At 66.8% G+C, this 441,496-nt stretch carries 450 protein-coding genes, 3 tRNA genes and 1 pseudogene (2 of these 454 only partly in view); 230 read left to right on the forward strand and 224 right to left on the reverse strand.

The window, feature by feature from the left end; translation table 11 throughout:
* The 4 genes from EGD98_RS00585 to EGD98_RS00600 form a co-directional block, all read left to right on the forward strand.
* On the forward strand, window positions 1-317 hold the 3' portion of the coding sequence (locus EGD98_RS00585) for a bacterio-opsin activator domain-containing protein (RefSeq protein ID WP_220586408.1). Its footprint begins 1,261 nt before the window's first position; 317 of the gene's 1,578 nt are visible here — the last part of the coding sequence; its start codon lies off the left edge, out of view; it ends in the stop codon at window positions 315-317.
* A 320-nt stretch (window positions 318-637) separates the two neighbouring features.
* Window positions 638-1,609: a phytoene/squalene synthase family protein gene (locus tag EGD98_RS00590; RefSeq protein ID WP_220586409.1), complete on the forward strand. Its 972-nt coding sequence runs from the start codon at window positions 638-640 to the stop codon at window positions 1,607-1,609.
* Window positions 1,610-1,623: 14 nt separating this feature from the next.
* On the forward strand, window positions 1,624-2,400 hold the full coding sequence (locus EGD98_RS00595) for a lycopene cyclase domain-containing protein (protein WP_220586410.1): 777 nt from the start codon (window positions 1,624-1,626) through the stop codon (window positions 2,398-2,400).
* A gap of 3 nt (window positions 2,401-2,403) precedes the next feature.
* Window positions 2,404-3,423 carry a Brp/Blh family beta-carotene 15,15'-dioxygenase gene (locus tag EGD98_RS00600; RefSeq protein ID WP_220586411.1) on the forward strand — a complete coding sequence of 340 codons (1,020 nt, stop codon included), beginning with the start codon at window positions 2,404-2,406 and terminating at the stop codon, window positions 3,421-3,423.
* 133 nt (window positions 3,424-3,556) lie between these two features.
* Here EGD98_RS00600 and EGD98_RS20960 read toward each other — a convergent pair whose 3' ends face one another.
* A complete protein-coding gene (locus EGD98_RS20960) occupies window positions 3,557-3,688 on the reverse strand; it encodes a hypothetical protein (protein ID WP_268899141.1) in 132 nt (43 codons plus the stop codon).
* A gap of 116 nt (window positions 3,689-3,804) precedes the next feature.
* Entirely contained in the window at window positions 3,805-4,395 is a 591-nt protein-coding gene (locus EGD98_RS00605) for a 50S ribosomal protein L15e (protein ID WP_220586412.1), read from the reverse strand.
* A gap of 250 nt (window positions 4,396-4,645) precedes the next feature.
* Between EGD98_RS00605 and EGD98_RS00610 the strand changes: the two genes are divergently transcribed.
* The 4 genes from EGD98_RS00610 to EGD98_RS00625 all read left to right on the forward strand — a co-directional run bounded on the left by EGD98_RS00610 (window position 4,646) and on the right by EGD98_RS00625 (window position 8,690).
* Window positions 4,646-5,605, forward strand: a complete 960-nt coding sequence (locus EGD98_RS00610; protein WP_220586413.1) for a C-terminal binding protein — start codon at window positions 4,646-4,648, stop codon at window positions 5,603-5,605.
* Between the two features lie 188 nt (window positions 5,606-5,793).
* Window positions 5,794-6,579, forward strand: coding sequence for a helix-turn-helix domain-containing protein (locus EGD98_RS00615; RefSeq protein WP_220586414.1), 786 nt, complete (start codon window positions 5,794-5,796; stop codon window positions 6,577-6,579).
* Between the two features lie 103 nt (window positions 6,580-6,682).
* On the forward strand, window positions 6,683-7,678 hold the full coding sequence (locus tag EGD98_RS00620) for a transcription initiation factor IIB (protein WP_220586415.1): 996 nt from the start codon (window positions 6,683-6,685) through the stop codon (window positions 7,676-7,678).
* Window positions 7,679-7,775: 97 nt separating this feature from the next.
* Window positions 7,776-8,690, forward strand: coding sequence for an NAD-dependent epimerase/dehydratase family protein (locus tag EGD98_RS00625; RefSeq protein ID WP_220586416.1), 915 nt, complete (start codon window positions 7,776-7,778; stop codon window positions 8,688-8,690).
* On the opposite strand, the gene EGD98_RS00630 is transcribed toward EGD98_RS00625, so the two are convergent.
* From EGD98_RS00630 to EGD98_RS00675, 10 genes are all read right to left on the reverse strand, one after another.
* On the reverse strand, window positions 8,691-9,116 hold the full coding sequence (locus tag EGD98_RS00630; protein WP_220586417.1) for a cupredoxin domain-containing protein: 426 nt from the start codon (window positions 9,114-9,116) through the stop codon (window positions 8,691-8,693). It lies immediately after the preceding gene.
* Window positions 9,117-9,314: 198 nt separating this feature from the next.
* On the reverse strand, window positions 9,315-10,223 hold the full coding sequence (locus tag EGD98_RS00635; protein WP_220586418.1) for a serine/threonine-protein kinase RIO2: 909 nt from the start codon (window positions 10,221-10,223) through the stop codon (window positions 9,315-9,317).
* Between the two features lie 154 nt (window positions 10,224-10,377).
* Window positions 10,378-12,738: a DUF2309 domain-containing protein gene (locus EGD98_RS00640; protein ID WP_220586419.1), complete on the reverse strand. Its 2,361-nt coding sequence runs from the start codon at window positions 12,736-12,738 to the stop codon at window positions 10,378-10,380.
* Window positions 12,728-14,206, reverse strand: coding sequence for a proton-conducting transporter transmembrane domain-containing protein (locus EGD98_RS00645; RefSeq protein WP_220586420.1), 1,479 nt, complete (start codon window positions 14,204-14,206; stop codon window positions 12,728-12,730). Before EGD98_RS00645 ends, EGD98_RS00640 begins: the two co-directional genes overlap by 11 nt.
* Window positions 14,207-14,509: 303 nt before the next feature.
* Window positions 14,510-14,974: an Lrp/AsnC family transcriptional regulator gene (locus EGD98_RS00650; RefSeq protein ID WP_220586421.1), complete on the reverse strand. Its 465-nt coding sequence runs from the start codon at window positions 14,972-14,974 to the stop codon at window positions 14,510-14,512.
* Window positions 14,975-15,349: 375 nt separating this feature from the next.
* Window positions 15,350-15,763: an acyl-CoA thioesterase gene (locus EGD98_RS00655; RefSeq protein WP_220586422.1), complete on the reverse strand. Its 414-nt coding sequence runs from the start codon at window positions 15,761-15,763 to the stop codon at window positions 15,350-15,352.
* On the reverse strand, window positions 15,760-16,284 hold the full coding sequence (msrA, locus tag EGD98_RS00660; protein WP_220586423.1) for a peptide-methionine (S)-S-oxide reductase MsrA: 525 nt from the start codon (window positions 16,282-16,284) through the stop codon (window positions 15,760-15,762). Before msrA ends, EGD98_RS00655 begins: the two co-directional genes overlap by 4 nt.
* 424 nt (window positions 16,285-16,708) lie before the next feature.
* Entirely contained in the window at window positions 16,709-19,075 is a 2,367-nt protein-coding gene (locus tag EGD98_RS00665; protein WP_220586424.1) for a heavy metal translocating P-type ATPase, read from the reverse strand.
* A complete protein-coding gene (locus EGD98_RS00670) occupies window positions 19,072-19,842 on the reverse strand; it encodes a sulfite exporter TauE/SafE family protein (RefSeq protein WP_220586425.1) in 771 nt (256 codons plus the stop codon). The genes EGD98_RS00665 and EGD98_RS00670 overlap by 4 nt, the downstream gene beginning before the upstream one ends.
* Before the next feature lies 1 nt (window position 19,843).
* Window positions 19,844-20,020 carry a DUF8131 family protein gene (locus tag EGD98_RS00675; protein ID WP_220586426.1) on the reverse strand — a complete coding sequence of 59 codons (177 nt, stop codon included), beginning with the start codon at window positions 20,018-20,020 and terminating at the stop codon, window positions 19,844-19,846.
* 157 nt (window positions 20,021-20,177) lie between these two features.
* Between EGD98_RS00675 and EGD98_RS00680 the strand changes: the two genes are divergently transcribed.
* The 4 genes from EGD98_RS00680 to EGD98_RS00695 are packed head-to-tail and all read left to right on the forward strand — an operon-like array spanning window position 20,178 to window position 24,124.
* Window positions 20,178-21,362 carry a halocyanin domain-containing protein gene (locus EGD98_RS00680; RefSeq protein WP_220586427.1) on the forward strand — a complete coding sequence of 395 codons (1,185 nt, stop codon included), beginning with the start codon at window positions 20,178-20,180 and terminating at the stop codon, window positions 21,360-21,362.
* Window positions 21,363-21,366: 4 nt separating this feature from the next.
* Window positions 21,367-21,900, forward strand: a complete 534-nt coding sequence (locus tag EGD98_RS00685) for a cytochrome c oxidase subunit II (RefSeq protein WP_220586428.1) — start codon at window positions 21,367-21,369, stop codon at window positions 21,898-21,900.
* Window positions 21,900-23,588 (forward strand): b(o/a)3-type cytochrome-c oxidase subunit 1, encoded by a 1,689-nt coding sequence (locus tag EGD98_RS00690; RefSeq protein ID WP_220586429.1) that lies wholly within the window; start codon window positions 21,900-21,902, stop codon window positions 23,586-23,588. The genes EGD98_RS00685 and EGD98_RS00690 overlap by 1 nt, the downstream gene beginning before the upstream one ends.
* Entirely contained in the window at window positions 23,588-24,124 is a 537-nt protein-coding gene (locus tag EGD98_RS00695; RefSeq protein ID WP_220586430.1) for a hypothetical protein, read from the forward strand. The genes EGD98_RS00690 and EGD98_RS00695 overlap by 1 nt, the downstream gene beginning before the upstream one ends.
* On the opposite strand, the gene EGD98_RS00700 is transcribed toward EGD98_RS00695, so the two are convergent.
* Window positions 24,125-25,765, reverse strand: coding sequence for an NADH-quinone oxidoreductase subunit D (locus EGD98_RS00700; protein ID WP_220586431.1), 1,641 nt, complete (start codon window positions 25,763-25,765; stop codon window positions 24,125-24,127).
* Window positions 25,766-25,847: 82 nt separating this feature from the next.
* Here EGD98_RS00700 and EGD98_RS00705 point away from each other — a divergent pair, with 82 nt between their 5' ends.
* The 3 genes from EGD98_RS00705 (at window position 25,848) to EGD98_RS00715 (ending at window position 28,297) form a co-directional block, all read left to right on the forward strand.
* Window positions 25,848-26,549 (forward strand): helix-turn-helix domain-containing protein, encoded by a 702-nt coding sequence (locus EGD98_RS00705; protein ID WP_220586432.1) that lies wholly within the window; start codon window positions 25,848-25,850, stop codon window positions 26,547-26,549.
* A 25-nt stretch (window positions 26,550-26,574) separates the two neighbouring features.
* Entirely contained in the window at window positions 26,575-27,369 is a 795-nt protein-coding gene (locus tag EGD98_RS00710; RefSeq protein ID WP_220586433.1) for a lipoate--protein ligase family protein, read from the forward strand.
* A gap of 94 nt (window positions 27,370-27,463) precedes the next feature.
* Window positions 27,464-28,297: a deoxyribonuclease IV gene (locus EGD98_RS00715; protein ID WP_220586434.1), complete on the forward strand. Its 834-nt coding sequence runs from the start codon at window positions 27,464-27,466 to the stop codon at window positions 28,295-28,297.
* Here EGD98_RS00715 and EGD98_RS00720 read toward each other — a convergent pair.
* The gene (locus tag EGD98_RS00720) at window positions 28,294-29,751 is read right to left on the reverse strand and encodes an ATP-binding response regulator (protein ID WP_220586435.1); all 1,458 of its coding nucleotides are present in this window, start codon (window positions 29,749-29,751) and stop codon (window positions 28,294-28,296) included. The two genes, EGD98_RS00715 and EGD98_RS00720, sit on opposite strands and share 4 nt — an antisense overlap.
* A 110-nt stretch (window positions 29,752-29,861) precedes the next feature.
* Here EGD98_RS00720 and EGD98_RS00725 point away from each other — a divergent pair, with 110 nt between their 5' ends.
* The 4 genes from EGD98_RS00725 (at window position 29,862) to EGD98_RS00740 (ending at window position 36,542) form a co-directional block, all read left to right on the forward strand.
* Window positions 29,862-30,578 carry a TrmB family transcriptional regulator sugar-binding domain-containing protein gene (locus EGD98_RS00725; RefSeq protein WP_328762445.1) on the forward strand — a complete coding sequence of 239 codons (717 nt, stop codon included), beginning with the start codon at window positions 29,862-29,864 and terminating at the stop codon, window positions 30,576-30,578.
* Between the two features lie 222 nt (window positions 30,579-30,800).
* Window positions 30,801-35,156 (forward strand): PKD domain-containing protein, encoded by a 4,356-nt coding sequence (locus tag EGD98_RS00730; protein WP_220586436.1) that lies wholly within the window; start codon window positions 30,801-30,803, stop codon window positions 35,154-35,156.
* The gene (locus tag EGD98_RS00735; protein WP_220586437.1) at window positions 35,153-35,713 is read left to right on the forward strand and encodes a hypothetical protein; all 561 of its coding nucleotides are present in this window, start codon (window positions 35,153-35,155) and stop codon (window positions 35,711-35,713) included. The genes EGD98_RS00730 and EGD98_RS00735 overlap by 4 nt, the downstream gene beginning before the upstream one ends.
* 85 nt (window positions 35,714-35,798) lie before the next feature.
* Window positions 35,799-36,542, forward strand: coding sequence for a class I SAM-dependent methyltransferase (locus tag EGD98_RS00740; protein WP_220588009.1), 744 nt, complete (start codon window positions 35,799-35,801; stop codon window positions 36,540-36,542).
* A gap of 78 nt (window positions 36,543-36,620) precedes the next feature.
* Here the strand turns inward: EGD98_RS00740 and EGD98_RS00745 are convergent, their stop codons facing one another.
* Entirely contained in the window at window positions 36,621-37,271 is a 651-nt protein-coding gene (locus EGD98_RS00745) for a DUF7095 family protein (RefSeq protein WP_413229583.1), read from the reverse strand.
* 131 nt (window positions 37,272-37,402) lie between these two features.
* Between EGD98_RS00745 and EGD98_RS00750 the strand changes: the two genes are divergently transcribed.
* From EGD98_RS00750 to ncsA, 4 genes are all read left to right on the forward strand, one after another.
* Entirely contained in the window at window positions 37,403-38,158 is a 756-nt protein-coding gene (locus tag EGD98_RS00750; RefSeq protein WP_220586439.1) for an alpha/beta fold hydrolase, read from the forward strand.
* A 60-nt stretch (window positions 38,159-38,218) separates the two neighbouring features.
* On the forward strand, window positions 38,219-40,036 hold the full coding sequence (locus EGD98_RS00755) for a bacterio-opsin activator domain-containing protein (protein WP_220586440.1): 1,818 nt from the start codon (window positions 38,219-38,221) through the stop codon (window positions 40,034-40,036).
* Between the two features lie 65 nt (window positions 40,037-40,101).
* Window positions 40,102-40,701: a DUF7344 domain-containing protein gene (locus EGD98_RS00760; RefSeq protein ID WP_220586441.1), complete on the forward strand. Its 600-nt coding sequence runs from the start codon at window positions 40,102-40,104 to the stop codon at window positions 40,699-40,701.
* Window positions 40,702-40,746: 45 nt separating this feature from the next.
* Window positions 40,747-41,739: a tRNA 2-thiolation protein NcsA gene (ncsA, locus tag EGD98_RS00765; RefSeq protein WP_220586442.1), complete on the forward strand. Its 993-nt coding sequence runs from the start codon at window positions 40,747-40,749 to the stop codon at window positions 41,737-41,739.
* Window positions 41,740-42,220: 481 nt separating this feature from the next.
* Here ncsA and ftsZ read toward each other — a convergent pair whose 3' ends face one another.
* From ftsZ to EGD98_RS00785, 4 genes are all read right to left on the reverse strand, one after another.
* The gene (gene ftsZ / locus EGD98_RS00770) at window positions 42,221-43,432 is read right to left on the reverse strand and encodes a cell division protein FtsZ (RefSeq protein ID WP_220586443.1); all 1,212 of its coding nucleotides are present in this window, start codon (window positions 43,430-43,432) and stop codon (window positions 42,221-42,223) included.
* 2 nt (window positions 43,433-43,434) lie between these two features.
* Window positions 43,435-43,617: a ribbon-helix-helix domain-containing protein gene (locus tag EGD98_RS00775; RefSeq protein ID WP_220586444.1), complete on the reverse strand. Its 183-nt coding sequence runs from the start codon at window positions 43,615-43,617 to the stop codon at window positions 43,435-43,437.
* Window positions 43,618-43,831: 214 nt separating this feature from the next.
* On the reverse strand, window positions 43,832-44,458 hold the full coding sequence (locus tag EGD98_RS00780) for a CopG family transcriptional regulator (RefSeq protein ID WP_220588010.1): 627 nt from the start codon (window positions 44,456-44,458) through the stop codon (window positions 43,832-43,834).
* A 72-nt stretch (window positions 44,459-44,530) separates the two neighbouring features.
* Window positions 44,531-44,746, reverse strand: a complete 216-nt coding sequence (locus EGD98_RS00785; protein ID WP_220586445.1) for a hypothetical protein — start codon at window positions 44,744-44,746, stop codon at window positions 44,531-44,533.
* Window positions 44,747-44,869: 123 nt separating this feature from the next.
* Here EGD98_RS00785 and EGD98_RS00790 point away from each other — a divergent pair.
* Window positions 44,870-44,943, forward strand: a tRNA-Tyr gene (locus EGD98_RS00790).
* A 145-nt stretch (window positions 44,944-45,088) separates the two neighbouring features.
* On the opposite strand, the gene EGD98_RS00795 is transcribed toward EGD98_RS00790, so the two are convergent.
* Window positions 45,089-46,123 carry a carboxylate--amine ligase gene (locus tag EGD98_RS00795; RefSeq protein ID WP_220586446.1) on the reverse strand — a complete coding sequence of 345 codons (1,035 nt, stop codon included), beginning with the start codon at window positions 46,121-46,123 and terminating at the stop codon, window positions 45,089-45,091.
* 1,059 nt (window positions 46,124-47,182) lie between these two features.
* Between EGD98_RS00795 and EGD98_RS00800 the strand changes: the two genes are divergently transcribed.
* From EGD98_RS00800 to EGD98_RS00830, 7 genes are all read left to right on the forward strand, one after another.
* Window positions 47,183-47,806: an HAD family hydrolase gene (locus tag EGD98_RS00800; RefSeq protein WP_220586447.1), complete on the forward strand. Its 624-nt coding sequence runs from the start codon at window positions 47,183-47,185 to the stop codon at window positions 47,804-47,806.
* Window positions 47,803-48,744, forward strand: a complete 942-nt coding sequence (locus EGD98_RS00805) for a CobD/CbiB family cobalamin biosynthesis protein (RefSeq protein WP_220586448.1) — start codon at window positions 47,803-47,805, stop codon at window positions 48,742-48,744. Before EGD98_RS00800 ends, EGD98_RS00805 begins: the two co-directional genes overlap by 4 nt.
* The gene (gene cobS, locus EGD98_RS00810) at window positions 48,735-49,505 is read left to right on the forward strand and encodes an adenosylcobinamide-GDP ribazoletransferase (protein WP_220586449.1); all 771 of its coding nucleotides are present in this window, start codon (window positions 48,735-48,737) and stop codon (window positions 49,503-49,505) included. Before EGD98_RS00805 ends, cobS begins: the two co-directional genes overlap by 10 nt.
* Window positions 49,505-50,044, forward strand: a complete 540-nt coding sequence (locus tag EGD98_RS00815) for an NTP transferase domain-containing protein (protein ID WP_220588011.1) — start codon at window positions 49,505-49,507, stop codon at window positions 50,042-50,044. Before cobS ends, EGD98_RS00815 begins: the two co-directional genes overlap by 1 nt.
* A 266-nt stretch (window positions 50,045-50,310) precedes the next feature.
* Entirely contained in the window at window positions 50,311-51,357 is a 1,047-nt protein-coding gene (gene cobD / locus EGD98_RS00820; protein WP_220586450.1) for a threonine-phosphate decarboxylase CobD, read from the forward strand.
* Window positions 51,350-52,060, forward strand: coding sequence for an adenosylcobinamide amidohydrolase (locus tag EGD98_RS00825; RefSeq protein ID WP_220586451.1), 711 nt, complete (start codon window positions 51,350-51,352; stop codon window positions 52,058-52,060). Before cobD ends, EGD98_RS00825 begins: the two co-directional genes overlap by 8 nt.
* A 9-nt stretch (window positions 52,061-52,069) precedes the next feature.
* Entirely contained in the window at window positions 52,070-52,720 is a 651-nt protein-coding gene (locus EGD98_RS00830) for a cob(I)yrinic acid a,c-diamide adenosyltransferase (protein WP_220586452.1), read from the forward strand.
* A gap of 27 nt (window positions 52,721-52,747) precedes the next feature.
* Here EGD98_RS00830 and EGD98_RS00835 read toward each other — a convergent pair whose 3' ends face one another.
* The gene (locus tag EGD98_RS00835; protein ID WP_220586453.1) at window positions 52,748-53,398 is read right to left on the reverse strand and encodes a SatD family protein; all 651 of its coding nucleotides are present in this window, start codon (window positions 53,396-53,398) and stop codon (window positions 52,748-52,750) included.
* A 122-nt stretch (window positions 53,399-53,520) separates the two neighbouring features.
* Window positions 53,521-53,790 carry a DUF8152 family protein gene (locus tag EGD98_RS00840; protein WP_220586454.1) on the reverse strand — a complete coding sequence of 90 codons (270 nt, stop codon included), beginning with the start codon at window positions 53,788-53,790 and terminating at the stop codon, window positions 53,521-53,523.
* 75 nt (window positions 53,791-53,865) lie between these two features.
* Between EGD98_RS00840 and EGD98_RS00845 the strand changes: the two genes are divergently transcribed.
* Genes EGD98_RS00845 through EGD98_RS00870 form a run of 6 tightly spaced genes read left to right on the forward strand, consistent with a single transcriptional unit; the run spans window position 53,866 to window position 60,586 of the window.
* Window positions 53,866-55,341 (forward strand): cobyric acid synthase, encoded by a 1,476-nt coding sequence (locus EGD98_RS00845; protein WP_220586455.1) that lies wholly within the window; start codon window positions 53,866-53,868, stop codon window positions 55,339-55,341.
* A gap of 58 nt (window positions 55,342-55,399) precedes the next feature.
* Entirely contained in the window at window positions 55,400-56,164 is a 765-nt protein-coding gene (locus tag EGD98_RS00850; RefSeq protein ID WP_220586456.1) for a nucleotide-binding protein, read from the forward strand.
* Window positions 56,161-56,706 (forward strand): DUF8054 family protein, encoded by a 546-nt coding sequence (locus EGD98_RS00855; RefSeq protein ID WP_220586457.1) that lies wholly within the window; start codon window positions 56,161-56,163, stop codon window positions 56,704-56,706. The genes EGD98_RS00850 and EGD98_RS00855 overlap by 4 nt, the downstream gene beginning before the upstream one ends.
* Before the next feature lie 33 nt (window positions 56,707-56,739).
* Window positions 56,740-57,918, forward strand: a complete 1,179-nt coding sequence (locus tag EGD98_RS00860) for a hypothetical protein (protein WP_220586458.1) — start codon at window positions 56,740-56,742, stop codon at window positions 57,916-57,918.
* A gap of 53 nt (window positions 57,919-57,971) precedes the next feature.
* On the forward strand, window positions 57,972-59,753 hold the full coding sequence (locus EGD98_RS00865; protein WP_220586459.1) for an ABC transporter substrate-binding protein: 1,782 nt from the start codon (window positions 57,972-57,974) through the stop codon (window positions 59,751-59,753).
* A gap of 2 nt (window positions 59,754-59,755) precedes the next feature.
* Complete coding sequence (locus EGD98_RS00870; protein WP_220586460.1) at window positions 59,756-60,586, forward strand: phosphatase PAP2 family protein; 831 nt, start codon at window positions 59,756-59,758, stop codon at window positions 60,584-60,586.
* A gap of 55 nt (window positions 60,587-60,641) precedes the next feature.
* Here EGD98_RS00870 and EGD98_RS00875 read toward each other — a convergent pair whose 3' ends face one another.
* From EGD98_RS00875 to EGD98_RS00895, 5 genes are all read right to left on the reverse strand, one after another.
* A complete protein-coding gene (locus tag EGD98_RS00875; protein WP_220586461.1) occupies window positions 60,642-62,267 on the reverse strand; it encodes a hypothetical protein in 1,626 nt (541 codons plus the stop codon).
* A complete protein-coding gene (locus tag EGD98_RS00880) occupies window positions 62,264-63,667 on the reverse strand; it encodes an aryl-sulfate sulfotransferase (protein WP_220586462.1) in 1,404 nt (467 codons plus the stop codon). The genes EGD98_RS00875 and EGD98_RS00880 overlap by 4 nt, the downstream gene beginning before the upstream one ends.
* Window positions 63,668-63,716: 49 nt before the next feature.
* Window positions 63,717-63,950: a helix-turn-helix domain-containing protein gene (locus EGD98_RS00885; RefSeq protein ID WP_220586463.1), complete on the reverse strand. Its 234-nt coding sequence runs from the start codon at window positions 63,948-63,950 to the stop codon at window positions 63,717-63,719.
* Between the two features lie 175 nt (window positions 63,951-64,125).
* Window positions 64,126-65,550, reverse strand: a complete 1,425-nt coding sequence (locus EGD98_RS00890) for a carotenoid oxygenase family protein (protein WP_220586464.1) — start codon at window positions 65,548-65,550, stop codon at window positions 64,126-64,128.
* 207 nt (window positions 65,551-65,757) lie between these two features.
* Entirely contained in the window at window positions 65,758-66,573 is an 816-nt protein-coding gene (locus EGD98_RS00895; RefSeq protein WP_220586465.1) for a helix-turn-helix transcriptional regulator, read from the reverse strand.
* 197 nt (window positions 66,574-66,770) lie between these two features.
* On the opposite strand from EGD98_RS00895, the gene EGD98_RS00900 reads away from it, so the two are divergent.
* Entirely contained in the window at window positions 66,771-68,210 is a 1,440-nt protein-coding gene (locus tag EGD98_RS00900) for an aryl-sulfate sulfotransferase (RefSeq protein WP_328761538.1), read from the forward strand.
* 6 nt (window positions 68,211-68,216) lie between these two features.
* Here EGD98_RS00900 and EGD98_RS00905 read toward each other — a convergent pair whose 3' ends face one another.
* Window positions 68,217-68,402 (reverse strand): hypothetical protein, encoded by a 186-nt coding sequence (locus EGD98_RS00905; RefSeq protein ID WP_220586466.1) that lies wholly within the window; start codon window positions 68,400-68,402, stop codon window positions 68,217-68,219.
* A 206-nt stretch (window positions 68,403-68,608) separates the two neighbouring features.
* On the opposite strand from EGD98_RS00905, the gene EGD98_RS00910 reads away from it, so the two are divergent.
* From EGD98_RS00910 to EGD98_RS00925, 4 genes are all read left to right on the forward strand, one after another.
* The gene (locus EGD98_RS00910; RefSeq protein WP_220586467.1) at window positions 68,609-69,796 is read left to right on the forward strand and encodes an AI-2E family transporter; all 1,188 of its coding nucleotides are present in this window, start codon (window positions 68,609-68,611) and stop codon (window positions 69,794-69,796) included.
* A gap of 75 nt (window positions 69,797-69,871) precedes the next feature.
* Window positions 69,872-70,261, forward strand: coding sequence for a secondary thiamine-phosphate synthase enzyme YjbQ (locus EGD98_RS00915; protein ID WP_220586468.1), 390 nt, complete (start codon window positions 69,872-69,874; stop codon window positions 70,259-70,261).
* A gap of 129 nt (window positions 70,262-70,390) precedes the next feature.
* Complete coding sequence (locus EGD98_RS00920) at window positions 70,391-72,676, forward strand: PAS domain S-box protein (RefSeq protein WP_220586469.1); 2,286 nt, start codon at window positions 70,391-70,393, stop codon at window positions 72,674-72,676.
* A 100-nt stretch (window positions 72,677-72,776) separates the two neighbouring features.
* Window positions 72,777-73,415, forward strand: coding sequence for a DUF7344 domain-containing protein (locus EGD98_RS00925; RefSeq protein ID WP_220586470.1), 639 nt, complete (start codon window positions 72,777-72,779; stop codon window positions 73,413-73,415).
* A gap of 84 nt (window positions 73,416-73,499) precedes the next feature.
* On the opposite strand, the gene EGD98_RS00930 is transcribed toward EGD98_RS00925, so the two are convergent.
* Window positions 73,500-73,775: a HalOD1 output domain-containing protein gene (locus tag EGD98_RS00930; protein ID WP_220586471.1), complete on the reverse strand. Its 276-nt coding sequence runs from the start codon at window positions 73,773-73,775 to the stop codon at window positions 73,500-73,502.
* Between the two features lie 204 nt (window positions 73,776-73,979).
* Between EGD98_RS00930 and EGD98_RS00935 the strand changes: the two genes are divergently transcribed.
* Both EGD98_RS00935 and EGD98_RS00940 read left to right on the forward strand, forming a co-directional pair.
* A complete protein-coding gene (locus tag EGD98_RS00935) occupies window positions 73,980-74,774 on the forward strand; it encodes an HpcH/HpaI aldolase family protein (RefSeq protein WP_220586472.1) in 795 nt (264 codons plus the stop codon).
* A gap of 323 nt (window positions 74,775-75,097) precedes the next feature.
* Window positions 75,098-75,475: a hypothetical protein gene (locus EGD98_RS00940; protein ID WP_220586473.1), complete on the forward strand. Its 378-nt coding sequence runs from the start codon at window positions 75,098-75,100 to the stop codon at window positions 75,473-75,475.
* Between the two features lie 51 nt (window positions 75,476-75,526).
* Here EGD98_RS00940 and EGD98_RS00945 read toward each other — a convergent pair whose 3' ends face one another.
* The 7 genes from EGD98_RS00945 to EGD98_RS00975 form a co-directional block, all read right to left on the reverse strand.
* Window positions 75,527-76,048: a DUF7261 family protein gene (locus EGD98_RS00945; RefSeq protein ID WP_220586474.1), complete on the reverse strand. Its 522-nt coding sequence runs from the start codon at window positions 76,046-76,048 to the stop codon at window positions 75,527-75,529.
* A gap of 79 nt (window positions 76,049-76,127) precedes the next feature.
* Window positions 76,128-76,532, reverse strand: coding sequence for a DUF7262 family protein (locus EGD98_RS00950; protein WP_220586475.1), 405 nt, complete (start codon window positions 76,530-76,532; stop codon window positions 76,128-76,130).
* A complete protein-coding gene (locus EGD98_RS00955; protein WP_220586476.1) occupies window positions 76,525-77,199 on the reverse strand; it encodes a DUF7263 family protein in 675 nt (224 codons plus the stop codon). The genes EGD98_RS00950 and EGD98_RS00955 overlap by 8 nt, the downstream gene beginning before the upstream one ends.
* Window positions 77,196-77,642, reverse strand: coding sequence for a DUF7266 family protein (locus EGD98_RS00960; protein WP_220586477.1), 447 nt, complete (start codon window positions 77,640-77,642; stop codon window positions 77,196-77,198). The genes EGD98_RS00955 and EGD98_RS00960 overlap by 4 nt, the downstream gene beginning before the upstream one ends.
* Entirely contained in the window at window positions 77,635-78,354 is a 720-nt protein-coding gene (locus EGD98_RS00965) for a DUF7289 family protein (protein ID WP_220586478.1), read from the reverse strand. The genes EGD98_RS00960 and EGD98_RS00965 overlap by 8 nt, the downstream gene beginning before the upstream one ends.
* Entirely contained in the window at window positions 78,351-80,240 is a 1,890-nt protein-coding gene (locus EGD98_RS00970) for a type II secretion system F family protein (protein WP_220586479.1), read from the reverse strand. Before EGD98_RS00970 ends, EGD98_RS00965 begins: the two co-directional genes overlap by 4 nt.
* Complete coding sequence (locus EGD98_RS00975; RefSeq protein ID WP_220586480.1) at window positions 80,230-82,449, reverse strand: type II/IV secretion system ATPase subunit; 2,220 nt, start codon at window positions 82,447-82,449, stop codon at window positions 80,230-80,232. Before EGD98_RS00975 ends, EGD98_RS00970 begins: the two co-directional genes overlap by 11 nt.
* A 369-nt stretch (window positions 82,450-82,818) precedes the next feature.
* Here EGD98_RS00975 and EGD98_RS00980 point away from each other — a divergent pair, with 369 nt between their 5' ends.
* Complete coding sequence (locus tag EGD98_RS00980; protein ID WP_220586481.1) at window positions 82,819-83,694, forward strand: hypothetical protein; 876 nt, start codon at window positions 82,819-82,821, stop codon at window positions 83,692-83,694.
* A gap of 60 nt (window positions 83,695-83,754) precedes the next feature.
* On the opposite strand, the gene EGD98_RS00985 is transcribed toward EGD98_RS00980, so the two are convergent.
* Window positions 83,755-84,774 carry an NADP-dependent oxidoreductase gene (locus EGD98_RS00985; protein WP_220586482.1) on the reverse strand — a complete coding sequence of 340 codons (1,020 nt, stop codon included), beginning with the start codon at window positions 84,772-84,774 and terminating at the stop codon, window positions 83,755-83,757.
* On the reverse strand, window positions 84,771-84,983 hold the full coding sequence (locus EGD98_RS00990; RefSeq protein ID WP_220586483.1) for a hypothetical protein: 213 nt from the start codon (window positions 84,981-84,983) through the stop codon (window positions 84,771-84,773). The genes EGD98_RS00985 and EGD98_RS00990 overlap by 4 nt, the downstream gene beginning before the upstream one ends.
* 29 nt (window positions 84,984-85,012) lie before the next feature.
* Between EGD98_RS00990 and EGD98_RS00995 the strand changes: the two genes are divergently transcribed.
* The gene (locus EGD98_RS00995) at window positions 85,013-86,533 is read left to right on the forward strand and encodes a CARDB domain-containing protein (RefSeq protein ID WP_220586484.1); all 1,521 of its coding nucleotides are present in this window, start codon (window positions 85,013-85,015) and stop codon (window positions 86,531-86,533) included.
* A gap of 2 nt (window positions 86,534-86,535) precedes the next feature.
* On the forward strand, window positions 86,536-87,282 hold the full coding sequence (locus EGD98_RS01000; RefSeq protein ID WP_220586485.1) for a PH domain-containing protein: 747 nt from the start codon (window positions 86,536-86,538) through the stop codon (window positions 87,280-87,282).
* A gap of 109 nt (window positions 87,283-87,391) precedes the next feature.
* Here EGD98_RS01000 and EGD98_RS01005 read toward each other — a convergent pair whose 3' ends face one another.
* Window positions 87,392-87,808, reverse strand: a complete 417-nt coding sequence (locus EGD98_RS01005) for a DUF2267 domain-containing protein (RefSeq protein WP_220586486.1) — start codon at window positions 87,806-87,808, stop codon at window positions 87,392-87,394.
* Between the two features lie 220 nt (window positions 87,809-88,028).
* Between EGD98_RS01005 and EGD98_RS01010 the strand changes: the two genes are divergently transcribed.
* Entirely contained in the window at window positions 88,029-88,451 is a 423-nt protein-coding gene (locus EGD98_RS01010; RefSeq protein ID WP_220586487.1) for a universal stress protein, read from the forward strand.
* Window positions 88,452-88,468: 17 nt separating this feature from the next.
* Here EGD98_RS01010 and EGD98_RS01015 read toward each other — a convergent pair whose 3' ends face one another.
* Window positions 88,469-89,704, reverse strand: a complete 1,236-nt coding sequence (locus EGD98_RS01015; protein ID WP_220586488.1) for a PQQ-binding-like beta-propeller repeat protein — start codon at window positions 89,702-89,704, stop codon at window positions 88,469-88,471.
* Between the two features lie 106 nt (window positions 89,705-89,810).
* Here EGD98_RS01015 and EGD98_RS01020 point away from each other — a divergent pair, with 106 nt between their 5' ends.
* The 3 genes from EGD98_RS01020 (at window position 89,811) to EGD98_RS01030 (ending at window position 92,269) form a co-directional block, all read left to right on the forward strand.
* On the forward strand, window positions 89,811-90,437 hold the full coding sequence (locus tag EGD98_RS01020; protein ID WP_220586489.1) for a TMEM175 family protein: 627 nt from the start codon (window positions 89,811-89,813) through the stop codon (window positions 90,435-90,437).
* A 67-nt stretch (window positions 90,438-90,504) separates the two neighbouring features.
* On the forward strand, window positions 90,505-91,668 hold the full coding sequence (locus EGD98_RS01025) for an AI-2E family transporter (protein WP_220586490.1): 1,164 nt from the start codon (window positions 90,505-90,507) through the stop codon (window positions 91,666-91,668).
* Window positions 91,669-91,723: 55 nt separating this feature from the next.
* A complete protein-coding gene (locus EGD98_RS01030) occupies window positions 91,724-92,269 on the forward strand; it encodes a PAS domain-containing protein (protein ID WP_220586491.1) in 546 nt (181 codons plus the stop codon).
* Window positions 92,270-92,271: 2 nt separating this feature from the next.
* Here EGD98_RS01030 and EGD98_RS01035 read toward each other — a convergent pair whose 3' ends face one another.
* The gene (locus tag EGD98_RS01035) at window positions 92,272-93,294 is read right to left on the reverse strand and encodes an AI-2E family transporter (protein WP_220586492.1); all 1,023 of its coding nucleotides are present in this window, start codon (window positions 93,292-93,294) and stop codon (window positions 92,272-92,274) included.
* Between the two features lie 184 nt (window positions 93,295-93,478).
* Between EGD98_RS01035 and EGD98_RS01040 the strand changes: the two genes are divergently transcribed.
* From EGD98_RS01040 to EGD98_RS01070, 7 genes are all read left to right on the forward strand, one after another.
* Window positions 93,479-93,952 carry a ribonuclease H family protein gene (locus EGD98_RS01040; protein ID WP_220586493.1) on the forward strand — a complete coding sequence of 158 codons (474 nt, stop codon included), beginning with the start codon at window positions 93,479-93,481 and terminating at the stop codon, window positions 93,950-93,952.
* Between the two features lie 55 nt (window positions 93,953-94,007).
* Window positions 94,008-94,910: a diacylglycerol/lipid kinase family protein gene (locus tag EGD98_RS01045; protein ID WP_220586494.1), complete on the forward strand. Its 903-nt coding sequence runs from the start codon at window positions 94,008-94,010 to the stop codon at window positions 94,908-94,910.
* 215 nt (window positions 94,911-95,125) lie between these two features.
* Complete coding sequence (locus tag EGD98_RS01050; RefSeq protein ID WP_220586495.1) at window positions 95,126-96,541, forward strand: sulfatase family protein; 1,416 nt, start codon at window positions 95,126-95,128, stop codon at window positions 96,539-96,541.
* Window positions 96,542-96,547: 6 nt separating this feature from the next.
* Window positions 96,548-96,958, forward strand: coding sequence for a GtrA family protein (locus EGD98_RS01055; protein ID WP_220586496.1), 411 nt, complete (start codon window positions 96,548-96,550; stop codon window positions 96,956-96,958).
* A 32-nt stretch (window positions 96,959-96,990) separates the two neighbouring features.
* Window positions 96,991-98,973 carry a hydantoinase/oxoprolinase family protein gene (locus tag EGD98_RS01060; protein ID WP_220586497.1) on the forward strand — a complete coding sequence of 661 codons (1,983 nt, stop codon included), beginning with the start codon at window positions 96,991-96,993 and terminating at the stop codon, window positions 98,971-98,973.
* On the forward strand, window positions 98,970-100,523 hold the full coding sequence (locus tag EGD98_RS01065) for a hydantoinase B/oxoprolinase family protein (protein WP_220586498.1): 1,554 nt from the start codon (window positions 98,970-98,972) through the stop codon (window positions 100,521-100,523). The genes EGD98_RS01060 and EGD98_RS01065 overlap by 4 nt, the downstream gene beginning before the upstream one ends.
* 72 nt (window positions 100,524-100,595) lie before the next feature.
* A tRNA-Ser gene (locus tag EGD98_RS01070) sits at window positions 100,596-100,680 on the forward strand.
* A gap of 194 nt (window positions 100,681-100,874) precedes the next feature.
* Here the strand turns inward: EGD98_RS01070 and EGD98_RS01075 are convergent.
* Window positions 100,875-101,780 carry an HFX_2341 family transcriptional regulator domain-containing protein gene (locus EGD98_RS01075; protein ID WP_220586499.1) on the reverse strand — a complete coding sequence of 302 codons (906 nt, stop codon included), beginning with the start codon at window positions 101,778-101,780 and terminating at the stop codon, window positions 100,875-100,877.
* A 42-nt stretch (window positions 101,781-101,822) separates the two neighbouring features.
* Entirely contained in the window at window positions 101,823-102,668 is an 846-nt protein-coding gene (locus EGD98_RS01080) for an HFX_2341 family transcriptional regulator domain-containing protein (protein ID WP_220586500.1), read from the reverse strand.
* 229 nt (window positions 102,669-102,897) lie between these two features.
* Here EGD98_RS01080 and EGD98_RS01085 point away from each other — a divergent pair, with 229 nt between their 5' ends.
* Window positions 102,898-103,431 (forward strand): hypothetical protein, encoded by a 534-nt coding sequence (locus tag EGD98_RS01085; protein ID WP_220586501.1) that lies wholly within the window; start codon window positions 102,898-102,900, stop codon window positions 103,429-103,431.
* A 210-nt stretch (window positions 103,432-103,641) separates the two neighbouring features.
* Here the strand turns inward: EGD98_RS01085 and EGD98_RS01090 are convergent, their stop codons facing one another.
* The 5 genes from EGD98_RS01090 to EGD98_RS01110 form a co-directional block, all read right to left on the reverse strand.
* Window positions 103,642-105,288, reverse strand: a complete 1,647-nt coding sequence (locus EGD98_RS01090) for a GMC family oxidoreductase (RefSeq protein ID WP_220586502.1) — start codon at window positions 105,286-105,288, stop codon at window positions 103,642-103,644.
* On the reverse strand, window positions 105,285-106,931 hold the full coding sequence (locus EGD98_RS01095; RefSeq protein ID WP_220586503.1) for a GMC family oxidoreductase: 1,647 nt from the start codon (window positions 106,929-106,931) through the stop codon (window positions 105,285-105,287). The genes EGD98_RS01090 and EGD98_RS01095 overlap by 4 nt, the downstream gene beginning before the upstream one ends.
* Window positions 106,932-106,933: 2 nt before the next feature.
* Window positions 106,934-107,482: a gluconate 2-dehydrogenase subunit 3 family protein gene (locus EGD98_RS01100; protein ID WP_220586504.1), complete on the reverse strand. Its 549-nt coding sequence runs from the start codon at window positions 107,480-107,482 to the stop codon at window positions 106,934-106,936.
* Window positions 107,483-107,700: 218 nt separating this feature from the next.
* Window positions 107,701-109,563: a DUF2070 family protein gene (locus EGD98_RS01105; protein WP_220586505.1), complete on the reverse strand. Its 1,863-nt coding sequence runs from the start codon at window positions 109,561-109,563 to the stop codon at window positions 107,701-107,703.
* Between the two features lie 80 nt (window positions 109,564-109,643).
* Entirely contained in the window at window positions 109,644-110,213 is a 570-nt protein-coding gene (locus EGD98_RS01110; protein WP_220586506.1) for a GMP synthase subunit A, read from the reverse strand.
* A gap of 177 nt (window positions 110,214-110,390) precedes the next feature.
* Between EGD98_RS01110 and EGD98_RS01115 the strand changes: the two genes are divergently transcribed.
* The gene (locus tag EGD98_RS01115; protein WP_220586507.1) at window positions 110,391-110,945 is read left to right on the forward strand and encodes a hypothetical protein; all 555 of its coding nucleotides are present in this window, start codon (window positions 110,391-110,393) and stop codon (window positions 110,943-110,945) included.
* A gap of 153 nt (window positions 110,946-111,098) precedes the next feature.
* Here EGD98_RS01115 and EGD98_RS01120 read toward each other — a convergent pair whose 3' ends face one another.
* Both EGD98_RS01120 and EGD98_RS01125 read right to left on the reverse strand, forming a co-directional pair.
* Window positions 111,099-111,710 (reverse strand): DUF7097 family protein, encoded by a 612-nt coding sequence (locus tag EGD98_RS01120; RefSeq protein ID WP_220586508.1) that lies wholly within the window; start codon window positions 111,708-111,710, stop codon window positions 111,099-111,101.
* A 138-nt stretch (window positions 111,711-111,848) separates the two neighbouring features.
* The gene (locus EGD98_RS01125) at window positions 111,849-112,550 is read right to left on the reverse strand and encodes a DUF2270 domain-containing protein (RefSeq protein WP_220586509.1); all 702 of its coding nucleotides are present in this window, start codon (window positions 112,548-112,550) and stop codon (window positions 111,849-111,851) included.
* Window positions 112,551-112,768: 218 nt separating this feature from the next.
* Here EGD98_RS01125 and EGD98_RS01130 point away from each other — a divergent pair, with 218 nt between their 5' ends.
* Window positions 112,769-113,134 carry a DUF192 domain-containing protein gene (locus EGD98_RS01130; protein ID WP_220586510.1) on the forward strand — a complete coding sequence of 122 codons (366 nt, stop codon included), beginning with the start codon at window positions 112,769-112,771 and terminating at the stop codon, window positions 113,132-113,134.
* Between the two features lie 142 nt (window positions 113,135-113,276).
* Complete coding sequence (locus EGD98_RS01135) at window positions 113,277-114,821, forward strand: (R)-citramalate synthase (protein ID WP_425433339.1); 1,545 nt, start codon at window positions 113,277-113,279, stop codon at window positions 114,819-114,821.
* 37 nt (window positions 114,822-114,858) lie between these two features.
* Here EGD98_RS01135 and EGD98_RS01140 read toward each other — a convergent pair whose 3' ends face one another.
* From EGD98_RS01140 to EGD98_RS01150, 3 genes are all read right to left on the reverse strand, one after another.
* Window positions 114,859-115,149, reverse strand: coding sequence for a HalOD1 output domain-containing protein (locus tag EGD98_RS01140; RefSeq protein WP_220586511.1), 291 nt, complete (start codon window positions 115,147-115,149; stop codon window positions 114,859-114,861).
* A 110-nt stretch (window positions 115,150-115,259) separates the two neighbouring features.
* Window positions 115,260-117,323 (reverse strand): bacterio-opsin activator domain-containing protein, encoded by a 2,064-nt coding sequence (locus EGD98_RS01145; RefSeq protein ID WP_220586512.1) that lies wholly within the window; start codon window positions 117,321-117,323, stop codon window positions 115,260-115,262.
* A 101-nt stretch (window positions 117,324-117,424) separates the two neighbouring features.
* Window positions 117,425-117,868 carry a bifunctional nuclease family protein gene (locus EGD98_RS01150; RefSeq protein ID WP_220586513.1) on the reverse strand — a complete coding sequence of 148 codons (444 nt, stop codon included), beginning with the start codon at window positions 117,866-117,868 and terminating at the stop codon, window positions 117,425-117,427.
* Between the two features lie 76 nt (window positions 117,869-117,944).
* On the opposite strand from EGD98_RS01150, the gene EGD98_RS01155 reads away from it, so the two are divergent.
* The gene (locus tag EGD98_RS01155) at window positions 117,945-118,226 is read left to right on the forward strand and encodes a DUF8081 domain-containing protein (protein WP_220586514.1); all 282 of its coding nucleotides are present in this window, start codon (window positions 117,945-117,947) and stop codon (window positions 118,224-118,226) included.
* A gap of 41 nt (window positions 118,227-118,267) precedes the next feature.
* Window positions 118,268-118,546, forward strand: a complete 279-nt coding sequence (locus tag EGD98_RS01160; RefSeq protein WP_220586515.1) for a DUF8142 family protein — start codon at window positions 118,268-118,270, stop codon at window positions 118,544-118,546.
* Between the two features lie 66 nt (window positions 118,547-118,612).
* Here EGD98_RS01160 and EGD98_RS01165 read toward each other — a convergent pair whose 3' ends face one another.
* From EGD98_RS01165 to EGD98_RS01180, 4 genes are all read right to left on the reverse strand, one after another.
* A complete protein-coding gene (locus EGD98_RS01165) occupies window positions 118,613-118,849 on the reverse strand; it encodes a DUF3194 domain-containing protein (protein ID WP_220586516.1) in 237 nt (78 codons plus the stop codon).
* Between the two features lie 4 nt (window positions 118,850-118,853).
* The gene (locus tag EGD98_RS01170) at window positions 118,854-119,228 is read right to left on the reverse strand and encodes a prefoldin subunit beta (RefSeq protein ID WP_220586517.1); all 375 of its coding nucleotides are present in this window, start codon (window positions 119,226-119,228) and stop codon (window positions 118,854-118,856) included.
* A gap of 162 nt (window positions 119,229-119,390) precedes the next feature.
* A complete protein-coding gene (locus EGD98_RS01175; protein ID WP_220586518.1) occupies window positions 119,391-119,903 on the reverse strand; it encodes a PIN domain-containing protein in 513 nt (170 codons plus the stop codon).
* A complete protein-coding gene (locus EGD98_RS01180) occupies window positions 119,900-120,202 on the reverse strand; it encodes a UPF0175 family protein (RefSeq protein WP_220586519.1) in 303 nt (100 codons plus the stop codon). Before EGD98_RS01180 ends, EGD98_RS01175 begins: the two co-directional genes overlap by 4 nt.
* Before the next feature lie 111 nt (window positions 120,203-120,313).
* Here EGD98_RS01180 and EGD98_RS01185 point away from each other — a divergent pair, with 111 nt between their 5' ends.
* The 3 genes from EGD98_RS01185 to EGD98_RS01195 all read left to right on the forward strand — a co-directional run bounded on the left by EGD98_RS01185 (window position 120,314) and on the right by EGD98_RS01195 (window position 124,561).
* A complete protein-coding gene (locus tag EGD98_RS01185) occupies window positions 120,314-121,150 on the forward strand; it encodes a pantoate kinase (RefSeq protein WP_220586520.1) in 837 nt (278 codons plus the stop codon).
* A 95-nt stretch (window positions 121,151-121,245) separates the two neighbouring features.
* The gene (locus EGD98_RS01190; RefSeq protein ID WP_220586521.1) at window positions 121,246-121,989 is read left to right on the forward strand and encodes a 4-phosphopantoate--beta-alanine ligase; all 744 of its coding nucleotides are present in this window, start codon (window positions 121,246-121,248) and stop codon (window positions 121,987-121,989) included.
* 1 nt (window position 121,990) lies between these two features.
* Window positions 121,991-124,561 (forward strand): AAA family ATPase, encoded by a 2,571-nt coding sequence (locus EGD98_RS01195; RefSeq protein ID WP_220586522.1) that lies wholly within the window; start codon window positions 121,991-121,993, stop codon window positions 124,559-124,561.
* Here the strand turns inward: EGD98_RS01195 and EGD98_RS01200 are convergent.
* From EGD98_RS01200 to EGD98_RS01215, 4 genes are read right to left on the reverse strand one after another with little or no spacing between them, the layout of a single operon-like run.
* Window positions 124,544-124,753 carry a hypothetical protein gene (locus tag EGD98_RS01200; RefSeq protein ID WP_220586523.1) on the reverse strand — a complete coding sequence of 70 codons (210 nt, stop codon included), beginning with the start codon at window positions 124,751-124,753 and terminating at the stop codon, window positions 124,544-124,546. The genes EGD98_RS01195 and EGD98_RS01200 overlap by 18 nt on opposite strands.
* A gap of 60 nt (window positions 124,754-124,813) precedes the next feature.
* Complete coding sequence (locus EGD98_RS01205; protein WP_220586524.1) at window positions 124,814-125,644, reverse strand: ABC transporter permease; 831 nt, start codon at window positions 125,642-125,644, stop codon at window positions 124,814-124,816.
* Window positions 125,641-126,690: an ABC transporter ATP-binding protein gene (locus EGD98_RS01210; protein WP_220586525.1), complete on the reverse strand. Its 1,050-nt coding sequence runs from the start codon at window positions 126,688-126,690 to the stop codon at window positions 125,641-125,643. The genes EGD98_RS01205 and EGD98_RS01210 overlap by 4 nt, the downstream gene beginning before the upstream one ends.
* Before the next feature lie 43 nt (window positions 126,691-126,733).
* Window positions 126,734-126,910, reverse strand: coding sequence for a hypothetical protein (locus EGD98_RS01215; RefSeq protein WP_220586526.1), 177 nt, complete (start codon window positions 126,908-126,910; stop codon window positions 126,734-126,736).
* 78 nt (window positions 126,911-126,988) lie between these two features.
* On the opposite strand from EGD98_RS01215, the gene EGD98_RS01220 reads away from it, so the two are divergent.
* Entirely contained in the window at window positions 126,989-127,594 is a 606-nt protein-coding gene (locus EGD98_RS01220; protein WP_220586527.1) for a class I SAM-dependent methyltransferase, read from the forward strand.
* Window positions 127,595-127,602: 8 nt separating this feature from the next.
* On the opposite strand, the gene EGD98_RS01225 is transcribed toward EGD98_RS01220, so the two are convergent.
* Window positions 127,603-127,920, reverse strand: coding sequence for a hypothetical protein (locus tag EGD98_RS01225; protein WP_220586528.1), 318 nt, complete (start codon window positions 127,918-127,920; stop codon window positions 127,603-127,605).
* A 77-nt stretch (window positions 127,921-127,997) separates the two neighbouring features.
* Between EGD98_RS01225 and EGD98_RS01230 the strand changes: the two genes are divergently transcribed.
* A complete protein-coding gene (locus EGD98_RS01230; RefSeq protein ID WP_220586529.1) occupies window positions 127,998-128,792 on the forward strand; it encodes a hypothetical protein in 795 nt (264 codons plus the stop codon).
* 30 nt (window positions 128,793-128,822) lie between these two features.
* On the opposite strand, the gene EGD98_RS01235 is transcribed toward EGD98_RS01230, so the two are convergent.
* Window positions 128,823-129,302 (reverse strand): hypothetical protein, encoded by a 480-nt coding sequence (locus EGD98_RS01235; protein ID WP_220586530.1) that lies wholly within the window; start codon window positions 129,300-129,302, stop codon window positions 128,823-128,825.
* A gap of 179 nt (window positions 129,303-129,481) precedes the next feature.
* Between EGD98_RS01235 and EGD98_RS01240 the strand changes: the two genes are divergently transcribed.
* Window positions 129,482-130,405 carry a sulfide-dependent adenosine diphosphate thiazole synthase gene (locus EGD98_RS01240; RefSeq protein ID WP_220586531.1) on the forward strand — a complete coding sequence of 308 codons (924 nt, stop codon included), beginning with the start codon at window positions 129,482-129,484 and terminating at the stop codon, window positions 130,403-130,405.
* Window positions 130,406-130,887: 482 nt separating this feature from the next.
* Window positions 130,888-131,409, forward strand: a complete 522-nt coding sequence (locus EGD98_RS01245) for an HTH domain-containing protein (RefSeq protein ID WP_236039212.1) — start codon at window positions 130,888-130,890, stop codon at window positions 131,407-131,409.
* Here EGD98_RS01245 and EGD98_RS01250 read toward each other — a convergent pair.
* The 4 genes from EGD98_RS01250 to dcd are packed head-to-tail and all read right to left on the reverse strand — an operon-like array spanning window position 131,406 to window position 134,862.
* Complete coding sequence (locus tag EGD98_RS01250) at window positions 131,406-132,656, reverse strand: hypothetical protein (RefSeq protein ID WP_220586532.1); 1,251 nt, start codon at window positions 132,654-132,656, stop codon at window positions 131,406-131,408. The two genes, EGD98_RS01245 and EGD98_RS01250, sit on opposite strands and share 4 nt — an antisense overlap.
* 35 nt (window positions 132,657-132,691) lie before the next feature.
* Window positions 132,692-133,360 carry a class I SAM-dependent methyltransferase gene (locus tag EGD98_RS01255; RefSeq protein ID WP_220586533.1) on the reverse strand — a complete coding sequence of 223 codons (669 nt, stop codon included), beginning with the start codon at window positions 133,358-133,360 and terminating at the stop codon, window positions 132,692-132,694.
* Complete coding sequence (locus EGD98_RS01260) at window positions 133,357-134,253, reverse strand: thiamine-phosphate synthase family protein (protein WP_220586534.1); 897 nt, start codon at window positions 134,251-134,253, stop codon at window positions 133,357-133,359. The genes EGD98_RS01255 and EGD98_RS01260 overlap by 4 nt, the downstream gene beginning before the upstream one ends.
* A 21-nt stretch (window positions 134,254-134,274) precedes the next feature.
* Entirely contained in the window at window positions 134,275-134,862 is a 588-nt protein-coding gene (gene dcd, locus EGD98_RS01265; RefSeq protein WP_220586535.1) for a dCTP deaminase, read from the reverse strand.
* A gap of 141 nt (window positions 134,863-135,003) precedes the next feature.
* Here dcd and EGD98_RS01270 point away from each other — a divergent pair, with 141 nt between their 5' ends.
* Window positions 135,004-135,564 carry a BGTF surface domain-containing protein gene (locus tag EGD98_RS01270; RefSeq protein WP_220586536.1) on the forward strand — a complete coding sequence of 187 codons (561 nt, stop codon included), beginning with the start codon at window positions 135,004-135,006 and terminating at the stop codon, window positions 135,562-135,564.
* Between the two features lie 46 nt (window positions 135,565-135,610).
* Here EGD98_RS01270 and EGD98_RS01275 read toward each other — a convergent pair.
* Window positions 135,611-135,703: pseudogene (locus EGD98_RS01275) on the reverse strand (dCTP deaminase); the annotation flags it as partial.
* A gap of 143 nt (window positions 135,704-135,846) precedes the next feature.
* Here EGD98_RS01275 and EGD98_RS01280 point away from each other — a divergent pair.
* From EGD98_RS01280 to psmB, 4 genes are all read left to right on the forward strand, one after another.
* Window positions 135,847-136,413 carry a DUF4352 domain-containing protein gene (locus EGD98_RS01280; RefSeq protein ID WP_220586537.1) on the forward strand — a complete coding sequence of 189 codons (567 nt, stop codon included), beginning with the start codon at window positions 135,847-135,849 and terminating at the stop codon, window positions 136,411-136,413.
* 264 nt (window positions 136,414-136,677) lie between these two features.
* Complete coding sequence (pth2, locus tag EGD98_RS01285; RefSeq protein WP_220586538.1) at window positions 136,678-137,016, forward strand: peptidyl-tRNA hydrolase Pth2; 339 nt, start codon at window positions 136,678-136,680, stop codon at window positions 137,014-137,016.
* Window positions 137,017-137,085: 69 nt separating this feature from the next.
* Window positions 137,086-137,820, forward strand: coding sequence for an archaeal proteasome endopeptidase complex subunit alpha (psmA, locus tag EGD98_RS01290; RefSeq protein WP_220586539.1), 735 nt, complete (start codon window positions 137,086-137,088; stop codon window positions 137,818-137,820).
* A complete protein-coding gene (psmB, locus tag EGD98_RS01295; RefSeq protein ID WP_220586540.1) occupies window positions 137,820-138,512 on the forward strand; it encodes an archaeal proteasome endopeptidase complex subunit beta in 693 nt (230 codons plus the stop codon). Before psmA ends, psmB begins: the two co-directional genes overlap by 1 nt.
* Before the next feature lie 26 nt (window positions 138,513-138,538).
* Here the strand turns inward: psmB and EGD98_RS01300 are convergent, their stop codons facing one another.
* Window positions 138,539-138,712, reverse strand: a complete 174-nt coding sequence (locus EGD98_RS01300; RefSeq protein WP_220586541.1) for a hypothetical protein — start codon at window positions 138,710-138,712, stop codon at window positions 138,539-138,541.
* A gap of 157 nt (window positions 138,713-138,869) precedes the next feature.
* Between EGD98_RS01300 and EGD98_RS01305 the strand changes: the two genes are divergently transcribed.
* Window positions 138,870-140,216, forward strand: coding sequence for an MFS transporter (locus EGD98_RS01305; protein WP_220586542.1), 1,347 nt, complete (start codon window positions 138,870-138,872; stop codon window positions 140,214-140,216).
* A gap of 33 nt (window positions 140,217-140,249) precedes the next feature.
* Here the strand turns inward: EGD98_RS01305 and EGD98_RS01310 are convergent, their stop codons facing one another.
* Window positions 140,250-140,825, reverse strand: a complete 576-nt coding sequence (locus EGD98_RS01310) for an Ig-like domain-containing protein (protein WP_220586543.1) — start codon at window positions 140,823-140,825, stop codon at window positions 140,250-140,252.
* A gap of 103 nt (window positions 140,826-140,928) precedes the next feature.
* On the opposite strand from EGD98_RS01310, the gene truD reads away from it, so the two are divergent.
* Together truD and EGD98_RS01320 are read left to right on the forward strand one after the other, a co-directional pair.
* The gene (gene truD, locus EGD98_RS01315) at window positions 140,929-142,356 is read left to right on the forward strand and encodes a tRNA pseudouridine(13) synthase TruD (RefSeq protein ID WP_220586544.1); all 1,428 of its coding nucleotides are present in this window, start codon (window positions 140,929-140,931) and stop codon (window positions 142,354-142,356) included.
* Window positions 142,357-142,796: 440 nt separating this feature from the next.
* Window positions 142,797-143,528 carry a DUF2103 domain-containing protein gene (locus tag EGD98_RS01320; protein WP_220586545.1) on the forward strand — a complete coding sequence of 244 codons (732 nt, stop codon included), beginning with the start codon at window positions 142,797-142,799 and terminating at the stop codon, window positions 143,526-143,528.
* A gap of 1 nt (window position 143,529) precedes the next feature.
* On the opposite strand, the gene EGD98_RS01325 is transcribed toward EGD98_RS01320, so the two are convergent.
* Together EGD98_RS01325 and EGD98_RS01330 are read right to left on the reverse strand one after the other, a co-directional pair.
* Window positions 143,530-144,171, reverse strand: a complete 642-nt coding sequence (locus tag EGD98_RS01325; RefSeq protein ID WP_220586546.1) for a hypothetical protein — start codon at window positions 144,169-144,171, stop codon at window positions 143,530-143,532.
* Between the two features lie 61 nt (window positions 144,172-144,232).
* On the reverse strand, window positions 144,233-144,457 hold the full coding sequence (locus tag EGD98_RS01330; RefSeq protein WP_220586547.1) for a hypothetical protein: 225 nt from the start codon (window positions 144,455-144,457) through the stop codon (window positions 144,233-144,235).
* A 78-nt stretch (window positions 144,458-144,535) separates the two neighbouring features.
* Here EGD98_RS01330 and EGD98_RS01335 point away from each other — a divergent pair, with 78 nt between their 5' ends.
* From EGD98_RS01335 to EGD98_RS01365, 7 genes are all read left to right on the forward strand, one after another.
* A complete protein-coding gene (locus EGD98_RS01335) occupies window positions 144,536-144,844 on the forward strand; it encodes a 50S ribosomal protein L37ae (RefSeq protein WP_220588014.1) in 309 nt (102 codons plus the stop codon).
* 23 nt (window positions 144,845-144,867) lie between these two features.
* Window positions 144,868-145,002, forward strand: coding sequence for a DNA-directed RNA polymerase subunit P (locus tag EGD98_RS01340; RefSeq protein ID WP_166968497.1), 135 nt, complete (start codon window positions 144,868-144,870; stop codon window positions 145,000-145,002).
* Window positions 145,003-145,043: 41 nt separating this feature from the next.
* The gene (locus tag EGD98_RS01345; protein WP_236039277.1) at window positions 145,044-145,259 is read left to right on the forward strand and encodes a KEOPS complex subunit Pcc1; all 216 of its coding nucleotides are present in this window, start codon (window positions 145,044-145,046) and stop codon (window positions 145,257-145,259) included.
* 141 nt (window positions 145,260-145,400) lie between these two features.
* Window positions 145,401-148,901, forward strand: coding sequence for a PAS domain S-box protein (locus EGD98_RS01350; protein WP_220586549.1), 3,501 nt, complete (start codon window positions 145,401-145,403; stop codon window positions 148,899-148,901).
* Window positions 148,902-149,042: 141 nt separating this feature from the next.
* Complete coding sequence (locus EGD98_RS01355) at window positions 149,043-149,402, forward strand: DUF7344 domain-containing protein (RefSeq protein WP_220588015.1); 360 nt, start codon at window positions 149,043-149,045, stop codon at window positions 149,400-149,402.
* Window positions 149,403-149,444: 42 nt separating this feature from the next.
* Window positions 149,445-150,200: an aldo/keto reductase gene (locus EGD98_RS01360; RefSeq protein WP_220586550.1), complete on the forward strand. Its 756-nt coding sequence runs from the start codon at window positions 149,445-149,447 to the stop codon at window positions 150,198-150,200.
* 77 nt (window positions 150,201-150,277) lie between these two features.
* Window positions 150,278-151,117: a bacteriorhodopsin gene (locus tag EGD98_RS01365; protein ID WP_220586551.1), complete on the forward strand. Its 840-nt coding sequence runs from the start codon at window positions 150,278-150,280 to the stop codon at window positions 151,115-151,117.
* A gap of 122 nt (window positions 151,118-151,239) precedes the next feature.
* On the opposite strand, the gene aspS is transcribed toward EGD98_RS01365, so the two are convergent.
* The 4 genes from aspS to EGD98_RS01385 all read right to left on the reverse strand — a co-directional run bounded on the left by aspS (window position 151,240) and on the right by EGD98_RS01385 (window position 154,121).
* Window positions 151,240-152,544, reverse strand: coding sequence for an aspartate--tRNA(Asn) ligase (gene aspS / locus EGD98_RS01370; protein WP_220586552.1), 1,305 nt, complete (start codon window positions 152,542-152,544; stop codon window positions 151,240-151,242).
* A 168-nt stretch (window positions 152,545-152,712) separates the two neighbouring features.
* Window positions 152,713-152,964, reverse strand: a complete 252-nt coding sequence (locus EGD98_RS01375) for a hypothetical protein (RefSeq protein WP_220586553.1) — start codon at window positions 152,962-152,964, stop codon at window positions 152,713-152,715.
* Window positions 152,965-153,047: 83 nt separating this feature from the next.
* On the reverse strand, window positions 153,048-153,377 hold the full coding sequence (locus EGD98_RS01380) for a hypothetical protein (protein WP_220586554.1): 330 nt from the start codon (window positions 153,375-153,377) through the stop codon (window positions 153,048-153,050).
* Window positions 153,378-153,401: 24 nt separating this feature from the next.
* A complete protein-coding gene (locus tag EGD98_RS01385; RefSeq protein WP_220586555.1) occupies window positions 153,402-154,121 on the reverse strand; it encodes a phosphoglycerol geranylgeranyltransferase in 720 nt (239 codons plus the stop codon).
* A 161-nt stretch (window positions 154,122-154,282) separates the two neighbouring features.
* On the opposite strand from EGD98_RS01385, the gene EGD98_RS01390 reads away from it, so the two are divergent.
* Window positions 154,283-154,999, forward strand: coding sequence for a DUF547 domain-containing protein (locus EGD98_RS01390; protein ID WP_220586556.1), 717 nt, complete (start codon window positions 154,283-154,285; stop codon window positions 154,997-154,999).
* 30 nt (window positions 155,000-155,029) lie between these two features.
* Here the strand turns inward: EGD98_RS01390 and EGD98_RS01395 are convergent, their stop codons facing one another.
* The 3 genes from EGD98_RS01395 to EGD98_RS01405 all read right to left on the reverse strand — a co-directional run bounded on the left by EGD98_RS01395 (window position 155,030) and on the right by EGD98_RS01405 (window position 158,115).
* Window positions 155,030-155,371, reverse strand: a complete 342-nt coding sequence (locus EGD98_RS01395; protein ID WP_220586557.1) for a DUF7344 domain-containing protein — start codon at window positions 155,369-155,371, stop codon at window positions 155,030-155,032.
* A complete protein-coding gene (locus EGD98_RS01400; RefSeq protein WP_220586558.1) occupies window positions 155,368-155,535 on the reverse strand; it encodes a hypothetical protein in 168 nt (55 codons plus the stop codon). Before EGD98_RS01400 ends, EGD98_RS01395 begins: the two co-directional genes overlap by 4 nt.
* Before the next feature lie 117 nt (window positions 155,536-155,652).
* Entirely contained in the window at window positions 155,653-158,115 is a 2,463-nt protein-coding gene (locus EGD98_RS01405) for a GAF domain-containing protein (RefSeq protein ID WP_220586559.1), read from the reverse strand.
* An 86-nt stretch (window positions 158,116-158,201) separates the two neighbouring features.
* On the opposite strand from EGD98_RS01405, the gene EGD98_RS01410 reads away from it, so the two are divergent.
* Both EGD98_RS01410 and EGD98_RS01415 read left to right on the forward strand, forming a co-directional pair.
* On the forward strand, window positions 158,202-158,603 hold the full coding sequence (locus EGD98_RS01410; protein WP_220586560.1) for a Rieske (2Fe-2S) protein: 402 nt from the start codon (window positions 158,202-158,204) through the stop codon (window positions 158,601-158,603).
* Between the two features lie 665 nt (window positions 158,604-159,268).
* Entirely contained in the window at window positions 159,269-159,472 is a 204-nt protein-coding gene (locus EGD98_RS01415; RefSeq protein ID WP_220586561.1) for a hypothetical protein, read from the forward strand.
* Here EGD98_RS01415 and EGD98_RS01420 read toward each other — a convergent pair.
* Window positions 159,469-161,952, reverse strand: coding sequence for a DNA topoisomerase I (locus EGD98_RS01420; protein WP_220586562.1), 2,484 nt, complete (start codon window positions 161,950-161,952; stop codon window positions 159,469-159,471). The genes EGD98_RS01415 and EGD98_RS01420 overlap by 4 nt on opposite strands.
* Before the next feature lie 223 nt (window positions 161,953-162,175).
* Between EGD98_RS01420 and EGD98_RS01425 the strand changes: the two genes are divergently transcribed.
* The 3 genes from EGD98_RS01425 to EGD98_RS01435 all read left to right on the forward strand — a co-directional run bounded on the left by EGD98_RS01425 (window position 162,176) and on the right by EGD98_RS01435 (window position 164,541).
* Window positions 162,176-163,246, forward strand: coding sequence for a pyridoxamine 5'-phosphate oxidase family protein (locus EGD98_RS01425; protein ID WP_220586563.1), 1,071 nt, complete (start codon window positions 162,176-162,178; stop codon window positions 163,244-163,246).
* Between the two features lie 70 nt (window positions 163,247-163,316).
* Window positions 163,317-163,853 (forward strand): hypothetical protein, encoded by a 537-nt coding sequence (locus tag EGD98_RS01430; RefSeq protein WP_220586564.1) that lies wholly within the window; start codon window positions 163,317-163,319, stop codon window positions 163,851-163,853.
* Between the two features lie 214 nt (window positions 163,854-164,067).
* Window positions 164,068-164,541, forward strand: a complete 474-nt coding sequence (locus tag EGD98_RS01435; RefSeq protein ID WP_236039282.1) for a cupin domain-containing protein — start codon at window positions 164,068-164,070, stop codon at window positions 164,539-164,541.
* Between the two features lie 23 nt (window positions 164,542-164,564).
* On the opposite strand, the gene EGD98_RS01440 is transcribed toward EGD98_RS01435, so the two are convergent.
* The 4 genes from EGD98_RS01440 to gatB all read right to left on the reverse strand — a co-directional run bounded on the left by EGD98_RS01440 (window position 164,565) and on the right by gatB (window position 169,776).
* Window positions 164,565-165,296: a DICT sensory domain-containing protein gene (locus EGD98_RS01440; RefSeq protein ID WP_220586566.1), complete on the reverse strand. Its 732-nt coding sequence runs from the start codon at window positions 165,294-165,296 to the stop codon at window positions 164,565-164,567.
* Between the two features lie 12 nt (window positions 165,297-165,308).
* Window positions 165,309-165,671: a DUF7344 domain-containing protein gene (locus EGD98_RS01445; RefSeq protein WP_220586567.1), complete on the reverse strand. Its 363-nt coding sequence runs from the start codon at window positions 165,669-165,671 to the stop codon at window positions 165,309-165,311.
* A 101-nt stretch (window positions 165,672-165,772) separates the two neighbouring features.
* Window positions 165,773-167,650: a PAS domain S-box protein gene (locus tag EGD98_RS01450; protein WP_220586568.1), complete on the reverse strand. Its 1,878-nt coding sequence runs from the start codon at window positions 167,648-167,650 to the stop codon at window positions 165,773-165,775.
* Between the two features lie 611 nt (window positions 167,651-168,261).
* Entirely contained in the window at window positions 168,262-169,776 is a 1,515-nt protein-coding gene (gene gatB, locus EGD98_RS01455) for an Asp-tRNA(Asn)/Glu-tRNA(Gln) amidotransferase subunit GatB (RefSeq protein WP_220586569.1), read from the reverse strand.
* A 614-nt stretch (window positions 169,777-170,390) separates the two neighbouring features.
* On the opposite strand from gatB, the gene EGD98_RS01460 reads away from it, so the two are divergent.
* From EGD98_RS01460 to EGD98_RS01475, 4 genes are all read left to right on the forward strand, one after another.
* The gene (locus EGD98_RS01460; RefSeq protein ID WP_220586570.1) at window positions 170,391-170,801 is read left to right on the forward strand and encodes a DUF7518 family protein; all 411 of its coding nucleotides are present in this window, start codon (window positions 170,391-170,393) and stop codon (window positions 170,799-170,801) included.
* Window positions 170,802-170,821: 20 nt separating this feature from the next.
* Window positions 170,822-174,409 carry a chromosome segregation protein SMC gene (gene smc, locus EGD98_RS01465; RefSeq protein WP_220586571.1) on the forward strand — a complete coding sequence of 1,196 codons (3,588 nt, stop codon included), beginning with the start codon at window positions 170,822-170,824 and terminating at the stop codon, window positions 174,407-174,409.
* 6 nt (window positions 174,410-174,415) lie between these two features.
* A complete protein-coding gene (locus EGD98_RS01470; RefSeq protein ID WP_220586572.1) occupies window positions 174,416-175,375 on the forward strand; it encodes a segregation/condensation protein A in 960 nt (319 codons plus the stop codon).
* 116 nt (window positions 175,376-175,491) lie between these two features.
* Complete coding sequence (locus tag EGD98_RS01475; RefSeq protein ID WP_220586573.1) at window positions 175,492-176,592, forward strand: site-2 protease family protein; 1,101 nt, start codon at window positions 175,492-175,494, stop codon at window positions 176,590-176,592.
* Between the two features lie 24 nt (window positions 176,593-176,616).
* On the opposite strand, the gene EGD98_RS01480 is transcribed toward EGD98_RS01475, so the two are convergent.
* Window positions 176,617-177,267: a hypothetical protein gene (locus EGD98_RS01480; protein WP_220586574.1), complete on the reverse strand. Its 651-nt coding sequence runs from the start codon at window positions 177,265-177,267 to the stop codon at window positions 176,617-176,619.
* A gap of 124 nt (window positions 177,268-177,391) precedes the next feature.
* Between EGD98_RS01480 and EGD98_RS01485 the strand changes: the two genes are divergently transcribed.
* From EGD98_RS01485 to EGD98_RS01505, 6 genes are all read left to right on the forward strand, one after another.
* Window positions 177,392-177,664 carry a hypothetical protein gene (locus EGD98_RS01485; RefSeq protein ID WP_220586575.1) on the forward strand — a complete coding sequence of 91 codons (273 nt, stop codon included), beginning with the start codon at window positions 177,392-177,394 and terminating at the stop codon, window positions 177,662-177,664.
* A gap of 82 nt (window positions 177,665-177,746) precedes the next feature.
* Window positions 177,747-177,869, forward strand: coding sequence for a hypothetical protein (locus EGD98_RS20965; protein WP_268899138.1), 123 nt, complete (start codon window positions 177,747-177,749; stop codon window positions 177,867-177,869).
* Window positions 177,870-178,414: 545 nt separating this feature from the next.
* Window positions 178,415-179,320, forward strand: coding sequence for a PhzF family phenazine biosynthesis protein (locus EGD98_RS01490; protein ID WP_220586576.1), 906 nt, complete (start codon window positions 178,415-178,417; stop codon window positions 179,318-179,320).
* Window positions 179,321-179,386: 66 nt separating this feature from the next.
* Complete coding sequence (ppsA, locus tag EGD98_RS01495) at window positions 179,387-181,708, forward strand: phosphoenolpyruvate synthase (protein ID WP_220586577.1); 2,322 nt, start codon at window positions 179,387-179,389, stop codon at window positions 181,706-181,708.
* A gap of 94 nt (window positions 181,709-181,802) precedes the next feature.
* Window positions 181,803-182,282: a redoxin domain-containing protein gene (locus EGD98_RS01500; RefSeq protein WP_220586578.1), complete on the forward strand. Its 480-nt coding sequence runs from the start codon at window positions 181,803-181,805 to the stop codon at window positions 182,280-182,282.
* Between the two features lie 75 nt (window positions 182,283-182,357).
* On the forward strand, window positions 182,358-182,765 hold the full coding sequence (locus tag EGD98_RS01505) for a DUF7522 family protein (protein WP_220586579.1): 408 nt from the start codon (window positions 182,358-182,360) through the stop codon (window positions 182,763-182,765).
* Here the strand turns inward: EGD98_RS01505 and EGD98_RS01510 are convergent.
* A complete protein-coding gene (locus EGD98_RS01510) occupies window positions 182,762-183,424 on the reverse strand; it encodes a DUF7504 family protein (RefSeq protein WP_220586580.1) in 663 nt (220 codons plus the stop codon). The two genes, EGD98_RS01505 and EGD98_RS01510, sit on opposite strands and share 4 nt — an antisense overlap.
* Window positions 183,425-183,549: 125 nt before the next feature.
* On the opposite strand from EGD98_RS01510, the gene mfnA reads away from it, so the two are divergent.
* The 3 genes from mfnA (at window position 183,550) to EGD98_RS01525 (ending at window position 186,740) form a co-directional block, all read left to right on the forward strand.
* Window positions 183,550-184,602 carry a tyrosine decarboxylase MfnA gene (gene mfnA / locus EGD98_RS01515; RefSeq protein WP_220586581.1) on the forward strand — a complete coding sequence of 351 codons (1,053 nt, stop codon included), beginning with the start codon at window positions 183,550-183,552 and terminating at the stop codon, window positions 184,600-184,602.
* A gap of 109 nt (window positions 184,603-184,711) precedes the next feature.
* Window positions 184,712-185,296, forward strand: a complete 585-nt coding sequence (locus EGD98_RS01520; protein ID WP_220586582.1) for a YqaA family protein — start codon at window positions 184,712-184,714, stop codon at window positions 185,294-185,296.
* Window positions 185,297-185,381: 85 nt separating this feature from the next.
* Window positions 185,382-186,740 carry an arylsulfotransferase family protein gene (locus EGD98_RS01525; RefSeq protein ID WP_220586583.1) on the forward strand — a complete coding sequence of 453 codons (1,359 nt, stop codon included), beginning with the start codon at window positions 185,382-185,384 and terminating at the stop codon, window positions 186,738-186,740.
* 72 nt (window positions 186,741-186,812) lie between these two features.
* Here the strand turns inward: EGD98_RS01525 and EGD98_RS01530 are convergent, their stop codons facing one another.
* Window positions 186,813-187,247, reverse strand: a complete 435-nt coding sequence (locus EGD98_RS01530) for a DUF7344 domain-containing protein (protein WP_220586584.1) — start codon at window positions 187,245-187,247, stop codon at window positions 186,813-186,815.
* Window positions 187,248-187,286: 39 nt separating this feature from the next.
* Window positions 187,287-188,012, reverse strand: a complete 726-nt coding sequence (locus tag EGD98_RS01535) for a helix-turn-helix domain-containing protein (protein WP_220586585.1) — start codon at window positions 188,010-188,012, stop codon at window positions 187,287-187,289.
* A 156-nt stretch (window positions 188,013-188,168) separates the two neighbouring features.
* Between EGD98_RS01535 and metG the strand changes: the two genes are divergently transcribed.
* From metG to EGD98_RS01560, 5 genes are all read left to right on the forward strand, one after another.
* On the forward strand, window positions 188,169-190,289 hold the full coding sequence (gene metG, locus EGD98_RS01540) for a methionine--tRNA ligase (protein WP_220586586.1): 2,121 nt from the start codon (window positions 188,169-188,171) through the stop codon (window positions 190,287-190,289).
* Window positions 190,290-190,710: 421 nt separating this feature from the next.
* The gene (locus tag EGD98_RS01545) at window positions 190,711-191,091 is read left to right on the forward strand and encodes a hypothetical protein (RefSeq protein ID WP_220586587.1); all 381 of its coding nucleotides are present in this window, start codon (window positions 190,711-190,713) and stop codon (window positions 191,089-191,091) included.
* A 25-nt stretch (window positions 191,092-191,116) separates the two neighbouring features.
* The gene (locus tag EGD98_RS01550; protein ID WP_220586588.1) at window positions 191,117-191,716 is read left to right on the forward strand and encodes an NfeD family protein; all 600 of its coding nucleotides are present in this window, start codon (window positions 191,117-191,119) and stop codon (window positions 191,714-191,716) included.
* A 157-nt stretch (window positions 191,717-191,873) separates the two neighbouring features.
* A complete protein-coding gene (locus tag EGD98_RS01555; RefSeq protein WP_220586589.1) occupies window positions 191,874-193,076 on the forward strand; it encodes an SPFH domain-containing protein in 1,203 nt (400 codons plus the stop codon).
* 46 nt (window positions 193,077-193,122) lie between these two features.
* Window positions 193,123-193,731, forward strand: a complete 609-nt coding sequence (locus tag EGD98_RS01560; protein ID WP_220586590.1) for a winged helix-turn-helix transcriptional regulator — start codon at window positions 193,123-193,125, stop codon at window positions 193,729-193,731.
* A 94-nt stretch (window positions 193,732-193,825) separates the two neighbouring features.
* On the opposite strand, the gene EGD98_RS01565 is transcribed toward EGD98_RS01560, so the two are convergent.
* Window positions 193,826-194,068, reverse strand: coding sequence for a DUF7123 family protein (locus EGD98_RS01565; protein ID WP_220586591.1), 243 nt, complete (start codon window positions 194,066-194,068; stop codon window positions 193,826-193,828).
* Between the two features lie 232 nt (window positions 194,069-194,300).
* On the opposite strand from EGD98_RS01565, the gene EGD98_RS01570 reads away from it, so the two are divergent.
* Window positions 194,301-194,702 carry a TRAM domain-containing protein gene (locus EGD98_RS01570; protein ID WP_220586592.1) on the forward strand — a complete coding sequence of 134 codons (402 nt, stop codon included), beginning with the start codon at window positions 194,301-194,303 and terminating at the stop codon, window positions 194,700-194,702.
* Here the strand turns inward: EGD98_RS01570 and EGD98_RS01575 are convergent.
* From EGD98_RS01575 to EGD98_RS01590, 4 genes are all read right to left on the reverse strand, one after another.
* Window positions 194,699-195,454: a YkgJ family cysteine cluster protein gene (locus EGD98_RS01575; protein ID WP_220586593.1), complete on the reverse strand. Its 756-nt coding sequence runs from the start codon at window positions 195,452-195,454 to the stop codon at window positions 194,699-194,701. The genes EGD98_RS01570 and EGD98_RS01575 overlap by 4 nt on opposite strands.
* 22 nt (window positions 195,455-195,476) lie before the next feature.
* Window positions 195,477-196,586 carry a hypothetical protein gene (locus tag EGD98_RS01580; protein WP_220586594.1) on the reverse strand — a complete coding sequence of 370 codons (1,110 nt, stop codon included), beginning with the start codon at window positions 196,584-196,586 and terminating at the stop codon, window positions 195,477-195,479.
* A gap of 72 nt (window positions 196,587-196,658) precedes the next feature.
* Window positions 196,659-197,450, reverse strand: coding sequence for an MBL fold metallo-hydrolase (locus EGD98_RS01585; protein ID WP_220586595.1), 792 nt, complete (start codon window positions 197,448-197,450; stop codon window positions 196,659-196,661).
* Window positions 197,451-197,566: 116 nt separating this feature from the next.
* Window positions 197,567-197,836, reverse strand: a complete 270-nt coding sequence (locus EGD98_RS01590) for a MarR family transcriptional regulator (RefSeq protein ID WP_220586596.1) — start codon at window positions 197,834-197,836, stop codon at window positions 197,567-197,569.
* A gap of 201 nt (window positions 197,837-198,037) precedes the next feature.
* Here EGD98_RS01590 and EGD98_RS01595 point away from each other — a divergent pair, with 201 nt between their 5' ends.
* Window positions 198,038-198,751 (forward strand): class I SAM-dependent methyltransferase, encoded by a 714-nt coding sequence (locus EGD98_RS01595; protein ID WP_220586597.1) that lies wholly within the window; start codon window positions 198,038-198,040, stop codon window positions 198,749-198,751.
* A gap of 474 nt (window positions 198,752-199,225) precedes the next feature.
* Window positions 199,226-200,119: a glycosyltransferase family 2 protein gene (locus EGD98_RS01600; RefSeq protein ID WP_220586598.1), complete on the forward strand. Its 894-nt coding sequence runs from the start codon at window positions 199,226-199,228 to the stop codon at window positions 200,117-200,119.
* On the opposite strand, the gene EGD98_RS01605 is transcribed toward EGD98_RS01600, so the two are convergent.
* Window positions 200,116-200,934, reverse strand: a complete 819-nt coding sequence (locus tag EGD98_RS01605) for an amidohydrolase family protein (RefSeq protein ID WP_220586599.1) — start codon at window positions 200,932-200,934, stop codon at window positions 200,116-200,118. The two genes, EGD98_RS01600 and EGD98_RS01605, sit on opposite strands and share 4 nt — an antisense overlap.
* Before the next feature lie 185 nt (window positions 200,935-201,119).
* On the opposite strand from EGD98_RS01605, the gene thsA reads away from it, so the two are divergent.
* The 3 genes from thsA (at window position 201,120) to EGD98_RS01620 (ending at window position 204,101) form a co-directional block, all read left to right on the forward strand.
* Window positions 201,120-202,679: a thermosome subunit alpha gene (thsA, locus tag EGD98_RS01610; RefSeq protein ID WP_220588016.1), complete on the forward strand. Its 1,560-nt coding sequence runs from the start codon at window positions 201,120-201,122 to the stop codon at window positions 202,677-202,679.
* A gap of 659 nt (window positions 202,680-203,338) precedes the next feature.
* On the forward strand, window positions 203,339-203,536 hold the full coding sequence (locus EGD98_RS01615) for a hypothetical protein (protein ID WP_220586600.1): 198 nt from the start codon (window positions 203,339-203,341) through the stop codon (window positions 203,534-203,536).
* Between the two features lie 7 nt (window positions 203,537-203,543).
* Complete coding sequence (locus EGD98_RS01620; protein ID WP_220586601.1) at window positions 203,544-204,101, forward strand: hypothetical protein; 558 nt, start codon at window positions 203,544-203,546, stop codon at window positions 204,099-204,101.
* Between the two features lie 8 nt (window positions 204,102-204,109).
* Here EGD98_RS01620 and EGD98_RS01625 read toward each other — a convergent pair whose 3' ends face one another.
* Entirely contained in the window at window positions 204,110-204,865 is a 756-nt protein-coding gene (locus EGD98_RS01625; RefSeq protein WP_220586602.1) for an SAM hydrolase/SAM-dependent halogenase family protein, read from the reverse strand.
* Window positions 204,865-205,428, reverse strand: a complete 564-nt coding sequence (locus tag EGD98_RS01630; protein ID WP_220586603.1) for a nicotinamide-nucleotide adenylyltransferase — start codon at window positions 205,426-205,428, stop codon at window positions 204,865-204,867. Before EGD98_RS01630 ends, EGD98_RS01625 begins: the two co-directional genes overlap by 1 nt.
* 171 nt (window positions 205,429-205,599) lie before the next feature.
* On the opposite strand from EGD98_RS01630, the gene lonB reads away from it, so the two are divergent.
* On the forward strand, window positions 205,600-207,708 hold the full coding sequence (gene lonB, locus EGD98_RS01635) for an ATP-dependent protease LonB (RefSeq protein WP_220586604.1): 2,109 nt from the start codon (window positions 205,600-205,602) through the stop codon (window positions 207,706-207,708).
* Window positions 207,709-208,551: a CPBP family intramembrane glutamic endopeptidase gene (locus EGD98_RS01640; protein ID WP_220586605.1), complete on the forward strand. Its 843-nt coding sequence runs from the start codon at window positions 207,709-207,711 to the stop codon at window positions 208,549-208,551.
* A gap of 13 nt (window positions 208,552-208,564) precedes the next feature.
* On the opposite strand, the gene EGD98_RS01645 is transcribed toward EGD98_RS01640, so the two are convergent.
* From EGD98_RS01645 to EGD98_RS01655, 3 genes are all read right to left on the reverse strand, one after another.
* On the reverse strand, window positions 208,565-209,035 hold the full coding sequence (locus EGD98_RS01645; protein ID WP_220586606.1) for an MGMT family protein: 471 nt from the start codon (window positions 209,033-209,035) through the stop codon (window positions 208,565-208,567).
* A gap of 59 nt (window positions 209,036-209,094) precedes the next feature.
* The gene (locus EGD98_RS01650) at window positions 209,095-209,559 is read right to left on the reverse strand and encodes a DUF3592 domain-containing protein (protein WP_220586607.1); all 465 of its coding nucleotides are present in this window, start codon (window positions 209,557-209,559) and stop codon (window positions 209,095-209,097) included.
* Between the two features lie 71 nt (window positions 209,560-209,630).
* Window positions 209,631-209,984, reverse strand: a complete 354-nt coding sequence (locus EGD98_RS01655) for a hypothetical protein (protein WP_220586608.1) — start codon at window positions 209,982-209,984, stop codon at window positions 209,631-209,633.
* A gap of 105 nt (window positions 209,985-210,089) precedes the next feature.
* Here EGD98_RS01655 and trpC point away from each other — a divergent pair, with 105 nt between their 5' ends.
* The 5 genes from trpC (at window position 210,090) to EGD98_RS01680 (ending at window position 215,064) form a co-directional block, all read left to right on the forward strand.
* Window positions 210,090-210,890 carry an indole-3-glycerol phosphate synthase gene (trpC, locus tag EGD98_RS01660; RefSeq protein WP_220586609.1) on the forward strand — a complete coding sequence of 267 codons (801 nt, stop codon included), beginning with the start codon at window positions 210,090-210,092 and terminating at the stop codon, window positions 210,888-210,890.
* Window positions 210,887-212,149 (forward strand): tryptophan synthase subunit beta, encoded by a 1,263-nt coding sequence (gene trpB / locus EGD98_RS01665; protein WP_220586610.1) that lies wholly within the window; start codon window positions 210,887-210,889, stop codon window positions 212,147-212,149. The genes trpC and trpB overlap by 4 nt, the downstream gene beginning before the upstream one ends.
* Entirely contained in the window at window positions 212,149-212,979 is an 831-nt protein-coding gene (trpA, locus tag EGD98_RS01670) for a tryptophan synthase subunit alpha (RefSeq protein WP_220586611.1), read from the forward strand. Before trpB ends, trpA begins: the two co-directional genes overlap by 1 nt.
* A 26-nt stretch (window positions 212,980-213,005) precedes the next feature.
* Window positions 213,006-213,809, forward strand: a complete 804-nt coding sequence (locus tag EGD98_RS01675) for a 2-amino-3,7-dideoxy-D-threo-hept-6-ulosonate synthase (protein WP_220586612.1) — start codon at window positions 213,006-213,008, stop codon at window positions 213,807-213,809.
* Between the two features lie 82 nt (window positions 213,810-213,891).
* Window positions 213,892-215,064, forward strand: coding sequence for a 3-dehydroquinate synthase II (locus EGD98_RS01680; protein WP_220586613.1), 1,173 nt, complete (start codon window positions 213,892-213,894; stop codon window positions 215,062-215,064).
* 25 nt (window positions 215,065-215,089) lie between these two features.
* On the opposite strand, the gene EGD98_RS01685 is transcribed toward EGD98_RS01680, so the two are convergent.
* Window positions 215,090-215,509: a zinc ribbon domain-containing protein gene (locus EGD98_RS01685; protein WP_220586614.1), complete on the reverse strand. Its 420-nt coding sequence runs from the start codon at window positions 215,507-215,509 to the stop codon at window positions 215,090-215,092.
* Between the two features lie 170 nt (window positions 215,510-215,679).
* Between EGD98_RS01685 and EGD98_RS01690 the strand changes: the two genes are divergently transcribed.
* The 4 genes from EGD98_RS01690 to EGD98_RS01705 all read left to right on the forward strand — a co-directional run bounded on the left by EGD98_RS01690 (window position 215,680) and on the right by EGD98_RS01705 (window position 219,105).
* Window positions 215,680-215,904, forward strand: a complete 225-nt coding sequence (locus EGD98_RS01690) for a zinc-ribbon domain-containing protein (protein ID WP_220586615.1) — start codon at window positions 215,680-215,682, stop codon at window positions 215,902-215,904.
* A gap of 2 nt (window positions 215,905-215,906) precedes the next feature.
* Window positions 215,907-216,203: a DUF7990 family protein gene (locus EGD98_RS01695; RefSeq protein ID WP_220586616.1), complete on the forward strand. Its 297-nt coding sequence runs from the start codon at window positions 215,907-215,909 to the stop codon at window positions 216,201-216,203.
* A 1-nt stretch (window position 216,204) separates the two neighbouring features.
* Window positions 216,205-217,176 carry an ArsA family ATPase gene (locus EGD98_RS01700; protein ID WP_220586617.1) on the forward strand — a complete coding sequence of 324 codons (972 nt, stop codon included), beginning with the start codon at window positions 216,205-216,207 and terminating at the stop codon, window positions 217,174-217,176.
* Between the two features lie 99 nt (window positions 217,177-217,275).
* On the forward strand, window positions 217,276-219,105 hold the full coding sequence (locus EGD98_RS01705; RefSeq protein ID WP_220586618.1) for a carbon starvation CstA family protein: 1,830 nt from the start codon (window positions 217,276-217,278) through the stop codon (window positions 219,103-219,105).
* Between the two features lie 33 nt (window positions 219,106-219,138).
* On the opposite strand, the gene EGD98_RS01710 is transcribed toward EGD98_RS01705, so the two are convergent.
* Window positions 219,139-219,726 carry a DUF8052 family protein gene (locus EGD98_RS01710; protein ID WP_220586619.1) on the reverse strand — a complete coding sequence of 196 codons (588 nt, stop codon included), beginning with the start codon at window positions 219,724-219,726 and terminating at the stop codon, window positions 219,139-219,141.
* A gap of 97 nt (window positions 219,727-219,823) precedes the next feature.
* Between EGD98_RS01710 and EGD98_RS01715 the strand changes: the two genes are divergently transcribed.
* Entirely contained in the window at window positions 219,824-220,027 is a 204-nt protein-coding gene (locus EGD98_RS01715) for a DUF8007 family protein (protein WP_220586620.1), read from the forward strand.
* 13 nt (window positions 220,028-220,040) lie between these two features.
* On the opposite strand, the gene EGD98_RS01720 is transcribed toward EGD98_RS01715, so the two are convergent.
* Together EGD98_RS01720 and EGD98_RS01725 are read right to left on the reverse strand one after the other, a co-directional pair.
* Entirely contained in the window at window positions 220,041-220,709 is a 669-nt protein-coding gene (locus EGD98_RS01720; protein WP_220586621.1) for a DUF6517 family protein, read from the reverse strand.
* Window positions 220,710-220,761: 52 nt separating this feature from the next.
* Window positions 220,762-221,448: a type I 3-dehydroquinate dehydratase gene (locus EGD98_RS01725; protein ID WP_220586622.1), complete on the reverse strand. Its 687-nt coding sequence runs from the start codon at window positions 221,446-221,448 to the stop codon at window positions 220,762-220,764.
* Window positions 221,449-221,700: 252 nt separating this feature from the next.
* Between EGD98_RS01725 and EGD98_RS01730 the strand changes: the two genes are divergently transcribed.
* Entirely contained in the window at window positions 221,701-225,204 is a 3,504-nt protein-coding gene (locus EGD98_RS01730) for a right-handed parallel beta-helix repeat-containing protein (protein ID WP_220586623.1), read from the forward strand.
* Here the strand turns inward: EGD98_RS01730 and EGD98_RS01735 are convergent, their stop codons facing one another.
* From EGD98_RS01735 to EGD98_RS01745, 3 genes are all read right to left on the reverse strand, one after another.
* Window positions 225,205-226,233 carry a DNA-methyltransferase gene (locus EGD98_RS01735; RefSeq protein ID WP_220586624.1) on the reverse strand — a complete coding sequence of 343 codons (1,029 nt, stop codon included), beginning with the start codon at window positions 226,231-226,233 and terminating at the stop codon, window positions 225,205-225,207.
* 30 nt (window positions 226,234-226,263) lie between these two features.
* Window positions 226,264-227,151 (reverse strand): methyl-accepting chemotaxis protein, encoded by an 888-nt coding sequence (locus EGD98_RS01740; RefSeq protein ID WP_220586625.1) that lies wholly within the window; start codon window positions 227,149-227,151, stop codon window positions 226,264-226,266.
* 86 nt (window positions 227,152-227,237) lie between these two features.
* Window positions 227,238-228,203: a transcription initiation factor IIB gene (locus EGD98_RS01745; RefSeq protein WP_220586626.1), complete on the reverse strand. Its 966-nt coding sequence runs from the start codon at window positions 228,201-228,203 to the stop codon at window positions 227,238-227,240.
* 209 nt (window positions 228,204-228,412) lie between these two features.
* Here EGD98_RS01745 and yjjX point away from each other — a divergent pair, with 209 nt between their 5' ends.
* Window positions 228,413-228,922 carry an inosine/xanthosine triphosphatase gene (yjjX, locus tag EGD98_RS01750; RefSeq protein ID WP_220586627.1) on the forward strand — a complete coding sequence of 170 codons (510 nt, stop codon included), beginning with the start codon at window positions 228,413-228,415 and terminating at the stop codon, window positions 228,920-228,922.
* Window positions 228,923-229,230: 308 nt separating this feature from the next.
* Here the strand turns inward: yjjX and EGD98_RS01755 are convergent, their stop codons facing one another.
* From EGD98_RS01755 to EGD98_RS01790, 8 genes are all read right to left on the reverse strand, one after another.
* Window positions 229,231-231,048: a flippase-like domain-containing protein gene (locus EGD98_RS01755; RefSeq protein ID WP_220586628.1), complete on the reverse strand. Its 1,818-nt coding sequence runs from the start codon at window positions 231,046-231,048 to the stop codon at window positions 229,231-229,233.
* 183 nt (window positions 231,049-231,231) lie between these two features.
* A complete protein-coding gene (locus tag EGD98_RS01760) occupies window positions 231,232-232,947 on the reverse strand; it encodes a radical SAM protein (protein WP_220586629.1) in 1,716 nt (571 codons plus the stop codon).
* The gene (locus EGD98_RS01765) at window positions 232,940-234,352 is read right to left on the reverse strand and encodes a TIGR00341 family protein (protein ID WP_220586630.1); all 1,413 of its coding nucleotides are present in this window, start codon (window positions 234,350-234,352) and stop codon (window positions 232,940-232,942) included. Before EGD98_RS01765 ends, EGD98_RS01760 begins: the two co-directional genes overlap by 8 nt.
* 132 nt (window positions 234,353-234,484) lie before the next feature.
* Window positions 234,485-234,712: a hypothetical protein gene (locus tag EGD98_RS01770; protein WP_220586631.1), complete on the reverse strand. Its 228-nt coding sequence runs from the start codon at window positions 234,710-234,712 to the stop codon at window positions 234,485-234,487.
* A 37-nt stretch (window positions 234,713-234,749) separates the two neighbouring features.
* Window positions 234,750-236,651: an ABC transporter ATP-binding protein gene (locus tag EGD98_RS01775; RefSeq protein ID WP_220586632.1), complete on the reverse strand. Its 1,902-nt coding sequence runs from the start codon at window positions 236,649-236,651 to the stop codon at window positions 234,750-234,752.
* 63 nt (window positions 236,652-236,714) lie between these two features.
* Window positions 236,715-237,515 carry a DUF429 domain-containing protein gene (locus EGD98_RS01780; protein WP_220586633.1) on the reverse strand — a complete coding sequence of 267 codons (801 nt, stop codon included), beginning with the start codon at window positions 237,513-237,515 and terminating at the stop codon, window positions 236,715-236,717.
* 72 nt (window positions 237,516-237,587) lie between these two features.
* Complete coding sequence (locus tag EGD98_RS01785) at window positions 237,588-238,727, reverse strand: S26 family signal peptidase (protein ID WP_220586634.1); 1,140 nt, start codon at window positions 238,725-238,727, stop codon at window positions 237,588-237,590.
* A gap of 60 nt (window positions 238,728-238,787) precedes the next feature.
* Window positions 238,788-239,591 (reverse strand): hypothetical protein, encoded by an 804-nt coding sequence (locus tag EGD98_RS01790; RefSeq protein WP_220586635.1) that lies wholly within the window; start codon window positions 239,589-239,591, stop codon window positions 238,788-238,790.
* Between the two features lie 280 nt (window positions 239,592-239,871).
* On the opposite strand from EGD98_RS01790, the gene EGD98_RS01795 reads away from it, so the two are divergent.
* The 4 genes from EGD98_RS01795 to EGD98_RS01810 are packed head-to-tail and all read left to right on the forward strand — an operon-like array spanning window position 239,872 to window position 241,523.
* On the forward strand, window positions 239,872-240,465 hold the full coding sequence (locus EGD98_RS01795) for a DUF7344 domain-containing protein (protein ID WP_220586636.1): 594 nt from the start codon (window positions 239,872-239,874) through the stop codon (window positions 240,463-240,465).
* A 4-nt stretch (window positions 240,466-240,469) separates the two neighbouring features.
* Window positions 240,470-240,853 (forward strand): hypothetical protein, encoded by a 384-nt coding sequence (locus EGD98_RS01800; RefSeq protein WP_220586637.1) that lies wholly within the window; start codon window positions 240,470-240,472, stop codon window positions 240,851-240,853.
* Between the two features lie 44 nt (window positions 240,854-240,897).
* Window positions 240,898-241,056 carry a DUF7559 family protein gene (locus EGD98_RS01805; protein ID WP_220586638.1) on the forward strand — a complete coding sequence of 53 codons (159 nt, stop codon included), beginning with the start codon at window positions 240,898-240,900 and terminating at the stop codon, window positions 241,054-241,056.
* Window positions 241,053-241,523, forward strand: coding sequence for an Hsp20/alpha crystallin family protein (locus tag EGD98_RS01810; protein WP_220586639.1), 471 nt, complete (start codon window positions 241,053-241,055; stop codon window positions 241,521-241,523). Before EGD98_RS01805 ends, EGD98_RS01810 begins: the two co-directional genes overlap by 4 nt.
* A 33-nt stretch (window positions 241,524-241,556) precedes the next feature.
* Here the strand turns inward: EGD98_RS01810 and EGD98_RS01815 are convergent, their stop codons facing one another.
* From EGD98_RS01815 to EGD98_RS01830, 4 genes are all read right to left on the reverse strand, one after another.
* Window positions 241,557-242,657 (reverse strand): NAD(P)/FAD-dependent oxidoreductase, encoded by a 1,101-nt coding sequence (locus EGD98_RS01815; protein ID WP_220586640.1) that lies wholly within the window; start codon window positions 242,655-242,657, stop codon window positions 241,557-241,559.
* Between the two features lie 44 nt (window positions 242,658-242,701).
* Complete coding sequence (locus EGD98_RS01820) at window positions 242,702-243,322, reverse strand: NUDIX hydrolase (protein ID WP_220586641.1); 621 nt, start codon at window positions 243,320-243,322, stop codon at window positions 242,702-242,704.
* A 25-nt stretch (window positions 243,323-243,347) separates the two neighbouring features.
* The gene (locus EGD98_RS01825; RefSeq protein ID WP_220586642.1) at window positions 243,348-243,878 is read right to left on the reverse strand and encodes a DUF7109 family protein; all 531 of its coding nucleotides are present in this window, start codon (window positions 243,876-243,878) and stop codon (window positions 243,348-243,350) included.
* A gap of 248 nt (window positions 243,879-244,126) precedes the next feature.
* Entirely contained in the window at window positions 244,127-245,263 is a 1,137-nt protein-coding gene (locus EGD98_RS01830) for an MFS transporter (RefSeq protein WP_220588017.1), read from the reverse strand.
* A gap of 115 nt (window positions 245,264-245,378) precedes the next feature.
* Here EGD98_RS01830 and EGD98_RS01835 point away from each other — a divergent pair, with 115 nt between their 5' ends.
* Window positions 245,379-245,549, forward strand: coding sequence for an HVO_0758 family zinc finger protein (locus EGD98_RS01835; protein WP_220586643.1), 171 nt, complete (start codon window positions 245,379-245,381; stop codon window positions 245,547-245,549).
* On the opposite strand, the gene EGD98_RS01840 is transcribed toward EGD98_RS01835, so the two are convergent.
* The 12 genes from EGD98_RS01840 to EGD98_RS01895 all read right to left on the reverse strand — a co-directional run bounded on the left by EGD98_RS01840 (window position 245,546) and on the right by EGD98_RS01895 (window position 258,951).
* Window positions 245,546-246,634: an aldo/keto reductase gene (locus tag EGD98_RS01840; RefSeq protein WP_220586644.1), complete on the reverse strand. Its 1,089-nt coding sequence runs from the start codon at window positions 246,632-246,634 to the stop codon at window positions 245,546-245,548. The two genes, EGD98_RS01835 and EGD98_RS01840, sit on opposite strands and share 4 nt — an antisense overlap.
* Window positions 246,635-247,014: 380 nt before the next feature.
* A complete protein-coding gene (locus tag EGD98_RS01845; RefSeq protein WP_220586645.1) occupies window positions 247,015-248,214 on the reverse strand; it encodes a DHH family phosphoesterase in 1,200 nt (399 codons plus the stop codon).
* 42 nt (window positions 248,215-248,256) lie between these two features.
* Entirely contained in the window at window positions 248,257-249,141 is an 885-nt protein-coding gene (locus tag EGD98_RS01850) for an SDR family oxidoreductase (RefSeq protein WP_220586646.1), read from the reverse strand.
* A complete protein-coding gene (locus tag EGD98_RS01855; RefSeq protein WP_220586647.1) occupies window positions 249,138-249,566 on the reverse strand; it encodes a DUF5791 family protein in 429 nt (142 codons plus the stop codon). The genes EGD98_RS01850 and EGD98_RS01855 overlap by 4 nt, the downstream gene beginning before the upstream one ends.
* Window positions 249,567-249,670: 104 nt before the next feature.
* The gene (locus EGD98_RS01860; RefSeq protein ID WP_220586648.1) at window positions 249,671-252,679 is read right to left on the reverse strand and encodes a DUF7286 family protein; all 3,009 of its coding nucleotides are present in this window, start codon (window positions 252,677-252,679) and stop codon (window positions 249,671-249,673) included.
* Window positions 252,676-253,548, reverse strand: a complete 873-nt coding sequence (locus EGD98_RS01865; RefSeq protein WP_220586649.1) for a DUF7284 family protein — start codon at window positions 253,546-253,548, stop codon at window positions 252,676-252,678. Before EGD98_RS01865 ends, EGD98_RS01860 begins: the two co-directional genes overlap by 4 nt.
* A complete protein-coding gene (locus EGD98_RS01870) occupies window positions 253,545-253,934 on the reverse strand; it encodes a DUF7285 family protein (RefSeq protein WP_220586650.1) in 390 nt (129 codons plus the stop codon). The genes EGD98_RS01865 and EGD98_RS01870 overlap by 4 nt, the downstream gene beginning before the upstream one ends.
* A complete protein-coding gene (locus EGD98_RS01875; protein ID WP_220586651.1) occupies window positions 253,915-254,376 on the reverse strand; it encodes a DUF7283 family protein in 462 nt (153 codons plus the stop codon). The genes EGD98_RS01870 and EGD98_RS01875 overlap by 20 nt, the downstream gene beginning before the upstream one ends.
* Window positions 254,377-254,410: 34 nt before the next feature.
* Entirely contained in the window at window positions 254,411-256,141 is a 1,731-nt protein-coding gene (locus EGD98_RS01880) for a type II secretion system protein (RefSeq protein WP_220586652.1), read from the reverse strand.
* Entirely contained in the window at window positions 256,138-257,973 is a 1,836-nt protein-coding gene (locus tag EGD98_RS01885; protein WP_220586653.1) for an ATPase, T2SS/T4P/T4SS family, read from the reverse strand. The genes EGD98_RS01880 and EGD98_RS01885 overlap by 4 nt, the downstream gene beginning before the upstream one ends.
* A complete protein-coding gene (locus EGD98_RS01890; RefSeq protein WP_220586654.1) occupies window positions 257,966-258,430 on the reverse strand; it encodes a DUF7311 family protein in 465 nt (154 codons plus the stop codon). Before EGD98_RS01890 ends, EGD98_RS01885 begins: the two co-directional genes overlap by 8 nt.
* Entirely contained in the window at window positions 258,427-258,951 is a 525-nt protein-coding gene (locus EGD98_RS01895; protein WP_220586655.1) for a DUF7310 family coiled-coil domain-containing protein, read from the reverse strand. The genes EGD98_RS01890 and EGD98_RS01895 overlap by 4 nt, the downstream gene beginning before the upstream one ends.
* Window positions 258,952-259,026: 75 nt before the next feature.
* Between EGD98_RS01895 and EGD98_RS01900 the strand changes: the two genes are divergently transcribed.
* The 3 genes from EGD98_RS01900 to rad50 all read left to right on the forward strand — a co-directional run bounded on the left by EGD98_RS01900 (window position 259,027) and on the right by rad50 (window position 263,438).
* Complete coding sequence (locus tag EGD98_RS01900) at window positions 259,027-259,410, forward strand: DUF7966 family protein (protein ID WP_220586656.1); 384 nt, start codon at window positions 259,027-259,029, stop codon at window positions 259,408-259,410.
* 61 nt (window positions 259,411-259,471) lie between these two features.
* Window positions 259,472-260,746, forward strand: a complete 1,275-nt coding sequence (gene mre11 / locus EGD98_RS01905) for a DNA double-strand break repair protein Mre11 (protein WP_220586657.1) — start codon at window positions 259,472-259,474, stop codon at window positions 260,744-260,746.
* A 10-nt stretch (window positions 260,747-260,756) separates the two neighbouring features.
* A complete protein-coding gene (gene rad50, locus EGD98_RS01910; RefSeq protein ID WP_220586658.1) occupies window positions 260,757-263,438 on the forward strand; it encodes a DNA double-strand break repair ATPase Rad50 in 2,682 nt (893 codons plus the stop codon).
* Here rad50 and EGD98_RS01915 read toward each other — a convergent pair.
* From EGD98_RS01915 to EGD98_RS01925, 3 genes are read right to left on the reverse strand one after another with little or no spacing between them, the layout of a single operon-like run.
* Window positions 263,435-263,857 carry a DUF7346 family protein gene (locus tag EGD98_RS01915; RefSeq protein ID WP_220586659.1) on the reverse strand — a complete coding sequence of 141 codons (423 nt, stop codon included), beginning with the start codon at window positions 263,855-263,857 and terminating at the stop codon, window positions 263,435-263,437. The genes rad50 and EGD98_RS01915 overlap by 4 nt on opposite strands.
* 24 nt (window positions 263,858-263,881) lie before the next feature.
* Window positions 263,882-264,265 (reverse strand): DUF7322 domain-containing protein, encoded by a 384-nt coding sequence (locus EGD98_RS01920; protein WP_220586660.1) that lies wholly within the window; start codon window positions 264,263-264,265, stop codon window positions 263,882-263,884.
* 32 nt (window positions 264,266-264,297) lie between these two features.
* Complete coding sequence (locus tag EGD98_RS01925) at window positions 264,298-264,489, reverse strand: DUF7331 family protein (RefSeq protein WP_220586661.1); 192 nt, start codon at window positions 264,487-264,489, stop codon at window positions 264,298-264,300.
* 121 nt (window positions 264,490-264,610) lie between these two features.
* Between EGD98_RS01925 and EGD98_RS01930 the strand changes: the two genes are divergently transcribed.
* The 7 genes from EGD98_RS01930 to EGD98_RS01960 all read left to right on the forward strand — a co-directional run bounded on the left by EGD98_RS01930 (window position 264,611) and on the right by EGD98_RS01960 (window position 274,971).
* Window positions 264,611-268,639 carry a DNA polymerase domain-containing protein gene (locus tag EGD98_RS01930; protein WP_220586662.1) on the forward strand — a complete coding sequence of 1,343 codons (4,029 nt, stop codon included), beginning with the start codon at window positions 264,611-264,613 and terminating at the stop codon, window positions 268,637-268,639.
* A gap of 123 nt (window positions 268,640-268,762) precedes the next feature.
* Window positions 268,763-269,695 (forward strand): ABC transporter ATP-binding protein, encoded by a 933-nt coding sequence (locus tag EGD98_RS01935; protein ID WP_220586663.1) that lies wholly within the window; start codon window positions 268,763-268,765, stop codon window positions 269,693-269,695.
* A gap of 35 nt (window positions 269,696-269,730) precedes the next feature.
* Entirely contained in the window at window positions 269,731-271,161 is a 1,431-nt protein-coding gene (gene sufB, locus EGD98_RS01940; RefSeq protein ID WP_220586664.1) for a Fe-S cluster assembly protein SufB, read from the forward strand.
* A 2-nt stretch (window positions 271,162-271,163) separates the two neighbouring features.
* Window positions 271,164-272,375, forward strand: a complete 1,212-nt coding sequence (gene sufD, locus EGD98_RS01945) for a Fe-S cluster assembly protein SufD (RefSeq protein ID WP_220586665.1) — start codon at window positions 271,164-271,166, stop codon at window positions 272,373-272,375.
* Window positions 272,376-272,728: 353 nt separating this feature from the next.
* A complete protein-coding gene (locus EGD98_RS01950) occupies window positions 272,729-273,559 on the forward strand; it encodes a DUF7847 domain-containing protein (RefSeq protein ID WP_220586666.1) in 831 nt (276 codons plus the stop codon).
* A gap of 72 nt (window positions 273,560-273,631) precedes the next feature.
* Entirely contained in the window at window positions 273,632-274,084 is a 453-nt protein-coding gene (locus EGD98_RS01955; protein WP_220586667.1) for an ArsR/SmtB family transcription factor, read from the forward strand.
* Window positions 274,081-274,971: a hypothetical protein gene (locus EGD98_RS01960; RefSeq protein WP_220586668.1), complete on the forward strand. Its 891-nt coding sequence runs from the start codon at window positions 274,081-274,083 to the stop codon at window positions 274,969-274,971. Before EGD98_RS01955 ends, EGD98_RS01960 begins: the two co-directional genes overlap by 4 nt.
* Window positions 274,972-275,001: 30 nt before the next feature.
* Here the strand turns inward: EGD98_RS01960 and EGD98_RS01965 are convergent, their stop codons facing one another.
* Window positions 275,002-275,388 (reverse strand): hypothetical protein, encoded by a 387-nt coding sequence (locus tag EGD98_RS01965; protein WP_220586669.1) that lies wholly within the window; start codon window positions 275,386-275,388, stop codon window positions 275,002-275,004.
* A gap of 216 nt (window positions 275,389-275,604) precedes the next feature.
* Between EGD98_RS01965 and EGD98_RS01970 the strand changes: the two genes are divergently transcribed.
* From EGD98_RS01970 to EGD98_RS01980, 3 genes are all read left to right on the forward strand, one after another.
* Entirely contained in the window at window positions 275,605-276,087 is a 483-nt protein-coding gene (locus EGD98_RS01970; RefSeq protein WP_220586670.1) for a ferritin-like domain-containing protein, read from the forward strand.
* The gene (locus EGD98_RS01975; RefSeq protein WP_220586671.1) at window positions 276,084-276,518 is read left to right on the forward strand and encodes a metal-dependent transcriptional regulator; all 435 of its coding nucleotides are present in this window, start codon (window positions 276,084-276,086) and stop codon (window positions 276,516-276,518) included. The genes EGD98_RS01970 and EGD98_RS01975 overlap by 4 nt, the downstream gene beginning before the upstream one ends.
* 113 nt (window positions 276,519-276,631) lie before the next feature.
* Window positions 276,632-276,704 (forward strand) — tRNA-Gln (locus EGD98_RS01980).
* 86 nt (window positions 276,705-276,790) lie between these two features.
* On the opposite strand, the gene EGD98_RS01985 is transcribed toward EGD98_RS01980, so the two are convergent.
* Window positions 276,791-277,519: a GNAT family N-acetyltransferase gene (locus tag EGD98_RS01985; protein WP_220586672.1), complete on the reverse strand. Its 729-nt coding sequence runs from the start codon at window positions 277,517-277,519 to the stop codon at window positions 276,791-276,793.
* 450 nt (window positions 277,520-277,969) lie between these two features.
* Between EGD98_RS01985 and EGD98_RS01990 the strand changes: the two genes are divergently transcribed.
* Window positions 277,970-278,686: an HD domain-containing protein gene (locus EGD98_RS01990; protein WP_220586673.1), complete on the forward strand. Its 717-nt coding sequence runs from the start codon at window positions 277,970-277,972 to the stop codon at window positions 278,684-278,686.
* Between the two features lie 84 nt (window positions 278,687-278,770).
* Here the strand turns inward: EGD98_RS01990 and EGD98_RS01995 are convergent, their stop codons facing one another.
* From EGD98_RS01995 to EGD98_RS02005, 3 genes are all read right to left on the reverse strand, one after another.
* Window positions 278,771-279,472: a LysE family translocator gene (locus tag EGD98_RS01995; protein WP_220586674.1), complete on the reverse strand. Its 702-nt coding sequence runs from the start codon at window positions 279,470-279,472 to the stop codon at window positions 278,771-278,773.
* A 40-nt stretch (window positions 279,473-279,512) separates the two neighbouring features.
* Complete coding sequence (locus EGD98_RS02000; RefSeq protein ID WP_220586675.1) at window positions 279,513-280,403, reverse strand: coiled-coil protein; 891 nt, start codon at window positions 280,401-280,403, stop codon at window positions 279,513-279,515.
* A 246-nt stretch (window positions 280,404-280,649) separates the two neighbouring features.
* Window positions 280,650-282,485, reverse strand: a complete 1,836-nt coding sequence (locus EGD98_RS02005) for a glycoside hydrolase family 2 protein (protein WP_220586676.1) — start codon at window positions 282,483-282,485, stop codon at window positions 280,650-280,652.
* A 143-nt stretch (window positions 282,486-282,628) separates the two neighbouring features.
* Between EGD98_RS02005 and EGD98_RS02010 the strand changes: the two genes are divergently transcribed.
* Genes EGD98_RS02010 through EGD98_RS02020 form a run of 3 tightly spaced genes read left to right on the forward strand, consistent with a single transcriptional unit; the run spans window position 282,629 to window position 284,115 of the window.
* Complete coding sequence (locus EGD98_RS02010) at window positions 282,629-282,796, forward strand: hypothetical protein (protein ID WP_220586677.1); 168 nt, start codon at window positions 282,629-282,631, stop codon at window positions 282,794-282,796.
* A gap of 39 nt (window positions 282,797-282,835) precedes the next feature.
* Window positions 282,836-283,258 carry a DUF371 domain-containing protein gene (locus EGD98_RS02015; protein ID WP_220586678.1) on the forward strand — a complete coding sequence of 141 codons (423 nt, stop codon included), beginning with the start codon at window positions 282,836-282,838 and terminating at the stop codon, window positions 283,256-283,258.
* A gap of 32 nt (window positions 283,259-283,290) precedes the next feature.
* Entirely contained in the window at window positions 283,291-284,115 is an 825-nt protein-coding gene (locus tag EGD98_RS02020; protein WP_220586679.1) for an endonuclease III domain-containing protein, read from the forward strand.
* Between the two features lies 1 nt (window position 284,116).
* On the opposite strand, the gene EGD98_RS02025 is transcribed toward EGD98_RS02020, so the two are convergent.
* From EGD98_RS02025 to EGD98_RS02040, 4 genes are all read right to left on the reverse strand, one after another.
* Entirely contained in the window at window positions 284,117-285,148 is a 1,032-nt protein-coding gene (locus EGD98_RS02025) for an aldo/keto reductase (RefSeq protein WP_220586680.1), read from the reverse strand.
* Between the two features lie 72 nt (window positions 285,149-285,220).
* Window positions 285,221-285,508, reverse strand: coding sequence for a hypothetical protein (locus EGD98_RS02030; protein ID WP_220586681.1), 288 nt, complete (start codon window positions 285,506-285,508; stop codon window positions 285,221-285,223).
* Window positions 285,463-285,627, reverse strand: a complete 165-nt coding sequence (locus EGD98_RS02035) for a hypothetical protein (RefSeq protein WP_220586682.1) — start codon at window positions 285,625-285,627, stop codon at window positions 285,463-285,465. The genes EGD98_RS02030 and EGD98_RS02035 overlap by 46 nt, the downstream gene beginning before the upstream one ends.
* Window positions 285,624-285,965, reverse strand: coding sequence for a hypothetical protein (locus EGD98_RS02040; RefSeq protein ID WP_220586683.1), 342 nt, complete (start codon window positions 285,963-285,965; stop codon window positions 285,624-285,626). The genes EGD98_RS02035 and EGD98_RS02040 overlap by 4 nt, the downstream gene beginning before the upstream one ends.
* A gap of 587 nt (window positions 285,966-286,552) precedes the next feature.
* Between EGD98_RS02040 and EGD98_RS02045 the strand changes: the two genes are divergently transcribed.
* Entirely contained in the window at window positions 286,553-286,804 is a 252-nt protein-coding gene (locus tag EGD98_RS02045) for a hypothetical protein (RefSeq protein ID WP_220586684.1), read from the forward strand.
* Between the two features lie 7 nt (window positions 286,805-286,811).
* Here EGD98_RS02045 and EGD98_RS02050 read toward each other — a convergent pair whose 3' ends face one another.
* On the reverse strand, window positions 286,812-288,716 hold the full coding sequence (locus EGD98_RS02050) for a beta-CASP ribonuclease aCPSF1 (RefSeq protein WP_220586685.1): 1,905 nt from the start codon (window positions 288,714-288,716) through the stop codon (window positions 286,812-286,814).
* 304 nt (window positions 288,717-289,020) lie between these two features.
* On the opposite strand from EGD98_RS02050, the gene EGD98_RS02055 reads away from it, so the two are divergent.
* Complete coding sequence (locus EGD98_RS02055; RefSeq protein ID WP_220586686.1) at window positions 289,021-289,506, forward strand: DUF7984 family protein; 486 nt, start codon at window positions 289,021-289,023, stop codon at window positions 289,504-289,506.
* Here EGD98_RS02055 and EGD98_RS02060 read toward each other — a convergent pair.
* A complete protein-coding gene (locus EGD98_RS02060) occupies window positions 289,495-290,541 on the reverse strand; it encodes a DUF7350 domain-containing protein (RefSeq protein ID WP_220586687.1) in 1,047 nt (348 codons plus the stop codon). The two genes, EGD98_RS02055 and EGD98_RS02060, sit on opposite strands and share 12 nt — an antisense overlap.
* A gap of 220 nt (window positions 290,542-290,761) precedes the next feature.
* Here EGD98_RS02060 and EGD98_RS02065 point away from each other — a divergent pair, with 220 nt between their 5' ends.
* Complete coding sequence (locus EGD98_RS02065; protein ID WP_220586688.1) at window positions 290,762-291,034, forward strand: HalOD1 output domain-containing protein; 273 nt, start codon at window positions 290,762-290,764, stop codon at window positions 291,032-291,034.
* 65 nt (window positions 291,035-291,099) lie between these two features.
* Here EGD98_RS02065 and EGD98_RS02070 read toward each other — a convergent pair whose 3' ends face one another.
* From EGD98_RS02070 to EGD98_RS02080, 3 genes are all read right to left on the reverse strand, one after another.
* The gene (locus EGD98_RS02070) at window positions 291,100-292,371 is read right to left on the reverse strand and encodes a DUF7405 family protein (protein ID WP_220586689.1); all 1,272 of its coding nucleotides are present in this window, start codon (window positions 292,369-292,371) and stop codon (window positions 291,100-291,102) included.
* Window positions 292,372-292,433: 62 nt separating this feature from the next.
* Window positions 292,434-292,946, reverse strand: coding sequence for a winged helix-turn-helix transcriptional regulator (locus EGD98_RS02075; RefSeq protein WP_220586690.1), 513 nt, complete (start codon window positions 292,944-292,946; stop codon window positions 292,434-292,436).
* Window positions 292,943-293,278 carry a DUF7471 family protein gene (locus EGD98_RS02080; protein WP_220586691.1) on the reverse strand — a complete coding sequence of 112 codons (336 nt, stop codon included), beginning with the start codon at window positions 293,276-293,278 and terminating at the stop codon, window positions 292,943-292,945. Before EGD98_RS02080 ends, EGD98_RS02075 begins: the two co-directional genes overlap by 4 nt.
* Before the next feature lie 78 nt (window positions 293,279-293,356).
* Here EGD98_RS02080 and EGD98_RS02085 point away from each other — a divergent pair, with 78 nt between their 5' ends.
* The 4 genes from EGD98_RS02085 to proS are packed head-to-tail and all read left to right on the forward strand — an operon-like array spanning window position 293,357 to window position 296,598.
* Window positions 293,357-294,082 carry a hypothetical protein gene (locus tag EGD98_RS02085; protein ID WP_220586692.1) on the forward strand — a complete coding sequence of 242 codons (726 nt, stop codon included), beginning with the start codon at window positions 293,357-293,359 and terminating at the stop codon, window positions 294,080-294,082.
* A 50-nt stretch (window positions 294,083-294,132) separates the two neighbouring features.
* Window positions 294,133-294,612 (forward strand): OB-like fold-containing membrane protein, encoded by a 480-nt coding sequence (locus EGD98_RS02090; protein ID WP_220586693.1) that lies wholly within the window; start codon window positions 294,133-294,135, stop codon window positions 294,610-294,612.
* On the forward strand, window positions 294,609-295,097 hold the full coding sequence (locus tag EGD98_RS02095; RefSeq protein WP_220586694.1) for a metal-dependent hydrolase: 489 nt from the start codon (window positions 294,609-294,611) through the stop codon (window positions 295,095-295,097). Before EGD98_RS02090 ends, EGD98_RS02095 begins: the two co-directional genes overlap by 4 nt.
* Window positions 295,098-295,143: 46 nt before the next feature.
* Window positions 295,144-296,598, forward strand: a complete 1,455-nt coding sequence (proS, locus tag EGD98_RS02100) for a proline--tRNA ligase (protein WP_220586695.1) — start codon at window positions 295,144-295,146, stop codon at window positions 296,596-296,598.
* A gap of 419 nt (window positions 296,599-297,017) precedes the next feature.
* Here proS and EGD98_RS02105 read toward each other — a convergent pair whose 3' ends face one another.
* A complete protein-coding gene (locus EGD98_RS02105) occupies window positions 297,018-297,875 on the reverse strand; it encodes a DUF7847 domain-containing protein (protein ID WP_220586696.1) in 858 nt (285 codons plus the stop codon).
* A 548-nt stretch (window positions 297,876-298,423) separates the two neighbouring features.
* Here EGD98_RS02105 and EGD98_RS02110 point away from each other — a divergent pair.
* Complete coding sequence (locus EGD98_RS02110) at window positions 298,424-298,840, forward strand: CBS domain-containing protein (protein WP_220586697.1); 417 nt, start codon at window positions 298,424-298,426, stop codon at window positions 298,838-298,840.
* Window positions 298,841-299,024: 184 nt separating this feature from the next.
* Complete coding sequence (gene gltB / locus EGD98_RS02115) at window positions 299,025-303,575, forward strand: glutamate synthase large subunit (RefSeq protein ID WP_220586698.1); 4,551 nt, start codon at window positions 299,025-299,027, stop codon at window positions 303,573-303,575.
* Between the two features lie 119 nt (window positions 303,576-303,694).
* Here the strand turns inward: gltB and EGD98_RS02120 are convergent, their stop codons facing one another.
* Genes EGD98_RS02120 through EGD98_RS02130 form a run of 3 tightly spaced genes read right to left on the reverse strand, consistent with a single transcriptional unit; the run spans window position 303,695 to window position 306,147 of the window.
* On the reverse strand, window positions 303,695-304,876 hold the full coding sequence (locus EGD98_RS02120) for a Cdc6/Cdc18 family protein (RefSeq protein ID WP_220586699.1): 1,182 nt from the start codon (window positions 304,874-304,876) through the stop codon (window positions 303,695-303,697).
* Between the two features lie 27 nt (window positions 304,877-304,903).
* Window positions 304,904-305,995, reverse strand: a complete 1,092-nt coding sequence (locus tag EGD98_RS02125; RefSeq protein WP_220586700.1) for a DUF7973 family transport facilitator — start codon at window positions 305,993-305,995, stop codon at window positions 304,904-304,906.
* Window positions 305,989-306,147: a hypothetical protein gene (locus tag EGD98_RS02130; protein ID WP_220586701.1), complete on the reverse strand. Its 159-nt coding sequence runs from the start codon at window positions 306,145-306,147 to the stop codon at window positions 305,989-305,991. The genes EGD98_RS02125 and EGD98_RS02130 overlap by 7 nt, the downstream gene beginning before the upstream one ends.
* Before the next feature lie 332 nt (window positions 306,148-306,479).
* Here EGD98_RS02130 and EGD98_RS02135 point away from each other — a divergent pair, with 332 nt between their 5' ends.
* Window positions 306,480-307,538, forward strand: coding sequence for an NAD(P)-dependent glycerol-1-phosphate dehydrogenase (locus tag EGD98_RS02135; protein WP_220586702.1), 1,059 nt, complete (start codon window positions 306,480-306,482; stop codon window positions 307,536-307,538).
* A 212-nt stretch (window positions 307,539-307,750) separates the two neighbouring features.
* Here EGD98_RS02135 and EGD98_RS02140 read toward each other — a convergent pair whose 3' ends face one another.
* The gene (locus EGD98_RS02140) at window positions 307,751-308,236 is read right to left on the reverse strand and encodes an NUDIX hydrolase (protein WP_220586703.1); all 486 of its coding nucleotides are present in this window, start codon (window positions 308,234-308,236) and stop codon (window positions 307,751-307,753) included.
* 106 nt (window positions 308,237-308,342) lie between these two features.
* On the reverse strand, window positions 308,343-310,085 hold the full coding sequence (locus EGD98_RS02145) for a S9 family peptidase (protein ID WP_220588018.1): 1,743 nt from the start codon (window positions 310,083-310,085) through the stop codon (window positions 308,343-308,345).
* A 498-nt stretch (window positions 310,086-310,583) separates the two neighbouring features.
* Between EGD98_RS02145 and EGD98_RS02150 the strand changes: the two genes are divergently transcribed.
* The 4 genes from EGD98_RS02150 to EGD98_RS02165 all read left to right on the forward strand — a co-directional run bounded on the left by EGD98_RS02150 (window position 310,584) and on the right by EGD98_RS02165 (window position 314,333).
* Window positions 310,584-311,633, forward strand: a complete 1,050-nt coding sequence (locus EGD98_RS02150; protein WP_220586704.1) for a glycosyltransferase family 4 protein — start codon at window positions 310,584-310,586, stop codon at window positions 311,631-311,633.
* The gene (locus EGD98_RS02155; protein ID WP_220586705.1) at window positions 311,633-311,947 is read left to right on the forward strand and encodes a hypothetical protein; all 315 of its coding nucleotides are present in this window, start codon (window positions 311,633-311,635) and stop codon (window positions 311,945-311,947) included. The genes EGD98_RS02150 and EGD98_RS02155 overlap by 1 nt, the downstream gene beginning before the upstream one ends.
* 63 nt (window positions 311,948-312,010) lie before the next feature.
* Window positions 312,011-313,858, forward strand: coding sequence for a DEAD/DEAH box helicase (locus EGD98_RS02160; protein ID WP_220586706.1), 1,848 nt, complete (start codon window positions 312,011-312,013; stop codon window positions 313,856-313,858).
* 79 nt (window positions 313,859-313,937) lie between these two features.
* The gene (locus EGD98_RS02165; protein WP_220586707.1) at window positions 313,938-314,333 is read left to right on the forward strand and encodes a DsrE family protein; all 396 of its coding nucleotides are present in this window, start codon (window positions 313,938-313,940) and stop codon (window positions 314,331-314,333) included.
* A gap of 7 nt (window positions 314,334-314,340) precedes the next feature.
* On the opposite strand, the gene folP is transcribed toward EGD98_RS02165, so the two are convergent.
* The 6 genes from folP to purH form a co-directional block, all read right to left on the reverse strand.
* Entirely contained in the window at window positions 314,341-316,815 is a 2,475-nt protein-coding gene (gene folP / locus EGD98_RS02170; RefSeq protein ID WP_220586708.1) for a dihydropteroate synthase, read from the reverse strand.
* A 122-nt stretch (window positions 316,816-316,937) separates the two neighbouring features.
* Window positions 316,938-317,678, reverse strand: coding sequence for a hypothetical protein (locus EGD98_RS02175; RefSeq protein ID WP_220586709.1), 741 nt, complete (start codon window positions 317,676-317,678; stop codon window positions 316,938-316,940).
* Window positions 317,679-317,724: 46 nt separating this feature from the next.
* Window positions 317,725-318,237 (reverse strand): hypothetical protein, encoded by a 513-nt coding sequence (locus tag EGD98_RS02180; protein ID WP_220586710.1) that lies wholly within the window; start codon window positions 318,235-318,237, stop codon window positions 317,725-317,727.
* Window positions 318,238-318,276: 39 nt separating this feature from the next.
* A complete protein-coding gene (locus EGD98_RS02185; RefSeq protein WP_220586711.1) occupies window positions 318,277-319,218 on the reverse strand; it encodes a formate/nitrite transporter family protein in 942 nt (313 codons plus the stop codon).
* 116 nt (window positions 319,219-319,334) lie between these two features.
* Window positions 319,335-319,910 (reverse strand): HdeD family acid-resistance protein, encoded by a 576-nt coding sequence (locus EGD98_RS02190; protein WP_220586712.1) that lies wholly within the window; start codon window positions 319,908-319,910, stop codon window positions 319,335-319,337.
* A gap of 244 nt (window positions 319,911-320,154) precedes the next feature.
* Complete coding sequence (gene purH, locus EGD98_RS02195; protein ID WP_220586713.1) at window positions 320,155-321,735, reverse strand: bifunctional phosphoribosylaminoimidazolecarboxamide formyltransferase/IMP cyclohydrolase; 1,581 nt, start codon at window positions 321,733-321,735, stop codon at window positions 320,155-320,157.
* A gap of 332 nt (window positions 321,736-322,067) precedes the next feature.
* Here purH and EGD98_RS02200 point away from each other — a divergent pair, with 332 nt between their 5' ends.
* The 3 genes from EGD98_RS02200 to purB all read left to right on the forward strand — a co-directional run bounded on the left by EGD98_RS02200 (window position 322,068) and on the right by purB (window position 324,527).
* Window positions 322,068-322,619 carry a hypothetical protein gene (locus EGD98_RS02200; RefSeq protein WP_220586714.1) on the forward strand — a complete coding sequence of 184 codons (552 nt, stop codon included), beginning with the start codon at window positions 322,068-322,070 and terminating at the stop codon, window positions 322,617-322,619.
* Between the two features lie 47 nt (window positions 322,620-322,666).
* Window positions 322,667-323,026 carry a DsrE family protein gene (locus EGD98_RS02205; protein WP_220586715.1) on the forward strand — a complete coding sequence of 120 codons (360 nt, stop codon included), beginning with the start codon at window positions 322,667-322,669 and terminating at the stop codon, window positions 323,024-323,026.
* Window positions 323,027-323,135: 109 nt separating this feature from the next.
* Window positions 323,136-324,527 (forward strand): adenylosuccinate lyase, encoded by a 1,392-nt coding sequence (purB, locus tag EGD98_RS02210; protein WP_220586716.1) that lies wholly within the window; start codon window positions 323,136-323,138, stop codon window positions 324,525-324,527.
* Between the two features lie 10 nt (window positions 324,528-324,537).
* On the opposite strand, the gene EGD98_RS02215 is transcribed toward purB, so the two are convergent.
* Window positions 324,538-324,762, reverse strand: a complete 225-nt coding sequence (locus EGD98_RS02215) for a HalOD1 output domain-containing protein (protein ID WP_220586717.1) — start codon at window positions 324,760-324,762, stop codon at window positions 324,538-324,540.
* Between the two features lie 111 nt (window positions 324,763-324,873).
* Here EGD98_RS02215 and EGD98_RS02220 point away from each other — a divergent pair, with 111 nt between their 5' ends.
* Window positions 324,874-326,184, forward strand: coding sequence for an MFS transporter (locus tag EGD98_RS02220; RefSeq protein WP_220586718.1), 1,311 nt, complete (start codon window positions 324,874-324,876; stop codon window positions 326,182-326,184).
* Window positions 326,185-326,233: 49 nt separating this feature from the next.
* Entirely contained in the window at window positions 326,234-326,854 is a 621-nt protein-coding gene (locus EGD98_RS02225) for a phosphoribosyltransferase (protein WP_220586719.1), read from the forward strand.
* Here EGD98_RS02225 and EGD98_RS02230 read toward each other — a convergent pair.
* A complete protein-coding gene (locus EGD98_RS02230) occupies window positions 326,846-328,000 on the reverse strand; it encodes a M20 family metallopeptidase (RefSeq protein ID WP_220586720.1) in 1,155 nt (384 codons plus the stop codon). The genes EGD98_RS02225 and EGD98_RS02230 overlap by 9 nt on opposite strands.
* Complete coding sequence (gene lysA / locus EGD98_RS02235; RefSeq protein ID WP_220586721.1) at window positions 327,997-329,232, reverse strand: diaminopimelate decarboxylase; 1,236 nt, start codon at window positions 329,230-329,232, stop codon at window positions 327,997-327,999. Before lysA ends, EGD98_RS02230 begins: the two co-directional genes overlap by 4 nt.
* A gap of 130 nt (window positions 329,233-329,362) precedes the next feature.
* On the opposite strand from lysA, the gene EGD98_RS02240 reads away from it, so the two are divergent.
* Window positions 329,363-331,141, forward strand: a complete 1,779-nt coding sequence (locus EGD98_RS02240) for a histidine kinase N-terminal 7TM domain-containing protein (RefSeq protein WP_220586722.1) — start codon at window positions 329,363-329,365, stop codon at window positions 331,139-331,141.
* A 72-nt stretch (window positions 331,142-331,213) separates the two neighbouring features.
* The gene (locus EGD98_RS02245; RefSeq protein WP_220586723.1) at window positions 331,214-332,566 is read left to right on the forward strand and encodes a protein kinase family protein; all 1,353 of its coding nucleotides are present in this window, start codon (window positions 331,214-331,216) and stop codon (window positions 332,564-332,566) included.
* A 401-nt stretch (window positions 332,567-332,967) separates the two neighbouring features.
* On the opposite strand, the gene EGD98_RS02250 is transcribed toward EGD98_RS02245, so the two are convergent.
* From EGD98_RS02250 to dapA, 4 genes are all read right to left on the reverse strand, one after another.
* The gene (locus EGD98_RS02250) at window positions 332,968-333,798 is read right to left on the reverse strand and encodes a 2,3,4,5-tetrahydropyridine-2,6-dicarboxylate N-succinyltransferase (RefSeq protein WP_220586724.1); all 831 of its coding nucleotides are present in this window, start codon (window positions 333,796-333,798) and stop codon (window positions 332,968-332,970) included.
* 102 nt (window positions 333,799-333,900) lie between these two features.
* The gene (locus EGD98_RS20970) at window positions 333,901-334,023 is read right to left on the reverse strand and encodes a hypothetical protein (protein WP_268899591.1); all 123 of its coding nucleotides are present in this window, start codon (window positions 334,021-334,023) and stop codon (window positions 333,901-333,903) included.
* A gap of 78 nt (window positions 334,024-334,101) precedes the next feature.
* Entirely contained in the window at window positions 334,102-334,854 is a 753-nt protein-coding gene (dapB, locus tag EGD98_RS02255; protein ID WP_220586725.1) for a 4-hydroxy-tetrahydrodipicolinate reductase, read from the reverse strand.
* Window positions 334,851-335,777 (reverse strand): 4-hydroxy-tetrahydrodipicolinate synthase, encoded by a 927-nt coding sequence (dapA, locus tag EGD98_RS02260; RefSeq protein WP_220586726.1) that lies wholly within the window; start codon window positions 335,775-335,777, stop codon window positions 334,851-334,853. The genes dapB and dapA overlap by 4 nt, the downstream gene beginning before the upstream one ends.
* Window positions 335,778-336,078: 301 nt before the next feature.
* On the opposite strand from dapA, the gene EGD98_RS02265 reads away from it, so the two are divergent.
* Window positions 336,079-336,576, forward strand: coding sequence for a LabA-like NYN domain-containing protein (locus EGD98_RS02265; RefSeq protein WP_220586727.1), 498 nt, complete (start codon window positions 336,079-336,081; stop codon window positions 336,574-336,576).
* Window positions 336,577-336,612: 36 nt separating this feature from the next.
* Here the strand turns inward: EGD98_RS02265 and EGD98_RS02270 are convergent, their stop codons facing one another.
* Window positions 336,613-336,807 carry a DUF8178 family membrane protein gene (locus tag EGD98_RS02270; protein WP_220586728.1) on the reverse strand — a complete coding sequence of 65 codons (195 nt, stop codon included), beginning with the start codon at window positions 336,805-336,807 and terminating at the stop codon, window positions 336,613-336,615.
* 132 nt (window positions 336,808-336,939) lie between these two features.
* Here EGD98_RS02270 and EGD98_RS02275 point away from each other — a divergent pair, with 132 nt between their 5' ends.
* Both EGD98_RS02275 and EGD98_RS02280 read left to right on the forward strand, forming a co-directional pair.
* A complete protein-coding gene (locus EGD98_RS02275) occupies window positions 336,940-337,401 on the forward strand; it encodes a PUA domain-containing protein (RefSeq protein WP_220586729.1) in 462 nt (153 codons plus the stop codon).
* 8 nt (window positions 337,402-337,409) lie between these two features.
* On the forward strand, window positions 337,410-337,802 hold the full coding sequence (locus EGD98_RS02280) for an Ig-like domain-containing protein (protein WP_220586730.1): 393 nt from the start codon (window positions 337,410-337,412) through the stop codon (window positions 337,800-337,802).
* Window positions 337,803-337,836: 34 nt separating this feature from the next.
* Here the strand turns inward: EGD98_RS02280 and EGD98_RS02285 are convergent, their stop codons facing one another.
* Complete coding sequence (locus EGD98_RS02285; RefSeq protein ID WP_220586731.1) at window positions 337,837-338,229, reverse strand: winged helix-turn-helix domain-containing protein; 393 nt, start codon at window positions 338,227-338,229, stop codon at window positions 337,837-337,839.
* Between the two features lie 122 nt (window positions 338,230-338,351).
* Here EGD98_RS02285 and EGD98_RS02290 point away from each other — a divergent pair, with 122 nt between their 5' ends.
* The 4 genes from EGD98_RS02290 to EGD98_RS02305 all read left to right on the forward strand — a co-directional run bounded on the left by EGD98_RS02290 (window position 338,352) and on the right by EGD98_RS02305 (window position 340,313).
* Window positions 338,352-338,738, forward strand: a complete 387-nt coding sequence (locus EGD98_RS02290) for a nascent polypeptide-associated complex protein (protein WP_220586732.1) — start codon at window positions 338,352-338,354, stop codon at window positions 338,736-338,738.
* A gap of 1 nt (window position 338,739) precedes the next feature.
* On the forward strand, window positions 338,740-339,459 hold the full coding sequence (locus EGD98_RS02295) for a methyltransferase domain-containing protein (RefSeq protein ID WP_220586733.1): 720 nt from the start codon (window positions 338,740-338,742) through the stop codon (window positions 339,457-339,459).
* Between the two features lie 249 nt (window positions 339,460-339,708).
* Complete coding sequence (locus EGD98_RS02300; protein WP_220586734.1) at window positions 339,709-339,912, forward strand: hypothetical protein; 204 nt, start codon at window positions 339,709-339,711, stop codon at window positions 339,910-339,912.
* The gene (locus EGD98_RS02305; protein ID WP_220586735.1) at window positions 339,909-340,313 is read left to right on the forward strand and encodes a hypothetical protein; all 405 of its coding nucleotides are present in this window, start codon (window positions 339,909-339,911) and stop codon (window positions 340,311-340,313) included. The genes EGD98_RS02300 and EGD98_RS02305 overlap by 4 nt, the downstream gene beginning before the upstream one ends.
* On the opposite strand, the gene EGD98_RS02310 is transcribed toward EGD98_RS02305, so the two are convergent.
* From EGD98_RS02310 to EGD98_RS02320, 3 genes are all read right to left on the reverse strand, one after another.
* Entirely contained in the window at window positions 340,294-340,905 is a 612-nt protein-coding gene (locus EGD98_RS02310; protein WP_220586736.1) for a DUF6517 family protein, read from the reverse strand. The two genes, EGD98_RS02305 and EGD98_RS02310, sit on opposite strands and share 20 nt — an antisense overlap.
* Window positions 340,906-340,909: 4 nt before the next feature.
* The gene (locus EGD98_RS02315; RefSeq protein ID WP_220586737.1) at window positions 340,910-341,233 is read right to left on the reverse strand and encodes a transcription factor S; all 324 of its coding nucleotides are present in this window, start codon (window positions 341,231-341,233) and stop codon (window positions 340,910-340,912) included.
* 483 nt (window positions 341,234-341,716) lie between these two features.
* On the reverse strand, window positions 341,717-342,733 hold the full coding sequence (locus EGD98_RS02320) for a cell division protein CdpA domain-containing protein (RefSeq protein ID WP_220586738.1): 1,017 nt from the start codon (window positions 342,731-342,733) through the stop codon (window positions 341,717-341,719).
* Window positions 342,734-342,858: 125 nt separating this feature from the next.
* On the opposite strand from EGD98_RS02320, the gene EGD98_RS02325 reads away from it, so the two are divergent.
* Complete coding sequence (locus EGD98_RS02325; protein ID WP_220586739.1) at window positions 342,859-343,146, forward strand: DUF5789 family protein; 288 nt, start codon at window positions 342,859-342,861, stop codon at window positions 343,144-343,146.
* Here EGD98_RS02325 and EGD98_RS02330 read toward each other — a convergent pair whose 3' ends face one another.
* Together EGD98_RS02330 and nreA are read right to left on the reverse strand one after the other, a co-directional pair.
* A complete protein-coding gene (locus EGD98_RS02330; protein WP_220586740.1) occupies window positions 343,147-343,320 on the reverse strand; it encodes a hypothetical protein in 174 nt (57 codons plus the stop codon).
* Between the two features lie 127 nt (window positions 343,321-343,447).
* Window positions 343,448-344,743 carry a DNA repair protein NreA gene (gene nreA, locus EGD98_RS02335; protein ID WP_220586741.1) on the reverse strand — a complete coding sequence of 432 codons (1,296 nt, stop codon included), beginning with the start codon at window positions 344,741-344,743 and terminating at the stop codon, window positions 343,448-343,450.
* Window positions 344,744-344,839: 96 nt separating this feature from the next.
* Here nreA and EGD98_RS02340 point away from each other — a divergent pair, with 96 nt between their 5' ends.
* The 3 genes from EGD98_RS02340 (at window position 344,840) to EGD98_RS02350 (ending at window position 346,434) form a co-directional block, all read left to right on the forward strand.
* Complete coding sequence (locus EGD98_RS02340; RefSeq protein WP_220586742.1) at window positions 344,840-345,226, forward strand: hypothetical protein; 387 nt, start codon at window positions 344,840-344,842, stop codon at window positions 345,224-345,226.
* Window positions 345,227-345,299: 73 nt separating this feature from the next.
* Window positions 345,300-345,896, forward strand: a complete 597-nt coding sequence (gene rnhA, locus EGD98_RS02345) for a ribonuclease HI (RefSeq protein ID WP_220586743.1) — start codon at window positions 345,300-345,302, stop codon at window positions 345,894-345,896.
* Window positions 345,889-346,434: a DUF7108 family protein gene (locus EGD98_RS02350; protein ID WP_220586744.1), complete on the forward strand. Its 546-nt coding sequence runs from the start codon at window positions 345,889-345,891 to the stop codon at window positions 346,432-346,434. The genes rnhA and EGD98_RS02350 overlap by 8 nt, the downstream gene beginning before the upstream one ends.
* A gap of 7 nt (window positions 346,435-346,441) precedes the next feature.
* Here EGD98_RS02350 and EGD98_RS02355 read toward each other — a convergent pair whose 3' ends face one another.
* Window positions 346,442-346,801 carry a PadR family transcriptional regulator gene (locus tag EGD98_RS02355; protein WP_220586745.1) on the reverse strand — a complete coding sequence of 120 codons (360 nt, stop codon included), beginning with the start codon at window positions 346,799-346,801 and terminating at the stop codon, window positions 346,442-346,444.
* Between the two features lie 289 nt (window positions 346,802-347,090).
* Between EGD98_RS02355 and EGD98_RS02360 the strand changes: the two genes are divergently transcribed.
* From EGD98_RS02360 to EGD98_RS02365, 3 genes are all read left to right on the forward strand, one after another.
* Entirely contained in the window at window positions 347,091-347,624 is a 534-nt protein-coding gene (locus EGD98_RS02360) for an inorganic diphosphatase (protein WP_220586746.1), read from the forward strand.
* Window positions 347,625-347,795: 171 nt separating this feature from the next.
* Window positions 347,796-347,921 carry a hypothetical protein gene (locus tag EGD98_RS20975; protein WP_268899136.1) on the forward strand — a complete coding sequence of 42 codons (126 nt, stop codon included), beginning with the start codon at window positions 347,796-347,798 and terminating at the stop codon, window positions 347,919-347,921.
* A 314-nt stretch (window positions 347,922-348,235) separates the two neighbouring features.
* Window positions 348,236-349,579: an alkaline phosphatase family protein gene (locus EGD98_RS02365; RefSeq protein ID WP_220586747.1), complete on the forward strand. Its 1,344-nt coding sequence runs from the start codon at window positions 348,236-348,238 to the stop codon at window positions 349,577-349,579.
* Window positions 349,580-349,992: 413 nt separating this feature from the next.
* On the opposite strand, the gene EGD98_RS02370 is transcribed toward EGD98_RS02365, so the two are convergent.
* Window positions 349,993-351,066, reverse strand: coding sequence for a tubulin/FtsZ family protein (locus tag EGD98_RS02370; RefSeq protein WP_220586748.1), 1,074 nt, complete (start codon window positions 351,064-351,066; stop codon window positions 349,993-349,995).
* A 110-nt stretch (window positions 351,067-351,176) separates the two neighbouring features.
* Window positions 351,177-351,446, reverse strand: coding sequence for a MarR family transcriptional regulator (locus EGD98_RS02375; protein WP_220586749.1), 270 nt, complete (start codon window positions 351,444-351,446; stop codon window positions 351,177-351,179).
* 129 nt (window positions 351,447-351,575) lie between these two features.
* Between EGD98_RS02375 and EGD98_RS02380 the strand changes: the two genes are divergently transcribed.
* Window positions 351,576-352,088: a type II toxin-antitoxin system RatA family toxin gene (locus EGD98_RS02380; protein ID WP_220586750.1), complete on the forward strand. Its 513-nt coding sequence runs from the start codon at window positions 351,576-351,578 to the stop codon at window positions 352,086-352,088.
* Here the strand turns inward: EGD98_RS02380 and EGD98_RS02385 are convergent, their stop codons facing one another.
* Window positions 352,089-352,817 carry a halocyanin domain-containing protein gene (locus EGD98_RS02385; protein ID WP_220586751.1) on the reverse strand — a complete coding sequence of 243 codons (729 nt, stop codon included), beginning with the start codon at window positions 352,815-352,817 and terminating at the stop codon, window positions 352,089-352,091.
* A 151-nt stretch (window positions 352,818-352,968) separates the two neighbouring features.
* On the opposite strand from EGD98_RS02385, the gene EGD98_RS02390 reads away from it, so the two are divergent.
* The 3 genes from EGD98_RS02390 to EGD98_RS02400 all read left to right on the forward strand — a co-directional run bounded on the left by EGD98_RS02390 (window position 352,969) and on the right by EGD98_RS02400 (window position 354,819).
* Window positions 352,969-353,760, forward strand: coding sequence for an aldo/keto reductase (locus EGD98_RS02390; protein ID WP_220588019.1), 792 nt, complete (start codon window positions 352,969-352,971; stop codon window positions 353,758-353,760).
* A gap of 92 nt (window positions 353,761-353,852) precedes the next feature.
* Complete coding sequence (locus EGD98_RS02395; RefSeq protein ID WP_220586752.1) at window positions 353,853-354,593, forward strand: hypothetical protein; 741 nt, start codon at window positions 353,853-353,855, stop codon at window positions 354,591-354,593.
* 40 nt (window positions 354,594-354,633) lie between these two features.
* Window positions 354,634-354,819: a DUF7333 family protein gene (locus tag EGD98_RS02400; RefSeq protein ID WP_220586753.1), complete on the forward strand. Its 186-nt coding sequence runs from the start codon at window positions 354,634-354,636 to the stop codon at window positions 354,817-354,819.
* 76 nt (window positions 354,820-354,895) lie between these two features.
* Here the strand turns inward: EGD98_RS02400 and EGD98_RS02405 are convergent, their stop codons facing one another.
* Together EGD98_RS02405 and dnaJ are read right to left on the reverse strand one after the other, a co-directional pair.
* Window positions 354,896-355,648: a hypothetical protein gene (locus EGD98_RS02405; RefSeq protein WP_220586754.1), complete on the reverse strand. Its 753-nt coding sequence runs from the start codon at window positions 355,646-355,648 to the stop codon at window positions 354,896-354,898.
* 40 nt (window positions 355,649-355,688) lie between these two features.
* Complete coding sequence (dnaJ, locus tag EGD98_RS02410) at window positions 355,689-356,834, reverse strand: molecular chaperone DnaJ (protein ID WP_220586755.1); 1,146 nt, start codon at window positions 356,832-356,834, stop codon at window positions 355,689-355,691.
* Window positions 356,835-356,982: 148 nt separating this feature from the next.
* On the opposite strand from dnaJ, the gene EGD98_RS02415 reads away from it, so the two are divergent.
* On the forward strand, window positions 356,983-357,486 hold the full coding sequence (locus tag EGD98_RS02415) for a type IV pilin domain-containing protein (RefSeq protein ID WP_220586756.1): 504 nt from the start codon (window positions 356,983-356,985) through the stop codon (window positions 357,484-357,486).
* A gap of 274 nt (window positions 357,487-357,760) precedes the next feature.
* Here EGD98_RS02415 and dnaK read toward each other — a convergent pair whose 3' ends face one another.
* Window positions 357,761-359,680, reverse strand: coding sequence for a molecular chaperone DnaK (dnaK, locus tag EGD98_RS02420; protein WP_220586757.1), 1,920 nt, complete (start codon window positions 359,678-359,680; stop codon window positions 357,761-357,763).
* A gap of 155 nt (window positions 359,681-359,835) precedes the next feature.
* Entirely contained in the window at window positions 359,836-360,510 is a 675-nt protein-coding gene (locus EGD98_RS02425) for a nucleotide exchange factor GrpE (protein ID WP_220586758.1), read from the reverse strand.
* A 152-nt stretch (window positions 360,511-360,662) separates the two neighbouring features.
* Here EGD98_RS02425 and EGD98_RS02430 point away from each other — a divergent pair, with 152 nt between their 5' ends.
* From EGD98_RS02430 to EGD98_RS02445, 4 genes are read left to right on the forward strand one after another with little or no spacing between them, the layout of a single operon-like run.
* Window positions 360,663-361,565, forward strand: a complete 903-nt coding sequence (locus EGD98_RS02430; RefSeq protein ID WP_220586759.1) for a DoxX-like family protein — start codon at window positions 360,663-360,665, stop codon at window positions 361,563-361,565.
* Entirely contained in the window at window positions 361,562-362,224 is a 663-nt protein-coding gene (locus EGD98_RS02435; protein WP_220586760.1) for a DUF4166 domain-containing protein, read from the forward strand. Before EGD98_RS02430 ends, EGD98_RS02435 begins: the two co-directional genes overlap by 4 nt.
* The gene (locus tag EGD98_RS02440) at window positions 362,224-363,765 is read left to right on the forward strand and encodes a YndJ family transporter (protein WP_220586761.1); all 1,542 of its coding nucleotides are present in this window, start codon (window positions 362,224-362,226) and stop codon (window positions 363,763-363,765) included. The genes EGD98_RS02435 and EGD98_RS02440 overlap by 1 nt, the downstream gene beginning before the upstream one ends.
* Before the next feature lie 43 nt (window positions 363,766-363,808).
* Entirely contained in the window at window positions 363,809-365,143 is a 1,335-nt protein-coding gene (locus EGD98_RS02445; RefSeq protein WP_220586762.1) for a DEAD/DEAH box helicase, read from the forward strand.
* 17 nt (window positions 365,144-365,160) lie between these two features.
* On the opposite strand, the gene EGD98_RS02450 is transcribed toward EGD98_RS02445, so the two are convergent.
* Genes EGD98_RS02450 through EGD98_RS02460 form a run of 3 tightly spaced genes read right to left on the reverse strand, consistent with a single transcriptional unit; the run spans window position 365,161 to window position 368,247 of the window.
* Window positions 365,161-367,266, reverse strand: a complete 2,106-nt coding sequence (locus EGD98_RS02450; protein ID WP_220586763.1) for a type B DNA-directed DNA polymerase — start codon at window positions 367,264-367,266, stop codon at window positions 365,161-365,163.
* A 1-nt stretch (window position 367,267) separates the two neighbouring features.
* Entirely contained in the window at window positions 367,268-367,588 is a 321-nt protein-coding gene (locus EGD98_RS02455) for a DUF8156 family protein (protein WP_220586764.1), read from the reverse strand.
* Window positions 367,589-367,590: 2 nt separating this feature from the next.
* Entirely contained in the window at window positions 367,591-368,247 is a 657-nt protein-coding gene (locus EGD98_RS02460) for a hypothetical protein (RefSeq protein ID WP_220586765.1), read from the reverse strand.
* A 153-nt stretch (window positions 368,248-368,400) separates the two neighbouring features.
* Here EGD98_RS02460 and EGD98_RS02465 point away from each other — a divergent pair, with 153 nt between their 5' ends.
* The 3 genes from EGD98_RS02465 to EGD98_RS02475 all read left to right on the forward strand — a co-directional run bounded on the left by EGD98_RS02465 (window position 368,401) and on the right by EGD98_RS02475 (window position 370,757).
* Entirely contained in the window at window positions 368,401-368,847 is a 447-nt protein-coding gene (locus EGD98_RS02465; RefSeq protein WP_425433347.1) for a hypothetical protein, read from the forward strand.
* A gap of 60 nt (window positions 368,848-368,907) precedes the next feature.
* A complete protein-coding gene (locus EGD98_RS02470; RefSeq protein ID WP_220586767.1) occupies window positions 368,908-370,452 on the forward strand; it encodes a DUF790 family protein in 1,545 nt (514 codons plus the stop codon).
* A gap of 95 nt (window positions 370,453-370,547) precedes the next feature.
* A complete protein-coding gene (locus EGD98_RS02475; RefSeq protein ID WP_220586768.1) occupies window positions 370,548-370,757 on the forward strand; it encodes a dodecin family protein in 210 nt (69 codons plus the stop codon).
* Window positions 370,758-370,760: 3 nt separating this feature from the next.
* On the opposite strand, the gene EGD98_RS02480 is transcribed toward EGD98_RS02475, so the two are convergent.
* From EGD98_RS02480 to EGD98_RS02510, 7 genes are all read right to left on the reverse strand, one after another.
* Entirely contained in the window at window positions 370,761-372,161 is a 1,401-nt protein-coding gene (locus tag EGD98_RS02480) for a glycosyltransferase family 2 protein (RefSeq protein WP_220586769.1), read from the reverse strand.
* 55 nt (window positions 372,162-372,216) lie between these two features.
* Window positions 372,217-373,317 (reverse strand): hypothetical protein, encoded by a 1,101-nt coding sequence (locus tag EGD98_RS02485; protein ID WP_220586770.1) that lies wholly within the window; start codon window positions 373,315-373,317, stop codon window positions 372,217-372,219.
* On the reverse strand, window positions 373,314-373,682 hold the full coding sequence (locus EGD98_RS02490; RefSeq protein ID WP_220586771.1) for a response regulator transcription factor: 369 nt from the start codon (window positions 373,680-373,682) through the stop codon (window positions 373,314-373,316). The genes EGD98_RS02485 and EGD98_RS02490 overlap by 4 nt, the downstream gene beginning before the upstream one ends.
* Window positions 373,683-373,719: 37 nt before the next feature.
* A complete protein-coding gene (locus EGD98_RS02495) occupies window positions 373,720-375,741 on the reverse strand; it encodes a GAF domain-containing protein (RefSeq protein WP_220586772.1) in 2,022 nt (673 codons plus the stop codon).
* A 188-nt stretch (window positions 375,742-375,929) separates the two neighbouring features.
* Complete coding sequence (locus EGD98_RS02500; RefSeq protein WP_220586773.1) at window positions 375,930-376,436, reverse strand: DUF7122 family protein; 507 nt, start codon at window positions 376,434-376,436, stop codon at window positions 375,930-375,932.
* Window positions 376,433-377,341, reverse strand: a complete 909-nt coding sequence (locus tag EGD98_RS02505) for an RsmB/NOP family class I SAM-dependent RNA methyltransferase (RefSeq protein WP_220586774.1) — start codon at window positions 377,339-377,341, stop codon at window positions 376,433-376,435. Before EGD98_RS02505 ends, EGD98_RS02500 begins: the two co-directional genes overlap by 4 nt.
* Before the next feature lie 437 nt (window positions 377,342-377,778).
* A complete protein-coding gene (locus tag EGD98_RS02510; protein WP_220586775.1) occupies window positions 377,779-379,035 on the reverse strand; it encodes an RNA-guided endonuclease InsQ/TnpB family protein in 1,257 nt (418 codons plus the stop codon).
* A gap of 156 nt (window positions 379,036-379,191) precedes the next feature.
* Between EGD98_RS02510 and EGD98_RS02515 the strand changes: the two genes are divergently transcribed.
* The 5 genes from EGD98_RS02515 to EGD98_RS02535 all read left to right on the forward strand — a co-directional run bounded on the left by EGD98_RS02515 (window position 379,192) and on the right by EGD98_RS02535 (window position 384,163).
* Window positions 379,192-379,926, forward strand: coding sequence for a proteasome assembly chaperone family protein (locus EGD98_RS02515; protein ID WP_220586776.1), 735 nt, complete (start codon window positions 379,192-379,194; stop codon window positions 379,924-379,926).
* A complete protein-coding gene (sppA, locus tag EGD98_RS02520; RefSeq protein ID WP_220586777.1) occupies window positions 379,926-380,921 on the forward strand; it encodes a signal peptide peptidase SppA in 996 nt (331 codons plus the stop codon). Before EGD98_RS02515 ends, sppA begins: the two co-directional genes overlap by 1 nt.
* Before the next feature lie 184 nt (window positions 380,922-381,105).
* Window positions 381,106-382,227, forward strand: coding sequence for a DUF373 family protein (locus EGD98_RS02525; RefSeq protein WP_220586778.1), 1,122 nt, complete (start codon window positions 381,106-381,108; stop codon window positions 382,225-382,227).
* 35 nt (window positions 382,228-382,262) lie between these two features.
* Window positions 382,263-382,976: a diphthine--ammonia ligase gene (locus EGD98_RS02530; RefSeq protein WP_220586779.1), complete on the forward strand. Its 714-nt coding sequence runs from the start codon at window positions 382,263-382,265 to the stop codon at window positions 382,974-382,976.
* Between the two features lie 131 nt (window positions 382,977-383,107).
* On the forward strand, window positions 383,108-384,163 hold the full coding sequence (locus tag EGD98_RS02535) for a methyltransferase (RefSeq protein ID WP_220586780.1): 1,056 nt from the start codon (window positions 383,108-383,110) through the stop codon (window positions 384,161-384,163).
* A 36-nt stretch (window positions 384,164-384,199) separates the two neighbouring features.
* Here the strand turns inward: EGD98_RS02535 and EGD98_RS02540 are convergent, their stop codons facing one another.
* On the reverse strand, window positions 384,200-384,541 hold the full coding sequence (locus tag EGD98_RS02540; RefSeq protein WP_220586781.1) for a winged helix-turn-helix transcriptional regulator: 342 nt from the start codon (window positions 384,539-384,541) through the stop codon (window positions 384,200-384,202).
* Between the two features lie 77 nt (window positions 384,542-384,618).
* Here EGD98_RS02540 and merB point away from each other — a divergent pair, with 77 nt between their 5' ends.
* Window positions 384,619-385,233 carry an organomercurial lyase gene (gene merB, locus EGD98_RS02545; RefSeq protein WP_220586782.1) on the forward strand — a complete coding sequence of 205 codons (615 nt, stop codon included), beginning with the start codon at window positions 384,619-384,621 and terminating at the stop codon, window positions 385,231-385,233.
* 257 nt (window positions 385,234-385,490) lie between these two features.
* Here the strand turns inward: merB and EGD98_RS02550 are convergent, their stop codons facing one another.
* The 3 genes from EGD98_RS02550 to EGD98_RS02560 all read right to left on the reverse strand — a co-directional run bounded on the left by EGD98_RS02550 (window position 385,491) and on the right by EGD98_RS02560 (window position 389,217).
* The gene (locus EGD98_RS02550; RefSeq protein WP_220586783.1) at window positions 385,491-386,450 is read right to left on the reverse strand and encodes a nucleotidyltransferase family protein; all 960 of its coding nucleotides are present in this window, start codon (window positions 386,448-386,450) and stop codon (window positions 385,491-385,493) included.
* 191 nt (window positions 386,451-386,641) lie between these two features.
* Entirely contained in the window at window positions 386,642-387,031 is a 390-nt protein-coding gene (mce, locus tag EGD98_RS02555; RefSeq protein ID WP_220586784.1) for a methylmalonyl-CoA epimerase, read from the reverse strand.
* 503 nt (window positions 387,032-387,534) lie between these two features.
* The gene (locus EGD98_RS02560) at window positions 387,535-389,217 is read right to left on the reverse strand and encodes an acyl-CoA mutase large subunit family protein (RefSeq protein ID WP_220586785.1); all 1,683 of its coding nucleotides are present in this window, start codon (window positions 389,215-389,217) and stop codon (window positions 387,535-387,537) included.
* A 92-nt stretch (window positions 389,218-389,309) separates the two neighbouring features.
* Here EGD98_RS02560 and EGD98_RS02565 point away from each other — a divergent pair, with 92 nt between their 5' ends.
* Window positions 389,310-390,428 (forward strand): CobW family GTP-binding protein, encoded by a 1,119-nt coding sequence (locus EGD98_RS02565; protein ID WP_220586786.1) that lies wholly within the window; start codon window positions 389,310-389,312, stop codon window positions 390,426-390,428.
* On the opposite strand, the gene EGD98_RS02570 is transcribed toward EGD98_RS02565, so the two are convergent.
* Complete coding sequence (locus tag EGD98_RS02570; protein ID WP_220586787.1) at window positions 390,429-390,587, reverse strand: hypothetical protein; 159 nt, start codon at window positions 390,585-390,587, stop codon at window positions 390,429-390,431.
* A 74-nt stretch (window positions 390,588-390,661) separates the two neighbouring features.
* A complete protein-coding gene (locus EGD98_RS02575; protein WP_220586788.1) occupies window positions 390,662-391,819 on the reverse strand; it encodes a glutathione-independent formaldehyde dehydrogenase in 1,158 nt (385 codons plus the stop codon).
* Window positions 391,820-392,140: 321 nt separating this feature from the next.
* On the opposite strand from EGD98_RS02575, the gene EGD98_RS02580 reads away from it, so the two are divergent.
* Window positions 392,141-392,617 carry an FKBP-type peptidyl-prolyl cis-trans isomerase gene (locus EGD98_RS02580; RefSeq protein ID WP_220586789.1) on the forward strand — a complete coding sequence of 159 codons (477 nt, stop codon included), beginning with the start codon at window positions 392,141-392,143 and terminating at the stop codon, window positions 392,615-392,617.
* 77 nt (window positions 392,618-392,694) lie between these two features.
* Here EGD98_RS02580 and EGD98_RS02585 read toward each other — a convergent pair whose 3' ends face one another.
* Window positions 392,695-393,279, reverse strand: coding sequence for a GNAT family N-acetyltransferase (locus EGD98_RS02585; protein WP_220586790.1), 585 nt, complete (start codon window positions 393,277-393,279; stop codon window positions 392,695-392,697).
* 121 nt (window positions 393,280-393,400) lie between these two features.
* Here EGD98_RS02585 and EGD98_RS02590 point away from each other — a divergent pair, with 121 nt between their 5' ends.
* Window positions 393,401-395,470, forward strand: coding sequence for an AMP-binding protein (locus EGD98_RS02590; protein ID WP_220586791.1), 2,070 nt, complete (start codon window positions 393,401-393,403; stop codon window positions 395,468-395,470).
* A 17-nt stretch (window positions 395,471-395,487) separates the two neighbouring features.
* Here EGD98_RS02590 and EGD98_RS02595 read toward each other — a convergent pair whose 3' ends face one another.
* The 3 genes from EGD98_RS02595 to EGD98_RS02605 form a co-directional block, all read right to left on the reverse strand.
* Window positions 395,488-396,084 (reverse strand): PH domain-containing protein, encoded by a 597-nt coding sequence (locus EGD98_RS02595; RefSeq protein ID WP_220586792.1) that lies wholly within the window; start codon window positions 396,082-396,084, stop codon window positions 395,488-395,490.
* Window positions 396,081-396,692, reverse strand: coding sequence for a PH domain-containing protein (locus EGD98_RS02600; protein ID WP_220586793.1), 612 nt, complete (start codon window positions 396,690-396,692; stop codon window positions 396,081-396,083). The genes EGD98_RS02595 and EGD98_RS02600 overlap by 4 nt, the downstream gene beginning before the upstream one ends.
* A gap of 77 nt (window positions 396,693-396,769) precedes the next feature.
* Window positions 396,770-397,960, reverse strand: a complete 1,191-nt coding sequence (locus EGD98_RS02605) for an MFS transporter (protein WP_220586794.1) — start codon at window positions 397,958-397,960, stop codon at window positions 396,770-396,772.
* An 84-nt stretch (window positions 397,961-398,044) separates the two neighbouring features.
* Between EGD98_RS02605 and EGD98_RS02610 the strand changes: the two genes are divergently transcribed.
* On the forward strand, window positions 398,045-398,254 hold the full coding sequence (locus EGD98_RS02610; RefSeq protein ID WP_220586795.1) for a hypothetical protein: 210 nt from the start codon (window positions 398,045-398,047) through the stop codon (window positions 398,252-398,254).
* On the opposite strand, the gene EGD98_RS02615 is transcribed toward EGD98_RS02610, so the two are convergent.
* On the reverse strand, window positions 398,242-399,150 hold the full coding sequence (locus EGD98_RS02615) for a PH domain-containing protein (protein ID WP_220586796.1): 909 nt from the start codon (window positions 399,148-399,150) through the stop codon (window positions 398,242-398,244). The two genes, EGD98_RS02610 and EGD98_RS02615, sit on opposite strands and share 13 nt — an antisense overlap.
* A gap of 157 nt (window positions 399,151-399,307) precedes the next feature.
* Between EGD98_RS02615 and EGD98_RS02620 the strand changes: the two genes are divergently transcribed.
* Window positions 399,308-399,700 (forward strand): pyridoxamine 5'-phosphate oxidase family protein, encoded by a 393-nt coding sequence (locus EGD98_RS02620; RefSeq protein ID WP_220586797.1) that lies wholly within the window; start codon window positions 399,308-399,310, stop codon window positions 399,698-399,700.
* Between the two features lie 51 nt (window positions 399,701-399,751).
* Here EGD98_RS02620 and EGD98_RS02625 read toward each other — a convergent pair whose 3' ends face one another.
* A complete protein-coding gene (locus EGD98_RS02625; protein WP_220586798.1) occupies window positions 399,752-400,729 on the reverse strand; it encodes a phosphoadenosine phosphosulfate reductase family protein in 978 nt (325 codons plus the stop codon).
* Between the two features lie 129 nt (window positions 400,730-400,858).
* On the opposite strand from EGD98_RS02625, the gene EGD98_RS02630 reads away from it, so the two are divergent.
* Entirely contained in the window at window positions 400,859-401,461 is a 603-nt protein-coding gene (locus EGD98_RS02630; protein ID WP_220586799.1) for a stage II sporulation protein M, read from the forward strand.
* Window positions 401,462-401,491: 30 nt separating this feature from the next.
* Here EGD98_RS02630 and EGD98_RS02635 read toward each other — a convergent pair whose 3' ends face one another.
* Entirely contained in the window at window positions 401,492-402,094 is a 603-nt protein-coding gene (locus EGD98_RS02635; protein ID WP_220586800.1) for a DUF7110 family protein, read from the reverse strand.
* 271 nt (window positions 402,095-402,365) lie between these two features.
* Window positions 402,366-402,683, reverse strand: coding sequence for a 2Fe-2S iron-sulfur cluster-binding protein (locus EGD98_RS02640; protein ID WP_220586801.1), 318 nt, complete (start codon window positions 402,681-402,683; stop codon window positions 402,366-402,368).
* 104 nt (window positions 402,684-402,787) lie between these two features.
* Between EGD98_RS02640 and EGD98_RS02645 the strand changes: the two genes are divergently transcribed.
* The 3 genes from EGD98_RS02645 (at window position 402,788) to EGD98_RS02655 (ending at window position 407,787) form a co-directional block, all read left to right on the forward strand.
* The gene (locus tag EGD98_RS02645) at window positions 402,788-404,161 is read left to right on the forward strand and encodes a geranylgeranyl reductase family protein (RefSeq protein ID WP_220586802.1); all 1,374 of its coding nucleotides are present in this window, start codon (window positions 402,788-402,790) and stop codon (window positions 404,159-404,161) included.
* Window positions 404,162-404,401: 240 nt separating this feature from the next.
* On the forward strand, window positions 404,402-406,702 hold the full coding sequence (locus tag EGD98_RS02650; RefSeq protein WP_220586803.1) for an outer membrane protein assembly factor BamB family protein: 2,301 nt from the start codon (window positions 404,402-404,404) through the stop codon (window positions 406,700-406,702).
* Window positions 406,703-406,773: 71 nt separating this feature from the next.
* Window positions 406,774-407,787: a DUF4352 domain-containing protein gene (locus EGD98_RS02655; protein ID WP_220586804.1), complete on the forward strand. Its 1,014-nt coding sequence runs from the start codon at window positions 406,774-406,776 to the stop codon at window positions 407,785-407,787.
* Window positions 407,788-407,864: 77 nt separating this feature from the next.
* Here the strand turns inward: EGD98_RS02655 and EGD98_RS02660 are convergent, their stop codons facing one another.
* The gene (locus EGD98_RS02660) at window positions 407,865-409,124 is read right to left on the reverse strand and encodes an amidohydrolase (protein WP_220586805.1); all 1,260 of its coding nucleotides are present in this window, start codon (window positions 409,122-409,124) and stop codon (window positions 407,865-407,867) included.
* Window positions 409,125-409,151: 27 nt separating this feature from the next.
* Entirely contained in the window at window positions 409,152-409,481 is a 330-nt protein-coding gene (locus tag EGD98_RS02665) for an uS10/mL48 family ribosomal protein (protein WP_220586806.1), read from the reverse strand.
* A gap of 259 nt (window positions 409,482-409,740) precedes the next feature.
* Here EGD98_RS02665 and EGD98_RS02670 point away from each other — a divergent pair, with 259 nt between their 5' ends.
* A complete protein-coding gene (locus tag EGD98_RS02670; RefSeq protein ID WP_220586807.1) occupies window positions 409,741-410,178 on the forward strand; it encodes a bis(5'-nucleosyl)-tetraphosphatase in 438 nt (145 codons plus the stop codon).
* 85 nt (window positions 410,179-410,263) lie between these two features.
* On the opposite strand, the gene EGD98_RS02675 is transcribed toward EGD98_RS02670, so the two are convergent.
* From EGD98_RS02675 to EGD98_RS02690, 4 genes are all read right to left on the reverse strand, one after another.
* Window positions 410,264-410,710, reverse strand: coding sequence for an RDD family protein (locus EGD98_RS02675; RefSeq protein ID WP_220586808.1), 447 nt, complete (start codon window positions 410,708-410,710; stop codon window positions 410,264-410,266).
* 131 nt (window positions 410,711-410,841) lie between these two features.
* Window positions 410,842-411,291, reverse strand: coding sequence for an RDD family protein (locus EGD98_RS02680; protein WP_220586809.1), 450 nt, complete (start codon window positions 411,289-411,291; stop codon window positions 410,842-410,844).
* A 173-nt stretch (window positions 411,292-411,464) separates the two neighbouring features.
* The gene (locus tag EGD98_RS02685) at window positions 411,465-411,914 is read right to left on the reverse strand and encodes an RDD family protein (RefSeq protein WP_220586810.1); all 450 of its coding nucleotides are present in this window, start codon (window positions 411,912-411,914) and stop codon (window positions 411,465-411,467) included.
* 227 nt (window positions 411,915-412,141) lie between these two features.
* The gene (locus EGD98_RS02690) at window positions 412,142-412,606 is read right to left on the reverse strand and encodes an RDD family protein (RefSeq protein WP_220586811.1); all 465 of its coding nucleotides are present in this window, start codon (window positions 412,604-412,606) and stop codon (window positions 412,142-412,144) included.
* Between the two features lie 293 nt (window positions 412,607-412,899).
* On the opposite strand from EGD98_RS02690, the gene EGD98_RS02695 reads away from it, so the two are divergent.
* On the forward strand, window positions 412,900-413,955 hold the full coding sequence (locus EGD98_RS02695) for a DUF5787 family protein (RefSeq protein ID WP_425433340.1): 1,056 nt from the start codon (window positions 412,900-412,902) through the stop codon (window positions 413,953-413,955).
* On the opposite strand, the gene EGD98_RS02700 is transcribed toward EGD98_RS02695, so the two are convergent.
* Window positions 413,929-414,408 carry a DUF5797 family protein gene (locus EGD98_RS02700; protein ID WP_220586813.1) on the reverse strand — a complete coding sequence of 160 codons (480 nt, stop codon included), beginning with the start codon at window positions 414,406-414,408 and terminating at the stop codon, window positions 413,929-413,931. The two genes, EGD98_RS02695 and EGD98_RS02700, sit on opposite strands and share 27 nt — an antisense overlap.
* 88 nt (window positions 414,409-414,496) lie before the next feature.
* On the opposite strand from EGD98_RS02700, the gene EGD98_RS02705 reads away from it, so the two are divergent.
* From EGD98_RS02705 to EGD98_RS02715, 3 genes are read left to right on the forward strand one after another with little or no spacing between them, the layout of a single operon-like run.
* Window positions 414,497-416,074 carry a CARDB domain-containing protein gene (locus EGD98_RS02705; RefSeq protein ID WP_220586814.1) on the forward strand — a complete coding sequence of 526 codons (1,578 nt, stop codon included), beginning with the start codon at window positions 414,497-414,499 and terminating at the stop codon, window positions 416,072-416,074.
* Window positions 416,071-416,766: an ABC transporter ATP-binding protein gene (locus tag EGD98_RS02710; RefSeq protein ID WP_220586815.1), complete on the forward strand. Its 696-nt coding sequence runs from the start codon at window positions 416,071-416,073 to the stop codon at window positions 416,764-416,766. Before EGD98_RS02705 ends, EGD98_RS02710 begins: the two co-directional genes overlap by 4 nt.
* Window positions 416,759-417,892, forward strand: a complete 1,134-nt coding sequence (locus tag EGD98_RS02715) for an ABC transporter permease (RefSeq protein ID WP_220586816.1) — start codon at window positions 416,759-416,761, stop codon at window positions 417,890-417,892. The genes EGD98_RS02710 and EGD98_RS02715 overlap by 8 nt, the downstream gene beginning before the upstream one ends.
* A 524-nt stretch (window positions 417,893-418,416) precedes the next feature.
* Here EGD98_RS02715 and EGD98_RS02720 read toward each other — a convergent pair.
* Genes EGD98_RS02720 through EGD98_RS02750 form a run of 7 tightly spaced genes read right to left on the reverse strand, consistent with a single transcriptional unit; the run spans window position 418,417 to window position 424,433 of the window.
* On the reverse strand, window positions 418,417-418,662 hold the full coding sequence (locus tag EGD98_RS02720) for a hypothetical protein (RefSeq protein ID WP_220586817.1): 246 nt from the start codon (window positions 418,660-418,662) through the stop codon (window positions 418,417-418,419).
* A gap of 51 nt (window positions 418,663-418,713) precedes the next feature.
* The gene (locus EGD98_RS02725) at window positions 418,714-419,169 is read right to left on the reverse strand and encodes a Mut7-C RNAse domain-containing protein (RefSeq protein ID WP_220586818.1); all 456 of its coding nucleotides are present in this window, start codon (window positions 419,167-419,169) and stop codon (window positions 418,714-418,716) included.
* Entirely contained in the window at window positions 419,162-420,904 is a 1,743-nt protein-coding gene (gene polX / locus EGD98_RS02730) for a DNA polymerase/3'-5' exonuclease PolX (protein ID WP_220586819.1), read from the reverse strand. The genes EGD98_RS02725 and polX overlap by 8 nt, the downstream gene beginning before the upstream one ends.
* Complete coding sequence (locus EGD98_RS02735; protein ID WP_220586820.1) at window positions 420,901-421,356, reverse strand: DUF5788 family protein; 456 nt, start codon at window positions 421,354-421,356, stop codon at window positions 420,901-420,903. Before EGD98_RS02735 ends, polX begins: the two co-directional genes overlap by 4 nt.
* A gap of 4 nt (window positions 421,357-421,360) precedes the next feature.
* Complete coding sequence (locus EGD98_RS02740) at window positions 421,361-422,860, reverse strand: glycosyltransferase family 2 protein (RefSeq protein WP_220586821.1); 1,500 nt, start codon at window positions 422,858-422,860, stop codon at window positions 421,361-421,363.
* Window positions 422,857-424,029: a HEAT repeat domain-containing protein gene (locus EGD98_RS02745; protein WP_220586822.1), complete on the reverse strand. Its 1,173-nt coding sequence runs from the start codon at window positions 424,027-424,029 to the stop codon at window positions 422,857-422,859. Before EGD98_RS02745 ends, EGD98_RS02740 begins: the two co-directional genes overlap by 4 nt.
* Complete coding sequence (locus tag EGD98_RS02750) at window positions 424,026-424,433, reverse strand: response regulator transcription factor (protein ID WP_220586823.1); 408 nt, start codon at window positions 424,431-424,433, stop codon at window positions 424,026-424,028. The genes EGD98_RS02745 and EGD98_RS02750 overlap by 4 nt, the downstream gene beginning before the upstream one ends.
* A 267-nt stretch (window positions 424,434-424,700) precedes the next feature.
* On the opposite strand from EGD98_RS02750, the gene EGD98_RS02755 reads away from it, so the two are divergent.
* Genes EGD98_RS02755 through EGD98_RS02765 form a run of 3 tightly spaced genes read left to right on the forward strand, consistent with a single transcriptional unit; the run spans window position 424,701 to window position 427,342 of the window.
* Complete coding sequence (locus EGD98_RS02755) at window positions 424,701-425,636, forward strand: rhomboid family intramembrane serine protease (RefSeq protein ID WP_220586824.1); 936 nt, start codon at window positions 424,701-424,703, stop codon at window positions 425,634-425,636.
* Window positions 425,636-426,457 (forward strand): endonuclease V, encoded by an 822-nt coding sequence (locus EGD98_RS02760; RefSeq protein ID WP_220586825.1) that lies wholly within the window; start codon window positions 425,636-425,638, stop codon window positions 426,455-426,457. Before EGD98_RS02755 ends, EGD98_RS02760 begins: the two co-directional genes overlap by 1 nt.
* Window positions 426,458-426,517: 60 nt before the next feature.
* Window positions 426,518-427,342, forward strand: coding sequence for an SDR family oxidoreductase (locus tag EGD98_RS02765; RefSeq protein WP_220586826.1), 825 nt, complete (start codon window positions 426,518-426,520; stop codon window positions 427,340-427,342).
* A 120-nt stretch (window positions 427,343-427,462) separates the two neighbouring features.
* Here the strand turns inward: EGD98_RS02765 and EGD98_RS02770 are convergent, their stop codons facing one another.
* From EGD98_RS02770 to EGD98_RS02775, 3 genes are all read right to left on the reverse strand, one after another.
* Window positions 427,463-428,572: an ArsA family ATPase gene (locus tag EGD98_RS02770; RefSeq protein ID WP_220586827.1), complete on the reverse strand. Its 1,110-nt coding sequence runs from the start codon at window positions 428,570-428,572 to the stop codon at window positions 427,463-427,465.
* Window positions 428,573-428,676: 104 nt separating this feature from the next.
* The gene (locus EGD98_RS21225) at window positions 428,677-428,838 is read right to left on the reverse strand and encodes a DUF7563 family protein (protein ID WP_262176004.1); all 162 of its coding nucleotides are present in this window, start codon (window positions 428,836-428,838) and stop codon (window positions 428,677-428,679) included.
* A gap of 90 nt (window positions 428,839-428,928) precedes the next feature.
* Window positions 428,929-431,370 (reverse strand): ATP-dependent DNA helicase, encoded by a 2,442-nt coding sequence (locus tag EGD98_RS02775; RefSeq protein WP_220586828.1) that lies wholly within the window; start codon window positions 431,368-431,370, stop codon window positions 428,929-428,931.
* Between the two features lie 103 nt (window positions 431,371-431,473).
* Here EGD98_RS02775 and EGD98_RS02780 point away from each other — a divergent pair, with 103 nt between their 5' ends.
* Window positions 431,474-433,459, forward strand: coding sequence for an NHL repeat-containing protein (locus EGD98_RS02780; RefSeq protein WP_220586829.1), 1,986 nt, complete (start codon window positions 431,474-431,476; stop codon window positions 433,457-433,459).
* 5 nt (window positions 433,460-433,464) lie between these two features.
* Here EGD98_RS02780 and EGD98_RS02785 read toward each other — a convergent pair whose 3' ends face one another.
* Complete coding sequence (locus EGD98_RS02785) at window positions 433,465-434,796, reverse strand: hemolysin family protein (RefSeq protein ID WP_220586830.1); 1,332 nt, start codon at window positions 434,794-434,796, stop codon at window positions 433,465-433,467.
* Between the two features lie 121 nt (window positions 434,797-434,917).
* Here EGD98_RS02785 and EGD98_RS02790 point away from each other — a divergent pair, with 121 nt between their 5' ends.
* From EGD98_RS02790 to EGD98_RS02800, 3 genes are all read left to right on the forward strand, one after another.
* The gene (locus EGD98_RS02790) at window positions 434,918-435,223 is read left to right on the forward strand and encodes a DUF5789 family protein (RefSeq protein WP_220586831.1); all 306 of its coding nucleotides are present in this window, start codon (window positions 434,918-434,920) and stop codon (window positions 435,221-435,223) included.
* Between the two features lie 102 nt (window positions 435,224-435,325).
* A complete protein-coding gene (locus EGD98_RS02795; protein WP_220586832.1) occupies window positions 435,326-435,556 on the forward strand; it encodes an antitoxin VapB family protein in 231 nt (76 codons plus the stop codon).
* Window positions 435,553-435,945 (forward strand): type II toxin-antitoxin system VapC family toxin, encoded by a 393-nt coding sequence (locus EGD98_RS02800; protein ID WP_220586833.1) that lies wholly within the window; start codon window positions 435,553-435,555, stop codon window positions 435,943-435,945. The genes EGD98_RS02795 and EGD98_RS02800 overlap by 4 nt, the downstream gene beginning before the upstream one ends.
* Window positions 435,946-435,963: 18 nt before the next feature.
* Here EGD98_RS02800 and mct read toward each other — a convergent pair whose 3' ends face one another.
* Window positions 435,964-437,154, reverse strand: a complete 1,191-nt coding sequence (mct, locus tag EGD98_RS02805; RefSeq protein WP_220586834.1) for a succinyl-CoA:mesaconate CoA-transferase — start codon at window positions 437,152-437,154, stop codon at window positions 435,964-435,966.
* A gap of 121 nt (window positions 437,155-437,275) precedes the next feature.
* Here mct and glmS point away from each other — a divergent pair, with 121 nt between their 5' ends.
* The 4 genes in view from glmS to mch are tightly spaced (at most 2 nt apart) and all read left to right on the forward strand, a layout consistent with a single transcriptional unit that may run on beyond the window.
* Window positions 437,276-437,716, forward strand: coding sequence for a methylaspartate mutase subunit S (gene glmS, locus EGD98_RS02810; RefSeq protein WP_220586835.1), 441 nt, complete (start codon window positions 437,276-437,278; stop codon window positions 437,714-437,716).
* Between the two features lie 2 nt (window positions 437,717-437,718).
* Window positions 437,719-439,173, forward strand: a complete 1,455-nt coding sequence (locus tag EGD98_RS02815; protein WP_220586836.1) for a methylaspartate mutase subunit E — start codon at window positions 437,719-437,721, stop codon at window positions 439,171-439,173.
* Complete coding sequence (locus EGD98_RS02820) at window positions 439,163-440,539, forward strand: methylaspartate ammonia-lyase (protein ID WP_236039215.1); 1,377 nt, start codon at window positions 439,163-439,165, stop codon at window positions 440,537-440,539. Before EGD98_RS02815 ends, EGD98_RS02820 begins: the two co-directional genes overlap by 11 nt.
* Window positions 440,532-441,496, forward strand: the 5' portion of a protein-coding gene (gene mch, locus EGD98_RS02825) for a 2-methylfumaryl-CoA hydratase (protein WP_220586837.1). 160 nt of this gene lie beyond the right edge of the window; the window shows 965 of its 1,125 coding nt (coding positions 1-965); it begins with the start codon at window positions 440,532-440,534; its stop codon lies off the right edge, out of view. The genes EGD98_RS02820 and mch overlap by 8 nt, the downstream gene beginning before the upstream one ends.

The raw sequence follows: 441,496 nt of genomic DNA on the forward strand, positions 1-441,496 counted from the left end.
TCCCGTCGACGACCGAAACCAGGAGCATCGTCGAACAGGTGCGGGACCACTACCCAACGACCGACCTGCTCTCTGTCCGGGAGCGCGACGAACCGCCGGTCTCCCGGCAGGCGTTCCTGGGCGACCTCGAGGACCGGCTGACGAACCGACAGCTCACGGCGCTGCGGAAGGGGTATCTCGGCGGCTTTTTCGACTGGCCGCGGGACGTCTCCGGCGAGGAACTGGCCGAGTCGATGGGTATCTGCCCCTCTACGTTCCACCAGCATCTCCGGGCCGGCGAACGGAAGCTCCTCGAAGCCATCTTCGAGACGTGGTGACGCCGTCGTCGGGAACTCGCGAGCCCTACTTCCGGCTGTCCGTTCGGACGGCTACTCGACGGCAGGACGTGTCGAATTGCTTGAGTTCGGTACCGTCGGAAGTAGTAGCCACCACGGCGCTATCCGACCAGTTTGGCAGGTGATTTAAACCTGTCCTGCCCTAATATTGGACATACGATGCGCCACCTGGGTCCCACGAGCGAACCGCAGTCACCCTCTCTGCCGTCGGCCCGCGTTCGTTCGTCTCCACACTCCGTCCACACCTCGGAGCGGCGTGACAGTCACGGAGCGCCGAACAACAAGCCCACCACGTCGAGATAATGCAATCTGACAATATCAAAACGAGCAAGTCGATTCAGCAGCAGACCGGTCGGACGTTCCACCTCGCGACCCGCCTCCTCCCCGAGCGGATTCGCCACCCGACGTACGTGATGTACGCCTTCTTCCGGGTCGCCGACGAGGTCGTCGACCAGCCTGACGGCCCCCCGCCGACCGTCCAGCACGAGCGATTAGAGGAGATTCGGGAAGCCGCGCTGGGCAACCGCGACCCCGACGAGATGCCCGACGGCGAGGTGCTCGCTGCGTTTCAGGACCTCCGTGAGGCCCACGACATCCCCGACGAGGAAGTGAACGTCTTCGTCGACGCGATGGAGATGGACATCGCTCAGGCCCGCTACGAGACCTTCGATGACCTCCGCGAGTATATGCGTGGCTCCGCCGTCGCCGTCGGCAACATGATGACGATGGTGATGGACCCCCCGCAGGCCGACACCGCCCTTCCCCACGCCCAGGCGCTGGCCGAGGCGTTTCAGCTCTCGAATTTCCTCCGTGACGTCCGCGAGGACATCCACGAGTACGGCCGGGTGTATCTCCCACAGGAGACCTTAGAGCGCCACGGCGTCACCGAGGAGCAACTCGCCAGGGCCGAAGTCGACGAGGGGTTCCGAGCGGTGATGCAGGAGGAAATCGCCCGGACCGAAGATCTCTACCGCGAGGGCGTGGCCGGTATCCGATATCTCCCCGAGGACTGTCAGTTCGGTGTTCTGCTGTCGGCGGTGCTGTACGCCGAACACCACCGACTCATCCGCTCGCGTGGGTACGACGTGCTGACGGAGACGCCTGAACTGACCCGCCGCCGTCGCCTCTGGCTGCTCGCCCGGACGTGGTGGCACTGGCGGCGCAACGGCGACCCCGAGGCGACCTTCTACGCCGTCAGTGCCGTCTCCGAACGCGGCCCCGGTGCGACCGCGACAGAGCGGACCAGCCACGGCCAGCCGACCTGGAGAGGGTAACGGAGTCACCGGCGATGACTGCCGGAGTCGGCTATCTCGTCTTTCACGCCGTCGCTATCGTGCCGGTCATCGCCGCCCTGGCCGTTGTCACCCGCTACCGGCTCGGTAGCCGACGCGACGTGCTCACGGGGACGCTGGTGCTTGCCGGACTGGCGCTACTGTACACGACGCCCTGGGACAACTACCTCATCACGCGGGGCGTCTGGTGGTACGGCGACGACGCGGTCGCCATCACCTTCGGCGCCGCGCCGCTGGGCGAGTATCTCTTCTTCGTCCTCCAGCCACTGCTGGTGGGGCTGTGGGCCGCCCGGTTTCGGGTCGAGACGACGCGACCACTGTCGATTTCCCTCCCCGAGCGGGCCCTCGGACTGGCCGGCGCCGGCGTGGTGGCCGCCGCGGGACTCGTGTTGCTCGGCGCGGACAGCGGCCTGTATCTCGGCTCGCTGCTGGTCTGGAGTGCCCCGATTCTGGCCATCCAGTGGGCCTTTGGCTGGCCGTTCCTGGTCGCACAGTGGCGTCCCCTCCTGGCCGGGACGCTCGTCCCGACGCTGTATCTCTGGGTCGTGGACCGAATCGCCATCGGCGTCGGACTCTGGACCATCTCGGAGCGCTACACCACCGGGTTCGCCGTCCCGCTGCTGGGCCTGCCCATCGAGGAGGCCGTGTTCTTCCTGTTGACCTCGCTGTTCGTCGTCCAGGGACTGGTGCTGTACGTCTGGCTCGTCGACCAGTTGCGGGCGGTCGAGCGACCTGACCGGCAGTCGCTTACGGCGCTGTTCGGGGGGCGATGACGCGTGCGAGGGGCCGCTCCCGTCGCCCACGAGACGCTCCGGCCGCTGGTGTTCGTCCCCGGGTGGGTCGCCCTCGCCGTCGTGCCGTTCGTGGCTGGCCTCGAACTCTCGCCCGTCCTCCAGTACGTACCCCTGGTCGCCAGCGCCCTACTGTTGGGACTCCCCCACGGCGCTGTCGACCACCTCGCGGTGGCCCGGACCCGCGGCCGGCGTCCCGACCTGTGGGCTATCGGTCGGGTCGTCGCCCTCTATACCGTCGTCGGCGGGGCCTACGCCGTCGCCTGGTTCCTGGCGCCCGCCGTCGCCTTCGCCCTCTTTATTTTCGTCACGTGGTTCCACTGGGGGCAGGGGGACCTCTACACGCTCGTCGTGCTGGCCGACGCCGACCACCTCCGAACGCCGGTCCAGCGTCTCGCCGTCGTCGTCGTCCGCGGCGGCCTGCCGATGCTCGTCCCACTGCTCGCCTTTCCGGAGTGGTACCGCCGGGTCGCGGTGACGCTCGTGGGTCGGTTCGCCCCCGACGCCGTGGCGGCGCTCTCGCCTGCCTTCCGGCCCGACGTTCGCCTGGGGCTGGCTATCGCCTACAGCGCCGTCGTCGTCGCGACGCTTTCCGTCGGCTACGCTCGGGCGACCGACAGCGCGCCCTGGCGGCTCGACGCCGCCGAGACGTTCGGCCTCGTCGCGTTTTTCGCCCTCGTTCCGCCGGTGCTGGCCATCGGCGTCTACTTCTGCCTGTGGCACTCGCTGCGACACATCGCCCGCCTCCTGCTCGTCGACGACGCGGCGACGGCCGCGCTGGGCGAGGGGGACTCGACCGCTGCGTTCGCCCGGTTCGCTCGCGACGCGGCCCCCCTGACGCTCGTCTCACTCGCGCTGCTGGCAGGTCTCGCACTGCTGGTCCCGAACCCCCCCGAGACCGTCCCCGAGTGGGTGGGGCTCTACCTGGTCTTTATCGCCGTCGTCACACTCCCGCACGTGGTTGTGGTAACGATAATGGACGGGGAGCAACGCATCTGGGCGTAGCGCGAACGCGCCGCACAGGAGCAGGGCGTCTGGGCGTAGCGCGAACGCGCCGCACAGGAGCAGGGCGTCTGGACGTAGCCGGTAGCGACACGGGACAACGGAGAGAAACGGTCAGCTGACTCGGGTGTACGATTCAGATAACTAGCGTCTTCGTCTCCATGTACCGATTACAGATGTCGCAGAAGGCGTTTCCGTCCGCTTGGAGAATCGGCTTCGTCTCACACTCCGGGCAGGTCCGCTTGGCTGCGCGGTTTTCTTTCGTCATAATTCGACTTCAGAAGCTGCGTATATTAAAATTTCTATTAATTTGTCATGTTTGTCCATGTGGCTCACGGGAGTGTTATATACCGAGACTGCGAGAGACCGGAAAAACGGCCGGCGTTACTTGCCCTTGCCGCTGTTCGAGCGAATCGAGGGGCGGGTCTTCTCCGTGCCCTTGCCCTTGTTGCTCAGGCCGCGGTTCCGGCGTCCGGCGCCGGTCAGGCCGCGGAAGACGCGGTCGGCCTGGTCCGGTTCACAGATCCAGTTGAGGTCGTCGTCGTTCTGGATGGCGGGGTGCTCCGGGTCCACGAGGATGATCTCGTGCCACTTCTGGCGGCCGTCCTGGCCGACGGAGTAGCTGTTGAGGACGCGGAGGTTGGGGTAGACCCGCGCAGCGCGCTCTTCGGCGACGCGCTGGAGGTTCTTCCGGCGGGTGATGCGGGTGACACCCTGTCGCTTCGAGCGTCGACCGGCTTTGTGTCGCTGTTTACGCGCACTGCCCTTGCGGACGGAGACGCGGGCGACGACGACGCCCTGCTTTGCCTTGTATCCCTGCGAGCGGGCCTTGTCGAGGCGGGTCGGACGCTCGATACGAACGACCGACCCCTCGTCGCGCCACTCCTGCTGGCGCTGCCACTGCAGTTCCGCGAGTTTCCCCTCTTTGGGGGTCTGCCATGCGTCTCGGATGTACGAGTATGCACTTCGTGCCATTGTGTTTCACCACGGGCGTTGCGTGGTTCAAGTCGCCTCGGCGACTGACTGTCGCGTCGGGGACTCACATCCCGACCTGCACACGCAGGTGCCCGCTGGTGCCCGTCGTCCAGCGAGTTGTCGACAGTTCTGTACTCGGAGGCTTAAACGGTTCGAAGCCGTTCGGCCGTGGGACAGGGACACATCCGCCGTTCCCGACCGCTGAGAACGCTGTCGATGCATTATCTGTCTGGGTTCTCTTCTCTCGCATATGGACCGTGTCGTCGCCAGCGATGACCCGATGATAGACGCCGACTTGCTCCGTGACCGCCTCGACGCCGAGGTCGTCGTCGCCGACGGGGCAGAGACCCTGCTTGACGCCGCCGCCGACGGCGCCGACGCGCTAGTCGTCGACGTGAACACGCCCGTCGACAGTGCCGTGTTCGACGCCCTCGAGGACCTGCGGGTGGTCGCCCGGGCCGGCGTCGGCATCGAGAACATCGACGTGGCCGCGGCCGCCGACCACGCTGTCCCCGTAACGAACGCGCCCGACTACTGCACCCGCGAGGTGGCCACCCACACCGTGACGCTGCTGCTGGACTGCGTGCGTGGGGTCGCCGCCTACGACCGCGACACCCGCGCCGGAAACTGGGGCTGGGAGCGGGGCCGTCGCATCCACCGCCTGCGGGGCGGAATCCTCGGCCTGGTCTCCTTCGGCCCGATTGCCCGCCGGGTCCGCGAACAGCTGCGCGGGTTCGACGTCGACGTGGTGGCCTACGACCCATACGTCGACGCCGAGGCGATGGCCGACGCCGACGTCGAGAAGGTCGGGCTCGACGAGCTGTACGCGCGGGCCGACTACGTCTCCCTGCACGCGCCGGTGACCGAGGAGACCCGCGAGATGGTCGACGCCGACGCGCTGGCACGGATGGGTGAGGAGACTGTCCTGGTCAACACCGGCCGCGGGGCGCTCGTAGACGAGGCGGCGCTGGCCGAGGCACTGCGTGCGGGAACCATCGCCGCCGCCGGTCTCGACGTGCTCCAGCGAGAACCGCCGACCCCGGACAACCCGCTCCTCGAACTCGACAACTGCGTCGTCACGCCCCACGCGGCGTGGTACTCCGAGGAGGCCCGTGAGGACCTGAACGCCACCGTCGCGGCGAACGTCCGGGCCGGCCTCGCGGGGGAGACGCCGCCGAACTACATCGACCCCGAGACTGACTGGCTGTAGTTTGCTATCGCGCTGACTGATTTATTACCGGGCCTCGACGATATCGGCTCGGACGTACAGAACTGCAAAAAATTCGTCTGACGCTCTCCACCGTCTTTTTAGTCGAGTAACGTGACCGCTCTCGCACCCATTTCGGCGTATGCCGAAAACAACCGGAGATATAAACCCCTAGCCTGCGTACCAGCGCTATGCGCGAGTTCATCTTCACTATCGATTACGACCGGGACGTGGACCCGTTGATGGACGTGTTCATCGAACACCCCGAGACCCACTCCCGCTCTATCGCCTGCAACGTCACCGACGACGGGATGTGGCGCCTCGAACGGGTCGCCGGACCCGAGGTGGCGCTTGACCGCTTGGACGACATCTTCGACAGCCCGGTCCAGTGTACCGAGTGTATCGGGACCCGCGACTGCATAACCGACTGGCACTACGAGGTCATCTCGCGCGAAGCGGGCCGACGGACGGTGTACAGCTACCGCTCCGAGGCCGGTGACTGTCACTCCATTCCGCGACTCGCCATCGAACACGTCGGTCAGGGGGTACTCTGTGAGACCGAACGCCGCGGGAGTCGCTGTGAGTGGCGGCTCCTGCTCTGCTCGGACGACGGCGTCGACGACCTCTTCTCGGCCCTCGAAGCGGAGCTTCGCCCCGGGCTCACCGTCGAGTTCCGTCAGCTCGGCGAGCCCGCCTACTGGGCCGACGAGGCCGTTACGCTCGCCGAGTTACCCCCTGAACAGCAGGCCGCCGTTGAGGCTGCCGTCGACTACGGCTACTACCGCACACCGCGGGACGTCTCGCTGACCGAACTCGCCGAACGGCTCGACGTCTCGCGGTCGACGCTGCAGTACCGCCTCCAGCGCGCCGAGGCGTGGATCGTCCGCTCCTTTGTCACCCGCTCGATGGGCCCCGTCGAGGCCGACGAAGCCGTCGCGGAGGGGAGCCGTCTCCGGGTCGGCCGTTCCGGCGTGTGAGGCGCTGACACGCCAGTTCGGCATATGCCAACCGAGCCCTGATACCCGATGCGTGTGTCCATAAGAACACGTACGCGAGTCGCGGTTCCCTCGCACCCCCACCATGACTACACTCAGCACCTACGACGCCCACGAGCGCGATATCGACGAGGAGGAAGCGGTCGCTGACGAACAGCGCTGTCCGGACTGTGGCGGCTCGCTCACCAGCGACGCGTCCCGCGGCGAGACGGTCTGTGGGGACTGTGGACTGGTGGTCGAGGAGGACGAGATCGACCACGGGCCGGAGTGGCGCGCCTTCGACTCTGCCGAGCGCGACCAGAAGTCCCGCGTCGGCGCCCCCACGACCAAGATGATGCACGACGAGGGGCTCTCGACCAACATCGGCTGGCAGGACAGGGACGCCAACGGCAACGCGCTGTCCTCGAGCCAGCGTGAGAAGATGCAACGGCTTCGGACCTGGAACGAGCGCTTCCGCACCCGTGACCACAGCGAGCGCAACCTCAAGCAGGCCTTAGGCGAGATAGACCGTATGGGCTCTGCGCTTGGCGTCCCCGAGAGCGCTCGCGAGACCGCAAGCGTCGTCTACCGTCGCGCCCTTGACGAGGGACTGCTCCCGGGCCGCTCCATCGAGGGCATCGCCACGGCCGCGCTGTACGCCGCCATCCGACAGGCGAACCTCCCACAGACCATCGGGGACATGGTGCTCGTGAGCCGCGTCGACGAGCAGGAGTTCACGCGGGCCTACCGCTACATCAACCGCGAGCTCGCCCTGGAGATCGGCCCGCCGGACCCGGCCGACTACCTCACGAAGTTCGCCTCCCAGCTCGACGCCAGCGACGAGCTGGTGCGCCGGGCCCGCGACCTGCTCGAGACCGGCAAGGCCGCAAACGTCCACAGCGGCAAGAGCCCCGTCGGCCTGGCCGCCGCGGCCATCTACGCCGCCGGCCTGCTGGTCAACGAGGAACTCACCCAGGAGACGGTGAGCGACGCGACCGACGTGAGTACGGTCACCATCCGTGACCGCTACCGCGAACTGCTCGAAGCCGAATCCGCCCGGGATACCACCAGCGCGACGGGCGGCTCGAACGCCAGCGCATAGGGAGTCGCGAGCGGCCGCCGCACCGGCCGCAATACTCGAGGTACTTAATTGTTGGAGCGACCTGACCTATTTAATTCCGCCCCGCCCACTCCCGGGTATGACGGCCACTGTGACCGACAAGACGGTTCTCGTCACTGGCGGTGCTGGCTTCGTTGGGAGTCACATCGCCGACGCCCACCTCCCGGACAACGACGTCCGAATTCTCGACAACTTCTCCAGCGGCAAGCGCGAGAACGTCCCCGACGACGCGACAGTTATCGAGGGGGACGTTCGCGACGACCCAGCACTCGCCGAGGCCATGGACGGCGTCGACCTCGTCTTCCACCAGGCGGCTATCGTCAGCGTCGCCCGTTCCGTCGAGGAGCCGACGACGAGCAACGCGGTCAACGCCAACGGCACCCTTGCGGTTCTGGAAGCGGCCCGCCGGCAGGACGCCCGCGTCGTCTTTGCCTCCAGCGCGGCCATCTACGGCGCGCCCGACGCCCTGCCCGTCACCGAGACCGAATCCAAAGACCCCTCCTCGCCATACGGGCTGGAGAAACTGACCAGCGACCACTACTGCCGGCTGTACGCCGACCTCTACGACCTCCCGACGGTGGCCCTCCGCTATTTCAACATATACGGCCCGCGCCAGTCGGGCGGGGACTACGCCGGCGTCATCAAGGCCTTCAGCGAGCAGGCCCGTGAGGGCGGCCCACTGACGGTCCACGGCGACGGCGAGCAGACGCGGGACTTCGTCAACGTCACCGACGTGGTGCAGGCGAACTGCCTCGCCGCGACCACCGACGCGACCGGGGAGGCGTTCAACGTCGGTACCGGCTCGCGCACCTCGGTCCGCGAGCTCGCCGAGATAATCAGAGACGAAATCGACCCGACCGCCGAGATAGCCCACGTCGACGCCCGAGAGGGAGATATCCGTCACTCGGCCGCCGATATCACGAAGGCCCGCGAGCAGCTGGACTTTGAACCCACGATTTCGCTCGCGGACGGCCTGCACGACTACCTCAACTGACTACTCGACGACGACGGTCCCTTTCATCTGGGATTCGTGGGGGATACAGAAGTACTGGAACTCACCCGCCGTCTCGAAGGTGTGTTCGTAGGTCTCGCCGCCCCCGATGGACCCCTCGTTCGGGTAGGCGTCCCTGGCAGCCGACTCGCTGTCGAACCCGCCCGAGGCGAAGTACGTCGCGCCGTCGGGAATCTTCTCCTCGTAGGCGGTGACGCTGTGTGGGACCGAGCCAGTGTTTTCCCAGGTGACGGTGTCGCCGACGCTCACCGTTATCTCGGCTGGCTCGAACACGAGTTCGTCGGTCATCTCGACCAGATTACCCTGCGCCGTTGCGGTCGGTGTGTCGCCCGACTCCGAGCCGCCACAGCCCGCGAGTCCACCGGCCAGTGCGACGCCGCTCAGACGGAGTACCGTTCGTCGGTCCATAGCGACATTTCGGCTCGGAACGGTTTACGCTCCCCGGTTTCGACCGATAGCGGCGCCAGAAACGCTCGTTTCGCTCGTCGCTTTCTGTGTGCGCTCTCGCCGCAGGAGCTGATTTGATATAGCATTATGAAATTTATCAGTACGTCCGCGAGCGGCGCCGCTCGCGATTGAATTCCCAGAAATATGGCGGTAGCGCCCTCAGACGGTGTATTCGGTGACCGTCTCGAAGCTGCTGTCGGTCAGTGCCGCCGCGACGGCGTCGGTATCGACTTCGTCGACGTGGGTGGGGTATTTGCGCTGGAAGTAGCTCACGATGTTCTCGACGTCCCGGGTCAGCAGCTCCTCGCTGTTCTCGTGGTCGGTCGGTACCGCCTGTGGCCAGTCGAAGACGACGACCCCCTGGGTCGTGACGAAGACGTTGTACTCACTCATGTCCGCGTGGACGAAGCCAGCGTCGTAGGCCGTCTGCATCTCGTCTAGGACCAGATCGAGTACGGGAACGACCTGCTCGGGTTCGAGCCCTGTCCGGGAGAGCTCGACGCCGTCGACTTTCTCCATGACGATGGCGTGGCGGTTCGTATCGATGGGCTGGGGGACAGAGACATCGGGATACAGCGTCTCCAGGGCCTCGTACTCCCGTTCGGCGGCCTTCCGGGCGGTGTAGAGCCAGGAGACGTGGTCGCGGTCCGAAGTGTAGTCCCGGTCGCGCATCACCTCGCGGAAGTTGGTGTACCCCTCGCGGTGGTACTTGAGCGCGAGTGGCTTGTACGACTGGACCTCGTAGACGTCGCTCTCCTTGCCGACGCCCAGGGGCGCGCCAAAGCCCTCCAGGGTGTCCCGTTCGACGAAGGTGTGCAGGGCCAGGGCGTCGTACCCCTCGAAAGTGAGCTTGAACCCCTCGTACTGGATCGTCTTTCGCTCGACCAGCCCGCGGTCCTCACACCGGTCCAGCCGATAGTCCACGTTTTCCTCGCTCAGCCGGGAGAAGTCAGTGAGCTTCTCGCGGTTGACATACTCCGAGAAGCGCATCCCCTGTTCGACCCCCGACAGCAGGTGGAAATCCTCCGGCTCCAGTTCGCCCATTACGGACGCCACGTTCTGGACCATTAGCGGCGCCTAAACGCCCGACTCCTAAAAGTTCGACGCGTCGGCGGTGTGAGGGTGATAAACCAGATAGCGCTATACAGAATTGCCGAATCGGCCGGTCGGCGTGTGGGATTTTGCTCTCACTCTATCGGGAGAAAAAGGGACGCTAAGCCGCTCAGTCGTCGGCCACGGCCGCTGTCGCTTCTGCCAACGGTTCGACGATCGTCGCCTCGTCGGCCGGATACCAGGACAGCTCGCCGGCGTAGTGGAAGGCGGTGTGGTCCTGTGTCGGGTCGACGACAGTCAGGGAGAGCCACCCGTTGTCGAGCAGTCCGACCACGTCTTCGTGGTCGGCGAGGATGTCGGTCACCTGCTCGACCGGCGCGTGGATGACCGTCGAGAGGCGCAGCGGCTGGTGGTAAGGCTCATCGTCGGCCGCCATGAGCGACTGCAGGGGGAGGCCGGTCATCAGGTCACCGCCGTTGCCCTGGTAGACACCGACGTTGCCGACGGGGTTGTGGGTTATCTTCGACCCGCTCCCGTAGGCGGCGGTGTCGACCGTCGAGAAGTAGTACTGGCAGTTTATCCACTGGGTGACGACCATCGGCCCCGCGATGATGGCTTCGAGGGCCGCTCCGTCGGGGTCGGTCGTCCAGTCGTAGGAGTGGAGGAACGAGCGGCCGTCGAAGTCGATGTTGGCGGTCAGCTCCCCTGGCCCGATGACGAAGCCGGCGTTGCCGGCCAGCCCCCACTCGGGGCGGGTCTCGGCCCAGTCGGCGGCCTTGCGCTCGGTCTCGCGGACGGCGTCGCTCCCACCCACGCGCTCGGCGGTCGCTCCCTCGCGGGCGGTTTCCAGGTCGGCGCGTAGCTGCTCGAGCTCGCCGGCGTGGCTCTCGGGGAGGGCGCTGTCGTAGAGGTCGACCTCGTCGGTCGTGGTGTTGTGCTCGCCGGCGAGGAAGACGGTGTCCTCGGGGACGTCGAAGCCACGCTCGCGGAGCTCGGCCTGGACGGCATCGTCGTTGCAGATCTTCGCGAGCACGCGAGCGCTCGGGCCGCCGGGGTTGCCCGCACAGGCCCCACAGTCCAGACTCGAATCGAACGGGTTGTTCGCGGTCTCGCTGGCGTGGCCGGTGAAGACGACGAGGCGGGCAAAGTGGTCCCACCCCATCAGGTCGAAGGCGGTTTCGGCGTAGCCGACCTTCTCTTCCAGGGTGAGGCTATCGATGGACGGGCTACAGAAGTCGTGGTCGTCCGGAATCGTCTCGTCGACGCTGTCGAAGACGTCGTGGACGCGTCCGGGCACCAGCGTGCGACTCGCCAGCGCGAGCCCGTAGCCGCTCCCGGCGCTCTCGACGAAGCCGTAGGCCGTCGCGGCGTTGGCCTCGATGGTCTCGACGATCTCCGCGGCGGCCTCGCGGATACCCGCCAGGTGGTCGTGGTCGGCCTGCGTGTCGGCGTCGGTCGGCTCGTCGGTGATGGTGTGTTGCGCGTCGAGAATCGGGGGGCAGGCCTCGACGGACACCTCGGTGTCGTACCCCTCGTACTCCATGGGAACGCCGAAGAAGCCGGCGTAGCCGTGGGTCTCGTAGTCGCCAGTGTCCTCCAGATGGCGGCGCAGGACTTCCGAGCGCGTGTCGATACAGAAGACGAGCTGGGCGTCCGGGCGGCCAGACGGCTCGGCCTCGGCGTGAGACTCGCTTGCAGCGCTGACGGCGTCGACGAGTTCCTCGCGGTAGCTCCCTTCCCACGCGCTCAGGAACGTCTCTGCGAGTTCGTCGGCCTCGGTCGGCCCGCTAACTGCCGGGGTCTCCGGGGCGATGTCGGCGTCGACGGCGTCGAGCAACGCCAGTCGCGCTGCGAGATACCCCGCGACCGTTATCGGGTACCGGGACTGCCACTCGCTCTCGTCGGCGGCGCGCTGTTTGATGAAGCCGGTCCAGCCCGGGAGCGCGGCCAGTTGCGCCTCGAAGATGGCCGGCCACTCCTCCTCCGGGTAGGACTCGAGCACCGTCTCGATGGTCTCGGCCGGCGTCGCCGGCATGTCCGTGACGACGCCCCCGTCGGGTATCTGGCCGTCGTGGGCGGCCACGTTGCGGAAGACGCCGTAGAAACCCAGGTCGCGGTCCGGCAGCGGCCAGTGGGCACGTCCCTCGTCGAGGAAGGCCGACAGCCACTTGGTCAGCACGTGGTCGACGCGCTCGACGGCCGTGTCGGGGTCGTCGGTGTCGGTTTCGGCTGCGGTCTCCATGCGGTCGAGTAGTGTCTCGGGATCGGCCTCGTAGCCGGCCGCGGCCAGTTCCGATTCGAGGACGTCGCGGTCTATCTGTCCGCGCTCCAGCGCTGCCTCGAACGTCGCCGGGCTGGGGTAGCCCCGGCCGCCCAGCACCTCCGAGGCCTGCGCGACCGCTTCGGCGAACGGTTGGTCTTCGAACCCCGAGAGGGGGTTGGCGGTCACGAACGAGTGGATGGGCCAGACCGAGCCGACGGTCTCGGCCGCGTCGTCGATGCTGTCGTGGATGTCTTGCTCAGTACTCATTGTAATCCTCCGGGGCGGTCACCAGCGTCTCGGTCGGCGGCTGGCTGGCGTTCAACAGCGCCACGTAGAGGCGCTGGCTGTGTTCGTGGATGCCGGTCTCGATGGCGAGGTAGACGCCGACGAAGAAGACGGCGACGGCGCCGTGGAGCAGGGTCAACTCGGTCGTCGCCGTCCCCACATCCAGGAGCCCGGAGATGCCCTCGTAGACCACGGCATAGAGGACGATGGCCGGGAAGAACACGAGCGGGACCGCACCGTAGCGAGCCATCGCCGGCAGCTCGGTGTGCGTGACCGCGTTGCGGGCCGCGTGCAGCGTGGTGAAGACGACGAAGAAGGTAAGCAGGAGGCCGCTGTCGACTTTCGCCCCCTTGCCGGTCAGCGTCGCGAACAGCCACCCGCCCGCCAGGGCGGTCAGGATGGTCACGGCGACGCCGACGAGGCCTTCTCTGGGACCGATTTCCCCGGTCGGGCTGTTGTGTTCGACGCCGTCGCCCGAACTCAGGAACTGGTAGGCCTTGTAGCAGCCGTGCAGGATGAGGTGGGTGATGGCGGCGCCGAAAAAGCCCAGGCCAGCCTGCATTATCATAAAGCCCATCTGGCCGACCGTCGAGCAGCCCAGTTTGCTCTTGACGTCCGTCTGGACCGACTTCAGGAGCTTCCCACCCAGCGCGCTGGCCGCGCCGACGCCGACCACCGCGAGCATGAGCACGGGGTCGACGGTGATGACTGGGGCAAAGCGGGTTAGCAGGATGCCGCCGGCGTTGACGAAGCCGGCGTGCATCAGCGCCGAGGCCGGCGTCGGCGCGGTCATCGAGGAGAGCAGCCAGCCCTGGAAGGGGATGAGGGCGGACTGTATCATCGCCGCGAGTACGAGCGCGGCGGCGGCCACGAGCCACACCGGGCCGCCGAGTGTGCTGGAGGCAGCGTCGATACCGGAAATCGTCGTCGCGCCGGTCGCCGACCACAGCGCCGTCAGGGCGACTGCCAGTAAGGCGCTACTCGCGAGGAAGTACCTCCGGGCGACCGACGCGGCCGCTCGCGCCTGTTTCCACCCGCTGATGACGCCGATGAGCTGTGCCATCACCAGTCCCATCGCCAGCCACAGCACCCCGAACAGGGCGATGTGGTTGGCTGCGACCAGAGCCATCACCACTACAGTAAAGCCGAAGACGGTGGCGAAAAAGCGCGTCTCGTGGGCGCTACCGGCCATATAACGGCGCGAGTAGCTGTGGACGATTCCCGAGAAGAAGGTCACGACCGTCCACATCAGGACTGTCAGCCCGTCGACGGCGATGAGAGGTCCCAGTTCGGGCGACCAGCCAGTCATCGCGTGGCCAACCAGGGCCGCCAGACTCAGTCCCCACAGCAGCCAGACGGCTCGGGTCAGGGCCGCCGGCGTACTCGGTGCTTGCTGCCCTATGCCGCTCGGAAGCGGTCCGACCGTCGTGCGCTGTGTTTCGTCTGCCATCGTTGGTGTCGTCGTCCGCTATCACCAGGGAGATTCCCCGAGCGATGTCGGCCGTCGTTCATCCAATAGACGAACAGACTGGTTATTAAATCCTTCTATCTTACCAGTCCGTTCGTGTATAAGGGAATTAAAGAACATTATGGTCTTCAGACTAGTAATCGGGCAGTCACCGGCGACGGTGGCCGCTACCGGCTCTCTGCTGGCGTTTTCGGCTGTCTCACCGACGACCGGACGGTCCGGCGATCTCTGGGCGTCCGACTGTTCAGTAGCGTCAAGACGTGGTGAGCGGCGTCCGAGCGGGCACTACTCGCTTACGAAATCGCCAAACGGCGTCGTCTCGTGGCTCCGGACCAGCACCTCGTCGACGACGGTCAGCCCCAGGTCCAGTAGCTCCTGTGCGACAGGGGTGATGTCGCTGTCCGTCTCGCCGACGACGGTCACCAGCAGGTTCCGCTCGCCGGTGACCAGCTCCTGGACCGAGACGACGCCGTCGATGTCGAGGATGGCCGGAATCTGCTCGCCACGCTCGGGAATCGGCGCGGTACAGAACAGCAACATTCGGAGGGGGTAGCCGGACTTCTGGTAGTCGATTTCGGCGCTGTATCCCTTGATTACCTCGTCGCTCTCCAGGCGCTGGATTCGTTTCCGGACGGTGCTGCTCGACGTGCCGGTTCGCTCAGCGATGTCGCCCGACGAGATGTTGCGCGCGTCCTCCTGGAGGGCGTGGAGGATGGCCTCGTCCACGTCGTCGATAGCATCGTCTCCCATACCCTCCTTTCACGTGACGCCGCCAAAGGGACTTCGCCTAGCAACGGCTGCAAATGGCGCTTCACTCGTGGCCGACGACAGCCAGCAAGGCACATCTCGGTGCGCTGCTCACAGCCAGAAAGCCCCCGAGCGCTCGACGTCGTCGGTGCTCCGCACCGACTGCTTGAGGGACCTTCGGTCCCTCGTCTTGGCGAGCGGGCCTTGCGCGGCGCTACGCGCCGCGAAACCGAGGCGGTGAAACCGCCTCGCGCGGCCCGCGAGCCAAAGCTGAGAGCAGTGGGGCTTTCTGGCTGTTACCGGTAGTCGCTACGGGGGCTTTCTGGTTGTTCAGTGCTCCAGCGACTCCGCTGATACTGAAACTGTCCCCAGAAACTGTTACTGCCCGAACTCGAACTCGCTGATGGCGTCGCGCCAGCGCTCGGGGATTGGCTGGGGTTCGCCGGCCGCGCGGTCGTAGGTGACGACGGTCGTCTCGCCGGTCGCGGCGACGGCGCCGTCGTCGCGAATCTCGTACTCGAAGGGGAAACTCGTCGTGCCGAGACGTGGCACCCGGACGCTGACGGTGACGCTGTCGGCGCTCCGGACCGGCTGTTCGAACTCGATTTCGAGCGTCTTGATGACGATGCCGTCGTCACTGTCCGCGAGGAAGCCACGGTCGCCGTCGCCGACGACCTCGACGAGGTAGTCGATGCGGGCCTCCTCCAGATAGGTTCCGTAGCGGACGTTGTTGACGTGGCCGTACGTGTCGAGGTCGTCGAACCGCAGCGGGACGTCTGTCTCGAAATTCATGCCAGGAGCTCGGTGTGTTTCTCGCGCAGCTTGTCCAGCTTGGGCGGGATGGTCATCTGGCAGTAGGCCTGGTTGGGGTTCTTCTCGAAGTAGTCCTGGTGGTACTCCTCGGCGCGGTAAAACGTCTCCAGCGGTTCGACCCCGGTGACGATGTCGTCGTCGTAGCCCGGCTGTATCTCCTCGATGAAGGCCTCCACGGCCTCGCGCTGGGTCTCGTCGTGGTAGAACACCGCCGAACGGTACTGGGTGCCCACGTCGTTGCCTTCGCGGTTCAGCGTGGTCGGCGTGTGCGTGGTGAAGTGGACCGAAAGCAGGTCCTCGTAGCTCACCACCTCGGGGTCGTAGGTGAGCTGGACACACTCGGCGTGGCCCGTCTCCTCCCGGCAGACGGCCTTGTAACTGGGGTTCTCGACGTGGCCCCCGGCGTAGCCCGAGACGACGTCCTCGACGCCCTCGACCTGTTTGAAGACGGACTCGGTACACCAGAAACACCCACCCGCGAACGTCGCTTGCTCGGTCATCGACCGCTAGTAGGCGTGGGACGTACAAAAGCGGCCGGTCGGTCGCTAGGGCCGTGTTTAGATAAAAAACTTAGATTTCGAACAGCCAGAAAGCCCCCGCGTTCTCGACTCCCGCGACTCGCTGTCGTCCGAGAGAGCGAAGCTCTCTCGTGATGAACGAAAGGCGCGGTGCGCCTTTCGAACCACGCTCGCGTAGCGTGCTTGCGTCGTCGGGGTTCGTCGAGAACGCGGCCCCTTTCAGCCCCACCCATGCCGGCTGGTCAACCGTCTACGGGTGGGACTGAAAGGGGCGACTGGCTCCGGGAAGGCGGACGACGTAAGCACCGCAGGCCGAAGGCCGAGGAGCGCAGCGAGGCTCCCGACCGGAGCCAGTCGGGGCTTTCTGGCTGTTTGCAGTCGCATTTGCCTAACTCAACACTATCACTCAGTCCCCCGTCGCCGGCACAGCGGGCCCTGAGACTCCCTCTTCGGTCGAGATCGATTCTCCATCACCTAGCGACCGCGCGGAGTTGGCGACCACGAGCAGACTGGAGGCGGTCATCGCCAGCGCGGCAAACAGCGGGTTCAGCAGGCCCAGCAGGGCCAGCGGGAGCGCCACGGCGTTGTAGCAGAACGCCCACGCGAGGTTCTCACGGATGCGCCGCCGGGTCCGGGTCGTCAGCTCGAACACCCGGGGGACCGCACCGAGGTCACCGGTCGTCACGACGGCCTCGGCGGCGTCGGCCGCGAGCGCCGTCCCGGAGGAAAGGGCGATGCCCAGGTCCGCCGTCCCCAGCGCCGGCGCGTCGTTGGTGCCGTCGCCGACCATCGCGACGGTGCCCCGTGACTGGAGCCGCTCGACAACTTCGGCTTTCGCGTCCGGCGGGACGCCGGCGAACACCTCGTCGACCGCGTCGTGGCGCTCGAACGGTGCGGCGGCTTCGGGGCCGTCGCCGGTGATGACCACGACCTCCCGGGGCGACAGCGACTCGACGACGGTCTCCCACTCCTCGCGGTGCTGGTCGCCGCCCACCACGACGTCCCGGGCACGCCCGTCCCAGCCGACGAGTGCGGGAATCTGCCCGTCGGCGCGGGCCCGCCCGCAGCGTTCGACCAGCCGCTCGGGCACCGATAGCCCCTCGTCGGCCAGTAGCGAGGGCGTCCCGACGACGACGCGCTCGCCGTCGATTGTTCCACTCACGCCGCGACCGGGGTGGTGTTCGACGTCTTCGACCGCGGTGTCGGACGGCTGCGCAGCCTCGGTGATGGCCGTCGCCAGCGGATGGTCGGCGAACTGTTCGACGGCGGCAGCCCGCCATAGCGCGTCGTCGTCGGGCCGCTCGACCAGCCACATTGCGCCGGTGGTGAGTGTCCCGGTCTTGTCGAAGGCGACGACGTCGACCTCGCTGGCCGTCTCGAAGGCCGAGCCGTCGGTGACCACGACACCCTCGTCCAGCGCCGCGCGGACGCCGGCGGCCGTCGCCAGCGGCGTCGCCAGCCCCAGTGCACAGGGACAGGAGACCACCAGTACCGCCAGCCCGGTCAGCAGGGCGTCGGTCGGGGCCGCCCCGCCGACCAGGTGGCCGACCCCCGCGAGGACAGCCAGTCCCACGACGAGGGGGACGAAGACGGCCGCGACGCGGTCCACGAGGCGCTGGACGCCGCCGCGCTCGCTCTGGACCCGCCAGAGCAGCTCCGTGAGTCGGTCGACAGTGCTCTCGGCGTCGGGACCGACGCGGACGACCACCTCGCCGTCGGTCACCAGCGCACCGCCGACCGCGTCGTCGCCCGGCATCTTCCTGACTGGCAGGGACTCGCCGGTCACCAGCGATTCGTCGACGCCGGCGGCCCCCTCGGCGACCTGCCCGTCGACCGGGATGCGTTCGCCCTCGCCGACCACCACCTCGTCGCCGGGGGCCAGCGCGTCGACGGCGACCGTCTCGGTTCCGGCGTCGGTCCGTAGCGTCGCCCGCTGGACCCGCTGGCTGGACAGGTCCGTCAGTCGCCCCGCGGCGGCCCGGCGGACCCGGTCGCGGTAGTAGTCGCCCACGGACACCGCGAGTACGATGACCGTCGCCACGTCGAAGTACACCTCCGTCCGGCCCAGGAGGACGGCGACGACGCTGTAGGCGAAGGCCGTCGTCGCGGCCATCGCCACCAGCAGGTCCATGTTCGGCCGGCCGGTTCGCAGACTCACCACCGCGCCCCGAAGCAGGGGCCAGCCGGTGTAGCCGACCACGACGGCGGTCATCACGGCCGTGTTCCAGAGCAGATACGCGCCGGCCGCCCCCTCGAGGTCGACCAGTCCGAAGTCCAGGCCCAGATACGCCGGATACAGAAACAGGAGGTACCACAGCATCGTCATCATCCCGAAGAAGCCGCCGACGAGCAGGCGCCCCTCGCGCTGGTCGTCGGTCGCGGTGTCGGCCCCGCGGTGGGCGACCTCGTAGCCCGTCCCGGAGAGTCGGTCTGGCAGGGCGTCGGCGTCGACCCGGTCGGGGTCGTAGGTCACTCGCAGCGTCCCCGTGGCGTAACTGGCCGACGCCGCCCTGATGCCGTCGTGGGTAGTCGCGCGCCGTTCGAGGAACAGCTCGCAGGTCGCACAGTGCATCCCGGACACCGAGCAGAAGGTGGTCTCGCCCTCGGCGTCGTCGGGGTCGGTCCCCGTCTCGACGGCCTCGGGGTCAGTGTCGGCGGGCTCGTCCAGGGTGCGGGCGACCTCGAGACAGCCCCGACAGCAGAACGAGCCGGCCACGTCGCTGTCGGTCACGGGGTCGTCCGTCGCCAGTCCACAGAGGGTGCAGTCGGTCATGTCCAGGGCATCGGCAGCGGCGGTTTCGGGATGGCGACGCCGAAGGCCGCCAGCCCGTTCGCGAGCGGTACCAGCGCGAGCAGGAGGAAGACGCCGCCCATGACGCGGTGCAAGGCGGCGCGTCGGCGGGTCGGGAGCGTCCCGAAGGCGGTGCCGGCGGCAAAGACCAGCGGGACGGTGCCAAGGCCCAGCGCCGCGAGCGAGAGCGCCCCGGTCACCGCCGAGCCGGTGGTCGCGGCGTAAAGAAAGGCCGGATACAGCAGCGGACACGGGAGCAGTCCGTGCATGGCACCCAGCGCGACCATCCCCGGGCCGTCGACCAGCCGGTCGAGGCGGTCGACCAGCAATGAGGAGACACGGGCGAAGAGATCGCCGACCAGCGGCAGAGACCGACCCACGTCGACGGCCCGGCCCCGGGTCAGGTAGCCCACCCCGACGGCGAGGATGACCAGGCCCACCGCGACGCCGACGCCGCCCCGGACGAGTTCGCCCACGCGGACGAGCGCCGCCAGGTCGAACAGGAGCCCCCCCGCCGCCCCGAACACGCCGCCAAGCAGCGTGTAACTCACCGTGCGGCCGACGTTGAACAGCGCCTGCTGGCGGATTTCGGAGAGCGACAGCGGCCCCCCGTCGTCTAACCGGTCGGCGTAGGTCGTCACGAGCGGGCCACACATCCCGAGACAGTGGACACTCCCGACGAGTCCGAGCCCGACCATCGCGGCGAGCCCGGTCGTCTCGCCCGCCGACAGCCCGCTCACGGGGAGCATCTCAGGTGGCCTGACCCTCGTGGTCGGCGGTCATCAGGTAGAGGCTCGCCGCGATGATGACGACGCTGACCAGCGAGAGTGCGACGATTGTCCGGCCGGTGCCCAGGATGTAGTAGGCGACCGGCGCCAGGCCAAGCAGTGCGAGCAGTGTGACGAGTCGCGGACTGGACGTTGACATGGCCGACGGTAAGCGGGATGTAATATAAAAACGACTGGCGTATTCCAAGCCCGTAGGAACGCCGTCCCCCCTTTTTTTAACGGCAGTTTCTTCGGTCGACCATGGAGACGTCCAGCATCGATAGCGCGTGTGTGGCCGGCGCTCCGGGAGGTGGCCGATGACTGTCGGACGGCGGCAGTTCCTGACGGCGACCGCCGGGGCGGCGGCCCTCGGTGTGGCCGGGACTGCCAGCGCACAGAGCGAACCGGACTACGGTGGCTGGTTCGACAACGTCTCGAACTACGACGAGACCGTCGACAAGCGCGGCCAGGACACGGTCGAGATAACGGTCGGCGCGGAGGGTAACAACGGCGCGTACGCGTTCGGACCGGCCGCTGTACGAGTCAATCCCGGGACCGAGGTCGTCTGGAAGTGGAGCGGGAACGGCGGCGGCCACAACGTGGTCTCGGACGGCGACGGACCACTGGACTCCGGCAGCCCGGTCTCGGAATCGGGGACGACCTACAGCCACACCTTCGAGAACAAGGGGACGTTCAAGTACGTCTGTACCCCCCACAAGAGCCTCGGGATGAAAGGCGCCGTCGTCGTCGAGGAAGGCACGCCCGGCCCGAAGGGGCCGCCCGCCAAGCCCGACTACGGCGGCTGGTTCAGCGGCGTCTCGAACTTCGACGGGAACACGGTCGACAAGACCGGTTCCGACAGCGTCGAGATTACGGTCGGCGCGGAGGGTAACAACGGCGCCTACGCCTTCGACCCGCCGGCGGTCCGGGTCACGCCCGGGACGAAAGTCACCTGGAAGTGGAGCGGGAACGGCGGCGGCCACAACGTCGTCTCGGACGGCGACGGGCCGCTGGATTCGGGCGACCCGGTATCGGACAGCGGGACAACGTACAGCCATACCTTCGAGGAGTACGGCATCAACAAGTACGTCTGTACCCCCCACAAGAGCCTCGGGATGAAAGGCGCCGTCGTCGTCGGCGGCCCGCTGGAGGGCGCGAGCGGCGGCGAGGGCGGTACCGACGTCGAGCTCTCGGGCCCGGGCTGGCTGCTGGCGGGGTCGGTGCTTGCGGCCTTCTTCTCACCGCTGCTCCTGGCTGCGGTGATGCGCCGGCGCTACCGCGAGCGGCCGCCGGAGCCGACAGATTCGGACCTCGAGCGGGCGAGCGGCCCCACGCCGGTCGAGGAGGCGACGGAGCCGGAGCCGGCCGTCGAGGTCGGCCACGACGAGTTCGACCCGTGGGGAACGGCCTCGCTCGTGGCGGCGTACTTCGTCCTCATCGCCCTGCTGTGGGTGTTCATGTACTTCGTGGAGTTCCTCGGTCGCGTCTCGGTCATCGGGTGATACGATGCAGGTTCACAACTTCGAGAAGATATGGCTCGGCGCAGCGCTCCTGCTCATCGTCGGCTTCATCGCCACTGTCGCCTACGGCACCGTCGGTGCCGGGGTGAAGATGGTCGACGACTCGGGCGGCGAGATAGACCCGCAGGCAGTCCAGCAGGGGTCGACCGGGACCGGGTTCGACGACCCCGGTGTCGTCAAGCAAAACGACAGTCACTACGTCGTCTACGTGGTGGCCCAGCAGTTCCAGTTTGACCCCGGCACCGGCGACAACCCCATCCGCGTCCCCGCCGACACGCGGGTCACGTTCCGCGTGACCAGTGCGGACGTGGTCCACGGGTTCTCCATCGTCGAGACCAACGTCAACACGATGGTCATCCCCGGCCAGGTGTCGGAGGTCACGGCACGCTTCGACAACCCCGGCACGTACGGCCTGGTCTGTCACGAGTACTGCGGGGCCGCCCACCACGAGATGGGCGGCTCCATCGAGGTGGTCCCGAAATCCAACTACACGTACAACGCTACGGAGGTGCAAAACTGATGGTCTACGTCGATAACTACCCCAAGACGTCGAAACTCGTTCGAAGCCAGTTCATCGTTTCCTTTGTCGCGCTGGGTATCGGCGCGCTCTTTGGCATCGTCCAGGCGCTGCATCGCACCGGTGTCTTCGACGGGCTCATCAGCGACGCGGACTACTACACCATCCTGACGGGCCACGGCGTCCTGCTGGCGCTGGTGTTTACGACCTTCTTTATCGCCGGACTGTTCAGCTGGGCGGTGAGCAACACCCTGGAACGTGAACTCCCACAGCGCATCGCCTGGGGGGCGTTCTGGCTGATGCTCTTCGGGACGGTGCTGGCGACCGTCGCTATCCTCGGCGGAATCATGGGCGCGCCGTCGATTCTCGGCCAGGAGCTGAGCGCCGACGTGCTCTTTACGTTCTACGCACCGCTGCAGGCCCACCCGCTGTTCTACGTCGGTGCGGCGCTGCTGATCGTCGGCTCGTGGTTCGCCGGCCTCGCCTACTTCAAATCGCTGTGGGCGTGGCGTTCCGAGAACCCCGACGAGCGCATCCCGCTGCAGACGTTCATGGTCGTGACGACGATGTTGATGTGGTATATCTCCACTATCGGCGTCGCCGTCGAGGTGGTCGTCTTCCTCATCCCGTGGTCGCTGGGCCTCATCAGCCAGGTCGACCCACTGCTGACCAGGACGCTGTTCTGGTACTTCGGCCACCCGGTGGTGTACTTCTGGCTGATGCCGGCCTACCTCGTGTGGTACACCATCCTGCCGAAACTGGCCGGCGGGCGGCTGTTCAGCGACCCGCTCGCTCGCGTCGTCTTCGTCCTCTTCCTGCTGCTGTCGACGCCGGTCGGATTCCACCACCAGTACGTCGACCCAGGCATCCCGGAGGGGTTCAAGGCCATCGCGATGACGAACACGATGTTCCTGCTGTTGCCGTCGCTTTTGACCGCGTTCACGGTGGTCGCGAGCGTCGAACACGGGGCCCGACAGCGCGGTGCGACGGGCTATGTCAGCTGGCTGCGTGAGCTGCCGTGGGACAAGCCGGCCTTTACCGGCTGTATGCTCGCCGGCCTGATGTTCGCCGCTGGCGGCTTTTCGGGGATGATAAACGCCGGGATGAACATCAACTACCTCATCCACAACACGCTGTGGGTGCCCGGCCACTTCCACCTGACCGTCGGCACCGCGTTCGCCCTGACGGCGATGGCCATCAGCTACTGGCTGGTGCCCCAGCTCACCGGCAAGCAGCTCCGCCGGCGCAAAGTCGCGGTCGCCCAGCCCTACGTCTGGTTCATCGGCATGGCGCTGATGTCCAACGCGATGCACCGGGCCGGACTGGCGGGCGTCCCGCGTCGGACCGCCGACCCGACGTACGACGAGTTCGCTTTCAGCGGCGTCGCCGGGGGCATCGGCGAGATGCGCCTGCAGATTGCCATCGGCGGAACCTTGCTGTTCGTCGGCGCGGCGATGTTCCTGTTCGTGATGGCCGAGACCTGGCTGGCCCACCGTGGCGGGACGCTCTCGGTCAACGGCCATATCCCGGAGCCGCTGTCGGGGGCGGACCACAGCCCGCGTATCCTCGACAACTACAAACTCTGGACCGCCATCGCGCTGGTGCTCATCGTCATCGCCTACGGGCCGCCGCTCTGGAGCATGGTCGCCGACGGTATCTTCGCCCCGGGCAGCCCGCCCATTCCGGTCTGATGCTCGAAGACGTCGACCCGCCGGAGGTGAGCATGGTCCGGGTGCTCATCGTGCTCGCCATCGCCATCCCCATCGCTATCGAGGTGGTGACCTTCGGCGGTCTCATCGGTCACTACCTGGGCGGTGGCGGAGCCGGGCCGGCGGCGACGCCGACCGCGACGGCCGAGACCGGTGGGGCGACCGTCGACGACGAGATACTCACGGCCACCGCGGCCACCGAGCGTGTCGACGCGGCGACGCTCACCGAGGCGGACAACGGGACGCGGTTCGTCCTCACGGTGACCGTCACCGACCCGGTCGACGGCTACGAACTCCGGCTCGGGGCGGTCACGACGCGGTCGGGCCGGACCATCGAGGGGTCGGGAGCGACGACCGGCCGGCTCGACGCCGGCGAGGACGGCCTGGTCACCGGCACCTGGCAGCTCCCCGACGGCGACCGGCCGGACACACTCGCGGTCACGGTCGTCTCGGCGCCGGGCAACGACACGCCGACGCCTCGCGAGTACACCGTCGACTTTGGCGACCTGGACACCTAGTTACCGGTCGACTTCGCCCATGATGGTGTCTAAGCTGCCAAGGGTCGCCACGAGGTCGGGAATGTATTCGCCTTCGGCCATCTCCGAGAGCGCCTGGACGTGCGAGAACGAGGGGCCACGAATCTTGAACCGGGCGGGCGTCTCGGTCCCGTCGGAACGGATGTAGATGCCCAGTTCCCCCTTGGCGGCCTCGACCGCTCGATAGATCTCCGTGTCGGGCTCGGGCCGGAGCGTCCGGGGGACGTTGGCCTGTATCTCCCGGTCGCTTTCTGGCCACTCTCGGAGCAGGTCGACACACTGCTGGATAATCTTCGCTGATTCCTCGACCTCGCGCAGGCGGACCTGCAGGCGCGCGAAGTTGTCGCCGCCGTCGTCAGTGACGACCGACCAGTCGAGTTCGTCGTAGTAGCCGTATGGGTCGTCCCGCCGGAGGTCGTAGTCCACGCCGGCGGCCCGAGCGACGGGGCCGGTACAGCCGTACGCCTTCGCGGTTTCGGGGTCGAGATGGCCGGTGTCGACCGTGCGCAGCTGGATAATCTCGTTGTTCGTTAGCATATTGTGATACTCCGCGAGCTTGCGCGGGAGTTCGTCCAGAAAGTCCTGAATATTCTCGAAGAAGGTCTCGCGGGGTTTTGGAAGGTCCCACGCGACCCCACCCAGCCGGAGGTAGTTGAACATCAGCCGCTGGCCGGTGAGGTCTTCGAGGATGTCCTGGACGAGCTCCCGGTCTCTGAAGCCCCACATGAAGACGGCGGTGAACTCGCCGACCACGTCCAGCGCGTAGGTGGCGACGGCGAGCATATGCGAGAGGATGCGCGCGAGTTCGCCACACATCGTCCGGATCACTTGGGCGTACTCCGGGACCTCGATGTCGGCCAGGGCCTCTGCGGTCCGCGCGTAGGCCCACTCGTTCAGTAGGCCCGCCCCACCCCAGTCCCAGCGGTCGGGATAGGGCATAATCTGGTGGCGATAGGTGCCCTGCTGGCACATCTGCTCCTCACAGCGGTGGATGTAGCCGATATCGGGGTCGACCGCGGCGACCTGCTCGCCGTCGAGTTCGACGGTCAGGTGGAGCACGCCGTGGGTCGAGGGGTGGTGGGGCCCGACGTTGAGATGCATCGTGTCGGGGCCGACGTGCTCGTCTTCGAGCAGTTTCTGCTGTTCGCGAAACGTCACTATCTGGGGCTGGGACTGGTCGTACTCCCGGCGCAGCGGGTGGCCCTGCCAGGTCTCGGGCAACAGAATCCGGCGGAGGTCGGGGTGGTCGTCGTACTCGATACCCAGCAGGTCGTAGGCCTCCCGTTCGTGCCACTCGGCGGTGCGGTAGACGGGCGCGGCCGACTCGCTTCGGGGGTCGTCGTGGGCCGTCGGTACCACCACGGATAGCTCCCGGGTCGGGTCGTCGTAGCTCCGGAGGTGATAGATGGTCTCGAAGCGGTCGGCGTACTCCTGGGCGGTGACACAGGCGCAGTGGTCCAGGCCCACCTCGGTCTTCAGCGTCGAGAGTACCTGCTGGACCTCGTCGGCGCGTATCACGACCGCCGGCGCGTTCTCGTGGCGCTCCTCGCGGACGACGTGCTCGCGTATCGACTCGATACGGTCGCCGGCCCCAGTGGCCGGCGTGGAGACGGACTGGGACATACCTGCAGTGTCGCCCGCAGCCACCCTCGCTGTGGTGCCCCACTGGCGAGGCGTATTTATATCCGGGAATCCCACGGCCGGTGTGAAGTACGTCAGGCTCTCGCTGTCGCTCCCGCCCGAGACGCGCAATCCGATGCACCAGTTTGTCGTCGACCACGAGGGGTACGAGGCGAGCTATCTCCTTCGAGGGAACGACATCGACGAGGAGGTCCGCACTTTGCTCTTCTACGTCGATGGCCACCCGATTGCGCCCTATCGCGAGGCTCTGGAGGCGACCGAGCACATCCTCGAGTACGCTATCTCGACGTGTCCGGGCGAGTCGTTCTATCTGTACGTTCGGGACCGGCTCTCCGAGACAGGGCGGAGTATCGTCGACGCGGTCACCGCCGCCGAGCTGGTGGGCGTCTCGCCGGTCGCGTTCCGCGCCGACGGGACGATGGCACTCACGCTCGTCGGTCCCGGCGAGACCGTCCAGCGGTCGGTCGAGGCCGTCCCGGACGGTATCGCCGTCGACGTCCGCGAGGTCGGAGAGTACGCGAGCCACCGGTTCGAGCCGGCGGCGGCACTGACCGACCGCCAGTTCGAGGCCGTCGCCGCCGCCGTCGACTGTGGCTACTACGACGAACCGCGCGAGGGGTCGACGGCGGAGGTGGCCGAGGCACTGGACTGTTCACCGGGCACCGCCGCCGAACACCTCCGCAAGGCCGAGGCGCGGGTGATGGGGCGGCTCGTCGAGGGCGACGGGCCGGCCGACCCCGCTCGCGCCGATAGTCGCAATCCCTAACGCAGGCGGCGACCTACCACTCGCAATGACACTCGCGGAGCTCGACTGGCGGGTCATCGGTGAAGCCACCGACGACGGGCCGATGACGATGGCGCTCGAGGAGATAGCCGCCGAGACCGCGGCGGCGGGCGGGCCGGCCACCGTGCGGGTCTACACCTGGCCCGACGTGCTCTCGCTGGGGTACAACCAGGACCCCGACAGTATCGACTGGGACTTTTGCGAACGCGAGGGCATCGGCGTCACCCGCCGGCCGACCGGCGGCGGTGCTATCTACCACGACCACTACGCCGACCTCTCCTACAGCATCGTCGCGCCGGCCGACGCGGTGCCGGGGGACCTCATGGAGTGCTACCGGCTGTTCTGCGAGCCCATCCTCGATACCTTCGAGGGTATCGGCGTCGACGCGGACTACGTGGACCGAAAGTACGAGGCGGTCCACCAGCCGGCCTGTTACCTGCGGGCCCTGCATCCCGCCCACGACATCGTCGGTCCGGACGGCCGGAAGATAGGCGGTAACGCCCAGTATCGCCGGAAGGACGCCGTCGTCCAGCACGGCTCGCTGTCGGTGTCCCTGCGGCCCGAGCGCCACTGTGGCTGTTTCACCGGCGAGCCCGACCCCGAGGCGTTCCGCGAGCGAGTGGGCGCTATCGACGAGTACGTCGACGTCGAGCGGGACGACGTGGTCGAGTCGCTCCGGACGACGCTCGCCGCGTGGGCCGATGCCGACGAGGGAATCTGGACCGACGACGAGCGGTCCCGCGCCCGCGAGCGCGCGGATTCGAAGTATGTGACCGACGAGTGGGTTCGGAAGTCGCCCTGACCTGCGGGGGCGGTATCGGTGCGGTGTGACCGACTCGACACCTGCCCCACGAGATGTCGGAACCCATTTTATCCAACGGCACACACCGCTGTTCATGGTACGAGTCGGTGCACACACCTCCATCGCGGGCGGCGCGTTCAACGCCGTCGACGAGCAAGTCGAGTACGGCGGCAACTGCGGCCAGATATTCTCCCACTCCCCGCAGGTCTGGCAGGACCCCAACATCGAGGACGAGGAAGCCGCGAAGTTCCGCGAGCTGAGCGAGGACAACGGCGTCGGCCCGTGGGTCATCCACTCCTCCTACCTCGTCAACCTCTGTACGCCCAAGGACGACCTCCGCGAGAAGTCACTAGACTCGATGCAGAAGGAGGTCGACGCCGCAGACAAGCTCGGTATCGAGTACGTCAACGTCCACCTGGGTGCCCACACGGGCGCGGGCGTCGACGGCGGCCTCGACAACGCCGCGAGCGTGCTGGACGAGCTGGACGTCCCCGACGGCGTGACGGTGCTCATCGAGTCAGACGCCGGTAGCGGGACGAAGCTGGGCGGGCAGTTCGAACACCTGGCGACGGTCCGTGAACGGACGAGTCTGGACATCGAGTTCTGTCTCGACACCGCCCATATGTTCGCGGCGGGCTATGACCTCTCGACACCCGAAGGGGTCGCGGAGACGTTCGCCGAGTTCGACGACGTGGTCGGCTTCGAGGACCTCGCCTGCATCCATCTCAACGACTCGAAACACGCCTGCGGGACCAACAAGGACGAACACGCCCACATCGGCGAGGGCGAAATCGGCGAAGCCGGAATGCGTGCGTTCGTCAACCACGACGCCGTCGCGGACGTGCCGTTCGTGCTGGAAACGCCAACGGAGGACGGCAAGAGCTTCGCCTGGAACATCGAGCGGGTGCGCGAACTGCGCGAGGACTAGCCCGCAAAGTCGACGCCCGAGAGCTCGAAGCGGGCGCCACCGCGCTCGCTCTCACCGGCCGACACCGACCAGCCGTGGGCCTCGGCGATGCTCTCGACGATGGCCAGCCCGAGGCCCGTTCCTGACGCCGACCCCGTCACGCCCAGCTCGAACACCGACGCCGGGTCGGACTGCGAGAAGCCGGGGCCGTCGTCGCAGACGGCGAATCCCGTCTCGGTTCGCTCGACGGTGACGCTCACGTCGGGGCCGCCGTGCTCTATCGAATTACGAAAGAGGTTCTCGAGGAGGCGCTGGAGCTGGCCCACGTCGGCGGTCAGGACGGCCGTCTCGGGCCCGTCGAGTGTCGCGTCGCCGGTGTCGACCGTGCCCCAGGCCGCTTCGACCGTCGCCGCGAGGTCGACCGGCTCGAGAGTGATGCTCCGCTCGCCGTCCCGGGCTAGCGCGAGCACGTCGTCTATCATCTCCGACATCCGGGTCAGCGCGGACTCGACGGCGTCGAGCCGTTCGGTCTCGCCCGCCATCGCCAGCTCGAGGTTCCCGCTGGCGACCGACAGTGGGTTCCGGAGGTCGTGACCGACGACACTCGCGAACGTCGAGAGGCGCTCGGTCTTCTCCGCCAGCGCCGCCTCGCGCCGTTCGAGCGTCTCGGCGTCCGTGATAGCGTCGAGGCTGTACCGAACCGCGCCACCGAGCTGTGTGAGGACGTCCCGCTCGGTCGCCCCGAACGCCTCCGGGCGGTCGGAGAACAGGACGAGTACTAGCCCGTCGTCGGTGACGGGGACGGCGACGCTGCGGCGGTCTCCCTGGACAGCGGTCACGCCCTCGCCGTCCTCGAGGCTCCGCTCGACTGCCGATGCCGTGACCGTCCCTGCGGTCGCCAGTCGCTCGACGCCCGTCTCGGTCCGCCGCCCGAACAGCGCGCCGTCGTACGCCTCGGTCGCGACGAGCGTGGTCGTGACCTCCTCGTACACCCGCTCGTGGCTCTCGGCCCGGACGAGCACGGTCAGCACCTCGCGGATGACCTCGTTGACCCGCGAGAGCTCGGCCACGCGGCGCTGGGCGCGGCGCTTCTCCGTGGCGTCGACGATCCGCGTCACCAGTCGGTCGAGGCTCTCGTCCGTGTTCGTCGGAATGTAGTCGAACAGCCCCAGTGCCACCGCTTCGCGGGCGATATCCTGGTTGACGATGTCCGTGTACAGTATCCGTGGGGCGTCGGGCTGGAGCGTCGCGACCGTCTCTAAGGCGTGCAGTCCGCCGAGATACTCCAGCCCGTCCCGGCGCGGGACCTGGTAGGTGCTGACGACGCAGTCGACGGTCCTCGCCTCCAGCAGCGCCTCCAGTGATTCGATGTCCGGGACCGTGTGGACCTCGAACGCCTCGCTGGAAAGCGCCGACTCGATGCCAGGCTCACCGGCCCCGTTGTCCACAAGTGCGACCTGGTCCGCCCGCTCCATAGTCACAGTCTGTCACGGAGTGGTTTGTAGCTGTCCCTACTTAGCATGAGAATTAATACCGTCCGTGATAAACGAGCGGCATCGAGTTTCACGACCCCTGCATCGAGGCTATCGACGGCTCGGCCAGTATCCGAACGCGGCTCCGGGCGCTGCTGGCCGAGGCTCGCCGCGAGGTGTTGCTGTCGATACCGGTCGAGGCGGTCCCGGTCGTTCGCGACCGCCTGGGGACGGCCATCGAGAACGACGTGGCGGTGTTGCTGTTGCTGTACGGCGACGGCGAGGTCCCAGACGATCTCGACGAACTGGCGACAGTCGTCAGGCGCCTGCCCGGCCAGGTTCCCCTGACCTGCCTGGTCGACCAGTGGCTGACGCTGCTGGGCTGGCCGTGGGTGCTTTCGGACTCCTCGGACGACACGCTCGCGACGTTCGTCGACAGCAGCCACATCACGCTCGGCCTCTTCGGGGAGTTCGTGGGAAACTACTGGTCGATGGGCCGGGAGATACACGTCGCCGACCCGCCCACGCTCCCCCGGCACTACCCGACGTTCCGCGGCGGCGTCCTCGGCGCGACGCTACATCTCAGGCAGGGGTCGAAGATACAGACCACCTGTAAAATCGCTGCGAGCGGCGAGACGGCGCTGCCGGAAACGGAGATAACCGGGCTCGCACTCGACGTGCGCCAGGGGCTGGTCTACCCCATGACCAATCGCTTCCCCTCGGAGAACGGGATGGTGCTTCGCGTCGACGGCGAGCGGGTCACCGTCGGCGGTGTCGGCGCCTACGTCGAGGACTACGCCGCCGAGTCGGTGACGCTGGAACATGCCTGAGGCCGTGCACTCCTGCTCCGGTCGTAGTGTCTGACGCTGTACTGTTCGGGTCGGTCGCTTCTCGCGGCCCCCTCCTTCCTGCCGCTCGAACCTGTTCCCTGAAGTTAATTTTACGAATATTCACCGGCAATTATTAATATTGTAGCTAATATCTGTAGTTATATCCACGAATGAAACGCTGCGCTTGGGGTCGGTACAGACCGACACGGCAGGGGGAAACCGATGGCTACTGACACTGGGTTCGATACTACTGCGACGGCCGGTCGTATCGGTGGATGGTTGCACGTGGTACTCGTTGTCGGCATGGTCGCCGCGCTGGTCGTGGCGCCGACGATACCCGCGGCCGGCGTCGGAGCAGCCACCGACACCGGGGCCAACGAGACAGCGGGTACCGGCAACGACACCGGAGACAGGAGCGCCAACGCGACCGCGAACGGTACTGGAGACAGGGACGCCAACGCGACTACCAACGACACTGCCGGACCGCCGGTCGAGTTCTGGTCGGCACCGCCGGACCCGGAGCCCGAGACGAAGACACAGCCCGACGGGACGACGTTCGAGGCCCGGCTGTGGGGGAACGCCTTCCGCAACGGCTGGGAGACGACGGACAACTACACTATCCGGCAGAACGAATCGGGCTGGTGGCACTACGTCCGCGCGGAAGACGGGAACCTCGTCGCGACCGACCGACGCGTCGGTATAGACTCGCCGTCGGGACTCGACGAACGCGCCCGGCCGGCAGGGCCGTCCGAGCCGCAACTGGCCGCCGCCACGGATTCGGACGGTACGTCGTCGACCGTCGAGCTGTCCCCGGGTTCGGAGGCCGGACAGACCGATGTCCCGATGCCCGTCGTCTTCGCGAACTTCACGGACAGGAAGCCGACCTACACGAGCGAGTCGTTCGCCGACCTCTACTTCGGGTCGAGCCCCGACGAAGCCTCCGGACCCGGGAGCTTCAGGGAGTACTTCCTCGAAGTCAGCGGCGGGCGTGTGAACTTCACCGCCGGACCGGGCGTCATCGGCTGGCTCGACACCAGTTTCACGCACGACGAGGCGGGTGCGAGCTACGACGCAGCTGGTGAGTACGCCAGAGAGGCGGTCCGGAACGCCGACGACAGGACTGACTTTTCGGCATACGACTACGACGAAGACGGGGAGGTTCGCGTGGCCGTCATCCACCCGGGCCCTGGAGAGGAGGTCACGGGGGACGCCACCGACATCTGGTCACACCGGTCGTGGTTTTACCCCGGCATCGAGACCGACGACGGCGTCACCGTCACGGGGTATAGCCTCCAGCCCGAGACGGTTCCGCCGGGCGACCAGAACACTATCGGCGTGTTCGCTCACGAGACCGGCCACCTCGTCTTCAACTGGCCGGACCTCTACCCGACCGAGACGACTCCGGGCATCGACAACTGGGGGCTGATGGGCGGCGGGAGCTACGGGAGCGTCACCCGCAGCGGCGACTCGCCGGTCCACCCGATTGCCTGGACCAAACGAGAGGCGGGGTGGGCGACGACGACCCGTATCGCGCCGGACGACCAGCCGGGCATCCTCCCGCCGTCTTCTGCGGAAAACGAGTTCTACCGCATCGGCGACGACAGCGCGACCAGCGGCAGGCACTTCGTGCTCTCCTATCGCGCGCTCGATGGGTTCGACCGGGGGCTCGGCCGGTGGTTCAAGAACCCCGGATTGCTGGTCTGGAACACGAGCAACGCCGGGGTCTTCGACGGCGGGGACCTCACCCACACCTACCGCGCAGGCTCCGGCGGCACGTTCAGCGCGGCCGACTGTGCGGACTGTCGTGAGGCCGTCGAACTCACCAACATCACGAGGACCCACGACTCGGTCCTGTTCAACGACCCGCCGCGACGGGCGCTCGATGCCAACGCGTCGGCCGTCTACGCCGTCCCGGTGAACACGACGCTCCCTGACGGTCGGACCGTCGGCGACGAGTGGCGCCTCTCCTCGCGCGTTTCCTGGGCGGACAACGGCAGCGACCTGGACCTCTTGCTGCGGGGCCCCGACGGGAAGCTGACCGACACGAGTGCGGCGACCGAGACGAGCTACGAGGCGGTCCGGACTCCTGGCACGCCCGAGAGCGGCGGCTGGAAGCTGGTCCAGACCGCCGGCGACGCGCCGGTCGACTACTACAGCGCCACGACGTACCCGACGCTCCCGCTTCCGACGAACGTCACCGCCAACGCCACCGACGCCGCCGCGCCGGATACTGTGGCAGTGAACGTCTCAGTCTTCACCGGGAGTCAGCCCTACGAGACCGGCGCATTCGACCAGCTGAACGCCTCTTCGTTCACCGTCACGGTCGGCGGCGAGACGGTGGCGGCCGAGAACGTCAGCGTCGCCAAGCGGTCGAGGGGCGAGTACATGCTGACGATTACGCCCCCCGAGCGGTCGACCGGCGACACCATCGACCTCGCTGTCACCGCCACGGATACCAAGGTCGGCGTCACGCACACGACCAACACCTCGACGACGACAGTGACCGACGACGGGTCGAACACTGCGCCCGAAGCTGCCGTCTCGGCTAACCGGACGAATGTCACGACCGGGGAGACGATAGCGTTCGACGCGAGCAACTCGACCGACGCCGACGGCTCGATAACGAGTTACGAGTGGGCTCTCGGTGACGGCGCGACGGCCAACGGCTCCCAGGTGGCCCACACGTTCGCCTCGAACGGGACCTACACCGTCGAGCTGACCGTCATGGACGACGACGGGGCGACGAACACGACGACCGTCTCCGTCGAGGTTGCCGACCCGAACGAGGCCCCCGAGGCGCTGGCGGTGGCCAACCGGACGACCGTCACGGTCGGTGAGGCTATTGCCTTCGATGCGAGCGACTCGCTCGACCGCGACGGGTCGATAGCGGCCTACGACTGGACCTTCGGCGATGGGAACGGGAGCGCCGTCCAGCAGCCGGTCCACGAGTACGCTTCGGCCGGAACCTACACCGTGACGCTGTGGGTCACGGACGACGACGGCGCGGCCGACAACGCGACCCTCACGGTCGAAGTGACCGACCCGAACGAGGGGCCCGACGCGTACGCGTCTGCCAACCGAACGAACATCACGGTCGGTGAGACGGTCGGGTTCGACGCCCGCCAGTCGGCTGACTCCGACGGCTCGATAGCGAGCTACGAGTGGGAGTTCGGTGACGGCGCGACCGCCACCAGTGACCGAACGGCCCACGCGTTCGACTCGGCCGGGACCTACACTGTGACGCTGACTGTGACGGACGACGACGGCGCGACGGATACGGCGACCGTCACTGTCGAGGTGACCGAGCCCAACGCGGCGCCCGATGCCGACGTCTCGGCGAACCGGACGACCGTCACGGTCGGCGAGACGATAGCCTTCGACGGCAGCAACTCCACCGACCTGGACGGCTCGATAGCCAGCTACGAGTGGGCCTTCGACGACGGCGCGACGTCGACCGGCGAAGGAACGACCCACGCCTTCGCCTCGAACGGCACGTACACGGTCGCGCTCACTGTTACCGACGAGGACGGCGCCACCGACAGCGCGTCGGTCACTGTCGAGGTGAGCGAACCGAACACGGCGCCCGAAGCGGCGGTGTCGGCCAACCGAACCAACGTCACGACCGGCGAGGCAGTCGCGTTCGACGCGAGTAACTCGACCGATTCGGACGGCACGCTCACGAGCTACGCGTGGAACTTCAGTGACGGGGCGACGGCCAACGGGTCTCAGGCAACACACGCATTCGTCGCGAACGGGACCTACACCGTCGAACTGACCGTCACCGACGAGGACGGTGCGACGGACACGACGACCGTCGCCATCGAGGTGAACGAAAGTGACGGCGGGAGCTCGGGCAACTCCAACGGCGGTGACGACGGGAGTTCCGACGACGACGGCAACACCGGCGGAAGCACCGGCGGCAGCACCGGCGGCAGCACCGGCGGCAGCACCGGCGGAAGCACCGGTGGCAGCACCGGCGGAAGCACCGGCGGAAGCACCGGTGGCAGTGCCGGTGGAAGCACCGGCGGTGTCGGCGGCGCAGCGACGGCCGGCAACAGCTCCGAGACCGACGCCGGCAACGCGACGAACACCACTGACACCGCCGGAGAGACGGACGGCAACGTTTCGGTCAGCGTCGACACCGAGAGCCCCGCTACCGGGGAGACGGTCAACGTGACGCTCGACGTCGGTGACATGGCCGCCGAGAACGACTCGATGACGGTCGTTTGGGTCCACGACAACCGAACTGTCGACCGGACCACGGTCGCGATGTCGTCGGCCGACTCGGGGACGGTGGCGGTCTCGCGCTCGTTTAGCAGTCCCGGCGAGTACGAGGTCCGGTACGCGAACCGAACGGCGACGACTATCTCGGTCGCCGCCGCGAACACCAGTGACCCACAGCCCGCGGCCACGTCGCCGGGCGTCCAGTCGACCGCGACGGCCCAGCCGTCACCGACGGCGACACGCTCGTCGACTCCGACGAACGCGACAGGAACCACCTCGGGCGGCAGCGGTCCGGGCTTCGGTGTCCTGGGCGCGCTCGTGGCCGTTCTGGTGGTGGGTTGGCGCCGACGATGACCGACTCACCGACCCGGCGGCGATACCTCGCCGCTGCGAGCGCTGTCCTGGGCCTCGCTGCGGGCTGTCTCGAACGCGATGAGTCGACAGCCGGGACGACGACGGCCACGGGGACGGCGACAGACACCCCGAGCAGCGACCAGTCAGTCACCGTAACGCGGTCGCGGACGAGCGCCCGGGCACCGACAGACTGGGAACGGACGCTGCGGGTCTCGACGGCCGACGGCCGCGTGACCGAGACACTCGTCTGTGGCGACACCACCAGGACGGACTCGGCGACACTGCCCGAGTCGGAACTGGACCCGTTCCGCGACCTGGCGGGGTCGGACGCGGTCACAGAGCTGGACTCCCGATACGACTGCGAGGAGCGGTGTCCGACCGATATCCCGCCGACGACGCTCACCATCACGACGCCCGGCGTCGACCGAACCGTGACGGTCGAGGCCGGAGCGGAGACCCCAGCGTTGCTGGACCGGGTGATGAATGCGCTGGACGACACGAGCCAGCACGTCTCGACGGACGGCTGTGCCCCCACCCCGCCGACCGAGACGCGGTAGGACCGCGAGCTATTTGGGGCCCAATCGAGTTAGTCCGCCCGTGCGACGCTTCTCCGCCGACTATCTCTCGGACACCCGTTCGGGGATGTGGGCCGACTCTCGCGAGGCACTCGTGGATCTCGCACTCGACGACTGCGACCGCGTCCTCGACGTCGGCTGTGGCACCGGGGAACTCACCCGCGTCCTTCGGGAGGAGAGCGACGGCGACGTGGTGGCGCTCGACGCCGACGCGGACCTGCTGGCCTCGGTCCCGGGACCGACCGTCAGGGGTGACGCCACGCGGCTCCCCGTCGAGGACGACAGCTTCGACCTTGTAATCTGTCAGGCCCTGCTCATCAACCTCCCCGACCCCGCCGCTGCGGTCCGGGAGTTCGCCCGCGTGGCGAGCGACCGCGTCGCGGCCGTCGAGCCCAACAACGGCGCGGTCACGGTCCAGTCGACCGTCGACAGCGAGCCGCCGCTCGCTCGGCGCGCCCGCGAGCGCTTCCTCGACGGTGTCGACACCGACGTGGAACTCGGGGCCGACGCCGCCGACGTCTTCGAGGCGGCCGGCCTCGACGTCGTCTCGACCCGCCGATACGACCAGGAACTGACCGTCGAGCCACCGTACGGCGAGCGCGCAGTCAGAGCCGCCCGCCGGAAGGCCACCGGCGAGGGGCTGGCGACCGACCGCGAGACGATTCTCGCGGGCGAGACCACGCCGGAGGAGTACGACGCGCTACGCGAGCAGTGGCGCGAGATGGGACGGGCGGTCGTCGGGCAGATGGGGACCGGCGACTACGAGCGCCGGGAGACGGTCCCCTTCTTCGTCACTGTGGGACGGGTGTGACCGCTCCACGGCTCCCGTCACTCACGGGTCGTTCCTCCCCGTTCGCTTTCGAGGTCGCTCACTGTGTTCGCGACCTCGCTATACGATATCCCCACGGACCGTCGCCCCCTCCTGTCGGTCCCGGTAGGCCCGCACCGCGTCGGCGGCTTCGTCGGCCTCGTCGGCCGCCATCCCGAGCATCTCCAGGGCACCCGACAGCGTCGGCAGGACGAACTCGCCGTCCCGGAGTTTCTGGAAGGCCTCGGGCGACCGCTGTCCTTCCACCCAGAGACACGCGCCCCGTGGGTCCAGAATCTGCTCGTAGTCGTCGCGGGCCATCGCGCCCTTGAGCCGCTGGGTGACGTTGTCGTCGAAGGAAGCGTTACACACTTCCAGATGGATGGGCTCGTCAGTGTCGTCGGGGAGGAGGTGAGCGGCCAGACACTTCTCGGGGGCGGCGTGGCCGCTCGCGTTTGCCCGCAGGTAGTCGGGATGTTCGTCGGCCCACTCGGCCCGGACTGTCTTGCCCACGCCGTCGACGCCGTGACTCTTCTCGAACTCTTCGCTGCGCTCGGGGGCGTCCTTGAACAGGATGTCCTTGGTGACGTAGACGTCCAGGCGCTCGATGGGGTCGAGCCCGAGCGCCACGTCGCCGTACACCCACACCTCCCGGACCGGTACCGGCATGGTCTCGGACTCGACTGTCTCGACGATGTCCTCGACGCGGGCGACGGCGGCCGCGCGGTCCATACTCATTGTCCCCCGTTGTGGGCCGGCGGGCAAAACGCTGACTCTCCGTGGTTGGCACCGTCGCCGACAACACTCCGTGGGTTGACCGGCGTTTGACGGGGTGTTTTCACTCTCTCCGGCGAAGCCGTGGTATGCAGATTCGGATCTACGACGACGGTGCGGGTCGCCGGTCCGCCAGTGGTACCGACGAGGTTCGGGACTGCCTGTTCGTGCTGGGCTGGGGGAACCGCTGTCGTCACGAGAACGTCCAGTGGCTCGTCGACCGGCTCGCCGAGCGCTACCGCGTCCACGTCGCCGAGTTGCCCACCCACATCACCGATGTCGAGCGCGAGTGGGTCACGCCGCTTGCGGAGTACGCGGCCGACCTCGACCGCTTTCACGTCCTGAGCCACAGCGCCGGCGGGCTGGCAGTCGCCCACCTCGAGGCCGATGGGCTGGGCAACTGCGTCTACCTCAGCCCCTGGTGGGGCAGCGACTACCCGCTGCCCGCCTTCGTCTTGGGCGCTCTCACGTCGCTCCCGATATCGAGGCCCGTCGTCCCGTTCAGCGAGCTCGAGGCCGACGCGCTGGGCTCGCTCGCGACCGACCAGCAGGTCGCGGACGCCCCCACGGCCGCGTCGCCGGCCTTCCTCGGGACCATCGACCGCGCACAGCGACGGCTCCCGCCGGCCCGCGAGAACGCCGTGGCATTCTGTACGCTCACGGACGCTATCGTCGACCCGCGGGCGGTCGGCCACCGGCTCCCGGCCGATCGTATCCGGCTGTACGACGGCGGCCACGAGCTGTTCTCCTCGACTGCCAGGGAGGCGCTCACCGAGACGGTCCTCGAGGCGCTCGAACGGGGGCCCGCGGGACTTCGGGCCGCCGACCCTCGTGAGGCTCAGTAGCATTTGGTGGGCCTGTTCCACCGGCGGAACAGTTATCTCTTTCAGTATAGTTGACACCACATGGAGGGCCGTTCGGTGCTCGACGAAATCTACGCCGCGACGCTGCGGGTGTTCACCGACAGCGACGAGCCGACGGCCCCTCGAACCACACCGGAGGTCGCCGCGGAACTGGACTGTGGCCGCCGCGCCACCCACAAGCGGCTGGAACATCTGGTCGACGTGGGGGAGCTCCGTACGAAGAAAGTCGGCGCGGGCGCCCGGGTCTGGTGGTCCCCGTCCGACACCGACTCACGTGACCGCCGCCGACTCAGGGAGCTACTGACCCACGCCGAGCGGCTGGGCGACGTCGGCGCCTGGGAGTACGACATCGACGACGCGGAGCTGTTCTGGACCGACGGGACCTATCGGATACACGGCGTCGACAGGGAGTACGAACCGGAGCTCGAGACAGCACTGGAATTTTTCCATCCCGAGGACAGGTCGACGATTCGTCGGCTGTTCGAGAGCTGCGCCGAGACCGGCACCCCTTACAGCGCGGAGCCGCGCCTGATTACAGCGGACGGTGAGACGCGCTGGGTCAACGTCTCCGGGGAAGCCATCGCCGAGGGCGGCCACGAGAAGGTCCGGGGCTATCTTCAGGATATCACCGCCCAGAAGGAGGAACTCCTCGAGAGCCAGCGCGCGGACCTGGAGGTCTTGAACAGCCTCAACGCCGTCGTCCGACAGCTCACCGACGCCGTCATCGACCAGTCGACGCGGGCCGAGATAGAGGCGACGACCTGCGAACGGCTGGCCAGCGCAGAGCCCTATCGATTCGCGTGGATTGCCACGATAGACCCGGTCACGCTGGATTTCATCCCGCGGGTAGAACACGGCTGTGAGGGGTACGTGACCGAGACCGACCTCACATCGAACCCGACGGAGCCCGGTGGACAGGGCCCCGCTGGCCGAGCTGTCCGTACCCAGGAGATGCAGTTCTCGCGGGACGTCTACGCCGACCCCGATTTCGAGCCCTGGCTGGACCTGGCAGAGCGCTACGGCTACCGCTCGATGGCCGTCATCCCCATCGTCTTCGAGGAGACGCTGTATGGCACTCTCGGTATCTACTCGGAGCGGGCCGGTGCCTTCGGGCAGGCCGAACGCGAGGTACTGGAAGGTATCGGCGAGATAGTCGGGCACGCCATCGCCGCCGTCGAGCGCAAGCAGGCGCTGCTCTCCGACGAGGTCGTCGAGCTCGCCTTCCGCTTCGGTAACGCCGACAGCCGGATGGGTATCCCGCCGTCGTTCGAGGCCTCCCTGGAGTTCGAGAGCACGCTGTCGCTCGGTGACGGCGTCTTTCTGGTCTACTGCACGGCGACAGATGTCGACCCGGAGTCGATGACGGCAGTTGTCGACAGCGACGAAATCCGATACATCGAGGACGTTACGCTGCTCGGGGAGACAAACGGCGACTACGAACTCGAAGTCAAGATGGTCGACCCGCCGGTGCTCTCGACCGTCGCGAGCCTGGGCGGCTACGTCTCTAACGTGACCATCACCGGCGACAGTACCACGATGACCGTCCACCTCGCGGCCGACGGGGACGTCTCCGAAGCCATCGACCGAATCAGGGACGCCGAACACGACGTCGAGATGCTCCGCCGCCGCCAGATGACCCGGCCCGTCCGCTCGTTCGGCGGGCTCCTCAAGCGGCTCCCCGACTCGCTGACCGAGCGCCAGCGAGCGACGCTGGACGCGGCGTACTTCATGGGGTACTTCGACTGGCCGCGTGAAAGCTCCGGGCCGGAAGTGGCAGAGCGGCTCGGCGTGAGCTCCTCTACCTTCCACCAGCACCTCCGGAAAGCCGAAGCGAAGCTACTCGACGCCGTCTTCGAATAGCTATCGTCGGGATGTCACATATTTCCGGCAGGACACGTATCCACCGACCGCCTGTATCTGTGCCAATGAAAACCGCCCAGTGTTCGCGACCCGACCGCCGTCAGCTGTCCGCCGCCCTGGCCGACCAGCGGTCGAGGCACCTCCTGAGCTGTCTCCAGGACAGCCCCGCGACCGTTCGAGACCTGGCCGTCGCCCTCGCGGCGACGGAACTCGGCTGTGCACGCTCGGCCGTGACGCCGTCCGACCGACGGCAGCACCGCCGGCAACTCGACCAACACTACCTGCCCCGGCTGACCGACGCCGGGCTCCTCGACCGGTCCCCCGACGGCTTCGTCCGCTATGTCCCCGCAACGCTGGAGCGCTTCGACGTCCGGTTCCCGTCGCTGGAGGAGCCGGCCAACCCCACGTGGGCGGCCGCCGCGGCGGTGCTCGCGCGTGCGTACCGCTACTCGCTTGTCGCTGTCCTCGCCGAGCGGGAGTCGGTCTCGCTGTCGCGGCTCGCCGACCGACTGGCGACCACCGACGGAGTGACCGCGACGCCGCGCGAACTCGCTATCGCCTGCCATCACATCGACCTCCCGAAACTGGCCTCGGTCGACCTGCTGAGCTACGACGCCGACGCCCGAACTGTCAGGAGTGGGCCCGCCATCGAGACGGTGCTGTAGGCGCGAGACGAAACCCTCAGGGCGACCCGGACGTACCCTGAACTAATGGAGTGTGACAAGTGCGGGTCCGACGCGGTGTTGCACGCGGCCTACTCCGGCCTCTATCTCTGTGAGGACCACCTCTGTCGGGCCGTCGAGAAACGCCTTCGCCGCCGGGTGCGCGAGGACGGGCTCGTCCCCGACGACGCGACGCCCGAAGAGCCCGAGACCTGGGTCATCGGTCTCTCCGGGGGCAAAGACAGCGTCGTCCTCACGCACATCCTCTATGACATCTTCGAACGCGACCCCAGAATCGAACTCGTCGCCCTCTCCATTCACGAGGGCATCGAGGGGTACCGCGACAAGAGCCTCGACGCCTGTGAGGAACTGACCGAGGAGCTTGGCATCCGCCACGAGGTCGTCTCCTACGAGTCCGAATTCGGTGTCCAGATGGACGACGTCGTCGAGGACGACCCCGAGGGGATGGCCGCCTGTGCGTACTGTGGCGTCTTCCGCCGCGATATCCTCTCCCGGTACGCCGAGAAACTGGGCGCGGACAAACTGCTGACGGGCCACAACTTAGACGACGAGGCCGAGACGGCGCTGATGAACTTCCTGGAGGGCGACGTCGACCAGATTGCCAAGCACTTCGACGCCTCGCTGGGGCCGTTCGAGGGCGGCGACGCGTCAGTCGAGGGGACCCGCGCGACACAGGACCACCACGTCCCCAGAGCCAAGCCCCTGCGTGACGTGCCCGAGAAGGAAATCGCGCTGTACGCTCGCTTCCGTGACCTCCCGGCCCACATCACCGAGTGCCCCCACGCCTCGGAGGCCTATCGGGGCGAGATTCAGGAGTTGATGCTCGGTCTGGAGGAGAACCATCCCGGAACCCGTCACTCCATCATGGCCGGCTACGAGAAACTCGCCGCGCTGGCGGCCGACGCCTTCGGCGGCGAGGACAGTGACAGGGACTTCGGCGAGTGTGACAACTGCGGTGCGCCCACCGCTCGCGACATCTGCCGGAAGTGCAATCTGCTCGAGGCGCTAGAGGCGGTCTGACTAGCTGTTTTTGTCTTCGCTGTAGACCGCACAGAGAGCCAGAAAGCCCCGCCAGTAATCCCCGGGGGAGTCACCTCTAACAGCCAGAAAGCCCCCGGACGCTCGACGGCTGCGACTCGCTGTGCCCTTCGCTCACTGCGTTCGCTCCAGTGCTTACTTCGTCTCGCTCGTCGAGCGTCCGGCCCCTTTCAGTCCCGCCCGTAGCCGGTTGGTCAGCCGGCATGGGTGGGACTGAAAGGGGCGGCTGGCTAGGCGAAGGCGGACGACGTAAGCACCGAAACGAACGGAGTGAGTGAGGAGCGCAACGAGTCCACCGAGCCTAGCCAGCCGGGGCTTTCTAGCTGTCAGTAATGGTTATGACGCGTCTCGCTAGCCGTCTTTCTGGCTGTTGTCACTCGCTGGCGTCGCAATCACTCAGGTCTCAGCCTTCACAAAAAGGAGGGGGTCCTGTCCCTCGAAAAACGGAGAACGAGGTCGAACGTTACTCGCTCGTTCGGACGACGTCGAGACCGTTGTTCTTCTCTTTCGTGCTGCGGCCGCCGTCCGTCTCGCCGTAGCCGGCACTGCTGCCGCCGGCGCCGCCGGCGCTCTCGAAGTTCTCGGAGGCGTCGAAGGAGGTGTCGTCGTCGACCTCCTGAATCGCCTCGCGGGACTTGTTGGCCTGCTTCTGGGTGGACGGCCCCAGGACCTGTGCGGACTGGACGCCGGTCATGATAGCCATGACACGGACCTTGCCCTTGTACTCCTCCTGGATGCGGGCGCCCCAGATGACGTTGGCGTTGGCCTCCAGTCGCTCGGTGATGTTCTGTGCGATGCCCTCGGCCTCCTTCAGCGTGAGGTCCGGGCCACCCGTGATGTGGACGAGTCCGCCGCTCGCGCCGCGGTAGTCCACGTCCAGCAGGGGGTGGTTCATCGCGTCCTTGACCACTTCTTCGGTCTTGTTCTTGTCCTGTGTCTCACCCACCAGCATCACCGCGACGCCGCCCTGGTTCATGATGCTAGTCATGTCGGCGTAGTCGAGGTTGATGAGGCTGGGCTGGGTAATCGTCTCCGAGATGCCCTTGACGGTCTCGGCGATGATCTGGTCCATCACCGAGAACGCTTTGCCGATGGGCAGGTTCGGGACGTAGTCGAGCAGACGGTTGTTGTCCAGCACGATGATGGAGTCGGCTTCGTTGCGAAGCTTCTCTAAGCCTTCCTCGGCTTTCACCGTGCGGGCGCGCTCGACGTTGAACGGCGTCGACACCATGCCGACGACGATGGCGCCCTGCTCTTTGGCGATTTTCGAGACGACCGGTGCGGCGCCGGTCCCGGTCCCGCCACCCATACCGGCGGTGACGAAGACCAGGTCCGCATCGCCCAGGACCTCCTTGATGGTCCCCTGTGCCATCTCGGTCGCGCGCTCGCCCATCGAGGGGTCGCCACCCGCGCCCAGGCCGTTGGTGAGGGACTTGCCGACCAGTATCTTCGTGTCGGCCTCGATCATCTTGAGGTGCTGTTTGTCCGTGTTGATGGCCACGGTGTCGGCCCCTTCGACGCCGATGTTGTAGAGGCGGTTGACCGTGTTGTTGCCGGCGCCACCGCAGCCGACGATGACGATGCGGGGGTCACCGAACCCGTCGACGTCCTCGTCGGACAGCTTCTGCTGTTCCTGCTCGTCGCGTTCGAGGGCTTCGTTGACGATGTCCTGCATCGTTACACCCTCGCCCACGTTCGTTTGTCTTTCTCGGAGGCACGTTCCGAGCCCTCTTGCTCGGACAGCATCTCCCGGACGGCCGACCGGATAGCCTCACTCCGGTTGGGGTATTCCCCCGTATCGACCATCTGTTCGACCTCTTCTATCTGCTGCTTCGGAATCCGTAGTGTCACACGCTCCATGGTTATTTCCCTTTGGGTAAGACGATCCAAACGGGCCGTGTTTACGGCCCGCCTGACTGTTTTACACACCGAAATCGACCGACGGCGGCGGGTATGCCACCGCGACCCCGGCTGTGTAAGACGACCGTCTTACGCACGATGTACCACAGACTATGGGATAATAAAAGTTCCGCCGAGTGTATGACAAACTCGTGTTTACGGCGGTAAGGTTCTCCTACTCCCTGTTTGCGCCACTTCTGGACTGTTCGAGCACGTCCGCAGCGGGGGTCCGTCGCCCGCATCCGGGGCAGAATCCCCAGTCCGACCGGAGCTCGTCACCGCAGTCACAGAACACGCGCCGGGAGGCCTTCTCCCCGCAGTTCGGACAGTACACGTGCGAGGAACCCAGGTTCTCGCCACACTGGGCGCAAGAGGACTGCCCGCTGGCCTCCGCGTTTTCACGGCTCTCGGGTGCTGTCTTACGGCCCTCGCGGTCGTGTGATACACCCGCCGTCGCAGTGTCTGCATCCGTGTCTGACGCACGTCTGCTCTCGGCCCGTTCCTCGGTTACAGACCCACTATCGGCGTCGAGCGTGATGTTTACATTCACGTCTTGTGGCTGGTGGGTCGGTGTCGGCGCCTCCAGCCGGTCGGCGATGAGTGCGTCGACGCGGTCGGCGATGAGCGCGTCGATGCTCTCGGTGTCGGTGACTGCCTCGTCCGCGTCCGACGCGCTCTCCGATGACGCCTCGCCATCGAGATACGCACGGAGTGCCTCGCGCATGACCTGGCTCTTCGAGGCGTCGAACTCCTCGAGGCGGTCGACGAGGTCGTCGTCAGCGCGGAACGTTATCTTGCTCATCCGACTCGTCATACAGGTTGTCTCCCGGGTATTTCAATCTTCCCGCTGTGTCTGACGCCCGTCGTCTCGGCGTCAGCGCGGGTCGTAGCCGGCGCTCCAGGAGAGGTCACAGAAGGGGCACTCGATGCGGTAGTTGTCCGAACCGAGGAGTTTCGACTCGACCGTGACCGAGAGCTCGCCCGCCTCGCGGGCGCACTCGACGTGGAACCCCTCCCCACAGTGGTCACAGGTCACCGACTGGAGTTCGTTGGTGAGCGGGTCACCACAGTAGTCACAGTCTCCAAGCACACCCCTCCCTACGCTTACCTCTGATTTACATATTGTGTGCGAATGCGCATATGTTACGGGACCGCGTACGCTTCGCGAATAACAATCCTTAAGTCTTGACCACGGGCTATTTTCGATTGCAGACCGCCCTTAGCTCAGACTGGTAGAGCAGTCGACTGTAGATCGACTTGTCCCCCGTTCAAATCGGGGAGGGCGGATGAACGAAGTGAATCCAGCCGAGCCGATCTGAACACGAGTGTCGCACGCAGTGAAACCAGCTCGTCTCTCAGCTGTTCACATCGAGGGCTCCGTCCCCCGCGGGCGACACTCGGGTGCGCTGGGGGACGTAGTCTTCCGTTGGCGTCACCGGTGCCACGGGAGTTTGTTTCTGATGCCCTGCACGAACGGCCACGGGTCGTCGAGCGACAGGTAGTCGAAGTTGGGCTCGCGCAGACAGGAGGTGAGTATCTCCCGTGCTCGCTGTGTCGCGGGCGGCGTCGCAACGAGCGGCGAATCTGTCCGGAAGATACTCAGCAGATGCCTGAGCTCACCGTGCAGGGAGTGGGTTCCGACACCGAGCTCGTAGTCGCAGTCGATTCGGTCCTGTTGACCGGTGGCGGCGCGCCAGTAGTACAGCGGGAAGTCGGCTCCCGCACGGACGGTCGACGGGAGCGACTGCCACATCCGGGGGTTGATCTCGGTCAGGACGAACTCGCCCGTCTCCTCGTGGCGCATGTACTCGATGCAGGCCAGTCCGTGCCAGTCGAGTTCGTCGAGCAGCGCTCGGGCGACCGACTCCAGTTCGGGAATCGCCGCCGACTCGCGGTAGACGCCGCCACCGCCGGCGTAGGTATCGCCCCGAATCTGGCGGTGCTGGAACAGCGCCAGCGGCTCGCCGTGGTCGTACAGCGCGCCGATCATGTACTCCGCCGTGGACGGGATATACTCTTGGACGATAGGCTCGTGGGCCATCGTCTCGGACAGTGCCGCGCTGTCCGCTGATTCGCCCGCGGGGAGATGCGTCAGGGACTTCTCGACTGCTATCTCGGTGGCGTCCCTGCGGGGGAGGACCCGCTCGGCGAGGACGTTGTATCGTGACTTGACGATCTGTTCGTCCGACCACTCGTCTACGTCACCGAGCGTGGCCGTCGCTGGCACCGGGACACCCGCGTTCTCGGCCGCCTCGACGAGTCGTACTCTGTCGACGACGTCACAGAACTGTTCGAACGGGGGTGTGACCAGGTTCGTCACGGCCTCGAACTGGTCCCGGTAGCGCGAGAGAAGATAGGCCCCTGCCGGCCGGATCGGTATCACGGTCTGTACCGTCGGCCGTCGAGCGATTTCGAGCAGGTCGTCGCGATACGCGAGCAGGTCCGTTCGTGGGTCGCTGACGGACACTGACTCCGTACAGTATCGGGACGTTCCCGCGAGGACCTTCGGTTTCTCCGATGCGATTATCGTATCGATACCCTGCCGAGATAGGGACCGAACACAGGTATACCCATGCGCTTCGTGCCCTGTCGGAATGAGCGCGGCGGTCATACTCCCCTTTCGTAGCAGTTTCCACCCGTTACTATCAGTATGTATAGGATATCGTCAGTAACGCTGTTATACGGCGGCCGCCAGTCCGGCCTGTGCAATGTGCGCCGGTCGGCGTAGCAGGGACAGCCGAGATACTCTCCAATAAATTATGCATATCTGATGTGTCGGCGGTCAACGGCGAGCGCTGCCGTTCACTCGGGGCCCAGCCACTGACTTGACCGCCCGACGACTGGCGGCGGGTCCCGGAGGAGTGGGTCCGGAGAGCGAAACGGAAAAACGCACGACTGCGTCGGCTAAAATAACATGAACTATCAGCGCTCTTTTTGGTAGTATGGGCCGATTACTCGATGTGGTCGTCGATGGGAGTCTTTGACAAAGCACGCAGCGTTTCCCACCTCGGGGAGCCCACGGGATGCCCGTACATCTGTCTAGCATGCGATGCGTCGTTCGACCTCCAGCACCACTCCTGTCCAGACTGTGGCGGGTACGATATCCGCCGCGCCAAATGGGTCGAGTAACCGTCGGCGTCCACACTGGCACGTCCGCTTCGCTATCGGGCTTTCGCCCATTTTTGCATACACTCACACACCGGGCGGTTAGCGCTGCCGGCAGTGTGGAGGGGCGTGGCGACCACGCACTGACCAAATATATCAGTATACAAATTATTATTTTGCGTATTGGATAAGGTTTTGAAGGGGGAGAAGTGTAGAACCACTGAACACTGTTGTATCGTTGCAGTCTGCCAATTAGTATACAAAATCTAACTGTAAACGTTGACGAAAATACAAGGGTTCTAATAGTAAAGGCAGCTATTACTATCAAAATTAGTATCAGTGAAAGACGTGCGTATGACGCCGTCGGCCACGGGCCGTGCTGACCGCACAGTTCAAGTACGATTGCAGTAACCACACGGACGTGGTAGTTTCGTTCGACCTGTTCGGGACCCTCGTCGCGACCGACCGGCCCGACCAGCCCGCCGAGGCCGTCGCTGACAGCCTCGCCGAGCGGGGTGTCTCCGTGCCCGACGACTGGGAGGCTGCCTATCGGTCCGCCCACCGCGAGTACGACCGCGGCCGGGAGGCACCCCTCGACGAACACGTCCGACTCGCCCTGGCCAGCCGCGGCGTCGAGGTCACGGCGGCGACCGCTCGCGAGGCTGTCCTGGTCGCCTTCGACGGGCCGGTATCCCGACGCGAGGGCGCCCGCGAGGCGCTCGCTGCGGCGGCCGACAACGGCCCGGTCGCCATCTGTTCGAACTGCAGCGTTCCCGGTCTCGTCGAGCGAACGCTCGAGCGTACCGACCTAGACCGCGGTCCCGACGCCGTCGTGACGAGTGTAGACTCGGGCTGGCGCAAGCCCCATCCCCGAATCTTCGAGACCACGGCCGACGCGCTCGAGGCCTCGCTCTCCGAGCTGGTCCACGTCGGCGACGACGCTCGCACCGACGGCGGCGCGGAGCGGGCGGGCGCACGGTCGGTGCTGCTGGCCGACACGCCGCTTTCGGCTGTCGCGAGGGGGCTCCGGGAGGGTCGGCTGTGATGCCGGTCGTCGCGATGCTCGTCGCGGGTGGGCTGGAAGCGCTCGTCGGTGAACCGCCGACCCGGTACCACCCCGTCGCCTGGTTCGGTCGGCTGGTCGCGCCGCTGGACCGCGAGTGGCGACACCCGCTGGTTGTTGGCGCCGTCGGTGCATTCGTGCTCCCGCTCGCGGCCGCGGTCGCCGTTGGGCTCGCTGTCGCCACCGTCGGGACCCAGTCGGCGCTGGCCGCGGCCGCCCTCGCCGGGCTGGGCCTGTTCCTCTCGACGAGCCTCCGGCGGCTGCTAGGGGCGGCCGGGTCGGTCATCGGCGACTCGGACACCGATATCGCGGCCGCCCGCGACGGACTGCTCGCGCTCGCCGGACGGGACGCGAGCGCGCTCTCGCCGGGCCAGCTCCGCAGCGCGGCCGTCGAGAGTGCCGCCGAGAACCTGGCCGACGGGCTCGTCGCGCCGCTGTCGGCGTTCGTCCTCGCCGCGGTGGTCGCCGCCGTCGCCGGCGCACCCACGCTCCCGGTCGCGGCCGCGGCGGCGGTGTGGGTCAAGGCCGTCAACACGCTGGACTCGATGCTGGGCTACCGGACCAAGCGGGTCGGGACCCCCCCCGCCGTGCTCGACGACGCGGTGATGTGGCTCCCAGCCCGCCTGAGCGCGCTCGCACTCGCGGTCGCGTTCGTGGACCTGCACTCGCTCTTGCGTACGCGCGAGTGGCTCGACAGCGTCCCCTCGCCGAACTCCGGCTGGCCGATGGGGGTCGCCGCCGCCGGGCTGGACGTACGTCTGGAGAAGCCGGGCGTGTACGTCCTCAACCCCGGGGCAGCCCTGCCGGACGTGGCGGCGTCGCGGCGCGGCGTCCGCGCGGTCGGGGTCGCCGGCGTCTGCAGCTACGCGCTCGCGGGGCTGGCACTGGCCGCGCTCGGGGGGGTGACGGTGTGGTTCTGAGCGCATTGCGTGGCGCGCTGGGCTTTCTCTCCCGGCTCCCCGTCGGCCACGACGAGGACGCGTGGGCGGCCTTCACCGCGACGCCGGCGGCGTTCCCGCTCGCGGGCTACGTCGTCGGCGGGCTGGTGGCGCTCCCGTTTCTGGCCGTCGGCCGGCTTCCAGGCCCGGTCGTCGCCGCGGCGGCGCTCGCAGTCCTGGTCGCGGTCACCGGCGTCAACCACGCCGACGGGCTGGCCGACCTCGGCGACGCCGCGGCGGTCCACGGCACCCCCGAGGAGCGCCGCGAGGTGATGCGCGACACGACGGTCGGCGTCGGCGCGGTGCTCGCGCTGGGAAGCGTCCTCCTCGTGCTCGCGCTCGGTCTGCTGGCGGTGACGACCTTGCCGGCCCGCGTCGCCGTCGCCGCCGTCATAGCGAGCGAGGTCGGCGCGAAAGCCGCGATGGCGACGCTCGCCTGCCTGGGCGCCCCGAGTCACGAGGGCTTTGGCGCGACGATGCTGGACGGCAACGGCCCGGTTGACTTGCTGGTCGCGCTCGCGGTCGCCGTGCCGATAGCCGCCGTCGCCCCGCCAGCTACCGGCGTTGCCCTCCTGACTGCCCTCGTCGTGGCACTGGTGGTCCGCCGGTGGGCAAGGCGTTCACTGGACGGGGTCGGCGGCGACGTCTTCGGCGCGACGAACGAACTCGCCCGCGTCGCCGCGCTCCACGGCGCGGTCGCCGCCTGGCACCTTCTGGGAGGGTCCGCGTGGACGCTCTGGTGATGTGTGGCGGCCGCGGAACCCGGCTCGATACCCACGTCGAGAAGCCGCTGTTCCGGGTCGGCGACGAGCCGATGGTCGACCGCGTGTTCGGGGCGCTCTCCGAGAGCGCTGTCGACACTGCCTACGCGGTCACGTCGCCCGCGACGCCCGAGACGCGCGCCCATCTCGACGCGCCCTGTATCGAGACGCCCGGTGACGGATACGTCGCGGACCTCGACGCGGCGCTTGCCGACGAGCGCGTCTCGACACCTGTGCTCACTGTCGCCGCCGACCTCCCGCTGCTCGACGGCCCGATACTCGACCGCGTGCTCGACGCCCACACCGGGGGGTCGCTGTCGGTGCTGGTCCCTGCCGCCCGCAAGCGCGAACTGGGTGTCAGCGACGACACCACCTTCTGGCGCGAGGGCCGCGAGGTCGCGCCGACCGGCGTGAACGTCGTTGGGGAGACCGGCGACGACGCCTGGCTCACCGAGGACGTCCGGGTCGCGGTCAACGTGAATACGCTCGCCGACGCTCGGGTGGCCGAGGAGTTGTTATAATCGAGATTTCCACCGTTATCGGATTAGAAAGCTAGAACGCCCAAACTGTAGCCGCTTGACCAGCCGATAGGGCGGGACTGAAAGGGGCCGAGCTATCGACGTCGCACGACGACGCAAGCACTGGAGTGAGTGAACGCAGTGAACGAACGAAGCGCACAGCGAGGCACGCGAGTCGATAGCTCGGGGGCTTTCTGGCTGTCCAAAGCCATCTTCCAGGCTACTCCTGCTACGAAACCTTCTCCACGGTAGTGTCCGTCCACTTTCTCATGGACCCCGACACCGTCGCGGCGCTTCGCGCCGTCGGCGAGACGGACCCACATATCGGGACCGACGGGCGCGTCCCACACGGGAGCAGCGACGACCCCGACCTACTGGATTTCAGCGCGAACAAGAACCCGCGGGTCCCGCCGGGCACGCGCGAGGTGTTCGCGGCCGCCTTCGACACGGCACGGTCCTACCCCAACGACGGCTACCCCGATTTTCGCGCGGCGGCGGCCGAGTTCGTCGGGTGTGAGCCCGAGGAGGTCGTCCCCACTGCGGGCGGGCTGGAAGCCATCCGGCTGGCGATGCAGACGAGCGTTCGCACTGGCGAGTCGGTTCTCCTTCCAGCCCCGAGCTTCGGCGAGTACGCCCGCGAAGTGCGCCTGCAAGGGGGCGAGCCGGCGTTCGTCGACCACGACGCGATTCTCGACGCGGACCCGGACGACCACGCCATGGCCGTCGTCTGCAATCCCAACAATCCCACTGGGGAGTGCTACGACGCCGACGCACTCCGGGCCTTTGCCGACCGCTGTCGCGAGGTCGGGACGACGCTGCTGGTCGACGAGGCCTTTCTGGGTTTCACCGACGAGCCGTCGCTTTCGGGCCGTGAGGGTGTGCTCGTCGCGCGCTCGCTCACCAAGCTGTTCGGGCTGCCGGGGGTCCGGATGGGATTCGCCGTCGGCACGGGCGGGGCGCTCGACCGGCTCGCGACCGCCCGCCGGGCCTGGTCGATGAGCGCGGCGGCCGCCGCCGTGGGCACGCACTGCTACCGGGCCGACGAATTCGTCGCCGAGACCCGCGAACGGGTCGCCCGCGAGCGCGAGCGTATGCGCGACCGGCTCGCGACACGGTTCGACGTGTTCCCGTCGGACGCCCCCTTCCTCTCGTTCGACACCGGCGACACCGACGTCGAGGACCTGCTCGCGACGGCTCGCGAGGCGGGCATCGCGCTTCGGGACGCCCGGACCTTCCGGCGGCTCGACAGCCACGTCCGCGTGGCCGTCCGGCGGCCGGACGAAAACGACCGCCTGCTGGAGGCCCTGGATGTTTGAGACGACCTGCCGGGACGGCATCGCGCAGGTCCGCCACGAGGGGGCGAGCTGGCTCTCGACGGCGTGGGACGGGGGCTACTGCGAGTCGGACGCGGTCTACAACGTCTCCGTCCCGACGGGGTTCGCCCGCACCGACCTCGACGCCTATCGGGAGGGACGTCTCGCCGACGCCGGCTTCCCCGTCGGGCCGACGCTGTTGACGGGGGTCGAGATGTGTCACGCCCGCGTCGCCGAGAACGGGCCAGTAACCGTACTCGCGACGGCGGGGCTCTCGAACCCGGCGGTGTTGCCGGTGGACGGCGACGACAAGAGTGCCGGTGGTATCGACGAACGGGGTAGCGACGACACCGAGCCCTGGCGCCCCGGCACGGTCAACCTCGTCGTCGGCGTCGACCGGGCGCTTTCCGACGGCGCGCTCGCGACGCTGCTCGGGACCGTCGTCGAAGCGAAGGCGGCGACACTGCTCGCGGTTGCCGACGTGCCGGGGACCACTTCGGACGCCGTGCTGGTCGGTGCCGACCCGAGCGCTGCCCCGGTCGAGTTCGCGGGCAGCGCGACAGAGGTGGGTGCGGCCGCGCGAGCCTGCGTGCGAGACGCCGTGCTGGCGAGTCTGGACGCCCGCTACGACGACGGGCCGCCCGCCCCGGCCGACGCGGAGTACGGCGTCGTCACCGACCGCCAGAGCGATGTTCGTCCCCCCTGAGTCCCACATATGAACGACAACACGGCCGGCCCGACGGCCGAACCTATCGAGCCCAGCGCGCCAGCGGAGTTCGGCCTGGTCCAGGTCTGGTGGGGCGACGGGAAAGGCAAGACGACGGCGGCCCTGGGGATGGCGACCCGCGCGATTGGCCACGGCTACCGCGTCCACCTGCTCCAGTTCATGAAAGGCGGCACCGGGACGGTGGAGGACGTCCGCGGCGAGTACAACGCCATCGCGGCGCTGCCGGGCTTCTCCTACGAGAACGCCGGCCACTACGGCTGGCACGGCTTCATGGACGGGAGTGACGACGACGAACACGCGGCCCGCGCGAAGGGGGCACTCGAACGTGCCCACGAGATTCTCGCCGCCAGCGGCAATGTGGACCTCTCCCAGCCGCTCGACGCCGACGGGCCGCCCGAGGACGGCGTGAACATGCTCGTCATCGACGAGATACTGTACGCCGCCAACCGGGACCTCATCGACCCGGATGACGTTGTCGAACTTATCGAGGCGAAACCCGACGACGTCGAACTCGTCCTCACCGGCGGCCACGAACCGCCGGAGTACGTCTTCGAGCACGCCGACCTCGTGACGGAGGTCGGCAAGGTGAAACATCCACTCGACGCGGGCCACCCGGCGCGGAAGGGGACCGAGTTCTGAGCGCGCTACTGCGGTCAGCCCGCCGACTCACGGCGACCAGCCCCACACCGCCGACAGCGCGGCGTCGAGGTTCGATTCGACGGTCATTATCTGCGTCGCGTTCGCCCGGGCGAGCGTCTGGGAGACCGTCTGCACCGACACGCCCCGCTCGTCGGCTATCGCCTGCATGTTCTCCTCGCGCCGGTAGGCCCGCACCAGCTCGGCCTGATGTGCCGTCCACGCTCGCTTTATCGTCTGGAGCAGCTGTATCTGGTCCGCGAGCAACGTTCGAATCCACGGCTCGACGTCGGGGTCCGCGAACGCGACCGCCCGCTCCTCGGTGGCGAGCTCCGCAAGGAGTCTGTCGGCTTCCTGAAACGCGGGGCCGTCCATCCGCGAGACTGCCTCGGTCGCCAGCCCCACGTCTATCTGTCCGTGGACGACCGCAAAGCGCATCTCGACCGGGAGGACTGCTTCAGTGATTTCCCGCAGCGCTCGGTAGGACCGCTCGGGGTCGGTGAGGACGCCGCCGATCGCTTCGACCCCTCGCAACACCGAAAACGGCGCGACGAGCTGCTCGCGCAGCGCCTCGTTCGCCCGCGCGATGCCCGCTTCGAGCGACGCTCGCAACGCTTCTCTGTCGTCGACCGACCGGGGTTCTGTCACCTCGCCGAGAACGACGCATCGGCGCCCATTCATGCCTAACGAATAAACCTATTCTAATTTATAAACAGTGGTTAAACCTATGGCGATTTAACGACATCAGCTCCCGAATTGAGTCGTCAGAACGGCGATATCGACGGTCTGTGGCTGTCTGCCGGTCAGCCCTCTGTGAGTAGCTCGCCGAGAATCGCCTCGGCGGCCGCGACGTGGCCGTCGGCATCCTCGTCGCCCGTCTCCTCGACGTTCTCCAGTAGATGCTCGACTTTGCCCAGTCGCTCCCGTTGGGCCGACGCGTCCATCTCGCCGTGGGCGATATCGTCGGCGATGGCCTCGGCCTCGCCGAGCCACCGGCTCGCGGTGCGTTCGACCGGGCGTTCGGCGGTCGCAGCCAGGTGGTCGTGCAGGTCCCGCAGACGCTTCTCGTCCATACGCCAGCCAGCGGTCCCACCGAGAAAAAGCCGCCGTCGAACCACCTATGTCGCCGGCGCTCCCAGCCCCGATAGATGGCCGAGACGATACTGGTCGCTGGCACGGCCTCACACGTTGGCAAGAGCACGGTAGCGGCGGGGCTGTGCCGACTGCTCGCCGACCGCGGCGTCTCGGTCGCCCCGTTCAAGGCCCAGAACATGAGCAACAACGCCCGCGCGACCCCCGGCGGTGAAATCGGCGTCTCCCAGTACGTCCAGGCCCGCGCGGCGAGGGTCTCGCCGTCGACCGACCACAACCCCGTCCTGCTCAAGCCACGCGGCGACGGGGAGTCCCAGCTGGTCGTCGATGGCGACGCCGTCGGCAACTACGCCGCCGGGAGCTACTACGAGGAACACTGGGAAGACGCGCTGGGGGCCGCCGCCGCCGCCCACGACAGACTCGCGGCCGACCACGACGTCGTCGTCGCCGAGGGGGCGGGCTCCATCGCCGAGATCAACCTCCACCACCGCGACCTCGCGAACGTCGAGACGGCTCGCTTTGCCGACGCCGACATCCTGCTGGTGGCGGACATCGAGCGCGGCGGTGTCTTCGCCTCGCTCGTGGGAACGCTCGAACTCGTCCCCGACGACATCCGTGAGCGAATCGGCGGCGTCGTCATCACGAAGTTCCGGGGCGACGAGTCGCTGCTTGCCCCCGGGCTCGAGGCCTTCGAGGAGCGCACCGGAGTTCCGGTGCTGGGCGTCCTCCCGTACGACGACCCCGGCCTCCCCGAGGAGGACAGTGTCGCCCTGCCGTCGGTCGGCGAGGGGGCCGTTCGTGGTGACGACGACGGTGTGCCAGACGAGCACAGTATCACTGTCGCGGTCCCGCGGCTCCCGCGTATCTCGAATTTCACCGACCTCCAGCCGCTGGCCGCCGAACCGGGCGTCCGGGTCGCCTACGTCCCGCCGTCGGCCACCCTGGCCGGTGCCGACGCCGTGGTACTCCCGGGGAGCAAGAACACCGTCGACGACCTGCTGGCGCTGCGGGAGGCCGGCTTCGACGACCGACTTCGCGAGTTCGACGGGCCGGTCGTCGGGCTCTGTGGCGGCTATCAGATGCTCGGCGAGGAGATAACGAACGCTTCCGTCGAGGGTACTGGGTCGACAGCACGTGTCGACGGGTTCGGATTGCTCCCGGTTCGAACGCGGTTCTCGACCGAGAAGACCGTCGAACACGTCGAGCGCCACGTCGACGGCGTCGGCCCGCTCTCGGGGGCCAGCGGTACCGTCTCGGGGTACGAGATACACATGGGCGAATCGGAGCCGACCGCCGACGTGGCCCGTCCGTTCGCCGACAGCGGGGCTGGGGCCGACGATGCCTTCGGGACCTACCTCCACGACCTCTTTACGAACCGCGCCGCGAGAGATGCCTTCGTGAAAAATACGTTCGAAGCGGCCGGTGTGGAACGGCTGTGGGCGGACCAGGACGAACGGACGGACCCCTACGACCGCGCTGGCGCGCTGGTCGGCGACCACGTCGACCCGGGCCCGTTGCCGGTCGACTGGTAGCTTTGTTTCGCGGCTACCGACCGGAACTTTATATGCTATCGGTTGGCCACTACCGGTAATGGTCGAAGTGTTCGCCGTCGCCAGCGGGAAAGGTGGAACGGGCAAGACCACCAGTACAGTCGCCCTGGGGATGGCACTCGCCGAACGCTACGACGTCACCGTGGTCGATGCCGACACGGGGATGGCGAACCTGCTCTTTCACGCCGGCCTCTCCGAGGTGGAGACGACGCTGCACGACGTGCTCGCCGACTCGGCGCCAGTCGCGGACGCGACCTACGACCGGTTCGGGATGACGGTCGTCCCGTGTGGGACGAGCCTCGAGGGCTTTCGCGAGGCCGACCCATCGCGCCTGCGCGAGGTGGTGGCGACGCTGGCCGCCGACACCGACGTCATCCTGCTCGACTCACCGCCGGCGCTGGACAGCCGGGCCGCCGTGCTCCCGGTCGTGATAGCAGACCGGGCCGTCGTGGTGCTCCAGCCGACCATCCCCGCTATCTCGGACGGCCTGAAAGTCCAGGAGTACGCCACCTCCTACGACACCGACGTGGCGGGGCTTCTCTTCAACAAGGTCCGCGAGGACGGTATCGAGCGCGTCGCCGAGAAGACCGAGCGCTACTTCGAGGGGCCGACCCTCGGGGCCGTCCCGGAGAGCGAGCGCGCGCGTGAGGCCCGCCGAGCGGGCCGGCCGCTGCTGGCCCACGCCCCTGACTGTGAGGCCGCGGCGGCCTACCGCCGGGCGGCCGACGCCCTGTCGGTCCGGGACGGGGCCTCGGACGATGTCGCCGACCGGTTCCGCAGTGCGGTCATCCCGGAGCCACCATGAGGCTTCCCCAGGGCAGACTGCTGAAGTCCCGGGTCGTGACGGACCCGCGCGAACCGCTCGCGGAGATGCTGGACCGCTCGGTGACGGGCTATGCCGTGTTCGAGCCACAGGACTCGCTGTTGCTCGATGCCGACGGGCGCGGCGTCGTCACGTTCACCGACGGTGTGCCGGTAGTCGCCTATCACACCGGCACCGACAGGGGCGGGCCGCCGGCACTGGCTGACCTCGCCGTTCCCGGGCCCTATCACGTCTCGGCCTTCGAACTCGACGCGGCGGACCTCGCACCCGTCCACGACGTCGAGGAGCTGTGTGTCCCGCCGGGGATGCCCGCCGAACGGCTCGCCGGTGACCCCGCGCTGGCGGACAGCACCCGTCGCGCCGCGCCCGCCGGACGGCCGACCGCCGCCGGGGCCGAGTCGGCTGACGACCACGGCGCAGTCGAGGCGTTCCTCGAAGACGAGGAGAAGATATCGGCCATCCGTGAGCAAGCTCGACAGGAAGCAAAGCAGCGCGCAGCCGAATGGGGATTGAACGACACGTAGTTAACGCTGTACGCTATAGTAATCGCTACACCAATGGGGCGTTATCTCGCCGTCACGCTCGCCGTGCTTGCACTCGCGCTCGTCCCGGCGCTCTCGGCACCGGTCGCCGGCCACGCGCCGGACCGGGGCCAGCAGGCCGACGGCTCACAGACCATCATCGAGGTCGGTGACACCGGGGACAGGCTGTGGCCATACACCAGCCGCTCGGAGACGTTCGCGGACCGGACGCTCGTCATCAACGCCATCATCACGAAAAATCCGGAGGCGTCACGGGAGATTCTCGGCGAGAACGTCGAGGACGGATGGGACCGGACGAAACCGACCAGACAGCCACTGGGCGCACAGATAAACCTCGCCGAGAGCAACTCGGTGTCGAGTTGGCAACACGCCCACGGGTCGGTGCGGTACACCTACGTCGAAACCGGCTCCGGTGACGGCCAGTGGCTCGAACAGCGGTACCAGCTCCACGTCGGGACCTATCTGGGCTCGCGCCACCACGTCCGTGCCTTTGCCCCCTCCGAGGACTCCTCCTGGACCGCCTTGCAGGCCCACTCAGAGTACTGGGACTGGTTCAGACTGCGCCACACTGTCACCGACATCAAGGGGACCGCCGATATGCTGGAGACTGAGTTCCAGGACAGCGACGTCGAGTCGGTCGAACGGCGACACCAGCAAAACGCCAGAGGGCTCGACCGTGGTATCGTGGTCGTGGTGAGTATGCTCCTCCCGGCCCTCGTCGGCATCACGACCCGACGGGACTGGGCGAGTATCGACGAGGCGCTCTCCAAACCCACAATCCGCGACCAGGCGCTGGTCGTGTTCGGGCTGGCGGCCGGGATTCCGCTGGGCGTTCGGGCCCTCGGTATCGGACTGGAGGACGCTATCCCGCTCGTCACGCCGAAACTGTTCGTCGTCCTGCTGTACCCGATTCTCGCTATCGGACTGCCTGTCGCGGTGGCCTGGTACGCCGCCGACCTGCCCAACTGGCTGGCGGCGCCGGCGGCGGGCCTCGGGCTCGCGGTCGGGTTCACGCTCGAGTTCGCCATGCTGGGACTGGTCCCGCCGGACCCGATCCTCCAGCACCGGCTGCTCATGACGGCCGCCCTCGGGGCACTGGCGGCAGGTGGCGGTGACCGACGCTCGCTGTTTACGCTCGCTGGCGCCGCTGTGTGGGTCTGGGGGCTCGTGGCACCGCTTTTCGGATTTATATAGCTGCCCGTCCGCAAACACAGGGCTGTTATATCATGAGGTAAACACCTACAGTAATGGCGTCCCGTTCCGGTGGTGATGTGGGGGTCACCCGTCGGTCCGCACTGGCAGGTCTCACTGGGGGACTGGCTGCGACGAGCGGCTGTCTCGGCAAGATTCGCGCGCTCGTCGGTCGGAACCAGCCGACGACTGTCTCGCTCTCTATCAAAACGCTCCCGGTGGACCAGGATCCGTACGCGATTGCCACCGCCCGGCAGCTGTCGGACTGGTTCGAAGCCGCCGGTATCCGGTCGAGTATCCAGCCGATAACCGCCGAGGAACTCTACCGACAGACCCTCATCAACCACGAGTTCGACGTGTTCGTCGGGCAGTTCTCGGGCCCGTTCACGGACCCGGACGCGTTGTACCCGCTGTTGCACTCGACGTATTCGGTCGAGTCGGGGATGCAGAACCCGTTTGGCTACACGAACCTCCTGCTGGACGACCTGCTGGAGCGACAGCGCCGGGAGACCGGCCGCCAGCGGACCGAGACGGTCACGCGTATCCAGCGACGGCTCGTGCAGGTGTGTCCCTTCCTGGTGCTTGGCTTTCCCAACGTCATCCGGGCCGCTCGCACCGACCGTTTCACCGGGTGGAACGGGGTGTTCGACCCGTCGCCGGTGAACCTGCTGGGACTGAACCGCAACGACGAGTCGGCGACGCGGCTCCGTGCGACCACGCCTGACGACCGGCCGACTGCGAACCTCAACCCTCTCATGTCGAGCCACCGTGGGCCGTCGGATATCACCGACCTGCTGTACGACACGCTCGCGTATCGCTACCGGGGGACCCTCTACCCGTGGGCGGCCACGAACTGGGAGTGGACCGGCGAGGGCCCCCTCGAACTCGATGTGACGCTGCGCGAGGGGCTGACGTGGCACGACGGCCGTCGTCTGACCGCGTCGGACGCGGCCTTTACCTACCGGCTGTTGCAGGACACCTCGTTGGGGTCGCTCTCCGAATCCGTCCCAACCTTCCGCTTTCGCGGTCGGTCCTCGCTCGTCGAGAGCGCGGAGGCTGTCGACGCCACAACAGTACGGCTCCAGTTCGGCGACTGTAGCCGCCAGACCGCCCGCCGGGTGCTCACTGTGCCGCTGTTGCCCGAGCACGTCTGGGAAGACCGAACGGACAAGGCGACGGTCAGCGGCGTCGACGTCGGTGTCACGACGACTGACGCTCTGGTGACCTCGAACATCGAGCCGGTCGGGAGCGGCCCCCTCGAGTTCAGGTCGGTGACACAGGGCCAGACGCTGGTACTCGAGCGGTTCGACGACCATTTCCTCTCGACCTCGGAGGAGACCGGACTGCCGAGCGCGCTGTCCGGCGGGCCGGCCTTCGAGGAGTTCGAACTCCAGTTCGTCGGCTCCGACTCCTCCGCGGTCAATCTCATCAGGGACGACGAGGCCGACGTGACCGCACTCGGCGTGGGTCCGGACCTCACCTCGACTATCGGCCGCGCGGACGACGTTTCGCTCAACATCGACCGCAGCGGGGCGTTCTACTTCGTCGGGTTCAACACGCGCCGCCCGCCGCTGACGAATCCGCGCTTCCGGAGTACGCTCGCCCGACTGGTCGACCGGGGGACGCTGTCGGAGTCGGTGTTCGACGGCTACGTCGACCCCGCGGTGAGTCCGCTGGCGGGCACCGCGTGGCTCCCCTCGGACCTCGACTGGGAGCCGACGAACCCGGTCACCGAATTCCTCGGTACCGGCGGGACCGTCGACCCGGAACGCGCTCGCGAGGCGTTCCGGGCGGTCGGCTACCGTTACAATGAACAGCAGCGGTTGCTTCGGTCATAGCGATGGGGATAGTCGCCGTCTTTCTGGAAGTCGTCGCGGTCCTCGCGTTCATGCTGACCGTGTCGCTTTCCGTCGTCGTCGGCCCGGGGCGGCTCCGGGCGGCACTGACCGAACTGCCGGAGCGGCTCCGGATGGCAGCCAGACCGATAGGGCTGCTCGTGGTCGTGCTGGCGATAAACAGCCAGGTTCGTACCACCGGCGTCGACCTCTCCTGGCTCATCGGGTTCAATATCACGCAGTTGCTGTTTGCAATCGAGGGGACTGTCGTCGCGACCCTCCAGTCGGCGGTCCCGGGCTGGCTCACGCTGTACTTCGGCTACGTGTACGTCTACGGCTACGCCTTCCTGCTCGTGTTCCCGTTACTGGCCGGGCTGGTCGCGGCCGAGCGACGCTACCTGCGGCATACGGCGTTTGCCTACATCATCAACTACACCATCGGGATGTGCTGTTACCTCCTCTTTGTCTCCTATGGGCCGCGAAACTACGGTATCGTCGAGCCGTTGCTGTTCGATATGCTCCCGAGATTCCAGCTGCTGACGAGCCAGGTCAACGCCAACACGAACGTCTTCCCGTCGCTGCACACGTCGCTGTCGATGACCGTCGCCCTGCTGGCGATACGCGACCACGAGACGTTCCCGAAGTGGACGCCGGTCGCCGTCTTCCTCGCGGTGAGTATCGTCCTCTCGACGATGATACTCGGTATCCACTGGGCGACCGACGTCGTCGCGGGGACCCTGCTGGCGATGTTCAGCGTGTGGGTGGTCTCGTCGGACCGCGTGGCGTCGCTGTACGGCCGCTGTACGTCGCTGTACGGTCGCTGGCGTCAGGGCTAGCTGTCTGACTGCGGGCTGTTCCGAAGAATAGCAACCAACCAATACGGGACCAGTACTAGTCGCTCAGCCGTCGGAAGACGACCACGCCGTCGTTCTCGAACGCTCGTTCGTAGCGTGGGTGCTCGGCGAACGACGCCGCCAGCGTGCCGTTGGCGCGCTCGTAGTCCCCTCGAACCGTGTAGGCTCCGTTCGGCAGGTAGACGTAGTCGGGGTCGGCGTCGACGGTCGCCATCGCGGCCTCGGCACAGCTCCGGTTTGCACACTCAGAGCCGTTGACGAAGGCATCGAGGTGTGCCTCGTAGGTGTCCGGCCCGCGCCACTCGGCGCCCCACGGTGAGACGAGGATGGTCCGGTCGGTGTAGACCGGGAACCACTCGGCGGCGTCGCCGAAGACGACAAACGTCGCACCCGGCTCGGTCTCGTCGGCGGCCCACGCCATCGCCGCGGTGTCGTCGTCGTCGACGAACTCCGGGGTCGTCCCGTCCGCGCCGGCGAACTCGTAGCCGAGCCCGCCCAGACCGACCAGCGAGAGCACGACCAGCGCGGCGACGACGACGCGGGCGGGCGCGGCCGGTCGGGCGACCCCGCCATCCGGTCGGTCGGCCGTCTCGGAGGCGCCGCGGTCGAGCGCGCTATCGACGGCCGTCACGACGCTGTCGGCGTACCCTCGTTCGGCGAGTTCGACGACGGCGGCGACCATCGCGATGGCCCCGACCGTGTACGTGAAGCGGGGCTGGGCAAAGAGGAGCCAGACGGCGGCCGTCCAGGCGCCCAGCACCCGGTGTCGCGTCCCCAGCAGGCCGACGGCGGCGACCATCGGGACGACGGCACCGGTCGGCCCCCACTCGCGGAGCCGGTAGACGACCCCGAACAGGCCACCGTGCGTGCCCGCAGCGCCAGAGAAGACCGCGACGCCGTGGTGGCTCACGACGGTCCCCAGCCACGGCAGGGCGAGCGCCAGCGCACCGAAGCCGACGACAGCGCCCCGGAGGAACCCGGTCGGCGAGCGGTCGTACCCGACCCAGAAGAGGAGGTAGGTGGCCACGGTGAAGATGGTGTAGGTCGGGTGGGTGTGGGCGACCAGTGCCACTGCGGCCAGCCCCGGCAGCACCCACTCCCGGGCCCCGTCGCGGAAGATGCGAAGCCCAGCGTAGCTCCCCCAGAGGGCGAAGACGAACGCCGGTGCCCGGACGAGCCCGCCGGCGCTGATATGCCACTCCAGCACCTGCGGGTTCAGGACGAGCAGCAGTGCCGCGGCGGTCCCGGCCCGGCGGTCGCCCACCACGTCGCGGCCGAGCAGATACGTCGGCACGAGCGCCGCGAGGGTGAAAAGCGGCGGGAGATACAGCGACGTCGCAAAGGCCCCGGCGCCGACGTCCCGCAACAGAGCGAGGACGTAGAACATGAGTGGCGGATACGCGAAGGGGACGCCCTCGGGGCCGTAGTGTGGCACCGTCGCGGGGAGCGCGTAGCCGTTCGCCCGGATGGCGTCGGCCGTCTCCACGTACAGCCCGGCCCCGTAGGCCGGGTAGTCGTTCGTCGCGAGGTAGAGTGCCACGACGGCCAGCCCGACCAGCAGCGGCCAGCCGAGCCACCGGGCGTCGTCGCCGGAAAGCGGTGATGCTGGCAGCCGTGCGCGGACGTCAGCTCGAACCCCGCCGTCGACGTGGGACCCGGTCATCTGTTACGTATCTGAACCGGCCACCGCAAATGTACTTCGAAGGAACGTCGCCGCCACTCGACGACCGCCCAGAGGACGAGCACACCGAGTAACCCGACCGCGGCCAGGGCCTCGACCGGCCCGACCCACCCCGGCAGCAGGTAGGCGACGCTGTTGACGACCGACTTCGGGAGCAGCGTGGTCGCGTCGCCGACGACGCTCCGATTCTCGGCCGTCGGCGTCCGGTCGGGGAGGCCGAGTGCCGCCGCACTCCGCCCACCTGCGCTCTCGTCGCCGGTGCCCAGCCGTTCCGACTCGTAGGGGAAGCCGATAGTACTCGACCAGACGACGCTGCCGTTTCGGTCGATCTCCAGCACGCGGTCGCCGTTGGAGTCGGTTATCAGCGTGTGGCCGCTGGGCAGCCGGTCGGCGTCACGGGGCCACGTCAGGCGCTGGTCGCGCCACTCCCAGGACTGTTTCCAGGACCCGTTCGCTCGCTGGTACTCGACGACGCGGCCGTTCTCCGAGTCGGCGACGAGGACGGCCGGCCCGCCCCGCTCGGCGGGGATGAAGTCGGGGTTGTGCTGCTCGTAGAGGGTGTCGTGGTCGCCGTCGCTGCCCAGCGTCCAGTTCTCCCGCAGCCCGGTCTCCATGTCGACGAAGACGACCTGGTCGTGGTTGCGGACGCTCACCATCACCGTCTCCCGGCCGTCGAGTTCGACGTACTCGACGTCGTTGATGTGGGTCCAGTCCTCGGGGTAGGGGCCGCCGCTGTTCGTCTCGAAGTCGGTCTGGGCGTCCCAGGACCACGTGATCTGCTCGGTGGTGGTGTTGACGACGAACGCGCGGTCCTGGGCGATGTCGGCCACCAGCAGTCGGTCCTCGCCGATGCGGTCGGCGTCGTGCCACCGCGTCGAGTGTTTCCCCGGCGTAATTCGCGAGTAGATGTGGGTCACGTTACCGGTGGTCAGGTTCACCCGCTCGATACCGTTGCGCGTACAGACACTGTCGGAGTTGCAGTCCGCCGGCGAGAGGTGGTCGGCGTAGACGTACTCCACCGTGGCGTTCGTCCCGTCGACCGGGTCCACATCCCAGTAGCGTGTGTGGCTCTCGTTGCGGTAGTAGACGCTCCCGTTGGAGGCGAAGGCGACCAGTTCGGCTCGCTTTCGCGGGCCATCGCCGTCGTCGGTGATAAACGCCGTCGAGTCGGTCCCGACGACGGTGATGTTGTCCCGGGGCGGGACGACCGGGTCGCTCGTCCCGGCCCCCGACTCGACCCCGGTGGCCGATTCGCTCCGGGCCAGTGTCGCGTCGCTCTCGGCGGTCGCGTACCCGCCGACCAGTACCGCCCCAAACAGTAGCGTCGCCAGCGCGAAAGCGACCCTGAGCCTTTGCCCTGCGAGCACTGTCCCGAGATTCATGGCCGTCGCTGTACTGGCAGCGATGGGCGTTTCCGTCGTCCGGCCATCGTCAGTCGGTCCGGACCGGAATCCACCACACCCGCGAGCGTCCACCCACCTTCTTGCTGGTGATGTCCGTCTCGGCCTCGAGGTCGTGGAGCTTGTTCAGCGCCGTCCGCCGCGAACAGCCCAGCCGGTCGGCGATCTCCTTGGCGGTCAGCGGCTCGGCGTAGTCGCCCCGGTCTTTGAACACCTCGATGACGTCCGATTCCGTATACTGGACTTCGCGCCCGGGCGGTGACATATCCGAACCGACGGGAGCCGGGTACTTAGTTTTCGCCCGGCGTTACCGGGTAGCCTCCGGTTAAAATATCGGACGTAGACACAGCAAGAGCGTGTTTTTCCCTCGCGGGAAATCGTCGCTCGCCGATGACAGCAGCCCGCTCCGGCGCTCACAGCCCACCGGCGACACCAGGCCGTCAGGCCATACTGCGGACGGGGTCGTCGGTGGCGTAGAACTGCCCGTGGAACCCGTAGGGGAGCCGGTGGGGCAGGGGCGCCCGCACCAGTTCGTCCATCGTCGTCGCGTCCAGTACCAGCAAGAAGGAGCCGTCGGTCTCGGCGTCCAAGACGACCGAGAGGACGACGCCCTCGGCGTCGGCGTCCTCGGGTGCGCGGACGAAGATTGGCTCGCCCGGGAACGTGCCGGGCTCGTGCCAGGTCACCGCCTCGCCGTCGGGGACACTGACACGGGCCAGCCGGGTCGGGAGCGCCGACGGGCCGTCGGCCTCGGCGACGTAGCACCGGTCGTAGGACTCGCCGAGCCGCGCCGGATAGTCGACGACGGGAAACTCCATGTGGCCCTCCCGGACGGTCTCGCCGGTCGCCCGCCCGCCGTCGAGCGGGAGTCGGTAGCGCTGGAGGTCGCCCCGGGGTATCGTGGGATGCTCGCTCCGGAGGTTCGCGAGCGTGAGGTCGGTCACGGCCCGCTGGTCCCGGTAGCCGACGAGGTCCACCACGAGGTCGTCGTCGTCGGGGAATGCGTTGGCGTGATGATATACGAACAGTGGGTCGACCCGGTTGCGGGCCGCGACCTCGCCCGTCTCGCGGTCGACGACGACGAACTCGCCGGGCCGGTCGAACCGCTCGAAGACGTCGACGAACGTCGTGCCGGTGATGGCCCCGACCAGCAGGGCCGTCGGGTCGAGCCCGAAGGGCATGGCCGGCAGGACGGCGTATCGCTCGGTCAGTGCGAAGGAGTGGACGTAGGGGGCGTCGTCGAAGTCGACCGTCGCTGTCGGAGCGACCGACTCGCCGTCCCGGCGAAAGAGGGTGTAGGTCGTCTCCCGGCCGTAGGAGATACCCAGGTTGACCAGACACTCCCGCCACGGGTCGTAGTGTGGATGCCCCAGCGTGAGGTCGGCATCGAGGCCGGCCGTGAGATCGATTCGCCCCGTCGTCTCGAGGGTCTGGGGGTCGAGCGTCAGCGCGACCGGCGACTCGGTGATGGCGGCCAGCGCCCCGTCGATGCGGGCGACGCCGATGACCGGGTTGTCGGGGAACACGCCGGTCAGGGCCTGTCGAACCCGTGTCCACACCGGCCGGTCCGGCGCAGTCCCGGGGAACTGTGTGCGGACCTGCCCCCGCTCGCGGGCGAACTCGTAGTCCCGGCTGCGGACGAACCGGTTCGTGTAGGTGACGCCGTCGTCGATAGCGAACCCGCGTACCATCGCCAGCGGGTCGAACCAGTGCCCGAGCGTCCGGCTGCCGACCTCGAACTGCCCCGGGCCGTTGCCCACGTAGCGGCCGGTCAGCCACGCCGGCAGGTCGCCCTCGACGGGGAGCCGTTCGCTCGTGACTTCCTCGCGCTGTGTCTCGAAACCACAGCGGTGCGGAACTGTCATAGATGCTATCGGTGGCGACGGCGCAAGAACCTGTGGCTGGGGGGTGTTACATCCCCTGTAACATCTATCAGTGGATAAGTATAGGCAGACCCCACCTGATGTCTCTGCCGGGGAGCCTGACTGGTCCTTACCCCGAACGCTTCGGCCCTCCATGCTGGCAGCGTTCCCACGCTGCCCGTCCCCGCTCGTACGGTCGCGACGACCGTATCAGCGGCCCCCCACTGTGTTCTCCCCCTCGTACACTGAGGCCAGCGGGACCGAGCGCTCGCGGTGGCGCTCGAACACCTCGGTGGTCCAGTCGTACAGGTCACCCTCGCCGGCCTCGAGCATCGCCTTGAGGTTGTTACCGTCGTCGTAGGCCACCACACAGCAGCGTTCGTCGTCGAAGGCCACCCCGATGGAGATGGGAGTCTCGTGGACGTAGATGGTTATTCCGTCGTGGTCCGCGCCGAGCTCCAGGTCGGACTCGTACTGCGCTTTCGACTGTTCCAGCACCGTCGAGTCGATGACGAACTCGATGTCGGTCTCGCCGCTGAGCAGTTCGGCGCCGATCTCGTTAAACGGCCGGGCGACCACCGGCGAGATGGCGTGGAAATCCCCCTCGACCGCCTGTAGCCACTCGGTGAATCGACTGAGGACGGCCAGCGGGCTCCCGTCTTCACTGACCGTGAGTCGCCCCGACTCCAGTGCGCCCACCGGCAGGTCGTCCGCGACTGGCCCGAGATGCGCCGCCAGGGGACCGAAACGCCGGGCCCGCGTGACCTCCTCGTGGAGCGCCTCGTACTGCTCGGAGACGCGCCGTCCGGCCACTGTCGCGCGGTAATCCCCGTCGTGCTTGACGACCCACTGGCGCTCGCGAAAGCCCGCGAGGATGCGTTGAATCGTCGTCCGCGTGGCGTCGATATCCGCACACAGCTCGTGGGGGCGGGCTGGCTCGTCACAGAGCGCAGCGAGGACCGCTCGGCGGTGTGGCGACCCGGTGAGAAACTGGACGTCCCCGTACACCGCCTGGTCCTGTGGCATCGCTGTTGGCACCCCTTCGGGAGCCAGGGTTGTTAGTGGTACGGTTGTGTGGGCTGGTGACATAGGTTATGTCGCCCGCGTGACCAGTTGCAGTGACCGACGCCGATATCCCGGTAAGGGGCGGCTACCGACGCCAGCACATCCTTACTCCGGGACAACACGTTAATACTGATGTCTCCTCGCGCGGGTCGGTCCGTGTGCGCCGTTTCGCCCACGACTGGGTGAGCCGCCGCCGGCTCAGGCTGGCGCTGCTCGCCGTGCTCGCGCTCTCGATGCTCGTCGTCCTCCAGGGCGCGGCGACGGCCCCGCGGAGCGGGACCGCCGCGGACGTGCCCGAGGCGCCCCCGAGCGACGGTATCACCGTCGCGACCGAGTCCGCCCGCTACGGCACCATCATGGCCTGGCACCCCAACGGCAGCCGGCTCTACTACGAGGACGAGCACACGAAGTACTTCGACGTCGACCCCGTCGCGGAGACGGCGGCGACCGTCGAGTACACCGCTACCGACACGATTCATACCGAGGGCCCCGACTGCCGGGCCCCGCCGTGTGCCCGCAATCTGGTCGAGCGGACGAACCTGACCACCGGCGAGACGACGGTGATACGGTCCCGATACGACGACACAGAGACCGCCGCGGAGTGGCACGACCACGTCCGGGTCGGCGAGAGCGAGATTCTTATCGCGGATATGAACGCCGACGAGGTCCTGCTCGTGAACACGACGACGGGGTTGACCGAGTGGCGCTGGGACGCCCAGAACGCTTTCCCGGTCACCGGCGGCGGCCCCTACCCCGGCGACTGGACCCATCTCAACGACGTCGAGCTACTGGACGACGGCCGAATCATGGTCAGTCTTCGCAACCAGGACCAGGTCGTCTTCCTCGAGCGCGAGACCGGTATCCAGACGAACTGGACGCTCGGGGCCGACGACCAGCACGGTATCCTCCACGAGCAGCACAACCCGGACTACATTCCCGAGGCGCGGGGCGGCCCCGCCGTGGTCGTGGCCGACTCGGAGAACAGCCGCCTCGTCGAGTACCAGCGCACCAACGGCAGCTGGGAGCAGTCCTGGACCTGGGCCGACGCGGGGCTCCAGTGGCCCCGGGACGCCGACCGGCTGCCCAGCGGCAACACGCTCGTCACCGACACCCACGGAGACCGCGTACTGGAAGTCGCGCCCAACGGCAGCGTCGTCTGGTCGGTCCCCCTCGCACATCCCTACGACGCTGAGCGGCTGGGGACCGGCGAGGGGAGTTCGAGCGGGGAGAGCGCCCGGCGGGCGAACCTCACCTCGCGGTCGGTCGGGGCGGACGGCGGTGGGGGCGGCCAGGCGGGCGATTCGAGCGCCAAGAGCGACCGCGACGCCGTCGTCGCCGTCGCGAAGCTCCTCCGGCAGGTCGTCCCGTCGCGGTGGCTCAACGCCGTCTACTACGTCGCACCGGTGTGGGTGGGCGTGGCCGAAGCCGTCGCGACGGTGGTGGGTCTGGCGACCCTCCTCTCGTGGTTCCTGCTCGAACTCCGGTGGCGCTTGCCTCCGGCCGGCTTGCGGCTGCCGGTGTACCGGACCGGCCCCACCGACGACGGGTCGGACCAGCCGTCGGAATCAGCCGGTGGCGAGCGCGACCACACCGACTGAGCGGGGTCAGTGGCGCTCGAACCCGAGCGGGCGCTTGCAGCCGCCACAGAGGAACAGGTTGCCCGTCTTATCGCTGTACGGGGAGATGGTCCCCTCCTCCGTTGCTATCTCGGTGAGCTCCTCGCCCTCCTCGAGGTCCTCGGTGGTCTCGATGTCTTTCCCGCAGTCCGGACAGGTCAGTGTGTCTGCCATGTCGGCCAGTATGTCAGCGAAAAAGAAAGTAGTTGGCCTGTCTGGCACGACGGTCCCAGGACCCCGTGGTAGTCCGCGGTTGGCAGGCTTGCACTGGCAGGCACGTCGGATTACTCCGTGGCAGTCACACCTGCGGACACAGTGGTACCGACGGCGTTCCCGTCGCCCGACCAGTTCCCGGACCGCGAGCGCACTCGGAGAGTGCCGTGAACGCGCTGTCTCGGAGTCGACTCGGCTGGTGGGTCTACGTCGCCACCCTCGCGGCTCTCGTCGCCCTCATCGGGCACCGGTTCATCGACCTGCTCACGCTCGGACTCTTTGGCTACTACGCGACCAGACCGATTTCCGACCGCGTCGATAGCGTCGTCGAGTCGGACCGGCTCGCGGCCACCGTGACCGTCCTGACGGTCCTGTTGCCGGTGTTCCTCGTCGCCATCTACGCTGGCTTCCAGATACTCCGGCAGGTCAGGCGCCGGTTCGACGACGGTATCGTCACGCTGCTCACCGACCGCTTTGGTAACTTCGAAGCGATTCCAGGGTCACTGTTTTCCAGTCCCCAGCGACTCCTGGCGAATCCGCCTTCGCTTGCACAACTGACGCAGTTCCTCTCCGGTCCACGTCTCGAACGGGCGCTCGGGTTGCTCGGCACCGCCTTCGATACGCTGTTGCTGCTGGCGCTCGCGACGACGCTCGCCTACGCGCTCCTCCGGTACGACGACGTGCTCGCGGAGATTTTCGCGGCCCTCGTCGGCGGCCGGGAGACGACCGCCTACACCTACGCGCTGGCCGTCGACGACGACCTCGAATCCGTCTTCTACGGGAACCTCCTGTTCGTCCTCGCGATGTCCGTCGTCGCGACGGCGGCCTACGCGGCGACGAACGCCCTGGCCCCGCCGGGGCTCCAGGTCCCGCTGGTCCTCCCGCTGGGCTTTCTGACCGGGCTCGCCAGCCTGATACCCGTCGTCGTCGGCAAGGTCATCTACCTCCCGGTGGTCGCCTATCTCGGCCTCTCCGCGATGGGCGGTGGCGGGCGGGGACTCCCGTTCGTCGCCGGAGTGCTGGTCGGATACTTCGTCCTGCTGGACATCCTCCCGCAGACGTTCCTCCAGCCCTACGTCACCGGCCATCATCTCAACACCCTCATCCTCCTGTTCGCGTACATTCTGGGCCCGATATTCTTCGGCTGGTACGGCTTCTTCCTCATGCCCATCGTCTTCGTCCTGGTCGTCGAGGTGGTCCGCATCGTCCTCCCGGAACTGCTCCACGGTGAGTCGATAGATCCCACAGCGGACGTCGCCGAACAGCTGGGCGCGCCGGCCGGGGACCTCCACGAGGATACCACCGACGGGGAGACAGAGTCGGCGAACGAGGACGGGAGCGCCCCGCAGGACTGACCTCCGCGCCCGGGCGCTGCTCGAAGCGGCGCGCCCAGCGGGGGACTCTTGATGCTGTCTCTCGAACCCGACGGTATGCCATTCCAGGTCGACACCACCGACCGTCTGGACATCGTCGATATCACCGGCGAAGTCGAAGACCGGGTCCCGGCCGACGTCGTTCAGGGCGTCTGTACCGTCTTCGTCCAGCACACCACAGCCGGTGTCGTCGTCAACGAAGCCGAACAGCGCCTGCTCGGCGATATCGAGAGCTATCTGCGCGAACTGGTGTCCGAGGACGACGGCTACGCACACGACGCCCTCGACGGGAACGCGGATTCGCACCTCCGCGCGCTCCTGCTCGACGAGAGCGTCTCGGTGCCGGTCAGGGATGGGTCGCTCGCGCTCGGGACGTGGCAATCGATACTGCTCGTCGACTGTGACGGCCCGCGGACGCGGTCGGTGACGGTGACCTTTACGTCCTAAGCATAAGGCCGTCACAGTTTTCCCAGCGGTCCAGCCGGTCAGCCACACCGGCCCCACAGGAACCGGCGAACGGCTTCGCGTGGTCGGTTCCGTCGATGGAACTTTGTCACATGACAACAATCCATAATTATGGGGGCTGAGCCACTGGACGATATCTACGCGCAGACGCTGGCAGTCTTCACGGACGGTGAACAGTTCGAACCGCTCACCACGCCTGAGGTGGCTGGGGCACTCAACTGCAAGCGTCGGACGGTGTATCAACGACTGGAACGGCTCGTCGAGCGGGGCAAACTCGAGACCAAGAAAACCGGCTCTAACTCCAGAGTCTGGTGGCGCCCGCCTTCCGAGACAGCGTCGTCCGGGGATGGCACCCAGTCTCACCGCGGAACCACGCAGTCTGCTGTCTCTCGCGACGGTCGAACAGCCGGTCCGGAAACGGCCGAACCGACGGACAGTACGGCCCTCGAGGCGGGTGTGAAACGATGGTCGGAGGCGATGCAATCAATCATCGATGGAGTGGCTATCATCGACGCGTCGGGCGCGTACGTGTACGTCAACCAATCGTATGCGGATATCTACGGATACGATGGGCCCGAGGCCTTCCTCGGCGAGAGCTGGGAGATGTGCTACGGCGACGACGAACGCCGCCGGTTCAGGAACGACATACTACCGATGCTCCGGGACGGTGGTGGCTGGCGTGGCGAAGCCACGGGGAAGCGACGGGATGGGTCGACGTTCACACAGGAACTGTCGGTGACTGAGACCGAGGACTGTGGCATCGTCTGTGTCGTCCGTGATATCACCGACCGCAAAAAGAGGGAACGACGGCTTCGCGAGGCTCGACAGTTCAACGAGGAACTGGTCGAGAACGCTCCGTTTGGGATGTTCAGACTGGACGAGCAGCTTCGTATCACGTACGAAAACCCACGGGCCGAGGAGATTATCGGGCTCCCCGAGGACAGGGAGTCGTCGGACGCCATCGGCGCCGATATCAGCGAACTGCCACCCATCGTCGAGACCGGCCAGTCCGAGCTGTTCAAGAGCATCAGGGATGGCTGCGCTATCGAGTTCGACTTTCCCTTCGAATCGATATACGGCAAAGAAGCGTACTTCACCGGCCGCGCTGTCCCGGTGTATCGGGACGACGAGTTCGATGGAGCGATTCTGATGGCGACGGACATCTCCGAGCGGCGACAGTACGAGCGGGAACTGGAACGACAGCGGAAGCAACTGGCCGCACTCGACGAACTGAACGACGTCGTCCGCGGCATCACGGAGGCAGTGATCGACCAGTCGACTCGGGAGGAAATCGAACAGGTCGTCCGCGACCGACTGACGAGCTCCGATTCGTATCGCATCGCCTGGACCGGGGCTGCCGACGGGGACGACCAGTTGGATATGCGCGTCGCGGCCGATATCGACGGCTTTCTGGACGCGTTCCCGCTCTCACCGGCTCCGGAGGCGGCGGCTGCGCGGGGCCCCATCGAGCGAGCGCTCGAGACACAGGCTATCCAGGTGGTCCAGCACGCCCAGCAGGACCCACCGTTCGATGCACTTGGCGACCACGCAACGGCACACGGCTACCGAGCCCTGGCAATTATTCCTATCAGCCACCAGGGAGTGCTCTACGGACTTCTCGGCATCTGTACCGACCGGTCCGATGCCTTTGCCGAGGCCGAGCGGGAAGTCGTCGGTCAACTCGGTGATATCGTCGGGCATGCCATCGCCGCAGTCGACCGAAAGCGGGCCCTGATGAGCGACGAGGTCATCGAACTCGAACTCCGGATTCCGGAGCTGCTCTCGTCGAGTGAGCTGCCAGCGACCGATGGGTCAGTGACCATAGACCGGGTGACACCAGTCGGTGATGAGACGTTTCTGATGTACGGGCAAGCGACCGACGACGCAATCGAGGTCGTTCGCAGGCTCAACGAGCGGCTCCCGGGCTGGGACCAGCTGGACGTCTTCACCGAACAACCCAACGAAACCCGATTCGAACAGCAACTCTCGGATACGCCCGTCGCCACTATCGTCGCCGACTACGGCGGCAACTTCACCGGCGGCGCCATCGAAGCCGGTTCGTTCACCGGGACCGTCCAGCTTCCGGTCGGGACAGATATCCGCTGGCTTCTCGACGTGCTCAAAAACGAGTATCCTGACATTCAGGTGGTCCGGCAGCAACAGGTGCGGCGTGGTACCGCCGAGTCCGGCGATATCACCAGTACCCTCGCGGAGAATCTCACCGACCGACAGCGAGTCGTGACCGAGGCTGCGTACTTCGGAGGATACTTCGACAGCCCCCGGCTCCAGTCAGGGGAAGACATCGCCGAGTCACTCGGTATCAGAGCCGCAACGTTCCATCAACACGTCCGCAAGGCTGAGCGCAAACTCTTCGAGCTTGTCTTCACCGAACTGTGACGGTGGCCAGGGACCCGCGTGGCAGGTGACTGTTATCGGGGTGAGTTGCCCCCTCATATTTGAGCGACCTAAACTATTGTCCCATCGAGCAACAAATTGTATGGCGAGTCAGGGTGGGATACCCGGTGCGGGGGCTAACGGCTACGACGCAGCCTCGATTCTCGGTGAGGTCCGTTACCGCCGGATACTCGCAATTCTTCTCGACCGTTTCCAGCCGGTTCCCAGTCGGGAACTCAGTGTTCAGGTCGCGGCGCGGGAGGCCGATATCCCACCCTCTGAGGTCCCTGAAACCGAGTGTGAATCCGTTCGGATGGAACTCGAACATCGATATCTCTCCAAATTGGAGCGGGTCGGTTGGGTCGACCGAACCCCGGATGGACTGACCGCCACAGCACCCCGGCCCGCACCGAGGGATGTGCTGTCGCTGCCCTCCCTCCGTGAACCAGAACACCCCCACTGGGACCCCGTCAGTACGTTACTGGCGCGTCCCTATCGAATCGCGGTCGCCGCACTCCTTGCCGACCGACAGCAGCCGCTGGCGCTGGCGCAACTCGCCGAGCAACTCCGCGAGCACGAGCAGGAGTACTCGTTGCCACCGAGACAGCGACTTCGTCTGCAGCTCTATCACGTCGACCTGCCGAAACTGGCGGATGCCGACCTGGTCGAGTTCGACAGCGCCGAGCAGACAGTCGCTCGAACCTCACTGACCAGCGATATCATCGCGGATAGTACCAACTGATACAGCAATCGCACCGCCGCCGTGCGATTGGGTATGCATCGAGTTTCATCGGCCACTGTGGCCTGGTTTCGATGCCCGGTCGACTCAGGACTCGATGGCTGATTCGTGTGGTTCCTGTATGCAAACGTACTCCGGTCTGACAGTAATCTCGAATCCCATGTACTGAAACTGCAGTGACCTGAGATTCTTCGAGGACGACAGCAGGGTATCCATCGCATCGACATCGATGGCTGTCTGAAGTGGTGTCAACTCGGCAACTGGCTGCTCGGTAGCGGCCGATACAGCCCGAAGAACGGTCTGGTGAACTGACTCCGTGTGCTCGATCTGTCTGCTTACTACCCCACACCTATCCTGTCCCATGAGAACGGGTCACGCGCTTTATTTTTATAACTTTTGCTAACATATTTCGGCTAGAGTGTTTCATTTATCGTAACTGCGGCCTTTCACAGACGGCCGCGTTGTCAGTGTCGTGACGTCGTTGGCCCGCTCGAACGACGGCGCCGCGTCGGGGCCACTCGGGTAATGTCCACTACACTTATTGATTGACAATCCGACATTTATCTCATGCCATCTTCACGGGCGGCGAACGGACTTCCAGCGACGCTGCAGGAGGGCGACGTGGCCCTGGGGCTGCTCGACAGCACGTACAGTCCGACGGTGATGGAGTTCTGTGGCGAACTCGGGCTCGACTTCGTGTGGCTGGACCTCGAACACGGCGGGCCGGACCCGTGGCACGCGCCCACTCTCGAACACCTGCTGCTGGCGGCCGAACGGACCGGTATCGACCCGCTCGTCCGGCTCCCCGATACGGACCCCACACTCGTCCGGAAGGCCCTGGACCTGGGCGTCAGAAACCTGTTTCTCCCGCGCGTCGAGAGCGCTCAGGAGGTCCACCTGGCGGTCCGCTCCGCACGATACCGCTACGATGGCGGGCCGGGCGACCGCGGCCTCGCGGCCCCACGGGCCAGCCGCTGGGGGCTCACGGAAGAGTACGTCGAGCGGGAAGACGAACAGACGCTCGTCGGCGTGACCATAGAGACCACCGATTCAGTCGACGCTATCGACGAGATTCTCGACGTCCCGGAACTGGGCTTTGTCTTCATCGGCCCCTTCGACCTGTCGGTGTCGCTGGGTCACCCGGGCGAACTCGACCACCCGGAGGTCGAGGAAGCCGTCGAGACGGTCCGCTCGGCCGCTGTCGACGCGGAAGTCCCCGTCGGTGGCCTGGGCTTTGGGATGGACGACGTCAACGAGAAGGCGGAAAACGGCTACCAGATTCTCCACCTGGGCAGCACGACCGGGGCGCTCCAGACGGCAATCGAGGGCTGGCTCGACGCCTTCGAGGGCGAGCGGTCGTGACGTAGGCGCGGTGGTGTTGAGACCCCAAGACGTGACGTATCAGGGGTGGCGCTGTCGACGGGTCCCGGTCACCCACCAACGGCCTGGCGGACCATCGTCTCGGCTCGCGCGAGTCAGAACTGGACAGTGCTTATGCGCGGCTCGTTTCATAGGGCTGTATGGACGGTGCTCTCAGCGTAGACGCTTTTATTCTCGAGTGGAACGAATGGTCGAACGGCTATATCGCACGGTTTCGCCCCCCTGCGTACGATTCCGATTCGACCTGGCAGTACTGTGAACTGCTGCATACACTACTCCCGACCGATGGCCGACATCAGGATGCCATGTATACGATTACTGTGCGGTTGCACGAGGAGCCGACAGGAATACAGCGTAACGTCGGGGCATCGGTTACGACCGCAGAATTCGACGTAGATATCGCTACACGCCACTCGGATTTCACCGAACTCACGGGGTACCACACGACTGGGCAACGCGTGATAGAGCACTCACACGGGAACGCGGCGGTCGCCGGGGTCTTCGGCGACCTGACCAGCTACGACTACATGACCGTGCGACTCGAATATCAGGACGACCTCCTCGATGCACGAACCGACGCCTACGATTCTATCGACGATGCTCGGGACCAGTTCGTCGAGTTCGTCGACCGGAAAAACGAAAATATCGGCTGGGATAAATGTCCTACCGAAACGTTGTTTTGACCACCCGCCCGGTATCACTGTCTGAGCGTCGGCCGGTACGTGGTGTCCCCCTCACCCACCGACGCCCTTGAGGACAACCGTCACCTCCGTCTCGCCCTGGTCGGTCGTCGTGGTCACGTCGACGCCCACCGCCAGCACGTGCGTGCGGCCGACCCGGTCCTGGACGACGACGCCCCGGTCAGTGCGACAGGGGCCAAACTCCCGACCCGATCCGCTGGGGCAGTTCGTCGACTGCCAGGTGCTGGCCGCCGTCGCGTTGTATTCTATCTCGGTGACGGTGCCACGCTCTATCTCCGCGGTCTGGAGCCGCGAACGCACCGGCTCGAGGTCCTCGCGGAACGCTGTCACCGCCGCGCTGCGCTCGGCCCACGGGTAGGTCCCGGGCACGGACTCGCTCTCCCGGGTGACGGCGCGGTCGAGGACGCGCACAGTGTCTCCCGTCGGGTCGTCGACCGCACTCGCCGCGCGGACGTCGTCGTGATAGCCGAGCTGGAGATAGGCGAGTACCACCGGGGCGAGCGCGACGGCCACGAGCACCGCGGCGACGAGGACGAGCTGGCCACGCTCTTTCATAGGCATCCTTCTCCGTCAGTTCCGGACTGCCCCGACGCCCAGGTCGGGCTGTACCGGACACTCGGCACACCGACGCCTATCACGCGTACCACACCTCGATTCGGACCGTTCCCGACCCCGTGAGGACCGTCGCGGTCCCGGTCGTCGTCCGCTTCGGTACCGCCGTCCCGACCGAGCCGTAGGGCGTCCGGACGTTGAACAGTACGTTCGCCGGGAGGATGCGCTCGACGCGACGCTCCAGGTTCCCGCGCTCGCGGTCGAAGGCCCGCTGGCTGGCGACGACCTCGCCCAGCCGCGTCGTCCCGTTGTGTCTGGCCGGGTCAGTCTGGATGATGGTGGCCGTGTCCTCGGCGTACGCGGTCAGCTGTGCCCCCTGCGTGTCCGGGACCGGCGTCGCCAGTGCAAAGCCCAGCGCGACGGCGAGAATTAGCGCCGCGCCCAGGGCCACCTCGACGAGCGACAGCGGGAGCTGTGCCCTAGGCATCGACGGTCACCGAGAGGGTCGTCTTGGTCGTCCGGGGCGTCTCGTAGGCGATACGGACCGTCCCGTTTCGGACGCGACCGGGCGTCTGGAACGTGATTCGCGTCGTCCGGTACGGCGTCAGCTCGACCTCGTAGGGTCCCCGGAGGCCGCTGTCGTTGTGCAGGCGGACCTGGTCGTTGACCCGCATCGTCCGGACCGCCGTCCCGTTGCCCGGCGAGAACCGCACTGTCGCACTTGTGGCCCGGCGCGGGAGCGTGACCTTTCGGCTCTCGGGACTGATGGTCCGCGTATCCGTCCGCTCGACGAGGACGAGTCGGCGAATCGTCGTCCCGCCTGTGGCGTCACCGGTCGTCGCCACGGTGTCGTCCCCGAGTTCGACGTCGACGGCGTAGCCCGCGGCCGCAGGCACCGCCGCACGGAGTGTCGCCCCGTCGAAGCCGTCGACTCGCGACCCGTTCAGGACGTTCGCCCGGTCGGCGACGGGGCCGTCGGCGGCGACGAGTCGCTCTGCCGTGGCCGCGGCGACCCGGCGCTCGTCGGGCGTCCGCTCGGCGCTCGCGATGGCCGAGTCGGCCAGCCCGAGCCCGAGCGCCGTCACCAGCGTCAGCAGGACCAGTGCGACGGCGACGGCGGGCAGCGTCGTCTGCGCCCGGGTCGAGGGCGTCATCCTCGCGCCCCCAGTCTGATAGTCAGGTTTCCGCGCGACCCACTGACAGTGACGACGGTGTCGGCCCCGGAGTACCACGTTCCCGTGACGTTCCCGACCCGGTCGGGCAGCACCGGTCGCGCCTGGCCGCCGACCTCGTCGTCGGGGTGGGAAAGCAGCAGATGGCTGCCGTTGGCCCGGATACTGTACGGGGACCCGTCGATGGTCCCGGGGAGGTCGACCCGCTGGCTGGCGGCTACGTTCCGGCCCCGCGGCGGGACAGCCCGCTCTACCTCGGCAGTCGCTTCCGCTAGTGCCCGCTCGCCCAGCTGTGCTCCTACGGCCCCCTGATAGGCCGGAATCGACCCGCCGTACAGCACCGTCGTCAACAGCGTGATGTACAGCACCACGATAGACAGCGAGAGCAGCTTCTCGACGACCGTGCTGAGCCCGCGGTTATCCACCTGTCACCTCCGTGTTCGTCCGGTGGACGACCAGCTGGAGCTCCTGTTGGCCCGCGACGCCGGCGATAACACTGGGCACGCCGTCGCCGTCGATATCCCGCGTGGACGTCGACAGCCCGCGCTCGCGAAGATATCGGGCCACCGGGTCGGGTGTAGCCGTCTCGATAGCGATGCGGTAGTCCGCCCGCGGGAGCGCCGTCCGGTTGTGGGTGACGTTGGTCCGCAGCCGGGCGGTGACACCGCCGCTTCCGCTGACGGTCGACCCGCGCTCGCCCAGCGTGACGGCTCCGACCACCAGCGTATCGGTGTCCCGCGTGACAGTCACCGGCGACCCCCGAACCAGCCACGCGTTGCCTGGCTTCCCTCGCGTGATGGCGCCGCCGACGAAGCCGACGCGGTTCGCCCCCGAGGTGTAGACCAGCCCGCCGATATCGACCTCTCGCCGGACACCGCTGGTGTTCAGGATGCGGAGCTGGCGGTCCACCGTTGCGAGTTCACCCTCGCTGAACTGCACGTCCACGCGGTTCGGCCCGGTCTGCTCGACCGGGCGGAACTCGCTATCGAGTGCGTTCGCGACACGGCGTTCGTCGGCCGTCGCCGTCTGGCCGTCGATGATGCTTCCGACCACGGTCGTCAGCCCGCCCAGCGCGATGGTCGTGATACCGAGCAGGAGGACGATACCGACGACGTGGGACTGGGCGCGGCCGGTCACAGCAGCCCCACCCCCGCGTAGATGGCGTAGGCCGAAAGCACCAGTGCGCCCGAGTGGAGTAGCGCCTCGTAGAACCCCCGGCTCGCCGTCCCGGCGAACCAGCCCGAGGCCAGCATCGTCGCCTGGGTCACGACGTAGAACCGGTAGCGCTCCCTCGCGGGGTCGATGGCCGACGGGTCGAAGGCAACGGTCCGACTGCTGGCGACCGTCGAGAGCTGGGCGAACTCCGAGAGGACGTAGACGTTCATCGCGACGGTGATACCGACCACCAGTAAGGCGGTGGTCCAGCCGACAGCGACGTACACTAAAAGTGCTGACCGGAGCGATTTCCGCTGGTGGTAGAGCCGACCGATCTCGGTCTGGAGCGTCTCGAAGACGTCTTCGGCGTCGGTACCCGCGTCCAGCGCCCCGACGACCAGCCCGATGGTCTGTTCGGCCATCGGCGTCCCGACGCGGTCGACGAACTGGTCGAGCGCGGCCGCCCGGCGGTCGGCGGCCGCCTCGTTCGGGCTGTCGGCCAGCGAGAGTGTAAAGGAAAGCGCTTCGACATCCTCGGCCAGTGCGCCCAGCTGGACCTCCTCGGCGACCCGTCGCACGGCCTCGGGAAACGGCCGCCCGAGCGCGACGTGGCCGGCCACCGCGTGCACGAAGTCCTGTATCTCCCGGTCTTTCGCGTCGTCGCGGCGAGCGCGGCGGACGGCCACCAGCCCGACGGGGAGACTGGCGCCGACGTACGACAACAAGAGGACGTTCACGGGTCGGTACCCCAGCCACCAGAGCCCGGAAGCGAGTACCAGCCCGAGGGGGAGACAGATCACCAGCGCGCTGGCGGGGTTCGACGTGCCCGTCCGGAGGACACCGACGAGGCTGTCAGGCAACCCGTAGCTCGGTGCGGCAGTGTTCCGTGGCCGCAGGCTCGTGACGATGAACGCGGCGACGATTCCGGTCGACAGCACGAACACAGCGCTGCTGTAGACGACGACCGAGCGGACGGAGGTCGCGCCCAGCGGCGTCGTGATGGGCTGGGACAGCCGCGGCGAGAGCACACCCATCACCGTGACAATGAGGACGACCAGCGCCGGAATCACCAGCAGGACGACGAAAAGCTCCGCCAGGAGCTCCAGATAGCCGGTCGCCCGCTCGTGCCGGCGGCTCTGTTCGTGTGAGAGCAGGCGTCCTTCCATCTCCAGATACCCCTCCAGCGAGTCGGGACTCTGGTTGGCGTGTTCGCGAAATTTCAGCAGGAACGGCGCCAGCAGGTCCCGCGAGGGCGTCTCGCTCGCGACCCGTTCGAGCCCGACGTCGAGGCTTCCGGTGAGCGTCCCGCGGTTGAGCGCACGGCGAAACTCCACGGCCGTCTCCCCGTAGGCCTCCTGCTCGGCGACGGCGCGGAGCATTTCGGTTCTGTCGTGAGTCCCCGACGCGAGCACGCGGAGATATCTGACGGCGCCGGGCAGCGTCGTCGCGATGTCGGCCGCACGGGCCTGGGCGACCCACGAGAGGTAGCGGTTGCCAAGCGCCAGGACGGCCCACCGCGAGCCGACGCCGACCGCGAGTGCGAGCACGAGTGCGACGGCCAGCCGGGAGACGGGGGGTAACGCCAGCCGGTTGAGGACCGGGACGGACTGTCCCAGTGCCGTGGTGAGGCGGTCGAAGGTGCTCGCCGGCAGCGCCAGCGCCAGTGCGCCTGTCGACAGACTCGTGAGGACGAGCACGAGCCACGCCAGTCCGTACACTCGCGCGAGATACAGCCCGAACCCGGTGTCGGGGTGGGCCGCCCGGTAGCGCTCTCTGGTCGTCGTGTGTCGGTCGTCGTCCGTATGGTGGGCAAAGAGCGCGTAGAGCCCGCGGTCTACCAGGCCGAGGCTTTGCCCCTCAGTCGTCATCGGTCTCGACCTCCAGATGCAGCGGGTCCGTCTCGCCGCCCTGTCGGCGGAGGCGCTCGACCGTCGCGGCCTCATTAGTCTCCAGGTCGGCGAGGACGCCGAACAGCTCCTGGAAGTCAGTTATATCCTCCCTGACGAGATACTGCACGTATCTGTGGCGGCGGTGGAAGGTCTCTTCGACGGTCTCGACCGATTCGTCTCGGAGCCGTGCCAGCCGGTCGAAGATACCCGTTTCGACGCGTCTGTGACTGTCGCCCAGCTGCGGGTGGTCGTACGCCAGATCGAACGAGCCGTCGGGGCGGTGCCGACAGAGTGTGTTGTAATGAATCCGTTCGCCGTCTTTCTCGATGGTTCCACCCCGGTCGCCGTCGAGTGGCTCGTCGAGGAACTCGACGACCTCGCCGACGTAGCGCTCGCCGCCGACGTGACGCGGGAAGGCGACGAGGTCGATTTCGCTCAGCAGGTAGGTCGGAACGCCCTTCTCGATGATGCGGTTGACGAGTGTCTCGACGTCGGCCGCGTGGGTGGTGCCCAGCACCCCGTGTCCCGTGTTCAGCGTCTCGGCGAACGTCTCGAAGGAGGCCTGGGTGTTTATCTCGGCGATGACCTCGACGTCAGGGTTGAGGTAGTTGCACTGGGTCATGAGGTCGGCCATCGTCACCCGGCGGTGGTCGCGCTCGTGGTCTCGGGTCGTGAGAGAGACGCCCGTCTCGTGTGGAATCTGGACCTCGCGAGACCCCTCGTCGATGCTGATTGGACGGTCCCGATAGGGGATAAAGGGCATGTGGGCGTTCATCAGCGTCGTCTTGCCGGCCCCGGTCGGCCCCGAGAACAGGACGACGCCGTGGGACTCGTAGAGGAGCCAGAGCAAGGCGACCAGTTCCGTCGGCATCGAGTCCCGTTTGACGAGGTCGACCGGTGTCATGGCGTCGGCGGACTGCTTCCGGATTGAGATGTGCGGGCCATCTTCGCTGATAGTGGGGAGGGCGACCGCACAGCGGATGGTCTCCTCGGCGTCGTGGATGCCATCGCCCTCGGGGTCGATGTTGACCTTCGCGCTGGGGTTCGAGGCGTTGAGTTCGGTGCCGTCGTCGGCCGCTAGTTGTGTCACGACGTTGACGAACGCCGACTCGTCCTCGAAGGTGAGGTTGGTCGGGACGCGGCCGTCGTGGCCCAGGTCCGCCCTCGGCAGCACCTTCACACGCTCGCCGACGCGGTTGGCCTCGATATCCTCCAGCGTGTGGTCGCGGATGGGGACGGTGAGCTTGCCGTAGCCCACCAGGTCACGCAGCACGTAGTACAACAGGTCGTCGCGGCGGTCGTCGGCGAATCGCTGGTCCAGCGGCGGGACCGCGAGGTCGAGTTCCGCCAGCGCCGACCGCGCCCGGTAGGCCACCGCGTCGAGCCACTCGGTCGTGTTACGGACCGTCAGCTGTCGCGCGAGCAGCGACGTGGCCCGCTCGCGGACGAATCCAACGCGGTCCTCGACGACGCCGTCGACGCTGGTCTCCCACACCCGCTCTTTGCAGGCCGCGATGAGCTCTTCGTCGCCCGGGAGCAGGTCCGGTTCCCGGACGGCGTACTTCGTGGTGAAGGGGTCACTGCCCAGCAGGTGTTCCCGGTAGACGATGACGGGTATCTCGAACCCCTGGAAGGTGACGGTGTGGCACTCGACGCGCTCGCTGGCGAAGCGCTCGATGAACTCGGGGTCCTCGAGCTCGGTCGCCGCGGGGGCGTAGTCCTCCGTGTGGACGACGACGCTGTCTTCGGTCACGTCGGCGACGTCGATGCGGTCGTCCAGCGCGTAGGGGGTCAACTCGTCAAGACACGCCAGCGAGCACAGGGCGTGGTAGGCGACGCGCCGACGGCTCGCGGGCGAACGATCGATGAGCCGGTCGATGACCCGCCGGTGTTTCGGCTCGAACCCCTGTTCCATCCGTTCGACGGCACCCTCCCGCGTGCGTGGCCGCTCGATGTTGGCGCCGTCGAAGTGGGACTCGACAGTTTCCAGCGCGTCGCGGTCGCTCGGCGAGAGCACCGGTTCCCGGACCTCGTAGCGGAAGCCGTCGGCCTGGCGGACGGTCACGACGACGCCCGGATGGATCTCGTCCTGTTCGCGCACGTCCGGCGCGTACCACGCGTCGGGGTCGTCTGGCGGGACCGGTGCCGGGACTGTCGGTCGTTGCTCCCCGGCTGCTCGCGAACTCATTTGGCGGGTTTGGCCGAGTGTCGGTATTTAAAATTCCACCCTATCTAGTTTGAATATATAATTCTGGCGCCCGCTCGGTTGTATTTGGTCGGCACACGAGGTACGTCTGATGCCGGATATTGTGCCGTATTTCCCGGGATAGTGCTCCAGTGCGAACCAACCCAGTACAAGGATCACCCATGCCGTCCCAGAACGGCGTGACGAGGAGCTGAGGTGTCGTCACGGCGACGAGTAGCGCCGAAACGATGGGGACGTACTCACCACAGTCGAACCGTCGCCAGCCTCGCCGTACTGGGCTCTGTACCCGTCGGCCCAACTGCGGGACAACTATCCGACAGATTCAGGTCGGTGGTTGCTGCACGTCCCGGTATGTCCTCCGCCGAACCGCCTGCCACGGGGAAGCAGGCACGCGTCGCCGCCCTGCAGTGGGGTCTGGTTCAGACGTTCGTCCTCGACACGCTGGCTCGATTCCTCCGGAACTACTACCGGGCGACGACCACGGCCTTCTTCCCCCCGGACTGGGTGAGTTCGCTGCAGTTCGCCACGCCGCTTGGCCTGGTCGTCGGCGCTGTCGGCGGCTACCGCTGGGTCACGAGTGGGCCCGGGGCGACGACCGCCGCGGCCCACCGCGACCGCGTCGTGTTCGTCGGCGCGCTACTCGTCGGGTGGGCCCTCGCGATAGTGCCGACGCTCGCCGCCCAGTGGCTGCTGGGTGAGGCGTTCTTCACCGTTCCGTACTTCGTCATCCCGACCCTGTCCGCTATCTCGGCGGCGCTGGGCGCCGTCGCGGTCACCTACCGCGTCGACCCGGCGGCGCTGCGACGGCGTCGAGCGCGACTGCTCGGCGCGGTCCAGGGCGCGTTCGTCGGCCTCGCGCTCGGGCTGGTCGGCTTTATCCTGTACAGCAACTACCTCATCGCGACACGGGATAATTTCTCGGTGGACGGCAGTCCCGGCATCGTCCTCGGCGTCGTGGTCGGCGCGCTCGTCGGCTACGCGCTGGCCGACCGACTCCGAAGCGGCGACCGCGCCGCGGAGTTTCTCGTCCTCTTCGTCTGCTCGCTGACCGTTCTCAGCCTGGGGCTCTCGCTCGGACAGACGGCCCTCGCGGCGGTCGGTGTCCCCGTCGGATTCGGCTGGTCTGGCGCGTCGCTGGGCCTGTCGACGGTCGCGTCACTCCTGCTTTCGGGCTATCTGGCCTATGGCGCAGAGACTGCCGTCTATCGGCGCTTCGTCGACGGCTGAACGACCAGTTCGACCAGGCCGGGGACGGGGCGCTCGCGTCTGGCGACGCCCCCACCGGCCTTAGCTCCGCTCGCCGACTTTCACGAGCTGCTTCCCGACGTTCTCGCCCTCGAACAGCCCGAGGAAGGCGTCGGGGGCCGCTTCCAGCCCCTCGGTGACGGTCTCCTCGTACTGTAGCTGGCCGGTCTGGATGAACCCGCCCAGCCGCTCCAGTGCGTGGTCCCAGCGGTCCTGATAGTCGCCGACGAGAAAGCCCTCGACGCTGGCGCGAGTCTGGATGAGCTGAGTGAGCTTGCGCGGGCCGGTCGGCTGTTCGGTCGCGTTGTAGAGGGAAATCTGTCCACAGACCGCGACCCGCGCGTCTCGGTTCAGTTGCCCCCAGACGGCGTCGGTGATGGGGCCGCCGACGTTGTCGAAGTAGCAGTCGACGCCGTCGGGACAGCGCTCTGTGAGCGCAACTGTTAGGTCGTCGGTGGTGTCGTAGTTGACCGCGGCGTCGAAGCCAAGGTCGTCGGTGAGCCAGTCACATTTCTCGTCGCTGCCGGCGACGCCGACGACGCGGGCACCCGCTATCGAGGCGACCTGGCCCGCGACGGAGCCGACGGCGCCCGCGGCCGCCGAGACGACGACGGTGTCGCCGGGGTCGGGGTCGGCGACGTCGGTCATGCCGAAGTAGCCGGTGATGCCGGGCATCCCCAGCACGCCCAGCGCGGTCGAGACCGGCGCAAGCTCCGGGTCTACCTGCCGCAACTCGTCACCGTCGGCGACGGCGTGGTCGGCCCACAGGAGGTTGCCGGTCGCCACGTCGCCGGCTTCGAAGCCGTCGTGGTTCGATTCGACGACCTCGCCGACGACGCCGGCCTCCATCGGCTCGTCGACGCCCCACGGCTCCGCGTAGGACTCCGCGTCGCGCATCCGGCCGCGCATGTAGGGGTCGACAGAGAGGTACAGCGTCCGGACGAGCACCTCGCCGGGGCCGGGTTCGGGGCGGGAAACGGTCACCAGTTCGAAGTTCTCGTCTGTGGGTTCGCCGGTCGGTCGGCTCGCGAGTCGCCACTGTCTGGTCTGGTCGGAGGTCACGTTCGCCGGTCGTGCTCGCGAGGGGTGAAGGTTCGCTTCTGTGTCGCCGACCGTCCCGTCGGGGCGCGGTGAGGGCGTAGAGTTTCTCCGCCGGGATACGTGACACCGTCGACGACGGCGGGCGCGCGGTGGCCAGCGCCGCTGGACTGGTCGGTCTCGTAGCGCCACACGTCGCTACCGTCGGCGGCCGTGATTCCAGTCCGTGACACTTAATTGTAGTTATATATGTAGTAAATATATGTCTGCTCTGTGGAACTCTAGCCTCGTCGGTGGCACGGTGCTGGCCGTCGTACTGGTCGCATGCATCGTCTCCACAGGTGTCGCCGCCACCGGTCTCCTGACCGAACAGGGCCCTCCGGGAGCATCGGCCGAGACGGCTACTGCCCAGGGGACGACGACGCCCACGGCGACACCCGACGGAACGGCGACGCCTGATGGAACGGCGACACCCACGGCGACACCCGACGGAACGGCGACGCCTGATGGAACGGCGACACCCGACGGAACGGCGACGCCTGATGGAACGGCGACACCCGACGGAACGGCGACGCCGACAGCCGGAAACGGAACCGATGCCGAAACCAGTGGGCCACCCCTGGTCGTGGAGAACCTGTCTGCCCCAGCGGACGTCCGCGCGGGTGCGACGATGACGGTAAACGTCACTGTACGCAACTCCGGGACGGAGAACGCGACCGGTCCGGTACGGTACACCTTCGAGGCGGAGGCGGTCGAGTCCCGAACTGTCACCGTCGCCCCCGAATCGTCGAAGACGCTGTCGTTCGAGATCTCGACGGCTGCCCTGGACAACGGCTCGCTGTCACCGGGCAGCTACGTCCACGGCGTGCGGAACGCGTCCGGTGATGGCATCCCGAGACGGATCAGGGTGACTCCGGACGCGGACCTGCGGATGGAGGGATTCGACGCGCCGGTGGAGGTGTCGCGTTCCACTGAGGTCATCGTCCTCGCGACGGCGGTCAACCCGGCGAATACGTCGATAACGCGTCGCGTGACCTACCAGTTCGCCGGCCGGGCGGTCACAACGAAGACGGTCACTGTCCCAGGTCGAGGCGACAGGCAGGTCGCGTTCGCGGTCAACGTCTCTACGATCGAGCGGGCGGGCGTGACAGTGACCAACGGGACGACCTACAACCACGCCGTCGTGGCCGCCGGTGGCGCGTCTACCGGTGACGCTATCCGCGTCCGGCAGGGGCCAAGCGCCGACGCGTCCGTACTGGCCGTCGAGGCGTTCGAGGCACCCAGCGCCGTCCGCCCGGGGGATACCGTCGCGGTGAACGTGACGGTGCGGAACGTCGGGAGCGTCCCGTTCGAGGGACAGCTCGCGTATCGACTGGATGGCACCGTCGTCGCGACCAACTGGGTCGGCATCTCGTCCGACAGACAGCAGACGGTTCGCTTCCGCTTGCCGTACGACCGGGTCGAGCGGGCTGCTATCCCGGTGTCGAGCCGACAGACGACCCACGGTGTCTGGGCCGGGAACACGTCACTCCAGACCCGTCCGGTCACTGTCGACCCGCCGACGTCGACTGCGACGCCGACGCGGACGGTGACACCGACGTTTGAGCCACTGCAGACCGAGACCGCGACGGCTTCGAACGCGACGTCGTCGAATAGCACGACCTGTGAGCGGGGGTTCCTCACCGCCTGTGGCGGCTCCCCCCTCGACCAGTCGACGCTGACCCTGCTCGGGGCCATCTCGTCGATGCTGGGTATCATCTTCGAGCTGGTGCGGGGGAACTAACCATGGCTCGTGGCATGCCCGCCGTCTGGAGTACGGTGTTTGGGCTTCCAATCGTCGTCTTCGGCGTGCTCCTGTTCGGGTTTCAGTCCCTGCTCCCTCTGCCCGCCGAGCCGGGGACGCCGGCCATCGTCGGCGCTGTCATCGCCGCTTTCGGGCTGTTCATCATCGCCACCGGCGTATACGTTCACTACGTCGTCGCTCCGACGGCCCCCCGGATGCGAGATGGGGAACAGGTCGTCGACGAGCGTGACCCGGCCCAGCGGAACGCACTGGGACAGGCGGTCGTGGGACTCCCGGTCCTCGCCACTGGTGGCTATCTGCTGTACTTCACGGCACTGCCGCTCGTGTACCCGACGGTCGCGTTTGCCGTCGGTCTGTACCTGTTTTCGACGGGACTCCACCGCTACTGGCGAAACACGCTGACGACCTACTTCGTGACGACCCAGCGCGTTCTCGAGGAGTACCGCTTCATCTCGTTGCGACGCAACGAGGTGCCCCACAGTAAGGTCCGTGCCGTCGAAGAGCGACGGTCGGCGTGGGACTCCCTGTTCGGGCTGGGCAACGTGGCCGTCCGGTCCGGGTCCGGTGGGCAGTTGACCGTCGCCGTCGAAGAGGTGTACGAATCGGGTGCTCTCGCCGAGACGATTCGCGACCAGGTGGGTCCGGACGCGTCCGCCGCGGCGGAGACAGACACGGGCCCGGCCGGCGCGCCAGCAGAGCGGACCGAGGGCTCGACGAACGACGGCTGAACGGACCGTTCGATTCCAACCACGGGCTGAAAACCGTCCCGACAGCGAGAACAGCTTCTCCGCGAGCACGTAGGCCACACCGTCGACGACGGCGATACCGGAGTCGCGGTCAGCTGTGCTCGTGCCACCCGCCGGCGTCGACGACCTCGAAGAGGTTCCCCCAGTCCTCCTTGCTCTCGGGGAGTTCGTCACGGAGCTGCTGGAAATCCGACTCGGGGACCACCTCGTGAACGAGGTCCACGACGACGCGGGCGTGGTAGGCCGCGTCGGCGCGGTCCGCGCCCGATATATCGCTGACAAGAGTGAGATACTCGGGCCAGTCGAAGCGCTGGCCGTGTTCGTGGACGCCGCCGGTCATGTACCACTTTATCTCCATGGGCAGCGAGGCGGCCAGGTCCTCGGCGTGGCCCGCCGGGAGCCGCTCGCCCAGCGGCAACAGCGCCGCCCGAATCGCCCGGAGGGTCTGGCCGGTCCCGGCCAGTTCCAGTCTGTGCTGTACCGTGCCGGTGAACTCGTCGAAGTCCATACCGGAATAGTTGTTGGAGAATTGTTATATAAGTTCGGCCGGACGGAATCGACGAGTGGTCCGACGCCGAAACCGGTGTGGTTTGCGCCCAATCCGGAGGATATCTGGCGGTTCAGTTCGCCGAAATAGCCGGGCACCCATCCGGCCGACCACCGCTAACCCACCCCTATCTGCCGGAACAGAGACGGTACTTTTGTTGCCTCACTGCCAATTCTATGTCATGTACGACAAAGTTCTCGTGCCGACCGATGGGAGCGACCACGCGGACCGCGGCGTCGACTACGGGATGGACCTCGCGGCCGAAAACGACGCGCAGCTACACGTTCTCTTCGTCGTCGACGAGTCGGTCTACGGTGGGACGCCGGCGCTCAGCAGCTACGAGGCGTTTCTGGAGGAGCTAGAGGAGCAGGCCGAAGCGCTCACCGAAGATATCGTCGAGGACGCGACCGAGCGCGGTATCGACACCACGCTTTCTGTCCGCCGCGGCGTCCCCCACGACACCATCTGTCACTACGCCGACCAGGAGGACATCGACGTCATCGTCATGGGCAAACGCGGCGCTGCGGGGGTCGAATCGCCCCACATCGGCTCGGTGACGAACCGTGTGCTCCGCCAGGCACCCGTCCCGGTCATTCCGGTCTGACCTGCGGACTCGACGCTCTATCCCGCGATGGCGTACAGCCGCTCGGCGGGGAAAAAGGCCACGTTGTCGGCGATGACCGGCGCGGCCCCTTGCGGACTGGTCCGCTGCTCGGTCCCGTAGGTCCACTCGGAGCTCCCGTCACTCGCCGCCCGACAGGTCAGTTGCCCGATGCCGAACAGGTAGATGTAGCCGTCGGCGAGGACAGGCGTGCCGTTGACGCCCATCTCGACGGTGTAGCGTTGCTGGCTCCCGGTGAGGCTCAGCGCCGTCAGCCCCCTGTCGGCGACGGCGTAGATGGTGTCGTCGGTCACCGCAGGCGGGTTGGTGACCGCCGGCGACTCCAGGTTGCCGTACGTCTCGACGTCGTTGCTCCACAGTTCGCTCCCGTCGGCCCGGTCGAACACGCGGACGGTGGTCCCGGAGCCGACGACGACCCGCTCTCCGGTGACCGTCGCCGGCGCTGTGACGCCGTACTCGGCGCGCCAGCGCGTCTCCCCGGTTGTCGCGTCGACCGCCTGCAACGCCTCTCCGCCAGTGTAGACGGTCTCGCCGTCGACGGCGGGGGTCACCGGGTCCGTACCAGCGTCGACCGAGGTCGACCACTCCAGCGAGCCGTCGCCGACCGAGAGGGCATAGAGGGCGCTGCTCCCGTTCTCCCGGCCGACGACGTAGACGGTGTCGCCATCGACGGCGATACCAGACGTGGCCGGGCGGTCGAACGACCACTGCTCGATGCCGGTCGCGGCGTCCAGCCCGACCAGTTCGTCGCCGACTGTCGCCAGGACCAGTTCGTCGGTCACGGCAGTGGGGCCGGCGGCGTTCGTTCCCCGGTACATCGTCGCCCACTGCCTGGTCCCGTCGACGGCGTCGACCGCGTAGACGAACGTCCCGCTGTCACCGGTGCTATCGATACGTCCCTCGGTCAGGTAGAGCCGGCCGTCACGCAGCGACGGCGACCCCATTCGGTGGCCGGGGGTGAAGCTGGACCGTCCGAACTCGAACAGCGACGTGATCGCTCCCGTCGGCCCGGCGATGTCCGGGACGGTCCCCGTGTTCGCGGCGTCGTACTGGTACTGCGGGTACGTGTTCTCGACGGTTTCGGGAACCTTGACCTCAGCCCCTTCGACCCCGGTTCCGGTCGAATTGTTGCCGTTGCCCTCGGTATCGCGGCCGAGCAACCCCGGGCAGCCGGCGAGTGCTCCAGTCACGACGCTACCCACCCCCGCGAGAAACGAGCGTCGTCGACTGTCCATGTTCCGACAGCCACGTCTACAAATAAAAACACTTCGTCCTGTCCACGACTCGACAGGCGCGCGGTAAGGTCCATCTACCAAACCGAGCGCTGCCGCTGGGTCGGCCATGGCGGACCCGATTCGCCGGGAGGCCGACGAGACCGACAGGCTCCTCGCGTTGAGTGACGGCGTCATCGCCATCGTCATCACGCTGCTCGTGCTCGACCTGACCGTCCCGTCGGTCCCGCGTGACGAGCAACTGGCGCTGTTGCCGACCGCGATCGCCCAGCAGTGGCCGGAGTTTCTGGGGTTCGTCCTGAGTTTCCTCGTCGTCGGGTTCTACTGGGTCCTCCACCGTCGGACGTTCGTCCATATCGAGCGCCACGACCGCGGGGTCGTCTACCTGAATCTCTGTTTTCTGTTGCTGGTCGCGTTCGTCCCCTACGCGACGAACGTGTTCACGGCCTATCCCGGGCGCTTTGGCGTGCCGTTCCTCTCGGCCGTGCTGGCGCTCACCGGTTGCTCGCTCGCCGCGCTGTGGATATACGCCGACCGGCGCGAGGTCCTCGACGCCGGCCTCCGCTCTCGGACCGTCCAGATTCAGGCCGCTCGCTTCTTGGCCTCCCCGTCGGTGTTCACGCTCGCCGCCATCGTCGGTCGCTACCGTCCGCTGTTCGGGATGGCGGCCTGGCTGTTCCTGATACCGATAAACGGCGCGTTGCAGTCGCGACTCGTGGCCAGTCTCGACGGTTAATCTCACTCGGCGACCTGCCAGCCGAAAGTGACAATAGTTTAACTATTGTTGCCGGCGTAGTTCTCCCATGGATACCGAACGAACTGCGGTTCGCGAGCGGTTCGGAGCGCCGGGTATCGTGTGGTGGTTACTCGGCCTCGCCGTCTTCGGGGTGCTCGCGTGGGTGGGCCTCAGCTACATCGGGTGGCTCGTCTTCGGCCTCTTTACGTACTACGTTGCCCGACCGATAGCGCGTCGCATCGAGACCCGTGTCGGCTCCCCGACGCTGTCGGCCGGGCTCACGCTCGCGTTCATCATCGTCCCGATCGTCCTCTTTATCGCCGCCTTCCTCTCGATTGCGGTGGGACAGGCGCTCCAGTTACTCGGCGGCCAGCCCGCCCAGCAACTGCTCGCCAGACTCCCGATTCAGACCCAGACGCTCCCGACCGACCCGGTCCAGGTCGCCGTCGTCGTGTTGCAGGACCCGGCGGTCTCGACGGCGCTGGGCCAGTTCGGGGTCGCCGTCGGCGCGGCGGGCGCGACGCTTTTCAACGTCTTCCTGGCGCTCATCTTCGCGTTCTTCCTGCTGACCAGCGACGAGGCGCTGGCCGGCTGGTTCCGGACGAACGTCTTCGGCGCCGACTCGCTGGCCGCCGGCTACCTCCGCCGGGTGGACGCTGGGCTCACCTCCATCTACTTCGGCTACACGCTGACCATCTTCGTCGTCATCGTCCTCGCGGCAGTCATCTACACGGTTTTCAACGCGGTGGCGCCGGGGGACCTGACGATTCCCCAGGCGGTGTTGCTCGCGGTCATCACCGGCATCTTCACGCTCATCCCGCTGCTGGGACGCTCTATCATCTACGCGTTCATCGTCGCGCTGCTGGCGGTACAGGCACTGGCCGTCGACACGGCGCTACTGTGGGTCCCGATCGCCTTCTTCGCCCTGATGGTACTCGTCTTCGACAACGTCATCCGGACCTACGTCCGGCCGTACCTCTCCGGGAAGGCCTACCACATGGCGCTCGTGATGTTCGCGTACCTGCTCGGCCCCGCGCTCTTTGGCTGGTACGGTATCTTCCTGGGGCCGCTGGTGATGGTGGTGACAGTCGAGTTCATCACCGACATCCTCCCCCGGCTGTCCGGCGTCGCACCCGAGGCCCCCGATGGGGCCGACGCAGACGACCTCGCGGAGCCGCCGGTCGAGGAGACCGACACCGCCGACCGCGGCGGTGAGACTCCCTCCGACTGACCCCGTTTCACCGATTCGACACCGATTTTTTCTGACGGGCCATAGCTCCGCGTAGATGTCACCGAGAGACCGGCTCCGGGAGCTACTGACGTGTGACGAGGCGGCGTTTCCGGCGTCGGCTCGGTCGTTCCTCGCGGCACACGACGGCGACCCCGAACGGGTCGCAGAGGCCGAGGCTGACCTGGCCGAACTCGTCGACCTGCCGTCGGGAGCGGTGGCGGCGCTGTCGGCCCACGAACGGGACCTCTGCCGTCGGCTGTGGGTCCTCGACCGCGCCCCGCTCGGTATCACGCTCGCGGGGCCAGTGTATCAGGACAACCCCGTCGTCTACGTCAACGAGACCTTCCGGGCGCTGACGGGCTACTCGCTGTCGGCGGTCCGGGGCGAGAACCTCCGCCTGCTGCAGGGTCCCGACACCGAGTCCGCGGCCGTCGACGCGCTGTCCGAGGCCGTCGAGATATGGGAACCCGTGACCGTCGAGCTGTGGAACTACCGCGCCGACGGCGAGCGGTTTCGCAACCGCGTCTCGCTGGTCCCGCTCCCAGACGACGACGGGATGCTCGCGAACTGGGCCGGGTTGCAGGAACGCGTCGACGGGTAGGGTCAGCGCGAATCGGTCGGTCCGTCGGACACGCCGGCGAGAACGTCGACGAGGGTCTTCGCCAGTCCGAGAACGACGGGGCCGACGAACAGCCCGACGAAGCCAAACAGCGAGACGCCGCCGAAGATGCCCAGGACGAGCACGGCCGCGTTGAGGTCGGTGCCCCGCTGCATCACGAGCGGGCGGACGAGGTTGTCGGAGCCGCTGACGACGACGGCGCCGTACACCAGCAGGGCGATAGCGGCCGGGACTCGACCCACGAGCAGCAGATAGCCGACCGCCGGAACCCAGACGATGGAGGCACCGATTATCGGTAGCAGCGACAGGAGGAACGTCGCCACGCCCCAGAAGACGACGTTCTCGACGCCGATGAAGAGGAAGCCGACGACGGTCAACACCGCCTGGACGCCGGCCACGGCGACGTTGCCGACGACCGCCGCCCACAGCAGTGCGTCCGTGCGAGCGACCAGCCGGTCCATCGTCGCCGGGTCCAGCGGCGTGGCCCCGCGGAGCCACGCGACGAACCGCTCGCCGTCCCGGAGCAGGTAGAAGAGCGCGAACAGGAAGACGACGGTCCCCACGAGAAACCCCGGGATACCGCCGAGCACGCCCAGCGCCCCGCCGAGGAGCCCGAGAACCCCGGTCCGGAGCGCGTCCGTGACCGGCCCGGTGAGCGCGTCCGGCATCGGTACCAGCCCGAGCCAGGGCCGGAGGTCCGCCTGGACAGCCGCGGCGTCGGGAAGCGACGCCGTCCGTGCCACGGCCAGTGCCTGCTCCGCTGCGACGCCCACGACGACGGCAAAGGGCACGACCGCTATCACCACCGTCACGAGTATCGTGGCGGTCGTGCCGACGGTCGGGCCCAGCCGCGCCGCGAGTCGTTCCTTCACCGGCGCGACCAGGTACGCGACCAGGCCGGCAGCGAGCAGCGCCTGGAGGAACGGCACGACGAGGAGGACGGCGAGCGCCCCGACGACCAGCAGTAGCGCTCGGAGGAAGGTCGCGCCCCCGTCGGCACTACTCATCGGCCGACCGCGACCGACGCCGCTCGTTCGACCATCTGTCTGTCGTCCGGTCCCAGTGGACGGGTTTTGTTATCGACCGCTAGCTCGCCGTTGGGCGACCTTACCGCGGGGGAGTCGCGTGTCTGGCCGGGCCAGGCCGAGACGGTAGCGACGGGTCTTTGGCCCGGTCGGCCCACCGCTCCGTATGGCACCGCCCGACGACGGGACCGGAAAGCAGCGGCCACACGCCGACTTCGCCCCGTCGCTGTCGCTGTACTTCGACGCGAGTGTCCACTACGGGCCCGACAACGCGACGCCGACCTCGGCAGCCGTTGGGTTTCTCGTCGAGAGCGGGGCGACGACACACATCGAGCGGTCGGTGCCGGTCGACGCGTTCGTCTCGACGGCCCACCTGGAGTACCGGGCACTGCTGGAGGCCGTGCGAGCGGTCGCCGAGACGGGCGAGCGCGTGGCCTCGCTCCATATCCACGGCGACGCCGACGCCGTGATTCGCGCGGTCGACCCCGACCACCCGGCGACCCCGGGCGACCGGGTCTGTCGGACGAGGGTCGACGCCATCCGCGACGCCGTCGCGGAGATTCCGGTCGTCACCTACCGGGTCGTCGGCCGCGGCGAGAACGAGCGCGCGCACCGACTCGCGCGTGCGGGCCACCGGTGACCCCTGGGCACCACTGAGCAGATAGTATAAGTACGGGTGCCCGTTGCGTGTAGATATGCAAGTTGGCTCGCGCCGCGCCGTCCTCAACCCCGTCAGCGGTGACGGCGGTCACGCCGACGCCGTCGAGCGACTGCTCTCGGCCCGTGGCTTCGCCGTTGCCCGGACCGAAGGCCCGGGCGACGCGCTCGAGCTCGGCCGAGCCGCCGGCGAGGCAGGCGCCACCGAAGTCGCCGTCGCCGGCGGGGACGGGACGGTCAACGAGGTCGTCCGGGGGCTGGCCCGGGCCGACCACCTCGAGGCGGTGACGCTGTCGGTGATTCCGGTCGGGACCGCGAACCTGCTGGCGGGGACTATCGGCGTCGACGACCGCCAGCAGGCCATCGAGGTCGCAGACACCGGCGACGTGCGGAGCATCGACGTGGGCTTTGCGGACGAGGAGCCGTTTCTCGTCTCCTGTATCGCCGGGTTGCCGGCCGAGGCGAGCCTGGCGGCCTCCAGCGACCTGAAGTCACGGTTCGGGACGCTGGCCTTTCTCGTGACCGGCGCCCAGGAGGCCATCGAGTTCGACGGGCTGGACATCACCATCGAGGCCGTGGGCGAAGACGGCCCCGTTAGCTGGTCCGGTTCGGCGACGTGTCTGCTCGTGGGCAACGCCCGGAAGTTCGTCGAACGGGGCGGGCAAGCGGCGATGGAAGACGGACTGCTCGACGTCGCCATCGTCGAACGGATGCCGACCGGCAACCTCGTCGCCGAGGCCATCGGCCACCGGCTGCTGGCGGCCGACACCGAGGGCGTCACGCACGTCCGTGCGACGGCGCTGTCCGTCGACGGCCACGGCGACCCGGTCACCTTCAGCCGGGACGGTGAAGTCGCCGAGCACGAGCGGCTGGATATCCGGGTCCGGAAACGGACACTCGACCTCAGAGTCGGCCCGGACTACGACCCCGACCCGCGGTGACTCATCTCACCCGGAGACTGGTCCAGAAGCTGGCTGCCCCGCGCTACTGGCCACAGGACACTTTGTTTCATCACCGGGCGGCCAGTACAACCAGAAGCTTCAGTATCGCGTGTCCTATGTAGGTCCGTATGAACGCTTCGTGCTGTGCTGTGCGACGACACCCGGCGGTTCGTCGCCTCTACGGTCCTCTTCGACAGCGGTCGGAGGTGCGCTAGATGCCGGCCGCGGTGGACAACGTCGTTCTCGTCACCATCGACTCCCTGCGACAGGACGCACTCGGGGGCGAGGACAGCGCGTCGCCGGTGCTCGACGACCTCGCTGCCCGCGGGGTCGACTTCGAGAACGCCATGGCTCAGGGCAACTGGACGCCGTTCTCCTTTCCCTCTATACATGGCTCCCGCCCGGTGTTCGAGGAAGGGCCCGACATCGGTGTGGCCTCGACGCCGACGCTGGCCGAGCAGCTTTCCGACGCCGGGCTGCGAACCGGCGGGTTCAACGCCGCCAACGGCTTCCTGACCGACCACTGGGGGTACGACCGCGGCTTCGACGAGTTCGAGCCGTTCGTCGACGGGAGCGGTTTCCTCGCCAGGCATCCGACCATCCAGGGGTGGGTACAGCTGGGTACCTCGCCGTTCCGGCGGGCCGCGAGCGTCCTCGGCGGCGGCGACGACGACCGGCCAGTCGCCGACGCGTCCCGGATGGGGGAACTCGAAGACCACGCGACCGACTTTCTGGAGACTTCCCACGACGGCTTCTTCCTGTGGGTCCACTACATGGACACACACACCCCATACGTCCCGGCCCCGCGACACCTCCGGGAAGTGTCGGACACCCACTTTGGCCTGTTCGGGATGCTGTGGTCGCACTTCCGGACGGGGATGGGGTGGGACGTCGACGAGCGCACCCTCGGGACGCTCCGGACGCTGTACGACGGAACCGTCAGGCAGGTCGACGCGAGCGTGGGTCGGCTGCTTGAGACCCTGGAGGCCGAGGGTATCGCCGACGACACCGCAATCGTCGTCGCGGGCGACCACGGCGAGGAGTTCCTGGACCACGGCCACCTCTCGCATTACCCCAAACTCTACCGCGAACTCATCGACGTACCCCTCTTCGTCACCCACCCCGACGGGGAGAGCGGGACCGTCCACGAACCCGTCGGGCTCGACGTGATTCCACCGACGGTGTGTGACCTGCTCGGCGTCGACCCGGCCGACGCGTGGGCGGGCGCCAGTGTGGCCAGCGTCCTCGACGGCGAGGCTATCGACGGACGTGGCCCGATTATCTCCGTCGCAGTCCGGGGCGAGAGCGTGACGACCCAGCCGATTCCCCGCCACCGCGATGACGGCGAACTGCTCGTCAGCGCCCGAGACGCCCGCTGGACGTATATCGAACACACGAAATCGGACCACCGCGAGCTGTACGATCGGCGCAGCGACCCAGACGAACAGGTCGACCTCTGTGCCGACGAGACCGACGGCGAGGCCCCGCCGCCCGTCGTCGACCGCCTGTCCGCGGCCGTCGCCGACCACGTCGACAGGCTGGACTCGGCGCCAGAAGGGGGTCAGCGCGGCGATTCCGGCGGTGAATCCGAGGAAATAACCGCACGGTTAAAGGCACTCGGCTATAAATAGCGCTCCATGTCGTTTGGCGTCGCCACGTCGCCGCGACGGGAGCGACTCGTTCGGTTCTTCCTCGTGGGCTGTACGGCCGCGAGCATTCAGCTCGCGCTCCTGTGGCTGTTCGTGGACCTCGGTGGCGTGAACTACCTCGTCGGTGCCTTCGTCGCCATCGAACTGACCATCCTGTTTCAGTACGTGCTCAACAACGCCTGGACGTTCCACCGGTCGCGTCACTCCTCGATGCGGGAGTATCTCGTCGGGCTGGGCAAGACGAACCTCGTCAGGGGGACGGCCATCCCGCTGCAGCTGGGTATCCTCTACGTGCTGGTGACGCTCGGGACCGCGGAGTATCTCGTCGGCAACGCCGTCGCCATCGGCGTGACGGGGCTGTACCGGTACGCGCTCGACTCCGCCTGGACCTGGAACTAGGCGTTTTTACCGCGGGCGACCGCAGACGGGCCATGGACGATTCGGTACGTGTCGGCGTCGACGTCGGCGGCACCTTCACCGACGTAGTTGTTCTCGGTCCCGACGGGCTGACGACTGCGAAGGTCCCCTCGACGACGCCACAGCACGAGGGTGTCGTCGCGGGTATCGAGGCTGCCTGTGGGACCGCCGATATCGACCCTGATGACGTCGACCGATTTCGCCACGCGATGACCGTCGCGACGAACGCCTTACTCGAAACGGACGGTGCCGAGACGGCGCTGGTGACGACGGCCGGCTTCGGGGACGCCCTCGCCATCGGCCGGCAGGCTCGGCCCGACCTGTACGACCAGTCGGTCGCCCGGCCAGACCCGCTCGTGCCCGACGCGCGGCGGTACGAACTCGACGAGCGAACCACGCCCGACGGTGTCGAGCAGCCGGTCGACCCCGACGCGGTCCGGGACCTCGCAGACGATATCGACGCCGACGCGGTCGCGGTGTCGCTGCTACACGCCTACGCCCACCCCGAGAACGAGCGTCGCGTCGCCGAGATTCTGCGCGGGGAACTCGAGGTGCCCGTCTCGGCGAGCCACGAGGTACTCGGCGCGTTCCGGGAGTACGAACGCACCGCGACGACGGTAGCCGACGCCTTCGTGACGCCGGTGCTCTCGACCTATCTCGGGCAACTCGAAACCGAGGCCCGCGAGCTGGGGCTGCCCGAGCCCCGCGTGATGCAGTCCAACGGCGGTATCGCCGACATCGGGACCGTCAGGGACACCGCCGTGACGACGGCGCTGTCGGGCCCGGCTGCGGGCGTCGTCGGTGCCAGCGCGTTCGAACCCGACGACGCCGACGGTCTCGTGACCTTCGACATGGGCGGGACCTCCAGTGACGTCTCGCTGGTTCGGGACGGCGGGGTCGAGCGGACGACCGACGCCGACGTGGGCGACCGACCAGTTCGCGTGCCGATGGTCGACGTCGAGACCGTCGGCGCCGGTGGGGGCTCTATCGCGTGGGTCGATTCGGGGGGCGCGCTGCGGGTCGGCCCCGAGTCGGCCGGTGCGGAGCCGGGGCCGGCCTGTTACGGACGGGGCGGGTCCGACCCGACCGTGACCGACGCCGCGCTCGCGCTGGGGTATCTCGGTCCCGAGACCACGCTCGGGGGCGACGTCGCGCTCGACGTCGACGCGGCTCGCGATGCGCTGGCCGACCTCGCGGCCGAGGCCGACCTGGACGGGCCACTCGACGCTGCCCGCGGGGTCTACCGGGTCGCCAACGCGACGATGACCCGGACCATCCGCTCCGTGACGGCCGAACGTGGCCACGACCCCCGCGACTTCGCCATCGCGGCCTTCGGTGGCGCGGGGCCGATGCACGCCGCCGCCCTGGCCGACCGGCTGGGCGTCGAGACGGTCGTCGTCCCGCGGGCCAGCGGCGTCCTCTCGGCGCTGGGACTGCTGGCGGCCGACGAACGCCACGACGCCGTCCGAACCTACCGGACGACCCTCGACGCGGCCGACCCCGAAGCCGTCCGCGGGGTGCTCGAGGACCTCGAAGCCCGGGTTCTGGACGAAACAGCTGCCCCCGGAGCCGCCACCGTCTCTTTCGAGGCCGACTGCCGCTACGTCGGCCAGAGCCACGAACTCGGCGTGCGCGTCGAGGGTGTCGACCGCGAGGCGCTGGCCGACCGCTTCCACGCGGCCCACGAGCGGGCCCACGGCTACCGGCTGGACGCGGCCGTCGAACTCGTCACGCTGCGGGCGACCGCGACCGTCGACCACGAGCTACCCGCTCTCAGTCACGAGCGCGGAGTGGACGATGACCGACGAACCCGCGATGTTTCCTTCGGCGGCGAGTTCCGCGAGACGCCGGTGCTGTCGTGGGACGGGCTCTCGCCCGGCGCCACGCTGGCTGGCCCGGCCATCGTCGCCGGCGGCGAGAGCACTGTCGTCGTCCCGCCCGGCTGGTCACTGGCAGTCGACGAGTGGGGGACGCTTCGACTGGAGGCAAGCCAATGACTGCCGACGACACCGACCACGACATCGACGCGATAGAACTGGAGATACTGCGGAACCAGCTCGAGAGTGTCGCCGAGGAGATGGGCGAGGTGCTCGTCAGGGGCGCGTTCTCGCCGAACATCACCGAGCGACGGGACTGTTCGACGGCGCTGTTCGACGCCGACGGCCGACTCGTGGCCCAGGCCGAGCACATCCCGGTCCACCTGGGCGCGATGCCCGAGGCCGTCGACGCCGTGCTGACACACGACCCCGAGCCCGGGGACGTGTTCGTCCTGAACGACCCCTTCGCCGGCGGCACTCACCTCCCGGACGTGACGCTAGTTTCGCCAGTCGTTCCGAACGACCGTATCGTCGGCTACGCCGTCTCTCGGGCCCACCACGCCGACGTGGGCGGGATGGCACCGGGGAGCATGCCCGCGGGTGCCCGGGACATCCAGCAGGAAGGACTCCGTATTCCGCCGACCCGGCTCGTCGCCGGTGGCGAGCGCGTCGACGCCGTCTGGGACCTCATCACGGCCAACGTCCGAAACCCGGCCCAGCGACGGGCCGACCTGCGGGCCCAGCTAGGTGCGAACGAACGGGGTGCCGAGCGCGTCGGCGAACTGCTTGCCGATCACGGCGAGGTGCTCCTTGCGGCGTTTGACGCCGTCCGGACCTACTCCCGCAAACGTGTCGAGGCCGAACTGGCTGCGTTCCCCAATGGGACCTACACAGCGACCGACCAGCTGGAGGGCGACGGCGTCACCGACGCCGACGTCCCCATCGAGGTGACAGTGACCGTCGACGGTCACTCGCTCTCGGTCGACTTCTCGGGCACCGCGCCCCAGGTCGCGGGCAACGTCAACGCGCCGCTGTCGGTCGCCAAGAGCGCGGTGTACTTCGCGGTCCGGTCGGTCACCGACCCCGACGTCCCGCCCAACGCGGGCTGTTACGACCCCATCGAGGTCCACGCGCCCGCGGGGACGGTGCTCAACCCCGAGCCCCCCGCGGCCGTCGTCGGCGGCAACGTCGAGACGAGCCAGCGCGTCGCCGACGTGGTCTTTCGCGCGTTAGCCGAGGCGGTCCCCGAGCGCGTCCCCGCCGCCGGCCAGGGAACGATGAACAACCTCGTCGTCGGCGGAAGCGACTTCAGCTACTACGAGACCATCGGCGGCGGGATGGGTGCCAGCAGCGACGGAGACGGTCCCAGTGGCGTCCAGGTTGGGATGACGAACACGCTGAACACGCCCGTCGAGGCGCTGGAGGTCGCCTACCCGCTCCGGGTCGAGGAGTACTCACTTCGCCGGGGCAGCGGCGGGGCCGGGCAACAGTCTGGCGGCGACGGGCTCGTCCGGGAACTCACCGTCGAGACCGACGCCACCGTCTCCCTGCTGACCGAGCGCCGGCGGACGGCGCCGTGGGGGCTGGCCGGCGGCGAGGACGGTGCGACCGGGCGTAACTTCGTCGACGGCGAGGCCGTCCCTGCGAAGGTGACCCGCGAGGTCGACGCCGGCACGACGGTCCGAATCGAGACGCCGGGCGGTGGCGGCTACGGCGAGCCCGAGGACTGAGACTGCTGTGTGCTACCGAGTCACTCGGCCAATCGAAACGCCTAAAGAGCAGACGGCGGAACGTGCAAGTGAGCCGAGGTAGCCTAGCCTGGCCAAGGCGGTTGCCTCGAAAGCAACTGTCCTCACGGACTCAGGAGTTCAAATCTCCTCCTCGGCGTTTTGCTGGCGCAAACCGACGAGCGAAGCGAGTCGGCAGCGCCAGCAAACAACTTCCTGGAGATTTGAATGAGACCAGTCGCGCACAGCGGAGCGAGCACGTCTGGGCGTAGTTCAAATCTCCTCCTCGGTGTGCAGCACAATCGACGAGCGTAGCGAGTCGCCAGCGCCGGCACTGACGAGCCACACGGACGCTCACTCCTCGCTGTCGTACTGGCTGTCCGCGAAGGGTCGCCACTGGTTCTCTCCGTCCTGTAGATTGACCGAGATGGCCTCGTAGCGGGACTGGCTCTTCCACTTTTCGAGGAACTTCTCCGGAGTGTCGACACCCGATTCGACCGTCTCGACCGTCTCGTCTTCCAGCGGGAAGGCCGCCAGCGCGTCGATACCGCGCTGCTCGAGGTACACCTCCTTCTTGCGGCCGGCCTTCTCCACGCGGACGTACTCGCCCTCGGTGAGCGGGTCGATGATGTGGGACTCCAGCAGCCGGTAGAGCCCCTCGTCGGATTTGGCTTCGGTGCTGGCGATAAAGGGGAGTTCCTCCCGCTGGGCGAAGGTGATGAGCTCCTTCTTCGTGGCCCCGTCCTCGCCGTAGAGGTACGCCAGCATCCGGAGCTGTTCCTCGGTCGGGCCCTGGAGTTCGAACACCGGGAGTTCAGTTATCTCACCCGAGTCCGGGAACACCGGCTCCTCGGGGGTCCAGACCTCCTCGGCGTCCAGGTCGGCCGTGCTAGACCGGACGTAGAACGGGGTCGCGTCGGCGGTCTGGGCGGCCATCATCCCCGCGATGGAGGCTATCTGACTCCCGGTGGAGACGTTGATGTAGACGTCGTCGTCCTCGTGGTCTTTGACGGCCTGGCTGAACGCCTGGACGGCGCTGTCGAGGTCGTAGAGGTCCGCCTCCCGAATCTCCAGTTCGATGCGTTCGGCCGCTTCGAGGTCGTCGAGCATCTCGCGCTCGAACTCGGGGATACCGTCGGGCAACACACCCTCGCCGAACAGCATGACGACCTTGTCCGCTTTCAGGTCGTATATCGGCTCGACCACACGGGCCACTTCCCACCCTTGCGCGACGATGTGGACCCGGTCCGTTACCTCCATTGAGAAGTCGTAGCACGTCGGCTGATTTGTAAGTATCGTGTCCTACTCTTTCTCCGAGTTCCCGGCCCGCTGGTAGGAGGACGTCGTCTCCCTGGTTGGCAGTCTCGGGAAGTTCGGTGGGCCATAGACCGCGTCTTGCTCGACTGTTTCCAGCGTCTCCGCATCGAGTGGGAAGGCCGCCAGCGCGTCGACGCCCCGCTGTTCGATGCAGACCTCTTTCTTGCGACCGACTTTCTCGACGCTGACGTAGTCGCCCTCGGTGAGCGGGTCGATGATATGCGACTCCAGCAGCCGATAGCGACCTTCGTCGGACTTGGCCTCGGTATTGGCGATGAAGGGCAGTTCCTGGTCTTCGGCGAACTGGATGAGCTCCTTCTTGGTCGCGCTGTCTCGCCCGTGGAGGTGGGCGAGCACGCGGAGCTGTTCTGTCGAGGGGCCCTCCAGTTCGAACACCGGTAGCTCGGTCGTTTTGCCGGCTTCCGGTATGACGGGTTCATCGGGGATCGACGCGTCGTCCTCGAATCCCGGCTGCACGTAGAACGGCGTGGCGTCGGCGGTCTGGGCAGCTATCATCCCCGCGATGGCCGCGAGCGAACTCCCGGTGGAGACGTTGATGTAGACGTCGTCGCCCTCGTGGTCCTTGACGGCCTGACTGAACACCTGGACGGCGCTGTCGAAGTCGTAGAGGTTCGCCCGACGCATCTCGAACTCCAGTCGGTCCATCGACTCGAGGTCCGCAATCATCTCCTCTTCGAACTCCGCGAGCCAGGCGTCGTTCAGGGGGCCGATGAGCACTACTTTGTCGGCTTTGAGTTCGAACAGCGGGTCGACGATGCGCGCCACTTCCCAGCCGTGGGCGACGACGTGGACCCGGTCGGTGACCTCCATTACTCGCTTTCAGTGGGTCGGTGGATTTGTAACTGTCGTATATTTCCCCTTGTCAGCGGCCGAACCCGCCGCTCGTGACAGACGAACCGAAACTCCGGCGCTGGTGGCCGATAGGTTTCGAGGTTCCGTTAGCAATCCTCGAATCGGTACTGCCAGAGACAGTAAAATCACTAATGATACTAACTCCTCTACCCCTAGAACTAAGACACTAACACGTCAGCGTTAGCGTATGCGACGCAGAAAACTGTTGACCGCGACCGCAATCGGCATCGCAGGCATCGCTGGCTGTTCGAGTGATTCCGGTGGTGACGGGACCGCGACCGGTAACGGAACCGAGGCGGCGAGCGCGACGCCCGCCGAAACCGCTACGGGGAGTATGGGCGACAGCGGGGCCATGGACCTCTCGACGCCTGAAGCCACAGTCCGGACGTTCTACGACACGCTGTATGGCAACGACGACATCGAGGGTGCAAACGAGCTCTACCACCCCGAGAGCGAAGCGCCGGCGATCAAGGAAGAGGACTTCTCGGATTTCAACGGCGTCTCCGCGATAACCGCGGATGTCCAGTCGACGGAGGTCGTCTCCGAGTCCGAGACGGAGACGGAGGTCCACGCCACAGTCGACTACAACTCGCCGGCGGGGCCGGCCACCCTGACTGACTGGTTCACGCTCGCGCCGTCCGACGGCGAGTGGCTCATCCTGACCTGGTTTCCGGAGACCGTCCGGAACCAGGGCACGCCGACGCCGACTCCGAGCAACTGATACGGACTGTCGTCGCTATTTCCTGTTGTCGGCCGACCGGGGGGTCGGTGGCACCCGGAACGAACCAGCACCACTCCGTGCGAACACCCGAGCGGTCCCCGTTCTGCGATATCCTCCGCATCATTGTCAGCCACCCCCAGCCGAACCGCTCGGTGGCCATCGAGGCTGGGACACGTTGGCCGTGCAGCCCGAAATCTGCAAAAATCGCGATTACAGCGCCGTCTCGTGGATGTGGTCGGCGGCTTTCAGCGAGAGGGCCATAATCGTCAGCGTGGGATTCGACGCACCGCCGGTGACGAAGACGCCGCCACTGGAGATGTAGAGGTTCTCCAGGTCGTGTGTCTGCAGATTGGGGTCGACGACGCTCTCCTGTGGGTCGGTCCCCATTCGCGTCCCGCCCATCGGGTGGTAGCCACCTTTCCCCAGCGGGGTTAGTTCGTCGTGTTCGGTGGTCATCGTCCCGTCGGCGTAGACGACGTTGCCGCCCAGCTCCTCGATGAGCGAGCGCGCGGCTTCGAGTCCCGTCTCCTGGCCTTTCCGGGCGTAGTCGCCGGGTTCCACCTGGACGTCCGGAACCGGGTTCCCGTGGTTGTCCGTCGTGGACCGGTCGAGGGTGATGCGGTTGTCCTCGCGGGGAAGCATCTCGGTGCTCATGTTCACGCCGATGGTACTCCCGTACTGGTTACCGACCGTCTCGAGGAGTTCGTCGCCGATGGCGTCCTGTCTCATCGCGATCGTCGCCGGCGAGGCACTGATGGTGTTCAGCGGGAACATGTTGACACAGCCGTTCTCCGGCGGGTTGTCGTCGTAGAACTGGTGGATGGCCGTCGTGACCTGCGGGCCGAACGCACCCGGAATGGTCTCCTCGCCGGGGAGGAAGCCGATGACGCCGGCGGGCGGGTGGCCCATGAAGTACTTGCCAACGGTTCCACTGGAGTTGGCCAGCCCGTCGGGATACTGCGACGAGTCCGAGAGCAAGAGGAGCCGGGGCGTCTCGTAGGCCCCGGCCGCGGCGACGAACACGTCCGCTGTCTGGCGATGGGTCTCCCCGTCCGGGGTCTTGTAGACGGCCTCGGTTATCTCTTCACCGTCGGGCCCGTGTTCGAGGCGCTGGACCGGCACCCGGTCTATCACTGTGGCACCTTCTGTTTCGGCCTTGTCGACGTGGATGTCGGCGCTGTACTTCCCGCCGGACGGACAGACGAACTGGCAGGTGCCGTACCCCTGACACGCGTTGCGGTCGTACTCGCCCCTGTTTATCGCCGTCGGCATCTCCTGGACTGTGATGTCCAGTGCCTCCCCGGCCTCCTCGAACAGCTCTCTGGGGCGGCTCTTCTGGAACGGGTCCATCGGGAACGGTTCCTCCCTGGGCGGCTGGTAGGGAGCGTCCTCGTCGCCAGTGACGCCGATCTCCTGTTCCGCTCGCGCGTAGTAGGGCCGCAGGTCGTCGTAGCTGATGGGCCAGTCCCGTCCGATACCGTAGCGGCTCTGCATCTCGAAGTCCTTCTCGAACAGCCGCGGGACGAGCGCCCCCCAGTGGAGGCTGGTGCCACCGACACCCTTCACCCGGCGCTGGTTCACCGGCCAGGAGTGGGCCCCCGAGGCGGAGTACGCGTCCCGCTCCCCACCCATGTCCCAGATCTCGTTGTCGCCCGGCTCAGGCCGGAGCTGCGTCTTCATCCGGTCGACTCGTTCCTCCTTGTCGAACCGCGGGCCGGCTTCGAGTATCACCACGTCGTGGCCGCGTTTCGCCAGCGAGTGCGAGAGTATGGCCCCCGCCGGCCCCGCGCCGACCACGCAGACATCGGCGCCGTCGACTGGTGTCCTGTCCGTGTTGTCTGACTGCGTATCGCTCATTGTAGCTCCTCGTGGATGTGGTCGGCGGCTTTCAGCGAGAGCGCCATGATGGTCAGCGTCGGATTCGACGCACCGCCGGTGACGAAGACGCCGCCACCGGAGATGTAGAGGTTGTCCAGATCATGGGTCTTCAGTGTCGGGTCGACGACGCTCTCTTCCGGGTCAGTCCCCATCCGGGTGCCGCCCATCGGATGGTAGCCGGCCTTGGCATCTTCGATATACTCAGCGTCGGGCGTGTGCGAGCCCTGCGAGAGGACGACGTTGCCGCCGAGTTCCTCGACCATGTCTGTCATTGCCTGGACGGCCTTCTCTGTCGCGTCCCGGACGTACTGGCCCGCGGTCATGTTGACCTCGGGCACCGGGTTCCCCCTGTCGTCCGTCTTGGACTCGTCGAGTGTGATGCGGTTGTCCTCGCGGGGGAGCATCTCCGCCGAGATGCTCGTCCCGATGGTGCCACCATACTGGATTTCGAGGTCCGCGAGCAAATCGTCGCCGAGTTTGTCGCTCCGCATCGCGACCTCGGGTAACGATGGTTCAGCGCCGTTGAGCAGCATCATGTTGATACCACCGACCGGGTCCTCGCCGTCGTCGTAGAACTGGAAGATACCCGACGAGACGACTGGTCCGTACGCTCCGGGGTTCGTATCGCGGTCGGACAGGAACCCGATGACGAACCCGCCCCCGTGGTCCATGAAGTACTTGCCCACTGTGCCACTGGAGTTTGCCAGCCCGTCCGGATACTGGTCGGATTCCGAGAGGAGGAGCAGACGGGGCGTCTCGTAGGTGCCGGCCGCCGCGACGAACGTATCGGCTTCCTGTCTGTAGGTCTCGCCGTCTGGGGTCTCGTAGACGGCCGCCGTAATCTCCTCGCCGGCGGGGCCGTGTTCGAGACGCTGGACCGGCACTTCCGTCAGCACTGTCGCACCTTCTTCCTCGGCTTTCCGGACGTGGATATCGGCGCTGTACTTCCCGCCGGAGGGACAGACGTGTTCACACGTGCCGTAGCCCTGACACTGGTCGCGGTCGTACGCGCCGGTGTTGATGGCCATCGGCATCGGCTGGACATCGATGTCCAGCGCCTCGCCAGCTTCTTTGCATAGTTTGTCGGCGGTGCTCTCCGGGAGCGGGTCCATCGGATACCCCTCCTCGCGCGGGGCCTGGTGCGGTGCCTCGTCGGGCCCCGCCACGCCGATTTCCTGTTCCGCTCGCGCGTAGTAGGGCCGCAGGTCCTCGTAGCTGATAGGCCAGTCTTTCCCGACGCCGTGGCGGCTCTGCATCTCGAAGTCCCGTTCCCGGAACCGGGGGACGACAGAGCCCCAGTGGAGGCTCGTGCCACCGACGCCCTTGACGCGGCGCTTGTTGAGCGGCATATCGCGGTCACTGGAATCGGTGTAGGCGTCCCGTTCGCCACCCATATCCCAGATCTCGTTGACGCCACGTTCCGGGTGGATCTGGCGTTTCATCCGCTCGACTCGTTTCTCCATGTCGAAGCGGGGGCCGGCTTCGAGTATCACCACGTCGTGACCGCGTTTCGCCAGCGAGTGCGAGAGCAACGCCCCCGCCGGCCCGGCTCCGACGACGCAGACGTCGGTGCCGTCCACTGGTGTCTTGTCCGCGCCGCCATCGGACTGTGCGTCACTCATCGTCACGTATCTCCCTTGTACCCGTAGCCACCGGGGAACCCTCTGGGGTTGGGGTTACCCACCAGTTCGCCGCCGGTCGGCGAGGCGTAGAACGCAAAGAGCAGCTCGTCGATGAGGTGGTAGTTCACCCGCTCGACGTCCGTGCCGTCCTGGACGGAGTCGCCCGAGCGGAGCTCAGTGTCCTCGATGAGACCCACGCGCTGGTCGGTGCTCAGTTCAGCGAAGCTGCTCCCGTGGGTGTCCTGAGCGAGGCTATCGAGCGTCTCGCTGCCGGTCTGTACCTCGCTTCTGTAGGACTCCTCGTCGACCATCCGACTGTACAGGTAGGTCCCGAGGAACTCCTCGGTCACCTCGGTCTCGGAGGGGTACAGCACCTCTCCGAGGGCCATCATCGCGTCCGATTCGATTGCCAGTTCGCCGCCGCTGGATGTCCCCGTTCCCGTCGATGTCCCCGCGTCCGTCCCGTCGCCGCCGAGTGACTCACAGCCCGCCATCGCCGCGATGCCGGCCGTGCTGAGCGCGCCGAGGGCGTCACGCCGTGTCAACTTCATGTGTACGTCTGTCACGCGAACGCCACCACTATAAATATTTTCACTACTAACTAGGGTCTGTTAGTAACGCAGCTATATTGTAGCGAACGGCGGACCGATGGTTCTCTGGGGTGTCGAACGACCGGCGGAGAATCCGCTCAGACGGTCAGGCGGCAGCTATCTCCGGGATTTCGCGGACACGTACCGGCAAATCACCGGTACATCAGTACAACGGAGTCTCAGACGCCGGCGACGAGGAAGATGAGGACGCTGACGGCCATCACCGCGAGGATGAACGCCGCCGCGAGCGCGCCACCCATCGACACCATCGCGTTGGCCGTCGAGGCCAGTGTCTCGGTGCGGTCGTTGCCAAACACCGTGACTTCGGCCCGTTCGCTCGCCATCCCGGCCTCGACCGGTTCGAGGTCGTCGATGGCCTCGCCGACCAGCGCCGTTATCTGTTCGACCACCTCGTCTTCGGGGATGACCTGGCCGACCTGGTTCTCGGCCTCCATCGTGTTGACGATGTGAGTGTCGCTGGTCATTACCTCCACCGCGTCGACGCCCTCGACGGCGTCGAGGATCCGCTCGCGCAGGCCGGGCTCCATGTTGTTCCCGTCGACGAGGACGTAGGCCGTACGGGTCTCGCCGACCTCGAAGACGGCGACCCGGATGCCCAGCGGGCCGATACCCTCTTCGGGGACCCAGTCCGTCTCCGCCCAGGCGACGCCACAGCTGAGCTGCCCCCGCTCGGCGTCGGCCAGCATCTCGCCGAGCTGGCTGGCCCCGTGTATCATGTCGAAGGAACGCTGGCTCCCGGGGACGACGTGGCCCAGGTCCTCGCCCTCCAGCCCGTCGTTGCAGTTGTGGGCGTCGACGAGCAACACGTCGTCGAGTCCGCCGCTGCGGGCCTCCGCCATCGCCGAGAGGCCGACCGCGTAGTCCACGTCGTCGGCACAGCCCGGCGAGTAGGTGGTCACGACCATGGCGTCCTCGCCGAAGGCCTGCCCGAGCAGGCTCGCCTCACCCTCCTCGTGACGGTGGCCCGCCGTCGCCTCGGCGCTGTAGTCGATGTCCTCGAAGGCGCTCTCGGCGGCGTCGAGAATCGTGTCGACCTCGCTCTCGGTGACGAGGTTGAAGTCGTGGCCGGCGGTGGCATGGGGCGGGAAGGCGACCCCGTCGGCGACCTCGGCGACCCGTTTCGGGAGGTTGCCGCCGCCTATCTCACCCATCGGCCCGGGGTGTATCATCGGCAGGACGAAGCGGGCCTTCTCCTCGCCGTCGGGCCGCCGGACCGCGAGGACGGTGACAGGGACGATGGCCTCCTCGCCGATGTCCTCGAAGAACGTCTCCAGTTCGTCCGACCCCTCCGCGAGGTAGCCGACGAAGCCCCGCAGGAAATCCAGCGCCGAGACGCCAAGCGAGGAGCGCCACGGCCGGTCGATGGCGACCAGGAACACCCACACGGCCCCCGCGTACAACAGGCAGATGACCGCAAGCAGGACGAAATCAGCCGGGATAAACCCCTGCAACGCCGGCGGCGCCTGCTCCGTGCGGGCCAGCAAGTCCTGGAGCTGAGGGTCGTCGAGGATGTAGGTGGTCGCCCCGCCGTACACCGCGAGCATCGCCGCTGCGGCGGCGGTCTGGACGCTGGCCGGCACGACCGCTTGCAGGAAGCTGTACCGGGAGACGGCAAGCAGGATGAGCAGCCGGAACGCGAAGATAGAGGCTAACGCGACCAGCAGGACGTCGAAGACGAAGTTCGCGCCGAGCCGGGCGCTGAGGACCGCGATGACGCCCGCCACCGTCAGGAAGGCGATGGTGATACACTCACAGACGAGCGCGAGCAGCGAGGCCCGGTTCGGGGTGAGCTGGCCGCCCATCCGGCGGTCGACCCACGGCGTCACCGCGCCGGCGATGGCCGTCGGCAGCCCGATGAAGAAGATTCCCTGCCAGGCGTCGTCGAGCACGAACCGCGAGTCGAAGGCCGCGACGCCGGTCAGCGCCGCGATGAACAGGGCAAAGGCGAGGCTAGCGTACCAGTTCGGGGCCCGGAAGATAAAGCGGGAGAGGCTCGCAAGGTTCCCCTGTGTGGCAGTCATTTATTTATCACATCCAGCCGGGCTATATAAATCCAGCCGCTCCAATCGACGTCCTCGAAACCGACCGACAGCGGGCTGCCTTACTGCCGTGGCGCCGACTGCTGGTCACAGACGGCGAGGAAGTTCTCGAAGACGGCTTCGCCCTCTTCGGTGTGGGCGACCTCCGGGTGCCACTGGACGCCGAACAGGTTGCGCTCGGTGTCGCTCATCGCCTCGACGCCACAGACGTCGGAGGTCGCGGTGCGGGCAAAGCCTTCGGGCACCTCCTTCACTTCGTCGGCGTGGCTCGCCCAGACGCGGGTCTCCGGGGCGAGCGAACCGATGAGCGGGTCCTCGTCGTCCAGAATCTCGACGGTCACGTCGGCGTAGCCGCCGTACTCGCCGCCGCCGACACGGCCGCCCAGCTGGTCGGCGATGAGCTGCATCCCCAGACAGATACCCAGTACTGGAACGTCCAGGTCGAGGTAGTCGGGGCAGTTGCCGATGTCGTCCATGTCCGGACCCCCCGAGAGGACGATGCCGTCGGCGTCGATCTCCTCGGGCGGCGTGTCGTTGTCAAGCAGTTCCACGTCCACGCCCATGTCCCGGAGTGCTCGCTGCTCCAGATGGGTGAACTGGCCGTGGTTGTCGATGACGACGATGTGGGTCATTGGTAGCCGACAGGCTAGCTGGGCCTATATATCTCCTGATACACCGATGGGGCATGGTGTCACCCTCTTCGCATCCGGTTAATACGCGGTAACTGGAAAGTTCAGGCTCTGGTGGGCGTGGCTCATATCCGCATTTTCGAGTCGCAATTAATACACGTCGCACTGACATCTACGTGTATGTCAGAAGATACCATACAGCAAACCAGACGCGGTGTCCTACACAGAGCAGGCGCTGTGCTGGCCGGTGGCCTCGCGGTCAGCTCGACTGCTGGCTCGGCCGCAGCGGCCGACGATGGCTTCGAGGTGACCACCCTGGACCCCGGCTGGGCGTCCGAGAGCGCAGCGTATCTGCTCGGTGAGATAACCACGCTCGACGACGGTCACGTGAGCCGCTGGTACTTCGAGTACGGCGTCGCGGGCGAGGGGCTCCCCAACGAGACGCTCGACCGCAACTGTACCGACCGATTCGGCCGGTGCCAGGAGGAGGGCGAGACCCTCGACAAGTACCTCTACAGCCTCCAGGCGGGGACCTCCTACGAGGTACAGATCGTCGCTGAGACGGGCGATGGCCGCCTCGCAAAAGGCGGCGTCGTCGAGTTTACGACCGACGGCGGGGGCGGAGGCGGGGGCGGGGGGAACGACGACTCGACGGACGATTCGTCGGACGACTCGACCGACGACTCCACCGACCCGAGCTGCAAAAACAACGCCGACAAGAAAAAGAAGTGCTGATGTCAGGGTTCACTCGGCCACGCTCGGTCGGCTGAGTATCGGGACGAACCAGGTGGCGTGGGAATCGGGTCGACTCTCGACCGGCCGTGCTGCTAGCTGGGGCCGCTGACGCGCGGTGTCGGCCCGGTCCACGATTCTCGGACGTGACCGCTGCTACTCGTCGTCGCTGTCGTACCGGTCGGCAGCGGATTCGAACCCCATCTCGGAGTGTTCCTGGCTCTTTCGCCCCTCCTGCTCGGCGATGGCCTCCGGGTCGGGGGCGGCGTCGTCGTCGATGCGCGCCCAGGAGTTGTGAACCTTCGCGTGACACCACCGACAGAGGAAGACGGTTATCTCGTGGCTCAGCTCGTCCTCACTGGCCGACTCGCCGTAGGAGAGGTGGTGTTCCTCCAGCAGCGGCCGCGAGTCGTCGAACGCGTTGCGGCGCTCTTCGAGCCCACAGCGGATACACTCGCGGTCCCGATTGCGACAGCGGAAGTGCGGGCAGTCGCTCCAGTCCCACTCGACCTCGTCCGCTCGCGGGTCGCACTGCTCCCCGCTCTCCTGTTCCGAGACGCGTGGCGTCTCGCGAGGCTCGTCATCTGGTCCCACTGCGGCCGGACAGCGAAAGTTCTCGGCGCTGCGGGCGTTCGCAAACTCCGGGTCGTGGTGGCCGTGTTCGCGCGCCCACCGGCACTTCCCTTCGTCGGTGACGAAGTCACATCGGTCGACGTAGTCGTAGGGGTCGGAGACGCCGACGCTCGTCCCGCCCGGTGCCTTCTCCATGCCTGTCGCCTCTGACCGCCAGCTACCTGTATCTGGCTCTCCACCGTTTTCATCGTGGGTTCGTGCTGCTCACCCTCGCCGGCAGCGTCATTTTCCGAGTCGTTGACCACGCAACTGCCACCACCTGTGTCAGCGACATTACTTCCACTCTTCCGGGTCCCCTTCCTCGAACTCGCCTTTCGCCTCCCGGTCGCGCGGCCAGAGCACGATTACGATGGCAGTTATATAGTAGAGCGCGATGAGAGCGACGACGACAACGCCGGGGACGGCGGCGATGGCGGCGGTCGTCAGTGGCTCCTCGTTCGGTGCGAACGCCGTGATTCGGAACAGCCACGCGACGAGCAACACGGCCAGCAACGGGAGGTAAATTCGCCGAAGACGGTTCGCCAGCGCTTCCGATATCGATACCTTCAGCGTCGGTGTCCGGTAATCCCGACTGAGTTTGCCCCGCCAGTCCTCGTGTTTGAGCCCCTCTGACGGTTCGAGTGCGTCCGCCAGCAAGTTCTGCTGGAAGAGGCGCACCCGTGACCGATAGATATCGTAGTCGCGATACCGCCGTGCTTCGATCGACAGGAACAGCGAGACAGCCAGCATCCCGACGATGATGATGTAATGTGGGTTATCGCCACTGGAGAAGGCCCAGGTGAGAATCGCAGCCACGACCGTTACCCCCCAGGTCGTCGTCTGGTCGAGGCGCGATCGCCACGTCGTCTCCCGGTCCAGTTCCCCGCGATAGGCATCGCCCAGTATCGACACCATCTCCGTGCTCTGTCCGGTTATCTCGCTGCCGAGCCTGGGTTCCGATGCCTGGTCTGACTCGTCTGGCGGTTCATCGACCATACAGAGCGGTACGATACCAGCAGTGAAACTAGTTCAACTGCCTGACCTTTCGTGGAGCGACCCAGAGCCGCCCATCGCTGCCCAGGCCGAATTCTCTCTACAAGTTTTCCCGTCTGTCGTCGTGGTCACTCGTCGCGACACTACCGAACTCGCTACCGTTCGAGACACACCGGACGCGCCGACGGAACGCTTACGTGGCGACGTACCCACGCGAGCGTATGCGCGTCGTCCACGACCCTGACGGGGAAAGTCACGTCCTCGCCACCAACGTCCACACGGCCGACTCGATGCTCGAAAAGTCGAAGGGCCTGATGTTCCGCCGGTCGATTCCGGACGACTACGCGCTGATATTTCGATTCGAACCCTCCTGGCCCTTCGGCGCGGTGCGCCGCCGGGTCATCCACATGCTGTTCGTTCGCTTCCCGACAGACGTGGTCTGGCTGGCCGACGACGAGGTCCGCAAAGCCAGGACGATGTATCCGTGGCGTTCCATCGACTACGCGAAGGCCGACACCGTCATCGAACTGCCGGCGGGGAGCGCCGACGACGTCGATGTGGGCGATACGGTGGTCGTGGAGTCCTGACACCGGACCGCATCCGCCAGACTAAAGACCATGAACGTCCCAGTACCCTATACTATGTCGGAACACCCGACGGAGGATAGAGGAAGTCGCCGCGAGGCGACTGGGTGTGAAATTCGCCCCGAGTGATGGAAGTGAATCTTCTGTGAGCCACTACACACTGTTCGGGGACCACCCAGCGACGCGTCCCCTCGACGAGGTAGACGGCGTACAGTTCCTGGACACCACGCTGCGCGACGGCGAGCAAGCGCCCGGGGTCTCCCTGACCCCCGACGACAAGGCAGCCATCGCCCGCTCGCTCGATTCGGCAGACATCGACGTCATCGAGGCCGGCAGCGCCTGTACTGGTCCCGGCGAGCGCGAGACTATCTCGCGGGTCGCACAACTGGACCTGGATGCCACGGTGACGAGCTTCTGTCGGGGCATCCAGAACGACATCGACCTCGCCCTGGAGTGTGGCGTCGACGGCATCGACCTCGTCGTCCCGGCGAGTGACCGCCACGTCGAGGACAAGGTCGGCACCTCCCGCGAGGACAACGTCCAGTCGACGGTCGAACTCGTCGAGTACGCCAAGGACCACGGGCTGTGGGTCGAGGTCATCGGCGAGGACGGCTCCCGGGCAGACCTCGACTATCTCGAAGAGCTGCTCGCGGCGGCGCTCGACGCCGGCGCGGACCGTATCTGCTGGGCCGACACCGTCGGCCACGCGACGCCGGACCGCGCCCTCGAATGCGTCTCCCGGCTCTCAGAGCTGGGCCCGGTGAGCACCCACACCCACGACGACCTTGGGCTGGCTGTGATGAACGCCCTCGTGTCGGTCGCTGCGGGTGCGGACCTGGTTCACGGGACGATAAACGGCATCGGCGAACGGGCCGGCAACGTCGCCCTCGAAGAGGTCGCCATCGCCTTAGACCACGGCTACGGCGTCGAGTCGATGGACCTCACGGAGGTGTACGACCTCGCGAAGCTCATCGCCAACCGCACCGGTATCCAGCTGGCGCCCAACAAGGCCGTCGTCGGTCAGAACGCCTTCACTCACGAGTCGGGCATCCACACCGACGGCACCCTGAAAGACGACGCGATGTACGAGCCCTACCCGCCCGAGAAGGTCGGCCGCGAGCGCCGCCTCGCCCTGGGTAAACACGCCGGTCGCGCCGGCGTCGAGGCCGCACTCGACGAACACGACGTCGAGGCGACCGACGACCAGCTCGACGAGATCGTCGGTCGCGTGAAGGAACTGGGTGACCGCGGCAAGCGGGTCACCGACGCCGACCTGCTGACGATCGCCGACGAGGTCACGGGCCAGTCCCAGGACCGCCGCGTCGAACTGCTCGGGCTGACTGCGGTCTCGGGCTCCGATACGCCGACCGCGAGCGTGCGCCTCTCCGTCGACGGCGAGGAGCGCAAGGCCGCAGCCGTCGGCTCCGGCCCCGTCGACGCCGCGATGAACGCGACCGAAGACGCCCTCTCTCACACCGCCAACGCCACCCTCGAAGACTACCACGTCGACGCCATCACCGGCGGGACGGACGCCATCGTCACCGTCGAGATAGAGATGTCACGCGGGGACGACAGCGTCGCCGTCTCGGCCAGCGATTCCGACATTACACGGGCCTCCGTGCGGGCGATGGTCGACGCGATGGACCGCCTCGTCTCTGACGACAGCGAGACGCTGGTCGCCGACGACTAGCGGACGAATTCAGCAGAAGCTGGGACCGTTTTCCGCGTTACACTCGCGCTTCGGCAGTCGAGGGCTCCTCGTGGAACTGCTCGACAGTCACTCGGCGCTGTGCCGACACTTCCACCTGACAGCCGGCCATGAAGAACTGGACCGTCCCGCAGGCGTCCTGCCCGGCGGCGGTAAACAGCGCGTCTAACGCGTCCGGGTCGATGCAGTCGTAGAGGCGTTCGTTCAGATCGAGCGGGTCGACACCCTTCTGCTCCGCGACGGCGACGACGACGGCGTGGCTCAGCGGCTCCGTTTCTGGGACGATCCGGTCATTGAGATTGCCTGTCATTATTTGAACTCGCTGTCTCTCCCTACCGATGGGACCATGAAGCCGGTTCTGGCTACCCTGATAGCCACGCCCGCGGGGCGACACTACGAGTATAGTTCTGTGACTCGCTGTCACGCTACGTCTTCGAAGACCAGCTCGAGCAGCTTCCGCTGACTGACTCTGAGATGGCGGTTTACCGTCGGCTGTGCGACCCCGAGCATCTCGGCGACTCCCTCACCGGTCGTCTCCCGGGGCCACTCGAAGAAGCCACTACCGTAGGCTGTCTGGAGCGCTTCGAGCTGGCGGTCAGTCAGGACGGCCTCGAGCGAGCGACGTATCCCATCGCGAGACCGGGTCTCTGCCGGCTGCTGGCGCCGCGCCGTCAGCGTGATGTCCGCGTGGCCGTTCGCCAGCCGGTCGAGGAACGCGCGCACGTCGGCGTCGGCGGCGAGCGTGACCGTCAGCGACATCTCCTCATCCGTGACACACGCCGTGTCGAGGTGCCCGCCGTGGCGGACCACCCGACCGACGACGGTCGGCTCGCGGGCGACCAGCTCGTAGCGGTCCCCGTCGGCGACGGCCGCCAGCGAGTCGACGCCACAGACAGCTCTGGCGGCCCCGCCGACGGCGTCGCCGTCGAAGCCCGGAACCGTAAGGAACAGTCGCGTCCGCTCCCCATCGACCGGAATCGCCTCCGTACAGCACACCGTCGCCCCGAGTGTGCCAGCCAGTCGCTCCAGTGTGGCGTCCGGCTCGGTGACGCGCAAGTCCAGTTCGACGACGGTGTCGGCGGCCAGATGGGCCTGGCGCTCCCGGTCGCGGACGGCCGTCGCGACACTGTCGCCGAGTTCGGTGAACACCGACCTGAGCGAGTCGTCCCACTCGACGGGCTGGTCGGCGTAGGCCGTCAGCACGCCGTAGCTGACACTGTCGGTCCGGAGCGGGACGCTGACGGCCGCCTGGAAGTCCCGAGCGATGGCCGCCCTGCACCAGTGGTGCCCCCCGATATCCTCGGCCACGGCGTCGACGGTCGTCGGCTGGTTCGAGGCGACTGTCTGGACGGCCGGCGGGGCCTGTGGGTCGTCGGTCGAGAGCGAGACGGTCTCCAGGTAGTCCGACCCGGCGCCCGACCAGGCCCGGGGCTCGACCCCGCCGTCCCTGACCCGTCCGACCCACGCGAACGACAGCCAGTCCGACGCCGTCAGTGCCGTACAGATTCCCGACTCGATATCGCCGACGGTGTCGGCGTCCACGAGTACCCGGTGGACTCGGCGCACCAGCGACAGTTCCCGTTCCAGCTCGGTGACGCGTTCGGCCTGCTCGCGGTGGGTCGCGTCGCGCTCCCGGAGCGTCGCTTCCCGGTCGACCCGTCCGAGCGCGGCGACTGCTCTCTCGGCGAGCCGGTCGACCCTACCGCGCGTGCGTTCGTCGCCTGGTCCAGGGCGCCGCTCGCAGTCTTGACGGTCGCGCTGGTCCGTACCGCAGACGGTGTGGAGCACGCCGTAGTCCCCCAGCGGCTGGTAGCGGTCGCCGCTCTCGACCGTCGTGGCCGTCCCCTCGAGAAACACCTCGCGGACGATACCGTCGTCGGCGCCACCGACCGGCGCTCGCGCGTCGGCGCCCGGCCGTCCGTCGACGCCCGCCGGCCACAGCACGTTCCGGCAGGCGTCGAACAGATACAGCGTCGCGCCCGACAGCCCGAGTACGTCGGTCGCCGTCTCGACGATGCATTCGGCGACGGCTTCCCTGCTCTCGGCGCCGAGCAGGTCCGGTGTCGCCCGCTGCAGGTCGGTCACCGCTGTCCGGTTCCGCTGTAGTTCGACGCGGCGGTCGACCCCTCGGTCCCGGCCAACACAGAGGATATGTGTGCCATGGCGGTCGAACCCGAACTCGGCCCACCGCTCGGGGGCAGTCCCGATTCGGACCGATACGTACTCGCCGGACTGCTCGATAGTCTCCGCTACTGTCTCGGCGGTCAGTCCCGGGAGGACCGCTGTGAGTGGCTTGCCGACGGGTGTGTCGTCGGCGCCGACGAGCGTCGCGAACGCGTCGTTGGTCGATACGATAGTCAGCGATCCGTCCAGTACGACCGCTGGCTCGGCCAGTCGCGTTATCAGAAGGTCGAGTAACCCTAGCGGTGATGCCGACGCGTCGGTCGCGTGGTCCACCCGTGGCTCCGCACCTGAGTTTTCCATAGACGCTTCAGGAACCTGAGCGTGGAAAGCATAGTCTCAGCTTCGCTCCCGGCTCCGTACCAGACCGGTGCAGGTAGTCACGCCGGCTGTGGCGGTCGCCCCTACAGCTCCTCGTCGGCGTCGAACTCCTCGGGCGAGCGGCCGGCTACGTCGATTACTTCGTCCGAGACTATCAACGGACAGTCCACCCGCAGGGCGATGGCGATACCGTCGGACGGGCGGGCGTCGAACACCATCTCTTTGCGCCGGTCCTCGAGGTACTGTTCGGTGTCTATCTTCGCGTAGAAGGTCCCGTCGGTGAGGTCGTCGATGCGCACACGGTCGATGGCCCCACCGAACTCCGCGACCATCTCGACCAGCAGGTCGTGGGTCAGCGGCCGTTCGAAGGGTTCGCCGTCGATGGCGAGTTGCATCGACTGGGCCTGGTCGGTGCTGACGAATATCGGGACGATCTCCTCGCGCGCACGCAAGAGTACCACCGGCGTCCCCGACCCTTCTTCGCTGACACCGACGCCGACCCCCTCGACCGTGGCCTCGTGTTCCATATAAATCTGCTTCGGCGTGTAGGTATGAAAAACTAGCCCGCTGTCGTTTTACCGGACGAGGGCGTGTGTCTCTTCTGTGACCGACGAGGGGTATCTGGTCGCCGTGAAACCGTCGGCGCGCCGTGTGAGCGCACGCGCCGGCCGGTGGGTCAACCGCGAGGGCCCCACTCGACTGTTCGACTCGAAGCCCCTGGCTCGGGAGTGGGCGCGGGCCTGCTCCAGTGCCGGCGCGACGGTGTGGGTCCAGGACGCCCCCGCCTGGGCCGCCGGCGACGCCGACGGCTACCTGGTCGGCCGCCGCTTTCGCGACGCGGGCGCCGAGCGGTCGGGCCAGCAGGCGACTATCACGGACCGGTAGGGGAACGCGATACTTTTGCCCCTGGCGGCCCCAGAGACGGTATGGACGACACCGCTGAGTCCGGCCTCGACCAGCCCACCGAGCGGACGACGGCGGACCTGCTGGAGGACGACGACGAGGGTCTCGTCGAGGGGATGAGCCGCAAGAAGGCCACGCTGTTCATCGCGCCCTTTGTCGCCATCGGTCTGTTCGACCTCGTCCTCCTGCTCGGGTGGGGGCTGGACCCGCTGTGGGGATTCATGATTTTGCCGCCGATTCTGTTCGTCAGCGTACTGGGCTGGATCGCGTTCAGAACCGGGTTCGCGAGCGATAGAACGTGACGTGACAATCGCACGAGCTGTGACGGTTCGCACGAATCGTGCGAACCGGTCACCTCGATAGCGACGTCAGTCCGTCAGCAGCTCGTCGACGGCGCCGCGCGCGGCCAGTGCCGCGTCGTCGGCGACCCGCTCCTCGTCGGCGCTCGCGTCGGGTGCCTTGACGTATATGTCCACGTCGAGCACCCGCTCTTCGAAGGTGACTGTCACGTCGTAGTCCTCGACCTCGCTCACGCTGAGCCGAGCAAAAATGACGTCTTCGGCCGCGTCGGCGGCCGTCTCTACGACCTCGTCGTCGGTCGCCATTGCCTTATGCGCCGGCGCCGGGGCCGCCTGCCGGGCCGCCACCGAGCATCTGCTGGAGCTCGCTCTGGAGCTCCTCGAACTGCTCCTGGACGCGCTCTTCCTGCTTTTCGAGGGTCTCGACGCGGACTTCGAGGTTGCTGACCTTCTCTTCGAGGTCCTCGCGGGCCTCGTCGAGGTCCGTCTTCACGAGCAGCTCGCCGACCTCTCGGTACATCGTGGTGTCGGCGTCGACGTCGTCGAGCTCGTCTAGTGCGGTCTCGGACTCCTGCAGCTCCGACTCGGCCGTCTGTTTCTGTGTCGCGACCTGCTGTGCGGTCTCCTGAAGGTCCTGCAGCTCCTCGAGCTTCTCCTGTGCTTCCGGCGGAAGGTTACCCTGCATACTCGCCCGGTCGGGGTCCGCACTGTTAAACCCACGCTTTCAGTTTCCCGGCCACGCAAAGCGCCCAGAACCCGATACCGTCACTGTGGCCCCGTTGCGGGCTGGTCAGCGTACTACTCCGCCACTTCGCCTACCGCCCGCTCGCTCACGGCTGTACGGAGTTCACTCCGCAATCTCCCCGACCGCCCGCTCGCGCAGCTCCCCGGTCAGGTGCATCCCATGTTGATCGATGCGCCGGACGATACGCTTTGCCTGGGTCGGGCTCAGGTATTTGTCTTCGATGGCGGCACGAACGACCACGCCGAAGCTGCTCGTGACTTCGGCGCCCAGTCCCTGCGCGGTGCGGCGGACGGTGCGGTCCTCGGAGACGACGGCGACGGCCGAGCGGTCCCGCTGGTCCCGGTGAGCCAGCACGCCCGCGAGTATCGTCTCCGCCGGGCCCACGTCTTTCGCCCCGAGGACGGCCCGCGCGCCGTCGAGGAACGCCTCGTCGACACCCGTCTCGACCCCGCTGTCGAGGTACTCTCCGAGGTTCGTTGCGGCCGGCTCGACGTCCACGGCGTCGGCGACCGGGGCCGGGACGACGACGTCGCCGTCGAACGCCGAAAGCAAGGCGAGTTCGCCCACCTGCCCCAGGCTGTACAGTGACGTTGGGCCGACGTAGATGCGTGTCATAGCTCGGCGGCGGTGTCGGCGTCGAGCTCCAGGTCCGACAGCTGGAGCTGTGTCGTCAGGTTCCGTTCGCGGGCCACGTCCAGCCACTCGGCGATAGAGCAGTCCGCTATCTGTGCGGCCTCGGCCGTGGAGACGTCCCCGGACTGGTACCGTTCGACGGCGACCCGCACGCGCAGCGTCTCCAGACCCTCGCCGAGGGCCTTCCGGATGGTCGTCGACCGGTCCTCCGAGAGCAGGTCGGCCACGTCGTCGAGCTCCGCCTTCTCTTCGTCGCCGAGTCGTGCGCTAATGGTCGGCATCGTATACGTACTAATATATCGTATACATACATCAATGTAGGGGGCGACCCACGACGGCCGCGCTGTGCCGAACCGTCAACGCTTACCCGTCGGGGGCTCCCATGCATCCCAATGAGCGACGACGCACGGGCGTTCGTGCCGGGCCACGTGACCGGCTTCTTCACCGTGGACCGGGGCGACGACCCGACGAAGACGGGCTCCCGCGGTGGCGGCATCGCGCTCTCGGACGGCGTCTCGGTGACGGTCGAACCAGCCACCGAGACGACGGTCGAACTCAATGGCGAGGCGGTCGAGATGGACGCCGTCGAGCGCGTCCTTTCGGCACTGCGGGCAGAGGCACACGTCTCCGCCGAGACGCCGCTCCCGCTGGGCGCCGGCTTCGGCGTCTCCGGAGCGATGGCCCTCGGAACGGCGCTGGCGACCAACGCCGCCCTCGACCGCGGGCTCTCGTACAACGAACTCGTCACCATCGCCCATGGTGCGGACGTACAGGCGGGCACCGGGCTCGGCGACGTGGTCGCGCAGGCGCGGGGCGGGGTCCCGCTGCGGCTGGAACCCGGCGGCCCCCAGTACAACTACGTCGACGCCGTCCCCGAGCGGGCCCGCGTGGAGTACTACACGCTGGGCGAACTGTCGACGCCGGACGTCGTCGGCGGCGACACCGAGGCCCTGACGACCGCCGGCGAGCGCGCGCTCTCGATGGTCGTCAAAGAACCGACGCTGCCGACGGTCATGCGGGCAGCCCGGCAGTTCTCCCGCGAGGCGGAACTGCTGACCGACGACGTGGAGGCGGTCGTCGCGGACGTCATCGAGGCCGACGGCGACGCCGCGATGGCGATGCTGGGCGAGACGGTGTTCGCGCTGGGGTCCGGGCTGACCGACGCCGGCTACGACGCCCGCTCGTGTGCGACCTACCCCGCGGGCGCGACGCTGGACAGCGAGGGGTGACCGACGGACGCCCGGTGAATCGCCACACCGGAACCGTGCTATCTCGTGACGCAGGTACGGAGGACTTTTCTACACGTACCAACAGTAGGAAGCATATGAGCGACGACGTCGACGTGCCAGAGAGTCACCCGCGGTACGAGTCACTGCTGACTCGCCACCGCATCGAGGCGGGAGTCGATATGGGAATCACCTCCCGACAGGGGCTTATCGCACAGGGACGGGGCGAAGCGTACGATTACCTGCTGGGCGAGGAGACCATCGACAGCGCCGACCGGGCCGAGCGGGCGGCCGCCGCGTACCTCCTCTCGGCGGAACACGCGGTCATCTCGGTCAACGGCAACGCCGCGGCGCTCGTTCCGGGTGAACTGGTCGAGCTGAGCGAGGTGACGGGGGCCGACCTCGAAGTGAACCTGTTCAACCGGACCGAGGAGCGCATCGAACGCATCGCCGAGTATCTCAAGCAGCACGGCGCCGAGGCGGTCAGGGGACTGACCGCCGACGGTCGGATTCCGGGGCTGGACCACGAGCGCGCGAAGGTCGACGCCGACGGCATCGGCGACGCCGACGTGGTGCTGGTTCCCCTAGAGGACGGCGACCGCGCCGAGGCGCTGGGCGAGATGGGCAAGACCGAACTCGTCGTCGACCTCAACCCCCTCTCGCGGTCGGCACAGGTCGCGACGGTCCCTATCGTCGACAACATCATCCGGGCTATTCCGGCCATCACCGAGCACGCGCGAGAGCTGCACGAGGACCGGGACGCACAGCGGACGGCCATCGACAGTTTCGACGCCAGTACGGCGCTTACCGACGCCGAAGCGGCGATTCGAGGGGGTGCCTGAGATGGGGCTGGCACCGTACATCTACACCGACCGCCGTCTCCCCGACGAGGAGACGGTCCGGGAGACGCTTTCCGGGCGGTCGCTGACGAAGTTTGGTGACGACGAACAGCTCGAACGCCTCCATCGGGTGTTCTACCCGGTCTTCCGCGTCGAGTACCGCTACGAGACCGACGAAGGGCAGTTGTTCGGGACGGAGGAGAAGACGGCCACGGCGCTACTGGACGGCTTATGGGAGGACAACGACGCCGAGCTGTCCCGGTACGCCGAGGGGACCGACGAGCTGGTCCGGCGGGCGACCAACGACTACGACTTCGGTGCCAACACGCCCAATCTCGGCCGGTCGGTCCTCATGCAGTTCCAGGTGCCGACCGACGAGGCCGAGTCACTGCTCCCGCGACGTATCGAGGAGTACCGCGAGCAGCGGGGCACCACTGCCAACGTCTTCCTGCGGAAGCTTCGGGAGTCGTACGGCCTCCCCGGTGATTTCGACCCCGAGGGGTTCGGCGGGGTCACCGGCATCGAACGCTGTTACCTCCCGTTCTGGCTCGCCGAGTTCCACTCGCCGCATTCGGACGACATCGCGCTGGTCTCCTTCCGCGACCCGGAGTCGTCGGCCGAGGAGATGCGCCAGCACGGCTGGCTCTCGGCCTTCGTCAGCGAGCAGCCCCGGCGGCTGGCCACGTTCGGCTACGAGGCCGACCCAGACCGCGTCGAGCGGGCGATTCGTGAGCGCATCGGGCAGACGGGCGGTGGCGCCGGTGGCAGCGGAGAGAGCACTTCCGGTGGCAGCGGTGGCGAGCCAACCGGCGAGGGCTCCTCGGGTGCCCCGACGGTCAACCGCCAGGGCGCGAGTGACGGCCAGTCCGACGGCGAACCCGAGGTCGTCCAGCCCGACGGCGTCGATATGGAGGCCGAGAGCGTCGTCGACCCGGACCCCGACCGAAGTTTCGCCGACGTCGGCGGGATGAGCGACCTGCTCGATACGCTCAACCACAAGGTCGTCCGCCCGCTGGCGGACCCCGATGCCTTCGAAGAGTACGGCATCGGCGTCGTCAACGGCGTCTTGCTGCACGGCCCGCCGGGCTGTGGGAAGACCCACGTCGCCGGCGCGCTGGCCGGCGAGGTCGACCACGCCTTCATCGAGGTCAGCCCCTCCGACGTGACGAGCAAGTACATGGGCGAACCGGCCCAGAAGGTCGAGGAGCTGTTCGCCATCGCGCGAGCGAACGCCCCCTGTGTGCTGTTCATCGACGAGATAGACGGTATCGCCGGCGACCGCGACGGCGACTCGAACATGAACTCCAGCGAGCAGCAGCTGGTGAACCAGCTCCTGACCGAACTGGAGGGCATCGCCGAGGAGGACGTCGTCGTCCTCGGTGCGACGAACCTCGTCGACGACGTCGACGGGGCCATCCGCCGGTCGGGCCGCTTCGACGAGCGCGTCGAGGTGCCCGAGCCCGACGCCGAGGCCCGCCGGTCGATTCTCAAGCTCCACCTGGCCGGCCGGCCCACCGCCGAGGACCTGGACCTCGAACCCGTCGTCGAGGCGACCGCGGGCTACGCCGCCAGCGATCTCGAACTGCTGGCCGAGAACGCCGCTCGGGCGGCGCTGCGGGAGGACGCCCCGATCGGGACCGACCACCTGCAGGCCGAAGCCGAGGAGTCCTCGACGAGCATCCCGGACTGGATAGACCCGGCCGACGCCGCCGAGGGCGGGGTCGTCCAGCCGGACGGCGTCGACCTGCAGGCGACGAACCTCGTCGAGCCCGAGCCCGGCCGCGATTTCACCTCCGTCGGCGGGATGGAGGAGCTGAAAGAGCGCCTCCAGAACACCGTCATCGAGCCGGTCCAGAACAGCGAGGCCTACGACGAGTACGGCATCGACGTGCTCTCTGGCCTCCTGCTCTACGGCCCGCCGGGCTGTGGGAAGACTCACCTCGCGGGCGCGCTGGCTGGTGAACTCGGCCACAGCTTCATCGAGGTGACGCCAGCGGACCTCTCCAGCAAGTGGATGGGCGAACCGGCCAGCAACGTCGCCGACCTGTTCGAAATCGCGCGGGCGAACGCACCGTGTATCCTCTTCATCGACGAGATAGACGGCGTCGCCGGCTCCCGGCGCGGGTCGACCAGCGACAACCAGCAACAGCTTGTCAACCAGCTCCTGACCGAGGTCGAGGGCGCCGCCGAACACGACGTCGTGACGGTGGGTGCGACCAACTTCGTCGAGGACGTCGACAGCGCGCTGCGCCGCTCGGGCCGCTTCGACGAGCGTGTGGAGGTGCCGCCGCCGGACGCGACAGCCCGCCGGCAGATTCTGGAGATTCACCTCTCGGACCGCCCCATCGCCGACGACATCGATTGGGACGCCGTTATCGAACCGACCGAGGGCTACGCCGCCAGCGACATCGAGCTGCTGGCCGAGGACGCCGCCCGCCACGCGCTGCGGGACGGCTCCGAGATACAGCAGCAACATCTGGAGACGGCGGTGTGGGAGACCCACTCCAGCATCGAGGACTGGGGCGAGGCCGACCGCTACGCGGAGAACGACCTCACGTCAGAACTGGGACGCTAGCCCCGCTTCGACGGCTGGCGACCGCGCGGCGACGCTCGCGACGACACCCGAACAAAACGCCGCGAGACCGGCTGCGCCCGCCACGTCGGTCCGCCCCCATTGCCCGTCGTCATCTGCTACCGTGAGCAGTACCGTGACGCTGATTGCACCCGAGAGAACGCCGTTGATGAGCGACTTCTGCCAGTGGTTCATACGAACACGTATGGGTGCTGACATCTAGTGCCTTGTGCCGGTCCCGCTGGCGACGCCCCGCTAGTAGTCTCCCAGCACACCCAGTTTCCGTGCCCGTCGCGTCGTGTACTGGAAGACCAGATAGCCGCCGCCCAGATAGCCGACCGCAGTGGCAAGCAGTAGCCCGAGGTCGGCGGGGGAAAACTCCCAGAGCCGCGTCCCGTCCAGCATCGCACGCTGGAGCAAGGCGCTGCCGTGGGCCAGCGGCAGCGCCCGCGTCCAGCCCAGTTCGAACACGGGCGCTGAGATGAGCACGATGAACCCGAACTGCAGGAGGTTCAGCCAGTTGCCGACCTGCTTGTACAGCACGGTGATTCCACCCGCGGCAAAGCCAAGCCCCAGCACCGAGACGATACTGAGCCCGGCGATAGTGACCACTGTGAAGACGTTCAGACTGAGTGTGGTGCCGGTGACGAGTATCATCACGAACAGGATGAACGTCGACGTGAGGAAGGTTCGGACGAGCTTCGCGACGCCTTTCAGCAGCGCGACGGGCGCGAAGCCAAAGGGCGTCATCACGTGTCGTTCCAGAGTCCCCCACTGGACCTCGCTCCCGATATCGTTCGAAATCGAGGAGTAGGCGCCGACCGAGAGCGTCCAGAGGAAGTAGCCGACAATGATGCCCTCGATGGAGTCGGTGAGCGCCCGGCCGGCGACCATCCGGCCGCCGTAGAACAGCAGGCCGAAGAAAAACAACGCGATGACGATGCCGCCGACGGCGTTGGCCGGATAGCGAACGAAGACGAGGTACTCACGGTAGAGGACGGCCCGGACGAGGTGATAATAACCCGCTGGGCGGGGCCCGTCGCCGTCGGACGAGCTCGCCGGTCCGTCGCCGCTGTGCGAACTCATCGTCTCCCCCCGGTAATCTCGACGAACACGTCTTCGAGGTCCGGTTCGACGGTCGTCACCTCTTCCAGTGTCACGTCGTGGTTCCGCAGGTGTGCCATCAGCGCGTAGAGGTCGTCGCTGTCGGCCCGCACCTCGAGGCGTGTGTCGGCCCCACGGCGCTCGATAGTCGTGACGGTGAACCGCTCGCGCAACGCCGCCGTCAGTGTCTCGTCGAAGTCACCGCTCGTCAACTGGACGGTGTGGGTGTCGTCGGTCCGGGCGAGCGCGTCGACGCTGTCGTCGGCCACAATCGACCCCTCCGAGACGATGACGACGCGGTCACACACCGTCTCGACGACGTCCATATCGTGGCTGCTGAGCACCACCGTGAGTTCCTCCTCGGTCGCGAGCCGCCGGAGTTCCCGCTGGAGGGTGCGAGAGCTCTCTACGTCCAGACCCAGCGTCGGTTCGTCCAGGAAGACGACGTCCGCGCCGCCGGCCAGCACGCTCGCGAGCGAGACCTTCTGTTTCATCCCCCGCGAGAGGTCACGGACCGCCACGTCGGCCTTCGCCGTGAGGTCCAGCCGCTCCAGCAGCCGGTCGTGGCGCGCCGCGACGGAGTCGGGGTCCACGCCGCTGATGGTCGCGAAGTACCGGAGGTTCTCCCGGACGGTGAGCCGCCAGTAGTCGTTTCGGGCCCCCTCGAGCATCGCGTCGACCTGCGCGTAGGCGGCCCGCGGGTCCGCACGCGTGTCGATGCCGCCGATATGGACGCTGCCTTCGTCGGGCAGTACCATCCCGAGAACGCACTTGATGAGCGTCGTCTTGCCGGCGCCGTTGGGCCCGAGAAGCCCGACGATGGAGCCCCGCTCGATGGCGACGGAGACGCCGTCGACGGCCGTCACCGCGTCCTCGCCCGTCCCGAAGGTCTTCCGGAGCCCGTCTACGGCGACGGCGGGGGGCTCCGTTTCGCCGTTCCCGTGTTCCTCGCGGGTCCCAGTGTCCGACCGTGCGGCCGAGTCGTCCGCAGCACCGTCCCGTACGACCCCGTCCTCTCGGGTTGTCATCGGCACGGCTAGGGCGCCGAGATGGATAAGCTACAGCCGCGCGCTACTTCGCGAAGTAGCTGGTGAACAGCCCGGAGAAAAAGCCCGAGATGCCGGCGGCCAGGGCCATATCGGAGAGGTCCCACGGACCGTCGTCGTCGTCGGCCATCCAGACCGTGATAGCGACGCTGATTACGAGCGAGACGACACCGTTGACGAGATGGTCTTTCCACTGACCCATGCCGACACGGTACGTGGTGGCCCCTATAGTCAGTTGTGCCGTCGAGAGGGTCTTCCGTGACAGTCCCGTACATCTGGTATGCCCCTCTCGGACCGCGAGCGGTCGAAGCTCGACTCGGGCGACGACACTGCGTTCTACGATAGCCCCCGGTTCGTGACCCACGCCGACGACCCCTTCCAGACGCGACTGACCGAGCTGTACGCCGACGTGCTCGAACCGGGCGACCGCGTCCTCGACGCGATGAGTAGCTGGGTGTCCCATCTCCCGACGTATTCCTTCGAGCGCGTCGTCGGCCACGGCCTCAACGAGGCCGAACTCGCCGAGAACGACCGGCTTGACGAGTGGTTCCTGCAGGATTTTAACCGCGACCAGTCGCTCCCGCTTGCCGAGGACAGTTGCGACGCGGTTCTGTGTGCGCTGTCGGTCCAGTATCTCCAGTATCCCGAGGCGGTCTTCTCGGAGTTCGCTCGCGTGCTCGCGCCGGCGGGTGTCCTCGTCGTGACCTTCACCAACCGGATGTTTCCTACGAAGGCGGTCCGGGCGTGGCGCACGGCGTCGATGGACGGCCGGGCCAGCCTCGTCGATTCGTACTGTCGGGCCGCGGGCCTCACCGTGACTGACGTGTACCGCGAACAGCCTGGACAGGACCCCTTCTACGCCGTCCTCGCGCGACAGGAGAGCTAAGGCGCCGGCTACCCGTCACAGCAGACGGTGTAGCGGACCTCGCTGTCGAGTAGCGACCCGATTCGCTCGGTCAGGGCGTCGACGGTCTCGAACGGCCCGAACTTGCTCACGGTGGCGCCGTCGGCCGCGAGTTCGAGCGTCCAGTGGTCGACGCCCGCCGGGCCGTCCCGGCGATGGACGACGAGCCGGCGGTCCGGGAGGGCGACTGTCACCTGGTCCGTCGAGTCCTCACTGAGGGCCCACTCGACGCCGTCACCGAGACGCTCCGCCACCGTCGTTTCGATTCGAGCGGTGAGGTCTCCGTCGGCCGTCGCGCCATCCGTCATACCCCGACTCGGCGCTCGCAGGGGGAAAACGTCACGGTGGGATGCCTTCTTGTCCGCCGGGCCCCTCAGTCCAGCTAATGCCCGTCTATCCCTCGGTCCGCGACCACGCCGTTTCCCTGTGCGAGCGGGCCGGCTACGACGTGACGGTCCGGCCCGAACGGAGCCTCGACGGCCCGCCGGCGCTGGCCGAGCCGACCGCCGACGCCGTGGGGCTCGTCGAGCCCAGCGACCCCCGTCCCGTCGCCATCGAACCGCTGACGGAGGCCGATATCGGCCCCGCGGGGCTGGTCCCGCGCTTTGCCGACGCCCTCCGCGAGGACCGCGACTGCCTCTTCGTCGTCCCCTCCACCGAGGATACCGGGACGACGCTGACCCAGGTCGTCGCCACGGTGCTTGGCGAGCCGGCCTGTGTCGCCGCCGACGAGCCCGACGGTCGGCAGTTCTACAAGGGCCCCGACCGGGTGCCCCTGTCGGACGGCAGCTACGCCTGCGCCCGCGCCCCGGCGTCGGACCTCCAGTGGCGCGAGGTCCGCGTCGACGAGGGGCGGCCGCGGCTGGAGCTCTCCGTCGGCACCGAAATCGTCGCCGTCTTCGAGCACGTCGACGCGCTCGCCGCGCCGGAACGGCACGCCTTCCAGTACGCCTATCGGCGGGCCGACGACGGCCGCTTCGAGGTGACCGAGGGCGACGAGGTCGTCGAGCGGTTCCCCGGCCCGACGGCGATGCGCCGGGGCGGCTACGCGCCGGTCCCGATGCCGCTCGTCCCGGAACACCTCCTGCCCGAGGATGCGGACCGCTCCCGGTGGGCCGTCTGCCAGCCCGACGGCGGCGCGGATATCCTGACCGAAGCCGGGCTGGTCGCCTGGGCATAGGATACTACCGAACGAGCGGAGACCTGCCGACTACGTCGAGTCGGTCGGTGTCCAGCTCTCGACGACGCTGTATATCTCGATGCGGTCTTGCTCGTCGAGATGGCGCGCTTGGACGCGGTCGTAGACCTGTGCCTGATTGAAATCCTCGCGGTCGACGTCATCTTTGATACAGCCGTAGGAACCGCTATCGAGCTGTTCGCTACAAAATCTGGCCAGGTATGCGACTTCGTGGTACTCGCGGTGGAGTGTCTCGTGGAACGACTCCGAGACGGTCGGCGCTTTCGGGTTGTCGACGTACTCCTCCCACCGGTCGGCGACGGAGCCCTGTCTGCCCCCATTTTCGTCGTCACGGGCGGCAACCAGGACATCTTCGAACTCTTCGTTCGGTTCCTGCTGTCCCTGGATATGTTTCAAATAGATATACCCTCGGTGGCCACGGAGCGAGCTACAGCCAGCGAGTCCGATAGCACCCAGAGCAAGGCTGGAGAGGAGTGTTCTTCTGTGGGACATAGGGGTTGTTTTTCCGACACTTCTTATATCCTTTCTGCCTTCGTAATTTAGCGGACAACGAACTGGCCGAACTTCGAATCCTTCGGCTTCACGCCCGCCGTCTCGTGCCGTCGTTCGAGACACCGGCCAGTCCTGACACCAAAACGACTTTCTACCACGCTCGAATACCACTAGGTGATATGGAGGACTTTGACCAGTTCAGCGACGTCGGCGAGGCACAGGTGACCCGCGCAATCGGCCAGGAGTGGACCGAGGAGTTCATGGACTACTCCGATACGGAGGTCATCATCATCGGCGGTGGCCCCTCCGGCCTGATGGCCGCGAAGGAGCTCTCCGAGCGCGGTGTCGAAGTGATGGTCGTCGAGAAGAACAACTACCTCGGGGGCGGCTTCTGGCTCGGCGGCTTCCTGATGAACAAGGTCACCGTGCGCGACCCGGCTCAGGAGATTCTGGCGGACCTCGACGTGGACTACCTCCAGTCCGAGGAGAGCGAGGGCCTCTACGTCGCCAACGGACCCGAGGCCTGTTCGGGTCTCATCAAGGCTGCCTGTGACGCCGGTGCGAAGATGCAGAACATGACCGAGTTCACTGACATCGTCATCCGCGACGACCACCGCGTCGGCGGCATCGTGATGAACTGGACGCCGGTCCACGCGCTGCCCCGGGAAATCACCTGTGTCGACCCCATCGCCGTCGAGTCCGACATCGTCATCGACGCGACGGGCCACGACGCGATGGCGGTCAAGAAGCTCGACGAGCGGGGCGTCCTCGAGGGCGAGGGCCCCGAAGCTGGCGACACCGGGATGGACCAGACCGGTGGCGACACCTACGGCGCACCGGGCCACGACTCGCCGGGCCACGACTCGATGTGGGTCGGCGAGAGCGAGGACGCCGTCGTCGAACACACCGGGAAGGTCCACGACGGCCTCATCGCGACCGGCATGGCGACGGCGACCACCCACGGCCTCCCGCGCATGGGCCCGACCTTCGGCGCCATGCTCGTCTCCGGGAAGAAGGCCGCCCAGGCCGCACTGGACGAGTTGCAGGTCGACGCGCCCGACGTGACGCTGTCGACGAGTGGTCCGGCGCCCGCTGACGACTAGAGAGATGTCGAACGGAGTGAGACATCTCTTACAAGTCGAGCGGGCGTAGCCCGCGAGACGAGCGAGGTTCTGACCGCAGGGAAGAACCTCGACAAAGCGCAGCGGGGAGAGCGATGCGCGATGCGCATCGCCAGCGAGCGGTGAAACCGCGAGCGTAGCGACCCGCGAGCAGCGGGACGTCGACCGAAGGGAGAAATCTCGTTTCAGTCGAACGGCGCTTTGCACCGTGAGACGAGCGAGACCTCTCGGTAACCGCGAACGGCGAGCGTAGCGACCAGCCAGCAGAGAGACTTCTTGCTTCCTTCGAAGCCTCCGACAGTCGAACGGAGTGACCCAGTGAGAACCCTCGTTCGAGTCGACTGCGGTCCCAGCTTTCCGCCGGGCGCTGCCCTGGAAGCCATTATTTCTATTGAAACACTTATATCACGATAATACATACACATTTCCGACTCAGACGGAAATAGATGTATGATTACCACACTATGCCGAACGAAACCGAACAGACGACCGACCATGATTCGGGCGGTGACACCGGCGGCCTCGAAGTCTCACTCTGGGTCAGGCGGCCGGTGTGTGGGCCGCGGACGACGGTCATCGACCGGCTGAGCGCGTTGCGGACGGCCGGTGCGCTCGACGATTTCTCGGTGACGGCCTGGCCGGAAGAGATCGCTCTGACCGGCGACGACACGCAAGACGACCTGCTCGAGACGATTGCAGGCTTCGAGGACTGGGCCGCCGACCGCGGGCTGAGCCTGCGGCCGCCCTTCGAGACGCGGACGACCTCGCTGCTGGTCGGGGACAGCGAGGACGTGCTGCGGACGCCGATGCTGCTCGCGGCCGCCTACGAGGACGGCGACCTCGTGGGTATCTACCCCTGTACGGACGGGACGAAAACCTGGACGATTCCGGCGTTCCTCGACGCGCTGGAGGCCGACGAGAAACGGACCCCGACAGGCGCGGGCACCGACGCGGTGCTGCCGGCGACGGAACGACCGACGAGCTAGTCCTCCGACGCGGAGACGATGACACTCACGGTTCCGTCAGTGGCCCGAAGGTCGGCTGCGTTCGCGAATTCGGCGTCACCGAACACGACTGCGACGGTCGTGTCGTCGAGCGCCCGGTAGTTGAACGCTGCGTCGCTGTTCTGCCTGCGGGTGTACGTGTAGTCCAGGAGCGCATCTTCGAGTTCGTCGGTCTCGGTCTCGTTGTCCCAGCGCATGACCCAGACCCATCCGTAGCGGCTGTCGTTCGTGGCGTGCTGGAAGGCGAGGAGCCGGTCGTTGCCCCAGCCGGCCGCCGCGGCGGCCGCCCGCTCGCGGTCGAGTTCCGTATCCAGCGTGGCGCGCGTGCTCATCTCACCGAGGGTGTCGTTCCGGACGAACTCCCAGCTGCTCCGGTCGGCCGTCTGGTGCCGGACTGTAAGGTTCGCCGGCGGCTCCTCGCTCGGCGTCTCGTTGTGGATGACCTGTTCGGTCGTCCGCGGCGCGTTCTCGTAGGCTGCCGAGAGGTTCGCGGGGTCGTCGATGCGGTACTCGACGTACTGGCTCCCGAAGACGTAGGGCGCCAGCGCCGATCGGTAGGTCGCGGAGCCGTTGCGGTACAGCCCGCGGGCGTAGGCGGTGTTGCTCTGGATGTCCAGATACCGCTCGGTGTAGGCGTCGGCGACGAAGACGGCGCCGCCCTCGACGAGGGTTCGTCGGGTCAGCAGCAGGTCGGTGGTCGGCCGCGGCCCATCCAGGCGCCCCTGCCACGGGAACATGGTGGTCCGTTGCTGGACGAGGTGGGCGTACTCGTGGGCGAGGACCCGCTCGGTCTTGGCCGCTGACCCATCACCCGGATGGACGTAGACGGCGCCCTGCAGCGTGACGCCGGTCGGCTCGCTCCAGTCCGCCGAGACGTTCTCGAAGCCAAGCGCCCGGTTCAGCGGGAGGGCACCGACCTGCTGGACGCTTCCCCGCCACTCGCTGAGGTTCCGCACACGGACTGGCCACGGGTCGACGTCGGTGCCGGTCACTGCTTCGACCCGGTTGAACGTCAGCGTCGCGTTGACCGGCAAGGTTCCGTTCTCGACGGTGACGGCGTCGTCGACTGTCACCGATGCCGGCCCAGTGGGGGTGGGAGACGCCGTCGGGCTCTCGTTCGATGGCGATGCCGTGGTGGTGTCCGACTCGCCAAGCGGGACGCCGGCACATCCTGCGAGGACGAGGAGCGTGACGACCGCCAGGGTCGGGACGAGCTCGCCGGTGGACATACGATAACAGACTGACAGATGATACAAAGCGGTTACTATCCGGTGTCATCGGGCACGGTACCGGACACCAGTCCCAGGTAGCCGCCCCCGAAGGTCTCGTAGCGCCGGTCGACCGTGCGCTCGGTGAGTCGCCGCCGGGCCGCCGCCACGCGAGCCTCGAAGGCGTCGGCGTGGGAGCCGCCGGAGAGCCGCGTGCCTGGACTCGATAGCCGGACGAATCCCTCGAAGGCGAGGTTCAGGGGTGCGCCCAGTACGGCGTCGCTGCGCTGGAAGTTCAGCAGCGCGACCCGTCCGCCCGGAACCACGCAGTCACACCAGGCGTCCACCGCGGCCGCGGGGTCTGGGAAGATGCCGGCCACGAACGCCCCCAGCACGGCGTCGACGCGCCGCACCGGCGGTCGGGTGGCGTCGGCCCGGAGGTAGTCCACGCCGGCGCCGGTCCGCTCGGGATGGCGCCGCGCCGTCCGTAGCATCTCGGCGGTGATGTCGAGCCCGACGACCCGGCCGCCGGGGCCGACCCGCTCGCGTAGCTCGGGGACGTTCGCACCGGTTCCCACCCCCATCTCGACGACAGTGTCGCCCGGCGCGAGGTCGAGAGCGTCGACGGCGCCGCCTCGCCAGGAGCGCAGTCCGGGGAGCCTGGCGACGCGGTCGTAGACGGTCGCCCACCGCTCGTAGAACTCCCCGCTCGTCGGCGCTCTCACAGGACGTCGCGAGCCCACTCGGCGACGGTCACGGCGTCCGGACCGAGCAGGTAGACCACCGGCTCGACGCCCATCCCGCCGGTCTGATAGACGACGTCGGCCTCGGGGTCGTCTGCGAGCGCGTCGGCGATGGCCGGTTCGACGGCTACCTCCGCGTCGAACTCGACGGCGGTGTGGCCCGCCCCGACGAGTGACTCGACGACGGACTCGTCGTAGCGGACGTTCAGGCCCGCCACGGCCGGACTGCCCGCCGCACGCGCCGCCAGGACGACGGACGCGACGTGTTCGCTCACGCCGAACTCCGGCTCGGCCGGGATGGTGGCCCGCCCCTTCACGTCGAGAATCCGGCCCGGCACGGCCGCCACGTCGTCGATGCCGTCGCCGTCGGGCAGGGTCTGCACGAGGTTCGAGCCGACCGCCGGGATGAGCGTCGCGAAGCCGCTCGTGTTCTCGAGCACTCTGAGCCCGCGCCGGACCGCGGACAGGGTCCGCTCTGCGGCCCGAAGCTGGGAGTCGGGGTCGTGGACCGCGAACTCGCCGTCGTAGTCCGCCAGTTCAGGAACGGCCTCCTCGTGGAGGCGGGCGAGCACACCGCCCTGTTCGAGTTCGCGGACGAACACCTCCGTCTCGACGAGCGCCTGGACGGAGCTCATCTCCCCGCTTGCCAGCCCCTCGGCGATGCGTTCGACCAGCTCGGCCAGTCCGCGGTGGTCGAGCAACCGCTCGTTGCGCTCGACCTCGCCGTGGACGTACTTCGAGACCGCGCTCTGGCTGATGCCAAGCAGCTCCGCGACCGCCGACTGGGTGAGCCCCCGCTCGCGAAGCGCCTCGGCCAGCAGCGAGCGGTACGTCGGCAGGAACTCGTCGACGACGACCTCCTCGATGAAGCGCATGCTACCGACCACTCCCGTCGCTCATTGGTCCCCCCCAAACTCTCTATCACCCTGTATCTTGCTCGCCTGCGGCCCGGACTGGTCCTGGTACTTCGAGCCCCGTTCGGCGCCGTACGGGCGGTCGGCGGGCGTCTTCAACTCCGTGAAAGTGAGCTGGGAGATGCGCATCCCGGGTGTGAGCGCGACCGGTGCGGTCCCCAGGTTGGAGAGTTCCAGCGTTATCTGGCCCTTGTACCCGGGGTCACACAGTCCCGCAGTGGCGTGGACGACGATGGCGAGGCGGCCAAGCGAGGAGCGACCCTCGACGTGGGCGATGAGGTCGGCGGGAATCTCGACGCGCTCGTGGGTGGTCCCCAGCACGAAGTCGCCGGGGTGGAGGATATACTCGCCGTCCTCGTCGATTTCGGTCAGTTCGACGTACTCGTCGACCTCGGCCTCGGCGTTGGGGTGGATACAGGGGATGTTGGCGTGCTGGAACTCCAGGAACTCACGGCCCAGCCGCAGGTCGACGCTGGCGGGCTGAATCTGGATGTCGGGGTCGTCGAGGGGCTCGACGACGAGGTCGCCCTCTTCGAGCCGGCGGAGGATGTCCGCATCGGAGAGTATCATTACCCGACGTAGCGGCGTGGGGGACCTAAAGTATCCTGTCTCGAAGTGGACCTGCGGGCCGCCCATTTCGGAGTGACCGAGACACTGCCGAGTTTCATTCACACGACAAAACTTATTATATAAGAGACACGCGGCTCGAATATGGACCGACGAGGCTTCTTTTCGGCGGCCGTAGCACTTATATCGACCGGCACCGCCGGGTGCCTCCGCCTGTCAGCCGAGGAAACGGCGACGGAGACACCCACTGGCGAGACGGACGTGGCGCCGACAGACGCAGCGTCGCCCACGGGCACACCGACGGACACAGAGACGCCGACAGAGACGGAGACGCCGGCGGAAACCGAGACGCCGGCGGAAACCGAGACGCCGACGGACGCGGAGACGCCGACGGAAACCGAGACGCCGACAGGGACCCAGCTACAGTACGAGGGCGACATCCTCACGCTAGACAACGCCCCTTGGCAGGAGATTCAGGGGACCACTGACCGAGAGCCCAGCGCCGAACTCGATGTCGAGATAGACAGTGAGACGCCGAGTGACCCCTTCGTCAAGCGGGCGGCCCCGGTGGTCGCCGTCGACGGGACCTTTTCGGCCCGCGTCGACATGTCGGATACGGAAGAGGGGTCGGAGTTCACCGTTCGCGTCCGGGTAGACCCCGACGACGACGAGACGCTGACCGAGGCCCCCGGTCGCGTCGTCTAGGCTGTCACGTTCTGTTGCAGAGCTTTCTGCTGGGCTTGCCTCGATTACCGTCGTCATCGATTTCGGTCTCTTCGAAGTACTCGTCGACCCCGTTTTCGCTGTTGGGGTGGATACAGGGGATATTGGCGTGTTGGAACTCCTCACCGTGACAGTGGCGCGAGACCGCCCCTCGACTATCCAGTCCGCGGGGTATGTTTCCGTGAAATTAAAAGAAAATAAACGTTTTAATTTAAGAAATATATTAATAGGTGCATTTTTATAATATGTTGATAGTTAGATGGTATGCAACGAAGAACGGTCCTCAGCGGCACGGCGGCCTCAATAACTGCGATACTTGCGGGCTGTTCCGGCGATACCAGCAGCGGTGATGGTAATAGCAACGGTGGTAACGGCGGTTCGACTCCCGAGCCACACGAAATCGGCGATACATTCACCGTCGGCAACGGCGACCAGACGGTGGAGTACATCGTCGAGTCGGCCACGGCGTACAACGAGATTGGCGGCCAGTACTCCAGTGAGGAGGCCAGCGGGGTGTTTGCTGTCCTCGTGTTGAAAATGACCAACCAGACCGACGAGACGGTGGACATCTCGTCGAACCATCTCAAGATGGTCAATGAGGAGGAACAGCAATTCGATGCTGACGCAGGGGCTGGCGTGTACGTTGACTCTGATCCTCGTATCGATGCCGAATCGATATCGTTCGAACAGTTGAATCCAGGCCTCAGTGTTTCAGGTGCCGTCGTTTTCGACCTCAACCCGGGAGCGACGTATCAATTGCTCGTCGAACCAATCGGATACTTCTCGGACGCGTCGAGCCAACGCGTGAATATTGGAACTCTCGAGGAGTAAATTGGCTGAGGCCGGGTAGATAGTGACTTTCACTTCAGCGTGGTACACCCGGAAGACACATTGAGTGGTCGTGTAGAGTTATTTTTCCTCTCGTCGGCACGACGGCAACACCGATAGCAACAGTGTGAACGCCAAGGGATCAGACAGCCCACAAAGTTGATATCGAGCGTCTCAGTCCGTGCCCATCCGGTAAGTGCCCTGTGGTACGTGCAACCGCGGCGGGACTCCGACGGGGGTTTATGTACCGGTCGCTATGGTGGGAGTATGAAGCAGGCCATCGTCGCGCGGGCCGACATCGGTATGGGCGAGGGGAAACTCGCCGCCCAGGTCGCCCACGCATCGCTGTCGGCCTACGAGGACACCGGTCGGCAGGTCCGCAAGTCCTGGAAGGGCTCGGGCCAGAAGAAGGTCGTCCTCAAGGCGAACGGTGAGTCCGAGCTGTTCGAACTCGCCGACGCGGCCGAACGCGCTGGCCTGCCACATGCCGTCGTCAGAGACGCCGGCCACACGCAACTCGAACCCGGCACCGTCACCGCACTCGCGGTGGGACCGGGGAAAGAGGACGTGGTCGACCGAATCACTGGCGACCTCTCGCTGTACTGAGGGCAGCGAGCGCCGAAGTAATTATATACCAGAAACACTAACCTCAGGTGAACAACAGAGTACACCACAATGCAAGGAAACGAACAGCAGGCCTACGACCGCGGGATAACCATCTTCTCCCCGGACGGACGCCTCTACCAGGTCGAGTACGCACGCGAGGCAGTCAAACGCGGTACCGCGAGCGTCGGCGTCCGCACCGCCGACGGCGTGGTGCTGGCAGCCGACCGCCACGCCCGGTCGCCGCTCATCGAGCGCGATAGCATCGAGAAGATCCACGAGATCGACGACCACGTCGGCGTCGCGAGCGCCGGCCACGTCGCCGACGCCCGCCAGCTCATCGACGTGGCGCGCCGACAGGCCCAGGTCAACCGCCTGCGCTACGACGAGCCTGCAAGCGTCGAGTCGCTGACCAAGGAGGTCACCGACTACATCCAGCAGTACACCCAGACGGGCGGCGCGCGCCCGTTCGGCGTCGCGCTGCTGGTCGCCGGTATCGAGGACGGCGAGCCCCGCCTCTTCGAAACCGACCCCTCCGGGACGCCCTACGAGTGGCAGGCCGTCGCCATCGGCGGCTCCCGCGAGGACATCCAGACGTACCTCGAAGACGAGTACACCGAGGAGATGGACCTCGAAGGCGGCGTCGAGCTCGCACTCCGGGCCCTGGCCTCGGTCAACGAGGACGGGCTCGACGCGACCGGCGTCGACATCGCGACTATCGACGTCGAGCACCAGCAGTTCAGCAAGCTCGACGAGGACGACATCGCCGAGCGGCTGAGCGAGTTCGAACTCGGAGGTGACGAATAATGTACGACCCAGAGAACCGTCTCACCGACGCCTACGAGCCCGAAGTCGGCACCATCCCATCCGACGCCGAGGGGCGTGACGAGGAGAACGTAACCAAGACCGGGACGACCACGGTCGGTATCTCGACCGAGGACGGCGTCGTCATCGCGACGGACCGACGCGCCTCGCTGGGCGGCCGGTTCGTCTCGAACAAGTCGGTCACCAAAGTCGAGCAGATTCACCCGACTGCGGCCATGACGCTGGTCGGCAGCGTCGGCGGCGCCCAGTCCTTTATCCGCTCGCTGCGCTCGGAAGCGAACCTCTATGAAGTCCGCCGTGACGAGCCACTCAGCATCCACGCGCTGGCGACGCTCGCGGGCAACTTCGCCCGGGGCGGCCCGTTCTTCGCCATCAACCCCATCATCGGCGGGGTCGACGAGGAGGGCAGCCACGTCTACAGTGTCGACCCGGCCGGCGGCGTCCTGCAGGACGAGTATACGGTTACGGGCTCCGGGACGATGGTCGCGACCGGGACTATCGAGGGCAACTACGACCCCGAGATGAGCATCGAGGAGGCCCGTGGCCTGGCCATCCGCGCCGTCCAGGCTGCGGCCGAACGTGACACCGGTTCCGGCAACGGAATCGTCCTCGCCGAGATCACCGACGAGGGCGTCGACATCGACCGCTTCGACGACTACGAGTCGGCCGAATAGCGGCCTTTTCGTTCGCTTTCCTCGCGCTATCGCGGTACCTCTACCCAGCCGGATATCCACGCGTCGTCGACCTCCGGGAGATGTGCGACTCTGATACCGCTGAACTCCTCTATCTCGACGTCGGAGTCCTCCCACCAGTCGGTCGGTCCGCCCTCGTCGGGTGCTGTTCGGTCGTGCTGTGTTCCGTCGTGGTCGACCACGTGAGGCCACCTGTCGGCAGTCGACGCGGCGCCGTTCTCGTTATCGTCCGCCTACGGGCCGGTTAGGGACCGACTCTATATTCGGCTATACAGCTCCATAGCGACCGGAGCGGTCTATTTGATGGATATAAGTGCCGGGCCCAACTGGTTTCGCACGATGGCAGCCGACCAGGCCGACGAGGCGGTCGACCCCCTCGACTCGTTCCGGCAGTTCTTCGCGCTGGAACGGGACGTGCTGGTCCTCTCACTGTCGATGCTGGCTTTCTCCCTGTCGTTCCAGATGACCAGTCGCTACCTCCCGGAGTATATGCGTGTCCTGGGTGCGAGTGCCGGCGTCATCGGGCTGTACGGCAGCGTCGGCAACCTCATCAGCGCCGTCTACCCCTATCCAGGGGGTGCAGTCTCGGACCGGCTTGGCTCTCGCTTTGCCCTGACCGCCTTCGGCGTCCTCGCGACGGTGGGATTTGCCGTCTGGTATCTCGCCGCCGCCGTCGGCTCGCTCACCGTTGGCCCGGTGACCCTGCCCGCCTGGACGTTCGTCTTCGTCGGGCTCTTTCTGGCACAGGCCTGGAAGTCGTTCGGCCTGGGCGCGACCTTCGCCATCGTCAAGCAGGCCGTCCCACCCGACCGGCTGGCGATGGGTTTCGCGAGTACCGAAGTGTTCCGCCGGCTGGGCTTTCTCTTTGGTCCGCTTATCGCCGCGGCGCTGCTCGCCGCGACGGCGACGTTCGTCGGCGGTTTCCAGGCGGTGCTGCTCGTGGCTATCGCCTTCGGTGCGGTCGCGACGGTCGCCCAGCACTACCTCTACGATGCGAGCGAGGACACGCTCGGCAAGTCCTTCGAGGGCGTCAGCCAGGTACTCACGGACCTGCGGGAGCTTCCGGCCCCCTTGCGACCCCTGCTGGTCGCGGACACCCTCGTGCGCTTCGCCAACGGGATGGTGTACGTCTTCTTCGTCATCGTCGTCACTGAGTTCCTCGCTGTGGGCTTTTCGGGTTTCGGGCTCTCTCTGCGACCCGACGCCTTCTTCGGCATCCTGCTCGGGGTGGAGATGGTCGTCGCCATCCTCTCGATGGCGCCCGTCTCGAAGCTCGCGGAGTACGCCGGGCTCAAACCCGCCGTCACGCTGGGTTTTTCGGTGTATGCGCTCTTTCCCCTCCTCCTCATCTTCGCGCCGGCGAACCAGTGGGTCCTCCTCCTGCTGTTTGCCTACTCCGGGCTTCGGTTCGCTGGGCTGCCAGCACACAAGGCGCTCATCGTCGGGCCCGCCCAGCGTGACGCCGGCGGCCGCGTCACCGGGAGCTACTACCTCGTGCGGAACACGCTCGTGATTCCCAGCGCCGCCCTGGGCGGGTGGCTCTACGGGGCCGAGTGGGCAGTCGAGGTCGGTGGCTCGACGCTGCAGGCCGGCCCGCGACTGGCCTTCGCCACTGCGACCGCTATCGGCGTCCTCGGTGTCGCGTACTTCGTCGTCTTCGGGCAGGAGTTCGAACCGTACGAATGACTGCCCGTATTTTCGGTTGCTCTGGGTCGGCGACTACACCGATGCAGTCGCACAGCCTACCATGGTGCTTATGGTCTGTGTCTCGGCAGTGCCCTCTGGACCGACGAAGATGCTCGTGGTGGCATCGTTGCAGTCGAACCGCGATATCGTGACGGTCGTCTCCACGCCGCTCGCGGTGACGGTGACCTCGTAGCGGGCCGGTTCGGCGAGTTCTAGCTGGCAGATACCACCCGCCGGAAACGACAGCTCCTCCTCGACGGCCGGCCGGTCGGCAGTCCGGTCGCGGACCCGCACGGTCATGGTCTGTGACGCGTCGGCCTGGTTCTCGACGACGACGTACCGCGGTTCGATGTCCGTCGGTCGAGCGACTGGATTGCCGACGACGTAGGTGACGAACGGGCTGGCGTCGGGTTCGAGCCCCTGGACAGCTGTCCACTCCGGCTCCCCACCGTCACGCCGCGTGGCGTCGGTCACCGGCGGGCGCGGCGTCGGTGTGATCTCGGTGTCAGTGGGTGCCGGCTCCGTGTTTGTCGGTGTCGAGTCGCCGGGAGCGCCGACACAGCCGCTGAGTCCGAGCGCGAGGAGGGCCAGGTATCGGCGGCGGTCCATATCGGTCGATTCAGCGGCGCCGGTAAGTGCTTTCCCCCAGTTGACAGCTCCGAGGGCCGACCGGAACGCCAACCCTAAGCGGCGAGCCGCGAACACTCTCCCAATGCGCGAGGCCCACCCCATCGAGCGTGTGGTCGGTATGGAGTACTACGTCAGCGACGCCGACGGCGTGGGCGGCCATCTGCGGGCGAGCCCCGAGGACTTCCGCGTCACCGAGCTGGAGTCGTTCGACACCGCGCCGGTCGACGCCGATACGGGCGGATATCCCCACCTCGTCTTCCGGGCACAACTCCGCGACTGGGACACCAACGACTTCGCCAGCGCGCTGTCGGACAAGCTGGGCATCTCCCGCGAGCGCGTCTCCTGGGCGGGCACGAAGGACAAGCGAGCGGTCACCCGCCAGCTGTTCTCGGTGAAAGGGGTCGACCCGGACGACCTCCCGGAGCTGGACGCGGCAGACATCGACGTCGTCGGCCGCGCCGGCCGCCCCATCCTCTTTGGCGACCTCGCCGGCAACGCCTTCGAAATCGTCGTTCGGGACGCCGACGCGCCCGAGAACGCGGCGTCCGTCGTCACTGACCTGCGGCGGTTCGCCGGTGGCGAGGCACGCGAGTCCCGTCGGGACGAGCGAGCCTCGGAACCGTCGAGCGGTGAGGGTACCGAACCGCGAGAGCCAGATGGCGACGCCCTCCCGGACGACGAGACCACCGTCGCCGTCCCGAACTACTTCGGCCAGCAGCGGTTCGGTTCGCGCCGACCGGTCACCCACGAGGTCGGTCTCGCTATCGTCCGTGAGGCGTGGAAAGACGCGGTGCTTGCCTACGTGGGCAATCCACACGAGCGCGAGCCCGAGGCCACGCAGGCCGCCCGTGAGTACGTGGACGAGACCGAGGACTGGCAGGGGGCGCTGGAGCGGCTTCCACGAGCGCTGGGCTACGAGCGGTCGATGTGTCACACGCTGGTAGACAACGGCGGTGAGACGGCAGCGGACTTCCGCGAGGCCGTCGAGACCCTTCCCACCAATCTCCAGACGCTCTTTGTCAACGCCGCCCAGTCGTACGTCTTCAACAGGATTCTCTCCGAGCGGCTCGAACGGGGCCTGCCGTTCGACCGACCCGTCGAGGGTGACGTGGTATGTTTCAGAGATAGCGAGGCGCCCGCCGACCTCCCGCTGCCCGACACCGACCGCATCCAGCGGGTCACCGGAAAACGGCTGCGGACCGTCGAACGCCACTGCGAGCGCGGCCGGGCGTTCGTCACCGCACCGCTGGTGGGCACCGAGACCGAACTGGCCGACGGCGAAGCGGGCGAGATAGAGCGCGAGGTCCTCGACGACGTGGGGCTGGAACCGAATGACTTCGCGCTTCCGGGGGAGTTCGATAGCTCGGGAACACGACGGGCGGTCCAGGTCCAGACGGAACTCTCCGTCGAGCGAGACGGCGACGACCTGACCTTCGAGTTCTCGTTGCCAAAGGGGAGCTACGCGACCGTCCTGCTCCGGGAGTTCCGCAAGAACGACCCGGCGAAGTAGTTTTTGGGTAGTCGACCTACTGATTCACTGCGACTCCCTCTCAGAGCCAGAAAGCCCCGGCCGTCTGAACTCGGGAGGCTCGTTGCGGTCCTCGCTCACTTCGTTCGCTGTGGTCCTTACTTCGCCTGCCTTCGTTCAGACGGCCGCCCCTTTCAGTCCCACCCAGCGCTGTTTGACCAGCCGGCTACGGGTGGGACTGAAAGGGGCCGTGCGCTCGACGAACCCCGACGAAGCAAGCACTGGAGCGAACGAAGTGAGCGAAGCGCGCAGCGAGTCGCGGGAGTCGAGCGCACGGGGGCTTTCTGGCTGTCCGCAGTGGCGGTCACCTGTACTGCTATCGGGGCTTTCTGGCTGTCTGCACTCGCGGCCCTGTCCCCAACTGCAATGTTGTCGACGAGGAACCGCCTCGCTTATCCGCGCCTGCGACCCTACCAATCGGTATGGACTGCCGGCAGTGTGCCACCGCGTTAGATAGACCGGGCGATTACTGCCTGGTCTGTCGCACTGCCAACGCCGACGCCGTCGTGCTGGAACTCGAACGCGAGCGGGCGACGGTCACCTGTCTGCTGGACGGGGAGGTGGTCGGCGCACGGACGGTGACGACGACCCCCGAGGGGTCGGGCAGCGACCAGAACGCGGTCGTCGAGCTGCGGAACTTCGCCGGCCTCGTCGCCGACGAAGTACAACGGAAACGGCCCGAGGAGGTGTACGTCACCGGCGACCGGGCGGTCATTAGCGCGGTCAGGGGCCAGCTCCACCACGAGTTCTTCCGGGTGGAAGGCGAGGACCCCGTCCAGCGGGTCATCGACCGGCAGGGCGAGCCGGCTCTGGAAGTCGTGGACGCCCCGCCCGAGTCGAAACTGGGCGGGAGCCACTCGACGCTCATCGGCGGCCGAGCGGGCCAGCGGGTCATCTACACCGTCGCCGGCCATCCACACGTCAAGAAGGTGATTCCGGGGCCTATCGACGCCGGCGGGGCGTCCTCGCCGACGGGCGTGCGGGCGAAGGCGACACGGGCCGACGCCAACGGGAACGTCCGGGTCCTGATTCGCGATGGCTCCAGCGTCCAGGAGAACCGCGTGGTGACGACCGCCGGGGACCGCGAACTCGGCGAGCACGTTCGGGCGGACCTGAACGAGGCGCTGGTCGAGGCCGAGCTCCAGGACGAGTAGCTCAGACGACCAGCCCCACGGCGAGGAGCCCACAGACCACGAGCGAGACTGTGCCGCCGCGAGCGACCGCCGAGAGAGTCGTCTTCGCGTCGAGTACCAGCGGGATAGCGTGTAGCGTCGCCAGCAGGAGGAACGCGACCGGTGCGACGGCGTCGAAAGCGACGGTTCCCAGCGCGAGCACTGCGAGCGCGACGGCACCCGCAGCCAGATACCCCCACCCACGACGACCTGCGCCCGCTCGCACGAGTAGCCCGCCGGTCCACAGATAGCCCAGCGTTGCCGCCCCGACCCAGGCGGTCCAGAAGGCCAGGCGAGCGGGGACCACGTCGACCAGGCCGCCGACGGTCAGTGCCATCGCGGTCCCGTTGACGACGCCCCAGCCGAACATCGGGTCGGAGAACCGCACCGCGTCGGGGCCGTGCAGAACCGTCAGCGAGACGAAGCCGCCGACGAGGACGGCCCACAGCGCCGTCGCGAGCAGGGCACTCGCGGGCGGGTCGAGCCACAAAAGCATCTGCGTCCCACCCCAGCCGACCAGCCCGGCCGTCGCGCCGGCGAGCAGGAACCTCGATTCGCCTATGCGGGCGCTGGTGGCCGGTGCGACCCGCTCGAGTCGCGTCCGAAGGCCGTCGGTCACAGCCATCGGCGGCGGTTAGACCGCGGCCGCCTTGTGACTGTCTACAGCCTGCGCAGGCCGAGACCGCTCACGCGAACTCGGCTGCCAGCAGGAGGACACTGGGCGCCACCAGCAACACCAGGCCGGCGAGTATGCACAGTGCCGGGAGCACTAGCAGCCCCATCTCGGTGAACAGCCACAGACCAAGCCCCGCGAGCAGCAGTACGAGCCCGACGAGGCGGAGCAACCACGTGACGATACCCTCGAAGCCCGAATCCGCGACGACGTCGACGACTTCCAGTACTTCGTCCATGGCGTTGCAGGCGTTCATCGTCGAGCCGGTTAATCGCTGTGGATGGCACCCTCGACAACGCCGTATCTCGAAGGGCTTATGTGGCCGCTGGGCCGACCAATGGGTACTATGGCTAGCAAGAGCGGGAAGACCGGCAGCTCCGGCCGATTCGGCGCTCGCTACGGTCGCGTCTCACGGCGTCGCGTCGCGGAGATCGAGGCGGAGATGAACGAGGACCACACCTGTCCGAACTGCGGCGAGGACCAGGTCGACCGGCAGGGCACGGGCATCTGGCAGTGTAGCTACTGCGATTACAAGTACACCGGTGGGAGCTACAAGCCCGAGACCCCCGGCGGCAAGACGGTCCGTCGCTCCATCCGCGCTGCACTCGCCGAAGACGAGGAATAACGCTCGAACCCAATCTGTCAGCTATGAGCTACAAGTGTTCACGCTGTAAGCGCGACGTAACACTCGACGAGTACGGTGGCGTCCGCTGTCCGTACTGCGGCCACCGCGTGCTGCTGAAGGAGCGCTCGCCCGACGTCAAAGAAATCGACGTCAAGTGACGCCCCAGCGTACGGGCCCGCCCCACCGCACTGTTTTTCGGCTGGACTACCCTGACGAGTCGGTGGCTCGCTGCGTCGAGCGGAGCCTCCGGCCCGAAATCGGTGACATCGAGGGGGACCGGACAACCGCCCGCCTGGCCCGCGAGGGTGCGACGCTGTGCGTGACCGTCGCGGCCGACGACCTCGTCGCCCTGCGGGCGGGGTGTAACACGTGGCTGACGCTCTCGTCGGTCGCCGAGGCGGCTTCTCAGGACTGAGACGGTTCTTGTAGCTGTGTCCCGGGAGTCGCCGTCACGGCGACTCCGGTACGAGACTACAAGAATCCATATGGATACGCACCGATACGCTATAGTTCGTCGGCTCTGTCAGTTATGCTATCAACGAGCTGACGCTGTAGTATGACGAACGAATCCACCAGTCGCGAACTGATAGTTGGCGGTGCGGACATGCCCGCGCCGAGCAGCGCCGTCGAGGTACTGTACGTCGACGCGGAGGCGGCGGTCCGCGAGCGGACGCGGGCTGCGATGGCAGACCAGCGGTCCGACCTCTCCGTCGCGAGTGTCGGTACCGTCGAGGCCGCTGTCGAGGTGGCAACGGCGACGCCGCCGGCCTGTCTGGTCGTGGACCCAGTCGGGCTAGGGGACATCGGCCCGCTGCTCGATGTCGTCGACGCGCCGGTCATCGTCTACACGGAGCGAGAGCCGACGGAACTGGCGGACCCGCTCGCGGGCGCGATGCGGACGGTCGTCGAGAAAGGGCCGACGAACCGCGGCGGCTTCCTCGCGGAGAAGGTCATCAGCACGGTCGACACTCCGACCGCACGGAGCGAGTACGCGCTCCAGCAGGCTCTGGCCGGCGTGAGTCGGCAGGCCGAGACCGGCCAGGCGGTGTTCCTCGTCGAGGACGGCGATATCGTCTGGTCAAGTATGTCGCTGGTCGGACTGGTCGGGACGAGCGACCCGCCGGCGACCGACGATATCTACGAGCAGCTGGCCGCCCTCTGTGCGCACCAGAGCGGTGTCATCGCGGTCGAACAGTTCAGTAGGGACCCGCCGGAGTCGACGACTATCCGGACTGGGGCGGCGGCCAACGAGCGCCATCTCCTCCTGCAGCGGTATCCGTTGCCCGACGAGACGACGGCGACGTCGTTCGTTCTGGTCAGGGACGTCACCGAGACGGCCGGGCGGGACGCCCGGCTCTCGATGCTGGAACTGCTGACCGAGCAGGCACAGGACGGGCTCTACACGCTCGACGAACGGGGCATCATCGACTTCTGTAACGAGTCGTTCGCGAAGAACCTGGGCTACGAGCCGGCCGAACTGCGCGGTGAACACGCCGAGCAGACGCTGGCACCGGGCGAACTGGAGAAGGGCCAGCGGACCATCGCGGAGCTGCTTTCCTCCGAGCGAGACAGCACCACGGTCGACCTGACCTTCCAGCGCAAGGACGGCACCGAACGTGAGATATCCATCCACTACACGCTGTTGTACGACCAGGACGGCGGCTACAGCGGCCTGATGGGTGTCACTCGCGACATCACCGAGCGAATCGAGCGCGAGCGGGAACTGGAGCGACGCAAGGAGCTGTTCGACGGTATCGTCGACCACTTCCCCAACGGCGCCGTCTTCCTCTTCGACGACGACCTGCAGTATACGATGGCGGGTGGCGACGAACTGGAACGGGTGGGGCTCGACCAGTCGGACATACTCGGCCAGACGCCGTCTGCGGTGTTCCCGCCGGAGAACGCCGACCGGCTCGAACAGGCCCACCAGGACGCCCTGGTCGGCGAGGAGAGTTCCTTCCACGCCACTGTCTTCGGCCGACACTACGAGATTCAGACGATTCCGATACGGGACAGCGACGGGGCGGTCGTCTCCGGGATGGCGCTCGCACAGAACGTCACCGAACGGGTACAGCGGGAACGCGAGCTCGAACAGTCGAACACGCTGCTGTCGACGCTGTTCGATGCGCTCCCGGTGGGTATCCTCGTCGAGGACAGCGACCGGGAGATCCTCACGGTTAACCAGCGCTTTGTCGACCTGTTCGATATCCCCCAGTCGCCCGACGACCTCGTCGGCACGTACTGTCTGGACAACGCCGAGGCTATCGCCGATGTCGTCGCCGACCGGGAGGCGTTTCTGTCGGCGCTGGAGCGGCTGCCGGACGGGCGCCAACGCCGGCTCAACGAACACCTCGAACTGGCCGACGGGCGCGTCTTCCAGCGCAGTTACCTCCCGGTCGACCTCCCGACCGGACCGGCGAACATCTGGCTCTACCGGGATATCACCGACCGAATCGAACGCGAGCGGGAACTCGAACAGACGACAGAGCGGCTCGAACTCGCACTCGAGGGCGCCGAACTCGGCGTCTGGGACTGGAACGTCGAGACCGGCGAGATTGCCTTCGACGATCGCTGGGCCGGGATGCTCGGCTACTCGGTGTCGGAGCTCGCCCCCCGGCTGGAGACGTGGGAGGAGCTGGTCCACCCGGAGGACTCAGACCGCGTGTGGGAGACGATGGACACGCATCTCGCGGGCGGGAGCCATACCTTCCACTGTGAGTACCGGCTGCGGACGAACTCGGGGGAGTATCGGTGGACACGCGACATCGGCCGTGTCGTCGACCGCGACGACGACGGCAGGCCGCTGCGCGCCGTCGGCATCCACCAGGACATCACCGAGCGCAAGGAGCGCCAGCGCGAACTCGAGACACAGCGCGACGAACTGGCGACGCTCGCGCAGGTCCACGGCCTCATCCACGACGTCATCGGCGCGCTGGGGTCGGCGGCGACCCGGTCGGCTATCGAAGAGACGGTGTGTGACCGCCTCGTAGAGTCGGAGCTCTACCAGTTCGCGTGTATCGGCGAGCGCGAGGGGGCGAGCACGCAGCTCCGGCGCAAGACTGTCGCCGGGGACGACGACGGTTATCTGGACATCGTCTCCGAGCGCTCCGACGCCGGCGACGGCAACCCCGGCACGGAAGCGATTCGAACCGGTGAGGCCCAGGTCGTCCACGATATCGAGACCGACGACCGGGTCGCGTCGTGGCGGGACGCGGCGCTGGCCCGGGAGTTCCGCTCGGCGCTCGTGGTCCCGCTGCGCCACGACGAGGCCATCCACGGCGTCCTCGCCGTCTACGCCAACCGTCCCGAGGCGTTCAGCCAGCGCGCCGTCGAGGCCTTCACGGTGCTGGGCGAGATGGTCGGCTTTGCCTACACGGCCGTCCAGAACCGACAGCTTCTGGCCCACGACCGCGTCGTCGAGATGGAGTTCCAGTCGACGTCACCGGAGGCCTACCCGCTGGACGTGGCCACGAAACACGACTGCGTGCTCCGGGGCTCCGGGAGCGTCGACCTCGGTGACGAGGTGCTGGCGTACATGACCGTCGAGGGCGCACCGCCGGAGGCTGTGTTACCGGATTTCCTCGACCACGACTCCGTTCCGAATGGGCGGGTCATCCGCGCCGACGGGGACAGCGGTGTCATCGAACTCAGGGCGGCCGGGTCCTATCAGTCCGCGCTCCTCGATGTCGGCGTCAGGCCCATCGACTTCGTCGCGGACGGCGAGTCACTCACCATCACCGTCGAGGCCCCGCTCGACGCCGAGCCGCGGACGATACTCGATACGCTATCGGAGCACGCACCCGGGTTCGAGCTGGTCGTCAAACAGGCCCGGGACCGCCAGCCGACGGACGAGGGCGACAGTCTCTCTCTCTGTGACGAACTGACCGACCGGCAACGGGAAGTGCTCCGCTCGGCCTATCTCGCGGGCTACTACGAATGGCCCCGGGATACGACTGCCGAACAACTGGCCGAGACGCTCGATATCGCTTCCTCGACGCTACACCAGCATCTCCGACGGGCCGAGCGTAACCTGTTGGGCAAGATACTTGATATGTGAGGGTCACTTCACCTAGAAGGTTCGGACGGCAAGCAGTTACCTAGACAACTAGGTGGTCAGTTGATGTTCCCATCGGTTCTAGGTATAATACGGGAAATGAGCGAACAGCAACAAGGCCCACGCGGTGAGCAGTGGCAGGGGATGACTCCCCAGGACCGGGGTCTCAGGACACCGGTGATAGACGACGTCTTCGCGGCGCTGTCGGACTGGCGACGGCGCGCGGTCTGTCGGTACCTCGTGACCTGCGACGACACAGGGGTCGAGGCCGGCACACTGGCGACTGCCGTGGCCAGACGGGCGCAGGCGAGCGGGGTAGCCGACTCGGAGGCCACCGTCGAGGCCGTCGAGCAGGCGCTGGTCGAGACCCACCTGCCCGAACTGGACCGTCTCGGCCTGCTCGACTTCGACGAACGGAGCGGTGCCGTCCACTACTGGGGCCACGCCACCGTCGAGAAGTGGGCCGAACACGCCGACGCCGTCACCAAGCGCAACGAGTTCTAATACGACCGACAGTCGTAGGTCCCCGCCGGCCCTCCACCACGCATGGACCTCCCGCCGGTCGGTCTCGGCACGATGGGCGTCGACGACCCGAGTGTCGTCGCTGCCGCCCTCGATGTCGGGTACACTCACATCGACACCGCCCAGATATACGACAACGAAGCCGTCGTCGGGGACGGGCTCGCGGGTGGCGACCTCGAGGACTGCGTCGTCGCGACCAAACTCTGGACCGACAGCCTCGCCGCCGACGCGGTGCGTGCCGGCACCGAACGGAGTCTCGACCGCCTCGGACTCGACGCCGTGGACCTGCTGTACGTCCACCGACCTCGCGGCGACTACGACCCCGCGACGACGCTGCCCGCCCTCGAACGGGTCCGGGCAACTGGACTCACTGACGGTATCGGCCTCTCGAACTTCACGCTCGACCAGGTCCGGACGGCCGACGAGTACGTCGACGACATCGCCGCCCATCAGGTGGAGTTTCACCCCTTCTTCCGGGACGAGGCGCTGCTCGGGCACGCACAGCGCGAGGACTACCCGCTGGTCGCGTACTCGCCGCTCGCCGGCGGGCTGGTGTTCGAGGACCCCACTATCCAGGCTATCGCCCAGCGACACGAGACGACGCCCGCCGCCGTCGCCATCGCCTGGGCCACGAGCTACGACAACGTCGTGACCATCCCGAAGGCGTCCTCCCGGGCGCATCTCGAAGCGAACCTTGAGGCCACCCGGCTGGAACTGGCGGCGGGGGATATCGACGCCATCGAGGCCATCGACCGGGAAGAGGAGCTGTTCCCGGAGTAAGTGAGACGGAAAATCGGCCGTCGTACCTATTGGGTTGGGGTAGCCGACTTTACGTGCTCACCGTCTATATCAAATGTATGTCATCTCCAGCAACGGCAACGGCAGCACTGCTCCAGGCCACGCAGGCGGAGGCCGTAGAGGCAATCCAGAACGACGTGTTACTGTCGTCGTCCCTCTGGGTGAACATCGCGCTCGCCGGCTTTTCGGCGCTGTTGTTCGTGTATATGGGCCGGAACGTGACCGACCCCCGGGCGAAGTTCATCTTCGCAGCGACGTTGATGATTCCGCTGGTCTCCATCTCGAGTTACACCGGCCTCCTCTCGGGGCTGACAGTCGGGTTCATCGAGATGCCGGCCGGCCACGCGCTGGCCGGCGAGGAAGTGATGAGCCAGTGGGGCCGCTACCTGACCTGGGCGCTGTCGACGCCGATGATACTGCTGGCGCTCGGGCTCTTGGCGAAGGTCGACACCCCTAGCCTCTTTACCGTCATCGTCGCCGACATCGGGATGTGTATCACCGGCCTCGCGGCCGCGCTCGTCACCTCGTCGTACGCCCTCCGGTGGGCCTTCTATCTCATCAGCTGTGCGTTCTTCATCGTGGTGTTGTACGCCATCCTCGTCGAGTGGCCCAAATCAGCCGCCGCGGCCGACACCGACGAGATATTCGGCACTCTCCGGGCACTGACCGTCGTGCTGTGGCTGGGCTATCCGATCATCTGGGCGCTGGGCGTCGAGGGACTCGCGCTCGTCCAGAGCGTCGGCCTCACCTCCTGGGGCTACTCGGCGCTCGACATCGGTGCGAAGTACGTCTTCGCGTTCCTGCTCCTGCGCTGGGTCGCGGCCAACGAGGGCGTCGTCTCCGAGTCGGGCGTGACGGCCGGTTCGGAGGCCGGCGGCGCCGCACCGGTCGACGACTGACGCCGGCGCGTCCCCTAATCACTCCCGGACGAGCAGGTACGCGATGAAACCGGGGATGCTGCCGAAGAGGCTGTCACTTCGCTACGCTCGTGACAAGCTCCCGCTCAACGGCCAGCGCCGTCTCAGGGAGACAGGCGCTGGCGGTCTCGCGGGAACAGAACAGCTTCTCGGATGTTCTCCAGCCCGAGCATCGTCATGACCAGGCGTTCGCCACCCAGGCCCCAGCCGGCGTGGGGCGGCATCCCGTACTTGAACATCTTGGTGTAGTACTCGAAGGCTTCCGGGTCCAGGCCCTGCTGTTCGAAGCCGGAGACGAGGTGGTCGTAGCGGTGCTCACGCTGGCCGCCCGAGACCAGTTCCATCGACGGGTGCATCATGTCGAAGCCGGTCGAGATCTCCTCGTCGTCGTCGTGGTCCTTGATGTAGAACGGCTTGATCTCGCTGGGCCAGTCGGTGATGAAGTAGTGCTCGCCGACTTCCTGGCCCAGCACGTGTTCGGCCTCCGTCGAGAGGTCGTCGCCCCAGACCAGCGGCTCGTCCAGCTCGCCCGTGGCGTTTATCTCGTCGAGGGCCTCCTGGTAGGTGAGCCGCGGGAAGTCACCCTCGGGGGCCTCGAATTCGTCTTCGAGCCCGAGCGCTTCCAGTTCGTCCTGGCAGTTCTGTGCGACGCCCTCGTAGGCCGCCTTCACGACGTGTTCGCAGGCGTCCATCGCCTCCGTGTGGTCGTAGAAGGCCGACTCGAAGTCGATGCTGGTGGCCTCGTTGAGGTGCCGCGGCGTGTTGTGCTCCTCGGCACGGAAGATGGGGCCGATCTCGAAGACCCGCTCCAGCCCGGAGCCGACCATCAGCTGCTTGAACAGCTGCGGGCTCTGGTTCATGAACGCTTCCTGGCCGAAGTAGGTGATGGGGAACAGCTCGGTGCCGCCCTCGGTCCCCGTGGCGACGATTTTCGGCGTGTTGATCTCCGTACCACCCAGCTCGCGGAAGGCCTCGCGCACCGACCGCAGCACTTCGGCGCGAATCTCGAAGATGGCCTTGACCTCGTCCTTGCGGAGGTCCAGCGTGCGGTTGTCCAGTCGAGTCGGGAGCTCGGCGTCGACCTTGCCGGAGGGGTCCAGCGGCAGTTCCGGGTCGGCCTCCGAAATCACGTCGACCGACTCGGGCGTGACCTCGACACCGGTCGGGGCACGCGGCTCCTCTTCGACCTCGCCCGTCACGCTGATGACCGACTCGCGCTGGACGCCGAGTCCGGTCTCGACCAGCTCGTCGTCCATCTCGTCTTTCTCGAACTTGACCTGAATCTTCCCGGTGGTGTCCCGGAGGATGAGGAAGGCGATACCACCGAGGTCGCGAATCTCGTGGACCCAGCCGGCGACGGTGACGTGGTCGCCCGGCTCGGCGTCTGCGGTGTAGGTTCGGTCGTCCATGGGGGCAGCTATTGATGGGTGGGACTTAAGGACAGTCTTTCTGTGCGAGGTGACGAACGAAGTGAGTCACCTCGATACGGACACGGCGAACGGAGTGAGCCGTGGAGGAGCGGCGAGACGCCGAACGAAGTGAGGCGTCTCGAAGGCGACGCGGTGACTGTTACCGAGTCACCGCTCGGCCTGCCAGATCATCATGACGGCGCCCAGGACCACTGCTCCGATGACGATGCCTCGCGTCAGATATCCCGCCACCGTCTCACCGAGGCCCAGCGAGACGAGATACTCTGTCCCGTACGTGACGAAGACGATTCCCACGAGGCCGAGTATCATGATGATGATGAATCGCTTCAGTCGTACGATGTACCGTCGAACGGCGGTCTCGACGAGGTCGCGCAACGAGTTGGGAAACAGGTCGAGCATTACTGCAATATAAGAAAGGTAGAATATAAGCGTTTCTGACACGGAATAATGCTAGCGCGTCCGGTCGCAGGCCCGACTCTGGCTCACTCCGTGAACTCCCTCGACCGCCAGTGCGCCCAGCCCGCAAGCGCCAGCGCGAGGACGATGTAGCCGCCCCACAGCAGGCCCCGCTCTGGCGACCCGACCAGTGGGTCCACCAGCCCGACCAGCACAGTGAGGACACCGGTCGCGGTGGTCACCCGCCCGACTAGCGTCGTGAGCGCCGCGGCGTCGGTCACCGTCGCCCCGCGAGCGCCGGCCACGAGCGACAGGTCCTCTGTGCGTCTGATATAGCGACCGAGCCAGACGAGAAATAGGCCCGTCACGGTCATAACGGCGACGAGAAAGAGCGACTCAGCTGTCAGCTGGCCCATCAGACGAGTGGAGAACCAAGTCGCTTACTCGGTCGCTTTCGCGGCCTTGGCGTCCTGTGCACCCTTGACGGTCTCGCGGACCGCCTCGACGCCCTCGTCGTGGACCAGGTCACCGACGACGATGGTGTCGGCGTGTTCGGCCATCGTGCGGGCGGAGTCGTAGTCGTGGATGCCGCCGCCGTAGAAGAGGGTGGCCTCGTCTAAGATGTCGGCCGCGGCGGCGACCTTCTCGGTGTCACCCAGCATCCCGGAGTACTCGACGTAGATTATCTCCTGGCCCAGCAGGTGTTCGGCGGCCTCGGCGTAGGCGGCCACTTCGTCGGCTTCGAGGTCGCAGTTGGCCTGCGTGTAGGTGGCGACGGAGGCGTCGGGGTTCATCACGATGTAGGCCTCCGTGAAGGTGCGCGACCAGTCTATCTCGTCGTCGATGCGAATCCACTCCTTGTGGGCGCCCGTAATCCAGGTGACGTCGCCGGCGTTCATCACGACGGGGATGAGATAGCCGTCGTGGCGGTCGCTGTGGACGACCGACGCGGGGTTCGAGGGCTCGATGTAGACGGGGATGTCGTGTTTGCCACAGGCGTCGACGACCCGTTTCATCTTCTCCTCGGTCATCCCGGTGGTGCCGCCGACTTCGATGGCGTCGGTCCCGGTCGCCGCCACGTCCTCGTATGTCTCGTCGGCGTACAGCGTCTTGTCGGGGTCGATTTTGGTGATGTGGTCCCAGTCCGCCCAGTCGCTCATACGGATGGGACGTTCGTCTGACGGCATAACCGCTTCGGATGGGCGAAACAGGAGTGAGTCGGCACACGTCACCACCAGCGGGTGAGCCGCCACCGCGAGCGCTGACGAGGTTCGAACACACCCGCGGAAGCCTTTTTCACCCTGCGGCCGTCCGATCTGCCATGGCATCGACCGGCGAGCACGCGAGGGCCACGCCGACGGAACTGGCCGCGGAGCTGCTGGTGGCGTTGCGGACCGACGCCGAGCCCGAGCCGTTACTGTCGGCGCTGGCTGACTGTTCGGAGGCCGCACTCGCGCCCGTTCGCGAGGACCACGAGACCGGGCTCGCGTTCTGGCTGAACTGCTACAACGCGGGGACGACGCGGCTCCTCGCCGAGCGGCCCGAACTGTACGACTCTCACTGGCGCTTCTTCCGCGCGCCGGCGCTGACCGTCGCCGGCCACCCGCTCGGGCTTGACGCCATCGAGCACGGCATCCTGCGGGGCTCGCGTTCGAAGTACGGGCTGGGGTATCTGCCCCGATTGCTCCCCGATAGCTTCGAACACCGCTACAAGCTCGCCGCCGTGGACCCGCGCATCCACTTCGCATTGCACTGTGGCGCAGCGAGCTGTCCGGCGATTCGCGCCTACGAGCCGGCCGTCGTCGACGACCAGCTCGACACCGCGACACGGACGTATCTCGACGCCACCGTCGAGTACGACCACGACGCGGGTGTGGTCAGCGTCCCGCGGGTTTTCCGCTGGTTCCCGGGCGATTTCGGCGGCCGGGCCGGGGTTCGGGCGTTCCTTCGCCGGTACGACCAGTTGCCCGAGGCGTCCGTCGACCTCGACTATCTCGACTGGGACTGGTCGCGCGAGACGCCGACGTTCGCCGGCTGACACGAGCCGGTCCGCACGCCCGATACCGGGCTAGAACACGTCACCGGAGAGTTCGTCAGCGTTCTCGACGAGACAATCGAGCAGTGGTCGGAGCTCATCGAAGCGTGGCCCCCGCGCTATCTCGCCGGTGTCTCGGTCCCACTGGATATACCCCTCGTCGGCCAGTTTCGGGAGGTGGACGTGACACATATCTATCTCGAACGATTGGGGCTCTGTCTCGACTCGGTGGAGCTCATGCAGATGCAGGGGTGGTGACGGGCTCTCCGGCCCGGAACCAAACAGCGAGACGAGGACTCGGCGGCGCTTGCGGTCGGCGAGAGCGGTCAGGGCGGCGTCTAGCGATGGTTGGGTTCGTGTCTCCTGTCCGGTCATCGGTCCCCATACCCCCTGTCGGTCGAGGCGGCCGCGTGCCGAACGCGCCCCGCCGGCGTGACCCGCTGGTTGACCGACGCGTTCGCGCTCGTCCGCGTCACTCGCCGGCGAAGGCGGTCTGCCTGCGGAGTGGCCGGCGAGCGGGCGCCGCTGTCAGATGTCATGATATTGTCCATATATGAAACTGCACTGTCAGCATTGAAAGGACAGTGTCTCAATACTGCGACAGCTGACTGATTACAGTCGCAACATTGCGACTACTGGTCGAGACAGACCGCACGTCACTCTTGCCAGTGGTGGTCTGTCTGCGCTGCCCCGGCCGGGTCGAAGACAGCCGCACAGAGCTGCCGCTGGGCACCTCGCAGGTGGTAATTGAACGTCGACTGCGCGATACCGAGGGCGTCCGCGAGCTCGGCACCGGTCTGGACGCGCGGCGACTCGAAGAACCCACAGCGGTACGCGAGCGCGAACACTTCCTGTTGCCGGGGGGTAAGCTGCTCCCGGAAGGCCGTCTGCAGCCGCTGGGTGGTGTCGGGCGACCGCTCCCGGGTGCGGCGTGCGATCAGTTCCAGTTCCAGACCGGTGGCCGTGAGTCCGTCGAGGTACTCCCGAACGGCCGCCGTCTCCGGAAGGGTAACGACAGCCGTCGCGACACCGGCGTCGATTGTCAGTGACTGAACGGTCGCGCTGTCGCTCTGCAATCGTGTGACGAGCGAGTCGTCCGCTATCTCGGCTTTGCACAGCGTACCGCCCTCACCCGCCGCGAGGGCCCTGAGGCTATCGACGGACAGGGACGACTCGGCGGCCGTCATCAGCGCCTCCCGGGTCACGCCACTGGCTGTGAACACGACCGTCGGTTCCGCCCCGTCGCCGACTACCACCCCATCGGACTCGATGACGCACCCGGTCTCCCGCGAGAGACGGCACAGCGGCGTCTTTGCGTCCGTGACCCGGAGTGTGAGTTCGACGACGCTCCCGCCCTGGCGGGTCGCTGCGGCCTCCGCAGCGTGAATCGCGTGGGCGATTGTCCCGCCCAGCTCAGCGAGGACTTGCTCGTCGCGGTCTCCCCGGTGGGGTGTCGCTGCGTAGACGACCAGCACTCCGAAGGCGGATTCCTCGTAGACAAGCGGGATACAGTGACAGGAGCGCGCGCCACGTTCGAGGGCCGCCTCGCGCCACGGTGTGGCCCGCACATCGGTTGCGATATCACCGACGGTCTGCATCTCGCTCGACTGGACGGCCGTCACGAACGGGTCAGTCGCGGGGGTTCCGGGCCCGAGTCTGTCGTCCGCGGTCGGATCGGTGGTGGCGGTGAGCGCCTCGATGGCACTGCTGTCGACCCCGGCCCAGGCCCGCGGGCTCACCGCTGGGGGCTCCGGGTCGTAGCCGCCGACCCAGGCGAACAGGTACCGCTCGGACTCGGCCAGGCGCTCACAGACCGTCTTGTCTATCGCCGAGACGGTGTCGGCCTCCACGAGCGACTGGTCGATTCGCCGGATGAGGGTGTTCAGTTCGTCGAGTTCCTGGAGTTCCCGATTCCGGCGCTGCAATGCCGCTTCACCCGATGCACGGTCCCACGCTGTCTCGATGGTCGCCGCGAGCGTCTCGACGAGGTCGAGCGTCCCGCTGTCGAACCGACCCGGCTCGGTCGAGGCCACCTCGAGGACGCCGTGGCGGCCCAGCGGGACCACGAGACGGCTTCGTATCGGCTCGGCCGACGGGTCCTCGGGGACCCCCGCCGGGGCGTCGAGCTCGCTCTCGACGGCCGGCTCCCCGCTGACGAACGCCGCCCAGGCGCGCTCGCTGCGCTGGTCCGACGGTCGGTCCGGCGTCGCGTGCTCTGGGTCGGTCTCGCTGTCGACTGCCCTGAGTTCCCCCTCGTCCTTGTCGTAGCGCCACAGTGTCGTCGACGGACAGTCGACGACCTCCCGGGCGAGTTCGACGACCCTCTCTCGGAGTGTCGCTACGTCGGCGTCGATGAACACCTGGCTCGCGTCCGTGAGCCGCCGGAGGATACTGTTGGTTTCGGCCAGTTCTCGCTCGGCCCGAGCCCGCTCGACGGCTGCCCAGGTCGACTCGACCGTCTCCCTGGTCAGCTCGACGGCGGTGTCGCTCCACTCGCGAGGGGTGGTCTGTTGGAGCGTGAACAGGCCGACGAGCCGCCCGGATTTCAATAAGGGTACGGTGAGATACGCGTGGATGTCGGCGGCCAGGTACGCCGCCTCCTGCTCGTCGGACTGGTCCTCGATGGCCGTCACGTCGTCGACGACCAGTGGCTCCCCCCGCCGGAGCCTGTCCCCGACGTGGTCCCCGAAGTCCGAGAATCGGTGTTTGGTTTCGACCTCTGTGAGCCCGTCGCGGGCATACCCGTCCCGGACCTGGAGTGTCTCCTCGTCGGGGAACACCTCGAGATACAGCGCCCGGTCGACGTCCAGCCGTTCGGCGAGGAGCTTACCGGCCACGCTCTGGATTTCCTCCGGGTCGGTCAGCGGCCGGAGCCGCTCGGCGAGCTCGGCGCGGAACGTGTCCACGCCCTCTTTGTCGTCCGGTATGCGCCACCACAGGCGACTGCACCCGTCGACGACTCTGGTCTCCACAACGCCCGCATCGACGAGGGCGTCGAGACTGTCCTCGAGTGCCCCGTCCGAACAGTCGACCATCCCGGCGAGTTCGCCCGTTGTCACTGGGCCGAGTCCGTCGAGCGCGCCGATGATGTCCTCGTTCGAACAGGCGAGGTCGCTCATACCGCCAAAATGTAAGCAGGAGATAAAAACGTCTGGCCCGTGTGCGGTGGCCTACGTTTTAGTCCCTCCTCGCAGTCCCTCCGACCATGCACCAGTTGACGACTGTCGAGGCGGTCCACGAGGACGGCTCGTACCTGTTCACCGCCGAGGACCCCTACGGCGACCCCGAAGAGGTCATCCTGGTGCCCTGTAAGGACGGTGTCGCGGCGTGGGTCAACCGCTGTACCCACGAGAACCAGCCGTTCGATACCGGACAGGGCGTCCCGATGCGCGACGGCGAGATTATCTGCCCCCGCCACGGCTCGCTGTTCGACGCCTGCGACGGCGACTGTGACAACGGCGAGGCCGCCGGGACGACGCTGCCAGATATCGATATCGCGGAGCGTCATGGGACGATTTTTCTCATCGACGACGACTACGAGTTCATGCACGAGGGAGGTATCGACGACGACGGGGGACCGAGTTCGACGTCGCATCTGCAGTTGTAGGGTCCGCACGAACGGAGTGAGTGCGGTTCACTGACCACGAGGCGAAGCCGAGTGGTCAGCCTTTTTGGCCACCGAATGACTCGCTGGCTCACGGCGGGGCCGTTCGCCTCCCACGGTTCTTACTCTGCTCGAACCGCGCATTGCTCGTCTTTCGAGCCTTCGTTCGCTGCGCTCACGAAGACCACGTTTTTCGAGTCGAGCGGGACCGGCGGTCCCGCTGTCTGCGCGCGGGTCCATGACCCGCTCGCACGGTCCGAGGGAGCTTTGCTCCCTCGCTAACCTGCGAACGGGCGCGACGCGCCGTGGGCAGAGAGTGGTGACTGTAGCGAGCACCGTGAGCGAAGTCACCCGACGACGAAAAAGGTGGACGACGATGACGGGCCGAGTTCGACCTCGTATCTACATCTGTAGGGCCATAGCCCGATTCTGCGGGCGTTTTGCAACGGTCTCAGTCTGAGCTACACGCCGCTGTATAATTGTGCACAAATACAGCTAGAACTTCCAGTTCCTGTCCCAATCGTGCAGCAAAAACAGTGGAGAAAAAGACTTTAGGTGACACACGTCCAAGTAACTGGTAGAAAGTGGCCGGGACCTAAACTCGTGACTTGTCGACACGAGTCGACGAGGCCGAGCGCAGGCGACCGGTCCGAACAAAGGTACAGCAAATGGCTAGACACGATTACGACCTCCCGGCAGACTACGAGACGCGGATTGCAGAGGGAACGATGAGCGACTGGTACACGCAGGAACGCGCCAAACGACAGGCGCTGCAACAGGACACGAACTTCGAACGGGAGTTCCTGGGCCTGCGCGACAGTATCGAGCGGCTAGTCGCGGCCGCCAGCGAGACAGTGAAGATAGAGCGCTAGGCCTCGAGTTCGGTCTGCCAGTCCCGCACCTGGCTCGCGCTGACGCCCTGGACCTCGGCGGCGACGATGTCGGCGTCCGCTTCCTTTAGAGCGTCCAGGGAGTCTACGCCGGCCGCTTCGAGCTTCTCGGCGGTCGCCCCGCCGATGCCGCTTAAGTCCTCTAGCTCCTCGACGGCGTTTCTGGCGCGGTACTCCTCGAAGTTACAGATGGGACAGCCCAGTTCCCACGGGTCGTCGCTGTCGGGGTCGACGACGAGTTCGGGGAGGTCGTGGTCCTCGCAGAACTCGTCGGTGACCTCGATGTCGCCGTTTCGGGGCAGCGGCAGCGAGTACTCACAGTCGGGGTAGCGCGTACAGCCGACCAGCCGGGAGCCCGAGCGGAGGTGTTTGATGGCGAGTTCGCCGCCGTCCGGTTCGTGGCAGTCCGGACACGGTCCGATAATCTCGTCCTCGCTCTCGTCGGCCTTCTCGGCCTCACAGCGGGGACAGCCGTGGACGAAGGTGTCCCGGCCCGCGAGCATCTTCACGTGGTGCATCTCGTGCTCGTCGCACTCGTCGTCCAGCACGAGCGGCTCGCCGGTCGAGGGCAGCGGGAGCGTGTTCCGACACTCGGGGAAGCCGTCACAGCCGACGAAATAGGAACCCTGGCGAGAGCGGCGGACGAGCATCGCCTCGCCACACTGCGGACACGGGCCCAGCGTCTTGTCGGCCTTCAGGGACTCCTGGAGGTGTTCGCCGATCTCCTCGCGGGAGTCGGCCAGTTCGTCGAACACCTTCTGGAGCATCTCGCGGGACTCGTCGGTCACCTCGTCGAGGGTGGCCTCGCCGTTGGCGATACGAGTCATGTCTTCCTCCAGCTGGGCGGTCATGTCGTCGCTGACGACGCGGTCGGCGAACTCCTCGGCGGCCTCGACGACGGCCATCGCCAGCGTCGTCGGGCGGGGCGGGTCCCCCTCGATGTAGCCGCGGTCGTACAGTTTCTCGATGCTATTGTGTCGCGTGCTCTTTGTTCCCAACCCACGTGACTCCATGGTCTCGATGAGCCGGGACTGCCCGTACCGTCGGGGCGGCTGGGTCTGTTTGTCTTCGAGGGTGACCTCGCTCATCGCCAGCGCCTCGCCCTCCTCGACGTCGGGGACGTGGTTCTCGCTGGCGCTGGAGTACGGATAGACGGCGTGGTAGCCGGGTTCGACCAGGCGCTTGCCGTTGGCCTTCAGCGAGCGACCGGCGGCCTCGGCGACGACGCGCAGGCGCTCCCACGTGGCGGCCTCGGCGACCGTCGCGAAAAAGCGACGGACGACGAGTTCGTACACTTCCCACTCGTCCTCGGAGAGCTCGGACTTCGGGGGCAGCTCACCGGTCGGGTGGATCGGCGGGTGGTCGGTGGTCTCCTCGTCGCCCTCGGTGGCGACGATGTCGTCCTGTTCGAGCAGCGCCTCGGCGTCCTCGCCGAAATCGGGCGAGCTGACGAACGCGTCGAGCAGCTCGTCCTCCTCTAGGTCTTCGGGGTAGACGGTGTTGTCCGTCCGCGGGTAGGTCATGTAACCCGCGGTGTAGAGCTCCTCGGCGATGGACATCGCCCGCTGGGCGGAGTAGCCAAGCGAACTGGCCGCCGAGATAAAGGCCGTCGTGTTAAAGGGCGTCGGCGGGCTGTCGGTGCGGGTACGCCGGCGAACGCTGGTGACCGTCGCGGCCTCGACCCCGCTGAGGTCGGCGTAGGCCGCGTCGGCGGCGTCTTCGTCCCAGACGCGTTCGGCCTCGCTGCCGTCGTCGTCGTAGAAGTACTGGGCCTCGAAGGTCGAATCGTCTTTCGTGAGGTCGGCGAATATCTCCCAGTAGTCCTCGGGGTCGAAGGCCTGGATTTCCCGCTCGCGGTCGACGATGAGCTTCAGCGTCGGTGACTGGACCCGGCCCACGGAGATGAAGTCGTCGCCCAGCTGCCGCGCGGAGAGGGAGAGAAAGCGGGTGAGGGCGGCCCCCCACACGAGGTCGATAATCTGGCGGGCTTCGCCCGCGGCAGCGAGGTCGAAGTCGATGTCGTCCGGTTCGGAAAAGGCCTCCCGGACCTCACGTTCGGTGATAGAGGAGAAGCGAACGCGGGAGACGGGCACGTCGGTCACCTCGCGGATGAGCTCGTAGGCCTCCTTGCCGATGAGTTCGCCCTCGCGGTCGTAGTCAGTCGCGATGATGGCGGACTCGGCTTTCCGTGCGAGTTGCTTGAGCGTCGTGACGATGTTCTCCTGGGTCGCTTCCTTCGTGACTTCGGCGTCGATGAGTTCGACCGGCTCGACGTCGCGCCAGTCGTTGTACTCGGGCGGGAAGTCGACGCCGACGACGTGGCCCGAGAGGCCGACGACGCGCTTGGTCCCCCACCGGTAGACGTTCACCCCGTTGCGCCGCTCGGCCGAAGCGCTCCCCTCCGAGAGGATTTCGGCGATGCGGCGGGCGGCGTTGTCCTTCTCTGTGATTATCAGCTCCATCGGACACCACCTGTCGTGCTCATTAGGGGTCGCTACGCTCGGAGTCGTTCTAAAGACTTTCGGGGGAATCGGCCTACAGCGCGGGTGCGCGAGCGCCTGCGGGCCCGTGGGCCACGCTATAGGCGGCGGTGGAACCGAGCCAGCGAACGATTGCCGAATATCTTTCACCCTTATAGACAAAGTTTTATCTGTTATTTGGACGAACGAACATGATAGACCGGGGATGACTGTAGGAAGCAACACGCCGGGGGCGGAGGAATCGAGCACGGACGAGACGACGGACCCACGAGCTGACCTGCCCGGGAGCCAGGGAGAACACGAACTGCAGGCGGAGCTGGGCACAGCCGACCGGGCCGAGGCGTTCTACGACACGGCCATGCAACACGCCCTGACCAGCCAGATGAAGTCGTTCCTCATGGACCGATGGATGGGCTTTGCCAGCGCACTCGACGGCGACCGACCGGTGACGGAACCGTGCTTCGCCGACGAGGGGTTCATCAGGATACTCGCCGACGACCGAATCGCGTGGCCGGCGGCGGCGATGGTCGACGGCAGCGGGCCGCTGGTCGGCCCCAACGAGGAACGGTTCCTCTCGCTGGTGACTGTCGACTGGTGGGACACGACCGTCGGCCTCCACATCAACGGGTCGGCGCATCGACGAGTGGCCCCGCCGGTCGGCGTCTCCCGGGACGGGCCCGCGACGGACTGGTACGTCCTCGACATCGAGGAGGCGTACATCCACTGTGCGAAACACATCCCCGAACTGGCGGTCGACGACGGGGCGCCCGAGGGCCCCGAGGTCGCGCCGAGTCGGACGACGTACGACCGCCTGGTCCCCGCCGTCGAGAAGTTCATCGGAACGCAGGTGGTCTCCTTCCTCGGCACGGCTGACAGCGAGGGTGAGACCGACCTCTCGCCCCGGATAGGTCCCCCCGGATTCGTCCAGGTGCTCGACGAACACACGCTGGCGTGGCCGGAGTACCGCGGCAACGGCATCCACGCCTCTATGGGTAACATCAGGGAACGCGGGGTCGCGACCCTCACGTTCCTCGACTGGTGGAACACGGAGGCTATCGTCCGGGTCTCCGGCTCGGCGACGCTGCACGACGAGGTCGCCGGCGCCACCGACCTCACCGACGTCGACCGGACGAAAAAGTGGGTCCTGATGGACGTCGAGGAGGCGACGGTCACGACGGACCCGCCGCTGCCGTCGCTCTCGGTCGAGTCGTTCGACCCGCCGTGGGGGACCGACGACGAGGAGGTCAAGAAGAGCGGCTTCTTCACAGAGGCGTGACGGTGGTCCGGGTCGGCTACCTCCGCCGGGAGACCGACGCGCTCTTGTCGCTGACAGTCCGAGTATCGCTATGGACAGACGGACCGCCCGTATCTCCCGTGCGGTCGCCGCCGCGCTCGTCTTCGTGACGGCGGCCTACCACCTCTGGTGGGGATTCCCCCGGAGCCTCGTCTACCTGAACGCGTTCGGGACGGGAATCCCGCCTGACCCGCGACCGTTCCTCTTCGTCGCGCTCGGACTGCTCTTGCTCGCGGGCCCGTATCTCGTCAGCTTCGAGGTCATCTCACTCAGAACTGCCTATGCTGGGGCCGCGCTCCTGCTGGTCGGCTCCATCGCAGCCTGGGTCACCTGGCACGCCACCGGCCACGGGGCCTTCCTCGTCGGTGGCCCGGCCCCCGCGTCGGGCGGCGGCGGACACAGTCACGGCGGTCAGAACACCGTGCTCCTCGTCCTCTCGCACTTCCCCGCCGAACCGGTCGAGGGCGCTATCAAGCTGGTCGAGACCGCTGCGGTCGTCCTCTTTGTGACGCTGCTGCGGCTGGACCCGGCGGTCACGACGCAGGCACAGCAGGCAAACGGTGACCAGACCGAGGCGAGCGAGACCTAGTCGGTCGGACCGGCGAGCCGCTCTCTCGGTGGCGGAGCCAAACGCGATACGATCTCGCGCGTACTGTCGCTGTCCGCTGGGCCGTCTCCCTTCCACCGGACGCCCCCTCCCACGCAATTACTTTGCCTGCGGTGAGTAACGCGCGCTCATTCAGTGAGCAGACGCGGATATGTCTATAAGGCTACAGAAATAGTATGTGTCAATAGTGACAATTATGGAAACCGACAACGCTGACAGTGTCGACGAGCGCACCACACCCGACCTGACGAAGATACGGTTCGACGAATTGGAGACGGTCGAGATGACCCAGGCCGACTCCGAGACGGAGTTCGGTGTCAGTATCCCGTTCGCACCGGAGTTCCCGGCGACGACCGGACTCGAACTGTCCGGTGGCCACACCGTCGTCTACACCGAGATACCGCCGGGAAAGGAGCTGGGCACCCACACCGACAGCCCCGAGGAACTCCTCGTCTGCCTCGAGGGCGACGGGGTCGAGATATGGGCCGGTGACGGCGGCGGCGAACTCGCTGCCGGAGAGATGGCAGTGTTTCCGGCGATGGAACCGCACGGCCTCCGCAACACTGGGTCGGAGACGGCACGGTTCGTAGCGTTCTTCTCTGACAGCACCACCGTCCACGAGTTCGAGGCACCGCTGGACCCGCTCGGCGACAGCATCGTCCGCACCTGACCTGACCGGCGCCGTCTACCGCCCTACTGGACACCGTAGGTGGCTCTGAGATAGTCGATGATTTCGTCGACGATTCCTGGTCTGTACGTCCAGAACCCGTAAAACCGGCCTGGTTCGCGCTCTTCGGCCAGGAGCCCGCATTTCGACTGGTCGGCGCCACCGCCGTCGAACAGCAGGAACCAGAACCGTCCAATCTCCTCGCCCCCGCCCGATACCACGTCGATAGACCCGTCCAGCCGCCCATCGAACTCGTCTTCGATGAACAGCTGCAGCCCGACGGCGCTCCGACGAGCGAACCGATTGTAGACGGCCGCCTGTGCGTCGACTGCGGTCGCGTTCTGGAAGCCGACGTACAGCACTCCCGTGTCGACCCGCCACGCGCGCTCCTCGATTTCGCGTGAGACCGCCAGCATCTGCCGGCGGCTGAACGAGGTAAACAGCGTGCTATCGAGGAAGTCGAACAGGTCGGCGAGGTCCGCCTCCGTTCCGGAGCGCTCCCAGGGCGGATGGATGTCGGGCGCGATGAGCGTCCGGAACTGCTCGACCCCCAGCGCGCCCTGTGGGTCTCCCTCGGCGTTCCGAACGACCATAAACTCCGTGTCGGCACCCACCGCGTACTCGTTCTGGATAACCTGTACGTTCCGCGTCGAGAACTGTGCCGCCAACTCAGCGACCGTCGCCGCCTTATCCGTGTACACGTCGAGCGTCTTGCGTCGACTCTCTATGGCCTCGAGCTGGTCGCTGAGTGCCTCCATCCCGGTCTCAGTTCACTCGTCGATGCCCATCGCTGTGAAGGCGTCCTCCGGAACGTCCGCTCGGGCGACGGTCTGTTCGTCGGGGTCGAAATCGACGTAGTCCCGTTCGTCGAGCTCCGGCAGGACGGTGTTACGAAGCGAGAAGCAGACAGGCTCCCGGTTCGCGGGTGTCGCGACACTGTCGGACTCGGCCACTTCCGCCCCGAAGACGACGTCTACCAGTTCCTCCACCCTGGCGGTCGGGTGCTCGTGCAGGTAGCGGAGTACGTAGCGGTTGTACGGCTCTGAGAGCACCTCGGCGACCGCCGGCGATACCGATTCGTTTCCCTGCCCTACTGCAGCCTCGAGCTCCATCGTCGACCTGTCGTTTGTCATGATAGTACCTGCACTACCACACGTGAAATATGTATTCTTAGTTGACTGGTTGGGGCGGGGTCCGAATAAAAAATGTAGCCCGAACTGCCCGGCTGTGTGGACTACGCTGCCAGTGGGAGATCGACGACGAACACGGCTCCTTCGGCGTCGTTTTCGTCGACCTGGGACTGACTGCCCGAGGGAGTCCAGTCCGCTCTGTCCTCGATACGAATCGTCCCGCCGTAGCTATCGACGAGCGTCTCGACCAGATAGAGCCCGATTCCCGTCCCGTCGCTTGCCAGACCCATCTCGCCTTTCCCGAATATCTCCGTTTTCCGGTCGTCGGAGACGCCCGGACCGTTGTCGGCTATCTGGATGCGGGCCATCTCGTCGCGTTCGGTCGCCGACACGACGACTTCGGCCACCTCTTTGTCGTTGTGCTGGACGGCGTTTTTCAGGAGGTTCCTGAACACCGACGGGAGCAGGTCATCGCCGGTGACGCGGACGTCTGGCACCGGCCCCGCGAGCGTGATGGACGCGTTCCGACTGGTTGCGCGGGCCTCCTCCATCTGGGCGTCGAGGACGGGTCGGAGCCAGAACGCCCCTTCGGCGTCGCTGTCGTGGAGCATCACCTCTGCGAGGTCTCGGGCGGACCGCGTCAGGCCGACGGCCGTCTCGACGTTGTGGAGTATCTTCTCGACCGATTCCCGGCCGCCCTCGTCGACGTGGTCGGCGAGCGCCTCCGCGTGCCCGGAGACGACCTGGAGGTTGTTGCGCAGGTCGTGACGGACCAACCGGTCCAGCAGTTCGAGGGTATCGCGCTGTCTCGTGAGTTCCTGCTCGCGTTCCTTGCGGTCGGTGACGTCCTGGATCGTCCCGCGGACGCGCTGGCAGGTGCCGTCTTCGAACTGCGGATCTGCGCGCGTGCGAACCCATTTTTCGGTGCCGTCGGCGGCGGTGATCCGGACCTCGATATCGTACGGCTCGCCGTACTCTAGGGCCCCTGAGACGGCGTCCCGAACCGTGTCGTGGTCCGCCGGATGGTAGAACCGCTGGATATCCGACTCGGGCTCGGGGTCGTGGTCCGGGCCGACGCCGTAGATATCGTACACCTGGTCCGTGAAGTACGTCTCCCCCGAGTGTGGGTCGTACTCCCACGCACCGACGTCGGCGATGTCCTGTGCCTTCTCGAAGAGGTCGTTCTGGCGCTCCAGTTCCGTCTCGCGCTCCTTTCGCACTGTCACGTCCTGCTGGAACCCGACGAAGTTAGTGACGGTGCCGTCCTCGTCCGTGACCGGTGCGATGGAGACGCGGTTCCAGAACTGCTCGCCGTCTTTCCGGTAGTTTCGGAGTTCGACGGTCACCGGCTCCGCCTCCGAGATTGCCGCACGTATCTTCCTGACCGGCTCCGCGTCAGTGTCCTCGCCCTGCAGGAACCGGCAGTTCCGTCCGACCACCGCCGATTCGTCGTATCCTGTCATCTGCGTGTAACTGGAGTTGACATCGATGAGCGGGTTGTCCTTCTGTGTGGGGTCGGTGATGGTGATTCCGACCGGTGCCGCGTCGATGGCCTGGGTCTTGCGTTCCAGTTCCCGTCGGCGCTGCTTGCGCTCTGCGATATCTCGCGCGGTACCCGCGAACCCGACGATGTCGCCGCCCCGACCGCGTAACGGGGACCCGGAGAACTCGTACGGAATCGAGTCCCCATCGGCCGTCAGGAGGTGCCCCTCGGTTCGGATTCGCTCGCCGTCCTCTACGATGTCGGTCACGCGCTCGGTGATCCGGGCTCGATCGGCCTCGCGGACGAACTCCCACATCTTCATCGACTCGATTTCCTCGGCCGCGTAGCCGCTCACTTCCGGTACCCGTTCGTTGTAGTCGACGACCGTGCCGTCCCTATCGCAGACGTAGAAGATGTCCTGAACCGCATCGAGCAGCCCCGCCGTGAGAGCAGTGCCTTCGCCCTCGGCGAAACAACTCAGGTCTTCACCAATCGTCATCTACGGTGATTGACGGCTACCGGTTTATAAGGGCTGTTGAGGGATTATCACTGCTGATACCGGATGCGAGAATCGGACGGGTCCGGAAGCCGATGCTGTCGGAGTGTTATTCGTCCAGTTCTTCGCGAAGCAGTCCGTTGGCCTGCACCTTTTTCATCGTCCTCAGAAATCGAAGATTTCTGATGGGCTGCACGAGAGCTTCGCTCTCGTGAACGTCGCCCTTCCTCGCGAGCCTTCGGCTCGCTGCGGGGAGAGCGTGGCGGCTACGCCGCCACGTCGTTCGGTTGCGGGCTGACAGCCCGCAACCGGCTCTCTGCTCACGGGCGCATCGCGCCCGTTCGCAGGTTAGCGAGGGAGCAAAGCTCCCTCGGACCGTGCGAGCGGGTCATGGACCCGCGCGCAGACAGCGGGACCGCCGGTCCCGCTCGACTCGAAAAACGTGCGCGAAAAAGGCTCGCCCTCGTGATCCGAGAGAGCAAAGCTCTCTCGTCATCTGCTCACGGGCGGCGAAGCCGCCCGTTCGCAGGCTCGTGGGACTCGCCGAGTCCCACGCTCATCACGAAAGGCGCGAAGCGCCTTTCGGACGACTCCGCTCGGGCGAGTACAGTACCCTACTCGTCCAGTTCCTCGCGCAGCAGTCCGTTGACCTCGCCGGGGTCCGCTGAGCCGCCGGTCTTCTGCATCACCTGCCCGACCAGGAAGTTCAGGGCGTTGTCCTCGCCGTCGTAGTAGTCGGAGACGGTGTCGGGGTTCTCCGCGATGGCTTCCTCGACGGCGCCCTGGACCGCGTCGCCGGAAGTCTTGCCCAGCCCCTCGCGGTCGACAATAGTGTCGGGGTCCTCGCCCTCGTCGAGCATCTCCCTGAGGACGGTCTCGTGGGCGTTCTTGGCCGTAATCTCGTCCTCGTCGACGAGTTCCACGAGCCGGGTCACCTCCTCGAAGCGGTCGTCGATATCGGTGATAGACATATCGCGGTAGTTCAGCTCGCCCAGCAGATTGTCGGCGACCCAGGTCGCGGCGAGGTCGGCGTCGAACGCTTCAGCGACGCTCTCGAAGAAGTCGGCGACCTGTTTGGTGCTGGTGAGTTTCGAGGCGGCCTCGTCGCTCAGCCCGTACTCGGCGACGAACCGCTCGCGGCGGGCGTCCGGGAGCTCCGGAATCGCGATTTCGTCTTTCCAGCCCGACACCTGCAACGGCGGGATGTCGGCCTCGCGGAAGTACCGATAGTCCTTCTCCTCCTCCTTCGAGCGCATCGAGACGGTGTTGCCGTGAGTCTCGTTGAAGTGGCGGGTCTCCTGTTCGACCGCGCGGCCCGACTGGACGAGCTTGCGCTGGCGGGACTCCTCGAAGGCCAGGGCCTTCTCGGCGCCCTTGTGACTGGAGATGTTCTTGACCTCCGTGCGGTTCGCTTCTTCGAGCACCTCGTCGTCGATGTGCCCGTCCTCGCCCACCGCCTCGGCGTCGACCATCGAGAGGTTCGCGTCGATGCGGAGGCTCCCGTCGCGAGTCGCGTCGAAGACGCCCAGATACTCCAGTACCTCCTCCAGCTTCTCGAGGAAGGCCCGAACCTCACCGGGCGCGCGGAAGTCCGGCTCCGTGACGATCTCCATCAGCGGCGTCCCGGCGCGGTTGTAGTCGACGAGCGTGTAGTCGGCCCGCTCGATGCTGGTGGTGCGAGATTCGAGCGGTCCGCTGCCGTCCCGGACGTGCTTGATGGAGCCGGGGTCTTCCTCCAGGTGGGCCCGGCGGATGTCGACCGCACGGCGGTCACCCTCTACAGCAAACTCCAGCTCGCCGTCCGCACAGATGGGCGCGTCGTACTGCGTTATCTGGAAGTTCTTGGGCAGGTCGGGGTAGTAGTAGTTCTTCCGGTGGAAGGTGGTCTCCTCGGGGATGTCGGCGTCGATGGCCTTGCCGACCTTGACGGCGGCCTCGACCGCTCCCTCGTTGACGACCGGCAGCGCCCCTGGCAGCCCCAGACAGACCGGACAGGTGTTGGTGTTTGGCTCCTCGCTGGGCTCGGTCGAACAGCCACAGAATATCTTCGTCTCCGTCTCCAGCTGGACGTGGACCTCCAGCCCGATGACGGCCGCGAGTTCGCGGGACTCGGCGGCTTGTGCAGTCATTACCCGTGGTTCGGGGCCCCCCGGCTAAAGCGTAACGACCCCTAGCTGTGGTGTTTGAATGAGTGGCTGGGATTCTTATCAGCCAGAAAGCCTTGCTAGCTGGTGGGGTCGACAGCGTTGCTGACAGCCAGAAAGTCCCTGGAGACGCTGCGCGTCTCCTGACCCTCGCGGAGCCGTCGGCTCCGCTCAGTCCCACCCGTAGCCGGTTGGTCAAACAGCTCTGGGCGGGACTGAAAGGGGCCGCGCTCTCGACGAAGCACGGCGAAGTAAGCACCGCAGCCAACCGTAGGGAGGCGAGGAGCACAGCGAGCCGCGCGAGAGCACGATAGACGAGCGCAGCGAGTCTATCGGCGGTCGAGAGCGCGGGGGCTTTCTGGCTGTTGGCAGTACAGTTGCCAGGGTAAGCTAGCGAGACGTTCCAGCCGTTGGTAGTCAAGTTCGGACGTTTCGCTCCAACCCCAGGTTTCCACTCCAGATAGCGACAGTATCCGACCACCGAAGCAACGGCCGCGTCTCGCCCGCACATCAGCCAGCGCACGCGAACACGCTATCTATCGGAATCCGTACTGTTGTCTGACGCACGTTTATGTGGCCGGAACGTCACTGTGTGGCATATGTGTGGCAACCGCGTCGAGGAACTGGAAACGCGCGTTCAGGAACTGGAAGCCTCCGTCGAGGGTCTGACCGACGAGCTCGTCGAGTGCAAGGTCCGCATCCGCGAGCTGGAAAACACCGTCGACGAGCAGAACGGGTTCAGCCGGGCGCCGCCCGAACAGGCGGGCGAGCGACCGAGCGAACAGCAGGCCGACGAGTCCGACGCAACGTCGGAAACCGAGAGCGAGGAAACGGAGGAGACCTCGACCGAGAGCGAGATTCTGGTTCCCGAGGCCGGGAGCTCCGAGACCGCGACGGCCGAGGCCGGTACATCTAACACTGAGGCTCCCGAGGAGACTGACAACACCGCCGACCCCGAGGCCGAATCGGAGGCCGACGACGACTCCGGCTCCGACATCATCGTGGCCTAGACGGGCGGCCCCCACACCGTATGCACATCAAAGAGCTCGTCCTCGACAACTTCAAGAGCTTCGGGCGGAAGACCCGAATCCCGTTCTACGAGGACTTTACTACTATTTCGGGCCCGAACGGCTCGGGCAAGTCCAACATCATCGACGCCGTCCTCTTCGCGCTCGGCCTCGCCCGGACCTCCGGCATCCGCGCCGAGAAGCTGACGGACCTCATCTACAATCCGGGCCACGCCGACGAGGACGTCGAGTACAGCGGCGAGCGCGAGGCCAGCGTTGAGGTCATCCTCGCAAACGAGGACCGGACCGTCGACCGAGCCCAGGTGGTCAACGCCGCCGGCACCGAGGACGTCGGCGACGTCGACGAGATATCCATCAAGCGCCGTGTCAAGGAGACCGAGGACAACTACTACTCGTACTACTACATCAACGGCCGCTCGGTCAACCTCTCGGACATCCAGGACCTGCTCGCCCAGGCCGGTGTCACGCCGGAGGGGTACAACGTGGTCATGCAGGGCGACGTCACCGAGATAATCAACATGACCGCCGGGAGCCGGCGTGAGATTATCGACGAGATCGCCGGCGTCGCGCAGTTCGACGCGAAGAAGGAAGACGCCTTCGAGGAACTGGAGGTCGTCCAGGAGCGCATCGACGAGGCCGAACTGCGCATCGAGGAGAAGCAAGAACGCCTCGACCAGCTCGAAGACGAGCGCGAGACCGCGCTCCAGTACCAGGAGCTGCGCGACGAGAAAGAGGAGTTCGAGGGGTATCGCAAGGCCGCCGAACTGGAGGACAAGCGGGCGGAACTCGCCGACACCGAGGCGGCCATCGAGGAACTCGAGAGCGAACTCGCCGAGCTCCAGGAGGAACTCGACAGCCGGCAAGGGAAGGTCGTCCGGCTGGAGGACGAGCTCCACGAGCTCAACAACGAAATCGAGCGCAAGGGCGAGGACGAACAGCTCGCCATCAAGCGGGACATCGAAGAGATAAAAGGCGACATCTCCAGACTGGAGGACAAGATAGCGAACGCCGAGGAGGCCGTCGAGGCCGCCGAGAACGAACGCCGCCAGGCGTTCGTCCAGATAGACCGCAAGCAGGAGACCATCGACGAACTGGAGAGCGACATCCGCGAGACGAAAGTCGAGAAGTCAAACGTCAAAGCGGATATCACGAGCACGGAAAGTGAGCTCGCCGACGTTCAGGGTCGCATCGACGACATCGGCGAGGAGTTCGAGGAGATAAAGGACGAACTCGAGGCCAAACGCGACGAGCTCGAACAGCGGAAGACCGAGCGCAACGACCTCCAGCGAGAGCAGGACCGCCTGTTAGACGAGGCCCGACGGCGCTCCAACGAGGAAGACGAGAAACGCGAGGCTATCGAGGAGGCAGAGGCCGAGATTCCCGACCTCGAGGCCGACATCGAGGACCTCGAATCCGAACTGGAGAAAGCCAGAAAGAACAAGCAGACCATCGGCGAGGTCGTCGACGACCTGCGCGACGAGAAGCGGGAACTCCAGTCCGACCTCGACGCGCTGGAAGACAAAATAAGCGCCAAACAACAGGAGTACGCCGAACTCGAGGCGAAGGCAGGCCAGGACGGCGACTCCTCCTATGGCCGTGCGGTCACCGCAATCCTGAACGCGGGCCGCGAGGGGGTCCACGGTACCGTCGGGCAACTGGGCGGGGTCGACGCCGAGTACGCCACCGCCTGCGAGACCGCCGCCGGCGGCCGACTCGCCCACGTCGTCGTGGACGACGACGGCGTCGGTCAGTCCTGTATCGAGTACCTCAAATCCCGCAACGCGGGGCGGGCGACCTTCCTCCCGATTACGCAGATGCAGAACCGCTCGCTGCCGTCGCTGCCGAGCGAGGAGGGCGTCATCGATTTCGCCTACAACCTGGTCGACTTCGACCGGGAGTACGCGGGCGTCTTCTCGTACGTGCTGGGCGATACGGTCATCGTCGACACGATGGAGACCGCCCGCGACCTGATGGGCGACTACCGGATGGTCACCCTGGAGGGCGACCTCGTCGAGAAGAGCGGCGCGATGACCGGTGGCTCCTCGTCGGGGACTCGATACTCTTTCTCCGGCGGCGCCGGCCAGCTCGAACGGGTCGCGACGCGTATCCAGGAACTGGAGGACGAGCGCGCGGACGTACGCGAGGACCTCCGGGACGTGGAGGAGCGCTTAGACGACGCCCGCGACCGCGAGTCCGACGCGACCGAGCAGCTCCGGGACATCGAGACGAGCATCGAGCGCAAGCAGGCCGAACTCGAACAGGCCAGCGAACGCATCGACGACCTCGAAGCGGCAATCGAGGAGATCGCCAGCGAGCGCGAGGACGTGGCCGACGAGATGGACGAACTGGAGGCCGACATCGAGGCGGCCAACGAGACTATCGCCGCAATCGAGGGCGATATCGAGGAGCTGGAAAGCGAGGTCGCCGACTCCGAGCTGCCGGACCTGACCGACGAACGCGAGGCAATACGCGAGGAGATAGACGCGCTCGAAGACCGGGAGGACGACCTCGACGCGAAGCTCAACGAGTTGCAACTCGAAAAGCAGTACGCCGAGGACGCCATCGAGGAGCTCCACGACGACATCGAGGCCGCGCAGAATCGCAAGGCGGAGAAGGAGGAGACCATCGCGGACCTGGAAGAGGAGGTCGCCGAGAAACGCGAACTGAAAAGCGAGAAAGAACAGGAGGTCGAGGAGCTGGAAAGCGAACTCGCCGAGCTCAAGGGCGAGCGTGAGGACCTTCGTGGTGACCTCCAGGACGCGAAGGAGGCCCGCGACGAGCAGCAGGCGAAAGTCACCGACGTCGAACGCGACCTCGAGGACGAGCGCGACGACCGCGAGCGTCTGGAGTGGGAGATAGACGAACTCGAGGCGCAGGTCGGCGACTACGACCCCGAGGACGTCCCCGACCACGAGACCGTCGAGTCCGAGATAGAGCGCCTGACCGCCGAGATGGAAGCGCTCGAACCGGTCAACATGCGCGCCATCGAGGAGTACGACCGGGTGGCCGACGACCTCGAAGAGCTGGAGGAGCAGATGGCGACGCTCGTCGAGGAGGCCGACGGGATACGGGAGCGCATCGACAGCTACGAACAGAAGAAGAAGGCGACGTTCATGGAGTCGTTCGACGAGATAAACGAGCAGTTCCAGGACATCTTCGAGCGCCTCTCGAACGGTACTGGCCACCTCCACCTGGAAGACGAGGCGGACCCCTTCGAGGGCGGGCTGACGATGAAGGCCCAGCCCGGCGACAAGCCCATCCAGCGACTCGCGGCGATGTCCGGCGGCGAGAAGTCGCTCACTGCGCTGGCCTTTATCTTCGCCATCCAGCGGCACAACCCGGCGCCGTTCTACGCGTTAGACGAGGTCGACGCCTTCCTCGACGCGAAAAACGCCGACCTCGTGGGCGAGCTCGTCGACGAACTCGCCGGCGACGCCCAGTTCGTGGTCGTCTCGCATCGCTCGGCGCTGCTGGAACGCTCCGAGCGGGCCATCGGCGTTATGATGCAGGGCGACAACGTCTCGGCCGTGACCGGTATCGACCTCTCGGAGGAGGGCCCCGACGAGGAGGAAGTAGTCGCAGACGACTGACCACTCATGACAGACGACATCCCGCTCGATATCACCGGACACGAGGACCGCGAACGGCCCAGCGAACAGTCCGACGTGGACCTGCTGACCGGCGACGCGGGTGTCGACGACGGGGCCGAAGTGGAGCCGACGCCAGCGGCTGGCGCCGGCGAAGACGGCCCTGCTCAGGATAGTGGCGAAGACGACGACGCGCCCGAACCCGTCGAAGTGCTGGTCCAGCTCGCCGATGACGGCGAGATAGACCCGTGGGACATCGACGTCGTGACGGTGACCGACAAGTTCTTAGATGCCATCGACGGCACCGACCTGCGCACGTCGGGGCGGGCGCTGTTCTACGCCTCCGTGCTGGTCCGGATGAAAAGCGACGCAATGCTTGGCACCGACGAGCCCGAGGAAGAGCCCGTCGAGCCGTGGGAGCAGGCGATGTCCGGTGACGACCCTATCGACGAGCCCGACCCCTTCGCCGCCCTGGAGTCGGAGATGGACCGCCGACTGGAACGGCGCCGCGCTCGCGGGATGCCCCAGACCCTGGACGAACTCGTCCGGGACCTGCGGGAGGCCGAGCGGGACAACTGGTGGAAGGAGTCCCGGGAGTACGACACCAGCGGCTCGCCGAAGGGGTTCCAGCGGGGCACCCAGGAACTGGACTACCGCGGGGCCGACGACATGCGGCTGGACGACGAGCCCTCCGCCGCCGACGTGACCGGCACCGCCCACGGCGAGCAGATAGACGAGATAATCGAGGACGTCTACGCCGCCGTGCGCGAGCAGTACGACAAGGGCCGCGAGGAGGTGCTCTACCGCGAGGTCGAGTCGGCGGGTGGCTCCCGCGTCGAGACGTTCCTCGGCCTGCTCTTTCTGGCCCATCGAGGCCGGGTCGTCCTCCAGCAGGACGACCTCTTTGGCGACCTCTGGATTCAGGACCCCAGCGCCGCAACCGGGTCCGGGGAAGCCGTCGCGGACTAGTCGACTGTCTTTGCGCCTGTGGCCACAGCCCGGAACAGCCAGTCGTCACCTCTAGCCCAGCCACTGCTACTAGTTAGCAAACAGGTTCAAAACGCTCGCGGCCGTACGTGTCGGTGATGGGTCAGGAGTCGGGTCAGTCGCCGCCGGGTCCCGAGCGCCTCGCCGACGTCTTCAGCGTCCGTGAAATCGACCTCACAGAGGGGGATATCCGGTACTACGGCGAGCCGGTGACCGACGCCGCGCAGGTCATCCAGCAGGTCGGACCGACGTTCCGACAGCACGGCTACCGCGTCCGCCTGCGGACCGAGTCCGACGGGCACGTGCTGGTGGCGAGCGAGCGCTCGCTGGGTGTCGACGGCGTCCCGTGGCTCAACGTCGTCCTCGCGGCGGCGACGCTGCTCTCGACGCTGTACGCGGGGACGCGGTGGTACGGCCTCTCGGTGGTCGAAGAGCCCGCTGCCATCTGGCAGGCGTGGCCCTTCGCCGCCGCCGTCCTGGGTATCCTCGCGGTCCACGAGTTCGGCCACTACGCCCTCTCGCGGTATCACGAGGTCCAGGCCAGCCTGCCCTACTTCCTCCCGTTGCCGTTCAACGTCATCGGCACGCTGGGCGCCGTCATCAGGATGCAGGACAACATCCCCGACCGGCGGGCGCTGTTCGACATCGGCGTCGCCGGGCCGCTGGCGGGGCTGGTCGCGACGGTCGTCGTCACGGCCGTCGGCGTCACGCTGGACCCGATATACGTCGACGGCGGCCTCATCACCAGAATCGAGCTGGGGTATCCGCCGCTGATACAGGGTATCGCCGCTCTGGTCGGCGAGCCACTCAGCTACGACGACCCGAACCTGCTGCCCAACCCCGTGGTCATCGGCGGCTGGGTCGGCGCCTTCGTCACCTTCCTCAACCTCATCCCGGTCGGCCAGCTCGACGGTGCCCACATCAGCCGTTCGCTGGTCGGCGAGCGCATGGACGCGGTACAGTTTATCGTTCCCGTCCTCCTCTTTTGCCTGGCGGGGTACCTGTTCCTGTTCGAGGCCGGCCGGGGCGCCCCGCTGTGGGGGTTCTGGGGTATCATCGCGCTGGTGTTCAGCCGCGCTGGCACCGCCTCGCCGCTCGTGGAGACGCCACTGGGGCCCAGGCGACGGGCTCTCGGTATCCTGACGCTCGTACTCGGCGCGCTCTGTTTCGTGCCGGTGCCGATCGTCGTCTCGGTGTAGCACCTCTCGCTGCGTCGCCACCCGCTAGATGCCGTAGGGGTCGTACGCCGGCCGACTGTCCTCGGCGGGGTCGATGTCGTAGGCCCCGTAGAACTCGTCGCGAAGCGCCTCGCCCGCCGCGCTGAAGAACACGACGGCGCCGAAGGGCCGCGAGTAGCGGTCGGCGTCCGGCGGGTCCGGGTCGACGAAGAGCGCGTCGGTCACCGGCTCGCCGACCGACTGGAGGTCGCCCAGCCGCTCCTCCATGGGGATTAGCCCGGTGAGCACGCTGGGGACGAATGCACCGCCCGGCAGCGGCGCCCTCGGCTGGACCGCGACCTCGGCGACTGGCTCGCCCTCCCACTCCAGGACGGTCGTCGACGGTCGCTCCTGGCCCTCGGTCCACAGCTCCTCGGCGACGGCTGGCGGGTCGGCGTCGACGGCGAAGGCCATCCGCACCCGGTCGACACGCTCGACGGACTGGATAGACCACGCTTCGTCCGGGTCGTCGGGGTCGCCGGCCAGCGTCGCCTCGACGAGGTCGCCGGTCCGGAGCCCGTCGATCTCGGCCTGTCGGTCGCCGTAGCCCGACCGGTAGGCGGTGTAGAGCCGCGTCGCCTCGGTGTCGAAGAGGTTGATGTGTGGCACCGACTCGACGACGCGGTAGACCCGGAACCGACCCGCGTGTGTCTCCATACTCCGCCCGAGGGCCTCGGGCGTGATACGGATTGCTGTCGTCCCGGTATCGTCGTCCCCCGGTACCCAGCGACACCGCGGGTCGGGGGAAACAAAGAGATAGGTGGAGCCGTTATGCGACTGTATGAGCCAGAGCACGGGGATGCCGGAACCGGACATGGACGAACTACAGGCCGCCGTCGAACGGCTCCTCGACGAGACGGTCGACCGGGACGACTCGCTCGACGTCGCCGTCGAGGACCTCGAGGTGGACGTTCCGATATACTTCGGTGAGGAGTCCCCGCGAGCGAAGTGGCGCTTCAACGGCGACGTCACCGTCACGTTCGACGGGATTCGCGGGCCCCTCCGGGAGTGGTTCGACCTCCACGGCGAACAGCCCGGCTCTGATACCGAGTGAGGCGGCGCTGGTGAACAGGTCGCGAGTACGACCTAGCCGTCTCGGAAGAACCGCTATGTGCTCTTCTGTGGTATGTCTAGACATGACACCGACAAAGATTCGCGAACGACTGGCGGAGTCCGGCGACCGCGTCGACGTCGAGCAGTTCGTCGCCGCCCTGGAGTACGTCCGCGACGACGGGCGGTCTCGAACGAAAGAGCGCTAGGAGTGTGCTGCGATTCTGGGATGGTTACTTCCTTAGTGACTGCTGCGTAGAGCCAGAAAGCCCCCGACTGCTCGACTCCCGCGGCTCGCTGCGGTCCTCACTCCGTTGCGGTCCTTACGTCGCCGGGGTTCGTCGAGCAGTCGGCCCCTTTCAGTCCCGCCCATGCCGGCTGACCAATCGGCTACGGGTGGGACTGAGCGGAGCCGAACGGCTCCGCGAGGGTCAGGAGACGCGCAGCGTCTCCAGGGACTGAAAGGGGCGGCTGCGTGGCGGCTACGCCGCCACGTTTAACGAGGTCGGCGGAGCCGACCGCGCTTGCTACACGAAGGCGGGAGACGCAAGCACTGCAGCGAACATAGTGAGCGAAGCGCGCAACGAGCCCCCCGAGTGTAGCTGGCCGGGGCTATCTGGCTGTTGGCAGTGCTACTGACCCGGAGTACTGCCGGGGCTTTCTGGCTGTTCGAACTGTGCCAGTTGCTACTGATACGAGCCGCGACCATTCCTAGCGGGTAACTGTTATCCGGGGGCTGGCACAACAGGGGGCCATGGACACACGGGACGTGTTGCTCGTCGACGCCTTCGCCGCGGAGCCGATGACGGGGAACCCGGCCGGGGTCGTACTGGACGCGAGCGAGTTGACCGACGACCAGATGGCGGCAATCGCGGGGGAACTGGGCGCGAGCGCGACGGCCTTCGTCTGTGAGAGCGAGCGGGCCGACCGGCGGCTGCGCTTTTTCGCGCCCACTGGCGAAGTCGACCGGAGCGACCACGCGACTGTCGCCGCGTTCGCGACGCTGTTCGAACGGGGCGGCCTCGAGGCGGGCGAGTACGAGATGGAGACCATCGGGCGGACCCGGGCGGTTGAGGTCAAAGGGGACGGCACGGTGTGGCTCGAACAGGGCGAGGCCCGTTTCGAGGAGGTGCCCCTGGAACACGACGAGGTAGCGGATGCCCTCGGCATCGACGTGGCGACGTTACAGGACGTGGGCGCGGATATGCCCATGGCCGTCGCCGACACGAGCGAGCCGTGGCTGCTGGTCCCGGTCAACTACTTCGAGCACGTCAGCCGTATCGACCCAGACCTGCCGGCCATCCAGGACCTGTGCGAGCGGGTCGACGCGGTGGGGCTGTACGCCTTCACGTTCGACACTATCGGCGGCGAGGCGACGCTGCACGGCCGGGGTTTCGCACCCTCGCGTGGCGTCGGCGAGGACCCGGTCACCGGCACCGCCGCTGGCGGGTGTGCCGCCTACGTCCGCCGGGAGGGAGCGCTGGACAACACCATCGACCAGGTCGTCGTCGAGCAGGGCCACTTCCTCGACCGGCCCGGCACGGTCAGGGTCGACACCGACGGGCTGGAGGCGTGGGTCGGCGGGCGAGCGGTGACGACCATGGACGGGTCGATGACTGTTCCCGAAGCCACAGAAGACGACGACATCATCGAGATCTAGGCCTCCCCTACCGACCATAAGACCGCAACGAACTTAATGGACGTTCATGAAAGTTAGGACGAGTCCATGCACACACTGTGGCTCGCGGATATCGGTGCCGACGACCTGGCGCGGGTCGGCGGCAAGGCAGCGTCCCTGGGAGAACTGACCGGCGCGGGGCTGCCCGTCCCGTCGGCGTTCGTCGTGAGCGCCGGGACGTATCGGTCGTTTATCGAGGACACGGGCATCGAGACGGCGCTGTTCGAGGCCGTCGACATCGACAGCGACGACTCGGCAGCGCTCGCGGGAGCGGCCGAGCGCGCCCAGGAGCTGATTCTCGAAACGGCGGTGCCGGCCAACGTACGCGAGGACGTGCTCGCGGCGTACGACGAACTCGGTGACGGGGCCGTCGCGGTTCGGTCCTCGGCGACGGCCGAGGACCTCCCCGATGCATCCTTCGCCGGCCAGCAGGACACCTATCTGAACGTCGAGCGCGCGGACCTGCTCGACCGGGTCAAGGAGTGCTGGGCGTCGCTGTTCACCCAGCGGGCCATCTACTATCGCAACGAACAGGGCTTTGCCCACGACGCCGTCGACATCGCCGTCGTCGTCCAGGAGATGGTCGACGCCGAGAAATCGGGCGTGCTCTTTACCAGCCATCCCTCGACCGGGGCGCCGACGGCCATCGTCGAGGCCGCCTGGGGGCTGGGCGAGGCTGTCGTCTCCGGCACCGTCTCGCCGGACAACTACGTCCTCGACCGCGAGAGCGCCGAGGTGACGGACGTGACCGTCGCGGAGAAACGGGTCATGTGCGTCCGCGGCGAGGACGGCCGGACCGTCGAGCGGTCGGTCCCCGACGAGAAACGTGACGCGCAGGTGCTCGAGGAGTCCGAACTCCGTCGGCTCATCGAGCTGGGCGACCGCGTCGAGGCCCACTACGACTGCCCGCAGGACGTCGAGTGGGCCATGCGCGACGGGGAGCTGTACCTGCTGCAGTCCCGACCAATCACCACAATCGACGACGCCGAGCCCGCCGTCGGCACCGGCGCGTCGGCCGACGGCGGCGCCATGCAGAGCCCGCCCGACGAGGTGCGGCTCTCGGGTATCGGCTCCAGCCCCGGCAAGGTGTCGGGCACGGTCCGTATCGTCGACAAGCTGGACAACCTCGACAAGGTAGAGCAGGGCGACATCATCGTCACGGAGATGACCACGCCCGACATGGTGCCGGCGATGAAACGCGCCGCGGGTATCGTCACCGACCAGGGCGGGATGACGAGCCACGCCGCCATCGTCTCCCGCGAACTTGGCGTTCCTGCCGTGGTCGGCACCGACGACGCCACCGAGCGGCTCCGGGACGGCCAGACGGTCACGATCAACGGCGAGATGGGAACCGTCGAGGTCGGCGAGCCCGAGTCGGCGGCGAGCGACGACGCGGGGTCGGGCGACGGAGCCGCGCCGGTAGACGCCTCGGCGTCGGGTTCCACGGCCCCGCCGACGGAGCAAGGACACAGCCCGGTCAAGCCCATGACCGGCACCGAGGTGAAGGTCAACGTCTCCATCCCGGAGGCGGCCGAACGGGCCGCGGCGACCGGTGCCGACGGCGTCGGCCTGCTGCGCATCGAGCACATGATACTCTCGACGGACAAGACGCCCACGCGGTACGTCGAAGACCACGGCGAACGCGCCTACGTCGACGAGATCGTCGAGGGCGTCCGGGGTGTGGCCGAGGCGTTCTACCCCCGGCCGGTGCGGGTCCGCACCCTCGATGCGCCTTCCGACGAGTTTCGCCAGCTCCAGGGCGGCGAAGACGAGCCGGCCGAACACAACCCGATGCTGGGCTACCGTGGCATCCGGCGGTCGCTCGACCGGCCCGACGAGTTCGAACTCGAACTGCGCGCCTTCGCCCGGCTGTACGAACTGGGCTACGACAACGTCGAGCTAATGCTCCCGCTCGTCACCGACGCCGAGGACGTGCTTCGGGCGAAGTCCATGATGCAGGCGGCCGGTATCGACCCCGACAAGCGCGACTGGGGCGTGATGATCGAGACGCCCGCGAGCGCGCTCGGCATCGAGGAGCTGTGCGAGACGGGTATCGACTTCGCCTCCTTCGGGACGAACGACCTCACCCAGTACACGCTGGCCGTGGATCGCAACAACACTAACGTCGCCGACCGATTCTCGGAACTCCACCCCGCCGTGCTGGAGCTGATGGGGCAGGTCATCGGGACCTGCCGCGAGCACGACGTGGCGACGAGCATCTGCGGGCAGGCGGCCTCGAAACCCGAGATGGTGCAGTTCCTCGTCGACGAGGGTGTCAGCTCCATCTCCGCGAACATCGACGCCGTCCGGGACGTCCAGCACGAGGTCAAGCGGGTCGAACAGCGGTTGCTGCTGGAGTCGGTCCGCTGACCGCCGGCGGCGAACGTCCCGAGATTCGCTGTGTGAGGTGCCCCCACCAGTTTGGGGGATACCTTCATTATCGATGCAACGAGAGTATTCCCCGATGGTAGGGACTGGGGACATCGCCCCGGATTTCACGCTTCGGGGGACTGACGGGCAGATGCTCACCCAGTATACGCTCTCGGAGTACACCGACGAGGGGTTCGTCATCCTATCCTTCTACATGAACGATTTCTCGCCCGTCTGCTCGGACCAGATGTGTGACCTGGACGATATCGAGCTGTTCCAGTTCGAAGAAGACGTCACGATGTTCGGTATCTCCCCGGACTACGTCTACTCCCACCGGGAGTACAGCCGCCAGAAGGGCATCACCTTCCCGCTGCTGTCGGATACCCAGTTCGAGGTCTCGAAGGAGTACGGCGTCTACGACCCCGAGTTAGAGTCGGGCGTCCGGCGGGCGCTCTTCTTGCTGGACAGCGAGCGCCGGGTACAGTTCCGCTGGGTCGCCGAGGACAACTGGGAAGCCTGGGACCACGGGACGACCGAGGCGCTGAAAGAGGCCCTCGACGGGCTTCGGGCCTGACTAAGCGTCCGGGCCGACCCCGAACTCGCGGAACGGGCCGCCGGTGCTTAAGTTATCGAAGAGAGACTGTGGGGTATGAGCGACATCGACGACCTGGAGACGATAGACGAGGAGACGCCGTCGATGCCGGCGGAGGCGAGAGACCTCGTCGAGGCGATTCGGGACGACACCGCCGATACGCTACAGCTAGCGGTCCGGTACTCCGGTGAGGGGTACGATATCGTCTATCTCCGTGAGGATATAGACGAACAGTTCAGCGACCCCGAACTCGAAGAGCAGGTCGAGACGCTGATGCTCAAGGGCCACGGCGACCCGCCACAGGAGGGTGCGCTGTTCAACTTCGGGAGCCTGAACGCCACGATGCGGTTCTACGACGAGTCGCTCGTCGTCCACTTCCCGACCGGCGAGTGGACGGGGCTGGTGTTCGTCCTCGACCAGGAGGCCGAGTCGCTGCTGGACATCGTCGAATCACACATCCTCTAACCGAAGTACGTCCACGACGACGGGCCGAAGGCGTCGCCCTTGACGCGGAGCTTCCGCCCGGAGTCGTCGGTCTCGACCTCGACCAGGGCGTCGAAGACGCCCGACAGCGTCTCGACGGCGTCGGCGTTCCGACTGGTCGTATCGAGCGTGACGGCGCCGACCGCGCCGGCCGTGCTGATCCGGCTGTTGATGACGTGGCTGAACCGATAGACTGTCCCGAGGTCGGTGTACATCAGCAGGGTCGAAAGCGAGTGAAAGCCGATGCGGGGGTCGGTCGTCCCGGCGGCGTGCTGGCGCTGGAGGAAGCCGGTGAGCTTGATACCGATACCTGTCATGTCACGGGGGCTCGACACCCTGACGACGTCCGTGCCGGTCGGTTCGCCGAACACGCCGGAGGTTCCCACGCAGTCGACTATCGTCAGCGACCAGTCGTCGGCGTCGGCCACGACCGAGTCGAACCAGCTCCGGACCCGCGAGGCGGACTTCTTGGTCGTGACCAGACAGCCTACCGACTCTTTCGACCCCTGGACGATATCCAGCATCAGGTCCCGTTTCCCGGTCATCGCGGGACCGGCGACGAGCACGCTCGTTCCGGGGTCGATGTCTGCCGCGTCGAGCGGTATCTCGGCGTCGTCCGCGAGTGTGAGCCACTTCGACACATCGGCGGTTTCTGCGTATCGGTACTTATGCGTGGGGGTATGGTATCGGCTCCACGCTCGCTACGACGCCCTGTCACCGAACAACACAACGGCTAAACCGGTCGACCGCCACGTTGCTGACAGGAATGCTACAGCGGGCCGAGCCACAGGATTTCGAACGGGTACTCTCCTCGATGTGTACCGTCCCCCACCCGGTGGCCCGCCAGGCGGCCGAGCGATTTCTGGCGACGAACCCCGGCGACCCCGGTACCTACGAGACCGTCGCCGACCTCGAAGACGCGGCCGTCGACGCACTGGGCGAACTCACGGGGCTCGCCGACCCGGCAGGCTACGTCGCCTCCGGCGGGACGGAGGCCAACATCCAGGCCCTGCGCATCGCCCGCAACCGGGCCGACACCGACGACCCGAACGTCGTCGCGCCGGTCCACGCCCACTTTTCGTTTACCAAAGCGGCGGACGTGCTGGACCTCGAACTCCGGACCGCTCCGGCCACCGACTACCGCGCTAACACCGACGCCGTGGCCGAGCTGATAGACGAGGACACCGTCTGTGTCGTCGGCGTCGCCGGCTCGACGGAGTACGGCTTCGTCGACCCGATTCCCGCTATCGCCGACCTCGCTCACGACGCCGACGCGCTCTGTCACGTCGACGCCGCCTGGGGCGGCTTCTATCTGCCTTTCACCGACCACGACTGGCACTTCGGCCACGCCGCCGTCGACACGATGACTATCGACCCTCACAAGGTCGGCCAGGCCGCGGTGCCGGCCGGCGGCTTGCTCGCCCGGGACGAGTCGCTGCTGGACGAACTGGCCGTCGAGACCCCCTACCTCGAATCGACGAGCCAGCTCACGCTCACTGGCACGCGCTCGGGCGCCGGCGTCGCGAGCGCCGTCGCAGCGATGGACGAACTCTGGCCCGCGGGCTACCGTGAGCAGTACGACCGCTCGATGGCTAACGCGGAGTGGCTGGCCGACCAGCTACGGGCCCGGGGCCACGATGTCGTCGGGCCCGAGCTCCCGCTCGTGGCCGCCGACCTCTCGGTGCCGATGACCGACGAACTCCGCGAGCGGGGCTGGCGCGTCTCCAAGACCGGTGCCGGCGAGATGCGGGTGGTCTGTATGCCCCACGTGACCCGGTCGATGCTGCGGTCCTTTGTCGCAGATCTTGATTGGTACTAAACGGCGGCGCATTTCATTTCACGGCTCGGACACCACTAAACTACCATCTCAGTAGCGTTCCCGAGTGAAAATATCAAGCTTTAGGACCCACTGTTTGCTATCGGAGGGTGTGAGTTCGCCCCTCCCGTTTCCGTTGCCGGTCGCTTTCCTGAGCGACTGTGGAACCGCCAGCGGGTCGCTTGCTGTCCTCGAACAGGCCGTCTGTACCGCGACCGGCCCGACGGGGCTGGCTATCATCGCGGTCTACTCCTTTCTCATCGCCTTTATACTGCCCCTGCCCAGCGAGGTCGTCCTCGTCCCGGCCGGCACGCTCCGGCTGGGGCTGTCGACGAACGGAAATATCGTCGCCATCATCCTCTTCAGCGCCTTCGGCAAGGCGCTGGGCAGTCTCTTCGCGTTCCACATCGGTCAGGAGGCAAAGGAGTACGGCCCGCTGGTCCAGCGTATCAAGGACTCCCGGTTCGATATCATCGAGTGGTCCGAGAAGAAGACGATCAAGATTGCGAAGAAGTACGGCTACGTCGGGCTCGCGCTGGCGCTGTGTGTCCCCTTTTTCCCCGACACGCTCTCCATCTACGCCTTTACCGTGCTGGAGGAGGACTACCTGCGCTTCGGTGCCGCGACCTTCTTCGGCAGCGCGGGCCGCCTGGTCGTGACGCTGGGGCTGGCCGGCGGGACGCTGGCGCTGCTGTAACGGGCCGGGCTGGCAACGTTTAATACGCAGTCGTCGCTCCGGATTGCTATGTATCGCTGTTTCGTCGGTGGGGTGTCGCCCTGAGATGCGTCGACGGACACTGCTTCGCGGGGGACTCGCCGCTATCGTCGTCGTCGCGTCGCTAACGCTGCTCGTGTCCTGGCAGCAGACGCCGCCCGACGCCGTCGCCGCGGCGGCGAACCAGACCGACACGCCGCTTTCCGAGCGCGACCAGGTCGTGCCGGCGCGACCGAACGCCACCGTGGTGACGACTGACCCGCCCGGCGGCAACAGCGGGACCGCCGCCATCGTGGCCTACACCGACGACGGCCGGACGCTGTATCACAACGACACGTACGGGAACTACTTCGACGTGGACCCGGACCCGCCCGGCTCCCGGTCCGTCCTCTACGTCGCCGGAACCCGCTACGACGACTGTCCCGACGGCCTCGCGGCGCTCGGGAACGGGAGCTTTGAGGACGGTTGTGCGAAGGTGGTCATCGAGCGCGCGAACCTCACGACCGGTGAGACAGAGCGACTCCACACGGCGGTGACCGAGTGGGACATCTGGCACGACGTGGACCGCCTGGACGAGGACCGACTGGTCGTCGCGGATATCGCCGACGACCGCGTGTTCACGCTGAACACGACGACCGGCGCCGTCGAGTGGGAGTGGCGCGCCGAGACGGACTTCGACCGAGAGGACAGCGGTGGCCAGCCGGGCGACTGGACCCACGTCAACGACGTGGAGATACTCGAGGACGGTCGCGTGATGGCGAGTCTGCGCAACCACGACAGGGTCGTCTTCATCGAGCCCGGCGAGGGCGTCCAGTCGAACTGGACGCTCGGTGCCGAGGACGCCTACGGTATCCTCTACGAGCAACATAACCCCGACTACATCCCCGCATCACAGGGCGGGCCGGCCGTGCTGGTCGCGGACTCGGAGAACAACCGGGTCGTCGAGTACCAGCGCGACGGCGACGGGTGGCGCCAGACGTGGACGTGGCGGGACGGTCAGCTGCGATGGCCACGGGACGCCGACCGCCTGCCCAACGGGCACACGCTGGTGACGGACTCACAGGGCGACCGGGTCCTCGAAGTCGACGCGGAGGGTGACGTCGTCTGGTCTATCTCCGTGCCGACCCCCTACGAGGCCGAACGGCTGGGGACGGGCGACGAGAGCACGAACGGCACGAGCAGGCAGGCGCTGGCCAACGAGACCGCCGGCGAGTCGGCACAGGCGGAGGAGACGACCGGGCTCGCCTGGGTCGTCGCCTTCGTCACCGGTCCCGCGGTCAACGGGCTGTTGTACGTCGCGCCCGGGTGGATGCGGTTTGGCGACTTGCTGGTGGCGCTGGGACTGGGCGTTACGGCCCTGGTCTGGGTCGGCGCCGAGCTGTACTGGCGCGGCGTTCACCGGCGGCTGGTCGCGGTCGTGCGCTGAAGTGGGTGGTCGCCCGACCGGGCGGCTCCCGTCGGTGGACGACGCGGCCGACCCCGGTGGCCCACTGGACCGTCACGCCGATTCGCTGTCGGTGCAGGTCGGCTCCGGGCTGAGTCTCGTCCCGACCGCCTTCAGTGCTGTCAGGACCGCATCGGCGTTCTCGTCGGGCACTACGATACCGCTGTGGTGGTCGAAGTCGACGACGTCGTGTTCGCGGAGTTTCGGAATGTGGCTGTGGAGCAGGGCGAGACGGATGCGGTCGCGGGTCGAAGTAGATATGTCCGCTCCATCCTCTGTCTCCCACGTGGCGATGGCACTCACGGCTTCGTCTACCCGGAGTTCCGAGCGACCACACAGCAGGCAGCAGAGATATCTGCGGCGCACGTGTGCGAGCGATTCGTAGACAAATTCCCGCTCCAGCACCGACCTTGGGAACTGGGGGCCGCCGTCGTGTACGTTCGACGTATTCTCGTCGCCCGGGCCACCATCATCCGGCTCCTTCGCCATAGATAAAGGGATATCCCACCGACATTTCAACGGGCGTGTTTACCTGTCAACCTCGCCGAACCCCCCGCCGCCTCCGATGAGGGTCTCGAAGACAGTGGCGTGGGCCTTTCGGAGGTGATCGTGGAACGCCTGTTTCGAGATTCCGAGGCGGTCGGCGAGTTCGGCGCCGGTGCGCCGCCGTGGGCGCTCGTAGTAGCCGCTGAAATAGGCGACCTGCAGGACCGTCAGTTGCCGCTCAGTGAGCCGCTCTTTGACCCGCTGTCGGAAATCGCTGACTGTCTCGACGGTGTATCCGTCGACCAGTTCGAGGCTGGGATACACAGACTGTACCGCCTCGACGATGGTGTCCGTATCCACGTCGACTGGTAACTCGGCGACAACCTCGAACCCGTCCGTGTCGTACGTGGCGCTCTTGGCAACCGCACCGAACTCTTCGAGCACGCCGAACAGCGACTCTGACGCCCCGTGTACCTCGAACCGGTGGGTGTCGTCGACCGTACTCAGAAGCTCCGCGTCGAGTTTCGTCGGTAACTGCTCGACGGTCTCGACGAGTCGCTGCGGGTCCCGATGGGTGGTGGTCCAGTATTCGAGGTGGGTCCCGTCGTCGAGCTGGACCACCGAGTCGATGTGGACGGTTACCCCTTCGGCCAGTACCTCGTGGAACAGCTCGCCGAGAGAGTCCGAGTGAAACCGTAGCCGCCGTCGAGGCGTCGCAGCGGTCATCCGTTCGTTTGGCTCGGTATCTGGTCCACCATCGTCTCTCATCAGGAGTGGTAGTCACCCAACTGGCATAACCGTAGTTGCTTGTGGCGAGTACTCCCACCGAACAGCGCTTGCCGGTCGGCCTCGACGCTTCGCGACTCCCCGGGCAAGCCACGGCAAACCGCCCTCCTTTTGACCCGTCGGGAGCACAGAACGGGTATGAGCCACGACGACTTTCCCACGGACCACCCAGCGGTGGTCACCTGTGGGCTCCCCTACGCCAACGGCGACCTCCACGTCGGGCATCTCCGGACGTACGTCGCCGGCGACGCCCTCTCGCGAGGGCTCCGCCGCATCGGCCAGCAGACCGCCTTCGTCTGCGGCTCGGACATGCACGGCACGCCCGTCGCCGTCAACGCCGCCGAGGAAGGCGTCGAGCCCCGCGAGTTCGCACTGGACTACCACGATACCTACGCCGAGACGTTCCCGCAGTTCAACGTCGAGTTCGACAACTACGGCCACACGGACGACGAGACCAACACTGAACTCACCCAGGAGTTCGTCCGCTCGTGGGTCGACGAGGGTCACGTCCACGAGAAGGAGATCGAAGTGGCGTGGGACACCGAGGAAGACCAGCCCCTCCCGGACCGCTTCGTCGAGGGGACCTGTCCGTACTGCGGCGAGCAGGCACGGGGCGACGAGTGCGACGAGGGGTGTCAGCGCCACCTCGAACCCGGTGACATCGAGGACCCCGTGAGCACCATCACGGGCAACCCAGCCGAGTACCGCACTCGCGAACACAAGTTCCTCCGGCTGGCGGACTTCCAGGAGTACCTCCAGGGCTTCCTCGACCGAATCGAGGGCACCGACAACGCGAAGAACCAGCCCAGAGAGTGGGTCGAGGGCGAGCTCCAGGACCTCTGTATCACGCGGGACATGGACTGGGGCATCGACTATCCGGCGGGCGGTGACGAAGGCGAAGACACGGCCGAGGACCTCGTCCTCTACGTCTGGGTCGACGCCCCCATCGAGTACGTCGCCTCGACGAAGCAGTACTCCGAGCGCGTCGGCGCCGACGAGTACGACTGGGAGCAGGTCTGGAAGATAGACGGCGAGACCGAACACGGCACCGAGTGGGACGACGACTGGACCGACGAGAGCGGCGACGTCGTCCACGTCATCGGCCGCGATATCATCCAGCACCACGCCGTCTTCTGGCCCGCGATGTTGCGGGGCGCCGGCTACAACGAGCCCCGCTCGATTCTGGCCACCGGGTTCGTCGGCATCGACGGCAAGGCCCTCTCGACCTCCCGGAACCGGGCGGTGTGGGCCGACGAGTACCTAGACGCCGGCTTCCACCCGGACCTGTTCCGGTACTACATCGCCACCGGCGCCGGCCTGGAGACCGACGTTGACTTCTCCTGGGACCGCTTCGCCGAGCGGGTCAACGGCGAACTCGTGGGTAACGTCGGGAACTTCATCAACCGCGCGCTGCTGTTTGCGGCCCGCAACTACGACGGCACGCCCGACGCCGCCGTCAGCGAGGACGTCCGGGACCGCATCGAAGAGACACTCGAGTCCTTCGAGACAGCGGTGAGGGACTACGACGTCCGCACGCTCGCAGAGCTTGCGACCGGGCTCTCGGACTACGGCAACGAGTACATCCAGCGCACCGAGCCGTGGCACCTTCTCGACGAGGACCCCTCGGAGGCCGCACAGGTCATCCGCGACTGCGTCCAGCTCGCCAAAGCCGTCGCCGTGGTCATGCAGCCGGTGTTGCCGGGCAAGGCCGAGCGGCTGTGGGGCCAGCTGGGCGAGGCCGGCTCGGTCGCTGACGTCTCCCTCGACACCGCGTTAGAGGCACCGCCCGAGACCTTCGACGAGCCCGACCAGCTGTTCGAGCAGGTAGAGGACGACCACATCGCCGAGCTCAACGAGGAACTGCAGGACCGAGTCGAAGAAGCGAGCGATGACGGGGACGACGCTGACGAGGCCGACGTCGACCTCGAACCGCTCGAAACCGACCGCATCGGCTTCGAGGACTTCGAGGGCGTCGACATGCGCGTCGGCGAAATCGTCACCGCCGAGTCCGTCGAGGACGCCGACAAGCTGCTCAAACTCGAGGTCGACATCGGTCACGAGGTCCGCCAGGTCGTCGCCGGCCTGGCCGAACTCCACGACGTCGACGAGCTCCCCGGGACCCGCGTCATCCTGCTTGCCAACATGGAGCAAGCCACCATCTTCGGCGTCGAGTCCAACGGGATGGTGCTGGCCGCCGGCGACGAGGCCGACCTGCTGACCACCCACGAGGACGCCCCGCTCGGGACTCGGGTGCAGTAGCTGCGACTGCAGCGGTCTGTAGTTCGACAGCGTCTCTTTCGGAGAGCCAGAAAGCCCCCGAGCTATCAGCTCCCGCGGCTCGCTGTGCTCCTCGGCCTCCGGTGCTTGCTTCGCCGGGGTTCGCTGATAGCTCGGCCCCTTTCAGTCCACCCGTAGAGGGTTGGCCAGCCGGCTTGGGTGGGACTGAAAGGGGCCGACCGCTCGACGTTCGAGGCGACGCAAGCACCGCAGGGAGCGAAGTGACCGAGGAGCGCAGCGAGCCGCAGTAGTCGAGCGGTCGGGGGATTTCTGGCTGTTGGCAGACTGCTTGACGGCGACTGCTGCCGAGACTATTCGGCTGCGCAAATCTGCACTCACGTCGCGGAATCCGACCACAACTAGTCGCCGTCCCTTTTTGTAGCTCGCTGTCCTAGCGACGGCCATGTCTGCCGACGGGAGCGACGAGGACGAGGTCGTCGCGGAGTCCGAGCCCGCGACAGTGGCCGATATCATCGAGGAGGCCGAGCCGTCGGCGACGGTCGACGGGGAGCGGTCCGAGGCGGGCCACGAGGAGCGCTCTGAGGCGGGCGACGACGAGGGGGCGGTCGCGGGCTCCTTTGCCCCGGATATCGAGGTAACGCCACAGGCGCCCACGCCGGAGAACACCATGTTCGTCGCGCTGGGTGTCTGTCTCACCATACTCGCGCTCGCGGACACGATCGTCGGACTGAGCCTGGTGTTGGTCGCTACGGTCTTTGCTGCCGTCGGACTCACAGCGGCCGTCTGCTACGGTGTGCTCGTCCACACGACCCCAGAGACTTAATCTGTCACCGGGCCCAAGTAGGGGTATGAACGTTCCCGTGGGGTCGCTCGCTCTCGTGCCCGCACAGCTCGAACCGCTGTTTGGGACGACGATATCCGCCGTCCTCTTCCTTGCCGGTGCGGCGCTCATCGTCGCCGAGGCGTTCGCGCCGGGGACTCACTTTTTCGTCCTCGGCGCCGCCTTGCTGGTCGCCGGACTGGTCGGCTTTTTCATCCCGGCCAGTCTGGGGCTGCTCGCGCCGCTCATCCTCGCCGTGGCGGTCCTCCTGACGACGGCCTTCACGCTGTGGGGCTACCGGAAGATAGACTTCTCGGCACCCGGCCGGGGCCAGTCCCTCTCATCGAGTTCGCTCCAGGGACAGTTCGGGACGGTCACCGAACGCGTCACGAAGAGTGCTGGCCAGGTCAAGCTAGAGGACGGCGGGTTCAACCCCTACTACGAGGCCCGTAGCGTGGGCGGCGACATCGAGGAGGGGGCCGAGGTGTTGGTCGTCGACCCCGGCGGCGGCAACGTCCTCAAGGTCGAAGCGACGGCGACCAGCGACGACGACATCGACCGGGCGCTGGAGCGGGACCGCGAGGAGCGGCCGGCGCCGGAGGCCGACGCCGAGTCCGAGCACGCCTGAGGTACTGTTGTGCCGCTTTGTCAGCAGTTGCCTGCCAATCCGTCGAATCTGTCCGGAAATGGTGACCAGAACTACCGCTATCGCTGTGTTGAATATCGGTAGTTTGTGACACAGCCACCGAAGGCTTTTATTTCAGCCGACCGGAGTTCGATGTGCCATGACAATCCCGCTAATACCGCTACAGTTCCTCGCTGGCAGCATCTTCGTGTTCGTCACGATGGTGTTGCTGGTGCTGGCCATCGCTGTAGCGTACTCCAGTGTCGTCATCATCCGGCCGTACCAGAAAGGTGCCTACACCGTGCTGGGGACCTATCGCGGCATCCTCGACCAGGGGATTCACTTCATCTATCCCTTCGTCTCCGACGTCACCCGCTTCGATATGCGGACCCAGACGCTCGACGTGCCCCGACAGGAGGCCATCACGCGTGACAACTCGCCCGTCACCGCCGACGCCGTCGTCTACATCAAGGTGATGGACCCGAAGAAGGCCTTCCTCGAGGTCGACAACTACGAGCGCGCCGTCTCGAACCTCGCCCAGACCACGCTCCGTGCAGTGCTGGGTGACATGGAACTGGACGACACGCTGAACAAGCGCCAGGAGATCAACTCGCGCATCCGACGCGAACTGGACGAACCCACCGACGAGTGGGGTGTCCGTGTCGAGTCCGTCGAGGTCCGTGAGGTCAACCCCTCGAAGGACGTCCAGCAGGCCATGGAGCAACAGACCTCCGCCGAGCGGAAACGCCGTGCCATGATCCTGGAAGCGCAGGGTGAACGGCGCTCCGCCATCGAGACCGCGGAGGGTGACAAGCAGTCCAACATCATCCGCGCCCAGGGTGAGAAGCAGAGCCAGATTCTGGAAGCCCAGGGTGACGCTATCTCGACGGTGCTGCGAGCGAAATCCGCCGAGTCGATGGGCGAACGCGCCGTCATCGACAAGGGGATGGAGACGCTCGGCGAGATGGGCAAATCCGAGTCCACGACCTTCGTGTTGCCCCAGGAGCTCACCTCGCTCGTCGGTCGGTACGGCAAGCACCTCCAGGGCTCCGACGTGAAAGAGAACGGTCACACCTTAGAGGCGCTCGACTTCACCGAGGAGACCCGCGAGATGCTCGGCCTCGACGACATCGAAGAGATTCTCGGCCAGATAGACGAGGAGGCCGAGGTCGACGTCGAGGCGATGGAGGAAGAGGCCCAGAAGATAAAACGCGGCAAGGACGCCGGCGTCGACAACGCCGACGACATGATAGAGCAGATGGACGCCGAGATCGACGACGGCGTCGGCGGCGAGACCGACATCGCCGGCGGCCCCGACGACACCGGCGGCTCCGGGGACGGCGACAGCGAAAGCGGTAAATAACTGGACCCGAAGCCGTTTTATAGTAGAACTACTTCCTGAAAGATATATGAGTGGTGACGAGGGGGTCGACACGGAGAAGCGAGCGACGTTGCGTCGCTTCGCGGCTCTGGGCGCCGCTAGCCCCTTCGTCGGCCTGGCCAGCGGCGACAGCGACAGCGAGACGCCCGACGCAATCGCGGGCTACGTCTCGGCCCGCCCGGGGACCCACTTCTCGAAGCTCCGGGACGACCTCAAACTGGGTACCGGCGAGGCCCAGCACCATCTCCACCGCCTGGAGCAGGAGGGCGCCGTCGACTCCCGGAAAGACGGCGACTATCGCCGGTACTTCCCGGCGGGCCAGTTCTCCGAGTTCGAGCAAGTGACGCTTGGCTACCTGCGGCGGTCGACCCCCCGCGGGATGCTCGTCGCCCTGCTCCGAGACCCCTCGGTGACGGCCTCGGGGCTGGCGACGACGCTGTCGGTGTCACGACCAACGATAAGCAAGCACGCGAAGGACCTCGAGGCGGCTGGTCTGCTCTCACGGGACGAGGGCTACGCCGTCGCCGAACCGGAGACTGTACTGACCTTGCTGATTCGCTACGCAGACTCCTTCGGTGACGGCGCCGCACAGCTGGCCGCCGACGCTGATTCCTTGCTGCGCTACGACCCTGACTGACAGCTGGGACGCCCGCTGGCCGCAGACTGGTGGCTGTACGTTCGTACAGATATTCGCGGTGGCGAATTACTTCAGTTTGCTACAGCCACCAGTCTCAGGCGTCGACCATCCACGTCGTCGAGGAGGAGTACCCCCACTTCTCCACGTCGACGGCGAACTCCCCGTCGGCGATGGTCGTCATGTTCGTTCCGACTTCCTTGGCCGAGAGCCCCAGCTCCTCGCCGATGAGGCGTGATTTGAAGTAGGTCTGCTCGTCGGCGTTGGCTTCCAGGTACTCGAGGATGCGGCGCTGTTTCTCCGAGAGTGGGCTGTCGGTCGCCTGTGCGGTTGCGCTCATGTACTCGGTAGTTCGACCGAACCGCCCTTAGGGGGTTTGGTACGGTGGGTTAACCGACCGCTGTCTTGCGGTTTGCTCGTCTTACCGGTCGCGTCGGGTACCGCTGACCGGGCCGTCACGGCTCGGTTGGTACAGCGGGGCAACGCGGTCGGGACGGGAGACCCATCGGACCACCTGCTCCGGCAGTTCTTTAATCGTGGCCGGATATTACCGCAAGTGGAGGTCTATCACTATGGAAATCTCGGACGAACTGCTGTGTCTGTTCAGTGCTGACGTGACTGCCGAGGACGACCGGTATCTCGTCGAAGTGCCCCGACGCGAGGTCGAGACGGGCGCCGTCGAGGCAGGCGAGACATACCGGGTCGCTCTCATCTCCACGGATATCGAAGCTGGGGCCGAAGAGAGCCCAGAGGCGGAGACACCACCGGACCAGCCACAGCCGCCGGTCGAACCGGGCGAGACCCGCTACGTCGAGATCGAGGATATCGGCAAGCAGGGCGACGGCATCGCCCGCGTCGAACGCGGCTACGTCATCATCGTCCCCGGGGCCGACATCGGTGAACGGGTCAAGATAGAGGTCACCGAGGTCAAGTCCAACTTCGCCGTCGGCGAGATTCTCGACGAGGACGTCTAGAGTTCGCGTCCGTCGGGCCGCTTTTGCCCCTCGGAGTCGTGGACGACGACGCCCTCGACGGCCGTCGGCTCGTAGTTCTCTCTGACGCCGATGGCCTCTTCTAGCTCTCTGATCGCTCGCTCTTTCAGCGCCACAGCCAGTTCCTCGGCGTCTTTCCGGGAGATGTCTCGTCCTAACCCCTCACACTCGTGGGCCCGAACCATCCCCTCCGAATCGACGGCCTCGCCCATCGGCTGGCTCGTCCCGCCAACGGCGACGGAGAAGGGGTACGTCTGACAGATGAGCGGCCGGTCTTCGTGGACGGTGCAGGCGCCGACGCCGTCGGATTCGTCGTAGAACGTACAGTCCCCACAGTCGTCGGTCTGGAGCGCCCACTCGAAGGTCTCGCCCTGCGGACCGTCGGGCGTCTCCTCGATACCGTAAGGCATCGGCCGGGCCACGTCGCGGAAGTCGTAGTCGCCCGCCTGCTGTAACCGGCGGATTTCGTCCGGAAACACCGTCGCAGTGTGCGGCTCGGAATCGCCAGTTCCATCCTCACCGTCGCGTTCCGATGTCGAATCGTCCCCACATCCCCCATCGTCGGCGCTCACGGCTTCGCCGTTCACATTTGACGAGGCCTCCCGTTGGTCGGCTTCGCTCTTACAGCAGGCCCCACAGCGCGTACACTCGAAGCCGATGGTCTCGATGGCGTCCGCGAGCTCGCTCACGTCCAGTTCGCGGGCGCGGTCGAGTTCGGTCTCGAGTGAGTCCATACCGGTCACTGGGCGCCGACGGTCAAAAGGCGTGTGTCGTGGCCAGGGCCCGGTCGTGAACGGAGCCGACGGTGGCCCCCAGGGGAAGCGACAGCCAGCCGAAATAGAGGAGGGCGCTGATGCCGGGCTCGACGCTGGCCGCGACGGTGACCTCCGGCACCCCGTACAGCAGGGGGACGACGCTACCGGCGACCAGCAGGGTGGCGGCCATCACCCCCGTCCCACCGACGGGGCCGCGGTAGGGGAAGTCGTCGGGAAGTAGCGACCACACGAGCGTGCCTGCGGCGGCGGCCACAGGAACGAACACCACCGCGGAGAGGGCTAGCCAGCGACTCTCGGGTGCCTCCAACTGCAGAGCGAGACGTATCAAAGCGAGGGCCAGAACCCCGGCGACAGCGGCGAAGGCATAGCCCGCGCCGATAGCCGGGCGGGTGCCGCCTGGGAGCCAACCGAGGCCGTAGCGCGTCCACCCGTAGACGGCTCGGTCGCTGAGGGGAGCGAGCGCTCTCGCGGCGACCGCTCGCACTCTGTTGCCGAGACGGGACGCGATACCGCGCTGGACCGAGTCGCCCACGGCACGCTGGTGGACGTGACCGACGGCGGCGCCGATCGGTAGCGACAGCCAGGCACTATACGGGAACGCAACGAGGCTGAAGATGGATCCGAAGAACAGAGCCCCGGCGAGGTCCCCGACTTCACCGTACAGCATGAGGGCGACACCGATCGGTAATCCGCCCACGAGGTACGCGCCGGCCATCGTGAGGGTCCCTGTGAGAGCGCCGCGACGGCGCAGTCGCGCCGGCAGGTATCGCGCGAACGTCCCGGCGAGGAACGCCGACGGCACGAAAACCAGGGGGATGAGCCCGGCAACCTCGAGTGGGTTTAACAACCCGTCGAGGTCGTCGGACCAGAGCACTCTCAGCGTGGTCTCCCCGAACCTGTAGGAATCGTAAGAAATGATGAGCATAATCACGCCACCGACGAAAAGCTCCCAGACCACCGTCGAGAGCAGCGCCGCGGTGGCGAACGCGTACCCCGTGGCGACTACGCGGCGGTCTGCGAGCGGGAGCCGGCCGGGACCGTACCGGCGACAGAGCGTCTCGATTGGCGTCGGACCGGCATCGTTGGCCATACTTTCACTTCGACTGGGCCGATAATAAAACACGTACTCACGGAGTCAGAACCCCGGATTATCAGGTGCTCGTCACCGCCGGGACGCTCGTGCCGGGAGCGCCTGGTTGCCATCCCACCGGAGGGCGGCCTCGACGGCGAGTTTTTCGAGGTGCGCGACAACCGTCGCGAGCGCGAGGTCCCGCACGCCGCTCAGGTCCTTCTCGTAGGCCCGGTCGAGGATTTCTTCCGGCGTCGCCGCGCCCGCCGCGACGGCCTCGCGGACACGCTCCTCTCGGCCACGTCGGTGGCGGAGGAGGCGCCGGCAGGAGCTCCGGGGCTCGTCAATCGTGGGTCCGTGGCCGGGATACAGCGCATCCGGATTCCGGCTGTGGAGCCGGCGCAGCGACGAGAGATAGGCCCGCATATCGCCCTCGGGCGCGCCCACCACGACGCTGCCCTCGGCGACGGCCACGTCCCCGCTGACGACGCCACTCTCCGTGGCGAAGCCGACGTGTTCGGGCGCGTGGCCGGGGAGGTCCAGCACTTCCACGCCATCGTCGCCCGCCGGAACTGTCGTCCCCTGGGCGAACGTCCGGTCCGGCGCGATACCGGTCGCCGACTCGAACGACTCGGCCCGACCGCGGCGGGCCCAGACCGTCGTGTCAGTCTCCCGAGCGTAGTCGGCCACGGCGCCGACGTGGTCCGGGTGGTGGTGGGTGACCGCGACGTGCGCGACGTCGGCGGCGCTGACCGCGTCGTCGAGCGCTGGCGTCCGGTCCGCGGGGTCGACCAGCAGCGCGTCGGGGCCCTCGCTCAGATACGCGGCGGTCTCGCCAGTGGGTGCGCGCGATTCGACGGCGACGTTGACCCGGCGCCAGTCCATCGGCTATCCGCTCGCGGGCGCCGCTGAAAACTCCGGCGGCTCGGACTGTGGGCTGGTATCCCCATATCTACGCCCCTCCCCCGGATGGCGACGTCCGTCGCGTGCACTCGACCGTCTCAGGCCGTGAGGAAGTAGACCTGCTTTCGCGCGTCGGTGAAGCTGTATCGGGAGTCGACGAGCTCTGACTCTTCGAGCCGGTTCAGCGCGTAGCGCACGGTGCGGTCGGGCAACAGTGAGGTCTCTGCGAGCTGGCCCTGCGAGAGGGGTGCGTCGTCTTCCAGCACTTTCGCGACGAGCTTCGCGCTCGGTGGTAGTTCTCGGAGCCGCTCCCGGAAGTCCTCTTGCGCGAACGGTGACGCCGACATATCCTCGGTGGTCGTACTCATACTGACCGATAATCCAGTACTACTGGTAAAACTTGGCTATATTCATGACCAAACAATACGGATACTATGGTATGTTTAATGTCTCCTTATACAATACTCGAATCGAGAAATTCGGCTCCGCTGGCAATCGGTTCCAGCACAGTTCGGGGGCGAAACGGCGATTCCAGTATCGTTTTATCCCCCCGGTGGGCACAATCGAGCGTGAAAGGGCAGGAGTGGTACCAGACCGACACCGTGGCCGAAGAGTACGAGGCCAAGCGATTCTCCCGCGGTGGCCGGCTTATCGACCGTCGTGAGAAGGAAGCGGTGCTTGAGGCCATCGGTCCGGTGGCGGACAAGAAAGTGCTAGAGGTCGCCTGCGGTACCGGTCGCTTCACCGTGATGCTCGCCGAGCGTGACGCCGACATCACCGGGCTCGATATCTCGGGCCCGATGCTCCAGCAGGGCCGCGAGAAAGCCAAAAACGCTGGTGTCGACGACCACGTCGAGTTCATGCGCGGCGACGCCGCCAGGCTCCCCTTCCCGGACAACCACTTCGACACAGTGCTGGCGATGCGGTTTTTCCACCTGGCCGATACGCCCGCGGCCTTCCTCGCGGAGATGCGCCGGGTCGCCAAAGACCAGGTCTTCTTCGACACGTTCAACCGCTTCTCGACGCGCTCGCTGTACAACTGGGCGCTCCCGATGGGGTCGCGGTTGTACTCCCGCTGGGAGATCGACCGCCTGCTAGACGGCGCCGACCTCGAACTCGCCAACGAATCCCACGACTGGGTGCTCCCCTACGGCTTCTATCGGAAGATTCCGAACGAACTCGCCTCCTCGTTTCGCTCTATCGATACGGCCATCGGCGGCACGCCACTGGGCGATAAACTCGCGTCGGTCTCCTACTGGAACACGCACGTCTCGCCTAGCTAATCGGTCCACGCTAGTTGCTAGCGGCTCGCGTGCAATCTCGGCTTCCGATAGGTAGAACACCCCACCCAGCGACGGCGATGCCAACAGCCGGAAAGCCCCCGTGCTATGGGCTCCCGCGGCTCGTTGTGCTCCTCGCTCGTTTCACTCGCTGCGGTGCTTACGTCGTCCTCAGAAACCGAAGATTTCTGATGGGTGGTTCGAGAGACGCCGACGGCGTCTCTCGTCATCCCGAAAATCGAAGATTTTCGGACGACTGCGCAAGAGCTCCGCTCTTGCGAACGCCGGGGTTCGCCCATAGCACGGCCCCTTTCAGTCCCACCCATGCTGGTTGATCAAAGAGCGCGGGGTGGACTGAAAGGGCCGTTCACGACGCGACTGCCGGCTGCCGGGGTGTTCCAGCCGTTCACAACAGGGGGTATACCTGCTGGCCCCAGCCCGCGACTTTTAAGCGGTTCCGGCGTCGAATCGTGGAGCATGGAGCTATCGGTAGTGGTCCCGACGCTGAACGGCCGGGAGGAGCTGGCCGGCTGTCTGGACGCACTCGCCGAGCAGGTGCCCGACGCCGAGGTCATCGTCGTCAACGGGCCCTCTGCCGATGGCACGACCGGGATGGTCCGTGACCGGTCGGACGTCGACGTACTGGTCGAAATCGCGGACCGGTCTGTCACCGTCGCCCGCAACGCCGGCCTCGACCGGGCGACGGGTGACGTCGTGGCGCTGGTGAGTCACACCCTCTCCGTCGAGGATGGGTGGGGCGAGGCCGTTCGGGCGGGCATCGAGGCCCACGCGGCGGTGACGGGGCCCACCCACGAGCAACTCACAGCGGGTATGACGACCGAGTCCAAGGAGTCACGGACCATCGCCGGACGAGCGGTCACCTACTTCAACGCCGGGAACGTCGCCTTCCGCCGCGAGGCCCTCGACGCGCTCGATGGCTTCGACGAGTATCTCCAGATAGGGAGTTCCCGCGACGTGGCCCACCGCCTGGCCGAGCGAGAGTACACGGTGGGCTGGGACAGCGGGATGTGCGTGCGCCGGGAGTTCGAGGCCGACGGTGGCATCCGCGAACGGAACTGGCACTGGAAGTACCGGTCGCTTTCCTACCGGCTGGTGAAAAACTACGGCGTCCGGCCGACGGTGGCGCGACGGATACTGAGCCACGCCGGCAGCGACGCCGTCCAGGCACTGAAAGGCGTCGCAAAGGGGAACACGGCCCCGTCGCAGTGGTTCTCGACCGGCCGGGATGTCGTCGGGGGCGCAGGGACCGGCAGCAAGGACGGTCTTCTCGCGCGGTTCCGGGATGGTGTGAATCCAAACGGCCGCTCCGTGCGTGCCGACCGGGCCGTCGCAGTGTACGACTGGCGCTAGAACTGCCGGGGTGCGAGCGGGTCGACGACCCGGCCGGCGTTGTTCGAGAACACCTTCTTCATCGCGTCTTCGGGGACGTCCAGCGTGAGAATCTCCATCACTGCGACGTTCGGGTGGGTGTGTGGCGAGCCGCTGCCAAACAGCACCCGGTCGGGGTGTTCGCGAATCGCCCGCTCCAGCGGGTCCCGGTAGCGGACGACGCTCGTGTCCAGATAGAGCTGGTCGTGGTCGGAAAGCAGGGCGATGGCCTCGTCCATCAGCCCCACGCGCAGCGGGTGGGCACCGAAGTGGGCGAGGATGACGGGGATGTCGTAGCCCAGCAGCTCGTCGGCGATAGCCGACGGGGGAACGTCCTCGCCGCCGTGGACGAGCACCGGCAGGGCGACGTCGGCCAGCTGTTCGAGGACGGCCTCGGTCGGCAGCCCGTCCTTCCCCGGGTGGAGCTTGAAGCCGTAGAAGCGGTCGTCGTAGGCGTACTGCTCGATGTCTTCGGGTGTCGTGTGGTCCCCGCCGCCCCGTCCGGCGAGGTTCCGGAGCCGCGAGCCGGCGCCGCCGCCCGGTTCGCGGGCACCGTCGATACGGGCGAAGGCCACCAGTGGGCGGCCGACCGACATTCGCGCGACGGCGTTGTTGGCCGTCAGATAATCACCCTCGCGGGCGCCCGGATAGACGACGGCACGGACGACCCCGGCCTGGTGCATCTCCCGTTCGAGCTGTTCGGGGTCGCCCAGCCCGGGTCGTGGCCGGCGCTGTTCGTCCGGTTCCACGCGTGCGTGAACGTCCACTACTCGAAAGCCGTGCTCCAGCTCCAGCATCTACATGACATGGGATGAACCCGCTAATAAATCATCGGGCCCTCATGGCGTGGACACCGGCCGCTGGGGGTCGCATCGTACTCTCTTCCGTGGGTCGGCGAGCTCTCCCAACCGAAGTTTTTATATAGAACCGCTTGCGATGAACAAAGTGAGGCTACATCACTATGTCATCTGGCCAGCGACGCATGGGCGGCCAGCCCCTCTTCATTCTCGACGAGGACGCCCAGCGTACACACGGGAAGGACGCACAGTCGTCGAACATCTCTGCCGGCAAGGCCGTTAGCGAGGCCGTACGCACCACCCTCGGTCCCCGAGGCATGGACAAGATGCTCGTCTCCGACAGCGGCGACGTCGTCATCACGAACGACGGCGCGACCATCCTCTCGGAGATGGACATCGAACACCCGGCCGCACAGATGATCGTCGAAGTCGCCCAGACCCAGGAGGACGAGGTCGGCGACGGGACGACCACGGCGTCGGTTCTGGCCGGTGAACTGCTCGCGAAGGCCGAGGACCTGCTCGACGACGACGTCCACCCGACGACCATCGTCGAGGGCTACCACGAGGCCGCGGGTCTGGCCCAGGAGGCTATCGAGGCCGAAGTACTCGACGTCGAACTCGACGACGACACGCTCGTCGAGGTCGCCGAGTCCTCCATGACCGGCAAGGGCACCGGCGACGTCGACGCCGAGCGACTCGCCGAGGTCATCGTCGACGCGGTGCGCCACGCCAAGACCGACAACGGGGTCCTGCGTGACAACATCGAGGTCCACACCCAGACCGGCGCGGCCACCTCCGCGACGGAGCTCGTCGAGGGCGTCATCATCGACGACACGCCCGTCCACGACAACATGCCCCACTCGGTCGAGGACGCAGACATCGCCGTCCTCGACGCCGAACTCGACGTCAAGGAGAGCAACGTCGACGCCCAGTACAACGTCACCAACGTCGACCAGCTCAACGCCGCCTTAGACGCCGAGGAGCAGGAGCTGTCGGGGTACGCGGAAGCGGTCGTCGACTCGGGCGCTGACGTCGTCTTCGTCACCGACGACGTCGCGGACCGCGTCGCCTCCCAGCTGGCGAAAGCCGGCGTGCTGGCCGTCGAGAGTGTCAGCTCCGGCACCGCGAAGGACATCGTCGAGACCACCGGCGCCAAGCGCGTCGGCTCCGTCGAGGACCTCGATTCCGACGCGCTTGGCTTTGCCGAGTCTGTCGGCGTCGAGAAGCACGGCGACGAGGAGGTCACCTTCATCCAGGGCGGCGCCGCCGCGGAGAAGGTCACCGTCTTCGCGCGTGGCTCGACCGAGCACGTCGTCGACGAGATTGAGCGCGCGCTCAACGACGCACTCGACGTGACCATCGCCGCCCTCGACGCCGGCGGCGTCGTTCCCGGCGCCGGCGCGACCGAGATCGCCGCCGCCGACCACATCCGCTCGAAGGCCGCCTCCATCGAGGGCCGCAAACAGCTCGCTGTCGAGGCGTTCGCCGACGCTATCGACGTCCTCCCGCGCACGCTCGCGGAGAACACCGGCCTCGACGCCATCGACGCCCTGGTCGACCTGCGCTCGCGCCACGAGAGCGAGGGCATCGCCGGTGTCATCAGCGAGGGCCAGACGGGCGTCGTCGACAACCCCATCGAGTACGGTATCCTCGACCCCGCCGCGGTCAAGCGCGAAGCGGTCGACTCGGCCACCGAGGCCGCGACGATGATCGTCCGCATCGACGACGTCATCTCGTCGAGCTAAGCGAGGTCGCCCCGCGACCTCGAAACGAACGGCAAAGCCGTGAGTTAACCACCCGAGCGTTTGAGCGCGAGGGCTTCGGTAGACGAGATTCCAGCTCGTCGGAAGCCGTTTAACACGGCCCTATCGCCGATTTTCTGACACTCGCAGTACAGAGTAATTCATAGACAGACCGACACAGCAGGCTATTAGCTGTCGGGTGTGACGAACCGCAAGAAGGGACAGACACGAGTTGGAGCTCGTGGTGCGGCGACAGCGTCGGTGTGACCGACGACCATGCCCACGGTACGTCGCCGCGATAACAGATGGCACCGTTTGCCGGGGACCGTCGCCCGTTGTCACGACCCTCGCCGCCCGGAGGCGGCGGTGGCCGGACACGACGGACAACAGTTCCGCGACGCTGTCGTCAGTTCGTTGTGGTCTCACCTCCCGTGACTCGCTCGGTGACCGCAGTCCGGCGAACAGGCTCGCTCCAGCCCGTCTCACACCCACGACGCGACAGCGGGGGCGCCTGTTCGTCCGGCATACATTGGTTTAGGCACGCCTAAAATACAAAAAGTTGTCGGTTTTCGGCGAGCCTAAAAGCTCGAACAACTATCAAAAATTTAATTAATTCTCCGGCCGGAAATATTATTTGCCCCCCTTTTGAACGGCCTCTCTGTATGTCAACAGAAACTCCAGAAACGAAAGAAGAGTTCGCCGGAGAGATGGCCGTCCTGGTCCTCGGGCTCCTGGTCTGTCTCCCGGTTGGTATCTACTACTACTTCGCCAACAAGGAGGAGCGACAGGTCTGTCCCGAGTGTCGAGAGACGGCCGACATGGCCGCTTCCTCGTGCCCGAACTGCAGCAACGAGCTCTAATCGGGCGATGGTCGACCTCATCGGACGCATCGCTGGGGCACTGGACGACGTCGACCGGTTCGTCCTCGCCCACCATCCAAGCTGTGAGTACTACGACCACCACACGTTCGAGCTGCGCGGTCTCGAACTGTGTATGGGCTGTTTTATCGTCTACCCGGTCGGGCTGGCGTCGCTGCTGGTGCTTTCCCTGCTTCACCTGACCGTCCCGGCGGTCGCGACGCTGCCCGTGCTGGCGTTCTACGCCGTCGGCGTCGGCGCCATCGTCCCGATGGTGGGGTACAAACTGCTGTACCGGCGTGGGAGCCGACTCCTGTACGAGCTCATCTACCGGACGAGCGAGCACACGCTCCGTGTCCTCACGAAGGCCGTCCTCGCCGTGGGGCTTGCCTGTCTGGCGTATCCGGTCGTCTTCCGCCCGGCCGTCCGACTCCCCGCCGTCGGGTTCTTCCTTGTCATGCTGGTCCCCTACGTCGCCTACAAGGGCCTGACCGCGCTCGATGAATGCGAGGAGTGCCCGGAGCAGTCTGAGTTCCCGAACTGCAGCGGTATGGACCTCAACGACTAGGCCGCCCGTCACCAGCGCAACTCGATGTCGTCGCCCGCCGCGACGCCGAAGGCGTCGTCGCCACGGCCCCGATTGACCGCGAGTTCGACGTTACCGTGGCTCCCGACGGTGACCAGCGGTTCGCCGGCCTCGACGCCGGCGTAGGCCCGTCGCACCGGCGCTCGAAGCCCGTTCACCGTGACCGTCTCGCCACCGTGGGCCCGTAGCTCCTCGCCGGAGACGTTGGTGATGGCGTTGCCGAACTCGTCGACGACGAGTACTTCGCCGCGAGCGCCGTCGCGGTCGACCGTCGGGTCCGGGAAGCGGCGGTCGACGTAGCCGTCGGTCCGGGAGGCCCGCGGCAGCTCGTCCAGCCCGGCCACGCCGTGGTTGTGGACGGTCGCCGCGGCGGGGGCAAAGACGTCCCGGCCGTGGAACGTCGCGCTCTCGGGGTCCTCGTAGGCCCAGCGGAACACCTCCACCTCGTCAGCCAGTCTCCGGGCGGCCGGGAGCAGGACCCCGTTGTCGGGGCCGACGAGGGCGTGGTCGCCGGCGCGGAGGGCCAGCGCGGCGCGGTCGGTGCCGACGCCGGGGTCGACGACGACGCAGTGGACCGCCGGGGGGAAATACGGCAGCGTCTGGGTCAGCCAGAACGCCGCCGCCCGCACGTCCTGTCTGGGGAGGTCGTGGGCGATATCCACGAGGCGGGCGTCGCTGTGCTGGCAGATGACGCCTTTCATCGCCGCGGGATAGGGGGAACCGAAGTCGGAGGTGAGCGTTATCATCAGTCTTCGCCGAGGTCCGCTTCCTCGAGGGACTCGTCTTCGGCCACGTAGCGGGCCAGCGAGTCCGTATCGGAAATGTGCCGGAGCCGCTGGATACCGTTTATCTCCTCGATGGTCTCGACGACCGGGTCGGGGACGCGGTCGCGCCACGCCCGGTCAGCGATTATCCGCTCGCGTATCTCGCTGCCCTCCAGCCGGTCACGGTCGAACATGGGCGACTGGCGCACCTCGATGCCGCTCTCCTCGAATAGCCGAACGACGAGGGGGTTGTTCGAGTACGCCACCTCGAACTCCGGGCACATGCTCTCGACGTGGCTCACCCAGACGGCGTTGCGGTTGATGTCCTCGAGTGGAACGACGTAGGTCGGCAGGTCGAACTCGGCGACGGCCTTCGTTATCATCATGATGCGCTCGCCCGCGGTGAACGGGTCGTGTGTCGTGTGCGAATCGTCGGCGCTCCCGATACCCAGTACCAGCTCGTCGACCTCCTCGGCGATGCGTCCGACCATCGCGTGGTGGCCGTCGTGGTAGGGCTGGAACCGACCGATGTAGAACCCGCGCATACGGGGAAGTGCGGTTGGCGGTCTGATAAACCCGACGGGCTTTCGACTGGTGTGAACTCACCCTAGCCCGAACCGCCGCTGTCTGGCGATTACGCGGGTGTGGTAACGGTACACCCGGGGAGAAAGTATATCAGTGGACAGGCCTTCCAAACCGATGTTAACAACGTTTGTATGAGCGACAACACCGACACTGACGCGGCTCCCGACGCCGACCGGGAGGCGACCGAACCCGAGGAGGAAGAGACGCCCGCCGCTGGCCAGCAGGTGGCCAGGGAAGAGGCGTCCGACTCCGAGGGCGAGGCGCCCGACACCGGCGAGGGAGCAACGTCGGACACGACGCTCGGCAGCGACGTCGAGATTGAGGGTGGGTCCGAGTTCGAGGACGCCGAAGAGCAACTGCTGGGCGGCCTCGACATCGACTCGACCGAGGAAATCGAGGTCCCCGACCGCCTCGTCGACCAGGTCATCGGACAGGACCACGCACGGGACGTAATCAAAAAGGCAGCCAAGCAGCGCCGCCACGTGATGATGATCGGCTCGCCCGGGACGGGCAAGTCGATGCTCGCGAAGGCGATGAGCCAGCTGCTCCCGCGCGAGGAACTGCAGGACGTGCTGGTCTATCACAACCCCGACGACGGGAACGAGCCGAAGGTTCGCACCGTTCCCGGCGGAAAGGGCGAACAGATAGTCGAGGCCCACAAGGAGGAGGCCCGCAAGCGCAACCAGATGCGGACCTTCCTGATGTGGATCATCATCGCCATCGTCATCGGCTACTCGCTGATTATCGCCCAGCAGATTCTGCTGGGGATTCTCGCCGCAGGTGTCATCTATCTCGCCTTCCGCTACAGTTCGCGTGGCAGCGACTCGATGATTCCGAACCTGCTGGTCAACAACGCCAGCCAGAAGACCGCGCCCTTCGAGGACGCGACCGGCGCTCACGCGGGTGCCTTGCTGGGCGACGTTCGCCACGACCCCTTCCAGTCCGGTGGGATGGAGACGCCGAGCCACGACCGCGTCGAGCCCGGTGCCATCCACAAGGCCAACAAGGGTGTGCTGTTCGTCGACGAGATCAACACGCTCGACATCCGCTCCCAGCAGAAGCTGATGACCGCCATCCAGGAGGGCGAGTTCGGCATCACGGGCCAGTCCGAGCGCTCCTCCGGGGCGATGGTCCAGACGGAGCCGGTCCCGACGGACTTCATCATGATAGCGGCGGGGAACCTCGACGCCATGGAGAACATGCACCCGGCGCTGCGCTCCCGTATCAAGGGCTATGGCTACGAGGTGTACATGGACGACACCATCGAGGACGACGCAGAGATGCGCCGGAAGTACACCCGCTTTGTCGCCCAGGAAGTCGAGAACGACGGGCGCCTGCCCCACTTCACCGAGGAGGCCGTCGAGGAACTCATCCTCGAAGCCCGCCGCCGTGCGGGTCGGAAGGGCCACCTCACGCTGAAGTTCCGCGACCTCGGTGGGCTGGTCCGCGTCGCGGGCGACATCGCCCGCGCCGAGGACAAGGACCGCACCACCCGCGAGGACGTGCTGCAGGCCAAACGGCGCTCTCGGTCCATCGAGCAACAGCTCGCGGACAACTACATCGAGCGCCGCAAGGACTACGAGCTCACGGTCAACGACGGCGACGTCGTCGGCCGCGTCAACGGGCTCGCCGTCATGGGCGAGGACAGCGGTATCGTCCTCCCGGTGATGGCCGAGGTCACCCCCTCGCAGGGTCCGGGCCAGGTCATCGCGACCGGCCAGCTCAAGGAGATGGCCGAGGAAGCAGTGCAAAACGTCTCCGCCATCATCAAGAAGTTCTCGGACGAGGACATCTCCGAGAAGGACGTCCACATCCAGTTCGTGCAGGCCGGTGAGGGCGGCGTCGACGGCGACTCCGCCTCTATCACGGTCGCGACCGCGGTCATCAGCGCACTGGAGAACGTCCCCATCGAACAGCACATCGCCATGACCGGCTCGCTGTCGGTCCGCGGTGACGTGCTCCCGGTCGGCGGGGTCACCCACAAGATAGAGGCGGCCGCCAAGGCCGGCCTCGACACGGTCATCATCCCCGAGGCCAACACCCAGGACGTGATGATAGAGGAGGAGTACGAGGAGATGATAGAGATCATCCCGGTCTCACACATCTCGGAAGTGCTCGAAGTGGCCCTGGCCGGCGAGCCCGAGAAGGACTCGCTGGTCGACCGCCTCAAGTCCATCACGGGCAAGGCGCTCGAACACGAGGTCGGGCGACAGGGCAGCGGCAGTCCCAGCCCGCAATAGATGCCCCAGTGGGCCGCGTTCGTCGGCCTCACGGGCTTTCTGCTGACTGTGTTACTCGCGCTTTCGAAACTCTCCCAGCGCTCGCTCTCGGCTGAGGGCGGCGGCGTCACCGCCCGCACCGACGGACTGGAACGACTCTCGGCTGCTGGCCCCGCCGACGACACCTATCCGCGGTTCGAGACCGCGAGGGCCGCCAGGGAGCGCCGGCACATCGAGGGGCAGCTCTCCAGCGATACACTGTCGACGGGCGCCGTGCTCGCGAACGTCGCGCTCACACAGGGCCTGTTCGGCCTGCTCCTGCTGGGCGGTGCGTTCTTCTTCGAGATACCTCTCGCTGCCTTTGGCGTCACCGCCGACGCACTATCGACGGGGCTGCCGGCCGTCGGTCTCGGGCTGGCGGCCGGCGTCGGATTCTGGGTGGGCAACGAGTTCGCCGCAGCGGTCGCCGACGGCTTCGGCATCGGGGTCGACGAGTCCCTGCGCGAGCTGCTCGCACCCGACTCGGCCGGCGGGTGGGTCGTCCTGCTGGGCGTCGTCTTGCCGATAATCGCTCTCGTCGAGGAACTGCTCTTTCGGGCCGCCGCTATCGGCGTCCCGGTCACCGGACTGGGTATGCCCGCCCCCGCGATGGTCGTCGTCTCCTCGGTGGCGTTCGCGCTGGGCCACGGCGCCCAGGGGCGGGTCGGTATCGTCGTCACGGGCGCGCTCGGGGCGGCACTGGGCGCCCTCTTCGTGCTCACGAACAGCCTGCTGGCCGTCGTCGTCGCCCACTATCTCGTCAACGCCCTGGAACTCTGTGTCCACGAGGGACTGGGAGTTCGGCGGCTGGGGTCGGCGTCCTGAACCCCGGCGTCGCCTACAGCCCCTCGACGGACCGAAGCTTCTGCTCGACCTCGGGCGGCGCGCCACTGGGGCCGTCGCGCACGCGGTGGTCGGGAATCAACAGCGGTGCGGGATTGGCCGCGAGCGCTTCCCGGACCTGTTGCTGGTCCTCCTGCTCGTCGGCCCCCAGTCCCTGTGTCATCATCACGACCTGCTCGACTGTCCCCTCCTCACCGTAGGGAATCTGCTGGACGGCTTCGAGGACGTTACGCTGGGCGGTCGGCACCGTCAGCCCGACGGTCACGTCCTCGAACTCCTCACCCGCCCCGCCGAGGTACGCCTCGATACGGTCCAGCAGCGGATGGCTGTCGTCGGCGTCGGCATCTGGCTGTGTCGGGAACGACACGGAGAGTATCCGGTCCCCGGCTTCGCCGAACTGGACGTGGCGGTCGAGATACGCGGACTCCCGTGCGTAGATGCCGGCGTCTCCCGATGGTGTCTCCATGGCTGCCAATCGGCCCGCTGGCCCTTGAATATACGGACTGCTGTCGACGACTGTGAGGGCTACGTCAGGGCCCGTACCACGAACAAACCCATGAGAACGAGTCCGAATACGAGGGGAATTATCGCATCGGCGCCAGCCCCTGGCGCATTTGATTCCTTGAGACGTGCTGTCCCCGGGTTCTCTGCGTCGATGTACGCTGTCACGTTCGTTCCCTCAGCGTACGTCTGCTTCGCTTCCTGCAGCTCTGACTCCGAGAGACCCGACATCTCTTCTTGCAGCGGGTAGATGTTGTTCGATTCGTAGGTCTTCCTCTCGTATTCGTACTCGTACGTGACGTGTAGCTCGAAGGCATAGTCGTAATCTGGATCCGGCTCGGAGTTCGTTTCGACGATCGTCGCCTGCACCGGAGTCTGTGCCGCTGACTGGTAGGAGGCTGTGAGTGCGAACAAACCGATGGCAGGGACGAGCGCGAGAACCGCGAGGGCGAGTAGCACTTTTTGCCCGTTCTTGTCGAATATCCCCATACATCGGCTGTTCGGGATTCGAGTATATTATTTCCGGTTTAGTGGGTTGTAATCTAGGGCCACGACTCCTTCTACGCGTTCTCCTCGGGCGGTGGGGTGGCCGCGCGCGAGCGTCTGTACCGGACGGCGAAGAGAAGTCCCGAGCAGACGAAGCCGGCCGTCAGTCCCACGACCAGCGGCGAGCCGTAGCCGAGCAACAGCAGCCCGACGCCGAACAGCCCCAGCATCGCACTCTGGAGGACGTAGTACCACGACGCGACCTCGGCCACTACCTCGCTGGCGCCGACCGCTCCGACGACCGTCGCGGTTCCGAGAAAGACCGCAAGCGGGAGGGGGCCGTTGGTGGCTATCGCCCAGCCCGTCAGTCCGGCCAGTCCCAGCGTGCCGACCAGCATCGGGGCCCGCGATGGTGGGGTGGTACCCATCTCGTCTCATCCGTGGCTCTCCGACCGCAAAAAGCCCGGCACCGACCCGAATTCTGCCAGTAGACGACAACACTTATGTACACTTCTGTACGTTAGTGTTCAGTAATGGAATCTAACGGACGAATGGCCCCGGAAGTACAGTCGATACTCGCGGCGGCCCGCGAGCGCGGGGGCGGCGGTGACCGTGTCGCGGTCGACGCGCGCTCGCTGCCCGCCGCGTTCGAAGCGGCCGAGGCGGACGGTCGCGTACCGGTCATCGCGGAGGTCAAGCCGACGAGCCCGACCGCCGACGGCGAGCGGACCGACGACCCGGTCGAACTCGCCGAGGCGATGGTCGCGGGCGGCGCGGCGGCCCTGTCGGTGCTCACGGAGCCCGACCACTTCGGCGGCTCGGCCGAGACCTTACAGCGGGTCCGCGAGGCCGTCGACGTCCCGGTACTGCGCAAGGATTTCATCCTGCACGAGGAACAGCTGGACGTAGTCGAAGCCGACGTTATCCTCCTCATCGTGCGGTTCCTGGAAGAAGACGGGACGGACTCCCTGGAAGACCTGCTCTCGGCGGCCCGCGAGCGTGGCTTTCAGGTGCTCGTGGAGGCCCACACGGCCGCGGAAGTCGAGCGAGCGGTCGAGGCCGGCGCGGACATCGTCGGCGTGAACAACCGCGACCTCGCGAAACTGGAGGTCGACCTGGCGACGTTCCCCGACGCGGCCACGGCGGCGCCCGAAGCCGTCACGCTCATTGCGGAAAGCGGCATAGGCTCACCGGACGACGTCGTCCGGATGCGCGAGGCCGGGGCCGACGCCCTGCTGGTCGGCTCGGCCATCATGGACCACGGCGGCGATTCGGACGTGACGGCGAACACTCGGCGGCTGACGGCCGCGACAGATACGGACACACAGACATGAGTACAGAGGACGCACACGACCCCAAGTTCGGCGAGTACGGCGGACAGTTCGTACCCGAGGCGTTGATGCCGGCCATCGAGGAGCTGGCCGACGCCTACGAGCGGTACGTACTGAACAACGAAGACGGCTTCATGGACGAGTTCCGTTCCAGACTGGCGGACTTCGGCGGCCGGCCGACCCCGCTGCAGTACGCCGACCAGCTCTCCGAACGGTACGACACCGACGTCTACCTGAAACGCGAGGACCTGCTCCACGGCGGCGCTCACAAGCTCAACAACGCGCTCGGACAGGTCTTGCTCGCCAAATACATGGGCAAAGAGCGCATCATCGCCGAGACCGGCGCCGGGCAACACGGCACCGCGACGGCGATGGCCGCAGCCCACCTGGATATGCCCTGTGAGATTTACATGGGCGAGACCGACATCGCCCGCCAGCGGCCCAACGTCTTCCGGATTAAGATAAACGGCTCGGAGGTCGTGCCGGTGACCGTGGGCCGGGGCACCCTGAAGGAGGCAATCTCGGAGACGATGCGCGAGTGGGCGACCACCGTCGAGAACACCCACTACGTCATCGGGAGTGTCGTCGGACCCCACCCGTTCCCGAAGATGGTGCGGGACTTCCAGTCGGTCATCTCGGAGGAAGCCCGCGAACAGGCCATCGAACAGACCGGCGGGCTCCCGACCGACGTGGTGGCCTGTGCCGGCGGCGGCTCGAACACGATGGGTGCGTTTGCGGAGTTCGTGGATGATGAAGAAGTCGCACTGCACGCCGTCGAGGCCGGCGGCTCCTCGCTCACCGTCGACGAGGACGAGGGGGTCGCCCCCAACTCCGCGACCCTCTCGACCGGCGACGAGGGCGTCCTCCACGGCGCGCGAACCAAACTCCTGCAGGATTCGGACGGACAGATAATGGAGTCACATTCGGTCTCCGCGGGGCTGGACTACGCCGGCGTCGGACCGGAACTCGCCCATCTCGTCGACGAAGGCCGGGTCACTCCGGTCAACGTCGACGACGACCTCGCCCTGGAGGCGTTCCACCGCCTCTCCCAGGACGAAGGTATCATCCCAGCGCTCGAAACCGCTCACGCCTTTGGCTATCTGGAGAAGTACCACGAGGACCTCGGCGACACCGTCGTCGTCAACGTCTCGGGGCGCGGGGACAAGGACTTAGAGACCGTCATCGAGGAGACGACCAAGCGCGACCTAGATATCGCGCCCGATATGTCCATCCTCCAGCGGATGGGCGGGAGTGGGCTCTGATGGGGCTCGAATCGGCCTTCGCGGACGAACCAGCCTTCGTCCCGTATCTCGCCGCGGGCGACCCGAACTACGAGGACTCGCTGGCGTACGTCGAGGCGCTGGCCGAGGGCGGCGCCGACGCCATCGAACTCGGCTTACCTTTCTCCGAGCCCATCGCCGAGGGGACGACCATCCAGAACGCCATCGTCCGCGCACTGGAGTCGGGGATGACCGTCGAGCGGTTCTTCGAGTTCGTCGAAGACCTCGACGTAGACGTGCCGCTGGTCTGTATGACCTACTACAATCTGATTTATCAGTATGGCGCGGACGAGGGACCTCGCCCCTTCGTCGAGAAGGCCGCCGACGTCGGAATCAGCGGCTTCGTCGTGCCCGACCTGCCGGCCGAGGAGGCCGGCCCGCTCCGGGACGCGTGTGACGAGTTCGGCCTCGATCTGGTCTTCATCGTCGCCCCGACCACCACGCCGGAACGACTCGAACGGATGCGCGAGCAGGTCTCTGGCTACGTCTACGTCCAGGCCCGTCTGGGCGTCACCGGCGCGCGCGACGACGTCGACGACGCCACCGAGGAGTCGCTTGCCCGCATCGCCGACTGGGACGTGCCCAAGGCCGTCGGCTTCGGTATCAAGACCGGCGACCACGCCGAGCGTATCGTCGGTGCCGGCGCCGACGGCGTCATCGTCGGCTCCGCGCTGGTCGATATCGTCGCCGAGGGCTACGAGAACGGCGACCCGACAGCGGAGGTGGCCGACCGACTCGAAGCGCTGGCCAGAGAACTCAAGGATGGTGCCCTGCGGGGGGCACAGGAACGGCCGCAACCGGAACGAACTTAATCGTTCTTGCCACAGATTCCCATAACATGAACACAGGGACACGCGCTCGACTCGACCGCATCGGGACAGACGACCGCTACGTCGTCGTCCCCATGGACCACGGTATCACACTCGGAGCGACGCAGGGGCTCAAGGACCTCGAATCGACCGTCGACGCCATCACCCGCGGGGGCGCCGACGCGGTGCTCACCCAGCGCGGCGTCGCGGACCGCGTCCATCCGAACAAGAACGACGCGGGCTACATCGCCCATCTGAACGGCTCGACCGTCATCGGCCCCGACGAGAACGACAAGCGGATGACCGGTACCGTCGAGGACGCGATTCGCGCCGGCGCCGACGCCGTCTCCATGCACATCAACGTCGGGAGCGTCCACGAACGCGAACAGATAGAGGACCTCGCACAGATGACCAGCGAGGCCGAACGCTACGGTCTCCCGGTGCTGGCGATGACCTACGCCCGCGGCCCGGATATCGACCCCGAGGCCGACGACTACAACCAGGCCGTCGGCCACGCCGTCCGCCTGGGCGAGGAGCTCGGTGCTGACGTCGTCAAGACCGGCTACACCGGCGACGCCGAGAGCTTCCAGCACGTCGTCGAATCGACCTCGCTCCCGGTCGTCATCGCCGGCGGCTCGAAGGGCACCGACGAGGAGACCCTCGATATGGTCCGGGGCGCCATGGACGCCGGCGCCTCGGGCGTGTCGATGGGCCGGTCTATCTTCCAGCACGACGAACCGGAGAAGATTGCACGCGCCGTCGCCAGCGTCGTCCACGACGACGCGGAAGCGGACGCCGCGTTGCGCGAGGCCGGGCTGGCCGTCGAGGCCTGAACGCGGCGTCTTTTTCCGACCGCCAGCGCGCCGGGCTGCGGGTTCCGCCACGTTCAAGCCCCATCGTCGCGCAGGTGGGGCCATGACACGAACCGTCTGGCTCAAGGCCGACAGCGACGTCGGCGACTGGGAGACACGCAGACGACGCATCACCGCCGGCCTGGAGGCCGGCGTGGACTGGGTACTGGTCGACGAGAGCGACGTCGAGAAAGTACGGGAACTCGGCGAGGTCAACGTCGCCGCCTTCGCGAACGGCGACGTCCACGTCATGGAGGCAGAGGCCGAGGAGGAGGAGTCCACCGCCGACGCGACTATCGTCGGAAAGGACGGCGAGGGCGACGGCACCGTCGACCTCCCGACCGACTTCTCCGGCTCCGCGGACCTCTCGGCGCTCCGGCGCAACGGGACGGTGACCGACGGCGGCTACGTCCGTATCTTCGACGAGGACTACGAGGCCTTCGCCGAGGCCGTCGCGGCCGAATCAGACTACACCATCGTCATCGGCGACGACTGGCAGATAATCCCGCTGGAAAACCTCATCGCCCGGGTCGGCGAGGAGACCGACCTCATCACCGGCGTCCAGACCGCCGAGGACGCCCGCACCGCCTACGAGACCCTGGAGCTGGGCGTCGACGGCGTGTTGCTGGACACGGACGACGTCGACGAGATTCGCAAGACCGTCGAGGTCAGGGACGAGGCCGGGCGCGAGAGCGTCGAGCTGGAGTACGCTGAGGTCACCGCCATCGAACAGACCGGCTCCGCCGACCGGGTCTGTATCGACACCGGCAGTCTGATGGAACACGACGAGGGGATGCTCGTGGGCTCGATGGCCCGCGGCCTCTTTTTCGTCCACGCCGAGACGGCCGAGTCGCCCTACGTCGCCTCCCGACCCTTCCGGGTCAACGCCGGCGCCGTCCACGCCTACGTCCGCACCCCCGACGGCGGCACGAAGTACCTCTCGGAGCTCCAGTCCGGCGACGAGGTCCAGATAGTCGACGAGCAGGGCCACACCCGCGAGGCAATCGTCGGCCGTGCGAAAATAGAGAAGCGGCCGATGTTCCGGATTCAGGCCGAGACCGCCGAGGGCGACCGCATCGAGACGCTGCTGCAGAACGCCGAGACCATCAAGGTCCACGCTCGCGACGGGCGCAAAGCGGTTACCGACCTCGACGAGGGTGACGAGATTCTGGTCCACTACGAGGACACGGCGACGCACTTCGGCGAACACATCGAAGAGAGCATCATCGAGAAGTAGTCGCTCGGCCCGCGTTCGTTCGGCGCTACTGTTCGGGTTCGGCGGGCCGGTCCAGCTTCGTCGTACACCAGTGACAGAAGTCGAGGTCGTCCTCGAGTTCCTTCCCGCAGTGCGGGCATTTCGCCCCCTCGACGACCTCGGCCTCCGCGTTCCCTCGCGTGGCCATGTAGAAGGCGTCGGCCATCGAGAAGGCCGTGATGACGAACAGCACCACCGATGCTTCTATCGGAATCGATCGGCTGACGGTCAGGAGCGCCTCGAGCGAGACGCCGTCGGAAAGTGGCGCCACCATCGAGTCGTTGATGAGCAGCGTCGTCGTGCTGAAGACGAGCCCGAACCACAGGAGCGCCCGCAGCCACTCCCGGAGATAGAGGTGTCCCAGGCCGGGATAGATGAACGCGAGGAGGGCGGCGAGCCACGGCCGCTTGCGTCCGGTATCGGTCATACTCCCCGAATCTAGTGGGGACACCCCTATATCTTCCGAACACGCGAGCGAACTGGTCGGGCTGGCCGTCGCGACTGCGGCCACGGTACCGCCCTCGCCGTGCCGTTACTGGTCCAGTGACGGCCGAACTCTCACCAACATTTATTGGAGTTTCGGCTGTGCACCCATCTATGGGCGTCCTGTCAACGGTAACGAAGCTCCTCCGGGCATCGACGGAGTCGACTCATCGCGGCGACGGGGCCGGCGACGCGCCGACCGGCGCCTACTGGTGTGAAGATTGCGACCAGCGGATTCCCGACACCGCCGTCGAGGACGATTCGGCGCCGGACTGTCCCGACTGTGGCGAATCGATGGCCTTCGAGCGCTCGCCGGGAACAACCGGCTGTGCCTGCTGACGATGTCCCTCGAGACTCGCATCTCGGCGTATCTCGAGGGCCTAGAGGAGTGGCTCCACGGGCTCTACCACGGGATGGTCGAGCACCCGGCCCACGAGAAAATCCAGAAGGAGGCCGAGGACACGACCGACGTGTTCCTCTTTGCGTGTTTCGCCGACGCCTTCGGCATTCCGAGCCCGGTGTCGTACTACACGGCGGAACTGCTCCCGTACCTGGCCGAGGAGTTCGTTCAGTGGGAACGGCGGCTCTGGGACCGCGAGTCGCTCGTCGAACGCAAGGGCCAGCAGTACCATTTCTAGCATGGACCGGTTCGTCTTCTTCGGTGGGAAAGGCGGTGTCGGCAAGACCACGGTCGCCAGCGCCTACGGCGTCCAGTGCGCTCGCGGGGGCCAGCAGACCCTGCTGGTCTCGACCGACCCGGCCCACAGTACCTCGGACGTGTTCGACCAGGGCTTCGACGACGAGCCGGCGCCGGTCGAGGGGTACGACGGGCTCTCGGCGATGGAACTCGACCCCGACGCGGAGGTCGAGCGGCACATGCGCGAGATAAAGCAGGCGATGTCCGACCAGGTGAGCCCGGCTATCGTCAACGAACTCGACCGCCAGATTGAGCTGGCCCACCGGACGCCGGGCGCCTACGAGGCCGCGCTGTTCGACCGCTTCATCGACGTGATGCGGTCGAGTGACGACTACGACCGCGTCGTCTTCGACACCTCGCCGACCGGGGGGACCCTTCGCCTGCTCGCGCTGCCGGAGCTGCTGGAGTCGTGGGTCGACCGGCTCCGCCAGAAGCGCGCCGAGAGCGTCGACCTCTTCGAGAAAGCCGCTATCGGCGACCGCGAGGCCCGCGCGACGCTCGAGGACGACCCCATTGTCCGGCGACTCGCCGAGCGAGCGGAGACCTTCGACTTTGCCGGCCGGGTGCTTTCCGAGCAGGCAACCTTTTTCCTCGTACTCAACCCCGACGACCTCTCGATTGCGGAGTCCCAGCGGGCCATCGAGGACCTCCGCGAGGCCGACCTCTCGGTCGGTGGCCTCGTGGTGAACAAGGTCGCGCCGGCGCCGGGAGAGAGCGAGACCGGCATCGGGGCCACCTACCTCCGGGAGCGCCGGCGGGCCGAACAGGCCCGGCTCGACCGCATTCACGAGTCGTTCGACCAGCCGGTAGTCGCGGTGCTCGAACAGCGCGCGGGCGTCGACGGGACCGACCTGCTTGCCGACCTCGTCGCGGATCTGGCGCTCGGTACGGCCGTCGAGCCGCCGGCGACCTGACCTGGCAGGCCGACTCTCTCCACGGTCGGGGTGGCACTGCCAAAATGTCCACAATAATTAAATATATATTGGCAGACATATACTGTGAGGTCGATTACCATGGTACAGGTGATCTGGCTCGTCGCCGCCACACTCTTGACGTTCAGTATCGGCTACCTCGGGTACTCACGGTACCTCTCGCAGTTCGTCGAACTCGACGACGACAACGAGACACCGGCCCACAAGTACGAGGACGGACAGGAGTACGTCCCCTCGAAGAAGCCGGTGTTGCTCGGCCACCACTACTCCAGTATCGCCGGCGGGGCGCCAATCGTCGGGCCCATCACTGCCGGCGTCGTCTGGGGATGGGTGCCCGCGTTGCTGTGGATCGCCATCGGCAACCCGCTGATGGGGGCGGTCCACGACTTCGTCTCACTGTCGGGGAGCCTGCGCCACGAGGGCAAGTCCATCGGCTACATCATCGGCGAGTACGTCGGCGAGCGGGGCAAGAATATGCTGCTGTGGTTCGCCTTCCTCACCATCATCCTCGTGGTCGCGGTGTTCGCCCTGGTCGTCGCCATCGTGTTCAACGCCTATCCCGCAGCGGCGACGGCCAGTTTCGTCTACATCGCGCTGGCGCTGATATTCGGCGTCTACCTCTACCAGCTGGACCTGCCCTTTATCCCCGGAACGGCCGTCTTCGTCTCCGCCGTCTTCGCCGGCGTCTGGGTCGGCATCACCTACCCAATCGCGCTGTTCCCGGCCGCCGAAGCCGGGGCCTACCCCGCCGATACCATCGTTCTCTTTGGCTCCGGGCTCGCCTCGCTGGTGCCGGCGGCCGGCACCCTCGGGGCCAACACCGCCGCGTGGATTCCGGTCGTCCTCGTCTACGCTGCCATCGCATCGGTGCTCCCGGTGTGGACGCTGCTGCAACCCCGTGACTTCCTCTCGTCGTTCCTGCTGTACGCCGGCGTCGGCGGGACGCTGCTTGCCATCATCGTCGGCACCGTCTTCGGTACCTCGGCCCAGCCCCTGGACATCGCGCTGGAACCGTACTACGGATTCATGGGCACCGCGAGCCTGCCACTCTTTCCGCTTCTGTTCGTCACTATCGCCTGTGGCACCATCAGCGGCTTCCACTCGCTGGTCTCCTCTGGGACGACGGCCAAACAGCTCAACAAGGAGTCGGACGCCCGCGCCATCGGCTACGGCGGGATGCTCGGGGAGGGGCTGCTGGCGACGGTCGCGCTGGGGACGGTCGCCATCGCCGGCGTCACCGCCGGCGGCGGTATCGGCCGTGCGCTGCCGAACTTCGCCTCCGGCGGCTCGGTCATGCTGACGAGCTTCGGCATCCCGACGGCCGTCGGTGCCCCGTTCATGGCGCTCGTTCTGGTGAGCTTCTTGCTGACCTCGACTGACACCGCAGTCCGGCTGGGCCGGTACATGGCCGAGGAGATAGTCGGCACCCCCGACGCGACGAGCGACGCCGTCCGGACGGCCCAGTCCGTCGGTACCAACCGCTACAGCAACGCCGTCATCCAGTGTCTGGTCGCCTACGCGCTGGTCGCAAGCGGCTCCTGGGCGAGCCTCTGGCCGCTGTTTGGCGGTGCGAACCAGCTGCTGGCCGCGCTCGCCCTGCTGACCGCGACGGTGTGGCTGGCCAACTGGGACTCGGACAAACAGCTCATCAGCACCGGCGTCCCGATGGCGCTGATGACCGTCGTCACCATCTGTGCGCTGCTGTATCTCGCCCTGTACCAGAACCTCTACCAGCAGTTCATCCTGGGCGGGTTCGCCGAGAGCGCGGGGCTGGTCGCCCGGCTCTCCGTCGGCGTCCAGATACTCCTCGCATTGGTGCTGGTCGGCCTGGCGCTGTCACTCGTAGGCATCGGTTACCGGAACATTCGCGACGTACACGAACAGCCGGCCGCGACCCCCGCTGACGACTGATAGGGGTTGTCGTACGGTATTTCGGTCGGTCGGCTACCCCAGCAGCCCTCGGATGCGCTCTATGACACCGGGACCATCGGGGTCGTAGGCCTCCCAGAAGTCGAACGCGGCCGCGCTGTCGGCCTCCTGACTCGCCACGATACGCTCGCGGTCGGGTGCGACGACGACCAGATTCACCTCGTAGTCCCCGTAGTAGCCGAACTTCAGCAGCCTCCGCTCCCGAAAGCCCGTCACGTACTCGCGAACCGGCTCGGGAATCGACGGTACCACCAGACCGAACGTGAACTCGGTCCCGCGGTGTTCCTCGTCGGCGTCTATCCAGTCGTCGGCCAGCTCGTGTCCCAGTTCGACGAGCGCGTCGAGGTCGGCCCGCGAGACGCCGTCGGCCCGGCGGACGAACAGGTATTCAGCCGTTTCGTAGTTGGCCCAGTTGAGCGACTGGTGGAGGAACTGCTTCTGGCTCTCGACGGTCAGGCGGCCATAGAGGTCGAAGCGCTCGCCGCGGACCTCGTAGTCCCGTTCGACGTCGTAGGCGTGGGCGAGCCGGTCACCGACGCGCTGGAGGTAGTCGTCGTCCCACGTCGGGACCGCAGCCTGCGGTGGCTCGTCCACGTCGCTCATACCGGGGCTATCGGCCCGGTCCACCCTAAAAGTCAGGTTGGCTGTCAGCTCTGGACGGCACCAACGTTTTCACGTCAGCACAGCAACAGTATCGGCTATGGGAAGACAGACCGAGACCTGTGGCCGCTGTGGCATGAGCACGGTCGTCGATGCCGCCGACGGCGAAGGTGCGGGCCCCGACACTGACGACGCCATCGAAGTCGCCGAGGCGGACGCCCGTCGGGTATCGCCGGCTGCGTGGCTCGGCGGCCTGAAACGGCGGCTGGACGCGGTCGCGACGCGGCTCACTTACCGTCGGTAGCTCACGGCTCGCGCTACTCGACGGCCCGAACCAGGTCCAGTAGCGCCGAGCGGAAGTCGTTCGGGTCCGTCGCCGGCCGCTCGCTTTCGGGCGTTTCGGCCAGCAGGCCGTCCAGCCCTCCCACGGGGTAGGCGCCGCCGGCGATGCGGAAGCCGCTGCCGTGCCAGACACCGAGCCACCCCTCGATTTCCAGGTGGTCGGCGGTGTCGACCGCCAGTGGATACGAGGCGGTCACCTTCGCGAGCCGGGCACGGTCGCCCGACTCCGTTCGCACCCGCTGGCTCCGGCCCCGCTCTACGTCCCGAAAGCCCCGCGCTTCGAGGTCGCCGGTAAAGGTTCGCCGCGCCTCGGTCACGACGGTCGGGAGCATCGACGCCGGGCCGATACCGGGGGCCAGCGGCGGCCGGAAAGATAGCGCCGTCGCGAAGAAGAAGCGCCAGTAGCCGCCATCGGCGCCCGTCTCGACGAGTCGGCGGCCCCCCGACTCGGCCCGGCCGGCGAGCAGGTCCCCGAACCCGGCCGTCTCGAGGGCGTCCCGCAACGCCCGGTCGTCGTACAGCACGGTCCGGCCCACGATGCGTGCGGTCGGCGTCCGGAACACCGTCGACTCGGTGCGAACGCGTTCCTCCCAGCCGCCCTCGGCGAGTCGTTCCTCGGGCACCGTCGGATAGCCATCTCCCATTACCGACGACTATGGTCGGGGGCGGGTTCGGTGTTGCGGTGGGTTGTAGGTGTCACTCGCTCTCGAGCTGGTCGACGAGCGACCGCAGCGTCGCCAGGTCGTACTGACCCGGTGCGGTCGCCGCTGCCGGGTCGACCGGCGCGTAGCCGATACGCGAGCCATAGAGGGGTGCGACGGCCCGGGAGTGGCGGCCGGCCTCGCCCATGCACATCGTCGCGACGGTCTCGCCGCCAGCGGTCAGTTCGCGTGTCGCACCCAGCATCGCCAGTACGTCGTCGGGCGAGTGTGCAGTCGAGGCCATCTTCCCGACGTCGCCGTAGTCGCAGGCCCGTTCGAGGCGGTCGACGATGGCGTCCCGGTCCGGTGTCGCCTCGAAGTCGTGGGTCGAGACGACCACCGACGCGCCGTGGTCGCGTGCGTGGTCGGCGACACGGTCCGCGTCGTGGTCGCCCTCGCCGGAAAGGGCGGCGAGTTCGAGGTCCACGGCGGTGACGGCATCGAACTCGACGGCGCGTTCGAGCAGGTCGAGTCGCTCGGCGGTGTCGTCGGCCTCGCCGCCCTCCCAGCCGACGCGGTTGGTCACGAGCACCGGCAGGTCGCCGTCGTAGCCGGCCAGCTGGTCGAGCGGGTCGGCGGCGAAGTCCATTCGCAACTCGATACCGTCGGCGTCGGCCCGCGCGTGGGGCTCCATCGCGAGGTCGGCACCGGCCGCGAGCAGCCGGAACGAACTGAAATCCATACCCCGTGTTCGCGGAAACGGGGCAAAGTACCGTCGGTGTCTCCCGGCTCGTCCGTCACTCGCTTACGTACCACTCCGTCCCCCGCTGGGGTCGGATGCGGCCGTTCACCGTCCCTATCGATACCGTAAGGTCGACCGGACCAGGGAACGGTCTGTCGGGTTTATCTACGGCGGTTTGGCAACGTCTGCCATGAACCAGAGCCACGCGTGTCGCGACCTGAATGGCGTGCGGTCCCGCCGGAGGGCCGACCGATGACACAAACCCGGACTATCGTACTCGTCGCCCTGCTGGTCGTGAGCGTCGTCGCGGTGTCGGCCACCCTGCTCGGAGGCGACGGTCCCCAGCAGGTCGGCGGAGAGAACCAGGCGGGTGACTCGGTCGACTACAGCGCCGTGAGCGACCAGCTGGACACAGCCGCGTCGGTCGACGCGACCCAGAGTGACCAGCCAGACAATCTCTCCGCGGACGAGCGGACTGCCGCGACACAGGGCGCACAGGCCGGTATCAACCTGACCCAGCGCCAGGGCGTCACTGTCACGCAGGAACAGCGGCAGGCGGCCATCGACGCCGCGCGCCTCGCTGCGAGTCAGCAGCAAAACGCCTCGGTCGAGCAGATACAGGCCGCCGCGACGGGGGCGAGCCACGGGGCATTGCTCCAGAGCCAGTCGGCGAACGTCACGCAGCTCCAGACAGCCATCTACGGGAGCACCGCCGGCTCGCTCACACAGACCCAGTCGGCGAACGTCACACAGGTCCAGGCGGCGGCCTACGGCGCGGCCCACGGCTCGGTCGCCCAATCCCAGCGGGTCAACGTGACACAGATACAGCGCGCTGCAATCGGGTCGGCCGCGGGCGCCGCTGGGGCCCAGTCACAGACCGTCACCGTCTCACAGGTCCAGGAAGCCGCTCAGGGGGCCGCCTACGGCTCGCTCACGGGGAACCAGTCTGTCTCTGTCACGCAGATACAGGCAGCGGCCTTTGGCGCGGCCGGTGGCGGTGCTACGGGTGCCGGTGACCAGGACCTGAAGAAGGTCCAGGAGGCGTCGCTGGGCGCCGCCTCGGGCGCGCTCGTCCAGAGTCAGTCCGTCTCTGTCACCCAGATACAGGCCGCTGCTCGCGGCGCCTGCCGCGGTGCGCTCACGGCCGGCCAGGAAGCGTCGGTCTCCCAGATTCAGGCCGCGGCCGCTGGCGCGAGCCAGGGGACGGTCATCCAGATACAGCAGGTACAGGTCCTGCAGGTACAGACTGTCGCACAGAGCGCCGCGAGCGGTTCCATCTCGCAGTTCCAGCGCGCAAGCGTCACGCAGATACAGTCGGCCGCCAAGGGCGCCGGTGAGGGTGGGCTCTCGCTCGTACAGCGCCAGCAGGTCACGGTCGAGCAGCTGCAGGTCCAGACCGAACGCGCGGCCTCTGACGCCGCCGGCACGGCCGCGGAGATAAATATCGACAACGAGCAGACAATCGAGGTGTACGCCACGGGTGCCGTCGAATCGGACCGGCCCGACGACGGTGACGAGGACGGCCTCCGGAGCCTGTTCGCCTCGGCCGACGACGACCGTATCTTCCTCGCGAATCCCAACGACGTGGCCGTAACGGTGACCGTGACGGGCGGCGAGAACCCACAGACGGTGACGCTCGCCGCCGGCGAGTCGACCACGGTCGACCTCGACCCCGGCACGTACACGCTGACGGCCGAGAACAGCGAGGGTGACACCGTCCAGATTGCCGGCCGCGACGAACTCACGCTCTCGGTCGGCGCGGCGCTCCAGAGCCTGACCGCGACCGTCGACAATCGGACGCTGACGGTCGGGAACCCGAACGACGACCGCGTGCGGGTCACCGCCAGCGCCGACGGCGAGGCCGTCGCCCGGTTCGAGGTCCCGCGCAACTTCGAGGCGAGCCAGCGGCTAGACCCCGGTACCTACACGCTGACCGCCGAGACGACCGACGGGCGGTCGGTCCCAATCGACGGCTCCGACCAGGCGACTGTCACGGTCGCCGGGCCGCCGACGGAGACGGTGACTGAAACGCCGACGGAGACACCGACCGAGGCAGTCACCGAGACGCCGACGGAGACACCGACGGAGACACCGACCGAGGCAGTCACCGAGACGCCGACGGAGACACCGACGGAGACACCGACGGAGACGGTGACTGAAACGCCGACGGAGACACCGACGGAGACACCGACCGAGACAGTCACCGAGACGCCGAACGAGACTCCAAACGCTGCCAGCCCGGTTATCGACTCGTGTCGGAACATCTCCGAGCCCGGCAGCTACGAACTCGCCGGTGACATCCAGGCCGATGGGACGGCGTCCTGTCTTGTGGTCACCGCCAGTGACGTGACCATCGACGGCAACGGATACTCGGTCGACGGGTCGGCCGGGTCGGCCGATTCGGCGACGGGCATCGCGGTGCCCTCGGAATCGAGAGCCGAGAACGTCACCGTCCGCAACGTCGAAGTCCGCGGCTGGGACATCGGCATCAGTACGCTCCCGGCGTTCGACGCCGGGGTGGGACTCACGGTCGAAGACACCGTCGTCGCCGACAACGGCCAGGGGCTTCGGTTCACCGAAGCGGACGAAACCAGCCTGTCGAATCTGACTATCGAGGCAAACGACGAGGGCGTGTTCGCGCTCGAAGGCGCGACAGAACTGCGGGACTCCGTGGTCCGAGACAACGCGGGCAACGGCGTCAGCGCCTCGCAGGCCAACGACCTGGTCATGACGAACGTCGAGGTGACCGACAACGGTGGCACGGGGGTCCTCGTCTCGAACGAGGGACAGACCGGCCGACTGGCGAACGTCGTCGTCTCGGACAACGCCGGTCCCGGTGTCGCCATCGGGAGCGACACGAGCACGACCATCGTCGACTCCCGTATCGAGAACAACGCCGTCGGCATCAACACCACGCCGGATTCGGGGCCCGCCGCGGACCTCACCATCGACGCCACGGTTGTGCAGGGCAACAACGGCCCAGAGATCGACGTGCCGGGCCAGTCAATCGACGCGACCGGCCTGCGGCTCGCCGAGACGACGACGGTCGGTATCGACGCCCAGGGTGTCACGCTGGACGCCGTCGAGCAGGGCGGGCTGCCGCCGGTCGACAACGGGACACTCGCCGGTCCCGGCCTGAACGCCTCGACCCTCGAGGGGTCCGTTCAGGCGACCATCGGCACCGACACAGCGGCTAACGCGACGCTGTGGCGCTACGACGGCAGCGCGTGGGCGCCGGTCGCGGGGTCGACTGCCACCGACGGCGGCGTCACGGCCCAGCTCACCGAAGCCGGGCTCTACGCGCCGGTGGTCCCAGAGGTCCAGACTCCGACCCCGACGGCAACGCCGAACGAAACTGAGACGCCGACACCAACGGAAACCGAGACGCCGACGGAAACTGAAACCGAGACGCCGACACCGACGGAGACCGAGACGCCGACATCGACGGAGACTGAGACGCCGACACCGACGGAGACCGAGACGCCGACCCCAACGGAGACCGAGACTGAAACACCAGAACCAACCCCGGAGCCGACGCCTGAACCAACTCCGGAGCCGACCCCAGAGCCGACGCCCGAGCCAACGCCTGAACCAACTCCGGAGCCGACCCCAGAGCCGACGCCCGAGCCAACGCCTGAACCAACTCCGGAGCCGACCCCAGAGCCAACCCCGGAACCAGAGCCGGAGCCGACCCCGGAGCCCGAACCGGACGACGAAACCACGCCTCTGGAGACGCTTTCACGACTCCTGCCGTAGTCACTCCACGGGCGTGTGGGTGACGCGGTACCCCTCGTCGGTCCGCTCGACGTCGTCGACGGCGTAGAAACGGATACGGCGCTCCTGTTTCGTGTTGACAGCGAAGTCGTAGTACTCGGCCTCGTAGCCCGGTTCCTTGCCGTCGGCGCGGCGTTTCGTGACCCACTCGTGGTGTGCGTCGAGGCGCTCGCGAGCTATCTCACGGGAGCGGTCGTCGACGCGGTCGACGCGGTCGTCGAGCGCCCCAATCAGCTCCGCGTCGCGCTCGATACCGACGGAGTTGCGGCCGGCGACCATCGCCGCCAGCGTCGTCGTCCCCGTCCCGAGGAACGGGTCCAGGACGGTGTCGCCCCGGACCGAGAACATCGAGACGAGGCGGTGGGGAATCTCGAGCGGGTAGGCGCCCGAGCGGTCCCGCAGGCCGTCGTCGATGTTCTGGGTCTCGCCGGGGAGGTCCCAGAGGTCCGAGAACCACTCGTTGCGCTCCTCCCAGAAGTACGCGCTCTCGTAGCGGCGGTCGGCGCCGGGTTCGAGCGTGCGGCGCTTTCCGTTCCGAAAGACGAGGATATGTTCGTGTTCCAGCGTGGGATAGGCGTTGGGGGGGACCATCCCCGAGCCCATGAACTTCGCGCCGCTGTTGGTGGGTTTCCGCCAGAGGATATCGGGCAGCGCGCGCAGGCCGTGGTCGGTCACCCGATTCGTTATCTCGGTGTGGTTGGGGTACTGTCGGAAGCCGTCAGCGAGCGAGCGGGTCGCGTCCCCGACGTTGATACAGGCGATACCGCCGGGTGCGAGCACGCGAGCCAGTTCGGCCCACACCGTATCGAGGACGTCGTGCATCAGCGAGAAAGCGCGGTCGCCGTCGCCGGCACCGAGCGCGTCGGCGATTGCCGGGTCGAGCGCCCCGAAGATGTCGTCCCACATCTCTATCATCGGATAGGGCGGGGAGGTGACCACGAGTTCGACGCTGTCGTCGGCGAGAGGTAGGTCGCGGGCGTCGCCGGTGATGGCCCGGTGGCGCGTCTCCATACGGGTCGATGCAGGGCCGCTGCCTTGTGGCTACCGTTCGTCGATCAGCGTCTGAATCTCGTTTATCTTCGCGGTCTGCTGTTCGTTGGCCGCGGCGATCTCTTCGATTTCGTTCGCGACTTCCTCCGCGTTCTCGGCGGTCATGTCGACCATGCTCGCGACTTCCTCGGTGGAGGCGGCCTGCTCGTCGGTGGCGGAGGCGACCTCCTCGGCGCCGCGTGCGGCCTCCTTGACCGACTCGTCGATGTCACGCAGGATTTCGACCGTCTCCGAGACCTGGTCGATACCGGACTCGACCTGGTCGTTTGCCTCGTCGATGCTCTCGACGGTGTCCTCGGTGTCGGCCTTGATGTTCGAGACGAGCTGTTCGATTTCGGTGGCGTTCTGCTGGGACTCCTCGGCCAGCGATTTGACTTCGTCGGCGACGACGGCGAAGCCCTCGCCGGCCTCACCGGCCCGCGCGGCCTCGATGGAGGCGTTCAGCGCCAGCATGTTCGTCTGGTCGGCGATGTCGTTGATGACCTCGACGATCTCGTCGATTTCGTCGATGCGCCCGCGGAGCTGTTTCACGTCTTCCGAGACCATCTCGTTGGCCTCGTCGACGGCCTCCATGGCGTCGATGGCGTCGTCGGCCACGTCCCGGCCCCGGTCGGCCAGCTCCCGGGCGCGTTCGCTGACCTGCTGGACCTGGTTCGCACTGGAGGCGACTTCCTCGACGGTCGCCGAGAGGTTCGATACCTCGCCTGCGACCTCACGCATATTGTCCGATTGCTGGTTCGCGAGGTCGCTGATCTCCTGTGAGCTCCGCGAGACGTTCTCGGAGGTGCGCAGTAACTCGTCGATAGCACTCCCGAGTTCCTTGTCGGTGTCATCCGACTCGGCCATATCCTGGCCGCTACTGCCGAAATCCGTAGCCATGTAGCTAAAGCAACTGGCCACTGAATTAAACGTACCTCCGCGGTTATCAGCCCTGATTCTCCCCGACCGAAAACGTGACTGCGAACTTACGCGACGGGGAGGTCCTGCTCGGCTTCGAGCAGCTCGTGGTAGCGGTTGCGGATGGTGACCTCGGAGATGTCCGCGACCTCGCTGACGGCGGCCTGCGTGGTCTTCTCGTTGGTCAGGAGGGCGGCGGCGTAGACGGCGGCCGCTGCCAGTCCGACCGGTGACTTCCCGGAGTGGACGCCCTGTTCCTTGGCGTTCTGGAGGAGCTGTCGGGCGCGGTGTTCGGCCTCGTCGGAGAGTTCGAGCGACGACGCAAAGCGGGGGACGTAGCTCTCGGGGTCGGCCGGCTTCACTTCGAGTCCGAGTTCCCGGACGACGTAGCGGTACGTGCGGGCGATTTCGCTCTTCTCGACGCGCGATACTTCGGTGATCTCGTCGAGGCTCCGCGGGACGCCGGCCTGTCGCGCGGCGGCGTAGACAGAGGCCGTCGAGACGCCCTCGATAGACCGGCCTGGAAGCAGGTCCTCGTCGAGGGCCCGCCGATAGATGACGCTGGCCGTCTCACGGACGTTCTCGGGCAGCCCCAGCGCGGAGGCCATGCGGTCTATCTCGCCCAGGGCCTGCTTGAGGTTGCGCTCCTTGGAGTCACGGGTTCGGAAGCGCTCGTTCCACTTGCGTAGCCGTTGCATCTTCTGGCGCTGCTTGCCCGACAGGGAGTTGCCGTAGGCGTCCTTGTCGCGCCAGTCGATGTTGGTCGACAGCCCCTTGTCGTGCATCATGTTCGTCGTGGGGGCACCGACGCGGGACTTCTGGTCTTTCTCGCTGGAGTCGAACGCGCGCCACTCCGGCCCGCGGTCTATCTCGTCGGACTCGACGACGAGGCCACAGTCCTCACACACGGTTTCGCCGTGTTCGTCGTCGATGACCAGCGAGCCGCTACACTCCGGGCAGGCTGTCGCTTCCGACTCTGTCGATTCAGTCTCTTCTTCTCCGGTTCGCTTTCGCGTTCGTGTTTGCTCGTTCATTGGTTGCGATGGCGGGCGCTCACCGGGTACAGTACACTGCTGAGGAACCCGGAGGCAATCGGTAAAACTGAATCCGTTCGAAAGACATTTAAAAATTGTGGTATCGTCCGGTGGACGACAGTCTCACGTCACCTACCACCGGTTTACAGATGGTTGAGACCACCATTCAAATAATAACTATCATGAACCATCCGGTAGTTTCCCCGTCCATGCACGTCGCCATCGGGAGCGAGAATCCAGTGAAAGTGAACGCGGTCGAGCGCGTCGTCCCCGACGCCGAATCCGTCGCTGTCGCGGTCGAATCGGGTGTCCCCGAACAGCCCTGGGGCCGCGAGGAGACGGTCCGTGGCGCGGGCAACCGCGCGGACGCTGCGCTGGCGGCGACCGACGCCGACTACGGCGTCGGTATCGAGGGCGGCGTCGCCGAGCGCGCGGTCCCCGGCGGCGTGTGGCTCGTGATGTGGGCCGCCGTCACCGACGGTGAACGGACACAGTACGGCGCCGGCCCGTCGATTCTGCTCCCCGACCCTGTCGCCCAGCGGCTCCGTGACGGCGAGGAGCTGGGTCCCGCCCTCGACGACGAGCTGGGCCGGGAAGAACTCGGCAGACAGGAGGGTGCTATCGGCGTCTACACTGCCGGTCGGGTCGGCCGGACGGACGCGCTCGTCGATGCCGTGGCTGGTGCGTTCGGGCCGTTTCTGCGTGAGAGCGGTGACTAGCAGCGACGCAGCGTTGGATTACTACTATCACTGGTCTTGCCGAGAGTCAGAAGGTCCCACCCGTCGCCGGCCGGTCAATCAGTGCGGGATGGGACTGAAAGGGGCGAGTGGCTCCGGGAAGGCGGGCGACGCAAGCACCTGCTGGCGCGCAGCGAGCCCCCCGACCGGAGCCACTCGGGGCTTTCTGGCTGTTCAGAGACGAACTGCATTCACGATTAACAACTAGACCGACTCTATTCCTCGCTGCTCACGGGTCGCGTTGCTCCCCGTTCGCGTTCCCGAGGTTTCGCCCAGCGGGCGAAACCTCGCTAGTCGTCCGCTTCGGGCTGGATATCCTCGACGCTGCGGGACTCCTCGACGGCGGTCGTCAGGGAGACGTTGAGCCAGGCCATCGAGACGACGCCACCCAGGATGGTGACGGCGTTCTTGACGGCGTGGTCGACGATGGCGATGCTGAGCGCGGCCGTGACACCGACGGGTGTCAGCGGCGCGACGATGATGGTGAAGGCGCCCTCGTAGAGGCCCACGCCGCCGGGGGTCAGCGGGAGGACCTTCGCTAAGTTCCCGACACTGACCGCGAAGAAGCCGACGGCGACCAGCGACGGGGTCAGCGAGTAGCCAAAGGCCGCGAAGACGGCCAGCGCGGTCAGCACGTCCAGCGACCAGATAGCGAGGCTGCCGATGCCCACTCGGGCGAAAGCGGGGCCGTCGGCGGTCACGGTCTGGATGTCGGCGACGAACCCCTCGACGATGCCGGCGACGTAGTCGGCGTAGGAGTCGTCGGAGAGGCGCCCGATGGTCGCCCGGACGAAGTTGGCGTCGGTGCGGGCGCTGGCGACGATGGCGACGACGGCGCCGATGGCCGCGAGGCCGACACCTCCTGCCACGTAGACTGCGGTCTGGCCGCTCTGTGCGGTGTCGCCGCCGACCGCGTTGCCGGTGATCGCGGCGAGCAGTTCGCCGGCGCTCCCGGTGGCGGCCAGCCCCAGCATGACAGTGCCGGCAAGCACCGTGATGGTCAGCAGGTCGAAGACGCGCTCGACCGCGAGCGAGGCGAAGCCCGACTGGTAGGGGATAGAGCGACGTGCCTTGACGACGTAGGCGCGCACCCCGTCACCGAGTCTGGCCGGGAAGACGAGGTTCCCGGTCTGGCTGATAAACACCGCCCCGGTGAGAAAGCCCCACTTCTCGTGGAATCCCATCGAGTCCAGTATGTCCCGATAGCGCAGCCCGCGGAGCGGCCACGAGACCGCATAGATGAGAGCGCTGACAGCCACGAGCGCCGGGGAGGCCCCGGCCATCTCGTTCAGCACCGTCTGTGGGTTCAGGTATTGGGTCATCAAGAGCAGGGCGAGGACGACCAGCAAGGTTCCGGCGCCCATCGACACCCGGCGGGTGATACGGGGGCTGACCGACAGCTCCCAGAACGTCCGGAGAATCTGGCTGCCCATACCGAAGACGTCCCGGACGATGTCGACCTTGGAGTCGCCCTTGGGTTCCCAGTCGACGGCGAACTCGTTGACGCGATATCCCTCGCGCTGGGCTTTGACCAGGAGTTCGGTGTCCCAGAACCAGTGTTCGTCCTCGACTTTCGGGCCGAGCTGTTCGAACGCGGTCCGGGAGAGGGCCTTGAACCCACACTGGTGGTCTTTCAGCTCCGACCGGAGGAAAGTCCGCACGAGCGCGTTGAATCCCATGCTCGGGATGCCACGCTTTGCCGGGCGGTCGGCGCGATTCTCGGCCAGCCACCGTGAACCGGTGGCGACGTCGTACTCGCCCGAGCGGACGCTCTCGACCAGCTCTTCGAGGTGGCGCATATCCGTCGCGAGGTCGGTGTCGAAATACACCAGCGTGTCGCCGTGGGCTCGCTCGAAGGCGTATTCGAGCGCGCCGCCCCGCCCGAGCCGCTGGTCGCTGTGGATGTGTCGGATCCGGTCGTCCTCCTCGGCCATCCGGGTCGCGATATCGGGCGTCCGGTCGTCACAGCCGTCTTCGGCGACGATGACCTCGAACGAATCCGCCGGCAGAAATGCTCCGAGGGTATCGAGCGTGACCGTCACCGTCCGCTCGATGGTGTCCTCCTCGTTGTACGCGGGGAGGACGACGCTCACCTCGATATCGTTCATTGACACTCTTTGCGCAGTCGAGACAAAAGTAGCTTCCGTTCGCTTCTGCGGGCATTATACTATGCTTACCACACCTATCACCCGAGAGACCATTCGCCTGACAGGGGCCGGATAGGGCGGGTGCGTAGCGGTCCCAGGCGGGGGCTACCGGAACGCCGGCTCAGTCGGGTGTCCCCGCTTATGTCAGTCCGCGCGCTCTGGCGACCGGGCGGTTATGTACTGCCTGAGGTCCTCGCCGACCTCGCTGGCCGCCTCGTAGGGGCGTCCGACCACGATATCGCCGGCCCGGCTTCTACCGACGCCGGGCACGGTCGCGAGTTCGGCCATCGACGCGCTGTTGACGTCGAGCGGGTAGGGGACGCCGGTCACCGAGCGGTAGCCATGGTCGGTGATGGCCACGTCGATGGTCCGGCCCAGCTCGCGCTCGCCCGGCAGGCCCACCAGCAACGGATAGGTCCCCAGCTGCCGGCCAAAGGTCTTGCCGTCCTGGTGGTACTCCAGATGCACGTCCGGGAGCACGGTGCCCGGCGGCGCGACCCGCTGGAGCATCGGGTTGTCGATGGTCTCGCGGACCTCCTGTTTGTACTGCTTGAACAGCTGCTTGTGGTCCTTGGCGATGTCGGCGCCGGTCTCGGCCATGTCGGTCCCCTCGAAGGCCATCACCTGCCGGATGTTCACGCGCCGGAGCATGAGCCCCTCGTCGTACACCCGCTGGAGGAATCGCTTGTTGTGCTCGAAGGTCTCCCGGCGCTCGCCTTTCAGCCCGTGGACGAGGTTGATTCCGGGCAAGAGTTTGGGAAGCCGCCGGGCGGCGTCGTCGCCGAAGTTCGGCGCGCTGTCCCTGTCGCCCCCCGGCCGGAACCCCGCCACCTCGTTGACTATCTTCACCGCTTCGAAACACTCGTCGGCGGTGACGTTGAGGTTGTTGTCGCTCATCACCTCGGGGTCGGCCGATTCCAGCCCGAACGCGGCCGTGTCGCCGGGCGTGTTGTGCTCGGCGATGATCCGAATCCCCTCGCGGGCCTTTTCGGGCCACTTCACGACGGTGATGGGGTTCATGTTATCCAGATGCAGCGTTTCCAGGTCCGGCGCGACATCCCGGATGCCGCCATAGAGCCGCTGCAGGGCGTCCGGATTGGGCGCCTCGCCGTCACCGCCGTAGGCGAGGATGTCGGCCTGTCGGCCGAGCCGGAAGTGCGCGACGCCGCGGTCCGAGAGGGCGTCCACTTCGTCGACGACGGACTCGGGCGGGCGGAAGTCCGGGTTGCCGTACATCGGCTCCGTACAGAACGAGCACCGATAGGGACAGCCTCGCGAGGTCTCCATCTCGCAGATGAGATAGTCGGGGTGGTTCGGGTGCTGTTCGACGACGAACGCGCCGGCGCGGGCCCAGCGTGTCTCCTCCTCGACGTCCCGGTAGCGGTCGTTGAACCCCTCCAGTCCGGATTCGACGAGGTCGTAGACGGCCGCCTCGACGTCGGCCATCGCGAGAAAGTCGAAGTCGAGGTCGTCGCGCGCGGTCTCGCTGGCCCCTTCGTTGGCCTCGCCGACGCCGAAGCGGACGGGCCCGCCGATTATCGAGGTGCCGTCGGCGGTCCAGGCCAGCTTGCGCACCTCGTCGGGTTCGGCGGGCGTCCCGCCGACGTACTTGCCGGGGACGGTCATCCCGCCGACGTAGACCATCAGGTCGGCGTCTTCGACGTCGCGCCACAGCTGGGTGTCCTCGCGGAGCTCGTCGATAGTGTGGTAGGTTATCTGTGCCTCGGGGATGCCGGCGTCGACCATCGCCCCGGCGGCGTACCGCGGGTACGTCGAGATGTACGGCGGGACCCCGAAGTGGGCGGGCTCGTCGACGTAGCCGTCGACGATGGTCACGTCGAGTTCGGCGGGGTCAGTCATACCCCGGCGTAGCATCTCGACGCCTAAAACCGTGTCTGGTCGCCCTCGTCGGTGGTCGGTCGGCGGTGGGACGCTGGACCGCCATCTGGGCCGTGGTCGGCGGCCCCGCCGGCGACGCCGAGACGTTCGACCGCTGGTAGTCCTGGAACCGGACCTGTACCCGAACCCGCTCGTCGGTCCGGTTGCCGATAGCCTGTGCGAGTTCGTCGGGCAGTCGACTGTACGACTGGTCCCCGGTGCGAGAGAGCGCCACCGTCACCGTCGAGGGCTCCAGAAACGGGCCGATACCGACGTACTCGGCGGTTATCGAGACGACGCCCAGCGCTTCGTAGGCGTCTCGCTGGAGCACCTCCGTCGCCGCTTTGTTGACCGACCGCTCGTAGGTCACTTGCTGGTAGGTCCCCACGGCGACGGCGCCCATCACGGCGACGACGAGGAGGACGGTGACCCCCAGCGTCACAGTGTCCTTGAGCCGGGTGGTTGTGAAGACGCCTCTGTCTACCTCGTCGGGCTCGTAGCCGAGATATTTGAACGTCAGGAAGGCGCCGAGGTTGACGGCGACGATGGTCATCACCAGCAACACGGTGCTCCCAGCGCCGACGACGGGGCGGTCCCAGGCGAAGCCGATGCCGGCGGCAGCCGCCGTCGGAATCAGTGCCGCCGCCACCATCACGCCGACGATAGTGACCTGCCCTTTCGTCGCGAGGCTGAAGGAGCCGGCCGCCCCGGCCGCCAGCCCGACGACGACCGAGAGGATACTGGGCGAGAACCGGATGGCTATCAGCTCGATGTTGGCCACCGCGAGTTCGGCCGGCACGGCGAAGAGGTACTTCAGGAGCAGGCTGAACGCCGTCGCGCCCACGACGGCGAGTCCGAGACCGACCCCCTGCATCCGGATGCTGTCGAAGACCATCCGCTGGTCGTCCCGCACGAGGCCGATACTGGCGGTCAACATCGGGCTGACGATGGGGGCCAGCACCATCGAGCCGACGACGATGGCCGGCGAACCGACGAGCAGCCCGGCCGTCGCGATGACCGTCGAGAGCGTCATCATCCACAGGTACGACCGGGTGTTGAGCCGCATATCCTTGCCCTTCGACCGCAACGTCCGGGGGGCGACCCGGTTGGGCGTCTTCGCCCAGCGGTCCTGCACCTCGTCGACGTTCTCGTAGGAGGCGAACTCCGTCTCGATTGAGACGATGTACCACTCGTCTTCGAAGCCGACCTCGTGCAGTTCCTCGAGGACGGCCTCGACGGCGTCGGCTGGCACGACGAACGAGACCAGTGTCCGGTCGTCCTCGCCGCTGGTCTCCGTGGTCGTCGAGACGCCCAGTTCTCGCTCCCGCAGCGCCGACACGATAGCCTCGCGCTTCTCGTCGGGGACGACGACCTGGACGAGTCGCATGGGCTATGCGGTGGGTTGGCACTCGCAAAAGTAGCCGTCGGGTATCGGGTGTGGCCGCGCCGAGGCGGGCAGAAAGCTCGACGTTTCGACCGTCCGGGTCCGGTAAGTTCGGCGTAGCTCCCCGTATAGTCCTCACTCCTCGGAAATCCACGGCCGGTCGTCGCCTCGTCGCTCGTACAGTTTCAGCCCGCCAGCGGCGGCGAGTGCGACCGCCAGCAGGGCCAGCTCGACGCCGGTCCCGAGCTGTGTCTCTATCACTCCTTCGAGATAGGTCGTCTCTTCGGTGCGGTGCGGTCTCATGAGAACCAGAAAGACCGTCGAGAACAGCACAGCGCCGGCTGTCCAGTCGAGGGTCGACATGTTATCCCTTTTTCAGGGCTCGCGATTTAAAACCCACTCAATCGTCCGCGCTGACCGGCTGCTCGTCGGCCTGGGCCGCCCAGAGGTCGGCGTACTCGCCGCCGGTCGAAAGCAGCTCGTCGTGGCTGCCCCGTTCGACGATTTCGCCCTCGTCCATCACTACGATGGTGTCGGCGTCCTGGATGGTCGAGAGCCGGTGGGCGATGACGAAGGCGGTCCGGTTCTCGACCAGCCGCTCGATGCTTTCCTGTATCGCCCGCTCGGTCTCCGTGTCCACGTCGCTGGTCGCCTCGTCGAAGATGATTATCTCGGGGTCGTTCAGCAGGGCGCGTGCGATGGCGACCCGCTGGCGCTGGCCGCCCGAGAGCTTGATACCGCGTTCGCCTATCTCGGTGTCGTACCCCTCGGGCAGGTCGCGGACGAACTCGTGGGCCTGGGCCGACCGGGCGGCCTCGCGGACCCGCTCGCGGGCGCCCTCGTCGCCGTCGGCTTCCCCGTCCAGCACGTCGCGGTCCCCGTAGGCGATGTTCTCGGCGACGGTGCCCGAGAACAGGTAGGGGTTCTGCTCGACGACGGCGATGTCGGCACGCAGCGCCCGGAGGGCATACTCGCGAACGTCGACCCCATCGACCGACACCGACCCGGCGTTCACGTCGTGGAAGCGCGGAACGAGTTTCAGCAACGTCGACTTGCCGGCGCCGGTCGGACCCGCTAACCCCACTGTCGCACCGCTTGGCACGTCCAGCGAGGCGTTCCGGACCACTGGCTCCCCGTCGCCGTAGCCGAACGTCACGTCGTCGAACTCGACGGTACCGTCGATGCGCTCGGGCGTATAGGGGTCTTCGGGGTCCGTGATGGTCGGGTCCTGTCCCAGCAGGCCGAACACCCGCTCGGCGCTGGATTTCGCGAGCTGGTACTTGTTGGCGGACTTGCCGACGCGTCGCATCGGCGAGTACAGGCGGCGGATGTAGAGGAAGAAGGCGGCGAACCCACCGGCGCTGAGGATGGCCTCGTTCTCGGGACTGGTGATGACATCCATTCCGGCGATGTAGAGGATAGCGACGAAGACGACGCCGGTCAGCAGCCGTAACCCGGCAAAGAAGGCCCGTCGGATTCGCAGCGCGGCGACCTTCTCGTCGTGGTACTGCTGGCTCTGCTGGCTCACTCTGCCGTTCTCGAAGTCGTAGCGGTCGAACGCCTTGATAACTGGGGCCCCGCTCAGGTTGTTCTCCAGTCGGGTGTTGAGCCGGCTGACTGTCTGGCGAATCGAGCGGTAGCGAGGTTCGATGTAGGAGAGAAAGAGATAGCTCGCGAGCCCGATAATCGGAACCGGTGCCAGCGCGACGAGCGCCAGCAGTGGTGAGTACGTATAGAGGATGAACGCGATACCGCCGACAGTCGCGACGACGCGGATTATCTGGCGAAACTCCGTGTTGAGAAAGGACTCCAGTCTGTTGATGTCGCTGTTGAGGATGGACATCATCCCGCCGGTCTGGTGGTTGGCGAAGAAGTCCATCGAGAGGCGCTGGAGGTGGTCGTAGGTGTCGTTGCGCAGGTCCCGCTGGATCTTCTGGGCGGAGGACTGCAACAGATATCTGGAGGCAAAGCGGGTCGCGGACCTGATGAGATACGCTATCGCCGCGATGACGACGAGTCGCTGGAGAAAGGAGACGCGGGCGGCCTCCGTGGTAATCTCGCCGGGCGGGAGCAGGCCGGCCTGCGTGAGGAGGCCGGGGTCACTGCGCTGGCTGATGATGCGGTCGATCGCCGCTGCGACGATGATTGGTGGCACCAGCCGTGCGAACCGCGTCATAAACGACGTGAGAATCCCCGCAATCAGGCGGATTCGGTAGGGCCGTGCGTAGCCGACGAGCTTCAGTATCGGGTTCCCGTCGACGTTCTCGCGGACCCCCTCGAAGCCGCCGTCGTCGTCAGCCATACAGAGTCTTCGGCTACGAACTGAAATACTCGGGGCTTCTGGCCAATATTAAATTCGTCGTGCTTAGACGTAGATACAGCCTTCTTCGCGGGTGCCTGCCGGCGTCGTCCGGGCACCACTGGCGACGCGGGCCGCCGACACTGCGGCGGCCAGCGAGTCCAGGGCGTCGTGGTTCCCCAGATACGTCTCGCGGTGCTCGCCCAGCGCGACGCTGCAGTCTTCGACAGCTGCGAGGTTGTACTCTCGGCGGGCCCGTGCGCCGTCGGTGTTCTTGTACCCCTCGCGGTACGCGCCCAGCCAGCCAAAGGTCGCTGCGGGGTATATCTCACAGACGACTGTCTCGGCGTCGGCGTCGTCCTGCATCGGCACGACCGCGGTGTCCTCGCGGTCCGCGAGCCGTCCGAGGACGTCCCGGGCGCCGTGGTAGGTCATACTTCTGACGCGGTTGGTGTAGGGACAGAGCGCCCCCCGGCGCGCGTCGGTCTCGCGGCGCAGGTCGCGCTTTCCGATAGTCGTCTCCGCGGTGTCGCGACAGGCCGCCGAGAAGGCCGCAGGGTCTGCCGGCCCGTCCTCGCTTCCGACCCACTCCAGAAACCCCCGCCAGGTCCCGTCGCACTCGGCGTCGAGCACTGACTGCGGCAGGCTGAAGGGGAAGTCGAGGCCGACCGTGCGCACATCGTCAGCTGCGATACGTTCGACCAGCCCCGCGTGGGCGCTCTCCCGGTCGCGCCCCCACCGCTCGGTCGCCCGATAGCAGTCGTCGATACGTACCCCTACGTCGGTCTGTGTGGCTTCAGTCACCCAGAGCGCGTCGCCCGCCGCGCTCGCCCCGCTGAAGTCCACACCCAAGACTTCGCCAGTCATGCCCGACCTGTCTGGGGCGAGTGGCATCAATCTTCTGACAGCCTGGCGGCGCTCGCTCGCGCCCCGCTGTCTTCAGTCGAGCAGCCCCCACGAGCCCCCCTGTCGTGAGGTCTCGCGGTTCCGTCGACGGTAGCGACCGGTCCCGACCAGCCGGCGGCCGACGAGATAGAACGGGACGCCTACCATCGCGAGCGCGGTGCCGATGGGAAGCCACGGGTGTGCCCGATGGAGGGCGACGAGCACATCCGGCGGGAGGACGGCGATGTATCGGTGAGTCGTGAGGTAGCGCGTGTACGCGCCGGTCTCCGCCGGCGCTGTCGTGGTCACCGACACCTCTGCCTCGCTGCGAGGGGGGAGCACGACGGTCCGGTCGTCGACCGACACGCCGTCGCCCGGCTCCAGATAGACGACGGTCGGGACCAGTCCGGGGTTCGAGAGCGTCTGGGTCCGTGTCTGGCTCCCGCCGCCCTCGACCACGGTCGGCCGCTCGGACTCGAAGTCGGCGCTCACGATGGTCATCTCGTCCGTCTCTGCCGGCAGCGCCATCGGGAGCCACAGCCCCAGGAGGAGCAGGAGCGTGAACCCACCCACGAGGAGCCGGGGGTCGAGCCCGCGCGACCGCGCCCGACTGCGCTGCCGGTCGCGGTCCCCCTCCGCGCGGTACTCGGTGACCGCCAGATAGGCGAAGGCGGCGACGGCGATGAGCGACAGGAGCCCGCCAGTCCCGAGCAGCAGTCCGGTGCCCAGCAGCGCAGCCAGCGTCCGCTGCCCGCCAGCCACCGCCGTACGGCTCGTCGTGATAGCGGTCCCGAGCCCCGGAATCACGACCACGTGGCCGTCGACACGTACCACCTCCGCGACGATTCTGTGTTCCGGCACCGGCGGCTCACCCGCCGTCTGGTCCGTGACCGCGTTCGCATCCCCCTTCGTGATGTACCCCTCCGACGTCCGGCCGACGACGCGATGGGTCGTCAGTCCACCACCCTGTATCTCCCTGGCCCGGAAGACCACCACATCCCCCTCTTCGACGTCCGTCAGTTCGCTCGGGACGCTGACGTAGCCGTCCTCCGGTTCGAGCGTCGGCGCCATGCTGCCGGTCTCGACGAAGCCAAGCAGCACCGGCTGACCGAGGAAATGTCCGGCGAGCAGCAGCACCGCTATCGCGACCACCGAAAGCTCCGCCGTGCGAACGAGTCGGCTACGGACTGTCATCGACAGATAGCGAGAGCGTCCTCCCTCCGCTCCCGAGTCCCGTGTGTCTTCTGAAGCGTGCTATCCGCCGGTTTCGGGCTTCGCTGCCTTGTTGGCACTGACCACGAGGTCGCCGTCGAGGTCAGAGTGGGTCTGCTTCCCGCGCGTGTCGACGAGCAGCGAGACGTAGATAGCCGCGCCTGGCGGAATCCCCTCGTTGCCGCTGACGTTGCCCGACTGGAAGCTCAGGGCCTGCTCCTTCTCGACCTGTCCGGTGTTCTCGTCGAAGTCGACCGACGTGGTCGCGACGGCGTCGTCCGTGCGGGAGTTGTCGTTGCGCGGCGTGTCGTTCTCGATGAGTTCGCTCGCGTGGGCCTGCAGATACAGCTCCGCGCCGCTGGCCGACTCGTCCAGGCTGTAGCCGATCTGGATGTCGAGGTCCTGGCCGCTGAGGTTCTTCACCACGAACGCCGACTGGTCGACGGCGTCGCCGTTGTATCCGGGCTGGTCCTCCGGGACGTACGGCGTCCCGGCGCCCGCCGCGCTCGGGTTCGTGTCGCTGTCGTAGAGACTCTCGAACTCCGGGACGGTCCCGGTCGCGCCGTCGTCCATCGCACCGACCTGATAGCGGGCCTCCTCGTTGACACCCTCGCCTTCGGCGCCCTTTCCAAAGTCGATGGACAGCTGGCCGCTGTCGTTGTGGACGCGCTTGTCCGCGCCGAGTCCGTCACCCACCTGGAGCGCGACGAACGCGTCCGAGTCGTTCGTCACGCCGATTGTCGACTCCCGATTCGCCCGCGCAGCCGTGAACGCACCAGTACCTGAGACGACTGCCCCGCCGGCAGCCACCGATCCCACTCCGATGAGGAACTTTCTTCGATCCATATGTTGTCACAGCCCGCGGTGTGGCCGCGAGCGTATTTCACCTCATGGCGCGGAGGGGTGTCGTTATACACCAGTACTAGTGAGCGAAACCGACTGGTTGCGAGGCGCATACGGCCGATAGAACGCGCGAAAACACTCCTTGTAGCGGCCGTCTCGAAGACCTCTGTACTTCTGGGAGCGCTTGTATGCGGCGAAAGAGCTGATTTAGCGATAAATTTAGCGAAAACATGTCCGCAATTTTAGTACCAGCGCCCTGTTCGATTCGGCGGGGGACTAACCTGTGGAACTACACACATCTCGTCTGGAGGAGGGGCTGGCCGATGGGACACGGAGTGACGACCTCGACGATCTCTTCGACGTCCTTAGCAACGGCCGGCGGCGGGCGGTGCTGCACTATCTGAAACAACACAGACAAGACTGTCCTATCGAGATCAGCGAGCTCTCCCGCGTCCTCGTCGCGTGGGAAGAGGGCATCCCGCGGGACCAGGTCGGTTACGACGAGCGCCACTCGGTCCACACGTCGTTGCGGCAGTTCCACCTTCCGAAGATGGCCAGCAGCGGGCTGGTACGCTACAACGACCAAGAGACGGAGGTCGAACTGACGCCGATAGCGAACGAACTGGATGTCTACGTCGAGACGGTCGGAGCGGACACCACCCCGTGGTCGAAGTACTTCGTCACGCTCTCGCTGACTATCGGTGCTGCCCTCGTGGCGACCTCGCTCGGTGTCGTCCCATTCACCGTCCTCTCGGGGCTTCAGTGGTCCATCGTGACGGTGGTCGCCTTTATCGTGTCGTCGCTCGCGTTCGCCTACGACCAGCGACAACACCGGCTCGGCGAGGGGGAGAAACCGCCGCTGTTCACTCGGGGGTAAACAGATGGTACGCAAGGTCACGCTGCTCGCGACTGTGCTCGTCGCTGTCCTCCTCGTCGTCGGGACGAGCGGGTTCACCGCCGCGACCGTGACGCGCCCGGGCGACATCGACGTCGCCGACGACGACCGCGCCTACCTCTCCTACGAGACCGGCTGTGACGGTGACGCCCTCGAAACGACGCTGACGAACCGGTACACGGAAACTGAACTCCGGGTGACAGTCACAGCCAACGGGACGGAACGGACCACCGCTCTGGACTCGCTGACCGAGGCGACGCTTCGGTTCGACGCCGTCAGCAGGGGCGATTCGGTCGCCGTCAGCGCGGCGAACCCCGACGGCGGTATCGCCATCCAGTTCACACGCTCGGTTACAGCGTCGTGTCCGTGACACAGGCCGAAAGCGGTTTGACGCTGACGGACCAAGGAATTAGCATGCCAGAGACGCTGGAGGTCGTCTGTACCGACGACGACTGCACGCTCGATATGTTCGAGCTCCACTACACCTACGATATGCCCGACGAGACGGGCGTGACGGACTTCGCCTGCCCGTACTGCGGGGGCGTGGACTGTCTGGAGGCGGTCGAGTTATGATGGGTATCGGCGAGTCCATCGGCTCGGCCATCTTCGAGAACCTGGGTCGGGCCGCGGGCCGGGTCCAGGAGAACAAGCCGCTGCCGGCGGACCTGCTCGAATCCGACGACGCCTACCTCGTCGTCTTCGACGCGCCGGGCGCGACCGCGAGCGACCTGCAGGTCCGCTACGTCGAGGACCGCGTCGAGGTCCGCCTGGACCGGTTCCGGGAGTTCTACGACGACTACGAGATGACCTATCCTGGCCGCGGACTCGCGCTGGACGGCTCGGTCACGCTGCCCGAGGACGCCGTCGTCGACGCCGGAGCTGCCTCGGCGACGCTGAAAGGCGACGGAACCTTGCACGTCGAGATTCCCAAGGTCGAGGCTCACGAAGCCGACGAACCGGTTGGAGAGCAGACGGCCCACGACGCGAGCGAAGACGCCGACACGGCCGCCGACGCCGAGGACGAGTCGACCGAGGAGTAAGGGCCGCTCGGCCGACGCCGTTTTCCGCCCGATTTACCAGTCAGCTGTCGGGTCACCCAGCGGGTGGAACGTCTCGTCGCCGTCGAAGCGGGTCGGGTCGAACTGCTCGGCAGGCGGTGCGTCGATGATGGAGGTTGTCCCACGGAGCTGCTCGGCCAGATACTCGCCGAGAGCCGGCGCGCGCATCAGCCCGTGGCCCTGCCAGCCGGTCGCCACCCAGCAGCCGTCGGCGACCTGTCCCACGAGCGGGTCGCGGTCCGGTGTCGCCGTACAGAGACCGGCCCACGACCGGCCGACGGCCGGGTCGAGCGCTGTCGCGCCCCGAAATCGCTCTCGCGTCGACTGGACGAACTCGGGGTCGGCCGCCGGGTCCCACTCCGCGGGGTCGACCGCGTGGGCACCGTCGCCGACGAGGATTCCTCCCTTCCAGGGACGCCAGTAGAACTCCCGGCTGGCGTCGTACAGCGACGGGAGGGCGGCGGCCACCGGTTCGGTGACCAGTACCTGCGCTCGATACGTTTCGAGTGCGAGCGGGATATCGAGGGCCGCCAGGAGCGGTTTCGTCGCCGGGCCGGCGGCCACGACCACGGCGTCGAACGCGGTCTCGGTGCCGTCGGGCATCGCGACGGTCGTCGGGTCGGCCAGCGACACTGGCGTCCCCGTATAGACGGTCGCGCCCACTGCTCGCGCCCGGTCGGCGAGGCGCTCGACCACAGCGTCCGGGTCCACCGTCCCGGCGTCGTTCGCGACGGCGCAGGCGGCCAGCCCACCCGTCTCGACGGCTGGGTACCGTTCGCCGAGCGCCTCGGGTGTGATTTCCTCGACGTCGAGCCCGAGCGCCCGCATCTCCGCGACCTGCTCGCGGACCGCTCTCGCGTCCTGGGCCTCGCGGGCGACCCAGACGTAGGGACACGGCGACAGCAGGCCCCACTCGCGGTACCGTTCCAGCGCCCGCGTGGCCACGGCGGCGTCGGTCGGGTCGGCGAAGGCGTCGTAACAGATGCCCGCCGCGCGGCCGCTCGCGCCGCTGCCGAGGCGGTCGCGTTCGTACAGCGTGACCGCGCTGCCCCGCTCGGCCAGGTCCCCGGCGACAGTGAGGCCGACCGCCCCGCCGCCGACGATACCCACGTGCATCTATGGGCTCGTCTGTGCCGCAGTCGGCGTGGTCGCCCGCCCCATCACTGCACCTCGTCCCGTACCCGCTCTGGCAGGTCGTCGTCCGGGTCGGCGTAGCGGTCCGGCTCCGGCGGCATCTCCCAGTCGGTCGCCAGTTCGAGCAGCTGGACCAGCATCTTCGCCGTCGCTCCCCAGACGGTGTAGCCGTCGACGTAGAAGAAGTGCAGGCGCACCTCGCCGTAGTGGGGGTGGTCGCGGTGTTCGGATTCGTAGTTGTCCAGGTCCGTCAGCGCCGCCACCGGCAGCGTCACGATTTCGGCCACCTCGGCGTCGTCGGGAAAGTACTCGCGGTCGGGGATGCGGCCGACGAAGGGCCGAACGGAGTAGCTGGTTATCGTGCGGATGTCGTCTATCCGGCCGACGACGTGGACCGCCGCCGGATCCAGTCCGATCTCTTCCTCGGCCTCCCGCAGCGCCGTCGCCAGCAGGTCCTCGTCTTCGGGTTCACGGCCGCCGCCCGGGAACGCCATCTGACCGGGATGGTCGCTCAGGTGGTCGGCCCGCTTCGTGAATAGAATCGCCGCGCCGTCCTCGCGGGTGACGACCGGGACGACGATGGCCGCCTCGCGCTCCTCGCCCGTGACCGTCACGGGGTCGTGGGCACCCACCCGGTCGAAGTCCATGTCGATACGGACGGGGCCGACGCTCTTAATTCGCGTGGGTGGCCTCGTCGAGGAGGCCACGCGCCTCCGCCAGTTCCACCGGCCCCCACGCTTCGAGGTCGTAGCTCACGTCCAGCAGCGCCTGGATTCGCTCGTCGTCGCCGGCCCGGACCGCCTCGGCGGCGTCCTCGCGGAACCGCTGTTCGGCCGCCGCGGCCACCGTCTCCGTCGACGGGTCGCGCGCTGGGACGTCGAGGATGTGCGGGAGGTCCGCGGCACCCTCGACGATTTCGGGGAACGCCGCCGGACCGACCACCACGAGCGGTGCGTCCGCGTCGGCGTCGTGGTCGCGCTCCGCGGTTTCACCGCTTCGCTTCGAGGCCCGCTGGGCCTCGCTATCGACTGCGATGACGTGGTACGTCGAGAGGGCGTCGTCGATGGCCGCTTCGAAGGCATCACTGTCGACGTCCTCGCCCCGCTTGAACGCGAGCTCCCCGCAGGCCTGGACGAGCTCCTCGCGCGTCACCGGCCCGACGACGTCGACGACTCCGGCGAGTTCGTCCGGTGTCAGCTCCATATCCCTATGCCAGGGGCCAGCGGCTTCAGCGTTTCCGAGTACCTTTTTCCGCCTCGGGTGCGCTCGCTTCGCTCGCCCACCGCTCGGCGCAAAAATCTACGCTAAAAAGGCTGAACGCTCGGCTACGCCTCGCGTTCAGTGAACCGCGCTCACTCCGTTCGCGCGAATGCTCACTGTACGCCTGTATCGACCGCACTGGGAAAGGTCGTCTCTGCTTTCGAGGGTTCGACAGCTGTCTCCCCTCGTTCTCACGCCCGCGCCGTCTCGGGCAGACGGCCGTCGGCGTGTAGCAGGAGCAACACGACCAGCAGCGCGACCAGCCCGCCGCCCATCCACTCGAAGATGGTCGGGAACGAAACGCCGGCGTCACGGAGGAGTCCGACCAGCAGGCTCCCGGGGGCCTGGATGAGCATCATCCCGGCGCCGTAGGCCGAGTACGCGCTGGCCCGATGGTAGTCCGGCAGCGAGCCCAGCAGGTAGGTGTCGACGGCGGGGAAGATGCTGTGGATGACATAGCCCATGACTGTGCTGAGCGCCGCCAGCGGCCAGAACCCGCCCACTGCGGGCAGGAGGAGGATACAGCCCGTAAACGAGGCGAGGATAGCCAGCATATACGGAACAGCGGGCAGCCGGTCGGCGAGCCGGCCACTGAGGTAGAACGCCGGGACGCCGGCGGCGAAAAGCACCTGCAGCAGCGTCCGACCGGTGCGCTCCGCGATACCGATGGTCCCCAGATACGTCACATAGAAGTTGAACACGCCGTTCCAGACCATCGTCGTCAGTCCGAGCGTGGCCACGGCCGTCAGGACGATGGGCCACTGGGCGCGGACCGCAGCCAGAAACTCCGTGTCTTGCTGTCCGGCGTCGGGAAAGTCGGTCCGTCGGGCGACGAGCGTGAAGACGACGGTCATCAGCGCTGCGGCGACGGCCAGCGCCTGGAGCGTGGTCCGCCAGTTCCCGACGAGGAGTGCGGCGGTGACGATGCCGGGCGCGGCCACGGCGGCGAGCTGGCTGGCGACGCCGTGTTGTCCGAGCGCCCGCCCGGGGGACTCGGGGAAGAGCTCGCTGATGAGCGGGTTCGCGGCGATGAAGTAGACGCCGCTTGCGGTCCCCATGACGAAGGCGCCGACCAGCAACAGCGTCGGGTCGGTCGTCAGGGCGGTAAAGGCCGTGCCGGCGGTCAGTATCACGCCCGAGGCGAAGATGGCCTGCGCTCTGCTGATTCGGGTCAGCAGGAGCCCGGTCGGGAGCCGGGGCACCGCGCTGCCGGCCCACACCAGTGTCGCCAGCAGCCCCAGCGTGGCGTCGCTCGCCCCGGTGGCCGCTCTGATGGGTTCGATGAGCGGTGCGAAGACGACGCGGGCGAGGTTGATGAAGAATATCAGCCCGAGCAACGAGCCGAAGACGGACCGGCGGGACACAGCCGGCGTTGGGCCGATACCGCAAAGGCGCTTCCGGAACGCCGCGGCCTTTTTAAGGCCGGCTGTCACACTGGGGCACATGGACTCGGTCAGAAAGGCCCTCCGGAGCGGGGACGTCGAGAAGGACAGCTACGGACGGCTCTCGTGTAGCGCCTGCGAGGAGGAGCTGGCGACGGACAACGACCCCGACGAAATCGGGAAACAGCGGGTCTGTCCGGAGTGTGGGAGCACCTGGACGGAGCTGAGCTAGCGCTCGAAGACGGCGTCGAACGCGTCGGCGCCCAGCGGTTCGTACCGACCCGCATCGACGTTCTCTCTTGCGTGTTCGACCGACCCGGTCCCGACCAGCGAGCACGTCACCCCGGGCGCACTGCGTGCGAAGTTGATGGCTCGCTGGGCCCGGCTCTCCCCGGCCAGCTTCGCTTCCACGCTGTCGGGCATCTCCGTCGCCAGGCGACCTTGCATGATGGAGGCGCTCGTAAACACGTCCAGGCCGGCCTCGTGGGCGAACCACAGCGCCGATTGGGGTCCGTCGGGTCCCTCGTGGGCCGCGACGGTGAAGGCGTCGGCCATGAACACGTTGAACGGGAGCTGAATCGCCCGGAAGTGCGTCGCGGTGTTGCCCGCCGACTTGGCCGCGGCACGGGCCCGCTCTACTACCTCGGGGAGTGAGAGGTACTTCTCGTGGTCGGCCGGCACGCGGAAGGCGTCCCACGTCGCCACGCCGTAGTGGTTGATCTCACCGTCGTCGGCGCGCTCTTCCAGCCGTTCGAAGGCGGCTTCGAGCTGGTCGTAGACCTGCTCCCGACTGTTCTCGGCGAGCTGTGTCTCCGGGTTGTGGACGTAGTACAGGTCGAGGGTGTCGAGGGCGAGGTTGGAGAGCGAGCGGTCGAGCTGGTCGTCGAGAAAGGCGGGCGCGATGCAGTGCTGGCCCCCGACGAGGTCCTCGCGGTCGACCAGTCCGGTGTCGACGTACTCGCGCTGGACGAACGCGCCGGGGTCCGGTGGCCGCTCGCCGTCGAAGGGGACGAAGCCGCCTTTCGTCGCGACCACGGCCGCGTCACGGTCGATATCGGCGTCGGCCAGCGCCCGCCCGACCACCCGCTCGGAGCGCTGGTGGCGGTAGTTGATGGCCGTGTCGACTACGTTGACTCCCGAGGATAGCATCGTCCGGATAGCCCCGTAATACTCGTCGTCGCGCTCGTCGGTCGGCTCGCCCAGGTACGTCCCGACGCCGATGCTGGAGGCGACGCCGTCGCCGAAGCGCCGGAAGAAGGTGCGTGCGAAGTCGTCGTGGGCGTCCCGGTACGCCCACGTCCCCTCACGTGTTGCCATACCGGAGGTTGCGGTCGTGTGGGTAAAAGGTGCGAGGTCTGGGAGGTGGTGATTCTTACAGGGTGCTATCTACATCTAACAGCCAGAAAGCCCCGGCTGTCATCGGACGCGAAGCGTCCGATTACCCGCGAGAGCTATGCTCTCGCCCTGGCTCCAGTCGGGGGCTTCGCTGTGCGCTTCCCTCACTACGTTCGGTCCAGTGCTTGCGTCAGCCGCCTTCCCGGAGCCAGCCACCGGGAGACCGGCGGTCTCCCGAGCTCGCGGGCGGCACAGCCGCCCGCGAACGCCCCTTTCAGCCCCACCCGTAGCCGGTTGATCAGCTGGCATAGGTGGGGCTTTCTGGCTCTCAGAGGTCTCTGCTGTTGCGGTTGCAATATCTGCTAGCGCTCGCCGGCCATGGCCTCGAACAGCCGCTCCTGGAGTTCCGCGCGTGTGACGCCCTCGCTGGGACCGAGTCCGTCGAGATAGTCGACGGATATCTTCCCGCCGCCCATGCGGGCGTGGCCGCCGCCCTCGGCCATCGGGATGTCGTCGACGACGGCCTCGATGGCGCGGCCGATGTGGACCCGGTCGTCCCGGGAGCGGCCGGCGATGCGGATAGTCCCCTCTTTCTCGCCGACGACGACGACGGCCGAGACGCCCTCCAGGGTCTCCAGTTCGTCGGCCGCCTGGGGAATCGCGTCCGTGTTCGACACCTCGCCGACGTCGCTGAAGCCGTAGGGAGCCCTGACCTCGCGGTCCCTGATGGCCCGCGATTTCACGTCCAGGACTTCCGCGTCGACCTGCGGGTTGGCGATGCGGTTCAACAGGTCGGTGTCGACGCCCTGGTAGAGGTACGCCGCCGCGGCGAAGTCGGCCGACGAGCAGCCGTTGGTCAGCGACCGCGTGTCCGACTGGATGCCGTAGATGAGTCCCGTCGCGACGTGGCTGGGCATCGCGTCCTCGGGGACGTCGGCCGTGTCGACGCCGCCGTCGGTCAGTGCGATGTCGACCTCGAAGAAGTCCCACTCCAGGTCCTCGAAGTACTCGGCGAAGATAGTCGCACACGCGCCCATATCGGTTCGGACGTCGGTGAACTCGGTGCCGGTCCCGCCGCCGGGGTGGTGGTCGATGACGGCGATGGGTTCTATCTTCTCGGCGCCGGCGAAGCCGCGGGGCTCGTTGTGGTCGACGAGCACGACCGCCTCCGTCTCGATGTCACCGACCGACTCGACGCGGTCGAAATCCAGGTCCAGCACTGTCTCGAAGGCTCTGTTTTCCGGCCGACGGATCTCGCCGGAGTAGCACAGCTTCGTGTCGGTCCCCGCGGCGGTCGCGAGCTGGTCGACGGCCAGCGCCGACGACATCGCGTCCGGGTCGGGGTTGGGATGCATCAGCACCGTCACGGCGTCGTACTCGGTCAGCAGCGACTGGAGCCGGGTGACTGGTGGCCGCGTCAGATACCGATAGAGCGCGAAGCCGCCGCCAAACAGCACGATAAGGCCGACGACGACACCGGCTACCAGCACCGGATTCTCGCTCACGTAGCCCGGGAGCCCCTCGGCCAGACTGACGAGGTTCCCCTGGGCCAGCGGATTCATATTCCGTATCTGCTTCGGGAAACAATAAGAAGGTTCCCCCGATTACCCCACGTACGATTCAATTGCAGCCCGATACCCCTCCCTGAACGTCGGGTAGGCGAACTCGTAACCCAGATTTCGAAGCCTGTCGTTCGAACAGCGCTTGCTCGTCTGGATGCGGCGCCTGGCCGTCTCGGAGAGGTCGGGGTCGTCGAGACGCTCCGCAGTGGTCTGTTTCGGCGGGAACGCGACATCGCAGGCCTCGGCCAGCCAGTCCGCAAAGGCCCACTTCTCGACCGGCTCGTCGTCCACTACGAGGACGACCTCGTTGCGGTGGTCTTCTTCCAGCAGGAAGCAGACGGCTCCAGCCGCGTCGTCCCGGTGGACCATGTTCAGATAGCCAGCCGTCACCGGTCCCTCCAGATACCGCTCCAGTCGGTAGCGCTCCGGTCCGTACAGGCCCGCATAGCGCGCGACCGCCCCGTGGCCGCCGTACTCGGCCGGCCGCTCGCGAGCCACGCGTTCGGCCTCCGCAAGCACTTCGGTCTTCTCGGTCTGGGGGTCCAGTGGCGTCGCCTCGTCGACCCACGCGCCGTCGTGGTCGCCGTAGACGCCGGTGCTGGAGGTGTACACCAGCCGCTCGGGGGCGTCGGCCCGCGCCCAGAAGTGGTCGATTGCAGTTTTGAGCCCCTCGACGTACACCTCGCGGGCGACGTCGGCCCCCCGACCGCCCGAACTCGCCGCGAAGACGACCCAGTCGGCGTCGGGAACCGCCGACAGCGAGTCGTCGTCGGTGACGTCCGCCTGGACCGCCTCGAAGCCGGCGTCCTCGATAGCCTCGAGGCCGCGCTCGGAGCGTCGCACCCCGACGACGTCGTGGTCGTCCCGGAGCTGTCGACCCAGCTCCAGCCCGACGTAGCCACAGCCCAGGATGGCGACCCGACTCATCGTTTCTGACTCTCGATGTAGCTGTGCAAGAGCGCGTACTCCTCGAGTGTCATCGGGTAGCGCCCCTCTATCTTCTGCTGTATCTCCTTGGGTTCGAGCTGGCTGTCGATGCCGGAGGCCAGGGCCTCGACGTCCATCACGGCCGTCGTCATCCCCATCAGGAGGATGTCCTGGGCCTCGGCCTGCAGGGTGTCGGCGTCGGGCTGGTCGGGATCGGTCGCGAGGACGGCCATCGCGTCGGAGAGCGAGAGCTGTGCGACTTCGCCGTCTGCGACCGCCTCGACTGTCTCGCGGTCCAGTTCAGTCTCGTCGACGACGGTGTCGGCGCCGACGGACGCGACCGTCTCGGCGAGCACCGACCCGTAGGCCGAACGCAGCGCCTCGGGCGACTGCTCGCCCGCATCCGGAAATTCGGCTCTGAGCATGGCCGTGGCTACGGGGCGGGGGTGTAATAGGAATTGGCTTCGCCGCTGATACTATCGGTTTCGAAAGGTACCGGTGGCCCGCATTCGAGGGGTCCGGGACAGCGCTACCCCGGCTCGGGCCACCCCGCTGACGTCTCAACGGAGTTACCGTCCTTGTCGCCGACCCCGCGTGGCTTCGGTGGCACCGCGACGACGACGCCGGTGTCGGCCCGGAAGGAGATGCGTGTGTTCTGTCCCAGCCGCTCGCTGTTCCCGTCACCGTCGACGTCGAGCTGGACTGCTCGGTCCTCGCGGACGTACCGCACCGCTGCGCCGGGGGCCCCGGGCGGGCCGTGGTTGGCCGTCACGCTGAAGCGGGCGTAGGTCCCCTCGACTGTCACCCACCAGATGTTCAGCGTCAGATACCACGGGAGGTAGGGCGGTGCGAGCGGCAAGCCGGCGGGCAACACCTGCGCCCCGAGCTTTTTCTTCGCGACTCGTTCGACCTCCTCACGGGTCCGGTCGGCGAGTGCGCTCTGGACCCGGCTGCGCGAGCGGTCGCGGACGATGTTGGCGGTTCGGTTCACCAGCCCCTTCGGCGGTCGCGCCCCGGTGGTCGACAGCGCTTTGGTCGTCGTTCGCAGGAGTCTGAGACGGAGCCAGTCCTGTTTCAGTGTGGAGAGCCCCCGACGGCTGCCGGCCACCTCGGCGACGCGGGTGGCCGCGGACTCGTTTGCGAGGGCCAGCCCACGCGACGCCGTCGTCTCCCATCGGTCCATCGCATCCTCGACGATGCGTTCGCTTTCCCGCTTTCCGGCGTCCGTCCCAGTGCGTACCCGCTCGACGAGCGCAGCGACGACGGCGTCGTTGGCCCGGGCGACCTCGGTCCGGAGTCGCTGTCGGCGCTGGCGGACGGTCGTGTTCGAACCGGCCTCGGTGTCCTCGGCCGCCGCCAGCGTCTTCGCCGCCGTCGCGAGGCCGACCCGGTTCCGGCTGCCGGTGCCGGCCGTTAGCACCTCGGTCGCGGCGTTACCGTAGGGAATAGAGAACACGTTGACGTTCCGGGCGACGAGCGGGTGTTCGGTCCCGTCGACGGCCGGGACCCGCGACTCGCTCACCGACGCCAGCGTCAGGTACTGCGGCTGGGCGTCGACCTGTGTCCGGACCGGCCCTGCCGGACCGGTCGGCGTCGGTCGTGTCCGGGGCACGCGCGTCTCGCGGGCGGTCAGTGCCCGCCTGAGTCCGGCCAGCGACCCGCCCGGAACCGCCGCTAGCTGGTCGGTGATGTCGGATTCGACCGCTGAGTGGTTGCCCGCCGCCCCGCTCAACCGCCGGGAAACGGCGTCGAGGAACGCGACCCGGGCCGCGACACGGGCCCGCTGGGCAACGCTGTCGTAGGTCTCGGGCGCGTCGACCAGCTCTGCCCGTCGTTGCTGGAGCTTTCCCTGGAGCCGCTGGGCGGGGTTGGTCTGGAAGGTCCCAACTGTGCCACGGTCGGTCCGAATAGCGATGTCTCGCACGCGCTCGCGAAGTCCACGCAGGTCCCGGGCTATCCAGGTGTGTATCGAGTCCGGTCGCTCCCCGGTGATACGCACCGTCTCTTGCTCGAACTCCGCCAGTGCGACCTCTTTTGCGAGTGGGTTCCGGCCCCGGTCCAGCAGCCTGTCTTTCGCCGTCTGTTCAACGTCGGCGAGATTCTCTCCCCCGAGCGGACTCCCATCCGCATCGTGGACTGTCTCGATGCCACGGACCGGCACGAGGGAGTCGTTCCGATGGTTGCCGACGAGGGCGAGACTCACGTCGAATCGCTCGGTACGCTTGTTTCTGGTGACCCTGTTGCTGTTGCCGTTCACCCAGGTCACCTTGCGCGTGTGCGTGATTTCGATGGTCCGCCCCCATCGGTCGAACGCGTGCCAGCCATCCGGGCTGTCCACCTCGCTCTCGACCGTTCCGACGATGGTCGCGGTCGATTCGGTGGTATCTCTGGCAACGGTCCAGTTGGGGCCCGGCGACGCTGGCCGGTCGGGTCGGCCGCCCCAGCGGTGCTCACGTTCGGTCACGACCGTCGCCTCGACAGTGTAGGCGTCCCTGGCGGTGGCGTTGAGCGCGCCGGGCAGCCCGACCTCCCGGTAGGCCGCGTCGGCGGTCCCGTTGACGCCGATATGGAGCGGGTCGCCTGGTCCCGTCGCAGCTTCGGCGCCCGTGGTGATGTTCTGACTCGCCGGCCGGTAGCTGGTCTGGCTGAGGATGTCCTTGGCGAGCTGGCTGTTGGAGCCGGCGACGATATCGGTGATTCCGACGGCGGCCGTCGCTTCCTTGAGTGCCTGTCGCCCCTCGGGGTCACTCCGGCCGAACACTGACCGCTGCACCCCGAGCAGGGCGCCGTTGGTGGCCAGGCTCGCGTGTCTGTTCGCGATGACGTTCTCGATTGGCGCCCCGCCGAACTGCGCGTATCCACGCGCCCACGCGATGGGATACAGTCGGGCGGTCATGCGCTGGCTCAGCCCGGGTTTCGTCAGCCCGTTCGTCACTCTGGTCTCGTAGGTGTCGATCTGGTCGTGGACGTGTAACACCGGCGTCGGGACGACGACGGTCCGGTCGACGGTCCGCCGGGTGAGGACCTCGCCGTCACGACGGGCGGTCAGCGTGACGTTCTCGACGGTGGCGCGGACGGCGGTGTCGTTGTCGCCGGCGCGCTCGACGTGGACGCGCCCGATAGCCCGCTCGTACTCGCCCGTCGAATCTACTGCTGGCAGGGACGCCGTCGCCGTCACCCCGTCGCTGCGGGCCGAGAGCCGTTCCAGGTTCGCACGCACCTGCAGATACACCCGGAGTCGCAGGCTGTCACGGAACGGCCGGTCGTCGCTCAGTGCCCGGCCGACGGGTGTGTCGGCCGGTTCGACGACCGGCGAGGTGGCGGCCCGGCGACTGGCCGTCGCGACGCCATCCCGGACGGCGGTCGCGCTGGCAGCGCTCACCTGAGACAGCGAGCGTTCGACCGCCGTCTCGTCGGGCGCCGACTCGGTCGACAGCGTCGGTGCGAGCGAGAGACTGGCCACCACCAGGACGACGCCGACCACGGCAAAGGGCACGCGGCCCCGCCGGTCCGACGCGAGCGAGACGCCCCGGTTCATGGCTCCCACGTCCTGACGGTGATACTGACGTTGCCGGTCCGAACGGCGTCTGCGGCGGCCTCGGGGGAGTCGAAGCGCCGTTGCATATCCGTCGCGAAGCGTTCCGTAAGTGCCGCCGACAGCTCCGCGTTCAGGTCACTCGCCGACGTGGATTCGACCGAGAGCTCTCCGGCGCGGGTGAGCGCTCTCATCCGGCGGTATCGACGTTCCATCAGCCGTTCGTCGGGGTAGTCACCGTCGAGGGCGAGTTGAGCCTGCTGTGGCGGGAACAGTCCATCCACGACGGCGCCGGCAACCACCCCCGCTACGCCCCGGTACCCCGAGGTCTTCGCGACTCGCTGGAGTTGGTCGTTCCTGACCGACGCCGGACTCGCGACGGTCGTCGTCGCCGCGTCCACGTCTGCCGAGGGCGGCGGGCGCTCGCCAACGCGCATCGTGCCGTCGAGCGGCGAGCCGCGATACGGCTCCCAGTGGGCCCACACGGCGGTCCGGCGGCCCCGTTCGTGGAGGCGGTTCCGTATCGTCGTCGCCACTTGCCGCTCGAATCCGGCTCCGGCCCGCGAGAGCCGGTTCCCCTCGAAGCTGACGTGGCTCATCGCCGCCTCGGCCAGCAGCTGCGCGAGCGTGCCGTGGGCGGTGCGCGTGTGGGTCGCCGTCGCGTTGGTCGTCCCGTTTGGCGGCCTTCCCGGCACGGCGAGTGTGTACTCGATACTGGCCGTGCTCGTCGCGAGCAGTTCCGTCCGCTCGGCGGCCGGATTCTCTGTCGTCACCGGCTCGACTGCGGCACCGTTGACGACGACTGCAACGGCGGCGCCGACGAGCAGGAGGAACGCGGTCACGTCGACCACGGTGCTGGTCGCGCGACTCATCGCCAGACCGCCACCCTGAGTCGGCCCCGCCGGACCGTCGCCGGACCGAGCGCGACGCTGACAGTTCGGTTGTCGGTGTCGGCCGTCGCCGGCGGCGTCGGCCCGGCGGACCACTGTCGCTCCGCCCGCAGTGTGACGTTGCCTTCGTAGCCCGACGGCACGGCCGCCAGCGCGTCCGGCACCCGTTCCGGGTCGACGACGCCGCCGGAGGTCACCCGTCGTTCGACCGCGTCCGCGGTGGGACCTGCCAGGTCCCGCTCACCACCGACGCCGGCGAGCGTGTCGTCGAGGGTGCCGGCGTACAGCGCGAGCCCGGCGGTGACGGCGAAGACAGCGACGAGCGCCGCCAGCGGCTCGGTGGCCGCTCTAGCCGACGAGCGTGACATCGACCCCTCCCCAGGCGACGTGTCTGGCCGTCAGGCGGTCCGGAGCCGCTCGCCACTGTTCCCGCTCGGTGGTGGCCCGCTCGTTCGCTCGTCTGAACGCGTCGGGCGAATCGAACACGCTCGACGGCCGTTCCCCGTCGAGGACGGCGGCGAGACTCGGGTTCACTGCCGGAACGACCTGGTGTAACAACGTCTCGTGGACGGTACCACCAGCGGACCGAAGACCGAGCTGGCGGCCCGCCAGCGACCACTCGGTCGCGTGCAGTTCACGGGTGGCGACCGACCCCGGTGGGCCAGTCGCCACCTCGTCTATCGTCGTCGCCGCGGCGGCTGCGTCAGGTGGTGCCGACGTGGGCAACTGGGTGATCACGCCGAGGACGGCGACGCTCACCGCCCCGACGGCCACCCAGACGGACACCGTGTCGACGTTGGTGTCGAACATGGCGCGGGCTGGCCCCGGCTTCGGATATAAACGCTCACACGACGAGCCCCGTCGCCACCACGGCCACGCAGTACACCGTCGTCGCGGACCAGAGCGCCAGCCCGGCCCGGTAGCCCACCAGCGCACGGTCGAGCCCGCGGTGCAGGCCGGTCGAGAGCGCCGTCAGCACGACCGCCAGCACGAGACAGTACCAGCCGATGACCGGGCCGAGCGACGCGGTCGACACCGACTCGATGGGGCCGCTGGTACCCATCGCGGCCGACATCGCGACGGTCGTGCCGCCGACGAGCGGGCCGAAGAACGCGGCGGTGTTCGACAGCGTGCCGGTGACCTGCGAGAGCTGCCGGCGGGTCTCCTGTTCGACCTCGGCCAGTTCGTCCAGGTGGTCGCCCATGGTCGCGATGGTCTCGCCGGCCGGCGGGCCGATATCGGCAGCCGCACCCAGCAACACGGCGCCACGCCGGAGTCGGGGACTGGGGAGCGTCGACAGCGTGCCGTGGTCGCCGCGAAACGCCGTCTCGATGTCGACGCCGAGCGTCCCCTGGCGTTCGACGGTCCGCTGTAGCACGGTCGCCAGTGGCTCCGGTGTGGCGTCGACCGCGGCGTCGAACGCCGACTCGACGGACTCGCCGCGCTCGACGCGGCGCCCGATGGCCGACAGTGCGGCGGGCAGCCCGTCCTCGACCGCACCGACGTGGTCCCGAACCTCCTTTACCGGTCGGTAGTAGACGAGCAGTGTCGACCCGGCACCCAGGCCGAGGGCCGCAATCGGTGGGGCCCACGCCGGGAGGAAGAGACCTCCGGCGAGCCAGCCGCCGACGGCGGCGGCCGCCCCGGCGCCGAGCGCGTCCAGCGACCCGGTCGAGACGTCCGGGTGGCGCCGCGGGACCGGCGCCGGTGGGAAGGCGACGGGCCGCTGGGCCAGCAGCCACGCACTCGCGGCGACGAGCCCGCTCGGGAGGACGATGCCATATGTCACGACCAGCAACGGGAGGGAGACAGGCACTCCGGCCGCACCGACGGCGGGCAGCAGTGCGACCATCGCGAGCGGGAGCAGGACGCCGAAGGCGTACAGCGCCGTCGCCGGCGCCCGGAGGTCGGCGGCGAAGGCCGCCATCTCGTCGCGGGTCCCGTGGAGGATTCCTCGGCGGGCCGCGTCCAGCAGCTCGGCGCGCTCTTCGGCCGTCACCACTGCTGCCCGCTCGATACGGGTAAGCGCAATCTCGAGTGCCGGGAACTCGTCGGCCCACCCCTGGCCGAACGCGTCCAGCCCGCTTCGGGGAGTTCGAGACGCTCGCCGCCGATAGCTATCGAGACTCTCCGCCAGGAGGCCGTCGCCGGCGCTGGCGGCGAAGGCAGCCGCCCGTTCGGCGCTGGGCCACAGCGCCATCCCCAGCACGAGTGTCGCCACGAGCGACGGTGCGGCGCCCAGCGCACGGATACGACGGGCCTGTGCCGCCAGGCCGACACCGTAGCGACCGCCGAGTGCGAGCCCGACGGCGGCGACCGCGCTCCCGGCCCCGACGACGACTGCGAGGGGCCCGGAGCCGACGGCGAGGGCGGCGACACCGACCAGCCAGACGGCGACGGCCAGCGCGTAGCTCCCCGCGAGCACCGTCTCGGGTGGCATCGACAGGCCCAGCAACCGACAGGCGCGCCCGTACCCCTCGGGCACAGTGACCAGTCGCCCGAGCGGTTCGGCCGCGCCGCCGTCCGCCCCCTCGGCTGCTCCACCGTTCGCCGCTTCGGCCGCTGATTCACTCATGAGCCGGGCTCGACGCTCCCTGCCGTCCGGTCCGGGCCGAGTGCCGCCGTGCGGTCACGGATGGTCTCGCGGACGCTGGCGTAGGACTCCCCGGCGTGGGCCAGCGACTCGACCAGACGACTGGCGCCCCGGTCGATGTGCCCGGTCGCCGTCGCCGTGGGGCCCTCACGCACGAACAGCGGTTCGAAGGCGACACCGTCCTCGTGCCCGCGGACCTCCTCGACCGCCGCGATACCGCGCCCGCCGTCGGCTGTCGGCGGGTCGAGGGTCACGACCAGGTCCGTCGCGGCGAAGGCGCTCTCGGGCACGTCGAGGTCCGAGACGAGTCGCTCTCGCACACTGTCGCCGCCGGTGCCGTGGATGGTTCCAAGCACCGCGCTGTCGCCGCCGCCGACACGCATCGCCTCGTAGAGGACGCCGGCCTCTTCGCCCCGGACTTCGCCGACGACGAGAGCGCCGTCGCCGAGCCGGAGCGCGGTCCGTAGCGCGGCCGTCGCGTCCACTGACGGGCCGTCGCCGCGTTCGGTTCGCAGCGGCTGAACGTCTCGGCCGGCCGACTGCAGCGCCGAGACGGGCAGTTCCGGGGTATCCTCGATGACGACCGTGCGGACGGTCCGTGGCAGCTCCCACAGCAACGCCCCAAGCGTCGTCGTCTTCCCGGCGCCACGGGGCCCGGCGACGAGACACGCCGCGCCGCGCTCGACGGCGACCGAGAGGAGACCGGCCACCCTCGGCGGAACGCTGCCGTTCTCGACGAGGTCGACGAGCCGAAAGGACTCCTCGTCGTGGCCCCGGAAGGCGAAGCCGACCCCGTCGCTGACCGGCTCCGTCACGCCGGCCACCCGGACCTGCCTGTCCGCGACGGTCGTCGTCGCGGAAAGCGTCGGGCTCGCCCGGGAGAACGCCCGCCCGCTAGTCCGGCGGAAGGTAGAGGCCAGCGTCCGGGCGCCCCGCTCGGTCAGCCGGATGTTGGTCCGGTAGGTCTCGCCGTCGGCGCGCACACGCAGTCGGGTCTCCGCGACGGGGGCCGTCGCGAACACGTCCGAGACACGCGGGTCGGCGAAGACGTCCTCGAGGATGCCGAGCCCCTCGGTGTGTTTCCGGAGGACGCTCGCCAGACGGGTCGCCGTCCCGCCGTCGTCGACGACCCGCTCGGCGGCCGCCTCGGGGGCGATCGGCTCGTCGGTCGCCGCCGCCAGCAGGGAGACAGCCTCGGCCAGTGCCGCCGTCGTCGCCGCGTCGAACTCGTGTTCCTGCGGGCGGACGTGGTAGCTGTCCAGTCGCTCCGAGGGCGTCTCGTACCGGCGGACGGTCGCCCCGGTCTCGACGGTTCGGCGGTCCCTGAGCTCCGCCCTGGCGGGGGGACTGGCGGCGATACGAGCGTCGCTGACCGACGGACCGACGTACGGGTCGAGCGCGCGCTCTGGCGAGACTCCCTCGGCGGCAACCGCGAACCCGGTCTCGGCAGCCAGGTCGGCGATGTGGCCAGCCCGCCCGGTCGCTTCGGTCGCGGCGGCAAGCGGGTCCCGTCGAGCGCGCTCGGCCAGGCGCTCGTCCGTGGCCGCCACCCGCGTCGCGAACCGCCCGGCAGCCACCAGTAATGCTGCGTCGGCGTCGAGATACGCGCGTTCGAGACCATTGCTCGTGGTGACGACGCTCTCGACGTCCGCCTGACCCAGCGCCGCGACGACAGTCGCCCGGCAGTCCGGTGACTCGCCCAGGCGCCCGTCGCCAGGGCAGTCGGTGGCGTCGACGGTCAGTGTCGCCCGCTCGAGCTCGGTCGTACAGCGGCAGTCGGGCTCGGGCTCCTCGTCGGTGAACCACTCACGCATCGGTCTCACCCCCAAGTCGCTTCACCGTCAGGACGGGCTTCCCGGCCCGGGACCGCAGTTCGAAGACGAGCCGGTGGGTTCCCGGCTCGCGGACAGTCACCGGTCCGCCGCCAGCGCCCCGGACAGGGACGCCGGCGAGGCGCGTCCGGCTCGTCGCGCTGTCACCGACCCGCCACGAGGCCACGGCGACCTCCTCGCGGCTGAGAAAGCGGAGGCGGGTGACGGCCGCGCTCGTCAGCGACCGGTCGGGCAATCGGAGTTTAGCGACGTGGCGGGCGCCACGGCCCACCGTGGGGTCGTCCGTCTCGACCATCGTCTCCAGCTCCTCGCCGAGGGTCCCGAGCTGGCGGTCCATGGTGCTTTCTGCCCTGTTCGCACCGACATCGGCCATCGCCGGGAGTGCGACCGCAAGCAGCGCGGCGGTCAGTACCGCCGCCAGAACGACGCGCAGTATCACAGCAGGGACCGTATCTGTTCGAGCACGCCGGGGTCGCGCCCCGACGACTCCGACTCGTCGTTCCCGGCCCGTCCCGGCCCGTCGGTGTCGACCCCGGACAGACCCCGTGTCGTCCCGCCGTCGTGGCCTTCGGGGTGGCCGTCGCGCAGTCCCCGGCCGCCACCCGGTTCGGTATCCCCGGCGTCGGTCGATTCGGCGTCCGCGGCGCCGGCCGATCGGCGTTCCTCGGTGACCGCGTCGAGGCGCCGCTCCAGCCGCTCGGTCGCCGCCAGCGCCGCGTCGGCCCGCCCCTCGACTCGCTCGTTGACCGAGCGGACGTTGCCGACGTACCCCCTGAGCGCCTGTGTGGCGGCCTCGAGCTCGTCGGCGTGGTCGTTCAGCGCGGCCACCTCGGCTTCGAGCGTCTCGACCCGTTCGGAAAGTTCCGCGAGGTCGTCGACGGCCGGGAAGCCGTGGTCGCCGTCCGTGACAGCCCGTTCGACCGTGTCGACCCGTTCTTCGAGTGTCTCCACGTCGGTCATAGCCGGGCGTGCTCCCGGCACCGTACTTCAACTCTCGGCCGAAGGTTCATATGCGAAACCGGGGCCACCGACCCTGTGACCGAGAGCGAACAGGCGAAGGCGGCGCTGGCCGCGCTCGCGGAGGGGGAGTGTGAACAGACGGAGGGACCGCCGAACGAGCGAACTGGTGGCGGACCCACCCGTACGCAAAGCACAGCGTTCGAGTGGGGAGCAGACGAGACGGCTGCGCAGGCGGTTCCTGAGCGAGGCGACCCGGGGGACTACCGGGCTGTCATCGAGCGGGCCGTCGATGCGACCGAAGACATCGAGGCGGCCGCCGCGTTCGTCGAGTCGGTCGGTCTCGACGGGCTGGAGCGGGCAGTCGAGCGGGCCGAACACGAGGTCAGCGGGCTGGCTGCCGACGGTCGCGAGGCGCTCGCGACCTTCGAGCGGTTCCGGGCCGCGGCGGACGAGGCGTGACCCACTACTTTCACCGCGGTGGCGACACGGCTTTAGGAGCGGCTGGCATACGCCCGCACAGATGACACGGGTGATACACACCGGCGATACCCACATCGGGTACCAGCAGTACCACGTACCCGAGCGCCGGCAGGACTTCCTCGCGGCGTTTCGGGCTGTCGTCCGGGACGCCATCGACGCCGACGTGGCTGCGGTGGTCCACACCGGGGACCTGTTCCACGACCGCCGGCCGACTCTCTCGGACATCATGGGAACGCTGGATATTCTCGAAGAGCTCGCCGCGGCCGACATCCCGTTTCTCGCCGTCGTGGGCAACCACGAGGCCAAGCGGGACGCCCAGTGGCTCGACCTCTATGCATCGCTCGGGCTGGCGACCCGTCTGGACGGCGAACCGACCGTCGTGGGCGAGACGGCCTTCTACGGGCTCGACTTCGTCCCGCGCTCGAAGCGCGACGACCTCGACTACGACTTTGCCCCCCACGACGCCGACTACGCCGCGCTCGTGACCCACGGTCTGTTCCAGCCCTTCGACTACGGCGACTGGGACGCAAGCGAAGTGCTGACCGAATCGTCGGTCGACTTCGACGCCTTGCTGCTGGGGGACAACCACAAGCCGGGCAAACAGGAAGTCGAAGACGCGTGGGTCACGTACTGCGGTTCGACCGAGCGCGCAAGCGCCAGCGAGCGGGAGGACCGGGGCTACAACATCGTCAGCTTCGACGACGGGGTCCGAATCACCCGACGCGGCCTCGAGACCCGCGATTTCGTCTTCGTCGACGTAGAGCTCGACGCCGAGGAAGGCATCGAGCGGGTCCGCAGTCAGGTCGGCCAGTACGACCTGGACGACGCCGTCGTCATCGTCAGTATCGACGGCGACGGCGAGCCCATCGCACCCGCGAGCATCGAGGAGTACGCCCTCGACCACGGGGCGCTCGTCGCCCGCGTCACCGACCACCGCGAACTCGCCGCCGACGAACGGGAGACGAGCGTGAGCTTCGCCGACCCCGACGACGCCGTCGCCGAACGCGTGCGGGAACTCGGCCTGAGCGGGGCCGCCCGCGACATCGACGAGACGGTGCGGGCTTCGAAGGTTGCGGACTCGAACGTTCAGGATGTCGTCAAGGACCGCGTCAGCAATCTGGTCGAAGAAAACCCAGAAGCGCTGGATGCCGCCGCCGGGGCGGCGGGTGACGGCGACACCGCGACGGGCGACGACGACTCTGCCGCCACCGCCGAGACTGACGGCGGCGACGCAGACGAGGAATCGACCGCCGCCGAGCCGGAACCGGATGCGGCCGGGGGCGGCGAGGACCAGTCTCTGGAGGAGTTCCTGTGAGGTGTCGATAATGCGGTTCCAGCGCGTTTCGATGGAGTCGTTCAAGTGTTACGACGACGCCGACCTTACCCTCGACCCCGGCGTGACCGTCATCCACGGGCTCAACGGGAGCGGGAAGTCTTCGCTGCTGGAGGCCTGCTTCTTCGCCCTCTATGGCTCGAAAGCCCTCGACGAGAACCTGGGCGACGTGATTACTATCGGGGCCGACGACTGTACCGTCGAACTGTGGTTCACCCACGCCGGTGGGGAGTATCATATCACACGGCGCGTGCGAAACACCGGTGAGCGACCGACGACTGCCAAATGCGTACTCGAATCTCCCGACGGCACCTTCGAGGGGGCGCGGGCAGTCCGCCGTCGGGTCACCGAACTGCTGCGGATGGACAGCGAGGCGTTCGTCAACTGCGCCTACGTCCGCCAGGGCGAGGTGAACAAGCTCATCAACGCCTCGGCGAGCGACCGCCAGGATATGCTCGACGACCTCCTGCAGCTCGGCAAGCTAGAGGAGTACCGCGAGCGGGCAAGCGATGCGCGCCGCGGTGTGAAAAACGTCCGCGACGAGAAACGGAGCCAGCTCGACCAGCTGGACGACCAGATCGAGGCGAAAGAGGAGAAGGGACTCCACGAGCGCCTGAACAGCCTGGAGAGCGACCTCTCGGAGACGACCGCCGAAATCGACCGCATCGAGGGCCAGCGCGAGACGGCCGCCGAGACGCTGGAGCGGGCGACGACAGTCCTCGAAGAGCACGAGGAGCGCCGCGAACAGCTCACCGAGCTGACCGGCGATATCGAGAAGCTGGAGGGCGAGATTACGGAGACAGAACGCGAGCGCGAGCAGCTCAAGGAGCGCATCTCGGGACTGAAGACCGAGCGGACGGAGCTGGAGACGGACCTCGACGAGACAATTGCGGCGACCGACCTCGCTGAGCCCGACCCGGACCGTGTCGAGGACCGTCTGGACGAACTGGAGGAACGCGCCGATGACCTCCGCTCGCGCATCGAGAGCCAGAAGCTCAAGGCCCAGAAACACAATAGCGAGGCCGAGTCGCGACAGTCGGAGGCCGAGGACCTCGACTCGCGGGCAGAAGCCAAGCGCGAGGAGGCCGACGATCTCGAATCGGCGCTCGAAGCTGCCCGGGAGACGGTCGCCGAGCGCCGCGAGAAGCTCGACGACATCGACTCGGAGATCGAGACGCTCGAAGCGCGCTTTGCGGACAGTGATATCGACCGCGAGTCCGCCGGTGACCACCGCGACTCGGTCGCTGGGGACCTCGAGGAAGCCCGAAAACGGGTGACGGAACTGGGGACGAAAGTCGAGAGCGAACGCGAGTCGCTCCGGGAGGCCGAGGCGCTGCTGGAGGAGGGGAAATGTCCCGAGTGCGGCCAGGACGTCGCCGAGTCCCCCCACGTCGAATCCATCGAGGACGACCGCGAAGGGGTCGCCGAGCTGGAGAGCGACCTGGAGGCGGCACGCGAGCGGGTCGAGAGTCTCGAAGACGACTTGGAACGGGCCGAGTCGCTGGCCGAGGCCGCCGACCGGCTCGATTCGCTCGAGTCGAACCGCACGAACGTCGTCCAGCTCATCGAGGAGAAGGAATCCGGCCTCGAAGCAGACGAGGAGCGGATCGCGGAGCTCCGTGAGTCGGCCGACGAACTCGAATCGGAGGCCGAGGAGAAACGCGAGGCCGCCAGCGAGGCCGAGGACGAGGCCGCCGAGGCCCGCTCGGTCATCGGCGAGTGCAACCAGGAACACCAGCAGGTGAAACAGGCTATCCAGCGACTGGAACGGGTGACGGAGCTACTCGAAGCCGTCGACGACCGCGAGAACGACATCGAGCAGTTACGCGAGAAACGAAGCCAGCAGGCCGAGATGAACGAGCAGCGCCGCGAGCGACTCGCCGAGAAACGCGAGCGAAAGCAGGAACTCGCAGAGAAGGTCGACGAGAACCGTATCGAGGAGGCCAGAAACGAGCGAGAGCGTGCCGAAGCGTACATCGAGAAAGCCGACGGGAAACTCGAGGAACTGCGCGAGGAGCGCGACGACCTGCAGACGGCTATCGGCGGCGTAACGAACGAACTCGAGGAGCTTGCGGAGTTGCGCGACCGCCGCGAGGAACTCGCCGATACCGTCTCGAAGCTCGACGCGCTGTACGACGAGAGCGAACAGCTCCAGGGGATGTACGGGACCCTTCGAGCGGAACTCCGCCAGCGAAACGTCGAGACGCTCGAACGGATGTTGAACGAGACGTTCTCGCTGGTGTACCAGAACGACTCGTACTCGCATATCGAACTCGACGGGGAGTACCAGCTGACGGTGTACCAGAAGGACGGCGACCCGCTGGAGCCCGAACAGCTCTCGGGCGGTGAGCGGGCGCTGTTCAACCTCAGTCTGCGCTGTGCCATCTACCGGCTGCTGGCGGAGGGTATCGAGGGAGCCGCGCCGATGCCGCCGCTCATCCTCGACGAGCCGACGGTGTTCCTGGACTCGGGCCACGTCACGCAGCTGCTCGACCTCGTGGCGTACATGCGCGACGAGGTCGGCGTCGCCCAGATTCTGGTCGTCAGCCACGACGAGGAGCTCGTCGGTGCGGCCGACGACCTCGTCCGGGTCGAGAAGTCCGCGACGACGAACCGTTCGCACGTCTCCCGCGTCGAGCGCATCGAGGAGACGGTCGCCGAGCTGGCCGACTAATCGGTGAGGAACTCGACGGCGTCGCTCGCTGTTTCTGTGGTATCGTAGCCGCGCTGGCCGAACACGTCCGCTTCGTCCACCAGTCCCGCGGCGCGAAACTCCCCGAGCAGGCCGTGGAGGTCGCTCTCACAGAGGTCGTAGCTATCCAGCAGGTCGTGGACCGATAGCGGGCCCCGGCGGTCGAGTTCGACCAGCAGCCCCAGCGCCCGGTCGTCGTGGGCGGCGGTGAGGGCCGTCCGGACGGCCTCGGGGACGGCGCTCGCGGCGGTCACGAGCGGGGACTCGCCGTCGACCGGTTCGATGGCCTCGTTGGCGACGTGTTTCTCGGTCCCCGTCTCCGGGTCCCGTACCAGGCTCGACTCGCCCGACTGCTTCAGCAGGACGTAGTGGGTGCCCGACTCGTCGCGGACGGTGCGCATACCCGCAGTTGCCGACGGGGCTGGTTAGCCGTTGTGGTCCGCGGGGTCGCCGTCGGCGTCGGTCGCGTCGCTCTCCTCGTCGCTGTCGCGCTCGGTCACGAACTGGCGGTACCGGAACAGTCCGTACGCGGCCATAATCGCGCCGACGACTGTCACGCGGATACCGAGGTCGACCTGCCCCTCGAAGTAGGCCAGCATTGGCCCGACAGAGAGCGCCAGTAGGGCGATATTGAACACGACGACGAGCTTCCAGAACAGTGCGGTCACCTCGGTGTTTGCGGCGCCCTCCGGTGGGTCCGGGGCCTCCGGGACGTCGGGGCCGAGGCTCGACGGGTCGAACTCGTCCGGTTCGTAGGGGCTCTTCTCGGAGAGGACGCCTTCGCCGTCCTCGTCTGGACCGTCAAGCACGACCGGACAGTCGGCCGCGGTAGATAAAAGTCTCAGGCCTGGTCACTGAGTGCGACAGTCGTGTCGGTCTGCACCCACGCGAGCGGATTCTGGGCGTCGTAGAACACTGTCCCCTCCTCGGTCTCGTAGGTCTCGGTCGTCTGCACTGCCTCGGGGAGCGCAGGGTCCGACCGGAGCTCGTTTGCCCTATCCGACTCGCCGTCCGGAGATGCGCGGTGCGACATTGGGGTCGTCTCTGGGTATGACACTCTTTAGCATATACTTTGTGCCTGTGACAAAGATGTACGCTACCGGGGGAGACCGCCGACCGCCGACGTTTTTATGTATCGTCTCGAAGGACGGGCAATGAGTGAGGAGAGTCAAAGCGCCCTCGGGGACTTCGGATCGGACGGGGGCGACGACCGGCCGGCGGCGGAGGCCGCGGCCATCGCGGGCAACGGCGACGGGGACGCGAGCGTCGTCGACATCGACGAGCGCCAGTTTCCCGACGTCGAGGAGACCGTCGAGTTCGTGGTCACGCAGGTCGACTACACGGTCGAGGGACGGGGCGACGACGAGTTTCCGGTCGTCCACGTCTTCGGCCGGACCGAGGACAACGAGGCGGTCCACGCGCGTGTCTACGAGTTCAAGCCGTACTTCTACGCGCCGACCAGCAGCGTCAGCGAGGACCGACTCCGCCAGTACGACAGCATTACCGGCTGGGAAGAGACAGACAGGGCGGGCGAGCTCTTCGAGTCGATTCGGGGCGAGCGCCTGACCAAGATATTCGGCCAGACCCCCCGCGATGTCGGGCAGATGCGGGACGACTTCGACCACTACGAGGCCGACATTCTCTTCCCAAACCGGCTACTCATCGACAAAGACATCACCTCCGGGGTCAGGGTGCCGGCCCGCGAGCTCGACGACGGCAGCCTGAAAGTCCACCACGAGGAAATCGCACCGGTCGACGCAAGTGCCGCTCCACGGGTCAACACCTTCGACATCGAGGTCGACGACCGCCACGGCTTCCCGGAGGACGGCGAACAGACTATCGTCTGTCTCACCTCGCACGACTCCTACACCGACGAGTACGTCGTCTGGCTCTACGAGTCACCCGACGGCATCGAGGGGCCCGAGGCGCTGGCTGGCTACGACCCCATCCGCGAGGACGCCGACTTCGAGGCCGACGTCCGCATCTTCGAGGAAGAGGCGGCGATGCTCGACGCCTTCATCGAGTACATCGAACAGACCGACCCGGACGTGCTGACGGGCTGGAACTTCGACGACTTCGACGCCCCGTACTTGCTCGACCGCATCGAGGAACTCCAGAGCTACGACCACGACTACGACCTGAACATCGACCGCTTATCGAGAGTCGACGAGGTGTGGCGCAGCGACTGGCAGGGCCCCGACATCAAAGGCCGCGTCGTCTTCGACCTGCTGTACGCCTACAAGCGCACGCAGTTCACCGAACTGGAGTCCTACCGGCTCGACGCCGTCGGTGAACAGGAACTGGGCGTCGGGAAGGAACGTTACACCGGTGACATCGGCGATCTCTGGGAGCAAGAGCCCGAGCGCCTGCTGGAGTACAACCTCCGGGACGTGGAACTGTGTGTCGAACTCGACCGCGAGCAGGACATCATCGACTTCTGGGACGAGGTCCGCACCTTCGTGGGCTGTAAACTGGAGGACGCGACCACGCCGGGCGACGCCGTCGACATGTACGTCCTGCACAAGCTCTACGGCGAATACGCGCTTCCCTCCAAGGGCCAACAGGAGAGTGAGGACTACGAGGGCGGGGCCGTCTTCGACCCCATCACGGGTGTGCGCGAGAACGTCACCGTGCTGGACCTGAAGTCGCTCTATCCGATGTGCATGGTGACGACCAACGCCTCACCGGAGACGAAGGTCGACCCCGATACCTACGACGGCGAGACGTTCCGCGCCCCCAACGGGACCCACTTCCGGAAGGAACCGGACGGCGTCATCAGGGAGATGGTCGACGAGCTGTTGACCGAGCGCGAGGAGAAGAAGGAACTGCGCAACAGCCACAGCCCCGACGACCCCGACTACGAGCGGTTCGACCGCCAGCAAGCGGCGGTGAAGGTGATAATGAACTGCTTCACGCCTGACACCGACGTGTTGACGCCCGGCGGCGTGCGGAACATCCGTGACCTTGAGGTCGGTGACGAGGTGTATTCGCTCGACCCGGAGACGGAGACGATGGAAGTCAAGCCGGTCGTCGAGACACAGGCGTACCCCGAGTATCGAGGTGAGCTCGTCGACATCGAGACGAGCAAGATGGACTTCCGGGTGACGCCGAACCACCGGATGCTCGTCCGGAAGAACGAGACGAACGGCATCACCGAAGACGAGTATTCCTTTGTCGAAGCCGGCGATCTCGACGATGCGACGAACTACGAACTGCCTCACGACTGGGAGGGCCCCGATGGCGACCCAGTCGAGACGGTCGACCTGACCGAGCACGTCGACGAGTACGAGGTCTGGGTCAGGCCGTCGGTCCACGGCCACACGTTCGCCGCCGAACTCGGCTACTACCCCGACAAAGTCTTGAAAAACGACATCGGACAGGAGGGGTACGTGTTCGGTCCCGAGGAGTTCGAAGAGCACCGGGAGTACATTGAGGAAGTCGCGGAAACGACGTTCGTCCACGCCGAGTCCGGCCGGAAGTGGATTCCGCGAACGTACGACGGCGACGACTTCCTCGACCTGTTGGCGTGGTACGTCACCGAGGGCAACGTCTACACATCCGAGACCAAGCAGTTCGGCGAGAAGACTCGCGGGTCGGCGACGATGATACAGATTGCACAGGATGCCGTTGCAGATGGTGGTGTGGGCCACCACGAGGGTATCGGCGAGCTCCTCGACCGGATGGGCTTCGACTACTACGTCGACGACCGAAGCTACCAGTTCACATCGAAACTGCTCGGTGACCTGCTGGAGAGCTTGGCCGGTGCCGGTAGTTTCAGCAAGCGGATTCCACAGTTCGTCTTCGAGGCAAGCGAGCGGCAGAAACGACGGTTCCTCGACACGCTCGTCGACGGTGACGGCGACCGTCAGAAGGGGTCGTGGCGGTACTCCACCGCAAGCGACCGATTGCGTGACGATGTGCTTCGACTGTGTACGCACCTTGGGCTGACGGCGAACTACAAGCAGGACAGTGGTGCATGGCGTATCTACGTCACCGAGGATAGCAAGAACACGCTTCGGATGCATCGCAGCGGGTCAACCAGTTCCGCCGAGGACGGCGTCTACTGTGTCACCGTCGAGGACAATCACACGCTCATGGCCGGACGGAACGGCAAATTCCAGTTCGTCGGTCAGTCACTCTACGGCGTTCTTGGGTGGGACCGGTTCCGTCTCTACGACAAGGAGATGGGCGCGGCGGTCACGGCCACCGGCCGAGAGGTCATCGACTACACCGACGAAGTCGTCGAAAACGAAGGGTACGAGGTCGTGTACGGAGATACAGACTCCGTCATGCTCCAGCTCGGCGACGTCGGCCCCGACGACCTCGAGGGCGAGGCCGAAGTCACCGACGAGATGCGCGAGAAACATCCCGAGATGGGGGACGACGAACTCGAACTCGTCGCGGCGACCATCCAGAAGGGGTTCGAACTCGAAGACACCATCAACGACTCCTACGACGAGTTCGCGCTCGAAGAGTTGAACGCGCAGTTCCACCGTTTCGAAATCGAGTTCGAGAAGCTCTACCGGCGGTTCTTCCAGGCGGGCAAGAAGAAACGCTACGCGGGCCACATCGTCTGGAAGGAGGGCAAACACGTCGACAGTATCGACATCACCGGCTTCGAGTACCAGCGCTCGGATATCGCGCCCATCACGAAGCGGGTCCAGAAGGAAGTCATCGACCGCATCGTCCACGGGGAGGACGCCGACAGCATCAAGAGCTACGTCGGCGATGTCATCGAGGACTACCAGGCGGGCAACGTCGACTACGACGACGTGGGTATCCCGGGCGGTATCGGCAAGAAGCTGGACAACTACGACACCGATACGGCACAGGTCCGGGGCGCGAAGTACGCGAACCTGCTGCTGGGAACGAACTTCAAGAGCGGGTCGAAACCCAAGCGGCTCTATCTCGACCGCGTCCACGCCGACTTCTGGGACCGGGTCGAGGCCGAGGAGGGCCTTGACGCCTCGACCGACCCGCTGTACGGCGAGTTCAGGCGGGACCCCGACGTCATCTGCTTCGAGTACGCCGACCAGATTCCCGAGGAGTTCGAGGTCGACTGGGACAAGATGCTCGACAAGACGCTCAAAGGACCCATCGCGCGGATTCTGGAGGCGCTGGACATCTCCTGGGACGAGGTCAAATCCGGCCAGGAACAGACCGGGCTCGGCAGTTTCATGTAACCCCCGTTCCGCGGCCGGTTTTTCGCCAGAGAAATATTGTTTCCGAATCCCGAAATCGAGTTCGCAGCAATGCGAAAGCTTGATGGGGCAAAACAACCTTGTTTCGGTTGACCTAAGACTACTATGGCAGTACTCGAAATCAACAATCTACACGCGGAAGTTGCAGAGGAAGGCGGTGAGACAATCCTTCGCGGTGTCAATCTCGAAGTGGAGTCCGGCGAAATCCACGCCCTGATGGGCCCGAACGGCTCGGGCAAGTCCACGACGGCGAAGGTCATCGCGGGCCACCCGGCCTACGAGGTCACCGACGGTGAGGTCCTCATCCACCTCGAAGACGACGAGTTCGGCGAGGACTTCGAGATTCCCGAGGACCTGCGGACGTGGGACCTGCTTGACCTCGAACCCAACGAGCGCGCCGCCCTTGGCGTGTTCCTCGGGTTCCAGTACCCCGCCGAAATCGAAGGCGTGACCATGGTCAACTTCCTCCGGACGGCGCTCAACGCCAAGCTCGAAGAGCGCGAGGAGCTGTTCGAGGACGACGAAGAGGAAGAAGCCGAAGCCGAGAGCGAGGACACCAAAGAAGACGCCGCCGGCTACGACACCTCCCCGATGGAGGGCCCCGCCGACGAGGGCGAAGTCGGTGTCGCCGAGTTCCAGGAGATACTCCAGGAGAAGATGGAGCAGCTGGACATGGACGAGAAGTTCGCCTCCCGATATCTCAACGCCGGCTTCTCCGGCGGCGAGAAGAAACAGAACGAGGTCCTCCAGGCCGCCATCCTCGAGCCCTCCGTCGCCGTGCTCGACGAGATCGACTCCGGGCTGGACATCGACCGCCTGCAGGACGTCTCGAACGGCATCAACGCGCTGCGCGACGAGCAGGGTGCCGGCATCCTCCAGATCACCCACTACCAGCGCATCCTCGACTACGTCGAACCCGACCACGTCCACGTGATGCTCGACGGCCAGATCGCCCAGAGCGGCGGTCCGGAACTCGCCGAGAAGCTCGAAGACGAGGGGTACGACTGGGTCCGCGAGGAAGCCTACGAGGCCGCATAACACCCATACGTCCACACCACTAACCCATACATATCATGAGCTCAGACCAAGACCACCTCAAAGAGACCGACACCGAAGCCCGCTTCGAGTTCAAGAAGGAGGAGAACTCCGCCTTCGAGACCGAGAAGGGCCTCACCGAGGAGACTGTGCGAGTCATCTCGGAAGACAAAGACGAGCCCGAATGGATGCTCGAGCGCCGCCTGCGCGCGCTCAAGCAGTTCCAGGAGATGCCGATGCCGACTGGCTGGCCCGGAGCGCCGGACCTCTCGGAAGTCGACATCGCCGACATCGTCCCCTACATCCGCCCCGACATCGAGACGCGTGGCGGCGCCGAAAACTGGGAAGACCTCCCCGAAGAGATTCAGGACACCTTCGACAAGCTGGGCATCCCGGAAGCCGAGAAGAACGCCCTCTCGGGCGTGGGCGCCCAGTACGAATCGGAGATCGTCTACCAGAACATGCAGGAGCGCTGGGAGGAGAAAGGCGTCATCTTCTGTGACATGGACAAGGCCGTCCAGGAGCACGAAGAACTCGTCAAGGAACACTTCATGACGAAGTGTGTCCCCCCGAGCGACAACAAGTTCGCCGCCCTCCACGGGGCCGTCTGGTCCGGTGGCTCCTTCGTCTACATCCCGGAGGACACCACGGTCAACATGCCCGTGCAGGCGTACTTCCGCATGAACTCCGAGGGGATGGGCCAGTTCGAGCACACGCTCATCATCGCCGAGGAGAACTCCGAGGTCCACTACATCGAGGGCTGTTCCGCGCCGAAATACTCCGCCTTCAACCTCCACAGCGGTGGGGTCGAAGTCTTCGTCGGCGAGAACGCCCACGTCCAGTACTCGACCGTGCAGAACTGGTCGAAGAACACGTACAACCTCAACACCAAGCGCGCAATCTGTGAGAAAGAGGGGACCATGGAGTGGGTCTCGGGCAGCATGGGCTCGAAAGCCACGATGCTGTACCCCTCCACCGTCCTCAAGGGCCCCGGCGCGACGGACAACCACATCACCATCGCCATGGCCGGCGAGGGCCAGGACATCGACACCGGTGCGAAGGTCTACCACAACGCACCCGACACGAAGTCCACCATCGAATCGAAGTCCATCGCGAAAGACGGCGGCCGCACGAACTACCGCGGCCTGGTCCACATCGCCGACGGCGCCGAGGACTCCTCGACGTCCGTCGAGTGTGACGCCCTGATGTTCGACAACGACTCCACGTCGGACACGATGCCGTACATGGAGATTCAGGAGTCGAAAGTCGACGTCGCCCACGAGGCGACCGTCGGCAAGATCGGCGACGAGGACGTCTTCTACCTCCAGTCCCGCGGGCTGGACGACGACGACGCAAAGCAGATGATCGTCGCCGGCTTCATCGAGCCGATTACGGAGGAGCTGCCGATCGAGTACGCCGTCGAACTGAACCGTCTCATCGAGCTGGAGATGGAGGGGTCGCTCGGATAATCATGAGCACGCAGGTACACGCTACACTCAGCGAAGACGCAGTCGAACAGATATCCGAAGACCTCGGGGAGCCCGAGTGGCTGCTGGAGACGCGCAAGGACGCGCTCGCGGCCCTGGACGACCTCGAGATGCCCGACGTCATCCAGACGCCGGGCCGGAAGTGGACCAACCTCGACGCGCTCGACTACGAGACGCTCGTCGACCCGCTCGACTACGCCCAGGACAAGGACCGCATCGACGCCGAGGGCGTCGACGTCCTCTCCTGGAGCGACGCGCTCGACGAGCACGGCGAGCTCATCGAGGACCACTTCGGGAGCGTCGTGGACACCGAGCGGGACTACCTGACTGCGCTGTCGACGGCGCTGTTCTCCGCCGGGACGGTCGTCTACGTCCCCGAGGGCGTCGACGCCGAGGACGTGAAGATCCGGACGACGATGAACAGCCGGTCGCTGTTCAACTACACGCTCGTCATCGCCGAGGAGTCCGCTTCCGTCACCATCCTGGAGCGCCAGACCACCGGCGAAGACACCGAGGGCGACCAGTACTACTCGGGCGTCGTCGAAGCCGTCGCAGGCGAGAACGCCTACGTCCAGTACGGCACGCTCCAGAACCTCTCGGAGGAGAGCTACAACTACCAGGTCAAGCGCGGCCACGCCGACACCTACGCCTCTATCGACTGGATCGAGGGCAACATCGGCTCCCGCCTGACCAAGTCCAGTGTGGAGACGCGCCTGCTCGGTGACTCCTCGGAGTCCCAGATCGTCGGCGCGTTCTTCGGCCACGACGACCAGCACGTCGACATCGCGGCGCGTGTCTGGCACGAGGCCGAACACACCGTCGCCGACCTCGTGACCCGCGGCGTCCTCGACGACGAGGCCCGCTCGGTGTACGAGGGCGTCCAGGACGTCGGCACCGAGGCGTGGGACACCAGCTCCTACCAGCGTGAGAACACCCTCATGCTTAGCGACGACTCCGAGGCCGACGCGTCCCCGAAGCTCATCATCAACAACCACGACACCGAGGCCTCCCACTCCGCGACGGTGGGCCAGGTCGACGCCGAGGACATGTTCTACATGACCTCCCGCGGTGTCCACCCCGAGAAGGCGAAGAACATGCTCGTCGAGGGCTTCTTCGTCCCTGTGCTGGAAGAGGTCGCGGTCGACGAACTCCGCGAGGACCTCGACCAGCTGATTTACGAGCGTCTCCGCGAGTGACGCGTTAGTGTCACGAGGGGAGGCTCGCGGGAGCTTTGCTCCCGCGGCGTCTTCGTGAGTAACCCGTAGGGTTACGAACGAAGGCTCGAAAGAACTCGTTCTTTCGGCGTCTGCGAGAGTAATCGTCCGATTACTCTCGCAGGCTCGTCGGAGCTTGTCTCCGACGGCGTCTGTGCGAGTAGCGAGGTCGCGCAGCGACCTCGATTATCGAGCGGGGAGCGAAGCGACCCGCGAGTGAGCCGGTAGCCTCACGAGCGCAGGCTCGTCGAAATGCGTCGCCGACTTCTTCGAAGTATCAAAACGCGTTTTGATTCTCCGGCCGCCTCAATAGGGAGTCACTCGAAGCCTGTCGTATGGCCGTCTTCGAATCATTCCGCGACGGTTGGACTGCCCTCCGAACGACCCCGAGCCTGTTGCTCGCCGGCGGACTGCTGGTGGCGCTCCCGCTCGTCGGCGCGCTCGACCTGGGGACCGCCGAGCCGGTCGCGGAACTGGCGACGGTGCTCGCGCTTCCGTTCGTCCTCGGTGGTTTCCTCGCGATGGCGACTACGGCGCTCCGGGACGGCGACCCCTCGCTGCGCTCGTTCGTCCATGCAGGTGGGACGAACTACCTTCGGCTCGTCGGTGGCCTCGTGCTGTTCGTTTTCGGTCTCGGGGCGGTGCTGACCGTCGTCATGACGCTCAGTTTCGCGCCGATCGTCCTGGTCGCTCTCGCCGGCGGCGCCGATTTCGCAGCGATGGGTGCGAGCCTCGGAGCAGTGGTGGCCATCGTAGGCTCGGTCGCCGCACTCGCCGCTGGGTTTCTCTTTCTCCAGTTTTTCGCACCTGCCATCGTCGTCGAGGACCGCAGCGTGGCAGACAGCTTCCGCCGGAGCGTCGGGCTCGTCCGCCGGAAGCTCGCCAGCGCTGTCGGCTTCACACTGCTGTGGGCGATTGCCGTCGACGCCGTTCCCACGCCGCGGCCGCTGCTGGAGTCAGGCGGTGCCGAGACGCTCCAGGCTGTCGGTGTCCCCGGTGAAGCGCTCCCGGTGGCCGTCGCAGTCGTTGGCGTCGTCTCGGTGGTGGGACTCACGTACTGCTACATCGTCTACGTGGCCTATTTCCTCCGGCTCACCGGGGCGGTGCCGACGCGACACCGCGACACGGAGCCAGCCGACTCCGGCTCCGTTGTCGGCACGCAGTAACGTTTTGTCGGTGGGCAGACACAACAGTCACACTGGCCGCCCCACGACGGACATCGAGGGACCTTACCACACATGGGACGACTCCTGCCAACGGAGACGGACGCATCGGTCGAACGGAGCGAGGAGCCGTCGGTGCTGTGTATCGACGACGAGGAGACCAGCGAGGTTTTCTCGGCACTGGGCTCGGAGACGGCCCAGGCGATCTTTCGGCTGTTGAACGAGGAGCCGGCCACACCGGCGACCATCGCCCAGCGACAGGACATGTCGGTCCAGAACGTCCACTACCATCTCGACAACCTGGCTGCCGCCGGGCTCATCGAAGTCGTCGACACTTGCTACTCCGAGAAGGGCCGCGAGATGGACGTATTCGTCGTCGCCGAGGACCCGACGCTCCTCTTTCTCGGCACCAGCGACGACACGCCGGCGATGAAGCGCGCGTTCGATTCGTTCGCGTCGTTCGTCGGCGTCTCCCCGCTGCTGGTGACACTCGGGGAGGCGGCATCGTGGGTATTCGGTGACGAATGACCGGCGAGCGCGCGGCGGGGACCGACACCGCCGACGGACTCCCGATTCGGCGAAGGGCGGAGACCGACGGCTGTAGCTGTCTCGACTGCCGGAACGTGGACGCGGCGACGACACGCCGGAGCGTGCTCGACACCGTCCAGTGGAGCCTGGGGCTCTGTCGCGCGTATCCGTCGATTCTCCTCTTCGGCGTCTGCCTCGTCACGGCGGGTGTGGGCGTGGACGCCCTCGGCGCTCGATACCTCCCCTCTCCGGTCGTGCGTCTGCTCGATATCCTGATGGCGGCTGGCTTCGTCCTGGGGCTCAGAGCGTACGTGGCGACACTCACAGCCCGGGAACTCACCGGGAGCAGCCTCGCCCCGTGGCCGTGGTGTCGCCGGGCTATCGTCCGGACGCTCCTGCTGGCCGTCGTGGTTCTCGCCCTCGTATTCGTCATCGCGGCAGCTTCGACGGCACTCACTTTCGCCCTGTTCGGAGCGCTGGTGGTCGGTGGGATGCTGCCGCCGGGCGGTCCCCTGCACCAGCCCGGCTTCCTCGCGGCCGTCGCGGTGAGTGTCGGCCTGCTGCTGGTGCCGGTGTTTTACGTTCTGTTCAAGTGCTGGTTCGCGCTGGAAGCGTGTATCATCGGGCGGTACGGCCCCGTCGACGCCATCCGCGTGAGCTGGGGGCTGACGACCACCTACCGCGGTAAGGTCCTCCGACTCACCGCTGTCGTGATCCTCTCGCTCGGAGCGAGCTACGTCGCCGCTCTCACGCCGTCGGTCTCGGGTCCGCTGGGTACGCTGCTGTCGTCGCTTGGCCCCCTGGTCGGCGCCCTCGGCGAACTCACCGCGGTGCTGTGGTACGCCGTCTCCGCGCATCTGTACGTGCAGGGCGTCCTCGACGCGTGACCGGAACCGGGCTTGGTAGTGAAACCGCTGCTACTCGGCCCCGTCACGGCGGACGATGACGACGAGAACAGCGACGAGCGCTATCTGGGTGCCCTTGTCAGCGAGCTGTACAGACGTGTACTCCAGGGCTGCTGGGGTGAGAAAACCGTGGCCGATGCCGTATAGCAGTATCTGGACGGCAGTAAAGGGGATGCCGAGCTGCACCACCATCTGCCGGCGGACGTTCAGCACCACCGCGACGATACCGACGAGAAAGCCGACTCCGGCGGCTAGCAGTGGTGGCTTGGCGTCTACCGCACCCAGCCAGAGGTGGATACCGCCACTGACCATCGCGAGGGCGATTCCGACCCAGAACAGCGGTGATAGCGACCGCGGGGACCGTCCCGCGGCGCGTTCTGTCGCGGTTTCGGGGACCATATGACCACAGAAGAAAGCCCTTGAATTAAGATTTCACTCGATGTCCCGGTCGACTGTCCGGTGAGCAACCGACGTGCTGTGCGGGTGGTGGCCAAAGTGCGGGCGCTGGCCGGGGACCAGCCGTTACTCCACCCTCGGACGGAACAGGGAACCGCTTAAGTTCCGCCCTCCCCGACAGTTGCCTATGACTGTATCGTCCCGCCGGGAGGTGTCGACGTGAGCCTGACCCAGCCTATCGCGTCGGACCACCAGCTGGCCCGCCTCCTGCAGATTGGCATCGTCCTCGAAGAGGTCGTCGAGGCCCGGGCCGGCAAACACGCGGCAGAGACCGACGACACTGCCGACGCCGACCTCGCCAGGCTGCTGGAAGACGCGTCTGCGGAGTCGGCACAGCACCGCCGTCAGCTAGAGGAACTCCTCGCCGCCCTCGAGGCCGACACCGTTCCCTTCGAGGAGATTCAGACGCTCGTCGAGGCCCAGTACGAGGCCGACGAGGACTTCGACGGCGTGCTGTACGACCAGCTCTGTAACGAGGAGACGGCCTACAAGTTCTACGACGACCTCATCGAATCTATCGAGGCGTCCGAGACGTCGTTCAGCGTAGACCGCACCCGACTGCTGGAGACGCTGCGACTAATCCGCGAGGAGGAGGCCGAGGGCGTCGAGGACGTGACCGAACTCATGGAGGCACGATTATGAACACGCAGGCTCAGTATCTGAAAGCGATTTATCTCACCCAGCAGCAGGCCGACGGCCCCGCATCGACCGGCAACGTGGCTGACTTGCTCGATGTCAGCCCCGCCAGCGCCAACGAGATGATCGGCAAACTCGAGGACCGGGGGCTGCTCGACCACGAGAAGTACAAGGGCGTCGACCTCACCGACGAGGGCATCCAGCAGGCCCGCGACGCCTTACAGAACTACTGTATCATCGAGCGCTTTCTCATCGAAGTCCTGGAGGTCGAGGACTTTCGGACAGAGGCCAAGACCCTGGAGGGCGTCATCGACGAGACCGTCGCCGAACGCCTCGATACCATCATCGACCGCGAACCGCAGTGTCCCGACTGCTTCAACGCCGAGGACGACGTCTGCGGACTCATCGACGTAGAGGCGGAAGTGAGCAGCGACTAACTCTCGAAGCGTTCAAGTGCGTTCCGGCGGTCTGTTGATTTGCAGCAAATCGGAGTCCCGTGGTGGTGAGCAATCTCGACGAGATTGCGATGCTCACTGGTCGAACGAAGTGAAGTCCCGTGGTGTAGTGGCCAATCATATGGGCCTTTGGAGCCCATGACGGCGGTTCGAATCCGCCCGGGACTATTATCAAATATCTGTCATAACTAAACAGGGCAGGAGAGTCTGGAAAGCTGAAAATTTCCGGTTCCCAGAAATAGTTATAATAAAATCTATAAATACGCAGCGTCCCACCGAACCGGCTTCCGGACGTTCCCACAGCTATCACACTCGATGCGGCCCATCGAGTCCATGACGAGCGCGAGGGTGTTGCAGTTGCTACAGAAGTAGCCGTACCTGTCGTCGGCCTCGCGTTCGCTGAAGACGACGTGGAAGGGTGCTTTCGAGCCGCGTTCGTGGTTGTCGTGGTCGACGTAGACGGTGCGGCTGTCGGGGGTTTCGACGGCTTCGCGGCCCCACTGTTCGGACTCGGCGTAGATGTTCTCGACGTAGCTCTCCCCGTCTATCTCTACGGTGTCGGTGCCGACCTGGCGGAACTCCCGGTGGTCGTAGAACTCGTTGCCTTCGGTGTTCTCGGCCAGCACCCGGCCACGGAGGTTCATCACGTCGAGTCGCCCCAGTTCCTCGCGGGTGGCCGCGAACAGGTCGCTGGCGATACCCTCGCCGCGGTGGGCGGGGTCGACGTGGAGCCACAGCAGCGTGGCGGTGTTGGCCGCGGCGACGACGCTCTCGGAGAAGCCGACGACCTGGCCCGCGTCGTCCGCGACCAGTATCACGTGGTCGGGGTCGTCCAGCTTTGTCGCCAGCTCGTCTTCGTTGTACCACTCCTCGATGGCGTTCGATATCGCGTGTGGTCCCAGCGAGTACGATGCTCCCAGCGACCGCCGCGCGACGTCACGAATGGCGGGACTGTCGGCCGGCCTGGCGCGTCGGAATTCCATACGTCTATCCTCACCCCGGACGGGCATAAACGTACAGTCCCACTGAGAGGTTTGTCGGGGCGGTCACTATCCAGAACTCCTCACATCTGTAGAGCTTATTTCAAAGAAAAGCTTATGCTCTTGGACGCATGAGCTACAATCATCCATGGAGGTTGATTATCGAGCATAGATGGAGAGGATAACTGTCTGAAACAGAGAGACGTGTCTTGCCGGCCGATGCCTACCGGCTGCCCGCCGAGATGGCCACTCAGCGTCCCACGCGACGCCGGACCGGACTCTGGTCCCCGCTCGCGATGGGCGCTCGCTCAACCATGCAGCCACTCTCGGCTTCGCTGTTTTCCGTACATCCGTTCGGATTCGTGACCGCTAAGGGTGTCGTAACGCTAAAGAGTCGAACGAACCTTCTTGTCTGTAAGATGATTACCGGAACCTATCGCCGGAGGTGTCGCTGTGGGCGTCGAGATTAGGGAGTCACCAGTCTCGGACGAGGCCTTCGACGCGATGCAGGAGTTCGTCCACGACTACCTGGCTGCCAGTGTCGAGAACGAGGACGAGGGCGGCCGGATGCGCTGGTACCCCTGGCACTCGGCGGAGTACCGGTTCAACCATATCCTGAACGTCGTCGACATCTCGACGACCATCGCCGAGCGGGAGGGCGCAAACGTCGACGTGACGCGGGTGGCGGCCCTGTTCCACGATATCGCGAAACTGGAGGCCGAACAGGACGTCCACGCCGAAGCCGGCGCTCGCATCGCTCGGGAGTATCTCAAGACCCACGGTGACTACCCGGAGTCGTTCGTCGAGCAGGTGTGTCGGTCCGTTGAGGACCACTCCTACCAGGGTGACCTCTCCGATCTCCCCCTGGAGACGCAGTGTCTCATCGAGGCGGATATCCTCGACAAGGTCGGGGCCAACGGGACGGCGCTGATGCTGTTGCGGATGGGATACGAATCGCGAACGCACATGGACGCCGCCGAGATGGTCGACCGCGTCATCGAACGCGGCGAAGACGCCAGCGAGCGCGTCGAGAGTGACACCGCCGAGTCGCTGGTCCACCAGCGGCTCAAGCGAACCCGCTGGTTCCAGGAGTGGCTGGAGATGGAAGTCGCCGAGATGGAGGCCGAAGACAGTCTCGACGACGTGGCGACCGGTATGGGCGATTCCTGATACTGGTGGCTGTAAGAACGTGGAGATAATCGGCACCGGGAGGTGCCGAGTTCTCCCGAAATGTTACAGCCACCGGTGTGAGCCTCAGACCGCCTGCCAGAGGAAGACCACTCCGAAGCCGGCCAGGAGTGCCCCACTCAGCCACGCGACGACTGGCGCGAGGCGCTCGACGCGACTCCGGGCGGCGACGATAGTCGCCGGGAACCCCGTTATCCAGATGAGAACACCACCGAACAGCCCCGCGAGCAGCCCCGGGTGGCCGGTTCGGACGACGAAGAGGCCGGTGAGCGCGGGGCCAACCGCCGGCAGCGGCGCGAGGACGTCGACCTGTCCCGGGTCGAGCAGCCCGACCCCGACGGTCAGCCAGAACAGCACCTGATACGGGTTGGAAAGCGCCAGCACGAACGCCTTCCGAAAGCCACGACTCTCGTCGGCAGCGGTCGCATCGACCGACGAGAGCGCGGTGGCATCCTGGACCGCTCCGTAGGCGAAATAGAGCATCAGGAGGCCGCCGCCGGCGACCATCGCCCGCCGGACGGTCGGGGCGTCCTGGACGACGGTGACGACGCCGGCCAGCGCGAGCAGGAAGAACGAGAGGTCCGCGACCATCGCGCCTAGCCCGGCCGTGAAACCGGCTCGCCACCCCCGGACAGCGCTCTCCTCGGCGATGATGGCGTTCATCGGGCCGGGTGGAGCCGCCAGGGCCAGCCCGAAGACGACGCCGCCCAGCATCGTCGTGAGCAGGGCGGGCGCTGGGAGCGACTGGAGGAGCGGACAGGGATGCATCTACTGGGTGTGAAAAACGGAGAGAGAAAGACGCCGGAACTTACAGCTTGCCGGCCTTCTGCAGCTTCATCAGGTCCTCGGTGTCGAGGGTCTCGCCTTCCTTGAACTTCTGGTAGATCTCCTCGGCCTCCTCGCGGGCGGCCTCCTGTTTCTCCTCGCGCTGGCTGCGCTCTTCTTTCTCCTCTTTCTTGTCGAGTTCGCGCAGGCGCTTCTGGACGCGGACGAAGTCCTCGTGGTGCTGGTCGGCCGCTTCCTGGGCCTCGACGAACTCCTCGTGTTTCTCGTCGGCGTCGTCACGGATTTCGTCGGCCTCGCGGTAGGCCTCGATCATCTCGTTGTGGTGTTTCTGGGCCTCGTCGGCCAGCTCCGTGACCTTCTGGTGGTGCTTCGAGGCCTCGGAACGGACCTCTTCGGCCTCCTCCTTGAGCCCCTCGAGGTCACCGCTCTGGTCGAGTTTCTCCTTCTTGCTCTGGAGCTTCTCGCGCTTGTCCTCGATTTTCTCGATGAGCTCTTTCTCGTCCTCGGAGGAGAGCACCTCGGTCTGCTGCTTGAACTCGAGGTCTTCAATCTCCTCTTTGAGCTCGTCGACGGACTTGCCCTCGTCGAGCTCGAGGTCGTTTTTGACCTTGTCGACCTTGTCGAACAGCTCGTTGGCCTCGGCGTTGAGCTCGTTGCGCTTGTCCTTGTGCTCCTGGACCTGCTCGTTGAGCTCGTCGCGCTTCTCGCGGTGTTCCTGGGCCTCGTCGACCTTCTCGCGAGTCTTCGCGTTCAGGTCGTCACGGGCGCTGGCCCGCTCGGAGGCCATCTGGTTGAGCTCGTTTCGCCGGTCTCGCAGCTGACCGGCGAGCTTGATGAGCTCGCCCTTCGATTTGTTCTCAAGATCCTCTTCTGTTACTGCAACGTTTTTTGATTCGTCTATCGAGTCTGCCATTGTTGAAACCTCTATGCCATCACCGCTCTCGGACAGGCAGGGATATCGCTATGGAGGGGCTGGCACCAATAACAAGGGTTCCCTCTCATGTTGGGCGCGGTGCGATACTGCCTGAACGCGAAAGCGTTCTGGTACCAACAACTACCGGCGGACGGGGTTTAACTATTGTGGTGCAACGAATACCGTGGCGACCTCTCACACACCCGTCTACGGGCGCGTGAAGGCTTCACACGGATTCGAGTACGTTCATCTATCGCCCTCGATACGGTACTCGTTTTTGACAGCTCGCCCCTCGACGGCGGCGGCCAGCGTCAGCTCGTCGCCGGCTTCGAGTGTCAGCGAGCCGACCGTCACACGGCCAAAGGCGCCGATGACGCGCTCTTGTTGCTGGCGCTCGCCGTTGTGGTCCCACTCGACGGTGACCGTCCCCCCCGACGGGCGGTCGTGACAGGCGACGATGTCGCTCTCGCCGGGCGTCGGGTCAGAGAGGAACACCTGCGTGGGCTGGTAGCTGTCCGAGAGCGTCGCGTAGGCTCGTTTCTCGGTGCCGTCGGCGGCGAGGACGCCCATCCCGGCGTCGGCCACGTCACGGAGGCTGTCGAGGACGACGACGTCGCTTTCGCGTTGCCGTAACTGCTCGGCGACGGTCTGGACGATGCGGGCCTGATACGCCTGTGAGTCGGCGGCGTCACCGCTGACGCGACTGTTGTCGAACCCGGTCTCGTCGGTCGGGTCGTCGGTGCCCAGCGAGCCGGCGCCGAACCCGGCGACCACGTCGCCGACACCGTAGTGGTCACAGAGCCACGCCAGGTCCTCGACCGAGCCGTAGCGCCAGCCGGGGTAGAGCGTGACGGCGTCGGGGTCGATACCCGGCGGCCCGACGACCGGGACGGTTGGGACACCTTCGACCCGCTCGGCCACCGCCTCGGCGGGCGCCTCGTTGTAGCTGGCCCGCCAGGCCCGGAACCGATAGCGGAGCCGGTCTAACGTGGTCGACCCCAGGCCGTCGGCGTACGGCTCGACCGGTTCGTCGTGGACCGAGACGCAGGCCAGGCTCGGATGGTTGCCGATGTGCTCGGTGAACGATTCGGCCAGCTCGCGACCGCGGTCCATGTCGAAGCTGCCGGGGCCCGTAAGCGGCAGGTCCTGCCAGAGGAGGACGCCGTGCTCGTCACAGGCCTCTGCGACTGCCGGCGGGACCCCTTGCGCGCGGACTCGTACGAGGTTCGCGTTCGCCGCGACGGCCCGTTCGACGTCCTCGACTGTCGGGTCCAGCAACGTCACGCCGCGGGCGCGGACCCGCTCACCGTTGCATTCGAGGCCCTCGCCCTGGTCGTATGTGACCGACCGGAGCCCGGTCGTCAGCGAGTGTTCGGTGTCGCCGAGCTTCGCCCGGACCACGTAGCGGGGCTGGTTCCCGAGGTCGTGGGGCCACCACAGCGACGGGTCGCGCACGTCGATGGTGCGGGTGACGGTGGTGCCCCCGGCATCGGTCTCGACGCGTTCCCGGTCCATCATGCCGCCGCCCCTGACCTCGCCGGTCGGACGGATAGAGAACGTGAGTCGGTCGTCTAGCGGTTCCTTCGTCACTACCTCGGCCTCGACGTCGACGGCGGCCCCGCCCTCGGTGAGCCGCGGACGCCCACGCATTGCGTGCACGTAGGGGTCCGGATACGTCTCCAGCGAGGCGTCCCACCAGATACCGGGGACGCACCGCTCGGGGGGTAGCTGGTCGGTGTCGTGGAGGCCGCCAAAGCGGTCCTCGGGGGCCCGACACTCGACTACGAGGCGGTACTCCTCGGCCTCGGGCAGTCGGACCCGAAGCGGCGTGACGTAGCTGTCGGACTCGGCGACGTGGTCGCCGTTACACCAGACGCGGGTGTGGGCGTAGGCTCCCCTGAGGACCAGTACCACGTGTTCGTCCGCGCCCGTCCGTGGGTCCGCGACAGTTGTCTCGTAGGCGACGGCGTCGGCGCCGGCAAACGCCGCCGGCCGGCCCGGCACCGAGACCGGCTCCCACGTCTCCGGCGACGGCATCTCGTCGTCCGGCGCTACCGCCGCGCCGCGCCACGAAAGCGACATATCATGTGGCCCGTCCCCCGGGGGCATATCCTTTACCCCCGCCCTGCCGGCCCCCGACCGGACCACCGGGCCGTTGGCTGTCACTTTCACTTTCACTCCGGGGACGGCTCGGATTAAGGTAGCCCCCGTCCCAAGGAAAGCGTATGATACAGGACCTCTGCGGTGAGAACACGTGCGACGCCGACGGCTGCGAGCGGGGACTGACCGAGCCACAGCTGGTGTTCGACACCGACGCTGGCCGCCGGGCGGCCTACGAGTGTGCGTGTGGCGCGGTGACGGTCACCGTCGTCCGGTCCGAGTCGACTCGCTGATATCCGTCCGGCTAAGTACGGCCGTCGGAAACGACGGGTATGAGCCACGAGGTCGTCATCAGTGCGGAAGGCCACGAGCACGTCACAGCCGAACACGCGAGCACGCTCGAAGTCACGAGCGACGATTTCCTCACTCCGGCCGGCGACTGCATCCTGGGTATCGAGGCCGACACCGTCCCCGCCGACTTCGACGACGCGTTCGTGACCGCCTGCCAGTCCGCCGACGCGACCATCACGGCCACCCTCGAAGCCGACGGGCACCGCGTCGTCGTCGAAGGGTCGGGCCATCCGGACCTCTCCTTCGAGAACGACCGCAGCCACGTCCTCCGGACCAGCGACTACGTCGACGACCGGACGGTGATGGTCGGGGCCGACGCCGCCGCCGGCGACGTCGACCGCGACCTCGTGGCCGCACTGGCCGACGGCGCCGACCTGACGCTGACCCTTTCCGTCGAGTCCTGACTGTTTTGCCCGTCGCGTCCCTCTCCTCGCACATGACCGACCCTGAGCCGACGAAGAACATCAGCGGCGGCGAGTCGGGCGGGGGGAGCGAGGCACGGTTCGACCCGGCCACCGCGGGCACGCGGGCCGAGGCCGTCGTCGACCGGCTCGGCGAGCTGTACTGGACGAAGACCTACGGCGGTCAGGACGCCTTCGAGTGTCTCGTGCGGACTATCCTCAGCCAGAACACCTCCGATACGGCCAGCCAGCCCGCCCACGACGCGCTGATGGAGCGATACGGCCCTGGCGATGGGGCCGGTGATGTGGACACGGACCTCGTCGACGCGCTCGCCGACGCGGACCAGCAGACGCTGGCCGAGACGATTCAGCCAGCTGGGCTGTACAACCAGAAGTCGGCGCGAATCGTCGCGCTGGCCGACGAGATTCGCGAGGAGTTCGGCGGCGAGGCGGGCTTTGACGCCTTCGTCAGGGACGACGACCCCGACGCCGTCCGGGACCGACTGCTGGAAATGAACGGGGTCGGTCCCAAAACCGCCGACTGTGTCCTCCTCTTTGCCGGCGGCCGTGGCGGTGTCTTTCCCGTCGACACGCACGTCCATCGCATCGCCCGGCGGATGGGGCTGGCACCGCCCGACGCCGACCACGAGACGGTCAGGGAGTACATCGAGCGGGACGTGCCCGCCGAGAAGTGTGGCTTCGGGCACACGGCGATGATACAGTTCGGCCGGGAGTACTGCAAAGCGAGAAAGCCGGCGTGTCTGGACGACCCCGAGGCCTGTCCCCTTGCCGACCGCTGTGACCAGGTCGGCGTCTACCCAGCGAGTGGGGAGGTCGTCGACCCGTCGGACGCGGCGTGATTTAGCCCCGGTGGCCCCACCGCTCGCCGTCCTCGGCGTAGCGCGCCGAGACGATGCGGTTGAACTGTTCGTCCGACAGCGAGATGTCGGCCGCCCCGACGTTCTCGTCTAGTTGGTCGACGGTGCGGGCGCCGACGATGGGCACACAGGTGATGTCGGGCTGCTCGATGAGCCAGCGCAGCGCGACCTGTGGCGGGGTCGCGTCGAGTTCGTCGGCGACGGCGCGCAGTTCGTCCAGCACGTGCCAGCCCCGCTCGGAGAGATAGAAGTCCTCGAAGCGGTCCGACAGCGAGCCCCGGGCGCCCTCGGGCCCCTCGAACTTGGTCGGGTCGTCGTCGTCCGTGCGCTCGTACTTCCCGGTGAGGAAGCCGCCCGCCAGCGGCGAGTACGGACAGACCGCCATGTCCTGGTCGGCGGCGACGTCCAGATAGTCCTTGATGTCGTCGCGGTAGCCGGCGTGAAAGAGTGGCTGGGTCACCTCGAAGCGTTCGAGCCCCTCGACGTCGCTCTTCCACAGGGCCTTCGTCAGCTGCCAGGCGGCCATCGTCGACGCGCCGAGATAGTGGACCTTCCCCTCGCGGACGAGGTCGTTCAGCGTCCGCAGCGTCTCGACGATGTCGCTTTCTTCGTCCCAGCGGTGGATGTAGTAGAGGTCGAGATAGTCCGTATCGAGGCGGTCGAGTGTCCCCTCGATCTGGGCGCGGATGTGCTTGCGACCCAGCCCGGAGTCGTTCGGACCGGGCTCGCCCCAGCCGTCGAAGGGGAAGTACACCTTCGAGGCGATGACGACGTCCTCGCGGTCGCGCTCCTCGAGCCACTCGCCGATGTAGCGCTCCGATTTCCCGTTCGGCGTCCCGTAGACGTTCGCCGTGTCGAAGAAGTTGATGCCGCGCTCCCACGCCGCGTCCAGCAACTCGTGGGCCTGCTCCTTGTCGGTCTCGACGACGCCGCCGGTCTCCCGGCCAAAGCGCCAGGTCCCGTAACAGAGCTGTGACACCGTCGTCCCGGTCGAACCGAGTCGTGTGTACTCCATAGCCACCGCAGACGGTCGACGGCAAAAAGCGCTCGCTTGCCTGCAAACCGGGCGGCGGGTGAGTGCGTGCCCTCAGCCGCAATCGACGCCCGGCCAGTCGTAGCCGGCCTCGCTGAGCCCCGTCGCGACCTGTTCGCGGTGGGCGTCCTCGACCGGGCCTTTCGGTTCGACCGCTGCCGTCTCCTCGCTGTAGTCGAACTGGTAGGATAGCACCACGAAATCGTCGTCCTCGTCGACCCCGGTCAGTTCGACGATGAGTTCGTTGGCGTACGGATACACGGACGTGCCCGTAATTCGGGCGGTGCCGGAGTCTGTCACGTGTTGGAGGGGGATGCCAACCCGCAGTCGTTCGAGAGGCATTCGGTTACGCAGTCGAACTCGCGAGCGCAGTCGAGACAGCGCCAGCGTGTCACGGAGTGGTCCTCGACAGCGGCGGCGACGATGCGATGGTCGTGGATGCCGAGACCGGTTTCGGTCATCGGCTGGCCCTCCCCGGGGCGTCGAGTGGCCCGTCGGCGATTTGATGGATGTGTTCGTCACACAGCGTCGGCGTCCGGTCTGTGACCTCGTACGTGACTCGTGAGACAAGCTTCGACGCGCTACGTTCGACCGACGGCTGCCAGGCGGCCAGCGCGATGTGGCCGTCCCGGTTACAGACCGTACACTGTGACCCGGTCCCGGTGAACCGCTCCAGCGTTCGCCCGAACTCGTCGAGCTCGCAGTTGCGACAGAAGCCAGCGAGTTCACGGCCCGACAGCACGTCTACGACGGCCCGGTTGTATCCTGCTGGTCGCCCACAACAGATGCAATCCATCATCTTCGACCCTGGACTATCAGGATTAGTACCGACTGATAAAAACGTGCTGACCGGACTGAAAATGATGGAACCCTCGGATAGCCGATATCGGAAAACGTATCGACGTGTTCTGGTTTCAGAATAACTTTCGGATATCTTGAACTACTACACCATAAAGCAACCCCGCCTGTTCGGTTCACAATCTGTGTAACGAACGAACAGCATCCATAGTTTCCTCGACGTCGCGAACTGAAAGAAGCGCGCTCCCTGGGCCACATCGCCGGCTGCTCGCCAGTGCTCCTCGTCGCGTCACGTCCGATGCTCTGTCTCCAGAATATATCAGAATTCGTGCCACTCGACAGCGGAGTTTCGCATGGAAACGGACGGCCGGCTCGCTATCGACGGTCGATACCAACCTGGTTTCGACTGGAGAGTCGGGGATGTGACCGGGTTCCAAACGCGGCGGAGCGGCCTTTCGGCTGGAACCCCGCCCGCATCACCGGGTTTCACACGACAGCGACCACTGGTTCCTGTGGAACCTATCAAAGTCACCCAATGTCGGCCGATAAGGTCTTGCCTATCTGTTCAGATGATACATCTGAATCGGGATGGTACGGCACACCAAGCGGGACCACATCTGGACCGCGACGCTGGAGCTTGCTGGCCGGGGCGAGGCGTTCTCCCACGCCGAGGTCGTCGCAGCCTGTTCGTCCGAACCACCCTCCGGCCGCACTGTCCGGGACGTACTGCAGACGATGGTCGACGACGGGTGGCTCAGCACGGAGATAGACCCGTCCGACGGCAGTCGGCGCTACGTTCCCAGCGACCGGCTCACGTCGCTCTCGACGGCCGCCCAGTAGGACGGGGTCAGATGAACCGGAAGGTCTCCAGGTTCTCCGGCGTGAACGTCCGGAGGTTGTAGTCGTGGTACAGCGACGATGAGAGGTCCTGGGTCGCCGACTGGTCGCCGTCCACACAGAGGACTTTCTCCGGCCGCGGATGCATCGTCTTCACGAAGTTCTCCAGGCCCTGCCGGTCGGCGTGGCCCGAGAAGCCGTCGATGGTCTCGACGCGCATTTCTATCGGCACCGTTTCGCCGTCGATGGTAATCGAGTCGGCGCCGCCCTGGATTTGCTTGCCCAGCGTCCCGCGGGCCTGTTTGTCGACGAACACGAGCGTGTTGTCGGGGTCGTCGGAAAGCGCCGAAAGCCACGTCCGGACCGGGCCGGGCGTACACATACCCGGCGTCGAGAGGACGACGCTCGCCTCGTCACGCTGGGCCAGTTCGCGGCGCTCCTCGTCGTCCCCGACGGGTGTGAACTGCGCAGCTAAAAACGGGTTCTCGTCGTCGGACTGGAGCCGGCTCTCGATGTCGTTCCGGAGGAACTCGGGGTAGCTGGTGTGGACCGCCGTGGCCTCCCATATCATCTCGTCGAGGTAGACCGGCATCTCCGGCACTGTGCCCGAGTCCATGAGCTCCTCGAGGACCACCAGCAGCTCCTGTGGTCGGCCGACGGCGTCGGTCGGAATCAGGAGCGTCCCGTCGGTCTCGGCGACGTCCTGGAGCCGCTCTCTGAGCTTGCGCTCGGAGTCGTCCTGGTCGGTCTGGTAGTCGTTGCGACCGCCGTAGGTCGACTCCAGGACGAGCGTCTCGACGCGGGGGAACTCGTTGACCGCGCCGTCGAGCAGGCGGCTGCTGTCGTAGTCGATGTCCCCGGAGAAAGCGACGTTGTAGAGGCCGTCGCCGATGTGGAAGTGGACGACCGAGCTACCCAGCACGTGACCGGCGTTGTGCAGCGTCAGCTTCACGTCCGGGGCGATGTCGGTCACGTCGCCGTACTCCAGCGGGATGCAGTGTTTGACTGCCTCGCGGACCATCTCGGTGCCGTACGGTCGCTGCTGGCCCGTCATCGCTGCCGAGTCGATGTAACCGAGCGTCATGAGCCCGAGCAGGTCCCGGGTGGGTTCGGTACAGTAGATAGGGCCGTCGTAGCCGTTCTCGTACAGCAGGGGGACCAGCGCGGCGTGGTCGAGATGGGCGTGGGTCAGCACCACGGCGTCGAGCGAGGTCGCGCCCGACCCGATGGCTTCGGGGATATCCAGATACGGCTGCTCGGTCCGCTCGCCGGGCTTGTCGCCACAGTCGACGAGGATTCGGGTGTCGGCCGTCGAGATGATGTAGGCCGCGCGACCGACCTCCTTGCACCCGCCCAGCGTGGTCACGCGGACCCACTCCTCGCTGGACATCGGGTCGCGGTGAATCTGGCGGCCGACACGTTCCAGGATGTCGCGGCGGTCGTCCCGTTCCTGTGTCAGGAAGGTCCGGACGTTTTTGACGGTCGGCGAGTCGATGGCCGGCGTCCGCTCCACTTCGGGCGTCCAGCCCGTCGTTTTGGTTATCTCCCGCAGCGTCTCGCCGCGCCGGCCGATGACCTGCCCCGGTTTCTTCGCGCGGATGACGACCTCGCCCGTGTCGGCGAGAAACTGGATGTCGCTGACCGCGGCGTCGTCGGGAACCAGCTCGCGAATCTCCGATTCGGCCTCGTCCGGGTGCGTGAGGACGTCCGGGTCCGGTCGGACGGTGATGCGCTTTCGCAGCTTGGAGGCCAGCCGGCGAACCAGGTCGCCGTCGGTGGCGAACTCTCTGGGGTCGCGGGTGTAGATAACCAGCTCCGGCCCCTCGTAGGTCACGTCGGTGACGGTAATCTGTCTGGGAACCTCTTCGTCTATCGTTTCGCGGACTTCTTCGAGTTGCTTGTCTACCGTGCTCATAGTGTAGAATCGACGGGGGCCTGTTTCGGCCGCCGCCGTCGCGGGTCGGCCCGGACCGAAGCTACCGCCAGAGGTGTCCGTCGGGCGTTTCACCGACGGTACTGCCCGGAAAACCGAACGTGACAGTAGTTTCCACACTCGAATTATTAAAGACTTCGCACTTCTCGTGGTCGCGTTCAGGTAGGGAAACGGGACTGCGAACAGCCAGAAAGCCCCGGCTGAAGGTAAACACCTCCTTTCGTAGGGCGTCGTCCATGAGATGTGCGGTCGGCACACCAAAGGTCGCGGCCCACGACGACGACCCATGCGCGTGACACCAGCCGTGGTGGCCGAGGAGTACGAGTGGGTCTGCGGGCGGGCCGACGTGGTCGTCCCGCTCGTCAACGAGACCCGAGCACATCTGGGCGAGCAGTTCGGCGTCGACGTGGCCAGTATCGACACGGCAGCCTACCACGGCGCGGTCGATGCGGTCTTCGAGGACGGCGACCGAGCGGTGAACGTCGCGGCACTGGTCGGACTCCTGCGTGACCTCGACGTCGAGGACGACTATCCGGGTTTCGTCGTCGACGAACTGCTGGGTCGGGAACTGGCCGCGATGCTCGCCGGCGACCAGCCCCTGCGCCTGCTCGCGGAGGCGACCTTCCACGTCGCGGACGTGCGCACCCACGGCGACGCCGACGAGAGGGCCGGTGCGGACGACCTCGACGCGGCGCTGGCGGCGGGTATCCAGACCCGGTTGCCGGGGTGGCCCTGGACGGAGGGGCCGAGTCCGTTCTCCCTAGAACGATAGGGTCGGGGTGTCGAGGAACGCCGTCTCGTACCCCTCGTGACGGGAGACCTGTGGGGGGCCGATGGTCTCGACAGTGACCGACGGGTCACCGGTCGCCTCGACCACGGCACCGTAGTGGTAGCCAACGGCTGGGTCGACGGTCGGCGAGAGGGCGTCGTCGTAGACGCTCTCGCCGTCGATTTCGACGGTACCGTCGAGGCTCATCATCGGTAGCGGCACCCGGTTGTACGGCGTCCGGACCGAGACGGCCAGATAGGACTGGCCCGACTCTAGAACGTCGGCCTCCGAGACCCACGTCGCCGCGTACACCTCGTCGCTGCCCTTCGCTGTGCCCAGCAGTTCGCCGGGGAGGTCCTCGGGCGCGGGGACCTGCGAGGTGGGCATCATCTCCATGCTCATGAGGTCGAGCGCGGCACGGCTGCCCTGCTGGTCGGGGTACTCGTCGTAGGAGATGGCGTCGCGTGCGTCCCGGGAGAACTCGAAGTTGGTGGTCATCTCGCCTGCGTCACCGAACCTGTCGGCGAACCCGCCAAGTCGACGTTCGGTCATCCCGTCGACCCGGACGGTTATCTCGTAGACGCCCTCGCCGTCTAGCTGGTAGTTGTCGCCGTAGTGAAAGCCCATGTTCTGGGAGACCATGGGCCAGGGCTGTTTGTCCGCGACGGTCTCGCCGTCGGCGTCGATGGTGATCGAGACGCCGGATTCGATGGGGAGGACCGTCATGGTCTCGGGGTCCCACACCGACGCCATCAGGTGGACGCTGTCGGCGTCCCGGATGGTGACCTGCTCGGCGTTCGTGCCGGTCACCGTCCAGAAGCGGTGGGGGTAGGAGTAGGTCAGCCCGACCATGTAGTCGCCGGCCTGCTTGTGCCCTATCATCTCCATCCCCTCGGAGTGAGTCGGGTAGTAGGTCGCGTCGGGACGGTTCTCGACAAGCGGTGGCGACCGGGTCGACTGGTTCTCGACCGAGCCACAGCCAGCGAGTATCGATGCCCCTGCCAGGCCAGCGGATGCGAGGAAACGACGGCGGTCCATACCGCTGCTTACGGTTCTCGCTCAAAGACGGTTCTGGTACGGCTGGCGAACGCTCTGTCGGCTGTTTGGATTCGCTCGCCGGCAGGGCTGGACACCAGCCCGTTAGTAACAACAACCGCCTGACGAGTTACCCGCCCGTCATCGTGAAAAAACAGTCAGAAATAGAATACATCGACCGCAACCGGATTGTTTATCGGTACTGAGGGGGGTGAGAGTAGTAATGGAACACACGAGGAATCCAGACACGTCGATGACTGTCGCGGTAGTCGAGGCGGTGAGTTCCTTCGAGAACTGCGAGCCCACCACTCTGGCGCCACTCTATCGCGTCGTCGACACTGACGCGCTGGACGCGCTCTTTGCGACCGGCCCCGGCGCGAGCGGCGACCGTGGCTGTGCCGTCTCGTTCGAATTCAGTGACTCACACGTGACCATCGAGAACAGCGAGCGAATCGTCGTCGAGCCGGCGACGGCGACGCGTGTCCCATCCAACTGAGCGAGCTGACTCGCGGTACCCGCGCCTGCTGAACGCCGGAATCGCTTCAGTCACACCACCAGTTCCTACTGGGCGGGGTCTGCCGGCGGCAGCGCCCGAAGGTCACGGGGCGGCAGGAGATAGTTCCCGCGGCGCTCGACGCGCATGTACTGGAGGATGCCGTTGTTGACGCGCTGGCCGACCGCGGACTCGTCGGCCACGTCGGTGCCGTTCGTCATCGACTTCGTGGCGACGAAATCGGCGATAGAGCGCTGCAGAGAGAGAAAGTGGACCCGCGCCTCGCCGCCGTCGGTCGAGTCGAAGTCCCGCCGCAGGATGATGGGGGTGTCGTTCCCGTCGCGAGCGCGGGCGGCCTTCTCCGCGTGCCCGGCGACGCCCGCACGCCGGCTGTTCTCGACCACGTCGTCCGCACAGTCGCCGACGCCGCTGTCGGTGCCGAGGTTCTCGCCGACGCCCTCGACTTTCTCCTCCTCGGCGTGGGCCGGACAGAACATCTTCGAGACGCGCTGGTCCCGGGAGTCCTGCTCGTACCACTGCTGGAGCTGCAGCCGGATTTGCGAGAGGTGCTGGGTCGTCCCGTCGGCGAAGGGCCCCGACTCGACGGTGACGCGGTCCTCGCTCGCCTGGTTCTCCTTGAAGCCGGACTTGAACCCCATGAACAGGGGGGCGTCCTCGGGCACCGGCTCGGAGTCCGGAATCCCGTCGACGTCCTGGTTCTCCGCTGGGAGACCGGCCCCGACGAAGCCGGTGCGCCGATCGGCCACTGAGAAGACCCCGGAAAACGACCCCGCCATCTCCTGGTCGTTGACTGACTCCTGGTTGCCCTTCAGCGCCTCTTCGGCGGCCAGCACGACCTGCTCGTGGTCGCTCGCGAGGTGGAGGATGGCGTCGGGCGTGTCGAACTCGGGGTCCTCGAAGGGGGCCAGCGCCGACGGCTCGGGCAGGTCGACGCCGGTCGGTGCGGCCTCGAAGCGGTCGAAATAGGCTGGGCTATAGCCGAGCGTGAACTGGAGCCCGTCGGCCTGCCAGGCGTAGGCCCGCTCCAGGGACTGCAGGGCGTCGGTGACCTGCTGTCGGTCACCGCTGGTGGGCGCCCCGTCGCGCGCGTAGTCGAGCAAGAGCAGGATGTGGTGGCGCCCCAGTCGGTGATTCCCGGCATCGTCCGTGGGTAACCCCCCATCCCAGGCGTGCTGTCGGGCCGGCAGGCTCGCCGGGTCGGTCCCCGAGGGAACGTCGGGCGACCCGAACCGGTCGAGACAGGCCGCGAGTGCGGACGCACCGCCGATGGCGACGGCGCTCTTGGCGAAATTGCGTCTGGAGATACCACGGTCACTCATCGGCCCGGGCTAGGGACTCACTGCACTATTCGTTTCTGGTACGCCGGGCGAACGCCGCCTCGCTAGTCTCGCTCCGACGACTCCAGCAGCCCGTCGACCAGCCGCTCGAAACGGTCGGTCAGCCGCTCGGCGAGGCTCGGCTCGACCGTCCCGAGCAGCGCCACCGTCGCCTCGGGACGCGACAGCGAGAGCGTCACCCGGTTCCCGTCGCGTTGCTTCCGGACGACATCGCTCGCCACCAGCCCGTCGAGGTGGTGTTCCAGCGTGCTCCGGGCGATACCGACCCGGTCGGCGACGGCGTCTGGTCGGGGCTCGCCAGCGTCGTAAAGCGTCGCGACGATGTCCCGGGCCGTCTCCCGGCGGAGCAACGCAAGCGATGTCCGCTCCCACGCGTCGTACCCCGGCGGGTAGTAGTGGGTCCGGCCGTTGACCCGCTCGACGCGAACGTCCTCCAGGCGGCCCAGATGGTACTGGACCTGCCCCGTCGCCAGCTCCAGTCCGCGTGTCAGCGCCCGGAAGTGGATGCCTGGTTCGCGCTCGATTTCCCGGCGGATGCGCGCTCGTGTCTCGCTCATCGCCCCACCTCTCGGCGCTCGTCGGTCGCGCGGGCGTCGTACACCGCGCCCAGCACCAGCAGGACGATGAGGGCGTCGGCGGCGTGTTCCAGCGTGTGGTGGGCCGCGGGACTGACGGCGCCGACCATCGCCAGTCCGCCAAGCACCGGCTGTGCGACCAGCCCGGCGAGTGCCAGCGCGACCAGCAGATAGGCACGCGACCCCCGGCGGCGGTAGGCTGTCAGGCCCGCCAGACAGAGCACCGCCGTGGCCAGCGCCGAGGCCGCGAGCACGACGGTGAAGTCGACGTGAACGGCGCCCCAGTGGCCGCCGACGTGACCTGGCCAATTCATGGTCGGGCTAGGGGTCGAAACCACCTGAGTCGTTCGGTTCGTGGGGAGTTTTTTACGGCCGCCCTTCGAGCGATGGGTATGGACAGCATCGGGTTCGTCTGCGACCCGGACCACCCGCTGTTGGGCCCGGTCGCCGAGCGGCTGGCCGCCCGTGGGTTCGAGGTGGCGCTCCACCGCCCGACTGATCCGGTCACCCCGTCCGATGTCGACGCGCTGTCGGCGCTCGTGGCCGGTGAACGGCACCCGACCGCACTCGCTGCGCTGCGCTATGCCGACGCGAACGGCGTCCAGACGTGGAACGGGTTCGGTGCGACGGTGGCGCTATCGGCCCGACTGGTCACGCTTTCGGCGCTCGACGCCGTCGGCAGTCGTGTCCCCGAGGTCAGGTTCGACGGCCCCGCGGACGGCTACGCGCCCGGCCGGCAGTACGCCTGGGAGGGACCGGCCACCCTCGACGCGTCGGCCCCCTTCTACGTCGAGCGGGTGGGTATCGAACCGGTCGACCACCGCTACTACGCGGTCGACGACGGCCGCGAGACGCACATGCGGGCCGTCGAAGTACGGACCGAGCTGGCCGACGACGACGCCGTGCTCCAGCGGACGGACGTCGACGTGTCGCTGGCGGCGTCCGTTCGGGAACTGCTCGACCGGTTCGACGCCCGCGCCGTCGCCGTCGACTTCACCAGGGGCGAGGACGGTGCGTTCTACGCGGTCCGGGCGACGCCGACGCCGACCTTCACCGGCGCCGGGATGGACCGTCGGGTCGCCGACTCCATCGCGTCCCTGACCACCATCGGGGCGTGACCGTCACCGGTATCGAAAACGGTTTCTCCCGGCTCCGTGACTCCCGCACGATGAGCGTACTCCGGCGGCTACTGGTCGCTCTCTTGCTGGTTACCGCGATGGGCGCGCTGACTGTCGACTACGCAGCCAGCGCCGACGCGAACACCGCCTACCCCGCACAGCCCGACGTCGAGGAGTCCCCCTCGGCGTACCACGGCGAGCGGGTGGTCCTGTGGCTCACCGTAACAGCCGTTGGTGACGGGCGGTTTACCGCCGGTCACTGGACTGTCGAAGCGACGCCGGTCCCGGCCTCGCTGGACGTCGGCGACACGGTGGCGGTCGCCGGGACGGCCCGGCCCGGCCATCGGCTCGAAGCTAACAGTATCTCCGTCATCGACGCGACGAACCGGCGATATCTGTACGGCGTCTCCGTGCTCGCACTGCTCGCGAGTGGGCTGTTCGTCCTCGCACGGTGGCGACTCGATGTCCAGGAGCTGGCGCTGGTGCCACGCGGGACCGAGACGGACTCGACCGGTGGTGACTCCCAGTGACCGACCTGCTGACACACGCGCTCGCCGGCTACGTGTTCGCCACGGTTGCGGTGTGGGTCACGCCGCTTTCCCGCCGACACGTCCCGTTCGCCATCGCCGGCGCCGTCCTCCCGGACATGGCGAAGGTGTCCCTCCTCGTCGGTTCGGTCCGGTCGACGGTTTGGGGAGTTGAGGTCGGCTGGCTCGCCCTCCAGACGCTCGGGGCCGCACTGCTCGCAAGTGGTGTCGTCGCGCTCGCGGTGACGCGGTCGGAACGGCGGCCCGTTTTTGCATCGCTTGTCGGTGGCACCGTCGTCCACATCACGCTCGACTACTTTGTCATCCGCGCCGGCGGGGTTTCGCCACCCTATCTATATCCGTTCACATGGGCCCAGTTGCCGTCGGCCGGGCTCTACCTCAGTTCGGACATGTGGCCGGCTGCGGTGGCGCTCGCTGTCGCCGCGGTCGTGTGGGCGCTCGACCGACGCTACCGGCCCACCTTCTAGCGTGCCCTTCGGGGAGTTTATTAGCGCCCTGGGCCACCCTCCGACAATGAGTGGCGAGCAGGAACTCGGTATCACGGAGAGCAAGGAGCATTCACCCGGCGAGTGGTACGCCGAGGTCGTCCAGAAGGCCGGCCTCGCGGACTACGCCCCCATGGGCGGCTTTATCGTCACGAAACCGCGCGGCTACGCGGTCTGGGAGCGCATCCAGAACCACCTGGACGGCTGGTTCAAAGAGACCGGCGTCCAGAACAGCTACTTCCCGATGTTCATCCCCGAGAGCTTCCTCGAACGGGAGAAAGACATCGTGGAAGGGTTCGACCCGGAGGTCGCGTGGGTCACCCACGGCGGCCACGAGGAACTGGAGGAACGGCTCGCCGTGCGACCGACGAGCGAGTCCATCATCGCACCCTTCATGGCCGACTGGACGCGCTCGCACCGTGACCTCCCGCTGCGGCTGAACCAGTGGTGTTCGGTCGTGCGCTGGGAGGCCACCGAGACGAAGCCGTTCTTCCGCACCAAGGAGTTCCTCTGGCAGGAGGGCCATACGGCCCACACCGACGAGGACGGTGCGTGGGACGAGACGATGACCCGTCTCGAACAGTACAAGCGCCTCTACGAGGAAGTCATGGCGATGCCGGTGATGGAGGGGCGCAAGCCCGAGCACGACAAGTTCCCCGGCGCCCACACGACCACGACAGTCGAGGCGCTGATGCCCGACGGGAAGTCCGTCCAGGGCGGGACCTCCCACTATCTGGGCACCTCATTCGCCGAGGCCTTCGACATCACCTACGCCGACGAGAACGAGGAGGACAACGTCGCCCACACGACCTCGTGGGGTCTGTCCTGGCGCGCGATGGGTGCGCTCATCATGACCCACTCCGACGACCAGGGGCTCGTCCTGCCGCCTGCCGTCGCGCCGACCCAGGTCGTCATCGTCCCCATCTGGCAGGAAGACACCAAAGACGAGGTCCAGGAGTACGCCGCCGACCTCGCCGTCGACCTGGAGGACGCGGGCGTGCGGGTCGAACTCGACGACCGCGACCACCGCAACCCCGGATTCAAGTACAACGAACACGAGCTCAACGGCGTTCCCCTGCGTGTCGAGGTCGGTCCCCACGAGGTCGAGGACGACGAGGCGACGCTGGTCCACCGCCCCGACGGCGAGACCGAGACCGTCTCCCGCGAGGGTATCGGCGACACCGCCTCCGAGCATCTCGACACCGTCCACGCCAAACTGTACGCCAGCGCCGAGGAGACCCTCGAAGGGGAGATTCGCGAGGCCGACTCCCGAGAGGAGATTCTGGGCACCATCGGCCAGCACGGCGGCTACGTCAAGTGTGGCTGGTGTGGCGACGAGGACTGCGAAGACCCTATCAAGGACGCCATCGCCGCCGAAATCGTGATGGTCCCGCTGGACCGCGACGAGGAGCCGGTCCACGACGAGTGTGCTATCTGCGGTGACGACGCAGAAGAGACGGCGTACTTCGCGAAGAGCTACTGACAGCAGACGCCGAGCGTCGCGAGGCGTTCGACCGAATCCGAACGTAGTGAGGATTCGGCCTTTTTCATCGCCGGGAGAGCAACGCTCTCCCGTGCTCGCACTCGCTGTGCGAGTGCGACCGACGTTCGCAAGCGCGAAGCGCTTGCGAGGCCAGCAGAAATCGAAGATTTCTGCGGGCGTTTTTCAAGGAGTGATCGCCAGTGGCGACCCGACGTGGTTCGGAAGACCGGAGGTCTTCCGTCATTGCGGGAAATCGGAGATTTCCCGCTTGCAGTCAGAACTCTCCGAGTTCTGACGACATCACCAGAACACACAGTGTTCTGGTTAGCAGCCAGAGATCTTTGATCTCTGGATACATCACGAGAGAGCAAAGCTCTCTCGAACGACAGACAAAGGTCGGCCCAAGAGCTACTGAGCGACTATCGGTTCTCGTCCGGCCAGCTGCCGGCCGGGTCGTCGTCGCTCCCATCGGCGTCGGTCTGGTCGTCTGACTCGGTGGATACATCGCTCGTGTCGGCGGTCGACGGCCCGTCGAGTGCGGCGTCGTCGCCCTGCCAGGGGTCGTCTTCCCGCCAGTCGTCGTCGCCGGGCTGTGTCGTGAGGTTCTCCTCGTCGTCCTCGCCCCGGTTCTCCAGGTAGACACGACTGACGGCCAGGCTAGTTATCGGCCGCAACACTGCACTGAACGGTGCCAGTCCGAGGAAGACCGTGAACAGGGCCTCCCGGTCGTTCACGAGCAAGGCCACAGGACTGGCGAGGGTAAACAGCAAAACCCCGAGGACGGTTCCGCCCACGATACCCGTCACCAGATGGATACCGAACAGCTTCAGGAGGTTCCCCTCGGCGACCTCCCAGCTCGTCGAGAGACTGTCGCTCACGCCGAGGTCGTCGACGACGCAGGCCGCCCCCGAGAGCCCGAGTCGGAGTGCGATGTAGATGCCCGGGATGACGAAGAAGACGAGGCCAACGACCGTCGCGATGGCGGCGACGATACCGATACCGACCAGTGTCGGCGTCCGCCGGACGACGGTCCCGATGTGGTCGGCGACCGCCGGCGACCGCCCGGCGGCCAGGTCGTCCGCCGTCCGGAACGCGACGCCGCTGGCGATCAGCGACAGCAGCGACCCGAGAAGCGAGACGAGGGCGTTCAACTGGCCGGCCGCGCTGACGAGGGCGACAATAAGGAAGAGCCCGGCGAGTGCGGGGGCCTTCGGGAGCCACCCCGCTGCGGTGGTGAGCGTCTCGATGGCGTTCTGGCGGTGGACTCGCTCGTTCATGGTCCAATCTACGCGACCGTTTATATACGCCTTTTTATTATAGAAACAATCGCACTACTCGGGCGACGGGGCCGGCTGACTCGACGGGCCACTCACGACGTGAGGTCGGTCCACGCAGCATCGAGTATCCCGGTGACGTCCCCGTCGGTGAACGGGTCGGCCGCGTCTATCGCATCCGCGTTTCTATCTGTTGTGCTTGCTTTCTCTGGCATCTGAATACGCTTCGATACGCGGTAGTACTACTTTACCACACCTGTAACCGTGCTAGCACTCTCAGACTGTGAAAATGCCCGCTGAAGGATAGGATGGGGCTTAGGGAGCGTGTGACTTTCTCCATGCCCCCATGGATGAGTCTCTCGTCACTCTATATAAATCGGCGTCAGACTCGAGGCTGACAACCGGCAGACAGCGGCGCTTTTTCTCCCACGAGTGACACATCTATGCGACCGTTCATACTCCAGTGAGTTCGGTAGGTATCGGCCGTCTCCGGTAGTGGTGTGGGCACTGCTAACAACAAGTTTATTGAGACGTGTATGTGACTGAAGACCATGGACGATATATTTGTTGGCAGCCTGATGACTTCGCCTGTAACGACCGTCCCGGCGGACACGCCGGCGAAGGACGCAGCCGCACTGATGCTCGAGCAGGGGATTAGCTCCGCTGTCGTCGTGGACGAGGACGACAAGCTGGTCGGCATCCTCACGTCCACCGACTTCGTCGCCATCGCGGCCGCCGACGAGTCCGCCGGGGCCTTCTCGGTGGCCGACCACATGACGACTGAGGTGGTGACCACGACGGCCGGCGCCTCCATCCAGGCCGTCGCGGACCTGCTCATCGAACACGGCATCCACCACGTCCCCGTCGTCGACGAGACGGCGGGCGTCGTGGGGATGGTGACGACGACGGACCTGACGGCGTATCTCGCGGGGGCCGTGGACTCCGAGTCCCCCCGCGCGTGGACCTGAATCGACGGTTCGGGGCGGCAAATTTGACGCCGACCGACAGTCGGGGACCCACTCCGTCAGTCACGTCAATCGCTATACAGCGCGCTTGATTGTGGACAATATATATCCCCTAATGGGGGGATTAGGAACACTAGTCCCTTGATGAACATCCTCTTATGGGAGTCGCCTCTAGACACGCGCACACATGGTTGAGCGACACATCAGTGACCAGTCTGTGGGCGAGGCCGGGCTCGCAGACCCGACTGACGAACGGTCGAACTGCGGCGTCGGGGTCGTCATGGACCTCGACGGCGAGAGCGACCACGGCACCGTCTCCGACGGGCTCGAACTGCTGGAGAATCTCGAACACCGGGGGACCACCGGCGCGGAGAAGGGGACCGGCGACGGCGCGGGTATCATGCTCCAGATTCCCCACGAGTTCTTCACCGAGGAAATCGACGCTGACCTCCCCGAACCGGGCGCGTACGCGGTCGGCACCCTCTTTCTGCCACCCGAAGACGAGGCCCGCGAGGACCTGAAAGCCCTCGTCGAGACGGAACTCGCCGGCGAGGGACTCGACGTGCTCGGCTGGCGTACCGTCCCGACAGACAACAGCGACCTGGGCGCGACGGCGCTGGAATCCGAACCGGAGATCGTCCAGTTCGTCGTCACCGCCGAGGACGGCGCGACCGGCGAGGACCTGGACAACAAGCTCTACGTCGGCCGACGCGTCCTCGAAAACACGGTCGAAGAAGAGCAGCCACCGGGCCACGACCGCTTCTACATCGTCTCGCTGGCCTCTGACGTCGTCGTCTACAAGGGACTGCTCAAGGCCGAGCAACTGCCGGGCTACTATCCGGACCTCTCCGACGAGCGTTTCGAGTCCACCTTCGCGATGGTCCACGCGCGGTTCTCGACGAACACGCTGGGCGCGTGGCACCTCGCACACCCGTACCGCCGGGTCATCCACAACGGCGAGTTCAACACCATTCAGGGGAACATCAACTGGATGCGCGCACGCGAGACCGACATCGCGAGCGACTCCTTTGGTGGCGACATCGAGCGGATCAAACCCATCATCGACGACCCGTCCCAGTCCGACACCGCCAGCGTCGACAACGCGCTGGAACTCCTGCTTCAGGGCGGTCGGGACCTCCCCCACGCGCTCCGGATGCTCATCCCCGAGGCGTGGCGCGGCGAGATGAACAACGTCTCCGGCGACCGCCGTGACTTCTATGACTACCACGCCTCGCTGGTCGAGCCGTGGGACGGCCCCGCGCTCGTGGCCGCTACCGACGGCGAGCGCATCGGCGCGGTGCTGGACCGCAACGGCCTGCGCCCGTGCCGGTACGATATCCTCGAAGACAACACGCTCGTTATGTCCTCCGAGGCCGGCGCCCTGGAGTCAGACCCCAGCGATATCGCCGAGCGCGGCCGACTCCAGCCGGGCCAGTGTTTCCTGGCCGACCCCGAGGAGGGCCGGGTCATCCCCGACGCCGAAGTGTTCGACTCCATCGCCGACGACAAGTACGGGGAGTGGGTCGAGGCCGAACAGCTCCACCTCGACGACGTCGCTGCCCGCGAGGACAACACGCCACAGGACAGCGTCGGCGGCCTCCGCAGCCAGCAGGCGATGTACGGCTACACCTACGACGAGGTCGACCACCTCATCGAGCCGATGGCCGAGAAGGGGAAAGACCCCGTCGGCTCCATGGGCGACGACACGCCGCTGTCGGTACTCTCGCAGTTCAACCGGCCGCTGTTTACCTACTTCAAGCAGCTGTTCGCACAGGTGACCAACCCGCCGCTTGACTACATCCGCGAGGAACTGGTCACCTCGCTCGAATCGCGGCTGGGCCACCAGCGCAACCTGCTCGACGAGAGCCAGGCACACGCCCGCCAGTTAGTGCTCGACTCACCCATCCTCACCGACGAGGAGACGGAGTCCATCAAGAACCTGGACGAGAACGGTATGTCGACGACGGTCGTCGACATCACCTACGAGCGCGGCACCGACCTCCGCGAGGCCGTCGAAGACGTCCGTAGCGAGGCCTCCGCCGCCGCCAAGGAGGACGACATCATCGTCCTCTCGGACCGCGCGGCCGGCGAAGACCGCGTCCCCATCCCCTCCTTGCTCGCGGTCGGTGGCATCCACCACCACCTCGTTCGCAACGGCCTGCGCAACCACGTCGGGCTGGTACTGGAGTCCGGCGACCCGCGTGCCGTACACCACTTCGCGACGCTCATCGGCTACGGCGCGGGCGCGGTCAACCCCTACCTATCGTACCAGACTATCGAGGACCTCGTCGCCGGACCCGACGGCGCGGACCTGGACAAGGCCATCGACGCCTACATCACGGCCGTCGAGGACGGTCTCCTGAAGACGATGGCCAAGATGGGAATCTCCACGGTCGAATCCTACCAGGGGGCCCAGATATTCGAGGCTGTGGGTCTCTCCTCGGACTTCATCGCGGAGTACTTCGAGGGGACCACCTGCCGGACCGAGGGTATCGGCCTGTCGGAAATCGAGGAGGACCTGCTGCAGCGCCACGACGTGGCCTGGAGCGAGGAGGAACCGGAGATTCCCCGCCAGGGCGAGTACGAGTTCCGTTCGAACGGCATCCACCACCAGTGGAACCCCAACACGGTCGGCAAGATTCAACAGGCCGTCCGCATGGGCGACTACTCCATCTACAAGGAGTTCGCCGAGCTCATCAACGACCAGAACGAGCAGCTCCAGACCTTGCGTGGCCTGCTGGAGATGGACTCGGGACGGGAGTCCATCGACATCGAGGACGTCGAGCCTATCGAGGAGATCGTCGAACGCTTCGAGACCGCCGCGATGTCGCTTGGCTCGCTCTCGCCCGAGATGCACGAGAACAACGCCATCGCGATGAACCGCCTGGGCGCCAACGCCAACACCGGCGAGGGCGGCGAACCGCCCGAGCGCTTCGGCACGGAGAAGGAGTGCAAGACCAAGCAGGTCGCCTCCGGTCGCTTTGGCGTCACCTCCGATTATCTCTCGGAGGCCGAGGAGATTCAGATCAAGATGGCCCAGGGCTCGAAACCCGGTGAAGGTGGCCACCTGCCCGGCAAGAAGGTCAACGAGATGATCGCCCACGTCCGGTACGCGACGCCGGGTGTCGGCCTCATCTCGCCGCCGCCGCTGCACGACATCTACTCCATCGAGGACCTGAAACAGCTCATCCACGACCTCAAAGCCGCGAATCCGGAGGCCGACATCAACGTCAAGCTGGTCGCCGAGGACGGTATCGGCACCGTCGCGGCCGGCGTCGCCAAGGCCAACGCCGACGTGGTCCACATCTCGGGCCACGACGGCGGGACCGGGGCCTCGCCAAAGACCTCCATCAAGAACGCCGGCCTCCCCTGGGAGCTCGGCGTGGCGGAGGCAAACCAGATGCTGCGCGCGACCGGCCTGCGCTCGCGCATCGAGGTCCACTCCGACGGCGGCATGAAGACCGGCCGCGACGTGGCCGTCGCCGCCCTGCTTGGCTCCGAGGGCTATGCCTTCGGGACCGCTTCGATGGTTACCTCGGGCTGTGTGATGGCCCGTCAGTGCCACGAGAACACCTGTCCGGTCGGCGTCGCGACCCAGAACGAGAACCTCCGCAGCCGGTTCCCGGGTGAGCCCGAACACGTCATCAACTACATGACGTTCGTCGCTCAGGAGCTGCGCGAGATTATGGCCGATCTGGGCTTCGAGACGGTCGACGAGATGATCGGCAAGGCCAGCGTGCTCGAACAGCGCGACGACGTCACACAGCCAAAGGCCAAGAAGCTCGACCTGTCCTCCGTCATCGCCGAACCCGCGGGCGACGACGGCCGCTACAAGCAGCGCGAACAGGACCACGACGTCGACGAGCAACTCGACTGGGAGCTCATCGACGCGGCCGAAGCCGCTATCGAGGACGGCGAACCGGTCGCCATCGACACCGAAATCAACAACGTCCACCGCGCGGTCGGTGCCACGCTGTCGAACCGCATCTGTCGCGAACACGGCGGCGACGGGCTGCCCGATGACACCATCCGGGTGGACTTCGACGGCACCGCCGGCCAGTCCTTCGGCGCCTTCCTCGCACAGGGCGTCACCATGGAGCTGACCGGCACCGGCAACGACTACGTCGGCAAGGGGCTCTCCGGCGGGAAGCTCATCATCAACACGCCCACCGAGACGCCCTACGACGCCGCCGACAACATCGTCATCGGCAACGTCGCGCTGTACGGCGCGACCCAGGGCGAGGCCTACGTCAACGGCCAGGCCGGCGAGCGCTTCGCGGTGCGCAACTCCGGCGTCAAAGGCGTCGTCGAGGGCGTCGGCGACCACGGCTGTGAGTACATGACCGGCGGCGCCATCGTCGTGCTGGGCGAGACGGGCAAGAACTTCGCGGCCGGGATGTCCGGCGGCGTCGCCTACGTCTACGACCCCGACGGCACGTTCGCCGAGCAAGCGAATACTGGAATGGTCTCCATCCGCGAGAGCTTAGAGGCGAAAGACCGCGGGATGATCACCCGTCTGGTCGAGAACCACGCCGCCTACACCGACTCCGAGCGCGCGAAGGCATTGCTCGAGGACTGGGACGAGGAGCTGTCGAACTTCACGATGGTGATGCCCGACGCCTACGCGGAGGTCATCAGCGACCGTGAACGGGACGACGTACGCAACGAACCGCCCGCGGCGGCTACGCCGACGGCCGACGCGACCGAGGCGGACTTTGCGGCCTCCTCGGACGACTAGTCGGGCCTCGCGGACTGATTTTTTCGGATTCTGGCCGACAGTGTTCGGTGGTTGCAACGCCAGTGGTTCGCATCGTCGGCAGTGCTCTCGACTCGCTCGCGGACACCTCGACTCTCAGTTCAGCGGTCCTTCCCTACCTCTAGGTCGTAGAGCCGACGAAACACGGTCGGTGGGAACTTCGGTTCGAGTCGACTCGGTGGGCGTCCGCTCTCGCCGTTCTCGGGGGCCTGCACCCGGTCGACGATGCCGACCGCGGCCAGCTCGTAGAGATACCGCTTGATGGTGCCCTCGGCCAGGTCGGTCAGGTCGGCGACGGCGGTCGTCGCGACGGTGACGCTCTCGCGGTCGGCCGGGTCGAGGTCGACCAGTGCACGCAGGACGGTCTGTTTGTTCTCCGGGAGGGCAAAGACCCGGCCGAGTGCGACACAGTCCGGGGGGACCGCCTCGAAGGCGGCAGCGATGTCGCGGTCGGTGATGGTTCGGTGGTCCGCTCTGGCGGCCCGGTCGGTCGCGACGAACAGCGCCGTGAGCGCGTCGTGGGCGTCGCCGCTGGCCCAGTCGGCGACGGTGACGGCCGCGTCCTCGTCCAGCGCGCCGCTGTCGAGCGCACTGGTGGCCCGGCGCAGGAGGAGGTCGACCAGGACGTGGTGTCGGTACGGGGCGACGCGTATCGCGGCCGCCGTGTAGTCTGTGAGCATCGTCTCCGCGGGGTCGGTCCGGCCGACGGCGAGCCAGCTGACGCTGCTGGGAAGGGCCGAAAAGCGGTCGACGAGCGCCTCGGCGGCCGTGCTCCCGGGCTCGCCGACGTGGTCGACGGCCAGCAAGAGGCCGGCGCCGGTCGTATTTAGCTGTCGGTGGAGGCGCGACCGGAGGGTCTCGGTACTGATGCCGTGGCGGGGGATGGGCTCGTCGGTGATGGCATCGAGCAGCGTGTGGAAGAAGGCGAACTCGCTGGTGTGGCGTCGCGTGTCCACGTAGACGAAACGAACCAGCCGCGTGGGCCTGACCCGGGTCGTGGTGTAGATCGCGGTGGTCGGGTCGTCTGTCAGGCGTTCGAGCTGGGCGAACAGCGCCGTCACCACGGCTGACTTGCCGGCCCCTTTCGGCCCGTAGAGGTAGCCGTGTGGGGGCAGGTGTCCGTCGAACACCGGGTCGACGTGGTCGAGCAGGCGTTCGAGGAGCCGGCCCCTGTCGGTCGGTTCCTCGACGTGTGTCGCCGGCGAGAGCGGTTCGTACTCCTCGACCAGTCGGGACTCGTCGTCCTGTCGCTGGCGCCGCCGTATCATCGCTTCGATGTCCATGATACCCGTCGGAAACGCCGGGAGAGGTTACACCGGCAGGGGCACCCAGCCGCTGTCCGGGAAGATACCCAGAAGCGCCAGGACAGCGATGGTGAACGTCGTCACGACGATAGAGGCCGCCGGCGGGTCCCAGTGGGTGTCGCTGTGGGCGTAGAAGATGCGCTGGTGTACCTCGCCCGCCAGCGCACCGTAGATACCGAAGATGGCACCGACGAGCAGCGCCACGAGGGCGTCACCGCCGGTCCCGAGTATCAGGGCCGCCGTACTCGACGGGAGTGTAATGTGGTGGGTGACCGGTATCTTCTCGACGCCCAGGTTCAGGAACAGCAGCGAGGCCGCACTGATGCCGAAGCCGAGGAAGAAGCTCTCGGTCACCAGGGCGATGTACGCACCCAGGATACCGACGGCCAGCCCGAGCAGGGCGACACCGGACCACTTGTACTGGTGGGGGAGCCACGGCTCGACGGCGAGTCGGCTCTCCTCGACGCCGCCGTCGGCCGCGACGTCGCCGCCCGTTGCCGAGGTCCGCATATCGCCGCGGGCGAACGGGCTCATGTCGAAGAGGCCGTCACCGCGGGCCTCGCCCACGAGCGGGAAGCCGAAAGCGAGTCGGTGGGCGACGGCCGAGAGCGTGACACCCATCGCGATGGGGTCCCAGGGGAGCAGCAATCCGGCGGATATCTGCCGGATGAACATCCCGAGGATGCCGAAGACGCCGCCGACGAGGAGGATGTCCGGCTCCGTCCCGAACGCGTAGAGGATGTTCTTCCCCTCGTGGTAGTCGAAGCCGGTGTCCATCTTCCCTTTCTTCGCGGCGTAGGCGGTCGCCGCGGCCCCACCGGCGAAGGCGATGTGCGGGCCGAAGACGGGGCCGAAGGCGACCAGCCCGGTGACGTTCGGGGCGACGTCGCCGGTGGGAATCCCCGCGACGGCGCCGAGCTGTGCCGTCAGGATGTTGATGGCCTCCCCGGCGATGACCATGAAGCCGGTGAAGATGAACGCGGGCAGTGCCCCGAGCGCGGCGCCGAACGCACCGCCGGCGAAGGAGGCGATGAGGAGGACGAGAAACTCCACGACACTGATGCCGAGAATCGGAACCTGGAGAACACTCCCTACCATCGTCGGTCACCTCCCGGCTCGGTCAGGCCCGCCCCAGCACGGGGTGGTGCCCGGATTGGCGGCGCTCGGTGGCCCTCCCCGTCTCGGTCGCCGGGGTCGTAGTGGTCGAATGCCGATTCACCAGCGGTCTGTCGCGTGTGTTTGCCAGCCATGGTTTCAGTCTGGTGAGACAGTCGGTTGTACGTCTGTGCCGCCTCGACTGCACGCAGTCGTGCGGTCGGAGCGGCAAATCGTCACAACGGACCGCATGAGCGGTCGTTTATCGACGCTGCCGTTGCGTCAGTAACTAGCACGATAAAATCACATAAAACTTATCAGTATTAGTGAATTTCATGCTTACCAATATGTCTGGCCCCATCGGCTGATACTACCGGCTGTAACAAACTCAAATAATTCGCCACCAGGGGGTGGGGAATATTTTCACGAACGTACAGCCGGCAGTATGAGGACAAACCGTTTTCCCATCACGGCGAGGAGTGGGAGTATGTTCGACAAATCGACGTGGATACGCCTGCCGCGAAACGTCGTGGTGGGCCACGGCGTCCTCTCGGAGACACTGGACGCCGTCGAGGAGCTCCACCTCACCGGGCGGCCGCTGGTGGTCTCCAGCCCGACGCCCCACGAGGTCGCCGGCCAGCGTGTCATCGACCAGTTCGCCGACGCCGGCTACGACCCGGACCACATCATCATCGAGGAGGCCAGCTTCGACGCCGTCCAGGAGGTCATCGCACACGCCGAAGAAGTCGACGCCGGCTTCCTGCTGGGTGTCGGCGGCGGGAAGGCCATCGACATCACGAAGATGGCCGCCGACCACATCGGCAAGGGCTTTGTCTCCGTTCCCACGGCGGCCAGCCACGACGGTATCGTCTCGGGTCGTGGGTCGGTCCCCGAGAAAGACACCCGCCACAGCGTCGCCGCCGAACCGCCGCTGGCGGTCGTCGCGGACACCGAGATTCTCGCACAGGCCCCCTGGCGACTGACGACGGCTGGCTGTGCCGATATCATCTCGAACTACACCGCCGTCCGCGACTGGGAGCTGGCTCACCGGCTGAAGAACGTCCCCTACTCCGAGTACGCTGGCGCACTCTCACAGATGACCGCCGAGATGCTGGTCGAGAACGCCGACTCCATCAAACGCAACTTAGAGGAGTCGTCCTGGATTGTGGTGAAAGCGCTCGTCTCCTCCGGCGTCGCGATGTCTATTGCCGGCTCCTCCCGGCCAGCCAGCGGCGCGGAACACCTCTTTTCCCACCAGCTCGACCGAATCGCGCCGGGCGCGGCGCTACACGGCCACCAGGTCGGCGTCGGCGCCGTCATGACCGAGTACCTCCACACCGGCCCGCAGGGTCGCTGGCGCGACGTTCGCGACGCGCTCGCGGCTATCGGTGCCCCGACGACGGCGGCGGAGCTCGACATCGACCGCGACACCGTCATCGAGGCGCTGACGACGGCCCACGAGATTCGGGACCGCTACACGATACTGGGCGACGGGATGAGCGAAGAAGCGGCCATCGAGGCGGCGACAGTGACGGGCGTGGTATAGCGAGGTCGCGAAGCGACCTCGAGGCGACGCGGGGAACGGAGTGACCCGCGGAGCAGTAGCGAGACCGACCGTAGGGAGGTCTCGAAACGGAACGGGGAGTGAAACGAGCCGTGGAGTAGTAGCGAGGAATCTCGCTGCGCTCGACTCCTCGAAGCGGCGAACGCAGTGAGCCACAGAGCAGTAGCGAGGTCGCGGAGCAGTAGCGACCGCGGCTACACGAGTTCGCTGATAGCCTCGGCCTCGGCGTCCCAGCGCACCGACTCCCCGCTGGGCTCCGACGAGTCGACGATTTCCGCGGTGAACACGACGCTCAGTCGGTACACCGTCGACGCGGACTCGTCGTCCTCGTTGCGGATGCCGTGGATGTTGGCGCTGACGGCGTCGGTCACCCGACAGTCCACGTCGGCGGCATCCCTGACGATGCGCCTGACCGCTTCCCCGAGGCGTTCGTCGGGTCGGGTCTGGCCCCGCGGGACCACCCACTCCCCGTCGCCCTCCCGTACCAGCACAGCGCCGTCGTCGTCTCTGACCACCGCCCGAACGTCGAGCTGTCCGTCGCGTGACCGTTCGAGCGACCGCTGGTACCGCTGTTCCCCCACCTCGAAGGTCGTCTGCGTGACCTCCGGCGTGCCGAACTCCTCCTCGAGTCGAGTCAACCGCTCCTCGACTCGTGACCGAGAACGGCTGGCTACGTCCATGCCAGTTGGTCACCACGCTCCCGTATAAACCCAGCCACTCGTTTTCTTCCTCTGAAAACGCCCTATACGGCTGTTAGCGGCGCTGATTCGGGTTTGGGGCTTCGGTCTATACGTGCTCGTCGAGGAAGTCGACGACGCGAGTGTAGGCCTCGATTCGGTTCTCCAGTTTGCTGATGCCGTGGCCCTCGTCGTCGAAGATTTTCAGCTCGACGGGGACCCCGTGGGACTCGACCTCCGCAGCGATTTGCTCGGCCTCGCCGACCGGGACTCGCGGGTCGTTCGCGCCGTGGAGGACGAACAGCGGCGCCGTGATGCGGTCGGCCCGGTTGATGGGCGAGATGGATTCGAGAAAGTCGCGGTCCTCGGCGAGCGAACCGTACTCGGCCTCCCGCAGTTCGCGGCGCCACTCGCCCGTGTTCTCGAGGAAGGTGACGAAGTTCGCGATACCGACCACGTCGACGCCGGCCGCCCAGAGGTCGGGGTACTCTGTCAGCGCCGCGAGCACCATGAACCCGCCGTAGGAGCCACCCATCGCGACGATGCGCTCGGGGTCGACGGCGGGGTGGTCGTGGAGCCACTCGGCACCTGCTCGCAAGTCCTTCACCGAGTCCATCCGCTTCTCGACGTCGTCGAGATGCGTGTAGGCCTTCCCGTACCCCGTCGAGCCCCGGACGTTGGGCTCCAGTACGGCGTACCCCCGCGAGAGGAAATACTGTGTGAGCCCGGCGAAGGAGGGCCGACGCTGGCTCTCGGGGCCGCCGTGGATGTCGACGATGACCGGTGTCGACTCGTCCTCGCCGGCCTCGGGCGGCAGCGAAAAGAGGGCCGGAATCGACCGCCCGTCGAAGCTCTCGAACCGGACGACCTCGGGCTCGACGAAGGTCTCCCGCGGGATGCCCGCCGTCGCGGCGTTGGTCCACCGGTCGGCGTCGCCCGTCGCCGTCTCCACGACGAAGACGTTCGTGTTGACGGTGCGCCCGGTGACGCTCACAGCGAAGCGGTCGGCGTCGGGACCCCAGGCCACGCCGCCGGCCAGCCCGCCCGGCAGGTCCGGCATCGGGAACTCCGAGACCGTCGTCGGCCCGACGAGCTCGCCGACGTTGAGTTCGTTGTACCCCTCGATGTTCCGGGAGTAGGCGAGCCGGCCGGTCTCCTGGTCGATGGACACGCCGTCGATGTTCCACCCGCCGCCCTCGCGGACGACCTCGAGCTCGCCCGACAGCGAGAGCCGCGCGAGTTCTAAGGTGTCGCTCTCGGCGTCGGTAACGAGATACAGCGCGTCGCCGTCGGGCCCCCACGAGACGCTCGAATAGCGAACCGACCCCTCGTGTGGTGTCAGGTGCGTGCGCTCGCCCGACTCGATATCGAGGACGTAGACGTCCTGGTCGAAACTCGAATGGGCCTCGCTGATGGCCAGCTTCTCGCCGCCGGGAGCGATGCCGTTGACGGTGAACCAGCCGTCGCCCTCGTAGACCAGCTCGGCGTCGTCGCCGGTCCCCTCGCGGGCCTGGACGTACACGTCGAACACCGCCTCGTCCCGGCGGTTCGAGGCGAAGGCAAAGTGGTCCCCCTCTGGCCCCCAGCCGCCCCAGCGGTGTTTCGCGTCGGGCAGCCCCGTCAGTTCGGTGACGGTGCCGTCGTCGTCGAGCCGGTACAGCTGCGTGCGTTCGTTGCCCCCCTCGTCCATGCCGAAGACGAGTTCCGCTCGTGTGGGCGAGTAGTCGACGAAGCCGACCGGTTCGTCGTAGAAGGTTCGCTGTTCGGGCCACCCGCCGGGTTCGTCGAGCGTCCATATCTGTCCCACCCCGGTCGTGTTCAACAGGAACGCCAGCCGGCCGTCGGGCCCCATCGACGCGCCGTAGGCGCTCCGGACGTTGAGATACCGTTCGAGGTCGTACACGCTCGCTAGCAGGACTGGGGGGTGCAAAACGTTTTGCTGAAAATTGGTGGTGTGTCTTCGGGTGAACGGCTGTCGATGTGAACAGCCAGAAAGCCCCGGCGGGCTCCGGTCGGGGGACTCGTTGCGCTCCTCGGCCTTCGGCCTGCGGTGCTTACTTCGTCCGCCTTCCCGGAGCCCGCCGCCCCTTTCAGTCCCGTCCATGCCGGCTGACCAACCGGCTATGGGTGGACTGAAAGGGGCGGCCAGCTACACGAAGGCAGGCGACGTAAGCACTGGAACGAACGGAGTAAGTGAAGGGCGCAGCGAGCCTCCCGAGTGCAGCTGGCCGGGGCTTTCCGGCTGTTTGCGGTCCCAGACGAGTAGTTGCTGGCAGCTACTACCACACCGTTTCCAACTGCGTCACGGATATGGGGTGGGTTTTTCAGCGCCGCCATCATCGGGTCGGATATGCGCGTCGCGGTCGTCGTCATGGAGACGAGTCACCACCGGGACACGGAGGGGCGACACCACCTCGAGCGCCTCGCAGAGACGCTGGCCGCGGCCGGCCACGAGGTGTCGGTCTTCTGTGCCCAGTGGTGGGGCGGCAACGCGACGCAGTTCGAGCCCGACGAGGTGACCTACCGCGGGGTCACCGTCGAGCCCACGGAGACCTCCTTCTGTACGCGACTTCCGGCGCTGCTGGCGAAGTACCGCCCCGACGTGGTCCACGCGTACCCGACACCGTCGTCGGTGTTGCGGGCGGCCAACGCCGGTGCCAAACTCGCCCGGGCGCCAGTGGTCGTCGAGTGGTTCGGCGACCACGACGAGCCGGTGTCGGACCGCGCGATATCGGTCGCCGACCACTTCGTCGCCTCCTCCGAACTCGTCCAGACGCAGCTCTGGGAGGCCGGCGCCGACAGCGACCTGACGACGGTCATCCCCGAGAGCATCGACATGGACCTCGTGCGCGAGGTCGAGCCCGCCGAGGAGGTCGACGTGGTCTACGCCCACCCCTTAGACGACAGCGCCAACGTCGAGTCGCTGTTCTTGGGGCTGGCCGAACTCCGACAGCAGGGGTGGTCGGCGACGATAATCGGCGACGGGCCCGAACGCGAGACCTACGAGCAAGAGGCCGCCGACCTCCGAATCGACGACCGGGTGACCTTCGCCGGGGCCTGTGACCGTGAACAGCGGCTGGCCATCTACAAGGGCGCGCACGTGTTCGTCCAGACGGCGTGGCGCGAGCACTTCGCGACGGAACTGCTGTGGGCGCTGGCCTGTGGCTGTATCGCCGTCGTCGAGTACCAGGCCGAATCGAGCGCCCACGAACTGGTCGAACACCGCGACCGGGACTTCCGCGTGACGACGCCCCAGGAGATCGCCGACGCAATCGTCGAGTCCGCGGGGATGGACCACCGGACCGTCGACGAGTCCCTGGCCGAGTACGACCACGCGGCGGTCGTCGGCCAGTACGCAGAGCTGTACGAACGGCTGGTCGACGAGCGTGGGTTCTTCTGATGTCCCAAGGCCATCAGCGAGTCATGCTCGCGTTCGTACTGGCCGAGTCGTCGCTGCTGGGGGTGCTGGCCGTCGGGCTGGCGCGTGGCTTCGTCGGTCCGGGCGGGACGTTCAGCGAGCTCTCGGACGTCGCCCGCGCGGTCGCCCTGCTCGTCGTCCTCGTCGAACTCGTCATTCCGATGGCGGTGTACGTCGACGTCGTCCGCCGGTCCGACGACCCGGACTGGGTGTGGGTCCACGTCGCGACGATGCCGGCGGTGAACCTCCTCGGACTCGTCGCCTATCTGGACGACCGCAAACGCTCGCGCGAGTAGCCCGCCGCGGACTCCGTCCCCGCAACGAAACCCGTTTTGCGCTGTGGGACCCAGACAGCCGTAGTGACCGCCGAAGACTCCGCCGACGCTGCCGACGAGCCCCTGGTCGAACTCGACGCGGTGTACGACGCCATCGACGCCGTGGGCCGCCCGCATCTGACGGCGACGGAACTCTCCCGCAAGACCGACCTCTCGCCCGAGCAAGCCCGCGAGGCCCTCGAAGCGCTGGCCGACGACGGCGAGATACAGCGCCAGGACGTCTCGGGCGTCGAGTCGGTCTGGTATCCGACCGACGTAGCGGAGGTGACCGACCGCGAGCGAGTGATTCTGTTTCCGGACCGCCGCGAGGTCGTCGTCGAGCACCCCGACCAGTTCACCCGTGCACAGCTCTCGCAGTTCGCCCGGCTGCAGGACTCGAATCGCTCCGGCGGCTACGTCTACGAGCTTCGCGAGGCCGACATCTGGGCCGCGCCACACGAGACCCTCGAGGACCTGCTGTCGACGATGCGGGACGTGCTGGGGGAGCGGTCGACCCACCTCGAAGAGTGGGTGACGAGCCAGTGGGAACGGGCCCGGAAGTTCCGGCTGTACACCCACGAGGACGGCTACGTCGTCCTCGAAGCCGAAAGCGACGACTTGATGGGCAACGTCGCCCGGCCGAAACTCGACGAGGACCTGTTGCGGGCGCCCATCTCCGACTCGGAGTCGTGGGTCGACGCCGACGCCACGGCCGAAATCAAGCGCACGCTGTACGAGGCCGGCTACCCGGTGCGTGACGACCGCGAGCTGGCCACCGGCGAGCCCCTGGAGATGGAACTGCGCCTGCGCCTGCGGGACTACCAGGCCGACTGGGTCGAGCGGTTCACCGAGCAGGGCTCGGGCGTCTTCGTCGGCCCACCGGGGTCGGGCAAGACCGTGGCGGCGATGGGCGCGATGGCCGCCGTCGGCGGGGAGACGCTGATTCTGGTGCCCTCGAGAGAACTCGCGACCCAATGGCGCGACGAACTGGTCAGACACACCACGCTGACCGACGAGGACATCGGCGAGTACCACGGTGGCGAGAAGGAGATTCGCCCCGTCACCATCGCCACCTACCGCACCGCCGGGATGGACCGTCACCGGAAGCTGTTCGACCAGCGCAAGTGGGGGCTCGTCGTCTTCGACGAGGTCCACCACGTACCAGCGCCCATCTACCGCCGCAGTGCGAACCTCCAGACCAAACACCGGCTCGGACTCACGGCGACGCCGACCCGCGAGTCCGACGACGAGGAGGAGATTTTCACGCTCGTCGGGCCGCCTATCGGCACCGACTGGGGGAAGCTCTTCGACGAGGGCTACGTCGCCGAGCCCGAAGTCGAGATTCGCCTGGTCCCCTGGGGGAGCGACGACGAGCGTACGGAGTACGCCGCCACGTCGGGCCACGACCGCCGGCAGGCCGCAGCGGGCAATACCGGAAAGATAGACGAGATACGCTACACGCTCGCCGAACACCCGGCGGCGAAGGCGCTGGTCTTCGTCGAGTATCTCGACGACGGGAAGGCCATCAGCGAGGCCATCGACGCGCCATTCATCAGCGGCGAGACGCGCCACGCCGAGCGCGAGCGCCTCTTCGACGCGTTCCGCCGGGGCGAGCAGGACACGCTGGTCGTCTCCAGAGTGGGCGACGAGGGTATCGACCTGCCAGACGCCGAACTCGCCGTCGTCGCGTCGGGGCTGGGCGGCTCCCGACGCCAGGGCGCCCAGCGGGCCGGCCGGACGATGCGCCCCGCCGGCGACGCCCGGATGGTCGTGCTGGCCACGCGAGGGACGACCGAGGAGGACTTCGTCCGCCGGCAGATGCGCCATCTCGCCTCCAAAGGCATCCAGGTCACCGAACAGGAGGCCCACGCCGTGGAGCCGAGCACGGACTAGCGCGGTCGTGAGCCGGGCGTGCAATACCGGGGGTGGTTGATGTGCTTTCGATATCAGGTTACCATACACGATGGGAGTGATGGATGCCCTCTTTGGGACCGGCGAGGAGACGGAACAGAAGTACGCGATACTGCTCGCCGCCGGACCGGACGACGCACCGGTGGCCAACAACGCGTTCAACTACGCGCTCGAGTTCGCCGACGCCGGCTACGAGGTACAGCTCTTCCTCGACGGCCAGGCCACGAAGTGGCCGGGGGCCTTCGCCGAGAACCCCGACCTGCCCTTCGCCCACGACTGGGAGCGGATTCGCGACCTCGGCCTGCTGGCCGGGGCCTGTGGCTACTGTGCGAACGCGTTCGACGCCACGGAGGCCTGCGAGAACTCCGGTATCGAACTCCTCAGCGACGAGATGTCACACGCACCGGCGGTGGCCCGGCTGGCCGACGATGGCTACGAGCTGCTCACTATCGGGTAACACCCCGCTACTCGTCGAACCCGTCGGGGTCCCGGGCCGCCTGTGCGACGTTGACCGCGGCGACGTTCTCGGCCACGTCGTGGACCCGTATCACGTCGGCGCCCCGCTCCGTGGCGATAGTCGTCCCCGCTATCGTCGCCTCCAGACAGTCGCCGGGTTCCTCGCCAACGAACCCAAAGAGAGACTTGTGGGAGTGGCCGACCAGTATCGGACAGCCAAGCGCACGGAACTCGTCGATGCGGTCGAGCAGCTCGAAGCTCTCGGCGGGCGATTTCCCGAAGCCGATGCCGGGGTCGACCAGAATCTGCTCGCGGTCCAGTCCCGCCTTCTCGGCCAGTAACACGCGCTCGGTCAGTTCGTCGATGATGTCGCCGACCACGTCGTCGTAGTGGATGTCGCTGTCCGGGTCGACGGGCGTGTTGATGGAGTGCATCACGACGACGGGCACGTCGTACTCCGCAGCGACGAGTCGCATCTCCGGGTCTTCGAGTCCCGACACGTCGTTGAGGATGTCCGCCCCGGCATCGAGGGCCGCGCGGGCCACCTCGGCTTTCCGGGTGTCGACGGAGATGGCGACGTCGACGTCAGCGAGCGCCTCGACGACCGGGACGACACGGTCTATCTCCTCGGTGACCGGAACCGGGTCGGCCCCCGGTCTGGTCGACTCGCCGCCGATGTCGAGGATGTCCGCGCCGTCGGCGACCATCTGCTCGGCACGGGCCACGGCGTCCTCGATTGCGTTGTACTCCCCGCCGTCGTGGAACGAGTCGGGCGTGATGTTGAGGATGCCCATCACCGCGGTGCCGTCGCTCCAGGGGTAGTCGGCGCTGCTGGCGGGCTGCTGGATGTCGAGTGCCTCGCGCAGTTCGTCCGAAAAGGTCGAGAGGCCGTATGGCTGGCCGTCGAGCTTGTCCGCGAGGCGCTTGAACTGGGCCATCGTCCCCATCAGCACGCAGTCGACCCGTTCCTCGTCCTGGTCGTTCAGCCCGGAGACGGCACACTCCCCGCCCAGCGACAGCAGCTCCTCCTTGAGATACTGCGCCTGTCGGGGCTGGACGCGTGTCCGGAGAACGCGGTGGACGGCCTTCCCGCGCATCCGCCAGGCGCCGGCTTTCGTGACGTGGGCGGCCTCGATGGTGGCTTTCGCCTCGGGAATCGAATCGACGTCTTTCGGTATCATCGCGCGGGCCCAGCGGGTGCGGGCCTCGCGGACGGCGTAGAGCGACCCCGTCACGAGGACGGCGTCGCCCGGCCCGGCAGCCTCGAGGGCGATTCCCAGCGCGCCGGCCACGTCCGACCGGGTCTCGACCTCGGCGTCGGTCGCCCCGCGTAAGGCCTCGGCCAGCACGTCGGGTGACTCCCCGCGGTCCACGTTGGGTCGGCAGGCGACGACGTGGTCGGCCGCTGTGAGTTCGGTCGCGATGGCGGCGTGGTCCTTATCGACCATCGCGCCCAGGACGACGTGGAGGTCGTGGTACTCGAAGTCGGCAAGGGTCTCCATCGTCCGTTCGAGCCCGCCCGGGTTGTGGGCGCCGTCGAGGACGACGAGCGGCGACTCGCCCATCACCTCGAAGCGACCCGGCCAGTGGGCGTTTCGCAGCCCGCGTTCGACGTGTGTCCGGGAGATATCGGTCCCCACGACATCGGCGACCTGCCCGACGAGCGTCGCGGCGATACCCGCGTTGTGGGCCTGGTGCTCGCCCAGCAGCGGCAGATGGGTGTCGACGGCCCAGTCGGGCCCCTCGATGTCGACGGCGGCCTCCAGCCCTTCGCGACCGCCGTAGCTGACTCGCACGTCGGGGTCGCCGTCACCGCTATCGCCGGCGCTTCCGTCCCCCACAGTAATGACGTCGCCGGCCTGCTCGCGCACCGCGGCGAGTGCGTCGCCCGTCGTACCGGTCACCAGCGGCCGGTCGGCCGGCGCGACGTGGGCCTTGTCCGTCGCTATCTCTTCGACGGTGTCGCCGAGGATGTGCGTGTGTTCGAGCGTGACGCTCGTCACCGCGCTGGCGACCGGGGAAACGACGCTGGTGGCGTCGTACTTCCCGCCGATGCCCACCTCCAGGACGGCCACGTCGACGTCCTGGCGGTCGAACTCCCAGAAGGCGAAGGCGGTCAGCGTCTCGAAGAAGGTGGGTGAGTCGCCGGCCGAACCCTCGCCCGTGATGTACTCGCGAGCGGTCTCGACGAACTCGACGACGGCGGCCTCGGGCACCTTGCGGCCGTTGACCCTGATTCGCTCGCGGACGTCGTCCAGATGTGGCGAGGTGTAGAGGCCGACGTCGAGGCCGGCCTCTCGGAGCGCCCGCTCGACCATCCGGGCGGTCGACCCCTTGCCGTTGGAGCCGGCTATCTGCACGCAGCTGGGCCCCTCCTGTGGGTCGCCCAGCGAAGACAGCAGCGCCCGCGTGGCGTCAGTGCCGGCCCGGGAGTCGAACCGGCGCAACTCGAAGAGGAAGTTCGCGGCCTCGTGGAACTCCATGCCCGCAGTTCCGTAGCCGTCCGCTTTAGGCTGTCGGACTATACGGACTGCTGTACTCGCGTCCCGATATCGTCGACCCCCGGGTCGGGCCGCTCACCGGGACACAGCTACAGCAGTCCGTATTACGCCTCGTCCGCGTCGGCCTGCAGCCACTTGACGACCGCACCGCTCACCGCGAGGAAGGCGGCGCCCAGCAGCGGCGCGACGTCGACCGATTCGGTCGGGCGCGGTTCGTCGTCGGGGGTCTCGGGCTCGGGCTGTTCGTCCGGTTCCCCACCCCTCTCGCGCTCGCTCGCCGGCGTCGTGTCTCTGGTCTCCCACTCCACGTCCGAGCGGTCGCCTTCGGTTCGGCCGGCCGGTTCCTGTTCCGGCTCGGGCGATTCGTCCGGCGTCACTATCGACGGCGAGGGCGTCGATGACTCCGTGTCGGACGTCGAGGAGGTCCCGGACGTCGATAGCTCGGTTTCGCCCGTCGATGGCGTCACGGTCGGTCCGTCTCTGTCCAGGCCCGTCGCCGGCGGCGGCGTCTCGGACTCGCCGTCGCCGCCCTTCCGCCGGCGGTACACCCAGATGCCGACGGTCGCGATGCCGAGCATGACCATCGAGACGCCAAGCCCCAGCAGCCCGTAGGTCTTCACGACCGATTTCGTGTCCCCGATATCGGTGTCCGGGACCGGAACTCTCTCGCGGAGCCCGCCGTCGTCTTCACTCTCGGCCGCCGTGTCCGGCGGCGCCGTCACATCATCGGCCGGCCCCTCGTCGGCCTGCTCCTCGTCCCCGACCGCGATGCCCGGTACTTTGCCGACCAGGCGCGCGAGCCGTGGCGAGTCGATGTCGGCCCGGTACAGCGTGAACTTGCTCATATCTACGATGAGGTGCGGGCGAGATAAAAACCCGCAGGCTAGCCGTTCAGGTCTCCCGCTCTGTCTCACGGTCGCGTTCGCGGTCCCGTTCGACTTCGACCGCCGGGACACGGCGCTCCTCCTCGTCGAGCAGCTCGTGCAACGCCGATTCGAACTGGTGTTCGGAGAGCTCGCCGTCGACGTAGCGCTGCGTGAGCCTGGCCCGTCGGTCCTCGACTGTCGGCTCGAACCGGTCGGCCAGCCCGAGCCGCCGGAGCGGTGGGACGGCGGCTTCCAGGCCGTGGAGGACGTTCGCCACGCGTTGATTCCGCGGAAGCGACGGGGGCGCGGCGCGGCTGGCGAGCGTCGAGAGGAGGGCGGCGCCAAACACCAGCGTCAGCCCACCGAGCAGCAGGGTCCCGAGCAGGAAGGCACCGACGGTCAGGACCAGCGACCCGCCGGTCACCAGCACGGAGACGGTGGCGAGGATGCCAACGAGGGCGACGCCGACAGTCGAGAGCCCCGAAAGCACCGTGGCTGCGAACAGTAACCAGTGGCGGTTGTCGGCCAGGATGCTCACAGTCGACCTAGAAGATGTCACCGCAAATGAGTTTGGACTTCACTCCCGGTCCTCCCGCTTGGGAACGTAGGACCGGTCGTCCCCGGCGACGCCGCCCAGCAGCCACTCCCGCGCCGAGAGCTGCTGGACCTTGCTCACACGGGCAGTCGCGACGCGGCGCTCGGTCGTCTGGAAGTAGTTGACGACGGTCACCAGCAGGACCCCGCCGATAGAGTTGCCCAGCAGGACCGGAACGACGAACTCCCAGACCCCGACCGCGAGCGCGAGCTCGCCCTCGAAGACGAGATACAGCATCTCCGTCCAGGAGACGACGACGTGGTAGAGGTCCCCGATGGGTATCGCGAGGAAGGCGACGTAGACCATGGTGATGCGGGCGATGCCGTCCCGGAGCGAGTAGTCGACCCAGACGACGCCGGCGACGATGAGCCCGGCGACCACCGCTTTCATGAACAGCGTCCACCACGCCGTCTCGATGGCCTCCGTGGCAAAGCCCGCCGCAGCGGTCGCCGAGGCCGAGGAGAGCACGCCCGTCGCGGAGAGGGCCAGCGCACCCAGCGCGCCGCCGACGAAGTTCCCCAGCAGCACCAGCAGCCAGATGCGGCCCAGCGTTGGCAGGCTGGCGATGCGTTCGAGGACGAGCGTCACCGGCGGGAGCGTGTTCTCGGTGTACAGTTCGTAGTCGCCCAGAATGATGAAAACAAATCCCAGCGGATACAGCAGCGCGCTGGCGACCGGGGCCCCGTCCGTTTTCGCCGTCAACGACGCGTAGAGGAGGAACGTGACCGTGATAGCAAAGCCCGCAGCGAGGCCACCGGCGACCAGTTTCCGGGGCCGGGCCGTGATCTCGTCGTCGGCCGCCACCACGATGCGCTGGAATATCTCGTTCGAGGAGAACCGGTCCCGAATCGTGTGTCCGCCGGTCGGAGCGCCGCTCTCGGAGCGGTCGCTGTGGGGCCGCTCCTGGCGGCCGGAGTCACTCATGCAGATTAGTTTACACACTGACAGGAAGGCTCTTTCGCCCGCGACCGGCCGCCGTCGCCCGTCCTGTTGGCTATCCGGAAAAATAGTCGGGGGATACGGAAGTTCGGTCGGAGGGGTTAGCCCATCGTCTCGGCGGGTGCTTCGGCGGTGGTCGCCGACTCCTGCGTCCGGCCGTGCATGGCCATCGAGATGCCGGTGACCAGCAGGTCCACGCCGAAGAGGACGCCGACGGCCCACAGCGCGGTGGCCGGGAACCCGACCAGCAACATCCCGGCCAGCAGCAGCGAGATGGCGCCGCTGAGGCCGAGCCAGAGCGGGCTCCCCGCGCCGGAGACCGCCCAGACGAGCTGGACGATGCCCTCGACCGCGAAGAAGGCGATGACCAGGACGGTCAGCGTCGTCAGCCCGAGCAGGGGGTTGGCCAGTATCGAGATGCCGACGAGGCCGTAGGCGATACCGAGGATAACCTGCCAGACGACACCGCGTGCCGACCCGGCAGAAAAGGCCGCGGCGACGTGGACGAGCGCCCCCACGACCAGCGCTGCCCCGAGCAGGATGGAGAGGGCGAGTCCCGTGATAAAGGGCGTCACCAGCGCGAGGAGACCCAGTATCGCCAGCAGGACGCCGCCCACGACGCCGCCTTGCTGTAGCTGCGCTTGCATCGAATCGGAGGATGATGCTTCTGTTGCCATTGTAAGAGAACTGAGGGGTTCCTGGCTGGATAAGCGTACTCTCGGGCTGTGTGTAGGTTGGTACCAACCTACAACCGACGTAGAACCTGAACGTCGCCGATTGTGGCCGTCTGAGTGCCAGCGCGGCGTCGCCGGCCGACGGCTTCGTTCGCTCGTCTCCCGAGCTTCCGGCTCTCCCTCGCTAGCGCTTAGTCGTGCCGGAAACACCGTCAGAGCAAGCTCTGACGAGCTTCAGACACTCCTTTCAGTCGTGTCTGAAAGACCGCTGGCCGGTCATGACCATCGTCATGTCGTGTTCGTCGGCGGCCTCGATGACGCTCTCGTCGTTCTTCGAGCCGCCGGGCTGGATGACGGCCTCGATGCCCGCCTTCGCGGCCTCCTCGATGCCGTCCGGGAACGGGAAGAATGCGTCGGAGGCCATCACGGCACCCTCGGCGTCTTTGCCCTCGGCGTGTTCGTCGGCCTTCATCGCCGCGAGTCGGACGGCGTCCACGCGGGAGACCTGGCCCATACCGATGCCGACCGTCTCGGTCCCCTTCGCGAAGAGGATGCCGTTCGACTTGACGTGTTTGAGCGTGTGCCACGCGAACAGCATCGAGTCGAGCTGTTCCTCGGTGGGCTGGCGCTCGGTGACGACCTCCAGGTCCTCGGGCGTGAGATGCTGGGTGTCCCGTTCCTGAACCAGGCGGCCCCCGACGAGGGGCTTCTCGGTCAATGTGTCGGTGACCTCGAAGTTGTCGTTGACCTCCAGCACGCGCAGATTCTCCTTCTGGAAGAGGACATCGAGCGCGGCGTCGGTGTAGCTCGGCGCGACGACGACCTCCTTGAACGAGTCGATGATCTGCTCGGCGGTCGCGGTGTCACACTCGCGGTTGAGCGCGACGATACCACCGAAGGCGCTCATCGGGTCCGTCGAGAGGGCCTTGCCGTAGGCCTCCGCGACGGAGTCGGCGGTCGCACAGCCGGCGGGGTTGGTGTGCTTGATGACCGCGGCGGCGGGCTCGTCGAACTCCTTGATGAGGTTCAGGGCGCCGTCGGCGTCGTTGTAGTTGTTGTAGCTCAGGGCCTTCGCGCCCTCGTTGAGCTGGTCGGCGTGGACGACGCTGGCTTCCGAGACCGTGGTGTCGGCGTACAGCGCGGCGTCCTGATGGGGGTTCTCACCGTAGCGCAGGTCCGCGGCGCGGTCGTCCGAGACCAGCCGGCGGGCCGGGAAGTCCCCACCCTCGTCGCCTTCGACGTCGACCGTGCCATCGTCCCAGTCGACCTCGACGCGGTCCTGTGCGAACCACTTGACGACTCTGGGGTAGGCCGTGAACTCGCCCTCGTAGAGGACGCGCTCTTTCAGGTCCTCCGTGTCGTCGCCCTCGAAGACCGGGATGGGCTCTTGCGTGACGATGGGGCCGCCGTCGACCGTCTCGTCGACGACGTGGACAGTACAGCCGGTGACTTTGACGCCCGCCTCGAGCACCTGCTCGTGGGTGTCCATCCCCGGGAAGTTCGGGAGCAAGGAGGGGTGGACGTTCAGGGTGGTCGGTGTGCCCTCGATGAACGTCTCGCTCAGGATGCGCATGTAGCCGTCCAGCGTCACCAGGTCGAAGTCGTAGTCGGCGAGCGCGTCGAGGACCCGTTCCTCGTGGGCCTCGCGGGACTCGTCGTCACCGCGCTCGACGACCTCGGTCGGGATGCCACGCTCGGCCGCCGCCTCCAGGACTGGCGCGTCGGCGTCGTTCGTCAGGACGACGGCGAACTCCGCGCCACCCGGCGCACGGTCGGCGATGTTCAGAAGGTTCCGGCCACGGTTGCTGGCCATACCGGCGAGTTTCATACCTCCATCCGGGCGGTCGGCGCGCAAAGTAGTTGCGAAACTCGCGCTAGGAACGACCGCGACCGTTTGCAGTGGAAATGACGACAGTAACGATTGACACCGCCAGAAAGCCCCGGCGGGGACGACTCGCGCGGCTCGCTGTGGTCCGCACTCGCTTCGCTCGTTGCGGTCCTTGCCGCGCCGTGCTTCGTCCTCCCCGCCGCCCCTTTCGTTCCCAGCCTATCAGTTCCCCAATCGGCTACAAGCGAACGTCCAGGTCCCCGTTGGGACAGAAACCACACCCGTTGTTCCTCGTGCGGTGGCCCTTTGTAGCCCGCCGACCACTCGCCGGTATGTCGAAGCTTCGCTGTCAGCGCGCCGGACTGGTCGCCGCCGTCGGCGGGGTCGTCTGGCTCGCGTGGGTCGTCGGGGCCGGGCTGGTCGGCCGCCAGCGCACGCCCGTCCTGCTCGGCGTCGCCGTTTCGACGCTTGCCATCGTCGTCGGCCACTACGCCGTCGAGAGCTTCTACGGGGCGCGCATGAAGCGGCCGGGCACCGCGGGCGCCTGGATCGGGGCACTCGGCGGCGTTGTCTTCGCCGTCGGACAGCTCGTCCGCCTGGCCAGCGGCGGTGGTGACGCCATCATCGGTATCGGCGTCCTCGCCCTGGTGAGTGGCTCCCTGCTGGTCAGCGTCGGGCTGGTCCGGACCCGCATCCAGCCGCCGTGGCTGGGAGTCCTGCTGTTCGTCGGGACGCTCGCCTTCCTCGGGTTCAACGAGATATCGCCGTGGACGGCCCTCGGCTACGGCCTCGCGTGGGTCGCGCTGGGACAGGACCTCTACCGGTACGACCCACCGGACGGCCGGTTCGGCGATGCCAGTGGCGACTACGGCTGGCTGTCCTGAGCGCACATCGGCCAGGGGTTTATTGTAATCCCGACGCATCGGGTGGCATGAGCACTCGAAGCTCGATTCTGGTCCACGTCTCCACCGACGACATCGGCGAGTGGCAGATGGCGCTGCGGAACCTCGTGAACCTCGTCAACGACGACTCCGTCGAGACGCCGCCGGAGCTGATGGAGGTCGTCGTCAACGGGCCCGGTGTCCGGTTCCTGCTCGAAAGCAGCCCGGAGGCCGCGAAGGTGACCCGGATGGCGGAGGCGGGGGTCGAAATCGCCGCCTGCGCGAACTCGCTGGACCGCTTCGACCACGCTGCCCAGGAACTCGCGACGGGCGTGACGACCGTTCGCTCCGGTGTCGCCGAGGTCGTGCGGGTCCAGCAGCGGGGCGACACCTATCTGAAGCTGCCCTGACGCGGACACTGCCGACTGTAATCTCGAAAACCGTCGCGGCCGTGTTCTCGACGGTACAACCGGCAGTGTAAGTCGACACGCTTTTTCGGGTCTCTGGCAACTCTCCGGTATGACCGACAGAGGGCCACTCGCCGCCGTCTCGCCGCTGGACGGCCGGTACGCCCGCTATACGAAGCCGCTCGTCCCGTACGCTAGCGAGCGGGCGCTCATGCGCGCCCGCGTGGAAGTCGAGGTGGAGTATCTCATCGCCCTGGCCGACCTCGATGCCACGCCGTTGACTATCGATGCGGACCAGCGAGCCGACCTTCGCGCCCTCTACGAGGAGTTCGACGACGAGGACGCGAACGTCGTCAAGCAACTGGAGACCGAGGGCTACGGCGAGTATTCGGCGACGAACCACGACGTCAAAGCCATCGAGTACTTCATCCGGCTCGGGATGCCCGACGGGCTCGACGCCGACCACTGGATTCACTTCGGGCTCACGAGCGAGGACGTGAACAACCTCGCTCACCGCCTGCTGGTCAAGCCCGCCGCCGAGGACGTGCTCGTGCCGGAACTGCGGGAGATTCGGGACACACTCGTCGAGATGGCCCACGACTACGCCGACCTCCCGATGCTCGCCCGCACCCACGGCCAGCCCGCCACCCCGACGACCTTCGGCAAGGAGATGGCCGTCTACGCCTCCCGACTCGGCCAGGCCATCGCCCGCATCGAGCGCGCCGCTGACTCCCTCTCGGGGAAACTCGCCGGTGCGTCGGGCACCTACGCGGCCCACCACGCCGCCTACCCCGACGTGGACTGGCCCGCCGTCGCCGAGTCGTTCGTCGATTCGCTCGGCCTCGACCACGAACCGCTGACGACGCAGGTCAACCCCTGTGACGACCTCGCAGTCCTCTTCGACGCGGTGCGGGGCGCCAACAACGTCCTGCTGGATATGGACCGAGATATGTGGCTCTACGTCTCGGACCGCTATCTGGGCCAGCGGACTGTCGAGGGCGAGACCGGCTCCTCGACGATGCCCCACAAGGTCAATCCCATCGACTTCGAGAACAGCGAGGGGAACCTCTCGAAGGCCAATTCGGACCTGGTGTTCCTGGGCGACTACGTCACCAACTCCAGGCTCCAGCGTGACCTCTCGGACTCGACGGTCAAGCGCAACATCGGCTCGGCCTTCGCCTACTCGCTTATCGCCTACGGCAAATGCCAGAACGGGCTGGCGAAGGTCGTCCCCAACGAGCAGGTCATGCGTGAGGAACTGGACGAGACCCCGGAGATAATCGGTGAGGCGGTCCAGACGATTCTCCGTCGCGAGGGCCACGACGACGCCTACGAGCAGGTGAAAAAGGCGACGCGAGGGAAAGACGTCACCATCGAGGACTTCCGGGCGATGATTGCGGAACTGGACGTCAGCGAGGACGTACGCTCCGAACTGGAAGCGCTGACGCCGGCGGGCTACACCGGGCTCGCGGCCGAACTGGCCGAGGGCATCGACAGGGACTGACGCCCGAGGACTACTCCTGGAGCGGGGCGAGCGAGACCTCCCCCCCGCTGGTGACCGTCACCTCGTAACCGCTGTACTCGAAGGTGACGTGACCGGTCGTCTCCCGGAACAGCCGGTCCAGCGCGTCGCTGTCTATCGCCTCGAACAGTGACGGTTCGACCGCGTCGGAGTCGACGCCTTCGACACGGGCGACGGCCGTGACGACCTCGGCACTCAAGGAGCCCTTACTATTCATGATTAATAGTCGACGAGTCTCGGATTAATGCGTACTCCCAATGTGTTTGGGTCTCGCACGACCGGGCCGCGAACACAACCCTCAGGACGCTCCGGTCCAACCGGACAGTAGATGGTCCTCGGTACGGATTCCCGCGTCTTGACCCTGGCATTTGCCCGTATGGCCGACGCGCTGGGCAACTCCTTTCTCATCATCGTCCTGCCGCTGTACATCGCCAGCGGGCAGGTGACACTCACTGGTATCGCAGGGACGGAGATTCTGGGCTTCGTCCTGCGTGAGGAGACCCTCATCGGGCTGGTGCTGTCGCTGTTTGGCCTGTTGAACTCCTTCGGGCAGCCGTTCACGGGCCGGCTCTCCGACCGGACCGGCCGCCGTCGGGTGTTCGTCCTCACGGGACTGGTGCTGTTCGGAATCGGCAGTGCTGCCTACCCGTTCCTCACGTCCTACTGGTCGGTACTCGCCGCCAGAGCGTTCCAGGGTATCGGGGCGGCCTTCACTATCCCCGCCACCGTCGCCCTGGTCAACGACTACGCCGCAAGCGACAGCGAGCGCGGCGGCAACTTCGGCGTGTTCAACACGTTCCGACTGATTGGTTTCGGCTTCGGCCCCATCGTCGCCGGGATTCTCATCACGGGCGGCTTGAGTTCGGAGGGCGTCGTCACGTACACGTTGGGCGCGTTCTCGCTCTCCGGGTTCAACGCCGCCTTCGCCGTCGCCGTCCTCGGTGCAATCATCAGCTTCTGTCTCGTCGCCGCCCTCATCGACGACCCGCCGGCCGCTGCCGACGCCGCGAGCAAGAACCTCTCTATCGCCGTGCTGGACCCCGACGGCGAGGGGCTGGACCCCGTCTTCGTCCTCGGTGTCGCCACGTTCCTGATGGCGACGACTATCGCGCTCTTTGCGACGCTCGAAGGCCCGATTCGGATGCGCCTAGACGAATCGACGTTCATGTTCAGCGTCCAGTTCGCCGCCGTCGTCATCGCGAACGTCATCTTTCAGGTCCCAATCGGCCGGGCGAGCGACCGCTTTGGCCGCCGTCCGTTCGTCGTCGCCGGCTTCGCCGTGCTCGTCCCGTCGGTGTACGCCCAGGGTATCGTGATGGACCCCTGGCTCATGCTCGCTGCCCGATTCGTCCAGGGTATCGCCGTCGCGCTCGTGTTCGCCCCGTCGCTCGCGCTGGCCGGCGACCTCGCCGGCGAGCGGGGCTCGGGCACGACGCTGTCGGTCCTCACGATGGCCTTCGGCCTCGGCGTCGCCGCCGGACCGCTGGCCTCCGGCGTCCTCTACAACCTCGGGGGCTTCTCGACCCCCTTCACCGTCGGCGCGGTGCTGGCACTCGCCGCGCTCGGACTGACTTACTGGCAGGTCGAGGAGACGCTCTCGGTCGAGGCGGACGCTGGAGCGGCCCCGGCACAGGACTGAGGGCCACCCCACCGCAGGGGTTAACTCCGACACTGGCATACTATCTGATATGTTCACAGACCGAACGGACGCCGGTGAACAGCTAGCTGCAGCGGTCCGTCGGTCGGACATCGAGGTCGACATCGTCCTGGGGATTCCCCGCGGCGGCCTCCCGGTCGCTCGCCCCGTCGCCGACGCGCTTTCGGTTCCCCTCGACGTTGTGGTCGCGAGCAAAGTGGGCGCGCCGGGCAACCCCGAGCTGGCGGTCGCCGCCGTCGCCGACGACGGGACGACCTGGCGCAACGACTCGCTCATCGGGAAACTCGACCTGACGACCGGGTATCTGGAAGACGAAATCGAACACGAACAGCGGGCCGCCCGGCAGAAACGCGAGCGCTACCGCGAGGGCCGGCCGCCACTCGACCTGACCGGTAAGCACGTCCTCGTCGTCGACGACGGACTGGCGACCGGGGCGACGATGTTCGCCTGTGTCGAGCGGGTCCGGGAGGCCGGCGCGGCGAGCGTCGCCGCCGCGGTACCGGTCGGGTCGCCCCGGACCGCCGACCAGCTGGAGCGACAGGTCGACCACCTCGAGATACTGGAGCGGCCCCGGAGCTTCAGGGCCGTCGGACAGTTCTTTCGGGACTTCTCGCAGGTCACCGACGAGGAAGCGATGGCACTGCTAAACTAACCGCTCGACCGTCTCCCGCACCGAGCGAGCGGCCGCCCGGACCTCGGAGAGCCGGACGTACTCGCGTTTCGAGTGGGCGACCGCCCCCACCTCGTCGGAGAGCACACCCGGACCGAAGACCACCGTCGGCCCGTGGGCAGCGAAGTAGGAGGCCTCCGTCGCGGCCTCGAACGGCCGAACGGCCCCGCCACTCGCGTTCTGTAGCGTCCGAACCAGCTCGGCGTCGTGGTCGGTCGCGAAGGCGTCCGGAAACGGCGTATCGGGCCGGATGAGCGCCACCTCTACCGATATCGATTCGGGGAGCCACTGCGAGAGGTGTGTCTCCAGCGCCTCGGGGAACTCGTCGCTGGTCTCGGGCGGCACCGAGCGGCGGTCGAACGTGATGACACACTCGGCCGGTATCTGGTTGGTCGCCTCGCCGCCCTCGACCATCGACGGTGTCAGGATGGGGCGACCCAGCGTCTCGTGCCCGTTTGGCCCTGCTGTTTCATCATAGCTCTCCATGGCCTGCAGGAGGGGTGCCGCGGCTCTGATGGCGTTGGCCCCGCTCTCGGGGTCCGCGGCGTGACCGCTCTCGCCGTGAATCGTCACCGTGCCCTCGAACTGCCCTTTCGCCGCCGTACAGACGTCCAATCCGGTTGGCTCGCCGACGATGTAGCCGTCGGCGTCGAGACGCTCGGCGAGGTGGGCGCCCCCGGTTTGCGTGGTCTCCTCGTCGATGGAGACGGCCAGCGTCACCGCTCCCTCGGCCGGTTCGACGGTGAGAAATGCGTCGACGAGGCTGGCGAGTGGGCCCTTCGCGTCACACGCGCCGCGGCCACAGACGACGTCGCCGGTGAGGCCGCCGCCGGCGCCGGTTATCTCCTCGTCACCAGGCGGTTCCTCCCGGTGCTCGTAGGGGAGATGCGGCGGCACGGTGTCGATGTGTGTGTTCAGGACGAGGTGGGTCCCCTCGGCGGCCGCCGCGGCGTCGGGGTCGGCCGCACCGGTCGTCGCGACGACGTTGCCCAGCTCGTCGACGGTCGGGTCGGCGCCTGCCCGGTCCAGCGTCGCCACGAGCAGGTCCCGCATCGGGCCCACGTCGGCCGTCGAGTCGGTCTCGACGGCCTCGCGGTGGAACCGTTCCGGGTCGAAGCCGACGCTCATCGTTCCATTCGGGTCACGTCCGCCAGCGTCTCGCGGTCGCGGACGACACGGGTCTCGCCGCCCTCGATAGCGACCTCCGCGGGCCGGGGCTGTGAGTGGAACTGGTTGGCGAGCTCGTAGCCGTAGGCGCCGGCGTTGCCGATTGCCAGCAGCTCCTCGCGCTCGGGGCGGGCGATTGGCCGGTCGGTACAGAAGACGTCGGCGCTGGTACAGCAGGGACCGCCGACGGAGACCGACTCGGCGTCCCGTTCAGGCGCCGAAATGTTCCGAATGGGGTGGTACGAGCCGAACATCGCCGGCCGGATGAGCGTCGCCAGCGAGGCGTCGACACCGACGACGGTCGCCGCCGGTGCCTTCTTGATTGTGTTGACCTCGGTCAGAATCAACTCGGCGTCGGCGACGACGTAGCGGCCCGGTTCGAGCTTGACCTGTGCGTCGAGGTCACCGACGGCCTCGCGCACCTTCTCGCCGACGACGGCCATATCGAGCGGTTCCTCGTCTTCGCGATAGGGAACGCCGAAGCCGCCACCGAAGTCGACGAAGTCGAGCGGTGTCACGTCTGTCTCGACGGTCCGGCCCATGTCGGCGACCTTCCCGATGGCGCGGCAGTGGTCGTCCAGGTCGGCATGCAAAACGCCGCTGCCGGCGTGGGCGTGGATACCAACGAGGTCGAACCGGTCGGCGATATCCGCGGCTAGCTGGGGGACCTGGTCGTAGGGGATGCCGAACTTGGCGTCTTTCCCGGTCGCGACCTTCTCGTGGTGGCCGGTCCCGATGCCGGGGTTGATGCGGATGGCGACCCGGCCGTCGTATCCTCGCTCTTCGAGGCGGTCGAATGTGTCGCGGGCACCGCCGGTGATTGTGAGGCCGGGGTTCTCCTCGGCCAGCTCGACCGCGTAGTCGAGGTCGGCGTCGGGCGGGTTCACGGCGGTGTACTGGAGTGTGTCCGGGTCCGCGCCCGCCTGGACGGCACGGTGGAGTTCGCCCGCGGCGGCACACTCGATATCGGCGCCCGTCTCCAGCAATTTCTCCAGCACGGCGCGGCCGGTGTGGGCCTTCGCGGCGTACATCACGTGGGCGTCGGGGAAGGCCGACGCGAACCGGTCGTAGTTTGCTGCGACCCGGTCCAGGTCGACGACGTACAGTGGCGTCCCGTGGTCGGCCGCCAGCCGACCGAGACGGTCGTGGTCCCAGTCCGCGAGGCGACGGACCGGCGGCGAGTCCTGACTCATTGCCCGAACAACGGTGACGGCGGCTAACAAGCGTTGTGTTCTGGCAGCCACTGCGGGAGCGCCGGTCGACCGGCCCTTCCGCCGTATTCTTTATTGCAGGATAGACGAACACACTACTGGATACGACTGAATGCCGGTCGACCCACAGTTCGTCGGGCTGTTACAGATACTGCTGGGAGTGGTGTCGCTGTTCTTCCTGAAACCGGCCTACGACAACCGCGACAGGGCCGGGAGCTGGAGCTTCGCCGTCCTCTGTGTCGGTATCGGCGTCTACGGCCTCAGCGCCGGCCTCGACTGGTTCGTCTCCGGCTACGCGCTCTCGCATCTCGTCTTCACGTTCCGGTCGCTGGGTGGCGTCCTCATCACGACGGCGTGGCTGTTGCTCGCGCTTTCGGTGACAGATAGGCTCCCGGTCACGCGGCGACACGGGGCGGCGTTTGCCAGCTACGTCGTCGCGACACAGCTGTTCTTCTGGACGGACCCGCTCCACCACCTCGTCGTCGCCCCCGGCTCGACGATGAACGGCGCCAACTTCGACCCGACTATCGGCGTCGGACTGTGGGCGATCCTGGGCGTCGGCTATCTCGCGACGTTCGTGGGGACCGGTCTCCTCGCCGCAGACGCCCTCCGGTCGACCGGCATCCGGCGGCGACAGCGACTCGTCCTCTCGCTGGCTATCGTCCCGACGCTGCTGGGGAGTCTGGCGACGGTCTCGGGCGTGACCGTCTACGACTACACGCCGCTTGGCTACGCGCTGACCGCGACCATGTTCGCGTGGGCGCTGTTCAGCGGCCGGTTTCTCGACCTCACGCCGGTCGCGCGCCGGACCGCACTGGGCGAGATGTCCGACGCCGTGGTGACACTCGACGACGGGAACCGCGTCGTCGACTGCAACCGCCGCGCTCGCGAGCTGTTCGACGCCGACGACGACTACACCGGTAAATCGGCCGCCGACTTCTTCCCCTCGGTCGTGGGCGAACTCGATTCGTTCGACGACGTCGAGACGGAGACGGAGATACAGATACGCCCGGACGACCGCGACCGGCACTTCAGCCTCTCCGTCTCGCCGGTGACCCGGCGCGGCCATAGCGGCCGCGTCGTCGTCCTGCGCGACATCACCGACCGGAAGCGCCGCGAGCAGGAGCTCGAACGGCAGAACGAGCGGCTGGACCGCTTTGCCAGCATGGTCGGCCACGACCTGCGGAACCCGCTGACCGTCGCCGCCGGCCAGCTCGCGCTCGCCGAGGCGAAATGCGAGTCCGACGTGGTCCGTGAACACGTCGAGGCGGTCGAACGCTCACACGAGCGGATGGACGCGATGGTCGAGGACCTGCTGACGCTGGCCCGGTCCGGCCAGCGCGTCGAGGAGACGGAGCCGGTCGAGCTGGCGGCGCTCGCCCGGGAGGCCTGGACCCACGCCGAAGTCGAGGGTTGTGAACTCGATATGGCTGTCCCGGACGACGTGACCATCGCGGCCGACCACGACCGACTGCTGCACGTCTTCGAGAACTGTTTTCGCAACGCTGCCGAACATGGCTCGGCAGGCAATCAGAACGCTGCGCGTTCTGATGACGCCGCAGAACACGGTTCTGCGAACCCTGACTCGCAGGCTCGTCAGGACGCCGCCGAGCACAACGACGGGTCAGTGACCGTCCGCGTCGGACTGCTCGGGGAGACCGGCGACGGTCTGCTCGGCTTCTTCATCGAGGACGACGGTGAGGGGATTCCCGCGGCCGACCGCGACCGGGTGTTCGACCACGGGTATACGACCGGGGAGGCCGGGACGGGGCTCGGTCTCTTCATCGTCAAAGACATCGTCGACGCCCACGGCTGGGACGTCCGTGTGACCGAGGGGACCGACGGCGGCGCCCGGTTCGAGGTGACCGGCGTCGAACCCGGTGACGGGTAGCTGTGTGGACCCAAACCTATTTTTGCACTACCAGTAGACTCATGGTAAGAACCGGGTGGAACAACCAATAGCATGGAATCGGAGGTCCCACGACGCCCGCCGCTGGAGCTCGTCAAGCAGGGGAGCCTCTGGGTCGTCGAGGACTACCGGAAGGGGTCGCGGACGGGGGAGAGCCACGCCACCCACGACTCCCAGCTGTCGGCCATGCGATACGCGAAATCGAAGATGGAGGCCGATCGCCACCCGTGTATCGTCCGCTGGGACTCCCCGCGCAGCGTCGGCGCACTCTACTGGAACCCGCTGTTCGAGACGCTCGAGGTCCGACGTGACGAACTCGTCGGCGGGTGGAGCGTCGTCCCAGAGGCCGGGACCTGTGCGATGACGGTCGCACCCTCCCGCGAGGACGCGGCCGACCGCGCCAAGAAGCTCCAGCGGCTCTACGATTTCAGACATCTCCGCGTCTATGACGGCCGCGGCGAGGAGTACGAGGAACGGGACCACCGCTTTCTGCGCCACGACATCACCCGCTCCGGCGTGCGGTTCGACCCCGATGCCGTCGCCGAGGTCCCCGAACCCGAGGAAGCCGACCCCGAAACGGGGGCGTCGGAGCCGGCCGACGAGCCCGCGGGCCCCTCCGACGTAGGAATGGTCGGTCCCGCCAGCCCCGGCCAGCTCGGGGCCTCCGTCCCCGACGTGACTCAGGTGGAGTTCACCGACACCGACGGCGCGGTCCACCGCTACTCGACGCCGTGGCACGGCGGCACCGATGCACAGATTATCACGGTCTCACGCAAGTACGCGACCGACGAGGGCGTACCCGAGGCCTTCGCCGAGGCGTTCGAACGCTGGCAGGCGGGCGACGACGCGCCGAACGTCGCCACGGTCCACGAGTCCGGCACCGACCCGACCTCCTGGGTCGCCTACCGCGTCGGCGCCCACTCACTCGCCGACATCGGCACGGAGCTGCCGGCCCGCTCCCGGCTCGAACTGCTGGGCGACATCGCGGACGCGGCCGCCGCCGTGGGCGGGCCGTCGACGCCGCTGTGCGGGCTCGTCCCGGAGAACGTCCACCTCATGGAGGCCGAGGGCGACCGGCGGGCGACGGTCGCCAACTGGGGTATCGAGTGGGCCGTCCGCGACGCGGTCGGACTCTCCCACGACGGTCCCTTCCTCGCGCCCGAACAACGCGAGGGCCGCCTGACCGCGACCACCGACGTCTACCAGCTCGGTGCGCTTGCCTACTGGCTCTGCTGTGAGCAGCGGCCACCCGAGACCCCGACACCCCAGCCCGGCGAGATTCCACGGCCGATACAGAGCGTCTCCTCGCGGGTCAAACCACACATCGCGCAGGCGCTCGCGGCCGACCCCGACGAGCGGTTCGACTCCGTCGAGGCGTTCTATCGAGCGCTGGCGGACGCTGCATAGCGAGACGACGAGCGAAGCGAGTCGTCTCGTATGGCGAGCGGGGAGAAACGACCCGCAAGCCGAGGGAAGCGAGTCGTCTCGCTGCTCTCCGGCTCACTTCGTTCGCCGTTCCGCTTCGAGGCGTTCCCTCCGGTCGGAACCTCGCTACTCACGGTTCGCTTCGCTCACCGTTCGTTTTCGAGACGTCTCCCGTTGGTCGACGTCTCGCTACTGCTCCGCGGCTCGCGATGCTCGCCGCGTCGCTTTCGAGATATCGACGCCGTCGATATCTCGCTACTGCTCCACGGGTCACTTCGTTCCCCGTTCCGCTTCGAGGCGTTCCCTCCGGTCACGCCTCGCTACTCACGGTTCGCTTCGCTCACCGTTCGTTTTCGAGACGTCTCCCGTTGGTCGACGTCTCGCTAGTCCCGAAGCGCGTCTTCCCGCTCCGTCGCTTCGAGCGTCTCCTCTTCGACGTCGGTCGCCACCACGGCGGGCTTGTAGGCGCCGCCGGGGATGAGGTCGTGGTCGCCGACCGAGGAGTCGACGAAGCGCTGGAACGCCCGCCGCTCGGGGGGGAGTTCGCCGTAGATGACTTCCTCCTCGACGAGGTCGTAGACGGGGATGCGCGGCGTCAGGAGCGTGTTCTCGCCGACGATAGAGCCCTCGCCGACGACGAAGCCGCTGGTGACGCGACAGCCCGCGCCCAGCGAGACGTCGTCTTCGACGATGACGGGGGCGTTCTCGACCGGTTCGAGGACGCCGCCGATGAGCGTGTTCGCGCCGAGCTTGACGTTCTCGCCGATCTGCGCACAGGAGCCCACGGTGTCACAGGAGTCGATGAGCGTCCCGTCGCCGACGTGGGCACCGATGTTGACGAAGGAGGGCGACATCATGATGCAGTCCTCGCCCAGATACGCTCCGCGGCGGATGGTCGTTCCGTCGGGGGTGTTGCGGGTGCCACGGTCTGCGAGGTCGTCGGTTTCCCGGAGCGGCAACACGTCGTGGTACTGCACGCCGCCGTACTCGCGGGCGACGGTCTCCCGGAGGCCGAAGTTCAGCAGGATACCCTGCTTGACCCAGGCGTTTGCGTCCCACTCGTCGCCGACCTTCTCGGCGGCCCGGACCTCCCCGGCTTCCAGTGCTGTCAGAAACTCCTCCAGCACTGCGAGATGGTCGTCGGTGGCGTCTGCTGCCGTCAGTCCGTCCTGTTTGCGCGCCCAGAGGTCGCCGATGTCTGCTTCGAGGCTCATACGCAGTCGGTTGCGACTCAGGGGGCTTACCTATCGGGGTTTTGCGCCGACGAGCGGGGGACTGCTTCGCCCGTCCCGGAGCGGGCCGGAGTCGATAGCTGTTCAGTCCGCGCCCTGACCGGGGATGTAGCCGCAGTCGCTGCAGTGTGTGACTGTCCGTGCCGGTGTGAACTCGCCGGCGCAGTGTGGGCATCTGGATGCGGGTCGTCGGTGTGTCGTTACCATACCTGTCGCTGGGCAGTCAGCGAGTATAAGGCTGTGCGTTATATTGAGTAGACTGTATAAGGTCCATTATATCGATATTCAGGCGTCGACGACCGCGCCGAACTCGTAGCGACCGGCCTCGCGACCCGAGAGCCACGCCGCGGCGTCGAGCGCGCCGGCGGCGAAGACGGCCCGGTCCTCGGCGTGATGGGAGAGCGACAGCACCTCGTCGTTGCCCGCGAGGATGAGTTCGTGTTCGCCGCGGATGTCACCGGCGCGGCGGGCGAAGACGCCGATCTCGTCGCCCTCTCGGGGAGCGTGACCCTCGCGGCCGTACACCGGCTCGACGTCGCGTTCCTCCTGGACCACTTCGAGCAGGGTCTTCGCGGTACCGGAGGGGGCGTCGACCTTCCCATTGTGGTGGCTCTCCATCAGTTCGAGGTCGTAGTCGTCGAGCGCTCGGACCGCCTCCCGGACCGTACGCTGGAGCACCTGGATACCGCGCGAGAAGTTCGTCGCCTTCAGCAGCGGGACCGACTCGCTGACGACGTCGAGGTCGGCCAGTCCGTCGTCGGAAAAGCCCGTGGTCCCGACGACCAGCCCGACGCCGGCCTCGACACAGGCCTCGGCCAGGGGCAGCGTCGACTCGGGGATAGAGAAGTCGACGACCACGTCCACGCCGTGCTCGGCGAGGGCGCCGGCCACGTCCTCGGCGACGACCGGGACCCCGTCGACCTCGCCGGCTTCGACGTCGAAGCCGACGACGACCTCGAGGTCGTCGCGGTCGGCGGCCGTCTCGATGACCGTCTGTCCCATGCGACCCGCCGCACCGTTGACGGCAATCCGTGTCATCGCTCTACCTCCGCGTAGGCGTCCTCTAAGTCCTCCGTTTCGAGGTCGGCGAGCACGTCACGCAGGTCCTCGAGATACTCGTCGGCCAGCCTGGACAGCGGCTGGCGAAGGTGGGCCGGGCCATAACCCCGAATCCGCATCGCCTCCTTGACCGGGATGGGGTTGGTCTCGACGAACAGCTCGCGAAAGAGCGGCCCGAGTTCGTGGTGGATGGCCCGCGCTCGCTCGAAGTCGCCGGCCAGCCCTGCCCCGACCATCGCGCAGGTGCGCTCCGGTTCGACGTTTGCGGCCACGGAGATACAGCCCGCCGCTCCGACCGACAGCATCGGCAGGGTCATGCCGTCGTCGCCCGACAGCACCGCGAACTCCTCGTCTCGGGTGCGCTCGATGATTTCGGATATCTGGTTCATGTCGCCACTTGCTGCCTTGTACGCCTGGATGTTCTCGTGGGCAGCGAGGGAAACGGCGGTGTCGGGCTCGATGTTCTGCCCGGTTCGGGACGGGACGTTGTAGACAATCTGGGGGCAGTCCACCGCGTCGGCGATGGTCTCGTAGTGGTCGACCAGGCCGCGCTGTTCGGGCTTGTTGTAGTACGGCGAAATCAGGAGCAGGGCGTCGGCACCGGCGTCGGCGGCCCGCCGGGAGAGCGAGAGCGCCTCGCGGGTGTTGTTGGAGCCGGTGCCGGCGATGACTGGGACGTCGTCGACGGCGTCGATGACCGCCTCGACGACCTCGATGTGTTCGTCGTGGGTCATCGTCGCCGACTCGCCCGTCGAGCCGGCCGGGACCAGCCCGTCGACGCCGGCGGCCTCCAGCCGCTGGGCGTCTCGCCGGAGTGTCTCGAAGTCGATACTGCGCTCGTCGTCGTCGTGGAACGGCGTACACATCGCGGGGTAGACGCCGTGGAAGTCGGGTGCTGTCATTGCTGAGTGGTGTGGTGTCGCTGTGGGATTAGTTGTCCGGTCTGTCCGTCAAAAGAGCGACCCGTGACGGGTGCGCCACGCCCGCCACGAGTCAGCGACCCTCGACGAGTGCGCCACGCCCGCCGAGAGTCAGAAACTACCGCTTGCGCTTGCGTTTCGGGACGACGCCGTCGCCGCTGGGTACCGAACGTGCCGTACCGTGGCGTCGTCGCATACTCGTCTGGCCGTCCGTGAGCGACTTATCCTTTTTGCTCTCCGCGAACCCCGAAAACCTATCCGGGTTCGGGTGGGAAATCACCGTATGACTGTCTCTCACTCGGGACAACGCGTGGCCGTCCTGGCCGACGCGCAGAACCTCTATCACACTGCCCGGAGCCTCTACACGCGTAACATCGACTACTCGGAACTGCTCGAAGCGGCCGTCGACGGCCGCGAACTCACCCGCGCTATCGCCTACGTCATCCGCGCCGACTCCCCGGAAGAGGAGACGTTCTTCGACGCGCTCACCGACATCGGATTCGAGACCCGTATCAAGGACATCAAAACGTTCCAGGACGGCTCCCAGAAGGCCGACTGGGACGTGGGGATGAGCCTGGACGCGGTCACACTGGCGAAACACAACGACGCTATCGTGCTGTGTACCGGCGACGGCGACTTCGCACGCGTCTGTCGGTACGTCCGCCACGAGGGGTGTCGCATCGAAGCGATGGGGTTCGAGGAGTCCTCCTCTGAAGACCTCAAGTCCGCCGTCGACGGGTTCGTCGACCTGAGCGAGGAACCCGACAAATATCTGCTGTAGCTCGCAAGGGTCAGAAACCAGAGAACAGAGCGACGGTTAGACCGCGCGACCGTCTTCCGAAGTGCCGACCAGCAAGGCGCCGGCGGCCAGGCCCAGCGCCGCGACGCCGGCCATGACGCCGGCCACGGTGGTCGAGATGCCGATATCGAACGGGCCCGACGCGAGAATCAGCACCGAGCTGACGACCAGCAACGCGGCGCCCGCATACACTTTCCGCTTGTCTGTAGCCATTGTAGGGGTGTCTAGCGTGCCATCCGGTATAAATTTCCCCAAACGCGTCGGAAATTATGCGAGAGAGTCACATACACTGGCCACTGCGGGCGGACCGAAAACGGGTTACCTCCACGGACGCCACCACAGCCAATGAGCGACAGCGAGCTCCGTGGCCTCCGTCGCGGGGCCGACTACCAGTTCGGTCGAGGTGCCGGTGCGGCCCTGCTGGAAGACGCCGTCGAGGTCACCCACACCAGTTCGGGGCGGCCCCGGCAGGTCCACGCCGACGACGGCCGCATCGCCACCTACGCCACCGACGGCCGCTTCGTCCTCGGACTGGCCGGCGGCCGACGCCTGCTCGATGCCTTCGACGCTCCCGCTCACCGCGTCGTCGTGGGCGACGAGAGCGAGCCGTTCGTCCGCGGAGGCCGCAACACCTTCGCGAAGTTCGTCCAGCAGGCCGACCCGTCGATTCGGCCCGGCGACGAGACGCTGGTCGTCCACGAGAACGGCGACCTGCTCGCGGTCGGCCGCGCGGAACTCCCCGGCAGCGGGATGGCCGACTTCGAGACCGGGATGGCTGTGAAAGTGCGACAGGGGACCGATAGCTGACCGTCGCTATGCGCCGCCGTTCCCTACTGGCCGGGCTCGCGGTCTCGACGGCTGCGCTCGCGGGCTGTGGCGGTGACTCGCCGAGCACGGTCACGCCCGACCCCGACGACCCGGTAGTGTTCGTCGTCACCAACGAACAGACCGTCAGCGCGACGGTACAGCTGACAGTGGCCCGCGACGACGGCTCGACCGTCCTCGACGAATCCGTGACCCTCGATGCGGGCGCAGTCAGGGAGTTCGACCCCGGCATCGACCGGCCGGGCACCTACGAACTCACGGCGGCTATCGAGGACGGATTACAGCGGACGATTACGCTCAACGTCGAGGCAACAGATATCCGAAACGGCTCGAACTACGAGGTCATCCTCCGGGACAACAGCGTCCAGGTGACGTGGGCGTGAACCCTGCGGGAAGCGCGGTGCCCCGGCGGCGTGACTACGCGTAGGCGTCGGTAAACTCCTGTTCGCGGCGCAGCAGCTCTTCGACGCCGTGGTCGAGCAACGCCTCGCCCAGCGCCGTCGCCCGGTAGTACGAATAGAGTCCGTCACTCGTCGGTTCCTCGCGCTTGCGGTTCTCGACGAGGCCCACGTCGACCAGCGTGTCGAGGTGGTGATGGAGGGTGTTCCCCCGCACGTCCAGGGCCTCCCGCAGCTCCTTGGCGCTCATCGCGCCGTCGCGCTTGAGCCGGTAGAGCACCCGGAACCGGGTCTCGTTGCCGACGGCCCGCTGCATCGCCATGTACTCCTCGAAGGTGAGGATACTCCGCTCGGGGAGGAGGTCCGCCGGCTCCGGAGGCATTCCTTCATCTCCTGTCCGATCGATGGACATGTGACCAGATTCTCCGGCGGGGAAAATAATTCTTCGCGACCGCAACCGGGCTCGCGTCCCTGACAGCGTCCAGGAACTGCCGACCCGGTGGGCTTTTTTATCCAGAACGCGCAGCCTCGGGTATGTTCGGTGGAGGCGGCGGGATGAACCCGCGCAAGATGAAACAGATGATGGAACAGATGGGTATCGATATGGAGGATATCGATGCCGAGGAAGTGATTATCCGGACCCCCGAGGAGGAGCTGGTCTTCACGGACGCGGAGGTCCAGCTGATGGAAGCTCAGGGCCAGAAGACCTACCAGGTCGTCGGTGACCCCGAGAGCCGCGAGCGCGGCGAGGGCGCGAGCGCTGGCGGCGCGGCCGACGACGACGCCAGCGACGACAGCGGCGTCGACGAGGACGACGTCGAAATCGTCGCGATGCGGACCGGTGCCGACGAGGACACCGCCCGCGAGGCCCTGGAAGCCAACGACGGCGACCTGGCGGACGCGGTCGACGAACTGGAGTAGCGTGTACCTGTTCGTCCACGAGGACCGCGAACACCTCCTCTCGCCCGGCGAGCGATTCGAGTCCGACCTCGGTATCCTGGAGGTGCCCGAGGACGTCACACCCGGCGACGTCGTCGAGACGCATCTGGGGAACGGCTTCACCGTCCGGCGGCTGCGCGGGCCGGACCTCTTTGCCCATCTGGAGCGCACCGGCGCGCCGATGATGCCCCGCGACGTCGGGCTGGTCGTGGGCAAGACCGGCGTCGCCGCGGGCGACCGCGTGCTCGACGCGGGGACCGGGACCGGCATCCTCAGCGCCTACATGGGCCGGATGGGGGCCGACGTGACGACCTACGAAATCGACCCGGACTTCGCCGAGGTCGCGCGCGACAACATGGAGATAGCGGGCGTCGGGGACAGCGTCGAGGTCAGGACCGGCGACGTGACCGACGACCTCGACGAGCTGTCGGGCTTCGACGTGGTGACGCTGGACACCGAGGACGCCCCGACCGTCGTCGAGCGCACCCCGACGCTGCTCGCCCGGGGTGGCTCACTGGCCGTGTACTCCCCGTTCGTCGAGAACACCCGCGAGGTCGTCGCTGCGGCCCGCGAGGTGGGGCTCGAGGGTATCGAGACGCTCGATACCATCCAGCGGGAGATGGACTTCGACGATCGGGGCTCCCGACCGTCGACCGGCGGCGTCGGCCACACCGGGTATCTGACGTTCGCCCGAAGACCGTAGGAAACGAGGTTTTCGGGAGCAAAGCGACCGAAAACCTCGATACGCGAGCGGGGAACGGAGTGACCCGCGAGCAGAGAGGGAGCGAAACGGCGAACGTAGTGAGGTAGAGCCATAGCGAGGTTCCGAACGGAATGAGGAACCGCGACGCAAATCGGTCGCGAAATTCTCGGGAGCTGCATCGACCTGCGGCGACACACCGGTTTCCGCGAGCCGTGGTTTCAAGCCCCAGTGCTCCCAAGAGGCGTCTGTATGAGCGACGCCCCCGACGAGACGACGACGTGGCCCGAGCTCGCCATCGGGTTGTACGACCGACTGACCGGCCGTAACGCCGAGATAACGTACGAGTTCGAGGACATGGAGGTCGACGTCCCCAGCACCACGGGCGAGGACCCCGAGTACGCCTACTGGCGTATCGACGGCACGCTCACCGTCAAGGCCCGCGAGAAGGAGTGACGGCGACACCGACCGGACAGCACGGCGACCCGCCAGCGACCCTCGCTGAGCTGCTGGACGACCTCGAAGACCGGCCCGAACTGTCGGTCGAGGCCGATCTGGACGTCGAGCTAGACGGCCACCCGGCGAGCGTCGTGGGGTACGACGACCTCGTGGCGCTGGACCTGCCCTCTGTCCCCGCTGCTGTCTCGCTGTGGCGCAACCGCCCGATCGACGTGATGGATGCAGCGGCGCTGCTTTCGTCTGTGGGTCTGACTGCCGAACTCCGGGTCCGTGGAGTCCCGGTCGCCCGTCTCGGCGACGACGCCGTCCCCAGCGGCCTCGCCCGACGGCTCGGGCTGGGGCCGGTCGAGCTGGTCCCCGAGGGGCCGCTGCTCGCGCTCACTCGACGGCGCGAATGAGCTCGAGCAGTTCGTCGCGGTAGGCCGCCGCCGACCGGGTCAGCGGCTCGTCGGGGTCATCGAGGTCGAGCATCTCCCCGACCGGCTGGTCCGGATAGGCACCCGCGGCGATGCGGAACCCGTCGGCGTGCCAGACGCCGACCCAGCCGGTCACCGACAGCGTCGTCCCGAGCGACGCCAGCGGGAGGTCGGCCGTGTAGCTTCGCAGATGCAGCTTGTCGCCGCCGTCGGTCCGAATCCGCTCCTTGCGGCCCCGGGAGACGTCCTCGAAGCCCCGCTCGCGTAGCTCCTCCGCGAAGGCCGACTGCGCTTCCGAGCGGACCGTCGGCAGTATCATCATCGGACCGATGCCGGGCGCCAGCGACGGCCGGAAGGTTAGCGCCGTCGCGAAGAAGAACCGCCACTGGTGGTCGAGCCCCGCCGCCGATGCGGCGGCCTCGCGCGTTCGCACGTCGTCGTAGAGCCTGGTCGCACCGACGACCGTCGCCCTGCTGAGTCGGAAGACGGTCTCGACGCGCTCGTCGGTCAGTTCCCAGCCACCGCGGGCCAACTGCGCCTCGGGGACGTCCGGCTCGGCGGCGTCTGGAGCCACAACCCTAGTGGTCGTCCTCTCGCCACTTGTGCTCGCACTCGGTGCAGGTGAAAAAGCGCGTCTCGGACTCGTCTGCGGCCCGAATCTGTTTCATCTCGTAGAACGCCCGGTCGTTGCCACACTCCGGACAGCGCGCGCCCGTCGTCGGCCCCATATCCTGTGGGTCGACCTCTGAGGTGTCGACGACCTCCGAGGACTCCTGTCCCTGGGTCGTGACCGCTTTTTTATCGGCCTCGGCGTCACGTGCTTTCTCGTAGCCACAGCTACCACAGACCCACATATCGTCCTCTGTCTTCATCATCGAGCCGCAGTCGTCGCAGAATTCCATTGTTGTACGCAGTATGCCACGGGTCTGTGTTAAACGCCCGGGTTCCTAGCTGTCTATCTGGTCATGACTGCAACGCGTACAACAGCAGCCATGAACAGCCAGAAAGCCCCGGCAGGCTCCGGTCGGGGGACTCGTTGCGCTCCTCACTCACTACGTTCGTTCCGGTGCTTACGTCGTCCGCCTTCCCGGAGCCTGCCGCCCCTTCCAGCCCCGCCCGGTCGGCCGTTCCACGGGGCGGGACTGAAAGGGGCCGAGCGCGTGGCGGCTTCGCCGCCACGTTAGACGAGGTCGGCAGAGCCGACCTCGCGCTCGACGAGCGAGACGAAGTAAGGACCGCAGCCGTAGGCGAGGACCGCAGCGAGTCGTAGCCGACGAGCGGTCGGGGGCTTTCCGGCTGTCGTAGGAGTAGTCACTCGAAGCTGCTATCGGTCAGTCCCATATGTGGGACGTCGCAGTTACAGAAGTGGAGGGAGTTCAGCTGATTTATCCGTTATCGACCCAGGCGGGGCAGGCGTCCATGTCGTCCAGCGTCTCCTCGTGGAACGAGCAGTATGGAGCGACATCGTCGCCGTCCATCACGTACTGGAAGTGCCGGCAGTTGCCACAGTAGCTGTCGGGTTCCCCGCGGTGGACCGCCGTCTCGGTGATGGGGTCCTGACCGGTGGCGGTCGTGGTGCCGCCGTCGGTGGAGGGGGAGGCCTCCGGACCGGCGTTGGCCAGTTTGGGGTCGAGGTCGTGTTCGGTCGGGCCACGCGGCGCGCTTTGTGCGGGCTCGTGCGGGCTGGCGTCGGCCTGCTGCGTGCTGGACCCGGGTCGCTGGGTGGTGGGGTCGGACCCGGAGGGCTGGCCCATGACCTCGCTGCCGTCGGTGCGCTGGGTCGACCCGCCGTCGCTGGTGGTCGTCCCGCGGCGGTTGGTCTGGGTCTCGACGTCGCCGTCGGGGTCTCGACCGAAGAAGCCGATACCACCGAGGCCGGGCAGCGAGCGGGACTCCTCGACGAGCTTGATGGTCCCCTCCTCGGTGACCTCCATGCGGGCGGTGCCGCCGGGGTCGTTGCGGGTCTTGAACGTCGCCAGCGCGGCGAACAGACACCAGAACGTCGTCAGGACGCCGGTGAAGTAAACGGTGCTGGCACCCAGCGCGAGCAGCGGGGCGTCGGCCATCCAGCTGTAGGGGTAGAGCCGCTGGAACGCGGCGACGCCGACCAGTGCGACGCCGGCGCCGCCGACCGCCGCCAGCCGGGTCCGGGGCCCTGCGGGGAGCACGGCGAAGATGCCGAGCACGACCGCCGGCAGCCCGACACCGGCGACGATGCCGGCGATCTCCCGGGCAGCGTAGTCGCCCAGTCCCAGGGTCGCCCCGAGGCCGGTGGTCGCCAGCGCGATGGCGGCCACGAGTCCCGCCGCACCGGCCAGGAACAACCCGGTCCCAACGAGCTGCTGGCGCCGCGTCGCCACGCGGCCGACCTTCCCCTCGTACACATCGCTCAAACTGGTCATAGCGGTACTAGAACGGCGTTCCTCAAAACTCCCCGTCAGACACTCGCAAGACGGGTGTGCGCGCGAACGAGTCGGTTCACAGACGTTCCGAAAGCACTAATCGGGCAGGCAGCCAGGGTTCGGGTATGAGCGACGACGACACCGAGGAGACCGAAGAGCCCGCCGTCGAACTCGGCGAGGGACCGGACGTCGAGGGGGCCCCGCTCTCGCGGGTGACCGCACGGCTCACGTGGGGTATCGAGCACAGCACCGTCGTCGACCGGGAGGGTGACACCACCATCCGGACGCCGGACGGGCCACAGGAACTGGCCACGGTCCTGGACGAGGTCGACGAGACGTACTTCCCGGACCGACACGAGTTCGAGGCCGCAGTGCGCGAGGCCGTCGGCACCGGTCCGGTCCCGACCGAGTAACTAGCGCATCGACTCCAAGGCGGTGACCGTATCGGAGATGAGCCACGCCTGGTCGTTCTCGGGTGATTCGATACTGAGGGCACAGAACGAGTCCGCCCCGTCGTCGACGGTAATGTGGTAGGCCTCGCTCTGTAGCTCGGCAGCAGGGGGTGTGTCTGGGGGCTGTGAGGGCACATTCTGTGCCCAACAGGTTCGGACGGTTAAACCAGTCGATTCGGTAGATAGCAGGTCTGAAACGTTGGATTAAAGGCAAAAACTCCGCGAGGGCGGTGGGGTCTGTGACCAGCGCCTCCGACTCGTTCTAGAAGTCAGAGAGCTGCGACTGCAGGCCCGCCACGAGTTCGGACTTGCGCCGGAGCGCGCCCATCGGCACGGGCAGCTGGTCCGCCACGGCGTTCAGCGTTTCACCGAACGTCTGCCCCACTCCTGGTTCCCCATCGAAAGCGTTGCGCACGCCCTCGCGGACCTGCCAGACGCCCACGGGCGCCCAGTAGTCGTCCGTTATCTCCCGGAGCACGAGACACTTTGCCTGCCGGCCCCGTTCCTGGAGGTGTTCCAGCACCCCCAGGCGGGCGGCGTAGTACGCCCCGGCGGTCTCCTCGACGTAGCTGGTCCGACCCTCGTATCCCTCGTGGGCGCTCGACATATAGTAGCCCGTGTCGGGGCGGGGGTTCCAGACGCTCCCCGGCGATTTCATCTCGACGAGTTCGAACTCCCAGCGGCCCGGCGAGAGGAGCACCCAGTAGCGGTTGCCCATGTACTCGTTGTACCAGAGTTCGGGCTTGTCGATGGTGTCGCTGTTCCGGAGTGTCCCTCGCAGATACTGGCCGACGGTGTCGTCAACCGCCGTAATCGACCACCGCGTCGGTACGAGCGACCGCTCGCTGGCCTGACCGAGCGCCCCCGCCGAGAGGATGGTGTTGATGTCGTAGACGTCGAAGCCCCGACGATAGAGATAGGTCATCGCGCCCTGGGCCTGCCAGTCGTCGTCCGAGAGGGTCTTCTCGACGGCCTTCGGGACGTGGGGATTCTCCGTCAGGTCGGCGCCCGTCGCCGTCGCCCGGGGGCCGGTCGGCGTCCCAACGTCGTCGAAGGAGAGATCCAGATCCGGTTTGCCGTCCAGCCCGACCTCGACCTCCACCGGGTGGTCGGCGATGGCGACCTCGCGCTGGACGCCGACAAAGCCCTCCCAGACGTCGTAGGCGTTGCCGGTCTGGCGGCCACGACGCCCGCCGGTCTGGACCGAATCGACGGGGGTCTGGCGCGTCGAGTTGAGCATCCCCGTCCGGCGCTGGAGCACGTCCTCGATGCCCAGCCCCTCGCTGTACCAGTCGCTGCTCGTGGCGTACCCCTCCGCGGCCGCGTCGCGGTCGACCGGGGAGAGCAATCCCGTCGAGACGTTCGGGTAGCCAGAGCGGCCGACGAAAATCTCGGGGGCGGTCGAGCCAAACAGCGCGTCGCCCTGCAGCGCCTCGTCGAACTGTTGCTCGACGTCCTCGAGGTGGTCCGTGATGGCGTAGGATTTCTCCTCGGCGAGGCGGCGCTTCTCGGCGGTCTCGTCGCGCTCGAACCCCTCGATGTACTCGTCGAGTCGCATTACCGCGGGTTGGCCCCTGTTCGACAAGAAGGTGTCCCTGCCTATCGTGGGTAACTATTAGGTACTTCCACTGAGTAACAACAGGTGATATTAATCATGGTAAACCTCACGAAGTGGTCGGGGCTCGTCGCGACCATCGCGAGCCTCGTCGTCATCGTCCTGCCCGCGTTCTTCCGAGTGACCCACCCACAGGCGCTGACGAGCCTGTTGCTGGGTGAGGTCGCCGCCATCGCGCTCGCCCACTCGGCGTACCGGGCTTCCTCGGGGAAGCAGGCGGCGCCGCTATCGATCGCCGTGGCCGTCGTCTCCGGGCTGATACTGTTGGTGTCGCCACTGCTGCTCTCGCCCTTCGACCCGTTCCTGACGATAATGCTCGGCACGAGTGTGCTCGTGCTGGCCGGCGGCGTGTTGGCTGGCGTCGACCGCATCCGCGGCGGCGCGGCGGGCCGACAGACCGGTGCCGAGCGTATCGCCGGGAACTGAGCTGGCCAGGCGACGTTGCCGACGAGACAGCCGGACCACAATCCCTTTGCCGCCTGCCCGGTCTCTCCCGGTAATGCCCGTTATCCAGTCGGACCCCGACGCGGCTCGTGAGCGACTCGCCGCGGCCGGCGTCACCGTCGCGGACGGTAACACCGACCACGAGCGCTGGCGCGCCGAGTACGGCGGCGCCACCGCGGTCGCCTACGACGACAAGGTGGTCGTTCAGGGGGGCGACACCGCGCGCCTGGAAGCGCTCTTGCGAGACGACGACGGCGGCCGCGTCCACGTCTACTTCGACGGGGCCTGCCGTGGCAACCCCGGCCCCTCGTCGGTCGGGTACGTGCTGGTCGACGACGGCGGCATCGTCACCGAGGGCGGCGAGACTATCGGGACGGCGACGAACAATCAGGCCGAGTACGCCGCCCTCGTGAAAGCCCTCGAAGTGGCCAGCGACTACGGCTTCGACGATGTCCACATCCGCGGCGACTCCGAACTCATCGTCAAACAGGTCCGCGGCGAGTGGAACACCAACGACCCCGAGCTCCGCGAGCAGCGTGTGCGGGTTCGGGAACTACTCATGCAGTTCGACGACTGGCAGCTCGAACACGTTCCGCGGGAGATAAACGATCGCGCGGACCAACTGGCAAACGACGCATTAGACGATGCCTGACCTCCCAGCCGACATCCAGGACGAGGTGGAACGACTCACGCGACTGGCCCGCCAGGCCGTCGACGAGGGCGCCGCGGCCGCCTATCGCGACCAGCGGGCGGCACTGCTCGCGGACCACGACTACGAGGCTCGCATCCGCGAGGAGGACACCGGCGACGTGCTCGTCTGTTATCCTGCCGAGTGGGTCGACGACGGCGTCATCCAGCCCGAGATGGTCGAGGATACGGACCGCGGCGTCGAGATTCGCCTCTCGGGACCGGGCGACCCGGACGAGTGGGACGAGGTCGAGGAACGGAACCGCGACGTCGTCGAGGCGGTTCGGGACGACCACGGCGAGGTCCACGGTGCGACAGCGCGGGCGCTCGCGGATTTCATGGGGAACCACTACGCGAAGTCCATCGCCGAGGCCACTCCCGCGGAGCTGGCCGAGTTCCGCGAGGAGTACTTCCCGCGCAACGCCTGGCCGACCGACCGGCAGCGCGAGCTGCTGGATGACTCTGTCGAGCTAGCGGTCAAAAAAGCCGATTCGTCCCGTTAGGGACCGACTACGCCTGGCCGTCGACGAGGTCGTGGAGCTCGTCGGCGCGGTCGCCGCCGGTGACGAACTTCGAGAACTCCCAGCCGAGCTGGTCCAGCACCGCTTCCTTTCCGTCCTCCGTCAGGGAGTACTGGTTCGTTCGCTTGTCGAGTTCGCTCTTCTCGACCAGCCCCATCTCGACGAGGTCGTCGAGGTTGGGGTAGAGTCGGCCGTGGTTGACCTCGTCGCTGTAGTAGGACTCGAGTTCTCGCTTGATAGCGAGCCCATACCGGGGCTCCTCGGCGAGGATGACGAGGATGTTCTGCTGGAACGCGGTCAGGTCTTTTGCAACGCCCGGACTGCTCTCTACGGCTTGTGCCTCTGACATGGTAAGCCAAATGTCATCAAGCTATTTAACACTTGTTAACTCCCGCGTATGTTCCGGTAGTATCAGCCGATGGTGGCCGATATATAGGAAGTTAATAATTGTCACGAACTCGGTCAATCGTCTCCTCGGCCGCCCTCTAGCGCGAGATTACCGACCAGCAGTAGGAGATACCTACTGTAACGTGACTATCTATCGTCGTGTCCGTGACCAGCCGACAAGTAGTTTATGCCCGCGGGGTGACGGTTCCATTACGAAAATCCTTTTTAATACCCCGACGCACACGCGGACGATGACGAATCTCTGGGAAGACCTCGAAACCGGACCGAACCCACCGGAAGAGATCTACGCCGTCGTGGAGTGTCTCAAAGGTGAGCGAAACAAGTACGAGTACGACAAGGATATCCCCGGCGTCGTGCTGGACCGGGTGCTGCACTCGAACGTCCACTATCCCTCCGACTACGGCTTCATCCCACAGTCGTACTACGACGACGAGGACCCCTTCGACGTGCTCGTCCTCGTCGAGGACCAGACGTTCCCCGGCTGTGTCGTCGAGGCTCGCCCGGTCGCCCTGATGAAGATGGACGACGACGGCGAGCAAGACGACAAGGTCATCGCCGTCCCCACCGAGGACCCCCGCTACGACCACATCGAGGACCTCGAGGACATCCCTCAGCAGACCATCGACGAGATTGACGAGTTCTTCTCGACGTACAAGAACCTCGAGGAGGGCAAGGAAGTCGAGACGCTGGGCTGGGAGGACAAGCAGGCCGCGATGGACGCCATCGAACACGCACAGGACCTCTACGACGAACACTTCAACTAGACGCCACCGCGCAACGCTGTGCGGTCGGCCGCTCGAACACGCCGGCCACTGGCGCCGTGCCGGTCCGCTTCTCTCGGCCGACTATTTTCGCCAGTAATACCGGTAGCAGTTGCCGATTATGTATGAGCATGGGTAATCTTTTCACCGAACGGTCCTATGGTACCGTTGCACATGGCGACCGACCAATCCGCACCGTCGACGGAGGAGCTGGGCCTCGAACCCGACGAGGAGCCACCCGCGCCGCCGAGAATCGCACATCTCACAGTCGTGCCGACGAACGCGGACCGGTCGTCCTGACAGCGTGGCGGCGATAGCGAGGGAGCGAAGTCGTCCGAGAGAGCTCCGCTCTCTCGTGATGCTGCAAGACCGAAGGTCTTGCACAGATCGCGAATCTCCGATTCGCTCACTCCCGAAAATCGGAGATTTTCGGACGACTCCCTCGGACCGTTCGCGCGGCACCGCCGCGCGAAGAAGCCGCCACGTTATACGGTTGCGGGCCGTCAGCCCGCAACCCACGGGCCTCCTGCGCCCGATACCCCTGTCCGGTTGCCGCTTTCCGTGACGCGATTGCGAAAAGAAGCTTCTTGTCCCCGACCTGTCTAACGGCTCCCATGGGACTATTCGACCGTCTGAAAGGTGACGACGCGCCGCGTGTCGCCTTCTTCGGCATCGACGGGGTGCCGTACAGCCTCATCGACGAGCATCCGGACGTGTTTCCGAACCTCACCGAGCTCAAGGAGTCGGGCGCTGCCGGCCCCATCGACAGCATCGTGCCCCCCGAATCGAGCGCCTGCTGGCCGGCGCTGACGACCGGCGTCAACCCCGGCGAAACCGGTGTCTACGGCTTCCAGGACCGCGAGGTCGGGTCGTACGATACGTACGTCCCCATGGGTCGGGACGTCCAGGCCACCCGACTGTGGGACCGAATCACCGACGAGGGCCGTGACGCCACCGTGCTGAACGTCCCCGTCACCTTCCCCCCACAGCGCAACGTCCAGCGGATGGTCTCGGGCTTTCTCTCGCCCGGCGTCGACAAGGCCGCCTACCCCGACGACCTGCGTGACCACCTTCAGGACACCAACTACCGCATCGACGTCAACGCGAAACTGGGCCACGACGACGACAAGACGGAGTTCGTCGAGGACGCCCACAAGACGCTCGAACGCCGCTACGAGGCCTTCTCACACTACGTCGAGCAGGACGACTGGGACCTCTTTTTCGGCGTCTTCATGACCACCGACCGGGTCAACCACTTCCTGTTCAAGGACTACGAGCAGGACGGCGAGTACCAGGAGGAGTTCTTCGACTTCTATCGCCAGGTCGACGAGTATCTGGGCAAGCTGCGCGACCAGCTCGACGACGACGTGACGATGGTCGTCGCCTCTGACCACGGCTTCACCACCCTCGACTACGAGGTTCACTTCAACGAGTGGCTCGCCGAGGAAGGATGGCTGGACTTTGCCGAGGACGACCACTCCGAACTCGGCGACATCAGCGAGGACACCGAGGCGTACTCGCTCATCCCGGGTCGGTTCTACATCAACCTCGAGGGCCGCGAGCCAAACGGCGGCGTCAGCGAGGACGACTACGAGGACGTCCGCGCGGACCTCAAGGAGAAACTCGAGAACCTGGAGGGTCCCAACGGCAACAAGGTCGCCGACCGCGTCGTCACCCGCGAGGACGCCTTCCGCGGCGACCACTCCGATATCGCCCCCGACCTCGTCGTCATCCCGAACCACGGCTTCGACCTCAAAGCCGGCTTCAAGGGCAGCGACGACGTCTTCGGCGTGGGCCCGCGCAACGGGATGCACTCGTTCGACAACGCCACGCTGTTGGTCGACGACGCGGACGCCCGCATTAACGACGCCGACCTCTACGACATCGCGCCCACCATCCTGGACCTGATGGACCACGACTACGACCGGACCGAGTTCGACGGTAGCAGTCTGGTATAGTACCTTTTTCCGCCTCGGGTTTCCTCGCGCGCTCTTAGAGCGCGCTGTGGGAACAGCGTGGCGGCTGCGCCGCCACGTCATCCGGTTGCGGGCCGCCGGCCCGCAACCCGCTCGGCGCAAAAATCTACGCTAAAAAGGCCGGAATCTCGGCCTGGGGCCTCGATTCCGGTGAAACCGCTCGCCGATGGCGAGCGGTATGCTTCGGCGGACTGCCTGCCCTTCCCCGTCGGCGCGGCACGGAGGCCGCGCCCGGCCATTCGTGCGGTTATCGCAAGCATCCGCGCGAGCGTAACGAGCGCGGTTCACCGAAAGCGCGCCAGCGGGGCGCTTTCGGCATTTTTTAGCGTAGATTTTTGCAAGGAGGGTGCCCGCAGGGCCGAAGGCCCGAGGACACCCTCCGCAGTAAAAAGGTACTACATCAGCGAGTCGAGGTCGTCGCTGGAGTACTCTTCGGGGTCGGTGTCGTTGCCCTGGGACTTCGCTGCCTGTTTGGCCTTCTCCATGTACTCGTTGACGCGGTCGGAGCGCTCGATGCCCGAGAGGACGACCAGCGCGGCGATCTTCTCCGAGCCGAGCGGGAAGTCCCCGCCCCGGACTTCCATGCTGCCGGTCTCGTCTTCGACCCAGCGGCGGGCGCGTTCGACGCCCTTCCGGGAGAGGCGTTCGGGGTCGCCCGCGATGACCAGCAGCGCGGATTCGGCGTCGGTGGCGTTGGGGAGACTCATACTGGACAGCATAGCGTTTCGGGTGACGCTGGTGATGGTGTTGACGTTCTCCGCGGCGTCCTCGCTGGCCTCGGCGGCGGCGTAGCCGACGGCTGAGATGCCGCCGCTGCGGAGGGTGTTGATTATCTCCGAGGAGTCGACGACACTCTCGCCGACGCCTTCGACGGCCTCGCCGGCGGCCAGCAGCAGGCCGATGCGCTGGGCGATGGCGTCGTTGATGCGTTTGTACCCTTCGGCGACGCTGTCGCCGGAGCCGCGCCAGGCGTCGTTGTCGACGAGGATGACGGAGTCTGACTCCCGGATGGCGGTCTTCAGCGAGCGGCCGGCGTTGGCCTGGTAGAGCCCGCCCTCGTCGTCCCCGGGGAGGATACCGAGGGTGTAGACGGGCATCTCGTAGATACGTTTGAGTTCGCGGACCAGCATCGGCGCGCCGCCCGAACCGGTGCCACCGCCCAGCCCGGCGACCACCACGACGGCTTCGGCCTCGGTGGTGATGCGCCCGTCCATGTTGTCCAGCACCTCCGTCGCCGACTCCTGCATTATCTGGGCGCCGAGTTCGTTGTCGCCGCCGACGCCGTGACCTTTGACGCGGTCCTGGCCGATGAGAGTGGTGTCGAGTTCGAGGTTCTGCAGGTCGGCTCTGGCGGAGTTGACCGCGAGGGCGCCACGGACGGCGTTGAAGCCCATGTTGTAGTCGAACTCCGCGAGGGCCTGTGTGACCTTCCCCCCGGCTTGACCGACACCTATCAGGACGACTTTCATACGGAACCTCTAAGTCGCGGAACTAATCAACGTTGCGGCAATTCGACCGCTGTACTACTGTTACAGGCGCTGTGTCCGTGGCGCTGGCGGGCACAGCGACCGCCCCTTCCTCACTCGATGGTGAGCGTGTAGATGCGCTTGCGGGCGTCCGAGAAGGAAAAGCGGGAGCCGACGACGTCGACGTCTTCCAGCCGGGTCAGGGCGTACCGGACGGTTCGGGGCGGCAGTAGCGTCTCCTCGGCGAGCTGGCTCTGGGTCAGGCTGTCGTTGTACTCCAGTACCTTCGCGACCAGCTTCGCGCTGGGGGGCAGGTCCGCGACGGCCTCCCACCCCACCTGTTCCTCCTCGGTCTCTGGCTGCTGGATGTCGGATGTACTCATATACAACACCGTATCGCATACAGGATAATAATATTTCTTGTTCTATCTCATGCACTGTGGGAATCTTCCGGCAATATCTCTGTGGCCGGGGGCCGAAAGCTTACAGTCGGAACCATCCCGATAGTTCGTGTGGACGAAATCGAGGCCAGGACGGTCGTCTACGCGCCCCCCGAGGAGCTGTACGACTTTCTCGTCGACTTCCCGGGCTATGCGCGCTACTCGGAGTATCTCGACCGGGTGCGACAGGACGGCGACGGCACGGTCGGCACGAGATACGCCCTCCAGTTCTCGTGGTGGAAGCTCTCCTACACCGCCCGCTCGGAGGTGACCGGTGTCGACCCGCCCGAGCGCATCGACTGGCGCATCGTCAAGGACATCGACGCACAGGGCTACTGGGAGATAACACCGACCGAGCCCCCCGACGGCGTCGACGTCGCCACGGAGGTCGTCCTCCACATCGAGTACGACGCCAGTTCGGCCTCTGCGAGTGCCGTCGACCTGCCGAAGCTCGTCTCTATGGGGTGGGTCATCGAGAAAGTCAAACCGCTCGTCCGCAAAGAAGCGACCCGCATCGTCAGACGGGTCGTCGACGATATCGAGGGCGAGCCCCGAGAGGCCGAGGTCGAGATTCGAACCGCCTGATTACTCGTCGGGCATCTCGTAGTCGCCGCCGTAGCGCATGAAGACGTAGGCCATCCCCAGCGTCGCGACCATCACGACGGAGGTGGCGACGCCGAGCATCTTCGCGCTGCCGGGCACGCCCAGCGGGCCCGTACTGGACCCGCCGCCGCCGGTGCTCTTTGTCGGGTAGTCCGTGCCGACGACGATGGAGCCTTTCATCCCCGATGCCTCGTGGGGGGAACAGTAGTAGTTGTAAATGCCGTCTTCTTCGAAGGTGTGCTCGTAGTTGACACCGGAACTCGACGTGGCGCTGCCCGAGTCGAGGGTGTCCCCGCCGTCCTGGACGACGTTGTGGCCGCCGCCCTCGCCCGTCCACTCGAACTGGACCGTAGCGCCGTTGTCGACGTGGATGGCGGCCGGGCCGAAGCCGAAGGCGCCGCCGTTGGCCTCCACGCCCACTTCGACCGTTGCGGTGTCCTGTCCGCGGGCGTCGGTGACGCTCCCCGAGAAGTTCCCGACCCCGTCGAGGTAGCCGCCAAAGTCCGGCGGTCCGGCTTCACCGCCGCCGCCCTCGGTGCCGGCTTCGGTACCGTTGGCGGTCGCGGTTCCGGCCGGCGTGCCGGTCGCTGTCCCGTTCTCGGTCGCATTCTCCTGGGCGGCGGCGGTACCGGAAGCGGCCGCGACGGCCGTCGCCCCCGTCGCCGTCCGCATAAAGGCCCGACGAGATACGTCCCTACTACCGTCTGTCATGGCTCGTCGTTAGGACTGGCCTGTCCTGAATATGTCGGTTTCCAGTCGGTCCTACCGACCGGTTCCCGGCCCCTTTTCAGCCGCGAACACGACAGTTCGCATGATGTCACAACAGACACCGACAGCCGATACTGTCCCGCGTGCCAGCGGTATGCCGATGCTCGGGCTCGGAACATGGCAGAACGACGACCCTCAGGAGTGTACCGACAGCGTCGAGACCGCTCTGGAGATGGGCTATCGCCACGTCGACACCGCACAGGCCTACGGGAACGAGGACGCCGTGGGCGACGGGTTGGCCGCCGCCGACGTGGACCGCGAGGACATCTTCCTCGCGACGAAGGTCTGGAACGCGAACCTCGCGGCCGAGGATGTCCACGCGACGACCGAAGAGAGCCTCGACGACCTCGGGGTCGACGCCGTCGACCTGCTGTACGTCCACTGGCCGGCCGGGGCCTACGACGCCGAGGCGACCCTCGGTGCCTTCGACGAGCTCTACGACCAGGGGAAGATACACAACGTCGGCGTCTCGAACTTCGAACCCCACCACGTAGAGGAGGCCATGGAGATTCTCGACGCCCCGCTCTTTGCCAACCAGGTCGAGATACACCCGTTCCTCCAGCAGGAGGAGCTCCGAGCGCACGCCGAGGAACACGACTACGAACTCGTCGCCTACTCGCCACTGGCCCGCGGCGACGTCTTCGAGAGCGACGTGTTGACCGACATCGGGGACAGCCACGACGCCAGTGCCGCCCAGGTCAGCCTCGCGTGGCTCAACGACAAGGGAGTCACCGCCATCCCGAAAGCGACCGGGCGCGACCACATCGCGGACAACTGGCGGAGTCTGGACCTCGAACTCAGCGAGGCGGAGATCGCCCGCATCGACGATATCGACCGCGAGGACCGGAAGGTCGACCCGGACTTTGGCCCCGACGCCTGGGACTGAGCGACGGCCACCGCGCCCCACCGCCGTCGGTGTGATAGTATTCTCCGCCACGGCCTGAAAGCTTTACCACGGGGAGGGGTAAACTGGGATGTATGTCAGTCGGGAACGACGGGGTGCTCGCCGGCCTCCGAATCGACCTCCGGCGGTTACACGAGACGTGGATGGAGCTGGTCTACCCTCGCCAGCGGGGCGCGGGCGACACAGTGTTGGGGACGTGGCAGCCGGACACCCAGCTCGGCATGATACTGTACCGGGCCTGGTCGGCGCTGGGGGTCCCGGTCATCGCCTTCGTCTACCCGCTGGTCCTGCTGGGTGCGTTCGTCCGGTTCCAGACTCGCCGCATCGGCCGCACCGCGGCCAGCCTGGGCCTGCTCGGCGTCGTCGTACTCTCGCTGGTGGTCTGGGGCGCGCTCGCGGCACTCGCTCGGTTCCAGCTCGACCTCATCGCCGGTGGCTTCCTGGCCATCGCGCTCGCCGGCGGGGTGGCGACCGTCTCGGCCGCGCTGGCCGTCGGGACGAAGTCGGCCGGCGGTCGGGCCACGACGGTCCTGCTCGCCTATCCCTTTGCCATGACCGCTATCTTCCTCCCGCCGGTCGTGGCCGCGCTGTTCTCGAAGACGCTCGCCGCCGTCGTCCTCCCCAACAGCACCGCCCTGGCCCGGTGGCTGCTCGCCAACGCGCTCGCACCCATCGGCCTCGCCGAGACGTTCTCCCGGACGTTCGAACTGGAGGGTGTGGGCTATGTCATCATGTGGCTGGCCATCTCCTTCCCCATCGGCTGGGTGCTGGGCTCGCTGGTCACCCTGGCCGACCTCGTCAGACCTACCGAGTAAAGTAACGGCTTTGGGTCTGGGCTCCTAACTCGCGGCTGCTATGGAACTAGACGCGCTGAAGACGGCTGTCGCCTTCCTCGTCCTGTTCGGTGTCCTCGCTGTCGGGACGCTGATGAGTCCGATGACGACCAGTACCGTGATGATGGTTCTGGGCGGGCTGCTCGTGTTCGGCGTCGTGACACTGCTGCTGGGCGTCAAACACGGCGAGTACCGCGCCTCACACTGATCGGGATTATCGTAGTGACGGGCCGGTGTACGACGACCGCTGTTCGGCGCTACCCGGCCACGCGCTACGATGTTCCCTATACGACGTCGCTCGGGCGAACAACTGCTTTTTCCGGTGACTCAGACTCGCTCGTAGCCACCGCCAGGTCACTGGCAGCGTCCTCGCCAAAGCGGACCGTCGCGCCCGCCCGAAGCGGCGCGAGCAGCCCCGCGACGACGGCACCCGCCGAGGTGACCGGCGCCCGGAACGCCACGGTCGTCTCCGCGTCGACGTCGTACTCCTCGACGACGCGCTCGCTCGCCGCGAGCACCTCCTCGTGGCTGTAGGTCCCGTTGTCGTCCCGCAGCGCAGGGTCGTCGGGGGCGCGCTCGCCCGGCGGCTGCAGGGGGTTCTCGCTCCACAGTTCCCGCTCGAAGCCGGCGACGGTGGGGTCCTCGCTCGGGCCGCCGTAGGCCAGCGCCTTCGTCCCCGGTGCCAGCTCGTAGCGGTCGAGCCACGCCGCCGGCGCCACGAGTGCGGTCGCGTCGACCTCGGTCCCCGGAGCGATGTCCGCCACCGCGCCATCGAGCGTCGCGGACAGCAGCGCGAGCAGCCCGTCGGGACAGTCCCGCAGGTAGCCCGGTTCGTCCCCGTCGGTGGGGTTCTTCGGCCCGACGACGACGGCGACGGCCATCCCCTCGCGGACCCCGTAGTGGCGCATCAGGTTCCCGCCCTTCCAGACGTTCGTACAGAAGTCCCGGTAGCTGTACGGCGCCGACCGCTCCGGCGTCGTAAACAGCACACCCTCGCGCTCGCGACCGGCCGCAACCAGCTCACTCAGCGTTTGCATAGCACTCCGTTCGCAGTGCCCGGACAAAAGAGAGCCGAAATTAGAGGGAGTTCTTCAGCTTCTCGAAGAACCCCTCGTCGACGTCGACCTCCTCGCCGCCGGCCTCGGCGAAGGCTTCCAGCGCCTCCTTCTGCTCGCTGTTGAGGCTGTCTGGCGTGACAACCTGCACCTGGACGTATAGGTCGCCGTTGCCGCGCCGGCGCAGTCGGGGCATCCCCTTGCCCTCTAACCTGAATACTTCGCCGCTCTGGGTGCCGCTGGGGACGTCCACCTCGACGTCGCCGTCCAGCGTCGGGACGGTGATGGTGTCGCCGAAGACCGCCTGCGGGAACGAGATGGCGTGGTTATAGGAGAGGTCGTCGCCGTCGCGCTCGAAGTCGGGATGGTTCCGCACGGACACCTGGATGAGGAGGTCGCCGTTGGGGCCGCCGTTCTCGCCGGGCGCGCCCTCCCGTTCCATCCGCAGGCTCTGGCCGTCCTCGATACCAGCCGGAATCTCCACTTCCAGCGTGGCCTCGTTGCGGACGGTGCCCTCGCCGCGACAGGTCGAGCAGGTCTCGTCGTAGAGGGTCCCCTCGCCCTCACAGCGCCGGCAGGTCGCGGTCTGCTGGACCCGGCCCATCGGCGTCTGCTGGACGCGCGTGGTCTGGCCCTGACCGTTACACTCCGGACAGGTCTCCGAGTCGGCACCGGGCGGATGGCCCTTCCCGTCGCAGTCCTCGCAGCTCTCGGGTCGCGTGACGGTTATCTGCTTTTCGGCGCCGTTGTAGGCCTCTTCCAGGTCGATTGTGAGACGGGTCTGGAGGTCCTGTCCCTGTCGACGGCGGGAGCCGCCGCGGCCGCCGCGACCGCCGCCACCGAAGAACTGGTCGAAGATGTCCTGCATGTCGAAGCCGCCGGCGCCACCGACGCCACCGGCGCCGCCCATGCCGCCACCGCCGCCGGCGCCGCCGCGCTTCTCGGCCTGCTCGAAGCGGTCGTGGCCCATCTGGTCGTACATCTGCCGTTTCTCTTCGTCGGTGAGGACCTCCTTTGCCTTCTTCGCTTTCTTGAACTTCTCCTCGGCGTTCGGGTCGTCGCTGACGTCCGGGTGGTACTCCCTGGCCTTCTGCCGGTAGGCCTCCTGTATCTCGTCTTCAGAGGCGTCCCGGGAGACCCCCAGTATCTCGTAGAAATCCTGGCTCATTCGTTGTGTGAGTGGTACTGGATTGAGATACTTGAAAAGAACGGGTCTCCTACGGGCCGCGACACCCGCCGCCGCTGTCGCCCGCCTGCGCCCGCTCCACGGTCCGGGACCGGGGGGCTTATTTTTCCCCCGGGAGACAGTCCGCCCAATGAGTGTGAGGTCGGACGCCCGCGCCGCCGTGCCCGTCGAGCGCATCGCCGTCTGGGGAGTCGCGGTGCTGGCCGTCGCCGCGTTCGCCGGACTGGTCGTCGGGCCGGGCGCCGACTTCCGGACCGCGGCCCCGTCGGCCGACTTCGAGGGGAGCTACAACAACACCACGGGGACTGTCACGGTCACCCACGCCGGCGGCGACGACCTGACAGGCGAGTCCGTCGTCGTGGTCGTCACCGACGCCGACGGCGACACGACGACGCGGCTGCTGTGGGCCAACGAGTCGACCCTCCCCGTGACTGAGGGCGATAGCTTCGCCGTCGACGACCCGCTCGCCGACACCGACGGTGACGGGAACTACCTCGACGGCGACGGCTCCGTGGGCTTCTACCTGGAACCCGGCGACACCGTCGCGGTCGTCTGGACCGGGCGCCTGACTGGCGCGCCGGAGACCCGGACGGCGACGCTGGAGACGATTACTGTCGGGAACGAGACTGGCTGAACGGTCGGTAAAAGGTAAGCCGCAGTAGCGTTTTCGCCGAGCGGAACATCCCCGCGCCGGTCCTCGTCGCCGTCGTCTTCTTCGAGAACCCGCTCCGTTCGTCTTCCGAGCCGACGAAAGCGACCCGACTCGTCGTGTTACTCCTCGTCTTCCTGAGAAAGCTCCCGTCGGTCGCTTTCGTCCACTTCGAGAAGTTCGCTCCGCTCACTTCTCGAAACACCGATAGACTCACTGCGTTCGTCTATCGAGCCGACGAGGAAGACGACTCGTCGTGTTACTCCTCGTCGTCTTCCTCGTCTACGTCCTCGAAGTCGGCGTCGACGTACTCCTCGCCCTGACCGGCCGCGCCGCCAGCGCCACCGGGCCCAGCGCCGCCGGGGCCGGCCGCACCGCCTGCTGCGCCAGCACCCGCGCCAGCGGCGCCCGCTGCGCCACCGGCGGCCTGCTGGGCCTGCCCTTCGTACATCTGCTTGCCGATCTCCTGGAGCGCCTCACTCAGGTCCTCGGTGACTTGCTCGTACTCCTCGCGGCCGGCGTCCTCGTCTTCGAGGGTCGCCTCGACGTCCTCGACCTTGGCTTCGATGTCCTCGATGATGTCCGCGTCGAGGTCCTCCTCGTTCTCCTCGATGAGGGTCTCGGCGCGGCGGACGGCGGCCTCGGCCTCGTTTCGGGCCTCGATTTCCTTGCGGCGTTCCTCGTCCTCTTCGGCGTGTTCCTCGGCCTCCTCCTGCATCTGTTCGATCTGCTCGTCGGAGAGGCCGGCGCCGCCCTCGATGGTGATGTCTTCCTTGTTCCCCGAGCCCTTGTCCTCGGCCTCGACGTTGACGATGCCGTTCTCGTCGATGTTGAAGGAGACTTCAATCTGCGGGGTGCCCGCGGGGGCCGGCGGGATGCCGGAGAGCGCGAAGGCACCGAGCAGCTCGTTCTCCTCGGCGATCTCACGCTCGCCCTGGAAGACGCGAATCTGGACCTGCGTCTGGTTGGCCTGTGCGGTCGTGAAGATCTTGGACTCCTCGGTCGGAATCGTCGTGTTCTTCTCGATGAGTCGCTCGAAGAGGCCGCCCTTGACCTCGACACCCAGCGAGAGTGGCGTCACGTCGAGCAGGACGATGTCGTCGACGTCGCCCGAGAGGACACCGCCCTGGATGGCCGCGCCCAGCCCGACCGCCTCGTCGGGGTTGACGTTCTTCTTGGGCGCCTGGCCGGTCATCTCTTCGACCCTGTCCTGGACCTGGGGCATCCGCGTCGACCCGCCGACGAGGATGACCTCGTCGATGTCGCCCTTGTCGTAGCCGGCGTCTTCGAGGGCCTGCTCCGTCGGGCCGACGGTCCGGTCGATGAGGTCCTCGGTCAGGCTCTCGAACTTCGCGCGGGTTATCTTCTGTTCGAGGTCCAGCGGCCCGTCGTCCGTCGTCGCGATAAAGGGCAGGTTGATGCGGGTCTCCTTTCGCGAGGAGAGTTCGACCTTGGCTTCCTCGGCGGCCTCGGTCAGCCGCTGGAGGGCCTGGCGGTCCTCGCGGAGGTCGACGCCGTGCTCGTCCTCGAACTCGTCGGCCAGATAGTCGATGATGGCGTGGTCCCAGTCGTCGCCACCGAGGTCGTTGTCCCCGTTGGTCGCGACGACCTCGTAGACGCCCCCGCCCAGGTCGAGAATGGAGACGTCGAAGGTGCCCCCACCCAGGTCGTAGACGAGGACGGTCTGGTCGGACTCGTCGTCGAGCCCGTAGGCCATCGCGGCCGCGGTGGGCTCGTTGACGATGCGCTCGACCTCGAAGCCGGCGATTTCGCCGGCGTCCTTGGTCGCCTGGCGCTGTCGGTCGTTGAAATAGGCCGGGACCGTGATGACGGCCTTCTCGATCTCGTCGCCGAGATACTCCTCGGCGTCGTGTTTGATCTTCTGGAGTATCATCGCCGAGACCTGCTCTGGCGTGTACTCCTCGCCGTCGAGCGTCACCGAGTAGTCGTCCTCGCCCATGTGACGCTTGATGGACTGAATCGTCTGCTCGGGGTTCTTTACCGCCTGATTCTTCGCTGGCTTGCCGACGAGACGCTCCCCGTCGTCGAACGCGACGACGGAGGGTGTCGTCCGCTCGCCTTCCGCGTTGACGATGATTTCGGGGTCGCCACCTTCCATGACCGCGAACGCGCTGTTCGTGGTCCCGAGGTCGATACCCAGAATCTTGTTGCTCGCCATCTTACCATGTCGTACCGGGTTCGGCCGGTTAAAAGTTGCTAGATGCGACGACAGCTAAACCACGAGCAGTGGCCGCCTGCTGTCGGTTTTCACGTTACTACGGCGCTCTAACCGGAGCGTATATTACGTACCGCAATCCGACCGCTCCCGTCCCCCTATTCCTCTTTGCTGACGGTGACCTGTGCCTCGCGCAGGACCTTCTCGGCCATCTCGTAGCCCGGCCGGTGGACATCCGCGATGGCCCCCGGTTCCTCCTCGCTCTCGACGTTTGCCAGCACCTGGTGGACCGACGGGTCGACGTCCTCGCCGGGGTCGGGGTCGATTACGTCGACGTTCTCGGCGTCGAGCACGTCGTCGAGCTGGCGCAGCGTCGACTCGACGCCGCCCCTGATGTCAGTGTCCTCGTCCTGCTCCAGCGCCCGTTCGAGGTTGTCCCGCACGTCCAGAATCCGGCTCACGAGGTCCTCCGTGGCCCGCTGTTGCTCCTCTTCGCGGCGCTTTTTCATCCGTTTCTTGTAGTTCTGGAACTCCGCCTGCTTGCGCTTGAGCTTCTCCTCCAGCTCCTCGGCCTCGCTCTCTAGCTCCTCGACCTCTGATTCCAAGCTCTCGTTCTGGCTTCGCAACGCCGCGAGTTCGCGAGCGATTTCCTCCGGGTCGGACTCGGCGACCCGCTCGACGAGGTCCTCGTCGGTCTCGCCGGCGACGTCCTCGAGGTCTATCTCGCCGGTGTCGACGCCCTCGGGCGCGTCCTCGATGTCGACCTCACCGTCGACGTCGGCATCCCCGTCGTCGGATGTCGTCGCCTCCTCGGCTGCGTCCTGCTCACTCATACCCGAAGGGAGTGGTCACGCGAATAAAAGGATTCAGAAACGCGGTGCCCGCCAAGGACATATATATCTGCCACGTCTCGGTGAAAATATATGCAACTGGGACCGTCGTCGGAGAGGCGGATCGCAACCACCAGACGGCGCGGACGAGCCCCATGAGCCGAGACGCGATATACGTCGAACGACTGGTCAGTGGGCCGCTGGACGCGGTGTGGGAGCGGACCCAGGAGCCCGACGAACACGAGCGGTGGGACCTCCGGTTCTCGGAGATCGACTACCTCCCGCGAGCCGAGGGCGAGCCACAGCGGTTCACGTACGCGACCCACGTCGGCTTCGGCCTCGGCGTCGAGGGGACCGGCGAGTCGGTCGCGACCAACGAGGACGGCGAGGAGACGACCTCGGTGCTCTCTTTCCGGAGCGACCAGCGCCGCTCGCTCATCAGCGAGGGGCGGGGGTTCTGGCGGTACGTGGAGACCGACGACGGCCTCCGGTTTCTCACCGAGTACAACTACGAGACCCGCTGGGGCCCGGTCGGGGCGCTCGTCGACCGGCTCGCCTTTCGCCCGCTGCTCGGCTGGGCGACCGCGCTCAGCTTCGACGTGCTGGCCCGCTGGGTCGAGGACGGCACACCGCCGGCGACAAGCTTCCGGAGCTTCTTCGCCCACGCCGTCGCCAGGGTCGGCCTGGCGCTCATCTGGGTGTATCAGGGGCTCGTCCCGAAGCTGCTCGTCGGCCACCCGGCCGAACTGGCCCCGTTCCGTCGCGCCGGCCTCGGCGGCGTCGCCGGCGAGGCGGTCGTCGCGCTCGGAGTCGCCGAACTGGCCGTCGGCGTCGCCCTGCTGGGCTGGTGGCGCTCCTCGTGGCTGGCCTACCTGGCGGGGCTGGCCCCCGTCGTGCTGACCGCTGGCGCCGTCGTGACCGACCCGGGGGTCGCGCTCGGACCCTACAACCCAGTCGTGACGACCGTCGGGATGGCCGCGCTGGGCCTCGTCGCCGGGCGACTGGCCGGAACGGTTCCCACGGCAGCGAACTGCCTGCGGACGGCCCCCGACGGATGAACAGCGTCTACGAGCGCGCGCTGGGGCCGGCGTACGACGAGCTCCACCCGGCCATCGCCGAGCGGTACGCACTGACCAGCGCGGACCGCACGCGCTGTGTCGGTCGGGGCCGGATGTACTCGGTCCGTCACAACCCGCTCGCGCTCCCGGTGCTGTGGGCCGGCACCCGACGGAACCTCCTCTTTCCCGAACAGGGGGCGCAGGTCCCGTTCGAGGTCCGAACGACACCGTTCGACGACGACGGCGTCGAGACGGTCGCGTACGTCAGGCAGTTCGACGTGGGACGCGAGCGGCGGTTCGACGCCTACATGCGGTACGACGAGGCCCGTGACTGTGTGGTGGACGCGCTGGGTACCCACCGGAACCCGGTGACGGAGCTTCAGTTCTCGGTCACCGAGGGCGACGCGCTCCGGATCGGGACCGGCGCGCAGTGGCTCCGCCTCGGCGACCGGCAGGTGCCGGTACCGCGGCCGCTCCGGGCCGACGTGACCGTCGTCGAGCGCTACGACGACGAGCGGGATCGCTTCGAGATCAGCGTCGCGGTGGCCAACCCCGTTCTCGGTCCGGTGTTCGCCTACGACGGCTGGTTCACCGTCGATTTCGAGTCCGTTTCCGCCCTGCCCGAGACCGACGCCCCGGCGGACCGGGACCGGGGCTGATGTCGGCCCCTGGCCGGACAGCGACCGTCGACTCGACGCGGGACTGGCTCCCGGCGCTCGCGGACGTGAGCGCCGGTCTCGGAGCCGTCGGCTGGCTGTGGCTCGTCGCGGTCGGCGAACTGGGTGCCAGTCGGGCGCTGCCTGCACTGGCGATACTCGTCGTGGCCCCGCTGGTGGTGCGCCTGGCCGACACCCCGGGCCGGGACGGTCGCCGCTCGCGGTGGTACGCGCTCGCGGTCCTGGGCCAGCCGCTGGCGGCTATCCCGGCGGTCGGCTCGCTGACACTGACGGCCGGGCCGACGGCGGCGGCCGCCGCCGTCCCCTGGGCGCTCGCGACCCTCGCCGTCGCCGGCTTCGGGCTGTGGCGGTCGCTGGACCGTGGCCCGTGGCCCCTCGCGGAGCTGGCGATCGACGCGGGGCTGGCGTACGTCGCCGTCGGCGGCGTCGTGTTGCTGCTGGACCGGGGTGGCGTCCTCGCGAGCCGATCGGTCACTGTCGCGCTCACCGTCGGCGGGATGCAGTCCGTCGGCCCGGCCCTCTCGATATTCGCGGGTCTGGCCGGGCGGTCCCGGTCGGCTGGACGGCTCGGGACCGTCGTTCGCGTGGCGACGCCCGTGGTGGTGGCCGGGCCGGCCGGCGTCGTCGCCCTGGCGCTTGGCTCGCCGCCCGTGGGGGTCGAACGGCCGCTCCTCGACGCCGGCACGACGACGGTCGCGACCGTCTCGCTGGCCGTCGCCGGCTTCGCCGTGGCGGCTACGGCCGGGTGGCGACTCGCCGTCCCGGACTCACCGGCCCGACCGCCGGGCATCAACTTCAGTCGGCTGCGGGCCGGGTGGCGGGTTGGTCCGGACTTCCTCGACCGGCGCGGTCTGACGCGGGAGACGCCAGTCGCCGGGATGGTCGACTCGATCGAGGCCTACGCCCACGCGGGATTCGACCCCGCTGCCGTCGCCCCGTCGGTCCGCCGGTTCTACGAGCGAACCGGCGAGTACGCGCTCGCCGTCGATCCCGACTGGGCGCGGCCCTGGGGGTGGCTCGCTCGCCTGTACCGCCCCGTCGCGACGCGGACTGGACAGCTCTCTATCCCGCTGACGGCCGTCGCCGGCGACGCCGCGCTGACCGGGCGGGTGGTGGGCGTCGGTGGTACCGACCCGGCGACCGGCGACCACGCCTGGATCCGGTCCAACGCCGACCGCGTCACCGACGCCCGGCGGATGACGTACGTCGGTGTCTACGACCGGTACGTCGGCGCCGGCCGGTCGTTCCTGCGCGTGGCGTTCCCGCTCCCGGGCGCGAACCTGACCGGTATCCTCCGGCTGGAAAACGACGGCGACGGGCTGGTCCTGTCCTCGTTCCCGGCCCGGGGTAACGCTGACGACGCCGGGCTCTACCTCGTCGTTCTGGGGGTCGGCGTCCGCCTCCCGCTGAACGAGACACTCGTGGTCCGCCCGGACGGGGAGTCGGTCAGGGCGACACACCGCGTCGAGGCGCTCGGCGTCCGGCTGTTCACCCTCCGGTACGACATCACTCGCTGCACGTAGCGACCGCGAAACCGTTATCGACCGCCCCCCGCAAAGTCCGACCGTGCTGGAGTTGACGTTCGAGGAGGGGACTATTCGCCTCGCTGGAGACGTCCCCGCAGACCTGCCCGGCGTCGAGCACGACGAGCGCTCGAAATCGGCGCGCGCGCCGGCGTATCGGTACGCCGACCTGCTGGACGCGCTGGCCGGGCGCGGCGTCGACTACGACGACCGCGTCCTCGACACCGCGCCGGTCGGCCTCTCGACCACCTACGAACTCCGGGAGTACCAGCAGGCCGCGCTCGATAGCTGGCGCGACGCGGGCGACCGCGGCTGCCTGGAACTGCCCACGGGGAGTGGCAAGACGGTCATCGGCATCGCGGCGATGGTCGAACTCGGGACGCCGACGCTGGTCGTCGTCCCGACCATCGACCTACTGGAGCAGTGGCAACGCGAACTGGAGACGGAGTTCCAGCAGCCAATCGGCCGGCTGGGCGGGGGCGAGCAGCGCGTCGAGAGTGTCACCGTCGCGACCTACGACTCGGCGTATCTGCGGGCCGACGAACTGGGGGACCGCTTCGGCCTCGTCGTCTTCGACGAGGTCCACCACCTCGGTGGCGAGGGGTACCGCGACATCGCGCGCCTGCTCGCAGCGCCCGCTCGGCTCGGACTCACCGCGACGTTCGAGCGCCCCGACGGCGCCCACGAGGTCATCACGGACCTCGTCGGGCCACTGGTCCAGCGCGTCGACGTGGACGACCTGGCGGGCGAGCATCTGGCCGACTACGACATCAAGCGCATCGCGGTCGAACTGACCGACGACGAGCGCGAGCGCTACGAAGCACACCAGGGCACCTTCACGGACTACCTGAAGCAGTCGAACATCCAACTGCGCTCGGGCAGCGACTACCAGGAACTCGTGAAACGGTCGGGGACCGACCCGAAGGCTCGGGAGGCACTGCTCGCGAAACAGCGCGCCCGCGAGGTGATGATGAACGCCCAGCGGAAGGTCGAGCGGCTAGCGGACATCCTCGACCGTCATCGCGAGGACCGCATCATCGTCTTCACCGCCTACACCGACCTCGTCTATCGGCTCTCCGAACGATTCTTGCTCCCCGCTATCACCCACGAGACGGGGGCCAGCGAGCGCCGCGAGATTCTCGAACGCTTTCGGGATGGCACCTACTCCCGAGTCGTAACGGCGAACGTTCTAGATGAGGGCGTCGACGTGCCCGACGCCAACGTCGCCGTCGTGCTCTCTGGCAGCGGCTCCGAGCGGGAGTTCACCCAGCGGTTGGGCCGGATTCTCCGGCCGAAAGCCGACGGGTCGCGGGCGCTGCTGTACGAACTCGTCACCGAGGAGACGGCAGAGGAGCGGGTGGCCCGGCGGCGGCGGTAGGCTGGTGCGCGCTCGCCCTACTCGAACGACGACAGCCGCGCGTCCCGGGTGTCCCGCAGGTACCGCTCGATACGGTCCCGGTCCCACCCCAGCGGCGAGAGGACGCTCTCGGCCGCCCGGAGCAGCAGGTCGGTGTAGAAAGAGTCGTCGTACCCGTCGGCTTCGAACGGGAGTCGGACCCGCGCACGGCTCCGTTTGTCGTCGTCGACGACGACGTACCGAATCGACTGGCCCGGCGCCCGGTCGATGCCGTGGTCGGCGTAGCGCTCCAGCGCTGCAACGGTCTGTGTCCGCCCCTGATATTCGGACAGCGGCTTCGACACGCGCTTGCGAACCACCAGCTCCTCGGGGTCGACCGCGCCGCGGTGGAGCGTCGAGAGCTGCACCGAGAGCCGGTCGGCGACGGGTTCGGGCTCGCGGTGGTCGTCGAGGGTCTCGATCAGGTCGCGCTGGGCGTCGGCGACGAACGTCGGCGTCGAGCGCTGGCGACACTCGATACCCCGGAACTTGTACTCGTCCCGGCCGGCGACCTTGCCGAAGTACTTCGTCAGCGCGCCACGGCGCCCGTCGGCCGTCGGGACGAGGCAGACCCACGCGAAGTCGTCCTCGTGTTCGAGCGGGATTCCCTGCGCGTTGGATATCTCGTCGGTCAGCGTCGACAGCGGCTCGTGGTCGTCGCGAGCGGGCGTCACCCACAGGCTGTCGACGATACCGTGGAGCACCCGCCAGCCGCCGGTCTCCAGGGTGGCCTTGGCGTCGAGCATCACCTCGCGGGCGACGGCGTTGATGGCCTCGTGGACCTCGATGCGACCGAACTTGGCGTTCGAAAACCCCTGGTAGCCAAAACAGGTGACGAGAATCCACTTCAGCGCTGACGCCCGCGCGTCGAGCCGGGCCCGTTCGTCGGCGTCGTCGGTCGCGCGCATCCGTTCTTTGAGGTCGGCCCGGTCGTCGATGATGGGGCGGAGCACCGACGGGACGAAGCCCGGCTCCGGACAGACGCTGTAGTCCAGTGTCGGCACGTCGTCGGTGTCGTGACAGCCACACCGGACGGTCTCCGGGCTGAGGTTGTGGACACACATTATCGAGGGGTACAGCGACGCGAAATCTATCTCGACGACGTTCTCGTGAAGCCCGACACGGGGCTCGAAGGTGAACCCGCCCCGGTCGGCGTCGTGCAGCGTCCGCGCCGGCTTGAACGCCTCGCCCTCCCACGCCCGCCAGGGGACGAGTACGCCCCGGTCGAACGCTTCGCGTATCTGTATCGCGGTGAAGACGCTTCCGATAGAGGCCCACGCGGCCTCCTGCAGCGGTTTCCAGGACCGCTCCACGAGGTCCAGCAGGCCCGGCAGCCCGCCCTCGTCCCACAGGAAGCTGTTCGAGCGGTCGACGATGGCCCGGCCGGGCACGTCGTACCGGGCCGGCGAGTGGCCCACGCGGCCGTAGCTCTCGTACGTGCTGTCGCCGGCCAGCTGCCGGTAGCCGGGCCGGCGACCCAGCTGGAGGTCGACGCCACACGCCGTCGCTCGCTCGGCCAGCAGCGGGACCAGCGCCGCAGTGGAGAGTACGAGCACGTCCGGGTCGTGCTCCCGGAGCCGGGCGGCGACCGCTTCGAGGACGCCCGTCTCGTCGTCGGCGAGTCGGTCGCCCGCACACCTGAGTTCGGTCAGGTCGTCGTCGGCCACGGCCCGCTCGGGCAGGGCGAGTGCGAGCGTCCGGAGTTCTTCGGTCGGGACGGGCTGCGTGTCCCTCTCCAGGCAGTAGCGGAACTTCGGGGTCATATCGACGTTGAACAGTCGGAGCCGGCCGGGGGCCCATCGGCCTGGCTCGTGGACCGTGCGAATCTCGCGGGCCAGCGTGGCCACCTCCGACGGGCGGTCCACGTCGACCCGGAGCACCGCCGCTGGCCCGTCGGCCCGGAGCGACCGCCGGCGCTCGACGGTCGCAGTCCGGACGACCTTCGGGTCGTCGGCGAGCCGGTCGCGAAGCCACTCCCGGGGCCGTCGGTCGGCGGCGACGAACAGCGACGGGGTGTAGGATTCGTCGCGAGTGACGACGGCGTCGTGACCGTCGCGGGACCAGACACGCACTGCGTCGTCCGTGACGTCGACGGCGAAGACCACGCTACTGCGCCCCGTCTGTCCGACGCTCGTCCGCCACGGAATCGGGGGCTTCGTCCCCCGCCTCGACTGCCGCCCGGAGCCGCGCTATCTCGTCGGACTGCTCCCGGAGCCGCTCCTCGTGGGCCAGCAGCATCGAGACCAGCACCAGGGTGTCGCGGTCGAGGTGGTTGGCGTAACCGGCGGCGTCGGCGAAGGCTCGCGCGCCGTCGAACAGCCGGTCGAAGTCCGCCTGGTGGCGCCGCCGGAGCGCGCGGCGGTAGTCGTCGAACTCTCCCTCGTAGCCGTCGAGGAAGCCACGGTAGGTCGGATTGGTCCGGCCCATGCTTACTCGATGGCCACCTCCCGGAGCGTGGCTGGCGCGGTCTCGGCGGCGGCCGGTTCGCCGTCGACGGCGCCGTACAGGTCGACCCAGTACGGGATGGTCGTCTGCCACCAGCCACGGTGCCAGTAGGCTGTCGTCTCGAACTCGTCGGTCTCGAATGCATAGCCCTGGCTCGTCCGGCGACACTCGATAACGTCGGCGGCGCGCTCGCGAATCGCCGCGCGGTGAGCGTCGGTCCCGTGGGGCGCGCTCACGAGCACGGGGACATCGAGCGCGTCGGCGAGGTCGGCAAGCAGCGCCAGCGACCCGTCGAACAGCCGCTCGGTCTCCGTCGACGGGCCGTCGGCGGCCTCGTAGAGGGCGGCGAGGTTCGGCGCGACCACCAGCGCCGTCCGCGCGCTCGCCTCGCCCACGAGGTCGCGGACGAGCTGGTGGTGCTGGTGGGCCTGGAACGCCCGCGCGATGCGTATCCCGCGCAGCTCCCGGCGGTTCGCGCCCTCGTCCAGCAGTCCGTACGTCTCGGCCACACCGCCGGCGTCGACCCAGAGGGTCTCGCCCTCGCGTTCGGCACCGCGGACGAGCCGCTGCAAAGCGGCCCGGTCGGGCTGCTCGACGAAGACGAGTCCCGCGTCGAGCGGTGGTGTCGTCGATTGTGTCATACTCGTCAGGTAGCTGTGCCTGATATGTATAGGCGAGCCGTGTCCGCGGAGTGGAAGTGAAAGTAAAGCGTCGCCGTCGGGGCCGGTCCTCGACGGGACGTGCCCGGCGGCAGCCCCGGCATCACAGCTATACAGCGTGACCCACTAGTTGGTATTGTGACAGACTCCGACGACACACCGGCGCTGGGCGAGACGGAGCTGTCGGCGCTACACGAGGCCGAACTCGGTGTCGAGTGGCTGCGACGGGCCCACGGCAGCCTCGTCGAGGTCCACCACGCAACCGGGCACGCGATGGACCACCTCCACGACGCCGAGGCGATGCTGCGCGAGGCCGGCCACACCGACCTGGCCGACCAGTTACGCGAGGAACTGCTCCCCAGCGGTGCCATCGAGGACCGCTGGACCTACGACCTTCTGGAGACGTTCGAGTCCGGCATCCTCGAAGACGTGACCGGGTACGAGCGACAGGTCCGCGAGGAACTGGCCGACGGCGAACGCCATATCACCGAACGGCGCCAGGAGAAAGAGTGGAAGCGACGTGCGAGTGAACCGTCGCCACGCGACCCCTCGGAGCGAACGGGTGATGACAGGGGCCCGTAGCGCGACGACTGAGGGCCGTCCGACGGTCGTTTTTTGTACCGCCGTCGCCCACTGTCGGCCGTGCTGACGAAGGAGCTCCTGCGGGTCTCGCGGGCCGGTGGCGGCTACCACCCGCAGTTCGCCGACGAGGGCCACGAGCGGCTCGCGGCCCGGGTGCTGGGCGTCTACCAGGGTCACGTCGGAGAGTCCCGGTCGACACTCCAGCGAGCGCTGACCGACATAGAGGGGGAGGCCGAGGACTTCAAGCTCGTCCGCGGGTTCGCGAAGCTCGTCGAGCGGGAGGCGACCGTCGAGACGCGTGCGCCGATGCCGCCCGAGCGAGCGCGCAAGCGGGTGTTCGAGGCCGCCGAAGCTGTGGGCGTGGTCACCGAGGGGGAACGGAGTGCGGCACTGTCACGGGCGGCCGACGGACTCGGTCTCGACGCCGACGCGCTGGAATCGTCGCTGTACGCCGACCTCGAGGACCGACAGATTCTGGTCGACGTGGACGCCCGCTGGTCGCCGAGCGAGCTGGTCGGGCAGTACAACCTCTCGCTCGCCCAGACGGCGCTGTTCGACGCCACCGAGGTCCGGGTGCGCTCCTCGGACCCGAAAGCCGTCGTGTCGGCGGTCAAGCGGCTCCGACTGATGTACGAAATCCGCCAGACCCCAGAGGGCCGCGAGGTCGTCGTCACCGGTCCCGACGCCATCTTCTCGAACACGCGCCGGTACGGGACGCGCTTCGCCCGCCTCTTGCGCACCGTCGCCGAGACGAGCGAGTGGACGCTGTCGGCGACCATCGACGACCGCGGGACCGAGCGGGAACTGCGCCTCACCGAGGCGGACGTCGCCGTGCCGGGCGTCGAGCCCGTCACCGACGTGACCTACGACAGCGGCGTCGAGGCCGACTTCGCCGCCCGCTTCGGGTCGCTGGGACTGGACTGGGCGCTGATTCGCGAGCCCGAGCCCCTGGAGGCGGGCGAACACGTCGTCATCCCCGACTTCGCCTTCGACTGGCGACCGGGCGGCGACGGCGAGGTCCGCGACACCGCGAGCGGCGACACCGACCTGCGAATCTTCTTCGAGGTGATGGGCTTCTGGACGCCCGAGTACGTCCAGAAGAAGCTCGACCGGCTGGCCGACGTCGACGACGTGACGATGCTCGTCGCCGTCGACGAGTCCCTGGGCGTCGGCGAGCAGATCGAGGCCCGTGACCACCGCGCCATCCCCTACTCGGGCACGATTCGCGTCAAGGATATCCGGGACGCGTTACGACCCTACGAGGACGACCTCGTCGCCGAGAGCGCCGCCGACCTGCCCGAGAAACTCCGCCCCGACGCCGACGTGGTGTCCCTCGCGGCCCTCGCCAGCGACTACGGCGTCAGCGAGGACGCCATCGAGGACAAGGCCGTCCCCGACCACGAGCGGGTCGGGCGGACGCTGATTCGGCCGTCGGTGCTCGATGACCTGGGCGAGCGCATCGAGCCGGATATGTCGCTGTCGGCCGTCGAGGATATCTTAGAGGCGTACGGTATCGACGACGACGGCGCCGTCCTCTCGCGGCTGGGCTACCGCATCGAGTGGGACGGGCTCAGCGGCGGCACGGTTCGGGAGCGGTCGGCGTAGGGCCGTCCGGGCCAGTGGATAAGCCGCCCCTATCCGCACTCGGGGGCGATAGCCTCTCTATAGTTAGGCCGCTGTTGGCCCCTGACTCAGTCGCTATGACCGCAGTCAAAATCGTCAAGATTCTCGGCGTATCGACCGAATCCTGGGAGGCCGCGGCCCAGGAGGCCGTCGCGGAGGCCACCGAGACCATCGACGACATCCACGGCGTCGAGGTCGAGAGCTGGACAGCGGAGGTCGAGGGCGGCCAGATAACGGAGTACAAGGCCACAGTCGAGGTCGCCTTCCTCATCCACCGGGGGCGGTAGGGACTACTTCTCCAGCCCGACGCGGGTCATCTCGCCCCACGACTTGTCGCCGCGGACGAACTGAAGCAGGGCCTTCCACGCGATGAGGGCCTTCCACTGCCGGTAGAGGACGTTCTCCGCGACCCCGTAGCCCAGAATCGCGACGATGTCGCGTGGGCGGGTGTACCGACGGAAACTGACCACTTCAGTGAAGACGCTGAGCCAGGACATCAGGGTTCCCAGCCCGAGCGCGACCGCCACGAACAGGACGAAGAAGGGGACGTCGAGCACGCCGAGCAGGAACGCGACCGGTATGAGCACGTATCCGACCCCCTCGATGAGTGGGCCCAGCGCCTCGACGAGGACGAAAAACGGCAGGGCGACGAGCCCGACGGCGCCGTACCGTCGGCGGCCGACCATCCCGCGGTGGGTCAACAGCGACTCCAGCAGCCCGCGGTACCACCGACTGCGCTGGCGGGCCAGCACGGCCCGTGACTCGGGGGCCTCCGTCCAGACGACGGCGTCCGGGACGAACTCGACGCTGTAGGCACGGTCCCGTTCGGCGAAGTGGTGATGGAGCGCCAGGATGAGCTCCATGTCCTCGGTGATGCTGTCGGTCGAGTAGCCACCGATCTCTCGGACGGCACTGGTTCGAAACACCCCGAACGCCCCGGAGATGATGAGCAGGCTGTTGAGCACACTCAGGCCGATTCGGCCGGAGAGAAAGGCTCGCAGATACTCCATCGTCTGGAGGTTGACGAGCCGCGAGTCCGCCAGACCGACCCGCTGGACGACGCCGTCCCGGATGGAACAGCCGTTGGCGACCCTGACGGTCCCGCCCGTCGCCAGCATCCGCTCGGGGTCCCGGAGGAACGGCCGGACGACCTCGAGCAGCGCCGACCGCTCGATGATGGTGTCGGCGTCGACCGCACAGAACAGCGGCTGGTCGGTGAAAAAGAGGCCGGCGTTGAGCGCGTCGGCCTTCCCGCCGTTTTCCTTGTCCAGCACCACCAGGTTCGCGTCGCTCGCGCGATAGACGTCGGTAATCGGCTCGCAGGGCGGGTCGAGCGGATACGCCGCGTCGGCGCGTTCGAGGTCGAACTCCGCCTTGACCCGTTCCAGGGTCCCGTCGGTCGAGCCGTCGTTGACGACGACCACCTCGAAGTCCGGATACTCGACGCTCAACAGCGACCGGATACTGGAGACGATGACCGGCGCCTCGTTGTACGCCGGGAGGACGACGGCGATACCGGGGACAAAGGGGCTCTCGTGGAGATTGTACGGCGCGTCGACGCTCCGCTCGCGGCTGTCCCGCCGCGCACCGACGAGGGCGGCACCGTGAATCAGCAGGTAGCTGCCGTTGATGAGGACGAAGTAGCCGACGAAGAACCACACACTCGACTCGACGAGCGTGGCGAGGTTCATGCGCCGGTCCTCCGGGTCATGCCCCTTCTCGTGACGTCTGTGCCGGCCGCAGTCGTCACGCCCACGCCGCACCGACCCCCCAGAGACGCCCTCGCTGGCCGGTGATGGCGGCGTCAGCGCGGACCCAGTCGACGACTGGGCCGGTCCGCTCCGTCGGCTCGGGGAGTCCCGCCGACGGATGGAGCCACAGCGCCCGGACGGCGTCGAGCAACTGGCTGTCGAAGGCCCCGCCGAGAGCGGTCCGCAACTGGGCCGCTGACTGCTCGTCACCCCACGACGCGAGCAGCATGTAGGTGTTCGTACGCACCGACGGGTCGGCGTCGGCGACCAGCGCCTCGATATCGAGCCGGTCGCGGGTCGACGCCCGCCAGCCGTGGCGTTCGATGACACCGATGGTCGTCGCCCGGACTCGGGGCGACTCGTGGGTCAACAGGTCCGGGAGCCAGTCCAGCCGTCCGCTCGGGGCGTCGATACTCGCGTACCGCAGGACGAGCAGGGTCTGGACGAGGATCGGGGTGTCCCACGCGTCGAGCGCGGCCGGGAACTGGTCGAGCAGCGGCGTCTCGGCCCCGTCGTTGAGCCGATAGAGCGTATCGAGCCCGAACGCTGAGAGTGGCTGGTCGGTGTCCTCGAAGAGCAGCTCGGTGCCGATACGGCTCGCTTCCGGGGCCTCGCTCTCGTAGAGGACACGTGCGGCCCCTGCCCGCACTCTCGGTGTGTCGGTACAGTACTCGCGGAGTCGGTCGACCGGGACCGGCGCGTCGAGGAGTGCGAGCCACGTCAGCGCGCGAATTCGCTTCCGGCCGACCGCGAGATTCCGCTTCGCTTCGGCCTGGATGCCCAGCGTGCGAGCGAGCTCACAGAGCCGGGCGTGTTCGCTGCCGCGGAGCTGGCGCAGATACCGTTCGAGGACGGGTCTGACCTGTCGTCGCTCGGCCGGAGAGAGGGTCCCGACCCACTCGTCCCACTGCGGGTCGGGCTCGAACAGCCGTTCCAGCAGCCGGTCTTTCAGCCGCGCTCTGGTGGCCGCTCGTCGGCCGTCCCGTCGGTGGTACCAGCCGGCTGTCGCGACCGTCACCACGCCGACACCGAGGGTGAGGACACCGATGACGACCGCAGCCGCGAGCAGTACGTCAGCCGAGAGCAGCGCCGTCATCGGAGGCGACTGGTGACCCGTGCGACGAGTTCGTTCGGGCTGAACGGCTTCGTCATATAGTCGGTCGCGCCGCGGTCGAATCCCTCGACGACGTGTTCCTCCTGGCCGCGCGAGGTGAGCATGATAACCGGCACCGCGGCCAGTCGCTCGTCGTTCCGGATGCGCTCCAGTACCTGCAGTCCCGTCAGTCCGGGCATCATCACGTCGAGGACCACCAGGTCAGGCGGTTCGGCCGATTCGAGATACTCCCAGCACTCCCGCCCGTTCTCGAAGGCCGTCACGTTCCGGTCCCCGCTGTCGAGCTTGAACGTGACGAGTTCGCGTATCGTTTCGTCGTCGTCGGCTGTGACAATCTCTTTGGTCATCTCCTGTCAGCTCCCGTCTCGTCGACTATCCGCTCGCTCACTGGTCCGCCCCGTCCACTCGGAACTCGAAGCGTGCACCGCCGCCGTCGGCCTCGGTGATATCGAACGCCCAGCCGTGTGCGCTGGCGATGTCTGTCACGCTCATCAGCCCGATACCGGTCCCCTTCTCGGAGGTCGTCTGCCCGTGCAGGAGTACCTCCTGTCGTTTCTCCGCCGGGAAACTGGGGCCGTCGTTTTCGACGTAGAACCCGTCCCCATCGCGCAGCCGACCGACCGTGACCGTCACGTCCTCGCCGACGTGCTCGCGCGCATTACGGAACAGATTGCCGAGCAACTGGAGCAGGCGTGTCTCGTCGGCCTCGATACGGCCGAGGTCGTCGGCAACGGCCAGGGTCGCCGCCGGGTCGTCGAGATACGACCACGCCTCGTCGACGAGCTGCTCGAGGGATACGTCGCTCTCGTCCGTGGCCGTCCGCTCGCCGCGAGCGATGTCGAGTAGTCCGCCGATGAGTGCGTCCATTCGGTCGAGCGACCCCTCGACGCGGTCGAAGTGCGCTTCGGCGTGGGTTTCGCGAGCGATTTCGAGAAAACCGACCGCTCCCGCGAGCGGGTTCCGGAGGTCGTGGGCGACGACGCGGGCGAACTCCTCTAGCTGTTCGTTCTGCCGCCGGATAGTCTCACCGCGCTCGACGAGCGATTCGCGGCGCTTGACCGACACCATCGCCGCCTCCATCAGCCCGCCAAGCAGCCGCAGGCTCTCGACGTCGACGTCGCCGAATCCGCGTAGCTCGGTCGCTCCGCTGATGAGCACCCCGTGGTCACCGAGTGGCACGTGGACCTCCGACTCCAGCGCAGTCTCCCGGTTGTAGCTGTCCGGCTCGGCCGTCAAGTCTTCGTACACTCGAAGTTCGTCGGCGTCGAACGCGCGCCAGACGAGTCCGTCCCCGGGTGTGAACGTCGGCGTCTCGCCGACCACTGCCAGACAGGCGTCCGTCTCCGCCAGCGGCCGCAACGCGCCGGCCGTCGGGTCGTGCTTCCAGCAGGCGGTCACCGGGAGGTCGAGCAGGTCGGCGCTCGCGTCGACGCCTATCTGTGCCACCTCGCCGGTCGATTCGGCCCGCAACAGTTCGCCCGCCACGTCGTTGAGGCCACGGAGCCGCTCCTCGAACTGCTGGCGCTCTATGGTGTGGCCGGCCCACTGGCCGAGGAGTTTGACGAACTGCTGTTCGTTCGGACTGAACGACGTCTCGCGGGCGTCGTCGGCCGCGAAACAGAAGGTCCCGTGGAGGTCGCCGTCGACCAGCACCTTCGTCCCGATGTAACAGCTCAGCCCGAACGTCTGGTAGGCCACGTCGTCGGGCCCGACTTCGGCGGCGACGTCTGCCAGTCCGACGAGCCCGTCGCTCTCGACGGTCCGCCGGCAGTACGACTGCTCCAGGTCGACCGTGGCGCCCGGTGTGAGTATCTCACTGTCGCCGACCACGTCGACCAGTTCCTGTGTCTGCCCGTCGATACTGGTCAGGAATCCGTAGGGGAGGTCGAGATAGTCACAGCCGATTTCCAGCACTTCCCTGAGGCGTTCCGCTTCGGTGACCTCGCTGCTCGCGCTGACCTCGTAGAGCTGCTGTAACGCCTCTCTGTCCCGCTCGAGTGCTGCCACTGCCCGCTCGCGCTCGGTCACGTCCCGGACGATACCGACGATTTCCACGATGGTATCGTCACAGCGGTTGGCCGACAGCCGGACGTTCAGGACACTGCTATCGGGGCCAGCGGTTTCGATAGTCAGTTGCTGTTCCCGGTCGGCTCCGTGACACAGCGACCCGATTGCCTCTTTGAGCCGCTCGAACTCGCTGTCGTCGAACAGCCCTGACTCACCCAGCGTCTCCAGGGACGCCCCGATGAGGGACGCTCGGGTCTGGCCGGTAAAGTCCGCAATGGGTTGGTTGACGAACGTCATCTCCCCGTCGGTGTCGAAGACGATGACGCCGTCACCGACGGTTTCGACGATGGACCTGTACCGCTCTGCGTCCGGGTCCGCGCTGTTCGGGTCTGCCGTCATCGACCCGTCCGGCGGTTCCACCTGCGTTCAGTGTCGGCTTCGATACGGAGGGCACGCCGTTGCATATCTACCTATGTCACCTAGAACGGTATGTAAGTAATGCACAAGCATATGATATGTGACCGTTCGGCTCGTCGGGTGGCCGGGAGACGAACGACGGTGTCCTGCCAGCTCTCGTCGCCGGCGGGCTACTCCCCGAGCTCTCGCCGTCGGCCTTTCGGGACCTGCGAGCGGAGTTCGCCGTAGACGTACAGCCCGACCCCGACCGGCTCCTGGCGGCCGGCGAGGTCGTGGGTGACGACGAGGTAGCCCCAGTCGCCGTCCCAGTCGAGTTCCTGGTCGTAGCCAGCGACGAAGGCTTCGGCCTCGCCCTCGGAGAGGTGAATGACACACTCCGAGGCGTGCTCGCCAAAGCGCTGGACGGCTTCCAGCGTCGGTTTCCAGTGTTCCTGGCGCGTCCTGAGGAACGTCATCCCGAGCGCCTCGACGTCGACCGGCGAGGGCGGCTCGCCCCGGTATATCCACAGTTTCCCCTTCCCGCGCTCCCAGAACGTGTAGTCGTCGAAGGTCTCCGGCGGGACGCCAAAGCGCTCGTCCCAGAAGTCCAGCACCTCTTCGCGGGTCGCCCGCTCGGACGCCTCGCGGTCGGCGTCGCTTTCGGGCAATCTGGTGAATTTCGTACTGTCGTTGCTCATTGTGCGACCTCCAGTTTCGCACAGAAAAAGCCGCCCGTGTCGTTGAAATGTGGGTAGATGCGCTTTGCCTTCCGGACGCTAGGGTCGAACTCGTCGTCCTGCCACTCGGTGACGCCCTCGCGGTGGTCGAGTGCGAGGTCGAAATCCACGAGGGCACAGTCCTCTCGTTCGAGGACGTGGTCCAGCACGGCCTCGTTCTCTTCGGGCGCGAACGTACAGGTGGAGTAGACGACGGTCCCGCCCGCTTTCGTGGCCTGGACGGCCCGTTCGAGGATGTCCTTCTGCACCCCGGAGATTCCCCGAACGTGGGACATCGACCACTCCTCGAAGGCGTCGGGGTTCTTGCGGATGGTCCCCTCACAGGAGCAGGGCACGTCGACCAGCGCCCGGTCGTACTCGGCCCCGCCGAAGGGCTTCAGCGAGTGGTTTCTGGCGTCCTCGTGGGTGACCGCAATCGAGGTCGCCCCCAGGCGCTCGGTGTTGGTCCGCAGCGCCGAGATGCGCCCGAGGTTGTTGTCGGTCGCCACCACTTCGCCGCGGTCGTCCATCAGCGCCGCGAGCTGTGTCGCTTTGCTCCCCGGCGCGGCACAGGCGTCCCACACCCGCTCGCCCGGCTGTGGGTCCAGTACGGCCGCCGGCACCGCTGAGACCTCCTCCTGACCGTGAATCCAGCCGTGGAAGTACGGCCAGTTCGCCCCCGGCGAGGTATCCGGGAGCACGAACAGCTCCTCGTGCCAGTCGACTGGCTCGTATGCGATGTCGGCCTCGTCCAGGGCCGCCCGCACCTCCGCGACGCTGGCCTTGATAGTGTTGACCCGAATCGCCGACGGCAACGGCCGCTCGCAGGCCGCCCGGAACGCCTCGAAGTCGTCGACGATTGGTCGGTACCGCTCCGGTGGTTCCATTGAACTGGGGTTTGCGAGGACGGTGTTTGTGCGTTTCGAAGCTAGGTATCGGCGTTTGGGTTTCTGACGGGAACGCTACCGCTCGGAACCGCCAGAAAGCCCCGACCGGTTACACTCCCACGACTCGCTTCGGTCCTCACTCACTGCGTTCGTTGCGGTCCTTGCGTCGTCGGGGTTCGTGTAACCGGTCGCCCCTTTCAGTCCCGCGCGTAGCCGGTTGGTCAACTGCATGGGTGGGACTGAAAGGGGCGGCCTGTTCGACGACGGCGGGCGACGTAAGCACCACAGCGAGTGTAACGAGCGAGGAGCGCAGCGAGGCCCCCGAGTCGAACGGGTCGGGGCTTTCTGGCGGTGAACACTCACGGTACTATCCGCAAACCCAATCACAGTCACGTCTGCTAGCAGCCATGCCTGTCAACTACCCCACCCTACTTCGCTCACCCTGACGGATTCGCTCGTGGAGGGTGGGACTTGTCCGTGAACTCGGACTCGAACCCGTCTGGGTGGGCGGTGAATCCGCCACTCGGCGTCACTGTTCCAGACTTCAGGGCGAGTTGACTGTCGCCCGTCCGCCGAGACGACTGTTGGCCTCGACGAACATACCGCATTCCAATGTTCTTCGCCGCATTGTAATCCGCGTTCGCTTCAGACTCGCATCTCACGCACCGGAAGTCGGTGCGAGTCGGGCGGTTCTCGCCTGCCGTGAATCCACACTCCGCGCACCGCTTCGAGGTGTACGCCGACCCGACTTGCTTCACCGAGATTCCTTCCGCTTCGGCTTTGTACTCCACCTGCTCATACAGCGCTTGGAATGCCCATTTGTGCCCCCACGATGCACCCGTTCGATCGCGGATATGGGTCAGATCCTCGAACGCTATCACGTCGCACTCGTACCGGAGTGCTTCGTCTACGATGGCGTTCGACGCTCGGTGGAGTACGTCACGGACGTATCGCAGCTGGCGTCCACTCGACTGTTCAAGGGTTCTGTGGGCGCTTCGAGTGTCTGTCTGTTGGAGGCCAGCGCGTACCTTCTCGAACTCTCGGAGGTCGTGGGTGAGTTCCCGCCCGCTGAAGAAGCAGGCGGTGCTGGTGACAGCGAGATTTTCGATACCGAGGTCAACCCCGAGGACCGTTCCGTCCTCAGCGGTATCACGTTCTGTATCGGTTTTGAGTCGGCGGAAGCCGATATGCAAGAAGTAGTCGCCGCCGCGGGCGGTAAGCGTGCTTTCTGTGACGCTCCACTTTTTAGAATCGAGGTACTGCTGTTGGTAGCCATCATCGGCGTCGGGCAGAGCAAGTTCACACCGGACGCGACTCTCCGTCGTAGAGAGCGACACCGTATCGTCATCAAACAGTGTCATGGTCCGGGTGTCGTATTTCACTGTGGGCGTGGTGAAGGTTGGCTTGCTGACCTTCTTGCCGTTGGCTCGGCGTTCGATACAGCCGGTAATGGCTTGTGCGGCTTGGTGAGTGGCGAGAATCGCGTGCTGACTCCCGAGGTCGGTTTCGTCGCGCACTGTGTCGTAGGCGAGGGGCTGTACGTCGCTCTTTGCGTTGCACTTGCCCCACGCCATATCGGTGGCGATTTGGCAACCACGCTTCCACTCGGTGATAGTCTGTTCGAGCAGGTCGCGCTGCTCGTCAGTTACCGAGAGGCGTGTGATTGCCGTCCGACGCACATAGTCGTCTGCCACAGCTTCAATGTGCATCTGTGGCCTGTTAAATATCGGTGTTTGTAGCCGATACGAATGTGCTCCTCCCCTCCCTACTCACTCACTTCGCTCGCTCCTTGAGGAAGGGGACTCTGCACTTCCCCTACGTTGAAGCGGCCAGCGGCCCTCTATCAAGTCATGGCACACGTAGAGGTACATCGCGACGATATCGAACTCGACGCGCCGACACTCGTCGAGGGGTTGCCGGGGGTGGGTCTCGTGGGCAAGCTCGCAGCCGACCATCTGGTCGAGGCCTTCGACATGGTCCACTACGGGACAGCGCGCTGTGAGGGACTGCCGGAAATCGCCGTCTACAGCGATGGAGAGCCAGATGTCCGTGGCCCTGTACGACTCTACGCGGACCCCGAGCGGGACCTGCTGGTGCTCCAGAGCGACGCGCCGGTGTCGCCCGAGGCCGCCGAATCGTTCGCGGGCTGTATGGTCGAGTGGTTCCGGAGTGAGGACGTGACGCCGCTGTTCCTCAGCGGGATGCCGGCCGAGCGCAACGACGAGCCGTCGCTGTACGGCATCGCGACGGGCGACGGGGCCGGGTTGCTCGCCGAGGCCGACGTTCCGACCCCCACCGAGTCCGGCGCGATAACGGGGCCGACCGGCGCGCTCGTCCACGAGGCCCAGCGGGTCGGGCTCACCGGCGTCGGGCTCGTGGTCGAGGCCGACCCGCAGTTCCCGGACCCGGAGGCAGCGGGCGCCCTGCTGGAGGCGGGAGTCGGACCGCTCACCGGGGTCGAGGTCGACACCGCGACGCTGGCCGACCAGGCCGAGGAGATACGCCAGGCGAAGGCCCAGCTGGCCCAGCAGATGCAACAGGGCGGCGAGGAGTCCACCAGCGCGCGCCCCCTGGGGTTCCAGTGATGGCCGACGCGGATTCAGTCGTCCGGCTGGGCATCGTCCTCCTGGGAACCGCCGCCGCCGTCGTCGCCGGCGCGCTGGTCTTCGTCGTCTTCCCCACCACCCTCACCGACCTGCTCGGGGTTTTGCTCGTGCTGGTGACGGGTCTGGTCGGCGCGCGCATCGCGACGAACGCCGCGGGGTCGCTGGCGCCGAGCCACAACGTCGCGGAGGTCGCAGTGGAAGGACCGATAACGCGGGACGGTGGCGGTGGCATCGCCAGCGCGCCGACCGGGCCCGGTGCCGACGACATCGTCGAGCAGATAGAGCGGGCCGACGACGACCGCGGCGCCGACGCGCTCCTGTTGAAGCTCAACACGCCGGGCGGCCAGATTGTCCCCAGTGAGGACATCCGGCTGGCCGCCGAGGCGTTCGACGGCCCGACCGTCGCCTACGCCACGGACGTCTGTGCCAGCGGTGGCTACGACATCGCCGCGGGCTGTGAGGAGTTGTGGGCCCGCGAGGGCTCCATCGTCGGCTCTATCGGTGTCATCGGCTCGCGGGTCAACGCCAGCGACCTCGCCGACCGGATGGGCGTCTCCTACGAGCAGCTGACAGCCGGCGAGTACAAGGACGCCGGGACGCCCCTGAAGGAGTTCGACGAGGACGACCGCGAGTATCTCCAGGGACTCATCGACGACTACTACGACCAGTTCGTCGAGACCGTCGCCGAGGGCCGCGGGCTGGACGAGGCGGCGATTCGGGACACCGAGGCCCGCGTGTTCCTCGGCTCGGAGGCCCACGAGATGGGGCTCGTCGACGATATCGGCACCCGCGATGACGTCGAGGACCGACTCGAATCCCGGCTTGGCGAGCCGGTCACCGTCACGGAGTTCGAGCCCCAGCGGGGCCTCCGGTCGAAGATTCGCGGCGGCGCCCAGTCGGTCGCGTTCGCGCTTGGGGCCGGACTCACCAGTGCCTTCGAAGGCGACGTCGACGGGCTCTCGTTCCGGCGGTGAGTCGGGCCTGGGAGCACGGTGAGCTGTCAGGGCTCGCGCTTTTGCCCTTCGGGCAGCGGACTGTGACGGCGTCTCGGATGCCACCGGAATCAGCCGCCTCGCCATTTCTATCATCAATTACTGTGTAGAAATACTGCCACGCCCCCGCGAGGGTTTTTTATTTCGCGCCCCTCTGTGCACCACTGTGACAACGCTGGTGGTGTGTATCGACCGGGACAGCCCTGTGGCAGACAGGTGTCCGGTCGTGGGGCGGGCTGCCGTCGAGTCGACGATAACGGAGACCGGTGTCGTCGACCCCGAGGACAGCCGCATCAACTGCCTACTGGAGGGGTTACGGGTGGCCGAGGACCTCGAAGCGGAGGGGGACGACACCGTCGTCGCGGTCGTCGGCGGCGGCGGCGACGCCGTCGGGAGCGACCGCGAAATTGCCCGCCAGACGGAGTCGCTGGTCAAACAGTACGACCCGGACTCGGCGGTGGTCGTCGTCGACAGCGCCGACGACGAACGGCTGGTGCCCATCATCGAGAGCCGTGTCCGCGTCGACGCCGTCGACCGCGTCGTCGTCCGGCAGGCCCGTGACATCGAGTCTACCTACTACCTGCTCAAGCAGTTCCTCGCCGACGAAGAGCTTCGACGGACGGTGCTGGTCCCCGTCGGTATCGCGCTGCTTGCGCTCCCGCTATTGCTCCAGTTCGTCGCGCCCACCACCGCGCTGGGCGCTATCGCAGCCGCCCTGGGCGTGTTCCTCATCTACAAGGGGCTGGGAATCGACGACTACCTCGCCCGGCTGCCGGGCCAGATACGCGAGGCGCTGTACTCCGGACAGGTCTCGCTCGTGACGTATGTCGTCGCCGGCGGGCTCTCCATCGTCGGCATCTTCGCCGGCGCGCTGGAGATATCGCCCCCTGGGTCGACCGGCCTCTTCATCCTCGCGAACCAGTTCCTCTTCGAGAGCGTCCCCTGGCTGACAGCGGCGGCGCTTGCGGCCTCGCTGGGGCGGCTGCTCGACGAACTCCTCCAGCGGGAGGGGATCCGCAGCGCCTACGTGAACCTCCCCTTCGGCGCGGTCGCGGTCGGGCTGGTGGTGCGGGGCTTTTCGGCGTACTTCCTCGAACGGGCGGGCGTGTTCGGTCCCTTCCGCGTCCCGGCGATGGACTTCGGCGTCGTCGAGGTCAACGGCTTCACGATGGATCTGGGGACTCGGCTCGCGACGTTCATCCTCGCGGGCATCCTCGTCGCCGTCCTCGGCGTCCGCGTCGCGGCCTACGTCAGCGAGAACGACATCGAGGCAGAACTGGTCGAATAGACAGCGATTTACACACGGCCCGGCTACGCGCTCCCATGACTGACGGCGTGTGGGTGTCGCTGTTCTCGGGCGGGAAAGACTCCTCGTGGGCGCTGTATCGCGCACTCGAGAACGACTACCCCGTCGAGCGGCTGGTGACGGTCCACCCCGAGGGCGACTCCTACATGTACCACGTCCCGGCGACGCGTCTGGCCTCGCTGGCCGCCGAGAGCATCGGTATCGAACTCGTCGAGGTCGAGCCCGACGACTTCGGTGCCGACGACGTCCCCGACTCGGGCGAACAGGGTGACGCGGAACTCGAACCGCTGGAGGCCGCCCTCCGCGAGCTAGACGCCGATATCGGCGTCGCCGGCGTCACCGCCGGCGCCGTCGAGAGCGAGTACCAGACCAGCCGTATCGAGGCGATGGCCGAGCGCCTGGAGGCCAACCTCTTCGCCCCGCTCTGGCAGGAAGACCCCCGCGCTCTCGCCGACGCGATGCTTTCGGCCGGCTTCGAGATTCGCATCATCCGCGTGGCCGCCTACGGCCTCGACGAGTCCTGGCTCGGGCGAACGCTCGACGCCGACGCGCTCGACGAACTCGAGGCCCTCAACGACGAGTACGGCGTCCACATCCTCGGCGAGGGCGGCGAGTTCGAGACGCTCGTCACTGATGGCCCACATATGGACCAGCGCATCGAACTGGAGTACTCGACCGAATGGGATGGAACGCGGGGGACTATCGTGGTTGAGGACGCCTGGCTGGAGTGATTGGTACCGGCCACGAGCGAGCGCTGCGAGCGGCCGGCCTTCTGCCGTCGATTTTTGCAGCCCAGGTGTGCGAGTAGAATAACCAGTTTTTACTAGGGCGACGGTGAACCAGGGTGGTCCCGGTGATTCAGATGAGTGACACACAGGCCGATAGCGACAGCGCGCGCACCGACACAGAACTATTCACCGCGGCGCAGGAACTGGTCGAGGGGCTGTGGAGCGGGCAGGTGCTCCACGCCGCAGTCGAGGTCGGGCTGTTCGACCGCCTCGACGAGGAGCCGACCGCGGCGGAGACACTCGCGACCGCGCTCGACCTGGACCCGGACGCGACCTACCGACTGCTCAGGGCGCTGGCTCACTTCGGTGTCCTCACCGAGGACGACAGCCGACGGTTCGCCCTGACGCCGGTGGGACAGTTCTTCCGTGCGGACCACCCTCGGTCGGTCCGGCCCGGACTCATGCTGTTCCACAGCCCGGAGTGGATTCGGGCCATGACACAGCTGCCCGATATCCTCCGCGAGGGCGGTCAGGACGGGTTCGTCCGCGAGCACGGCCGCGGGATATTCGATTACATGGAGGACGCGCCCGAGTTCGCCAGGGCGTTCGACGAGTTCATGACGGCGATGTCCCACCAGCACGCCGAGGCCGTTCTCGGCGTGCTGGAGGGGTACGACGTCTCGCAGTTCGACCGGGTCTGTGACGTCGGCGGCGGCCAGGGGTATCTGTGCTGTCGACTGCTTGCGCAGTACCCCGCCCTGGAAGGCACCGTCTTCGACCGGCCCAGCGTCGTCGCCGAGGAGCCGGACCTGCCCGACGAGTTCGGTGTCGGGGACCGGTGTGACTACGTGGCCGGCGATATGTTCGAGTCGGTCCCCGAAGCCGACGCCTACGTGCTGAAGTGGATTCTCCACGACTGGACTGACGAGGAGTGTGTCGACATCCTCTCGACGGTTCGGGCGGCGGCCCCGTCCGACGCCCGGCTGTTCGTCGTCGAAGCGGTCGTGCCGGGGCCGGCGGAGTCACACTTCTCGAAGCAACTGGATATGACGATGCTCGTCCAGATGGGCGGCCGCGAGCGAACGCGGGCGGAGTACGCGTCGCTGCTCGAGCGTGCGGGCTGGACCATCGCCGACGAGTGGGTTCCACCAGAGGGGCCGATGCGAATCCTCGAAGCGACCACGGACTGAGACCGCTCGGTCCACTTCGGGCAGAGTGGGTGCTACCTACGCCCGTCGCCCGCGCTCTTGCACCCACTCCAGAACCGGCCGGAGTCGCTCGGCAAGCTCCTCGCCGTCGTCGGTCAGTTCGTACTCGACACGGGGCGGTATCTCGTCGTACTGCTCGCGGGTGACCAGACCTTCGGCTTCGAGGTCGTCCAGCCGCGCCGACAGCGTCGACGTACTCGCCTCGGGGATGTGGTCCTCCAGCGTTCCGAACCGCACCGTGCCGTGAACCGCCACGACGCAGACGATATCCATCACGTACTTCCGGCCCAGCAGGTCCAGTACGTCGTCTAGCAGGCAGTAACACCGCGGGTCGTCGGTCGCACAGTCGAATCCCTCCATAGCTTTGGCTTCGTGGACTTACTGCTTTACTTTGGACTTCACAGTATAATAACTTCGGGTAACAAAGCATAGCTGCGATGGCAGACATCAACATCGAACCGAGCGAACTCGGTCTCGAACTGGCACTCGAACAGTTCCGGCTCCCCGACGACGTCGCGGCGGGACTTGGCGACCTCTACGGGACGACCCCACCCGATACCGCGGCGGCCTGGGTCGAGATGCTCCGTGACCGCAAGCACGAGTCCGACGGCGAACCACCCAGCGTCGCGGACCTCTGTACGACCGACGACGGCGCCCACGCGTTCGTCGGTGAGGACCGCTCCCAGTCGTACATCTGCGTGCTCGACCCGCTGGTCGTCCCGTTCCTGACCGACATGCCCGGAACCGTCCGCTCGACGACGCCCGAGCGCGGGACCACGGTGGAGATAACCCTCGGCCCAGCGGGCGTCGAATACTCCCACCCCGACGCCGTCGTCTCCCTGGGCGTGGCCGACGAGGTCGACTGCGCGTCGTGTACGTCCATCGAGGAGACCTACGAGCACACCTGTCCGTACATCCACGTCTTCGAGGACGAGGCCGAATACGAGACCTGGGCCGCTGAGACCGACGCGGCGACGACGAGTGTCCCGGTCGAGACTGGCGTCGCGCTCGCCGGCGGCCTCGCCGAGAATCTGTTCGGCCTGGCCAGCTGAATCGGCCGAGCGCGGCCTCCGGGCCGCGCTGACGGGGACGGGCAGGCAGTCCTGTCGAGCATACCGCTCGCCGCTGGCGAGCGGTTTCACCGGAATCGAACGCAGTGAGATTCCGGCCTTTTTAGCGTAGATTTTTGCCGGGAGTGGGTTGCGGGCCAACGGCCCGCAACCGAACAACGTGGCGGCTTCGCCGCCACGCAGTTCCCGCAGGCCGACGAAGTCGGCCTAGGAAACCCGACCGGGAAAAAGGTACTACTTCACTGCACGCGGGTGTTCTGGCCAAGCAACGAGCCGTGGAGGTCCTTGTCGTGGACGCTCGCCTCCTCGTCGATGACGGAGTCGGAGACGTCGGCGTCAGTGATGGACGCGTCCTGGAACACGACCGTGTTTTCGACGCTGGAGTTCTTGATGGTCGCGCCGGGCAGCACGTGGACGTTGTCGCCGAGCTTGGAGTTCTCGACGGTGGCGTCGTCAGCGATTATCTGGCCGCCTTCGAGGGCGAACTCGACGGCTTCGAGATAGCTGTCGGCCGTCCCGATGTCGTACCAGACGTCGTCGAAGCTAAAGGGTCGCACGGAGCCCTGGTCGACGAGCCACTGGATGAACCAGCCGGGCTCGTCGGGGTTGTTGTCGCCGGCGAGGTACTCGTCGAAGCGGATTGCGTCGGCTGGGAAGGCATAGCAGGCGATGGAGACGAGCGTGCTCTTGGGGTTGTCGGGCTTCTCCTGGAAGTCGACGATCTCGTCGCCCTCGACCTGGATGAGGCCGTAGGACTTTGCCTTCTCCAGGTCGCCGACGTCGTACGCAGCGAGGGTCGGGTCGTCGTAGCTCTTGAAGTGGTCGATGAACTCGCTGATGTCGAAGCCAAAGAGGTTGTCACCGGCGATGACCAGCAGGTCCTCGTCGCCGAGCCCCTCGCGCTCGACGAGCTGTGCCAGCGCGCCGACGACGCCGAACTTCTCGTCCTCGTCGCTGGTGTCCTCGACGGACATACTTATCTTGTCGGTCCCGCGCTCCTCGAAGTGTGTCTCGAACTCGTCGGCGAAGGCGTCGTTCGTGCTTATCAGTATCTCACTGATTCGCTCGTCGCCTTCGAGCTCGTCGACGATGCCGTCGATCACGGTCGACTCGCCGACCGGCAGCAACATCTTGGGTCGGTGTCGGGTGATCGGCCACATTCGGGTTGCGTATCCCCCGGCAAGGACAATTGCCTTCATATGCGGACCCACAAACGGAACTGACAAGTTCTTTTCCCTCTTCGGAGACGGTCAGTGCTACCCTGTATACCAATCGTTCACCAGTAGAACTCCTGAATAAAGACATCATATACTGCTGTTGTCACCAACGTGGTCTAATTTTACGTCCCACGCTTCGACGACACAATCGCATACGGCCGGGGAATCGACCTTCAGTGTTCGACGAACTCGACGAGGACGCCGCCGGTCGAGTTCGGATGGCAGAACGCCACCTCGTGTCCCCACGCGCCGGGGCGGGGTGACTCGTCGATGAGGTCGACGCCGGCCGCGCGCGCGTCGGCGAGCGCACCCTCGATGTCCTCGGTCGCCAGCGCGACGTGGTGCAGCCCCGGTCCGTGTCGGTCGAGATAGCTCGGGATGGCACCCTCGGCGTCGGGCAGCGGCTCGAGGAGTTCGAAGTAGCCGTTACCCAGGTCCAGGAAGACGACGCGCAGTCCGTCGAACGTCTCTTCGTGGGCGACCGGTGCGTCGAAGGCGGTCTCGTACAGGGTCGCGAGTCCATCGGCGTCGTCGGTGGCGACGCCCGCGTGGTCGAACTGCATGGGCGTGCTTCTCGCGGACGGGTAATAGTTCGTGGCCCGGGCTCTGGGACGGTCTTTGGTTCGAGCAATGGGAGTTCGAACTGCCAGAAAGCCCCGGCACGCTAACCTCGGGGGTGGTTCGAGAGAGCTTCGCTCTCTCGTCATCCCGAAAATCAGAGATTTTCGGAGAACTCGCTGTGCTCCTCACTACGTTGTCGTTCGAGAGAGCTTCGCTCTCTCGTGATCACGGAAGGCCTCTGGTCTTCCGAACGACGGTGCTTGCGTCGTCCGCCGTCGGTTAGCGTGCCGCCCGTTTCAGTCCCGCTCATAGCCGGTTGACCGGTCAGCATGGGTGGGACTGAAAGGGGCCGCGCTCTGGACGAACCCCGACGATGCAAGGACCACAATGAACGCAGTGAATGAGGACCGCAGCGAGGCGCGGGAGTTCAGAGCGCGGGGGCTTTCTGGTCGTTAGAATTCCGATTAGCTCAAGTAAACACGATCCTCCGCTCCGGGACTCCCACCTACATCGACGAGCCGGGTTGGTACTCCCCGAAGACGTCCCGGAGCACGTCACACACCTCGCCGGTCGTCGCGTAGACCTTCACCGCGTCGACGATGTAGGGCATGAGATTCTCGTCGCCGCGAGCCGCTTCTCGGAGCTCCTCCAGTGCAGCCGCGACGGCGTCGTCGTCACGCTCTTCGCGGACCTCGGCGACGCTCTCCTGCTGGGCCGCTTCGACGGCCTCGTCGACCTCCTCGATATCCTGTTCGCCTTTCTCCTCGACCTCGAATTCGTTGACACCGACGATGATGCGCTCGCCGGCCTCCTGTTCGCGCTGGCGCTCGAAGGCAACGTCCTGAATCTGGCGCTGGACCCACTGGTTCTCGATGGCCCGGCGCATCCCACCACGCTCGTCTACGTCCTCGATTATCTCGCGGGCCTCCTGTTCCAGTTCGTCGGTCAGGGACTCGACGTAGTAGCTGCCCGCGAGCGGGTCGATGGTGTCGGCCGCGCCCGACTCGTGGGCCAGAATCTGCTGGGTCCGCAGAGCCGTCCGGACGGACTCCTCCGTCGGCAGGCCGATGGCCTCGTCCTTGCCGTTGGTGTGGAGGCTCTGGGTCCCACCCAGGACCGCCGCCAACGCCTGGTAGGCCACCCGGACGACGTTGTTCTCTATCTGCTGGGCGGTCAGCGTCGAGCCGGCGGTCTGGGTGTGGAACTTGAGTTGCTTGGACTTGGGATTCTCGGCGTCGAAGCGCTCGTCCATGAGTTTCGCCCAGAGCCGCCGCGCCGCACGGAACTTCGCGACCTCTTCGAGAATGTTGTTGTACGACGCGAAGAAAAAGGAAAGCTGTGGGGCAAAGTCGTCGACCTCCAGCCCGGCCTCGATGGCGGCCTCGACGTACTCGATACCGTTCCCGAGCGTGAACGCGATCTCCTGGGCGGCGGTCGAGCCGGCCTCGCGGATGTGATAGCCCGAGATGGAGATGGTGTTGAAGTTCGGCGTCTCCGCGGCGCAGAACTCGAAGATGTCGGTGATGAGACGCATCGACGGTTCCGGCGGGTAGATGAAGGTGTTGCGCGCGATGTACTCTTTGAGCACGTCGTTCTGGATGGTGCCCCGCAGTTCCTCGCGGTCGACGCCCTGAACGTCGCCGACGGCGATGTACATCGCCAGCAGGACGGCCGCGGGCGCGTTGATGGTCATCGACGTCGAGACCTCGGAAAGTGGGATGCCCTCGAAGACGGTCTCCATGTCGGCCAGCGAGTCGATAGCCACGCCCGTCTTGCCTACCTCGCCCGCGGCCATCGCGTCGTCGGAGTCGTAGCCCATCTGGGTCGGCAGGTCAAAGGCCATCGAGAGGCCGGTCTGGCCCTCGTCGAGGAGATAGTTGAACCGCTCGTTGGTCTCGGCTGCGGTCCCCATTCCGGCGTACTGGCGCATCGTCCAGAGCCGACCGCGATACCCGGTCGAGTAGACGCCGCGAGTGTAGGGCTCCCGACCGGGGAATCCCAGGTCCTCCTGATAGTTCAGGTCGGCCACGTCCGCGGGCGTGTACAGGCGGTCTACCTCCTGCCCCTCCGTGTCCGTCGTGAACCGTTCCTCCCGTTCGCCGAACCGGTCGACGGTCGGCTGGACGTCCTCTTTCTCCCACTCGGCTTTCGCCTCGCGGATCTCGTCCAGCTCCTCGGGGTCGAACATGGGAAAAACGTCGGCCGGCCCGGGCTTAAGGGTTCGCGCTGTGCCTGTTTTCCCCGAGGATTCATTACGGCGTGACGCCCTATCTCCACCAAATGTCAACAAAGCAATCGGTCCCGATTACGGTCGTCAGCGGGCCCCTCGGAGCGGGCAAGACGACGCTCGTCAACCGGCTGCTGGCGGACCCCGGGGACCGTCGCATCGCCGTCGTCGTCAACGATATGGGAGAGATAAACGTCGACGCGGAACTGCTCGCTGACCAGAGCGAGGACGGTATCGTCGACCTCTCGAACGGCTGTATCTGCTGCCGACTGCAGGACGACCTCGTGACCGAAATCACCCGACTGGCCGAGGAGCGTGCGTTCGACTATCTCGTGGTTGAGGCGTCGGGCATCAGCGAACCGATATCCATCGCCCGCACGCTGACCGTCGGGACCGACGAGACCCGTCTCCCCGAGCGGTTCACGCTCGATACGACCGTCTCCGTCGTGGACGCCTACGGCTTCTGGAAGGCGTTCGACCCCGACGAATCGCTCCCCGACGGCGCGCCCGACCCGCAGCGACCGCTGACGGAGGTACTGGTCGACCAGATAGAGTTCTGTGACGTGTTGGTGCTGAACAAGTGTGACATGGTTCCCGACGCGGAGCTCGACGGCGTCGAGGCGGCCATCCGCGAACTCCAGCCCCGCGCGGCGATACACCGGACGACCTACAGCGAGGTCGACCCCGACAGGGTGCTTGCCACCGGGCGGTTCGACTTCGAGACGGCCCGGCGGCGGCAGGGGTGGAAAGAGACGCTCGTGGGGGCGGAAAGCGACTCGGCCGCTCGTGACGCGCATGGCCACGACCACGGCGGCCTGTCCGCGGCTGACGCCCACGGCGTCGAGTCCGTCGTCTACCGACGCGAGGCGCCGTTCCACCCCGACCGTTTCGACGCGTGGCTCGACGACTGGGACGGCGACATCGTCCGGGCGAAGGGGTTCGTCTGGGTCGCGAGTCGACCCGACACCGTGCTGGGCGTGAGTCAGGCCGGTCCGGCAGTACAGGCCGGGCCAATCGGCGAGTGGGGCGCGGACGAGCCGGAGACGCGGTTCGTCGTCATCGGTCGCGAGCTCGACGGGGAGAAGCTCACCGCCGAGTTAGACGCCTGTCTCGTCGGCGAGGGCGAAGAAATTCCGGCGGCCGACGCGGACCCCTTCCCGAGAGAGACGTAATCACGCGCCGTAGCCGACTTCCTCGCGGAGTTCGTCCCACTCCTCGTGGAAGCCGTAGGTCGACTCCGAGGTGGCACCCATCGCCCGCTGGTAGACATCGTCGTACGAAAGCAGCGCGCTCCACTCGTCGTGGAACCGATAGCTACAGTACTGACACATAGCCGTACGTATCAGCCAGACAACTATAGGGCTGGCGACGAAACCGCGGCAAGAGGCCGCCGGCGGCGGCTCTCTCAGGGTTCGAGGAGTACCTTGGTGACGCCCTCTTCGCGCTCGTCGAATTTCTCGTACATCTCCGGGGCCTCTTCGATGTCCACGCGGTGAGAGACGACCCAACTGGGGTCGGCTCGTCCCTCGATGATGAGGTCACGGAGTTCGCGGTTGTAGGATTTGACGTTGCACTGCCCGGTGCCGAGCTTCTGGCCCTTCTCGAACAGGAGACCGAAGTCGATGCCGAGACGGCCCTGGGCAGCCATCTCGTCGGGCGCACCGGGGTCCTCGGGGACGTACAGTCCTGGGATTCCGAGCTCCCCCGTCGGGCGGACGGTCCGGATGAGGTCGTTGAGGACGACCGCCGGATTCTCGCGGGCGGGGTCGTAGGCGTCGTCGGCCTCTTTCTCGGGGTCGATGGCCTGGTAGCCGACGGCGTCGACGCCTTTGTCGACCGCGCCACCGTGTTCGTCTTTAATCTGCTCGACGGGGTCGCCATCCTCGAAGTTGATGGCCGTCGCGTCACAGTGCTCCTCGGCGAGGTCGAGGCGACTCGGAACGCGGTCGACCGTGTAGATCTCGGCCGCGCCCTTGATTTTTGCGCTGTAGGCGGCCATCAGGCCGACCGGGCCCGCGCCGTAGATGGCGACGGAGTCGCCGGGCTGGAGGTTCGCGAGTTCTGTCCCGTGCCACCCCGTCGGGAAGATGTCCGCGAGCAGGGCGAAGGCGTCCTCGTGCTGGTCGCCCTCGGGCAGCTGTAAGGCGTTGAAGTCCGCGTACGGGATGCGCAGCTTCTCGGCTTGGCCGCCTTTGTACGGCCCCATCGCGACGTAGCCGTAGGCGCCGCCAGCGAAGCCCGGGTTGACGTTGGTACAGAAGCCCGTGTAGCCGTCCTCGCAGTTCTCACAGTGGCCACAGGCGACGTTGAACGGGGCGACCACGCGGTCGCCCTCTTCGAGGGTGGTGACGGCGTCACCGACCTCGGTGACGATACCCATGTTCTCGTGCCCGAAGACGATGCCTGGCTCGGCGGCTGTCCGTCCCTCGTACATGTGCAGGTCGGACCCACAGATACAGGACGTCGTGATGTCGATGAGAACGTCGTTCGGGTGTTCTATCTCCGGTTCTTCTACCTCTTCGACCGCTACTTCGTGTGGCCCCTGATAGACCACGGCATTCATTGACATTTTATTGACACACCGTTCTGACAGTTCTCGCGAGTATATAAAAAGATGATGTACAATGCGCCGAAGCTCGGGCGGTAAGGTAGTCGTTCCTTTGCTAATGCCGGAATATATCACAATAGTTGACAGTATATGTGTGTAAGTGGGAATTCCGGAACTTCTCAGCCGCAACTGAGTGGTGAGCGGCAGGAACGACCCTCGGCGTCAGTTCGGTCCATTGGCTCTCGCTCGTATCATTAAATCGCCGACACGACGGCACGCGTCGACCACAGCCGCCGAGAGTTGGGTTTAAATCACTCCTCGCCCGAACCAACTGATATGGAAATCGAACGCGGGGACGGGGTAACTATCCACTACGTCGGACGGTTCGAGGACGGGAGCCTCTTCGATACCTCCCGACAGGAGGTCGCTCGCCACGAGGACCTCATCACGGCCCAGGGCGTCCAGCCGGCCGATTACGCACCGCTTTCCTTTACCGTCGGCCGCGGCGACATCATCGAGGGCATCGAGGAGGCCCTCGTCGGGATGGCAGAGGGCGAGGAGGGGACCATCGAGGTCCCGCCCGAGAAGGCCTACGGCGAGATAGAGGAAGAGAAAATCCGTGAGTACGACCCGGAGGCCTTCGAGGAGATGGTCGGCTCGGAGCCGGAGGTCGGGCTCCACGTCGAGGCGAAAAACGAACTCCACGGCGACGTGACCGCGGTGCGCGACGAGGCCGTCGAGGTCGACTTCAACCACGAACTCGCGGGGCGGACACTCGTCTTCGACATCGAAATCATCGACGTGCGCAAGTAGTACGCTGTTCGCGGTGCTGACTGTTTGTACCGCCAGAGAGACAGATTCCGTCAGTCAGGCAGCACTCTCTACAATGACTACCGACCGGTATCGTACTTGTAGGTCGCCTCGTCGGGGTCGATACCGAAGTCCTCGGCGGTGTCTTCGGGTTCGGGCTCCGCTTCGTGGGCCGAGGCGTTCTTGAACCGCTCGCGAAAGCGGGGCGGCACCGAGAAGTCGTCGTGGGCCACCCGGAGCGGGACAGCGTCGGGCTGGATGTTCTCGCGTTTCTCTTCGAGGCGGTCCTGCAACCGGGGCGGCAGCTCGTCGACGGCGATGGGCTCGAACCCGAACTGGGTGAGATAGCGGTCGGCGCTCGTCAGTGAGTACACCACGTCGAACCCCTCGTCGGCGGCGTACTCGACGAGGCGTTCGATGACGTGGGCACCGACGCCCTGGTCGCGCCACTCCGGGAGGACGCCGATGCTCGTGAGTTCACAGATGGGGTCGCCGTCGTCGGGCTTGTGGATTCGGATGCGTCCGAAGCCGGCCTTCCGGTCGTCGTGCTCGTCGATGGCGATGACGTAGTCGCGGGAACGGAAGTTCGTCTCGTCTAACCCCATCTCCTCGATGTGGTCCAGTAGCCAGACCTCCTCTCGGTTTTTCGCATCCCGGACGTACATACCCGGAGGTTGGCCGTCCCCGTGCAAAAGGGTTTCCGGGGCCCGAAGGCAGTGACTGCGCGTGCGTTCGGGCCGCCACAGCCGGGCAATTACTTAGTCGTGTGTCACGTATTCACACGCTATGGCCCCGGAGTCACTCGAAGAGCTGGACCGCGTCGTCCACGAGCCCACACGGGCGTTCGTCGAATCGACCAACGTCTGGCAGTTCATGCAGACCTACGGTATCGAGGACTACGAGGAACTGATACGCCGGACGACGACCGATATCGACGGCGTCCCCCACAGCGGCGTCGACTGGTTCTGGGACGAACTCGTGGACTACCTCCACGTCGACTTTTTCGAGGACTACGACGCGGTCCGGGAGACCGAGACGCGGACCGTCGAATCTGCGAGCGGCGAGCGCGAGACGTTCGACGGCCCGCAGTTCACGAACTGGTATCCCGGCGGGGAGCTGAACGCGGCTCACAACGCTGTTTCCCGCCACGCCGCGCCCGATACAGACGTCCGGAATCAGGTCGCGCTCATCTGGGAGGGCGAACCCGGCGATGTCCGGCAGGTCACGTACCACGACCTCCACGAACAGAGCAACCGGGTCGCCAACTATCTCGACTCGGTCGGCGTCGAGACGGGCGACACCGTCGGCCTCTATATGCCGATGGTCCCCGAGGTGGCCAGCATCCTCTATGGCTGTCTGAAGGCCGGAGCTATCGTCGTCCCCATCTTCTCGGGCTTTGGCGTCGACGCGACGGCGACTCGAATTGCGGACGCCGACTGCTCGGTGCTCTTTACCGGCGACGGCTTCTACCGCCGCGGGTCGCCGGTTCATCTCAAAGACACCGCTGACGCGGCCATCAAACAAGCCCGCCAGGAGCGCGGCGGAGACGTGGTCGAACACACGGTCGTATACGAGAGAATCGGCACGGCCGACGACCCCGAGGAGACGCTCACCTGGACTCGCCGGGACGAGTGGTGGGACGAGGCCATCGCGTCCCAGTCCGACGACTACGAGGCCAAATCCCTCCCGAGCGGCCAGGAATCGATGCTGCTGTACTCCTCTGGTACCACCGGCGAACCGAAGGGCATCGTCCACACGCACGCGGGGGCGCTGGTGCAGGCGGCCAAGGAGATCTACTTCGGCTTCGACCACAAGCCGGGCGACCGCTTTTTCTGGGTCAGCGACATCGGCTGGATGATGGGGCCGTGGACGCTGCTTGGCAACCACGCGCTGGGCGGGACTATCTTCATGTACGAGGGCGCGCCCGACCACCCGGAGCCCGACCGCTTCTGGGCGATGATAGACCGCCACGACCTGACCGTCTTCGGCGTCTCGCCCACGGCAATTCGCGCGCTGCGAAAGCAGGGCGACGAGTGGCTGGCGGGCCACGACCTGTCGTCACTGCGGCTGCTTGGCTCGACCGGCGAGCCGTGGGACCCCGAGAGCTGGCAGTGGTTCTACGACAACGTGGGCAACGGGGACTGTCCCATCATCAACATCTCTGGCGGCACGGAGATAATGGGCTGCTTTCTCATGCCGATGCCCATCCAGGAGCTCAAACCCTGCACGCTGGGTGGCCCCGGCCTCGGGATGGACATCGACATCGTCGACGAGGCCGGGCACTCTATCGCGGACACGGGCGAACGGGGCTACCTCGTCGCGCGCGACTCCTGTCCCTCGATGACCAACTCCCTGTGGCGCGGCGACCAGCGCTACGTCGAGGAGTACTGGTCCCGCTGGGACGGCCTCTGGAACCACGGCGACTGGGCCCAGAAGGACGAGGATGGCCTCTGGTTCCTGCACGGCCGGGCCGACGACGCGCTCAACGTCGCCGGACGGAAAGTCGGCCCCGCGGAGGTCGAGGGGGCGGCGATGGACCACCCTGCGGTCAACCAGGCCGCTGCCGTCGGTGTGCCCGACGAGACGACGGGGACTGCGGTCGTGCTCTACGCCGTCCTTGAACCCGACCACGAGCCGACCGACGAGCACCGGGACAGCATCGCCGGGACCGTCGGCGAGGAACTCGGCAAGCCGTTCCGACCCCGGGAGGTGCTGTTCGTCGACGCGTTCCCGAAGACCCAGAGCGGGAAGATACTCCGGCGGGCCATCGGCGGGGTGTATCGAGGGGAGGACCTGGGGGACATGTCCAGCATCGAGAATCCCGAGGCGCTAGATGCAATCGAGGATGCCCGGTAGCGGCCCGGGACGAGCCGCTATCGGTCGCCAGTGGTCGCCGCCCGGAGTCGCCGGACTTCCGCGCGGACCGCTTTCCAGGTGTCGAGCGACCCCGGAATCCCGTCCCTGCGCTCGCCTTTTGCCTCCCCCGCTGCCTCGGCGATTCGCTGGTGGACCGCTTTCGGCCCGTCGAGTTGCTGCAGGGTCAGCTCCGCGCCCTGGCTGCCGGCGGTGTCGACGGTCACCGTCCCATGGCCGAAGATGGTCCCGAAGATACCTTGCGAGTAGCTCGTGTTCTGTATCTTGCTCAGACGGAGCTCCGTCACCGTCAGCGAGAGCACGCCGGTCCGGTGATAGAGCGCGGCGTCGGTCAGGACATAGCGGGTCGACCGCCGCCAGAGCCACGCCCCGCCGGCGGGCACCGCGAACACGAGCAACGCGAGGGCCACGCCGACCACGGCCGAAAGCTCCGTCGGGAGCAACCCGTTCGAGATAATCACGGCGATACTCGCGAGGACGATGAGCGCGAGGACGACGCCCCCCGCGACGCCCAGGTGGACGACCCGCTGCCGTGGCTGGCCCTGCCAGACGACGGGCTCGTCGTTCGCGGCCGGCGCCCAGTCGGGCAAGCTCATCGTCGGTCGGTGTTCCAGTCGCTGGTCCCGCTGTCGTCGCGGTCGTGGGCGCCAGCGCCGCTGTCGGGTCGCTCCCTGCTCGACCCGCCCTCCGCTGCGATGCGAATCGCGCGGAGCTCGGCCAGTATCTCTTCGAGGACGTCCGGCTTCGTCTCACCGTCCCCTCGGTCACGGCCGCCCTGAACCTCTTTGACCCGTCGGCTCAGTTGCTTCTGAACCTCCTGGGGGTCGTTGACACCCCGGAGCCGCATCTCGACGCCAGCGCCGCCGGCCGTGCTGATCTCGACGTTCCCGTAGCCGAGCGAGCGCCCGACGACGCCCGCGGAGAAGGAGGTGTTCTGGACTTTCTCGTACTCGACCTCCGAGACCGACCGGCTGAGAACGCCCGTCTTCTTGTAGACGCTCTTGTCGGTTATCACGTAGTCGGTGTTCTCCCGATTGAGGTACGCACCGACGATTATCACCAAGCCGAGCCCGAAGAAGATGATGAGCGGGATACCGGTCAGATACGCGCCGTACATCGTCTCCGAGGCCGGCTTGCCCGACCAGAGAACCTCCTCGTCCGGGTCGAGCGTTAGCCAGTCGTAGCTTCCTGCGTTGCCACTCATATGCTCTCCTGTTCCGGTGGTCTTTTGAGTGTTTTCCCGGAATGTGGGCAGTTCACACGGCACGTTCGAGCGGAACGCTATCTCGTCGGTCGCTCCTCGGTGGGGAGCTCGAGCGCCAGCAGTCGCGGCAGCGCGAGCAGGGCCAGCGCGATCTCGCCGCCGCCCGCGACGAGGAACGCGGCGAGGTAGCCGAACTCACCCGCGACGAAGCCGCCGACCAGGATGCCGGTCAGGAAGCCCAGACTCCCGGCGGCGTTGAAGCCGGCCATCGCCGTCGCCCGACCGCGTTCGCCCACGAGGTCGGTGACCAGCGCCATCGTCGCCGGGGCCATCAGCGCCCCGATGACGCCGACGACGACCATGCCGACGCCGGCCAGTTCGACGGTCGGCGCCAGCCCCACGCCGACGACTGCCAGGCCGTACAGGGCCGACCCGGCGGCGATGGGTGCCGTCCGACCGACGCTGTCGGAAAGGACGCCGAAGGGGTACTGCAGCAGTGCGAAGGGCGCGAAAAACAGCGCGAGGACGAGCCCCGTCTCGCCCGGCGAGAGCCCGAAGGCCTCCCGGAAATACAGCGTGCCCACGAGCGCGAAGAAGCCGGCGGTCAGCCGGTCGATGAAGCCAAAGGCGTACGGAATCGCAAGTTCCGGCGTCTCGCCCAGCCGGCGCGCGGCCCGGCGCAGGCGGCCACCGTCGCCCGCCGGGGCGCGGTCGGTCACCAGCGCCGACAGCAGCGCGACCAGCAGGAAGAGCCCGCTCGCGACGTACAGCGGCAGCGTCGGCGAGACGCCGTAGAGCTGGCCGCCCAGCGGCGCCCCCAGCGCGGTCCCCGAGCCGATGGCGATGCCCGCCGCGCCCATGTTCTTCCCGTGGCCCCCGGAGAGGTCCATCAGCATCGTCATCGACAGCGAGAAGGCGGCGATGGTCGCCGCGCCCTGGAGCGCGCGCAACAGGAGGATTGTGGCGAAGGAGATGGACGTAACAGTCGGGAGCCACGCCAGCGCCGCGTAGAGCGCGCTGCCGGCCACGGCACCGCCGACGATGTACGGAACTCGCCGACCGGTCCGGTCGCTGACCGCCCCCCAGACGCCGGCGAAGGCGACGAAGGCCGCAAACTCCGCCGCGAGGAACCACATACTCGCGTCGAGAACGAATCCCGCTCCCAGCGCGACGACGAGCGTATCGATGCCCGGGTAGAGCAACACCTGGGCCAGCAGGACCACGAACACGACGCTCGCGAGGACGACCCGCTCTCGGCGCTCACTCACACGTACGCAGTGGGCCGGGGCGGGAAAATATATGTCGCCGTCGGGCCCCGATATCCAAGTGACTGGCGCCCGTCGGTCCCAGCGATGCCGAGCGACATCGCCGACCGCGTCGTCGAGGCGGTTCGGGACGTAGCCGACGGAGATGGCTGGTGTTCGCGCGCCCAGGTGGACTCGCTGATGGGCGCGACGACCATCGACAAGCGCGAGGTCGACCGCGCGCTGAAAATCGCCGTGGCCAACGGGCGACTGGAACAGGACGGCGACCGATACCGACCGACGGGTCAGGCGGACTGACGCAGGTCCTGATACAGTTCGCTCGACCCGTCGACCGACCGGAGGTGAAACGGGCGCTCCCGCCACCGTAGCTCCAGCGAGACGGTTCCGACGTCGAACGCCCGTTCCGGGACGTAACGGATGTGTTCGACACCGTCGATGTGATCTGCGATGGCGTAGGACCGTTCCGTGCCGAGGAAGATGCGCCGCCGCTCGATGTGGTCGTCGTACACCCGGTACTCGACGCCGGCGACGTAGATGAAGTACCAGGCGGTCACGGGGAACCAGAGAGTCACACCCCACAGCCCGACGAGCGGGAGCGACAGCGGGGGGAGCGCGACCACGGCTACGCCGGCCAGCAGGGCGGTCACCGCGCCGACGCCCAGGGCCAGATAGCCGGCCACGGTGAACACGCTCGGCCCGATGCGCCGGTCGAACCGCCCCAGCGGCTCGCCGCCCTCGACCGGACGGAGCTCGTCGTACCACCGCTCGGCGTCTGCGATATCCCGCAGTGTCATACGGTACTTGGTGTTGTGGCGCCGGATGTCGACGACGACGTCACCGCCGCCGACCTGACTGGCGAGTGTGCCGGCCGACAGCGAGACGTAGCGGACGTCCGAGCGCGGCGCGATTCGCGTCTCCCGGTTTACCAGCCCGGACGTGACCTCGATTTTCTTCTCGTAGATCCGGTACTCCACGGTGTAGTGTCGGATGACCGCCCAGAGACACGCGACGAGGACGCCGAGACCGACCAGACCGGCTGAGAGCGACACGACTGGCGCGCCCAGCGCCCACGCGACCGGTGCCACCAGCATCGCCACGATAGTGCCGGCCAGGAGCGCTCTCGACGCGCCGTTCAGTACGCCCACGATTACGCCTGGTCTCAGAACCGCCTGTGGTGCCCCCCCGTTCCCCATATCGTTCAGTATTAAAAGTACTAAATTAAAATTTTTGGCCGTGGATGCTGGCGCTGTCGGGTCTCGACAGGTGGCTCGCGACACTCTCGGCCACGGGACTTCGCCCGTGCAGTCGTCACAGCCAAGCTACAGGTGGCTCGCGTCCGTAGGCTTCGACATGCCCGACGCGATTTCCGACGCGGCTGTGGAACTGCTCACCAGCGGCGTCCACGTCGCCCACCTTGCGACCAGCTACGAGGACCGGCCCCACGTCGCGCCCGTCTGGTACACCTATCACGATGGCGCCATCGAAATCGTCACTACCGGAAAGAAACTCGACAACATCCGCCGGAACCCGCGGGTCGCGCTCTCGGTGCAGGACGCCGACGAGGGCGAGGCCAACTGGGGTGTGACGCTGCGGGGCACGGCGTCCGTCGTCGACGACGACACCGAGAACCGCGAGATACGCCGGCGTATCCACGACCGCTACGGCGCCGACGAGGACGACTGGCCCGAGAACACCGCCGTGCGAATCGCGGTCGGGTCGGCGAACCACTGGACGTACGACTAGTCGGTCGAAAAAACGAAAAACCGCGTCGGTAGGTTGGCTCTCCGGCCGAGTTTACATGTAGCCGAGGTCGCGCAGGCGCTCCATCAGGTCCTCTTTGTCCTGGGCGCGGCCGGCGCGTTCGGTCGTGTTCGCCATGTCCTGCAGCCAGGCGGGCTCGTCGGCGGACTTGTCCGTCGACACTTCGCTGCCCAGCGAGCGGAAGCCGGCGAAGTACTTCGGCGAGACCGGGACGTCCTCCTTCTCGATACCCTCGGGGAGGTCGTCCTGGCCCTGGGGCACGTAGCCTTCCTCGGGGAAGCCCTCGACGGTGTCCGGCACGACGAAGTTCCAGAAGGCCTCCCAGACGTCGGGTTCGGCGAACTGGAGAATCGGCTGGATGCGGTCGTGTGGCGGGTAGATGTCGGGGTCGTGGCGCGGCGAGAAGAACGTCTCGTCGGCGCGGGACTCCTGCTCGTCCCAGCGGATACCCGAGAGGATGCCGTCGACGTCGTGCTCCTCGATGGCGTCGTTCAGCGCGACGGTCTTCAGCAGGTGGTTGCCGACGTAGGTGTCAAGCAGGAACGGGAACGAGTCCTCCTCGTACTCGAGGATGTTCCGGACGTGGTGCTGGTTGTGTTCCGAAAGCTCGGAGATGGGGATGTCGTCGCCGGGGGTCAGGCCGTTCTCGTCGACGTAGTTACCGACGTCCTCGTTGCGGGCCCAGATGACCTCGAGGTCCCACTCCTCGGCCCAGTGCTCGACGTAGTCGATGAGCTCGTCGAAGTGCTGGTAGTGGTCGATGAAGACGACCGGCGGCACTTCGAGGTCGAAGCGGTCGGCGACTTCCTTGACGAAGTACAGCGTCAGCGTGGAGTCCTTCCCGCCGGTCCACATGACGACAGGGTTCTCGTACTGTTCGAGGCCCTGCTTCGTGACCTCGATAGCCTTCTCTATCTTGTGGTTGACGGTCGGGTACTCCTCGGGTTCCTCGCCCTCGCCGTCGGTGTAGTCGACGTCGAGATAGTCGGGGAACTCGGCTGTTTCGGACATCGTGTAATGAGATATAATTACTGGTTGTAAGAACTTTTTGGATACGCAACCGGCGTGTTGGTGAATGACACAGAGGTTCCCCGGACAGCCGGTCCTCGCTTTTTTCCTGCCGACGGCCCTGAGGTCGCTATGGGCGCTCGCCTGGCCGCAACACGGGCAATCTACCGTCGCTGGCTCCGGCTCTACGTCCCTGTGGCCGCGCTGGTGCTGGGCGTGAGCACCGTCGCCGGGTTCCTGCTCGGGAGCGCAGTTCCGGTCGAATCGCTCCCGACGACCGAGGGCGGGGGCACCGGTCCGTTCCCGGCGCTGACGACCGTCGACCTCGCCGTCAACAACCTCACGGCGCTGGTCGCGCTGTCGCTGGGGGCCGTGTCGCTGGGACTGGTCACGGTGCTGGGACTCGTCCTCAACGGACTGCTCATCGGCGTCGTCGTCGGCATCGCCGTCCAGCAGGTCGACCCGCTCGTGGTCGCCATGCTCATCCTCCCTCACGGCGTGCTGGAGATTCCGGCGCTGCTCGTCGCCTCGGCCGTGGGCTTGCGCTTTGGCCGGCTCACGGTTCGGTACATCCGCGGGCTGGAAGAGCGGCTCCTCACTCGGCGGGACCTGCGGGAGGCGGGGTGGCTCCTCCTGTGCTCGGCGCTGCTCATCGTCGTCGCCGCCTACATCGAGGCCAATCTCACGCTCGAACTGGCCGAACGCGTCGCTGGTGAGGAACTCGTCGCTGTGTAAGGAGGGCGGCCGACTGCGTGGAAGCGCGGATTACGAGATGAACTCGTTGTCCCGCCAGTTGACGCCTTCTTCCTCGTCCTCGTCGGCGGGGTCTTCGACGACGTTGATAGAAGCGGGGTGTTCTTCGCCGTCCACGATGCGGACGGCTTGCAGTTCGCCGTCGACAGCGGCGATGGCTGTCAGTGTGCCCTTCTCGGCGACTTTCGCCACCTCACAGAGCACCTCGAACATCGCGTACTGGAGCGCCGTGTTCTGGAGCACGGTCTCGCGGTCGCCCTTGAAGCAGGCGTACTCGACGAGTTCGGATTCGATCTCCTCCTCTTCCTCTTCGAGCGTGCCCCATTGGGGACCGCCGCCGGCCGAGCCGGTCGAGGCAGCGCCGGGCGGGCCCATCTCCTCGGGGTCTTCCTCGTAGACGCGGTTCTCGGTAACGCTGGCTTTCAGCTGGGCCGTCGGCGTGTACTTGCTCATGCTGTCGTCTTTCGCGACGGCACTGACGATGAGCGTGTTGTTCCGACGGGTAATGTCTACGTCAGCGATTTCGGGTGGAAGGTCCGGATCTTCGAAGAAGTCGTACGCGTCTTCCAGTGGCAGTTCGAGCGTCGAGTGGAGTCTGTATACACGGCTGGTCATGGTTGGGAGAGTGTGTCAAGTCGTCGACGGCCGTCCGCTGACGCTGGTGTCAGCGTATACTACGACCCACGTGCTTATATGACCTGCCCTTCTATTCTATCAATTGGACATAGTGTGTGAGTTACACACTCACAGAGCGAGCGCGCGACAGGTCGGTCGACGCTGCTTCAGGGACGAGTGGCGAGTGTTCGTTCTCTCCGGTCGCCTCCTCACGGCTCGATTCGCTCACCGTTCGGACGTAACGAGGCTGTTCGGTACACTCACAGCCCCGCTAGTCGTCTGCGACAGCCGCGTCGGCGTCCCCTTCGATGCTCGGCGGGTACTCCCCGCGGTCCAGTTCGAGGTCCGACGCGGGCCGAGCCATACAGGTCAGGGCGTAGTTCTCCCGCTCCTGCTCGGTAAGTCCGCGCGCGGCCGGCTGGACGACCTCGCCCGAGAGAATCTCGGCCGAACAGGCCAGACACATCCCCACGCGACAGGAGTACTCCTGGGCGATGCCCTCCTCGATGCACCGCGAGAGGATGGTCTCCTTCTCGGAGACCGTTATCTCCTCGCCGGTCCCGACGAAGGAGACGGTGTAATCGGTCATGCCTCCGGCTTTGCTGCCCCCCGTAAAAACTCTTTATCCCCTTTCCATGGCGTGACGCACGCGTAGTCGGAACGATTTTTGCACTTCGGCATGGACGAGACTGTATGACTACACACCAGTACGACGTGGCCGTCGTCGGGGCGGGAACGTCGGGCTGTTACGCCGCCGCGACACTCGCCGACGCGGGATATAGCGTCGTCGTCGTCGAGCGCAAGGACGCCGAGGAGGCGGGCCACATCGCCTGTGGAGACGCGCTGAAGGGGGCCAGCGACTTCCCCGACGCCATCCCCAAGTCCCAGATCGAGCAGGCCTTCACCAACACCAACGTCGACCACGGGCGCTTCGAGATTCCCCAGGAGGACACGGTACTGGAGATTCCGGTCCCGGGCGAACTGGCCGTCATCGACCGCTGGGAGTACGGCCGCTGTCTCATCGAGGGCGCCGACGACGCTGGCGCGCAGTTCCACTACGACACCGTCGTCCAGGACGTCCGCCAGACCGACGATGGCACCGTCACCGGCCTCGAAGCCGTCCGCAAGGGCGAGCCGGTCACCTACGACGCCGAAATCGTCATCGACGGTGCCGGCGCACTCTCTTTGCTGCAGGACAAGACCGACTTCGAGGACGCGACCTTCGACACGAACGTCCGGTACTCGCAGTTCTGTTCGGCCTATCGGGAAATCGTCGAGGTCGACGAACCCGTCGAGTGGGACGACGCCCTCGTGTTCAAGCCCACCAAGCGGTCGGCGGGGTACCTCTGGTACTTCCCGCATACGGACACGGAGATTAACGCCGGGCTCGGGTTCCAGATGAACGAGGAGCCCATGGAGCTGGTCGACGACCTCAAACGCGACCTGCGGGCCCGCAGCGAGTTCGAGGGCGCCGAGGTCACCGACAAACTCGGTGGCTCCCTGCCCACGCGCCGGCCCTACGACTCGGCGGTCGCGCCGGGCTACATGGCTGTCGGCGACGCCGCGGGCCACGTCAACCCGACGACCGGCGGCGGCATCGCCGGGGCGGCCTACGCCGGCACGTACGCCGCCGAGCAGGCTATCGACGCCATCGAGGACGACCGGACCGACGACGAGGCGGCCCTCTGGGAGTACAACGTCCGCGTGATGAACGACTTCGGCGCACGCTTCGCGGCGCTTGACGTCTACAACATCTTCATCACGGCCTACGACATCGACGACCTGATGGCGCTGCTGGCCTCGATTCCGGGCGAGAAACTCGCCGAGGCACTCTACGGCGGTTCGACCAGCTTCGGCCTCGGTCTCAAACTCAAGATGGCCGTCAAGAGCTTCGGCCACTGGGGGACGATTCGGGACCTCTACCAGACGAAGAAGGCCGCCGACCGCCTGCTTTCCCACTACGAGTCCTACCCCGAGGACCGGGACGGCTTCGAGGCCTGGCAACGGGAGCGAGACGCCATCATGGACGATATCTACGCGGTCACCGGCGCCGAGCCGAAGTACTGAGACGAACCGTCGGCGTCTCGTGGTCGAGCTGTCGGCGCTTGGCTGCAGTCGGGACCAGTCCGGTGTTTCTGTACGTGGCCCTACCCTCGTCCGGGACTGCTGGTTCGGTTGCGCCGGCCGAAGTGGCACGGCAGCCCATTCCGGTGGTGGGCGCCTTCCGAGGCGGTCGCGCCCACCGGACGATACATTCGATATCGCAGCTTCCGAAAGAAAGATAAGGTCACTTTTGCCACACGTTGTATGGGTGACGAGGGACAGATACCAGTGAGCCGCCGCCAGGTGGTGCAGGGTATTGGGGCAGCGGGGCTGCTCTCGGGACTCGGTTCGACGGCGACCGGGAGCCAGGCCACGAGCGGGGGCGGGTCGGCGTCGTGGTCGCAGTACGCTGCCGACGCCGCCAACACCGGCTACGTTCCCGGTGTCACGGGACCGACCGACAACACCGAACAGTGGCGGTTCCCCGAGTTACCGGGGTTCCGGTCGCCGCCTGCGGGTGCCGATGGGACCGTTTACGTCGGTACCGGCCGGGGAGTTCTCGCGCTTTCGGCGACTGATGGGTCGGTGGACTGGGAGTTCGATACGGCGGCCGCAGTCACTGAAGCCCCGACAGTGGCGTCTGGGACCGTCTATGTCACCTGCTCCGATAGCCAGGTGTACGCGCTGGACGCGGCCGACGGCAGCGAACAGTGGGCGACGGACACTGCTCATCCCGAGGGAACGACGCCGACTGTCGCCGGGGGCACCGTCTACGTCGCTAGCGGGGACGAAAACGTGTACGCACTGGACCAGGCCGATGGGAGCGTCCAGTGGGCCTTCGAAACCGACGAGCAGGTGTTCGACAGCCCAGCCGTCGTCGACGGGACAGTCGCTGTCAAGACGAAAGCGGAGACTGTATACGGCCTGCACGTAAGCGACGGGACCGTTCGATGGACTTTCGAGCGGGAGTCTCTGAGTGATCTCGTATCGGCACCGTCCGACGGAACCGTCTACGTCGCGAGCGGAGACGACATCCTGTACGCGCTGGACGCGGCCGACGGCACCGAGCGGTGGACCCGGAGGAACCGAGGTGGGTCACCGTATCCGGAAACGGTGGCTGATGGGACGCTCTACACCAGTATGGCCGACAGCCTGTACGCGCTAGACGCGGCCGATGGCAACGAGCAATGGGTCGACGAGACGGTCGAGACGCTCGGCAGTGTGGCCGTGGCCGATGGAACCCTCTACGTGGTGACATACGACGAAGTTCTGTACGCGCTGGATCTGGCAGACGGGACGCAGCTGTGGACCGTCAGTCTGCCGGCGGAGTTCGACGGCGGGCTAGCTGCGTTCGATGGCCGCGTCTACGTCACGCGCTCGCTGGATAGCCTGGTCGCTATCGACGCGTCATCCGGTACCGAACAGTGGGACATCGAGACCGAGGCGGACGAATACTCGTCACCAGTGGTGGCTGATGGAACCGTCTACGTCGGCGGCTCCGAGACCGTTCGCGCCTTGGACGCGACCGACGGTACCGAGCAGTGGAGTGCAGAGACACCGGGTACCGTAGCCGGACCAGTGGCAGTCGCTGACGGAACTGTCTACGCGGTGACCGAAGTGGGAACCGTATACGCGCTCGACGCGACGGACGGCACCGAGCAATGGGCCGTTCAGCTCGCCGAAACCGATATCCCACCGACGGTGGCCGACGGGACGGTGTACGTCTGCTGTTGGGACAAGCAGCTGTACGCCCTGGGTGGGGACGACGGGTCCCAGCAGTGGGCCGTCTCGACTAGCAGGAGCGCTCGCGGACCACCTGCGGTAGCCGACGGGACCGTCTACGTTCGAGACAATAACTCCCGGGTGTACGCGATAGATGCCACAGACGGCACCCAACAGTGGGTCGAGTGGGGGCCTCTGGAGTTCTATTCGGCACTGACAGTCGCGAATGGACTCGTCTACGTCGGTAGCTACGAGGGGGGTATCTACGCGCTGGACCCAGCGGATGGGTCGGACGTATGGGAGCAGCCAGACACTGGAGATATCTCGGGGTCACCGACTGTCGTCGGATGCAGTGTCTACATCAGCCGCGAGAGTGGGGCCAGGGATTCGTTCCTCGCGCTCGATGCAGCCACCGGCGAGCAACAGTGGACGGAGACGGCCGAGGGCAATCTGGGGTCCCTCTCGGTGGCCGCCAACGCACTGTACACCAGCTCCGGCGGAGATATCCACGCCGACGACCTGACCGATGGGACGCGCCTGTGGACCTTCGAGACGGGCGATTACGTGTCGGGGTCGGTCGCGGTCGGCCAGGGGACGGTGTACGCGTCGAGTGATGACGGTCTCGTGTACGCCATCGGGGAGGGTTCGGAAGCGACGACCACTCCGACCGGGGAGACGGCTGGGGGCTCCTGTGGGTCGCTCGGGAGGGCAACCGGGGCGACATCGCCGACTCCAGACCGTGCGGTGACCGTCGGCGCCGGGCCCGGGTTCGGCGTTCTGACCGGTGGGCTGGGGGCGCTGGGTTACGCGCTCTATCGGTCCGTTACAGCCGACGACGACTAACCGGGAACCGACGGCGAGTTAGAACCCCGAGAGGCTAGATTTAAATAAACTATCCACGAGAGCGTACGATAATGGACCTGCGTCGCAGACAGCTGTGCAAATACGTGGTGGTCAGTGGACTCGCGGGGGGTGCTGGGTGTCAGACGAGCGGGCCGGCCGTAGAGACTGTCGAAGAACCGGATTCGGATTCGGATTTGGACGCCAACGAGCCGGTAAAGACCATCGATCGTGAGTTCGGTGAGGCTGTCCGGCTCAAGAGCGGCGACGGCGAGCAACTCGCCGTGACTCCTACGAACGCACGCCTGGCAAGCGTCTTCTTCGAAGGTGAGTCGGCCGATATCAGCAGCGTGGAACCCGAAACGAGGGGGCAGGTCTTTCTGGAGATAGCGATCGACGTCGAGAACACTGGCGGGGGCGTCACCGATTTACCCGACGAGATATCGTTCCGGGCCGATGGGAGCGAGTACGGCTTCGACGAGTACGCCAATCCGCGAGGGAGCTACGATGAACTCGAAAACATCTCGCCAGGATCGACCTACGAGGCATTGGTAACCTTCGAGATTCCTGTCACTGCCTCGGAGGGCGAGTTGGTTCTCTCGTCGGAACATTCGTTCGACACGATCGTAAACTGGTCGCTCGACCTCGATACTGTGACCCGGGACCCCGGGGACTACACCGACCTCTCCATCGGGACCGGTGTCACAGTCGGGCGGACGGGCCCGCAGTTCTCGTTTACCGTCGCGTCGGTTGAAACGATGCAGGAGTACACCTACACCAGCAGCGGGCAGTCGGAGACACACGTGGCCGACGACGGGAAGCAGTTCGTCCGCGTGACCGTCAGCGCGGAGAACACCGGCACGGGTCGGGTGAAGCTTCCACGGCCGAGCGTGTTCACCCTCATCGCGGGCTCGTCGCAGTACGAACACAGCGCGTACGGGGTGCGGGGCGAGACGTACACCGGGGGGTTGCTCTCGGAGGGGGTACAGACGGAGGCCGAGTTACTGTTCGAGATACCGGAGGACCACGACCCGTCGCGAGTCGAAATCGAACTCGTCGACGGGCTCCTCGGAACCTGGACCGTCTGACGGCCCCTTCACTCTGGCTCGGCGGTGTGTCCGCCAGCCGACTGTGCTCCTGTCCTTCCCAGTGTGTCGCCCGTTTACTAGAGCCGCTCGATTGCGCCCGCCAGTACGTCCACACCGATTGCCAGCGACCGCTCGTCCACGTCGAAGGTCGGCGTGTGGTGGCCGCCGGGGTGGTTGGTGCCGATACCGACGTAGCTGGCCCGCCCCCCGTTCTCCTGGACGCGGTCCATCAGATAGGTCGCGTCCTCGCTCCCGCCCAGCGGCGCGCTGTGTAGAACACGCTCGACCCCATCGACGCCTTCGGCCACCGCATAGACCACGTCCGCCAGTTCCGCATCGCTCTCGGCGCTGGGAGCCTCCGCAACCGTCTCCATCGCCGACTCACAGTCGTGCATCCCGGCGGCGTGTTCGACGACCGAGTCGGCGCGCTCGCTCATGTACTCCATCAGCCGGGTCGTCTCGCCCCGGACTTCCCCCTCGATAGTCGCCGACTCGGGAACGATGTTGGTCGCTGTCCCGCCCGAGACGACGCCCGCGTTGACGCGGGTCGCACCGTCCTCGTGACGGCGGATGGCGTGGAGGTTCTGTACCGCTGTCGCCAGCGCCTGGACGGCGTCCCGACCGGCCGCCGGGTGGCCCCCCGCGTGGGCCGACTCGCCCCTGAACGCGGCTTCGAACTGTCGGACCGCCAGAAAGCCGTTCACGCCGGCGACCACCTCGCCCGTCGGGTGGTCCAGTCCGACGTGGACCGAGAGGAGGTGGTCCACGTCGTCGAGTACCCCGGCCTCGGCGACCGCGCTGGCGCCCCCGATGACCTCCTCGGCGGGCTGGAAGAGCACGTGGACGGTCCCCGGGAACTCGCTCTCGGCGACGGCTTCGAGGACGCCGACGCCGATGGCCGCGTGGGCGTCGTGGCCGCAGGCGTGCATATACCCCTCGTTGCCCGAGCGAAACCCCCCCTCGGCCGGCGCGTGTGTCGCCGCCGTCGATTCGGTAATCGGCAAGGCGTCGATATCGACCCGCAGCGCGACCGTGGGGCCGTCGCCGCGCTCGACGGTCGCGAGTGCGCCGGTGAACCCGCCCGCGCACTGCTCCAGCACGTCCTCGCGGGCGCCCGCCGCTCGCGCGCGGTCGTGCCACTCGCCGAGTGTATCCTCGTCGGGGACCGCCATCCGCGCGTCGGCCGCCAGAATCTCGGGGCCGACCAGCAGTTCGTCGACGCCGATACGCTCTACTTCCTCGACGATACGACTCGTCGTCCAGTACTCACACCAGGCCGGTTCCGGGTGGCGGTGTAGCTCCCGTCGCAGGGCTACCGGCCGTTCGTATCGCTCCATACCGGCCCGACGGGGCGGGAGCCCTTATCACCCGCTGCCGGGCTGGGTCTGTTGCTCGATGTCGGCCTCGACGTGGACCTCCGGCGGGAACGCCTCGGCGGTCACCTCGCGGGCGAACGTCTCGTAGCCGACGATATCGATGGTACGCTCGTAGACGGTGTAGTTCCACGGGTCGAAGCGACCGCCGTCGGGCCCCAGCGTCTTCGACTGGGGGACGCGCAGGTCGCGTGGCTGTTTCGGACGCGGGCCTTTCAGCTCCACGCCCTTGCGCTCGGCGCGAGCTTTGATATCCGCCACGACGTCGTCGAGGCGGTGGCGGTCCCCACTCGTGAGGGTCAGAGTCGTGACGTACGGCATTGGGAGTGAGGAGAGTGGCGACCACCAAAAGCCCAGCCTTTCGCGCCCGGTATCCGACGGCGCCATCCGGAACCGGGACAGCGCGACCCATCCGAGGGCCGCTCTATGCACGGGATACCGCGGAGTAATCGGTGGATACTGGCTGTCCGCGACTGGACGATTTCACCGACAGTCGCTCGATTCTTCCCGCTTGGCGGCTGTTCTCCCCCCGCGCTCGTCTCCGATATTCTCTTAAGTACCCGTGATGTAAAATCACGTAATGATAGAGGCCACGAGCGCGGGAGCCATCCTCTTTCGCGATACGCGTGGCCGGCGGGAGTACCTCCTGCTCAAGAGCCGACCCGGGGACTGGGAGTTTCCCAAGGGCGGCGTCGAGGGCGAGGAAGAGCTCCAGCAGACCGCCATACGCGAAGTGAAAGAGGAGGCCGGAATCGGCGATTTCCGGCTCTTGGACGGTTTCCGCGAGGACTACGACTACGTGTTCGAGGCGAACGGCAACACCATCCACAAGACGGTCCACCTGTTCGTCGCGAAGTCCTTCGAAGCATCGGCAGAGCTGTCGACAGAGCATCGGGACCTGCAGTGGCGCGACTACGAGCAGGCCATCAACACCGTCACACAGGACGGCCCCCGCGAGATACTGGAACAGGCCCACGAGTTCCTCGACGACCGCGAGGACGAGGATACCGAGGAGTGAGGCTCCTCGCGGGCTCACAGGCGATAGCGGTGGGGCTGTCTCACGGCACCTCGAAGCTACGACCGAATAGACAGACTCCGGCGCGTTACCCTTTCACGACGTAGGTACTGGCCGCCATATCACCGACGCGCTGCTCGTCGTCGTTCATCGCGATGAGCGCCATGCCCAGGATGTACGCGGTCGGAAGAATGTCGATGAACCGGAGCAAGTTCCGGATGGCGGACTCACCCATACTGATGGCCCCGCCGTCCTCGCTGACGACACGAATACTCAGCAGTTTCTTGCCGACGGTGTAGCCGTACACCCCTTCCATCACGATGAAGTACCCGGTAAAGACGAGCCCGAGGAGCAGTTGCACCAGGAGGTAGAGTATCGTTCCCATCACACCATCCGCGATGAGACCGACGATGACAAACAGCGGAATGAAAATCACCATGAGGACGAGACCTACCAGAGTTGCGTCGATGAGCCACGCGCCGATACGACTGCCGAGACCGGCTAGCTGGCCGACTGAACCCGAAGTTGTTGCCATATGATAGGCAAGCGCTATTCGAACGGGTATAAATGTTCGTCGTAGGAACAGATACCTGACGGCGACGCCTCGAACCGTTCTCAGAAGACCTGTGAGGGGGAGCTGTGGACTCGCCGCCGACCAGGGTTCGACTACCCTTTGACGACGTAGGTACTGGCTGCCATATCACCCAGGCGCTGTTCGTCGTCGTTGATAGCGATGAGCGCGATACCGACGAGGTACAGGGTCGGCAGCGCGTCGACAACCCGGAGGATGTTCCTGATTGCGGACTCGCCGAACCCGATTTTGCTGCCGTTCTCACCGACGACACGGATACTCATCAGCTTCTTCCCGACGGTGTAGCCGTACATCCCTTCCATCACGATGAAGTAGGCAAAGACGACCAGTGGGATGAGCAACTGAACGATGAGTAAGAGGCCGGCCCCCGCCGGCCCCGTCTCCCCGCCGACGCCGATGAGGAAAAACAGTGGGAAGACGATGATACCGCCGACGATCCCCGTGAGAATCGAGTCGATTAAGAACGCGACGATACGGCTACCGAGACCTGCCAGCTGACCGGGGCTACCCGAAGTTGTGGCCATACAGTATTTGCAACTTAAGTCAGCAAATAAAAATATTTCGCACGACCGGGACGAGTCTTACTATCTCAAAACCGCTGCTCCAGCGCCTCGATCACGGAGACGCCGGTCGGGACACTCCGTCTCAGCCAGCAGGCCGGGTGGGGCTCCGGGCAAGCCACAGCGACGCCCGTCGGTCAGGCGCGAACGACGTAGGTGTTTGCTGCCATATCGCCGAGTCGCTGTTCGTCCTCGTCGTACAGTATCAGGCCGATGCCCAGCAGATAGGCAACCGGGAGGTTGTCCGCGATGAGCACGAGATTCCGTACCGTGGCCTCTTTCCAGCCGATGTCGCCGCCGGCCTCCGTGACCACACTGATATCTAGCAGCTTCTTCCCGGGCGTGTACCCGTACAGTCCCTCGAAAACGATGCGGTAGCCGAAGAACCCGACCGTGACGACCAGGTTGAAGACAACGTAGGCTGCCAGGAGTATGCTTGGCTCAGCGGTCGATAGAAGTAGCAGGGCCGGAACGGCGACAATCAGGGCCATTGCGAACGCAAAGAGCATCGTGTCGATGAAGAACGCGGCTGCACGTTTCCCGAGTCCAGCGAGCTGTCGTGCCTCCGGTTCGGTGGCTGTGTCCATGTCGATTTCGGTGTGATGGACGAGTAATAAAACTGTCTGGACGCTGCTGTCGGTGTCATATCCGGTCCTGGGTTCTCGGGCGCCACGGATACATTCACATTGGCGACCCGCCAACCGGCCTCTGTGTCGTCCGATTCGGTGTTCGCGTTCGAGCTGCGTTAGTGGGCCGAGCGGGAGTGGTCGCCTGCCCCGTCGTTCGCTTTCGGTGTGCCGACGAGCCCGGATAGCTACTCCTTCACCACGTAGGAGTTGGCCGCCATGTCGCCGAGGCGCTGTTCGTCGTCGCTCACGGCGATGAGTAGGTAACCGATGACGTACCACACCGGCAGGACGGGCAGGACGTCGATGAACCGGAAGACGTTCCGGATGGCGGATTTCCCCATGCTGATTTGCCCGCCGCTCTCGTCGACGACACGGATGCTCGCAGCCTTCTTGCCGATAGTGGTGCCGAAGAGCCCCTCCAATATCACGTGGTACCCGACGTGGCCGATGACAATATAGAGGTGGGCGCCAAGAAAGAATAGGGAGCCAAGGTCCGCCACGACACTCTCAACCATGTCGCGGAACAAGAACGTTATCAGGACAGTCAGAATGAACAAGACGATGTTCGTCAGCATGAAGTCGATGACCATGGCACCGATGCGACTGCGGCGGCTGGCCAGCTCGCCGGCCGCGCTCGAAGTTGTTGCCATATAATAACTGAAACTTTGGACGGAAAATATAAACATTCCCATTGTGATGTTGACAGTAACCGAAACGGGTGGGCTATACTAGACACTGAATATCAATGCACACCCGACCACACGACAGCGGTCACGAGAGACACCGCTAGCGTCTCTCGAACCACCCATCAGAAACTGAAGGTTTCTGAGGACGGCGTGGTCGGTGTGTGAACTCTTTCAATTGTAGAATAGTATAGTTCTACCAACAGGTTCGCCACAGTGGGACGGATACATTCACAAGCGCGAGCCGCGAACCCGTGCCTGTGTCGTCCGATTCGGAGTTCGCGTTCGAACTGCGCGTCTGTCAGTGGGCCGAACGCGAGTGGACGCCCGAGCGTGCGGACTCGGTCGTCGTGGTCGCCCGTCAACTCGGCACCCAGTACCGCCGCTGGGACACGCTGGTGCTCGAATGCGACCCCGAGGGACTCCAGGCCCGCGGCGCGTTCGGCGCCGACGCGTTCGATTCGGACCACCTGCACGTCCTCGAACACGCCCCGGCCGAGTGGACGTTCTATCGCGACGCCCTCCCCGACCCCGGCTACCCGTGGCGCTACGTCCGGGAATCGATTCACGAACTGGCCGACCGGGAGGCCTTAGACACCAGAAAGCGCGGCCGGCGCATCGAGATTCGTCGCACGCGGCCGTATCCGGACTGGGTTCGCCGCGTCGTCGCCATCGAGAACAAGCCCGACCTCACCGCCAGCGCCGCCCGCGACCTGGCTGGGCAACTAGAGCGGGACGTGGCGCTGGGACTGGCCGACGAGGTGTGGGTCGCGACCGAAGCCACGGACGAGCGTGTCGAACCTATCTTGCTCGCGGACTTCCCGCCCGAGGCCGGCGTGCTGACGGTCGACACCGACGCGGGCACCGCCGAAACCGTCTGGGAGCCCCGATCGCTCGACGTCGACGGGCACGGGACCCGCATCACCGACCGGCCCGGCGACGACTACAGCGCTGCCCGCTTCGAGTACGTCGATCCCGACTGGAAGGCCGGCAAACGGCGCGCCATCGCCGAACGGGCCTACGAACGGGGATGGCGCAGCTACGCCGACACGATGCGACCGGACTGCCGGCACTTCGAGCTTCGGGCCGACGAGACCGGCGTCTCGCCGTACTGCGTGGCCAAAGAACGGACACCGACCGCCCGGGAGTGTCGGGCCGGCTGTGGCTCCTTCGAGCCCGAGCCGCCGGTGTGGCGGACGAACGGCTGGCCCATCGAGGGCGGTCCCGGTGCGGCCACCAAGCGACTGCTCGCGCGGCGGCGACGCGAGCGCCGACCCGGGCTCGAATACCTACTCGTCGCGGACCTCGACGTCTAGGTCCTCACGCGCCACTGCCAGCCGGAAGGTCGGCACCGTCTTCTGGACCGTCTCGACGATGCCCATGTCGGCGAGGCTCCGCAGCGCCGACCGCACGTCGTCGACCTCGGGGTCCTCGCCGGCCGCCCGCACCGCCTGGAGCGTCGCGACGACGCTCTGGGGCTCCTCGTCGGGCCCGGCCAGCACCTCGACGACAGTCCCCTGCAGCGGTGAGACAGTCATCGTCTGGACGCGCTCGGAGTCCTCGCCGTCGATGAGCGCCGTCGCCTCCGGCGTGGCGCAGATGAGGCTGTTCTCGTTGCGGTAGTAGTACTCCTTGAGCTCCGATTCGAGGTACTGGTGGACCTCGCTCCCGCTGTCCATGCCCCACAGTTCCTGTAGCTCGCCGTTCTTCGTCGGCTGGTTTTCGACGATGTCGGCGAGCCGCTCCGTTGCCTCCTCCGAGAGGGTCATCGCTTCCCCCTAGTCGCACCGGTGTAACAAGGGTTCTGGAGTCGGCCAGGGAAGATACTTGACCGTTCAGCCCTTCGGTCGACTAGGTATGCGCTCACTCCCCGCCAGCCCTCGCGCACTCCGCGCGGTCGCCCTCTCGCTGTTGCTCGTCGTCTCGGCCGCCGCCTTCGGGACGGCGGCGGTCGGTTCGGCCGCCGCTGCCGACGCCCGGGTCACGCTGACCGACACCACGGTCACGCCGGCGACGCCGACCGCCGGCGCGCCCATCACCGCCGAGACGACGCTCCGGCTCTCGGCCGGGAGCGACACGTCGATGACTGTCGACGAAGTCAGGGTCGTCGACCCGAGTGACGGTGACGCGGTGCTGGGGACGGCCACCGACCTCGGCCGTCTCTCACCCGGTGAGACGCTCGACGTTCCCGTCACGTTCACCGTCAACGAGTCCGGGTCACGGGACCTCCAGCTGGTCGCCGTCGGGACCGACAGCGACGGGGACCGAACCGAGGCGACCCGGCCCCTGACCGTCGGCGTCGAGCCCGGGGCCCCACAGGTCGAAGTCGAGACCGACCAGGTCGTCGCCGGCGCGGAGTCGACCGTGCAGGCGACCGTCTCGAACCCGACCACGGCACCGCTTCGCGGGGTCGAGGTGACCGTGGCCGGCGGTGAGAGTCGACAAACGGTACCGACGCTCGCTGCGGGGGCGTCCGAGACCGTGAACCTCACCGCCGTCGTCCCTGACACCGGTGACGGGACGGTCGAGGTTCGGACGCGGTACATCACGCCCAACGGGGTCGAACGGGAGTCGGTCACCTCGGCCCCGGTGACAGTCGAGTCGCTCAGCACCGACGTGGGTATCCGCGTCCAGCGACCACAGAACGACGACACCCAGCAGGCCGCCGGGGACCTCACGGGGCTGCTGGGCGGGGGCGGTTCGAGTGCGCTCCAGTCCCAGTCCGAGTCGGAGGACGGGTCGAGCGGTGACCGCGTCGACGTGACGGTGACGAACTTCGGCAACACACCCGTCGACGAGGTCGTGCTCACCGCCGAGGATAGCGACGGGGCCCGGCTGAGTTCCGTCGGTCGGTTCGCGCTCGCGGACACGCTCTCCCCCGGCGATGAGACGACGGTCACTGTCGACCTCTCTCGCGTCCAGTCGACCGACGGCGTCCGCTTCGTCGCGAGCTACGAGTCGCCCGAGGGTCGGTCGGAGACCGCCCTGCGCTACGGCTACCGCGCCCAGCGCGGCAAGGCGAGGCTCACCGGCCTCGACGTGAGCGTCACCGAGGGCGGCCGCGTCACCGTCGACGGGAACCTCGCCAACGTCGGTGACGGCGAGGTGACCAGTGCCGTCGTCGCCGTCCAGCCCGCCGAGGGCCTCCAGCCGGCCTATCCACAGCGGGACTACTTCGTCGGCACCGTCGACGCCAGTTCCTTCGCTCCCTTCGAGTTGACCGCCCAGGCCGACGTGGAAAACGCGACCCAGGTACCTATCCAGGTGACCTACGCCGTCGACGGAGAGCAGGTCACCCGGAACGCGACCGTCCCGTTGCCACCGGCCCAGAGCGGCCCGGGCGGTGGCCCGGTCTCGCCCGGGATGGCACTCGCGATACTCCTCGGGCTGGCCGCTGCTGCCGGCGCAACCGTCTACGTCACCCGCTACCGATGAGCTTCGAACCGCTCCAGCGAACGGCCCCGCCGCTCGCGCTGGTCGACGTGACCAAACGCTACGAGAGCGGTGGCGGTGGGGCGGTCACCGCGCTGTCTCACGTCGATTTCGCCGTCGCGAGCGGCGAGGTCGTCGCCGTCGTCGGCCCCAGCGGGAGCGGCAAGTCCACGATGCTGAATTTGCTGGGCCTGCTGGACGAACCGACCGAGGGTAGCGTCGAGCTGCGGGGCGAAACGACCGCGGGACTCTCCGAGGCCGAACGGACCGACGCCCGGCGGGAGTCCCTGGGCTTTGTCTTCCAGGACTTTCACCTCCTGCCGACGCTGTCGGCCGTCGAGAACGTCCGGCTCCCGACGGCCTTCCTCCCCGGTGACGCCACCGAGCGGGCCCGGGAGCTGCTCGAACTCGTCGGCCTGGGCGACCGGCTCGACCACACGCCCGACGAGCTCTCGGGCGGCCAGAAACAGCGCGTCGCCATCGCGCGGGCGCTGGTCAACGAGCCCGACGTGTTGCTGGCCGACGAGCCGACGGGCAATCTCGACCGGGACACCGGCACCGCTATCTTAGAGGAGATTCGCCGCATCACCGACGAGGCCGGCGTCGGCGTCGTCGCCGTCACCCACGACGACCTCGTCACCGACTACGCCGATCGGACCGTAGAACTCGTCGACGGGGTGTTGCGCGATGTCTGACCGGCGGTTCCCCGCGCTCTCGCTCGCGACCCGGAACCTCTCGCGCCAGCGGCTCCGGGCGGCCCTGGCGGCGCTTGGCATCGTCATCGGCGTCTTCGCCGTCGTGACGCTTGGCCTGCTGGGCAACGCCCTCTCGGTGGCCGCACAGGAGGAACTGGGCGGGCTGGGCGACCAGGTCATCGTCAGCCCGGCCGAGGAGAGCGGGCGCGAGACGCTGGATAGCCGCGACGTGGCGGCGGTCCGGCGGGCCGCCGACGGCCGGGGCACCGTCGTCCCGCTGCAGTCGACCGGCGGGACGGTCCGGGGGACCGGGGGGCAGTCGTTCGCCCAGATATACGGCACCGAGAACCCACAGGCTCTCTTTGGCAACGGCAGCGGCGCCGTCCCCTCGTCCCACCGCCAGGGCGCGCTCGTCGGGTCGGGCCTCGCCGACGACCTGAACCTCCGACCGGGCAGTACTATCACCGTCGAGCAAAACGAGTACCGCGTCGTCGGCGTCCTCCCCCCGGTCGAGGGCATCTCGCCGCTCCAGCCCGACTCCGCGGTCGTGCTCCCGCCCAGTGAGTTCGCCAGCGACGGCGTCTCGCAGGTGGTCGTCCGCGCGAACTCCCCCGAAGACGCTCGCGCGGTCGCGGGTGGGGTCCGCGACCAGCTCAACAGCCGCCAGCAGCGGGTCAGCGTCTTCTCGCTGACGAGCGTGCTCGACCGCATCTCGGAATTTTTCAACCTGCTGAACGGCTTCTTGCTGGCTATCGCCGGTATCTCGCTGGTCGTCGCCGGCGTCAGCATCTTCAACGTGATGCTGATGACCGTCGCCGAGCGCCGCGGTGAGATTGGGGTGCTTCGCGCCGTCGGCATCCACCGCAAGCAGGTCCTCAGGACGCTGCTCGTCGAGGCGACGCTGCTGGGAGTGGTCGGCGGGGCCGTGGGCGCCTTGCTGGGGACCGCGACCGTCGTCGTGGTGGCGACACAGACCGAACTGCCGCTGTGGGCCGTCCTCCAGCCCGGCAACGTCTTCGTTCCCCTCGGTGCCTTCGCATTCGGCGTCCTCATCGCACTCGTCGGGGGGCTGTATCCCGCCTATCGCGCCGCCTGGGAGCCGCCCGTCGAAGCGCTTCGGGGGTGAGTGTCAGACTTCGCTGTCATGGCTGTTGGGCCGTGCTGAAACCCGTGCCGAGAAACAGTGAGTAGCAGAGGAGAGATTTTGGGCCCTCTGGACGCTTACCCTTGCGTAATGTCGATCGAGTAGTCCGACTGGAGTGCTATCTTCCCGAGTTCGTAGAGTCCCACGACAGCGAGTAGCACCCCTCCAAGCGAAGGAAATACGCCATTCGGAACCAGTACCGCGTACAGTCCAAAGAACAGAGCAATCAGTCCGAATATCGTGCCGACAATCCGCCCCCTCGTTCCGTGGAGTGTTTTCCACGTTATACCCATATCGACAGCTGTGTTTTGTCACACCTATCATCCTGTCGAACGAAAGGTTAGTGAGCAGTATCGCCGACCCCAGCAGTCCGTCGGCTGCGAGAATCCCTCGGGCAGTCGGCGCGGAGCGCCGACGACGCCGAGTCGTCGGGGGTTTCTGATTGGTCTGCCCCAACGCTGTGGCTGTCTGTGCGGACGAACGACAGCTACCAGCAAACCGCCGTCCTAGAGGTCTTTCGCGACTCGAAGTTCCGTGTCGGTAACCGTCTCGACGGACTCGGCGGGGACCTCGATGTCGTCGTCGTCGGCGTCACCGAAGCCAAAGCCCTGGATGATGGCCTCGCCGATGTCCGGGTCGGGTTCGACGTAGGCGACCTGTGCGTCGGTGTCCACTTCGGTGACGATGCCGATCTGCTCGGCTTCGATGTCCATGAGGTACTTCCCCTCGTCTTCGGTGGATAGGACTGACATACAATCTCCTCTCTCGGCGGCGAAATAAATATCTGGGTAATCTTCACCGGGCTACACGTCAGCGAGCGTCTCGGCCACGTCGTTCCAGTGGCTCCCTTTCCAGAAGTGTTGCCCGCAGTCTCGGCAGCGCCAGATGTCCGTCTCTGCGGGGTCGGGCGCGTATTCGGGCGTCGGCTCGGTGCGGTCGACGCGTTCGACGGGCGCGTTGCAGGTGCCACAGTGGGCGGGTTCGGGCGACAGCTCCAGGTCGAACCCGGCCGCGGCCAGCTCCCGCAGCTGGTCGGGTACGTCCCGTCTCGTGAGCAGGACGGCGTCGTCGACTTGCCGGGCCAGTCCCTCGTCGCGGGTCACCAGCCGCCGGCCCTCGGTCTCGGCCAGCGCGAGCAGGGCCTCGTCGGCCTCGGCGTCGCGGTCCAGCGCGTAAGCGGTGTCGTAGCCACACATCCGCAGGTACGTCGCCAGCTTCCCCAGCATCGCGTCCAGCACGAGGGGCTCCCCTTTAGCCATCGAGGAACTCCCGCAGTTCGTCAGCCGAGCGGGTGTTGAGCACGTCTCCGGCCTCGGCCCACCCGCGCCGGGCCGTGTGGACGCCGTAGGTTATCTGCTCGAAGCTCCCCGGGCTGTGGGCGTCGGTGTCGATAGCGATGGTCGCGCCGGCGTCGACGGCCGCCTTGACCGCGTAGCCGTCCAGGTCCAGCCGGGCGGGGCTGGCGTTGACCTCCAGAGCGGTGCCGGCGTCGGCGGCCGCCGTCGCAAGTCGGTCGATATCGACGTCCAGCCCGCTGCGGCGGTTGAGGTAGCGACCCGTCGGATGGCCGATGATGTCGACCTCGGGGTGTTCGGCCGCCGCGACCAGCCGGTCCGTGCCGTCGCCGTCCAGCGCGGCGTGGGGCGAGGCGACCACCAGGTCCAGCTCGGCCAGCACGTCGTCGGCCACCGAAATCTCGCCGTCCGCGGCGATGTTGGCCTCGACGCCGCTGAAGACGTCGATGTCGGCTTCGCTCGCGACCGACTCCACTTCGGCTACTTGCTCGCGCAGGGTCTCGTCGTCGATGCCGACGCCGCCGACCATTCCCGGGCCGGTGGCGTGGTCCGTAATCGCGATGTAGTCGTGGCCGAACACGGCGGCGCCCTCGACCATCTCCGCGACGGTGTTGCCCCCGTCGGACCACTCGCTGTGGGTGTGGAGGTCGCCGCGAACGTCGGCCTCGACCAGCAGGTCCGGCAGGTCGCCGTCGGCGGCCGCCGCCACTTCGCCGCGGTTCTCGCGCATCTCGGGGGGTACCCACGCCATGTCCAGCGCCTCGTAGACGCCCTCCTCTGTCTCGCCCGCGACGCGCTCGCCGGCCCGCTGGTGGTCCTCTTCGTCGCCGACCTCGGACACATCGAAGACGCCGTACTCGTTGACCTTCAGGTCCCGTTCGATGGCGCGGTTCCGGACCGCGACGTTGTGGTCCTTGCTGCCGGTGAAATACTGCAGCGCCGCGCCGAACTCCTCGGGCACCACGACCCGCAAATCGACCCGGAGGCCGCCGGCCCGGACCGAGGCCTTGGTCTCGCCGGCCTCGATGACGCCCTCGACTTCTGGCCAGTCGGTGAAGGCGTCGACGACGCGCTCCCCCTCGGCACTCCCGACCAGCACGTCCACGTCGCCGATGGTGGGTCGCCAGCGCCGCAGCGACCCGCCCAGCGCACAGCGCTCGACGGCGTCGATATCGGCGACGTACTGCCTGGCCTGCTCGCCGTAGGGGTGGGCCGTCCCGAGCAGCGTGCGAGCGTGGGCTTCGCGGGCGAACTCGATGTTGTCGAGGATGTTCTGTTCGGTCTTCGCGCCGAAGCCCTTGATATCCTGTATCTCCCCCGCTTCGGCGGCGGCTTCGAGTTCGTCGAGCGTCGTGATACCGAGTTCCTCGTACAGCGAGCCGACGGTCTTGGGCCCGACGCCCTCGACGGCGGTCAGCGCGGCCATGTCGACGGGGAGTTCCTCGCGGAGTTCGCCCAGTTCCTCGATTTCCCCCGTCTCGAAGTACTCGACGACCTTCGAGGAGATGGCGTCGCCGACCCCATCTATCTCGCCGACGGCCTCGGCCCCTTCGGCGGCCAGTCCCTCGATGTCGCCGGGGTGGTCGCGGATGTTCTCCGCGGCCCGGCGGTAGGCCCGTGGCTTGTACTCTACCCCCTTTGCGTCCAGCAGGTCGGCGAACTCCTCGAGCAGCGTGGCGATTTCGTCGTTTCGGCTCATCGCCGCCCCCTGCTGGCCCGGCCGGTCCCCGAATCGGCGTCCTCGTGGCCCAGCGCCTTCCGCAGGAAGGACATCCAGCGTTTCTTGTCGGCCGTCTCCTGTGCCTTCGCCTCGTCCTCGAGATTCGCCGGCCCGAGCTGTTCGAGGGCGTTCAGCGCCCGGTCGATACCGATGATGGCCTCGACGAGTTCCTCGCCCTCGGCGTAGCTCAGCTCACCGTCTTCCAGTCGTTGCTTGCGCTGGAGTCGCTCCCGGCGGAGGTTCTTCTTCGCCTCGGTGACTCGCTCGCGCTCGCCGCGTGGCACCGTCTCCCTGCGCTTGATTTCGAAGACGAACGACTGCAGGTCGATGCGCTCGCCCTGGACGGTGATCTCGTCGGGGATTGTCACACCGACGGTCGCACCCTCCCGTTCGATGCGCTCTAGCAGTTGTTTGCGCTCGAACTCTTGCACTACCCTACTGTTCGACCTCGGGGTCCTTACCCGCTTCGCTCGGGTCCCCGCTCTTGCCCGCCTCGGCACTGTCCTCGGGGTCTCGGTCGTGGCTCTCGAATCCGCTGCGCTCCATCCGCCCCCACGAGTCCACGCCGGCGAGGTACTCGAACAGCCCTCGCCACGCGATGTAGGCTTTCCACTGGCGGAACCCGATATTCTCGACCGTTCCGTACCAAAGCAGCAGGACCGTCTGCCAGACGGAGCCGTACCGCCGATACGTCGACACCTCGCTGTAGATACTGAACCAGGAGAGGCCCACTCCGAAGACGCTCGTGAGCAGGAAGAAGATGGCGAACACGTAGGGCTCGGTGAGGCCCAGCAACACCAGCGGCACCAACAACAGATAGCCCAGTCCCTCCATGAGCCGGCCGATAGTTTCGACGAACAGGAAAAACGGGAGGGCGTACAGCCCGACGCGGCCGTATTTGGGCCGACCGATCATATCGCGGTGCATGACGAGGGTCTCGACCATCCCTCGATACCAGCGCCGGCGCTGGCGACCCAGCACCGAGAGTGTCTCCGGGACTTGCGTCCAGGCCACCGGCTCCGGGACGAACTCCACCGCGTACTCCTGTCCGGTCTCGACCAGATGTCTGTGTATCCGCACGACGAACTCGAAGTCCTCCGTCACTGTCCCCTCCCGGTAGCCCCCGATTTCGCGGGCCAGGTCCGTCTTGAACACGCCGAAGGCGCCGGAGATGATGATGAGGCTCCGCAGCCGGTCCAGCCCGAGCCGGCCCGAGTAGAACGCGCGGAGATACTCCATCACCTGGAGGCCGACGACCGGGTTCGTGGGCATCCGGACGTCACGTATCTGCCCGTGCTCGACCGTACACTGGTTCGCGACACGGACGGTCCCGCCGGAGGCGACGATGGTCTCCGGGCGTTCGAGAAACGGCGTGACGACTTTCAACAGCGCGTCCCTGTCGATTATCGTATCGGCGTCGACAGCACAGAACAGCTCCTTGTCCGTCAGCCAGAGGCCGGCGTTGAGCGCGTCGCTTTTGCCCCCGTTTGCCTTGTCGACGACAGTCAGGTTCTCGTGTGTCATCGACCGGTAGACCGCTGTGATCGGCTCCGACGGAACGTCGAACGGAATCTCCGCGTCCATCTCGACGAGGTCGTACGCCGATTGCAGTTCGGCCAGCGTCCCGTCGGTCGAGCCGTCGTTGACGACGATAATCTCCTTCTCCGTGTATTCGAGCGTCAGAAACGACCGGACGCTCTCCTCGATAGTCGCGGCTTCGTTGTACGCCGGGACGAGAATCGCGATGCCGGGCAGGAACGGGCTCCCGAGCTCGTCGTACGGTGGCTCCCAGCTGGCCTCGCGGGACCGACTGCGAAGCTCCCACAGCGCGAGCACGTGGATGAGCAAGTAGTTGGCGTTGAGAAGCGCGAAGTAGGCTATCGCGACGAGCCCGAACGCGTTGATGGCGTCGACGACCGAAGCGACCGATGTCATGGCTTGCGCCCGTCCGCTATTTTACGGTCGGCCAGCACCCACTGCAGCGCCGTATCTATCTCGGCGTCGGGCAGCCGCGGGTCCGTCGGCCCCAAAGCCTGACGGTCGGTGAGTTCCCGCATCGCCGCGACACGGACGCGCGAGCTCGGGTCACTGACCGCCATCGACTTGAGTTCCCAGATGCCGGCCTCGTCGCTCCAGGAGCCCAGCATCTCACAGACGGCCCGGCGCACGGTCGGTGCAGCGTCGGCTATCAGTTCCGCCCGGGGCACCTGCTCACGGATGTCCTCGCGCCAGCCGTAGTGGACGAACGCCCGAGCGGTGGCCGCTCGGACGTCCGGTGATTCGTGGTCGAACAGCGCCAGGAGCCACGCAGTCGGCGCGTCCGCTGGAAGCATGGCGAACTCCCGGAGTACCAGCAGCACTTGCAGGGTCACCGTCGTCGACCACTCGTCGACGTGGTCGGCGGCGTACTCGAACAGCGCCGTCGGGTCCCCCTCGTGGAGACGATACAGCGTGTCGACGCCGAAACTGGTCATCGGACGGTCCGGCCTCGAAAGCAGCAGTTCGGTCCCGACTCGTGGCGCGTCAGCGTGGTCGGTCTCGTACAGGAGGCGAGCGGCCGCCGCACGGACCGTCGGGTCGCGCTGGCAGTGGGCACGGACGAACGTCGTCTCGACGGGCTGGTCCAGCACTGTCAGCCACTTCAGCCCCAGCAACCGCTCGTGTCTCGTTCCGTCTCGAACCGCGGCCATCGCCTCTGACGGTATCCCCAGCGCACGGCCGGCGTCCCGGAGATGGCGGCGCTCCGTCCCGTCGAGTTTCCGGAGGAAGCTATCGACTTCGTCCCGCAGGAGCTCCCGTTCGGTCTCGTCGAGGCTCGCTATCCAACCGGTCCAGTCCGGGTCGTCCGCTGCCAGGCGCTCGAAGAGTCCGTCCCTGACCGCTGGTCGGTGCCGTTCTCGATGGCGGTCATTGCGCGAGCGGATCCAGACGTAAACCAGGGTGACAACTTCTATCGCCAGCAGAAACAGGCCAAGCAGGATACCGAGTACCAGCGCGAAGATAAGCGGTTCGTCCAGTCGGCTGAGCAGCAGGTCGATACGCCGCGGTCCCGGCTGGGTTCCGGCCTGTGCGAGTAGCCCGGCGACCACACTGCTGGCAGTCATTCCAGTACCGTGCGGATACGAGCGGCGAGCCCTCGCGGGCTGAACGGCTTCTCGACGTAGTGGTTCGCGCCCGAATCGAAGCCGGTGACGACGTCTTCCTCTCGGGTTCGTGACGTGAGTATGATGACCGGGACGTCGGCGAGTCGTTCGCTCTCACGGATCTTCCCCAGTAGTTCGAACCCGCCGTGGCCGGGCATCATCACGTCGAGGACGATGAGGTCGGGTGTCGCCATCTCCAGAAGACAGTCCCAGCACTTCGCCCCGTCGGCACACGTCGTCACCTCGTACCCCTCCGACTCGAGGCTGAACTCCAGCATCTGGCGGATATCTCCGTCGTCGTCCGCACAGACGATATGCGGAGCGTCTGGGCTACTCCCCTCCCCGTTTGCCAGTGTTTCGTTCATTGTTTCCCCCGTCGGTCGAACTTCTATCCCCGTCGGACCGATGCTCACCCGCTCAAGCGTACGACCATCCCGCGGCGACTGACCCGTTCCGAACGTCGGTCCAGCAAGCTCGCTCCGCCTTTGCAGTTCAGGCTATACAAAGATATCTGGATAACGTAATAAAAGTGGTGGGGTATACGCTGGGCTGGTCACAGCCCTGTCAACTGTCGTTCCAGGATGAGCGATATAAACACAACCCCTTTGCACCGCCCACCCCAACTACCGCCAATGTCGGAGTGTGACGTCTGCGGGAAGCAAGAGAACATGCCCTACCAGTGCGGGCACTGCGGGGGGACCTACTGCGCCGAGCACCGGTTGCCCGAGGCCCACGACTGCCCGGGGCTGGACAACTGGAACGACCCGAAGGGAGTGTTCGACAGCGGGTTCGACGACTCCGTCGACGGCGGCTCGTCGGGCGGTTCGGGCGGCGTGGCCGACCGCTTTGGGGTCAATACCGGTCCCGGGGGGCCGTTGGCGTACTTCCGCGGCAACATGACCTACGTGTTCCTGGCCACCATGGCCATCGTCTTCGTGTTGCAACACGTCGTCTTGCTGACGCTTGGGGTTCGAGCTCATCAGTTCCTCTTCGTCATCCATCCCCAGAACCCGGAGTACGTCTGGACCTGGGTGACGTCTATCTTCTCGCACGCGCCCTTTAGCCTCAGCCACATCGCGCTGAACGGCCTCGTCATCTACTTCTTCGGGCGACTGGCCGAGCGCCAGATGGGGTCGAAGAAGTTCACGCTGTTTTTCATCGGTTCCGGGGTCCTCGCTGGCCTCGGCCAGATAGGAATCCAGATGCTTCAGGGGGGGACCACGGGCGCACTCGGGGCGAGCGGTGCTGCCCTGGCAATCCTCGGCTTCGTCACCGTCCTGAACCCGGACCTCACCGTCTATCTGTACTTCCTGCTTCCGGTGCCTATCTGGGCCATCACCGGCTTCTACGCGATTATCAGTATCGCCGGTGTGCTGGCACCAGGCGCGGGTATTCTCGGCGGAAACGTTGGTCATGCGGCCCATCTCGCCGGTCTCGTCATCGGGCTCTGGTACGGTAAGCGCATCAAGGACCGGACGCGTATCCCGAACCAGATTCAGTTCGGCGGCCGCCGTGGCGGTGGCGGTCCCGGTGGCCCAGGCGGGCCCGGCGGTCGCGGTCCGTTCTGATGGACATCGTTCGTCCGGAGTTCGTCCCGGACCCCTCGCTCTCGACCGCCGAGATGGAGGCCCTGCAACGTGATATCGCCGAGGCGGCGGTCTTTGCGGACGAGTTCGCGTTCGACCCCGATGCCGTCTCGCTGGACGGGCCGGCCGGACAGCAGACGCTCGGCGAGCGACCAGCCAGTGTCGCCGATGACACCGCGACCGAGGGCGCCGACCAGCCCCTCGTCGCCGGCGTCGACCAGGCCTTCGTCGGCGACCGCGCGATATCGGCCATCGTCGTCCTGCGGGGCCGCGAGGTCATAGAGCGGGTCTATGCGGTCGAACCGACGGAGATTCCGTACGTCCCCGGCCTCCTCTCCTTTCGCGAGGGCGGGGCCATCCTCGCGGCCTTTTCAGCGCTGGAGCACGTGCCCGATATCGTCTTCGTCGACGGCAGCGGCCGCATCCACTACCGCGAGGCGGGACTGGCGACGCACATCGGGGTCACGCTGGATGTCCCAGCTATCGGCGTCGCGAAGAACCTGCTGTGTGGTCGACCACGGGAGTCACTGGACCGAAAGCTCCCCGAGGGCGCCCGCGTCGCCATCGAGGCCGACGCCGAGGTCGAGACTGCTACTGATGGACCCATCATCGGCTACGCCGTCCAGAGCCGACAGTACGACTCGTCGAGTCAGTACATCAATCCGCTCGTCGTCAGCCCCGGCCACCGGGTCAGCGCGGCGACCGCGGCCGACCTCGTGGTGGCGACGGCGGCGGGGTACAAACTCCCCGAGCCGACGCGGCTCGCCGACGCCTACGCCGACTCGGTGAAAGGCGACCTGTGAGGCGTTCGTCGCGGCGCCGAACGGGGGAAGCTTAATTGCCCGGGGTGAGACGGCCCTCGTATGGCCAAGACGGTGCTGATAACCGGTGCCTCCTCGGGCATCGGCCGCGCGACAGCCGAGGCGTTTCTGGACGACGACTGGCAGGTCTGGGCGACCGCCCGCGACGAGGACGACGTCGCGGCGCTGGCCGAGGCCGGCTGTGAGACGGCCGAACTCGACGTGACCAACGCTCGGGAGTGCGAGCGCGTCGTCGAGGACGTCGTCGAGGCGGCCGGGCGCATCGACTGCCTGGTGAACAACGCCGGCTACGCCCACTTTGGCGCCGTCGAGGACGTCTCGACGGAGGACCTCGAAAAACAGTTCGACGTGAACCTCTATGGCCCGCACCGACTGATTCGGGAAGTCATGCCCCACATGCGGGCCCGGGAGTCGGGCGCAATCATCAACGTCTCCAGTGTCGCTGGCAAGCTCTCCCTGCCGGGCCAGGGCGGATACGCGGCCTCGAAGTTCGCACTGGAAGGGCTGAGCGACGCGCTCCGTGTCGAGGCCGGCGAGTACGACGTCGACGTGGTGCTCGTCGAACCGGGCCCGGTCGAGACGAACTTCTACGACCGCGCCCAGGACGAACAGGAGAGCAACGACCACACCGGCGCCTACGACTGGCTCTCCACCGCCCGCGAGGACTCTCGGCTGGCCGGGATTCAGGACGCCCTCTCGGTCACCCCCGGAACGGTCGCGCTGACGATTCGGGACGCCGCGAACGCGAGCGACCCCGACCCGCGTTACCCCGTCGGCGAAGGGGCGAAACTCCTCCTCATGGCCAGACACCTCCCGGGGCGCTGGCGGGACGCCGCATTCGGCGTGATTCGGAAACTGTCGAGCTAAGGGGAGCGCTCCGCTTCAGTCGAGACAGGCCGCGACCACGGGTGGGACTGTCAGTCGAGACAGGCCGCGACCACGGGTGGGACTGTCAGTCGAGACAGGCCGCGACCACGGGTGGGACTGTCAGTCCAGACAGGCCGCGACCACCGAGAGCAGGCGTTCGCCGTGGACCTCGTCGGCGAAGAGGGGCACCCGTTTGACTTCGTGGCCTCGGAAGAGGTCCTGGGCCGCCGCTATTGCGTCCTGCTGGACCTCCCACCGACGGGCACAGAACTCACAGTGGTCGACGTTGGGTCCGGGGATGTCGACCTCGCGACCCAGCACTTCGCTGGGCTCTTGCATCACCCGGTTGACGACGATAGTGCTGACGGGAATCTCGAAGTCGGTGAGCTGGGCGAGCAGGCGCTCCGATTCCATCACCGACAGGGTCTCGGGCACCATCACGATTCGGAAGTCGGTGCGGGTGGGGTCCCGCAGGATGGCCCGCAGGCGCTCGATGCGCTCGGAGAGTTCCTCCAGGTCCTGGATGCCGGACTCCGTATCGACGTCGTCGCCGCCGCCGAACATGCCTTTCATCGAGTCCATCATCCCGGAGAAGCGCTCGCGGAGCTTCAGAATCGTCCCGACCATCGAGTCCATCGTCTCGGGTAGTTCCAGCAGCCGGAGGGTGTGACCGGTCGGCGCGGTGTCGATGACGACGCGGTCGAACCGGTCGTCGTCGGTGTAGTCCAGCAGGAGCCGCATCGCTGCCGCTTCGTCCGCGCCAGGCATCGAACCGCCCAGCAGCCCGTCTTCGCCGCCGATGGGATTGTCGCTCTCTCCGTTCATCGGACCGGAAGCGTCGCCGCCCATCGGACCGGAAGCGTCGCCTCCCATGGGACCCCCACCGCCGAGCATCCCACCGAGACCGCCCAGGGCGTTGTCTTCCATTCCAAGGGGCCCCTCGCCCATCGCGGCCTCGGGGTCGATTTCGGCGGCGTAAAGCGGGATATCTTCTCGGATGCGTGTCGGCTCGGCGGGGATATCGGTCTCCAGCGTGTCAGAAAGCGAGTGGGCGGGGTCCGTCGAGACGACCAGCGTCGCCGTGTCGTCCCGTGCCGACGCCAGCGCGGTGGCTGCGGCACACGTAGTCTTCCCGACGCCGCCTTTCCCACCGTACAGCACGTATTCGGGTGCGTCGACACCGGTCGGTGCGTCGATCTCGTCGACTGTCTCGACGTCCAGATTGCTCATACCCCAGGCTACGCTTCCGGCCTTGAGTAGTTCCCGGAAAAGGGCGCGACAGTGACCCATCGCTGTCGCGCGAGGTTCCACGCGCCCAGTGGCGCAGGCGAACCCTACTGTCTCGAGGAACGCGCTTCGCGGACCTCGGCGCCGTCACGGAGTTTGTCCTCGCAGTTCGGGCAGACTCTCGGTCCGTGTGCTTCGGAGGCTTCCGGTGTAAACACCCGCACGTACTGCTCAGTTACGAATTCGCCGCAGTTCTGACACTCGGGCATCCCTTGTAACACTCTAATAATGATGTAAATGCTTTTTGTTTACGGCCAACGAGGGGAGTTACAAACCGCGCTTAGCCGACCAACTGCCCGTTAACCGTGGTTTCGCCAGAACGACTCCAGCTGCGGGGCGAGAAAGTCGGGTGTCATTCGCGTGAACTCCTCGCGTTCGCCCTCGGGGAGAAAGTCGTAGACGGAGTGGCGGCCGTCGGGGGTGTAGCGCCGGCCGACGAACGCCCGGACGCCCACCTCGTCGGCCCCGCGGATGACCCGACCGATGGCCTGGCGCGCCCGCCGCACCGCGGGGACCGTCAGGGCGTACTCGAAGGCGTTGTCCTCGCCGAACGTGTCGCCGTAGGCCCGCTGGACCGCCCGAATTCGGGGCGAGCCGATGTTGACGAGCGGGACGCCGACGACGGCGCAGGTCGACAGTTTCGCGCCGTCGTAGTCGACGCCCTCGGTGAGTGTCCCGCGCGTCGACGTGACAAGCACCTTGCCCTCGCCCGCGAAGAAGGACTGTTTGGTCCGGTCGGTCTCCTCGTTGCTGGAGGACTCGTCGACCAGGACCGGCTTCTCGACGGCGTCCTGCAGGTAGGCGCCGGCCCAGCGAGCCTCCCGGTAGTTCGGCATGGCTATCATGACGTTCCCGGGTGAGCGGGCAAGCGCCCGGAGCGCCTGGGCGTACTCGTCACGCGTGGGGTTCCAGTTCTCGCCCAGCGGTTTCATATCGCCGGGGTTCCCGCGGTTGCGCGCCGTGAAAGGGCGCGCGTCGACGAGATACGACGCTCGATTCTCCGGCGGGAACGGGAGGTCGTAGGTCACCGAGCGCACAGGTCTGGTCGGCGAGTCGTCGTCTTCGTCGTCGACGGCCTGCTCGGCCAGTCCGTCGAGCCCGGCGACCTTCGTGAACACGTCTAGCGGTTCGAGCGTCGCGCTCATCACGCAGCCCCCGCCGAGTTCGTCGAAGACGTCACGCAAGGCCAGCGCGGGCATGCAGTTGTAAAAGAGCAGTCCGGGCGTGTAGACGGCCTCGTAGTCGGCGTCGGTGGCCCGACGCTGGTCGGGCGAGTGTTCCAGTTCGATTTCCCGGAGGAACGTCGAGTGGTCCCGTTCCCACCAGTGGCCACAGATAGCGCCGACGGCGGCACAGACGGGCTGGCGGGTCAATCCGAGCTGGTCGATGGCGTCCTCGACGGCGGCGCCTATCTGTCCGAGCGAGCGCCACAGCCCGCCGTCGTACCCCTTCTGCTCGGCCCACTCCGTGAGTTCGTCTCGTTCGACGCTGTCGGGGTCCCGCAGGGGTATCTCTCGGTCGTGTTCGGGGAGCATCGAGGGGTCCGCGCGCCACCCCTCGTGTTCGCTATCCAGGAACGATTCGACGCGGTCGTCGACCCAGCGTTCGAGGTCGGCGTAGAACTTCCGGGCGCGGTCCACGGCTTCGAGGGGGACTTCCCGCGCGGAGAGTACCTCCCGGACCTGTTCCTTGTGGTCGGCGGTCTGCTGGGCGCGCTGGACCAGCAGGTCACAGTCGTTGCGTGCCTGGGTAATCGTCTGTTTGCCCAGCCGGTCCGACAGCAGGTCACGGACCCGCTCCTCCAGGCGGTGGGCCTCGTCGACGACGACGAACGTCTGGTCGTCGAGAATCGCCGACAGCAGCGGCCGGGAGTTCGGGTCGAAGAGGTGGTTGTAGTTGCCGACGACCACGTCGGCTTCCTCCAGCATGACGCTCATCACCCGGTGGGGGCAGGTCCCCCGTTCGACGGCCGCCGGCAGGTAGTCGTCGATGGTGACGACGTTGTTCGGGCCTGCCGAGAAGTCCACGGGCGACCCCTTGTTCCGGGCGTACCAGTCGGCCTCGAACGGGCAATAGAGCGGTTCGTCGCCCTCGGCCATCGACTCGGGAGCGGTGGGCTGGCTCGGCCGGTACGGTGAGGCCGCGCCCGCGGTGGCGAGCGTGTCCTCGCCCAGCGTCGTCTGGGAGGCGGCATCGGGACGAGCCGCCGCGGCGAGCTTGCTGCCAAGCTGTGGGTCCCACCACTGCTCGTCCTCGTCGACCTCGTTCTCGATGGCCGTGTCCGCGACGGCCGCCCCGTCCCCGCGCCCGTCGTCCTCGACGAGTCTCGCCGTGGCTTCCCGCAGGTCCTCACAGCGGTCGTGGGTGCTCGCGTCGTCGGGGAACTTCCCTTCGCGCCCGTAGGGACAGAGGTCCCGCTTGCCGACGAGCGAGATGCCATCGAAGGGCTCTTCGATGCCGGCGTTTAGCGTCCGCAGGTCGTCGACGAACTGCTGGAGCTGCTGTTTGACCGGGGTGACGACGACGATACGGTCGTAGAGGTCGGTGTCCCGGACGAGGTGGGCGCCGGCGGTCAGGGCGGCCATCGTCTTCCCGGTGCCACAGGGGCCTTCCATCGCGAGAAAGCCACGGGACTTCCCGGTCTCGATGACCCGTTCGATGGCGTCGGCCTGGTTACCGTATGGCTCCTCGAACCCGAAGTACGTGCGCCACGCCTCGCTCTCTGGAGCCGATTCCCGCATTGGAACGGGGTTGGGCGTCCCCGTATTTGAACCGCCGGGTTCGCGCCGGAACGGTTCGCACAATCAGTACTGTTAATACAACCGTTCAACATCTTGTGACAACGTGCCATCTATCCATCAGGAAACCTACGGACGGCGCGCTCCGGACCTCGCGCCGCCGTTCCCGAGGTCGGCCGACGGCGTCGGGCTCTCCACGCCGGTCGGCGTCGTGCAGGACCCCGCCGGGCGTGTCTGGGTCGCCGACGCCGGCAACAGCCGCGTGCTCGTTTTCGACCGAAATCTGGAGCGGGTGTTCGGCCAGGTCGGGTCCTTCGGGACCGCGCCCGGCGAGTTCGACCTCCCGTTCCGGCTGGCCCACCACCCGAGCGAGTCACGCGTCTTCGTCACTGACCTCGGCAATGCCAGGGTGCAGGAACTGGCCTACGGCGAGCCCGGCGAGGACGGCGTTCCAGTGACCGTCAAGCAGACGTTCGGGCCCACGACAGACGACTTTCACCCCAACGGCATCGCGCTCGCCGAGGACGGTGACGGACTGACCGTCTTCGTCGCCGACGAGTTCTATCACGAGGACCCCGAAGACACCCGGAGCCGCATCGTCGTCTTCGACGGCGACGGACGCGAGACCGACAGTTTCCGTGCCGTCACCCGGGAGTACGACGACCCCATCGGGCTCTACTGGCCACAGGGCCTCGATACGGACCCCGACGGGAACCTTCTCGTCGCCAACACCGGCTACGGCCAGCAAGCGAGCGAACACGGTCGGCCGCCCTACTATGCGAACGTGGTCCGCTGTGACCGCGAGGGCTGTGGGGTCCCGTTCCCGGCCACTGGGACCCCAGTGCTTGACGACCAGTTCGCCATCCCCAGGGCCGTGAGCTATCTGCCCGACGAGGAGCGAATCGTCGTTCCGGACATCGGCGGGGGGCACCTCTATGCCTACTCGCCCGACGGCGACCGGCGCGGGGAAATGCCGTCGGTCATCGCCCCCGACGTCGAGGACCGCCGCTTTGGCGCTCCGATGGCCGTCACCGGATACGACCCCGGTGACGCCGACCCGACCGGCGCCATCCGCGGGCGGGTACTGGTCACCGAGGCACTCGACCACGCCGTCTCGGCCTACCGGCTCCGCTTTGTCGCCGAGCGAAAGACACAGCTTGGGGCCGTCGACGGCTGTCGGCGCCAGCCCGGGCAGTTCGACTACGCTTCGGGGTCGGCGGTTCAGCGGGCCGGCGACCCGGTGCTGTGGGTCGGCGACGGCGGCAACGAGCGGGCCCAGCACACCGGCCCGGGGCTGGAAGCGCCGGTCTCGCCGGCCGACCTCACGGCGAATCGGTTCCCGGCGACGCTTTCGACCTGGCACCCCGGCGACGAGACGTATCTGTTCGCCGCCGACTACACTGCCGAGGCCGACGCGTTCACTGACGACCACCAGCTCCACTGCTACCGGCTGGACGACCGCGACCCCGAACACGTCACGAGCTTCGGCGGCTGGGGGTACTTCGGCGGTGACGTCCGCCTGCCCCGCGGGATGGCCGTCGAACCGCTCGATAGCGACCGCTGCCGACTCCACGTCGCGGACTCGCTCAACGGCCGGGTCGCCTCGTGGGTCATCGACCGCCGGACCGGGGCCGTCGAGGACCACGACACCCGGGGAACGTTCGGCCACGACGCCGGCGAGTTCTGGCTCCCCTCCGACGTGGCAATCGGCCCCGAGGCCACCTACGTCGCCGACCGAAGCAACGACCGCCTCCAGTACGACGCCGGCGACGGCTGGCAGGTCGTGGGGACCGCGGGCTACGGCGACGACAGCGGCCGATTCCTCCTCCCGACGAGTCTGGCGCTGGCCGACGGCTATCTGTTCGTGGTGGACCTCGTGAACCGTGCCATCAAGGTGTTCGAGACGCTGCCCGGGGGCGGGATTCCGGACGAGCCGGTCGACGCCTTCGGCACGTTCGGCGGGCAGACCGCCGGTGGTGACCTCTGGTTCCCGGCGATGGTCTCTGCGCTGGCACACGACGACGGGGTGACCGTGCTGTTGCCAGATAGCGTGCTGAACGTCGTCTATCGGTACGAGTGGACGGCGCCGTAGCTGCGCTAGGTCTCCTCGGGCGGCTCTACGGTCTCGGGTAGCGCCACCCGGACCTCCAGGACGCGGTTGTTCTCGGCCGTCTCGACGGTGAGGCTGACCCCGTCGTGGGTCACGGTCTCGCCCTCGTCGACGAGGCGTCCGGCCCGGCTCATGAGGAAGCCGGCGACGGACTCGAACTCCTCGGCCTCCGGGAACTCGGTGCCAAGCGCCTCGTTGGCCTCGTGGACGTTGAGCTCCCCGCGAACGAGTGCGGTGTGGTCGTCGAGCCACCGAATCGGCGGGGCCTCCGTCGCGGTGAGCACCTCGCCGATTATCTCCTCGACGATGTCCTCGATGGTGACGACCCCCGACGTCGTGCCGAACTCGTCGACCACGATAGCCATCCGCCGTCGCTGTGCGCGCAGCTCCGTCAGCAGGTCGTCGACCTCCTTCGTCTCCGGGACGACGACCGGCTCGCGCGTGACGGAGTGGAGGGAGTCGCCCCGGTGCTGTGCTTCCAGCAGGTCGCGGATGTGGACCACGCCGACGACGTTATCGAGCACCTCTTCGTACACCGGGAGCTGGGTGAACCCGCTGTCGAGACAGGTCTCTATCGCCGTCTCGAGGTCCGCGTCGGCCTCGACGCCGACCACGTCGAGTCGGGGGGCCATGGTCTCCTTGACGATGCGGTTCCGGAATCGGAGCAGCCGCTGGAGCATCCGGTGTTCGGACTCGGTGAACACGCCCGCACGCTGGCCGGCCTCGATGACTTCCCGGACCTCCGCCCGCGTGACGTACGCGCTTTCCAGGTCTCCCTCGCTCCCGGTGAGTCTGTTGACCAGGCTGGTGAGCGTGTCGAACACCGCCACGAGCGGATACAGCGCCCGCTGGATGAGGCTGAGCGGTCGGGCGATTCGGAGCGCCCACAGTTCGCTGTGTTCGACGGCGTAGGATTTGGGCGCCGTCTCGCCGAACAGCAACACCAGCGACGTGACCCCGAAGGTGGCGACGAGCACGGCCTCTCCCGGCGTGAAGTAGAAGCCAAGGAGCCCGGTCGTGATGGCCGACATGCCGATGTTGGCGATGTTGTTCCCGACGAGGATCGTCACGAGCAGCCGGCGCGGGTCCTCTTTCAGCAGCGAGAGCGTCTCGGCGCCGGGCGTCCCCGCCTCGGCCAGCGACTCGATACGGTGATCGGCCAGCGAGAAGATAGCGATTTCGGCCGAAGAGAAAAAGCCCGAGACCAGGATGAGGGCCACTATTGCCAGGGTTCCCAGGACGGTAATCGTTCCCTGCGAGGGGTCGACCAATCCGGCGAACTGTCCCACAGGTAGCGACGAGGAGAGCGAGGAGTACATACTGGGTGAAAGGCACAACGCTGGGTAAAATCACGGGTCTCGGCGGGTCGTCTCAGGCGGCTCTGCCAGAAAAGGGTCAATTCAGATATATGTTTATGTAGATAGAGAACTATCGTTCGTTATGAAGATAGACGAGCTACAGGCATTCCTCGAAGACGAACTATCGTATTCGGTCTCCCACGCGTCCGTGCTCTCGCAGGTCGGGTCGGCCGAAATCGAGGCCCCCGACGCGGACGAGACGGCGACGATTTCGACCATCATCGATGACGTCGGGCAGGAGTCGTACGACTCGGCCGATGAACTGTTCGCGACCGTCCTCGGGAACGTCAACGACGACTACATCGGACGCAAGTTCTACGACGACCGCGGTGGGAATCCAATCGACGAGCTGACCGACCGGCGGGACGAGACGGAAATGTCATTTTAATCACTTGGCGGCGGTCAGTCCGCCCTCGCTCGCCGAAACGCCTGTCGAGCAGTTGCCAGGCTGGCACGAACTTATATAAATGTACACAGGGTACTGTGTACTATGGGGACGAAAACAATCTCGCTGGACGAGGAGGCGTACGAGCGCTTGCGGGCGCACAAGCGCGAGGGCGAGAGCTTCAGCGCCGTCGTCAAACGGTTGGCCGGCGAGCGGTCCTGGCAGGAGGTCACCGGTATCTGGGCTGGCGAGGTCGACGGGCTCGAAGCGGCGGTCGATGACGGTCGCGAACGAAGTCGGGAGCGCCGGGCCCGCATCGACGACGCACTGGAATGATTCAGGATACCAGCTTTCTCATCGATATCCTCAACGGCGACGAGGATGCAACCGACGTTCTGGAACTCATCGAGCGCGATAACCGACCCGAAAAGGTCGCCGCCATCACGTCACTCGAACTGTACGAGGGAATCGGCCGCTCGGAGAAACCGGCCGAGGAACAGCGGCAGGTTCTGGCTGTTCTCGAGTCCAAACACGTGATCCCCGCCGATCACGGTATCATGAAACACGCCGGCGAATTGAGTGCGAGCCTCATCACTGCGGGCGAGCGTATCGATAGAGAGGACTGTATCATCGCCGCGACGGCGATCCAGGAGAACGAGCCCGTGCTCACTCGGAACGCCGCGCACTTCGACCGAGTTCCCAATCTCGACGTCGAGAGCTACTGACAGAATCTCTCCGCGCAGCTAGTCGTCGCTCTCGGCGACCTCGCGGCCGCTATCTACAGTCTCCTCACCCAGCAACTCCTCGCGGTGTTCGTCCAGCAGCGGTGCCCGGCCCCGCGGTTGTGGCATCGTCTCGGACATCTTGATTGGGCTCCCGGCGATGGTCATCGGCTCGTCGGCGCCGGGCTGGCTGACATCGGCGAGCATCCCGCGGTCGTGGACGTGGGGGTCCGCGAAGATGTCGGCGGTGTTCTGGACTGGTGCGGCGGGAACGCGGCCGTCGAGTCGTTCGAGAATCTCAACCGACTCGTGGTCGCGAGTCCAGTCCGCAATCTCCGCCCGAAGTGAGTCCCGATTGGCCAGCCGGCTGGCGGCGTCCGGATAGTCGGCCGCCAGGTCGGGCCGGTCCACCGCCTCACACAGCGTCGCCCAGTGGCCGTCGGAAAAGGCGGCGATGACGACGTAGCCGTCGCTGGCCTCGAAGGCGTCGTAGGGGAAGAGTGTGGGGTGAGAGTTGCCCTGGCGCGTGGGTGACTCGCCGTCACAGGAGTACTGGTAGACGGCGCGTTCGGCCAGCGAGACCATACAGTCGTACATCGCGGTGTCGACGTACTGGCCCTCATCGGTGCGCTCGCGGTGATGAATCGCCGCCAGAATCCCCACCGCGTTGAGTGCGGCGGTGAAGATATCGCCGACGCCCGGGCCGACCTTCGTCGGCGGCCCGTCTTCCTGGCCGGTAATCTCCATCACGCCGCCCAACGCCTGCGCGATGAGGTCGAAGGAGGGCTGACCCTGCCGGTCCGTCTCGCCCGTGCGCGGGTCGCCGAAGCCACGAATCGAGGAGTAGATGAGCTGTGGATTGTGCTCTTTCAGCGTCTCGTAGCCACAGCCGAATTTCTCCATCGTCCCGGCTTTGAAGTTCTCGACGACCACGTCGGCCCGTTCGACCAGCGAGAGAAAGGCCTCGCGGTCGGCGTCGGTCCGGAGGTCCAGCTCCAGCGAGCGCTTGCCGCGGTTCACACTCTGGAAGTAGCCGCCGTAGGCCTCCGACTCGGCGTCGTCGACGTACGGCGGGTTCGCGCGGATGAGGTCGCCGCCGGGGCGTTCGACCTTTACCACGTCCGCACCCATGTCCGCGAGCAACATCGTACAGTACGGCCCGGCGAGCACCTGCGTCAGGTCGAGCACCCGCAGGTCGGCAAGCGCGCTCATGGGCGAACCGAGTGACGGCGGGGTGATAAACTTTGGTGATAAATCATTATAAATTCCTTTAGGGCGTATTATCATGAAAGACCATTAAGTTTATACTCGCCCCGGAACCACGACAGAGCACATGCCCCGTACCGTCATCCTCGGCGTGATCGGCTCCGACGCACACGTCGTCGGTATCACGATTCTCGAGCAGGCGCTGTCGGCCGCTGGCTTCGAGGTCGTCAACCTCGGCGTCCAGACCTCACAGGCCGACTTCGTCGGCGCAGCCAAATCTCACGACGCCGAGGCGGTACTGGTATCCTCCCTGTACGGGCACGCCCGACAGGACTGCGAGGGGTTCCACGACCGGCTCGCCGAGGCCGGCGTCGACGTGCCCACCTACGTCGGCGGGAACCTCGCCGTGGGGCAGGACGACTTCGAGAGCACGCGCGAGCAGTTCCGCGAGATGGGCTTCGACCGGGTCTTCGACGCCGAGACCGACCCGGAGGAGGCTATCGCCGCCCTGCGCCGTGACCTCAAGATAACGACCACAGAGGGCGAGCAGGTCAGGGTCGACGGCTGACCATGCCCCGTGATACGAAGCTGCCCGCCGACGAGCTACAGCGGGCCGCAAACGAGCTGCGCGACGACTGGCACACCGGCCGCGCCGTCGACTTCGAGGAGGCCGTCGCCTTCCACGAGTCCCTGCCGAAATCGAAGCGGTTCGCGCCGGTGCTGGAGTCGGCCGACGCGCCACTGCTCCAGCCCCGCGCCGGCGTCCCCTGTCTGGAAGCCCAGATAGACCTCCTGCGGTATCTCCAGGAGGAAGGCGGCGCCGACCTGCTGCCGACGACCATCGATTCGTACACGCGGGACAACCAGTACGAGAAAGCGGAGGAGGGGCTCGCGGCCTCCAGAAACAGCGACAGCGACGAGCTCAACGGCTTCCCCGCCGTGAATCACGGCGTCGAGGACTGCAGGCGGCTCGTCAGGGCGCTGGACGCCCCTATCGAGGTGCGCCACGGCACCCCCGACGCGCGGCTGCTGGCGATGGTCACCCTCGCGGGCGGCTTCCAGTCCTTCGAGGGCGGCCCCATCTCGTACAACATCCCCTACACCAAACGCCACGACCTCGAGACGACCATCGAGCACTGGCAGTTCGTCGACCGGCTCTGTGGCGCCTACACGGAGCGCGGCGTCACCATCAACCGCGAGCCCTTTGGCCCCCTCACTGGCACCCTCGTCCCGCCCTGCATCGCTATCGCGGTGATGCTCATCGAGGGGCAGCTCGCGGCCACACAGGGCGTGCGCTCGCTTACACTGGGCTACGGCCAGGTCGGCAACCTCGTCCAGGACGTGGCTGCGCTGCGGGCACTGCGGAAACTGGGCGAGGAGTACCTCCCCGACCCCGTCACCGTCACCACCGTCTTCCACGAGTGGATGGGCGGCTTCCCGCCCGACGAGGCCCGCGCCAACGGCGTCATCAGCCTCGGCGGGGCGACGGCCGCGGTCGCGAAGCCGGACAAGGTCATCACGAAGTCCGCACAGGAGTTCCAGGGCGTCCCCACGAAGGAGGCCAACGCCGCCGGCCTGCGCACCACGAGACAGCTTATCGATATGATGATAGAGCAAGACATCGACCTCGGCGGTATCGACGACGAACAGCGGCTCATCGAGCGGGCCACGCGGGCTCTCATCGACGCCATCGAACAGGCCGGTGACGGCGACGTGGCCCGTGGCGTCGTCGCCGCCTTCGACAGCGGCGAGATGGACGTCCCCTTCGCTCCCTCCGACGCGGCGGCGGGCGCGGTCCTGCCCGCCCGTGACGACGACGGCCGCGTGCGAATTTTCAACTTCGCCGACCTCGCCCTGCCGGCGGATATCAAGGAGATTCACAAGGCGAAACTCGGCGAGCGCGCCCAGACCGAGGGCCGTGACCAGTCGTTCCGGATGGTCGCCGACGACGTCGACGCCATCAGCGACGGGAAGCTGATTGGACGACCCGCCGGTCACCGGGGAGGTGCCAGCGATGCGGATTGAATCGATTCGGGCGATTCCCGGACTCTCGGGTTTCTTCTTCGACGACCAGCGGGCCATCAAAGCGGGCGCCACCCAGCGCGGGTTCGCCTACGACGGCCCGCCCAAGACCGCGGGGTTCGACAGGGTCCGCGAGGCCGGTGAGTCCCTCATCGTCGAACTCGAACTCGCCGACGGGAGCGTAGTCACCGGTGATTGTGCCGCGGTGCAGTATTCGGGCGCCGGCGGTCGGGACCCCCTCTTTCGGGCCAGCGAGTACCGGCCCGTCGTCGAGGGGACCGTCGCCGACGCGCTCCGGGGCCGGGACGCGACGCTGTTCCGGGACAACGCGGAGACGCTCGAAGCCATCGCCCCCCAGCGCTCCGGCGGCGACCGCCTGCACACGGCGGTCCGCTACGGCGTCTCCCAGGCCCTGCTGAACGCCGCGGCCCGCGCTCGCGGCTGCACCCCCACCGACGTGCTCGCGGCGGCCTACGACACCGACCCCGCGACTGCGCCGGTCCCCGTCTTCGGCCAGTCGGGCGACGAGCGACGGACCAACGCCGAGAAGATGCTGATCAAAGGCGTTCCCGTACTTCCCCACGGCCTGTTCAACAGCGTCGAGAAGGTCGGGGAGACGGGCGAGGGGTTGCGCGACTATCTCGCGTGGCTGGCCGACCGGGCCGACGCGCTCGGCCCCGCCAGCTACGCGCCGCGGTTCCACGTCGACGTCTACGGCATCCTCGGTGAGATATTCGGCCCGCCGTACGACCGCAGCGAGGTGACGGAGTACTTCGACTCGCTGCGCGAGGCCGCCGCGCCTTACCCGCTTCAGGTCGAGGGCCCGATGGACGCCGGGAGCCGCGAGGCCCAGATAGCACGTATGGCCGAACTCCGTGACGGACTCGCCAGTGCTGGCGTCGCCGTCGACATCGTCGCCGACGAGTGGTGCAACACGTTCGACGACGTGCGAGCGTTCGTCGACGCGGGCGCCGCCGACGTGGTCCAGATAAAGACGCCCGATCTGGGCGGTATCCAGCGCTCTGCGGAGGCAGTGCTGTACTGCGACGGCACCGACACACGCGCGTATCTCGGCGGCACCTGCAACGAGACGGTCACCTCCGCGCGGGCCTGTGCCCACGTCGCGCTGGCGACCGACGCCGCGCAAGTGCTCGCAAAGCCCGGGATGGGCTTCGACGAGGGGTTCATGGTCGTCACGAACGAGATGCGGCGGACACTCGCTCGGTCGAGCGGCGCCGCTCCGGGCCGGCCGTCTACCGACCGGCCGGGTAGCGCGGAACGAAGTTCCGCGGACCATTCGAGCGGGCAGAGCCCGCGAGAAGACGGCGATGGCGAGGCCCGGTCCACGGGGGGTGCTGGCGATGACTGACTGGTCGGCGCCCGACGCCATCGACTGTGCGGACGAGCAGGTGTTTCAGACGCTGCTCGACCGCGTCGAGACCCGCGAGAAGGGTAACTACTTCGAGTACTTCGCCGAGGGCGACGAGATTCACCACGACCCTGGCCTGCGACTCAGCCAGCACGGCAACGAGGAGTGGATGGGCCAGACGCTGAACCACGACCCCGCCTACTGGCGGCCGGACGACGCCCGCGAGCGCGGGTTCGACGAACCGCCGGCCCATCCTGACTACCTGCTGGCCTGCGTGATGGGTATCACCGTCGAGGACCTCTCGGAGAAGGGCGGCTACTTCCTCGGTCGCACCGACGTTACCTTCCACCGGACGGCCTATCCGGGCACCGAACTCGACGTGACTTCGACGGTGGTCGACACCCGAACGTCCTCCTCGCGACCCGACTACGGTATCGTCACGTGGGAGAGCGTCGGCCGGGACCGCGAGACCGGCGAGGAACTGGTCGCCTACGAGCGGACGAACATGATTCCGCGGCGGGAACCCGTCGCATCCGACGGGGGCGAGCGGCAGCGGTCAGCCGCGCGCGCCGATGGAAGTGGTGCCGTCGCCGACGAAAGTTCCCCGTCCGAGGCCGCCACGCCCGACCTGCCATCGACGCTTGTCGCGCCCGAGGGCGGCACCTTCGAGGACTTCCGCGTCGCACTGGAGCGAGCGCGGGACAACGGCGCTGCGGTCGCCTACCGTCACGAACGGGGCCGGACGATGGACGAGCGCCTCGTCGCCGGCCTCCCGCTCGCGACGCTCAACACCGCTCGCCAGCACCACAACCGAGACGTGATGGCCGACTCGCCGTCTGGCGATATCGTCGCCTACGGGGACGTGACCCGCTCCATCGCGCTGGCACACGCCCGCTCTGACGAGGCGACCTTCCGGGAACGGCGCTTCGAGAACGAGCGCTTCCACGACTTCGTCAC

Source organism: Haloarcula salinisoli (assembly GCF_019599405.1).
Classification (GTDB): domain Archaea; phylum Halobacteriota; class Halobacteria; order Halobacteriales; family Haloarculaceae; genus Haloarcula; species Haloarcula salinisoli.

Coding starts and splice junctions, on each gene's coding strand:
- EGD98_RS01825 (WP_220586642.1), bottom strand. CDS start 243,878: ATGGAGCTGACACCGGACGAACTCGCCGGAGTCGTCGACGTCGTCGGG.
- EGD98_RS02480 (WP_220586769.1), bottom strand. CDS start 372,161: ATGAACCTCGCCACGCTCGTCGAGTCGAGTGTGTGGTTCTTCGTCGGC.
- EGD98_RS01565 (WP_220586591.1), bottom strand. CDS start 194,068: ATGAGCGCAACCGCACAGGCGACCGACAGCCCACTCTCGGAGAAACAG.
- EGD98_RS00595 (WP_220586410.1), top strand. CDS start 1,624: ATGACTGCCGGAGTCGGCTATCTCGTCTTTCACGCCGTCGCTATCGTG.
- EGD98_RS01530 (WP_220586584.1), bottom strand. CDS start 187,247: ATGGCGAAGGAGCCGGATGATGGTGGCCCGGGCGACGAGAATACGTCG.
- EGD98_RS01305 (WP_220586542.1), top strand. CDS start 138,870: ATGGCAGCCGACCAGGCCGACGAGGCGGTCGACCCCCTCGACTCGTTC.
- EGD98_RS00640 (WP_220586419.1), bottom strand. CDS start 12,738: ATGAGTACTGAGCAAGACATCCACGACAGCATCGACGACGCGGCCGAG.
- EGD98_RS02385 (WP_220586751.1), bottom strand. CDS start 352,817: ATGACAGACGGTAGTAGGGACGTATCTCGTCGGGCCTTTATGCGGACG.
- ncsA (WP_220586442.1), top strand. CDS start 40,747: ATGGAGTGTGACAAGTGCGGGTCCGACGCGGTGTTGCACGCGGCCTAC.
- EGD98_RS02060 (WP_220586687.1), bottom strand. CDS start 290,541: ATGGACCGCCGTCGTTTCCTCGCATCCGCTGGCCTGGCAGGGGCATCG.
- EGD98_RS02775 (WP_220586828.1), bottom strand. CDS start 431,370: ATGCGGGAATCGGCTCCAGAGAGCGAGGCGTGGCGCACGTACTTCGGG.
- EGD98_RS01620 (WP_220586601.1), top strand. CDS start 203,544: ATGGTCGACCTCATCGGACGCATCGCTGGGGCACTGGACGACGTCGAC.
- EGD98_RS00610 (WP_220586413.1), top strand. CDS start 4,646: ATGGACCGTGTCGTCGCCAGCGATGACCCGATGATAGACGCCGACTTG.
- EGD98_RS01555 (WP_220586589.1), top strand. CDS start 191,874: ATGACAATCCCGCTAATACCGCTACAGTTCCTCGCTGGCAGCATCTTC.
- dnaK (WP_220586757.1), bottom strand. CDS start 359,680: ATGGCGAGCAACAAGATTCTGGGTATCGACCTCGGGACCACGAACAGC.
- EGD98_RS02685 (WP_220586810.1), bottom strand. CDS start 411,914: ATGGACACAGCCACCGAACCGGAGGCACGACAGCTCGCTGGACTCGGG.
- EGD98_RS00925 (WP_220586470.1), top strand. CDS start 72,777: ATGGCGAGTCAGGGTGGGATACCCGGTGCGGGGGCTAACGGCTACGAC.
- smc (WP_220586571.1), top strand. CDS start 170,822: ATGCACATCAAAGAGCTCGTCCTCGACAACTTCAAGAGCTTCGGGCGG.
- EGD98_RS02010 (WP_220586677.1), top strand. CDS start 282,629: ATGATACAGGACCTCTGCGGTGAGAACACGTGCGACGCCGACGGCTGC.
- truD (WP_220586544.1), top strand. CDS start 140,929: ATGCGCGAGGCCCACCCCATCGAGCGTGTGGTCGGTATGGAGTACTAC.
- EGD98_RS02600 (WP_220586793.1), bottom strand. CDS start 396,692: ATGAGTGGCAACGCAGGAAGCTACGACTGGCTAACGCTCGACCCGGAC.
- EGD98_RS01450 (WP_220586568.1), bottom strand. CDS start 167,650: ATGACGATTGGTGAAGACCTGAGTTGTTTCGCCGAGGGCGAAGGCACT.
- EGD98_RS02130 (WP_220586701.1), bottom strand. CDS start 306,147: ATGGCTGGCAAACACACGCGACAGACCGCTGGTGAATCGGCATTCGAC.
- EGD98_RS00890 (WP_220586464.1), bottom strand. CDS start 65,550: ATGACAGTTCCGCACCGCTGTGGTTTCGAGACACAGCGCGAGGAAGTC.
- merB (WP_220586782.1), top strand. CDS start 384,619: ATGGCAGACATCAACATCGAACCGAGCGAACTCGGTCTCGAACTGGCA.
- EGD98_RS01655 (WP_220586608.1), bottom strand. CDS start 209,984: ATGGGTACCACCCCACCATCGCGGGCCCCGATGCTGGTCGGCACGCTG.
- EGD98_RS01050 (WP_220586495.1), top strand. CDS start 95,126: ATGCCGGCCGCGGTGGACAACGTCGTTCTCGTCACCATCGACTCCCTG.
- EGD98_RS01720 (WP_220586621.1), bottom strand. CDS start 220,709: ATGGGAGATGGCTATCCGACGGTGCCCGAGGAACGACTCGCCGAGGGC.
- EGD98_RS01060 (WP_220586497.1), top strand. CDS start 96,991: ATGGACGATTCGGTACGTGTCGGCGTCGACGTCGGCGGCACCTTCACC.
- EGD98_RS01485 (WP_220586575.1), top strand. CDS start 177,392: ATGAGCCAGAGCACGGGGATGCCGGAACCGGACATGGACGAACTACAG.
- EGD98_RS01840 (WP_220586644.1), bottom strand. CDS start 246,634: ATGGCAACACGTGAGGGGACGTGGGCGTACCGGGACGCCCACGACGAC.
- EGD98_RS01735 (WP_220586624.1), bottom strand. CDS start 226,233: ATGGAGACGCGCCACCGGGCCATCACCGGCGACGCCCGCGACCTACCT.
- EGD98_RS01820 (WP_220586641.1), bottom strand. CDS start 243,322: ATGGACTTCGACCGGGTGGGTGCCCACGACCCCGTGACGGTCACGGGC.
- EGD98_RS01145 (WP_220586512.1), bottom strand. CDS start 117,323: ATGGAAAACTCAGGTGCGGAGCCACGGGTGGACCACGCGACCGACGCG.
- thsA (WP_220588016.1), top strand. CDS start 201,120: ATGGGCGGCCAGCCCCTCTTCATTCTCGACGAGGACGCCCAGCGTACA.
- EGD98_RS00895 (WP_220586465.1), bottom strand. CDS start 66,573: ATGCCACAGGACCAGGCGGTGTACGGGGACGTCCAGTTTCTCACCGGG.
- EGD98_RS02090 (WP_220586693.1), top strand. CDS start 294,133: ATGAGCGTACTCCGGCGGCTACTGGTCGCTCTCTTGCTGGTTACCGCG.
- purH (WP_220586713.1), bottom strand. CDS start 321,735: ATGAAACTCGCCGGTATGGCCAGCAACCGTGGCCGGAACCTTCTGAAC.
- EGD98_RS01685 (WP_220586614.1), bottom strand. CDS start 215,509: ATGACCGATACCGGACGCAAGCGGCCGTGGCTCGCCGCCCTCCTCGCG.
- sufD (WP_220586665.1), top strand. CDS start 271,164: ATGAGCACGCAGGTACACGCTACACTCAGCGAAGACGCAGTCGAACAG.
- EGD98_RS01915 (WP_220586659.1), bottom strand. CDS start 263,857: ATGCGCACCGTCCGCGACGAGTCGGGCACCCACTACGTCCTGCTGAAG.
- EGD98_RS01310 (WP_220586543.1), bottom strand. CDS start 140,825: ATGGACCGCCGCCGATACCTGGCCCTCCTCGCGCTCGGACTCAGCGGC.
- EGD98_RS00715 (WP_220586434.1), top strand. CDS start 27,464: ATGGTACGAGTCGGTGCACACACCTCCATCGCGGGCGGCGCGTTCAAC.
- rad50 (WP_220586658.1), top strand. CDS start 260,757: ATGCGGTTCCAGCGCGTTTCGATGGAGTCGTTCAAGTGTTACGACGAC.
- EGD98_RS00935 (WP_220586472.1), top strand. CDS start 73,980: ATGCCATCTTCACGGGCGGCGAACGGACTTCCAGCGACGCTGCAGGAG.
- EGD98_RS02065 (WP_220586688.1), top strand. CDS start 290,762: ATGGAACACACGAGGAATCCAGACACGTCGATGACTGTCGCGGTAGTC.
- EGD98_RS01405 (WP_220586559.1), bottom strand. CDS start 158,115: ATGAGCGACCTCGCCTGTTCGAACGAGGACATCATCGGCGCGCTCGAC.
- EGD98_RS02290 (WP_220586732.1), top strand. CDS start 338,352: ATGTTCGGTGGAGGCGGCGGGATGAACCCGCGCAAGATGAAACAGATG.
- EGD98_RS00845 (WP_220586455.1), top strand. CDS start 53,866: ATGGCCGAGACGATACTGGTCGCTGGCACGGCCTCACACGTTGGCAAG.
- EGD98_RS01590 (WP_220586596.1), bottom strand. CDS start 197,836: ATGAGTACGACCACCGAGGATATGTCGGCGTCACCGTTCGCGCAAGAG.
- EGD98_RS01020 (WP_220586489.1), top strand. CDS start 89,811: ATGGCGGACCCGATTCGCCGGGAGGCCGACGAGACCGACAGGCTCCTC.
- EGD98_RS00970 (WP_220586479.1), bottom strand. CDS start 80,240: ATGACGACTGAGGGGCAAAGCCTCGGCCTGGTAGACCGCGGGCTCTAC.
- EGD98_RS01065 (WP_220586498.1), top strand. CDS start 98,970: ATGACTGCCGACGACACCGACCACGACATCGACGCGATAGAACTGGAG.
- EGD98_RS00625 (WP_220586416.1), top strand. CDS start 7,776: ATGACGGCCACTGTGACCGACAAGACGGTTCTCGTCACTGGCGGTGCT.
- EGD98_RS02475 (WP_220586768.1), top strand. CDS start 370,548: ATGACCGCAGTCAAAATCGTCAAGATTCTCGGCGTATCGACCGAATCC.
- EGD98_RS02280 (WP_220586730.1), top strand. CDS start 337,410: ATGCGCCGCCGTTCCCTACTGGCCGGGCTCGCGGTCTCGACGGCTGCG.
- EGD98_RS00645 (WP_220586420.1), bottom strand. CDS start 14,206: ATGGCAGACGAAACACAGCGCACGACGGTCGGACCGCTTCCGAGCGGC.
- EGD98_RS00815 (WP_220588011.1), top strand. CDS start 49,505: ATGTGTGGCGGCCGCGGAACCCGGCTCGATACCCACGTCGAGAAGCCG.
- EGD98_RS01210 (WP_220586525.1), bottom strand. CDS start 126,690: ATGACAACCCGAGAGGACGGGGTCGTACGGGACGGTGCTGCGGACGAC.
- EGD98_RS01815 (WP_220586640.1), bottom strand. CDS start 242,657: ATGCACGTGGGTATCGTCGGCGGCGGGGCGGTCGGCCTCACTGTCGCC.
- EGD98_RS00825 (WP_220586451.1), top strand. CDS start 51,350: ATGTTTGAGACGACCTGCCGGGACGGCATCGCGCAGGTCCGCCACGAG.
- EGD98_RS02270 (WP_220586728.1), bottom strand. CDS start 336,807: ATGGCTACAGACAAGCGGAAAGTGTATGCGGGCGCCGCGTTGCTGGTC.
- EGD98_RS01650 (WP_220586607.1), bottom strand. CDS start 209,559: ATGGGGATATTCGACAAGAACGGGCAAAAAGTGCTACTCGCCCTCGCG.
- EGD98_RS00880 (WP_220586462.1), bottom strand. CDS start 63,667: ATGAATCTCGGGACAGTGCTCGCAGGGCAAAGGCTCAGGGTCGCTTTC.
- EGD98_RS02405 (WP_220586754.1), bottom strand. CDS start 355,648: ATGCAAACGCTGAGTGAGCTGGTTGCGGCCGGTCGCGAGCGCGAGGGT.
- EGD98_RS01215 (WP_220586526.1), bottom strand. CDS start 126,910: ATGGGTCAGTGGAAAGACCATCTCGTCAACGGTGTCGTCTCGCTCGTA.
- EGD98_RS01525 (WP_220586583.1), top strand. CDS start 185,382: ATGCGTCGACGGACACTGCTTCGCGGGGGACTCGCCGCTATCGTCGTC.
- EGD98_RS01085 (WP_220586501.1), top strand. CDS start 102,898: ATGCGACGCAGAAAACTGTTGACCGCGACCGCAATCGGCATCGCAGGC.
- EGD98_RS02790 (WP_220586831.1), top strand. CDS start 434,918: ATGAAGATAGACGAGCTACAGGCATTCCTCGAAGACGAACTATCGTAT.
- EGD98_RS01440 (WP_220586566.1), bottom strand. CDS start 165,296: ATGGAGGCACTCAGCGACCAGCTCGAGGCCATAGAGAGTCGACGCAAG.
- EGD98_RS01860 (WP_220586648.1), bottom strand. CDS start 252,679: ATGAACCGGGGCGTCTCGCTCGCGTCGGACCGGCGGGGCCGCGTGCCC.
- EGD98_RS01585 (WP_220586595.1), bottom strand. CDS start 197,450: ATGGACTGGCGCCGGGTCAACGTCGCCGTCGAATCGCGCGCACCCACT.
- EGD98_RS01035 (WP_220586492.1), bottom strand. CDS start 93,294: ATGAGTAGTGCCGACGGGGGCGCGACCTTCCTCCGAGCGCTACTGCTG.
- EGD98_RS02590 (WP_220586791.1), top strand. CDS start 393,401: ATGGCCCCGGAGTCACTCGAAGAGCTGGACCGCGTCGTCCACGAGCCC.
- EGD98_RS01760 (WP_220586629.1), bottom strand. CDS start 232,947: ATGACTGACCCCGCCGAACTCGACGTGACCATCGTCGACGGCTACGTC.
- EGD98_RS02815 (WP_220586836.1), top strand. CDS start 437,719: ATGCCCCGTGATACGAAGCTGCCCGCCGACGAGCTACAGCGGGCCGCA.
- EGD98_RS00720 (WP_220586435.1), bottom strand. CDS start 29,751: ATGGAGCGGGCGGACCAGGTCGCACTTGTGGACAACGGGGCCGGTGAG.
- EGD98_RS02135 (WP_220586702.1), top strand. CDS start 306,480: ATGTTCGACAAATCGACGTGGATACGCCTGCCGCGAAACGTCGTGGTG.
- EGD98_RS01400 (WP_220586558.1), bottom strand. CDS start 155,535: ATGACATCTGACAGCGGCGCCCGCTCGCCGGCCACTCCGCAGGCAGAC.
- EGD98_RS02635 (WP_220586800.1), bottom strand. CDS start 402,094: ATGACCAGCCGTGTATACAGACTCCACTCGACGCTCGAACTGCCACTG.
- EGD98_RS02145 (WP_220588018.1), bottom strand. CDS start 310,085: ATGGGGCCCGACGGCCGGCTGGCGTTCCTGTTGAACACGACCGGGGTG.
- EGD98_RS01355 (WP_220588015.1), top strand. CDS start 149,043: ATGACTCCCCAGGACCGGGGTCTCAGGACACCGGTGATAGACGACGTC.
- EGD98_RS01605 (WP_220586599.1), bottom strand. CDS start 200,934: ATGCTGGAGCTGGAGCACGGCTTTCGAGTAGTGGACGTTCACGCACGC.
- EGD98_RS00650 (WP_220586421.1), bottom strand. CDS start 14,974: ATGGGAGACGATGCTATCGACGACGTGGACGAGGCCATCCTCCACGCC.
- EGD98_RS01575 (WP_220586593.1), bottom strand. CDS start 195,454: ATGGACTCACTCGAGACCGAACTCGACCGCGCCCGCGAACTGGACGTG.
- yjjX (WP_220586627.1), top strand. CDS start 228,413: ATGCACGTCGCCATCGGGAGCGAGAATCCAGTGAAAGTGAACGCGGTC.
- EGD98_RS00905 (WP_220586466.1), bottom strand. CDS start 68,402: ATGGCAGACACACTGACCTGTCCGGACTGCGGGAAAGACATCGAGACC.
- EGD98_RS02655 (WP_220586804.1), top strand. CDS start 406,774: ATGGACCTGCGTCGCAGACAGCTGTGCAAATACGTGGTGGTCAGTGGA.
- EGD98_RS02495 (WP_220586772.1), bottom strand. CDS start 375,741: ATGACGGCAGACCCGAACAGCGCGGACCCGGACGCAGAGCGGTACAGG.
- EGD98_RS00615 (WP_220586414.1), top strand. CDS start 5,794: ATGCGCGAGTTCATCTTCACTATCGATTACGACCGGGACGTGGACCCG.
- cobD (WP_220586450.1), top strand. CDS start 50,311: ATGGACCCCGACACCGTCGCGGCGCTTCGCGCCGTCGGCGAGACGGAC.
- EGD98_RS01880 (WP_220586652.1), bottom strand. CDS start 256,141: ATGAGTGAATCAGCGGCCGAAGCGGCGAACGGTGGAGCAGCCGAGGGG.
- EGD98_RS02705 (WP_220586814.1), top strand. CDS start 414,497: ATGCGCTCACTCCCCGCCAGCCCTCGCGCACTCCGCGCGGTCGCCCTC.
- EGD98_RS01220 (WP_220586527.1), top strand. CDS start 126,989: ATGCCCCTCTCGGACCGCGAGCGGTCGAAGCTCGACTCGGGCGACGAC.
- EGD98_RS02040 (WP_220586683.1), bottom strand. CDS start 285,965: ATGATGGATTGCATCTGTTGTGGGCGACCAGCAGGATACAACCGGGCC.
- dapA (WP_220586726.1), bottom strand. CDS start 335,777: ATGACAGCACCCGACTTCCACGGCGTCTACCCCGCGATGTGTACGCCG.
- EGD98_RS00675 (WP_220586426.1), bottom strand. CDS start 20,020: ATGTCAACGTCCAGTCCGCGACTCGTCACACTGCTCGCACTGCTTGGC.
- EGD98_RS02665 (WP_220586806.1), bottom strand. CDS start 409,481: ATGCCGTACGTCACGACTCTGACCCTCACGAGTGGGGACCGCCACCGC.
- msrA (WP_220586423.1), bottom strand. CDS start 16,284: ATGACCGAGCAAGCGACGTTCGCGGGTGGGTGTTTCTGGTGTACCGAG.
- EGD98_RS01095 (WP_220586503.1), bottom strand. CDS start 106,931: ATGAGTGACGCACAGTCCGATGGCGGCGCGGACAAGACACCAGTGGAC.
- EGD98_RS01695 (WP_220586616.1), top strand. CDS start 215,907: ATGTCCCTCGAGACTCGCATCTCGGCGTATCTCGAGGGCCTAGAGGAG.
- EGD98_RS01045 (WP_220586494.1), top strand. CDS start 94,008: ATGCAAGTTGGCTCGCGCCGCGCCGTCCTCAACCCCGTCAGCGGTGAC.
- EGD98_RS01245 (WP_236039212.1), top strand. CDS start 130,888: ATGCCGAACGAAACCGAACAGACGACCGACCATGATTCGGGCGGTGAC.
- EGD98_RS02030 (WP_220586681.1), bottom strand. CDS start 285,508: ATGCCTCTCGAACGACTGCGGGTTGGCATCCCCCTCCAACACGTGACA.
- EGD98_RS02015 (WP_220586678.1), top strand. CDS start 282,836: ATGAGCCACGAGGTCGTCATCAGTGCGGAAGGCCACGAGCACGTCACA.
- EGD98_RS02340 (WP_220586742.1), top strand. CDS start 344,840: ATGGTAAACCTCACGAAGTGGTCGGGGCTCGTCGCGACCATCGCGAGC.
- EGD98_RS01075 (WP_220586499.1), bottom strand. CDS start 101,780: ATGGAGGTAACGGACCGGGTCCACATCGTCGCGCAAGGGTGGGAAGTG.
- purB (WP_220586716.1), top strand. CDS start 323,136: ATGACCGACAGAGGGCCACTCGCCGCCGTCTCGCCGCTGGACGGCCGG.
- EGD98_RS02005 (WP_220586676.1), bottom strand. CDS start 282,485: ATGTCGCTTTCGTGGCGCGGCGCGGCGGTAGCGCCGGACGACGAGATG.
- EGD98_RS02440 (WP_220586761.1), top strand. CDS start 362,224: ATGTCGGCCCCTGGCCGGACAGCGACCGTCGACTCGACGCGGGACTGG.
- EGD98_RS02110 (WP_220586697.1), top strand. CDS start 298,424: ATGGACGATATATTTGTTGGCAGCCTGATGACTTCGCCTGTAACGACC.
- EGD98_RS01985 (WP_220586672.1), bottom strand. CDS start 277,519: ATGGAATTCCGACGCGCCAGGCCGGCCGACAGTCCCGCCATTCGTGAC.
- polX (WP_220586819.1), bottom strand. CDS start 420,904: ATGAGCCGAAACGACGAAATCGCCACGCTGCTCGAGGAGTTCGCCGAC.
- EGD98_RS01170 (WP_220586517.1), bottom strand. CDS start 119,228: ATGCAGGGTAACCTTCCGCCGGAAGCACAGGAGAAGCTCGAGGAGCTG.
- EGD98_RS01560 (WP_220586590.1), top strand. CDS start 193,123: ATGAGTGGTGACGAGGGGGTCGACACGGAGAAGCGAGCGACGTTGCGT.
- EGD98_RS00590 (WP_220586409.1), top strand. CDS start 638: ATGCAATCTGACAATATCAAAACGAGCAAGTCGATTCAGCAGCAGACC.
- EGD98_RS02740 (WP_220586821.1), bottom strand. CDS start 422,860: ATGACATCGGTCGCTTCGGTCGTCGACGCCATCAACGCGTTCGGGCTC.
- EGD98_RS01925 (WP_220586661.1), bottom strand. CDS start 264,489: ATGTCGCACCGCGCATCTCCGGACGGCGAGTCGGATAGGGCAAACGAG.
- EGD98_RS02070 (WP_220586689.1), bottom strand. CDS start 292,371: ATGAGTGACCGTGGTATCTCCAGACGCAATTTCGCCAAGAGCGCCGTC.
- EGD98_RS01435 (WP_236039282.1), top strand. CDS start 164,068: ATGGAAACCGACAACGCTGACAGTGTCGACGAGCGCACCACACCCGAC.
- trpC (WP_220586609.1), top strand. CDS start 210,090: ATGGAATCTAACGGACGAATGGCCCCGGAAGTACAGTCGATACTCGCG.
- EGD98_RS02155 (WP_220586705.1), top strand. CDS start 311,633: ATGTCCCAAGGCCATCAGCGAGTCATGCTCGCGTTCGTACTGGCCGAG.
- EGD98_RS01350 (WP_220586549.1), top strand. CDS start 145,401: ATGACGAACGAATCCACCAGTCGCGAACTGATAGTTGGCGGTGCGGAC.
- EGD98_RS02620 (WP_220586797.1), top strand. CDS start 399,308: ATGCCCGACGCGATTTCCGACGCGGCTGTGGAACTGCTCACCAGCGGC.
- EGD98_RS01205 (WP_220586524.1), bottom strand. CDS start 125,644: ATGAGTTCGCACAGCGGCGACGGACCGGCGAGCTCGTCCGACGGCGAC.
- EGD98_RS02490 (WP_220586771.1), bottom strand. CDS start 373,682: ATGACCAAAGAGATTGTCACAGCCGACGACGACGAAACGATACGCGAA.
- EGD98_RS02365 (WP_220586747.1), top strand. CDS start 348,236: ATGGGACTATTCGACCGTCTGAAAGGTGACGACGCGCCGCGTGTCGCC.
- EGD98_RS01675 (WP_220586612.1), top strand. CDS start 213,006: ATGAACACAGGGACACGCGCTCGACTCGACCGCATCGGGACAGACGAC.
- EGD98_RS02765 (WP_220586826.1), top strand. CDS start 426,518: ATGGCCAAGACGGTGCTGATAACCGGTGCCTCCTCGGGCATCGGCCGC.
- EGD98_RS01490 (WP_220586576.1), top strand. CDS start 178,415: ATGGACACACGGGACGTGTTGCTCGTCGACGCCTTCGCCGCGGAGCCG.
- EGD98_RS01375 (WP_220586553.1), bottom strand. CDS start 152,964: ATGCTCGACCTGTTTCCCAACTCGTTGCGCGACCTCGTCGAGACCGCC.
- EGD98_RS02540 (WP_220586781.1), bottom strand. CDS start 384,541: ATGGAGGGATTCGACTGTGCGACCGACGACCCGCGGTGTTACTGCCTG.
- EGD98_RS01240 (WP_220586531.1), top strand. CDS start 129,482: ATGGAGGACTTTGACCAGTTCAGCGACGTCGGCGAGGCACAGGTGACC.
- EGD98_RS01140 (WP_220586511.1), bottom strand. CDS start 115,149: ATGACAGGCAATCTCAATGACCGGATCGTCCCAGAAACGGAGCCGCTG.
- EGD98_RS00780 (WP_220588010.1), bottom strand. CDS start 44,458: ATGAGCAAGATAACGTTCCGCGCTGACGACGACCTCGTCGACCGCCTC.
- EGD98_RS01770 (WP_220586631.1), bottom strand. CDS start 234,712: ATGTCGACCCTCGACTGGACAGCCGGCGCTGTGCTGTTCTCGACGGTC.
- EGD98_RS00690 (WP_220586429.1), top strand. CDS start 21,900: ATGGTCTACGTCGATAACTACCCCAAGACGTCGAAACTCGTTCGAAGC.
- EGD98_RS01550 (WP_220586588.1), top strand. CDS start 191,117: ATGAACGTTCCCGTGGGGTCGCTCGCTCTCGTGCCCGCACAGCTCGAA.
- EGD98_RS01475 (WP_220586573.1), top strand. CDS start 175,492: ATGGGTCAGGAGTCGGGTCAGTCGCCGCCGGGTCCCGAGCGCCTCGCC.
- EGD98_RS00630 (WP_220586417.1), bottom strand. CDS start 9,116: ATGGACCGACGAACGGTACTCCGTCTGAGCGGCGTCGCACTGGCCGGT.
- metG (WP_220586586.1), top strand. CDS start 188,169: ATGAGCCACGACGACTTTCCCACGGACCACCCAGCGGTGGTCACCTGT.
- EGD98_RS02265 (WP_220586727.1), top strand. CDS start 336,079: ATGACTGTCTCTCACTCGGGACAACGCGTGGCCGTCCTGGCCGACGCG.
- EGD98_RS02300 (WP_220586734.1), top strand. CDS start 339,709: ATGAGCGACGCCCCCGACGAGACGACGACGTGGCCCGAGCTCGCCATC.
- EGD98_RS00695 (WP_220586430.1), top strand. CDS start 23,588: ATGCTCGAAGACGTCGACCCGCCGGAGGTGAGCATGGTCCGGGTGCTC.
- EGD98_RS01645 (WP_220586606.1), bottom strand. CDS start 209,035: ATGGAGACACCATCGGGAGACGCCGGCATCTACGCACGGGAGTCCGCG.
- sufB (WP_220586664.1), top strand. CDS start 269,731: ATGAGCTCAGACCAAGACCACCTCAAAGAGACCGACACCGAAGCCCGC.
- EGD98_RS01790 (WP_220586635.1), bottom strand. CDS start 239,591: ATGGATCGAAGAAAGTTCCTCATCGGAGTGGGATCGGTGGCTGCCGGC.
- aspS (WP_220586552.1), bottom strand. CDS start 152,544: ATGGACGACCGAACCTACACCGCAGACGCCGAGCCGGGCGACCACGTC.
- EGD98_RS01805 (WP_220586638.1), top strand. CDS start 240,898: ATGCCAGAGACGCTGGAGGTCGTCTGTACCGACGACGACTGCACGCTC.
- trpA (WP_220586611.1), top strand. CDS start 212,149: ATGGGGCTCGAATCGGCCTTCGCGGACGAACCAGCCTTCGTCCCGTAT.
- EGD98_RS02055 (WP_220586686.1), top strand. CDS start 289,021: ATGCGCGTGACACCAGCCGTGGTGGCCGAGGAGTACGAGTGGGTCTGC.
- mfnA (WP_220586581.1), top strand. CDS start 183,550: ATGCTACAGCGGGCCGAGCCACAGGATTTCGAACGGGTACTCTCCTCG.
- EGD98_RS00920 (WP_220586469.1), top strand. CDS start 70,391: ATGGGGGCTGAGCCACTGGACGATATCTACGCGCAGACGCTGGCAGTC.
- EGD98_RS01535 (WP_220586585.1), bottom strand. CDS start 188,012: ATGAGAGACGATGGTGGACCAGATACCGAGCCAAACGAACGGATGACC.
- EGD98_RS00865 (WP_220586459.1), top strand. CDS start 57,972: ATGGCGTCCCGTTCCGGTGGTGATGTGGGGGTCACCCGTCGGTCCGCA.
- EGD98_RS01115 (WP_220586507.1), top strand. CDS start 110,391: ATGTCAGAAGATACCATACAGCAAACCAGACGCGGTGTCCTACACAGA.
- gatB (WP_220586569.1), bottom strand. CDS start 169,776: ATGACTGCACAAGCCGCCGAGTCCCGCGAACTCGCGGCCGTCATCGGG.
- EGD98_RS02820 (WP_236039215.1), top strand. CDS start 439,163: ATGCGGATTGAATCGATTCGGGCGATTCCCGGACTCTCGGGTTTCTTC.
- EGD98_RS02215 (WP_220586717.1), bottom strand. CDS start 324,762: ATGAATAGTAAGGGCTCCTTGAGTGCCGAGGTCGTCACGGCCGTCGCC.
- EGD98_RS01470 (WP_220586572.1), top strand. CDS start 174,416: ATGACAGACGACATCCCGCTCGATATCACCGGACACGAGGACCGCGAA.
- EGD98_RS02770 (WP_220586827.1), bottom strand. CDS start 428,572: ATGAGCAATCTGGACGTCGAGACAGTCGACGAGATCGACGCACCGACC.
- EGD98_RS01200 (WP_220586523.1), bottom strand. CDS start 124,753: ATGAACCACTGGCAGAAGTCGCTCATCAACGGCGTTCTCTCGGGTGCA.
- EGD98_RS01000 (WP_220586485.1), top strand. CDS start 86,536: ATGGCTCGTGGCATGCCCGCCGTCTGGAGTACGGTGTTTGGGCTTCCA.
- EGD98_RS02355 (WP_220586745.1), bottom strand. CDS start 346,801: ATGTCAGAGGCACAAGCCGTAGAGAGCAGTCCGGGCGTTGCAAAAGAC.
- EGD98_RS00850 (WP_220586456.1), top strand. CDS start 55,400: ATGGTCGAAGTGTTCGCCGTCGCCAGCGGGAAAGGTGGAACGGGCAAG.
- EGD98_RS02570 (WP_220586787.1), bottom strand. CDS start 390,587: ATGTGTCAGTACTGTAGCTATCGGTTCCACGACGAGTGGAGCGCGCTG.
- EGD98_RS02125 (WP_220586700.1), bottom strand. CDS start 305,995: ATGGTAGGGAGTGTTCTCCAGGTTCCGATTCTCGGCATCAGTGTCGTG.
- EGD98_RS02505 (WP_220586774.1), bottom strand. CDS start 377,341: ATGGAACCACCGGAGCGGTACCGACCAATCGTCGACGACTTCGAGGCG.
- EGD98_RS02610 (WP_220586795.1), top strand. CDS start 398,045: ATGCCGAGCGACATCGCCGACCGCGTCGTCGAGGCGGTTCGGGACGTA.
- EGD98_RS01320 (WP_220586545.1), top strand. CDS start 142,797: ATGGACTGCCGGCAGTGTGCCACCGCGTTAGATAGACCGGGCGATTAC.
- EGD98_RS00685 (WP_220586428.1), top strand. CDS start 21,367: ATGCAGGTTCACAACTTCGAGAAGATATGGCTCGGCGCAGCGCTCCTG.
- EGD98_RS01625 (WP_220586602.1), bottom strand. CDS start 204,865: ATGATAACGCTCACCTCCGACTTCGGTTCCCCCTATCCCGCGGCGATG.
- EGD98_RS01870 (WP_220586650.1), bottom strand. CDS start 253,934: ATGTCACGCTCGTCGGCTAGAGCGGCCACCGAGCCGCTGGCGGCGCTC.
- EGD98_RS01850 (WP_220586646.1), bottom strand. CDS start 249,141: ATGAGTCGGGTCGCCATCCTGGGCTGTGGCTACGTCGGGCTGGAGCTG.
- EGD98_RS01270 (WP_220586536.1), top strand. CDS start 135,004: ATGGACCGACGAGGCTTCTTTTCGGCGGCCGTAGCACTTATATCGACC.
- EGD98_RS02785 (WP_220586830.1), bottom strand. CDS start 434,796: ATGTACTCCTCGCTCTCCTCGTCGCTACCTGTGGGACAGTTCGCCGGA.
- lysA (WP_220586721.1), bottom strand. CDS start 329,232: ATGAGTCAGGACTCGCCGCCGGTCCGTCGCCTCGCGGACTGGGACCAC.
- EGD98_RS02395 (WP_220586752.1), top strand. CDS start 353,853: ATGTCAGTCGGGAACGACGGGGTGCTCGCCGGCCTCCGAATCGACCTC.
- EGD98_RS02625 (WP_220586798.1), bottom strand. CDS start 400,729: ATGTCCGAAACAGCCGAGTTCCCCGACTATCTCGACGTCGACTACACC.
- EGD98_RS01190 (WP_220586521.1), top strand. CDS start 121,246: ATGAGCGACGACGTCGACGTGCCAGAGAGTCACCCGCGGTACGAGTCA.
- EGD98_RS01725 (WP_220586622.1), bottom strand. CDS start 221,448: ATGGATTTCAGTTCGTTCCGGCTGCTCGCGGCCGGTGCCGACCTCGCG.
- EGD98_RS00655 (WP_220586422.1), bottom strand. CDS start 15,763: ATGAATTTCGAGACAGACGTCCCGCTGCGGTTCGACGACCTCGACACG.
- EGD98_RS02320 (WP_220586738.1), bottom strand. CDS start 342,733: ATGACCAGTTTGAGCGATGTGTACGAGGGGAAGGTCGGCCGCGTGGCG.
- EGD98_RS02795 (WP_220586832.1), top strand. CDS start 435,326: ATGGGGACGAAAACAATCTCGCTGGACGAGGAGGCGTACGAGCGCTTG.
- EGD98_RS00840 (WP_220586454.1), bottom strand. CDS start 53,790: ATGGACGAGAAGCGTCTGCGGGACCTGCACGACCACCTGGCTGCGACC.
- EGD98_RS02375 (WP_220586749.1), bottom strand. CDS start 351,446: ATGAGTACATCCGACATCCAGCAGCCAGAGACCGAGGAGGAACAGGTG.
- EGD98_RS00875 (WP_220586461.1), bottom strand. CDS start 62,267: ATGACCGGGTCCCACGTCGACGGCGGGGTTCGAGCTGACGTCCGCGCA.
- EGD98_RS01810 (WP_220586639.1), top strand. CDS start 241,053: ATGATGGGTATCGGCGAGTCCATCGGCTCGGCCATCTTCGAGAACCTG.
- EGD98_RS01680 (WP_220586613.1), top strand. CDS start 213,892: ATGACACGAACCGTCTGGCTCAAGGCCGACAGCGACGTCGGCGACTGG.
- EGD98_RS01895 (WP_220586655.1), bottom strand. CDS start 258,951: ATGACCGACGTGGAGACACTCGAAGAACGGGTCGACACGGTCGAACGG.
- EGD98_RS01365 (WP_220586551.1), top strand. CDS start 150,278: ATGTCATCTCCAGCAACGGCAACGGCAGCACTGCTCCAGGCCACGCAG.
- EGD98_RS02140 (WP_220586703.1), bottom strand. CDS start 308,236: ATGGACGTAGCCAGCCGTTCTCGGTCACGAGTCGAGGAGCGGTTGACT.
- EGD98_RS00605 (WP_220586412.1), bottom strand. CDS start 4,395: ATGGCACGAAGTGCATACTCGTACATCCGAGACGCATGGCAGACCCCC.
- EGD98_RS02315 (WP_220586737.1), bottom strand. CDS start 341,233: ATGGAATTCTGCGACGACTGCGGCTCGATGATGAAGACAGAGGACGAT.
- EGD98_RS00750 (WP_220586439.1), top strand. CDS start 37,403: ATGCAGATTCGGATCTACGACGACGGTGCGGGTCGCCGGTCCGCCAGT.
- EGD98_RS01195 (WP_220586522.1), top strand. CDS start 121,991: ATGGGGCTGGCACCGTACATCTACACCGACCGCCGTCTCCCCGACGAG.
- EGD98_RS02200 (WP_220586714.1), top strand. CDS start 322,068: ATGTCGAAGCTTCGCTGTCAGCGCGCCGGACTGGTCGCCGCCGTCGGC.
- EGD98_RS20970 (WP_268899591.1), bottom strand. CDS start 334,023: ATGGTAACGACACACCGACGACCCGCATCCAGATGCCCACACTGCGCC.
- mre11 (WP_220586657.1), top strand. CDS start 259,472: ATGACACGGGTGATACACACCGGCGATACCCACATCGGGTACCAGCAG.
- EGD98_RS02550 (WP_220586783.1), bottom strand. CDS start 386,450: ATGAAGGCAATTGTCCTTGCCGGGGGATACGCAACCCGAATGTGGCCG.
- EGD98_RS01460 (WP_220586570.1), top strand. CDS start 170,391: ATGTGTGGCAACCGCGTCGAGGAACTGGAAACGCGCGTTCAGGAACTG.
- trpB (WP_220586610.1), top strand. CDS start 210,887: ATGAGTACAGAGGACGCACACGACCCCAAGTTCGGCGAGTACGGCGGA.
- EGD98_RS01340 (WP_166968497.1), top strand. CDS start 144,868: ATGAGCTACAAGTGTTCACGCTGTAAGCGCGACGTAACACTCGACGAG.
- EGD98_RS02000 (WP_220586675.1), bottom strand. CDS start 280,403: ATGGCAGACTCGATAGACGAATCAAAAAACGTTGCAGTAACAGAAGAG.
- EGD98_RS02500 (WP_220586773.1), bottom strand. CDS start 376,436: ATGAGCAACGACAGTACGAAATTCACCAGATTGCCCGAAAGCGACGCC.
- EGD98_RS01445 (WP_220586567.1), bottom strand. CDS start 165,671: ATGACAAACGACAGGTCGACGATGGAGCTCGAGGCTGCAGTAGGGCAG.
- EGD98_RS00665 (WP_220586424.1), bottom strand. CDS start 19,075: ATGACCGACTGCACCCTCTGTGGACTGGCGACGGACGACCCCGTGACC.
- EGD98_RS00775 (WP_220586444.1), bottom strand. CDS start 43,617: ATGGAGCGTGTGACACTACGGATTCCGAAGCAGCAGATAGAAGAGGTC.
- EGD98_RS02675 (WP_220586808.1), bottom strand. CDS start 410,710: ATGGCAACAACTTCGGGTTCAGTCGGCCAGCTAGCCGGTCTCGGCAGT.
- EGD98_RS01855 (WP_220586647.1), bottom strand. CDS start 249,566: ATGCTCAGAGCCGAATTTCCGGATGCGGGCGAGCAGTCGCCCGAGGCG.
- EGD98_RS02725 (WP_220586818.1), bottom strand. CDS start 419,169: ATGGCTAAAGGGGAGCCCCTCGTGCTGGACGCGATGCTGGGGAAGCTG.
- EGD98_RS02680 (WP_220586809.1), bottom strand. CDS start 411,291: ATGGCCACAACTTCGGGTAGCCCCGGTCAGCTGGCAGGTCTCGGTAGC.
- EGD98_RS02755 (WP_220586824.1), top strand. CDS start 424,701: ATGTCGGAGTGTGACGTCTGCGGGAAGCAAGAGAACATGCCCTACCAG.
- EGD98_RS01570 (WP_220586592.1), top strand. CDS start 194,301: ATGGAAATCTCGGACGAACTGCTGTGTCTGTTCAGTGCTGACGTGACT.
- EGD98_RS01430 (WP_220586564.1), top strand. CDS start 163,317: ATGGACAGACGGACCGCCCGTATCTCCCGTGCGGTCGCCGCCGCGCTC.
- EGD98_RS02455 (WP_220586764.1), bottom strand. CDS start 367,588: ATGGGCCGGACCAATCCGACCTACCGTGGCTTCCTCGACGGCTACGAG.
- nreA (WP_220586741.1), bottom strand. CDS start 344,743: ATGCGACTCGACGAGTACATCGAGGGGTTCGAGCGCGACGAGACCGCC.
- pth2 (WP_220586538.1), top strand. CDS start 136,678: ATGAAGCAGGCCATCGTCGCGCGGGCCGACATCGGTATGGGCGAGGGG.
- EGD98_RS01775 (WP_220586632.1), bottom strand. CDS start 236,651: ATGGCTGACGACGACGGCGGCTTCGAGGGGGTCCGCGAGAACGTCGAC.
- EGD98_RS00915 (WP_220586468.1), top strand. CDS start 69,872: ATGCCATTCCAGGTCGACACCACCGACCGTCTGGACATCGTCGATATC.
- EGD98_RS02485 (WP_220586770.1), bottom strand. CDS start 373,317: ATGACGGCGCTGCTCTCGGCTGACGTACTGCTCGCGGCTGCGGTCGTC.
- EGD98_RS02690 (WP_220586811.1), bottom strand. CDS start 412,606: ATGGCAACAACTTCGAGCGCGGCCGGCGAGCTGGCCAGCCGCCGCAGT.
- EGD98_RS02715 (WP_220586816.1), top strand. CDS start 416,759: ATGTCTGACCGGCGGTTCCCCGCGCTCTCGCTCGCGACCCGGAACCTC.
- EGD98_RS00830 (WP_220586452.1), top strand. CDS start 52,070: ATGAACGACAACACGGCCGGCCCGACGGCCGAACCTATCGAGCCCAGC.
- EGD98_RS01835 (WP_220586643.1), top strand. CDS start 245,379: ATGGACTCGGTCAGAAAGGCCCTCCGGAGCGGGGACGTCGAGAAGGAC.
- glmS (WP_220586835.1), top strand. CDS start 437,276: ATGCCCCGTACCGTCATCCTCGGCGTGATCGGCTCCGACGCACACGTC.
- EGD98_RS00735 (WP_220586437.1), top strand. CDS start 35,153: ATGACCGACTCACCGACCCGGCGGCGATACCTCGCCGCTGCGAGCGCT.
- EGD98_RS01055 (WP_220586496.1), top strand. CDS start 96,548: ATGTCGTTTGGCGTCGCCACGTCGCCGCGACGGGAGCGACTCGTTCGG.
- EGD98_RS01250 (WP_220586532.1), bottom strand. CDS start 132,656: ATGTCCACCGGCGAGCTCGTCCCGACCCTGGCGGTCGTCACGCTCCTC.
- dnaJ (WP_220586755.1), bottom strand. CDS start 356,834: ATGAGCCAGGATTTCTACGAGATACTGGGGGTCTCCCGGGACGCCTCT.
- EGD98_RS01640 (WP_220586605.1), top strand. CDS start 207,709: ATGCCCCAGTGGGCCGCGTTCGTCGGCCTCACGGGCTTTCTGCTGACT.
- EGD98_RS02710 (WP_220586815.1), top strand. CDS start 416,071: ATGAGCTTCGAACCGCTCCAGCGAACGGCCCCGCCGCTCGCGCTGGTC.
- EGD98_RS01950 (WP_220586666.1), top strand. CDS start 272,729: ATGGCCGTCTTCGAATCATTCCGCGACGGTTGGACTGCCCTCCGAACG.
- EGD98_RS01030 (WP_220586491.1), top strand. CDS start 91,724: ATGTCACCGAGAGACCGGCTCCGGGAGCTACTGACGTGTGACGAGGCG.
- EGD98_RS02120 (WP_220586699.1), bottom strand. CDS start 304,876: ATGGACATCGAAGCGATGATACGGCGGCGCCAGCGACAGGACGACGAG.
- EGD98_RS02560 (WP_220586785.1), bottom strand. CDS start 389,217: ATGTTCGACCCCGAGGAGCTGGACGAGATCCGCGAGGCGAAAGCCGAG.
- EGD98_RS02075 (WP_220586690.1), bottom strand. CDS start 292,946: ATGAGCGAGACACGAGCGCGCATCCGCCGGGAAATCGAGCGCGAACCA.
- EGD98_RS01280 (WP_220586537.1), top strand. CDS start 135,847: ATGCAACGAAGAACGGTCCTCAGCGGCACGGCGGCCTCAATAACTGCG.
- EGD98_RS01090 (WP_220586502.1), bottom strand. CDS start 105,288: ATGAGCGATACGCAGTCAGACAACACGGACAGGACACCAGTCGACGGC.
- EGD98_RS01010 (WP_220586487.1), top strand. CDS start 88,029: ATGTACGACAAAGTTCTCGTGCCGACCGATGGGAGCGACCACGCGGAC.
- EGD98_RS01700 (WP_220586617.1), top strand. CDS start 216,205: ATGGACCGGTTCGTCTTCTTCGGTGGGAAAGGCGGTGTCGGCAAGACC.
- EGD98_RS01025 (WP_220586490.1), top strand. CDS start 90,505: ATGGATACCGAACGAACTGCGGTTCGCGAGCGGTTCGGAGCGCCGGGT.
- EGD98_RS01885 (WP_220586653.1), bottom strand. CDS start 257,973: ATGCGTGAGTGGTTCACCGACGAGGAGCCCGAGCCCGACTGCCGCTGT.
- EGD98_RS01160 (WP_220586515.1), top strand. CDS start 118,268: ATGGACGACACCGCTGAGTCCGGCCTCGACCAGCCCACCGAGCGGACG.
- EGD98_RS02435 (WP_220586760.1), top strand. CDS start 361,562: ATGAACAGCGTCTACGAGCGCGCGCTGGGGCCGGCGTACGACGAGCTC.
- EGD98_RS01130 (WP_220586510.1), top strand. CDS start 112,769: ATGCGCGTCGTCCACGACCCTGACGGGGAAAGTCACGTCCTCGCCACC.
- EGD98_RS01335 (WP_220588014.1), top strand. CDS start 144,536: ATGTGGCCGCTGGGCCGACCAATGGGTACTATGGCTAGCAAGAGCGGG.
- psmB (WP_220586540.1), top strand. CDS start 137,820: ATGTACGACCCAGAGAACCGTCTCACCGACGCCTACGAGCCCGAAGTC.
- EGD98_RS01710 (WP_220586619.1), bottom strand. CDS start 219,726: ATGAGCGACGTGGACGAGCCACCGCAGGCTGCGGTCCCGACGTGGGAC.
- EGD98_RS01380 (WP_220586554.1), bottom strand. CDS start 153,377: ATGGGCCAGCTGACAGCTGAGTCGCTCTTTCTCGTCGCCGTTATGACC.
- EGD98_RS01955 (WP_220586667.1), top strand. CDS start 273,632: ATGGGACGACTCCTGCCAACGGAGACGGACGCATCGGTCGAACGGAGC.
- EGD98_RS02250 (WP_220586724.1), bottom strand. CDS start 333,798: ATGAGCCTCGAAGCAGACATCGGCGACCTCTGGGCGCGCAAACAGGAC.
- EGD98_RS02190 (WP_220586712.1), bottom strand. CDS start 319,910: ATGGCAACAGAAGCATCATCCTCCGATTCGATGCAAGCGCAGCTACAG.
- EGD98_RS02430 (WP_220586759.1), top strand. CDS start 360,663: ATGAGCCGAGACGCGATATACGTCGAACGACTGGTCAGTGGGCCGCTG.
- EGD98_RS01165 (WP_220586516.1), bottom strand. CDS start 118,849: ATGGCGACCGACGACGAGGTCGTAGAGACGGCCGCCGACGCGGCCGAA.
- EGD98_RS02285 (WP_220586731.1), bottom strand. CDS start 338,229: ATGTCCATCGATCGGACAGGAGATGAAGGAATGCCTCCGGAGCCGGCG.
- EGD98_RS01110 (WP_220586506.1), bottom strand. CDS start 110,213: ATGACCCACATCGTCGTCATCGACAACCACGGCCAGTTCACCCATCTG.
- EGD98_RS01975 (WP_220586671.1), top strand. CDS start 276,084: ATGAACACGCAGGCTCAGTATCTGAAAGCGATTTATCTCACCCAGCAG.
- EGD98_RS01545 (WP_220586587.1), top strand. CDS start 190,711: ATGTCTGCCGACGGGAGCGACGAGGACGAGGTCGTCGCGGAGTCCGAG.
- EGD98_RS01705 (WP_220586618.1), top strand. CDS start 217,276: ATGGTACAGGTGATCTGGCTCGTCGCCGCCACACTCTTGACGTTCAGT.
- EGD98_RS02750 (WP_220586823.1), bottom strand. CDS start 424,433: ATGAACGAAACACTGGCAAACGGGGAGGGGAGTAGCCCAGACGCTCCG.
- EGD98_RS01755 (WP_220586628.1), bottom strand. CDS start 231,048: ATGAACGATATCGAGGTGAGCGTCGTCCTCCCCGCGTACAACGAGGAG.
- EGD98_RS00755 (WP_220586440.1), top strand. CDS start 38,219: ATGGAGGGCCGTTCGGTGCTCGACGAAATCTACGCCGCGACGCTGCGG.
- EGD98_RS02185 (WP_220586711.1), bottom strand. CDS start 319,218: ATGAGTGACTCCGGCCGCCAGGAGCGGCCCCACAGCGACCGCTCCGAG.
- EGD98_RS02205 (WP_220586715.1), top strand. CDS start 322,667: ATGAGCACTCGAAGCTCGATTCTGGTCCACGTCTCCACCGACGACATC.
- folP (WP_220586708.1), bottom strand. CDS start 316,815: ATGGAGTTCCACGAGGCCGCGAACTTCCTCTTCGAGTTGCGCCGGTTC.
- EGD98_RS00740 (WP_220588009.1), top strand. CDS start 35,799: ATGTGGGCCGACTCTCGCGAGGCACTCGTGGATCTCGCACTCGACGAC.
- EGD98_RS02760 (WP_220586825.1), top strand. CDS start 425,636: ATGGACATCGTTCGTCCGGAGTTCGTCCCGGACCCCTCGCTCTCGACC.
- EGD98_RS01005 (WP_220586486.1), bottom strand. CDS start 87,808: ATGGACTTCGACGAGTTCACCGGCACGGTACAGCACAGACTGGAACTG.
- psmA (WP_220586539.1), top strand. CDS start 137,086: ATGCAAGGAAACGAACAGCAGGCCTACGACCGCGGGATAACCATCTTC.
- lonB (WP_220586604.1), top strand. CDS start 205,600: ATGAGCGACAACACCGACACTGACGCGGCTCCCGACGCCGACCGGGAG.
- EGD98_RS01360 (WP_220586550.1), top strand. CDS start 149,445: ATGGACCTCCCGCCGGTCGGTCTCGGCACGATGGGCGTCGACGACCCG.
- EGD98_RS02220 (WP_220586718.1), top strand. CDS start 324,874: ATGGTCCTCGGTACGGATTCCCGCGTCTTGACCCTGGCATTTGCCCGT.
- EGD98_RS01175 (WP_220586518.1), bottom strand. CDS start 119,903: ATGACACGCATCTACGTCGGCCCAACGTCACTGTACAGCCTGGGGCAG.
- EGD98_RS01845 (WP_220586645.1), bottom strand. CDS start 248,214: ATGAATCCGCTGGCCCAGGGGAACCTCGTCAGTCTGGCCGAGGGGCTC.
- EGD98_RS01410 (WP_220586560.1), top strand. CDS start 158,202: ATGCACCAGTTGACGACTGTCGAGGCGGTCCACGAGGACGGCTCGTAC.
- EGD98_RS02575 (WP_220586788.1), bottom strand. CDS start 391,819: ATGAATGCCGTGGTCTATCAGGGGCCACACGAAGTAGCGGTCGAAGAG.
- EGD98_RS02720 (WP_220586817.1), bottom strand. CDS start 418,662: ATGTCAGTCCTATCCACCGAAGACGAGGGGAAGTACCTCATGGACATC.
- EGD98_RS00855 (WP_220586457.1), top strand. CDS start 56,161: ATGAGGCTTCCCCAGGGCAGACTGCTGAAGTCCCGGGTCGTGACGGAC.
- EGD98_RS00940 (WP_220586473.1), top strand. CDS start 75,098: ATGTATACGATTACTGTGCGGTTGCACGAGGAGCCGACAGGAATACAG.
- EGD98_RS02025 (WP_220586680.1), bottom strand. CDS start 285,148: ATGGAGTACACACGACTCGGTTCGACCGGGACGACGGTGTCACAGCTC.
- EGD98_RS00680 (WP_220586427.1), top strand. CDS start 20,178: ATGACTGTCGGACGGCGGCAGTTCCTGACGGCGACCGCCGGGGCGGCG.
- EGD98_RS01225 (WP_220586528.1), bottom strand. CDS start 127,920: ATGACGGATGGCGCGACGGCCGACGGAGACCTCACCGCTCGAATCGAA.
- EGD98_RS00930 (WP_220586471.1), bottom strand. CDS start 73,775: ATGGGACAGGATAGGTGTGGGGTAGTAAGCAGACAGATCGAGCACACG.
- EGD98_RS02650 (WP_220586803.1), top strand. CDS start 404,402: ATGGGTGACGAGGGACAGATACCAGTGAGCCGCCGCCAGGTGGTGCAG.
- EGD98_RS01765 (WP_220586630.1), bottom strand. CDS start 234,352: ATGCGACTCGTCCAGGTCGTCGTCCCCGACGAGAAGCGCGAGGCTATC.
- EGD98_RS00980 (WP_220586481.1), top strand. CDS start 82,819: ATGTCCTCCGCCGAACCGCCTGCCACGGGGAAGCAGGCACGCGTCGCC.
- EGD98_RS02640 (WP_220586801.1), bottom strand. CDS start 402,683: ATGACCGATTACACCGTCTCCTTCGTCGGGACCGGCGAGGAGATAACG.
- EGD98_RS01630 (WP_220586603.1), bottom strand. CDS start 205,428: ATGCGCGGGTTCTACATCGGTCGGTTCCAGCCCTACCACGACGGCCAC.
- EGD98_RS01260 (WP_220586534.1), bottom strand. CDS start 134,253: ATGCGCTTCATCGAGGAGGTCGTCGTCGACGAGTTCCTGCCGACGTAC.
- EGD98_RS01185 (WP_220586520.1), top strand. CDS start 120,314: ATGAGCGACGACGCACGGGCGTTCGTGCCGGGCCACGTGACCGGCTTC.
- EGD98_RS02150 (WP_220586704.1), top strand. CDS start 310,584: ATGCGCGTCGCGGTCGTCGTCATGGAGACGAGTCACCACCGGGACACG.
- EGD98_RS01690 (WP_220586615.1), top strand. CDS start 215,680: ATGGGCGTCCTGTCAACGGTAACGAAGCTCCTCCGGGCATCGACGGAG.
- EGD98_RS02515 (WP_220586776.1), top strand. CDS start 379,192: ATGGCACACGTAGAGGTACATCGCGACGATATCGAACTCGACGCGCCG.
- rnhA (WP_220586743.1), top strand. CDS start 345,300: ATGCCCGTTATCCAGTCGGACCCCGACGCGGCTCGTGAGCGACTCGCC.
- EGD98_RS02615 (WP_220586796.1), bottom strand. CDS start 399,150: ATGGGGAACGGGGGGGCACCACAGGCGGTTCTGAGACCAGGCGTAATC.
- EGD98_RS01865 (WP_220586649.1), bottom strand. CDS start 253,548: ATGAGTCGCGCGACCAGCACCGTGGTCGACGTGACCGCGTTCCTCCTG.
- EGD98_RS01600 (WP_220586598.1), top strand. CDS start 199,226: ATGGAGCTATCGGTAGTGGTCCCGACGCTGAACGGCCGGGAGGAGCTG.
- EGD98_RS02350 (WP_220586744.1), top strand. CDS start 345,889: ATGCCTGACCTCCCAGCCGACATCCAGGACGAGGTGGAACGACTCACG.
- EGD98_RS02565 (WP_220586786.1), top strand. CDS start 389,310: ATGTCAACAAAGCAATCGGTCCCGATTACGGTCGTCAGCGGGCCCCTC.
- EGD98_RS00700 (WP_220586431.1), bottom strand. CDS start 25,765: ATGTCCCAGTCCGTCTCCACGCCGGCCACTGGGGCCGGCGACCGTATC.
- EGD98_RS01715 (WP_220586620.1), top strand. CDS start 219,824: ATGGGAAGACAGACCGAGACCTGTGGCCGCTGTGGCATGAGCACGGTC.
- EGD98_RS00860 (WP_220586458.1), top strand. CDS start 56,740: ATGGGGCGTTATCTCGCCGTCACGCTCGCCGTGCTTGCACTCGCGCTC.
- EGD98_RS01330 (WP_220586547.1), bottom strand. CDS start 144,457: ATGGACGAAGTACTGGAAGTCGTCGACGTCGTCGCGGATTCGGGCTTC.
- EGD98_RS00670 (WP_220586425.1), bottom strand. CDS start 19,842: ATGCTCCCCGTGAGCGGGCTGTCGGCGGGCGAGACGACCGGGCTCGCC.
- EGD98_RS01015 (WP_220586488.1), bottom strand. CDS start 89,704: ATGGACAGTCGACGACGCTCGTTTCTCGCGGGGGTGGGTAGCGTCGTG.
- EGD98_RS02660 (WP_220586805.1), bottom strand. CDS start 409,124: ATGGAGCGATACGAACGGCCGGTAGCCCTGCGACGGGAGCTACACCGC.
- EGD98_RS01385 (WP_220586555.1), bottom strand. CDS start 154,121: ATGAGCGACTGGGCGGACTGGGACCACATCACCAAAATCGACCCCGAC.
- EGD98_RS02630 (WP_220586799.1), top strand. CDS start 400,859: ATGGGCGCTCGCCTGGCCGCAACACGGGCAATCTACCGTCGCTGGCTC.
- EGD98_RS02245 (WP_220586723.1), top strand. CDS start 331,214: ATGGAATCGGAGGTCCCACGACGCCCGCCGCTGGAGCTCGTCAAGCAG.
- EGD98_RS01615 (WP_220586600.1), top strand. CDS start 203,339: ATGTCAACAGAAACTCCAGAAACGAAAGAAGAGTTCGCCGGAGAGATG.
- EGD98_RS00620 (WP_220586415.1), top strand. CDS start 6,683: ATGACTACACTCAGCACCTACGACGCCCACGAGCGCGATATCGACGAG.
- EGD98_RS01800 (WP_220586637.1), top strand. CDS start 240,470: ATGGTACGCAAGGTCACGCTGCTCGCGACTGTGCTCGTCGCTGTCCTC.
- EGD98_RS01730 (WP_220586623.1), top strand. CDS start 221,701: ATGACACAAACCCGGACTATCGTACTCGTCGCCCTGCTGGTCGTGAGC.
- EGD98_RS01150 (WP_220586513.1), bottom strand. CDS start 117,868: ATGGAACACGAGGCCACGGTCGAGGGGGTCGGCGTCGGTGTCAGCGAA.
- EGD98_RS01105 (WP_220586505.1), bottom strand. CDS start 109,563: ATGACTGCCACACAGGGGAACCTTGCGAGCCTCTCCCGCTTTATCTTC.
- EGD98_RS21225 (WP_262176004.1), bottom strand. CDS start 428,838: ATGCCCGAGTGTCAGAACTGCGGCGAATTCGTAACTGAGCAGTACGTG.
- proS (WP_220586695.1), top strand. CDS start 295,144: ATGAGTGGCGAGCAGGAACTCGGTATCACGGAGAGCAAGGAGCATTCA.
- EGD98_RS01425 (WP_220586563.1), top strand. CDS start 162,176: ATGACTGTAGGAAGCAACACGCCGGGGGCGGAGGAATCGAGCACGGAC.
- EGD98_RS02595 (WP_220586792.1), bottom strand. CDS start 396,084: ATGAGCTTGCCCGACTGGGCGCCGGCCGCGAACGACGAGCCCGTCGTC.
- EGD98_RS02390 (WP_220588019.1), top strand. CDS start 352,969: ATGCCGATGCTCGGGCTCGGAACATGGCAGAACGACGACCCTCAGGAG.
- EGD98_RS01325 (WP_220586546.1), bottom strand. CDS start 144,171: ATGGCTGTGACCGACGGCCTTCGGACGCGACTCGAGCGGGTCGCACCG.
- EGD98_RS02360 (WP_220586746.1), top strand. CDS start 347,091: ATGACGAATCTCTGGGAAGACCTCGAAACCGGACCGAACCCACCGGAA.
- mce (WP_220586784.1), bottom strand. CDS start 387,031: ATGCAGTTCGACCACGCGGGCGTCGCCACCGACGACGCCGATGGACTC.
- EGD98_RS00870 (WP_220586460.1), top strand. CDS start 59,756: ATGGGGATAGTCGCCGTCTTTCTGGAAGTCGTCGCGGTCCTCGCGTTC.
- EGD98_RS02035 (WP_220586682.1), bottom strand. CDS start 285,627: ATGACCGAAACCGGTCTCGGCATCCACGACCATCGCATCGTCGCCGCC.
- EGD98_RS02670 (WP_220586807.1), top strand. CDS start 409,741: ATGATAGAGGCCACGAGCGCGGGAGCCATCCTCTTTCGCGATACGCGT.
- EGD98_RS02275 (WP_220586729.1), top strand. CDS start 336,940: ATGAGCGACAGCGAGCTCCGTGGCCTCCGTCGCGGGGCCGACTACCAG.
- EGD98_RS02745 (WP_220586822.1), bottom strand. CDS start 424,029: ATGACTGCCAGCAGTGTGGTCGCCGGGCTACTCGCACAGGCCGGAACC.
- EGD98_RS02050 (WP_220586685.1), bottom strand. CDS start 288,716: ATGAGCACGGTAGACAAGCAACTCGAAGAAGTCCGCGAAACGATAGAC.
- EGD98_RS01040 (WP_220586493.1), top strand. CDS start 93,479: ATGGCACCGCCCGACGACGGGACCGGAAAGCAGCGGCCACACGCCGAC.
- EGD98_RS02415 (WP_220586756.1), top strand. CDS start 356,983: ATGAGTGTGAGGTCGGACGCCCGCGCCGCCGTGCCCGTCGAGCGCATC.
- EGD98_RS02800 (WP_220586833.1), top strand. CDS start 435,553: ATGATTCAGGATACCAGCTTTCTCATCGATATCCTCAACGGCGACGAG.
- EGD98_RS00995 (WP_220586484.1), top strand. CDS start 85,013: ATGTCTGCTCTGTGGAACTCTAGCCTCGTCGGTGGCACGGTGCTGGCC.
- EGD98_RS02530 (WP_220586779.1), top strand. CDS start 382,263: ATGACTGACGGCGTGTGGGTGTCGCTGTTCTCGGGCGGGAAAGACTCC.
- EGD98_RS00635 (WP_220586418.1), bottom strand. CDS start 10,223: ATGGTCCAGAACGTGGCGTCCGTAATGGGCGAACTGGAGCCGGAGGAT.
- EGD98_RS01745 (WP_220586626.1), bottom strand. CDS start 228,203: ATGAACGAGCAAACACGAACGCGAAAGCGAACCGGAGAAGAAGAGACT.
- EGD98_RS20965 (WP_268899138.1), top strand. CDS start 177,747: ATGACACCGACAAAGATTCGCGAACGACTGGCGGAGTCCGGCGACCGC.
- EGD98_RS01180 (WP_220586519.1), bottom strand. CDS start 120,202: ATGCCGACCATTAGCGCACGACTCGGCGACGAAGAGAAGGCGGAGCTC.
- EGD98_RS02230 (WP_220586720.1), bottom strand. CDS start 328,000: ATGAGCGTCGGCTTCGACCCGGAACGGTTCCACCGCGAGGCCGTCGAG.
- EGD98_RS02165 (WP_220586707.1), top strand. CDS start 313,938: ATGGATGCCCTCTTTGGGACCGGCGAGGAGACGGAACAGAAGTACGCG.
- dapB (WP_220586725.1), bottom strand. CDS start 334,854: ATGACACGGATTGCCGTCAACGGTGCGGCGGGTCGCATGGGACAGACG.
- EGD98_RS01080 (WP_220586500.1), bottom strand. CDS start 102,668: ATGGAGGTCACCGACCGGGTCCACGTCGTCGCCCACGGCTGGGAAGTG.
- EGD98_RS01125 (WP_220586509.1), bottom strand. CDS start 112,550: ATGGTCGATGAACCGCCAGACGAGTCAGACCAGGCATCGGAACCCAGG.
- EGD98_RS01235 (WP_220586530.1), bottom strand. CDS start 129,302: ATGTCCCACAGAAGAACACTCCTCTCCAGCCTTGCTCTGGGTGCTATC.
- EGD98_RS02325 (WP_220586739.1), top strand. CDS start 342,859: ATGAGCGACGACGACACCGAGGAGACCGAAGAGCCCGCCGTCGAACTC.
- EGD98_RS01500 (WP_220586578.1), top strand. CDS start 181,803: ATGGTAGGGACTGGGGACATCGCCCCGGATTTCACGCTTCGGGGGACT.
- EGD98_RS01230 (WP_220586529.1), top strand. CDS start 127,998: ATGCCCGTCTATCCCTCGGTCCGCGACCACGCCGTTTCCCTGTGCGAG.
- EGD98_RS01995 (WP_220586674.1), bottom strand. CDS start 279,472: ATGCATCCCTGTCCGCTCCTCCAGTCGCTCCCAGCGCCCGCCCTGCTC.
- EGD98_RS02240 (WP_220586722.1), top strand. CDS start 329,363: ATGCCGGTCGACCCACAGTTCGTCGGGCTGTTACAGATACTGCTGGGA.
- EGD98_RS02535 (WP_220586780.1), top strand. CDS start 383,108: ATGAGTGACACACAGGCCGATAGCGACAGCGCGCGCACCGACACAGAA.
- EGD98_RS00745 (WP_413229583.1), bottom strand. CDS start 37,271: ATGGACCGCGCGGCCGCCGTCGCCCGCGTCGAGGACATCGTCGAGACA.
- EGD98_RS00975 (WP_220586480.1), bottom strand. CDS start 82,449: ATGAGTTCGCGAGCAGCCGGGGAGCAACGACCGACAGTCCCGGCACCG.
- gltB (WP_220586698.1), top strand. CDS start 299,025: ATGGTTGAGCGACACATCAGTGACCAGTCTGTGGGCGAGGCCGGGCTC.
- EGD98_RS02175 (WP_220586709.1), bottom strand. CDS start 317,678: ATGAGCAAGTTCACGCTGTACCGGGCCGACATCGACTCGCCACGGCTC.
- EGD98_RS00955 (WP_220586476.1), bottom strand. CDS start 77,199: ATGACGCCCTCGACCCGGGCGCAGACGACGCTGCCCGCCGTCGCCGTC.
- EGD98_RS02045 (WP_220586684.1), top strand. CDS start 286,553: ATGGTACGGCACACCAAGCGGGACCACATCTGGACCGCGACGCTGGAG.
- EGD98_RS00730 (WP_220586436.1), top strand. CDS start 30,801: ATGGCTACTGACACTGGGTTCGATACTACTGCGACGGCCGGTCGTATC.
- EGD98_RS01415 (WP_220586561.1), top strand. CDS start 159,269: ATGGCTAGACACGATTACGACCTCCCGGCAGACTACGAGACGCGGATT.
- ppsA (WP_220586577.1), top strand. CDS start 179,387: ATGCACACACTGTGGCTCGCGGATATCGGTGCCGACGACCTGGCGCGG.
- mct (WP_220586834.1), bottom strand. CDS start 437,154: ATGAGCGCGCTTGCCGACCTGCGGGTGCTCGACCTGACGCAGGTGCTC.
- EGD98_RS02460 (WP_220586765.1), bottom strand. CDS start 368,247: ATGACACAATCGACGACACCACCGCTCGACGCGGGACTCGTCTTCGTC.
- EGD98_RS01480 (WP_220586574.1), bottom strand. CDS start 177,267: ATGGAGACACACGCGGGTCGGTTCCGGGTCTACCGCGTCGTCGAGTCG.
- EGD98_RS01120 (WP_220586508.1), bottom strand. CDS start 111,710: ATGGAGAAGGCACCGGGCGGGACGAGCGTCGGCGTCTCCGACCCCTAC.
- EGD98_RS01390 (WP_220586556.1), top strand. CDS start 154,283: ATGGCATCGACCGGCGAGCACGCGAGGGCCACGCCGACGGAACTGGCC.
- EGD98_RS01100 (WP_220586504.1), bottom strand. CDS start 107,482: ATGAAGTTGACACGGCGTGACGCCCTCGGCGCGCTCAGCACGGCCGGC.
- EGD98_RS02645 (WP_220586802.1), top strand. CDS start 402,788: ATGACTACACACCAGTACGACGTGGCCGTCGTCGGGGCGGGAACGTCG.
- EGD98_RS02370 (WP_220586748.1), bottom strand. CDS start 351,066: ATGAAAGTCGTCCTGATAGGTGTCGGTCAAGCCGGGGGGAAGGTCACA.
- EGD98_RS00710 (WP_220586433.1), top strand. CDS start 26,575: ATGACACTCGCGGAGCTCGACTGGCGGGTCATCGGTGAAGCCACCGAC.
- EGD98_RS20975 (WP_268899136.1), top strand. CDS start 347,796: ATGGCGACCGACCAATCCGCACCGTCGACGGAGGAGCTGGGCCTCGAA.
- EGD98_RS01420 (WP_220586562.1), bottom strand. CDS start 161,952: ATGGAGCTGATAATCACAGAGAAGGACAACGCCGCCCGCCGCATCGCC.
- EGD98_RS02425 (WP_220586758.1), bottom strand. CDS start 360,510: ATGAGTGAGCAGGACGCAGCCGAGGAGGCGACGACATCCGACGACGGG.
- EGD98_RS01930 (WP_220586662.1), top strand. CDS start 264,611: ATGAGTGAGGAGAGTCAAAGCGCCCTCGGGGACTTCGGATCGGACGGG.
- EGD98_RS01785 (WP_220586634.1), bottom strand. CDS start 238,727: ATGACAGTCCGTAGCCGACTCGTTCGCACGGCGGAGCTTTCGGTGGTC.
- EGD98_RS02400 (WP_220586753.1), top strand. CDS start 354,634: ATGGAACTAGACGCGCTGAAGACGGCTGTCGCCTTCCTCGTCCTGTTC.
- EGD98_RS01875 (WP_220586651.1), bottom strand. CDS start 254,376: ATGTTCGACACCAACGTCGACACGGTGTCCGTCTGGGTGGCCGTCGGG.
- EGD98_RS02580 (WP_220586789.1), top strand. CDS start 392,141: ATGGAAATCGAACGCGGGGACGGGGTAACTATCCACTACGTCGGACGG.
- EGD98_RS01580 (WP_220586594.1), bottom strand. CDS start 196,586: ATGGCCAACGATGCCGGTCCGACGCCAATCGAGACGCTCTGTCGCCGG.
- dcd (WP_220586535.1), bottom strand. CDS start 134,862: ATGATACTCTCCGATGCGGACATCCTCCGCCGGCTCGAAGAGGGCGAC.
- EGD98_RS00835 (WP_220586453.1), bottom strand. CDS start 53,398: ATGAATGGGCGCCGATGCGTCGTTCTCGGCGAGGTGACAGAACCCCGG.
- EGD98_RS01395 (WP_220586557.1), bottom strand. CDS start 155,371: ATGACCGGACAGGAGACACGAACCCAACCATCGCTAGACGCCGCCCTG.
- EGD98_RS02105 (WP_220586696.1), bottom strand. CDS start 297,875: ATGAACGAGCGAGTCCACCGCCAGAACGCCATCGAGACGCTCACCACC.
- EGD98_RS20960 (WP_268899141.1), bottom strand. CDS start 3,688: ATGACGAAAGAAAACCGCGCAGCCAAGCGGACCTGCCCGGAGTGTGAG.
- EGD98_RS00950 (WP_220586475.1), bottom strand. CDS start 76,532: ATGCCTAGGGCACAGCTCCCGCTGTCGCTCGTCGAGGTGGCCCTGGGC.
- EGD98_RS01960 (WP_220586668.1), top strand. CDS start 274,081: ATGACCGGCGAGCGCGCGGCGGGGACCGACACCGCCGACGGACTCCCG.
- EGD98_RS02080 (WP_220586691.1), bottom strand. CDS start 293,278: ATGAATTGGCCAGGTCACGTCGGCGGCCACTGGGGCGCCGTTCACGTC.
- sppA (WP_220586777.1), top strand. CDS start 379,926: ATGGCCGACGCGGATTCAGTCGTCCGGCTGGGCATCGTCCTCCTGGGA.
- EGD98_RS02225 (WP_220586719.1), top strand. CDS start 326,234: ATGTTCACAGACCGAACGGACGCCGGTGAACAGCTAGCTGCAGCGGTC.
- EGD98_RS02700 (WP_220586813.1), bottom strand. CDS start 414,408: ATGACCCTCTCGGAGGAGGCAACGGAGCGGCTCGCCGACATCGTCGAA.
- ftsZ (WP_220586443.1), bottom strand. CDS start 43,432: ATGCAGGACATCGTCAACGAAGCCCTCGAACGCGACGAGCAGGAACAG.
- EGD98_RS01740 (WP_220586625.1), bottom strand. CDS start 227,151: ATGGCTACGGATTTCGGCAGTAGCGGCCAGGATATGGCCGAGTCGGAT.
- EGD98_RS01505 (WP_220586579.1), top strand. CDS start 182,358: ATGAGCGACATCGACGACCTGGAGACGATAGACGAGGAGACGCCGTCG.
- EGD98_RS00945 (WP_220586474.1), bottom strand. CDS start 76,048: ATGAAAGAGCGTGGCCAGCTCGTCCTCGTCGCCGCGGTGCTCGTGGCC.
- EGD98_RS00760 (WP_220586441.1), top strand. CDS start 40,102: ATGAAAACCGCCCAGTGTTCGCGACCCGACCGCCGTCAGCTGTCCGCC.
- EGD98_RS02585 (WP_220586790.1), bottom strand. CDS start 393,279: ATGTACGTCCGGGATGCGAAAAACCGAGAGGAGGTCTGGCTACTGGAC.
- EGD98_RS01935 (WP_220586663.1), top strand. CDS start 268,763: ATGGCAGTACTCGAAATCAACAATCTACACGCGGAAGTTGCAGAGGAA.
- EGD98_RS01780 (WP_220586633.1), bottom strand. CDS start 237,515: ATGACTGGCGAAGTCTTGGGTGTGGACTTCAGCGGGGCGAGCGCGGCG.
- EGD98_RS02020 (WP_220586679.1), top strand. CDS start 283,291: ATGACCGACCCTGAGCCGACGAAGAACATCAGCGGCGGCGAGTCGGGC.
- EGD98_RS00885 (WP_220586463.1), bottom strand. CDS start 63,950: ATGTCACCGCCCGGGCGCGAAGTCCAGTATACGGAATCGGACGTCATC.
- EGD98_RS01965 (WP_220586669.1), bottom strand. CDS start 275,388: ATGGTCCCCGAAACCGCGACAGAACGCGCCGCGGGACGGTCCCCGCGG.
- EGD98_RS02085 (WP_220586692.1), top strand. CDS start 293,357: ATGGACAGCATCGGGTTCGTCTGCGACCCGGACCACCCGCTGTTGGGC.